The following is a 461,373-nucleotide window of genomic DNA, read 5'->3' as shown; positions in this document are numbered from 1 at the left end:
CCGCGTTTGACGCTGTGGCCGCTGAAGGTGGTAGTGCCGCTGTTGAGGAGCTGAGCGCTGTGGCAGATTCGGGCCGTTCGACGTTCGTCAGCCGTGAAGTAGCCAAGAGCGACCGTCCTGAACTGGCAGGTGCCGGTGTGGTCGTGTCCGGTGGCCGTGGTATGGGCAGCGCCGAAAACTTCAAATTGCTGGACGGTCTGGCTGACAAGTTGGGTGCTGCCCTGGGTGCCTCGCGCGCTGCAGTGGACGCCGGCTATGCACCGAACGACTGGCAGGTGGGGCAGACCGGTAAGATCGTCGCTCCTCAGTTGTACGTGGCTGTGGGTATCTCTGGTGCCATCCAGCACTTGGCTGGCATGAAGGACTCCAAGGTCATTGTGGCCATCAATAAAGATCCCGAAGCGCCTATTTTTGGCGTGGCTGACTACGGTTTGGTCGCGGACCTGTTTGAGGCTGTGCCTGAGTTAGAAAAAGCGCTCTAAGCGCCAAACGGCCTGCTGGATACTTTTCCAGCAGGCTTTTTTTCAGTGCGTATACCCCAGGGGCCTGGTTGTGGCTTCGGTCCTTTTTGTTTCTGTGTAGGAGTGTTCATGACGTATCGTGTACCCACCCAAGACATCCGCTTTGCACTTAAAGAGCTGGCTGATCTACCTGGTGTGCTGGAATTGCCTGGCTTTGAGGATTTCTCGGCCGAGTTGATCGATGCCATTATTGATGAGAACGCCCGCTTCGTTGAGCAGGAAGTCGCACCTTTGAACCGCGCCGGTGATCAGAATGGTGCCAAATGGAATGACGGTGTGGTCACCACCACACCCGGCTTTAAAAAAGCCTTTGAAGAATTTGCCAAAGCCGGCTGGCAAGGTTTGCAGCACGAAGCTGAACTGGGCGGCCAAGGTCTGCCCAAGCTGATCGGTGCCGTGGCGTGTGAAAACATCAATGCCGCCAACCTGGCTTTTTCCCTGTGTCCTTTGCTGACCGATGGCGTGATCGAAGCCGTGTCCATGGTGGGTTCAGACGAACAGAAAGAACGCTTCCTGCCGCCTTTGCTGGAAGGCCGCTGGACCGGCACCATGAACCTGACTGAGCCTCAGGCCGGTTCGGATCTGGCCCAGGTTGCCAGCCGCGCAGTTCCTCAAGATGACGGCAGCTATCGCATCAGCGGGCAAAAGATTTTCATCACTTACGGTGAGCACGATATGGCCGAGAACATCGTCCATCTGGTGCTGGCCCGCACGCCCGACGCACCTGCCGGCGTGAAAGGGATTTCGCTATTTATCGTGCCCAAGTTCATGGTGAACGACGATGGCTCTTTGGGCGCTCGTAACGACGTCTGGTGTGCATCGCTGGAGCACAAGCTAGGCATTCATGGCAGCCCAACCGCTGTACTGTTGTATGGCTCAGGCAAAGGCGATGTGGGCGAGGGCGCTGTCGGCTACCTGGTCGGCAAGGAAAACGAAGGCCTGAAGTACATGTTCATCATGATGAACGCGGCTCGTTACGCGGTGGGCGTGCAGGGTATCGCTGTGGCCGAACGTGCATTCCAGCAGGCCCTTGCATACGCCAACGATCGTGTGCAGGGTGCGCCTCTGACTGGCGGCAAGGCCGTGTCGATTGCCCATCACCCCGACGTACAGCGCATGCTGGTGCAAATGCGTGCCCTGACGGAAGGCTCCCGCGCGTTGGCTTACTTCGCCGCTGGTGTGAACGACAAGGCGCGTCACAGTGCAGATGAAAATGCCCGCAAGCGGTATCAGGCTCTGTACGAATTCCTGGTGCCTGTGGTCAAGGGTTTCAGCACTGAAATGTCTCTGGAAGTCACTTCCCTGGGTGTGCAGGTGCATGGCGGTATGGGCTTTATCGAAGAAACCGGTGCGGCCCAGCACTACCGCGATTCGCGCATTTTGCCTATTTATGAAGGCACCACTGCCATTCAGGCCAACGACTTTATCGGTCGCAAGGTGCTGCGTGATGCCGGCGCTGTGATCCAGGGCCTGGCTCCTGAGCTGGGCGCGACTGTTGCCAAGCTGCGTGAACGTGCGGCTCAAGGTGGTGAGCACAAAGCTGCACTGACCCTGATCGCTGATCGTTTGGAGGCAGGTGTCAAGAGTGTGGAACGTGCTGCCATGTTCACCTTGATGAACGCTCAGAAAGACCTGCCTGCCGTGTTCCTGGGCAGCGTACCTTTCCTGATGCTGTCCGGCTATGTGTTGACCGGCTGGCAGATGGCTCGTGCCGCCTTGGCAGCAGAAAAAGCACTGAGCGAAGGTGATCAGGATCCATTCCTGCGCCGCAAGCTGTCGACCAGCGTGTTCTTTGCCAGCCACTTGTTGCCACGTGCTAATGCTTTGGCTCAATCCGTGGCTGATGGTGCGGAGCTGATGCCTTACCTGACGACCGAACTGCTGTAAGTTGACCTGGCTCAAGCCATCAAGGCCCGTGCAGTTGTTTGGCTGCCGGGCCTTTTTTCGGTATATTGATATAGCTTTAAATTATTTGAAACGCGCTCTTTATACTGACAAAATCATCTGACTAGTCCTGATCATTTAAGTTGACGATCTCCTGATCGCGGCTGCATTTCAAAAAGAGGAACGCAATGGCTACACTTCGTCTGGGTGACCTGGCCCCTGATTTTGAACAAAAATCCTCCGCCGGCACCATCAAATTTCACGAGTTTCTGGGTAATAGCTGGGGCGTCTTGTTCTCCCACCCAGCCGACTTTACGCCTGTGTGCACCACCGAACTGGGTTATACCGCCAAGCTGGCGGACGAGTTCGCCAAGCGCGACGTAAAAGTAATTGCTGTTTCCGTTGATGATGTTGATTCCCACGGCAAGTGGATTGACGATATCAACGAAACTCAAAAAACCACCGTTAATTTCCCCATCCTGGCTGACGCGGATCGCAAGGTGTCGGATCTGTACGATATGATCCACCCCAATGCCAGCACCACCGTGACAGTGCGTTCGGTGTTTATCATCGACCCTGCCAAGAAAGTGCGTCTGATCATTACGTACCCTGCCAGCACGGGCCGCAACTTCAACGAAATTCTGCGCGTGATCGATTCCCTGCAACTGACCGACAGCCACAGCGTGGCTACGCCAGTGAACTGGGAAGACGGCGACGATGTGATTATCGTTCCTAGCCTGAAAGATCCTGAAGTTCTGAAGCAGAAGTTCCCTAAAGGCTACACCGAGATTCGTCCCTACCTGCGTGTGACGCCTCAGCCTAACAAGTAATTGCTACTTGGCCTTTAGGCTCAGACAGAAAGCCCTCCTGCTTATGGCACGAGGGCTTTTTTGTGGGCATCGTTACGGTATGGAACTACTGTGCAAAGCACTGGATGCAAGTGGCTTTTCAGTCGCGAAGACGGTTAGGGCTGGGATGGTACGCTTTATGGCCAATTGGCTGTAAGTGGTGTCAGGACTGGGTTTGCAGTGTGTCAGTGGGGCAAGCGCAACATCATGATAGGTACTGATTGCACTGGTTGCTGGTTTTAAGTACAGTACTGTATAAGAAAACAGTAAATGGAGTTAGCCATGTCTAGTCCAAGCCGTCATTACCGTCCGCAAGCCACTCCACGTTTCCGTGGCCCGGTTCGCTCTGCAGCTTCTTCCAGTCCATTTAACAAGCCCTTGTCTTTCAAAGCCAAGGTCATGGATGTGTGTTTGGTTGCTGTGTGGGGTGCCAGTATTCCTGGCTTGTTATGGTTGGGCAGCATGGGCGGGTTTTGAAGCCACGTCCTTGTGCTGCTCCAGAGGGGGCGATCAGGGCACCAGTTGTGTCCAGTCGTTTGACAGGAAGCGGTCGCGTGCCAGTTTTTCGGCCTGTTCCAATGTTGAAGTGGGTAGTGTGCCGGGTTTAAGAGCCGTCTTTTTGCGGAATATATCCAGCATGGCTTCTATAACCGCTTCACGGCTCATACCTGTTTGGCTGCGGATAGGGTCCACGCGTTTCTTGGCACTGGTGGTGCCTTTGTCTGAGAGCTTTTCTTTGCCGATGCGTAGAACTTCCAACATCTTGTCAGCATCAATGTCGTAGGCCATGGTGACATGATGCAAGACGGCATTGCCACGTCGTGCTTGTGCGGCACCCCCAATTTTTCCACCGGCGCTGGTAATGTCGTTCAGCGGTTGGTACCAGGCATCAATACCAATGTCGCGCAGGGCTTCAATGACCCATGAGTCCAGAAACTCGTAGGACTCCTGAAAGGTCATGCCGGCTACAAATTGTTTGGGCACGCTAAGCGAATAGGTAATGGTATTGCCAGGTTCGATAAACATGGCGCCACCGCCACTGATGCGACGCACCACACGAATACCGTGATGGGCGGCGGCCTCGGCTTCAATTTCATTTCGCAGGGACTGGAAACGTCCAATTACTACAGCAGCTTCCTGCCACTCCCAGATACGCAGGGTAGGGGCGCGGGTGCCTTCACTGACTTCCTGGGTAATAATTTCATCCAGCGCCATATGCAGGGCAGCGGGCTGCGGCTCCATATGGATCAGCTCCCAAGGCAACTCGTTCCAGCTCATCATGCCAAGGCCCTCCGCACGACCACGCCAATCGCCTGCGAGTCCAGGCCGAACATATCGATGTTGGTAGGTAGGGCGCGGCTAACGTGAGCCGCAATTTCTTCGGCGCTGCTATTGACGGACAAGCCCTGTAGGGCTTGATTGATCAGGCCCAGTGCTTCGGGAGGTTCCAGAAAGAAATCGCCGCTCAGTCGTGCTTGTTCGATCATATGGTCTTTGACATCCAGATCGATCACGACCAGCTTGCCGCCAGGAACTTTGTATTCAGCATGCATAGACTGTGTCCTTTAATAAGGTCGGCCCTTTTTGCCAAGGGAGAGGCGAAGCGAGTAAATCTGCGCTTTTACTGCGTTTAATACAGGGGCATGATGCCCAAAGTGTCGTATTTTAACGTAGTTAAACGCCTGGAAACGCAGCCGTAATCACTCAAAAGGCTTGGTGATTTAAGCCTTTTACTGATAGAATCATTGGCTAATCATTTTTTCATCCTCTGTCAGCGCGATTTTTATAATGTGTGCGGCTGATACGATGGTTTTGGAGTCAATCGTGGATTTGATCGCTATTCTTGAGCAAGAAGAAATCCAGCGCCTGACCGGTGGCAAGCTGCCTCCCGAGTTCGGTCCTGGTGACACTGTTGTTGTGAACGTAAACGTGGTTGAAGGTACACGCAAGCGCGTGCAGGCTTACGAAGGCGTGGTTATTGGCCGTCGCAACCGTGGTCTGAATTCTGCTTTCACCGTTCGCAAGATTTCTTCTGGCGAAGCCGTTGAGCGTACATTCCAACTGTATTCCCCGCAGATCGCCAGCATCGAAGTCAAGCGCCGTGGCGCTGTACGTCGTGCTAAACTGTACTATCTGCGCGAACGCTCGGGTAAAGCCGCTCGCATCAAAGAAAAACTCGTTCGTCGTTCGGGTAACTAATCCCCTAGCGAACAGCGATGCAAAGGCACCCAGGCGGGTGCCTTTGTCTTTATGTGGGATCACTACCCGTTCTTATGGATAAGCCTCGTATCAGGCCCGTTATCGTTCCTGGGTTCGACCCTCGCAGCCAGCCCCTGGTTGCATTAGACGCTTTGCCTGAATTGCCTGCTCAGGCCCAGCAACTGGATTTTCTGCGTAGTGCCTTTGCCCAGCCCATCCAGTGGCAGGTCGAGCCGTTGTTTCGCGGCTCCTTTTATCCAGAGTTTTTGCCCGGTTCCATGAATGTGCGCTCCGCCGTGTGTATTGGCGTGATGCAGCGCCCGGAGGGGCCCACCGTCATTTTTACACGTCGGGCCATGCATTTGCATAACCATGCTGGGCAGATCAGTTTTCCTGGTGGGCGTATCGAGGCGTCGGATCTGGGGCCCGTAGAAGCGGCCCTGCGTGAAACCCAGGAAGAGATCGGCATCGAGCCGCGCTTTGTGCGTTACCTGGGTCAGCATCCTATTTTTGTCACCAGTACCCAGTTTGCAATGCGCCCCATTATTGGCGAGTTGCAAGAGGGCTTTCAGGTCTTGCCCGATAGTTCCGAAGTGGCCGAGGTTTTTGAAGTGCCCTTGTCGGTCTTGTTAGACCCGCAGCGCCATCAGTTGCACCACGCGGATTTGCCGGATGGGGCGGGACGCTATTACTTTTCGATTCCTTGGGGCTCATATTTTATCTGGGGTGCCACAGCGGTCTTGATCCGCAATCTCTACCACCATTTGTCGGCTGCCTGGGTGCAGTTGTCCGCTGGCGGGGATACTCGGTCCAACGGCCTGTAATCAGGCCCGTCAAGCGGGCACTCTGGCAGCGGATCAGCGGATCCTGCCTTCAAAAAAAAGGGGCATTGTGTTTCGCCCCTCATTCCCTTAATAACGTGGCTTGTTTTCGTGCTCGGCCAGTAGTCGTTGGTATAGCGCGTGCCGCTCAGGGTGGATGCTGCCTGCTTCGATAGCGGCCAGTACGCCACAGCCCGGCTCATGCCTGTGGGTGCAGTTATAAAAGCGGCAGGACTCCACGGCTTTGCGAAAGTCGGGGAAACCGTGCGCAATATCTTCCTGTGTCATGTGCGACAGGCCAAAGGCCTGGAAACCGGGGCTGTCGATCAGGTCGCCGCTATTGGGCAGGTGATACAGGCGGGTACTGGTGGTGGTATGGCGGCCTGCGCCTAAAGCTTGCGAGTATTCCTGGGTCAGCGCGCCTGCTTCCGGGACCAGAGCATTGAGCAGGGTGGATTTGCCCATGCCGCTTTGTCCCAGCAGCAAGGTGCGTTTGTTCGCCAGCCAAGGGGCCAAGGCTGCGCGAGTCTGTTCCGGTTCCAGTGCGACCATTTCCAGAATAGGCACGCCCAAAGCGGCGATGGGGGCCAGCTTGGCGCGCGCACGTTCCAGGTGAGTGCTCAGATCAGCCTTGTTCAGAATAATCACCGGCTCAATATCTACACTCCAGGCCGCGACCAGGGCGCGCCCCAGCAAGTCTTCGGCATAAGCGGGTTCGGGCGCGACCACAATGAGAAGCTGATCGATATTGGCCGCAAACTGCTTGGTGCGGAAATCGTCAGAGCGATACAGCAGATTGCGTCGCTCCTGCACCGCTTCAATAGAGCCTTCTCCTTTGGCCTGCATCAGTACATTGACCTGATCGCCAACCGCAATTCCGGCTTTTTTTCCGCGTGGAAAGCACTTGATGGTTTCGCCATCAGGCAGCTCGACAAAGTAGTGGCGACCGTGGGCGGCAGTCACAAGACCGCTAATGTATTTGGATGTCATGCCAGGCTTTTCAGGTGTCGGATGCGATCAATCGCGTTGGGGTGGCTATCGTAAAAGGCAGAGTGCACAGGGTCGGGTGTCAGGGTTGCGGCATTGTCGTTATAGAGCTTGAGCAGGGCGCTGATCAAGTCTTGGGCCTGGCTGTGCTGGGCGGCAAAGCTGTCGGCCTGATACTCATCCCGGCGCGAGAGCAGGGCGCTCAAGGGGCCCATCCAGAAGGTGAAGGTGGGTACCACCATGAAGAACAGGATCAGAGCCAGGGCATCGTTGGGGCGGCCCAGTTGTGGAATGACGCCCAGCCCGGTATAAAAACCCACCTTGCCCCAGGCCCAGCCAGCCAGCAGGAAAAAGATCAGGGATGTGAGCACGCTGATCAGCAGGCGACGTTGTATATGGCGATGTTTGAAGTGACCCAGCTCATGCGCCAGCACGGCTTCCACTTCTTCGGGTTGCAGCTTGTTTAGCAAGGTATCAAAAAATACGATGCGCTTTTGGCGACCCAGGCCGGTGAAGTACGCATTGCCATGGGCGGAGCGGCGCGAGCCATCCATTACGTACAAGCCATTGGTCTGAAAGCCGCAACGCTGCGCCAGGGCATTGATGCGCTCACGCAGGCTGGTATCTTCCAGCGGTTTGAACGTATTGAAAATGGGGGCGATAACACGCGGGTACAGCCACAGCACTAGCAGGTTGAAAACCAGCCACAGTCCCCAGCCGTACCAGGGCCAGGATGGGCCAGCCCAATCCATCAGACTGAGCAGGGCGGCACACAAGGGGGTACCCAGAATCAGGATGATAAGCAGCGTTTTTGCGATATCGGCAAAGAACAGCGCGGGCTTCATGCGGTTAAAACCAAAGCGTGCTTCCAGTACAAATTTGCGATACCAGGCAAAAGGTAGGCCCACGACACCCATAATCGCTAATACCGCGCCAATCAGGGCGAGCTGACGCAGCAGCTCATGGCTGATCCAGTTGCCCAGCGTGACATCCAGCCATTGCAAGCCTCCCAGCAGCGTAAAGCCTAGCAGCACCAGGGCTTCGACCAGACGCTCGCTCAAGCCCAGTCGGGTGCGTGCGATGGTGTAGCGCGCTGCACGTTGATGGCTATGCAGGCCAATGCGTTCGGAAAACTCGGCAGGCACCTCGTTTTGATGACGATAAACGTGCCGGATCTGGCGCAGGCCTAGATAAAAGCGCAGCAAAACGTCTGCAAGCAGAAAGATAATGAACAACAAGGTCAGCATGTAGGTGGCTATATGTAAAATGGGCGTTTTGAGGAATGATTATATGGCGGTTCATACACAGCGTCTGGTCTGGCTCGATATGGAGATGACAGGACTGGATCCGGACAAAGAGCGCATCATTGAAGTTGCGGTCGTGGTAACAGAAGCAGACTTGACTCTGGTGGCCGAAGGCCCGGTTCTGGTGGTTCATCAAAGCAATGCATTGCTCGATGGCATGGACGCCTGGAACAAGGGTACGCATGGCCGCAGTGGCCTGATCGACAAGGTCAAAGCTTCTACCCTGACCGAGGCGCAGGCCGAGGACCAGTTGCTGGACTTCCTGAAAGAGCACGTACCGGCTGGCAAATCGCCTTTGTGCGGCAATACCATCAGTCAGGACCGCCGTTTCATGTACCGCTACATGCCCCGCCTGGAAGCCTTCTTTCACTACCGTAATCTGGATGTCAGTACGCTCAAAGAGCTGGCCTTGCGTTGGAAGCCTGAAGTGGTTAAAAGTTTCGTCAAGCAAAGCCGTCACGAGGCCTTGGCCGATATTTATGAGTCGATTGATGAATTGAAACACTACCGCGAGCACTTCATCCGTCTGTAAGCAGCAAGAACAGGCAAGGCCGATGTTGCGCGGGTCCGAGCCAGATAGGTAATCGGGCAGCCTGTTCTAGGTGGGGGCGCTTTGGCTGGATTAAAACCGAGGATAGCGATTTGTCGCTCCTCGGTTTTTTTACGTCTAAGTATTTACCCTTAAAGTATCTGTTCTGGGCTCATATGATACGGTTTTGCAATTGACATCACATTTTTCGTATTAAATAATGAAGTGTATATGGTTTGCGTCGAAACAAAATTTGTTTGGGCGCTTTCAGCACTCTTACCGGGGATGGTCATGTATGCACAACTTGTAGAGACAGGCGTCAAGCAGGTCCAGGATGTCGAGCAGATGTCCGACGAAGAACGTCGGTTCCAAGAGCGCATCGATGAGGGTGTCCGCATCGAAGCCAGGGACTGGATGCCCGAAGCCTATCGCAAAACCTTGGTGCGCCAGATCTCTCAGCACGCGCACTCCGAGGTCGTCGGGATGCTGCCTGAAGGCAACTGGATTACCCGCGCCCCTTCGCTCAAACGCAAAGCCATCTTGATGGCCAAGGTGCAGGATGAGGCCGGTCACGGTCTGTACCTGTACAGCGCTGCCGAAACACTGGGCGTAGGCCGTGACAAGCTGGTCGATGACTTGCTGTCGGGCAAAGCTAAGTATTCCAGCATTTTTAATTACCCCACACTGAACTGGGCCGATATCGGCATGATCGGCTGGCTGGTTGACGGCTCGGCCATCATTAACCAGATTCCGCTGTGCCGTTGCTCCTATGGTCCTTACGCCCGTGCCATGGTACGTGTGTGCAAGGAAGAATCCTTCCACCAGCGCCAGGGTTACGACTTGCTGCTCCAGATGTGCTTGCATGGCACGCCCGAGCAAAAGGCGATGGTTCAGGATTCCATCAACCGCTGGTGGTGGCCTGCCTTGATGATGTTCGGTCCTTCCGATGCGGACTCCACCAACAGCGCTCAGTCCATGCAGTGGAAAATCAAGCTGTTCTCCAACGACGAACTTCGTCAGAAGATGGTGGATCAGACCGTACCTCAGGCCGAGTACCTGGGCCTGACCATTCCCGACCCTGATCTGCGCTGGAACGAAGAGCGCGGTCACTACGACTTTGGCGAGATTGACTGGGAAGAATTCTGGGCAGTGATCAAGGGCAATGGTCCCTGTAATCGTGAGCGACTCCAAGCCCGAGTCCAGGCCCACGAAAATGGCGCCTGGTTCCGTGATGCACTGGATGCCCATGCCCAAAAGCAGGAAGGCGTCCGCAAGGTAGCCTGATCATCAAGGCTAAGAAGCCGGTACGGTTTCTGATTCGATCCGATTCGCAGCAGGCGCTTTGACAGCACTGCTGCACAGCAAGGAATTTTCAGTTATGAGCAAGAACGATTGGCCCCTGTGGGAAGTTTTCATTCGCAGCCAGCACGGCCTGGCCCACAAACATGTGGGCAGCCTGCACGCTCCGGACGCCGAAATGGCGATTAACAATGCCCGCGATGTGTACACCCGCCGTAATGAAGGCGTGAGCATCTGGGTCGTGCGTGCCGCCGATATCGCGGCCTCCAGCCCTGGCGACAAAGGCCCGCTGTTCGAGCCTTCCAACAGCAAGGTCTACCGCCACCCTACTTTTTTTCCAATGCCTGACGGCATCAATATGTAGGAACCGGCATGGATAAAGCCCTGTTTTCTTACGCCCTGCGCATGGGCGATTCCACCTTGGTGCTGGCACAGCGTCTGGGTGAGTGGACTGGCCACGGCCCGGCTCTGGAAGAAGAGTTGGCCTGTGCCAATACCGCACTGGACCTGTTGGGTCAGGCTCGCATGTGGCTGACTCTGGCTGGCGAAACCGAAGGCCAGGGCCGTGACGAAGATCGTCTGGCCTATCACCGTGATGTTCACGAGTACACCAACTACCTGCTGGTCGAGCGCGAGAATGGTCACTATGGCGACACGCTGGCACGTCAGTTTCTGTTTGATGCCTGGCATTGCTTCCTGCTGGAGGAGTTGATCGAATCCAGCGACGAGCAGATTCGTGAAATTGCCCAGAAGGCGCATAAGGAAGTGCTGTATCACCTGCGGCGCTCGACCGACCTGATTGTGCGCCTGGGCGATGGTACGCCAGAGAGCCACAAACGCATGCAGCAAGCCATTGATGATGCCTGGTTCTATCTGGGTGAGTTGTTTCTGGATGACGAGATCACCGAGGAACTGGCTCAGCGCCAAGCCGTGCCTTTGATGGCCAGTCTGTGGCAGCCTTGCCTGGAATACATCCAAAATGCGCTCGAGCGTGCCACCTTGCGTTGCCCGGCCGAGCAGGATGCTCAGCACAAGGCTTATCGCGGTGGTCCACAAGGCCGTCACACGGAAGCGTTAGGGTATCTGCTGGCGGAAATGCAGCATCTGCCACGTATGTACCCCGACGCCACTTGGTGATCGTCATGACACAGACCTGGAGCACCGAGCAGGTCATGCAAGTATTGGCCACGGTTCCAGATCCGGAGATCCCCGTGATCTCCTTGCTGGACCTGGGCATTGTGCGTGACGTGAATTGGGAGCAGGGCGTGTGTGTGGTCACCATCACACCGACTTACTCCGGTTGTCCGGCGATGTACGAGATGAGCCACTCGATTGAACAGGCTTTGCAACAGGCCGGTATCGAGCAGGTTCGGGTAGAGACCAAGTTGTCACCGGCCTGGACGACCGATTGGATGAGCGAGCAGGGCAAAGTGGCCTTGCGCGACTACGGTATCGCTCCTCCGGCCCAAAGTGCAGTTGATATTTCTGGTTTGCTGCGTCAGCCCGAGGCGCCCGTGGTGGCCTGTCCTCAATGCGGCTCCACGCATACACGGGTAATCAGCCAGTTTGGCTCTACACCCTGTAAGGCGCTGTATCGCTGCATCAGCTGCGGTGAACCATTCGATTACTTTAAGGCGCATTAGTCCTATGAGTCAGTTTTATTCCCTTCCTGTGGCCTCGGTCTCCCGCAGCACCCGCGATGCCGTGGTGGTGGCTTTTACCGTGCCCGACGATTTGCAGGATGTGTTTCAGTTCCGCCCCGGTCAGTACCTGACCTTGCGCACCCATCTGGACGGCCAGGAACTGCGCCGCTCCTATTCGATCTGTGCGGCACCGCACGACCGTTTGCTGCGCGTGGCGATCAAGCGTGTCAATGATGGGGCGTTCTCCACGTGGGCCAACAGCCATCTGGAAGCGGGTGCCACCCTGGAAGTCATGCCACCTGATGGCAACTTTACCGTGGACTTTGATCCCAGCCAGGCCCATCGTTACGCCGCCTTTGCGGTCGGTAGTGGTATTACCCCGATTCTGTCGCTGGTGAAAACCGCGCTGGATACCGAGCCAAAATCGACCTTCACGCTGTTTTTCGGTAATCGCGCTTCCTCGGCCATCATGTTCCGCGAAGAGATCGAGGACCTGAAAAACACCTATATGGAACGTTTCTCCATCGTGTATATCATGAGCCGGGAAACGCAGGATATTGACTTGTTCAACGGTCGTCTGGACGGCGAAAAAGTACGTCAGCTAATGCAGCAATGGTTCGATCCCGCCAGTGTGGATGTGGCCTTTGTCTGCGGTCCCCAGGACATGAGCGAGCAGGTGGTTGCCGCCTTGCAGGAAAATGGCCTGGAAAAATCCCAGATCAAGTTCGAGCTGTTCGGTGCCCCTAAAGGCCCGCGTGCCTTGCGTACGGGCGAGGAGTCGCGCAAGGCTCCGGGTAAGGAAGAGTGTGAACTGACCGTGATTCAGGATGGCATTACTCGCAACCTGACCATCAGCAAGAGCAACAGCAGTATTTTGGATGCGGCACTGGAGCAAGGGCTGGAGTTGCCTTATTCCTGTAAGGGTGGGGTTTGTTCTACCTGCCGTTGCAAAGTGGTAGAGGGCGAAGTGGACATGGACGCCAACTTTGCACTGGAAGATTACGAAGTAGCCCGCGGTTTCGTGCTCAGTTGTCAAAGCTTTCCGGTGACCGACCGGGTGGTCATTGACTTCGATCAGGAAACCTAAGACCGCAGCGAACAAGCGGTTTTCCAAGAATTTGGACGCCAGCTTCCCAGCTTGGCGTCCTACTAGTTTCAGGAGCACATTGTATGGCAGCAGATTTTTTCAAAACGCATCAGGCGACGCTGGATCACGCGTTGAGCAGCATTCTGGAGCGCAACTTCTGGAGCGCTTATCCTGAAAATCCCAGCCCGCGCGCCTACGGCGAAACTGCGGCTCAGGATGGTCAGGCTGCTTTTGAAGCCTACCGCGGCAAAGCTTTTCCTTTGACGCTGGAAGGCGCCCAAGGAGAAGTGGGCAATGAGCAATCGCCTTTTGGTTTTGATCTGGGCATTCGTTACCCCAAAGTTCCCGTGGATCAATTGTTGGCCCAGTCGCAACTGGCGCTGGACAGCTGGCGTGACGCTGGCCCGCAAGCCTGGGTTGGTATCTGCCTGGAAATTCTGCATCGCTTGAACCAGCGCAGCTTCGAGATTGCTCACGCTGTGCAGCACACCACGGGCCAGGGCTTCATGATGGCCTTCCAGGCCGGTGGCCCTCACGCTCAGGAGCGTGCGCTGGAAGCTGTGGCCTATGCCTGGCAGGAAATGTCCCGTATCCCTGGTCTGGTTGACTGGATCAAGCCCCAGGGCAAGCACGATCCCATCCAGATGAAGAAGCAGTTCAAGGTGGTGCCCCGTGGCGTAGGTCTGGTGATTGGTTGCTCCACCTTCCCGACCTGGAACGGTTATCCAGGCCTGTTTGCTTCCCTGGCTACCGGCAACACCGTGATTGTGAAGCCGCATCCTGGCGCAATCCTGCCTTTGGCCATTACCGTTGCCGTCGCCCGCGATGTGCTGGCCGAAGCCGGTTTCAATCCTAATGTGGTCTTGCTGGCCGCTCACGAGCCTCAAGAAGACACCGCCCAGCAACTGGCCATGAACAAGGCCGTCAAGCTGATCGACTTTACCGGCAGCAGCCAGAACGGTAACTGGCTGGAAGAAAATGCTCGCCACGCTTTGGTCTACACCGAAAAAGCCGGTGTGAACCAGGTCATTATTGATTCGGTTGATGATTTCAAGGCTGTTGCCCGCAATCTGGCTTTCTCCTTTGCGCTGTATTCCGGCCAGATGTGTACCGCTCCTCAAAACATCTATGTGCCTCGCGATGGTATCCGTACTGCCGATGGCGTGATGAGCTTTGATGAAGTCGCTCAAGGTTTGGCACAAGCCGTGCAAAAGCTGGTGTCCGATCCGGCCCGTGCCGTTGAAATTACCGGCGCCGTGCAAAACGAAGCCTGCGCACAGCGTATTGATCAGGCTCGCCAACTGGGCATGCCTATCCTGGCTGACAGCCAGACGCTGGAACACCCCGCATTTCCCGGTGCCCGCGTACGCACACCGCTGGTCTTGCAGGCCCGAGTGGACCAGCCCGAGATCCAGCAAGAGTGGTTTGGCCCCATCGTGTTTGTGGTGCAAACCGATTCGACCGAGCAAAGCATTGAAGTGGCCGGTCGCAACGTGATTGAGCACGGTGCTCTGACCTTGTCGGCTTACAGCACCGATGATGCGGTGACCGCCAAGATCCAGCGCATGGCCGAGCGTTCCGGCGTGTCTCTGTCCCTGAACCTGACCGGAGCTGTGTTCATCAACCAGACCGCCGCTTACAGCGACTTCCACGGCACGGGCGCCAACCCGGCCGCTAACGCATCCCTGTCGGATTCGGCCTATGTTGCTAATCGTTTCCGTGTCGTTCAGACTCGCTGGCATTTCTAAAGGAGGGTGGCCAGGTGACTGACCAAAGTATTCAATTTCAGCTGGAAAATGGCGTAGCACGCATTACCTTGAATCGTCCCGACAAGCTCAACAGCTTTACGGCCGATATGCACGGTGAGCTGGCTCAGGCCCTGGATAAAGTCGAACAGTGCACCGATTTGCGTGTACTGATTCTGACGGGTAATGGCCGTGGCTTTTGCGCGGGTCAGGATTTGTCCGAGCGTCAGATGAGCGCCGGTGATGCTCCCGTGGATTTGGGTGCCACCATTGAAAAATTCTATGCACCGCTGGTGCGTCGTCTGCGCGCGCTGGCGGCCCCTGTGGTGGTCGGCGTCAATGGTGTGGCAGCCGGTGCCGGAGCCAACCTGGCCTTGGCCGGTGACATCGTGATCGCCACCCGCTCGGCGAGCTTCATCCAGCCTTTCTGCCGTCTGGGCCTCTTGCCCGATACCGGCGGTACCTTCTTCTTGCCGCGTCTGGTGGGTACAGCGCGTGCCATGGGGCTGTCTTTGCTGGGCGATAAGCTCTCGGCCGAGCAGGCAGCTCAGTGGGGCCTGATCTGGGAATGTGTGGATGACGACGCGTTTCAGGCTCGCCTGAATGAGCTGGCAGCTCATTTTGCACAGGCGCCGACCAAAGGTCTGGCCTATGCCAAGAAAGCAATTTATGCCAGTGATGCCCATTCGCTTGATCAACAGCTGGATCTGGAGCGCGACTTGATGCGTGAACTGGGTGCATCCGAGGATTATCGCGAGGGTGTTAATGCATTCCTGGGCAAACGTGCCCCCCAATTCAAAGGAAAGTAATGCAAAGCAACGCACTTGCTGTTGAAGACCCACAAACGCTGGCCCAACAGGTCAGCGAGCATATGTATGGCAATGACCAGGCCTCTCAGGGCCTGGGCCTGAGCCTGGACAGCGTGGCACCGGGTGCAGCCAATATGAGCATGACGGTGCGCGCCGACATGCTCAACGGCCACAAGACCTGTCACGGTGGTTTCATCTTTGCCTTGGCTGACAGCACCTTTGCGTTTGCCTGCAATTCTCGCAATGCACCGACGGTTGCGTCCGGTTGCACTATCGATTACTTGGCACCTGCTTTTGAAGGGGATGTCCTGACAGCTCGCGCTGTCGAGGCGTCCCTGGCAGGCCGCACCGGTGTCTACGACATCGAGGTGGTCAACCAGAACGACAAGCGCATTGCCTTGTTCCGTGGGCGCTCGTACCGGCTAAATGGCACGGTATTGGGCGGGATTGAAAAAAATAATTTTTGACGATACATACCCTGTGGACCCCGGGGGGGTCGGTAGTACCACACCAGCGGCAGGGCAGGAGTACACCATGACAGCAATTAAAGAACAGGTTGGCCGCGATGCCATCGAGCATGCCAGTGTTGACGAAATCCGTAACGTGCAACTGGAACGTCTGAAATGGACGCTAAAGCATGCTTACGACAATGTGCCGCATTACCGGCAGAAATTTGATGAAGCGGGCGTACACCCCGACGATTTGAAGCAGTTGTCGGATATTTCCAAGTTCCCCTTCACGACCAAGCAAGATTTGCGTGACAACTACCCCTTCAAGATGTTTGCGGTTCCCCGTGAGCAGGTAGCACGTGTTCACGCTTCCAGCGGCACCACGGGCAAGCCTACCGTGGTTGGCTATACCGCGAAGGACATTTCCACCTGGGCAGACTTGTTTGCCCGTTCCATGTGGGCGGCCGGTGCCCGTCCCGGTGACATTGCTCACGTGGCTTACGGCTACGGCCTGTTCACCGGCGGTCTGGGTGCGCATTACGGTGCCGAGCGTCTGGGGTGTACCGTGGTCCCCATGTCCGGTGGCCAGACTGAAAAACAAGTTCAGCTGATTCAGGATTTCCGTCCCGACGTGATTCTTGTGACCCCCTCGTACTTCTGCAATATCGTCGAAGAGATTGAGCGTCAGGGTATGGACCCACGCGATACCTCCCTGCGTATCGGTATTTTTGGTGCCGAGCCCTGGACAGGCCAGATGCGCCTGGACATTGAGCAGCGTGCCGGTATTGATGCCGTGGACATCTACGGTCTGTCCGAAGTGATGGGCCCAGGCGTGGCCATGGAGTGTGTGGAAAGCAAGGACGGCCCAGTGGTGTGGGAAGACCATTTCTACCCGGAAATCATCAACCCTGAAACCGGCGAACCGGTGGCCGAGGGCGAAAGCGGTGAGTTGGTCTTTACCTCCTTGAGCAAGGAAGCCATGCCTGTCATTCGCTACCGCACTCGCGATTTGACACAGTTGTTGCCTCCTACTTCGCGTAGCATGCGCCGCATCGGCAAGATCACGGGCCGCAGCGACGATATGTTGATTGTGCGTGGCGTGAACCTGTTCCCGACCCAGGTCGAAGAACTGGTTCTGAAAATGCCTGAGCTGGCTGCCCAATATCAACTGGTTCTGAGCCGTAATGGCAATATGGACGAGCTGGAAATTCTGGTGGAAGTGCGTGCCGAGTTCAATCATTTGAATGAAGCCCAGCGCGAGCAACTGGCCCGTCGTTTGACTCACTCTATCAAGACCTTTATCGGTGTCAGCGCACGTATCCGGGTGCAGTCCTCCGGCATGGTCGAGCGTACCGTAACCGGTAAAGCCAAACGCGTGATCGACAAGCGCGCGTTCTGAACGTGCCTGGCCTGAAGTAAAAAAACGGCTCTGCCCAGGCAGGGCCGTTTTTGTATTCGGCGCTCTCACGGTATCATTGCAAGCTGGTAGGCGGCGCAGGCCGTTTTTGCGTTTTTTTTCCGATGACATCATGCCCCCAATACAGCCCGGTTTGATTGCCGGCATCGGCACCGACCTGATCCGTATTGACCGGATCGAGCGCGCCTTGGCTCGTCATGGTGATCGCTTTGTAAAGCGCATCCTGGGCGAGCAAGAGCGCGAAGTCTACGCCCGCCGTCAGGCACGTGATCCGGTGCGTGGCCTGCGCTATCTGGCCACCCGTTTCGCGGCCAAGGAAGCCTTTTCCAAGGCGGTGGGGCTGGGCATGCGCATGCCGATGGCCTGGTCGCGCATGCAAACCCTGAATGCACCCGGAGGCCGTCCTGCGGTGCACCTGTCCGCAGATCTGCGCCGCTGGTTTGATGCCCGGTTCGGGGCCGTCCATATTTCCCTGACGGATGAATCCGATATGGCCATGGCCTTTGTGGTGCTGGAAGCCAAAGCGCCGGAAGTATCCCCTTTACCCTTAGCTGAGTCTGACACTAAATGAGTTTTTCCTCGCAAGCAGTATTGCCTCCGGGCCCGGTCATGGTGGACGTACAAGACATGGTTCTGACGGATCAGGAGCGCGAGCGCCTGCGTCATCCATTGGTCGGCGGCGTGATCCTGTTCAGTCGCAACTTTGAAAGCCGTGCCCAACTGACCGCTCTGTGCCAGTCCATTCACGAAGTACGCAATGAGCCTTTGTTGATTGCCGTGGACCACGAAGGTGGCCGCGTCCAGCGTTTCCGCGAAGACGGTTTTACGACTTTGCCCGCCATGAGCCAGCTTGGTCAACTCTGGACGCGTGATGCCGTCAAGGCGGCTGCCGTCGCTGCCGACACAGGCTATGTGCTGGCTGCCGAGCTGCGCGCCTGCGGTGTGGACATGAGCTTTACACCCGTGCTGGATCTGGACTGGGGGGTTAGCAAAGTGATTGGTGACCGTTCTTTCCACCGCAGCCCGCGCGCCGTGTCCATGTTGGCTGCCGGCTTGATTCGTGGCCTGAACAAAGCGGGCATGGCCGCTTGTGGCAAACATTTTCCAGGGCATGGCGGGGTAGAGGCGGATTCGCATCACGAGATCCCCGTCGATGACCGTAGCCTGGAAGAAATTCTGGATGAGGATGCGGCCCCTTACGGTTGGCTGGGCACTTTGCAATTACCCTCGGTGATGCCCGCTCATGTGATTTACTCCAAGGTTGACCCACTGCCAGCCGGTTTTTCACCCTATTGGATTCAACGCGTGCTGCGCAAAGCCCTTGCTTATGATGGTGTGATTTTCTCTGACGACCTAACCATGGAAGGCGCCACTGTTGTGGGCGATATCCTGGCACGTGCTCAGGCCGCCTTGGGGGCCGGTTGCGACATGGTGCTTGTATGCAATCGTCCTGATCTGGCCGACGACTTGCTCTCGCGCCTGGACTTCACGATGTCCGAGGAATCGCAAAACCGCATTCGTCGTCTGATGCCCACCACGCCAGCCTTGGATTGGGACGCTTTGCAAGCGGATGAACACTATCAATATGCCCGCGGACTTCAATCTAAAATCCTATCTGTCTGATTTGCCGAATCTGCCGGGCGTGTACCGGCATATCGACGAACAGGGCGAGGTACTGTATGTGGGCAAGGCGCGTGATCTCAAGCGCCGTGTCAGCTCGTACTTCCAGAAAACGCTGAGCAGTCCCCGTATTGCCCATATGGTGGCGCGCGTCGCGCGCATCGAGGTCACCGTGACCCGCAGCGAGGCTGAAGCCTTGCTGCTGGAAAACAACCTTATCAAGCGTCTGCGGCCGCGCTACAACATTCTTTTCCGGGACGACAAGTCCTACCCCTACTTGATGATCAGCGCCCACCAGGCGCCGCGTATTGCTTATTACCGGGGCAGTACCAGCGGGAAGGGGCATTTCTTCGGCCCTTATCCCAACTCCTGGGCGGTGCGTGAAACCATTCAGATCCTGCAACGGGTATTTCGTTTGCGCACCTGTGAGGACAGCGTCTACGCCAACCGTAGTCGCCCCTGTTTGCTGCACCAGATCGGGCGCTGTTCGGCACCCTGTGTCAACCTGATCTCGCCCGAGCAGTATCAGCTTGATGTACAGCGCGCCATCAGTTTTCTGGATGGTAATACGGCGGAAATTCTGGGCGAGCTGCAAGAGCGCATGATGCAGGCCTCTGACGCCCTGGACTTTGAGCAGGCGGCGGCCCTGCGTGATCAGATGAAAGCCTTGTCGGCCGTGCTGCAGCAGCAAAGCATGGAGCAGGTGGGCAAGGAAGATGTGGACATTATTGTGGTGCTGAACGCCGGTGGTAAGTTCTGTGTGAACCTGGCCATGGTGCGTGGTGGCCGTCACCTGGGCGACCGCGCTTTCTTTCCCACACAAATCAACGATGACACTCCCAGTGATGTGCTGGCGGCATTTATCGCCCAGCACTATCTGGAGCGTCGCATGCCGCCGGTTCTGGTGTGCTCACACGCCTTACCCGATGCAGACCTGATGCCTTTGCTGGCCGAGCAGACGGGGGTGAAGGCGCGTGTCGTGGTGCGCCCCCAAGGTGTGCGCAAGATCTGGCTGGAGCAGGCTACCAAGAATGCTGGCCTGGCATTGGCCCGGGTCTTAAGTGAATCGACCGCCCGTGCCGATCGCACCCGGGCACTGGCCGAAGCCTTGCAACTGGATCTGGATGAGGCACAGCTCGATGCCTTGCACATCGAGTGCTTTGACATCAGTCACACAGCAGGGGAGGCCACACAGGCCTCGTGTGTGGTTTATAAACACCATGAAATGCAGAATTCGCTTTATCGCCGCTACAACATTGCAGGCATCACGCCCGGTGACGATTACGCGGCCATGCGCCAGGTGCTGAACCGACGGTTCTCGCGGGTTGCAGAGGGTTTGGCGCCCTTGCCCGACATTGTTTTGATTGATGGAGGCAAGGGTCAGATCGAGATCGCCCGTCAGGTTTTTGTGGAACTGGGCCTGGATATTCATGTTCTGGTCGGTGTTGCCAAGGGTGAAAAGCGTAAAGTAGGTCTGGAAACCCTGGTATTTGCCGATGATCGCCCGCCTGTGGCTTTGGGGGTGGAGTCTGCGGCACTGATGCTGGTTGCTCAGGTACGTGACGAAGCGCACCGTTTTGCCATTACGGGCATGCGCGCTCAACGTGCCAAAACGCGTAATGTGTCACGCCTGGAAGATATTGACGGGATTGGCGCCAAACGGCGTCAGCGTCTGTTAGCCCGCTTTGGTGGTTTTAGCGGGGTTGCCGATGCCAGTATTGATGAGCTCAGTGCGGTTGATGGAATATCCGTTGAACTGGCCGAACGCATTTATCATGCTTTACGATAGGCGAGAGCCTTTGTTTTAAATTAGGTTGGTATCCAAGCTATGCCTTTTAATCTGCCCATAGCCCTGACGTGGCTTCGCATCGTCCTGATTCCGCTGATCGTTGCCTTGTTTTATCTGCCAGCCAGTTGGCTGAGCATGGAGACACGCGATCTGTGGGCGGCCTCCGTATTTATCGTGGCCGCCGCGACGGATTGGTTTGATGGTTGGCTAGCTCGTCGCTGGAACCAGACCTCCTCGTTCGGGGCCTTCCTGGATCCGGTTGCGGACAAACTCATGGTCAGCGCCGCGTTATTGGTTTTGCTCGATCTTGGCCGTGTGGATGCGTTTATCGCCCTGATCATCATTGGGCGTGAAATTACCATTTCGGCACTGAGGGAATGGATGGCCAAGATTGGCGCCAGTGGTAGTGTGGCTGTTCATCGCTTGGGTAAATTCAAAACCGCCGCGCAAATGGTTGCCATCCCTTGTCTGCTGTACTGGTCGCCCGTCATGGGCTTGCCGACACGGATCATTGGGCAAGCCCTGATTATTGTTGCTGCGGTCCTGACGGTCTGGTCCATGTGCTATTACTTGCAGAAGGCCTGGCCGGAGATCAAGAAAAAGCAACGTTAAGACCAATGACTAATTCATCAACAAGAACGCTGGACGGGGCGGGGCCTGACGGTTCACAGGACTGGCAGGTGATCGGTGTTATCGGTATTGCGCACGCCAGTTCGCATTTTTTCCAACTGATTTTGCCTACGCTTTACATCGCTTTGGGGCAGGAGTTCGGGTACGACTTCCTGAAGCTGGGTGGGCTGGTCACCACCTTTTATCTGGTCTCCTGCTTTGGACAGGCCTCCTCGGGCTTTCTGGTTGATCGTATCGGCGCTTTGCCGGTTCTGAAAGTGGGCTTGTCCTGTTTTGTAGTCGCTGCTTTGCTGATTGGCATGGCCAATGGCTACGGCATGCTGCTGGCGGCTGCATTGATTGGTGGGGTAGGTAATGCGGTGTTTCATCCCGTGGACTACTCCATTCTTAACCATCGTGTCAGCTCGGCTCGTCTGGGGCACGCGTTTAGCGCCCATGGCTTGACAGGAAATCTGGGCTGGGCTTTGACGCCTGTCTTTATTACGACGCTGACCATTTATTTCAACTGGCGTGTTGCCGTATTGTCGGCGGCGGCCTTGATTGCGGCTGTGTTGGTGTTGGTACTGATAAACCGGGATGCCTTGGCGGGGCGTACAGCCTCGGGTGCGGCGCCGGCTCGTCCACAAAGCAAGGAATCGGTCTGGACGACACTGTCTACCTTGCTGTCGCGTCCCTCCTTATGGGGCGCCTTCCTTTTCTTTGCCTTTGCCACAGCGGCGATGGCGGTCGTGCAAAACTACACTATTCCCATGCTGCATAACACGTACGGCATTGATAAGGTGGTGGCAGGCACGGCCTTGTCCGGTTTTATGCTGGCCTCGGCGGCGGGCATGTTTGTCGGTGGCTTCATTGCTTCCACCACACCGCGCTCTGAAGTGATTGTGTTTGTGTCTCTATGCGTATCCGGGGCTTTGCTGTTGGTGCTGGGCGCAGGTTGGATCATGCCTTCCCTGGCCTTGTTCGTGGTGGGGGCGGCTGGTTTCTGCTCGGGCATCGCTTCACCATCGCGCGACATGCTGATACGTCGTGTCACCCCCAAAGGTTCTACTGGCGCTGTCTATGGCCTGGTGTACTCCGGCATGGACGTCGGTTCTTCTCTGGCGCCCGTGGGCTTTGGCTTGCTCTTGGATGTGGGTTTGACTCAGGCTCCCTGGTACGGTGCGGCCATCGGGTATTGGACGGCGGCTGGCTTGGCTGTGTATGTGGCCTCGACAGTAAGTCGCGCGACTAAATCCTGATGCACTTTGCAATGATGACCGTCTGATGCGGTCATAAAAGAAAGCCCCAAAAACTTGATCGGTTTTTGGGGCTTTTTCTTGCCTTGCTTGGCCTTGTCGTGTCTTAGTGTGGAGCTTGGCACTGTGAAACCAGAAAAGCACATTGGCCTTTCTGGTTTGAGTGCATCTTTATAGTGTGATCACTGGCGCGCCAGTCGTGGCTCTTGCACGCTATCCGCATGGCTGCTGCGCCAGGGGTTGATATCCAGGCCTCCGCGGCGGGTGTAACGGGCGTGCACCAGCAAACGCTCGGGCTGGCAGCTTTGCTGAATATCGCTGTACAGACGCTCCACGCAATGTTCATGGAACTCGGTGTGACGGCGCAGCGAAACGATATAGCGCAATAAGGAAGCAGGATCAATCTGCGGGCCGGTGTAACGCACTTGCACGCTGCCCCAGTCGGGCTGGCCGGTGACAGGGCAATTGGACTTGAGCAAATCAGAGACCAGAGACTCGGTCACGATGGGGGCGTCTGGTAGGCATTGAAGCAAGCCACTTTGTGGCGTGTAGTCCTGAATACTGATATCCAGCTCATCAATGCAGTGGCCTTCCAACTGGGCAATAGGCTGACCATTCAAGGCGCTGAGCGGAATCAGCGTCACGTTGACGGCGGCACCGGCAACCGCGCTTAAGTCTTGCTCCATACGCTGCACAAGACTGGCTATGTCTTCCACAACCTCATCATTAAACGAGTTCAGGTAAAGCTTGAACGACTTGGACTCGATGATGCGTGGGCTGTTCCAGGGAATGACAAACCGCGCCAGAGCGACGACGGGCTTGCCTTTTGGGTTGAGCCAGGAAATTTCGTAGCCATTCCAGATATCGGCACCATGCCATTGTTCCGGAACGCGTAGTGTCTGCCGGTTCAGGGAGCGCTCAATGCCAAACAGGACGCTGGGATCGTACCGTGTGGGATAAACCACATCGTGCCCAAGAGGCGAGTCTTTAAGTGGGGAGGTGTTGCTCATTGGCGGGTATTGCAGAAATAGATAAGGAAACCGGTGCAGCGAGCAGGCGCTCACCGGGCGGTATAAAGGCGATTATCCCACATTGTGAAATCCCTGTCTCAGTATGCAAAAAACGGCTGTCGCGCCGCACAGTTTTTCATTTCACAAACAGGTAAGTAGTTTCATATCTCGAAATTAATTATTTATCTATATGATTTAAAACAAAAAAATAATTACTCTTATATAAGATAGAAAACATGGTTGCGATGCAGCATTTGGGTAGACTGTAGTCATCTTGTTCACTGTTAAATCCATCTTAGGAGTCCATCATGAATGCTCGAGAAACTGAGATCCGCAACTTGCAAAAACGCTGGGCAGAAGATCCACGCTGGCAAGGTATTAAGCGTGGTTACACCGCTGAGGAAGTCATTCGTTTGCGTGGTTCTCTGGTCGAGGAGCACACTCTGGCTCGCCGTGGCGCAGAACGTCTGTGGCAGTCCATCAATCAGGAACCCTTTGTCAATGCGCTGGGCGCCCTGACGGGTAACCAGGCCATGCAACAGGTCAAGGCCGGTTTGAAAGCGATTTACTTGTCGGGCTGGCAAGTGGCTGGCGATGCCAACAGCGCCGGCGAAATGTACCCTGACCAATCGCTGTACCCCGTTAACTCGGTGCCCTCCGTGGTGCGCCGCATCAACAACTCGCTGGCCCGCTGTGATCAGATCCAGTGGATGGAAGGGGTGAACCCAGGCGATGAAGGCTACGTGGATTACTTTGCTCCTATCGTGGCTGATGCGGAAGCCGGTTTCGGTGGCGTGCTCAATGCATTTGAACTGATGAAAGCCATGATTGTGGCTGGCGCTGCTGGCGTTCACTTCGAGGACCAGTTGGCTTCGGCCAAGAAGTGTGGTCACTTGGGTGGCAAGGTGCTGGTGCCAACTCGTGAGGCCATCTCCAAGCTGGTGGCTGCTCGTCTGGCCGCTGACGTTCTGGACGTTCCCACGATTCTGGTTGCCCGTACCGATGCAGACGCAGCCGACCTGATCACCAGCGATGTGGACGAGTACGATCGCCCCTTCATTCTGGATGAGCGTACGGTTGAAGGTTTCTACCGCACCCGTGCTGGTCTGGACCAAGCCATTGCCCGTGGTCTGGCCTACGCTCCTTACGCCGACCTGGTCTGGTGCGAAACCTCCACGCCGGATCTGGAATACGCTCGCCGCTTTGCCGAAGCTATTCACCGTCAGTTCCCTGGCAAGCTGCTGTCCTACAACTGCTCGCCATCGTTCAACTGGAAGAAGAACCTGGATGACGCCACCATTGCCAAGTTCCAGCGCGAACTGGGTGCCATGGGCTACAAGTTCCAGTTCATCACTCTGGCTGGCTTCCACGCACTGAATTACGGCATGTTTGAACTGGCTCACGGCTACGCCCGCAACCAGATGAGCGCCTTCGTTCAATTGCAGGAAAAGGAGTTCGCCGCTGCACCGCTGGGCTTTACCGCTGTGAAACACCAGCGCGAAGTGGGTACAGGCTACTTTGACGCTGTCACTCAGACAGTTGAAGCCGGTAAGTCCTCGACGACCGCGCTGGCCGGCTCTACAGAAGCCGAGCAGTTCGCGCCCTCCGAGGCATAAGCAGGACAGGGAAGGGTAGATAGCCCCTTTTCTGGTTGCAGGCAGCCCACCGTACGCTCCAGTCGGTGGGCTGCTTTTTGTTTGGGTGCCACTTTTTTGCTTAAAAGCTACATATTTCAAATATCAAATTTGAAGGCTTGATATTTATTGGAAGGGGTTTTGAACAGACTTTGAAAGTATCGAAAAGGAAGCAGAAAACAGGCCTGAAAAGGCTTGCGACGTGGCTGGCAAAGCCTGCGTATTGTTAAATTCAGGATTCAAGCTTTCATGAATTGATTTGCATTCGCGCTGCAGCATCATTTCGTGATAAAAATCCTTGAAAATCAAGCCGTTTGCATAGAGAAAAGGCGTGCTAGACTTTGGCCGCGCAAGGCGTAATTAGCCAATGCAAAATCGTTGTTCCACCTTGCGCTTGGGAATAAAAAAAAGGCTGCTAATAAGCAGCCTTGAAAGCATTGAACAGTTAGCGCCGTGTTGGGGGGGGAACGGCCTGAACAAGATGCATATGGACAACGATATAGGATCCAAACAAAGTCGTATTGATTTAAATCAAGAATGAAGAAATATCAGTGGCTTATAGTCCTTTCATGCGCGCATATTCGATTTTTTCCCTCCCAAAGCCTCTCACTGATGAGCAACGGTCACGCCGGCGGCACACATTAGCCCGTTTGGGTCTGTCCTGGCTGGCCGCCATGCAGGTGATGATGTTTGCTTTTCCCGGCTATATGCGCTCCTTCAGCACTCGCGCTGAAGATATTGAATCTCTCTCGCAAGTCATTGTGCTCATGAACTGGGCCGGTCTGTGCTTGACCATGCCCGTTGTTCTGTACTGTGCCTGGCCCATCTTGAAGGGGGCTGTCAAAAGCTTGTCCGAAGGTCGCGTAGGCATGGATGTGCCCGTGGCCTTGGGTATTGTTGGCGCCTTCCTACCTAGCGTCTATAACACCTGGACGCAGCAGGGCGAGGTGTATTACGACTCGGTCACGATGTTCGTGGCCTTTTTGTTGACGGCCCGTTATCTGGAGCTGTGCGCGCGCCAGTCGGTGACGCAGTCCGCCTCCCATGACCTGATTGAACGCTTTCGTCAGTCCGTCACAGGCCATGCCAATACCTTGGCTTTCTGGTTTGTCAGTATCCAGTTGGTGTTGGCCGCCGCCTTTGGCTTGGTTTGGTACTGGATGGACCCCTCGCATGTCGTTCCGGTGGTGGTCGCCATGCTGGTCATGAGCTGTCCCTGTGCTATGTCTATGTCGGTTCCTTCAGCTGTTGCCTCGGCGCATGCTGGCTTGCTGGCTCGACCCGCCAAAAGCGAGTTTGAAGTTGTACAGCTGACCCAGCAAACGGGCCGCATCGCCCGTCAAAACCTGTACGGTTCCATAGTCTGGCATCTGCTGATGACACCCCTGGCCGCCTTGGGTATTGTGGCCCCTTGGCTGGCTGCCGTCACTATGCTGGTGTCCTCTTTGGCTGTTGCGGCCAACTCTTGGCGTATCTATCGCAGCCGCAGCCGCGAGGTACCGGCCCAGTGGACCGCTCCAGCAGCAAGGCAGGGCTGAGATGTTTGGCTCGTTGCTGGTCCTGATCCCCATCTCCATTTTTCTAGTCATTGTTATCGGCGTGTCTTTCTGGTGGGCAATTTTTGCCGGCCAGTTTGAGGATACGGGCAACGCAGCTGATTCCATCTTGCTGGACGACGACTCCACTGCGGGTCTGTCGGGCGCAGAGCGTCCACCTGATACCTGATTCTTACTGTTTTGTTTTTTTAGCCCTGCAAATGGTCGGCGACACACAGTCTGCAGGGCGGAAACACGCGTGAACGCGTGCTTTCCGATGTTTTTTGATAAGCATCAAGTAGCAGTTTATCGACTTGCGGGATGATGTAGCTTGTTGTCGCTTGTATTAACAATGTTTGTTTAGGGGAAGCAAATGGGCACTTCCGATGCAGTCGGAAATAACGCCGAAGTCTTCAATTACGGGATTGTGAGGCAGTTCACCATCATGACCGTATTTTGGGGCGTCATCGGCATGGCAATAGGCCTTTTTATTGCCTTGCAGTTGATTTGGCCAGAACTCAATTTCGACACACCGTGGCTTAGTTTTGGACGTTTACGTCCACTGCATACGAACGCTGTGATTTTTGCCTTTGGTGGAACTGGCTTGTTTGCCACTTCCTACTATGTGGTACAGCGTACCTGTCAGGCCCGTTTGTTCTGCGATAAGCTGGCTGCCTTTACCTTTTGGGGTTGGCAGGCCGTGCTGGTGGCAGCGGTCATTACCTTGCCTATGGGTTACACCAGCTCCAAAGAGTATGCTGAGCTGGAATGGCCCATCGACATCCTGATTACGCTGGTCTGGGTGGCCTACGCTATTGTGTTCTTTGGCACGATCGTCAAGCGCCGCGTGCGTCATATTTATGTGGCCAACTGGTTTTTTGGCTCTTACATTGTCACGATCGCTGTCCTGCATATTTTCAATAACCTGGAATTGCCTGTCAGCTTCATGAAGTCCTACTCGGCTTACGCCGGTGTGCAGGACGCCATGGTTCAGTGGTGGTATGGTCATAACGCCGTGGGCTTTTTCCTGACCACGTCTTTCCTGGGCATGATGTACTACTTCATCCCCAAACAGGCCAACCGTCCTATCTATTCCTACCGCTTGTCCATTGTCCACTTCTGGGCCCTGGGCTTTACATACATGTGGGCCGGTCCTCACCACCTGCTGTACACCTCCTTGCCAGACTGGACGCAATCGCTGGGCATGGCGTTTTCCTTGATTCTGCTGGCTCCTTCTTGGGGCGGTATGATCAACGGCATCATGACCTTGTCGGGTGCTTGGCATAAGCTGCGTACTGATGCGATTCTGAAGTTCATGGTTGTGGCCCTGTCCTTCTACGGCATGTCCACCTTTGAAGGTTCCATGATGGCTATCCGTACGGTCAACGCGCTGTCGCACTACACCGACTGGACAGTGGGCCACGTGCACTCTGGTGCGCTGGGCTGGGTTGCCATGATTACCTTCGGTTCCTTGTATTACCTGATCCCACGTTTGTACGGCCGCACGGAAATGGCTCGTCCTCGTCTGATCGACCTGCACTTCTGGCTGGCGACTCTGGGCGTCGTGCTGTATATCGCCGCGATGTGGATTGCCGGTGTCATGCAAGGCCTGATGTGGCGTGCTACCAGTGTGGATGGCACCTTGACGTACAGCTTTGTGGAAGTCGTGAAGGCGACTTATCCCTTCTACGCAATCCGTGCTTTGGGCGGCGCCTTCTTTGTGGCCGGTATCTTGCTCATGTCCTGGAACGTGTTCCTGACCATTCGTGCAGGTCAAAAAGATATCAACCCTGTTGTGCCTCTGAAAAACCCGGATGCCCGCGACCCAGCACTGGTGGGCCAAACCACCTTGCTGGCCTAAGGAGTAAATCATGGCTAATGACACTAATAAACGCTTTTCTCATGCCACGATCGAGAGAAATACCGGGCTGCTGATTATTCTGAGTATTTTGGTGATTTCCTTCGCGGGCCTGGTACAAATCGTTCCTTTGTTTTTTCAGCACTCGACCACACAGCCCACTGAAGGGGTCGAGCCTTACGAGCCCTTGCGCCTGATGGGGCGTGACATCTACATCCGCGAGGGTTGTGTAGGCTGTCACTCCCAGCAGATCCGTATGTTGCAGTCTGAAGTACAACGCTATGGTCCTTATTCGCTGGCTGGTGAGTCGGTGTACGACTACCCCTTCCTGTGGGGTTCCAAGCGTACCGGCCCGGATTTGGCTCGTGTGGGTCAGCGTTACAACGACGAGTGGCACCGCATTCACCTGCGCAATCCACGCAATGTAGTGAAAGAGTCCAATATGCCTGCCTACCCTTGGCTGCAGAAAAACTCGGTGGAAGGCGCAAATATCCAGGACCGTATGAATGTGCTGCGTAAGTTGGGTGTGCCTTACACACAGGAACAAATTGATGCCGCACCCGAACAATTGATAGGCAAGACCGAGGAAGACGCGGTCGTCGCTTATCTGCAGGGCTTGGGTGTGGCCAGTCGCGACGCAGCTGCCAAGGCTGTGGAGCAGGGGAGCTTCTAAATGGTAGCCATCATCAACGGTGTTATGACTGCTTTGGCGATGGCGACCTTCCTTGGCATTTGCTGGTGGGCGTTCTCTCGGGGACGCCGCCAGGCCAACGAAGAAGCAGCGCTTCTGCCTTTCGCCTTGCCCGACGAGGGAAGCAACGATAAAAACCCTGGGGGTTCCGAATGAGTGACTTTTTTAATAGTGGCTGGAGCCTTTGGATCTCCGGCATCGCCTTGCTTGGCATCATATTTTGTTTGTGGCTGCTCTTTACCCAGCGCGCATTTCTGGGCAAAACAGTGGACGTGGAAGATACTGGCCACGTCTGGGACGGTGACCTGACCGAACTGAATACACCTGTGCCTCGCTGGTGGACGGTGATGTACATCGGCCTGTGTGTGTTTGCATTGGGTTATCTGGTGCTGTATCCCGGTTTGGGTAGCTTCAAGGGGACTTTGGGCTTTACCGCTGGTCAGCAGGTCAAGCAGCAACAGGCCGAAATTAATGAGCGTCTGGAGCCTGTGTACGCTCGTTACCGCGAAATGCCCATTGAAGAGATTGCTCATGATCCGCAAGCGCGTGAAATTGGCCAGCGTTTGTTCCTGAACAATTGCGCCCAGTGTCACGGTTCGGATGCCCAAGGCTCCCCAAGCTTCCCTAACCTGGCCAACAAAGCCTGGTTGTGGGGTGGCGAGCCCGATGCGATTCTGTACACCATTACCGAAGGCCGTACCGGCATTATGCCGCCACAGTCCCAGTTCAGCCCGGCTGAAGCATCGGACGTCGCTCAGTATGTGCGTTCTTTGTCTGGTCTGGCGGCAGATCCTTTGCGTCTGGTTGCGGGCAAACGTGTGTACGACAGCGCATGTTTTGCCTGCCACGGCGCGGATGCCAAAGGTAATACGCTGATGGGAGCGCCTGACCTGACGGACGATTATTGGTTGTATGGCAGTTCCGAGGCCACTATCGTTCAGACGGTGCTGCAGGGCCGCACGAACCAGATGCCGGCACAAAAAGGAGCATTGACGCCAGAGCAGATCCGGTTGCTGGCGGGCTGGGTTTGGGGCTTGTCCAATCCCGCGCCGACCCAGGCTAACTAATGTCTTTTAAATTGATCTGACGTCTTCAGGACATGCAATGAGTAGTGATTCTTCCCAACCCAGCGCTGATAATGCGCAGGGAACTGTGCCCAAGTGGCAACCTCCACGTAACACCAAGGGAGCGGGTGGAACCTCTCCGCAAGTCGAGAAGGCGCTGGTCGATGTTCGTAGCAAAATCTATCCACGATCCGTCAAGGGCGTGTTCGCCCGTTGGCGGATCTGGATGGTGTATTTCACGCAGATCATTTTCTATGGTCTGCCCTGGTTGGAATGGCATGGCCGTCAGGCCGTGCTGTTTGACCTGCTGGAACGCAAGTTCTATATCTTTGGCATGATTTTGTGGCCCCAGGACGTTATTTACCTGACGGTGCTGCTTCTGATATCTGCTTTCTCTTTATTCCTTTTCACCGCTATGGCGGGCCGCTTGTTTTGTGGCTACGCCTGTCCGCAGACGGTCTACACAGAGATTTTCATGTGGGTCGAGCGCAAGGTGGAAGGGGATCGTCTGGCGCGTATCCGTCTGGATGAACAGGCCTGGAACGCTCGTAAATTACGGCTCAAAGCCACCAAACACTTTCTGTGGGTCGTGATTGCTTTGTGGACCGGCTTTACCTTTATTGGCTACTTCGCTCCTATCCGCGAACTGGGCGGCGAGCTGATCGCTCTGTCCCTGGGCCCTTGGCAGTGGTTTTGGCTCTTGTTCTACGCCTTTGCCACCTGGGGTAATGCCGGTTTCATGCGCGAGGCCGTCTGTAAGTACATGTGCCCCTACGCACGTTTCCAAAGTGCCATGGTGGACAGCGATACCTTTGTGGTGACCTACGACTTCGTGCGGGGTGAAACCCGTGGTGGCCGATCTCGCAAGATTGACCACAAAGAAGCCGGCATGGGCGACTGTGTGGACTGCAGCCTCTGCGTTCAGGTCTGTCCGACCGGTATCGATATTCGTGATGGCTTGCAGTACATGTGTATCGGCTGTGGTGCCTGTGTGGACGTCTGTGACCAGGTCATGGATAAGATGGGCTACGAAAAAGGCCTGATCCGCTACACCTCAGAGCGTGCCATCAAGGAACGCATGACGCAGTCTCAGGTGCGACGTCGCATGCTGCGACCGCGCGTGTTGTCTTACATCCTGATCCTGGCCGTCATTTGTGGTGCTTTCGTCTACACCTTGGCGACCCGTACGCCCATGCGCGTGGACGTGATTCGTGATCGTGGCGCGCTGGGGCGCGAAGTGCCCGGCGGCATGATTGAAAACGTGTTCCGTCTACAAGTGATCAATACCTCGGAAGAGGCTATGGAGCTGCAGTTGTCCGTCACAGGTCTGGAAGGCGCGCGCATTCATTTGACCGAGAACGGCCAGGATCACATTCATGTGGCGCCTGCAGGCAATAGACTGTTGCCGGTCGTGGTGCAAGTCCCAATTAGTAGTGCCAAGCCGGGCCTGTATGATATTTCTATTCAGGCGGTAGGCGAGCACGACGGGGGCCGCAAGACCTACGTGAACGAACGCAGTAGTTTTTACATTCCTCAGTAATTTTATAAAGAGCAAAACATGGACGAATCAAAGGACAGTGGACCCTGGTGGCGCGAGCCGTGGCCATGGTTGTTGATGGCAGGGCCAGCTCTGGCTATTGTGGGCTGCGTCATTACGATTGTCTTGGCCTTTCAGAATTTCAGTAATCAAGGGATTACGGACGGGGGGGTCAAGCAGGGTCTGGTTGTCAGCAAGGTAGAGCCTGCCCCTGAGCAGCGCTAAACGTAATCGATTCACCGTTACGCTAGGGTTGAGAGAAGTATGTTTCCGTTCAAGAAGGGGGTACGAATGACCATCCGATCGTTGATGTGGATACTGTGGCCTTCATTCCTGGTCGCCGGGGTGCTCAGTGCAATTGTGTTTGCTTTGGTAGACCCGTTGGACATCGTTGTGCTTGGACATATGCAAGTAGATCGACTGACCTTTTATACGGTGGCGTTTTTTCTGTTTTGGTTGGCCGTTGCAGTAGCGTGCGCGCTTAGCTTGTATATGTCGGCCGGTTCGCCAGCGGTATTGGCTGAACCGGCAGATAGTCTGGACTGATTCTGACAAGCACCAAACGATAAAAAAGCACATGCAAATTGCATGTGCTTTTTTTGTGTGGGCTTGGGTGCTGGGGAGCGGTATAGTGGGCTGTAAAGACGTTCAGCAGCCTGTTTGAGGCCTAGGCAGCAGCCATGAGGCTCAATCGCACTCCGTGCCTGCCAGAGAGCGCAGGGCGGCCAGATCCAGCAAGTGGACTTCGCGCTGAGAGATTTTCAGCAGACCTTCGCGTGCAAAGCGTGAGAACAGGCGGCTGACGGTTTCCAGCGTCAGGCCCAGGAAGTTGCCGATTTCTTCGCGGCTCATGCGCAGAATGAACTCGTAAGGGGAGTAGCCCAGCAGTGATAGACGCTGGGACAGGTTCAGCAAGAAGGCAGCCAGGCGCTGTTCGGAGCGCAGTCCAGCCAAGGTCATCATCAACTGATGGGCGCGGTTGATTTCCTTGCTCATCAGGCGACGGAACTGTTGTTGCAATATAGGCAACTGGGCCGACAGGCGGTCCAGATCATCAAGGCGAATCACACAGACTTCGCTGTCTTCCAAGGCGATGGCATGGGAAACATGCCGATTTTCAACCAGGCTGTCCATGCCCAGGATTTCTCCTGGTAATAAAAAACCCGTAATCTGAATGTGGCCAGTGGAATCTTCCAGCTGCATCTTGATCGAACCAGAGCGCAGACCATAGATTCCTTCGACTGAGTCGGCCAGTCGAAACAGCACGCCGCCCTTAGGGATGCGGATGCGCTCCTTGACTAATTCGTCCAACCGCTCCATTTCGTGCTTAGGCATCCCAAGAGGTAGACACACCTCATTGAGCATACAGCTGGAGCAGCGTATGGAGTCAGCGGTAACCGAGATACGTTTTTGCATAAGGAATAATGTCAGATGGCGAAACGCTAAATCTTTGAGTCAAATCAAGTGTAATTGTAGCTTTTTATTGGTTGGTATTCCCGCTAATCCTTAATATGTTTAGTTCTTAAGGCTCTTGTCACACGTGAAACGGCTGTCCATGCCGGGTACAGCGCGGTAATACTGCTCTTGGCATGCTGTTGTTTAAAAGCGATCTAAACACTTGAATACTTGGTTTTTGTCCTCATCTTCAATTCATCCTGTTATTTGTTGCGAAATCTGGGCAAGCAGTATTTAGTAACTGTTTGCTTTAGCTTCTCGCATATTTTCTCAAGTGAAAATTCTATGCGAATCGATAAATTGACAACGAAGTTTCAACAGGCTCTAGCCGATGCGCAGAGCCTGGCTGTTCGCGAAGACAATCCCTATTTGGAACCCGCCCACGTACTGGTCGCCTTGCTGGCTGATGCCGATTCAGGCACAGGCAGTTTGCTGGCTCGTGCGGGCGTTGCCATTCCCCGCCTGGAAAACGAGCTTAACCGCCTGATCTCCAATCTGCCCAAGGTGCAAGGGGCGGAAGGTCAGCAGCAGCTCAGTTCGGCCTTGCAAGCCGCTTTGGCTAAAACCGACAAGGAAGCCGCTCAACGCGGTGATACTTATATTGCCAGTGAATTGTTCTTGCTGGCCCTGGCCGATGATAAAGGCGAAACCGGTCGTGCTTTGCGCGATGCGGGTTTGCAGCGCCGTGCGCTGGAGGCGGCCATTGAAGCCGTACGCGGTGGTGCCAATGTGAGTGACGCTGAAGGTGACAGCAATCGTGAGGCCTTGGACAAATACACCACTGACTTGACCGAGCGTGCTCGTCTGGGCAAGTTGGACCCGGTTATTGGCCGTGATGACGAAATTCGCCGCACGATCCAGATTCTGCAGCGCCGTACCAAGAACAACCCTGTTCTCATTGGTGAACCTGGGGTGGGTAAGACCGCCATCGTGGAAGGTTTGGCGCAGCGTATCGTGAACAACGAAGTGCCTGAAACCCTGAAGGGCAAGCGCGTTCTGGTGTTGGACCTGGCTGCTTTGCTGGCCGGTGCCAAGTACCGTGGCGAATTTGAAGAGCGTCTGAAAGCTGTCTTGAAAGAGCTGTCCAAGGACGATGGCAAAACCATTGTCTTTATTGACGAGCTGCACACCATGGTGGGCGCCGGCAAGGCCGAAGGTGCGATGGATGCCGGCAACATGCTCAAACCGGCCTTGTCGCGCGGTGAACTGCATTGTATTGGTGCCACCACGCTGAACGAGTACCGCCAGTACATCGAGAAGGATGCCGCTTTGGAGCGTCGTTTCCAGAAGGTGCTGGTTAACGAGCCGGACATGGAGTCCACTATTGCGATCCTGCGTGGTTTGCAGGAGCGCTACGAGCTGCACCATGGTGTGGCGATTACCGACCCGGCCATTGTGGCTGCGGCCGAGCTGTCGCAGCGTTACATTACGGACCGCTTCCTGCCCGATAAGGCCATTGACCTGATCGATGAGGCCGCTGCCCGTATCCGTATGGAGATTGACTCCAAGCCCGAGGTCATGGATAAGCTGGATCGCCGCATCATTCAGTTGAAGATCGAGCGTGAAGCCGTCATCAAGGACACGGATGAAGCCTCTCAGCGTCGTTTGCAGGCCATCAATGACGAGATGGAAAAGCTGCAGCGCGAGTACAACGACTATGAAGAGATCTGGAAAGCCGAAAAAGCGGCGGTTCAGGGCTCGCAAGTTGTTAAAGAGGAAATCGAGAAAGTTCGTGCCGAAATGGCTGAGCTGCAACGCAAGGGCCAGTTCGATAAATTGGCTGAGCTGCAGTACGGCAAGCTGCCCGAGCTGGAAGAGCGCCTGAAAGCGGCCGAAGCCAATATGGACAAGGCCGATCAGGACAAACCTCGCTTGCTGCGCACGCAGGTCGGTGCCGAGGAAATCGCGGAAGTGGTCTCACGTGCAACCGGTATTCCTGTGTCCAAGATGATGCAGGGCGAGCGTGAAAAGCTCTTGCAAATGGAAGACTACCTGCACAAGCGTGTGGTCGGCCAAGGTGAAGCGGTACGTTTGGTGTCGGATGCTATCCGTCGCTCGCGTGCGGGTCTGTCTGACCCTTCCCGCCCGTATGGTTCCTTCTTGTTCCTGGGGCCAACCGGTGTGGGTAAGACCGAGCTGACCAAAGCATTGGCCAACTTCCTCTTTGACTCCGAGGATCACATGATTCGCATCGATATGAGCGAATTCATGGAGAAACACTCGGTGGCTCGTTTGATCGGGGCGCCTCCCGGCTACGTGGGCTATGAAGAGGGCGGTTACCTGACCGAGGCCGTGCGTCGCAAACCTTATTCGGTGATTTTGCTGGACGAGGTAGAGAAAGCACACCCCGACGTCTTTAACGTGCTCTTGCAGGTGCTGGACGATGGTCGTTTGACCGATGGCCAGGGCCGTACGGTGGACTTTCGCAACACGGTGATCATCATGACCTCCAACCTGGGTTCGCAGCATATCCAGCGTTTGTCGGGTGAGCCTTACGATGTGATCAAGGAAGTGGTGTGGGAAGAAGTGAAACAGCATTTCCGCCCCGAGTTCCTGAACCGTATCGACGAGGTGGTGGTGTTCCACAGTCTGGAAGCAGAACACATCGAGTCCATTGCTCGTATCCAGCTTGAACGTCTGGATCAGCGCCTGGCTCAGCGTGACATGCATCTGGAAGTGAGCGACGCTGCTTTGGCGCAGTTGGCCAAGGCCGGGTTCGATCCTGTGTTCGGTGCCCGTCCTTTGAAACGTGCTATTCAGCAGTATATTGAGAACCCGGTGGCACGCCTGATCCTGGAAGGCCGCTTTGGTCCTAAAGACGTGGTGCCTGTGGACTGGAAGGACGGCGAGTTTACGTTCACCCGCAGTATCCAGTAATCAGCAGGGCTTTGATGGCGACGGTGCTACCGGATTGCTTAATGCGTCACTCAAGTTGAGGTTTTAAAGTAGGCTGCCGTGTTGCACCTCGTCATCGACGTTGTAAAGAAAAACCGCCTTGGAAATCCAAGGCGGTTTTTTTGTGCTCATTGCTATTTGGAACACGTGACTTTGAGACTAGGCGATGGTGTTTTGGATTGAAGTGGTTTGATCGCTTGACCGTCAGCATCTAGATGAATGCTGATATTCCGTGTCGTAGGCGGAGGTTAATCGGCTAAGTGCCTATCGGCTGGCCTCTAAATCATTCCTGCCTAGGGTCTCAAGAGGAATGGGCCCCAGTGAGATGATCAATCCAGCCACCAGCCTATTCCCATTTTTAAGCGTTCTCTTGAACCGGAGCTGGAGGCGGTGTCAGGTCCAGTTCGTCCTTGCCGTAGAACTTCACACCGATCTCGACACGAGGGCGGCCTTGCGAGCGGCGGTGGCGGTTGGTGTCCCGCAGCGAGTACACGCAACCGCAGTACTCCTGCTGATAGAAGTTCTCGCGTTTGCTGATTTCCAGCATGCGTTGCGAGCCGCCCCCTTTGCGCCAGTTGTAGGTCCAGTACTTCATCTCCGGATAACGGGCTGCGGCGCGTTCGCCGCAGTCGTTGATCTGGTTCATGTCTTTCCAGCGCGAGATACCCAGCACGCTGGAGATGATGTCGTAGCCATTTTCATGGGCGTAGAGGGCCGTGCGCTCAAAGCGCATGTCAAAGCAGACCGTGCAGCGCTCGCCACGCTCGGGAGCGTGCTCCAGGCCGCGTACACGTTCAAACCAGTTATCTACGTCGTAGTCGGCGTCAATGAACTCGATGCCGTGCTGTTCGGCAAAACGGATGTTTTCCTGCTTGCGCAGTTCGTACTCGCGTACAGGATGGATATTGGGGTTGTAGAAAAAAACGGTGTATTCAATCCCCGAGGCGTGCAAGGCCTCCATCACCTCGCCCGAACAGGGGGCGCAGCAGGAGTGCAGCAGCAATTTCTCGCGCTTCTCCGGCATGGTTAAAACTGGACGATTGAGCTGAGTGGACATGAATCTGAATCCGAGTAAAAAGGCGTCCCGAGTCGGTCGCACAATAAATCAATGCGACTATTGTAGATTCTTGGCAAAGTTTAGTGAAATCAATCTGTTGCCTTAGTACCCCAGGACCTCGTCCCAAAGGCGTGTCACGGCCTGCCGTTCCTGGGTCAGCTCAGATTGCGGCACACGGGCTTTTTCTGCTCCTTCCAGACGCAAAGCGTGCTGACGGCGGCGCAGGGCGCGGTAGGCATCGGCCACTTCCTGAGCATGGTCGACCGCGATCAGGCCCGCCTGCGCGGCAATACCCAGCAAGGCGATATTGCCCAGGTTTTCCAGCAGTTTGGGATGCTCGCGGCTATGGCACAGCACCAGATACTGGGTGATGAACTCCACATCCACCATGCCGCCCCGGTCGTGCTTCAAGTCAAAAAGTTCGCTGCGGTTGGGGTGTCCGGCACTGATCTTGTCACGCATGTCCAGAATATCTGCACGTAATTTGCGTTGGTCCCGTTCCATCAATAAGATGGATCGGCGGATGTCATCGAAGCGGTTTTTGATCTGGGCATCCCCGGTCACGAAACGGGCACGGGTAATGGCTTGATGCTCCCAGGACCAGGCACTCCGCGTCTGATACTGCTCGAAGGCATCCACGCTGACAGCCAGCAAACCGGCATCGCCATCGGGGCGTAAACGCAGGTCAATATCGTAGAGACGTCCCGAGGAGGTCATGGCCGACAACCAACTGGTCATGCGGCGCGCCAGCTTGATGTAGCGCTCTACATTGTCTTGGCTGGGATCGTCGTACAGAAATACCAGATCCAGGTCGGACGCATAGCCAATTTCCTTGCCCCCCAGCTTGCCGTAGGCAATGACGGCAAAGTGCGGTGAGGAGTCGTGTTCTGGGCCCAGGCTGCGGGGGCGTGTCAGAGGCCAGGTGCGCTCCAGTGTCTCGGCCAGCATCATATCGGCCAGAGCCGAGAGTTGGTCGGCCAGAGCCTCGACGGTCAGTACACCTTCCAGGTCCTGGGCCAGCAATTGGAACGTGATCTGGTGCTGCCAGTCGCGCATCATGTTCATCTGCTGTTCGACATCGGCTTGGCCATCGGGCAAGCGGCAGGCATCAAGATCGCGGCGCATTTGCTCGGACAGGGCGGCAAAGTCCGGAATCTCCATCAGCGAATGCCATTCGATCAGGCTGTCCAGTAAGAGCGGGTATTGAGCCAGATACTGTGCGGCCCACGGACTGGCCGAGACAATTCGGGCAACGCGGGCTAGCGTATCTGGGTACTCGGCCAGCAAAGCCAGATACGCGCTACGCTGGGCGATCAGCTCGATCAGGTTGAACAGGCGGGTTGCGGTGACTTCCGGGTTCTCGGAGCGGCAGGCGTAGTCCTCGGCCAAGGGGATCAGGCGCTGTACGCGATCCAGGCTGGCATTGGGCAGGCTGCGCAGACGATGGCTATTTAGCAGAGCCTGACGCAATTGTTCGATGCGTTCCTGCAAAGCCTGATCGTGCTCTGCCTTGCTTTCTTCGGGGGCGGGTGCAGCCGCCGCAGGAGGTTCGGTACTGGCTTCTTCGCCCATGCCTGCCAGACGGAAGGCATTGCGGAAGGTGTGCGAGACAAATTTTCTGTGCTGTCCTAACTGTTCGTCGAAATCAGCCAGGCTCAGGCCCAAGGTGGCCGCCAGCTCGGTGCGTAGCTCCTCGTCCTGGGGCAGCAAATGGGTTTGTTCGTCCTCGCGATACTGCAGGCGGTGTTCGACACGTCGCAAGAAGGTATAAGCGGCCAGCAGCTTGTCGCAGACCTCCTGGTCCAGCAGACCGGCCGCACACTGACCTTGCAATGCTTTGTGCAGGCTGGGTGTTTGCAGGGAAGGCTGTCGTCCCCCGCGAATCAGCTGATTGAGCTGGACGACGAACTCAATTTCCCGGATCCCACCGTCTCCCAGCTTGATGTTGTGCCAGGTTTCCACGCCATTGCGGTTCAGGGCGCGGCGCGTCCAGTCCTGGCGAATGCGCTCGCGCAGGCCGCGCAAGGCAGACAGGGCATCAAAGTCAAAATATTTGCGGTACACAAAAGGGGTACGCAGTGCCTCGAAGTGATGCACATCACCGGCGCTGCGGCTGCCCTCAAAAGCCTGGGCCTTGATAGGGCGGGCCTTGATCCACGCATAGCGTTCCCATTCCCGGCCTTGGTTGACCAGATAGTTTTCCAGCGCCTGCATGCTCCAGGCCAGCGGCCCGGAATCCCCGTCCGGACGCAGGCGCAGGTCCGTGCGAAATACCTGCCCGAAGGCGTCGGTATCGGACAGCACGGGCATCATGCGCTGGGTTACTTTGCCGTAAAACTCGTGATAGCTCAGGGGGCGGCGGCCATCGGTCTCACCGTCCTCGTCATAGAGCATGATCAGATCAATGTCTGAGGAAACGTTTAATTCCCCTCCACCCAGCTTACCCATACCTAAAATAATCATCTCCTGGGGTAAGCCAGTTTCCGAGTTTTTAGGAATACCGTGTACTTCAGCCAGTTGTCGGGCGACGGTTTCATACGCTTGTGCCACGGCCAGATCAGCCAGGCTACTCATGGCCAGCATCACCTCTTCAAGAGGGGCCAGACCATTGATATCACGGATCATCAGTACCAGAAAGACCCGTTCACGCAGTTGGCGCAAGGCCTGACGCACTTGTGCCAAGCGATCATTATCGGGTTCGGGCAGTAAAGTCCTATACCATTGCGTAATCAGTGTGGCGGTGACAGGGTGCTGGGCTTGCTCTTGCAACCACGCCCCAAATTGTGGCTGAGCGTTTACTTTTCGACGCAAGGGGCCGGACCATTGCATCACGGGCTTCAATATAATGGACTGGCTCATACGATAAGAGGCTTTTCGGATAAGGGGGGACGACAAGTGAGATGACTTGTCTGACAAGGCCGGAAATGACCGTATCTAACTATACTCGGGAATTGATTGCATGGTAGTTCGAGGGCTTGTGCGACTGGCGCTAGTGCTCTATTTTGCGCTGATGCTAAGCCTTGTCGGGCTACGTTATCTGCTCGTGCCCCAACTGGATAATTTGCGCCCCTATCTGGTGGAGAAAATCAGTGAGCAAACCGGCCTGCAAGTTCAGATTCAAGAATTAAAAGGCGACTGGCAGGGCTGGAATCCCCATCTTTCTGTGACGAACCTGTCGCTGTCAGAGCCAGGGCAAGAGCCCATGTTGCAGTTGCCCAAGCTGCAAGCCGATATCAGCTGGAAGTCCTTGTTCAGCGGTTCGCTGCAATTGCGCCAGCTGGATGTACAAGGTTTGACGATCCCGGTGCGGCGCGATCCTGAGGGCCAGATTCTGGTGATGGGCCAGGTACTGGATCTCAACAATGACCGTGCCCCAGCAGAACCCGAAGTCTGGCAAGGGCCGGTTCGTTGGTTGCTGGAGCAGCGTGGCATTCATATTCAGGGTACGTCCTTGCAATGGCAGGATGATCTGCGTGGCGCGCCTGCCTTGACTCTGCCATCGATTGAATTGCAGATTGGCTACAGGCAGGGTTGGCACGAGGTCAATCTGGCTACGGCCTTGCCCGCCGATCTGGGCGAATCCCTGGCTTTGGCCTTGCGCGTGCAGGGCAAGCGTCGTCTGCCCGAAAACGTGGATGTGATGGACTTGCCCTGGGAGATGACGGCGCAGGCCAATGGGGTCGATACTCCCGCGCTGCGCCCTTGGCTGGACGTACCTGTGATTCTGGACAGAGGCTGGATCGATATGCGTGCCCAGGCCCGCCAGCCTCAAGCCGCCCAGGCCGTACAGATTCAACTGGCAGCCCGATTGCAGGATGTGGCCGTGCTGACGGATAGCGAAGATCGCCTGCAGTTGGAGCAAGCCCATCTGGAGCTCAATGGCAGTTTCCGTGATGTGCAGGCATTGGCCCAAGGTAAGCAAAGTGGCGACGTGCAGTGGACGCTGTCGATGAATGGCTTTGGTCTGCGCCTGCCCGATTTGTTTGCCCACTATTTGGCATTGGATCAGCTCAATGCCCAAGGCATGGTTCATCGCGATGAGCAGGCCAGACTGAGCCTTGGCAACATGAATCTGGCTCTGCGTAATCCTGATTTAGATGCGCAATTAACAGGTAGTTGGCGTGAGGATGCCAAGTTTGAGGCGGGTGTGGCTGACTGGCAGGGGCAATTCACGCACCTGAATCTGGCGGCTTTGGTGAATTACCTGCCTTTGACGGTCAACCCTTTGGCGCGTGAATGGATGCAGGCTGGACTGGTACAGGGGGCGGTACGAGACGGGACAATCCGCTTGCAAGGTGGCCTGGACACCTTCCCGTATGGCCTGAGCCCGGCGGATGGCAGCTTTGAAGTGGTCGGGATTTTGGGTGAAGGGATTGTGGATTATCAGCCTGCCCAGCCCCAACGTTTGGCCTGGCCACGTCTGGAAGGCATACAAGGCAGCATACGCATGCATAACGATAATCTGGATATTGTGGCTCAGCAGGCGCGCATGCCTATCGCCAAGCAGCCGGATATTGTGCTGCGCGATATTCAGACCCACATCACGTCCTTGGAGCAAAACAGCTTTCTGAAGCTGGAGGGCGTGTCTCAGGCTCCAGCGACCAGCTATCTGGCCCTGGTGCACCAGTCCCCCCTGAACGCCTTGCTGGATGGCTTGCTGGCCGACAGTCGCGTTAAAGGGGATTGGACTGTACCCATCAAATTGCAGGTTCCTTTGGATAATGCGGATGACACCCAGGTACAGGGGCAAATCCAGATGAACAATAGCGAGTTTCAGTACATGCCTGAAGCTCCGTCATTGACGGCGTTAAAGGGCGAGCTCGCCTTCAGTGAAAAGGGCGTCAGTGCCCAAACCTTGACGGGCAAGGTGCTGGGGGGCGACACCCAAATCAGTGGTGTGCTCGAGCCCGGCAAGCCCGGTTTGCGCATAAATGGTGTGATCACTGCGCAAGGTCTGGAGCAATACCTGGAATTGAAGGGCGTACAGCGTCTGCAAGGGCAGACTCCCTATCAGGTATTAATGAAGCTCGATGCCAAGGGTTCTTTTTCCTTTGGCGCGGAGTCCGATCTGACGGGGCTGGCGCTGAACTTGCCCGAGCCTTTCTACAAACCTGCCGAGCGTGCAGCCAAATTGAAGGCAGATTGGAGCAGCGACTCTGCCGCCAAGATGGACCGCTTGCAGATCAGCCTGCAAGACAGACAGACCTTTTTGTTGAACCTGTTGCATGCTCAAGGTTCCCGTCAAGGCAGCTATTTTCAAAGTGGCAGCATGGGAACGCCGGGGCTAGTGAGTTGGCCCAAACGTGGCCTGGAATTGCATAGCCGCTATGACCGTATGGATCTGGATGCCTGGGAGAGAGTCGTCGAGGAGTTCGGTCAAAATCTGGACGGCAGTCCTTTGATTCCGTCGGGCCGTCCCCTGTTGCCTTTGCTGGAACGGGTGCGCCTGAAAGCGGATCAGGCATTTTTTAGAGGGCAAGTGCTGGATCAGTTGGAGATGGAAAGCACGGAAGATGCCGCTGGCAGCTTGTTTCTGAGCCTGAAGGCCAAGCAAGCTGAAGGGCGTTTGCAGGCGCAGCATCAAGGCGGCCGCTATACCGGCATGTTCAACGCCAATTTTTCCCATTTGTACCTGAATGGTGGCAGGCCGGATTGGGCTTGGCCCGACGCCGACCTGCCCATGAGCGATGATCTGGTTTTGCCTGCGATCTCGTTCAAGGTGGATGATTTGCAGATACAGGGCGTGCGCTTTGGTGCTTTGGAAGCCAAAGGCAAGCCCGCAGGAAAGGGCCACAAATGGACCCTTGAAAACGTTTCCTTGAACGCGCAGGGCATGCAACTGCACGGTTACGGTTCTTTGGCATTGAGTGGGCCACAGCGAGGGCTGGAATTGCTTGCCAATAGCCAGGTAAGCAATTTGGGGCAGTTTGTGGATGTCAGCGGCTTGTTGACAGAGTCCATTAAAGATGGCGAGGGAACGGTGCAGGCCGCCTTGTTCTGGAGTAATTTCCCCTGGTCTTTTGATAAGCGCAACATTCGTGGCCAGTTCAATGTGGATCTACGTAAAGGACGCTTTATCAGCCTGAAATCACGCTCGGCAAAATTGCTGGAGTTGCTCAGCCTGCAGTCCATTTCACGCTTGAGCAGACTGGATATGGACTTGTTCGGCGCCGTGAAGCAAGGCTTTGCATTCGATAGCCTGACCGGGCGCATGAACCTGTCGCAGGGCAAGCTGGAGCTGGATAATTATCAGATCAAGGGCCCGGCGGGAGCGGTCAACCTGGAAGGCTGGATTGATATCAAGGATGAGACGTTGGATTTGATTGCGGTGGTCAATCCGAATCTGGATATGAGCGGCGCGGCGATTGCGGCCTATTTCACGGTTAACCCGATGGTAGGGGTAGGGGCTTTGTTGACGCAGTGGTTGATGCAGATCCCAATGAGCAGTCACCTGTCTGTCTCTTATGCAGTGACAGGCAAGATTGATGATCCGCAGCTCAAAGAGCTGGAGGTGCCGGCGGCCAGCACTGCGAAAAAAGAGAAGCAGCCGCGGATTGAGCCTTGAGACCAGGCGCTTTACCCAAAACGCTTTTGCGTAGGTCTTCGTCAGGGTAGCAGCAAGGTTTTTTCGTGATTTAACTCTTATACCAAGGATGGGCCGATGAGCGCACATAGACTGAAACGACTGGCAGCGACATTGGTTGTGGCGGGCCTGTCTTTCCATGCTGTTGGGGCGCAAACCCATCCGGTGGTTCGGGCCGTACAAGAGGTCGAACAGTCCTTGCAGGCCCGTGTTGGTCTGGCCGTACTGGACACGGCAGACGGGCAGTGGTGGCAATACCGTGCCGATGAGCGCTTTCCTATGGCCAGTACCAGCAAGGCCTTGATCTGTGCGGCTTTGTTGGCCCGAGGGCCAGGTGCGATGAAAACTGCCTGGCTGATCAAGGAGGAGGCCATTCAGTCTTACGCACCCACCACAAAGGAGCTGATCGGCCAGCAGGTATCAGCAGCTCAATTGTGTGCGATCACGATGCGCAACAGCGACAATAGTGCCGCTAATGGGGTTTTGGAGATTCTGGGCGGGCCTGAGGCTATCACGTCCTTTCTTCGTGGCGTGGGTGACACGGTGACGCGCCTGGATCGCAACGAGCCCAGCTTGAATGAAGCCACGCCCGGCGACCTGCGCGACACAACGACCCCGCAAGCCATGGTGCAAACTTTGCGGAATCTGGTTTTGGGCGACGCGCTTAAAGCCTCAGACCGTGATCGGCTGATTGACTGGTTGCGCCATAACGAAGTGGGCGGACCCTTGTTGCGAGCAGGCGTTCCTGAAAGCTGGACCGTAGCAGACCGAACCGGGGCAGCCGCTTACGGCACACGCGGTGTCGTGGCGGTGATGTGGCCCCCTGAGCGTGGGCCGCTGGTGGCGGCTGTCTACATCACGGAAACCAAGGCCTCGATGGAAGCGCGCAATGCGGCCATAGCCACGATTGGCAAGGCCATGGCAGCGGCGGTGGATCAAAAAGCTCGGTTTTGATTTTTTGTGGAGCGCTGACGAGCTTTTTTCAGGGAGCTTATCTGGCTGCCGTTATATGAATGTCGGATTCTGTGGACAAAAAAAACCGCCTTGTGGGCGGTTTTTTGACTACTGAGCAAGGCGCAAAACTTAATAAACACCTTGATGACGCATGGCATTGGCGACTTTGACAAAGCCGGCAATATTGGCGCCGTTAACGTAGTGGATGAAGTCGCTTTCTTGACCATAGTTCACACAATTTTCGTGGATGTCACGCATGATGGAGTGCAGCTTTGCGTCAACTTGTTCACGTGTCCAGTTCAAACGCTGGGCGTTTTGGCTCATTTCCAGACCAGAGACGGCGACACCACCAGCATTGCTGGCCTTACCTGGGGCATACAGAATCTTGGCGTGGATAAAGGCATCGACTGCGTCCAGCGTGCTGGGCATATTGGCACCTTCGGCGACGCAACGCACACCATTCTTGATCAGAATTTCGGCGTCTTTGCCATCGAGCTCGTTCTGGGTTGCGCAAGGCAGGGCGACATCGACGGGGATGTGCCAAGGACGTTTTCCGTGCTCGTACAGCAGGCGGTGTTGTTGGGCATAATCGACCAAGCTGCCGCGCTGTACATTTTTAATGTGCATCAGAGCCGCCAGTTTTTCACGCGTAAAGCCATCCATATCCACCACGCAACCTTGCGAGTCGGAAACGGTCACCACTTTGGCACCCAGGTCCAGGCATTTTTCAATGGCGTACTGAGCGACATTGCCCGAGCCAGAAACGGACACTGTCATGCCGTCTAAAGACAGCCCTTTACGTGCCAACATTTCCTGTACGAAATATACGGTGCCATAGCCCGTGGCCTCAGGACGAATCAAACTGCCGCCAAAGCACAAATCCTTGCCGGTAAAGACACTGGCCGCGCTGTTGGAGAGTTTTTTCATCATGCCGGCCATAAAGCCCACTTCACGCGCGCCTACGCCGATATCACCTGCAGGAACGTCGGTGTCTGGACCCAGATGACGGTAAAGCTCAACAATCAGGGCCTGGCAAAAGCGCATGACTTCGCCATCTGATTTGCCTTTGGGATCAAAATCCGCGCCGCCTTTGCCGCCGCCCATGGGCAGGGTGGTCAAGGCATTTTTGAAGGTCTGCTCAAAAGCCAGGAACTTCAGGATAGACAGATTGACCGAGGGGTGAAAGCGCATGCCGCCCTTGAAAGGACCAATGGCATTATTGTGCTGAATACGGAAACCGCGATTGACCTGAACCTGGCCACGATCATCTACCCAGGAAATACGAAACTGGATAACACGTTCGGGTTCAACCAGACGCTCGAGCAGACCGTGGTCGGCGTACTGGGGGTTTTTCTCGATGAAGGGCCACAAGCTGGTCATCACTTCCCGTACGGCCTGCATAAATTCAGGCTGACTTGGGTCGCGGGACTGCACTCTGGCTAGGAACTGTTCTAGAGAGATAGATTTCATTGCAAGCGAACTCTGTTTGCAATACTGAGATTTCGAGTAGAACTCAGCAGATTGAAAGAATGGATGCATGGGATTGCACCCGATCAATACGCCCATCGCAAGCAAGCCTCTCGTATAGAGAGGCTTGCGCAGGATGTTCGATTTACTTCTTCATCATGTCGAAGAATTCGGAGTTGGTCTTTGTTGCCCGGATTTTGTCCAGGATAAACTCCATGGCTTCAATTTCATCCATTCCGTGGATGAATTTGCGCAAAACCCAGACCTTTTGTAGAAGGTCGGGTTTGATCAGTAATTCTTCGCGACGTGTACCTGACTTGTTCAGGTTGATGGCAGGGTAAATGCGTTTTTCGGCCAGGCGGCGCTCCAGATGGATCTCGCAGTTGCCGGTACCTTTAAATTCTTCATAGATGACTTCGTCCATGCGGCTGCCGGTCTCGATCAGGGCAGTACCGATGATGGTCAAGGAGCCACCTTCTTCCAGATTACGGGCAGCACCAAAAAAGCGTTTGGGGCGCTGCAGGGCGTTGGCGTCTACACCACCGGTCAATACCTTGCCCGAAGCAGGGACCACGGTGTTGTAGGCGCGAGCCAGACGGGTAATGGAGTCCAGCAGGATCACCACGTCTTTTTTCAATTCAACCAGGCGTTTGGCCTTTTCGATCACCATTTCGGCCACTTGTACGTGACGCGTCGCGGGTTCATCAAAGGTGGAGGCCACCACTTCGCCGCGTACGGTACGCTGCATTTCGGTCACTTCCTCGGGGCGTTCGTCCACTAGCAGGACGATCATGACGGCCTCGGGGTAATTGGTCGTGATGGCGTGAGCCATGTGCTGCATCATCACGGTTTTACCGGATTTGGGGCTGGCTACGATCAGGGCGCGCTGGCCCTTGCCGATAGGCGAGAAGATATCCAGGATACGGCCTGTGATGTTCTCTTCGCTTTTGATGTCACGCTCCAGGCGCATGGGCTGATCAGGATGCAGCGGGGTCAAGTTCTCAAACATGATGCGATGTTTGATGGCCTCGGGTTGCATGCCGTTGACCTTGTCGACCTTGACCAGGGCAAAGTAGCGTTCACCGTCTTTAGGGGTGCGCACTTCGCCTTCAATGGAGTCGCCTGTGTGCAGATTGAAACGGCGTATCTGCGAGGGAGAGATATAAATATCGTCTGTGCTGGCCAGGTAGGAGGTTTCTGGCGAACGCAGGAAGCCAAAACCATCCGGCAGGACTTCAAGCACCCCGTCACCGAAAATCTGCTCGCCTTTTTTGGCGTGCTTTTTCATGATCGCGAACATCAGCTCTTGCTTGCGCAAGCGGTTCGCGTTGTCGATTTCCAAAGTGGCAGCCATTTCTAGCAGCTGCGAGACGTGCAGAGCTTTTAATTCGTTCAGGTGCATGAGTGTGGGGAAGGGCTTTCAGCAGCAGACCGCAGGCCAGCGATGGGCCTGCGTGCGGTTAATCAGAGATTACAGGGAGCTGTCGAGAAACGCGCTAAGTTGAGACTTGGAAAGTGCACCGACTTTAGTCTGGGCGACTTTACCGTCTTTAAACAGCATGAGCGTTGGAATACCGCGAACACCGAATTGAGCAGGAGTGTCGGGATTTTCATCGACATTGAGCTTAGCGATGATAACACGACCTTGATACAGTTCGGCCGCCTCATCAAGCAAAGGTGCAATCATTTTACAGGGGCCGCACCAGGCAGCCCAATAATCGACCAAAACAGGAAGGTCGGCTTTGAGGACGTCGCTCTCGAAGGAGGCGTCTGTAACGTGAATGATGGAGTCGCTCATGGCAAAATGCAAAAAAATAAAAGATAACGAAAAACTATACGTGTGGCGTGACCTGAGCACAATGTATTCTACGGCCAATTGCGACGGTCTTGTTGCCAATTTTTGACAGGATACCATTGCGTCTGGTTGATAATGTGCATTCACTGCGCAACGCGCGCCAATAAAGCGTTTCCCCACTGGCGCCTAACCACTCGTAAAATAGCGTTTTTCTGTACGATCTACCGGGAATCAAGTTGTCTACTACACGTTACGACGAATCTTCTATACGGGTGCTTAAAGGGCTGGAACCGGTCCGGCAGCGCCCGGCCATGTATACCCGCACGGATAATCCCCTGCATATTGTGCAGGAGGTCATCGATAACGCCGCCGACGAAGCCCTGGCTGGTTTTGCCCGCACCCTGACCGTTACCTTGCTGGAGGACGGCGGTATCCAGGTCGAGGATGATGGGCGCGGTATTCCCGTTGGCTTGCATCCTGAAGAGAATGCGCCCGTGGTTGAGCTGGTGTTCACTCGACTGCATGCCGGGGGCAAGTTCGACAAGCTCAATGGCGGAGCCTATGCCTTTTCCGGCGGTTTGCATGGGGTGGGTGTGTCGGTGACCAACGCCTTGTCGCGTCGCCTGGAAGTGCTGGTCTGGCGCGACGGGCAAGCCAATGAAATTGTGTTTGCCGACGGCGAGCTGGAGCAGCCCCTGACCCAGACGGGCACCGTGGGCAAGCGCAAGACCGGGACCCGTGTGCGGGTCTGGCCTGACCCCAAGTACTTTGACTCCGCCCAGATTCCCCTGGCTCAACTGACGCACATCCTGCATAGCAAAGCGGTCTTGCTGGAAGGGGTGACCGTGGAGCTGGTGCAGCAGAAAACCGGCCAGCGCCAGCAATGGTGCTATGAGGACGGTTTGCGCGGTTATTTGCAAGAAGAGATGGACGGCGTGGAGTTGTTGGTGCCTCTATTCGAGGGCCGCCAGTACGCCCCGAAAGATGACGATAATTTCTCCCCTGGTGAAGGGGCTCATTGGGTCGTGGCCTGGACCCTGGACTCTCAGATTGTGCGCGAGTCTTATGTCAATCTGATTCCGACCAGTGCCGGGGGGACGCACGAATCGGGCTTGCGTGATGGTCTGTATCAGGCCGTGCGCAGCTTTGCCGAGCTGCACAGTTTGATTCCCAAGGGCGTCAAGCTGCAGGCTGAGGACGTCTTTGCCCGTGCCAGTTTTGTGCTGTCGGCCAAAGTGCTGGATCCGCAATTCCAGGGGCAAATCAAGGAAAAACTCAATAGCCGCGATGCCGTGCGTCTGGTCAGTGGCTATGTACGCAACGCACTGGAACTGCATCTGCATGCGAATGTGGATCAGGGTCGAAAATTGGCTGAAGTGGCGGTGCGTCAGGCTCAGGCCCGTACCCGTTCGGCCCAGAAAGTGGAAAAACGTAAAAGCTCGGGGGTAGCCGTGTTGCCCGGCAAGCTCACGGACTGCGAATCGCACGATCTGGAGAGCTCCGAACTGTTTCTGGTCGAGGGCGACTCGGCCGGTGGCTCTGCAAAAATGGGCCGCGACAAGGAATTTCAGGCCATCTTGCCCCTGCGCGGCAAGGTGCTGAACGCCTGGGAAGTGGACCGGGATCGCCTGTTCGCCAACCAGGAAATTCATGATATTTCCGTAGCCATTGGCGTGGACCCGCATGATGCCCAGTCCGAGCCGGATTTGTCCGGTTTGCGCTATGGCCGCATTTGTATCCTGTCCGATGCGGACGTGGACGGCTCGCACATTCAGGTGCTCTTGCTGACTTTGTTTTTCCGCCATTTCCCCAAGCTGATCGAAGCCGGGCACGTGTATGTGGCGCGCCCACCCTTGTTCCGCGTCGATGTGCCTGCCGCTGGCAAACGCCCGGCTCGCAAGATCTATTGTCTGGATCAGGGCGAGCTGGATGCCACTTTGGAGAAGTTGCGCAATGAAGGCATACGCAACGAGTCCTGGAGCATCAGCCGTTTTAAAGGTTTGGGTGAAATGAGTGCGGAGCAGTTGTGGGATACCACCATGAATCCGGATACCCGTCGTTTATTGCCGGTGCATTGGGGCGAAGATGGCTTAAGCGGCACGCAGGCCATGTTCACCATGCTGATGGGCAAGGGCGAGGCCTCTGCCCGCCGTGCCTGGTTGGAAGAAAAAGGCAATTTGGCCGATCTGGACGTCTAAGCCCGATTTAAGAGTTATTTATGGACAGCAATCAATTGGATTTTGAGCCGGCGGGATCGGACGATAGCATCACGCTGGGGACTTACGCGGAACAGGCTTATCTGGATTACGCCGTCTCGGTCGTACGCGGACGGGCTTTGCCCGACCTGACCGATGGTCAGAAGCCGGTACAGCGCCGCATTCTGTATGCGATGGATGCCATGGGCCTGGGCCCAACGGCCAAGCCTGTGAAATCGGCGCGCGTGGTGGGGGATGTGCTGGGTAAATATCACCCCCACAGTGACCAGGCCGCCTATGACGCCATGGTGCGTATGGCGCAGGATTTTGTGCTGCGCTATCCGCTGGTGGACGGGCAGGGCAATTTTGGCTCGCGCGATGGCGACAATGCCGCCGCTATGCGTTATACGGAAGCGCGCCTGACTCCGTTCTCGCGTTTGCTGCTGGACGAGCTGGACGAAGGCACGGTGGACTTTATCCCCAACTACGATGGCAGCCAGAAAGAGCCGGTGACCTTGCCAGCCCGCTTGCCCATCATGTTGCTTAACGGTGCATCGGGGATTGCTGTCGGGATGGCCACCGAGATTCCGTCGCACAACCTGCGTGAGGTAGCCCAAGCCTGTGTCAGCCTGCTGCGCAACCCGAATTTAAGCGACCAGGACATCCACGAGATCATTCCTGGCCCGGATTTTGCAGGGGGTGGCCAGATCATTTCCGCTGCCGATGATATTGCGGCGGTGTACGCTCAGGGCCGGGGCTCCATCAAGGCACGTGCCCGTTGGGTATTTGAGGAAATGGCACGTGGTCAATGGCAATTGGTGGTCACTGAATTGCCGCCCGGCAGCTCCTCTCAGCAGATTCTGGAAGAGATTGAAGAACGCACCAATCCCAAGGTCAAGGCGGGCAAGAAATCCCTGAGCACTGAGCAACAGCAAACCAAAGCCTTGATGCTGAACATGCTCGACGCCGTGCGCGATGAGTCCGGCAAGCAGGCTGCGGTGCGATTGGTGTTTGAACCCAAATCCCGCGCCATTGATCGGGACGAGTTCGTGACCACCTTGCTGGCACAGACCAGCCTGGAGCGCAACGTCTCCATCAACCTGGTATGTATCGATACGGACGGTCGTCCTGGCCAGCGCTCCCTGCGTCAGGTCTTGCTGAGCTGGCTGGAATTTCGTCGTCACACGATGGAGCGTCGTACTCGTTACCGTCTGGACAAGGTCACCGATCGTATTCATGTGCTGCAAGGGCGCATGGTGGTGTACCTGAATGTGGACGAGGTCATTCAAACCATTCGTGAGTCCGACGAGCCGCGTGCTGCCTTGATGGAGCGCTTTGATTTAAGCGAGCGCCAGGCTGACGATATTCTGGAAATGCGCTTGCGTCAGTTGGCCCGTCTGGAAGGTTTCAAGATCGAGAAAGAGCTGAAAGAGCGCCTGGAGGAACAGGAGTCTTTGCAAAAGCTGTTGGACGATCCCAAGGCCTTGAAACGCTTGATGATTCGAGAAATCGAAGCAGACGTTAAAACCTATGGCGATGAGCGTCGCACCTTGATTGAAGCGGCCGAGCGTGCTGTGCTGGAAACCAAGGTGGTTGATGAGCCGGTCACCGTGATTGTGTCGCGCAAAGGCTGGCTGCGTTCGCGCCAGGGCCACGGTCATGACGCTTCACAGTTCAGTTTCAAGACCGGCGATGGCTTGCGCGATGCGCTGGAGTGCCGTAGTACCACAGACCTGGTCGCCATCGGCACCGATGGCCGGGTCTATACTGTTCCGGTCTCCAGCTTGCCTTCGGCGCGTGGAGACGGTCAGCCCATTACCTCCATGATTGAAGTCAGCCCCAGTGCGCCTATCGAGCACATCCTGGGCGCTCCTTTGGATCAGAACTATTTGCTGGCTGCCTGCGACGGCTACGGTTTTGTGGCCTCTCAAGGCGACATGAATACACGCCAGAAAGCGGGCAAGCAGTTTGTCACTATTGAGGACGGCAAAAAACTGCTCAAACCTTTGGCCTTGCGTCCGGATGACCAGTACGTAGGCCTGCTCAGCGAACAGGGGCGCTTCCTGGTGGTGGACATCAAGGAGCTGAAAGTGCTGGCCAAAGGGGGGCGTGGCACGGTACTGATCAAGCTCAATGATGGTGATACGCTCAGTCAATGGGTGGCCTTTGGGGAGGCGGGTCTGGCCGTTAGCGGGGTGAATCGCAAACGTCCGTCTACCATCGTGATGGATCTGGATATGCTGGCCAATTATCTGGGCAAGCGCGCAGGCAAGGGCAAGACCCTGTCGCTCAAATTGAACGACCCTGTGTTGCATCGACCTGAACAGGCCTGAATTTGTATAGCCGCCGGAGGCTGGCCCTCCGCCTGATAGATTTCTTTTTTGAGTGTTGGATATGAGTTTCAAAGTCACGGTTCAGCCCAGCGGGCACAGTTTTGACGTTCAGCCCGGACAGTCTGTGCTGGATGGCGCACTGAATGCAGGTATCGTCTTGCCCTATAGCTGCCGCAACGGCACCTGTTCGTCTTGCCGTGGCAAGGTCATTGAAGGTGAGTACGAGGCAGGCCGTGCGCCCGAGCAATTGTTGAGCGAAGAGGATCGCGCTGCAGGCTACACCCTGTTTTGTCAGGCCAAGCCCAGCAGCGACATGTTGATCGAGTCCCACGAAATTCGTATGGCGACCGATATCCAGATTCGCAAAATGCCCTCGCGCGTGGTGGGCCTGGAAAAAGTACGTGATGATGTGATGGTGGTGCGTCTGCAAATGCCGTCGTCCGAGCCATTTCGTTACTACCCGGGTCAGTATCTGGAGTTCATCCTGAAGGACGGCAGCCGTCGCAGCTACTCCATGGCCACACCGCCACGGGAAGACAATCAGGTGGAATTGCATATTCGTCACATGCCCGGCGGCGTGTTTACCGATCACGTGTTCGGTGCCGGTGCCACCGCCATGAAAGAGCGCGAAATTCTGCGTGTGGAAGCGCCTTTGGGTTCTTTCTTTCTGCGTGAAGACAGCGCGGCTCCTATGGTGTTCCTGGCCAGCGGTACGGGCTTTGCTCCGATCAAGGCCTTGATCGAACGCCTGATTCAAACCGGCAGCCAGCGCGAAGTGGCGCTGTACTGGGGCGGGCGTCGACCCAAGGATTTGTACCAGCGCGAACTGGCCGAGAAATGGGCCAGCGAATTGCCTAATTTGCGTTTCATTCCGGTGGTCTCCGACGCTCAGCCTGAAGATGGCTGGACAGGCCGCACCGGTTTTGTGCATCAAGCTGTGCTGGCTGATTTGCCGGACCTGTCAGCCTGGCAGGTATACGCCTGTGGCGCGCCGGGCATGGTTGAAGCGGCGCGCAAGGATTTTGTGGAGCAGGCCCAACTGAATCCGGACAATTATTTTGCAGATGCCTTTACGTCCCTGGCAGATGTAAAGTAAGCGTCTTGGTCAATAGCTCAACAAGCGGACAGTACACATGAAAGTAGCAGTTCTGGGCAGCGGCATTATTGGGGTATCAACTGCCTGGTGGCTTAGCCAGCAAGGTTGTGAGGTGGTGGTCGTGGAGCGGGGAACCGGCCCTGCGCAGGAAACCTCGCGTGCCAATGGCGGCCAGATTTCGGTGTCGTATGCCGAGCCCTGGGCCAACCCGAAAATGCCGTTCAAACTGCTGAAGTGGTTGTTGCAGGACGATGCTCCCTTGTTATTCCGTCCGCGTCTGGATCTGCGCCAGTGGCGCTGGTGCCTGTCGTTCTTGCGTGAATGCCTGCCTGGACGGGTTACGCCCAATGTGCGCGCCCTGGTGGCCATGGCGGAATACAGCCGCAGCACACTCAAGCAATTGCGTCCTAGCCTGGATTTTGATTACCGCCATCAGGAAAAAGGCATCATCACTTTTTACCGTGATGCTCAAAGCCTGGATGATTCTCAGCAGATGGCCGATATCATGCGCGATATGGGGGTGGATCGCCGCATCATGAGCGTGGACGAGCTGGTGCAGTTAGAGCCTGCTCTGGCGTCGGCCCGTGGCCAGATTGTGGGTGGCGACTATACCAAGGATGATGAATCCGGTGATGCCAACCAATTTACCTGCGGTTTGGCGGCCATGGCCAAGCGAGCCGGGGTGGAGTTTCGCTTTTCTACACAAATCACCCGTTTGCTGACGGCCAAGGGGCGTGTGGTAGGTGTTGAGGTCATTGGCCCGGACGGTACGTACGAGTCCATACAGGCAGACGCCTTTGTGGTGGCCATGGGTAGCTTCAGTCCCACCGTCTTGCAGCCGCTGGGGATTTCCTGCCCCGTTTACCCGGCTAAAGGCTATTCGGCTACTTTTCCGGTACTGGTTCCCGAGGGGGCGCCCACGGTCAGCCTGACCGATAAAGATCACAAACTTGTTTTTTCCCGCTTAGGCGATAGCCTGCGGGTCGCTGGAACTGCAGAATTGTCGGGCTATTCGCGCAATTTGAACCCCGCCCGCTGTCAGGCTTTGTTAACGCATGTAGCGGATCTGTTCCCAAGCGCATTGGATTTTGATAATGTTCATTTCTGGTCAGGACTGCGTCCTGCCACAGCATCAAATATCCCACTGATAGGCCGCTCTTCCATACCTAACCTGTACCTGAATACCGGGCATGGCACCCTGGGGTGGACGATGGGTGTAGGCTCTGGCCGAGCCCTGGCAGACCTGCTCATGGGACACAAACCCGAACCTGAATTTCCTTTTTTATCATGAAGGATGTATGAAAAATCTACGCGGATTACTGTTGAAACGGGGTGTTATGGCTTTGGCGATGGCAGCGGGTGGCTCAGCCGCTTTGCTGTTCGGGTCGACTGCCCTGGCAGCCGTTGATATTCAGGTCTGGACCGCTTTGAACTCGCACAATCAGGACGAGTTTGAACGCTTGGTTCGGGATTTCAATCGTAGCCAGAGCGATGTCAAGGTGTCGGTCAAGGCTCATGATACGGAAGCTTCTTTAGAACAGGTCTTGCAAGCGGGCAAGGATTTGCCCAATCTGGTGCAATTAGGCGAGATGTCCGGCCTGGACGAGGTCGCTGATCGCCCCTACATCATGCCTATGCACACCTTGCTGGCTCGGGAAAAAATGGATAATGTGTCCTGGTTCCTGGCCTCGAACTCCTTTGTGCGCAATGGCCGCGGTCAATTGCAAGGCTTCCCTTATATGGCCGAAATTCCGGTCATGTACTACAACCTGGACGCGTTTGATAAAGCCAAGATCGAGCCTGCGGTGCCCAGCCGTGTCTGGCTGGATTTGCAGGCCCAGCTCGTCGATCTGGCCAATAAAGGCTCGCGCCGTTGTCCCTTGACTTCGGATCAGTCTGTCTCCATCAACCTGGAGAACCTGGCAGCGGTGAATAACCAGATTTACGGTCTGGCACCGGGTCCCAAGGTGAAAGGCAAAGTGGGCTTTGACTTTGATGTGATGTACATCCGTCACCTGTCCATGATGATCAGTTGGGTGAAATCCGAGCTGATGGTCAAGCCCGGCACATTGCCAGAATCGCCCCAGCGCTTTGCCAAGGGCGAATGTGCCGTCATGTTCTCGAACTCCGGCCATATTGGTGAATACAGCGACACGCGTGGCTTGAAGTACGCAGTGACTGGTCTGCCTTACTATCCTGAAGTGACCCAAACTCCTGGTAAACCGTTTGTGACCGGATCGGCGCTGTGGGCGGTAAAAGGCCATAATGCCGAACAGAATCAGGCTTCGGCCCGTTTCATCAGCTGGTTGGCTCAGCCTGAGAACGCCGCACGTTGGTACCAGAAGACAGGTTTTTTACCGGTGAGCCGCGAAGCCTTTAATGCCACAGGCAACGACTACTACAAGGACAAGGGCGACTGGATGCACCTGGTGGGAGCCTACAGCAGCGGTACGTCGGGCACAGCCAAGGGCAATTTCCGTAACTACCGTCAGATTCGTGCCGTGTTCAATCAGAGCCTGGAAAGTGCGCTGGATGGGCAGCAACCTGCCATGACGGCATTGCGTACTGCCGCCACGCAAGCTAATCGTTTGGTGGCACAGAGAGGACGCTGATTTATCTGTGCGTACAAGCCGATCTAGCGGCTTGAGCAAGCATCCTTGAAGATAGACCCCATGCCCTTGACGGGACATGGGGTTTTTTCTTTGGGTGTTTGTAATGCGTTTTCTTGTCCGTTTCTGCATCGTGCTGATCTGTGCGCTTGGGCTGTCTGCCTGTCAGTCCAGTCAGGGGCCGGATGGTCTGTTGGCCGATCCGGGTGCGCGCGTCTTCAATTTTGATTGGCGCTTATCCGGCGACCCCAAAGTGGGGCCTATGCAGGTCTTTGATAACGGGACGCGCATTTGGCTGCATTTTGCACCAGATCAGATTTTGCCAGCGGTGTTTGGCCGCAGGGACGGCCAGGAAGTGCTGCTGTCGCTACGACCTTCGGGGCAGTTTCAGTTAGTCGATGGCTTGTGGGCGGAGCTGGTGTTTCGTGCAGGCAAGGCGCAGGCACAGGCCAGTCTGCGGCGCAAGAGTAGCCAGAGTGAAGGCTCTGCCTTGTCAGGGGCAGAGGAATCGGATGTTTCAGCCCGGCCTTTGCCTGTAGGAGATCCCTTGAAACCGAGCTCTGTGGGGGCGGTACAAGTGCTGGAGCTGGAACCAGAGCCCGCGCCCGCACAGTTGGTGCAACGGGTTGCCTTTCAAGCCAGCTCGGATACGTGGGCGGTCAATCTCCCGAACCCTGATTCCACTGTTTTTGAACTGCGTTTGAAAGATCGGACGCTAAGGCAGGCGCTAATGCGTTGGGCCAAACAAGCGAAATGGGTTTTTGCGCCGGAACATTGGACTTTGGAGGTGGATTTTCCTGTCAAGGCTGCCGCCAGCTTCAAGGGGAACTTTGAGTCTGCGGTGGTCCAATTGCTGACGGCGGCACAACTGAACGCCCATTCTTTGCAGGCCTGTTTTTATTCCAATCAGGTGCTGCGTGTTCTGGCCAGTCCGCAACCCTGCGACCCGAGTGTGCAGCAGCAGGAGCGGTCATGAGTCACCTCTTTTTGCTGCTTTTGGTTTTGTTGTCGGGCTGTGCTTTGCAAACAGCGGAGCATCACCTTGACCCGCCGTGGCTGGACGATGCTGTTTTTTTTGGCAAGTTAGACCTGCCTACAGATGCACCGGCCCAGTCTGTTGATAGACCTTGGCTGTTGGGCGCTGCTGTGCCCATCCAGCAAGCCGCTGACTCACCAGACCTGATGAGTTCCAGACAGACATTCAGCTTTTCCTTGGAAACGCCTTTACCCGGTCTGGATGAACTGGCGCGCCGCCTGTCTTTTTTGTCGGATCTGACGGTATCCATCAGCCCGGAGGCACGACTGCCTTTGGCGCTTTTCTTGCCGCGACTCAGTGTGGGGGATCAGTTGGACGTGCCGCCCCAATATGGCAGCCTGGTTTTTGAGCAATTACGCTTGCCGGAGTTGCTCAATCAAGTCAGCGCGGTATACAGCATTCGCTGGCGCTATCGGGCAGGGCGTATCGAGTTATATCGCACGGAAACGCGTCACTTTGCTTTACCGCCGATCAAAGCCGTGAATGCTGCTTATTTGGATAAACCTGCAGCTAATGCCTTCGAGTCCGCTGTGACGTCTGTGCAGACTGAAACGCCAAGTCTGGAAAACGCCGCCCATGTTTATCTGCAAGACACGGCACAAGCTTTTCTATCTCGCGCTGGAAGGGTCCAGGTGCTTGGGGTGCCGCCCCATGCTTTGTTGGTGACTGATACACCGGAACGCTTGGAGGCATTGGGTTCAGCGTTGAAGCACCAGCCTGAATTGTGGTACTTCGATAGTGCGCGAGCTAGCCGCTCTGTGGGTAGCGGCGGGAGAGAGAAATGAGTGCTTCTACAGCCAAGCGTGAGTATTGGTTTGGTTTGCAATGGGCACGTCACGGACAGGACGCGCGCTGGACTCACACTCGGAATTCGACACAATCGCATTGGGCTTGTTTCTTGGAAGGGCAGGCAGCAGGACAAGCAATAGGCTGGGTACAAAACCGGTGGCTCTATTCCAAACGGACACACTCGATATTGCGATTGGTTCAAGAGGGGCCAACACGGGTAAAACGCAGGCATATGCGGGCTTATTCGGCGGCTGCGTGTCTGGCTGTGCATCACCCTGATGAAGCGGTTTTTCTTTTATGGGCCGTGGCTCCCGGCCTGTTGTGGTTCCTGGCATTGGAGCAGGGTTTGGTTGTGGAAGGCAGCGATTGTGTGCTGACACAGGTCGGGCAGGTGCAGGCCTTGCGACAGGCAATGCAGGAACGCTATCCCGTCATACGTGAACTGCGGCAACCCGATGATGTATGGGTGTGCCTGGAGCAGGGTAGACGAGCGCAGGCTTGTATGCAGCGTCAAGGCGGCAGAGAGCTTTGGCGTCCCAGTAAGGTCCCTCTTCGCTTGCTTGTTGCGCCGTTGCTGGTGGTGCTGGCTCTGGCAGGCGTTTTTTCTGCCGACTCTCGTGGGGTGGGGGCTGAACGACAGCCTGCTGGCAAAGGGGTTCTTGAGCAGGGTAATACATTGCCGCTATCTAGCGCGCAGACTGTTCTGGATCTGATTGAGGAGCTGCCGGCACAAGGAGTGGGCTGGCGCTTGCAGGAGGTGGACTGCCGTCGTCGCGTGGCTTCTTGGGACTGTCATGCACGCTATGGGTTTGAAGATGTACAAAGCTTTAGTTTGGCCATGCAGCGTCAAACTCGCGCTCCGAACATGCTGGCGCTGACAGGGGCAGGGCAGGCTGAATTGCATGTGCAACGCACTTATCTGCCTAAGGAGCAACAGCGCCCATCGCCACAAGGTCAGCGAACGCTGCCTGTTGAGTCATCAGCCAACCTGATTGCCGAATTGAAGGCTTTGCAGCCCGCATTTATGCGTTTTTCGCTTGCCCGGGCACAGGCGCACCACCAATCTCAGTATTCAGGGCAAGTTCAAACCGGGAATCAGGCGGACACACAGCTGCAAGCAAAGGCTGGGGAGCAGACACAGGCTCTGATCCAAGCCAAGGAGTCTCGGCGCACCAGAGATCAATCAGAACCAGATGCCTGGCGTCGTACTTGGAGCAGTCAGTCTCCTTTGCGTTCAGCCTACCTGCTCGCCGCACACTTGCCTCAGTTGCAGTGGGACAGGTTGAGCTTGTCAGTGAGTCCGCAGTCTTATCCCTCGCTGCTGGGCAGCGTTTTTATCGTGGAGCTGGAAGGCTATGTTGATGAGTGGGCAGGTTCGGGCAAGGAGGAACGCGCGCAGGTATTTGAGCATTCTGTTTGGCGGAGCGCTGATACTTAGCTTGCCAGCTCAAGCGACTGAAGCCATGGTTTCGGTCGTGCGCGATATGTTGCTGCTGGAGGCCGAGCAGGCGCGACAGAACATGGTCTCATGTTCCAGGCCATTAGAGGGGCAGGAGGGGGCGGGTTTGGCTCAACCGGACGTGGACAAGAGCAGATCGAGCAAAGCTATTCCTGGATTAAAACTGAAAGCTGTCTATGGGCGGGATACGCGCTTGCTGGCTGAGGTGCAGCATGGGCAGCGCCTGCTCCTGTTTCAGCAAGGACAGTTATGGCCGATAGGGCGCGAGCGAGATAGGCAAATGCGCCTCTTGTCTTTAGATAGTCGCTGTATTGAGCTTGAAATAGGGCTGCCCCGGGAACATGCTGAAAGCCAAAGCCAAAGCCAAAGCCAAAGCCAAAGCCAAAGCCAAAGCCAAAGCCAAAGCCAAAGCCAAAGCCAAAGCCAAAGCCAAAGCCAAAGCCAAAGCCAAAGCCAAAGCCAAAGCCAAAGCCAAAGCCAAAGCCAAAGCCAAAGCCAAAGCCAAAGCCAAAGCCAAAGCCAAAGCCAAAGCCAAAGCCAAAGCCAAAGCCAAAGCCAAAGCCAAAGCCAAAGCCAAAGCCAAAGCCAAAGCCAAAGCCAAAGCCAAAGCCAAAGCCAAAGCCAAAGCCAAAGCCACAGTCGGGGACAGGCTCAGGCTTTGAATCTGTCAACCGCCTCGGATCAGGCTCAGCAGTCGCAGCCGGAAGTTCAATCCATAAAACTCTGTTTGCCTTCCTGAGGCCCGGGGGGATGCGTCTAGCCAAACTCGAGCTTTCAAAGTCACCATGATTCAGTTTTCCAGCCCGTATATCCTTGAGCCTGTATGTCATTGACTCCTCAAGGCCAGGAGCCCGTCAAGTCGCAGATCTGGCGCGTTTCCCCACAGTCCTTGAGAAAGAAAAAACCCCGACGTGATTTTCATCAGATCGGGGTTGAAAGAGACCACGGAGCTTGTCGCTCGGTCAGGCTTGAGCCTTGTTCTGCATTAGTCGCGGGTACCGCTCCAAGCGGCAATGGCAGCACGCTCTTCGTCGGTCATTTGCGTCATGTTGCCCAGGGGCATGTACTTGGAGTGCACCACGGTTTTCACCTGTTCGGCGTGCAGCACCGTGTTGTCGATGGTATCGAGCAACATGCCGGCAGGGGCAGCCGTAAAGCCGAAGTCGGCATTGGGTTTGGCCGCGTGGCACTGAACACATCGGGCATCCATGATTTCCTGGATGCGTGCAACGTTGACGGTTTCTGCGCCGTTAGCGGCTGCGGGAGCACTGGCAACGTCACCTTTCAGGCTGGCAGGTGCAGCCAGGTAGCCCACGATCAGCAGCAGCACAACACCGGCAGCCGGGTAGGCAGGCTTTTTGATGCCAGCGTGCATCAGCACGAAGTATTGACGGATCAGGGCGCCGGCAAAGATGAACAGCACCATGATGATCCACGCATTAGGGTTGTTATACGTGAACGAGTAGTGGTTGCTCAGCATCAGCAGCAGGACGGGCAGCGTGAAGTAGGTATTGTGTACCGAACGCTGTTTGCCGCGCTTGCCATCCAGAGGGTTGGGGGCTTCACCGGCTTTCAGTGCCTTGACCATGCGGCGTTGGCCGGGAATGATCCAGAAGAACACGTTGGCCGACATGCTGGTGGCCATGACAGCGCCAGTCAGCAAGAAAGCAGCACGACCCGAGAAGATGTGCGCGCTCAGGTAAGCCACGACCACCATCATGATGGCCACGGCCACGCTCAGCAGACCGTCGCGGTTCATGTTGGGGCTGATCAAGCGGCACAGGCCGTTATAGACCACCCAGCCCAGTACCAGGAAGGCAATAGCCATGACGTTGGCTTGGGTACCGGTCATTTGAGCCGCCCATTCCCAGGGGCTGTTGGGGTTGACCAGATAGAACTCGGGCTTGGTCAGGTAGAGCAGGGCGAACAGGAAGAAACCGGACAACCAGGTGGTGTAGGACTTCCAGAAAGACCAATGCAGGTCATCAGGCAGTTCGGCCGGGTTGGTCAGGTATTTCTGGTTGTGATAGAAGCCGCCGCCGTGGACAGCCCACATCTCGCCAAACACACCGCGTTTCTTGCTTTCTTCGCCTTTAGGCGGTTTCAGGCCGTTGTCCAGCATCACAAAGTAGATGGACTCGCCGATCCAGGCGACGGCCGCAATTACGTGCAACCAGCGCAGCAGCAGGTTGCCGTACTCAAGTAGGTAAGCGTACATAAAGATCTCGTATCAGAGTGGTTTCGTATAGAAGCGAAAAGTCGACTTGGATACGCGATCAGCTGCCGCGATAGGTGGACCAGGACCAGGGGGTCACGACCAGAGGTACGTGGTAATTGGCATTGGCATCAGCGATACCAAAGCGAATGCCGACCTGATTCACAAAGCGTGGCTCGGGCAGAGTCACACCGCTGGCGGCAAAGTAGTCACCTGCATGAAACACCAGTTCAAAAACGCCCGTGTGCATGGCCTCGCCTTGCAGCAGGGGCTCATCACAGCGACCGTCGCTATTGGTGTGAGTGGTTTTGATCAGAGTACGTTGATCGTTTTCGATGGAATAAAGATCGACGCGCACGCCGCTGGCTGGGCGTCCTTGAGTCGTGTCAAGGACATGGGTTGATAGCTTTCCCATAAATGTCTCCGGTTTATGGTGATCAAAAAAGGTCCAGCGAGCCCAGTTTTGAGAACCGGCCGGGGGCCAACGGTGCAAGGATCAGTGCGCTGGGTTGAGGCCCCGAAACTGTCGCTCTGTTTGAGGAATCAGATTGTCGACAATTTATGTTGACGATTTTGTCGGGGTACCGAATAATTGTCAATAGTCAATAACGAGAAATTCTATGCTTCAGATACGGCGGCAAGAGGGGATGAGCAGTGAATCCCAAGCGCCCAGCGCCTCCTCGCTGCTAGAGGGAGGCATGGCAGATAGCGAGGTCGGGCGTGTTTATAGCCAGATCTTCGATGCGGTCGTTGACCGCCGTCTTTTGCCTGGAACCAAACTGACGGAAGCCACGCTATGCACGATTTTCGAGTGTTCGCGGGCGACCGTTCGTGCGGCGCTGGCAGCCCTCGAACACGACAAGATTGTGGTTATCGAACCCAATCGGGGTGCTTTTATCTGGAAGCCGACGGCCAAACAGACACGGGATGTGTTTGAACTGCGACGAGACCTGGAAGCGCTGATTCTGAAAAAACTGATCAGCTACCCGGATCTGCCGGAGCGTTTGGCTGGCCTGTATGAAATGGTGGAACGTGAACAGCACGCTTTTGAAAATGGCGACCGCATCAGCTGGTTGCGCCTGTCCAATGCGTTTCATGTGATGCTGGCGCGCTGCGCTGGCAATGATGAACTGACCGAGTTGATGCACACCTTGTGCGCCCGCACCACGCTCATCATTGCGTATCACGATACACCGGGCGAACAGGCGTGTTCGTTTTACGAGCACAAAGAGATTTTGGACAAGCTTAGTCAGGGCGATGCCGAAGGCGCGCATCTGGCTATGCATCATCACTTAAGTGATTGTGAACATCGCATGAGCGAAGCGGGTGATGGCAATGCTGCCGATCCTTGGCTGGCCCTCAGCGTAAAACGCTAAACGGAGACGGTATGTCCTTGAGCAAGTACCCTCGTGACCTGGTCGGTTACGGTAAAAACGTGCCCCATGCACAATGGCCTGATCGGGCGCGCATTGCGGTGCAGTTTGTCTTGAACTATGAAGAAGGCGGCGAGAATTGCGTCCTGCACGGTGACCCGGGCTCTGAGCAGTTTTTGTCTGAAATTATTGGTGCAGCCGCTTACCCGGACCGTCACTTATCCATGGAGTCCATTTACGAATACGGCTCGCGTGCTGGTGTCTGGCGGATTCTGAACGAGTTTGAAAAGCGTGGCCTGCCCATGACCGTGTTTGGGGTGGGCATGGCGCTGGAGCGTCATCCCGAGCTGGCTCAGGAATTCGTGCGCCTGGGTCATGAGATCGCTTGCCATGGCTACCGCTGGATTCACTACCAGAACGTGTCCGAAGAAGTCGAGCGCGAGCATATGCGCCAGTGCGTGAAAGTGCTGACGGACTTGCTGGGCCACCATCCCGAAGGCTGGTACACCGGTCGCGATAGCCCAAATACATTGCGTCTGGTGGCTGAAGAGGGCCAGTTCCTGTATAGCTCCGACTACTACGGTGACGATTTGCCTTTCTGGGCCGAGGTTCAGCTCAGCGACAATACTGTCAAGCCTCAGTTGATCGTGCCTTACACCCTGGACAGCAATGATATGCGCTTTGCGGCTCCTCAGGGCTTTAACACTGGCGATCATTTCTTCTCCTACCTGAAAGACGCGTTTGATGTGCTTTACGAGGAAGGCGAAGAGGCTCCCAAGATGCTGTCCATCGGTTTGCATTGCCGTCTGATCGGCCGTCCTGGCCGTTTCCGCGCCTTGCAGCGTTTCCTGGATTACGTGCAATCGCATGAGCGTGTCTGGGTGTGCCGTCGTGTGGATATTGCTCGCCACTGGGCCGAGCATCATCCCTATCAGCCCAAGGCCTGATCGGGGCAGGGCCAGGGTTCATGCCTCCTGGCCCATCAAGACAACATCCTGAATCTGAGCAGGGTGCATTCACATTCCGACTCGCCAGGGTCGGAATTGTTGTTTCTGCCCGCTGAAAACAGTACTATCTGACGCTTACGCAGCCGCTCGTAAAGGGAGTGTGGCGTCCGGGCTTCTCACTGCTATGCCGGGGCGGCAGGTGTTGTGCCAGCGCAGCGCGCGCATGGGCTGCAAGGCTGATCGTCTTATAATAGGCAGTTAAATTTTCCATCGCGTTGCATGTAATGAAAACCTCAGAAATTCGTCAGAAGTTTCTTTCTTTTTTTGAATCCAAGGGACACCACATCGTTTCCTCGGCTTCCTTGGTTCCAGGGAATGACCCTACCTTGCTGTTCACGAATGCAGGGATGGTGCAGTTCAAAGACGTGTTCACGGGTAAAGAGACCCGCCCCTACAAGCGTGCGACCAGTTCTCAGCGCTGTGTTCGTGCCGGTGGTAAACACAATGACCTGGAAAACGTGGGCTACACCGCCCGCCACCACACCTTTTTTGAAATGCTGGGCAACTTCAGCTTTGGCGATTACTTCAAGCAAGACGCTATTCGCTATGCCTGGGAACTGCTGACGACGGTTTACCAACTGCCTGCAGAAAAACTCTGGGTCACCGTCTACCAGGAAGATGATGAGGCCTACGATATCTGGGCCTCGGAAATTGGTGTGCCCAAAGAGCGCATCATCCGCATCGGCGACAAGGGCGGCGTGCGTTACAACTCGGACAACTTCTGGCAGATGGCCGATACCGGCCCCTGTGGTCCTTGCTCGGAAATTTTTTACGACCACGGCGCCGATGTCTGGGGTGGTCCTCCCGGATCGCCTGAAGAGGACGGCGATCGTTACATTGAAGTATGGAACCTGGTGTTCATGCAGTTCGAGCGTTCCGCCGACGGCACCATGACACCGCTGCCCAAGCCTTGTGTGGACACCGGCATGGGCCTGGAGCGTATTTCGGCTGTGCTGCAGCACGTGCACTCCAACTACGAAATCGACCTGTTCCAATCCCTGATTCAGGCCGCCGCACGCGAAACCAAGACTAGCGACTTGAGCAATAACTCGCTCAAGGTAATTGCTGACCACATCCGTGCTTGTAGCTTCTTGATCATTGATGGGGTCATCCCCAGCAATGAAGGCCGTGGCTATGTGCTGCGCCGTATTATTCGCCGTGCCCTGCGTCACGGCCACAAGCTGGGTCAGAAGGGCTTGTTCTTTTACCGTTTGGTGCAGGACTTGGGCCAGACCATGGGCGAAGCCTACCCCGAGCTGATTAGCCAGCGCGAGCGTATCGAACAAGTGCTGCGCCAGGAAGAAGAGCGTTTCAGCGAAACGCTGGAAAACGGCATGCGTATTCTGGAAGGCGCTTTGGCCAACCTGCCAGAGAATGCCAAGCTGGACGGCCAGACGCTGTTCACCTTGTACGACACCTACGGTTTCCCTGTGGACCTGACCGCCGACATCTGCCGCGAGCGTGGCATCGAGGTCGATCTGGACGGTTTTGAAGTCGCCATGGAAAACCAGCGTCAGATGGCACGCGCTTCGGGCAAGTTCAAAACAGCCGAAGGCCTGAGCTACTCCGGCGTGCAAACCCGCTTTGATGGTTACACCACTCTGGAAGGTAGCGGCACGGTTACCGCCTTGTATGTGGACGGCACCTCTGTGCAGTCCGTGGCCCAGGGCCAGCAAGCGGTAGTGGTTCTGGATGCTACCCCTTTCTACGCAGAATCCGGTGGTCAGGTGGGTGATGCCGGTATCCTGAGCGATGCCAAGGGCTTGTCCTTCGAAGTGCAGGATACCCAAAAGATCTCCAATCAGGTTTTCGGACACCAGGGTGTGTTGAACGCTGGCACGCTGACTGTGGGCCAGACTGTTCAAGCCCAGGTGGACACCGAGCGTCGTGAGCGTGTGATCCGTAATCACTCGGCCACGCATTTGATGCACAAGGCCTTGCGTCAGGTGCTGGGTGGCCACGTTCAACAGCGCGGCTCCCTGGTGGACGCTGACAAGACCCGTTTTGACTTTGCTCACGATGCCGCCATGACGGCCGAGCAAATCGCTCAGGTCGAAGCCATTGTGAACGAGCAGGTTCTGGCTAACCAGGCCGTGCAAGCCCAGTTGATGTCCTTTGACGAGGCCGTCAGCGGCGGTGCCATGGCTTTGTTTGGCGAAAAGTACGGCGACGAAGTGCGCGTACTGGATATCGGCTTCTCGCGCGAGCTGTGCGGTGGCACGCACGTTCAGCGTACGGGCGATATCGGCTTGTTCAAGATTGTCTCGGAAGGTGGCGTAGCCGCTGGTGTGCGCCGTGTTGAGGCCATCACCGGCACCAACAGCCTGCACTGGGTGCAAGCCCAGGAACGTCTGCTGAACGATGCCTCTGCCAGCCTGCGTACCCAACCAGAAGGTTTGGTTGCCCGTATCAGTGCCTTGCAAGCTCAGATCAAGGATCTGGAGCGCGAGCGCGAACAAATGCAATCCAAGCTGGCGGCTTCGGCCGGCCAGGACTTGTTGGCCCAAGCCGTACCCTTGAATGACAGCAGTCGTCTGCTGGTGGCCACGCTGCAAGGCGTGGAAGCCAAAGCCCTGCGCGAAATGGCCGATCAGTTGAAGAACAAGCTGCAGTCTGCCGTGATTTTGCTGTCCATCGTGGCCGACGGCAAGGTCAGTCTGGTGGCGGGCGTGACACCTGACCTGACCGCCAAGGTCAAGGCCGGTGATCTGGTGGGTTTTGTGGCCTCGCAAATGGGCGGCAAGGGTGGTGGTCGTCCTGATATGGCCATGGGCGGCGGTACCGATGCCAGCGTCCTGCCTCAGGCCAATGCCTCGGTGCAGGCCTGGGTACAAAGCAAGTTAGGTGCGTAATGACGATGTTCGAGACCGGCGCTTTGCCCAATAGCGATCTGCAGGTGGATGCAAGCGGGCTGAAATGCCCCTTGCCTATCTTGCGTGCCAAGAAAGCCTTGGCGCAGTTGGAGTCTGGGCAAGTGTTGCAGGTCATTACAACCGATCAGCACGCTATTCAAGATTTTCAGGCTTTTTGTCGCCAAACTGGCAATGAACTGTTGGCTCAAGACCAGCAAGCTGAAAAAACTCTGCATTTTTTACGCCGTCGGTAAGCTGACGGCGGTAGAATACTGTTTTGTCTGTTGCGTATCTAGCACTGAATCTGCTATCTTAGCGTGTTACTTTTGGCATACGTGCCAGAATAGTGCTAGAATTTTTTGTTTACCTTACACAATAAAGGGATTATCAATGGTGGTAATTCGCTTGGCCCGTGGTGGCTCCAAAAAGCGTCCTTTTTACAACGTAGTAGCCGCCGAGGCGAGCCAACGCCGTGATGGTCGCTTCATCGAACGTCTGGGTTTTTACAACCCCGTTGCTGGCGAAGGTCATGAAAACCTGCGTCTGCAAATGGACCGCGTTAAGCACTTCACCGACAACGGTGCTCAGGTTTCGCCTGCTGTGGCTCGCCTGTTGAAAGAATACTCGGCTAAGGTTGCTTCGGCTGCCTAAGTTGATTCACCTGTTTTTTTAGTGGTGTTAGTGTGAAGCAACCAGCGATTCCTGCTGACCTTGTTGAGCTTGGACGCATTGTTTCCGCTTATGGCGTACGTGGTTGGGTCAAAATCCAGCCGCACTCCATGCAAACCAAAGCGCTGCTGAATGTAAAAACGTGGTGGTTAAAAACGCCCCGGCCTGAATCTCAGGCGGGCGTTTTTGCGTCTGCGTCACCCAGACAAGTACAAACCGCAAAGCAGCATGGGGCAACCATCGTGGCGCAGTTTGAAGGTCTGGATAATCGAGAGCTGGCTCAAGCTCTTAAGGGGCATACCGTTTGGGTATCCCGTGCCGCTTTTCCCAAAGCGGACGAAGACGAATTTTATTGGGTCGATCTGATCGGCTGCCGCTTTTTTGGCGAGCAGGACGGCCAAGCTGAAAGCTTAGGCGAAGTGGTAGAGGTGCTGGATAACGGCGCGCATTCCATTTTGGTCGTGCATCGTGGCTCCTGGGATGCCGAGGGTGTCTTTACACCTGAAAAGGACGAACAGGGTAGGCCGCAAGAAGAGCTGGTTCCCTTTGTGCAAGCCATTGTGCATACGGTGGATATGTCCGCCCGCGAGTTGCACAGCCACTGGGCGATCTGATCGTTTCAATCCTGTGCGCGTGTGGTGCTTTGGCTTGACTGGCCGGGTTTATAACGCGTATCTGCTTTTTCTCTTGCCGAGTCCTCATGCGATTTGATGCCCTGACCCTGTTCCCGGACATGTTTGATGTGGTCAGCCAGGCTGGTGTCACCGGCCGTGCGCACAAGCAGGGCATCTGGCAGATGCGGACCTGGAATCCGCGCGACTACACTACCGATGTGCACCGCACAGTGGATGACCGCCCTTACGGAGGTGGTCCTGGTATGGTCATGCTGGCTGATCCCTTGAACGACGCTTTGGATCAGGCTCTGGCTGACCGTGGCGATAAGCCGGAAGTGATTTTACTTAGCCCTACAGGGCGACGCTTTAATCAGGCTGTGGCTCAGGAGCTGGCTCAAGGCCCCGGCGCGGTTCTGGTTTGTGGTCGCTACGAAGGGATAGATCAACGCTTTATTGATGCACGCGTCACCCAGGAGCTTTCTTTGGGTGATTTTGTGCTGTCTGGCGGTGAAATCGCGTCGCTGGCGATTATCGACAGCGTGGTCCGCCTCTTGCCCGGCGTGTTGAATGATGCCGATTCGGCTCGTCAGGATTCTTTCCATGCCGACAATAGTGGCTTGTTGGACAGCCCTCATTACACGCGTCCCGAGGTTTATCGCGATCAGGCTGTGCCTGAGGTCTTGATGTCCGGTCATCATGGTCGCATCCAGGCATGGAGGCGTGAGCAGTCTTTGCGTTTGACCGCTTTGCGGCGCCCGGAGTTGATCGAACAGGCCCGTCAGCGTGGTGAGCTTAACAAGGCAGATGAGCGTTTCCTGGCCTCGCTGGATGACGGGGGAGTGTCATAAGCGGCTTGGGATGAGTGTGGCATTGGGCAAGTAATCTGATGGTGTGCTGCTTAGGGTGGCTCATGAGGGGGTTATGAGTAAAGTTGAGCAACAAAATCGCCAGTCCTGGAATGCGGCAACACTTGCCCATAATAGCCATAAAGGGGATCAGGCTCAGTTCTTTCGCCGTGGTGGTTCTACTTTGTTTCCAGAGGAGCTGGAGCTGCTAGGTGAACTCAAGGGGCGCTCACTGCTGCATTTGCAATGCAATTGCGGGCAGGATAGTTTGAGTTTGGCCACGCTTGGGGCACTAGTGACTGGGGTTGATATCGCCGATGAAGCGATTTCCTTTGCGACGGCTCTGTCTCGAGATACGGGTATTCCGGCTGCGTTTCATCGCGAAGACGTGGTGCAGTGGTTAAGGCAGGCTGCCAGTCAGGGGCTGCAATACGATATTGTATTCAGTAGCTATGGTGTCTTGTGTTGGTTGCCGGATTTAAGGGCGTGGGCGCAGGGCGTCGCTTCTGTTTTGAAGCCTGGAGGGCGTTTGGTGCTGGTGGAGTTCCACCCCTTTGCGCTTTGCTTTGATGAGCACTGGGCGCTGAAATACGATTACTTCAATACCCAGCCCATGGTGTTCCCGGAAGGGGTGGGTGATTACGTAGCGGAATCAGGCGAAGGGTTGCTGCTTTCAGGCAAAACTGAAGGTATGCAGGAGTTTGAGAACCCGCATCCCAGTGTGGAGTTTAGTTGGGGCTTGGCTAAACTGGTTGGTGTCTTGCTGGAGGCCGGTTTGCGTTTGCGAAAATTGGAAGAGTATCCGTATTCAAATGGCTGGAAGGGTTTTAAGCAGATGCATGAGGGTCCGGGGCGGCGAATGTATGCACCCGTAGGCCAGGCTGGCGTCCCTTTGATGTATGGTCTTGAGGCAAGTCGGGACTGAGCACGCCATTGTTGGGCACGGTTGTGCCATGATGCAGCCAATCTGGGCTATCTATCCTGCTTCGTCATAAAGCACCCCAAAGGTTGGATGGGCATCCAATCTTTGGGGTGTCGTTTATTGCAGCCAGTTTTTTGTGCTGGGAGGCCGTTAGTTCAGGCGAGTAAATTGCTGCTGGACTTTAGCCAGGGTTTCGCCAAACTGAATGACGCGCTGTCGTTCCTGTTCCACTACGGCTGCTGGGGCACGCTCCACAAAACTGGCGTTGCCCAGTTTGGCTTCGGCCTTGCTGATTTCGCCTTGCAGGCGTTCAATTTCCTTGGACAGGCGGATACGCTCCGCTTCCACGTCAATCTCTACGTGCAGCATCAGTTGCGTGGTGCCGATCACTTGTACCGGTGCGCCTGCATCGGTAGGCAGTTGATCGACAATTTCCACGCTTTCCAGCTTGCCCAGCGCAGCCAGATACGGGCTGTTGGCTTTTAGGGTTTCGGCATTGCCTTGGGCAATCAGCGGTACGCGCTGAGCGGGCGAAATGTTCATTTCGCCACGCAGGGCACGGATGGCGTCCACTTGGGCTTTCAGTTCGGCAACCTGGGCCACGGCCTGCTCATCAACCGCGGCGGGGTTGGCAATTGGGTAGGGCTGGACCGAAATGCTGGTGGTTTCGTCAGCGGCACGTTTACCAGCCACCACCGAGACCTTCTGCCACAGTTCTTCCGTGATGAAGGGGATGATAGGGTGCGCTACGCGCAGCACCACTTCCAGTACGCGGATCAGGGTGCGGCGGGTGCCCAGTTGCTGCTCGGGCGTGCCGTTCTGGATCTGAGTCTTGGCCAGCTCCAGGTACCAGTCGCAGTACTCGTCCCATACAAAGTGGTAGATGGCATTGGCGACGTTGTCGAAACGGTAGTCGGCAAAACCGCGCTCGGCGTCCTGTTCCAGGCCTTGCAACAGGCTGATGATCCAGCGATCAGCAAAGCTCAGTTCGGCGGGTGCGTCGGCGTGCAGCTCATGACCTTCGGTGTTCATCAACACAAAGCGGGTGGCATTCCACAGCTTGTTGCAGAAGTTGCGGTAGCCTTCGCAACGCTTCATGTCGAAGTTGATATTGCGGCCCAGAGTGGCGTAGGCGGCCATGGTAAAGCGCAGTGCGTCCGTGCCGAAGGCGGGGATGCCGTCGGGGTAGTCTTTCTTGGTGCGTTTGGTAATGCTTTGTGCCTGCTTGGGGTTCATCAGGCCAAACGTGCGTTTGTGGATCAGGCTTTCCAGATCGATGCCGTCGATCAAATCCACAGGGTCAATGGTATTGCCCTTGGATTTGCTCATCTTCTTGCCTTCCATATCGCACACCAGTCCGTGAACGTAGACGGTGTTGAATGGAACGCGGCCGGTCAGGTGCATGCTCATCATGACCATGCGGGCAACCCAGAAGAAAATAATGTCGAAACCAGTGACCAGCACGCTGGAGGGCAGGTAACGGGCCAGATCTGGAGTTTCTTCAGGCCAGCCCAGATCGGTAAAGGGCACCAGGGCGGAGGAGAACCAGGTATCCAGCACGTCTTCGTCGCGGCGCAGTGGGCCGGTCACGCCAGCGGCGCGGGCTTGTTCCAGAGCTTCTTCTTCGGAACGGGCGACAAACAGGCTACCGTCTTCGGCGTACCAGGCGGGAATTTGGTGACCCCACCACAACTGACGGGAAATGCACCAATCCTGAATATTGTTCAGCCACTGGTTGTAGGTGTTGGACCAGTTGTCGGGGTAGAAGCGCACACGGCCATCGGCCACCACATCCAGGGCAACCTGGGTGATGCTCTTGCCGGGGTGCAGTGAATCTTCCGGAGCGGGCTTGCTCATGGCTACAAACCACTGGTCAGTCAGCATGGGTTCAATGACTGTATTGGTGCGGTCGCCACGTGGCACCATCAGCTTGTGTGGCTTGACGGCCTGTAGCAGGCCCTGGGCTTCTAGGTCGGCCACGATTTGCTTGCGCGCGGCAAAGCGCTCCAGGCCTTGATAGGCTTCGGGAGCGGTGTCGGCAATGTGGGCATCCAGTGTCAGGATGCTGATCATTTCCAGGCCGTGGCGTTGGCCAACAGCATAGTCATTGAAGTCGTGAGCAGGGGTCACCTTCACGACACCGGTGCCGAAGGCTGGGTCTACATAATCGTCCGCAATGATCGGGATGGAGCGGCCGACCAGGGGCAGGGTAACGGTCTGGCCGATCAGGCCGATATAGCGCTCGTCTTCAGGGTGCACCATCAGGGCAACGTCGCCCAGCATGGTTTCCGGACGGGTGGTGGCCACCGTCAGGTGGGTCAGATCACCCTGGGGTGTAGTCAGCGGGTAGCGGATTTCCCACAGATGACCGTCTTCTTCCTCGCTGACCACTTCCAGGTCGGATACGGCGGTGCCCAGTACGGGGTCCCAGTTCACCAGGCGCTTGCCACGGTAAATCAGACCTTGTTCGTACAGGCGGACAAAGGTTTCCAGCACGCCACGTGACAGGTTGTCGTCCATGGTGAAGTATTCGCGGCTCCAGTCACAGGACGCGCCCAGGCGGCGAAACTGGCTGGTAATGGTGTTGCCGGATTTCTCTTTCCACTCCCAGACTTTTTCCAGGAATTTCTCGCGACCCAGGTCGTGGCGGCTGATGTTCTGGGCATCGAGCTGGCGCTCCACAATGATCTGGGTGGCAATCCCGGCGTGGTCGGTGCCAGGAATGTAGACCGTATCGTCGCCTTTCATGCGGTGGTAGCGCGTCAGGCCATCCATGATGGTCTGGTTAAAGGCGTGGCCCATGTGCAAAGTCCCGGTGACGTTCGGTGGTGGGGACTGAATGACAAAGGGTTCGGACTGATGATCACCCAAGGGCTGGACGTGCTGGCCTCCCTTGAAAAGGTCGGCTTGCTCCCAGCGCGCGTACCAGCGCGTTTCGATTTCCTGGGGTTCAAAGCTCTTGGATAATTGCTCGTCGGAGGTCGTTGCGGATGAGTTGGTCATGGTGATGCGGTCTGCCTGCCCCTTTTGGCACGTTCGGTGCCAGATAGGGCGGGACTAATCCTGGGTAAAAAACGAATGTAAGATGCACTATTTTAAGATGTGGCCGTGCGTCTTTGGCGTGGTAAAATGCCGGGTTGCCGTAAATCTGATGAAAGTGCTTGTTTTCATTAAAAAATTTAGCGCGAACCGTCGGATCTGCATTTTGCTTTACGCAGCAAAGACTACACTATATTGTTCTTATTTGGATTTTCACATGGCTATTGAACGCACTCTGTCCATTATCAAGCCCGACGCTGTTGCTAAAAACGTGATCGGTCAGATTATTTCCCGCTTTGAAGGCGCTGGCCTGAAAGTGATCGCTGGTCGCCTGGTTCACCTGTCCCGTGGCGAAGCCGAGCGCTTCTACGGCGTGCACGCCGAGCGTCCTTTCTTCAAGGATCTGGTCGACTTCATGGTTTCCGGTCCTGTATTCGTACAAGTTCTGGAAGGTGAAGGCGCCATTGCCAAGAACCGCGAATTGATGGGCGCTACCGACCCCAAGAAAGCTGACGCTGGCACCATCCGCGCTGACTTCGCTGAGAGCATCGACGCCAACGCTGTTCACGGTTCCGACGCTCCTGAAACTGCTGCTGTCGAAATCGCTTTCTTCTTCCCAGAGTGCAACGTTTACAGCCGTTAATTGGCTAAACCGCGCAGTACCGGCGGCACTCTGATCAAGACTTGCCCGGCCCACTGGAACTCTGGTGTGCCGGGTAAGTCCTACAAGAAGAGGCTTTTTTGCATTTCTGCAAAAAATGAGTCGCCAGACCGCGTGAAGGTATTATTTTTATGTCATCGCTCGAACCTACCAATATTCTGGGCCTGGGCCCGGAGCAACTTGTTGAACTGGTTGCCCAATGGGGCGGCAAGCCTTTCCGCGCGCGCCAATTGCAGCGCTGGATACACCAGCGTCAACAGGACGATTTTGGGCAGATGACAGATCTGGCGCGCGAGTTCCGCGAGCAGCTGAGCGCCAATTGCGTTGTCACCGCGCCCAGCATGTCGCACGAACACATTTCTACCGACGGCACTCGTAAATGGCTGTTTGATGTAGGCAGCAATAACGCCGTCGAAGCGGTTTTCATTCCCGAGGATGATCGGGGCACCCTGTGCATTTCCAGTCAGGCTGGTTGTACCGTGGCCTGTCCATTCTGTTCCACGGGTTACCAGGGTTTCAACCGCAACCTGACAAGCTCTGAAATCATTGGTCAGCTTTGGTTTGCCCGCCGTGCTTTGCTGGGTGCGCCTGAAACGGCCCGTATCGGGGAAGCTGAACAAACCAGTACGCGCGTCATCAGCAATGTGGTCATGATGGGCATGGGCGAGCCCTTGCTTAATTATGATCAGGTGCTCGGTGCCTTGCGCCTGATGCTGGACGATAATGCCTACGGTCTGTCGCGCCGTCGCGTGACGGTATCCACCTCCGGTGTGGTACCCATGATGGATCGTTTGGCCAAAGATTGCCCGGTGGCTCTGGCTGTGTCGCTGCATGCGCCCAATGATGCGTTGCGCGACCGTCTGGTGCCGCTGAACAAGAAGTATCCGCTGGCCGAGCTTCTGGATGCCTGTAATCGCTATCTGGAGCATGCCCCGCGTGACTTCATTACCTTTGAATACATCATGTTGGACGGCATCAACGATGCCGACCAACATGCGCAGGAATTGCTGGATATCGCGCGCATTGTGCGCTGCAAATTTAATCTGATCCCTTTTAATCCTTTTCCGCAGTCCGGTCTGAAGCGCTCCTCTGCCGCACGGGTCAAACAGTTTGCCCAAAGGCTGATGGATGGCGGAGTGGTCACTACCGTACGAAAGACGCGTGGCGACGATATTGCGGCTGCTTGCGGGCAGTTGGCGGGTGATATTCGTGATCGCACCCGTATCGAGCAGCGTTTGCCTGATCGGGCCGTCATTCAAATCAAACAGGAACGTGCATGAGCGAGACTCTGGATCCTACCAAGCAATCGGCGCCGGAAGCGGGCTCAGGTGTGGGTCCCACACTCCGTGAGTTGCGTCTGGCGCAATCGTGTACGCTGAACGAAGCCTCCACCCGCCTGAAGTTTTCGGTTCGGCAACTGGAGGCTCTGGAGGCTCAGGAGTGGAGTCAGTTGCCCGGGGGGCAGCCCTTGCGTGGCATGGTGCGCAATTATGCGCGCTTTCTCGAGACCGATGTCTCGGCAGTGCTGGTCATGCTGGAATCTCAGGTCAGTGATACTGCAGCCCCCAAGCCCGTACCGCGTGATCATTCCGGTTCGGGGCTGGCCAGTACGGATTTGGGCCTATATGCCGAATCACGCGGTGGTTCAGGCTGGATCTGGATTCTAATCATTATTGTTTTGTTGTTGGTAGCCGGTTTTTACGCCATTGATCGGGGCTGGGTTCCTGATCAATGGTTGGTGTTTGATTGGCTTAAGGATTTGAAGAAATGACGCAGGGTCCCGGAACTCCCTCTGCTTGCCAGCCCTTGCCGGTTGGTGCTCAACCCAAACGGGTGACGCGCACGGTGGATGTGCGCTGGGGCGATCATGTCGTGAAACTGGGGGGCTCGGCTCCTGTCGTGGTGCAGTCCATGACCAATACGGATACGGTCGATGCCATTGCAACGGCCATCCAGGTCAAGGAGTTGGCGCGTGCGGGTTCCGAGCTGGTGCGTATTACCGTCAATACCCCGGAAGCCGCGCGAGAAGTGCCGGCGATCCGTGAGCAATTGGACCGCATGGGTGTCAATGTTCCCTTGGTGGGGGACTTTCATTACAACGGGCACAAGCTGCTGGCCGACTTTCCGGAATGCGCACAAGCCTTGTCCAAGTACCGGATCAATCCGGGCAATATGGGCGGAGGCAAGCGTCGGGACGATAACTTTGCCAAGATGATTGAAATCGCCTGCCGTTACGACAAGGCCGTGCGTATCGGTGTGAACTGGGGCAGCCTGGATCACGAGCTGATGGCCCGCATGATGGACGAGAACAATCAACGCGCACACCCTTGGACGGCGCAAGCTGTCATGCGTGATGCCCTGGTGTTTTCGGCCATCAGCAATGCCCAGCGTGCCCAAGAGCTCGGTCTGGACGGCAAGCGTATCGTGCTGTCTTGCAAGGTCAGCCATGTGCAGGATTTGATTACGGTTTATCAGGATTTGTCCGCGCGTTGCGATTACGCCCTGCATCTGGGTTTGACCGAAGCGGGGATGGGCAGCAAGGGTATTGTGGCTTCCACCGCCGCCTTGTCCGTCTTGTTGCAGCAAGGCATTGGTGACACCATTCGTATTTCCCTGACGCCCGAACCCGGTGGCGATCGCGCCCGTGAAGTGGTGGTGGCTCAGGAAATTTTGCAGACCATGGGTTTGCGTGCCTTCACCCCTATGGTGGTGGCGTGTCCGGGTTGTGGTCGCACCAGCAGTACGGTGTTCCAGGAGCTGGCCAACGATATTCAAGGCTATTTGCGTGACCAGATGCCCGTCTGGAAAGATCTGTATCCCGGCGTGGAAACCATGAACGTCGCGGTGATGGGCTGTGTGGTCAATGGTCCAGGGGAAAGCCGCCACGCCGATATCGGCATCAGCTTGCCGGGAACCGGGGAAGTGCCCTCGGCACCCGTCTATGTGGATGGCGAGCGGGTGGTGACCCTGAAGGGTGATACTATCGCTCAAGAATTTCAGACCATTGTCCAGAATTACGTTGAGCGCCGTTATGGCAAGGCTCCAACGGTTTGATCAACACGCTTGTCAGTCTATGGCGAGCAAACCATTAGAATTATGACGCAGCAGTTTCAAAAGCTCCGCGCCCTGACGGGCATGAAAGACACCTTACCGGGTGAAAGCGCACAGTGGGAAGCCCTGGAGGCTCTGGTGCGGGACTGGTTGGCCAGCTATGGCTATCGCAATATGCGTACCCCCGTACTGGAACATACCCAGTTGTTTGCTCGTGGTATTGGCGAGGTCACCGACATTGTCGAGAAGGAAATGTATTCCTTTACCGACTCGCTCAACGGCGACAAGCTCACCATGCGTCCCGAATTTACGGCGGGCATGGTGCGCGCCACTATCGAACATAATCTCTTGTACGATCGCCCTCATCGTGTTTATGCAATGGGGCCGGTGTTCCGTCATGAGCGCCCGCAGCGTGGCCGCTACCGTCAGTTCCATCAGATCGACGTGGAGGCCTTGGGTCTGCCCGGGCCGGATGTGGATGCCGAGCTGATCGTTATGCTGGCCCGTTTGTGGAAGAAGCTGGGTTTGACGGACATTCGTCTGGAGCTGAACTCCCTGGGGCAGGCGCAAGAGCGTGCCGCCCACCGTGCGGCCTTGATCGAACACCTGGAAGCCCACAAGGATGTGCTGGACGAAGAGGCCCAGCGCCGCATGTATACCAATCCCTTGCGCGTGCTCGATACCAAAAATCCGGCCATGCAGGAAATGGCCAATGCAGCTCCACGCCTGTTCGACTTCCTGGGTGAAGAGTCCCGTGCGCATTTTCAGGGCGTGTGCGAGCGTCTGGATGATGCCGGTATTGCCTACACACTGAACCCGCGTCTGGTGCGTGGTCTGGACTACTACAACTTGACTGTGTTCGAGTGGGTAACGGATCGCCTGGGTGCACAAGGTACGGTGTGCGGTGGTGGCCGTTATGATGGCCTGATCGAATTGATGGGTGGCAAACCTTCGCCTGCCGTGGGTTTCGCCATTGGCATGGAGCGTTTGCTGGATCTGTGCTCGCAAGATGGCGAGCAGCCAGCCATTCCCGAATGTCAGGTTTATATGGTTCACCAAGGCGAGGCTGCCCAGCGCAAGGCCTCACTGTTGGCCGAGCAATTGCGTGATGCCGGTTTGCAGGTGATCGTCCATGCAGGCTCCAGTGGCTTCAAGTCCCAGTTCAAACGGGCTGATGCCAGTGGCGCGCAGGCCGCCGTTATTTTGGGTGACGATGAACTCCAAAAAGAACAGGCCAGTGTGAAATGGTTGCGTGCTGCGGATGGCGCCGAGCAGCAACAGTCTGTTGATTTTTCTGAACTCGCCAGTGTTTTGTCAGCAAGGATTTGAGCATGGCCTACGATCTTGAAGAACAGGAAAAACTAGATGCCATGCGAGCATGGTGGGACCGCTGGGGCACCTTGTGCATTGTGCTGGCGTTTGCCGCGTTGGCTGCGGTAGCGGGCTGGCGCGGTTGGCAGTGGTACCAGGGCCATCAGGCAGGTCAGGCCATGGGTTACTTTGAGGCGCTGGAAAGTGCTGCTGCCCAGACCGGCGAAGAGGCTGATGCCCGCGTGCTGGCTGCCAGTACGACCTTGCGTAACGATTTTCCCAAGTCTGGCTACACCTCTCGCGGTGTTCTGCTGGCTGCCCAGGCCTTGCAGCAACGCGGCAATCTGACGCCTGCTCGAGAGCAACTGGAGTGGATGGTCAAAACCAACCACGACCCCGCGCTGACCCCGCTGGCACGTCTGCGTCTGGCCGGTATCTTGCTGGAACAAAAGAATTATGACGAAGCGCTGGCTCAACTGGCAAATCCTCCTGCCAGCTTTGCCGGTCTGTTTGCGGATCGCAAAGGCGATATTCTGGCCGCTCAAGGACAGAACGATGCAGCGCGCGACGCCTGGAAACAGGCCGTGGAGTTGCTCAAGCAAGACCCTATTTCGCAGTTGGTCCAGATCAAACTTGATGCCCTGGCAGGAGCTTAACGCATGTCTCTTTCTACTATTCGCCCATCCTCATCCTCTGCCATGCGTGTCTTGCGTCTGAGTGCTCTGGCTTTGAGTCTGACCGCTTTGGCTGGTTGCTCCATGTTCTCCAGCAAGGACCCACGTTTCGAGCCCACTCCCTTGACGGAATACACTCCCGGTGTGGCCGCCAAAATTAGCTGGAGCACCTCTATTGGCAGCGGGGCAGATTCGGGCTTTGCACCGCAAGTGACTGGCTCTTCGGTCTACGCTGCATCGGTCTCGGGTCAGGTCAGCAAGGTGGATCTGGATACGGGTCGTGTGCAGTGGTCAACCAATGCCGGCAAGAAGTTGACGGCTGGTGCAGGTTCGGATGGCGTAGTGACGGCCGTGGCTTCAGTGGATGGCAACGTGATTGCGTTTGACGACTCGGGCAAGGAATTGTGGCGCAGCCGTAGCAGCAGTGCCGTGAATGTGCCTCCTGCCGTTGGTGCTGGTGTGGTTGTCGTGCGCACTAGCGACTACCGCCTGCAAGCCTTTGATGCCAGTACGGGTGATTTGCGTTGGAGCTTACAGCGTCCTGGTCCGGCCTTGTCCTTGAAAACCAGCATGCAGATGCGCATTATCGACGGTTTGTTGCTGGCAGGTATGCCCAATGGTCGCCTGATGGCGATTGACGCCGCTCAGGGAAATCTGGTGTGGGAAGGTAGTATCTCTGTTTCTCGCGGTGCAACCGACCTGGAGCGCATTAATGACGTTGTGGGTGCTCCCCAGGTCGTCGATCCTTTGTTGTGCGGCGCCACCTATCAGGGGCGCGTAGCCTGCTTTGACGTTTCCCAAGGTGGGCGCTTGGTGTGGGATAGGGAATTTTCGGCCGGTACCGGTATCGCAGCGGACAACCATATGTTGTATGCCGCCAATAGCCGCAGCCAGATTGAAGCGTTTGCCATGACTGACGGGCAAACGATCTGGACGCAGAATGCGTTGCGTAACCGTAGTCTGGCTCCTTTGGCCGTCATGCCCCAGGCGCTTGCCGCCGGTGACATGGAAGGCTATGTTCACTTTCTATCGCGACTGGACGGCACCTTGTTGGGCCGGGTCAGTGTCGGCGGTGGTGCCATTGTGTCGCCTTTGGTCGGAACCCCACGCGGGGTTCTGGTCCAGACCGGCAATGGTAATTTGGTCTTGGTTGGAATCAATTGAAAAGCGTTTCTTTTAAGCCCGTAGTGGCTTTGGTCGGTCGGGCCAACGTTGGCAAGTCCACTTTGTTCAACCGCTTGACGCGCTCGCGCGCGGCTCTGGTGGCGAACTTCCCGGGCCTGACCCGCGACCGTCATTACGGCGAAGGCCGGGTGGGTGAACGTCCCTATATTGTGGTCGATACGGGCGGTTTTGAACCTGTCGCTAAAACCGGCATGTTGCTGGAGATGGCTCGCCAGACTCAGCAAGCAATTGCCGAGGCCGATGTCGTTGTCTTTTTGGTCGATGCCCGTGAAGGTGTCAATGCCCTGGATCTGGAAATTGCGCAGTTGCTGCGCAAGCTGGGTCAAAAAGTGCTGTTGGCCGTGAATAAAGCCGAAGGCATGCGTTATGAGGCCGGTGGGGCAGAGTTTCACGAACTGGGTCTGGGCCAGCCTTACCTGATTTCCGCTTCGCACGGCGATGGCGTGGAAGAGCTGATCAATCTGGCTCTGGAGCAGGTGCCCAGCCCCGATTCTGATAGCGAGGGCCAGGACGATGAGGAGTTTCAGCATCGTATCAAGTTGGCGATTGTGGGCCGCCCCAATGTGGGCAAGTCCACCCTGATCAACACCTTGGTAGGTGAGGATCGCGTGATTGCATTCGACCAGCCTGGTACCACGCGTGATGCCATTGAAATCGAGTTCGAGCGCAACGGGGTGGAATACACCCTGATCGACACGGCCGGTTTGCGCAAACGCGGCAAGGTATTCGAGGCGGTGGAGAAATTCTCTGTTATCAAGACCTTGCAGGCGATTGAGGCATGTAATGTGGTCTTGCTGATGATTGATGCCCACACGGAAATTTCCGACCAGGACGCCAGCATTGCCGGCTTCGTGGTAGAGACCGGCCGTGCGCTGGTTGTCGGCATCAATAAGTGGGATGGGCTGGACGAGTACCAGCGCGAGTGGATCAAGCGTGAGTTCGATCGCAAACTGCGTTTTTTGAGCTTTGCCAAGATGCATACTTTGTCGGCTCTGAAAGGGCAGGGCATCAATCCCTTGCTCAAGTCGGTCAATGCCGCACACGCCGCCGCGTTCGCCAAGCTGTCGACTCCCAAACTTACGCGTGTCATGCAAGAAGCGGTGGAACAGCAACAGCCGCCACGCAAAGGTATTTTCCGTCCCAAGTTGCGGTATGCTCACCAAGGTGGCATGAACCCGCCGATTGTGGTGATTCACGGCAACGCCCTGGATGCCATTTCGGACAGTTATCGCCGTTATCTGGAGACGCGTTTTCGCGAGGCCTTCAAGTTGGAAGGCACGCCTTTGCGCATCGAGTTCAAATCATCTAAAAACCCTTATCTGAAGGACGCGTAATGAGCCGTTTGTGGAGTGATCATGTAGCAGGGCTTTCTCCCTATGTACCGGGTGAGCAGGTCAAGCTGGATAACCTCTTGAAGCTGAACACAAACGAGCATCCTTTCGGTCCGTCGCCTAAGGCATTGGAAGCGATCCGCCAGGCGGCGACCGACGATTTGCGTCTTTACCCCTCTTACAGCGCGCAGGAGCTGCGTGACGCCGTGGCGCACAACCATGGCGTCAAAGCCAATAATGTCTTTTTGGGCAATGGCTCGGACGAAGTGCTGGCCCATGTGTTCAGCGCCCTGTTCCTGCGTGGTGTGCGTCCGGTCCTGCTGCCCGATATCACGTACAGCTTCTACACCACTTACTGTTCGTACTTTGGTGTGCCCGCTGATATCGTGCCCCTGCGTGAGGACTTCACGCTGAACGTGCAGGACTATGTGCGCAAGCGCAGCCTGCCGCCCGCCGGCATTATCTTTGCCAACCCCAATGCACCTACCGGTATTCCGCTGTCTCTGGAAGATATCGAAACCATTCTGGCTGCCAACCCGGATACCACGGTTGTTGTGGATGAGGCTTACGTGGATTTCGGCGGTACCTCCTCGGTCAGCCTGCTGGAAAAGTATGACAATCTGGTTGTGATCCAGACTATGTCCAAGTCGCGTGCCTTGGCAGGCCTGCGTGTTGGTTATGCCCTGGCCAGTGCCGACATCATCCAGGCTCTGGAGCGGGTGAAAGACAGTTTCAACTCCTACCCTATGGACACGATTGCCCAGGTGGGCGCCGTGGCTTCCTTGAAGGATACGGAGTATTTTGACCGTCAATGCCAGGCGGTGATTGATGCTCGCGAACAGTTGCGTGCTGATCTGGAGCAGTTGGGTTTTGAGGTTTTACCCTCGAAAGCGAACTTTTTGTTGGCAACGCACCCTAAGCATTCGGCAGCGGGTATTCAGCAAGCCCTGCGCGAGCAGGGGATTTTGGTTCGTCACTTCCGTCAGCCACGTATTGAGCAATATTTACGTATTACGGTAGGATCGCCCGAGCAATGTGCCCGACTGTGTAACAGTTTGCGGCAGATTTTAGGGCAAGGCGCCTGATATACACTTATTAGATAAAAATCTCCAGTTTGGAACGTGCGAATTCAGGGAAAACCCGGTAAAGTAGTGGGATTCGCTTCCATTTCTGGAAAAACAACATAACCGGAGCCTCACCAATGAGCAATAAAGGGCAAATTCTACAAGACCCGTTTTTGAACGCGCTGCGCAAGGAGCATATCCCTGTGTCGATCTACCTGGTCAACGGCATCAAGCTGCAAGGTCAGATCGAGTCCTTCGATCAGTATGTCGTACTGCTGCGCAATACCGTCACTCAAATGGTGTATAAGCACGCGATCTCTACCGTCGTTCCTGCACGCCCTGTTACTTTGGCTGCGGATGAGCAGGCTGAATAAATCCTCACCCAGTTCTTTGTACTCTGAAAGACCCGTCTCGCGGAGCCCGCGGGCGGGTCTTTATTTCTGGAGCAAGCGTTGAAGGCACTGGTCATTAGTGTGGATATGGGCGAGCTGGACTATAAAGCTCATGCGGAAGAATTCGTCATGCTGGCCGAAGGTGCTGGCGCCCAGATTGTGGAACAGTTGGTCGTGCGTCGTTCCCGCCCAGATTCTGCTTACTACATTGGTACAGGCAAGCTGGAAGAGGCCGTCGCGCTGGCCAAGGCGACAGAGGCCGAAGTGGTGCTGTTTGACCATGCCTTGAGCCCGGCACAGCAGCGTAACCTGGAGCGTAAGCTGGAATTGCGCGTTGTCGACCGGGTTGCTCTGATTCTGGATATTTTTGCCCTGCGGGCGCAAAGCCATGAAGGTAAGTTGCAGGTCGAACTGGCGCAGTTGCAGCACCTGACTTCCCGATTGACCCGGATGTGGACTCACCTGGAACGCCAAAAGGGCGGGATCGGGATGCGTGGTCCAGGTGAATCACAGTTGGAAATGGACCGCCGCATGATTGGCGACAAAGTCCGTACCTTGCGAGAACGTCTGGCCAAGGTGCAGCGTCAACGCAGTACCCAGCGCCGTGCCCGCACTCGCAGCGGGACGTTGTCGGTGTCACTGGTGGGCTATACCAACACGGGTAAATCCACCTTGTTCAATGCCTTGACTCGGGCGGATGCCTACGCGGCCGACCAGTTATTTGCTACCTTGGACACCACGACGCGCCGTATCTGGATTGAAGGGGCTGGGCAGGTCGTGATTTCGGATACGGTGGGCTTCATTCGGGAATTGCCGCCGACCTTGATCGCGGCTTTCCGGGCCACTTTGGAAGAGACCGTCCATGCGGATTTATTGCTGCATGTGGTCGATGCCGCCAACCCTCAACGCGATGAGCAAATCGCTGAAGTTCATAAGGTTCTGGAGGACATCGGGGCCCATGAGATACCTCGTATTCTGGTCTACAACAAAATTGACCAGGCTGGCTATGAGCCACGGGTAGAGCGGGACGAACATGGTACTATTGCCCGAGTCTTTGTTAGCGCTTTAGAGCGCATCGGATTGGACGGGTTGCGTGCAGCAATCGTCGAATCAGGTCATTTCGCGGAAAACAATGCGTCTGAACAATAAAATATTCAATCTCAATGATCCCGGTTGGGGACGAGACAGTGGCAAAAACGGTTCCGAGCCACCTCGCCGCCCCGAGAAACAAGATGGCCCGCCTGACCTCGACGAGGTGTGGCGTGACTTCAATAGTCGCTTGGGATCTCTATTTGGCAAAAAGGGACGTCGTTCCCCTCCGGGTGGCATGCCTCCGGGGAGTGGTAATGGCCCCTCCATGCCTAAAGGCTCCCCCAAGCTGCTGATTATCGGCGGCGTGGTGGCGGTAGGTCTTTGGATGGCCAGTGGCTTTACCATCGTGCAAGAAGGTCAGGTTGCCGTGGTGACTCGTTTTGGCGAGTACACCAAAACCTTGAATCCCGGTCTGCAATGGCGCTGGCCTGCTCCGATCGAAGATTACCAAACTGTCAATATTTCCCAGTTGCGTACCTTCGAGGTGGGTTACCGAGGAAGTGCGCGCAACAAAGTCCTGCCTGAGTCCCTGATGCTGACGACCGACGAGAATATCGTTGATATGCAGTACGTGGTTCAGTACCGCCTGTTGCCTACCGGTGCACCGGACTATTTGTTCAACACCAATAATCCGGACGAATCGGTACGTCAGGCGGCAGAAACCGCCATGCGTGAAGTCGTGGGCAAACAGCCTATGGATACCGTTCTGTATTCCGGCCGTACGCAGATTGCGTCGGACGTGCAGCAACTGGCTCAGTCCATTCTGGACCGTTACCGTACCGGTATTCAGATCAGCACCGTGGCTATCCAGAACGTGCAGCCGCCCGAGCAGGTTCAAGCGGCCTTTGATGATGCCGTCAAGGCCGGTCAGGACCGCGAGCGTCAGATCAATGAGGGTCAGGCATACGCCAACAAGGTATTGCCCGAAGCTGCTGGTCAAGTGGCTCGCATGATGCAGGAGTCCGAGGGTTACAAGGCTCGTGTGATTGGTGATGCCAAGGGTGACACCGCACGTTTTGGCAGCGTTGAGGCCGAGTACGTGAAGGCTCCGGGTGTAACGCGGGATCGTCTGTACCTGTCCACGATTCAGGAAATCCTGGAAAGCACCAGCAAGGTACTGGTTGATACCCGTAGCGATAACAACATGCTCTATTTGCCTTTGGACAAGATCGTGCGTCAGGTAGGTAGCCGTACCGATATGGAGCCGTCAGCCCCGGTCGTTTCTGCGTCGGTTCAAGGGCAGGTAAGCCGTTCGCCCGCACCAGCTTCGGTACCCAAAGCGCCGGCACCTGCTAACTCAGCCGGCCTGGATACTTCGCTGGGTTCGCTGGTCAGCCCTTATTCCCCATACGCACGCTAGGAGAGCTTGATGCAACGTTTATTTCCTGCTCTGGTGGCCCTGGCGGTAATTGTCGGTCTGCTGCTGTCTTCCGTATTTATCGTGCGTGAGCGCGATGCGGCGCTGGTTTTTGCCCTGGGTGAAGTGCGCGATACCATTACAACGCCCGGTTTGCACTTCAAGTTGCCGCCGCCATTTGAAAACGTGGTGTTCCTTGACAAGCGTCTGCAGACAATTGAAACCAAGGACCCCGAGCGTATTCAGACCGCTGAAAAGAAGAACCTGTTGATCGACTCTTACGTCAAATGGCGTATTTCCGATCCACGCCTGTTTTACGTGACTTTTGGCGCAACGGATCGTGGTGCGGTCGAGCGTTTGCAGGCTCAGATTCGTGACGCTTTGAACGCTTCGGTGAACGTCCGTACCGTGAAAGAAGTGGTGTCTACCGAACGTGATGCCATTATGCGCGAGGTGCTGACTGCCGTTGAAGCTCGTGCTCGTCCTTTGGGTGTGGAAGTGGTTGATGTGCGTTTGCGCCGCATTGACTTCGCTCCCGAGATTTCGGAATCGGTGTACCGCCGTATGGAAGCCGAGCGTACACAAGAAGCAAACCGCTTGCGTGCAACCGGTGCCGCTGAAAGCGAGCGTATCCGTGCCGAAGCCGAACGTCAGCGTGAAGAGTTGCTGGCAGATGCCTACGCACAAGCTCAGGCCATTCGTGGTCAGGGTGATGGTGAAGCCGCTGCTATTTACTCCGATAGTTATGGCAAGAACCCCGAGTTCTACCGTTTCTACCGCAGCCTGGAAGCCTATCGTAGTGCTTTCAGCAAGCAGACCGATACGCTGGTCATCAGTCCTGACTCTGATTTCTTCAAGTATTGGGGCGAGCAAGGATCACCCGCAGCACCTGCGAACTGATCCCCGCTAGAGAACTTAGGGCCGTTGGGTGTTCCACCCGCGGCCCTGATCGTTTATACTAGCGTGTAAGTTACTAACACCACTTCGCATGCGACTTAGGCGGCTTACAAGCCCTAAGTCGCTTTTTGTTTGGCTGGAACTTTCGTTTATAAGTAGTCCGAGGCACGAGTATGTCCAATTGGTTGTTGCCAGAGAGCCTGGCTGATATCTTGCCTGCAGAGGCGCGTCGCATCGAAGAGCTGCGCCGCGATTTGCTAGACTTGTATCGTACTTACGGGTTCGAACTGGTCGCTCCGCCGCTGGTGGAGTATCTGGAATCCCTGCAGGCGGTTTCTGGCACAGATTTGAATCTGCGGACCAGCAAAGTCGTCGATCAAATCTCGGGTCGTACGATGGGCGTACGCGCCGACATGACCCCCCAGGTAGCTCGTATTGATGCTCACTTGCTTAACCGCGAAGGCGTGACTCGGCTTTGCTACTGTGGTTCGGTCTTGCATGCTCGTCCGGCTGGTTTGCTGTCGGACCGTGAGCTATTGCAGATCGGCGCGGAAATCTTCGGCCATGCCGGTATCGAATCCGATCTGGAAGTGGTGCAACTGGCGCTGGAAAGCGTGGGTCGGGCAGGGGTGCATCATCCTCGTCTGGACTTGAACTACCCCGATCTGGGGCGCTTCCTGATCGAGCGCGATCCTATTTTGAAAACCCGCGTGGCAGAAGTGTGTGAGCTTCTGAACGCCAAGGATGTGTCGGGCCTGCGCGCCCTGGGGCGTGAATCGGGCTGTTTGCCTGAAACCACCCGTTATCTGCTGGCTTTGACCTCGCTGTACGGCGATGGCAGCGTGTTGGAGCGTGCCCGCAGTGTTCTGCCGGACGAGCCCGAAGTGCGCGAAGCCCTGGGCAGCCTGCGCAGCTTTATTGATGCCTTGCCCGGCCACGAGATTACGGTGGACCTGGCCGATATCGGCAGCGGTTATGCCTACCATTCGGGCCTGATCTTTTCGGTTTATGCGGAAGGCTGGCACGATGCCCTGGTCAAGGGCGGACGTTTTGATGGCATTGGCCGCATGTATGGCCGTGCCCGTCCTGCAACCGGTTTCAGCCTGGATTTGCGCAAGCTCTCGGCTGGCCTGCCGCCGGCTCAGGCGGCCCGCGCTGTACGTGCCCCCTGGGGCAATGATGCGGCCCTGAGTGCAGCGGTCAAGCAGTTGCGTCAGAACGGTGAAATTGTGATTCAGATGCTGCCCGGTCAGGAGCTGAATCTGGATGAATTCGTGATCGACCGCGAGCTGGTCTTGTCGGACGGTCAGTGGCAAGTTAGGGCGCTGTAAACCAGACGGTTTATGGCGCTGGTGATTGTTATCGGTCCGGCACCGCGCCGGCCTCCTTTATTCTGATACTAGACATGAGCAAAAACCTTGTGGTGATTGGCACCCAGTGGGGTGACGAAGGCAAAGGCAAGATCGTCGACTGGCTGGCCGAGTCCGCGCATGGCGTGGTTCGTTTCCAGGGTGGGCATAACGCTGGCCATACATTGTGGATTAATGGCAAGAAGACAATTCTGCGCCTGATTCCTTCGGGCATCATGCACGAGCACGTCACTTGCTACATTGGCAATGGCGTGGTGCTCTCGCCCGAAGCCCTGCTGACCGAAATTGCCGAGTTGGAAGCGGCCGGTCTGGACGTGCGTTCGCGCCTGCAGATCTCGCCCGCCTGCCCACTGATTCTGCCCTACCACATCGCTGTGGACCAGGCTCGTGAAAAGCGTAAAGGCGACGGGAAGATTGGTACGACCGGCCGCGGTATCGGCCCAGCCTACGAAGACAAAGTGGCACGCCGTGCCCTGCGTGTTCAGGACTTGTACGACCCCGAAATCTTCGACGAGAAACTGTCGGAAGCGCTGGATTACCACAACTTCGTGTTGACCCAGTACCTGGGCGCCGAAGCGGTCTCCGCCGAGCAGGTTCGTGATCTGGCCATGAAGCACGCTGAACAGCTGGCTCCTATGGTGGCTGACGTGTCCAACAACCTGTACCAAGCCAAAAAAGCAGGGCAAAAGCTTCTGTTTGAAGGTGCTCAAGGTGCGCTGTTGGATATTGACCACGGTACCTACCCCTTCGTTACCAGCAGCAACTGTCTGTCCGGTGCGGCTTCTGCGGGTTCGGGTGTCGGTCCTCAGGAACTGAGCTACGTGCTGGGCATTGCCAAGTCCTACACGACACGTGTGGGTTCGGGTCCATTCCCAACCGAATTGCTGGATGACACCGGCATGCGTCTGGCTACCGTGGGCAAGGAATTTGGTTCCGTAACCGGCCGTCCCCGTCGTTGTGGCTGGTTTGATGCGGCTGCCATGAAGCGCTCGGTCATGATCAACGGTATTTCCGGACTGTGCATCACCAAGCTGGACGTGCTGGACGGCGTTGAGCAAATCAAGATTGGTGTGGGTTACCGCTACAAGGGCGAGTTCCTGGACGTTTTGCCTTACGGTGCACACGCGGTTGCTGAAGCCGAACCTGTTCTGGAAGAAATGCCCGGCTGGACCGAGTCCACAGTGGGCGTGACCGACTACGACAAGCTGCCTATCAACGCTCGTCGTTATCTGGAACGTATTGCTGAACTGTGCGATGTGCCTATCGACATGGTTTCCACAGGGCCAGATCGCAACGAAACTATTGTATTGCGCGATCCGTTTACCAAATAAGCGATTTATCGCGGTATAATGCCTTGCACCGTTGTACGGTGCGTACAGAGCGGCCTGAAGGGCCGCTTTGTCGTTCTGGACGCTGCGTTGGCCTACCAGACTCTTGTTTTGCAGGTACCAAAGCGCAGCTAGTGCATTTATATCTGGAATACATATGAGTCTGCCCCCAAATAGCGATACTGATGAATGGGTTTCCTGGGAACAATACAATCGCCTGATTGAGCAATTGGCCCTGAGCATTCACGAATCAGGCTGGAAATTCGACAAAATTGTTTGCCTGGCTCGAGGCGGCATGAGAGTGGGAGACGTTATTTCGCGCATCTATGATGTGCCCTTGGGTATTTTGGCCACCAGCAGTTATCGTGAGGCCGCCGGTACCGAACAGGGCGATCTGGATATTGCGCAATACATCACCATTACCCGTGGCACCTTGGATGGCAATGTGCTGCTGGTCGATGATATGGTCGATACCGGCAAGACTTTTATGCGTGTACGCGATCACTTGCGTGCACAGTTTCCTGCGATCACCGAGCTGAAAACCGCTGTTTTGTGGTGGAAAGGCCACGCACAAGTCGACCCAGACTACTACGTGTCCAAGTTGCCCACAAATCCCTGGATTCATCAGCCTTTTGAGGACTACGATAGCATTCGCCCTCATCAGCTGGACGCCTGGATCCGTAAGGGTACAGGTCAGGCTTGATCGTTGGTATTCAGATACTTGGTGGATAGCCTAATTGCGCCTTGCTTGGTGTATGCCTGCAATCGTGCTACCATGTTGGGCTATCTGTTACGCTAACTCTTTTTACAAAGGTCAGGGATTACATGTCCATTGTTCGCCTGAAAGAAAACGAACCTTTTGAAGTTGCTTTGCGCCGCTTCAAACGCACTATTGAAAAAACCGGTCTGTTGACCGAGCTGCGCTCGCGCGAATTCTACGAAAAGCCAACGGCTGAGCGCAAGCGTAAACACGCAGCCGCCGTGAAGCGCCACTACAAACGCATCCGCAGCCAGCAACTGCCCCCACGCTTGTATTGATCCCTGAATCTTTTGTTCAGGAACTGCTCGCCCGTGTCGATGTCGTAGATGTCGTCGGGCGATATGTGCAGTTGCGTAAAGGCGGGGCCAACTTGCTTGGCCTGTGCCCTTTTCACAACGAAAAATCCCCTTCATTTACAGTCAGTCCGACCAAGCAGTTTTACCATTGCTTCGGTTGCGGCGCTCACGGATCGGCTATCTCGTTCCTGATGGAACACACCGGGGCTTCATTCCCCGAGGCGGTACGCAGCTTGGCTGGGTCCGTCGGAATGACTGTGCCCGAAGCAGATCGCACCCCACGCCAACGTGCTGCCGATGCGCGTCGTAAAGACGAGCTATCGCGCCAGCATCATATTCTTGAGACGGCACAGGGGCATTACCTGCGTCAGCTAAAACAATCTCCCATTGCGATCGATTATTTAAAACGTCGTGGCCTGGATGGGGAGACGGCTGCCCGTTTCGGCCTAGGCTGGACAGGTACCGAGCGACGCGGGCTATCGGCTGTTTTTCCGCAATACGAAGACAAGCAACTGGTTGAGTCCGGCTTGGTGATCGAGTCCGAGGATGGTCGTCGCTACGATCGTTTTCGTTCGCGTGTCATGTTCCCGATCCGCAGTACCAAAGGCCATATCATTGGCTTTGGTGGCCGTCTGATCGAAAAAGGCGAACCCAAGTACCTGAACTCACCAGAAACGACGCTGTTTTCCAAAGGGCATGAGCTTTACGGCTTGTGGGAAGGGCGTCAGGGCATACGCCAAGAAGGCTTTGTCCTGATTGTTGAAGGTTATATGGACGTGGTGGCGCTGTCGCAACATGGCTTGCACAACGCTGTGGCGACATTGGGCACCGCGACCACCGAACACCACATCACCAAATTAATGCGCGCCAGCGACAGGCTGGTGTTCTGCTTTGATGGTGACAGGGCTGGGCGCAAAGCTGCCTGGCGTGCCTTGAATACCTGCTTACCCTTGGTTCGTGATGATGTCTCCATCCGCTTCATGTTTTTGGCGGATAACCACGACCCGGATTCGTTTGTTCGTGAGTACGGCGCGCAAGCGTTTCGCGAGCAAGCCCAGCAAGCAGCGGCGTTATCACGCTTTTTCCTGGATGAACTGGCTGCCCATCATCGTATGGACGAGGCAGAAGGTCGCGCGGCCTGTGTACACGAAGCGTTGCCTTTGTTGCTGGAGCTGGCCGACAGCACTTTGAAGGTGCAGATTCAACATGAATTTGCCCGCATGGTGCTGCTCACTCCGGAAGAGCTGGCGCAGCGTTTGAGTACGGTAGAGCCGTTGCGTCGAGCTGTTGTCGATACGCCACCGGCACAGGACGGCCTGGTCGCCAGGCCTGCTGTACCGATACAAGCTGCGCCCGCAACGGATGAGATGGCCCCGTTTGAGGACGGCTTTGATGGTTCCTTTGCCGACAGTTTGCCGATGGATGGTTGGCAAGATGAGCCCGATTGGCAGCCTCAGGAACAATACCAGGAGCGGCCGGTTTCAGGGCGAGGCAAGGGTGGCAAGAATAATCGCCAACGGCAAGAGCGTGCTGTCCTCGGTGGCAGCCGTACCGTGACCCCGATGGCCAAGCGATTGCTGCGCTTGCTTATTGGGCATCCCACTTTGGTGGGAGGACTAGGCGATCAACAGCTTGAAATTTTGGCACAAAGCCCCCACTTACGGTTGGTGCAAGAGCTGATCGCCTTAAGTAATATCAGTTCGGCGCGTCACGCCGGCGCGTTGCTGGAGGCCGTGGACCCCGAGTCTGACTTGGCCCCAGTGCTTGAGGCGCTGGCCACGGAGCTTTTGGGCGAGGAAGAATTGCCCGATCCCCAAGGCGAATGGCGTGATGCGCTGCATCGCATCGAACTGGATGCGATCAAGGCAGAGCAGTCGGCATTGATCACTACGGGCTTGAAAGAGCCCGAGCAGCGTCAGCGTTATCAAGAATTGACACGCCGTATTGCTTTGTTGAATGCTGCTTATACTCGGCAAGTGAAGTAAAATAATGGGTTATGTGTGGTGTTTGTGGCCGGCCAGGGGGTTAAAACTGGTACGCAAGCAAATGCGGCGGGTTAGCGGATTGTGAACCACCTTATGCCTTGAGCCCATGAGCCAGGGATTAAATGACTTAGGGTTCGCTCGCGCAACACGCCCAGGCGCAAGCCGGTTGTGAACACGCTCATCATCAGGCTCTTTTGCCTGTACGACTCGGTGGCTACACATTTAGTGCCACAGGGGTAAATGGCGTCTATGGAAGAAAATATGACTCAAACGACTGGTAAAACCTCGACGACGGTCTCTCGGTCTGCTAAGAAAACCTTGGCCGCGACAGCAAAATCAGGGGCATCAAGCTCGGTAGAGCTCGATGAGCTTCACGAAAGTGGAGAGCCAGGCGCAGCGCCTGCCAAAAAGGCAGCTAAAAAGGCGGCTGCTAAAAAAACGGTAGCTAAAAAAGCGGCTGCCAAGAAAACAGCGGCTAAAGCCGCTACCGGCGGTCGCCGTGGACGTCCTGCAAAAAATGCCAATAACGACGGTATCGATTTTGTCGATGACGACGAAATGGGCGAAGAAGAGGTCATTCCTGATCTCAAGCCGGTGGCCAAGCGTGGTGCCAAGCGCGCCAAAGCCGAAAAAGACGTTTTTGGGGTACGTGGCCAACTGAGCCCTGAAGAACAGGAAGCCCGTCGCAACCGCCTCAAAGCCCTGATCAAGCTGGGTAAGGATCGCGGTTACCTGACCTACAGTGAAATCAATGACCACCTGCCCGATGATCTGGTGGATGTCGAAGCCATTGATGGCATTATCGGCACCTTCAGTGACATGGGTATTTCGGTTTACGACCAGGCTCCCGACGCTGATACCTTGCTCATGAGCGATAACGCGCCCATGGCATCCAGCGACGACGATGTTGAGGACGAAGCTGAGGCTGCGTTGACCACGGTGGATTCCGACTTCGGTCGCACGACTGACCCTGTGCGTATGTACATGCGCGAAATGGGCTCGGTGGAACTGCTGACTCGCGAAGGTGAAATTGAAATCGCCAAGCGTATCGAAGATGGTCTGAAGCACATGGTGATGGCGATTGCCGCCTGCCCAACCACGGTTAACGAAATTCTGGCCTATGTTCAGCGTGTGCGTGAAGGCGTCATGCAGATCGACGAAGTGGTTGACGGCCTGGTGGACGATGATGGCGAGGAATACGCCGGTTCCGGCGTGAGCGCTGACGATGAGGACGAAGGTCCAGCCGGCGGCATGAGCAGCAAGCAGATTGAATACCTGCGCAACAAGTCGCTCAAGAAATTCGACATCATTGGCGAATGGTTTGACAAGATGCGCGTGTCTTTCGAGACCGATGGCTACAAGAGCCCCGGTTACGTGCAGGCACAGGAAACCATCCTGAACGAATTCATGGGCATTCGCTTTACCGCCAAGATGGTGGAAAAGCTGGCCGACACCATGCGTGAGCAGGTTGCAATTGTGCGTCAGCACGAACGCGAAATCCTGAACATCTGTGTGGATCGTGCTGATATGCCACGTGCGCATTTCATCAAGGCTTTCCCAGGCAACGAAACCAATCTGGATTGGGTGGTGCAAGAGGTTGCTGGCAACCACGCTTACAGCGCCATTCTGGAACGCCATATCCCTGCCATTCAGGAAGTTCAGCAAAAGCTGATCGACCTGCAAACCAGCGTTGTTCTGCCTTTGAAGGATCTCAAAGAAGTCAACAAACGCATGACCACCGGTGAAGCCAAGGCTCGTAAAGCCAAGCGCGAAATGACCGAGGCCAACTTGCGTCTGGTGATCTCGATTGCCAAGAAGTACACCAACCGTGGTTTGCAGTTCCTGGATCTGATTCAGGAAGGCAATATCGGTTTGATGAAGGCGGTGGACAAGTTTGAATACCGTCGTGGCTACAAATTCTCCACCTATGCAACGTGGTGGATTCGTCAGGCCATTACGCGTTCGATTGCTGACCAGGCCCGCACGATTCGTATTCCGGTTCACATGATCGAAACGATCAACAAGATGAATCGTATCAATCGTCAGATCTTGCAGGAAACCGGCGTTGAACCCGATCCCGCAACCCTGGCCCAGAAGATGGACATGCCCGAGGACAAGGTTCGCAAGATCCTGAAAATCGCTAAAGAGCCCATCTCCATGGAAACGCCTATCGGTGACGATGACGATTCCCACTTGGGCGATTTCATCGAGGACAACAACACTGTTTCGCCATCGGATTCGGCTTTGCACGGTTCCATGCGCGACGTGGTGAAAGATGTCCTGGATTCCCTGACGCCACGCGAAGCTAAAGTGCTGCGCATGCGTTTTGGTATCGAGATGAGCACCGACCAGACTCTGGAAGAGGTGGGCAAGCAGTTTGATGTCACGCGTGAGCGTATTCGTCAAATAGAGGCCAAGGCTTTGCGCAAGTTGCGTCATCCTAGCCGTGCTGATAAGTTGAAGAGCTTTCTGGAAAGCCAGTAAGTCTTTAGCTTGTTTGCTTAGGCAAAATAAAAAACCCGGCCTTTTCAGGCCGGGTTTTTTTTGTGCTCAGTGACCTGCCTTTTGAAATGTCTTTTCAAGGGTTGGGCCTTGCGCTCGATAAAAGCTTACTTGTTCTTTAGACTTGCCTGTCGCAATGAGTTTTATTGCTTTGGACGACGCTGTTAGCATAGATGACCTTGCTGTTTCAGAAGATCATGACGGATCCAGATCCAGCTTGAATACGCAGCCTGTGCCGTTCGGTCCACCTTGTACGCTCAAGCTCCAGCCTTGAGCCAGCGCCAGTTGGCGGGCCAGTGCCAGTCCGATGCCTCTGTGGCCCTTTGCACGCAGTCCTGTGGGCAGTTGCTTGCCTTGGCTGAAATGGCGCTCAAAAATCAGAATTTGATCTTGCTTGGCGATGCCGGGGCCGTCATCTTGCAAAGCCAGGACGGAGGGCGCAATCCAGCTCAGTTGTAGTTTGCAGGGTGCGGCATGGTCGATGGCGTTGCGCATCAGGATGCGCAGCAGCATGGACAGGGCATAGGGGTCCAGGGTGTAGAGCAAGGTGTCGGGCACCAAGTTGCTCCAGCGTACTTGGTGGCTATTCGCATCCAGCAGGGCGACGGCCTGCCAGGTTTGTTGAGCCAGTTCGTGAACGTCCACCTCGCGCACATGGCGCTCTGCGGTATAGGCCAGGCTTTCGGCGGCATCCAGACTGGCGGTGACCGCATCGGCTTGCGTCATCATGCGTTGTAGACGCTGTTGTTGTGGGCCTTCGGGCAGTTGCAGCAACAAAAGCTCGCAATCACTGCGTATGGCGGTGAGCCCTGTACGGAGTTCATGGCCCAGATTAGCGGCGAACTCGCGTTCATGAGTCAGCAGTTCTTCAACCTGCTCCTGCATGCGATTAAAGGCCCGGATCAGACGTCCAGCCTCATCGTCCTGGTGCTCGGGCAGGCCGGAGCGCCCAGGTGCCCAGTTTTCCAGGTGACGGGACAGGGTCAGCATGGGAGCCACGGCGTGGCGAGCGACCCGGCGTCCGAGCAAAAACACCAGCAAAATCGTGGCAGAACCGATCAGGAGCAGAATCAGACCAAACTCGCGCACCCGGTCTTCGTGAGGGGTGGCGCGATACACCAGATACAGTTGCCCTTGCTCTTTATCCTGGCGCAGTACGTGCCAGGTATCGCTGCCTATATGGAACTCGTAAATCCCCGGTCTGGGGACGCGGGCAAATTCAGGTAGGTTTTCCAGGGTTTGGCCTGGCAGGAACCAGTAGCTGTCCAGTTCTGCCCCCAAGGCTTCGCTACGGTTGTAGGCGCTATCGGGCAAGAGGCTAGGGTTGCGGGCGTAGGAGATCAGCATGGCATTGACCATCTCGTCTTCCATGCGTGCAAAGGCCACATAGGCCAGCCCACCCATGATGATGACCAACAAGGCGGCAATCAGGGTCAGGGCCCAGGACACGCGCTGGGTGAGGGTGCTCATGAAGCGGCTTCGGCGTGGCGCTTTGGCCATCTCTTAACTCTCCTGTTGCAAGCGCCAGCCCATACCAGGCAAGGTTTCGACGGTACCTGCACCTGCTTCGGAAAGAGCACGGCGCAAGAGATGGATTTGGCTGCGCAAGGCCTCGGGTGAAGGCGCACCCTGAGGCCACAGTGTTTTTTCCAGAGAGCGGCGAGTCAGAATGGCTTGCGGGTCGCGTAACAAGGCTTCCAGCAACTGGCGGGCTTTGAAGCTCAGGTGCAGCTCTTGTCCATCCACACTGACCAGCGCCGTATCCAGGTTGTATTCCAGACTGCCCCAATGTAGCGAACCGTGCTGTACTTGTGGTGGGCCACGACGCATCAGGGCGCGTAGCCGCGCCTCGACTTCGGCCAGAGCAAAGGGTTTGATCAGATAGTCGTCGGCTCCCAGGTCAAAGGCGGTGAGTTTGCTTTCGAGCTGGCTGCGAGCCGTCAGGACTAACGTGGGGATGGGCGTTTGTTTGGATTGGCGCAGGGCCTGGAGGACACCGAAGCCATCCAGACCGGGCAGGCCCAGATCCAGTACCAGCGCATCAAAATCCTGCTCTTGCAGCAGTGTCAGCGCACCATTGCCGTCGTAGGCGGCATCCACCACGAAGCCTTTCAGCTCCAGATAGGTATAAAGATTTTCGGCAATGGTGGTATCGTTTTCAACAATCAGGACACGCATGACAGCTTGTTCCACAGGGTTGGGACAGTTCTTGTTCAGCTTACTGCACTTGGGAGCGATCAGGGTAGACGCAGAAGTACGGGTACCCAGCCATTTATCTGCAAGCACTGAGCCAGGGCAAAGACGGGCCAGATCAGGAAGTAGGGCAAGGCGTCGCGCAGGGTACGGGCCAAACCTGTCAGGGACACACGCAGCTCATCTGGGCTGTTCCACAGGCTCAGGCGTGGGGCCAGACGAGGGACGCGCTGGCAGTAGTCCTGATAATCCTGGCCAAAAACCTTTTGCAGCAAAACCTGCTCTTCGTCGATCACATTATTGAAGACGGCGTAGACAAATAGTGCCAACACGGGACCAAGCAGCAGGCTGCCAGATAGTGCGCCCATGCCGGTGACAGCACAAAGTGAGAACAGATACAGCGGGTTGCGGCTGATGGAGTAGGGGCCTTGGCTGATCAGACTGGAGCCTTTGTGCCCACCCAGGTACAACATACACCAGCAACGGCCCAGGACGGCAATCAGCACCAGACCTAGACCGGCCATGCGGGTGAATTGAAAGACCAGCGAATCGCTGGCCCAGGTGGGGGCAAAGAAAGGCAGAATCACGACCATCAGGCCACCAAACACCCCCAAGGTTCGACGACGCTGTACCTGAATGCTGGCCAGATGTTCCCAGGCCTGTGCGACGGTGGCGCGCTTGCTATGGGAAGCAGACCAGCGTTTGGGGTTCACAATCAGCGGATAGAAGGCCAAGCTGCCTAACAACCAGACAATGGCCAGCGAGGCAAAGACCTGCGGCAGATCGAGACGTTCTTGGTCGGTTTCCAGCAAGCCCAGCAAGAACGCGCACAGCAGGCCTGCCAACAGGCCACCCCAGCGCAGGCGGGACTGGTTCAAGGCCCAGCCTGCAAAGTACAAATGCAGTAGACCGGCTCCCACCGCTACGACTGCCCCCACACCCAGCAAGGGTTTGATTTCGGGTATCGACAGGTACATGGACGGCAGTCCGTAGGAGGAGGCAGAGCGCTGCAACATCAGCATCAGCAAGGGAACGGCCAGGAACAGGGCGGTGCCGAGCAGCATGATGCGCTTGCCTGCCACGGCATCCTGTCCACGCAAACGCAACAGTTTCCAAGCGGCAAATGACAGTCCGGCGGCGGCAATCAGGCCGGTCAACAAGCCTTGCGCCTCTTTCATTTCATGGGCCATATGGCCGGGCTGATGGCTGATAGCCAGCAAGGGGTTAAGCGGTGACCAGTCCTGAGTCAGGCTGGCCAACCAGAGAAACAAGAAAGTGACCCCCAGAACCTGGGTTAACAGGTAGAACAAAGCGTTGCGCTGCACCTGAATAGATGTGCCGGACATAAAGAAATCTCGCCAAGAATTCGAGGGAACCGGAACTGGTTCTCTGCTGACGGGCTCAATGTATCGTTGGCAGCGTAAAATCCGCGTGAAATCGTAATGTGCTTTGGCGGGCCGATAAGGAAGAAAACTCGTTCCCGGCTTCAGTCATGGGGGGAGGATAGAAGCCGGGCATGCGTTTTTGGGTCTGCTTTAGTGATCGCGCTGATGCACACAGCGGCCTGCGCTGTAGCTGGCTTGAATGCAACGATCGTCACCCAGCAGGGCCAGTACGAACAGTTGCTCTTCCAGCGAGTTCAGCATGGTGCTGCGGCGCGCCATCAAGGGCGTTGCCTTGGGATCCATCACAATAAAATCGGCCTCGGCACCCGGAGCCAGCGTACCGATTTGGCCTTGCATGTCCAGCGCGTGGGCAGCGCCTTCGGTGGCCATATAGAACATGGATGCGGCGGTCAGGTGGTAATTGTTCAGACGGGCTACCTTGTGTGCTTCGTTCATGGTGCGCAGCATGGAGAAGGACGTACCGCCGCCCACGTCGGTGGCCAGGGTGTGCAGCACCTTGCTGTGGCGAATGGACTGGAAGTCGAACAGGCCGGAGGCCAGGAACAGATTGGACGTGGGGCAGTGGGCCGCGATACTGCCGGTATCGTGCATGCGGGCGCGGTCTTGCTCATCCAGCCAGATGCTGTGGCCGTAAATAGCACGGGGGCGCAGCAGGCCAAAGCTGTCATATACGTCCAGATAGCTGCGGTTCTTGGGGAACAGCTCGCTCACCCATTTGATTTCGTCCTTGTTTTCTGCCACGTGGGTTTGCAGAAAGACATCGGGATAGGCGCGGGCCAGTTCACCACAAGCGGCCAATTGTTCCGGGGTGGAGGTAGGGGCAAAACGGGGGGTCAATGCGTACAATTGGCGGCCCTTGCCGTGCCAGCGCTTGATCAGGTCTTCCGAGTCGCGTGCGCCCGACTCGGCGGTATCTTGCAGATAGTCCGGGCAGTTGCGGTCCATCATGACCTTGCCCGCAATCATGCGCAGATTGCGCTCGTGGCTTTCTTCAAAGAAGGCATCCACGGATTGACGGTGCACACTGCCGTAGACCAGAGCGGTGGTCGTGCCGTTGCGCAGCAATTCGTCCAGAAACACGCCAGCTACTTCGCGGGCATGGTCGCTATCGCCAAAACGGCCCTCAGTCGGGAAGGTATATGTTTCCAGCCAAGGCAGCAGGCCGCTGGCAGGGGAGGCAATAATGTCGGTTTGCGGGAAGTGCAGGTGGGTATCGATCATGCCCGGCATGATGATTTTCCCGCTCAGATCCACGGTTTTTGTACCGGCAGGCAGGCTGCGCGACAGTTCGGCCCAGTCGCCACAGGCCTGAATCTGGCCTTGCTCGTTGACCAGCAACAGACCATCACTGTGGTAGCGCACGGCTTCGGAAGGATCTTCCAGTGTGGCGGGGTCTGCAACAAAGTACAGCAGTTGGGCACGGTAGGCGCAGGCGGAGTGTAAAGAGGTAGTCATAGTGTCCTAGAAGTCGAGGTCGCATCAGCGACTGAGCTGGCCCATTTCATAGGCGTGGGCCAGCAATTCGGCGGCGACAGCCACGGCAATAATCGAAGGGGCCTTGCCCTTGATATCTGGCACGCCAATGGGGCAGATCAGTTCCTGAATACGGGATTCGGGCATACCGCGCTGTTGCAGGCGGCGCTCGAATTGACGGCGTTTGGTCATGGAACCGATCAGGCCCACATAGGCGGTATCGGGGCGGCGCAAGATCTTTTGGCACAGCGCCAAATCAAGGCCGTGATTATGCGTCATTACCAGAAAATAGCTATTGCTTGGTGCTTGTTCAATCAGGGCATCGGGGATGTCGGTAATTTCCAGGCTGACATTGCTGGGTACCTGGGCGGGAAATAGCTCGGGGCGCTCGTCAATCCATAGAACCTGGCATGGCAGGGTGCCCAGAATCTGCACCAAGGCCTCGCCCACGTGACCAGCCCCAAACAGCAGAATGGTCAGGGGTGGGGGCGGCAGGTCTTCCATCCAGACGCCTTGCGAGCCGTCGTAGTCCAGTCGGGACTCGTCCACAATCGAAGGGCTTTGAATATCAACCTGCTTGTTACCGTCCGAGAGCAATTGCGAACGGCGGCTGGTCGCCTGACCGGCCCGCACGGTGTTGTCCAGTTCTTCCAGCCAGCCCAAGTCTGACGCATCCAGAGTTTCGTACAGCAAAGTAACCACCCCGCCGCAACATTGGCCCAGACTGGGGCCTAGCGGCAGACGGCTCAGGCTCCAGTTGGGGCCGGAGGACTGGCTGAGCATGACGCGTGCCTGCTCCGCCGCCACCCATTCCAGGTGGCCGCCACCAATGGTCAGCCATTGCTCTGTTTGACTGAACAGCATGGCGGTGCCAGCGGTGCGCGGGGTGGAGCCTTTTGCCAAGGCCACCGAGCACAAAACCAGCCGCTCACCCGCTTTCAGGCGGGCGAGGGCAAGAGAGGGCCAGCTACTCATTTCGCTTGACGAATAGTCGCAACTGCTCGCATGACGGCTTCGGCAGTCGCGGGAGCGTTCAGCTCTGGCTCGATCTGGTAGTTTCCTACGCTGGCGACCGCATCGCGGATTGCGTTGAACACGCAAAAGGGCAGCAGCAAGGGCGGCTCGCCCACGGCTTTGGAGCGGTGAATCGAATCCATGGCGTTGTGGCCATCGAACAGATTGACGCGAAAGTCTATGGGGCAGTCGCTGATGGCCGGGATCTTGTAGGTTGACGGCGCATGCGTGGTGAGCTTGCCTTGGGCGTTCCATACTAGCTCTTCCGTCGTCAGCCAGCCCATGCCTTGAATAAAGGCGCCCTCAACCTGGCCAATATCCAGGGCCGGATTGATGGATTTGCCGACATCGTGCAGCACGTCGGCACGCAAAAGACGGGATTCTCCGGTCAGGGTGTCGATCAGAACTTCAGCGACGGCAGCACCATAGGAAAAATAGTAGAAGGGGTTACCCTTCATGACTTTAGAGTCCCAGTGCAGGCCAGGGGTGGCATAAAAACCATCGGACCATAGCTGGACACGGGCCTGATAGGCGTGCTCAACCAGTTGGAAGAAGGGCATGGTCTGGTCACCGATCTGGACCTGACCGCGCTCGAACTTCACGTTGGATTCTTCAACCGAGAACAGCTGGGCCGCCACTGTCGTCAGGCGCTGGCGAATCTGGTAGGCCGCATCCTGAGCGGCTTTACCGTTCAAGTCGGTCCCGGTAGAGGCGGCGGTGGCCGATGTATTGGCTACTTTGGTGGTATCGGTGGCCGTGACCCGGATATGCTCCAGATTCAGGCCCAGCTCATGGGCAACCACCTGGGCCACCTTGGTGTTCAGGCCCTGGCCCATTTCCGTGCCACCGTGGTTTACCAGGACGGTGCCGTCACGATAGACGTGAACCAGAGCACCGGCCTGGTTAAAGGCGGGCACGTTAAAGGAAATACCGAATTTCACCGGCGTCAGTGCCAGCCCCTTTTTCAGAACTGGGCTGCTGGCATTGAATTGACGAATGTGTTCACGGCGCTGCCGGTATTCACTGGTCTCTTCCAGCTCGGCCACCAGTTCGTGAATGATGTTATCGACCACGGTTTGATCGTACGGCGTCACATTGCGGTCTTCTTTTCCGTAGAAGTTAATGCGGCGCACATCCAGTGGATCTTTGCCCAGACGGCGGGCAATGGTGTCCAGTGCCACTTCCATCACCAAAGCCCCTTGCGGTCCACCAAAGCCTCGGAAGGCCGTGTTGGATTGGGTATTGGTGCGACCGCACAGCGCGCTCATGTCTACATCAGACAGGTAGTAGGCATTGTCAAAGTGACAGATGGCGCGGGTTGCCACCGGGCCGGACAAGTCGGCAGAAAAGCCCGAGTTGGCGGTCATGTCCAGACGGGCGCCCAGCAGGCGGCCTTCGTCGTCGTAGCCAATATCGTATTCGTAGTAGAAACCGTGACGCTTGCCGGTAATCATGAAGTCGTCGTCGCGATCCAGACGCAGCTTGATGGGGCGTTGTAACTTGACGGCGGCCATACTGGCCACGCAGGCGTACAGGGCCGATTGGGATTCCTTGCCGCCGAAACCGCCGCCCATGCGACGGCATTCCACGTGAACCTTGTGTGCGCCAACGCCCAGGCAGTGGGCAACCAACTGCTGCATTTCCGAAGGATGCTGCGTGGAGCACCAGATATGCACGGCGCCGTATTCCTTGGGCACAGCGTAGGAAATCTGACCTTCCAGATAAAACTGTTCCTGACCATTGCACTGGAATGTGCCTTGCAGACGGTGCGGTGCCGATTCCAGCGCTTTCTTGGCGTCGCCTTGTTTCAGGCTCATCAAGGGCAGAACACCGGCATTGGCCGCCTTGGCCTCTTGCGGAGTCAGGATGGCAGGCAACTCTTCATAGCTGATCTTGCCCAGACGCGCGGCACGGCGTGCCTGGTCGTGGGATTTGGCGATCACCGCAAAAATGGGCTGACCAAAGTAATGCACCACGCCATCGGCCAGAATCGGGTCGTCATGCAGAATCGGGCCACAATTATTCGCGGCGGGAATGTCCGCAACGGTTAGCACGGCAATGACGCCGGGTGCATGGCGCACGGCGTCCAGATCCACTTCCAGCAAACGGGCATGGGCTTTCTCCGACAGGCCCAGCGCAATGTGGGCTGTGCCCTGCAATTCGGGTAAATCGTCGGTATACGTGGCGGTGCCGCTCACGTGCAAGTCTGCCGATTCGTGCAAAAAGGACACGCCGACGCGTTGCGCCGTGGCGGTGTTCAGGTGGTCGATACTGTCAATTTTCATCACAAAGTCTCCAGGCTGGCTTGAGCTCGGTGAAAGACATTCAACTGGGCGGGACTCAAAGCGTGTTCAGGGTGGGTTTCCAGGAAGAAGCGGTACAGCAAATTGGCCGCACTTTGGTTGCGGTATTCACTGCTGGCACGCATGTCGCTCAGGGCCTGGTAGTCCTGCTGGAGTGCCTGCATGGCAGCCTGTACGTTTTCCTCGTTCCATTCCTGGCCTTGTAGCACCTGCTCGGCGTGGCTGGCACGTTTTGGAGTGGCGGCCATGCCACCAAAGGCGATGCGGGCCTGTTTGACGATTTTGCCATCCAGCTCCACCGCAAAGGCGGCGCACACGGCAGAAATGTCCTGGTCGAACCGCTTGGACAGCTTGTAGGTGCGAAATTGCCATTGGCCCTTGTGGCGTGGGACCAGCAGGCCTTGTACAAACTCGCCCGGTTCCATGGCGGTTTTCTGATAGGCCAGATACAGGTCTTCCAAAGGCATGACGCGCTCAAGCCCACCTTTGCGCAGCACGACACGAGTGCGCATGGCAATCAGGGCCGGCATGGAGTCACCAATAGGCGAACCGTTGGCCACGTTACCGCCCAAAGTACCGGCGTTGCGAATAGGGAAGGAGGCAAAACGCTGGCGCAGTTCCGTCAATTCGGGGTGGTCTTTGATCAGGGCATCAAAAGCGTCGTTCAGCAACACGCCTGCACCAATGTAAAGATCGTCCTCGGTGGTTTTCAGCTTGCGCAGTTCAACGACTTGGCCGATATAAATAAGATGCGGTAGATCGCGGAATTGCTTGGTCACCCACAGGCCTATATCGGTACTGCCAGCCAGAATGCGGGCTTGCGGATATTGCTCGCGCAATTGGGCCAACTGGTCCAGGGTGCGGGGGGCGTGGAAGGTCTGACCCTGATATTCATAGGCCAGCATGCCGTCCTGACGAATGGCACGCAGCTTGTCTTCAATGGATTGGCGATCCATGCTGACTGCCGGGTAGCTGTGCATGGCCTTGGCCGCATCAATAATGGGGCGGTAGCCGGTACAGCGGCACAGATTGCCCGAGAGCACATCGTCGATCTGTTCTCGGGAAACCGGGCCGTTTTCAGGTGAGTGCGTCATGTACAGACCCCACAGCGACATGATGAAGCCGGGCGTACAAAAGCCGCATTGGGCGCCGTGCCAGTCCACCATGGCTTGCTGTACAGGGTGCAAGGTGCCATCGTCCTGGCGTAGATCTTCAATGGTGTAGAGCACCTTGCCATCGAGCGTAGGCAGTAGCTGGATACAGGCATTGACGGCACGTAATTGCAGTTGATTGTTCTGGTCCAGTTCGCCAATCATGACCGTGCAGGCGCCGCAATCACCTTCGGCACAGCCTTCTTTGGTGCCGGTGCAGTGCAGATCCTCACGGATATACTGTAAAACGGTTCGCGTGGTCGGGGCTTGGGCCACTTCCTGTACTTCGCCGCGATAAATAAAACGAATTGGTCTTGTCTCCATGATCTCACTCGACTGGTTTTTTACGGATCGAAGATAGCATTTGCTTAGGACGCGAACATTTGCTTGGAATGATGTTCACTATATAGGCGTATGAGTGTCTACACGGATCAACGGCGCGGGCCAGCGCTTGTATTATTGAGACCATGCCAAAATTACGAGAACAACTAGATCTGCATTTGCTGCGGGTATTGCAGTCGCTGCTCAAAGAGCACAGCGTCTCGCGTACGGCTATCCGCTTGGGCATGTCCCAGCCAGCCGTCAGTAATGCCTTGCGGCGCTTGCGCGAAATCACGGGCGATCCGATTTTGTTGCGCGGTAAAAAGGGAATGGTGCCTACCGAGCGCGGTCCCTTTTTGCTGGCTCATGCTACGGAAGCCTTGCAAGCGATCGAGCGAATTTCTGCTAGCGCGGAACCCATGGATCCCAGTCAGTCTACTCGGGTTTTCAACCTGGGGGCACCGGACTATCTGGACGGTGCTTTTATCCCGGATATTGCGGAGCGGGTGCGTCGTCAGGCACCGCAGGCCCGCTTGGTGGTCCATACCATCAACCCGGATCTGGACTACGTGCAGGCCCTGGAGGAGGGCGAACTGGACGTGGTGATCGGCAACTGGCTGGAGCCTCCGGAAAAGCTGCATCTGGCGCGCCTGTTTGATGACGAGGTGGTCTGTATGCTGGGCCGTCATCATCCGCTGGCGCAGCGTGGCCTGTCCTTGCAGCATTATCTGGAAATGCCGCATCTGGCCCCTTCAGCTCATGTGACGGACAAGCGCGGCTTTATTGATGGCTGCTTGGCCGAGCAGGGCATCAGCCGTCATGTACAGATGGTAGTGCCGTATTTCGGTCTGGTGCCTGGCATTTTGAGCCGCACGGATATGGTATTTACCACTAACCGCCAGTTTGCCGAGTACTATGCCCGCATTCTGCCGATTACGGTTCTGCCTTGCCCGGTTCACTTTCCACTGATGCGTTTTTACCAGTTGTGGCATCCGCGCACGCATAATGCGGCAGAGCTGCTGTGGTTCAGGCGTTGCATTGCCCAGGCCGCCGGCAGGTTGGATGGATTATCAGAGGGAACTCCATGAGCTTGAGTATTGATTTGAACTGCGACATGGGCGAGAGCTTTGGCCCCTGGGTTATGGGCCATGATGAGCAGGTGATTCCGTGGGTGACGTCGGTCAATATCGCCTGCGGCTTTCATGCCGGCGATCCTGGCACGATGCGTCAGACGGTGGCCTTGGCGCTAAGCCATGGCGTGAAGCTGGGTGCCCACCCCGGTCTGCCAGATCTGGCAGGTTTTGGTCGGCGGGTAATGGCGGTTACCCCCGAGCAGGTCTATGACATGGTGGTGGTGCAGGTGGGGGCCTTGGCTGCCGTTGCCCGCACACAGGGTGCCGCCCTGCATCACGTCAAGGCGCATGGCGCGCTCTACAATATGGCCGCCCGCGATGCGGCATTGGCAAAAGCCATTGCCCAGGCGGTAGCCGATATTGATCGCAGCCTGATTCTGTATGCGCTGGCAGGCAGTGTGCAGGTGCAGGCCGGGCGTGATGCGGGCCTGACGGTGGCACAAGAGGTGTTTGCCGACCGCAGCTATCAGGACGATGGCAGTCTGACACCCCGTCAGCAAGCTGGCGCCATGATTACCGATGCCGAACAGTCCGTGCAGCAAGTCATGCAAATGATAGAGCAAGGCACCGTTACCAGCTTGTCAGGTAAAACGGTGCCTTTGTCGGCCGATACCCTGTGTCTGCATGGGGATCAGGCCGGTGCGGCCGAATTCGCGCAGCGTTTGCATCAGGCCTTCAAACAAAGTGGTGTGCGCGTTCAGGCTGTCTGATCAGGATTTGCGTTCAGGCAGCTTATGGCGCGCGGTATCGGTGCTGGCCAGTTCTTCCAACTCACCTTCACTGAGCGTTTTATACATTTCTATCGACGCCCCTTTCAGGCTGGATACGGGAGTCTCTCCTCGTTTGGCGGACAAAGCAGCGCCGGCGGCTTTTTGTTGAGCTTGAGATAAAGCGGGCATGAAGCACCTCCGTTAGAGAAAAGTGGTCACGCCTGTAGTGTGCCAAATGAACAGGACGGCCAAGCAAGCAAATGTGAAGCTTGTTTGCCGTCTTGAACAAAGATCGGGGAAATCGCCAGTTCAGGACACTTTTCGTTTCTGAATCAGATACATAGCCATACCAAAAACCAGGCCCCAGAAAGCGCTGCCGATATTGAGCAGGCTCATGCCCGAGGCGGTAGTCAAAAAGGTGACCAGCGCCGCGTCACGAGTATCCGGAGCCTCCAATGCCATGTGAATGCTGTTGCCTATCGTGCCCAGCAAGGCCAGACCCGCGATGGCGGCAATCAATTCTGTGGGGAAGGCTGCAAACAGGCTGACGACAGTGGCACCAAAAATACCGGCGGCAAAATAGAAAATACCGGCCCAGACACTGGCACGATAGCGCTGACGCGGGTCTGCATCCACTTCCGGCGTCATGCACAGGGCGGCGCTAATGGCGGCCAGATTGTAGGCATAGCCACCGAAGGGGCCAAAGATCAGGCCGACAATCCCGGTCCAACTGATGACGGTGGAGTTAGGGGCATCGTAATTATGGGCTTTCAACACGGCCACGCCTGGAATGTTCTGCGAGCTCATGGTCACGATGAAAAACGGAATGCCGACACCGATCAGGGCAGTCCAGGAAAACTCGGGCCAGACCAGTACCGGCGTTGCAGGCGTCCAGCTCAAAATATCCATTTTCAGCAAACCTTGCAGGGCGGCAATCGTGACACCGGCTACCAGTGCCAGAGGCACGGCATAGCGGGGCGACCACTGGCGCACCACCAGGAACACGATGAACATGCTCAGGCACAGCAACCACTGAGTCTGCATGGCACCAAACAGGTCCAGGCCAAAGCGCAGCAAGATGCCGCCTAGCATGGCGCCGGCAATACTGCGCGGCATGTACTGCATCAGCTTTTGAAAGCTGCCGCTAAGACCGCAAATTGTGGTCAGCAGAGACGAAAACAGGAAAATACCCACTGCCTGAGACATGGGCAGGCCAAGCAGGCCGGTGGCCAGCAGTGCGGCGCCGGGGGTGGACCAGGCGGTCAGAATCGGAATCTTGTAGCGTAGTGAAAGACCTGCCGACAGCAGGCCCAAACCAATACCCAAAGACCACATCCAGGAACCCAGCTCGGCAGTGCTGGCTCCGGCCGCCTGCGCTGCCTGAAAAACAATGGCAGCGGAGCTGGTATAGCCTACCAGCACGGCAATCAGCCCCGCCGACATATGAGAGATCTGAAACCAACTTAATAAGCGCTGCAGAGACCCGGGGCGGGACAGGTGTGTGGAGGACATGGATGCGTGTGGTGAGGGTCGTAGAGGCTCAAGAAGAATAGGTTTGGCTTATATAACGGCTGGGGGTTTCGCCCAAAATAGATTTGAAAACACTGATAAAGGCACTGATAGAGGTGTAACCCAATTCCCTGGCCGTGCTCTTTACGGACATTCCCGAACCCAGTTTTTGCAGGGCCAGCATAATCATGAATTGTTGACGCCAGCGCCCAAAGCTCATCCCTGTGTGTTTTAGCATATGTCGGGCCAGGGTGCGCTCACTCATGGCCAGCGCTTTGGCCCAGTCGGCCATCGTGGGACGTGCGTCAGGCTGTTGCTGCATATGCTGTGCAATCGTTTGCAAGACCTTGTCCTCGGGCACAGGCACATGCAATTGGCGGCTAGGCATCTGATTCAGGGTTTCCAAAAGGACCAAGGCCAGTCTGTGCGTTTGGCTACCCGGTTCGTAGTCAGCATTCAGATCGCTTAAATGAATAATCATTTCGCGCACCATGGGGCTCAAATCCAGGGTGCAGCAGTGATCCGGCAATTGATCCAGGCCGGGCTGTATGTACAGGAAATGAATCAGCGCCTGATCGTCGGCGCGGGCGCGATGACGAATCCCGACAGGTACCCAGACGGCACACAGCGGTGGCACCATCCAGTAGCCCTGGTCAGTTTGCAGAGTGACGGAGCCATATTGCGTCATGATCAACTGCCCATTGGGATGGGTGTGCAGTGGATTTTCGGTCGTACTGCCCATCTCCATTTTGATGCTGAAGACAGGTCCGCCCTGAGGATTGGTGCTAAAACTCATGGTTTGTCTGGTTTGAGGTATAAGTTGTCATAATATCCTGTTCGCGCCGAGTATGAAACAAGATAGACTAGGGTTTTCACCTACTAACTGCCTGTTATGTCCCTTGCTCGACCTTCCTGGCTCTCCCATCCCTTGCTGGTGCTGATCGGTGTTTTGCTGATCGCCGGCAGTCTGCGGGCTCCGATTACGGGGATAGCCCCCTTGCTGGAGCTGATCCAGGCCGACCTGTCCTTGTCCTCGACACAGGCTGGGTTGTTGACCGCCATGCCTTTGTTCATCTTTGCCGTGGTCTCATTGCTGGCTGCCTCCATCGCCCGTAAGGTGGGGCTGTCCCGTTCCCTGTTTATTGCTTCCGTGCTGATCGCCATTGGCGTGGTGGTACGCGTCCTGGGGGGCACGACGGAACTGTTCGCCGGTATCGGCTTGCTGGCCATCGGGATTGCACTGGGTAATGTGCTTTTGCCGTCCCTGGTCAAACGCCATTTCCCCCTGCGTATTGGCTTCATGACCTCTTTGTATGTGCTGTTTATGGGCCTGGTGGCGGCTTTCAACTCTGCGATGGCCGTGCCAATGGCAGAGTGGACAGGCCAAAGCTGGCGCTGGTCGTCCCTGATTGTGGTGGGTGTCATGGCACTGGCCAGTGTCGCGGTGTGGGCCACCCAACTGGGAGCGGATCGCCGTGCGGCTCAACGTGCACCAGCCGCGGCTGCCAGCAGCGTGTCAGTGTGGCGCTTGCCCCTGGCTTGGCACATCACCTTGTATATGGGTTTGAACTCGGTGGCTTACTACATGATTGCTAGCTGGTTGCCTGTGATGTTGGTCAATTATGGTTTTGAAGCGGATCATGCCGGCCAGATTCACGGTTTGATGCAGCTGGCGACGGCCATTCCCGCCTTGCTGCTCATGCCTGTGCTCAGTCGTTTGCATGATCAGCGTGCCGTTGCCTTGGCCGGCGCCTTGTTGCAGACCCTGACCTTTGTGGGTTTTTTGGTCTTGCCGTCCTGGTCTCTGCTGTGGGCGGTCCTGTTTGGCATCGGTAGCGGTAGCGTGTTCTTGATTGCCCTGGCCTTGATCGGCGTGCGGTCGACCTCCACTTCGCAGGCGGCGTCCCTGTCAGGAATGGCGCAATGCATGGGCTATTTGCTGGCTGCCTTTGGTCCGCCCGCCATGGGCGGCTTGCATGATCTGTTCGATAGCTGGGGCTGGGCTCTGGGCTTGTGTATTTTGGTCAGTTTCGCAATGAGCTATGCCGGTTGGCTGGCGGCCCGCCCTGCATTGACTGGTAAGGCTTGAGCCGAATTTGTAAGCCGTAAAGAGCTGGTTCGTCGAGAGAGGGTTGAAAAAAAGCCTGTGATTGCGAGATTCTTGCAATCACAGGCCTTTTTTTGGGGACGACTGGCGGATTGCTTGTTCTGCCACGGCTATTGGGAAGTAGCAAGTTTGCCTGTCTTGACGTTGTTGTAGCTATATAGCGACGCCCATTGCTTTGGGGGCAATTTCTGTCCTTATTCTTTGATGCGCAGTGAAAGGGTGTGCAGGCCCAAGCCGCCCAATGCCAGCAGGGCGCCGACCCAGGCGGTGGAGGTCCAGCCCCAACCAGCCGCAATCGTCAGGCCGCCTAACCAGGCTCCCAAGGCATTGGCCATATTGAAGGCGGAGTGATTCAAGGCAGCAGCCAGTGTTTGGGCATCTCCGGCCACGTCCATTAAACGAATTTGTAAGGCTGGACCCAAAGCCACCAAGGTGCCGATCAGCATGATATTCAAAGGGCCAAGAATAGGGTGGTGGGCCGTAATCATGAACAAGAGCAGCACACCGGTTGCCCAGATCAGCACCAGACGGATACTGCGATCCAGATAGCGGTCAGCATAGCGTGCGCCCAGCAGATTACCCAAGATCATACCGACCCCAAACAGAGCCAGTACAACGGGAATGGCGCTTGCTGACAGCCCGGCCAGCTCCATCAGCGTGGATTTCACATAGCTGAATACCGAGAACATGCCGCCAAAGCCAATTGCGCCTATACCTAGAGTCAACCAGACTTGCTTGCGTTTCAGGGCGCCTAGCTCGCGCAAGGGACTGGCCAAGGTATTGGGAGGGACAAAAGGCACAAACCGCAGCACCAGTGCCATGGTGATCAGGGCAATGATGCTGACAAAAGTAAAGGCCGCCTGCCAGCTCAGCCATTGGCCCAAAGCGGTCGCAATGGGTACACCTAATAAGGTGGCGACGGTCAATCCCAGCATGACATAGGCCACCGCCTGTGCGCGGCGATGGGGCGGCACCAAACGGGCGGCCACCAGAGCCGCAACACCAAAGTAAGTGCCATGTGGAAAGCCTGCCAAAAAGCGGGTGACTAACACGGTTTCATAGCTGGGGGCGATGACGGTCAGAAAATTGCCTATGGCGTAGGCGCCCATCAAGGCAATCAAGAGGCGTCGCCAAGGCCAGCGCGCCCCGAGCACAGCTAACACTGGCGCGCCGATAACCACGCCCAGCGCATAAGCGCTGATTAAATGGCCCGCAGTGGGAATATCGATACCGAGATCCTGGGCGACATCAGGCAGCAAACCCATGATGACAAATTCGCCCGTACCGATGGAAAAACCACCCACTGCCAAGGCCAGAATCGCCAGCAGAACCTGGCGTGGGGATAAAGAGTCGTGTGATGAAGACAAGATAAAAGCCTGAGAAACAAGAGGGGTGGCACGTCCACCCGTAAGAGGCCTTATTGTCACGCAGTCCTGGTGTCTGGCTCAAGATTTCTAGAGCTTGAATAAGGTTATGTAACTGCAGGGTATTGAAGTTCTTTTTAAATTTTTAGTTTTTATTACGTCCTAGCACAAATTAATTTAATGATCTACAGCGTTAGTCCGAAGCAACGTATAGAGATTTTTTTATATTTTTTATATAGAATCACGGTATTGGGTGTTTTGTATCCAATCATTTTCCTGTGGTAGCTTTCCCCTGATTTTGCAAGAAATCGGGGGTTTTTTTTGTTTTACTTATTTTGAGTTTCAATCATTGGTACATTGACGGTCTAATGTCGAAGCGGCATTCAGCCCTGGCTCAATGCCTTTTTTCAGGCGATTGGGTGGTGTTAGGAATTAAAGAGTGGGCCTGTGCATGTTTGCAGCAGGCCCATTTTTTTTAAGCTGATTTTCTCTTTCTTTGATTTATTGGCTTATCCAGGATAAGTTGATTTTTTGATTATGTCCGGTCATAAATTGTCAAGGTTAAGCGATCCCTTGAAGGGAGTAAAGCAGATAATTTCCAGACTGTATCAAGACTAACCCTAATTTCTGCCATTTTTGTCCGGCTTAATGAAAGAGTAATTTTGCCTGTTTGTATATCTTTTATGACATTGTAAATATGATTATTTTTTATATCTCATTATCATATATTTGATGGTTTTTAAGGATTTGCTTGGCAGGAAGTATTGTGTTCCGAGCTTCTTGCTTGAATCCAATTCAAGTTCATGAGGGAAGAATGCAAGTTGTGTAGATAAGCTCCCAAAGCGTAGCTTGCAGGTCGGCAAGCTATTGTATTGTTTGCTTGTTCAGTCGCTTAATTAAGCGGAAAGTCTTACTGGAATGTTCTTGAATTCGTCTAACTTGTTTAGTGTGGTTAAACGCATTTGGGGTATTGACGAAAATATGAGCTGTTTTTTAATTTCAATTCATGTCTTTTTTTTACATGCTGGGAAGGGAGCGATAGGCAAACATATCAGTGATACAGAAGGGCAAAGTGTTGTTTTACGTTTGATCACCAGGTGAACCCTTTGTATGCTCGGACTGCTGGCTGGCCAAGCCGGGGTGCTGCGTTAGAATCATTTAGGCAGCATACTCAAGGAGGTGGTCATGAAAGTTGCATTGGGCCAGATGGCCGTATCCAGAGATTCGCAGGAAAACCTGAGCGCATGCTTGGGGTTGATCGAACAGGCCTTACGGTCTGATGCGCAGTTATTGGTGTTGCCTGAGGGTGTGCTGGCCAGAAATGTGGCCGACCCCGAAGTGGTCCTGAAATCCGCGCAGACCCTGGACGGGGAATTTGTCAGCCGCCTGAGCGTTGCGACCCGCGATACCGATTTGACCGTGGTGTTTTGCATTCATACGCCGGCAGGGGAAGGTAAGGTCTGGAATACCTTGGTGGTGCTGCGTGATGGTCAGGTGCTGGCGCATTACAACAAGCTCCATTTGTATGATGCCTTTTCGGTGCAGGAGTCGCGCTATGTCCAGCCGGGCACTGAAATCCCTGCCTTGATTGATGTGGCCGGTTTCAAGGTCGGTTTGATGACTTGCTACGATCTGCGTTTTCCTGAACTGGCCAGACGCTTGTGCGTGGATGGGGCTCAAGTCTTGCTGGCGCCTTCGGCCTGGCTGAAAGGACCGTTGAAAGAGCACCATTGGCGTGTGCTGACGACGGCGCGTGCTTTGGAGAACACGGCCTATATGGTAGCCGTGGGGGAATGTGGCGAACGCAATATCGGCCAAAGTCTGGTGGTGGATCCTTTGGGCGTGATCGTGGCCCAGGCGGCAGAGGCACCGGCCCTGCTGTTGGTGGATCTGGATCGGGAGCGTCTGGCGTATGCTCGCCGGATTTTGCCCGTGCTGGAAAACCGTCGTTTTGCACCGCCCGAACTGGGTTGATTACACCCGCTTAGCCTGCTTTTCTGAAGGTCAGATTGACCCGGCCCGAGCCCCAGTGTGGATGGGCCGGGCCTTCCAGTCTGCGCACCCCATGGAAATTCAGTCTGGATGGCCCCCACCAGACCAGCACATCGCCATCGCGTAGACGCAGGGTACGCACCGGGTCGCTGCGTTTTGCGCCACCCCATAAAAACAAGGCTTCACGTCCCAGGGACACCGAGATAATCGGGTGCTGCAAGTCGCGCTCGTTTTTGTCCTGATGCAAGGACATATGCGCCTGCTCATCGTAGTAATTGATCAGGCAGGTATCGGCCTGAAAAGGGCCTTGGCCCGACTCCTGGGCAATGTGCGTTAGCAAATCCTTGAATACAGCAGGCATAGCTGGCCAGGCCAAACCTGTTTGCGGGTCTGTAGGACTGTAGCGGTAGCCGTGCTCGTCCGATGTCCAACCCAAAACGCCACAACTGCTTTGTGCAGCCGACATGCGATGTCCTGATGGAACCTGCATATGTCGCCAGGGGGCGCTGTGCAGCAGTTCTTGAATGGCCTGTGCCAAGGCGCAGGCGTAGGGCAAGGCCAAACCAGGCAGGGCTATCAGGCCGGTATCCAGAGTCAGCACATGGCCGGGAACGGGATCGAAGAGTGAGAGTGTGGACATGCGAGAGTGGGCGAACCAATCAGGGACCAGAGTATAGTAATCGGGATTGTATGTGTGTGACTTTCCAGTAGAGGTGTCTATGGTCGAGCTACTTATTCCACAACGTCAGCACAGCATTGGAGCATTTGAGGTGGGGCGCGTTTTGCCTTTTCGCCAACGGCGTATGGTGGGGCCTTTTATCTTCTTTGATCGCATGGGGCCGCAAGCGCTGAGGGCACCGGTAGGAACGGAAAACGATGTGCTGCCACATCCGCATATCGGCCTGTCTACCGTCACCTATTTGTTTGAAGGGGCCATGACGCATCGTGACAGTCTGGGCGTGGAACAGGACATTACGCCGGGCGCGCTGAATTGGATGAGCGCCGGTTCAGGTATTAGTCACTCCGAGCGTTTTGAACCCATGCGCACGCAAGGCGGCCGCATGGATGGGATCCAGGCTTGGGTGGCCTTGCCGGAACACAAAGAAGAACAGAACCCGGACTTTGTGCATTACGAAGCCGAGCAATTGCCCCTGATTCAGGACATAGGCCTGGAAGGCCGCCTGATTGCCGGTTCGGCGCTGGGTTTGTCTAGTCCTGTTAGTGTGGACTCGCCCCTGTTCTATATGGAGTTGCGCGTTCAAGGCGGTCAGTCCGTACCCTTGCCAACCGGCCATGAAGAGCGCGCAATTTATATCTGTGCGGGCGAGCTGGAAGTGGGGGGACAACGCTATCGAGCCGGTCAGATGCTGGTCTTTGCCAAAGGCGACAGCCCCCGTATCCTTGCTGAGCAAAACAGCCACTTGATGCTGCTGGGCGGTGAGCCTTTGGGGCCACGCCATATCTGGTGGAACTTCGTGTCCTCGAGCAAGGACCGTATCGAGCAAGCCAAGGACGATTGGCTCCATGGCCGAATCAAGCTGCCACCGTTGGATGATGAGCAGTTCATTCCTTTGCCGGCAGTGTAATGGTTATGTCTGCTGCGGGGCCCTCGGGGCGTGTATCTGAACCGTGACGTCATGGTCAATCGGGGTTTTGACCGAGCGGGCAATAAAACAGTATTCGCCCACGCGATCATGAAGCGATTTGGCCAAGGCAGCGTCACTGTCTGGTGTGATTGTGACACGTGGGCGCAAGGTAACACTCTCGAATTGACCGGCCCTGTTGGCCTGTTCGATCATGCTGCCAACAGGGCGGTCTTCATAGGCCGTGACCACAATGCCGGCTTCTGCCGCCAGTCCCAGATACCACAGCATATGGCACTGAGCGATCGATGCCAGGAAAAGCTGCTCGGGGTTCCAACGGTCCGGATCACCTCGAAAGGCGGGGTCTGAAGAGGCGGCAATAGTGTCAAGGCCGGCCGCGCTTAGCTCATGATTGCGTGAGTAGGAACGGAGTGTATGGGTGCCGTTTCCAGTGTTGCCGGTCCAGTTGATCAACAATTCATAGTGGTGCGTTTTCATGGCGGTGTTCTGGCAAGGTCGCAGGGAGCCAAAAGCGTAGCAGCGAAGGCGCCAAACCGTACACAAAAAAAAGCCCTGGAAAGAATCCAGGGCTTTGAAGGCTTGCTCATCAGGCTGGTGGATTTGCCTGTATCCGCTCTATGAGCAGACTGGTTTTTTGATTGATGGGCAAGCCTGGCAAACGGAATAGTACCGCTTGCGCAGAATGTTTAGGAGGCCAATTGTACGGATTGGCGCCAAGCGAAACAAAAAAGACCAGTTTGATAGCAGGGCTATTGCATATTGGCTTATAAGCATTGATTGGCGCTGCTTATCCATTAATCGCGAACAGGGATATTCAGGCCGCGTTGTACTGCCGGGCGGGCCTGGAATTGTTGCAGAACGCGAGCCACGTTCTTGAATTGCTCGTACTCCACCAGCTCGCCTGCGCCGTAAAAACCAATCAGGTTGGCAATCCAGGGGAACAGGGCAATATCGGCGATAGAGTAGTGGTTGCCCACCATCCAGTCCTTGCCGTCCAAGTGCTTGTCGATCACACCCAGCAGACGCTTGGATTCGTTGACATAGCGGTCGCGAGGGCGCTTGTCCTCAAAGTCCTTGCCGGCAAATTTGTGAAAGAAGCCTAGCTGACCAAACATGGGACCGACGCCCCCCATCTGGAACATCAGCCATTGCAGGGTTTCATAGCGCTGGGCTGGGTCAACCGACAGGAGCTGACCGGATTTTTCGGCCAGATAGATCAGGATGGCACCGGATTCGAACAGGGCCAGCGGCTTATTGCCGGGGCCATTGGGGTCCAGAATGGCCGGGATCTTGTTGTTGCTGCTGAGCGAAATAAACTCCGGGCTGAGCTGATCGTTGCGCTCAAAGCTGACCAGATGCGGCTCGTAAGGCAGGCCAATTTCTTCCAGCATGATGGAAACCTTGACGCCGTTGGGGGTGGGCAAGGAATACAGTTGCAGATGCTCGGGGTGCTGAGCGGGCCATTTGCGGGTGATGGGAAAGGCAGAGAGATCGATGGTCATGACGTCCTTCACAATGGGGCGTAGAGGAAGTGTTGATAGTAGCAAGCGGGCTGTCGATAGACTGCCGCAGCCTGCTTTTCAGTAAGGTATTAGTCTGCTTACCGGCCACGCGGGCGCAAGGGATCCAGCAGGGATTTCAGACCGTTATGATCCAGTTCGTGCATCAGGGCCAGTAGTTGACCCAGCCGCCCGGAAGGAAAGCCTTCGCGGGCAAACCAGTTCAGATAATGCCCCGGCAGGTCCGCCAGCAAGCGACCTTTGTATTTCCCATAAGGCATGGTGGTGTTCAACAGGGCAAGCAGGTCGTCGCTGGATTCAAGCATGGGTGGTTAACGCAGATGTTCGGCAAAGAAGGCTAGTGTACGTTCCTGAGCCAGTTTGTAGGACGCCTCGTGAAAGTCAGGGCGGTGGTCGCAGCCAAAACCATGACCGGCAGGCTCATACACGTAAATGGCCACCTCCTTCTGAGCGTCTTTGATCGTCTGAATGGCACTGGCGGGAATGGAGTGGTCCTGGGCACCAAAGTGCATTTGCACCGGAATCTTGGGCTGTTCCTGGGCGTTCTGGGCAATCTGCGAACCATACCAGCAACTGGCCGCTTTCAGACCCTGCACGCGGCAGGCGGCCAGCCAGCTCAAGGAGCCCCCCCAGCAATACCCCACAATGCCAATCTTGCGCGAACCCAAGGCGTCCACGCAGGCCTGGATATCCAGCAGGGTTTTATCCTGGGCAATGCCGTTGCGCAGGGCCAGACCGGCTTGCACGTCCTGGGCGGTGTAGCCCAGTTCTACATTCTTTTGCTGCCGATCAAACAGGGCGGGAGACAAGACCCGGTAGCCCTGCTCGGCAAAACGCTCGCAGGTGTTGCGTATGTGTTGATTCACACCAAAGATTTCCTGCAACACGATCAAGCCGCGTTCGGCCTTTTCGTCGCCTGCGGCATAGGCCTGGAAACGGTGCTGGTCTGCGCTGGTCAAGCTAAGCGTACTCATGGCGTGTCCTTTAGCTGTAAAACAATAATTCTCTTTTATAACAGTCGCCCATACTGGGAGGCCAGCCTCAGGACGTTTACAATCCACCCAGAACGGCGGGGGTGTCTAGCTCTCGCCCAAGCCCCTCCTACTTCAATGGAATAATGATGCGTGACGTGCTAATGGACAGTCTGTTCTGGACGATTGTGATGCCCTGGTTCTTGTTTTTAGGGCTATTTCTTGTTCCCAAGAAGCCTTCTTGGTTGCGAAACTACGCCTTTCCCGGCGTGTTTATTGCAATTGGTCTGGGCCTGGTGGCTGCCGTGGCAGTGGGTGTGGGGATGTTCAGTCTTGTGCTGGGCGTGATTGCCTTTGCGGTCTGTTACGAAAAGCCGAAAGCCAGCGCCTGAGTCAGGGATAAACCGTTTGAGAAAAACCATCGCGGCGTGCTGCCAGCGATGGTTTTTTTGTCGCCGTGCCGCCCCAAGGCTCGGCGCCTCCGGCGAAACCTCCCCCTCGGGGATGAGCCTGGACACACAGCAGTCCATTGCGGACTGCTGTGTGCCTAGCGAATTCGAGCGGCATACAAGCCGCGAGGTGGAGCGCAAGCCGTAGGCGCAGCGTGGGGGTTTTTTTTGTTTCACGATGACTCCAGTACCGCAATTCGCTGGACTGCGCCAAGGCTCGATACAGCAGGTTTATCAATTACTTAGGCGAGTTCAATATATACCGGTGCTTTCCGAAACTTGACCCGGCTTCCCTTCGCGTGGCTCCCATGCGGCTCTTGGAAACCGGGCTTTTCGAGGAGCCATCATGGCGAAGATCAAGCTCACCAAGTCCGCAGTTGATGCGGTACACCCCCAAGACAAGGCCATCGAACTGCGAGATACCGTGGTGCCCGGCTTCCTGTGCAAGATTACTCCGGCCGGTCGCAAGGTGTTCATGCTCCAGTACCGCACGAACGCGGGCGAGCGCCGCCCGCAAGGCACCGACCATGAAGGAGTTTTGCCACACCTTCATGGAGGACTACTCCAAACAGCGCAACAAGCCCAGCGCGCAGCGCGGCTATCAGGGCGTCATCGACCGTTGCATCATCCCGATCATGGGCCGGATGAAGGTGCAGGACGTGAAGCGCCCGGACGTGGCCGCGCTGATGAAGAAGCTGGCCTACAAACCGACGGAGGCGAACAAGAGCTTTGGCGTGCTGCGCAAGATGTTCAACCTAGCCGAAGTGTGGGGGCTGCGCCCTGACGGCACGACTCCGTACCGCCATGTTCCGATGTATCCACCTGGCAAGGAAACCCGGCTGATCGTGGACGATGGGCTGGTGCGGATCTTCCGCCAGTTAGAGACGCTGGAAGCCGAAGGACTGGAAAACTACGTCATCCCCCTGGCGATCCGTCTGCAATTCGAGTTCGCCGCCCGCCGCTTTGAAATCTGCCCGCTCGAATGGGCGTGGGTTGATCTGGAAAAGCGCCGAGTCGTCTGGCCCGGCAGCAAGACCGGGGGGATCTCCAAGCCCATGAGCGAGGAAGCCTATCGGCTGCTGTCCACAGCGCCGCGCCGGGAAGGTTGCCCCTATGTCCTGCCGTCGCCGAATCACCCGACCCGGCACATGACCCACGGCGAACACTGCGGCGGCTGGACGCGCGTACTCAAGGCCGCTGGTGTACCGCACGTCGGCACGCATGGCATCCGCCACCGTGCGACGACCGACATTGCCAACTCGGGCGTGCCGACCAAGGTGGGCATTAAGCTCACAGGTCACAAGACCGTGGCGGTGTTTATGCTCTATGTTCATACCGAGGACAAGCCGGTGCGCGATGCGGCCGAACTGGTGGCGAATCGGCGGCTGGTGATTACGGGGGCATCCCGTTCTATGGAGGTGACAGCATGACAAGGAAGACGCCCGTGGCGGCGCGGAAACCCGCTGCCTTACCGGCCGGCTATGCCGGCATCCACGGCGGCATCGTGGAACTGCTGGATGCGGCGCGCCAGGCAGCGGCGCGCAGTGTCAACGCGCTGATGACGGCCAGCTATTGGGAGATTGGCCGCAGGATTGTCGAAGCCGAGCAGAAAGGCAGACGGCGGGCTGGTTACGGCGAGCAGTTGATGGCACGGTTGTCCGCCGATCTTACGGCGCGCTTTGGGCGCGGGTTTAGCCCGGATAACCTGGAGAACATGCGGCGCTTCTTTGTCGCTTACCCTCTTGAGGCAATTTCCGAGACACTGTCTCGGAAATCTGGAGAAGGACTGCCCACCGACAATTCCGAGATGGTGTCTCGGAAATTCGACCTCTCCGAACTGGCCCAGGCCTTCACTCTGCCGTGGTCGGCCTATGTCCGGCTGCTTTCGGTCAAGGATGACCATGCCCGTCAGTTCTACGAGACAGAGGCGCTGCGCGGTGGCTGGAGCGTGCGCCAGCTTGATCGACAGATCGGCAGCCAGTTCTATGAACGCACCGCCTTGTCCAAGGACAAGGCGGCGATGCTGGTCAAGGGGGCAGTGGCCAAGCCCGAGGATGCCGTCACACCCAATGACGCCATCAAAGACCCGTATGTGCTGGAGTTCCTCGATCTCAAGGACGAGTATTCGGAATCCGACCTGGAGGCGGCCTTGATCCAGCGGCTGGAGGACTTCCTGCTGGAACTCGGGGAAGGCTTCACGTTCGTCGGGCGGCAACGACGGTTGCGCATCGACCAGACTTGGTATCGGGTCGATTTGCTGTTCTTCCATCGCAAGCTGCGCTGCCTGGTCATCATTGACTTGAAGCTGGGCAGCCTGACCCATGCCGATGTGGGACAGATGCATATGTACTGCAACTATGCCAAGGAGCATTGGGCCTACCCGGACGAGAATCCTCCCGTGGGCCTGATCCTCTGTGCCGACAAAGGCCATGCCCTAGCGCGGTATGCGCTGGATGGTCTGCCGACCAAGGTAATGGCGGCCAACTACCGGACGGTGTTGCCGGATGCCGAGCTGCTGCAAAAGGAACTGGAGAACACGCGGCGGCTGCTCGAAGCTCGCGGAATGCTGTCCCTCAAGGACGACAAACTATAGTTGTGCGTCCCGGCGTCCCGGCGTCCCGCCGTCGGGCTCGCGGGCTGAGCCCCGTCGAATCACAGTCATTCGGCGCTGATCCCTGACGCCTCCGGCCTGGACCGTTGATCCGGGCCTGCGCGTGCTGCGCACTTGCCAACGGCGGGCGTGTGGCTGAGTGGGATATAGGCGGTCTTGCTGTTCCCTTCACCGTATCACGGCGTTCTCGCCGTCAATGACTTCGCGTGCTCGCACGCTTGCGGCCTGTCGGCCGTCTTCGATCCCTGACTGCTTGCGCTGCGCCGTGCTGGCCACGGTTCCGGGCAATTCCGCCCGAGCAACCGGAGCACAATCATGTCGCAACTGTCCTTTTCCTCGTTCGATGACGCTTTGCTGGTGCGTGACGCCCAAGGGCGCCAAATGCCGGCCCGGCATCGGTGGATCAAATTCTTGAAGCAGCGCGCCAGGCCATCGAGCTGAAGATGCAACGTGGTGCTGAGTTCACTTTCCCGGCGCTGGTCAAGGAGTACCTGCGCAACAAACTGACAGGCTTCGAGCATGAAGTCTTTGCGGTACTGTTTCTGGATACGCGCCATCGGCTGATCGAGTACCGGGAGATGTTCCACGGCACCATTGACAGTGCATCGGTGTATCCGCGCGAAGTGGTCAAGGAAGCGCTGCGGATCAATGCGGCGGCGGTGATCTTCTCGCACAATCATCCGAGCGGGAATCCTGAGCCAAGCAGTGCCGACAAGGTGCTGACGCAGCGGCTGAAAGGGGCTCTGACGCTGGTGGAGGTTCGCACGCTGGATCATGTCATTGTGGCGGGAGCCAATACAGCGTCGTTTGCAGAGAGAGGGCTGATCTAGCATAGGGGCCTCGGCCCCTTTTGGCTTAAATCGCGGCAACACCGTTGCCCAAAATTCCGCACCGCCCGACTGTAAATGGCAATATTGCTTTGGGCCGAGAGACATAGTGCCCGGTACAAGAGTTTCCGCTGGGCATTAACATCCCCGCTGCTGCACTTACTGTCGGTAACGGATACGGTCTTCAATCTTCTTTATCGCGTCGAGTGCCTCACGACCTAGTCCTTCGTCGTCGCATAGACCACGCAAATTTTGAAGGTCGTCGGCGTCACCAAACTGCCCAATCACTTGAATGGAAAAGGAGGCGATGCGCGCCAGACTATCCATGAACCCATGCTCTTCGTACGTCTTCTGCAACTCGCGATTGCTTAGTGCATCGCGACAGACAACCAGAGCCGTATTCGGATAGCTCTTTGCAACGTGAGTTCTTGCTCCATCCGAAGACAACATGCGAGATGTAGAAGACCACAGTGCTCCGGCACTTGCCGAAGCGGAGTGAGCCAGTAACGTGGTTCTCGCACTGAGCGTCTGCAGCGAGGATTCGAGTTCGTAATCGCTCAGCCGGCAAGCCCAGTAAGCTAATTCCCCGCAGGCTCGCATAGTTTCATCGACATCGACAGGCGATGCCGGAGCTGTAGGAAGTGGAAGGCTCAAAATTCCCATCGCTTCGTGCGCTGCGAAAAATGCCTCGACCGCATCTTGTGGCATGACCGACCGTTTGGCTGGCAACCTAAGCCATGGCTCAATAGCCTCAGAAACTGCGGGATCCCCGAAGTCTGCGAGCTGACGAATCAGAATGCCGACAAACGAAACATACTCGGTGCTCGCCCCTTTGAGTGCCTTGAAGAGGAACTGCCGCTTCTGATCGCCAGCGAGATTGTGGACCTCCTCCCAATAGATGCTGTCATATGGGTGATCAAATTGTCGCGAAAAGATATTCCATGCTTCCGTGTCGGCCTGCGGGCTTGGCTCGGAGACCACTCTTTCGATCTCATTTAAGACCACCGTTCTATAGTTTTCTTCTTCGGCGTCTAGTCCACCCAAACCCTTCAGCGCATCGAGGATTATGGAGTTCATGAACACGCCGAGTTTGTCAATGGAGTCCTCAAGCGCCGCAATCATCTTTTCCTTGACGCCATCATCTACGTCTCTCAAATGGACACAAAAGTCCATCGTGGCTAGCTGAAGGTGGTAAGGCAAGCTCTTCAATCGCTCAAGAAGATTCAATACATATGGCGCTGCCCATGATGCTTGCTTCGTGAGCCTAGTGATTCCAAGAAGGACGTAGAACTCGCTATGCGTGGTTGCTTCATTCCATGCCCTTTTTAGGGCATCACCAAAATTACGTCCTGGACTGTGGCGAAAGCTAAGGCTGCCACTATGGATAAACGACACAAGCTGCGACAGTGCGATCTTGCGATTGAACACATAGGCTTGGCCAAATATTTCATGCCGAAATGGCACCTTTTTGGCCCTTGCCTCCCTATAGAGATCACGGCTGGCTCCAACAAGCCTCTCTTCCATAGCACGACACGCCGCCATTATTTTATCGAAGTGGACTCCCTGCATCAGAAGCCAGCCAATTGCAGGAAGAAAAGCTTCAAACGTCGAAAGGATTGGCCGACGTGCGCATGTCTCAATTGAACTGCTATGCCATCCCTCGCCATTCAGTAGGAAGTGCAGTTCAGAGAGCTCTGCGAGCAATTCCGCGAGCAGCACGTCAATCTTTGCGTTCACGAAACGTCTAGCCGCGTCTCCACACTCCCCTCTGACGCAAGCCTCCAGGATGCCCTGGTCAGTATTTTTGTCGAGAACATCCCTTAGCGTTGAGTCGTCCTCAATCGCCCCAATGATGAGAACCTTGGAGCCATGGAACCTTGGGGATTGCAGCACAGCTTGCACACGCTCCGAATCTTTGCGCGCGGCGCGAACCAAAAATTCCGCAATGAAGGCGGAGAAAAACATCTCGTGGGAGAAGCTGATTCTCTCGCCACGCTGAGACACGAGCTGCGACTCGAGGATCACGCGCCGCGTTGTGTCTGTCACTCCCGTTGCATCGCAAAACCTGTCGAATTCTCGTACCGAAAAACTGAATGCAGTTTGTGAGGTTAGTTCTTCAGCAAACCCGCACAGCGCGCGAGTTCCCGCCGCTGCGGAATTTCCGAGGCGCCTTCGGGCGACCGTATCGAATATAAGGAACTTACTTGCCCCGGCGGGCAGAGATGCGGCGGCCTGTCCAATAAGTTCTGCTTCTAGACCTGAGCGCGCTATTTCAAGGAGGGCTTGGCAGTTCGTAAAATTTTCATCTTCCGGGCTAAGTTTTGCGAGCCGTGACTTCAGCGCGGATTGTGGCGGACTGACGAGAATCTCCTCAATTGATAGAAGATCTTGTCTATCCAGGGCACCTTGTGAGGTTAGAACAATACCCGCTCCATAGCGCAAGGAGAATGCTTGTAGGGCTCGTGTCAAAACAGTGCGCAAAGGTTCCGGACACTCATTGTAGCCATCAAGAAACAGAACGAGCTGCCTTCCAAGGTGTCGGCCCGCACTTAGAAGATCGCGTGCGGAAGTGCCGAGTAGTCCAAGTTCAGCGTCAATGATCTTTTGTAGCTTGCCCTCAAAGTCTTTGCCTTGAATGTGGATCGGTAGCACTCCGGCATGTAGACATTCCGTGGCGATGCGTGCACTCAGCAAAGACTTCCCACAGCCTGACGGCCCTCGGATCAGGAGCGCGGATCGTGACAACAGCGCCTTCTCCAGAACCTCAGATGCCGAAATCAGTCTGTCGTCAAGGTTGTATTGATCGTTTTCAAGTCGCTTACCAGTTGGTCCGTGAAACTCCAAGAAGGAAGACTCATACCTCAATAGAGTTCGTTCTGATGTGAGTACAGCCTCATGAATTGCCGCATCTCGTCCTGATACACGCTCAAGGCCAAAATGAGCTGCTAAGGCTTCGCATTGCTTTTCACTCAGCAGAGCTCCAGACGTTTCGCTGAGCACCGCCTCGATCACATCCTGCCCACCAACGGATACCTTGAAATCACTTGGTGGCAATGAGGATCCGGAAGGAATTGATGGCGCAATGGCTAGCAAGGCGTTGGGATAACCAGAAATAGTGCCGAATAGCCCTGCCACTGCATCTCGCAAGATGTTTTTGGCGTCAAGGGCTTGAGTGTATCCGTTGCGTAGCTTTCGACTACCGTACGATCCGACCTGGGTCCAACTGCCGTTCACACCGCCCATAACGGGCTGTATGTATCCCTTAGCTTCAATGACAAGCGTAGTTGTGCCAGAGAAGACTACAATATCAACCTGACGCCCATTAACGTTGAAGTTTGCGAATATGTAGGCCCATTCGGTACCCTTTTCTAGAGCGTCGCAAACGGTAGCCAGAACCTCGCGATCCGAGGCGTGTTCGATGCGTTCTCCGATGAAGAGACGAATGTCGTCCCTATCATGCCGTGTTGCGCCCATTAGTTTGGATCATCCATGAGATTTCCGACTTCGTAGTCGATATTTGAGTATTCCGGCCAGTTGCTTTTGTCTGGGTCTTGTAAAGGGTGCCAAACAGTACACAACGAAGTTGGCTGAGTTGCGTCCGGCCTTGATTAGTCCTGTCGCGTGAAAAACGAGTCCATAGTCCGCGCTTAAGGCAGATCTTCCTAAGATGCTACAGTGGAGCGGAATACATCTGTGAAGTGCGATGGAAAATCACGTAGTATCACTTCGATGTCATTCGGATACTGCCTGATCAACTTGCGGGCACCATTTCTGGATCTAGCAGACTCCCAAATCATCCCCTCTGATAAGGCCTGTGCAATCACTCGTTCCGAAAATCCTGCCTCGTAATACGAGATGCTGTCTTGATCTGGAAGCCCGTACTTCAACCTCTTCTGTAGAAGGTTAAGGTGGCCCGTGAGCGACTTGCCTAACTCTTCCGTCGCCCGTGCAACGAACGACTCTTTGACCGACGCAAGCAGCAACGAAAATTCAAAACCAAAGGTCTGCTCACAAAGATCAACAACCAAATCCAAATCGAACGACTTTTTGTACTTTCCATATGGATATGATGCGTCTAGTACATTGAGTTCTTGCAGAAGAATTGCGAAAGATCGACCTGCCAGCCATCCGTCGGCCAACGTTTTGAGTGCGCCCTCAGGCACGGTATCAATCAGCCGTTTTTCAGAAGATAGTTGGGCCAAAAGGGGCCACAGCAGATCGAGTAAGTCATCGGCCGATTTCGATGCCCCAATCGCACTCTGGTTCTCAATCACCCACGCTTCAACTACCAGGGCCTGGTCGATTCCCAAGAGTGTGCGCCCGAAGCGATGCTGGTCTTCCGTATTGGGAACACGTACTTCGATGCGCCGTGCCACGGATTCAAATATCCCTGCCAATAGCGCCTGTTGTTCTTGGTCCGCAAGAGAAAACGCCAACGTTTCGCTTGCCAAATCCTTTGCGTTGGCAACGAAATTCTCGGTATCCACATCGCTGCGATAGGTCATCAAGAAACTCTCAATGGCCTCAACAATCTTCTTTTTGGCCCTGAGTTGCTCTCGCAATGACCCAACGGAAAACTTTTTGCTTTGAAGCTCGGTAGAGATGTTTCCGATCGCCTCATACAGCTCCTCCCAATTATCGACGATCATGGTCGCGAACTCGGCCGGACTCGGCTTGCCCAACGTTCGTGTTCCCGTCTCGTTTTTCATCGGATCGAAGAGCGAAAGTAGCGTGCTTCCAGTTGGTTCGGCGTTGTCGGGGTTGATCAGATTGACGGAGTTACTCCAGCGACGTGATTCGGTATCTCGCTCATCGTACAGGCGGTGGTCTGTGAAGATCACGGTGCCTTCACCATACATGCCCGCGCGTCCAGCGCGACCCATCAGGTTATGAAAATCTCGCGCCTTAATAAGCTCCCGGCCCTGCATGGTGCTCGTCACAAGGAGATATCGGATAGGGAGGTTGACGCCCTGCGCAAGGGTTGAAGTGCACACGATCAATCGAATGAGCCGCTGCCGCATCGCGTATTCGATTGCAACCCGAATCCCTTGCGGCGTATTTCCATGGTGGGCAAAGATTCCGAGGGCAGCGCCCTTCGTCAGGTAAGCGTCGGCACCAAAGTTCTTTGAGTAGAGGTTTACGAAGCGTCGAATTTCCTCAGGGTCGCTGTACGCTGATGGCGGCTCTAGTGAAATTCCGCGCCGGAACGTTTGTTCGACCGCGTCTCTCATGATTTTTGCTGCGGAGGCCTTTCGGCCCGCATAAATCGCGACACCTCCATTTTTCAGAAGGCGCAAGCCAAGGTACAACGCGATAGAGCCGCTTTCTTTTGTCGGGAAGTATCGGTCCGTCTTTTCTCTGGGTAGACGCGGCTGCTGCTCTGGAATGATGACGCGGGGAACGAAAAAATCCTGCTCGCTGTCGGACGCGACATTGAATTGAAGCTGGCCATCTCTGCCCTGAGGGAGGCTTGCAAACGCGATCAGTCGCCTGGCCTGTAAGGACTTGTCGGAAACCACCCTTGACTCATCCTTGAGGAGCCATGTGGCAACTGCCGCCGCGTTTTGGATGACCGCAGAGATCAGTACGCTCTGGGCTGAGTTGGACAACAGCCTTTTGATTGAGGTTAGTAATAGTTCGTAAGTTACGCCACGCGTGCCGGTGTCGAACTGGTGTCCCTCGTCATAGACCACGAGACCGGCTCTCTGAACGATGTCGGGTTCCTGCCGCAGGGTGTAGAGGAGCTTCTCCGGTGTCAGCACAACAACCTGGGGCGCCGACTCGATCGACACGTCGAAGATATCGAACTCGATGTCCGGTTGCAGCGCGTCGCTCAATTGGTTGACGTTGTATCCATCGTCCCTGAATGCTCTTTCAAGATCGCTGGCTATCTCTTGGCACAGAGCACGGAACGGTGCGATGACCAAGGCCAGTTTGGTCCTAGCAGACAAGAATGCCGAGCGAATGACAAGTTCGGTTGCCCTAGACTTCCCGGCGCTCGTAGGCATTTGAACGACACCCGATTGCCCCTTGTAGAGGCCAGCCTCACCTACCATTCGTTGGGATGGCCACATCTCTTTGATTGACGTGGGCCGAGATAGGTAGGGCTGCCAGCTATTTCCGCTCAGTTCACTGTATTGCGGTAGCAAGGTCCAAGCCGAGTTTGCGATGCGTGTCGCGCTTATCGCGCCGAGCAAGTCCGCCATCAGCAGTTCGTGGGCAGAAGCGCCGGCATAAGACCAACTGCGCAACTTCCTGATCGCTGCGGTAGCCCTGTCACCCCCGCCACCGGTCTTGAAGTGCTCGCCTAGCGCACCAAGAAGGTCTGTCGCATAGGATGAGTTAACAATGTTGCCTGTCTGGCCCCATGGTTTGTCCATAGCGGTCTTTGCAGCAAGAGCGAGCGGGTCGCCTTCAGGGGGCGCGAGCTGAGAGAGCTTGGATATCTGTACCGCAGCATTCCCTGGCACGTCACCGAGGTAGAAGCCTGCCGCGGCTAACAAGCACAGGTTGAAGGAGAGATCCTGGTTGAGCAGCGAGTCATCAAACGCTTGAAGAACCTGGGCCGAGAAGATGACCTCGTCGCGCGTCGTGTGCGCGTCGCCTTCCGCGCCAATAACCTTCGCTACGGTTTCAGACGCAAAGTCGCCCACGGTTCCGACGGCCATGGGAAACTGCATCTCCAGATCCAGCCCTTCAGGAAGCGCAATGTGATCGTCTTCCGGCACACCATACTCGTACATCTTGCCCTTCGAGAGCGTGATCGCTGCTGCGAAACGAGTGCGTCGTTCAGGCTTCATTGGCAGCTCTTTCATAGAGGGCATGAACAAACGTCATCAGCGTTGCGGAATGCACAACTATCACCATGAGGTTGTCCACGTTTTCATGTCCCGTACAGTCGGTCTTCGAGATCTGGTTAGAGTCGTAGACGCTGGAGCAAAAGACGGCCGCTGCTCCGGACATGCGGAGGTAGGGCACCTCAAGTCCATCTTGGAACCGCTCGACTCGGTCCGCGCCTTCATCATCTGCCCGCGCAATGAGGCGACGTTTCATCGCATTGAGCGACTCTGATATCCGATACACGTCTTTGGCTGAGTCGTTGACCGCATCTTGCAATCGTGCCTTTGCCTTTTTTCCGCTGAGCTGTGCTTTGGACTCGAAGGAAATCAGGGTGTCTTTCTTGGACGGCTTGGAAGGGCCAGCGCCGCCAAACTTGAACCCGAGCACATCGGTGCCCTTTGGCGACTCGTTTCGTACCAGCTTGTCATCGTAGCGAGTACGTGGTGTCCAAAAGCCCAGTTGACTTTCAAGAAGGTCAGCGATCAAGATTTCTGCGAAGTCTCCAGAGCGCGTAGCAGGTCCAAAGTCCTCTGACTTGTCCGGGAAAACCAAGTCCGTCAAATACTGCGCTCGTGATTTCTTGGTTCCTCTCCTCAGACGATCAATCTGAGCGTCGAGGCAATAGTGCTCACGAAAGTGCTTTGCCCATAGCGTAAGCGCTAGGTCGTCAGAGTGGTCGATGTTGAGCTCATACACAGCAATTGCAATGCCATCCGCTGTTTGGACTTTGGCTCGGGTTTTCTTCAGCCAGGCGGTATGTGTTGTGGTCTGTGTCATCCCTGTCCTTCTTTTCTGTCTCCGTCCGGCAAGCAGTTTAGGTCACAGTGCTATGGAGGGCATCATTGGCAAACTGTTGCTTCTGGCTGGAAACTTTCATTCACCGTCGTTTCCAGTGATTTCATCGAGTTCCTGTAGAACCTGCTCTAGAAGTCGGTTGATCTCGCCAGCCGTCTACCGGCTCGGCAGGCGTATCCAGCGTCAGCAGGTAGAAAGCCACATCCAGCCAGCGGCCAAATTTGAAGCCCACTTCCTTGAAGGTGCCGGCATGCGTAAAGCCCAGGCTTTGGTGCAGGTGGATACTGCCGGCATTACTGGCATCAATGCAACCGACCAGCGTATGGAGATTGGCCTGACGAGCACGACGTATCAACTCTTGCATCAGGATTTTGCCCAAACCTTTGCCACGGTGTTCCGGGTGCACATACACACTGTGCTCCATGGTGTATTTGTAGGCGGGAAAAGCGCGAAAGCTGCCCCAACTGGCAAAACCCATCAGTGTGCCGGTTTCATCGATCACTCCGACCACCGGAAAGTCATTGGCGCGTTTGGTGGCAAACCAGCTCACCATGGCCTCGGGTGGGCGCGGCACATAGTCGTAGAGTGCGGTGGAGTTCACGATGGCATCGTTCAGAATTGCCAAAATGGCGGTTGCATGCTGCGCTTCATTGCAGTCTATAAAGTGCAACCCGCTCTCACTGTCTTTCATTGATCCGTTCCTGTCATGGGGTAGGCCGGGATTTCATCGCCAATCGCGACGAGGTACTTGGCGGCATGGCTATGTGGATTGCTAAAGCTCATGAGCGCCCGCTCTGGCCTATTGTGTGGCGTATTTTATTCCACTCTATTGGGTTTCTCATGGGAAATTCCCAGTAAGAAAATGCATGGATTTGCCCTGTTTTGGGGGCTTGAATTCCGCCATCCAGGCACACGCTTTAGGAAAAGAAAAACGCGCAGCGTGGGCTGCGCGTTTTTTGGGCCAGTATACAGATCAGTTATCTCTGGCACTTGCCTTGCCGGAGCGGCAGGGCAGGGGTACTGATCAATCGTAGCGCGCCGCAATATTGCGTTCGCCAATGGCCAGGCCTGTAGTCATTCCCAAGCCGGTGTGCATGACCGTCACTTGCGTGCTGCCATCGGCTTGCAGAACCGAAAACGGTCCAGGGCCTTTGGCGCCATACACGCCTTGCCAGCGTTGCAAAACCTGTACCGGGCAACCCAGCACCGTTTCTGCCAGAGCCAGCAAGTACTGATCGGTGTCCTCCTGATTGAAGGGACTGGCTTGCAGACCGTAGTCGTGCGAGTCGCCAATGATCAGGTCACCTTCTGGTGTGGGGCTGATCAGCAGATGGATGCCTTGATCCAGCAAGACACCATGGCGTTGTTGTACTTGTTCACGCAGCGTGTCTGCCAGAGGCAGATCGCTGAAGGCACCGTAGTGCAGGCAGGACAAACCCGTCAGCAAAGGGCGGTCCAAAGCCCAGCCGGTATCTTGCGCGCGCACTTTGAGCATCTGCAAACGGGTGACCGAGGGTTTGACAGTGTCGAGCAGGTCGCGATGCAGGCTGCTGTAGTCGTGGCCGGGGCACACAAAAATGCTGTTGGCTGTGAAGTTGCCCGCGCTGCTGTGTACCTGGCCTTCTTGCGCATAATGCACATGCGCCTGGGTGTACACATCCACGCCCATGGCTTGCAAGCTGCTGGTGATGGCGGGCAGGGCGTCGCGCGAGTAGATCTGCAAATCATCAAAGCCTTGCAGCGCTCCGTGGTGATGCCCCAAACGGCCATCAAATAGGGAGGCCAGTTCTTTGCCGTTGAGCATTTTGCAGGCGACGTTTTCTTCTTGGGCACGGCCCTGGGCAAAATCCTCCAGCAGTTCCAGTTCCAGATGATTGCGTGCCAGCACCAGCGAGCCATTGCTGCGTACATGGAAACCGGCTTGCTCAGCCAGTTCCAACCACAGACCGCGGCTTTGGCGAGCCAGATCCATCATGATGCCTGGTGCCTGGCCAGTGACCAGAACCTGACCGAAATTACGTATGGTGGCGCCTTGGGCCTGGTGACTGCGCTCCAGCACAGCGACGCTCAGCTTGCGGCGGGCAGCCGCCCAGGCATGTGCCATGCCCAGGATGCCGCCCCCCACCACGATTACATCGTAGTGTTGTGTGTTCATTACTTCTTGGCTTCCGATTTACCGTCGTAACGTTTGGTCCACTCTTCGATGATGCGCTCGCGGTTCTCAGCGGCCCAGACGAAGTTGTTGTCGATCAGACGTTGGTTCAGGTCTGTAGGCAGATGTGGGTTAGCCGTGGCGATGGAAGGAATGGCCAGCACGGCAAAGTTGGTCTTGTACAAGTGGTTGGCTTCTTCACTGGCGGAGAAGTCAGCCAGTTTCTGTGCGGCTTCCAGGTTCTTGGTGCCTTTCATGATGGCAGCGGCTTCGATTTCCCAGCCCAGGCCCTCTTTGGGGAACACCAGTTCCAGGGGAGCGCCTTCTTCTTTCAGGCGAGCGCCACGGTAGTCAAAGGACACGCCAATCGTGTATTCACCAGCAGCGGCCATATTGCAAGGCTTGGAGCCGGAGTGGGTGTAGGCACCGATGTTCTTGTGCAGACCGTCCATGAAGGCCCAGCCCTTGTCTTCACCAAACAGTTGCAGCCAGGCGCTCACGTCCAGAAAGCCGGTACCCGAGGAGGCGGGGTTAGGCATAACAATCTTGCCGGCGTATTCGGGTTTGGTCAGATCTTCCCAGGAGGTGGGCATAGGGAGCTTGTTTTTTTCCAGCTCAATGGTGTTGACACACAGGGCAGCGGCAAAGCCGTCCATACCAACCCAGCTAGGCGGGTTGTTCTGGTCGCGCATTTTGGCGTCGATCTTGTCCAGGCCTTGGGGAGCGTAGGGTTGCAGCATGTCCTGGCTGGCCATCAAACCCAGTGAGGAGCCGGCCAGACCCCAGACGGCGTCAGCCTTTGGGTTGTTCTTTTCAGCCAGCAATTTGGCGGTAATGATGCCGGTGGAGTCGCGTACCCACTGGATCTTGATATCGGGATTTTTTTTCTCGAAAGCAGCCTGATAAGCCTTGAGCTGATCGGCTTCCAGCGCCGTGTAGACGGTCAGGGTTGTAGCGGCTTGAGCCAGGGAAGCGGCGCCCATCAAAGCGGCAGCCAAGGAGCTCAGAACAATGGTTTTCATGGAGAAGTGTCCTTGTGACAGCAAAAGGGGGGTGGGGGTTAGAGGGAGTCGGCAGGGCATTCGCCCTGGGCCATGCGCTCGGTGATTTGCTCAATCACGGCGGGTAGTTGGGCAACGGTATCAATCAGGTAGTGGGGCTGGGCATGGGCAAAGGTGGCCGCTGCGCGATCGCGCAGGGTTTGGCGGCTTTGCTCGTCCAGAGCCAGAAATTCCAGCTCGGTCAGGCCAGCGGCGTTGCCCGACAGCAGCAAGCCCACGGTCCACATGCCGGCATTGCGACCTTCTTCGATACCGACCGGGGTATCGTCAATCTTCACGCAGGCACCGACATTCGTGATCTCCAGGCGAATGACGTTTTCCAACGCCATGGCAGGCCAGGGACGCGCTTGGGGGACTTCGTCAAAAGCCACGTGGTAGTCCACCAGCACTTGCTGGCGGTGCGCGTGTTGCAGCAGGTTGTCCAGCACCAGGCGCGGATAGCCGGAGCAGGAACCAATTTTCAGCCCTTGGCGGCGTGCCCAGGACAGCGTTTCGCGCGCACCGGGAATGGCGGTGGAAAACTCGCCCACGCGCTCGTTTTGCATGGGCAAGAAGGTGTTGTAGATACGGTCCACATCACTGTCATCGGGCTCACGATTGTGCAGGGCCATGAACTGGGCATGCACCTCAGGCAGTGCCAGCATGGCTTTGATGTGGTCCCATTTACCGATGCCCATGGCGCTGCGGGCCTGGTCCAGGTTCAGGGTCAAGTCAAAGCATTTGAAGGCTTCCACCAGAATTTGGGTCGGGGCAAAGGAGCCAAAATCCACCAGCGTACCGGCCCAGTCAAAGATCAGGGCTTCAAGGCGCGGGGCCTGGGAGCGTGGCGTGGCTAATGGCGTATTCGCGCAAGTAGGGGATGGCATTGCGGTCCTATCGGGTTGGGGAAAGGGAAGAGGTGGAACGCCAGGCTTGGCTGCGGCGCAAGGCGGCACGGCTCAGAACATGAACCAGCAGACAGACAAAGCCGGAGCTGAGCATGATGACCGTACACATGGCGGCAGCCGGGCCAATAAAGCCGGCATCATCCATATTCATGACCGCGACCGAGGCCAGCACGGTTTGCGGGCTGTACAGAAAGACCACGGCAGACACGGTTGTCATGGCCGATACAAACAGGTAGCGCGAAACCGATAGCAGGGCGGGCAGGCACAGTGGCACGGTCACGCCCATCAAGGTGGAAAGGCGTGGCGCTTTCAGGGACGCAGCCGCCGCTTCCAGCTCGCCGGGAATGGCTTTCAGAGCAGTGACAAAGTTCAGGTGAGCACTGGTGTACAGGTGGATGACGGTACACAGCACCAGCAAGGTCATGGAGCCGTACAGTCCCGCCAGGGGGTTCTCGGGGTGATTGAAAAAGAAGATGTAGCCCAGGCCCAGCACCAGACCGGGAATGGCCATAGGGGCCAGTGCCAGCATGTGCAGCATGCCGTACAGTCCTTTTTCGGCCTTGCCTCGGGCTGGCAGTTTCTCCAGTACCCAGGCACCCAGAAAGATCAGGGCCGAGCCCAGAACGGCGGTAAACAAGGCCATGGTCAGACTGTTACGCCAGGCCAACCAGCCGCCACCGTCCATATTGTTGAAGTCGTAGGACTTCAGGGACAGGCTCAGGTTGTAAGGCCAGAACTTGATCAGCGAGGCCCAGACCGCCATGCCCACAATCGTCAGAATGGCCAGGGAAACCAGTATCAGGACAGCGGTGAAATAACGGTCGCGCTGACGGTGTGGCAGGGGCGAATAGGCGCTCAGCGATCCTTGAGCCTGGCCACGGGCACGAGCCCGCAGGTGGCGATCCAGAAAGAAAGTCAGCACAGCGGGAATCAGCAGCAGCACGCCAATGGCGGCGCCTTTGGAGAACTGCAACTGACCGACCACGGCTTTATAGGCTTCCATGGCCAGTACGTTGTAGGAGCCACCCACGACTTTAGGTACACCGAAGTCGGTGACGGTCAGCGTAAAGACCAGGCAAGCAGCAGAAAAGATGGCATAGCGGCTGGCGGGCAGTGTCACCGTCAAGAAACGGCGCCAGGAGTTCGCACCCATGGCGCGGGCGGCGTCATACAGGCGAGCGTCGGCCAGGGCCAGCCCCGTGCTCAGAATCATCAGAGCATGCGGGAAGGTGTAGAAGGCTTCACCCAGCACAATGCCCCAGAAACCATAAATTGTCTCGCCGCCCAACCAGTGGCGCAGCAAGCCCTGATTGCCGAACAAGTAAATCAACGATAAACCCGGCATCAAGGAGGGAGCCAGCAAGGGCAACAGGCCCAGGGCACGGAACATGCCTGCGCCCCGTATGCAACAGCGTTGCAGGGCAAAGGCAAAGGCGTAGGCGGCGGGGATGACAATAATCAGCGTGGTTACGCCGACCAGCACGCTGCGGCCCACCATGGACATAAAGCCGGGTGCGCTGATAATCGACCAGAACTGCCCCACGCCCACTAACTGCCCGTCACCGTCCTGGATGGCGCGCAGCAAGATAAACAGCATGGGCAAGGCCAGAAAGAGGATCAGCAGGGCAAACAGGGCAATCAATAAGATGCGTCGTACTGCCGAGCCTATCCAGGCCGGCAGCACGGGGCGAATCAAGGGGTGGTTCTTCACGCTGGTTTTAGCTATAGGCAGGCTATACAGGGTGGTGGATGTCAGGGGCGCAGTGCCAGGCTGTGGCATGGAATCAGTGGTGGGCATGCAGCGCCTCGCTGGGAAGCTGGATTCGGCAGCGACGCGCGGCCAAGGGATCAAGCAAGCGGTCGCCCTGCTCGGGGTTGACGATGGCCTGCACGGTCAGTCCATCCATACCTTCCGGGCGCAGCGTCAGCTTGTAGTGACGACCCAGAAAGATGCCATCCACAATGTCGGCTAAAAAGGTATTGGTGACAGGAGCGGGGCTGTTGTTGTCCAACACACGAATGTTCTCAGGACGAATGAAGAGGCGTCCGGCGCGGGTGGGGGCTTCCTGGCTCAAGTCCAGGCGGACACGCTCTACCAGTACTGAGCAATCGTGCAAGGGGGTAAAGGGCAGCCAGTTTGCATCACCGATAAAGCCGGCTACAAACGGATCCGCAGGAGCGCGGTACAAGGCCTGGGGGCGATCAAACTGCACCAGGCGGCCTTTGTCCATGACGGCGATACGGTCGGCCATGACCATGGCCTCTTCCTGATCATGCGTGACCATCAGGGTCGTAATGGACAGTTGTTTTTGCAGATCGCGCAGCTCGCTGCGCAGGCGTTCGCGCACCTGGGCATCCAGAGCCGACATGGGCTCATCGAGCAAGAGCAGCGAGGGCGAGGGAGCCAGTGCACGGGCCAGGGCCACGCGCTGTTGCTGGCCACCGGACAGTTGTGCCGGGTATTTGTTTTCCGATCCGGACAAACCTACCAGGTCCAGCATTTCAGACACGCGCTGACGTACTTGGGTAGCCAGGTTCTTGCGTGGAGACAGGCCGTAGGCAATGTTCTGGGCCACGGTCAGGTTGGGAAACAGGGCGTAGGACTGGAACAGAATGCCGTAGTCACGCTGTTGGGGCGGCAGGAGGGTAATGTCTCGGCCTGCCATCACGATGATGCCTTTATCGGCTTGTTGCAGCCCGGCAATGCAGCGCAGCAAAGTGGTTTTGCCACAGCCCGAGGGGCCCAGCAAACACACCAGTTCACCGGCTTGTATGTCCAGGCTGACCTGGTCTAATGCGGTAAAGGAGCCGAACTGCTTGTGCAGTCCTTGTATGGTTAAAAAAGCTGGCTTGGCGCTCATCCCGGGGTTCCGACTTGTCATGAATGTCATGAACGTCAGTATGGGAGGCGTATATGGCGGCCCTATGACAGTACAACTAATTTCTGTAATACGAGCATCGGATAATTTGGGCTTTCCCTCTTCCCAAGGAGAGCAGCAGCATGCTGGCTCTGGAACTCAAGTCCTTTCATGCCACGGCGCATTGTGGCTCTATTACCAAGGCGGCCCAACAATTGGGCATCAGCCAGCCTACTGTCACATCCCATCTGCGGCAGTTGGAAACCCGCTATGGGGTCGAGCTGTTTTACAGGCAGGGCAAGGGTGTGTACCTGAGTCAGCAAGGGGAACGTCTCTTGCCGCAGGTCGAGCAATTGATGCAGCAGGCCGCACAGATTGATTTCAGTTTGCGTGATCTGCGCGATCTTAAAAGCGGCATGCTGCGGGTAGGCGCGACTGGGCCGTATTACATCATGGCGGTATTACGGAATTTCCATCAGGCCTACCCCGGCGTGAAGATGCGTTTGAGCATTGATAACTCGCAACGGGTTCTGGGGGCCTTGCATGACTATCAGTTGGATGTGATCGCGTCGTCGGCACTGGTTGATGATTCGCGTCTGGTACGTCTGCTGCTGGCCTCGGATCCATTGGTGGCTGTGCTGCGGGTAGACCATCCTTTGGCAAATCGCCAACGTGTGCGCATTATGGATTTGTGCCGCTATCCCATTTTGATGCGTGAGCAAGGGTCCATGACGCGCGAGCTGTGCCATCAAGTGTTTCGTCAGGCCGGACAGGAACCAAGCCAGATTCTGGAAATCGGTAGTCGGGAGGCGATCGGGTGGGCGGTGGTGTGTGGCATGGGGGCCAGCTTGCTGCCTTTGCGCGAAGTGCCTGCGCATCCGGATATTATCAGCTTGCCACTAAGCGATGTGTCGGTTCATTTGAGCGAGTTCGTGTATTGCCTGAAAGAACGCGCGCAGGGCCATGCCATACGCGCGTTTCTGGAGCAGGTGCAGGCCGAGTTGCCTGTACCTGTATAGCGAGCAGGATCAAGCCAGTTCAGCCAGACCTTTCTCAAAAGCCTGACGGGCTTGTTGCACGGCGTCGCGCCGTTCCTGAACGGCTTTGCGCTGGCTGGCAATCTGGTCTTCCTGTTGGGCCAGTTGCTCGCTAAAACGCTGGCCCAAGGTGCTTTGAGCACTGACCGCAGCCAGGTTGGCGCGGATGCGCTCCTGTTCGGCCACGGTTTCGTTCAGGCGCTCGACGGCCCGGTTCTGCGCGTGTTGGGCCTGGCTCAGTTGACGACGCAGCTCGATCAGCTTGTCCATCTTGGCTTGTTGTGTGCTGTCCTGGCCGCTGCCACGCCATTGCAGCAGCATGTTCTCGTCAATCTCCTCCAGGCGCAATTCCATATGGTCTTGCAGGCTCAGTTGCGCGGTGACGGTAACGGTTTTGCCTTTGGCCACGTTTACCTTCAGGCGGTGTTCCTGTGCGGTATCACTGTCGTGAGCATCTGACTTGAAGGTCCAGCCGTCCTGACGGGGCAACTGGATCAGCACCGTGCGGTCCTCATCCGCGGGGGCCTTGATCTCGTAGCGAAAGTTCTGCACGCGTGTCCATTCCGAACGGGCTACGCCGTCGGTCACACGGGTTTTGCTCAGGCGGTACTCATCCGTCTGTTCTTCGCGGACCTGCACTTTGTTGTCCTGGGCAAAGTAGATCAGGCGCTGCTCGCCAGCAGGCAGACCGGCCAGTTCTGCATCACCGATATGACCATCCGCCTGGTTAAAGACCGTGATGATGCCGGGCGGCAGGCTGTTGGCCTGTTCATTATTGACCCAGATAGCGGCCGTAGGATGATCACCCGCCTGGCCGCTGCGGTACACCGACAGGGATTCGGCTTGCAAAGAGGTATCGATAAACGGCACTGAGACCGTCTGGCCGGTGGGCACGCTCAGCTTTTGCGGCAGGCTAAAGCGCACTTGAGTCTGGCCTTCCTGTGCCTGGGTGCTGGCACCCGCGCCGCCCGAAGCCCACTGTTTGGCCATGCTGCTATCGGCGGCGTAGGCCGCGCTTTCCATCATGATGGGAGCGGGAGCGGCTGGCGCCATGCGCGCACGCACGGCCTCGCTGGCTGCTTTGCGGGCGCGATTCGCGCTCAAGGTGGCCTGGGTGTCTGCTTGCGGCGCGATGGAGCTGCCTACCGCCACCGGCAGTTCAGGGCGCTCGTTCCAGTAACGCTCCAGCAGACGTTGGCGCAGCATCACAGGCGAACCGGAGCTGAGGGTGACTTTCACATCCTTCCAGTCCTCGCCGCTGGTGTTTTCGAAAATGGCCCAGGCCTGCAGACGGGCCTTGCCGTCCTGCATCATCAGGCGATAGGCGCTTTTCCAGACCGGTGCGGGAATCAGGTAAGACAGGCGCGCTGTTTGGGTATCGGTCTTGTTCAGGACCAGTTGAATATCACGCGATTGTTGATTGCTCTGGCCCGCCAACACGTCGGTGGCCTGCTGCAACTGCTGCTGCAAAGTCTTGTCCAGCACTTCCAGGCTGGTATCCGGGCCCAGCTCCAGAGTCTGGATCTGGCCTTGCTCTGTCAGTACGCTCAAGATGGCCTGGGCGGGACGCTCATTAGTGGCTGCCGTTGCTTGCACCCCCAAGATGGCACCACGTACCAGACGGCCTTGCGAACTGGCGCTGACTTGCTGGCCGCGCAGGGCCTGCGCCAGGGTAGCGGGCGAGCGCAGGTCTTTGGCCGAGAAGGGCAGGCTGTCGAAGCTTTCTTTCAGTGGGGCCAGACCCGACAAAGTCAGGGAGTCAATGCGGTTCTTGCCATCGACGGCCATGAGGGTTTTCAGAATGTCATCGACCTGAGTCAGCGGTACACGCAACTGGGCGGTGCCTGCGTCGGAAATGGGGACTTGTCGCTCGATCTCGGCCATACCAGCGCTGGATAAGGTAATGGACTCGATCTGCTGAGCCCAGGCGTTACTGGCTGCCGAGCCCATCCAGACCAGGAGCAGGGCGCCGGTCAAAGAGCGCAGGCGAGGCGTACGCGCAGCGTGGGGCACAAAGTGGTTCATAGCGCTTCCTTATTCATCCGTAAGCGAAACAAAGGTGTGAAGCGCATTATGCCTAGCCTTGTGGGGCTCTGTCTGTCATTCGGGTAACAAAAAAATGCCACCGTCCGGCTTTTTCCCCCCGGAGCAAAAAATGCTTACGTCATCAAAAGCACGCAAGGCTCTGCTAGGATTTGGGCTGCGCGGCCTGTGCCAGCGCGTGTTTATTCACCCAGTGAAGGATCATTATGATGTGGACGTCGTGGGGCAATGCCTGGGCGGGAATGGGGCTTGCTCTGGTCTTGGCAATCTGTTTCGTCTGGCCTGCCCGACGCTTGTCCTGGAGCCTGCCCATCGAGCTGGAGCCTGAACTGACTGGGCGTTCGCCGCGTACCCATCGCCAATGGGGGTGGGTATGCCAGAGTCTGGCCTTGGTCTTGATGCTATGGGCCGGTTGGCGCTGGCAACTGACGCCAGCGGCGGTGGCGGCTTGCGTGTTTATCGCCGGGACGGCCTTGTTGGCCTGGATTGACGCGGAAACCGGCTATCTGCCCGATCGCCTGACTTTACCCTTGCTGTGGCTGGGTTTGCTGGTCAACCTGGATCACACTTTTAGCAGCCTGCCCTTGGCAGTGATGGGGGCGGCGCTGGGTTACGGATTGCTGTGGCTGTTGAACCATGTGTTCTTGTTGCTGACCGGACGCGCGGGCATGGGGTATGGCGACTTCAAGTTACTGGCTGCCTTGGGGGCCTGGTTGGGAGCAACTGCGTTGCCGGGGGTGTTGTTATCGGCATCGATACTGGGCCTGTTGGCGGCTCTGGTCCTGCGCCTTGGTGGGCGTTTGCAAGCAGGGCAGGCGATTCACTTTGGCCCCTATCTGGTGTTGGGAGGCTGGGTCATGTTGTTTTCGTTGCCTCGCATTTTGTAAAGAAAAGCCTCATGATTTTTATAACTATAAAAAAATGACCGCCGGTTTTCCCTTTGTTGGATTCTATGTGTGTTGATGCGTGCTAATTCGTGACCTTTTTCGGGAGGGGGGATCGACGCGGGGTTTCGTGGATTTTTCTGTTTAAGGTGGCTGCAATAGGCTTGAGTGTGCCTATTGGGTTTAAATCGTTTTCCTCACCGGGCTGTCGTGGTAAAACGTCCGGGGCCAGTCGGGCAGGCGGGAGTTCCGCCCGGGCTGTATGGGTAAGTACAACGCGGTTCTATGGACATTGTCCCGCTGATAAAGCAGACGGGAACCTGAGGATGAAGGCATGATTATTGTTGTTGGCGCCGGTGTGGCGGGTTTAGCGGCGGCGCGTCGCCTGAGTATGCAAGGCCAGGAAGTGACGCTGGTGTCTCCTCAGGAGCCCCAGCCCTCGTTTGGCGAGACCTTGTCCGAACGCGGGGCTGTGGTCTTGACCAGTCTGGGCTGGGCAAGCTGCCTGGACGAGACGGTTGCCTTGCGCTCTCAAGGGCGTTTTTCAGTATGGGGTGGCGCAGGATTGCGTACCGTGCAGGATGAGGACGGGCAGGGCTATTTGCTGGATAAGGCCCGTCTGGAGCAGGTGCTGTTTGAGCGCGTGCAAAAAAAAATGAAGGTCAGTATTCGCCAGACTCGCGTCTTGAGTCTGGAGCATCAAGCGGAAGGAGTCATTGCCAGGCTGGCAGACGGTAGCAGCCTGGAGGCCAAGGCCTTGATCGATTGCACCGGCCGTGCGGCTGTGTCCGCCGGTGCGGCAGCCGAGCGCCATCGTCTGGACAGACTGGTCGCTGCCTGGCATGTCTTTGATTTGCCCGAAGGAGCCGAGCCATTAGCCGCTTCTCTGGTGGAGGCGGTAGAGCTGGGCTGGTGGTATTTGTCCCCCATGCCAGGTCATCGCTTGATGGTGGCCTTGTTCTCGGACTCGGATCTTTTGCCTGATGGCTTGAGCCGTGATGGTGCGGTATGGGCCGGTTTGCTGGGCTGTGCTGATGCGGCACGGGTGCGTATGGAAAGCCTGGGTCTGGATAGCAAGATGGCCGACTACACGCCTAAAGTCAGCGCCGCTGCCAGCTGCACAGTGTCTTACTTCGTGGAAGGTCGTATTTTGCGAGCAGGCGATGCAGGCGCGGCCATGGACCCCTTGGCCGCCAACGGTTTGGCAACGGCCTTGTGGAGCGGATCACAAGCGGCGCAAGCTGCTGTGGCCCTGACACAAGGCAATTCGGAACCGGCTCGAGCTTACGAGAAAGACTATCTGCTGGGCTTGGTGCGCCATTTGAATTCGCAGCACGCTTTGTATGGGATGGAGCAACGCTACGCGGCACAGCCTTTCTGGCAACGTCGTCATCGCCCATTGGAATGATGGTGAAGAGGGTGGGATAGCTGAATAACTTGCGATAACACCGCCAGAGTAAAAAAGCCGAAGCAACATGGGCACTGTTTCGGCTTTTTTGTGCTTGGTTATTCTTCAGTGCAGCTGGAGTTTGTTCTGGGCGCTTTGAGTTGCATCCTGAAAGAAGTTCTACTGGTCGGCGGTTGTAGTGCCAGCAGAGAGCTTGGGCGCATCGAGATGATCCCCGCAGAATTTGCATGGCAACTATTCTCGCCCTCAAACACGATTTTCAAACCTTTTGTGTGCTGAATGTACAAAACAAAAAGCCGACCATCTTGCGATGATCGGTTTTTTTTTGAGGAATTTGTGGTGCTCAGCAGAGGACTCGGTCACACAGGCGCGACCCCGGTCGGGCTTGCATGCCCGACCTTTCTCGTCCCCACGTCAGGTGCTCAAGCACCTGTCTTTCTGGGCTGGAATGAAAAAAGCCGACCATCTTGCGATGATCGGCTTTTCGGAATTTTGGTGCCCAGGAGAGGACTCGAACCTCCACACCCGAAGGCACATGGACCTGAACCATGCGCGTCTACCAATTCCGCCACCTGGGCTTTGATTAAGGCTGCTGCCCGTCTCAAGCATTAAATTATAGGATGAGATCCCAAAGTAAAGCAAGCGTTTTTCACTCGATAAATTCAATTTCAATTTTTAGTTGATTGGCATTCTCATTATCATTATAGTGTGTCATGTGATATAGCATAAGAGTATGGACATGAAATTCAATACAGTGGATGTCGAGCGCATGCTGCTGGATATGGGCCAGGGCCGAAAGTACTCCGCTCGGGCCATGCAGCTCATGCTGATGGTTCTGCTCAAAGAGGGCAGTACTCACGGTTATCAGTTGATTCGCCGCTTTGCGCAGCTTAGCCAGAACAGCTATGTGCCCAGCGCGGGCGCGGTGTATCCCGCCCTGGCGTATTGCGCCACGCAAGGCTGGGTGCTGATCGAAGAAGAAGGTCGTCGCAAGATGTACAGCCTGACCAAGGAAGGTCAAGCGTATTTGCAAGAGCAAAAGGAAAAGTGCGATTACCTGATGCAGTCCCTGACCTATCGCGGGCGCAAGCTGGTGTGGATACGGCAGATGCTGGCCGAACACAATAGCGACGAGGATTTGAAGGCCGCGCAGGAGCAAACGGGCTGGTTGCCGGAATTTGTCCAGGTACGCCACAGCCTGAAGCAGGCCATGTTTGAACAATCGACCGCCAGTCTGGCGCGACAGGCGGAGGTGGTGGCCATTCTGGAAAAAGCCATCGCCGAAATACGGAACTTGCCCAAGGAGTCTGAAAAATGCAGTCCGAACAATTAACGCAGAAAGTGGCTCATACTCTGAAGTTGCGTTTGCTGACCGTGAAAAAGCGGCGCGAATTGGGTCCTGATATGGTGCGCATCACCCTGGAAGGCTCGGATCTGGACGGTTTTTATACCCCCGGCTTTGATGATCACGTCAAGCTGATTTTCCCCGACCCGGCCACCAAAGAGTTGCGTCTGCCCCAAATGGGCGATCGTGGCATGGTCTTTGCTGCCGGACAGGAAAAGCCCCCCATCCGTGATTACACGCCTCGCCTGTTCCGTGAACAGGAACTTGAGATGGATATTGATTTTGTGGTCCATGGTGAAGGTCCTGCATGCCAATGGGCCATGCAAGCCAAAGAGGGTGACAAGCTGGGCGTGGCCGGTCCACGCGGCTCCTTTCTGGTCAGCAAGGATCTGGATTGGCAAATCCTGATTGGCGACGAAACCGCTGTGCCTGCCATGGCGCGACGAGTGAATGAACTACCGGCCAACGTGAAGGTGCAGGTTTACGTGCTGGCACGTAATCTGCTGACCGTGGGTGCGATGGAAGCGCCGGACCATGTCACGGTGAACTGGATTCCTTCGCTGGCCGGTCTGAATGGCATTTTGGATGCCCTGCGTGCTGCGCCCGAGCTGAGCGGCATCGGCCATGTATGGGTCGCCGCAGAATATGCCATCGCTCAAAGCCTGCGCGAATACTGGGTCCAAGAACGCGGTCTGGACAAAGGTGCGATTCGGGCCAGTAGCTACTGGCGTCAAGGTGACCAGGGCGAGGATGCCCCACGTCTGGACTAAGCGGCTTTTTGCTGAGGGTAGGGCTGGGCGCGCAAGCGTCCGCCTACGTTCAGGACGGGCTGTAAATCCGTATCCAGCACGGCATTGGGATGAGCCAGACGGTGCTCGTCAATCAAACGGGCAATGGCATCCATGTTCAGCAGCAAGGTGCTGTCGATATCATGCTGGAAGCGAGCCCAATAGCCACCGCGACAACTGGAACCCAGCCAGCGCGGCTCGTAATCCCCGACCGTATCAGCATGCAGTTCACATACCACGGCCAGCCGGGAACATCCGGGGCGCAGGACAATGCGGTAGCTGTGCTGCTCTAAAGTCAGGTGATAGTAAAACGGTGCAGACAACATGAAATACTCCTGTTTAGCTCTTGGAAGGCGCTTCCGGGTGAGCAAGTTGGATTAAAAGACCCTTTGCCCGGTAGGGGCCAAGCATAAAAAAACCCGCTGGCAGCGGGTTCTTGTCTTGATGATCCCATTGATTGCCAGATGGCCATATCTTGAATCCACCTTGTGCGGGTACACAGGTTGGCATGGGTTGCCCCAACTCTTGATATAGCAATAAGCATAAAAGCGATTCTTATGAAGTGCAAGGGCCGCGTTTATTTCCGTCGGATATGAAAAAATACAGAAATAGTTTGCATCATTTAAAAATCGTGCTATAGTTATCTTCTGTCTTGCAGGGGTTGGTTGAAAAACAAATTCCGCAGTCAGAGCCCAGGTGGCGGAATTGGTAGACGCGCATGGTTCAGGTCCATGTGCCTTCGGGTGTGGAGGTTCGAGTCCTCTCCTGGGCACCAAAATTCCTAAAAAGCCGATCATCGCAAGATGGTCGGCTTTTTTCATTCCAGCCCAGAAAGTCAGGTGCTTGAGCACCTGGGGTAGGGACGAGAAAGGTCGGGCATGCAAGCCCGACCGGGGTCGCGCCTGTGTGACCGAGTCCTCTCCTGGATATCACCAATTCCTCAAAAAAAGTCGATCATCACAAGATGGTCGGTTTTTTGTTGTGTGTGTTCAAAGTGATGATTGGCCTTTTCTATTGATTGCAGCCTGGGTCTGACTCGTCTTGTGCTCTTGGCTTTCTCGCAGCTCCATGACCCAGCAGTTGCATGAGCTCCTGCCTGTAGTAGGGCAAAACACCTGTATGTCCTTGAGTCACAACATTGGGGTGACTGTATTCTGCGTTTTTGCCCCGGTGATCGTCACGGGATTGCTCTCCTGGGCAAGTTCGCCTGTGGCGCCCAGCTATCCCCTGCTTATGGCGGCGTTACTCAGTATCGTGGCTTTGCTGTCAGTCAGCCGCAAGCTGGGCTTTTTTATCTATGGTGGCTCCTTGTCTCTTGCCGTATTTATAAGATGTATTTAATATATATCTTTATGGGCGGTGGCGATTTCATCAACTGCCTCACCTCATGTTAAAGGGATAGAAAATGCAAGTTGGAATGCTGAAACTGGCGGGTCTGCGACATCCTGAATGTGCCGATAAAGTAGCCATTGCCTTGGCGGCTATCGATGGCGTGCAAGCGGCAGATGCCTCATTCGAAAATGCAAAGGCATCGGTCCGTTTTGATGAAACCCAGGTCTCGCTGGAAGACCTCCATGCTGCCGTTGAGCAGGCAGGCTATCAAATCGCCAAACCTGTGCATGGTGAAGATGGTGCTTGTTGCGGTGGTTGTGGCGGTTAAACTTACTACATCCTGGAGCTGAAAACCGATTGTAGAAACACAGTCGGTTTTTTTATGGCTGTACGAAGCAGGGGCAGGCACGGGTGTGATGGGGTGGCGCCCTGAGGGTTTCAGCTTGGTCCCGCCAGTGCTTGTTTGCCTATGCATTCACAAGCTTGTAAAGAAAGCAGCTGATTATGTAGTGATGATTCTTTATGTGGAAATGGCTGTGTTCAAACAAGAAAGGAGTCGCATTGCTGCTCGTTTTCTGACGCAGTCAGGCTTTGTCGCACTGATGCTGAAGGATATTGAATTGGTGAAGCAGCAAACTACAAAAGGCCGATCATTGAGAAATGATCGGCCTTTCGGAATTTTGGTGCCCAGAAGAGGACTCGGTCACACAGGCGCGACCCCGGTCGGGCTTGCATGCCCGACCTTTCTCGTCCCCACGTCAGGTGCTCAAGCACCTGACTTTCTGGGCGGGAATGGAAAAAGCCGACCATCTTGCGATGATCGGCTTTTTAGGAATTTTGGTGCCCAGGAGAGGACTCGAACCTCCACACCCGAAGGCACATGGACCTGAACCATGCGCGTCTACCAATTCCGCCACCTGGGCATATCGTTGTATGCTTATGGTTGTGCCAAAAGCTTTTTAACGACTTCGCTGCGTGAGCAGCAAAGAAAAAAGATTATAGGCATACTTTATTAATAATGGAAGTGTCCTTTTGAATAAAAAACATCAAGACAGTACTGAGGACCGTATTCAATCAACGGGCCGTTATGAGTTGCCGCCTGACTTTGACCCGGATACCCCGACGCGGGAAGTGATCTTGGCGGGGCTGCGCGAGGATGCAGACGGCCTGACCATGCAGGCTCTGGCGAAAAAGCTGGGCCTGGGCAAAGAAATTACGGTGGGTTTTGAGCGGCGTGTACGCGCAATGGAGCGCGATGGGCAATTGCTTATTTCCCCCGAAGGCAAAATTCGCAAAAACAGCCAAACTGGCTTTATCGCAGGCAAAGTGTTGGGCCATCGCGACGGTTTTGGTTTCTTGCAGCGCGACGATGGGCAGCCTGATCTGTTTTTGTCGCCACGAGAGATGGCCAAAGTGTTGCACGGCGACCACGTTATGGTGCGTATCGTCGGTGAATACCGTGGCAAACCAGATGCCTCGATTGTCGAAGTTACTGCGCGTCATACCAGTAAGCTGGTGGGCCGATTCTTGCGCGAGCGTGGCACGTTTATCGTGGTGCCCGAAGATCAGCGTATCAAGCACGACATCCTGATCCCAAGTGGAGATCAGGGCGAGGCCGAGCCCGGCCAGGTCGTCACGGTAGAGATCACCCAGCAGCCCGAGCGCCATCGCCAGCCTTTGGGGCGTGTCATTGAAGTGCTGGGGGAAATTGATGATCCCGGCATGGAAATCGAAATAGCGGTGCGCAAGTTTGAAGTGCCGGTCGATTTCTCCGAGAAGGCTCTCAAGCAGGCAGCCCGTATTCCTGCCAAGGTAAAGCCATCGGAATACAAAGGTCGCGTTGATCTGCGCGATGTCCCTTTCATCACCATTGATGGTGAAGACGCACGGGACTTTGATGATGCGGTGTATTGCGAACGCGTTGATATTGGCACGGGCAAACGCTCGCGCTGGGCGTGGCGATTGCTGGTGGCGATTGCCGATGTCAGCCATTACGTACGCTCCGGCGATGCCTTGGATGAAGACGCTCTGGAGCGGGGTACCAGCGTGTATTTCCCGCGCCGTGTGATCCCCATGTTGCCAGAAAGCCTGTCCAACGGGATCTGTTCTCTGAACCCGTCGGTAGACCGTCTGGTCATGGTGTGCGATATGGTCGTCTTGGCTGATGGTCCCAAGTCCGGCACCGTATCGGCCTATCAGTTTTATGAAGCGGTCATTCACTCACATGCGCGCACCACGTATTCCGATATCTGGAGCGCCCTGCAGCAGCCTACAGGTCCGGCCGCCGCACAGATTCAGCATGTGCTCGAACCTGTGCAGAACCTGTACTCCTTGTACCGTTTGTTGGCCGAGCAGCGCACTGCACGAGGTGCCATTGATTTTGATACGGTTGAAACCAAAATCGTGTGTAACCCCTTGGGTCGCATCGAGCGTATTGAACCTCTGGTTCGTAACGATGCCCACAAGCTGATCGAAGAGTGCATGTTGGCAGCCAACACCTGCGCAGCCGATTTCATTGCTCGTAGCCGTCGCAATGGTTTGTACCGTGTGCATGAGGGCCCAACGCCACCCAAGCTGGAAGCCTTGCGCGAATATTTACGTAGCTTGGGTCTGACCCTGGAAGGGGGCGACGAACCGACTTCTGCCGATTACGCCAAAGTGGTGGCCGCCGCTCGTGGTCGTTCCGACTTCGCCATTATTCAGACCATGTGCTTGCGTTCCATGCAGCAGGCTATTTACAGCCCGGAGAAAACGGGTCACTTTGGTCTGGCTTATTCACAATACGCTCACTTCACTTCGCCCATTCGCCGTTACCCGGACTTGCTGGTGCACCGCGTCATCAAGGGTATTTTGAAAGGCCAGCGCTACATTCCGGCGATTGCCGAAGAACCGGGCGATGCCGCCTTGCCAGCCAGCAAGCGTGATTTTGCACGCTGGGAAAAACTGGGTGCCTTGTTGTCGGCGCGCGAACGTCGTGCTGATGAGGCCTCTAAAGATGTGGAAGCCTGGCTCAAGTGCTGGTTTGTCAAAGAGCACGTGGGCGAGGAATACTCCGGCAAGATCAGTGGCGTAACCAGCTTTGGTTTGTTTGTAACGTTGGATACCTTGTATGTGGAGGGCCTGGTTCACGTCTCGGAGCTGGGCGCAGATTACTTCCAGTACAACGAAACCTCGAACGAGTTACGTGGTGAGCGCACTGGTCTGCGTTATCGTCTGACCGATGCGGTACAAGTGCAGGTCGCCCGTGTTGATCTGGAGGCGCGTCGTATTGAGTTCCGTCTGGTTAAAGGCGTGGGCTACAAAGCGGTGAAGGCGGCGGCCGAAGGGTCTGATCCGTCCGAGCGGCCCATCAAGAAAGCGGCTTCAACCAAGCCGCTGGCCTTGAAGGGCACCACGGCCTCCCAGCGACGAGCTTCTCAAAAGCAGGCCGAGCGGGATGAAAAACGCAGTACAGAGAAGGCAGCCAAGTCCGCCAAATCCACGCGCAGCCCTAGAGGGCGACGCCGATAGGCGTACAATGCCAAGCCGGGCTTTTTGCCCGGCTTTCTTTATTTGCTCTTATTTCCCCCAAGGATTGTTATGCCTCAGCAGGTTTTGGCCGGTTTCCATGCCGTTATTGCCCGAGTTCGTTTCAGCGCCGCTTCGGTGCGCGAGGTCTATGTGGATCAGACCCGGCGCGACAAACGGATGCTGGCCTTTATCGAACAGGTAGAGCAGGCAGGCTTGAAAGTCATGGCCGTGCCGGTCGAGCGTCTGGATGGTCTGGCCAAAGGCACACGTCACCAGGGTGTGGTGGCATTGGCTCTGGAGCAAGAGCTGGCCGTTGATGTCAACGAATTGCTGGATGATCTGGAAGAGGCCGGTCAGGTTCCTTTTTTGCTGATTCTGGACGGGGTCACAGACCCTCATAACCTGGGTGCCTGCCTGCGTAGTGCCAACGCAGCCGGCGCGCATGCCGTGATTGCGCCTCGTGATCGTGCCGTGGGTCTGAACGCGACGGTCTCGCGCGTGGCTTGCGGTGCAGCCGAATCGACCCCTTACATTACGGTGACGAACTTGGCCCGTACCATGCGCATGCTGCGTGAGCGCGATGTCTGGCTAGTCGGTACCAGTGATCAAGCCACCCACACATTCCACCAGGTGGATGCCCGCCGCCCCATGGCCTGGGTGATGGGCGCCGAGGGCGAGGGCATGCGCCGTCTCACCCGTGAAACCTGCGACGAGCTGGTTTCCATTCCCATGATGGGTGCGGTAGAAAGCTTGAACGTCAGTGTCGCCAGTGCGGTTTGTCTGTACGAAACCTTGCGTCAACGTAGCCAGGCCTAATTTCTTTTAAGTCTTGTTACTTACTTAATTACTTATTTGTATAAAAAACGGCGGGCTTCATTCGCCGCTTCACCAGATAATAAGTAATTGGCCGTCAGCCGGGCAAAACCCAATCGGTGCTGACGGTGTGTACACGCATTATGGGCTTTGAAACGATCATGGAAGAAAACGGCTTTATTACCTCTACCTTGCACTCTGACCGTCGTTTGGGTACGCAGTATGGCGCTATTCATCAGCCATTGCACCCATCGACCGAGTTCGGTTTTCAGGATGCGCGTGAGCTGGCCGCAGTCTTTCAGGGCAAATCCGGCTTTACCTATTCTCGTCAGGGCACACCCACCACGGCGGCGTTGGAAGCCAAGATTACGCGTATGGAAAAAGGGGTGGGCAGCGTCAGCTTTGCAACCGGTATGGCCGCGTTGACCGCGACCCTGTTTACCTTGCTGCGCCAGGGGGATCACCTGATTGCCAGCAAATATCTGTTCGGTAACACCAACAGTCTGTTGGGCACCTTGCGCGACCTGGGTGTTCAAACCACGCTGGTAGACGCAACCGATGTGGCCCAGGTGCAAGCCGCGCGTCAGCCCAATACTCGCATGGTGTTTCTTGAAACCATTGCTAATCCGGGCACACAGGTGGCTGATTTGAAAGGGGTGGGGCAATGGTGTCAGGACGAGGGCTTGTTGTATGTGGTCGATGCCACTTTGTCCTCGCCTTACCTGTCGCCCGGCCGCGAGTTCAAAGCCTCTTTGGTGGTCAACTCGCTGTCCAAGCACATTGGTGGCCACGGTAATGCTCTGGGTGGCATGGTGACAGATACAGGTCTGTTTGACTGGACGACCTATCCTAATATTGCCCAGGTATACCGCAATGGCAATACGCAGAACTGGGGCCTGGTACAGATTCGTAAGAAGGGCTTGCGCGATATGGGCGGCACCTTGTCGTCCGATGTGGCCCACCGTTTGGCTGTAGGCTCGGAAACCTTGCCGTTGCGTATGGAGCGCATCTGTTCCAATGCGCTGGCTTTGGCGCGCCATTTGAAGGCTCACCCCAAGGTGAAGCACGTGCAGTATCCGGGTCTGGAGGATCACCCCCAACACGAGCGTACGGCTCAGTTGTTCGGCAATCGCTTCGGCGGCCTGATGAGTGTCGTGCTGGAAGAGGGCATCGAAATTTTCGACTTCCTGAATCGTCTGAAAGTCTTTGTTCTGGCTACGCACCTGGGTGACAACCGCAGTCTGGTGCTGCCCGTTGCCCATACCATCTACTACGAGATGGGGCCCGAGCAGCGTGCCCTGATGGGTATTTCCGACAATCAGTTGCGTATCTCTGTGGGTATCGAAGAGATCATTGATCTGACGTCCGACTTTGATCAGGCACTGGCCCAGTCTTAAGTTCTTTGCACAGCTAGCCATGGTTCAGCCTGGCTTGTATCAGGGCTAGATGCTGCATCGCTTGTTGTAACTCGCTGCACTCCAGATTCGCGTAGCCAAATAGCAGATGGCGTGGGTCGCTGCCGTCCGCTTCCTGGCTGGCGGCCTGTGCCAAAGGGTATAGGCGTATGCCATAGCGAAGCGCTGCCGCAGCAACGTGATGGGCATCCGGGCCTTGTGAAGGCAGTCGGAAAGCCAGATGCATGCCAGCATTGTGTCCGCTGACCACTCCGGTATTTCCCCATGCTTTTTTCAGTCCCTGCAGCAGGGTATTGCGTTGCTCCAGGTAACGGCGACGCAAATACTGCAGGTGCCGAGGATAGTCATACTCATCAAAAAAACGTGCCAGAATAGCTTGTGTTAACCAGGGCGATCCATTGTTGAGCAAGGCCTTGCGAGCAATAAAGTCCTGGCTCAAATGGGGTGGACAGACCATATAGCCCAAGCGCAAACCAGGCCCCAATGTTTTCGAGAACGAACCCAGGTAAATTACCTGTCCGGGGCTCATGGCCTTGAGCGGCGCAGGTAGGGCCGGGCCATAACAGAAGTCTCCGTCGTAGTCGTCCTCAATAATCAAAGCACCGCTGGAGCTGGCCCAAGCCAGCAGCTCCTGCCTGCGCGGCACTGTCAGCGTGTGCCCCAAGGGGTATTGATGGGAGGGCGTGACAAAGGCTAGTTGGACCGCCCTGTTGGGCAATTGATCGGTGCATAAGCCGTGTTGATCTACAGGCACGGGAATGCCCTGAGTACGATGGCGTGCCAGTAGATGCCTGAAGCCGTTATAGCCAGGCGATTCGTGCACCGCACAGCTGTTTTCGTCCAGAAAGTGGGCCGCAATCAGGCTCAAGGACTCCTGCGTCCCTGCCGTAATGAGGATGTGGTCCGGGTCAGCCAAAATGCCTTTGCTGGCGGCCAGATAATCTGCAATTTGCAGCCGCAAACCCCATAAACCTTCAGGCGGTGGATAGTCCGTCATACCAGTGCCTGCATAACGCAATAGTTGATTGGATAGATAAATGAACTGGCGCAGCGGAAAGGCATGAAGCGAGGGGCGCCCAATCTTGAAATCAAAACGAACCGGCACACTGGCGGCGGGCACATGAACACCGCTGGCCAGGGCCGTGCTGGTACGCAGGTTGCGTGAACAGTGGGCCGTCTCCATGACAAAATCCGGCACCAGTCGACTGCGCCCGTTGCGGGTGGGCGTGGCGACAAAAAAGCCCCGGCTGGGTTCGCTATGAATCAGGTTGGAGTCGATTAGCAAATCATAGGCACCCATGATCGTGTTTTTAGAAACCTGCAGCAAAGAAGCCATACGGTTGATTGAGGGCAGGCGATTGCCTTCCTGCAAACGTCCCGAATAGATCAGGGTTTCAATTTGACGTGCAATTTGTCGCTTATACGGTGGGCTATGGGTATGAGAGAGCGTAATCGGTAAAGAAAACATGGCGGGACTGGAAAAATAATCAAAACCATCAAGGGCGAGCCAAGCCGGGCCACTATAGGCAGCAGCCTCTAGTTTTAACTTGAGTTAGCTCAAAGTGACGATTCGTTCGTGATAAATTTATCCGACTTCTTGATCTGCCAACTGGCCTCTTGTCATGGATATTTTTATCTCAGTAAGAGTGTTTAATTTATTGTAATTACGATATAAAAAAACCATTCCCATTATGTAATCTGTATCCATACCTTCTCAGTAAAAAATAACAATCGTTATAGTTGTTATGGTCTTGCCCTTTAGCAAGGCAATTGTTGGAGGTAATGGAATGTATAGAAAAATGATGACCCTGGCCTTCCTGTCTACCAGCGTCAGTGCGGCTCTGGCGGCACCGACGCAAGAGCAAGTGCGGGTAGACAACTTGTTTCAGCAAAACTGTGCGGTGTGTCACGCAGCCGACCGGGGAGGGTATATTGCTCCGGGCTTGCACAGTGATCGCCTGGTTCAAAGCGAGATTGCCTTGCGCGGCACCATCATGACTGGAATCCCGGATACCTTGATGCCGCCTTTTGTCGGACGTTTACCCGACGAGGATATTCGTGCCCTGGCCAAGATGATCAAGAACGAGCCCGTGGTGGAACGCAGTTGGGACATGGATCAAATTCGTGCCAGCGTGAAAGTACTGGTGGACGAATCCACCTTGCCCAGCAAGCCCAATTACGAGATCGACTCCGTCTACGACTTGATGGTCATCATGGCCCGGGGACGCTACGGTCGGGGGGATGGTTCTAATCAGGCACGCGCCGTTTTCATCAATGGCAAGAACAATCAGAAGGTAGGAGAAATCGCCACGGTTGGTGCGCCACATATCATGGAGTTCAGTCCCAGCCATGAGCGTTGGGGTTACCTGAAAAGCGATGATGGTCACGTCTACAAAATTGACCTGTACACCTTGCAGATTGTGCGGCAGGCCAAAGTGGGCCTGACGGGGACCGGTATTGCATTGTCCAAAGATGGTAAGTGGTTGGCACTGAGTTCTTTTGTGCCCAATAGCATGGTCATCCTGAAAGCCGACACACTGGAGCCGGTGAAGTATCTTGCTCTGGAGGGCGAGGACCCGGATGGCAATTTCATCAAATCCGCCGGCGGTCCCATCATTGGCAGCCGCATCAATAACAAGTTTGCACTGACGCTGCGCCAAGCCGGGCAGATCTGGATTATTGATCCGGACAAGCCAGACATGCCGGTCACCAAACTGGCCAAGGTGGGCCGCATGTTGCATGACACTTTCCTGACGCCTGATGGTCGCTACTCCATGGTGGCTTCCTACGATGACAACAAATATGTGGCGATCGACTTGAAGGACGACAAGGTGGTGCGTGATATTCCAGCTGGCTGCCAACCGCATGCAGGCTCGGGGGCGGTTACCGAAGTGAATGGTCGCATGCTGGCTTTCGGTACCAATATGGGCAGCTGCAAGCTGGGTTCGGTTGTTACGGCCTGGGATACCAAGGACTTTTCCGTGGTGAAACAAATCCCGGTAGCCGGGGCCACCGAATCGCCTGCCGCACATCCCAATGCACCGTATGTGGCGGTGGACATTATTGACAAGGACAAGCGCGCTTCCTGGATTCAGTTAATCGACAAAAACACCTTGTCGGTGGCGAAAACCCTGGATGTGGGCGGCCATGCCTTCTTCCCTAACTACAACCGCACAGGAGATTACTTGTACGTCAGCTCGGGTTACTGGGGGGACCGTCTGAAAATCTACGACAGCCGTAGCCTGGAGCTGGTAGCCGAGCACAAGATGGAAAGCCCATCGGGTATTTTCTCTCGCGCTCGCACTCGCTGGCTCACCATCGGTCAGCCTGAAACCCAAAAATTCTAAGCAAAGGAATGTCATGAAACAGCTTTTTATGGGTGTGGCTCTGGTTGGTCTTTTAGGCTCAGGTGCAGCGTTGGCGGCGGATAAACCCGCCGGTTTACAAGGTTCGCATGGGCAGTCACAACTGTCGGCCCAGGCGTCATCCATGTTGCCTTTATGTGCCTCTTGTCATGGTCTGGAAGGTGTCAGTACGGAAGGCATGTACCCCAACTTGGCGGGGCAGAAGGTGGAGTATCTGGTCAAGCAGCTGCAGCAGTTCAAATCCCGAGAGCGTAACGATCCCATCATGAGCCCGATGGCTGAACCGCTCAGCCCGGAAATGGTGAATGAACTGGCTGCCTACTTTGCCAGCTTGAAGTAAGTGTGAACTGGGCGCCAGTTTTTACTGGCGCCTTAAGGATGTCCTGCAATGAATGTGTTTCCCTTGTTCTTCAATCTGACTGGCAAAGCCGTTGTTGTTGTAGGTGGCGGCTCGGTTGCCGAACGTAAAGTTCGGCTCTTGTTACGTGCAGGAGCGCGGGTGACGGTGGTTGCACCGGAACAGACTCCCTGGTTACGGGCCAGCGCGCAAGCAGGGGCGCTAAGCAGCTTGTTCACTGCTTTTGTCGCCGAGCATATTCGCGAGGCCTGGCTGGTTATCGCGGCCACCGGACGACGAGAAATAAATCGTATCGTGGCTCAGGCGGCCGATGCCTTGCATCTGCCCTGTAATGTGGTTGATGACGGGCAACTGTCCACCGTGCAGGTTCCTGCCATGATCGACCGTTCGCCTTTAATGATTGCGGTTTCCTCGGCAGGGTCTGCACCTGTGCTGGCGCGGCGGGTTCGGGAGTGGATAGAAAGCGAGTTGCCTGAATCCGTAGGGGACTTGGCCGGTCTGCTGGCTCGTCGTCGAGCTGATATCAAGCAAGCTTTTCCCGAGGTGCATACTCGCCGTCATTTTTTTGACTACGTGCTTGATGGCCATATTCCTGACCTCCTGGCACAAGGAAAGTCCACCGAAGCATTGGCAGCTTTTGATGACGCCTTGCAGAAGCAGACTCCCCAGCAGCATGTTCAGGTCACCATTTTGCCTATCGCGGATTTGGAGGCCGTGGACTTGTTGACGCTGCGCGCTCTGCGAAAATTGAATCAGGCGGACTGGGTCTTGTACCTGCCTCTGATCCTGCCCGCGATTCTGGAAAAAGCACGCCGTGATGCCCGTTTGATGGCCTTGGATCAGGCCGGTGTGGTCTTGCAAGATACCCTGTTGAATCAGGCGTTCTGGACACCGCTATGCCGTTCATGGGCGCCAGGAGAGCGCATCGTCATTGCCTGGAAGTCTTCGTGGGATGTGCAACCTTTGCTTGAGCTGTTAAAGCAGCAAGGCTTGAGCTGTGAACTGGCTTAGAAGTGTTGGAGTGATGAAGAGCTAGGTGGTGTGTGCTTGCTACGTTATATGGAGCTGCTTGAGTGAGGCAAGAATTCTTGCCTCACTTTTTTTGTCTCTTGTTTGTGCAGGCTTATGGGCCTGGAAATGATGAACTTTGCCAGCATCCACATCCACATCCGCTTCAGCACCAGCATTGGCATCTGCACCAGCACTGGCACCGGCAGCATCATCATCGGTGTTTGTATTTGTACCGGTACAGAGTATGCAGGAAATCCGGGGTTCGGGTCCGTCTCCGTCCAGACTTTTATCCGAACTTGGCTATGTCTGGAGACTGTATTCGCCTCTCAGTGCTGCTTTACTGTTCTGGACAGTTGCTTTGCATGGTTTCGTGGCCGGGCAGGGAAGGGGATTGGGGTACAGCGAAAAGGGCTTTGACTGGCTTCTTGATTGGGCAGGCTCAGGCAGTAATTTCCCGGTTATTGAGATAGCAACCCGGATCTTCTGCCCATACATTGCCCGTACTTTTCTCTGCCCTGGTGCGCGTATTACCATTGCAAATATCCAGGTAGGCGCATCCCGCACAGCGTCCCTGTACAGGCCTTGGCCGTTGGCGCAGTCCCGCTAACAAAGGATCTTGATTGTTGGACCAAATCTCTGAGAAAGGCTGTTTCAGCACATTGCCTAAGCTGTAGTGCCACCACATGGTGTCCGGGTGTACATTGCCACGGTTATCAATGTTCGCAATTCCTTGGCCGGAGGAGTTTCCACCCCATTGACGCAACATGGTCAGAATTTTTTTAGCCTGATCTGGGTAGTGGCGTCGTACCCAGTGCAGGAAGAAAACGCCATCGGCATCATTGTTCCCTGAGGTAAATTCCTTGGGTTTTCCGGCTTTCTGATACGTCATGCAGGTCGTGAAAAGTTGTTCCATGGCCCGCCGGGTGACGGCGTGATGGCTGGCCAAAGCGCGATTGCTAAGACCTCGGCCCGCGTAATTTAGATGAGAGAGATAAAAGCGGTCGATTCGCTCCTGGTCCATCACTGCCAGCAGGCCATTGAGGTCAGCCGCATTTTCCTGGGTCAGAGTAAAGCGCAGGCCCACTTTCAAGTGTTTTTCGCGACACAGCCGTAAACCATGCAAGGAAGCAGCGTAGGCTCCGTTTTCACCACGAATACGGTCATGCCTGGCCTGCAAACCATCCAGGGATATGCCGACATAGTCAAAGCCGCAGTCGGCAATCTGGTCGATATTCTGTTCAGTAATCAGGGTGCCGTTGGACGATAGCCCTACGTACATACCCAGTGTTTTTGCGCGTCGACCCAAGTCGTAAATGTCTCTGCGCAGCAAGGGTTCACCGCCGGACAGAATCAGGGCGCGCACACCGAACTGATGTAGATCGTCCATGACAGAGCAGGCCTGCTCGTAGCTCAGTTCGCCGGGAAAGTCCTTGTTGGTGGAGGCAGAGTAACAGTGGCTGCAATGGAGATTGCAACGACGTATCAGATTCCAGATCACTACAGGGGCTTTGCTGGCACGCGTGGCGGCAACAGGAGAGTGCAGGGCAGCGATAAAACGGGATATCCGGAACATGCTCAAGGCCTCCGCAGACGCAGGCCGGTCTTTTTAAGAATGGCCGTGGAAAACAAAATGTCGTGATCGTGCAAGACACCCGGAAAGTGCTGCGTGATGTGCATGCTGATGTTCTTTGCTTGGGCACGGACCGTGTCATGGTCCTTGCCATGCAGCATGGCAAACAGGTTGTATGGCCACGCAGGCAGACGACGCGGGCGACGATAACAATGGCTGACTCCAGCTTGTGAACCTAACCACGTACCCACGGTGTCCAGGCGCTCGTCTGCAATATTCCAGACGCACATGCCATTGGCTACATAGCCCAGGGCGTAGTGATTTGGGATGGCTGCAATCCGTCTTATCAAACCTTGGTCCAACATGGTTTGAAACTGCTTTATGACATAGGCTTCGGAGACGCCTAGCGCCTGCGCCAGCCTTAGGTAAGGCTGCGGCTCTATAGCCAGCCCCTGCTGCGAAGCATGTATCAGTGCGGTATAGGCAGGGTTCAAATGCTCCATGTCAAAGCTCCAGTTTCAGGCTAAGTGCGTATTCCTGTTCTTTTGGAAAAGCGAAGACAGGTAAGCCGGTTTCGGTTTCGATTGTGGTCAGGCAAGCCTCAAGGTCTTGTGCGCTTGCTGTGGCCAGTACAAACCACATATTTAAGGCGTGAGCGCGTCGGTAGTTGTGGGCGACTTCGGGATGGCGGTTCACGGTTTTGACAACGCTGTCCCACCGTTTTTCCGGTACAGACATGGCGACCAGACAGTAAGCGCCGCCTAAGGCTTCAATTTGGAAGAGGGGGCCAAAGCGGGTCAGGACTCCGGATTGACGCAGGTACTGGACACGCGCAATCAGGTCGGATTCGCTTAAAGAAAGATCAGGAGCCAGTCGTGCAAAGGGGCGGGAGCAGATGGGGAAACCCTCTTGCAAGCGATTGAGTATGTGGCGGTCGGTGTCGTCTAACTTGACCGGCGCATGCAGTGGCGTCGTGTGAGTGTCAGTCATGATAGGCCGGGCCAAGCAGGGCTCCGCGTTGTTTGAAACAGCGAGTGGAAAACAGCACGTCCTGTGGGAACTGTCCCAAGCCTAAACGGCTATTCAGTTCCGCATGGTGAGCCAGTACGTGCTGGCGATCTTTGCCGTGAATCATGCAAAACAGATTGTGATTCCAATGTGGCGGGTGGGGCTGTCGTTGGTAACAAAGCGTGATGCCGTTTTGCCTGGCCAGTTCCTCACCCAAGGCGTCGATACGATGGTTGTCTACCGTCCAGACACACATGGCATTGGCGCTATAGCCCAGCGTGCGATGGCGTAAAACCAGACCAAACCGTCTGAAAACACCTTGTTCCAGAAAGCTGCGCAGGTGTTGCAGAACTTGTTTCTCACTCATTTGGGCATGCTCTGCCCAAGGTTTGAAAGGTTCGGCTTGTATCTCCAAGCCTTGCAAGGAGCGCTCCAGGAGTTTGCGTTCGGCGCTGCCTAATGCAGGCAGACTATGGCTTGGTGCCAAGGGGCTGGCAATTTTGACATGAGTAGTCAGGCTAAACCCCAGGTCAATGTGATAGGCCCGGAGCATGGGCAAGGACAAGGGCAACAAACCGGTGTATTGGGCGATGTGGTCCAGGGTTGCCTGCCGTTCTTGCTCATTCGCACAGGTCAGCACAAACCATAGATTGACCGCGTGTTCGCGTGCGTAGTTGTGGTTCACAGCGGGCAGGGTGCTGATCCAGTTCGCAATCCTGTCCAGATCCTTGGCTGGGATAGGCATGCCCACCAAGGTGCTGCTCATGCAGGTGGGGTTCAGCACCGGCCCGATACGGCTGATGATGCCATCGCTGCGCCAGCCTTGGAGATAGTCCATTACGGCTTGCTCGCTTAGTCCCAATAGCAGCCCCAGCTTACGGAACGGACGGGACTCCAGGGGGAAGCCGTGTTGCCAGGCATTCAATAGTTGAAAGGCAGAAGGGGAAAGATCAGAAACCAATGCGACCACTCCGATGCGTAAAAAACACCCCGCTGGGTTGCTGAATCTCCAGGCTGTCCAATCGCTTGAAACTGCGGGTGTCGTATACGCTGACTCGATTATCGTCTCGTGCTGAAATCCAGACAGCCTCGCCGCGTGGGGTGAACTCCATGTGGAGAACCGCTTTGCCTGCGTCCAAGGTCCGAATCACTTCTAAAGTGGCAACATCAATGACCTGTACCTTGTCGTTGTCTGGGAATGCAAAGTTCACCCAGACTTGCCGGCCATCGGGCTGAGCCATGACGAAAACGGGTTGGCCCTGAACAGGGATGCGAGTTTTTTCTTGCCAATCCAAGGTGCTGGCCACTAGTACTTCATGGCGTCCAATGGCAGGCAAAAACAAGTCCTGACCCGCTTGGGACCAGCCACGCAGATGCGGCATCTTGTAGACGGGCAGGGCGGTTTCGCCTTTGCCATAGCCTGGCAAGATTTTTCGGACTCCATTTTCAGGCTGCCATAAATCCAGCATGGCCAAAGCGTCTTCGCCAAACAGGCCGGCAATGTAGTAGCGTCCGTCTGGGGTGACCATGGCATCGTAAGGTTGGCTGCCTGCCGCAAAACGCCGTGTTGTGGGGCGCAGCGGGTCGGATAAGTCGGTGAGCCAGATTTCACCGGCCTCGAACAAGGAATAGGCGAATTGCTGATTCGGTAGGTCAGCCAGTCCAACCACCTTGGCGCGTTTGTCGGGGGCGTAGTAGGACGGAACCTCACTGACCAATTCCAGGGTTTTTGCGTCAAAAACCTTGATGCCGCCCGGTTCGTAGTTCTGTACCACAATCAGCTTGCCGTCCTGGGAGATCGCCCCACCTATGGCATTGCCGGACTGAATAATGCGGCGGACTACAACTTGTTTGATCAGGTCCACTTTGCTCAGCCCGCCATCACGTCCGAATATATAGCCATACCGTCCGTCGCGCGAATAAGTGATATGAGCGTGGGAGAGGTCACCCAAGCCCTCAATACGCGCCAAGCGACTGCGGTGACTGGTCTCAACAAGGGCTACGCTGCCTGTGGCGCGCTCGACGATCAGCCCCAGGTCGTTAGTGCCGCGTAGTGAGTTGGCACAGCCGCTTAACACGACAAGCAGGCTAAGAGTCATGAGTGCTTTCATGGTGCTGTATCCGAGTTCTGGAGAAGGAAGTTCGCCAGCCATAAACTTTCCGCTGGCTGCAAAAAGCGGTTCCAGGCAGGCATGGCGGTGCCGGGGCGACCTTGCATGATGGTCAAGGCGATTTGTTCTGGGCTTTGGCCTTGCAAGGCATCTGCCGTCAAGGCTGGGCCTAGACCTCCTTTCAAGAACAAGCCATGACAGGAACCGCACTCTTGATGAAGTAGTGTTTGTAAAGAGAGGCGCTGCTCTGAAGTCAACGTGACGTCATTTGCAGTGGCTTGTTGAGGGTCAACAAGGATGAGCAATACAGGCAACCCAATCCGGGCCAGAGTCCGTCTGCCGCAGCGTTTTAAAGAGAAGTGCAAACCACTCACATCAGTGCCCAGGATGATTCGGGTGTGAGTGCGTCTTGCGTGTTTGATGTGGGCTGCGGGTAGTCCGGGTGTAGCTGTACAACTTGCCCAATGATCAGCAAGGCGGGAGGGCTAAATGTCTGTGCTAGCTGTGGAAGTGTCTGCAATGTACCCAAGCCCCATCGCTGGCTTTTAAGTGTGGCGTCCTGTGCCAGGGCGATGGGCGTATGTGGGCTGCGTCCATGTTGGATCAAGGCCTGGGCGATATGACGGCAATTGGCCATGGCCATGTAAAACACCAGCGTACAGGTGGGGTCGGATAGGGAGGCCCAGTTCAGTTCCAGGCCTTGGTTGTCCCGCAAATGTCCGGTGATAAAGCGCACACTGCTGGCCAGCCCGCGATGAGTCAAGGGAATGCCTAAAGAAGCCGCACAGCCCGTCGCGGCAGTAATTCCAGGCACAACCTCGGCCCGGACGCCGTGTTGTTGCAGATAAAGCTGCTCCTCGCCGCCGCGCCCAAAAATAAAGGGATCACCGCCTTTTAGGCGGATAACGCGCTGATGCGTTCTGCTCAGTGATAAGAGGATGTCGTTGATGTCGTCCTGCATGCTGGGTTTGCACGCGGCCACCTTGCCAACATCGTGCAGGGTGGCTTCAGGGTTGATGCAGCTCATGATGGCGCGGCTGACCAAGCGGTCATAGACCACAGCATCTGCATGTTGCAGCAGGTATAAAGCGCGTAGTGTGAGAAGTTCAGGGTCGCCAGGCCCCGCCCCAACCAAATAAACCTTGCCGTGCATCGTTGCGCTCCTTGACGGTAGCAAGTACCGAAATACAGTCAAACAATGCAGAAAATTGTAGGAGAGCAGACCGCTCTGATATGGGCACGGTTGGTGCTCAAGAGAAGGGTGCAGAGCCTTGCTCCTGTCACTCAGATAAGGTGTTATCTGTTGTTAAGTCCGGCTCTCGTAAGGGAAATTAGGCTGAGAGTGGTTTTTGCGGCTGCAGAGAGGGGCGCATAAGCGGTTGAAAAACATTCAAAATCACAGTATCAGTTGGCTAATTTTGAAGTTTTAAAAGTTCAAATAACATATTTGCGACGGCCTGTTAAGTTTCGCGGCACAAATTAGGGAAAGTCCTGCAACTTGTATCAACAGTGAGCAATGATGCGGGTTACAGAGGTTTTTTGCTTGACACGGGTATTAAACGAAGGCTTAATACGCGGTAGCCAACCGGGGTGCTTATGCGCCCGGTAGCAATGGCAGACGGCAGTGCTTAGCTGCCCTTTCGTTTGTCACTATTAAGTCTGACCGCCACACACTGGTTCCCGCTGGGGGCCCGTAAAATAATTTTCAGGGGTATTTTCTCAATGAATAAAACCGAGCTTATCGAATTCATTTCCACCAAAGCCGATCTGTCCAAAGCTGACGCTGGTCGTGCGCTGGATGCGTTTATCGATGCCGTGACCACCACGCTGAAAGAAAAAGATACGGTTACTCTGGTTGGTTTTGGCACCTTCGCTGTGTCGGAACGCGCTGCCCGTTCGGGTCGTAACCCACGTACCGGCGAAACCATCGAGATCGAAGGCGCAAACGTGCCTAAGTTCCGTCCCGGTAAGGCTCTGAAAGACGCCGTGAATTAATTTTTAAATTAATTGGCGCAAAAGACTTGCAAAAAAAAATCTTTGATCCTATAATTCTTTTTCTTCACAAGAAGAACGGCATCACAGAAATGGGTGCTTAGCTCAGCTGGTAGAGCGGCGCCCTTACAAGGCGTAGGTCGGGGGTTCGAACCCCTCAGCACCCACCATTTCTTTTGCTAGTCGAATCAAGCACTTAGGTAAAACTAAGTGCTTTTTTTGTGCCTGTTTAGCCCGCTTTTTGGATAGCCTCAACCAACTAGGATTGGCTTGCTACCCATTCAACTACGCCCTGCATTGAAGCCTGTTTAAGTTTAGATGGTGTGCTGGGAAAATGTAATGGCTTGTAAACAGATCCGCACAAACGGTACCTGGGAATACATATTCAAAAAAGCCGGGTTACTGGAAAAACCTGTCCATATGACCTTCGTCTCTGAGCAAGGGGGCGATGAGTATGCCCAGCGGTTTGATGTCCTTTACGGGATTGGGGCATCATTTCTTCAGCGCATCAGCCAGACGGCCGCATCCTGACGATTAGCGCTTTGGACAGAGAGTGCCAACCGGAAGCCCATCCATTCCCGAAGAATGTCGCAGCACAGCGCACGATTGTGCGCATGCATGAGGATTGGCCGTTGGCCAGGATTACTGTCGGCTGGGTAGATAATTGGATCATCAGAAATGAAAAGGGTGGGGCTGCTGCGCCAGCTACCATGAGTGCCTGCGTAGGGGCTCGTTGCACCGACTGGGGAGTGAGAAAAGGCTACGTCCAGTTTCCTGATCATTCACAGCGTCTCGTTACCGGATGGGTACGCACATCAAGTTGGATGCTGCGCTGTCGGGTGGCGGACGTGTTGATATGGGGCGGGACCGTAGGCTTGAGTGCGGTGAGTACGAAAGGAAACTGGCGATCATTCAAGAGGGCCGACTTCCGCGAACAAGGACTGATCTGCCGTATCCGCCAGCTTTGGAGTGCATTTTCATGCGACGGTGAAGTGGTTGGCATGCTAAATTACGCAACCCCCTCCAGTTGGCGGAGGCCCGCAATAAGTCAGGATGAAATGGCAAACGAATATAACTTAATGCTTGTGATCGGCGCTGGGCTCAGTCTTATAGCTGCCCTGCTGCATGTTGGGGTGATCATTGTTGGGCCTTCCTGGTATCAACTGTTTGGCGCAGGCGATCGCTTTGTGCGTGCGGCTCAGGCTGGCCGCTGGTTTCCTGCGGTGTTTACAGCAGGGATCGCCTTAGTGCTTGCGGTATGGGCGGCCTACGCGCTGTCCGCTGCTGGCGTGATCGAGCGCCTTCCCTTGGTGCGACCGGCTTTGATCGGCATTACCTCGATCTACTTGTTGCGCGGTTTGCTTGGGCCGTTGGCCCTGGCGGGTACCGGTCGAAGCCGCCGGTTTATCATGATCAGCTCAGCGATCTGTTTGGTTTATGGGCTGGTGCATCTTTTTGGGCTGGTGCAAGTATGGGGCTCTCTAGTCTAAATGGTTGTGTGCCGGGTTAAGCATCAGGCGGCTATTTAACCGACCCGCGACATCAAGCACGTAGACTCCGCCAGCTTAAACACTCTGGCACTCCACATCGACAAAAAAAATCCCGTCATTGATGGTGGGAGACATATTGTTGCGGCTATCAGTCAGTCCCCTGATGCGGTACGGGTTCACACTACCCACTTTTCACGCACCCACTGCTCAAGCACATTTACGTGTTGAATGAGTTGCACGGGGACGCCGGCTTCCCGGCCACGGCCCTTAGAGGTGGTGGGGGAAGGTATTCCGACCATAGGTATGCTGGGGGCGGTGCGCAACTGATTGCAGTTGTCAGCTCCCCAGATTCAGCGGCAAACCAGCCAGGGAAGGCGGCATTCAGTCGTTCGACACGCTCCTCACCAATGCGCTTTTGACCTGTCTTTCTTTCAGGGGAGAGCATGCGAGAGACGTAGCTGGGGCCAACGTCAATTCCTGCATTACCTGCGAGTAAGTGACCTATAGGTATTCAGATATGGGCACAGTGCTCTGGGATATCGACGTATAGCAGGGCGCAAAGTCATGAGGCCGAGCACCCTTCATATGCTTCGTTGATGGTTCGTGCAGGTGTGGCGTCGGTTTAATTTGTAACGGCGCTATCTATATCTGCAAATAGCGTCCATAGTGTGTCCAGGGACATTTTTCCCCTGATTAATTAGGACATACATTGAAAACAGAAATTGGTATCGTGAAGTGGTTCAATAACGAAAAAGGCTTCGGCTTTATCATGCCCGAAAGTGGCGGTAAAGACCTCTTCGCACACCACAGTGAAATTCAGGGTGCTGGGTTTAAATCTCTTGAAGAGAACCAACGAGTTTCTTTCGTTGCAGGCGTAGGCCAGAAAGGCCCTTGCGCTACCCAGATCCAGATCATTTGATCCTCTGCTTGCCTGATTAGGCAAGCGTTGCGTTGATCAATAAAGCCGGGCCCTTTGAAACATTGGGTTCGGCTTTTTCAATTCTACTTATCCGGTCCAAGGCAAGGTAGGGCCGAGATGATTTCGCAGTCTTGCCAAACTTGTCGCTGCTTTTTGCCTGCTCTTGAGCGCAGCGACTATTTCAGGTGACACTAGGCTGGTCGATATGCGCTCCTTGGGTCTTCATGAGCAAACTCCTCTCTTGTCTGTCTCCACTTGCCACTCTGATTCTGGCTTGGCTGGCCTTCATGTTTCTTCTGTTTTTCCCACCGCTGTGGATCCTGTGGCCGGTGTTGGTCGTGAGCCTGGGCTGGATCAATTACAGAGGAATTCGCTACGCGCTGGGTATGAATGACAAGTCCAAGCCGTGGCACCTTTGGTTCAATGTCGGCGAGTGTCTGTTGGCGGCGATTGTTCTAACTTTGCTGATCCGTGACCTTAGCGTTTCTGCCGCCTGATTTTTTCCTTGTCGTACAAGAAACGCGCTTATGTGTTCGGGCCCTTGGCTTGATCGCTGGTTGCCTTTAATCGCTCAACGTGAAATCGCCTCGCCGGTGCTGGAGACAGGCTGTGGTTTTGGTGACGACACGCTGACTTTGATCCGGGCAGGCGTGAAGGTGATGGCTTTTGATCTCTCGCCTGAGTGCGTGGCGATCGCGCAGCAGCGTGCGCCCGAGGCGCAGATTGAGTGCAGGGATAGGCGCGGCCCTTGGCCGGAAGCGGCGAATAATCTTGAGCTGGTTCTGGCCAGCCTGTCCTTGCACTACTTCCCATGGGATGAAACCCGGAACATTGTGCACAGAATATGGAGCAGTTTGTGGCCCGGTGCCTTGTTTCTATGTCGTCTGAACTCGATCGAAGATGTGAATTTTGGTGCCGGGCAGGGCGAGTTGATTGAAGCCAACTTCTAGCGCGACCAGGGCAATTGCAAGCGTTTCTTTGATCGGGCTAGCGTAGACCAGTCTTGATCCGGCAGCCGTTTCCGCCCCCTCCATCTCCCCGCTATATCTAACCAAAGAATCGGTATTTAGCCGGGTGTAACACCCTTGCTAGACTCGTTCTCATTGCTTGGAAATGGTTTCTAGGGGATGGGACATGAAGCGGATTCAACAGAAGTGGAAGGGCGTTCGGGCAGGGGCTTTGCTCGCTTTGGTGTTGGCGGCCGCAACGGCGGTCGCGGCCGAGGTCAGCATTCTGAATGTTTCGTACGACCCAACGCGTGAGCTGTACGCTGAATTCAACAAGGCATTCCAGGCACATTACAAAGAACAAACAGGTGACAGTGTGGTCATCCGTAGTTCCCACGGTGGCTCCAGCAAGCAAGCGCGTACCGTTATTGATGGTGTGCCCGCTGATGTGGTGACACTGGGTATTGCTTCCGATATCGATCAGATCGCCCAGTCCGGTTTACTGGACAAAGGCTGGCAAGCTCGCCTGCCGGACAACAGTACGCCTTACACCTCTACGATTGTTCTGCTGGTGCGCAAGGGCAATCCCAAAGGGATTCACGACTGGAACGATTTGATTCGTTCTGATGTGAAGGTCGTGACGCCTAATCCTAAAACCTCGGCAGGGGCGCGCTGGAATTATCTGGCCGCTTGGTTGTACGCCTTGAAGCAAGGTAATGGGGATGAAGCGCAGGCCCGAGATTTTGTGGCCAAACTGTATCGCAACGTCAGCGTGCTGGATTCCGGTGCGCGTGGATCGACCACAACTTTTGTGGAGCGGGGCATTGGCGATGTATTGATTGCCTGGGAAAACGAGGCTCTCTTGTCGGTGAAGGATCTGGGGCCTGATCGCTTCGATATTGTGGTGCCTTCCAGCAGCATTCTGGCCGAGCCGCCTGTGGCATTGCTTGACACTAATGTCGCCAAGCATGGCACAGAAAAAGTGGCCCAAGCCTATCTGGAATATCTGTATAGCCCGCAAGGGCAGGAAATCGCCGCACGTCATTTTTACCGTCCTCGCCTGGAGTCGGTGGCCGCTAAGTACCGCGATCAGTTTCCGGCGTTGAAGTTGTATAAGGTGGATGATGAGCTGGGTGGCTGGACACAGGTGCAAGCCAAGCACTTTGCGGATGGCGGCGTGTTCGACAGCATCTACTTGAGCAGATAACCCTACTATCACCGAGGACCGTCCGATGTTACAGGCTCGTCTGTGGGGATTTTTGCCCGCTGTGCGCAAGCAGCGGGCTTTACCAGGCTTTGGGCTGACGATGGGTTTATCCATCAGTTATTTAAGCCTGATTGTGCTGATTCCCTTGTCTGCTGTTGTGCTCAAGACCACCTCTATGGGCTGGTCGGCGTTTTGGGAAACCATTAGTGCCGCGCGTGTCTTGGCTTCTTTGAAATTGACCTTTGGCATGGCCGCGTTGGCGGCGTTGATCAATGGTGTGTTCGGCTTGGTTCTGGCTTGGGTTCTGGTGCGATACCGTTTTCCTGGACGCCGCATCGTGGATGCTTTGATTGATCTTCCCTTTGCCCTGCCCACGTCGGTAGCCGGTATTTCACTGGCCGCTATTTATGCGCCTACCGGCTGGATCGGTTCCTGGGCTGAACCTTATGTAGGGCAGATTGCGTTTACCCCTTGGGGGGTACTGATCGCCCTGGTGTTTATTGGCCTGCCTTTTGTTGTGCGTACCGTGCAGCCGGTTCTTGAAGAACTGGAGCAGGAACAGGAAGAGGTTAGTGCGTGTTTGGGGGCGGATCGCTTCCAGACGGTCACCAAGGTCATTTTGCCCGCCATTTTGCCTGCCTGCTTGACGGGCGTGGCCCTGGCTTTTGCTCGTGCGGTGGGTGAGTACGGTTCGGTGATTTTCATTGCTGGTAACGTCCCTATGGTCTCGGAAATTACGCCTTTGCTTATCGTGATCAAGCTGGAGCAGTTTGACTATGCGGGAGCTTCGGCCTTGGCTGTCCTGATGATGGTGTTGTCCTTCATCATTCTGTTGGCGATCAACCGTTTGCAGTGGTATTTGCAGTCGCGTCACTCAGGGCAGGCTAGTGCTAAAGCGGCAAAGGTAGCAGCGCCTTTATCTTTGGAGGGCGCACGATGAGCAGCCTGACAATAGACACCGCTGTGCAAGCGGTGCCGGTACAGACGGCACGTTTGCGGGCGGCGCAGGATGAAGGCCCGGCCGTCAAAGCCATACTGATTGGCATTGCCGTGCTGTTCTTTGTGCTGTTCTTGCTGCTGCCCTTGATCCTGGTGTTCATGACGGCCTTTAGCCGGGGCATCATGCCGTATCTGTCCGCCTTGAGCCAGAGCGATACCTGGCATGCGGCCAGCCTGACGGTTCTGGTTGCCGTGATTGCGGTGCCGTTGAATATTGCATTTGGCTTGGCGGCGTCTTGGGCCATTGCTCGTTTTGAGTTTCGTGGCAAAAGCCTGTTGACCACCTTGATCGACTTGCCATTTTCGGTATCGCCCGTGATTGCCGGTTTGATGTTCTTGCTGATTTTTGGTCGACAGGGCCCGTTTTGGGACTGGCTGGATGCCAACAACATTCGTATCGTCTTTGCTTTGCCCGGTTTGGTCCTGGCGACTTTGTTTGTCACTTTTCCCTTCGTGGCGCGCGAGTTGATTCCACTGATGCAAATGCAGGGCAGTGAGGAAGAACAGGCTGCGCGGGTGCTGGGGGCCAATGGCAGACAGATGTTCTGGCGGGTAACGCTGCCCAAGATCAAGTGGGGACTGCTGTATGGCGTGATTCTATGCAATGCCCGTGCCATGGGCGAATTTGGGGCGGTGTCGGTGCTGTCGGGCCATATACGGGGCCAGACCAACACGCTGCCTTTGCATGTAGAGATTGAGTACAACGACTATCACACGGTGGGCGCGTTTGCGGCGGCTTCGGTGTTGGCAGTCTTGGCTTTACTGACGTTGGCGCTTAAATTGTGGGCCGAGCGCAAAATGGTTCAAGACGGTCATCACGGATGATCGCATTCGGAGTTCATTATGAGTATCGAAGTTCGTCATCTATCTAAACAGTTTGGTGCGTTTACCGCACTGGGTGATGTGACATTGGATTTTCCAGCGGGCGAGCTGGTGGCCTTGCTGGGGCCTTCTGGCTGCGGCAAGACAACCTTGCTGCGTATCGTGGCTGGCCTGGAATATGCGGATGCGGGTCAGGTGCTGATCAACGGCAAGGATGTAGCCGCCGTGGGCACGCGTGATCGCCAGGTGGGTTTTGTGTTCCAGCACTATGCCTTGTTCCGTCATATGACGGTGTTTGAAAATGTTGCCTTCGGTCTGCGTATCAAACCGCGTAAGCAGCGTTTGCCCGAAGCCCAGATTCGTCAGCGTGTGCATGAACTATTGGAACTGGTGCAACTGGACTGGCTGGCCGATCGCTATCCAGCGGCCTTGTCAGGTGGCCAACGACAGCGTATTGCTCTGGCACGTGCCTTGGCCGTAGAGCCGGGTGTCTTGCTGCTGGACGAGCCCTTTGGTGCTTTGGATGCCAAGGTGCGCAAAGAGTTGCGCTCCTGGTTGCGTCGTCTGCATGATGATCTGCATATCAGCACCTTGTTTGTGACGCACGATCAGGAAGAGGCCATTGAAGTGGCGGACCGTATTGTGGTGCTGAACAAAGGTCGGGTTGAGCAGGAGGGTGCTCCGCAGGATGTCTACAATCATCCAGCCAGTCCCTTTGTGTATGAGTTTCTGGGGGCAGCGAATCGCTTGCCGGGTCAGTTCGAGCACGGACGTTTTGTCGCTGATCCTCAGTTGGGGCAATTCGAGTCCAATCAGGCTTTGAATGGTCAGGGTACAGGGCAGGGCGAGGCTGTCGGATATGTACGTCCGCACGATCTGGATTTGCAGCGTCAATTGGATGGTCAGGGTATCGTCGTAGCCGTGCAGCGCATTATTCCTCTGGGCGCGACGGTGCGGGTTGAGTTGGCCTTGAACGAGGGGGAGCGAGCCTGGGAAGCTGAGTTTGATCATCAGCGCTGGTCGCAGCTGGGCTTGCGACCTGGTGAACGGGCCTTGGCCTTGCCGCGCAAGTTCAGCGCTTTTCCTATCGAGCCTGAGGCTGAAGTGCGTTTGTCCTGATTTTTTGCAAATTATTCACAAACAGGCTGCCCTTAGGGCAGCCTGTCTGCGTTAGTATCTGGAAGGTTTTTGTGAGGCGGGTTGTCAGCAGAAAATATTATAGAGATTCAGTATTGAGAATCATTCCTGTTTCTGTTAAGATTCGATACTTCACTGGGCATCCTGTCCGGTCCCGTCATGGTCCATGCGGGTTGCAGAATGTGTAGAACGGATTATGACCGGAATTGCTTCTCAAAAGAATAATCGCTCGATGCTGGCCTTGAAGGCAACTGGCTTGGCATTAGCACTGGGATTGCACGTGGGTGTCGTGGCTACCATCTTGTGGACGGAAACCCCCAAGATTGTGGGCGAGCCCGCCCCGATGGATATTGTCGGTGTGACCCTGGTGGAAGTGTCGGAGTCCCCGGTTCAGCAAGAGCAGGTCAGCGCCCCCCCTGAGGAGGTGGTGGCTGAGCCTGAGCCTGAACCTGAACCCGAGGTGGAACCCGATCCCGAGCCTGAGCCCGAACCCGTTGTTGAGCCGGAGCCTGAGCCAGAGCCTATCGTGGAAAAACCACCCATTCCCGAGCCGCCCAAGCCCAAACCAAAACCCAAGCCGAAACCCAAGCCCAAGCCACAGCCCAAGCCTGAGGTCCCACCGGCAGAAACACCGCAGCCTGCTCAGCCAGCAGCGCCGGCCGCTCAAGCAGGCCCGGCAACGGACAACACCTCCCAAACCGCTGCCCGCTCTACCGATGGGGACCGACCCAAGCTGATCGGTCGTGTGGATTATTTGGGGCGCCGTCCTGTGCCTGTGTATCCAAGGGCGTCGGAACGCCGTCGTGAACAGGGCCGCGTGGTGGTTCGTGTAGTGATTTCAACCCAAGGAACCGTGCTGGAGGCCAAGGTGCAAAGCTCTTCAGGCTATGAGCGTCTGGATGAGTCAGCATTGAAGGCGGTACGCACAGCGCGTTTCAAACCGTATACGGAAAATGGTGTGGCCTATCGTGCCATGGCCGATATTCCTTTCGACTTTGTTTACTAGGATATATCAATGATGCAGGAACTATTTCAAAGCGTATGGGTAAGCCTGGCACAAGTTGCAGGGCCTGTTGCCGATCAGGCTGCCGCCAGTGTTGCTGCTGCTGAGGAAGCGACCGGGGTGCTGCACTTTATCCAGCAAAGTGATGTGGTTGGCAAGACCTTGTTCGTGATCTTGGCCTTGATGTCGGTTGCCAGTTGGTACCTGATCATCGTCAAGGGCGTACTGTCCTTCCGTCTGAAGCGTCGCTCGCAAGGTTTCATGCGCGAGTTCTGGTCCGCCAGCTCCCTGGAGCAGGTTGAAAACGAAATCGCCACTCACGGTGCCCGCGATCCGTTCAGCCATTTGGCCAGTCACGCCATCCACGCTCAAAAACATCATGTGAAATATGGCGCTATGCGTCTGGAAGAGAAGGGTTCTACCGATGCCTTTGTCTCGCGCATCATGCGTAAAGTCATGGACGAAGAAACCGCCAAATTGGAAAACGGCCTGACGCTGCTGGCTTCGGTCGGTTCCACCGCCCCGTTTGTGGGTTTGTTCGGTACGGTCTGGGGGGTGTACCACGCACTGATCAATATTGGTCTGTCCGATGGCGTGACCCTGAACAAGATTGCTGGTCCTGTGGGTGAAGCGCTGGTGATGACGGGTCTGGGTCTGGCCGTGGCGATTCCCGCCGTGTTGGCCTACAACGCCTTTGTGCGTACCAACCGCGTTTACTTGTCCCAACTGGACGCCTTTGCCCACGATTTGTTTACATTCCTGACCACAGGCCAACCCGTGCAGGACAACCAACCTGTTTTGCGCCGCGTCCCTAGCTCGGGTGGCGGTGCGACATCAAGCGCGGCAGCGGCTGCCAAGCGGGAGCACTAATCATGGCTTTTGGCAGCTTTGACAATCGCAATTCGGGCTCTGCGCTGTCCGAAATCAATATGGTGCCCCTGATTGACGTCATGCTGGTTCTGCTGGTGATTTTTCTGATCACCGCTCCGCTGCTGTCGCACTCGATCAAGATTCAGCTGCCCCAGGCCACATCCGAGCCGGTTCAGCAAGATCCCAAGACGATTGATCTGGCCATTGACGCTGAAGGGCAGATCTTCGTGAATGAGCAGCCTGTGGCGATGGAGGACTTGACTGCCACGCTGGCTCCCTACTCCAAGGATGAGCCTCAGCCTGAACTGCGTATCCGTGCTGATACCGATACGCGCTATGAAACACTGGCCCAGGTGATGAGCCGCTCCAAGGCGTCCGGTCTGACCCGTCTGGGTTTCATCACTCGTCCAGGCCCCACGACCAAGGCTGCTGGTCAAGACGGTCAAGCCAAGGATGGCGCCGCTACCCAGCAGGAAGCCGAGCCTGCGCCTGCTCCGTAATCCCGGGTTCTGGTTCGTGTTGTTTTTTCTGGCCCCTCGCTTTGCATCTGCAACGCGAGGGGCCAGTTTCGTAATAAAATCTCCCGAATGCGTGTACTAGTTATCGAAGACGACGCCATACTGGGCGCCGCACTGCAGGAATTTCTCAACGACCAGGGCTACGCTGTTGACTGGCTCCAGGAAGGCGAAAGTGCCTTGAAAGAGCTGACTGCCCAGGTCTATGACCTTCTGCTTCTGGACTTGAACTTGCCCGGTATCAGTGGCCTGGAGGTGCTGCGCCAATTGCGTCGGCAAGGCAATGCCATTCCCGTTCTGATTCTGACTGCGCGTGATGGCGTGGATGATCGCGTCGGTGGTCTGGACGCTGGTGCGGACGACTACCTGATCAAGCCCTTTGACCTGTCTGAGCTGGCCGCCCGAGTACGTGTGTTTGGCCGTCGGCGTAGTGGCCAGGTACAGCCTATTATCGATGTCGGTCCCTTGAGCTTTGATACCATTGGCCGCGAGTTGCGCTGTGCGGGTCAACGCGTCACTTTGTCGGTGCGGGAGTTGTCCGTACTGGAAATGTTGATGATGCGCGCGGGCCGTGTGGTCACCAAGCAGCAAATTATCAACTCACTGTCTGCCTGGGACGCCGATTTCAGCGACAATGCGGTCGAGGTCTACGTGTATCGCTTGCGCAAGCGCCTGGAGGGCACCGGGGCGGTTATACAGACTGTGCGCGGCTTTGGTTATTTGCTCGATGTGGAGAGCGTGGCCGGAGCATAACGGCAGCCCGTGCCTGCTGTCTGAAAATCTAGGTCAACCATGCCCGATCAGCATCTTTCTCCAGCGGTAAAAACCTCCTTGTTGCGAGGCTGGCTGGAGCGCTTTCTTGCCCCCGGTTCTTTGGCCCGTAAATTGATGGGCCGTCTGTTTCCCCCGATCTCCATTCTGGTGGTGCTCGACTTGAGTGTTACCTGGATACTGACGCGACGCATGAGCCTGGAAGATTGGCTGCTGCGCGATATTTTCTGGACCATGGCGCTTAGCCAAGTATTGCTGGTCAGTCTGATTGCCTGGGTGTTGTTGTCGGGGATTCGCTCGCAACTGGCTTCTATTGATGATTTATCACAACAGATCCGCAATCGGTCCGATGATGACTTCGAGCGCCTGGATGCCAGTGCTTTGCCCGCCGAAGTGGTGCCGTTGGTGGAGCACTTTAACGAGTTGCTGGAACGCCAGCGTGATACCCTGCAGGCGCAAAAACGCTTTATTGGTCATGCGGCGCATCAGTTGCGTACCCCTTTGACCGGTTTGCAGCTGGAGTCTGAGCTGATGCTGGCACGACCGTTGCCAGAGGACATTCGCCAACGAGCCGAGCGCATCAAAAGCGTGTCGGACCGCATGATTCGCCTAGGTCAGCAGTTGCTGGTGCTGGCGCGCACCGATGCAGATAGCAATATCAAGGACAGTTTTGTGCGTCTGGATTTGTGCGAATGGGTGCGTGAAGAAGGCGGTGACTGGTTCTTGCAGGCTCGCCAGCATGGTGTGGAAATCCATTTGCTGGCGCCTGAAAAGCCGGTCTGGATTGATGCTGCCCCCATATTATTGCGTGAGCTGTTGTCGAATTTGATGGATAACGCCTTGCGCTATGGGCTAGGTACAGACCGCATTGTTTTGCGGGTGGCCAGTAATCCGCCTTCTTTGTCGGTGGAGGATCACGGGCCGGGTATCGAGGCCAGCGAGCAGCAGCGCGTATTTGAGGCTTTTTACCGTTCCCCTGGCACGCAGGCGGGGGGCTCTGGTTTGGGCTTGGCTATTGTGCAGGAAATTGCCCGTGCACATGGCGCCTGGTGGAGCTTGATGAGTCGTCCTGATTTTCCGGGTACTCGCATCACCATTGTTTTTCCCGGTCCGCGTATTGGTGCGCGTCTGACCCGGCACGATACTTTGATTGGAAATTAAGCCTTGAACACAGCAACAGAAAACCCCAAGAAAGCGGCGCAAGCCGCCTTGTTAATGGGCGCGTTAGGCGTAGTGTATGGCGATATTGGAACCAGCCCGCTCTACACCATGAAAGTGGCCCTGAGTCCTTATGGACAGCCCGGCGCCGAACAGGTCTATGGAGTGTTGTCTTTGTTGTTCTGGCTGTTGACGGTGGTGGTCTCCATCAAGTACGTCACGGTAGTGTTGCGCCTGGATAATAAAGGGGAGGGCGGTACGCTGGCACTGATGGAGTTGGCTGCACGTGGCATTCAAGGGCCGCGTCGTCAGATCATTGTGGTGCTGGGGCTGATTGGCGCGGCTTTGTTTTACGGGGACAGTATTATTACGCCAGCCATTTCTGTGATGTCTGCGCTGGAGGGCATAGGTATGGTGTCCCATGTGCTGGATCCCTGGATAGTGCCTCTGGCGCTGGGGGTCTTGCTGGCCTTGTTCTTGATTCAGTCGCGCGGTACGGGAACCATGGGCAAGCTGTTCGGCCCCATTATGTTGACCTGGTTTCTGGTGTTGGGTGGGCTGGGGCTGTGGCGTGTTATTGAGCACCCGCAAGTGTTGCTGGCTTTGGATCCGCGTTGGGCCGTGGCCTTTGTTGCTGAGGCACCCTGGCAAACCTTTTTGCTGCTGGGGGCGCTGGTACTGGCCTTGACCGGTGCCGAGGCCTTGTATGCCGATATGGGACACTTTGGTCGTCCATTGATACGCAAAGCATGGTTCATGATCGTGATGCCTTGCCTGGTCCTGTGCTATTTCGGTCAAGGTGCTTTGCTGATTTCTGACCCGACGGCGATTCGTAATCCCTTCTTTTTTCTGGCTCCCAACTGGGCTTTGGTACCGATGGTCATGCTGGCCACGGTCGCAACGGTGATTGCGTCCCAATCCGTGATTTCCGGCGCGTTCTCTGTTACCCGTCAGGCAGTTCAGCTTGGATTCTGGCCACGCATGGTGATTCAACACACGTCGGCTAAAGAAGAGGGGCAGATTTATCTGCCGCGTGTGAACTTACTGCTGTGTGTGGCAGTGATGATTCTGGTTCTGAGCTTTGGCTCCTCGGATCGTCTGGCCCATGCGTACGGTTTTGCGGTAACAGGGACGATGTTGATGACCAGCTTGCTGGCCTTGCTTTTGCTGCCGCGCCGCGCCAGCGGAATCAAGCGTTGGGCCTGGTTGGGGTTGTTGGGTATTTTCCTGATTCTGGACGTGCTCCTGTTTTCGGCCAATGCGCTCAAGATTTTGGAGGGTGGCTGGCTACCCTTGTTAGTGGGCTCTGTGTTGTTGGGCCTGATGTTGACCTGGCGTCAGGGGCGGGCTGCTTTGCACGAGCGCCTGCTGGAAAACAAGCAGCCGCTGAAAGAATTTTTGCTGAGTCTGGAGGAGTACGCGCCTACCCGCGTACCGGGTACGGCCGTATTCATGAGTACGATTCCCGACTCTGTTCCTCCGGCGCTATTGCATAACCTGAAACACAATAAGGTTCTGCACGAGCAGGTCTTGTTCTTGACTGTGACGAGTGCCGGTGTCCCTTATGTTCCATTTGGAGAGCGTTATACCCTGCAACGTCTCAGTCGTGGCAGTTGGCAGGCGGTCGCTTCCTGGGGTTTCAAGCAGGAACCTAATGTGCCGCAATTACTGGAGCAGATCACCCTGGAGCACCCAGAGCTGAATCTGGAGCCGATGCAAACGTCCTATTTCCTGTCGCGCCAGACGGTGATGATTCAATCGCGTCAGCCTTGGTATTTGGGCTGGCGCCGGCGTTTGTTTGCATTCATGGCTCGCAATGCCAGCCGCAGTACCCGCTTTTTCAAGATTCCGCCTAATCGTGTGGTGGAGATGGGTATACAGGTGGAGTTGTAAATTGGAGATGGGCTAAAGAAACAGCCCGCAGAAATGAAGAATGGGCCTTGCAAGGCCCATTCTTTTTGTTTGACTACCTGCCAGGATAGCCGTGTGCATCGTGCACTTACGGGGCAGGCATCACCGTCGTGGTCTCGCGCAAAATACCGCCGCCTTCCACGCTACCGCGCACCGTTGTGTCCTGGCCGGTCATGGCTTTCAGGCAGTCTTGCTGGCGATCCGCAGGCAGACGATGGCAACGCGCCTGGCGATTGGCATCCATATTGTGGTCGCGTTTGCCCAGCTTGTGGTGACGCGCGGCTTGCAAAGCGGCACCAGCTTCGCGACGGCAAGTGGTGCGCTGCTCCCCGGTGAATTGTTCACAGCGTTGGATATCGCGTTGGTAGTCTTGGGACGGGGTTTGAGCCCAGGCAGCGGGTGAGAGCAAACCTAAGCTGAGCAAGCTTGCTTTCAGAATTCGGGATGGGCGTGTAAGTAGACTCATCGATCTCACTCCTTGACTTGCTAAGGGAATCACCGGCTTGGCGAGCGCTGTTACGAGCAGGTATGAGTAGCAGGCCGCAAAGCCCCAAAAACGACTGCGTATGGGGCAATTCCCGATACGCAGTAAACACTTACTAGTATAGGTGGAGCAGGTGCAAGTGAGGGTAATAAAACTTTTCTAAACCCCCATGGCTTGATTCAAGTCCTGTCGCTGCTTGGCGGTTCAGCCAATTCTTTCGGTAGAGGCGCTTTATGTGGCATGTCCAGGTAGCCCGGTTCATCCGGGCCATATTTGGCTAGACGCTGGCGATGCTCTCGCTTGATGGCGGCGCGCATCAAAAAAATGGCTGTCACCGGCGAGGTAATGATCAAGAGCACACTCAGGATGAGCGGGTGCAGGATAGGACGGCTCATCAAGTGGCTGGCGCTGATGGCTACGGCCAGCACCATAAAGAATGTACCTAATGTATTGCCCATAGTGGGGGCGTGGATGCGAGAGTAAAAATGCTTAAAACGCAGCAGGCCAGCTGACCCCACCAGAGCCACGATGCCGCTCAGTACTAGTAAAAGGGCGACCGGGACGGCCAGCCACCAGGGCAACAAAGGTGTAGTCATGGTTCGATTACCTCGGCGCGTAGCAGGAATTTCGCCATCGCTGCCGAACCTACAAAACCAAACAGGGCAATGAGCAAGGCGATATCAAAATACAGGGTGGAGTCAAAGCGGATGCCAAGGGCCAACAAGGCCAGCATGCCGTTGATGTACATGGTGTCCAGCGCCAGTACGCGGTCGGCGGCCGACGGACCCTTAAGTAGACGGATGACGGCGCAGCCCATGCCCAGGACAAAGCAGCCCAGGGCAAACTGACAGGCCCAGTAAACAATGTCTATCATTGGAAAATCTCCAGTAGCGGTTCTTGATAGCGCTTCTGAATAGTGTCTAACCAGACCTGCTCGTCTTGTAGATCCAGAATATGCAAGGTCAGGACGCGGGTTTCATAGTCAAAGCCGGACCAGACGGTACCTGGTGTATAGGTAATGATGCAGGCCAGCGCTGCCAGACCGTGCGGGTCGGTCATGCGCAGGGGAATGGCTAAAAAACCGGGTCGGGGCGCATCGCCGCCTTTCAACACCAGATGGCCCACGGCAATATTGGACAGTGCAATGTCCCACGTGACTTGGCAGATGAGTTTCAGGGCCAGAAAGGGATGACGGATACTGGCTTTAACTGGACGAAAGGGAATGGCAGCCAAACTCAGGGCGATGGCCAGGAACAGGCCCAGCACCACGTAACCGGCCGAGAGTGAGTCGTTCAGCAGCAGCCATAGACTCAGTAGCAGCAAAGGCAGGAAAAGATGTTTGGTATAGCGTCGCATTAGAATCCCTCCGCCTGGACAGAGCGCACGGGGTTTTGCCGCAAGACCGAGCCGATGTAAATACGGGGTTCATCCAGTTGTTGCGCCGTCTGTTCCAGGTAAGTCGTGATGGGGCCGGCATACCAACTCAAGATCGCGCAAGCCATAATAATGCTGGCGATGGGGGCGGCTTCGATCAGTTTCAGGCGGGGAATCGTCAAGGAGCTATTGCTCCAGAACAGACGAATTCCCACACGCACCATGGCGATCAAACCGGCCACACCCGAGATCAGCACAGCGGCTGTCAGAATCCAGGCGTTAAGCGGCTCTGGCGACTGACCCGAGGCTTTCAGGGCGGCCGTCAGCAAGGACAGCTTGGCCACAAAGCCCGATAGCGGCGGCAGGCCCACAATCAGCAAGGCGCAGGCAATAAAGGACATGCCCAGAAATACCATGACACCGGGGATGGCCACGCCGACCACATCATCGCTATGGTCTTCGGATTCCGGGTCGTCCAGATCAAAGACCTCCTGACTGACTGCCAACAGGTCGGCTCCAAAGGGCTTGGTGCGGCTGACCAGCTCCAGCAGCAGAAAAAACGCACCCAGAGCCAGTACGCTGCTCAGCATGTAATACAGGGCAGGGCCTGTCAGAATGACTCCTGGCATACCCAGGGCGGCCAGCAGGGTGCCTGAGGACACGATGATGCAATAACTGGCCAGCCGTTCGGGTTGTTGTGCGGCCATCACGCCGATAGCGCCAAAGGTGAGAGTGGCAATGCCCGCCGGGAACATCCAGGCCACGCCAAAGGCGGCCGGGGCTCCGGTGGGAAGTAGCAAGGAGCCGATGCGCAGCAGTGCGTAAATACCAACCTTGGTCATGATGGCGAACATGGCAGCGACTGGAGCGCTGGCATTGCCGTAGGCATTGGGTAGCCACAAGTTCAAAGGCCAGGCGGCGGCTTTGATCAGAAAGGCGATACCCAGGATGGCCAAGGCTGACTCGAACACCAGGCGGTCCGCGTCGGGCAGGGAGCCGGCACGCAGGGCTAAATCGGCCATGTTCAAGGTGCCAGTGACACCGTAAATCAGGGCGATGGCGATCAGCAGCAGAAAAGAGGAGATCAGGTTGACGGCGATGTAGTGCAGTCCGGCACTGACGCGGGCGGCGCCCGAACCGTGCAGCATCAGCCCATAGGATGCTGCCAGCAAAACCTCGAAAAATACAAATAGGTTGAACAGGTCACCCGTCAGGAAAGCGCCGTTCAGACCCATCAATAGCAACTGGAACAGGGAATGGAAATGTACCCCTACGCGGTCCCAACGGGCCAGTGAATAGAACCAGCAGCAAAAAGCGAGCACATTGGTCAGAACCAGCAAAAAGGCGGCCAAACGGTCCACGACCAGAACGATTCCGAAGGGGGCCGGCCAATCCCCCAGCAGGTACACTCCGACGGATTGTGGCCAGATCGGGGCCAGCGTGCCATCGGCCAGTAACAATAGATAAACGGCACAAAACAATTGGGCCAATAAGGAGCCAAAGGCGATCAGCAGCTTGTAGTGACGGCGCTTGTCGCGCAGCATCACCATCAGGGCCGCAGCCACCATAGGGATGGCGACCGGCAATACGGGCAAGTGTTGGTTGAGTAGACTCACAGATCGTCTTCCTCGCGGCCATCAACGTGGTCAGTGCCGCTCAGGCCGCGATTGGCCAGAATGACGACCAGAAACAGGGCGGTGGTGGCAAAGCCAATCACAATTGCGGTCAACACCAAAGCTTGGGGCAGGGGGTCCGCATAGTCCACCCCCTGTTTGCTGGCGTTGATAACGGGAGCGGCGCTGATTTTGAGCCTACCCATACTGAAGATGAACAGGTTCACGGCGTAGGACACTAAAGCCAGTCCCATGATGACCTGAAAAGTACGTGGGCGCAGCAGGAGCCAAACGCCTGAGCCGGCCAGTACACCAATCGCAATTGAAAGCACGATTTCCATTATTTGTTCTCCATCCCGGATGAAGCGTTCGAGGCGGATTGCAGCGACGGTAGTTTGCGATAAAAACGTAGGGACTGGTGAGCCAACGCGATCAAAATCAGGATGGTGGAGCCAATCACCAGCATGAACACGCCGATGTCAAAAATCAGTGCGCTGGAAGTATGCACATTGCCAACCAGGGGCAGGTGCAGATCCCAGCTTTGGGCCGATAGAAAGGGCTTGTTAAAGGCCCAGACCAGCATGGCGGCCACACCGGCGGTCAACAGACCCAAGCCAATCCAGGTTTGAGGTTGAATCAGTGGGCGGGATTCCATCCACACCACGCCGCTGACCATGTACTGCAAGATAATGCCGGTTGCCATGATCAGGCCTCCCACGAAACCACCACCAGGCAGGTTGTGCCCGCGCAGCAGGAAGTACAAGGCGATCAGCGTAGAGATAGGCAGTAGCAAGCGCAGCAAGACGGCAGGGATCTGCATGATGCCTTCGGGCAGGGCAGTCTTGGGGTCGGGCTCCACAAAGACAGCTTCGCGGCTGTCCTTGACGTTCTGGCGACGGGCCAGCGGCTGGGCAATGGCTTCAATGGGGGGGCGGAAACGACGCAGCAAGGCGAAGACCGTCAAGGCAACAATAGCCAGCACCACGATTTCACCAAAGGTATCAAAGCCACGGAAGTCGACCAGAATCACGTTCACTACGTTGGCCCCGCCGCCCAGAGGCAGCGCTTTCTCGACAAAGAAGGGGGAGATACCGCTGGGGTGAGGGCGCGTCATCATGGCGTAGGCCAGCACAGCAATACCGCAACCGGCCAGAATGGCAATGATCAAATCGCGGCTACGGCGTAGCAGGGCGCGAGCACTCTTGTCCTGATTGCCGGGTATATCACTGACCCGTTGTGGCAACCAGCGCAGGCCCAGCAAAATCAGCACCACGGTGACTACTTCTACGGCCAATTGAGTCAGTGCCAGGTCAGGGGCCGACAGCCAGGCAAAGGTCAGGCTGGTAACCAGACCGGCACCTCCGGATAGCAACAAGGAGGCCGGACGGTGGAATTTGGCTTGACGGGCAGCACCAATCGCGCAGGCAATTCCCACTGCCCACATCAGGACAAAGAAGGGGTCAATGGGTGTAGAAATGGTGGATTTGAACCAGTTTCCACGGGCCAGAGGCAGGGAGGCAACGCAGAGTGTTGCCACAATGATCAGCAGCATCTGACGTTGCAGGCGTGGCGAGTACAGTTTGCCTACCGCCCAGTTTGCGGCCACTTCCAGATATTCCATGGCCAGCTCAAAGAAGCGCCTGCCATCGGCACGGGTCAGCAAAGGCGTGCGGCCTTGGCGGTTTTTGTAGAAACGGTTGATGATCAGAACGAAGATCACGCCCATGCCGGTGGCAAGCAGGCTCATGATCAAGGGCAGGTTGAAACCATGCCAGACGGCCAGGTTGTATTGGGGCATTTCAGCGCCCAGAATGGCGTTGGCCGCAGTATGCAGGAAGGGGCCAAACGTCAGGCTAGGAATAATACCGACCAACAAACAGGTCAGCACCAAAATGGCACTGGGGATCAACATGCGGCGAGGCGGCTCATGCGGCTGTCGTGGCAAGTCGGTGGCGACAGGACCAAAGAAGACCTGGGCGATAAAGCGTAGGGAATAGGCCACGCTAAAGGCCCCGGCGATGACCGCCACAACGGGCAGAGCGTACTCCCAGATATTGCCGTTACCGGCCAGAATGGTCTCGGCAAAGAACATTTCTTTGGAGATAAAGCCGTTCAACAGGGGCACGCCGGCCATGGCGGCTGCCGCGACAGTTGCCAGAGTGGCTGTCAAGGGCATAGCGTGGCGCAGACCGGATAGCCGATTCAGGTTACGGGTTCCCGTTTCGTGGTCCACGATACCGGCTGCCATGAACAAGGAAGCCTTGAAGGTGGCATGGTTCATCATGTGAAACAGCGCCGCGACCAGAGCAAGCGGGCTGTTCAGCCCCAGCAGCAAGGTAATCAGACCCAGATGGCTAATGGTGGAGTAGGCCAGCACGCCTTTCATATCGCGCTGGAACATGGCTACGTAGGCTCCCAGTGTCAGAGAGCACAGACCGGCGCCACCAATAATGACAGCCCATTCTGTCGTGCCCGACAGTGCAGGCCACAGGCGTGCCAACAGGAATACGCCGGCCTTGACCATGGTGGCCGAGTGTAAATACGCCGACACGGGAGTGGGGGCGGCCATGGCATGGGGTAGCCAGATATGAAAGGGGAACTGGGCACTTTTAGTGAGCGCGCCCAAGGCAATCAGGATCAGCATCCCGGTATACCAAGGGTGGTTGCGAATCTGCTCGCCCGACTCCAATACCACGCTCAAGTCATAGCTGCCAGCGGCCTGGCCCAGCATGAGCACACCTGCCAGTAAACAGAACCCCCCGGTGCCGGTGATGATCAGCGACATACGCGCACCCCGGCGCGCATCCATGCGGTGATACCAGTAGGCGATCAGCATGAAGGAGGAGATGCTCGTCAGCTCCCAGAACACCACCAACTGGATCAGGTTGCCCGACAGCACCACGCCGAGCATCGAACCCATAAAGGCTTGTAGAAAGGAGAAGAAGCGTCGGACTGGATCTTGGGCTGACAGGTAATAATGCGCGTAAAGGGCAATCAAGGCCCCCATGGCAGTAATGATGACACTGAACAGCCAGGCATAGCCGTCCATGCGCAGCTTGAAGGTCAAGCCATGAGCGGGAATCCAGGAACGGGATGACTCCAACACCTCTCCGCGAGCAATGTCTGGATAGGCGTAGAGAGTCAGTAGGGTGCAGGTAATGGCAACAGCGCCTGCAAGAGATGCTTGGAGTTTGCGAGAGTTCGCGGGCATCAGGGAAGATAGCAAACTACCGATGAACGGCAGTGCTAGGATCACGAGCAAATACATCTGACTCCAACAGGCGGTGATTTAGGCGGCTAGCGCTTAATAATACGATATATGCGGCTAATTTCAGTCCAACTGCGAGAAAAAAAGCGTTTTTTTAGTTCTTGCGGGCTTGATGCAGGTCAAGCGCATACGTGAGGTTTTCTCTCACAATAAATGCTTGACTAGAAGAAACCGGTCTTTTTCAGGAGGCCCCTGTATGCCGCAAACTTTGGAAGCATCGGATACCAGTGCTCCGACCGCGCAAGATATTGAAATCTCAGAAGCCCTGATCCGGCGCTTTGATCGTTCTGGACCACGTTATACCTCCTATCCCACCGCAGACCGTTTTTTTCAGGACTTCCCCGCCCAGCCCTATATTCACGAGCTATCGCGACGGGCCTTGAGCAGCAGCAATCCCCCTTTGTCGGTGTACCTGCATATTCCGTTTTGCCAGTCGCTTTGCTACTTTTGTGCCTGCAATAAAATTATTACGCAGGACCGTAGCAAGAGCGAGCAGTACCTGGATTACCTGCTGCGCGAAATTGACATGGTTACCCAATACATGGATGCGGACAGGCGCACCGAACAATTGCATTTGGGCGGCGGCTCGCCCACGTTCCTGGATAACGAGCAACTGGCTCGTCTGATGGCCAAGCTTAACGAGCAGTTTGCGTTTACGGACGATGCGGAGTTGGGCATCGAAATCGACCCACGTACCTTGGCGCAAGGCACTCTCCAGAACCTGGCGGCTCTGGGCTTTAACCGTACCAGTTTTGGGGTGCAAGACTTTGACCCCAACGTGCAAAAGGCGATTAATCGTATTCAGCCCTTCGAGATGGTCAAACGCGCCATCGAAGAAAGCCGGGCGGCCGGTTTTCAATCCATCAATACGGATCTGATCTACGGTTTGCCTTTGCAGACTCTAGAAAGCTTTGCCATCACGATTGACTCGCTGGTGCAACTGCGTCCAGATCGCATCGCTCTTTATAACTACGCGCACTTGCCCACGCGCTTTAAGGCTCAGCGCTTGATTAACGAAGAAGAATTGCCTGACGCCGACCAGCGTCTGCAACTGTTCCTGATGTCTTCGCAGCGTCTGTTGGACGCCGGCTATGTTTACATTGGTCTGGATCACTTTGCCCTGCCTACCGATGAACTGAATCTGGCCCGTCTGGACGGGAGCTTGCACCGCAACTTTCAGGGTTACACCACCCGTGCCGCCTGTGATCTGGTCTCTTTCGGTGTGTCGTCTATCGGTCAAGTGGGGACTATGCATGTGCAAAATGCCCGCAGCCTGCGCAATTACTACGCCGATATAGATCAGGGGCGTCTACCGATCGAGCGCGGCATTGTGATGCAGCAAGACGATCGCCTACGGGCGGAAGTGATCATGCATTTGATGTGCAGCATGCCTGTGCCTATTGCGCGTCTGGAAGCGCGTTATGGTATTGATTTTGCTAGCTATTTTTCTTCTGAGCTGCAAGAGCTCCACAGCTATGCCCAAGCCGGCTTGCTGACGGTCGATTCCCAGTCTATCCAGGTGTTGCCCAAAGGTCGCCTGTTTGTGCGCGCCTACAGCATGGTGTTCGACAAGTATTTGAGCCAGGAAAGCGGTGCACGCTATTCCCGCCTGATTTAACACAGTGGCCGTCTTTGCAGACGGCCACGATTCTATTGCCCTGTTTCGGGTCCCGACGTGGCCGGCAGGTTCTTGCATCAACCTAAGGTATTAACATCGTGCTAAAGACGGATTTACGTCTCATGTCCCTGAAGGGAAAACTGCTTTTGCCTATTGTTCAAGGCGGCATGGGAGTCGGTATTTCGGCGTCCCGGCTGGCGGGTACAGTGGCCGCATTGGGAGGGCTGGGGACGATCTCCAGCGTGGATTTACGACGCCATCACGAAGATCTCATGGACAGCACCGGGGGAGGTGTCGAAAAAGGCGTAGTCGATGCGGCTAATTTGCAGGCGCTGGACCGTGAAATTCATCGGGCTCGAGAGCGATCAGGGGGAAAGGGCGGGATTGCAGTTAATATCATGAAGGCTGTTTCGCAGTATCCCGAATATGTGCGTCAGTCCTGCGAGAGCGGCGCAGACGCGGTGGTGGTAGGCGCTGGCCTGCCCCTGGATTTGCCTGAACTGGTTCAGGATCACCCCAAAGTTGCCCTGATTCCTATCTTGTCGGATGTACGTGGCGTCACCCTGCTGGTCAAGAAATGGCTGCGTCGCAAGCGTCTGCCGGACGCCGTCGTTCTGGAAAACCCCCGTTATGCCGCAGGTCACCTGGGCGCCGCCGACGATCAGTCCTTGAACAAACCTGAATATGCGTTCCAGCGTGTGCTGGAGGGTTGCCGAGCCTTGTTCCGCGAGCTGGGCCTGGAGGCCGAGCGTATTCCCTTGATCGCCGCAGGCGGGATTCACCGCCCTGAACAACTACGTCAATTAATGGATTGGGGTGCAGACGGTGTGCAAATGGGGACAGCGTTTGCGGTCACTGAAGAAGGTGATGCGCATGAGAACTTCAAGCGCGTTTTGTTGGATGCGGAGCCCAAGGACATCGTGACATTCATGAGTGTGGCCGGCTTGCCCGCTCGCGCTGTTCGTACGCCTTGGCTGGATGCCTATTTGCACAAAGAGCAAAAACTGCAATCGGTGGCGCGTGAGCGTGCTTGCACGGAAGGCTTTGATTGCCTGGCCCATTGTGGTTTGCGCGATGGTGTGCAGCGTCATGGTCAGTTTTGTATTGACCGTCAGCTAGCCTACGCCTTGAAAGGGGATGTGGAGCGTGGTCTGTTCTTTCGCAGTTCCGAAGCCCTGCCTTTTGGCAAGGCGATGAAGTCGGTGCGCGAGCTGATGGACTATATGTTGAATGGCCGTAGTAAAACGCCTGGGGTGGTTCCTGCTGGCTAAAATGAGCAGTATGACGAGGGGGCGGGTTAATGACCCGTCGCTTTGTCACACTTTGTCTGCTTGCTCACTGTGTCCAGCTTATCTGAGCTATTCAAAGAGCGATCTTGATAAGAGCTAAAGCATCGACAGGGTTTTAGTCCTTGATTTCACGTATCAGGCCTTGCTCACTGCCATCGATCGTATGTACCGCTTCATGTCGTTGCGTTTCCAACGCCAGGCGTCGCGCAATTTCATAGCATTCTTCAATATGCTGGTTGCCCACTTTACGCAGCACGACAAAGCTGATGGATGCCGAGATGGCACTACCAATCAAGGGGACATATTTGGCGCCGTATTTGCCGGCCAGTTTTTTGGCCCCCAGGCGCACCAGAATATTGATGACACGGTCCGTTGTCAGAACCCGTCCCACCATGCCCAGCCCCATGCTGGTTCCACCGACGACTACCAGTTTTTTAAGCTCCGGGCTTAGGGCGTCCACATCGTTGGCGGTCAGCCCAAAGCGGGCATTGATGATGGGAATGACCTTCATCAAAATAGCCACATCTGCGCCCACATCCACACCGGGGATGGGGACCACGGCAGCGGCCGCTGATAGCAGGGCGCGTCGACTGATTAATTGGCGACATTCTTCGCGGGTTTTATCCAGTTCCTGCAGTGTCATCGAGCTCATGTGTCTGTCCTGAAATCAAGGCGGAGGGATCTGTGCAAGCCTTAACACATATGGGGCGGGTAGGCCGGGTTTCCAGTAAGGGGTGGCGAAATTGTGCTTCTAATCGTAGTTGATATCGCCTGTTTTAGGAAAAAAGCGGGGTATTGGTCGCATATGAAATTTTTACTTTCAAATGCCATCAGAGTTTGCCTTAAGTGAGATTGCAGGCTTTTAAATCAGCGTGTCTTTTTTTGTTGCACTTGGTGGTGTTCTTTATGTCCTTTTGAGGTCTCTCATTCATGCTCAGAGGCGCTGATTTCCATTAAACTGGCGCCGAAAATAGCATATTCCATAGGGGAAGAACGATGCATCGCCAGTCTTTGCTGGGTTTGGTGTTCTTGCTGAGCGTCAGTAGCGCTCAAGCCATTACGATAAGCAGTTTTTCGCCTCAGGGGGCGACATCAGATTTACGGGACGTCAAAGTTACTTTTGCCAAACCCGCTGTCCATTTTGGGGATTCGCAATTACCTGCGCCCGTGCTGGTGCAGTGTGATGATCCCGCTGTGGTTGGCCAGGGCCGCTGGCTCGATTCCCGTCGTTGGATTTATGAGTTTGACGAGCGCCCAGGGCCAGGGTTGAGTTGTACGGCGGTCGTGTCCAAAAGCTTTCGCAGCATCAACAATGAAGCGATCAGCGGGCCGGCTCAGTATCGTTTTAATTCTGGCGGTGCCATTTTGGAAAGCAACCGCCCGTATTACAACATTATTGATGAGGACCAGGTTTTTCTATTCAGTTTCAATGCGCCTGTTAATACCGGCTCTTTAATCAAGAACGGCTATTGCCGGGTAGAGGGTATTGGCGAGCGCATTGGCCTGAAAGCGGTTGAAGGTGCCCAGCGAGATGCGATGGTGCGCTCTGAGTTCTATGTGGATGAGGTAGACGAGCGTTACCAAGCCGTGCAGTGTGCGCGGCCCTTGCCAGCCGATGCCACCGTGTCGGTGGTGCTGGAGCCGGGCATCATGACCCAGATCGAAAATCGCAAGGGTGTCCCTAATACGGATCGTTACACCTACGATTTCAATGTGCGTCCTGAATTTACGGCCTCGCTCTCTTGCATGCGAGAGCGCGCCGAAGCACCTTGCACGCCAGTTGGCAGCTTCGGTGTTCAGTTCTCCGCGCCCGTCGCGTACGAGTACTTGAGCCAGATCCGTTTGGAAGCGGGCCAACAAGTTTGGGAGCCTGTGTCTGATAGTGATGAGGCATGGCAGGATCGTGGCCCCAGCCAATACCTGCGTTTCCAGGGACCTTTCCCTGAAAACGCTAAGCTGACGGTCAAAATTCCGGACGGCCTGACTGACGACGCTGGCCGCAGTCTTAAGAACCCGCAGGTTCTGAGTAAGGGGATGAGCACCACAACGTATCCGCCGCTGGTGAAGTTTGCCGTGGAGCCTTTTGGGATTGTGGAGCGTTTCGGCCATGCCGATCGCGAGGGTTCGGATGATTCTGATCCCCCGGCCATTGGCTTGAGCCTGCGTAATGTCGAGCCGGATCTCACGACTGAGCAAATGCTGGTGTCGGCCGGTCAGGTGGGGGCCTTGGCCGTAAAGGATGATAGAGAGGTCCTGGCCTGGTATTCCCGTCTGCGTCAGCTGGATTATTCCTGGAGGGTCAGTGCGGAACGACTGCGTGACATGATGGGCGGCGATTTCCATATTACCGCTCCGATTGATCAGTACGGTCAACTGGACCTACGTGCTCAGCCTTTGCTGGTCGGCAAAGAGGTCAAGAAGCTGGACCTGCCTGGTATGGATCAAAAAGATGAACGTCCTTTTGAGCTAATTGGTGTGCCGCTCAAAGAGCCAGGTTTTCATGTGCTGGAAGTCGCTTCCCCACGTTTGGGCGCGTCTTTGCTGGAATCGGCAGGCACCATGTACGTGCGCAGCTCCGTGCTGGTGACTAATCTGGGTGTACACATCAAGAAAGGGGGGGACGACTTGCTGGTTTGGGTGACCACCTTGGATGATGCCAAGGTGGTGCCGGGCGCCAAGATCCGTGTCATGAACTGCCGTGGCGAGGAACTGGTGCAGGGCGAGACGGACAAAGACGGGATGTTCCACCATCCGCAGTCAGTGGACAGCGCCGACTACTGCCAGGAAACAGGGCTTTCCGGCTTGTTTGTGACAGCGCGCATCGACAAAAGCAACCCCATGGCACGCGGTAAAGCTGATTTCAGCTTCGCCTTGAGCGAGTGGAATTCGGGTATCGAGCCCTGGCGCTTTAATGTCCCCTACAACTGGGGCGGTCGCGACGACCCTGTGGCCCACACCGTCATGGATCGCAGCCTGTTTCGTGCTGGTGAAGTGGTGCACATGAAGCACTACGTGCGCGAACGCGTACGTGACGGTTTCAAGGCTCCCGATCGTTATCCCGAGGCGATGATTGTCGAGCACGATGGCAGCGGCAAGCGAATTGAGTTGCCTTTGAAGTGGCAAAAGACCGCCGCTGGCAGTGTATTTGCTTTGAATGACTGGAAGATCCCCAAGGATGCCGAGCTGGGTGTTTACCGTTTGCGTACCGAAGGTGAAAACCAGTACTTCAATTTTGGCGAGTTCCGCGTTGAACAGTTCAAGTTGCCTGTTTTGGGCGGCAGCATCAAGTTGGGTGATGGCCAGGATCGTCCTTATCTGGTTAGCCCCAAACAGATGCAGGCTGATTTGCAACTGCACTATCTGTCAGGTGGTCCTGCTGACTTCTTACCAGTGCAGTTGTCGGCGGTGGTTCGTACCCAGTCGCCTTCATTTAGCGCGTATGACGACTATAGCTTTGCTCCTCCCCAGACGGTTGAGCAATCTGACGCCTCGAACGCGCGCGTTTTTCTGAACAAGCAGCGCTTCCAGTTGGATGCTCAAGGAGGTTTGCGTGCCAAGCTGGATGATCTGCCTGTGGTGGATCGACCTTCCGAATTTCTGGTGGAAGCGACCTTTGCCGATCCTAACGGTGAAATTCAGACCCTGACCCAAACGGTGTCTGTATGGCCTGCCGATGTAGTGGCTGGTCTGCGTGCGGGTAGCTGGTTGGCCGCCGGTTCGTCCACCAAGCTCTCGGCCATTGCGGTGAGCCCGGACGGCAAGCCGCTGAAAAACGTGCCCGTGCGGATTGAAGCTGCCAATGTGCAGCGCTTCTCGATTCGTAAGCGCATGGTGGGTGGCTTCTATAGCTACGACAATCAGGAGCAGCGCGAAGACCTGGGCACGATCTGCGAGGGCCGCAGTGACGATCAAGGCCTGGTGCAGTGCGATGTCAAACTGGACAAGGGCGGTCAGGTCGAGCTGCGTGCGATTGCGCGTGATGGCGAAGGCCGTGAGTCGGTCTCCGCCAGCAGTGTTTGGGTCAGCGGTTCGGGCGATATGTGGTTTGGTGGTCAGAACGATGACCGTATCGACGTGATTCCTGCGAAAAAGACCTGGGCTCCTGGCGAGACAGCCGAGTTTCAGGTGCGCATGCCTTTTCGCGAAGCCACGGCCCTGGTGTCAGTGGAGCGTGAAGGAGTCTTGCAGGCTCAAGTGGTTCAGTTGGAGGGCGATAGCCCGAACGTCAGTGTAGAGATCAAGCCTGAGTGGGGGCCGAACGTCTATGTGTCTGTGCTGGTGCTGCGTGGCCGACTGCGTGAAGTGCCTTGGTACTCCTTCTTTAGCTGGGGCTGGAGTCAGCCTTTGAACTGGTACAAGGCCTACTCGGAAGGCGGTGGCGAATTTGTGGCCCCGACGACCACCGTGGACTTGTCCAAGCCCAGCTATCGTTTTGGTTTGGCCAGCATTGAAGTCAGCAGCCAGCAAGATGCGCTGGATGTGAAAGTGACGACAGACCGCAGCCAGTACGCCATTCGCGAACAGGCCAAAGTTGATATTCAGGTTCTGAAGTCCGATGGCACACCGGCAGCCGGTGCGTCTGTGGCCTTGGCCGCGGTGGATCAGGCCCTGCTGGAGCTGAGCCCGAACAATAGCTGGAACTTGCTTAACGCCATGCGCGCCTTGCGTGGCTACAACGTGCAGACCGCCACGGCGCAGTCTGAAATCGTGGGGCGTCGTCACTATGGTCGCAAGGCCGTAGCGGCCGGTGGTGGCGGTGGCAAAAGCCCCACTCGCGAGCTGCTGGATACCTTGCTGCTGTGGAACGGTAATGTGGAGCTGGACGCACAGGGTCGCGCAACGGTGACTGTCCCGCTGAAAGACTCCCTGACCCAGTACCGCATCGTGGCTGTGGCTGATCTGGCGGGTGATCGCTTTGGTAGCGGTTCGGCCCAGATCGTCACCACGCAAGACCTGCAAATCATTTCCGGTTTGCCTGCCATTGCCCGTGAAGGCGATGACTATCAGGCCCAGGTGACGCTGCGTAATAGCAGCCCACGTGCCATGACCGTGAAAGTGCAGGCGAAGTACCTTGGTAAAGGCTTGCCATCGGCAGAGTTGCCTGAGCAAACCGTTGAGCTGGCTTCCGGTTCGGCCAAAGTGCTTGTTTGGCCTATGTCGGTTCCACTGTCCAGTGGATCGGCCGATTCGCACCAAATGGAGTGGACGGTTGATGCACAGGAAGTTCAGCAGTCCGGTGTCACGGGCAAAGCAGCCAAAGACAGCCTGACGATTAAGCAGGAGGTCCTGACTGCCACCCCCATCACCGTTCAGCAGGGAACACTGGTTGCTGTGGGTATTGATGCCCCCCTGAACATGTCGGTGCAGGCACCGGCTGGTGCCTTGAAGAATGAGCAAGGGGTGGTTCAAGGAGGGCTGCAGATGCTGTTCCGCTCTTCTTTGGGCGGCGGTATGGAAGGGGTGCGTGCCTGGTTTGAACGCTATCCTTACAGTTGCTTTGAGCAGCAAGCCTCGCGCTTCATGGGCCTGCGTTCCGAACAGGCTTGGGCTGGTCTGATGCAGCGCATGCCTTCGTATATGGACCAGAATGGTTTGCTGCGTTACTTCCCAAGCAACTACGGTTGGGGCAGTCGTGTGCTGACCAGCTACATCCTGGATATCAGCTATATTGCTGAATCCATTGGCCTGAACTTCTCCATTCCGGATGGCTTGCGCAACGAGATGCTGCAGGGCCTGGAGAACGTGGTCAATGGTCGAATCCCGACTATGCAAACGGTGTCTCGTCAAGAGCGTGATATCGAGGTAATTCGTGCTGCGGCTGTGTTGGCCAAGTACGACCGCGCTCGCGTCAATATGCTGGATTCGGTGGAGCTGAACCTGCAAAGCTGGCCAACCGAAATTCTGCTGGCCTGGGTTGATCTGACTCAGCGTTTGCCAGGCATCAAAAAAGCCGAGCAGACGCGTAAAGAAGCCATGGGTCTGATTCAGGCACGCCTGATCAGTCGTGGTACCCGTCTGGTCTTTGGTGAGGATGCGCTTAACGGCAGCCCATGGGCCATGACCAGCCGTGTGACCAACCAGGTTCGCCTGATGTTGCTGGCCAATCAGATGCCGGACTGGACCGAGGATATGCCTCGCCTGGCCCAAGGTCTGTTGGCAGAACAGCAACGGGGTGCATGGCGCATGACCACTGAAAATCTTTTGGGTAGCTTGGCCATTGAGCAGTTCAGCCGTCATCATGAACAGCAACCTAGCGGCCAGTCCATGGTGATTCTGGGCTCGGAAACGGCCCAAGTGGTGGACTGGGACATGCTCAAGCCTGACGGCCAGGGTGTGCGTTCCGCCAAGATTGACGTGCCTTGGCGGGGTGATCAGGTCGATAACCTGAGTGTTGAGCAAATGGGCGAAGGCAAGGCCTGGATCGACGTCCGTTCCCTGGCGGCGGTGCCTGTGACCAAACCTATCTCTGCTGGCTTGAGCCTTGAGCGTCATATTGAGGCTGTGGAGCAGGCCAAGCCTGGCGTGTGGAGTCGTGGCGACATCATGCGCGTGAAGATCAAGGTCAAGGCCCAAGGTCAGGCAAGCTGGGTCGTTGTGTCTGATCCAGTCCCTGCCGGAGCCACGATCTTGGGCAGTGGCCTGGGTCGCGACTCTGCCATGGCAACAGCCGGTGAAGAACAATCCGGCCAGTGGCCCAGCTTCGTCGAGCGTCGCTTTGATGGTTACCGTGCTTACTACGAGCGCTTTGAAGAAGGCACGACCGAGGTCAGCTATACGGTGCGTTTGAACACTGTGGGCCAGTTTGTGTTGCCAGCCAGTCGTGCTGAGGCCCTGTACGAGCCTGATGTATTTGCCGTCTGGCCTAACGAGCAAGTTCTGGAAGTTGTGGATGCACCCGTCAAGTAAAGCAGGACTGCTGGTGCTGGGACTGGCCCTGTGGGCCAGTCCTGGGCAGGCTACCCCCAGCTACGAGGACGTTCGGCAAGCGTACCGCTCTTCCGATGTACAGGTTCTGGATCGCCAGGGCCAGCTTATCCAACGAGTCCGTCTGGACTTTCATCAACGACGCGGCGACTGGGTCGCGCTGGAGCAAATTTCTCCGGCTTTGCAAATGGCGGTCCTGATGTCTGAGGACCGCCGTTTTGAGTCTCATGGTGGGGTGGATTGGTTATCCGTCGGCTCTGCGGCCTGGGATGGTCTGTTTGCCGGGCGGAGTCGCGGTGCCTCGACCATTACCATGCAGCTAGCCGGTCTGATGGACCAGGATCTGCTTGGTGGTCGTGGTGGGCGCTCGGTCTGGCAAAAGCTGGATCAGGTGGTGGCGGCCCAATCGTTGGAAGATACCTGGAGCAAACCCGAAATTTTGGAAACCTATCTGAATCAGGTGGCTTTCCGGGGTGAGCTGATCGGGGTGGATGCGATGGCGCGCACCCTGTTTCAAAAGCAGGCCGCAGCATTGGACGCGCGTGAGTCGGCCATTGCCGCTGTGTTGTTGCGCGGCCCGAATGCCTCGGCCTTGACGGTTGAACGCCGGGCGTGTTTGACCTTGCAGGAAATGGGGCGCGCCGAGCAATGTCGAGCGTTGAGTAATCTGGTGCCGGTGGCTTTGCGCCGGGCCGGACAAGCCCCCTTGGGGCAGGCTCAACGGGCGCCGCATTTTGCCCGTTGGGTCTTGGATCAGAATCCGCAAATCAAAGCGGGTGATAGTGTCCACACAAGCTTGGACACGCGATTGCAAATGCAGGTGCAGGCCAGTATGCGGCGACACTTGCTCGATCTCAGTACCGCGCGTGTGCAGGATGCTGCCGTTGTGGTGCTGGACAATCACAGCGGGCAGGTTCTGGCCTACGTCGGTTCCAGTGGTGACCTGTCCGAGGCGGCCGAGGTGGATCATGCTCGCGCTTTGCGGCAGGCCGGCTCTACGCTCAAGCCTTTTCTGTATGAGATGGCGATTGAAAAGCGATTGTTGACCGCGGCGTCTTTGCTGGAGGATTCCCCGCTGAATTTGTCCACCGGTAATGGCCTGTATATCCCGCAAAACTATGACAAGCAGTTTGTGGGTTGGGTCAGTGCGCGTAATGCCCTGGCCTCTTCGTTGAATATCCCCGCTGTGCGGGTGTTGACCATGCTGGGGCCTGCCAATCTGGTGGATCGCTTGCGTGCGTTAGGCATGAATCTGCGCCAGGATGGCGATTTCTATGGGTATAGCTTGGCTTTGGGCAGTGCGGATGTCAGCTTGTTGGAGTTGACCAATGCCTACCGTGCTCTGGCCAATTTAGGCCAGACTCAAGCCGTGCAAACACGTATGGACCAGCAAAGCGCTGCCTTTCATCCTGTGATGGATGCAGGCGCTAGCTGGATTGTGGGCGACATATTGTCGGACCGTCAGGCGCGGGTGCTGACCTTTGGTTTGGACAGTGCCTTGAGTACACCGTTTTGGAGTGCGGTTAAAACCGGAACCAGTAAAGATATGCGTGATAACTGGGCCCTGGGGTGGACAGAGCACTTTACCGTCGGTGTTTGGGTGGGAAATAGTGCCGGTCAAAGTATGCAAGATGTATCAGGCGTTAGCGGTGCGGCACCGATCTGGCACGAGGTGATTTCGATCCTGCAGCAGCGTCGCCCCGGCCGCCAAACGGCTATGCCTGCTCAGGTGCAGAGGCGGCAGATTGAGTTTTTGCCTGCCATGGAACCTAGCCGTGAGGAATTTTTTGTCGAAGGCACGCAGACTGATCGCGTGGTGTTAAGTGATGTGGAACAGGCCTATGCTGGCCCGGCCCGTATTCGCGAGCCAGTCAATGGCACTATTTTCGCGCTGGATCCGGATATTCCACCACAAAACCAGCAACTGCGATTGCTGGCCCAAGGACAGATTACCGAGCCCTTGGTGTGGTGGGTGCAGGGAGTAGAAGCGGGGAAGGGGGCACAGTTGCGAATTCCGCTGGTGCCGGGAACGCTGCGAATTGAATTGAAAACGGAACACGGTCGCTTAATGGATGAAGTCAGCGTACAAATTAGAGGTGCACAAATGACAAGCTTTAACAAAGATTAACCGCTTGCACTTTTACATGGCTGATACACTGCTATCCTTATTGATTCTTCGTAAAGAGAGAGGGAAACTTCATTATGATGACTTTACGCGCGCTCGCTCGAATTTTGGCTCCTGTTGGCTTGGTCGCACTGGCCGCTTGTCAGACCGTTCAAGAAAAACCGAGCGATACCGCTGGTGCTTCCAGCACCGCAACGCAAACAACTCCCTCCACGCCAGCAACTGGCGCTCAGCAGCCTCAAGCACAGGCAGGTGCCCAGCAGCAAGCCGCACCGGTACAGATTTTCCTGGCTGACACGCAGGAGCAAGCGGGTTGGGCTCGCGTCGATGTCCAGCCCAATGGTGTTCTATTTGTGAATCCGCGTGCCGTGGTGGTACGTCAGGATCTGGTTGGCGTACAGGCCGGTACTAACGACAGCAAGGAAGGCTTGTTGGCGTTGGATTTAACGCCAGAGGCGGCTCAACGTTTGCTGCAAGTGACCACTCAGTTCCCCAAAAAGCGCTTGGCGTTGGTCGTGGGTGACACGATGTTGGCTGCTCCCGCTTACGGTTCGCCCGTTAAAGATGGCCGCCTGATTTTCATGGTGGGCACTGAAGCTAACGCCTTGGCTGCTGCGCGTGCCATTGCCGGTCAAGAAGCGACACAAACCAACGGCAAGAAGTAAGCCCTGCTTACGACTTTAACGCCACCCTGGTCTTGGGTTCATCCATGCCTGGCTTGTTGAAAAATGCGGTGGGTGTCCACACCCACCCCTCTTGTTAAAAACAGGAAAGTCGGTATGGTGACCCCGCCCAGCAGTTTTACTTTTTATATCCTTTCTTTTCGGGTTCTGATCAGCCTTCATGGGGCCGCGCTCTTATTCATCATGTTGATGGGCACTGGAGCGATCGGATCCGTTTTTGTCCCCGCTTTTTTACGTCTGCCCCTGTTCGTCTTTCTGATGGGGCTGGTCTCGGCGTTTCTGGCCTTGTGCTGGAGCCATTGGACCCTGGCGTGGCACAGCTCCAAAGCAGGGCGTCGCTGGGCCTGGATTCCCGGTTTCTGTTCGGCCTTCTTTCTGGCCTTGAGCCTGGCGCTTTTTGTAATCGGCGTCTGGGGCACCTTGGGCCTGGCTGATTTTGCCTACCAGCATAGCGAGTGGCTTACCTCCGGTCAGTAAGATTACAAGGGCCTCATGGCGCCCAATGATGATCAGGCCGCACCTTCTACCACGCCGTATCGGCAGCATCCCTAATTGTTGTCTTGCTTTGCTCCGTGCGCGTAGCGAGTAGCGGCTCTGAGCGGCTGCGTAGATTGTCGTTGTATTTTCTGCAGTGGGTTCAATTCTTTCTCGCTTTTTGATCAATTGCAGTCTTAAAATATACGCATTGCGTATGTTTTAGAAGCGAGAGCTGATATGGCCGTCTCCCAACAAGTTTTTTTGCGTGATGCAATGCGTCGCCTGAACCTGACTCGTGACGTTTTTGCGGCACGTATTGGGGTCAAGCGCCGTGCATTGGATACCTGGCTGCTGCCTGAAGGCTCTTTGGAGTCGCGGGCCATGCCTGAAGTGGTGCAGCGTTTTGTCACGGAAATCGTGGAAAACGAAGCATTGCTGAGCAAATATGCGCAAAGCGCACAGTCCGGTCCCTTGCGTGATCGCATTGCCACCGGCGGCAAACATCAGCTCTTGTCCGTAGATCAGTTCACCCGTGAAACCGTGGAAGAGCTGTGCAGCCTGGCCGACATCATGCAGCCTATCGCCCGCCGTCAAAAAGTATCGCGCGTGCTGGAAGGTGCTGTGCTGGGTAACCTGTTTTTTGAAGCCTCCACCCGTACTCGCGTCAGCTTCGGCTCGGCCTTTTGCCGCCTGGGTGGTTCGGTATGTGACACCACCGGCTTTACCTTTTCCTCCATGGCCAAAGGCGAGTCCATTTACGACACCAGCCGCGTCATGAGCGGCTATGTGGATGCCATGGTGATCCGTCACCCTGAGCAAGGCTCGGTCGCGGAATTTGCACGTGCCACCAATATTCCTGTGGTGAACGGTGGTGATGGTGCGGGCGAACACCCCAGCCAGGCCTTGCTGGATCTGTACACCATCAGCACGGAGTTTTCGCGTCTGGGCAAGTTGCTGGATGGCGCACATATCGCTCTGGTAGGGGATCTGAAATATGGCCGTACCGTGCACTCCCTGATCAAGCTGCTGGGCATGTACCGTGGCCTGAAATTCACCCTGATTTCCCCCCCCGGCCTGGAAATGCCTGAACACATTGTGGAGCAGGTTGCCAAGCAAGGTAAGCATGTCATTGAACAGACCAGTTCCTTGGAAAAAGGTCTGCCCGGCGTGGATGTGATTTACGCCACGCGAGTGCAAAAAGAGCGTTTTGAAGAAGGGCAGGATGGCAGCTTTACGGCTGACTTCCAGGTTAACAAAGCCATTATCGACCGCTGCTGCGGCCCTGATGTGATTGTGATGCACCCACTGCCACGCGATAGCCGCGAAGGTGCCCATGATCTAAGTGTGGACCTGAACCACGACCCGCGCCTGGCTATCTTCCGTCAGGCTGACAACGGTATTCCCGTACGTATGGCGATCTTTGCTGTGCTGCTGGGTGTGGAGACGCTGGTGCAGCATTCCATGCGTGATGTGACCTGGGACCCGCCATCGCACGTCGGTCCTGATGATGCGGTTTTCCATGGCATGTATTAAATTGGGCAGGTGCTAGCGCTAATCACGCGCCAGCATTAAAAAAACCGGGGCTCTGATTCAGAGCCCCGGTTTTTTGTCTTTTATCACAGCGCTTTTAAAATCGGCTGGGTTAGCAGATTGATAGCGGTGACATGCCACGCTGAATCGGCGCTTGCAGGCGAAAATTCAGCCCAGAAAATCCATGTTTATTTGGATGTAGGCATGGCAAATTCCGCACCCTTGGAGATGCTCTCAGGCCAGCGTTGCATGATGGATTTCTGGCGTGTGTAAAAGCGCACGCCTTCTTCACCGTAGGCGTGCATGTCGCCAAACAGGCTCTTTTTCCAGCCACCAAAACCGTGCCAGGCCATAGGGACAGGAATAGGGACGTTGATACCGACCATACCCACGTGGATGCGGCGGCCAAATTCACGGGCCACGTTCCCGTCACTGGTAAAGCAAGCGACACCGTTGCCGAACTGGTGCTTGTTGATCAGTTCAATGGCACTGGCTAGATCCGGTACACGTACGCAGCACAGAACAGGGCCAAAGATTTCATCCTGATAGACGCTCATGTCGGGGGTGACGTGATCGAACAGGGTACCGCCCATCCAGAAGCCGTCCTTGCAACCTTCACCGGCTTTGGCACCGTCAAAGTTACGACCGTCTACCAGCAGTTTGGCGCCTTCTTGTACACCTTTGTCGATGCAGCCACTGATGCGCTCGCGTGCTTGCGCAGTCACGATGGGGCCCATTTCGGCGGCGGCGTTGGTGCCGTTCAGAATCTTCAGGCTGCGAGTGCGTTCTTCCAGCGCTGGCAAGATGCGCTCGGCAGAGTCACCCACCAGCACGGCTACCGAGATGGCCATGCAACGCTCGCCTGCCGAACCGTAGGCGGCACCGATCAGGGCGTCCACGGTCAGGTCGATGTCGGCGTCAGGCATGACGACCAGGTGGTTCTTGGCGCCACCCAGTGCCTGGACGCGCTTGCCGCCAATGGCGCCCATTTCATAAATACGGTTGGCAATCGGGGTGGAGCCCACAAAGGATACGGCTTGCACGTCCTGATGATTGACCAAGGCCTCAACCGCGTCTTTATCGCCTTGCACCACGTTGAACACACCATCGGGCAGGCCAGCCTGCTTCAGCAGCTCGGCAATAAACAGGCTGGGGCTGGGGTCGATAGGGCTGGGTTTGAGCACAAAGGTGTTGCCCGCAGCAATCGCTACAGGGAACATCCACATGGGCACCATGACCGGAAAGTTGAAAGGGGTGATACCCGCGACCACCCCCAGGGGCTGGCGCATGGTCCAGTTGTCGATATTGGTGCTGACCTGTTCGGTGAAATCGCCTTTGAGCAGTTGAGGAATGCCGCAAGCAAACTCCACAATTTCAATGCCGCGAGTGACTTCGCCCATTGCATCGGACAGAACCTTGCCATGCTCGGCCGTAATCATGGCGGCCAGCTTTTCCTTGTTCTCGTTGAGCAAGGCCAAAAAATTGAACAGGACACGGGCGCGGCGAAGTGGTGGGGTGTCGGCCCAGGCGGGGAAAGCGGCCTGGGCACTGGCCACCGCAGCGTCAATATCTTGCTGGCTACCCAGTCTGACTTTGGCGCTAACCTGGCCGGTGGCCGGGTTGTATACCGGTTGAGTACGGGTACCGGCGCCAGCCTGCTGGCCACCTCCGATGTAGTGAGCAATTTCGGGGGTGTTTAACTCTGTCATGGTGATGCTCCTGCTGGGATGAATTAAAACAAGGGGCGGTAACCTGATTGGGCTGGGCTACCGCCAGCGTACCAGGTACCTAGTGAGACACAGCGGCAATACCAACTGCGGTTTCAGCGCGGACTTGCTGGGCGTCAAACCCATCACGGTCTTGGCTGGCGCGACGGCTGTTGTCCAGTTTTGATACAAAGTAGATCATGAAAAATGCCAAAGGCATGGAAATCAGGGTGGGGAAGTCATACGGGAATACTGCCTCGGAAAAGCCCAGAATGCGTACCCACACGGCTGGAGACAGAATCACCAGGCCCAGCGCCACGAGCAGGCCGCTCAAACCGCCATAGATAACGCCTCGGGTGGTGACACCGCGCCAGTACATGGACATCAGCAAGACCGGGAAGTTAGCCGAGGCGGCAATACTGAAGGCCAGGGCAACCAGGAAAGCCACGTTTTGGCCACGGAACAACAGGCCCAGAAAAATGGCGACGAACCCAATACCGATTGATGCCAGGCGGTTGACGCGCATGGCTTGCGATGGCGTGACGTCGTCACGGCGGATGACTTTGGCGTACAGATCGTGAGCGACCGCTGATGCTCCTGCCAAGGTCAGGCCACTGACCACGGCCAGAATCGTGGCAAAGGACACGGCGGCCAGCAAACCAAACAGCAGATTGCCGCCCAAGGCCGTTGCCAGGTGCATGATAGGCATGTTCGAGCCGCCCAACACCATGCCCCCAACCTTGCCATCCACATAGAACTCGGGGTGGTTGGGCAAGATGGCCATGGCAGCCAGACCCAGAAAGCAGATCACCACAAAGAACACGCCCATCAGCCCGGTTGCCACGAATACCGATTTACGGGCTGCGCGTGCATCAGGTACGGTGAAAAAACGCATCATGATGTGGGGCAGACCTGCAATGCCAAACACCAGGGAAACGGCCAGGGACAGACCCGAGAACGGATCGGCCATCAGCTTCCAGGGGCCCTTCATGGCTTGGCCTGCCTGATGATGATCGGCAGCAGCGCTGACCATGGCAGAAAAGTCAAAGTTGAAATACCACATGGCCAGGGCAGCCATCAAAAAGCCATTACCCATCATCAAAATCGCCTTGATGATCTGTACCCAGGTGGTTGCCACCATGCCGCCCACCACGACGTACACCATCATGAGCAAGCCCACGGCCACCACGGCATAGGTGTAGTCGATGCCAAACAGCAGTTGCACCAGTTGCCCTGCGCCGACCATTTGCACGATCAGGTAAAACAGCACCACCGTCAGCGAGCTGATCGCAGTAAAGATGCGCGTGCTGCGTTCATCCAGCCGGTATGAGACGATGTCGCTCAAGGTGTAGCGGCCCAGGTTGCGCAGGCGCTCGGCAATCAGAAACATGATGATCGGCCAGCCCATGAAGGCGCAAACCGCATACAGCAGCGAGTCAAAGCCGTTGGTAAAAGCCAGGGACGAAATGCCCAGCAAGGTTGCAGCGGACATGTAGTCGCCCACAATGGCCAGGCCATTTTGCGTGCCGGTAATGCCGCCTCCTGCCGTGTAAAAGTCCGAGCTGGAACGTGTGCGCGACGAGGCCCAGTAGGTAATGCCCAGGGTAACCAGGACAAAAGCCGCAAAGATCAGAATGGCTTGTGTATTCATGGGCGTACCTTTGCCAGTACTCGCTCGCACAGCGGGTCAAAGCGGGTGTTGGCGATATGGATATACACGCCGGTTAATAACCAGGACACAAAAATCAGTCCTATTCCGTACACCATGCCACTGTTGACAGCTCCTCCACTGCCCAGCTCATGGGTTAGAACGCCGGGCCAAAAAATGGCCGTTACGATGAGCAGGCCCGTCAGCCCCAGGCAGAGGCCGGCGCAGGCAAATGCCAGACGCCGCCGCTGCGACTTGAGTTGCTCATATTCCTGTAGTCCGGCTAGTTTCCGGCTTAACTCTTGATGCGACAGCATGGTTTTGTCTCCGTATTGTTGTGATTACTGCCCATGTTCGCCTGGCCGATGTTATTTGGTCGGCTTCACTTTATGAGCTTTCTTATTAACAAACTCCCCCAAGCGGTCCTGCACATCTCGCCCGGTTTGTACTACGGCCGCCATCAAGCCCTCGGCAAAGAGGCCATCGGTGGCAGACATATCGGCAATGCGGCTGATCGAGCTGACAATGGCGTAGTTCGACAAGATGGCATTGCCTGCAATGCGCTGGGCCAGTTCCAGGCTCAGCTCATAAGCAGTTTTAGGGTTGGCCTCGTTATTGCATACGTAATGCGCCAAGCCCAATCGTTCTCCCTCCACGGCATCAAGTACGCGGCCTGTCAGCATCAGTTCGATCATGCGGTTGGGCGAGATGATTTTGGCGGTACGCACGGTAGCGCCACCACCGGTAAAGATGCCGCGTGTGCCTTCAGGCAGGGCAAAAAAGGTGCTGCTGTCTGCGACACGAATGTGCGCCGCACTGGCCAGTTCCAGACCACCGCCCACGACGGCGCCCTGCAAGCAGGCGATGACGGGGATGCCACCATGTTCGATCTTGTCGAACGCACGGTGCCAGCTTTGGCAAACGCGCAGAAAATCCACCGCGCCGCGTTCTTTGTCGTGGTGTTCTTTCAGGTCCAGGCCCGCGCAGAAATGGTCGCCTTCTGCCTTCATCAGAATGACCCGGATGTGCTCGGGAATATTGGAGAAGTACGCATCAATTTCAGCAATGGCATCTTCATCCAGGGCGTTGCGCTTGTGCGCCTTGTTCAGCGTGACAATTCCGATGTTGTCCAACTCGGTGGTCAGCAGGAAAGGGGCGGCCATAAAAAACTCCTTGTGTTACGTAATCGCGAGGGCGGCAGTGCAAGTCAGCTGGGATTGGTTTGATCGGCCAGCATTTTTCGCAGCGCCATTTTTTGGATCTTGCCAGTTGCCGTCATGGGCATCTGGTCGATGAAAATTACTTTGTCGGGTACCGACCAGCGGGTGACACGATCCTGATAGCGTCGCAGCATCTGGGTCTCGTCCAGATCAGCCCCTTCGCGTGGCACCACGAACAGCACAGGGCGTTCCCCCCACTTGTCGTCCGCTTGGGCGATGCAGGCTGCCAGCTCGACCAAAGGTTCCTCCATGGCGATGTTCTCGATCTCGATCGAGGAAATCCATTCGCCACCGGACTTGATCACATCTTTACTGCGGTCGGTAATGTAGACGTAGCCATCGGCGTCGATGGCGCCTACGTCACCGGTGCGAAACCAGCCGTTTTCACTGGCCAGATCAGGTTTGCCGTAATAGCGGTCCATGATCCAGTTGCCCTGGATCAGCAGGTGGCCGCTGCTCTTGCCATCGCGTGGCAAGGTATTGCCTTGGTCGTCGACGGTTTTCAGGCGCACGCCGAACAGGGCTCGGCCTTGCGAGGCCAGCACGTGTTGTTTCTGCGCTTCGGGCAGATTGCTGTGCTTGGGGAGCAATTGGCATACCGTGCCCAGCGGCGAGGTTTCCGTCATCCCCCAGGCGTGGCGAACGGTAATGCCGTAGCTGGCCCAGGTGGCAATCATATTGGGGGGACAAGCCGAGCCGCCAATCAGAATGCGGCTCAAGGTGCTGAACGGTTTGTCAGTCGCTTTGGCGTAGTCCAGCACGGTTTTCCAGATGGTGGGTACACCCGCAGACAGAGTGACACCCGCCTGTTCACATAAGGAATAAATACGTTCGCCTTGCAGGTTCGCACCGGGAAGCACCAGCTTGGCGCCGGACAGCAAGCCTGAATACGGCAGGCCCCAGGCGTTGACATGAAACATGGGCACCAAAGGCATGATGGTATCGCTGCTGGCAATGCTCAGGGCATTGGGGTGGGATGAGGCGTAGGCATGCAAGAGCGTGGAGCGGTGGGTATACAGCACGCCTTTGGGCTCGCCCGTGGTCCCGGAGGTGTAGCACAGGCCGCTGGCTGTGTTCTCGTCAAACACGGGCCATGTAAAGCCGGTGGTGTCATTGCCCAGCCAGCTTTCGTATTCGTCAGCCAACGGGCCGTGGGCCTGGCTGCCCATGCGCACCCACTGCGTGACGGTGGGGCATTGGCCGCGCAGATAGTTGACCATTTCTTCGAAATGTTCGTCGTAGAACATCACCGTGTCTTGGGCATCATTGATGATGAAGGCAATTTGCTCGTACGTCAGACGGGGATTGACGGTGTGACAGATCAGACCGATGCCCGAGGTGGCGTAGTAAATTTCCAGGTGGCGGTAGGTATTCCATGCCAAAGTCGCCACGCGCTCGCCGGGCTGCAGACCTGCACGGTGCAGTCCCAGGGCTAGATCCTGAACTCGGTGGGCAAATTCAAGATAGCGGTAGCGATGTAGCTCGCCATTATCCAAAGCGGTAACAATTTCCTGCTCAGGGTTATTCTCTAGGGCGTGGGTGAGAATTGAACTGATGAGCAAGGGCATGTGCATCATATTTCCAGTGCCTAACATGGTGATGTCTCCTTGTATTATGTGTGTCAGCATAGGATGGTTTAGTGCCTTACCCAATAGCGAATACTGACGCCGAGTATGCAAAAAGTGACAATCTTAGAGGGGATGACAAAATGAATGGTGCACCCGGCGCGCTTCCCGTGCCTGTCGATGCCGCACGTACTGCCACGGTAGCGCTGGATCTGGTGCAAGACTGGTTTCACAGCCTGCGCACCAGTTATTCGGAAGAGGTTCTGGATCAGTGCTTGAAGCAGGCGGGCATTGTGAAGGGCTTTATTGATCGGCCCGGTGCCCGGCTGACGCGGGATCAGTTAGTGCGCTTGTATCAGGAAAGCGCCAAGAAAACAGGTGATGAAATGATGGGTTTTTGGACACGTCCGATTCGTTCAGGGGCCTTGAAGTACATTGTGCGCACCGTGCGAGATGCGCCTTCCATCAATGTGGCCTTGTATCGTTTTACCCAGTTTTGGAATCTGCTGCTGGACGATTTCAGCTTGAACCTGATCCGCACTGACAAGGAGTTAGGCATCGAATTGGTGCCGCGTTATTCCACGGCCGTTGTACATCGCTTCGGTCATGCGCTCATGTTGAAATTCACGCACGGCATTGTCTCCTGGCTGGTGGGACGTGAAGTGCCGGTGCAACAGGTTGCGTTTGCATTTGCTCGACCAGCCTTTGCGGCGGACTATTCTGTATTGTTTCCCGCTTCAGTCTGTTTTGATGTGCCCTGTTCGCATATTTTGTTTCAGGTGGAGTTGGGGCAGGTGCGCCCGCAACGAACGCAGGTCGAGGCACGGGCCTTTTTGGAACGCGCCCCGCGTGACTGGATTTTTACCTCCTATCGCGAACACGCCTTACGCCTGAAGGTACGGGAAATTCTGCATGCCGACTTGGGTCATACCCTAGAGGATGTGTCGGGAAAACTGCATATGTCCGCACGCACCTTGATCCGCAGGCTGCAAGAAGAAGGCCTGTCGTTTCAGGGGATCAAGGATGAATTGCGCCGAGACTTGGCAATTTTCAAATTGCTGCGCAAAGATATGTCGCTGGCTGAAATTGCTTATGCATTGAAGTTCAGTTCGCCAGCGACCTTTCACCGGGCCTTTCGCCATTGGACGGGAATGACGCCTGGTGTGTATCGCGCCGCCCAACAGGAACTGACCTGAAGGGCGGTTCAGCTAGGCTATGTGGACGGGCTTTACTTGCGTTCGCCGCCCAGCACTTCGACCAGATCGCTGATCATCTTGGCCAGCTCGGAGGTCATCAAGGTCATGTCGGCATCAAAAATTTCGTCATCGTTGACGGCCGTCACGTCTTGTTTTTCAGTCAGGATATCCAGCGGGGCCACGCGTTTGACGTCCAGCGCGTCGGTCAGCACAAAGCTGATGCGATCCGCCCAGGTCATGGCCAAACGGGTGCACTGCTTGCCAGCCTCCACGTGCTTGCGGACTTCGGCTATATCCGCGCTTTGCTTGACGTAGCGCACGGCAGCACCGCTGTCGCCAGTAGAGCGCAACTCGGTGTCCTGGTCCACGGTGAAGTTGGCCAGTTGCTCTTCATCCACCAGCCAGGAGGTCATGGCTGCAGCGGGCGATTGCTCGGTGTACAGGGGCTGCACGGGGAAGGGCTCTATGCTCTTGGCCAGCAGGCCCAGCACTTCGTCGCTCTTGGCGGTGGCAGCGGCATCGATAGCCAGCCAGTGGTTGCGGGTGTCGATCCACACACGGGTGTCGCGTGAGACGGCGAAGGCGCGAGGCATCAAGTCCACAATGACTTGTTCCTTGATTTCCTTCATTTGCTTTCGGCCGGGTTTGTAGCCTTGTTGCTCTTCGATATCACGAGCCTTTTCACGAGCGACTTGATTGATCACGGTGGTGGGCAGCAGCTTCTTTTCGGCACGCAAAGCGATCAGGTACTGGCCGTTGACTTCATGTACCAGGGCATTGTTCTCGCGGGGGCTGACCCAGCCCAGGCTCAACGGCTCCTGGCTGGAGCCAGGGGTGAAGCTGTGTTTGGACAGAGCTTCTTCCAGCTCTTGGGCGGAACATACCCAGTCGGGGGAGAGACGATAGATGCGTAGATTCTTAAACCACATGGATACGAAGATAATTAAACAGATAAAGGAAGCGGGCACCATGCCCGAGGCAATGTTCGATTGTACGCGCAGATCTTCTTGTGTCGCCCGGCCATTTACGGACCCTTGCATTTGCCTGAGAGGGGGCGCGCAATGGCAGGCGAAAAGCGTTCGGATGCAAGGCGTTGCTAACGATTGATGTCGTTGTGGCGGGTTTCCCGCACAAAGGGAGCGCCAATTGCAACGGTGACCAGACAGATCAAGATCGGATACCACAAACCATCATATATATTGCCGGTGACGGCAATGATGGCAAAGGACAGGGTGGGTAAAAATCCCCCGAACCAGCCGTTGCCGATGTGATAGGGCAGGCTCATGGACGTGTAGCGGATGCGAATCGGGAACATTTCCACCAGCATGGCCGCGATAGGGCCATAGACCGCCGTGACCAAACCCACCAGGTACGTCAGCAGGAGCACCAGCATGACTTTATTGGTCTGGGCCGGATCAGCACCGTTCGGGTAGCCATACTGGCGCATGGTCTGGGTCAGTTCATTTTTTAGTTCTTGCGAGTGGCGAGCAAAATCGGCTCGGCTCAGATCCCCGCCTTCAAAGCCGTCAATAACATGGTCGCCAATACGCACCTGGGCCACCTGGCCGGGTGAGCCTGTGACGTTGTTGTAGCTGACAGCGTGGCTGGCCATATAGGACTTCACGATATCGCAAGAGCTGGTGAAGGTATGGCTGCCCACCGGATTGAATTGGAAAGAACAACTGGCCGGGTCGGTGATGACAGTCACGGGGGCGTTGCGTTGCGCCTGGACCAAAGCGGGATTGGCAAAATAGGCCAGGCCCTGGAAGGCCGGGTAATAGGTCAGGGCAGCGAGCAAGCAGCCCGTCAGGATGATGGGTTTGCGCCCGATTTGATCTGAGAGCCAGCCAAAAAAGATAAACAGCGGAGTGGCCAGTAACAGAGAAATCACCATCAAGGTTTGCGCCAGGGTGGGGTGCAAACCCAGCATGTGGGTGATGAAAAACAAGGCGTAAAACTGCCCCGTGTACCACACCACGCCTTGGCCTGCGGTCAGCCCAAACAAGGCCAGCAAGGCAATACGCAGATTCGCCCAACGGCCAAAAGACTCGGTAATAGGCGAGGTCGAGAGCGTGCCTTCTTCCTTGATGTGCTGAAAGGCCGGGGACTCTTTTAGATTCATCCGTATCCACACGGAGATGGCCAGCAACAGAACGGAAATCAGAAATGGAATGCGCCAGCCCCACACGACAAAGGCGTCTTCGCCGACCAGGCTGCGTATGCCCATGATGACCAGCAGGGACAGCAGCAAACCGACTGACGCGGTGGTCTGAATCCAGCTAGTGTAAAAGCCGCGTCGGTGCTGGGGTGCGTATTCAGCCACATAGGTGGCGGCACCGCCATATTCGCCGCCCATGGCCAGTCCCTGCAACAGGCGCAGAACGATCAGCATGATGGGGGCGGCAATTCCGATGGCCTCATAGCTGGGCAGCACACCCACCAGAAAGGTGGACAGACCCATGAGCAAGATGGTGATCAGAAAGGTGTACTTACGGCCCACACGGTCGCCGATTCGACCAAAGAGCAGGGCGCCAAAAGGGCGCACTGCAAAACCGGCGGCAAAGGCCAGTAAGGCGAAGATGAAGCCGGCCGTCGGGTTCACGGCGGAAAAGAAGTGTTGCGCCAGAATGGCGGCCATGGAGCCGTAGAGGTAAAAGTCGTACCACTCGAACATGGTGCCCAGGGCGGAGGCAAAAATAACTTTGCGGCCTTGGCTATCCAGTTTGTTCTTGGTTTTCGGAAGGGCAGCACTGATGATTGTCTGGGGCATGGGTTCAGGCTCTCCAAGGCAAAGACAGTGGGAAACTGACTCGCAAGCGCAGGCCACTTTCCTGGCCCCCAGTCAGTGGCATAAAGTCGATAGAGGCGCCGTGAATCTCGGCGATTTCCCGCACAATGGCCAGCCCCAGACCACTACCGTCCGCCTGGTTGCCCATGATGCGATAAAAACGATCAAAAATCCGTGCTTGATGTTCAGTGGGAATGCCGGGTCCGTTGTCCTCAATTTCCAGCCACGCTTTGCCTGGGGCCTGGCCGGTACGCATGGTGACCCACCCGCCCTTCGGGGTGTAGATCAGGGCGTTGTCCAGCAGATTGTTGATCAGTTCATCGAGCAGGACCGGATCGGCTTGCAAAAGGATGGCTTTGGTATGGTTTTCCAGGCCCAGGTCCAGTCCAAGCTCTAGGGCATCGGGTACACGTTGGCCTACGTGCAATTCGGTTAGCGTATTCAGGTCCAGGGTTTGCTGGGTGGAGGCGTACAGGGTGTCGCTGCTCTCGGCGCGCGCCAAGGCCAGCATTTGGGTAACCAGACGCGTGGCGCGGTCGGTGCCGCGTACCAGTTGTTGCAGGCTGGCTTCGGTCTGCTTTGGGTCACGTTCGCGCAAGGCCAGTTCGGCCTGGGTGCGTATCCCGGCAAGCGGAGTTTTCAGTTGATGAGCAGCATTGGCGACAAACTGGCGTTGAGTTGCTGAAAACTGTGCTTGCTGGGCCAGTAGCCCATTCATGGCATCAATCAGTGGCACGATTTCGGCAGGCGCTTGTTCCTGATCCACGGGTGACAAATCGCCCGGCGCACGGGCGCGCAAGCGCGCTTGCAGCAGGTTCAGCGGCTCCAGGCCATGAGTGAGTCCCAGGCCCGCCAGCATGGCTGCCAGCGGCACCAGAATAAATTGCGGTGTCAGCATCCCGATCAGAATTTCTCTGTGTAGAACCGCTCTATGTTCATTGGTTTCGGCGGCAACCGCCAGAAAGGGCGTGTTGTTCTTGTCCTTGCCGCCCCAGACATAGGCCAGTCGCAGACTTTGATCGTTCAGAGTGACGTCTCGGTAGCGCAGCAAGTCGGTGTCGTAGCTCCAGCTATCGGGAACCGGCAAACTGGCATTCCCAGCGAGCGGCTGGCCATTGGCATCGCGGATTTGCCATAACGTGGGTGTCGGGCTTTCCTGCCGCAAAATCGTCTGCGCGCCATGTGACAAATGAATGGCTTGGCTCAGGTCCTGACGGCTGATTTCTACTCGCAGCAAGTCCAGGTGATCGCGCAAGGTGCGGTCATAGGGTGAGTTGGCAATGTGCTGGGCGATGAAATAAGTAATGACAATGCCCACTGTCCACAGCAAGAACAAAGGCCCGAAAATCCAGATCATGATCTTGTGGATGAGCGGGCGCGGAGCCACGCGCTTGTCTTTTGCGCGTGCGTCGGTATTTTTTGGGGGCGGGCTGGCGTGCTGCATGGACGATCCCTTAGGCTGGAGCGTCTTCTCGCAGTTTTTCTGGTTCCAGACAGTATCCCAAACCCCGCACAGTCAGGATGCGTACACCACTAGGCTCCAACTTTTTGCGCAGGCGGTGGATGTAGACCTCGATGGCATTCGGGGTGACTTCCTCGCCCCACTCGCAGAGCAGGTCCACAAACTGGTTCTTGCTGATCATGCGACCGCTGCGCGACAGGAAAATCTCCAGCAAACTGGTTTCGCGTGCCGACAGCTCCAAAGGCTGATTATCTATATAAGCCATGCGCCCTTTCAGATCGAAGCTCAGCCGCTTGTGATGCAGCAAAGCGCTGCTGGTGCCCGTGCTGCGACGCGTCAAGGCACGTACACGGGCTTCGAGCTCGGTCAGGGCAAAGGGTTTGGACATATAGTCGTCCGCGCCCAGGTCCAGGCCGCGTACGCGCTGTTCTACGGTGTCGCTGGCGGTCAGAATCAGAACGGGCAAGGTGTCCTGGCGCTGGCGGATTGACTGCAGCACCGACAGGCCGTTTTTTTTGGGCAGATCCAGATCCAGGATCAGAAGGTCGAAGCTTTGCAACTGCAAGGCGGAGTCTGCGCTATCGCCATCGTGCACGACATCGACCGCATAGCCTTCGTAGCGTAAGGAACGAGAAAGTCCATCCGCGAGAATACTGTCGTCTTCGGCTATGAGTATGCGCATGACCCTACACAAACAAATGATTGAATGGCTGTTCGGCATTGTTGCATAAGCTCGACAGGCCGGTCAGTAGGGGATAACGATGGCGCTTGGTGAATATATTTGAATATCTGTGTATATATACAGTATAATTTGATGCAATAATTAGGTTTGATTTTTAATTGCCGTGCCCGTCCGTTGGGGCGCCATTCCACAGTCAAGGATTTTTCATGGACGATAAAAACAGTAAAGCAGTGGCCTCGGAACGTTCCAAAGCGCTGGCCGCCGCTCTGTCGCAAATCGAAAAGCAGTTCGGCAAGGGCTCGATCATGCGTTATGGCGACGACAACGTCGAGCATGACATCCAGGTGGTCTCTACGGGTTCGCTGGGTCTGGACATTGCTTTGGGCGTCGGTGGCTTGCCACGCGGTCGAGTTATTGAGATTTACGGCCCGGAATCCTCGGGTAAAACCACGTTGACTCTGCAAGTCATTGCAGAAATGCAAAAACTTAAAGGCACGTGTGCCTTTATTGATGCCGAGCACGCGCTGGATGTGCAGTACGCGCAAAAGCTGGGCGTGAACCTGGGCGATCTGCTGATCTCTCAGCCCGATACCGGCGAACAGGCCCTGGAGATTACTGAAGCCCTGGTGCGTTCGGGTTCGGTTGACCTGATTGTTATTGACTCAGTGGCGGCCCTGACTCCCAAGGCTGAAATCGAAGGCGATATGGGCGATTCCCTGCCCGGTCTGCAAGCCCGCCTGATGAGCCAGGCCTTGCGTAAATTGACGGCAACCATCAAGCGCGCCAATTGTATGGTGATCTTCATTAACCAGATTCGTATGAAGATTGGTGTCATGTTCGGCAACCCTGAAACCACCACGGGTGGTAACGCACTGAAGTTTTATTCTTCCGTGCGTCTGGACATTCGCCGTATCGGTTCCATTAAACGTGGCGACGAAATGGTGGGTAACGAAACCCGAGTCAAAGTGGTCAAGAACAAAGTTGCACCGCCTTTCAAGCAAACCGAATTTGACATCATGTACGGCAGCGGTATTTCTCGTGAAGGCGAGATTATCGATCTGGGTGTGCAAACGGGCGTGGTCGATAAGGCGGGCGCTTGGTACAGCTACGACGGCAACCGGATTGGCCAAGGTAAGGACAATGTGCGTGAATTCCTGAAAGAGCGCCCCGAACTGGCCCGTGAAATCGAAAATAAAGTGCGTGAAAAATTAGGCGTTGTCTTGATGGGCGCCGCAACCAGCCGCCCAGTTACGGCCCCTGTGGTTGATCCGGCCCAGGGAGAAGTCTGATTTTCCCCCCAGAGTTCGATGATGAACCCTTTGAGACAGACCCGGAAGAAATCCGGGAACGTAAACAAGCTCAAAGGGAGCGCATTGCTGCGCTTTCTGCCCGACCCACACGGGCGGGCAGAAATGTAGAAAATCGTTCGGGTGATACTGCGCCGGCTACGGAAAATAAAGCCTCGTCCAAACGGCCGGGGCTGTCTCTTAAAGCCAGAGCCTTGAATTTTTTATCCCGACGCGAATACTCGCGCCTGGAATTGGGCCGCCGACTGGCCCCTCATGCAGAAAGTGCTGAAGAAGTGGAAGCCTTGCTCGACGCCTTGGTCGAGCAGAAATGGCTGTCCAACGAGCGCTTTGCGCATAGTGTCGTGAACCGCCGTGCCTCGCGTGTGGGCACCCGGGTCATTCTGCAAGAACTGCGCCAGCATGGCGTGGATGTAGAGCAGACCGAGATCATCAAAGAAGAATTGATGGCGACCGAGCTGGAACGGGCTAAGCAAGTGTGGGGCAAGAAATTCAGTGCGCCACCAGATGATCCTCGCAGTTACGCCAAACAATATCGCTTCATGGCCAGCCGCGGCTTCTCGGGTCGTATCTTGCAGCAAATATTGGGTGATTGGGAAGACGATCCGGCTTGAGTGCGCCCCTTCATCGGCAATGCTTTGCGGCACCTCTAGGCTGTATGCTGCGGCCATAAAAAACGTACGTGTGCTCAAGTGTGGAGTACGCCCGCTAATACGTCCCCTCTATCTATATAGCGGTTCAGGTGTTTTGCCATGCCACCGTTAAATAGTTCAAGGTTGCGCGGCCACAATGCCTTGTAGGCTTTTGAAGCAGGTCTCGCGTGCTTGCGCCAAAAAGGCCTGTACATAATCCGCCTGTAAGTCCTCGCCGCGCACTGCGGCGTAAAGCGTACGCCAGATACCGTGCTCGCCCAAACGGCAGGTACGAATCGAAGCCGGGTTCAGAAACTCCGTCAAAGCCCAGTTCGGCAAAGCCGTCACGCCGCGTTGGCTGGCGACCAGTTGCACGATCATGGGCGTCAGTTCGGCCTGTCGAACAGCGGCAGGCTCCACATCGGCTGGTGTCAGGAACTGCGTGAAAATATCCAGACGATTGCGTTCTACCGGGTAGGTAATCAGGACTTGATCCGTCAGTTGGAAAGGCTCTACATAGCGGTACTGTGACAAAGGATGTTGGTTGGATACGGCCAGCACCAATTCGTAGCGAAACAGGGGCTCGTAATGGACGGCCGGATTGTCTTGCGGGTCTGAGGTAATTACTGCATCTAGATCCCCCCGCATCAAGGCGGGCAAGGGCGCAAAAGAAAACGCCGCACTCAAGTCCAGCGTGACATCAGGCCATTGCTGCCTGAATGCGTCCAGCGCGGGCATCAACCATTGAAAGCAGGAATGGCAATCAATCGCCACATGCAGGCGCCCCGTACGTCCGGCGGCAAGCCGTTGCAGATCACGTTCGGTAGCACGTACACGCGGCAAGATGTCATCGGCCAGAACCAGGATGCGTAAGGCAGCCGTGGTCAGGCGGGCAGGGCGGGTACGCCGGTTCAGTAATTGCACTTGAAGTCGCACCTCCAGATCTCGCAGTTGGTGCGAGAGGGCGGACTGTGTGACATGTAGACGCTCGGCGGCTTCCTGCAAGCTGCCGCTGTCACGAATGGCGGTTAGGGTCTCGAGATGACGAATTTCAAGCATGTTGAGAGAAACTCATAATTAGCATGGTTTATTTGATTTTTTTTCAAGTAATTATACAGGCACAATAGTTTTCGAGCGCCTGATGCGGGCCGCTTATTTCTAATTTATGGGTTTACTATGACTGTTATTCATAATCTGGGTTTTCCCCGTATGGGGATACAACGCGAATTAAAGCGCGCTTTGGAAGCCTATTGGGCCAGCCAGGTAAGCCAGCAAGAGCTCTTGGATACAGGCAAGGCCTTGCGTGCTCGGCATTGGGATTTGCAAAGCAAGGCAGGCCTGGACACCGTGCCTGTGGGTGATTTTGCCTGGTATGACCAGATTTTGGAGTGGAGCACCTTGCTGGGAGCGGTTCCCGCCCGGTTCGGCCAGGCTGAAAATGCCCCCGTGTCTTTGGATACTTTGTTTCGCATGGCGCGTGGCCGTGCGCCCAGCGGTAGGGCTGTCGCCGCTTGTGAAATGACCAAATGGTTCAATACGAATTACCACTACATCGTCCCCGAGCTCGCACCAGGTCAAGGTTTTCGGATAGCCCGTGAGTTCTTGTTTGAGCAGATTGAGGAGGCCAAGGCTCTGGGGTACAAGGTCAAGCCCGTGATTCCGGGCCCCTTGACGTGGTTGTGGCTGGGTAAGGGAGATGCGTATGAGGGCTTGGCCGATGTGGGCAAGCTCGCTTTGCTGGATGCTTTGTTGCCCGTTTATGAACAAGTGCTGGCTCGTTTCAAAGCCCAGGGTGTGGAATGGGTACAGATTGATGAACCTGTTCTGGTTCTGGATTTGCCTCAAGAGTGGCAGGACGCCTTCCGTTGTGTCTATCAAAGCCTGAACCAATCCGGTTTGAAGCTGCTGCTGGCGACCTATTTTGATGATCTGCACGAAAATGTCACGGTCTTGAAAGACTTGCCCATTGCGGGCGTGCATGTGGACGCTGTGTGCGCACCGGCTGCTTTACAGGCGGTGCAAGCGGTATTGGGGCAAGACCAGGTGCTGTCTGCCGGCGTCATCTCGGGGCGCGATATTTGGCGTACTGATCTGGAAAAAACACTTCAAACTCTGGAACCCTTGAAAGCGGCCTTGGGTGAGCGACTGTGGATAGCACCCTCCTGCTCGCTTTTGCATGTGCCCGTGGACGTACAGAGTGAAACAGGCCTGGATGCTGAACTAAAGAGCTGGCTATCCTTTGCGGTGCAGAAACTTGATGAACTCAAGCTGTTGCAAGGGTTGCTGGATGGTACCTTGGATGAAGCGGGGCAGCAGGCGGTTCAAGCTCAACAAGCTGCTTTGAAAACGCGCCGTGAGTCCAAGCGTACGCACAATCCTGCGGTACAAGCCCAGATGGCCAAAATTAACCAGTTCAAGCGTCAACGAACTCCATTTGCTCAACGTATTGAAGCTCAGCGCAACAAGCTGAATTTGCCCGCCTATCCCACCACCACTATTGGTTCCTTCCCTCAGACCACTGAAATTCGTACGGCTCGACGCGATTGGCGTGGCGGTGCGCTCAGTGATGCGGCTTATGAAAAAGCCATGCAGGCTGAAATCGAGCAAGTCATCCGTTTTCAGGAACGCGTTGGGCTGGATGTTTTGGTGCATGGCGAGGCCGAGCGCAACGATATGGTGGAGTATTTTGGGGAGTTGTTGGGTGGTTTTGCTTTTACGCAAAATGGTTGGGTGCAAAGCTACGGTTCGCGTTGCGTCAAGCCGCCAATTATCTTTGGTGATGTGTTGCGGCTGGCACCGATGAGCGTGGCTTGGTCCTCTTATGCCCAGTCTTTGACCGAGCGTCCCGTCAAAGGCATGCTGACCGGCCCGGTGACGATGTTGCAGTGGTCCTTTGTTCGTGACGATCAGCCGCGCGCCGATACCTGCCGTCAATTGGCGTTAGCCCTGCGCGATGAGGTCTTGGATCTGGAGCAGGCGGGTATTCGCGTCATCCAGCTCGATGAGCCGGCCTTTCGTGAAGGTTTGCCGCTACGTCATGGGGATTGGCAGGCGTATCTGGACTGGGCAGTGGATTGCTTTCGCCTGTCCACCAGCGCCGTGTCCGACGAAACCCAGATCCATACCCATATGTGCTATTCGGAGTTCAACGACATTATGCCGTCCATTGCCGATATGGACGCAGATGTGATTACGATCGAAACCTCACGCTCCAACATGCTCTTGTTGGATGCCTTCGAGAGCTTTGAGTATCCCAACCACATCGGCCCGGGTGTTTACGACATTCACTCGCCTAATGTGCCTGACAAGGACTGGATGGTCCGATTGCTGGGGGAGGCCGCCAAGCGCCTGCCTGCCGACCGTTTGTGGGTGAATCCGGATTGCGGTTTGAAGACGCGGGGCTGGGCTGAAACGGCAGCTTCCTTGCAGGCCATGGTGGATGCGGCCAAAGCATTGCGGGCTGCTGCCTGATTTAGTGCAGGCATGAAATAAACCGCCTGAATGGAATGTCAGGCCAGCGCACGTCCCACCTTGTTGCCGGATTTTCCTAGCATGAAAAAGCGACCTCCCGCCGGATGGTCGTTTTTTTCATGCAAATTTGGTATACCGTAGTATCGATGCCGCGTAGACCCTGTGTTTGGCCCGCTTTGGATGTGCTTGCTGATTATGTAAGTGGCTGATACGGAACATACGAGGTGCGTTATACTTGATCGGTTTCAATCTTGCCGCCTCGTCCATATCAATGCCTTTGCCCCCGCCGTCCATTGCCCGTGAACCAATGCATACCCGTACCATCACGGTACAGTCGTTTGCACGGGAAGATGGCCTCTGGGATCTGGAGGCCTCGCTGCTGGATGTGAAGTCCTACGACTTTCCCATACGCAATGGCCAAACCCACAAGGCAGGCGATCCCGTGCATTTAATGCATCTGCGTATCACCATCGATAGCAGCTTCGAGATTGTGGATGCGGTGGCGGTCTACGATGCGGCCCCTTATCAGGACAACTGCTCGTCCATTTCGCACGCCTACCGGAAATTGGTAGGCCTGAATTTGCTCAAGCAGTTTCGTCAGGGTGTCAAAGAGCGCTTTGGGCGCTCGGCTGGCTGTACGCACATGAGCGAGTTGGCGCAGGTTTTGCCAACTACTGCGGTACAGACCATGGCCGGGCGACGTCGCAGCAGTGGAGAATCAGAAATCTATCGCACCGATAAGCAGCCTTTCCACCTGGATGGCTGTCATGCCTTGCGTTTGAGCGGTCCCGTGGTTGAGGAGTTTTATCCCATCTGGTATCGACCCAAAGTCACCGACGGGATGGACTAGTTTTTTGTTTTAGTCAGGTCTCGGGCTCTGGCCTGGAGTTCCTGCCTTCTTTTTTTATTGTGTTTTTAGACTGACAGGTATCACATGAAAATTCACGAATATCAGGGCAAAGCACTGCTTAAGCAGTTTGGCGTTGCCGTGCCACGCGGAATTCCTGCCTTCTCCGTCGATGAAGCGGTTGCAGCTGCGCAGGAGCTGGGTGGCTCTGTGTGGGTTGTCAAAGCCCAGATTCACGCCGGTGGCCGTGGCAAGGGCGGTGGCGTCAAGCTGGCTCGCTCGATTGACGAAGTGCGTCAACTGGCCTCGGAAATCCTGGGCATGCAGCTGATCACTCACCAAACTGGTCCTGAAGGCCAGAAAGTGGGTCGCCTGCTGATCGAGGAAGGCGCGGACATCAAGAAGGAATACTACGTCGGTATCGTTACCGACCGTGCTACCCAGCGCGTGGCCGTGATGGCTTCCAGCGAAGGCGGCATGGAAATTGAAGAAGTGGCCGAGCGTGACCCCGACGCCATTCTGAAAGAATTCGTGGACCCGGCTGTTGGCCTGACCGACGAGCAAGCCACCAAGCTGGCTCGCGGTATCGGCGTTCCTGATGCTTCCATCGAGAAAGCCGTTGCTGAATTCCAGAAGCTGTACAAGTGCTACACCGAAACCGACGCTGAACTGGCCGAGATCAACCCTCTGATCCTGACCGGCTCGGGCGACATCATCGCTTTGGACGCCAAGTTCAACTTTGATGGCAACGCCTTGTTCCGTCACCCCGATATCGTGGCTTTCCGTGACCTGGCTGAAGAAGATCCTGCTGAAGTTGAAGCCAGCAAATACGATCTGGCCTACATCCAGTTGGACGGCAATATCGGCTGCCTGGTGAACGGCGCTGGTCTGGCTATGGCAACCATGGACACCATCAAGCTGTTTGGCGGCGAGCCTGCCAACTTCCTGGACGTGGGCGGTGGCGCTACGGCCGAAAAAGTGACCGAAGCCTTCAAGATCATGTTGGCCAACAAGGGCGTCAAAGCCATTCTGGTTAACATTTTCGGCGGCATCATGCGCTGCGACGTGATCGCTGAAGGCGTGATCGCTGCGTGCAAGGCCGTCAACCTGAACGTGCCTCTGGTGGTACGCATGAAGGGTACCAACGAAGAGCTGGGCAAGAAAATGCTGGCCGATTCCGGTCTGCCCATCATCAGTGCTGACACCATGGCCGAAGCGGCGACTGCTGTTGTCGCTGCCGCCAAGTAAGAAAAGGTTGAGGATTAGCAAATGTCGATTCTGATCAATAAAGACACCAAAGTCATCACGCAAGGGATCACCGGCAAGACCGGCCAGTTCCACACCCGCATGTGCCGTGAATACGGTAACGGCATGGAAGCCTTTGTGGCTGGCGTGAACCCCAAGCGTGCTGGTGAGGATTTCGAAGGTGTACCTATCTACGCCTCCGTGTCCGACGCCAAGGCTGAAACTGGCGCGACCGTGTCGGTTATTTACGTTCCACCCGCAGGCGCTGCTGCTGCCATCTGGGAAGCTGTCGAAGCGGACCTGGACCTGGTTATCTGCATTACCGAAGGCATCCCTGTTCGCGACATGCTGGAAGTTCGCAACCGCATGCGCGCTGAAAACCGCAAAACCTTGCTGCTGGGCCCGAACTGCCCCGGTCTGATCACTCCTGACGAGCTGAAGATCGGTATCATGCCCGGCCACATTCACCGCAAGGGCCGCATCGGTGTGGTCAGCCGCTCCGGCACGCTGACATACGAAGCCGTTGCACAAGTAACCGAACTGGGCCTGGGTCAATCCTCGGCTGTGGGTATCGGTGGCGACCCAATCAACGGTCTGAAGCACATCGACGTACTGAAGATGTTCAACGACGATCCTGATACCGATGCCGTTATCATGATTGGCGAGATCGGCGGTCCAGACGAAGTCAACGCGGCTTTGTGGGCTAAAGACAATATGACCAAGCCCGTTGTTGGCTTCATCGCTGGTGTGACAGCGCCTCCCGGAAAACGTATGGGTCACGCTGGTGCCCTGATCTCCGGCGGTGCCGACACGGCCGATGCCAAGCTGGAAGTGATGGAAGCCTGCGGTATTCGTACCACTCGTAACCCATCCGAAATGGGTAAGCTGCTCAAGGCAGTGCTGTAAATAGTCGTACCAGGGCCCGCTTCGGCGGGCTCGTTGTCTGGCTGCTTTAGGCAGCCGGGCAAGATTGGCCAGCCGGTTTCGTCAAGAAAAACACCACAACCGGGCGCATTCCTTCCCGAATCTGGCCAGCCTGATCATGCTCAAACGAATTAAGTAAGAAAAAGCCCCCATCTTGCATAGGCTAGGATTAGCTTGCTGCGTTAAGGGGCGTTGTTGTCTTGGAACGGCCTGGCTACAAAAAAAGAAAAGTTGTCCAGCGTCTGGGAAGAGGGCTCACGTTTAGCGACACGGGAACGAAATGATTGAATTTCTCCAAACCCTGCATTGGGGTTCACTGTTTCAAATTGTACTGATTGATATTCTGCTCGGTGGTGACAATGCGGTTGTGATTGCGCTTGCCTGCCGCAACCTGCCTCAGCAGCAGCGCATGCAAGGCATTTTGTGGGGTACTGTAGGCGCGATTATTCTGCGTGTCATCCTGATCTTCTTTGCGCTGACCTTGCTGGACCTGCCCTTGTTGAAAGTGGTGGGCGGTCTTTTGCTCATGTGGATCGGCATCAAGCTGTTGATGCCCGACGATGATGCGCACGGCAATATCCAAGGGGGCGGCACGATCTGGGCCGCCGTTAAAACCATTATCATCGCCGACTTTGTGATGAGCCTGGATAACGTGATTGCCATTGCCGGTGCAGCGCAAAACGCGCATCTGGACCACCAGTTGGGCTATGTGATCTTTGGTTTATTGCTCAGTGTCCCCATTATTGTCTGGGGCAGCACTCTGGTCCTGAAATTGATCGACCGTTTCCCTATCGTGGTGACCCTGGGTGGCGCTTTGTTAGGCTGGATTGCAGGCGGCATGCTGGTCACAGACAAGATTGTGGAAAATCAATTTGGCGTGCAGCCCCAGCCTGTTAAACTCGGAGCCGAGATTGTTTGTGCCTTATTAGTGGTGGCGCTGGGCAAGTGGCTGGCGCACCGTAAAGGTTCTACCAAGGAAGCATAATTCTATGGCAATTTTTAAATCCTCTGACGCCAAAGGTCAGGAAAGCGGTCTGTCGCTGCTACAAGGCTTAGGTATCCTGGCCATTATCGGTATTGTTGCTGCCGCTATCGTGCGCTATTTCGCTGCGTGATTGTTGTGGCTTCTACTCCTCAGGAATTGGTGATTGCCACTCGTGCCAGTCAACTGGCCTTGTGGCAAGCCAAGCATGTACGCGACCGTTTGCAGCAGCTGTACCCGCAATGCAAGGTGTCCTTGCTCGAAATGACGACCCGTGGCGATCAGATTCTGGACCGTACGTTGTCCAAAGTGGGCGGCAAGGGATTGTTTGTCAAAGAGCTGGAAACCGCCTTGCTGGATGGCCGTGCCCATCTGGCGGTGCACTCTTTGAAAGATGTGCCAGTGGTATTGCCCGAGTCCTTTGATCTGCCCATCATCATGGAACGGGACGACCCACGCGATGCTTTTGTTTCCAATACTTATGCCAATCTTGCGGCTTTACCTGCTGGTGCCATCGTAGGGACTTCCAGCTTGCGCCGTGAGTCTCAGATTCGTGAACGCTACCCGCACCTGGACATCCGTCCGTTGCGTGGCAATGTCCAGACACGTTTGTCCAAGCTGGATCGTGGCGATTACGACGCCATCATTCTGGCTTCGGCTGGTTTGCGCCGTCTGGAGTTAGCCGAACGTATCCGCGATTACATTTCGATTGAAGACAGCTTGCCGGCGGCCGGACAGGGGGCTTTGGGCATCGAGATCCTGAAAACCCGTACCGATGTGGCCCACTGGCTGGCGCCTTTGGCTCATTCCACCAGCCATGTGTGTGCGCTGGCCGAACGGGCTGTATCGCGCGCCTTGGGCGGTTCCTGTCAGGTGCCTTTGGCCGCTTATGCCACGCTAGATGGTGACGAACTGAATCTAAGCGGCCTGGTGGCCGAGCCTGATGGTTCCACGGTTTACCGTGCCCAGATCAGTGGTGCAGCTAAAGATGCGGAAGAGCTGGGTCTGTCTCTGGCGGACGACCTGAAGCAGCAAGGTGCCCAAGCCATTCTGGATCGCTTGCTTACGGAACTACCCGTAGAAGGTGAGTAAAGCGGCATGAACCTGCCCTGTGTCTTGCTGACCCGCCCTGCGGGACGGAATGAAACCCTGTCGGCCGCCCTGGCTGTGCAGGGTTTTTCTTCCTTGGTCTTGCCTGCCTTGAGCCTGCAGGCTCAAAACCTGTCTGAGGAACAATGGCAAGACCCCAACGATTTTGATCTGGTGCTCTTTGTGAGCAGCAGTGCCGTTAATTTCTATTTTGCGGCCTTGCAGGCGCGTGGCCGGAGCTGGCCTAACAACGTATTGCTGGCCGCTGTTGGTTTGGCCACCGCCACCCGCCTACGCACCCAGCCGGGCGTGTGTTCAGAAGCTGTATTACATCCTGAAAGTGCTGACTCCTTGCAGGATTCAGAGGCCCTGTGGACGGTGCTGGAGCCTCGGCTCGCGCAACTTGAGCGGGTGCTGATTGTGCGTGGCCATAATGGCCGTGAGTGGTTGGGGCAACAACTGGAGAAACGCGGTATTCAGGTTCAGCGTCTGGCCATTTACCAGCGTAGTCCTGCTCAGTGGAGCGTGGAGCAGGGCCGTCAAATTCGTGCCAGTTTGCAGGCAGGCCGTCTGGCCGTGTTGCTTAGCAGCTCTCAAAGTGCCGATGCGGTATTTGCTAATGTCCAAAGCCTGGGTTTGATGGATGTTTGGGCGCGATGCGCCTATGTGGTCATTCATCCGCGTATTGAGGAACATTTACAGTCCTTATTGCGGCAGGCTGGAATCACAGCGCCACCAATGGTAAAAAGGTGTACGCCAGACGATGATGACATTGTCGCTGCCTTGATGGCGGTGCTCTCGCGCGATTAGCCTTACACGGATTACAATCTTGCCATGAACGATAAAACAGAGAACGCATCCGCAAGCGAACCGGAGACTCCGATTTCCAGCCCAGCCAGTACACCGGCTTCTCGTCCGTACTCCGATCCTAAAGAAAGCACCACCACGCCTGAACAGCGTAAAAGTGGTGCAGGTCCGGCTTATGCCTTGACGGCTGTTGTTGTGGTGCTGGCTGCTGCCGGTCTTTGGTACCAGAATTCATTGCTGGAAAAGCACAAGGCCGAGCTGCAGGCCCAACTGGCAACCAATATCAACACCACGGAGCAGGCGCGCCAAACCGCGCAGCAGGCGCTGGCATTGGCACAGCGTCAATCTGACAAGTTCGCCCAGTTGGAGAAATCCTTTAACGATTCCACCGAACAGTTTCATGATCTGAGTCAAGCCTTCCAGACCATGACAGACAGCGGCTCGGAATTGGTTCTGCTAAATGATATCGATCACTTGGCCACGATTGCGCAGCAACAACTGATGCTCGGTGGCAATGTAGCCAACGCCATCGTTTCTCTGGAAGCCGCCCAGGCGCAGTTGGCGCGTGCCAATCGTGTCGGTCTGGCCTCCTTGCAACAAACCCTGAATGGCGATCTGGAACGCCTTCGAGCGGCAGCCACAGTGGATGTGGCCTCTTTGTCCCGCCAACTGGACACCTTGTCGCGCTACGTATCGGAAGCTCCTTTGCTGGTGCCCGATGATGTTGCCGGCGGTGCGAACACCGAAGCCCTGGACTTGTCGTCCGAGGCGGTTGCGTCTGCCGAGTTGCCTGCGGATGCCCCTTGGTGGGAACGCAGCTGGAATACGGTGCAGCAGTGGGGAAGTAGTGCGTGGCGCTCTGTCAGCCACGATCTGGGGCAGTTTGTCTCCATTCGTCGTGTAGACGATGCCGCTGCTTTGTTGATGTCGCCCGATCAGGCCGCCCGTCTACGTGAAAATCTGCGTCTGCGCATTATGGCCGCACAGTTGGCCATGATGATGAACCAGTCTGCTGTCTGGCAGACCGAGCTCAATGCGGTGGCGACGGCCCTGGAAAAACGCTTTGATACCCAGTCGAATCAGGTTCAACAAGCCTTGCGCCTGACCCGTCAATTGCAAGACACTCGCATCGGTGCGCGTTTGCCTACCGTGAATAACACCTTGGCAGCCATTGAAAGCCTGCGTCAAGCCCAGGCTGGTCGTAGTCAGAACAACACCGACGACACCACGACGGAGCAGGGCGACACCGGCCCCGTCCCGTCCGACTCTCCTCAATCCACAGAACCAGCCAAGCAGGAGGAGCCTGCTGCTTCTGCTGCTGAGCAGGTTGAGTCTGGCGCTCCCGCTCAAGCCGAGACGGAACAGCCCGCGCAGGCGCAGGGGTAAGGTATGCGTACTTGGTTTTGGACTCTCATCTTATTTGTCGCCGCAGTTGCCTTGGCCTTGGTCTTGCGTGAACATGCTGGTAACGTCTACTTGGTGACACCGCATTATCTGGCGCGTGCGTCGCTGACCTACGTGGTTCTGTGTACGCTCGGTCTATTCATCGTCCTGTATGTGCTGTTGCGCCTGCTGGCGTGGTTCAGTGATGGCCCGGAGCGTTTTCGCCTGTGGCGCGGCCGCCGTGCTCAACGCCGCGATCAAACCTTGCTGGAAACCGGCTGGATCAGCATTCTCGAAGGCCGTTACGAACAGGCCGAGAAAGACATGATGAAGTTGATGAGCAAAACCCGCTCGCAGACCAGCAAAGTCGTGGCAGGTTTGGCAGCGGCACGTGCGGCACATTATCAAGGTCAGATTGCCCAACGTGATGAAGCTTTGGCGGCCGCTCGTGCCGCTGCGGGCGATGATGTGCGTTTGAAAGAAGCCAGTGCCGTCGCCTCGGCCGAGCTGTACCTGGATCAGAACCGTACAGAAGAAGCCATCGAGCTATTGCAGGGTTTGCAGGACGCCAGTTCGCGCCATCTGCATGCCACTCGCTTGCTATTGCGCGCCTATCGTCAACAAGGCAATGCCGAACGCGTGTATGAATTGACCCGTTTGCTGGTGCGTCGCAGTGGCATCGAGCGTCAAGAGGCGCTCAATTGCATTGAATTTGCTGCTGCCGCTCGTTTGCGCGCGGGCGGTGTTGAACAGTTCAAGGCCTTGTGGTCGGACCTGAAATCCGAAGAGAAAGTCTTGCCCGGCATAGCGTTGGAAGCCGCCCTGATTCAAGAGCGTGAAGGTAATTACGAAGAGGCCGGCCGTATTTTGGAACCGGCCATTGCGGCTAGTTTCGACAGCCGTCTTCTGGAAGCCTACGCCCAGTGCCCACCTGAATATGTGGGCCGTCGTTTGGCCAAGGCCGAAGAGTGGTTGCGTAGCCAGCCCAACAATCCGGTCTTGCTATCCACCTTGGGCCACCTTTGCCTGACCAGCCAGCTGTGGGGGCAGGGCGAGCACTACCTGTTGCGCAGCCTGAAAATCCAGGGTGATCTACGCAATCACGCCTTGCTGGGGAACTTGTACGACAGCTTGGGTCGCCACGATGAAGCCGTTTCTTACTGGCGCAAGGCGGCTTCCATGGCCGGTACTTTGCCGATTCTGGCGGTCAGCACGGCCTTGCCAGCGGCTGATACGCGTCATGACCCCAGTCATACTGATGCGGATAGTTTGCCATCGCAAAATGACGATGATCTGCCTCGTTACACCTATGCCGCCAGCGTCGTGGCCGAGGACCTGCCTGATCAAGGTCGTCCCTTGCCCGTCGTGGCCGAACCCGTGCCTCCTGCAGCTTCGCCTTCGCAAGATAGCGTGAGTTCCTCTTCGGATCTGGATGATTACTTTGATACGGCTCCCATTCCTGGGGTCGATCTCTCTCAAACTTCGGACCGTCCTCGACGCTCCAATGATTAATCTCTTTTATTTTTAAAGGTTTGCACGAATGAGCCTCGCCCAAGTACCTGCTGGCAAAAAACTGCCTGACGAGATCAACGTAGTCATCGAAATCCCCATGAACTCGGACCCCGTCAAATATGAAGTTGACGAGAACGGCGTGGTTTTTGTGGATCGCTTCATGCTGACCGCCATGCACTACCCTTGCAACTACGGCTACGTTCCGCAAACCATTTCGGACGATGGCGACCCGGTTGACGTGCTGGTGATCGCTCCTTTCCCCATCCAGATCGGTGCCGTGATCCCTTGCCGTCCTATTGGCGTGCTGCACATGGACGACGAGGCAGGTGGCGATGCCAAACTGCTGGCTGTGCCTACCGACAAGCTGTATCCCCTGTACCGCAACGTGAAATCGCCTGAAGACCTGCAGCCTGAAGAGCTGGAGCGCATCAAGCACTTTTTCGAGCACTACAAAGACATCGAAAAAGGCAAATGGGTCAAGGTCAAGGGCTGGGAAGGTATCGAAGCTGCCAAGAAAGAACTGGTAGACGGTGCCAAGCGTTTTGCTGACGGCCAGGCAAAATGAGCACGGTTATCCCCGCGCCGGCAATGGCGGCATTGAACGTACAGGGCAGTGAGCAGGTTTTTCCTGTGCGCCGCATTTATTGCGTCGGCCGCAATTACGTCGAGCACGCACAGGAAATGGGTTTTACCGGTCGAGAAGATCCTTTCTTCTTTTGCAAACCGGCGGACTCCATTTTGAATGTGCTGCCCGGCCAAGTCTGCGACATGCCGTACCCCTCTCGCACCCAGGATCTGCACCACGAGATCGAACTCGTCGTTGCCTTGTCCCAGGGCGGGCGTGATCTTACGGTCGAGCAGGCTGCTGAATGTGTGTGGGGATACGCGGTGGGTCTGGACATGACCCGCCGAGATTTGCAGACGCAAGCCAAAAAAGCCGGTCGTCCTTGGGAAGTGGGCAAAGCTTTTGACCATTCCGCACCGACCGGCCCTCTGGTGCCACGCAGCCGTATTGGTGAGCTATCCCAAGGTGCGATCACCCTGGACGTCAACGGCGAGCGTCGTCAGACCGGCGATTTGAACCAGCTGATTTGGAATGTGGCTGAGTCCATCGCTTATCTGTCGGGTCTGTTCGAGCTGGTCCCTGGTGACATTATCTTCACTGGAACCCCAGCCGGTGTCGGCTCGGTGGAACGAGGCGATGTGATGCACGGGGCGATCGACGGTCTGGGCAGCATAGACGTGCGTCTGGTCTGACCCAAGTCTGACTAGCTAGTCATAAACCCGTCTGGAGAGTCGTCTCCAGACGGGTTTTTTATTGGTGCTGCTTGTGTTGCTCATGAGGTAGGGCGGGGATGGTGCTACAGGCTGGATGGAGGCTGTTTCACTGTCTGCCTTGGCTGATCAAGGGATGCCAAGCTTAGTGTAGGGTTGGCTGCGCCATAAACTGTGCAATAGCAATGATGATGCTGATACTCCCCACGATATCCAGATTTTTGCTTGTTCAGATCAAACCATAATAACAATAATGAGAATCGTTGTTATTATTATGTCCGTCTTGTCTATTTACCCCATGCTGTTTTATGTCGCGTTTTTCGTCCTCACGTAAAACTTGGCTCGTGCATTACCACGAGCTGGTCAAGACGTGGACGCGGCGTTCATCAAACAGCGTTGACGGGGAAGATGTGGCCCACGATGCCATTGCCGGAATGCTGGAGCAAGATGCAGCCCGGATTAGTAATCCCAGGGCTTATTTGCACCGCAGTGCGGCCAATAGTCTGATACAGCGACAAAAGCGGGAGCAGCCCGCTTTAACGATTCCCTTGCAAGATCTGAGCGAACAGGATCACCCCGTGGTATCGGGCGCCGAGGAGGCGGCCTATTGCGGGCAGCTTTCGGAAGCCTTGTTAGCGGCCCTGGATGAATTGCCACCTGTCTGTCAGCAGGTGTTTTCCTGCCACAGGCTGGAAGGCTGGACTGTGCCCGAGATCGCCAGTCATTTAGGTTTGTCTGTTAGTTCGGTAGAAAAGTACCTGACCCGCAGCATGCGTCATTTGCAGCTTAAGTTGCAGCAGTTTTCCTCTTAATATAGCGATGCACGCCATGAGCACTATTCTGTCTTCACCCGCATTGCTACAGGAATTAACCGGCGAGCTATCGTAGCGACTATGAGCGTATCCCATTCACTTCCTATTCCTGATGATCCCCATGACGCCGCTGCGTTCTGGTTTGCGCGCGTGCGAGGTGGCTTGATGCAGGAGGGGGATCAGACGCTGCTTGAGCAATGGTTGGAACAGGCTCCGCGTCATGCGCAGGCCTATCAGGACATGGAAGCCATGTGGTCGATTGCGCAGGCAACACCGGATGCCGCTTTCAAGGCACGCTTGGCACAGAACACTCGCCCTCGGGCACCGCAATGGGGGCGCAGAGCGTTTATCGCAGGTTTGGGAAGTGCCTGTGCGGCGGCCGCGGGAGTCGCTGTTCTGGGGCCGCAGCGTTGGCTGGAAAGTGAGCAGTATGCCCAGCGTTATATCAGCCGCAAGGGTGAACGTCTTGAGCAGACCTTGCCGGATGGATCGCTGATCAGTCTGAATACTGACAGCGCGGTGCACGTTTCCTTCTATCAGTCCGAGCGCCGTGTCGTGCTGGAAAAAGGGGAGGCTTTCTTCCAGGTACGCTCCGAGGTCGCTCGGCCTTTTAATGTCGATGCGGGCCGGGCGGTGATACGGGTGACGGGCACTCGTTTTAACGTGCGACGAGACACGGACACGGTTGATGTGGCGGTTGAATCCGGTTCGGTGCGCGTACAGAGCGGACCCTGGTGGAACAGCGCCTATTACGACTTGGTGGGTCAGCAAGGACTGCGATTGGGAAGTGGCCGTTTTGCGACTGTGCAATCAAGAAATATCGAGCAGATGCTGGCTTGGCGGCAGGGGAAGGCGATTTTTGATGCCGAGCCACTGGAACATATCGTGGCTGAGCTCAATCGCTACAAGGAGCCAGGCATCGTGCTGCACAGCCCTTCATTGCGTGGGCTGCGAGTGACAGGTGTCTTCAATGTGAATGACCCCCAGGCTTTTCTGGAAGTCCTGCCCTCATTGGCACCCGTGGTGATTGTGCAAGGGCCGGATGGCCGATGGGGTATTGCGGCTCGTTAGACCTCATATTCTCTGAAAGATACAATTTCTTTCAATTTAAGAACGAGAATCGTTACGGGGTGTGCTCCTGATTGACTCTTATGAGGGAAGGGACAGTTTTGTGTCCCTGATTGCCTTTGGCCAAAGGGCTTGTCGCTTTGTGCGTCGCTTTCCTTATAACGAGTACTACGGTGTATCCACAGAACACAAATAAACGATGGCTTCTTTTTGCCTTGCGTCCGGTCCAGGGTGTCGGGCTCAGCGTATTGGCACTGGCCTTGTCGCTCAGCCCGCTGGAGCCAGTGATCGCGCAGGATGTGCCTGCCTTGTCTATTTCCATTCCTGCTCAGTCCCTGAATCAGGCTCTGCTTGAGTTGGGCCAGCAGGCAGATATTCAAATCTATTATTTGCCCGATACCGTCAGTGGCTTGCAGGCAGCGCCTGTTAGTGGGCGCATGACGCCGCAGCAAGCCATGCAAAGTTTGCTGAAGGGAACAGGAGTGCAGGCCAGTTGGAGGGGGAGAACAGTTTCCTTGACCCGTTCCAGTCGTGATGACACCACGCAATTGGCTCCGATCACGGTCACGGCCAATACGGGCCTGGCCACAGAAGGGAGTGGCTCCTATGTCGCGATGGGGCCGTCGACATCGGCCAGCGGACTGGAGCTCTCGCTGCGTGAAACACCGCAGTCGATGACCGTCATTACGCATCAAAAAATCGAGGACAAGAATTACCGTGCTCTGGATGAGTCCTTGCGTGATGCGCCGGGGATTGTGGCCGTGCAAGGCAATGGCGATTCGCGCTGGGAGTATCTGGCGCGTGGTCACAGCATTTCCAATATTCAGTACGACGGCATCACGACGTCCACTCAAAGCTATTCGCGCGATATTCTGGCCGATGATGATTTGGCCATGTATGACCGGGTGGAGATTGTGCGGGGGGCCACGGGCTTGCTGGAAGGGTCTGGCAACCCGTCGGCATCCGTGAATCTGATCCGCAAAAGACCGACTTCGACACCTCAGTATTCGGCCCGCGTGACGGCCTCATCATGGGAGAACGCGCGTGGCGTGGTGGATCTGTCCAATGCGCTCAATGAGTCCGGCACTGTGCGTGGCCGTGCGGTCATTGTGGCCGGAGGTGGCAAACTTTACCGGGACTACAACCGCCAGAAGGAACAACTGTTCTATGGCGTGGTGGACGTGGACCTTACGCCCGCCACCACCCTGAGCCTGGGTTTGTCACGGCAGCGGCAACATAACGACGGTTATAGCTGGGGAGGATTTCCGACCCGTGCAGATGGCTCGTTTTACGATTTGTCGCCTCATGATTTTCTGGGCAGCGACTGGGAGTATCTGGATCGCCGTCAGACAACGCTGTATGCAGACCTGGAGCATCGGTTTGACAACGGTTGGGTCATGAAAGCCCTGACTCGCGCGGCGTGGGCCGAGTCCGATTACGTTGCGAGCTACCCCTGGTATACCGGCGGCGCACTGCGCAAATTTACTCAAAGCGTGGATATGCGTGACAAGCATTACGCGTTCAACGTCAATGCAAATGGTCCCTTGACGCTGTTCGGGCGTGATCATGATTTTTCTATCGGGATCAATGCCAACAAGGAAAATGAGCGGGTGGATGGCAGTTCCGCCGCCAACATTCCGCTTGATCCGGAGAACTGGAGTCCCACCTCGCAGGCCAAGCCGACCTTTGGTCTGAATCCCTACTATGTAGATGAGAACAAGGAAGAACTGGGACTCTATGCCTCTGCACGCTTTGATATCGCGGACCCATTGAAACTCATACTGGGTGGTCGTGTGAGCTGGTTCAAGTCCAAGTCGCAATACTATAAAACGGACTATTCGGCGGATGCCGAGTTTGTGCCCTATGTCGGCCTGGTTTATGACTTGAATGACACCTATTCGGTCTATGCAAGCCACACCGGTATTTTCAAGCCGCAAAGTTATTACGACATTAATGGCTCCTTGCTGGACCCGGTCAAGGGGACGAATAATGAGCTGGGCCTGAAGGGCGAGTTTCTGGACAAGCGCCTGAATGCATCGATCGCGCTGTTTCAGCTGGAGCAATTGAATCTACCCACGCAGGTAGCCGGTGTGACCTACTGCAATCCCGCTGTGCTGTATTGCTATGAGGCGGCAGAGAAGGTGCGTACGCGTGGCGTGGAACTTGAGGTGGCCGGTGCCGTGACCGATCGCTGGAACGTCAGTGCAGGCTATACCTACGCACGCTCTGAATATGCTTCGGGAACCAGAAAGGGTGAGTTGTATAACGAACGAAGCAGTCCAGAAAATATGGTGAAAATTTTCAGTACATACCGACTGGGTGGCGCCTTGGATGGCCTGACCCTGGGTGGCGGCGTGCGCTGGCAAAGCAAGGTGTTCTACAAGGGGTCAAATTTCCGTATCGAGCAGCCTGGCTACGCCATTGTGGATCTCTTGGCCAGATACGACTTCAACCGCAATACATCCGTGCAGTTGAATATCGATAACCTGAGCAACAAGCAGTACTACTCAAAGATCGGCTCCAGCATTAGCACCGGCAATTACCTGGGCAAACCTCGCCAGGTCTTGCTGACGGTCAGTCATCGGTTCTGAGTTTGCATCTGTCATTTTTCCTGGCCGTTTCCGCCAGGGGTGTTTTCAAAAAGGTTTGTATGTCCAAGAAATTTACTTATTTAACGCGCAGCAAGCGTTCCGTTCTTGCAGCCGCGCTGCCCTTGTTTTTGCTGACTGGCGTGTCTCATGCGGCACCCACGCCAGTAGCGGCGACTGCTGCCGTATCTACTCCGGTGTCAGAGGCCGTCCTGCAACGGGAAGTTGCGCCGGGCATTTACGAGCTGGTGTACAGCCCGGCCTCCAAGGCCGTGTTTGTGGCAAGTACGGAGGAATTCACCAGCAAGGGAGGTGGCTCGATTTATCAGCTGGATCCAGTCAGCCTGGCCGTACAGAAAAAGATTGATCTGCCATTCAAGCCATTTGCTCTGACCTTGGATGCGCGTACCAACACGCTCTATGCCGGTCATACCCGGGATGGCGCTGTTTCAGCTGTTGATGCGTCAACGGGTACGCTCAAGGGAACCTTGCATCATGGCGTCAAAGATGCCAAGGGCGAGCCGGTGCATACACGCCAGATCGTGGTGGATGAAGCTGCTAATCAGGTCATCGTCAGTGGTGTGACAGATCTTGGTTTTATCTGGGTTATTGACGGCAAGACCTTCTCGACAAACCGTATTCTGCGCGACCTTGAAGCGCCCACGGCAGGTTTGACCCTGGATGCAGCGAACCATAAATTGCTGGCCAGTGGCACGGCTGCCTATGCAGTGTTCGACACGCAAAGTTGGGAACTGGTTGGTGAAAACCGCATCGCGGAGAAGCTGTCGCCTAGCGATATCAGGCGACGTTTTCTGGTCAATACGGCCTTGGATAGCAAGAGTGAACGCTTGTTTGCCAATCAACTGAATAATAGTGAAGGCACCTTGGTGTTTGACCTGAAAACGGGTGCCATTCTGCACAAAATCCCCACGGGATACATGCCGGTGGGGATACGCTATAACCCGATTCGCAATGAAGTGTATGTAGCCAGCCGAGGCAGTGGAACGCTGAGTGTCATCGACGCTAGCAGCTATGCCATCAAACAGACTATTACGCTGCCAGTGCATCCCAACACGATTTCTGTGACGCCTGACGGTCAGCAGCTTTATGTCAGTGTAAAGCGGCCATTTGCAAAAAAAGGGGAGCCGGAGCCCATTGACCAGGTGGCTCGTATTGACCTGCAAGCTTTGTGACGCTGACAGTGCCAAGTGTTATATGAAGTAGCCGCATAGACCGTAGCCGGACAAGCCCATCCGGCTCGGCTTTTGCGAATATTCTGGCTCGCTGACAAGGGGCAGACTGTGAACTGACTTTTGGGAGATTCCAATGAGACAGGTCATCAGGCGGCAGCGCGGCCAGGGTATGGTCGAGTATTTAATTATTGTGGCTTTGGTCGCTGTGGCGGCCATTGCGGTGTACCAGTCCTTTGGTCAGGTGATTCGCAACCAGACTGCGGCCATGGCCAAGGAATTGGCGGGCGAGGATGGCTCCGAGCAGACACAACAAGCGCAATCAGCCGCTTCTGCTGCGGCCGCTCAAGGCAGCGCCAAGAGCCTGAAATCTTTTACGGGCAATGCGCAATGAGGCAGCCCGACTATCCACAAGAGGGGGCGGCGCTGGCCTGGGGGCTGATCGCGCTGGCGCTCCTGTCTATCGCCTGGGGCGGCTACTTTCATGTGAACCAGATTGCCGAGCAGCAAGGGCGCTTGTCCTTGGTGCTGGATGCGGCGGCCTATGGTGCCGCCACCGAGCAGGCGCGTACCTTGAATCTGCTGTCTTATATCAACCGGGCGCAGTTGGGGCATCAACTGGCTTTGGGGCATTTATTGACCTTGGCAACGTGGGACAGGGCGGCGCAGACCCAGTCCGGGCAAGCGCGTCGGGCGAATCCACCTGCGCATTTAGTCGCCATGATGTTTGGCCCTGCTCATGGCCTGGCGTATACCCAGGCGCGTTCTGCCGGGGACAATCAGCAGGCCTTGGAACAGGCTTTTCAAGCCCATCAGCGTTTGATTCATCAAGTTCTGGCGCAGGCCCAACAGCAGTTGGTAGCGGGTTTGCCGCAGCGCCGACAGGCCATTATTCAGGCGACCTTGGATGGCAGCTTGCCAGACTGGCCCGCCCAAGCAATTCGCTGGCAGCTTGAGAAGGACGATTGGCCGCAGTTCCTGTCACCACAATCCGGGCAAACACAGTGGCAGCCGGGTTTGACGCATTTGGTGTCCTTGTATGGCTTTCTGGCCCCTCGGGATTACGAGGCTCGCTCTTATCCCGGTGTGGATCGGCGTTGTCCCTTGTGGCGGCATCGTTTGCGTCGCGCAGGTCGTACCGAATTTGATCGTTCGGGTCGCTGGCATTCCAACGATACGCAATCCATGCATATGGTGCGTTCCAACCGTTGGATAGGCTGTTACTTCCGGGAATATGCTATGGCGTGGGCCTTGCAAACACCTGCGCATGCGTCCGGGATTGATGCACCGGATGACTTTTCTGGGCAGAGCTTCTGGAAGTGGGCGCTGGAGCAGGGCAATGGCTCTTTGCTATCTGCTCAAGGCAATACGGTGGCGCAATCCTGGGCACGACGCGATGCCAGGCCCTGGAGTCAAAGGCCGTGGGTAGATGGGTACGCTTTGTCAGATTCAGAGCACAGCGCTGGCCCCGATCTGGTGCTGACCTTGCAGGCCCAAGGCCATTTGGGTCAGACCGTTCATACACGGGCGGCGGCTCAATCGTTTTTCTCCTGGCCACCGGATAGCGCAGATTCTGGGGTGAGCCCCAATCCCAGTCTGTTCCTGCCTTTCTGGCAGGCACGGTTGATGGATCCAGGGGGGCGCCAATCATGAGTAAGCGACAAAAAGGGATGGCGCTGATCGAGGCTTGTTTGCTGGGTGTGGTGTTGGGCTTGATGGTGATGGCGGGGCGTTGGCTGATGCAGCAGCAGTATCGCTTGCAGCAAATGCAGCACAGCACGCATTTGAGCCTGTTTATGCATGACGCTCATGGCAAGCCGGTTTCAGTTGGAAGCAGTCCTGCTCACGAGACGGCACCTGCCCGATTTTTGGCATCCCCGATAGCGACAGCCCAGTCCTTGCAATGGGAGCTTTTGAGTCTGCGTAGCGGATTTTGGACGGCACAGTCGCGCGTTTCCATTCCGTGGCCGCGCTGGCTGGAGGCGTTGAGGACCAAGACGCAATTGCAGCGCCAATCTCACTTGTGGGCGGCTGCGGGGCAGGCGGTCAGTACACAGCAGACTCGTCAGCGTTTGGAAAACAGTACGACTGCTTGGGGTGAGGCAGTGGGATCGAGCAGACCCGCTGCCAGAGAAACGATACGACATGCAGGGCCTATGGACGCGGCCTGGGGACGGGCGCAAGCTGATGTGGACTGGTTGAGTCGGTGGCAGGGCTACGTGCCAGATCATGGCCCCAAGGAGCAGCCATGAGACAACTGCTTGCCTTGCTCTTGCTGTTTTTGTTGATGTTCAGCCCTGTGCCGGCCAAAACGCAGGCTTTGACGGGGCCTATACAGGATCCCCGGATTCAGTGGAATCAAATGCAGGCGGCACAGACTGCTGTTGGGCCCGTGTATAGCTGGGGGCTGAAAACTAGCCTGGATGCGCAGACCTTGGCTTCTCATCTAGAGCCATTCTGTGGTGTGCATTACGGAGCAATCAGAACGGAGGGGCAATGGGTGTTCCTGCGTGCCAAACAGGGCAAGAACTGCGTTTTGTGGCTGGAGGATATACAAACCCCCGTCTTGTCGGGTTTGTTAAGTGTTTCTGAAAACGCTCAGGCGTTTGCCCCGCCACCTCTTTTGTCTGCAGCACCACCCATTGGCGGTGCTGTCTTGTGGCAGCACGAACAGCCAGGGCAAGTGCAAAGCTGGCTGCTGGTGGCCGAACCTGGATGGCAAGCCGACTTGCGTCGCAAAGATTGGGGAGCGCAGGCGGGTGAGCGTTACTGGCGCAAAGGTCCAGCCGAGCTGGATGTGATGGAACTGGAGCATGAGCAGCAAGATTACTTGCTCTTGATCTGCCGTGCCTGTGAAAAGGAGGTCTCATGATGCGAGCAAAGTTCTTGTGGCTATGTCGTCATCCCAGCGCAGGCTTTGGCCTCTTGGCCTTGTTGGCTGGTTTGATGGCAGCCGGGACCAGTAGTCGTTATCTGGACCGGCAGGAAAAAGCGTTGCAACAGGCGGCGCATCGTGTCCAGTTGGATCGGGTGGTGGCCGCGTCCAGCCTGGCGGCGGGGACCGTGCTGCAAGCGGAGCATCTGGCCGCCCGTGCCTTTCCTGCAGAACTGGTGCCTAGTGATAGTTGGGATGTGGCGCAGTTTGAGAATCTAGTAGGGCAAGTGCTGAGCCAGCCTTTGCGAGCAGGTGACTTGATCAGTAAGGCGCACGTGCAGGAAGTCAGTAGCCCGTTTTCACAGCAACTGTTATCTGGCAGGCGTGCATTGACTGTACCGGTGGATGCGATCAGTTCGGTGTCGGGTTTGATTCGACCGGGAGACTTGATTGATATCTATGTCAGCTTTGATGACAGGCAACGGCGGGTTACGGCGCCGTTGTTGCAGTCTGTTCTTGTTTTGGCAACAGGACAAAAGTCGGGTGAAGGTTCGGCCACGGCCCGATTGGATAAGGATGCCTACAACACCTTGACCTTGGATGTGGGTCCGGACGATGCCTTGAAGTTGCTGGCGGCCAGACAACATGGACGTATCAGTGCCTTGCTGCGCAATCCGGATGATCACACGCCCCATCAGGCTGCCGTGCGCGGTGAGCTGGCCGATATTTTGGGGCTGGGGCCGGGTGCAAGGCCCAAACAGCATGTACAGGTTTTGTACGGTAACAGACCGGCAGGGCAACTTGGACAGGCTGAGGTGGAGCGCCTGGGTTGGCTGGATATGCCGGACAGTTTTTCTGTGGGGCAGCACCATGAATAGAAATCGCTATTGGCCCAGGTGGGCAGTTGTGAGCTTGTTGTTCGGAGCCCTGTTTGGCGCAAGCTTGCAAAGTCAGGCTCAGGGCTTGGGGTTGCAAGTGGGTGAGTTGATGGTGCTGCCCGACACACAGGTTGAGCGGGTAGCGGTGGGGGACGGTGACATTGTTCACGCCGTCACTACAGAATCGGGCGAGCTTATTTTGTTTGCGCGCAAGACCGGGAGCACTGTGGTGCAAGTGTGGTCCCATTCCGGGCAAAGTCAGTCCTACCACGTTGAGGTGTCACCCGAAAACCAGAGACAAACCTTGGCGGAGCTACGAAGTTTGCTAGAACGCATTCCCGAGCTACGTGTCAGCGAATTGGGCGGAAAGCTGGTGCTGGAAGGAGAGGGCTTAAGCGATCAGGACAAGCAACGCATTCAGGCGTTAAGCCAGGAGCACCCTCAATTACTGGATTTTACGCAGCAGGACGGTTGGGAGCCAATGGTCTTGTTGGACGTTCAGGTGGTCGAGGTGCCGCGCAACAGCCTGCGGGAGCTGGGCGTGCGCTGGGATGGCAGCTCACAGGGTGGTTTGAGTATGGGAGGTGCCTGGGATGCGGCCACCCATCAGTTTCTGGATAGGCCGGGTGAAGCGGTCCTGCCTTTGGCATTCCCTGCCAAGCAGGGGGCGGCGTTCTTTGGCATTGGCGCCTTGATGTCTGCTCGCGTTCAAGCCATGGCGCAGGAAGGGCATGCGGTGGTTCTGGCGCAGCCGCAGCTTCTGGCGCGTAGTGGTTCGCAAGCCGAGTTTCTGGCTGGGGGCGAGCTGCCTTACACCACCACGGATGACAAGGGAAACAGCAAGACCAGCTTCAAGCCTTATGGTGTATCTCTGCGTATCGTGCCGAGGGTCGAGCGTGGTGGCTTGGTGCGCTCGCAGATTGAGGTCGAAGTCAGCTCTGTGGATGCCAGCTTGTCCCAACCTGCCGGGCCGTCGTTGAAAACCCGACGAGCTTCAACCGAGTTCAACGTGCGTTCCGGGCAGACCTTGGTGCTGGCAGGATTTATTTCACGTGAAGAGTCCCGGCATGTGGATCGCTTGCCGGGGCTGGCCAGTTTGCCAGTGCTGGGTGCCTTGTTTCGTTCCGAACGCTTTGCCCGGCAGGAGACGGAACTGGCGGTCTTTGTGACCCCGACATTGGTGGCGGCAGAACATCCGGATTTGTTGGCTCGGCAGGCGAATGCTGCCCAGTGGCTGGACCAGACTTTTCCTGACGCTCCACGCTTGAACACGCCTGTGCGCGTCACTTCAAAGGGGGCAGGACAAGGAGCCTGGTCGCAATGGGCAGAACCCGATAGTGAGGTGTTTCGTGTTGAACCTTGAGCTTGAGTCAGAGTTGGGGGCGACACGTCTTTGTGCGGTCAGTTTGCCGGCCTTGATAGGGCGTGACCCTGCCTGTGATGTTGTTCTGCCATCCTGGCGTATCGCACGGCAGCATGCCAGTTTGTTGCAGCGAGCAGGGGCAGTGTACATCCAGGATCATGGCTCTTTGACAGGGGTGCAGCTAAACGGCAAACGGGTTTATGACGACGGGCCCTTGCGCCTGGGCGATGTGCTGGTGTTGGGTGGGTTCAAGCTGCGGATTACGGGCTTTGGGCAGGAGGTTCCATCACGAAGTGATGTGGCTGTTTCGAGCTTGAAGAGTCCATTGGTAGCCCCGGAACAACCGTCTTTTGTATTGGAGGAGCCGCGACTGACCGCACAAGGCGAGCAAGGCTTTTTCACTTCCGGGCAAGCAGATCTCCCAGTATCCGACAGTGAGCTATTCAGGCAAGAGCAGCAACGCTTGCATCAAGCCTTGTTGAGTGCTTTGGAGCTGGAGCGTCGGGACTTGTCTCGCGTAAGCGACAAGCAGCTGGAGCAGGAAGCCTTTGATTGTCTAGGTCGCTTGATCCAGGCCCAATGTGCTGTCCCCAAGCATGAACAGGCCAGACTGCAGGCCAGTGTCTGCGCTGAGGCGGTGGGTTTGGGACCTTTGGAGGCCTTGCTGGCAGATACCTCGGTCTCGGAGATCATGGTCAACCATTACGACCGAGTTTTTGTCGAGCAGGCGGGGCGGCTCCAAGCCCATCCTCTGGTGTTCAGCAGTGAGTCGGCCTTGCGGGCGATTATTGACCGCATCCTGGCTCCCTTGGGTAGACGGCTGGATATCAGCTCGCCCGCAGTGGATGGACGATTGGCCGATGGCTCGCGTTTCCATGCGGTACTGTCGCCCATTGCGGTCAAGGGTACCTGCGTGACCATACGCAAATTTCCCAAACGACGCCTGGGGCTGGAGGATCTGTTGCAGACGGGTAGTTTGTCGCCGGAGATGGCCTATTTTCTGCAACAGGCGGTGCAGCGGCGCTGCAATATTCTGGTCTCAGGCGGAACGGGTACAGGTAAAACCACCTTGCTGAATGTGCTCAGCACCTGCATCGATTCGGGAGAGCGAATCGTGACCTTGGAAGATGCAGCCGAGTTGCAGTTACAGCACAGTAATTGGGTGGCTTTGGAGTCACGGCCTGCGAATGCAGAAGGTCAGGGGCAGGTAGATATACGGAGCCTGTTGCGACAAGCCTTACGCATGCGGCCAGACCGGATTGTGGTCGGAGAGTGTCGGGGGGCGGAGGCCTTTGATATGTTGTCCGCCATGAATACAGGCCACGAAGGATCGATGGGGACCTTGCATGCGAACACCCCACGTGATGCCTTGTCGCGCCTGGAGGGCATGGTCTTGATGGCGGGCCTGGATTTGCCTTTGCTGGTCGTGCGGGAGCATATCGCGCGGGCGCTGCACATTATTGTGCAACTGAGCCGTTTGCCCGATGGCAAGCGTTTAGTTCACGAGATTGTGGAAGTAACCGGTATAGAAGCGCAGCGTATTCAATTGCAGACTCTGTACAGTTACCGCCCGGAGTTTGGTTTTACGGCCAGCGGCTTGAGGTCTGAATATGTCTCCCCATCAGAGGGGCAAGCATGAAATTGCTCAGTATTTTGTTGATTGTCTTGGCTACCACCGCTTTGGCTTATGTGTTGCTGCGTTCAGGGCAGCGTCTCGCTAAGCGCTATAGACAGCAACTTCTTAAACAGTCCGAGCAGAGCTTGCAGTCGCATTTTGTGTTCGTACGCAGCCAGTATCTTGCTTTTGTGGCCTGGGCTGGTTTGCCTCTGATCTTTCTGGCCGCATGGTGGCTGATACCGTCGTTTTGGCTGGCAGCGTTGGTGACCTTGTTGGCTGCGGTAACGCCTTTAGGGGTTTTGCGCTGGATGGGACGGCGTCGCCTGGAGACGCTACGACGACAACTGCCGGACTTTGTGCTGTCTTTGGCCTTGAGTCTGCAAGCAGGCTTGGCTTTGCAAGCGGCCTTGCAGCAGTTGGCTCAATCTTTGCCTGCGCCCTTAGGGCAAGAGTTGCGTTTGCTCTTGCGTCAGCAGCGCCTGGGTGCGAGTGCCAAGGACTCGTATCAGGAGCTCGTGGAGCGAGTGCCGGTGTCAGAACTGGCCATGCTGGTCAGTGCCTTGCAGATGGGCCAGAGTACGGGGGCGGGGTTAGGGGAACGCTTGAAGATACTGGCGCAAACCATTCGGGCACGTTTGACTATCGAGGACAAGATTGTTGCCTTGACCGCTCAGGCCCGTTTGCAGGCGCGAATCATGTTCTGCTTGCCGGGTTTTGTGGCGGGAGCTTTATACCTTCTGGATGCCACAGCATTTGAGCAAGCCTGGTTCAACACATTGGGCGTTTGGGTGGCGGGAGCGCTCGTAGCCATGCTGCTGATGGGGTTGTGGTGGATGCAAGTGATTCTGCGAGGGGAGGGGTGAGTATGCTCGCAATGATCTGGATACTCTCTGCCCTGAGTGCGGCCTTGTTCCTGATCGCATTGTTGTGGGCGTGGCGCGGTCGTTATCTGCTTTTGCTGCAAGGTGGCAGCAGTTTGGGGCAGGCGGCTTGGCAGGCGTGGGAGGCACCGTTTTCCAGAGTTCTGAGTCTCTGCCTATCCCTGCCTTTTGTACATGAGTGGCCGGAGCGATTGTGGGGTTCGTATGCCCAGGAGGTACGGGGCTTTTTAAGCAAACGTGTGGCTTTGACTGGACTGCTCACAAGCCTTGTTAGTGCTTTCTTGTTGACTCAGGGGGCTTCATTGATGGAGCTTGCAGGGCTGACTGTGATTGGTTTTTTCCTGAGCGTATTACAAGCTATCTCACGGGGAAGAAAACTGCAGCGTCAGCATCATTCCCGTTGCCGCCGGGATTTGCCCTTCTTTCTGGATCTGCTGGTGCTGGCTGTCGAGTCTGGGCTGGGCTTGCAGCAGGCCTGGGCGCGTGCAACGCAGGCCCTACCGCAAGGCAGTTTGCTGATCAGTTTGAACAAGGTACAGGGCGAGGTTCGGGCAGGACGACGCTTGCCACAAGCGATGCGCAATGTCGCTTTGAGCTTCAGGCAGGCCGAGCTGGAGGAGTTGGCCTTGTCTTTGGAGCTGGCGCAGGACACGGGATTGTCCTTGGCCTTGTTGCTACGCTCTCAAGCAGAAAAGCTGCGTAGTCATTTGCACCTGGAAGCCGAGCAAAGAGCCCTCAAGCTGCCCGTTTATTTGCTGGCCCCTTTGGTGGTGTGTATTTTCCCCTGCACATTCTTGGTGATTGCGATGAGCCTGCTCGGCCCGTGGCTGGCAGGGGGAGGCTAGGGGATGTCCATATCAGTATTGATCAAACAGCCGCTGCAACAGACGCAGCGACGAGCCCTGTATTTATTAGATGCCAGTACGTTCTGGGCCCGTTGGCGCGGCTGGAAGGCACTGCCACAGCACAAGGGTTTCGCAACCGCCGTGTGGCTGCGGCCGTGCAGAGCGGTTCATTTATGGGGAATGCGCCAGGCTCTGGATATCTGCTTTCTGGATCAAAGTGATCAGCCTTTGAGGTTTTGTCCGGCAGTAGCGCCAGGAGCAGTACGGTGGCATAGAAAGGCCAGATCGGTCCTGGAAGCGCCGCTTGGTTATCTGTCCGGGCCGGAGCAGTTTGCGCCCTGGGCCGCCGCCCTGCAGAAAATACGTCAAACAGGGGGCGGGGTATGGTTGGACTGGGCTTAGCCTTGCTCAGTATCGCGCATCGGATCACCAAATACGCTGCGGTAAGCCGGGTAGAAGCTGGCGTACAGGATGGCGGCCATGGTCAGGTTGATAGGTGTCAGCACCATGGTGGCTGTGCCTGGGCTAAAACCGGCCCCCAGCAACAGCCCGCCCAGGGTTTGGATGGCGAAGAAGGCCGCCGCCCAGCACAGGCCGTACAGCAGGAAGGCGGCTTTGTTGCGCCAGCAAGCCACCATGGAAAAGAACAAGGCTTGCTTGACCGGGATGGCATGCCAGCCTACCAGAGCCGGAGCGTGCCAGAACAGGGCGGACAGGCCCAGGTACAGCACGAAGAACAAAATAATAGGCTTGCGAAAGGCCGCCATGACTTCCTGTGGAGTGGCATCGCTATTGTCCATCAATTGCGATAGCTCATTCACAAAGGGGAAGGTCGCCACAAAGCCCACGACCAGGCAGGCCAGCAGATAAATGAGGCCCAGCTTGATCAGGCGGTTGCGTACAGGAGCGGGTTTCAAGGGCTCGGTCCACATGCCTAGGCGGATGACCTCCCCCTGATGAATGCGGCGACAGGCATTCTGAATAATGAAGGTCATGGTCGGGACCAGCACGATCAGCACCATTTGGCCTACGATGGGAAAGATATTGCTTAGGTTGATCAGGATAGAGGTGATCAGGCTCCAGAAAAACAGAGCGGCTGGTTGCAGCTTGAACAAGCGCATTCCTTCCTGAATCCAGTACCACCCGTAAAGAAAGGGGAGCTTGGCTGCTTGCATATCAGTATCCGTATTTATCGAGGGAGCGCCGGTACAGCATGGTCGCGACGCTGACGCAACACACGCTCAAAGTGCCGTGGGTCGTGCGGCTTGAGGGTTTGAGCGGGGCGAGGTAGATAAAAGTCGTACAGGCGCGAGATCCAGAAGCGCAGCGCGGCAGCTTGAATCAATATCGGCCAGGCGATGTGCTCTGCTTCAGTAAAGGGGCGTACCTGGGCGTAGGACTCCAGCCAGGCCTGGGCTTTTTCCTGGTTCAAGGCACCGCTCAGACGGTCGATGCACCAGTCGTTAACAGCCACAGCCACGTCAAACAGCCAGGTGTCGCAACCGGCAAAGTAAAAGTCGATGATGCCGCCCATCTGGGGCGCGTCCGAGGTGCCGGCAAACAGCACGTTGTCGCGGAACAGGTCGCAGTGGGCCGGGCCTTGCGGCAAGGAGCGATAGGTATCGCTATCGGCAAAGTTGCTTTGTTCTTGTAGAACGGTCTGTATCAGTTCGGACTGGCTGGCATCCAGGAAGGGAAGGACTTGGGGTACGGTGCTTTTCCACCAGCTCAAGCCACGCAGATTGGGCTGTTCCAGGGGGAAGTCCTGAGCGGCCAAGTGGGCCTGGGCCTGGGTGCGGGCGATCTGCCGGCAATGTTCCACCGTAGGCTCGGGCTCGTAGCCGCCACGCAAGCGTGTCACAATCGAGCACGGTTTGCCGTGCATGACACAGATGCGTTTACCATCGCGGCGTGTCATCGGTTCTGGCACCGGAACGCCCTTGGCCGCCAGATGGTGCATCAGCTCGATGTAGAAAGGCAACTGTTCCAGCGTCAGGACTTCAAATAAAGTCAGAACGTACTCGCCCTGGGTCGTGCTCAGAAAGTAATTGGTGTTTTCAATGCCGGCGGTAATGCCTCGTAAGGACACAAACTCACCAAGTGTGTAGTGTTCCAGTAGTTCACGGGCATCAAGTTCGCTGACGGAAGTAAAAACAGCCATGCTTTCAGTAAGGGTCCGGTTGTTGGCGCACTATTAGGCGCGCGAGTAGGTCAAACGGCCGATTTTAGACTAGTGCGCCGGTTTTTTGGGGCCTTGCGACGATTTACCGCGCTTTATCTTCATCCTGTGGTCGGCTGAAACCATTAAAATGGGTGTTTTCCCTTTTTACCAAGCCTGCTATCAGGCTCTTTGCTCCCTGTTTATGACTAATTTTGTGATGCCGGACAGCCAGATGTGGCGTTTGAGTGTGGCGCCCATGATTGACGTGACTGACCGCCACAGCCGCTTTTTTCATCGACTGCTGGCGCCGCGCGCCTTGCTGTTTACGGAAATGATCACCACCGGCGCGTTGACGCACGGCGATCAGGCGCGCCATCTGGATTTTGATCAGGCCGAGCATCCGGTGGCCTTGCAACTGGGTGGCAGCGATCGGGACGCCTTGGTCACCAGTGCCCTGGCCGGTGAAAAGTGGGGCTATGACGAAATTAATCTGAACTGCGGCTGCCCCTCGGAGCGAGTACAAAAAGGCGCTTTTGGTGCCTGTTTGATGAACGAGCCGCAGTTGGTGGCTGACTGTGTGAAAGCCATGCAGGACGCGGTGTCTGTACCTGTTACCGTCAAGCACAGGCTGGGGCTGGATTACAACGAGTCCTATGATTTTGTGCGAGATTTTGTGGGGACGCTGTTCGAGGCCGGTTGTCGTGTCTTTACGGTGCATGCCCGCAATGCGGTTTTGAAAGGCTTGTCGCCCAAGGACAACCGGGAGATTCCACCTTTGCGTTATGACATGGCCATGCAACTGAAAAAGGACTTTTCTGATGCACGGTTCATCTTGAATGGCGGCATTCAGGAGCCTGATCAAGCGGTCGCGTTGGAAGAACAGTTCGATGGTGTGATGCTGGGCCGGGCCGCCTGGCATACGCCTGCGATATTAAGTGAGATTCATCGTCGCCTGTGGCCCGAGGATGTACTGCTGGATGAAGATTCGGTCGTCGAACAGATGATTGCGTATGCGCGGCATCATGTTCAGGCCGGTGTTCCGTTGCGCATTGTGATCAAGAGCATGCTGGGCTGGCCGCACGGCAAGAAGGGCGCACGCCAGTGGCGTCGTACCTTGTCGGATCACACCTGGCTGGCCAAAAACGACCCAGGCCTGCTTGCGCAGGCCTGGGAGCAATTGCAGCGCCGACAGTAAAGGCGGCTGGGCTCGGTGGATCAGGGCGCGCTGGCCTGCTCGGAATCGGTAGGCCAGTCGCGTATATAGGCTTTGAGCATATTGTTCTCGAACTGTTGGGCGTGAACAATGGCGCGCGCCATATCAAAGAAGGAAATAACCCCCATCAGCACCGGGCCATCCATTACGGGCATGTAGCGTGCATGATTGTTCAGCATCAGACGCTGCACTTCGTCGGCGCTGGTGTTGGGGGTCACACTGACGGGGGCGTCATCCATGATGCTGCGCACGGTAAACCCCTGGGCTTTATTACCCTGGGCGTGCCAGTGGCGAATGATCTCGCGAAAGGTCAACATACCCACCAACTGACCATGTTCCATGATCACCAGCGAACCAATATCCAGCTCGCTCATGCTCTGTACCGCTTTTTCGACGGTCATTTCGGGGGTGCCTGTATAAAGCGTGTCTCCCTTGACACGCAGGATTTCACTGACTTTTAGCATACTGGGTCTCCTGACCGGGATCGGCGTTTAGTATGGCTGGTTGTCCTGTCAGAATGCCTTGCGGCGACTCAAACAGTTCTTCCAGATTGGATAGTCGCTGATCGAAAAACTGAGAAAGATAATTGAATACATATTCTAGCGGACCCTCGTGAGTATGGGCGCGGTCCAGCAAAAATGCGTTGGTCAGTTGTTTCAGGCTGACTTGACGCAAATCACAACTGAGCACCCATTGCTCGTCACTGTCTTGCTGGGTGTCAGCAATCAGCCCCATGGATTTGAGCTTGCACAATATGACGTACAGCTCGTCCGGGTCGCGTTCCAGCTTGTGGCTGAGTTCACGTACGCTAAGCCCTTGCTGGTTCTGGCGGGTCAGCCACAACTGATAAAGCAGGTTGACGGCATCGGTAAAAGCGATGCCGGGCACATTGGTCTTGACCCAGTTACGTCCACGCCAATCGGGCAAAATTGCCACCATGGAAGCGCCTAGCAAGACGATCAGCCAGGAGATATAAATCCACAGCAGGAAGATCGGCAGGATGGCAAAGGCACCGTAAATAATCGTGTAGGTGGGAAAGCGAGTCAGGTAAAAGGCAAAGCCGGCTTTCATCAACTCCAGCAAGGCGGCGGTGACCACCCCGCCAATCAGGGCATCACGCCACCACACGCGGCGGTTGGGCACATACATGAACAGCGCCGTCAGACCCAGGGTCGTAAACAGGAAAGGCACATAGGCCAGGGCAAAGGAGACAATGCCAGACAGGTTGCCGATATAGCCCATGGACTCCCGCGCCAGAATGGTGGTGGCCCACAGGCTGGCACCGGTCAGAATCGGACCTAGCGAGATAATGGCCCAGTACACCAGCAGGCGCTGGCCCAGGGGGCGCTGCGTATGAACTTGGAAAATATTGTTGAAGGTCTCGTCAATGGTCATGATCAGCATGATGGACGTGACAATCAGGAACAAGCTACCCACTGCGGTCAGGCCGGAGGCTTTGGCAGCAAATTGGTTCAGATACAGCATGATGTTCTCTGATACCACCTCGGGCATCAGATTGCGGGTCAAGAACCCTTCCAGAGCACTTTCAAATTCCTGAAACAGGGGGAAAGCGGTGAACAGGGCCAGCACCACCGTCAACATGGGCACAATGGCCAAAATGGTGGTGTAGGTCAGGCTGGAGGCCACCTTCATCAGATCTTTTTCGGCCACCCGTTTGATGGCAAAGCGCGCCACACTTAAAAAATGGTGCTTGGCAGTGGGGGCGGGCGCGGGCTCCTGCCGCAAAGCAGGGTCGATGTTTTCTGGATTCAAGTCTGTTTGTTCAGCTTGCTCAGAGGACATAGGAAAGTTCTCGTCGTTTTTCATAGCGGTTTGATGCGGCGGACGCTGCTTTTCGACAGGGTTCAGGTGATAATAACAGCATGCATGAACCTTTAAACCCCATACTTCATCGAGTGGCGGCCCTGGCTTTGGTCGCCTTGATTGCTTTGTGCCTGGCCTGGGAGCTTCATTTTGCGCCCTTGAAACCCGGCGGCTCCTGGCTGGTGCTGAAAGTGATTCCTTTGGTGCTGCCGCTGCGCAGCGTGCTCAAGGGCAATTTGTATACCCTGCAATGGACGTCCATGATGATTCTGCTGTATTTCGCAGAAGGGGTCATGCGTGCCTGGTCTGACCCGGTGGCGGATGTGTTGCCCTGGGCGATGGCAGAAATTGTTTTATCGCTGATTTATTATTTCTGCGCCATTTTCTATCTTTGGCCAGCCAAGAAAGCGGCCAAGCAGCGTAGCAAGGCCAAAAAAGCCGAGGCTGCCAAAGCCGCCAAATCGGCCTAAGGGGGTCTGTATGTCCAGCTTGTTCGATGGCCTGGCCATCAGTCACCATTTTGCCGATCTGCCATCGGCTTTCCATACGGCGGTTCCGCCGCAACCCTTGGCCAATGCCCGCTTGCTGCATGTCAATAAAGAATTGGCGGCGCAACTGGGCCTGGATGTTTCCCGTTTGGGTGAGCAGGAGTTCCTGGATGTGGTCAGTGGCCAGGCTCCCTTGCCCGGTGGTCTGACGGTGTCGGCTGTATACAGTGGTCATCAGTTCGGTGTCTGGGCTGGGCAATTGGGCGATGGCCGCGCACATTTGCTGGGGCAAATCGACACGCCCACGGGCCCGCAGGAATTGCAGTTGAAGGGCGCCGGTAAAACCCCGTACTCCCGTATGGGCGATGGCCGTGCCGTGCTGCGTTCCAGTGTGCGCGAATATCTGGCCAGTGAAGCCATGGCTGGTTTGGGTATTGCCACCAGCCGGGCCTTGGCCCTGGTGACCTCGGATACGCCTGTGTACCGGGAGACCGTGGAAACGGGCGCGATTGTGACCCGTGTTGCCCCCAGCTTTGTACGGTTTGGCTCGTTCGAGCATTGGGCTAATGACGCCACGCGTGTGCGTGAGTTGCTGGATTACGTATTGCGAGAGTTTTATCCGGAACTGCTGCTCGAAGGCGATTCGGAGCAAGAGCGCGTCTGCCGTTTCTTGCAGGCAGTCACGCACCGCAGCGCCCAGATGGTGGCCGACTGGCAAACCGTCGGTTTTTGTCACGGCGTCATGAATACCGACAATATGTCCATTCTGGGCCTGACCATTGACTACGGCCCGTACGGATTCATGGATCAATTCCGCGTGAATCACGTCTGCAATCATAGCGACAACCAAGGCCGTTATGCCTGGAACGCGCAGCCTGCGGTTGTGCATTGGAACTTGTACCGCCTGGCCAGCGCCTTGATGGTGCTGGAGCCAGATGTTGAAACGGTCAAAGCGCATCTGCAAACCTTTGAAGCCAGTTTTCTGAATCGCTATCACGCCAACTTGCAGGCCAAGTTCGGCCTGCGTACCTGGCAGGCTGATGATGCCCAACTGGTCGATGATTGGTGGCGCTTACTGCATAACAGCGGGGCGGATTTCACCTTGTCCTTCCGTGCTCTGGCACAGGCCAGCAAGGCGCCCGAGGCTTTCCTGAGCCTGTTTGAAGGTTCTGAAGATCAGGCTCAGGCTTGGTGGCAAGCCTATAGCCAACGTCTGACACTGGACGGCTCTGACACGCCAGAGCAGCGCGAGGCTATGAATCGCGTCAATCCCTTGTATGTGCTGCGTAACCACTTGGCCGAGCAGGCCATTCAGGCCGCTGCCAAGGACGATGCCAGCGAAATCGATACCTTGCTGATGTTGCTGCGCGATCCCTACACCGAGCGGGCCGGCTTTGAGGCTTATGCCATGCCGCCACCTGAGGGCAGTGCGGAGCTGGCAGTCAGCTGCTCTTCCTAAAATAACCCGGTGCGATGCAGAACATGTCCGGATTCGGGAACAATGCCATAATCGTGCCTGTCTTTTATTTCCCCCCCTTTATTTGCGTTCACTCTCTCTATGTCCGGCAATACTCTAGGTAAAAGTTTCCGCGTCACGAATTACGGCGAATCTCATGGTCCAGCGATTGGCGCAGTGATTGATGGCTGCCCTCCGGGCCTGGAGCTGTCTGAACAGGATATTCAGTTTGAACTGGATCGCCGCCGTCCTGGCACCTCGCGCCACGTGACTCAGCGCCGCGAGCCTGATCAGGTGGAAATCCTGTCCGGCATTTACGAAGGCCGTACAACGGGCACGCCCATTAGCCTGCTGATTCGTAATTCCGATGCACGCAGTAAGGATTACGGCAATTTGCTGGACACCTTTCGCCCCGGACACGCCGATTACACCTACTGGAAGAAGTTCGAGAACCGTGACCCGCGCGGCGGTGGTCGTTCCTCGGCCCGTCTGACTGCACCTACCGTCGCAGCCGGTGCGATTGCCAAGAAATGGCTAGCCGAGCACGTTGGCGTAAAGATTCGCGGCTATATGAGCCAACTGGGTCCTATCGCGATTCCTTTTAAAAGCTGGGATGTGGTCGAGCAAAACCCTTTTTACGCGCCGGATCTGGACGTGGTGCCGCAGCTGGAAGCCTATATGGATGAGCTGCGCAAAGAAGGTGAATCCATTGGCGCCCGTATTGAAGTGGTGGCCGAAGGCGTACCTGCCGGTTGGGGCGAGCCTATTTACGACCGTCTGGATGCCGATATCGCCCACGCCATGATGGGGTTGAATGCCGTCAAAGGTGTGTCCATTGGCGCTGGCTTTGATTGCATCACGCAAAAAGGCTCGGAGCACGGTGACGCGCTGTATCCGGACGGTTTCAAGACCAATCAGGCCGGTGGTGTGCTGGGCGGTATTTCGTCCGGGCAAGCCGTGACGGTTTCCCTGGCGATCAAGCCGACCGCCAGCATTCGCACCCTGCGTCCTTCCGTGAACCGTGCGGGCGAAGCGGTCGAGGTGCAGACACTGGGTCGCCACGATCCTTGTGTGGGCATTCGTGCTACACCGATTGCCGAAGCCCTGTTGGCGATTGTGCTGATGGATCATTGCCTGCGTCATCGCTCGCAGTGCGGTGTCTGAGTCTGAGGGTTTGCGCAGGGGCCTAGCACTTCATCTTCTTGTCAGATTTGTTTTTTGGAGCTGAGCATGAAAGGTATGGCGACAGGAAAACGCTTTTTGGCAGCCGGTTTGATACTGGCCATGACGGGCTGCGCCTCGGTGCAGACCACGCAAAGCGGGGCGGTGGGGGTCGAGCGTAAACAGTTCATTTCCAATCTGGTGTCCGAAGCCGAGCTGAATCAGGTGGCCGCCCAGAATTATGCTCAGGTGCTGTCTCAGGCGCGGCAGAAAAAGGCGTTGGATACGAACGCGTCCCAGACTCGTCGGGTCAAAACCATTGCCCAACGTCTGATTGGCCAAGTCGGTGTTTTCCGGGCGGACGCCCGCTCCTGGAACTGGGAAGTTCACGTCATCAATGAGGACGAGGTTAATGCCTGGTGCATGCCGGGTGGCAAGATGGCGGTTTTCAGTGGTTTGATCAAACGGATTCAACCCACGGACGCGGAACTGGCAGCCGTCATTGGCCATGAAATGGCCCACGCCTTGCGCGAGCATTCGCGTGAGCAGGTTTCCCAGAAAATGGCGACCTCCTTTGGCTTGACTGTCCTGTCCGCCCTGACCGGCGTGCAAGCGGTGAATGATCTGGGAGGTACGCTTAGCGAAGTGATGTTTGAGTTGCCCAATAGCCGCACCCATGAGTCCGAAGCGGATTTGATTGGTGTTGAGCTGGCTGCGCGAGCAGGCTACGACCCGCGTGCGGCAGTGACTTTGTGGCAGAAAATGGGAGCTTTGGAGCAGGGTAGAAGTCAGCCGGAATTTTTGTCTACCCATCCGGCTTCTTCAACCCGGATTGCAGATTTACAGGCAATCTCGGAGCGGGTCATGCCTTTGTATCAGCAGGCGGCTAAGCCGTGAAAGGCTGATTTTTTGAAGTCGAATTTGAAATGAAGAATGCCCTTGATGAGGCTTTTTTGAGGATTGCCAAGCGTCGCTCTCATCATGGAGCGGGAACAGATGTCCCCTTATAGACTCCGGATAGATTTAAGCAGGCTTACTTTATTCCGTATCGATTATCTTGCAAAAATTGGGCTGACCTTAGGTTTTTGCAGTGCAGGCCTGCCCTTGGCCGACGGTCCTTGACACGTGCGCTCGCAGAAGCTGCCGCCGGCCTTGCGGACCCAGGGCTTACCGCTCGCAACGGTGCGGGACAGGGGCATTGTTTAATATAGGAAACCCTGGTTTTATCAACCAGTTGGCCTATTTACCTGATTGCTTCCCATCCTCAAAATGCACCCATGAGATCGCGCCATCGTACCTTTCTGTATGGTTTTTTGATCTGGCTCGGCCTGTCCTTGGCCGGTGCCACCGTGTTGACGCGCGCTGAACTGGCGCGGCAACAGGAGGCGTTCACGGTGCAAAGCAATATTGCCTACCGGCTGCTGGGTCAGCGTCTTGCCCAGCATGACGCCATTTTGCAGATGCTGGCTCTGTTGCAGCCGCCTGTGCAGCGCATTGAACGTCTGGGAGCGCTGGAAGCCATGTTTCCCCAGGTCATGGCGATCTATCGCGAAGAGAGCGATATCGCGTGGGCCAATCCTCAGTGGCAGCAGGCGCAGTTGCAGTCCTTGAAGACCGAGCGTGCCGTATTGACGGACGTGCGACTGGCACAGGGGCGGTATGTCCTGCTGGCGGCGGCGCACCCGGCCAGCTTTGCCGTGCTGCTGGACTTGAATGCCGCCATCGCCTGGGACGAATGGCCTTTCCGGCGTAATGGCAGCCCGGTGCGCGTGGTGCTGGAGTGGCAGGATCAACAATGGGTGATCAGTCCGGGGTTGGACCATGCCGGGCCTGTGGTGTTTCAGTCTGGCAAGACCTTGGCCTCCCCCAGCCAGCGTTTTCAATTGCACACGCGTCGCGTCGTGAGCTATGCCGACCTGCCTTGGGGGCAAGTGGCGCTGTTCGCGCTGGCCAGCGCCTTGCTGGTGGCGCTGATCATCTATGTGCGCAAGCAACGTGAGCAGACCTTGCGTGCGCAGGAGCTGCTGCGTATCGGGCAGGTGGGCCGCTTGAATTCGCTCGGCGAAATGGCTGCGGGTCTGGCGCATGAATTGAACCAGCCTTTGACCTCCGTATTGGCTAATACCCAAGCCAGTCTGCGCCTGCTGCAGGAAGACCCCCCCGACCTGGAGCCTGCGCGTGAGGCCATGGCACATTCGGTGGAGCAGATCAGGCGGGCGGCCAGCGTGCTGACGCGTCTGCGGCACAGCCTGCGTGAAAGCGGGCTGGCTGATCAGTGCTACCCGTTGTCCTTGACCCAGGTGCTGGAGGAGTCTGTGCACTTGCTGATGCCGGAGTTGGAACGGCATGGCATTACCCTGGAGAAACGTCTTCCTCCACATGATGTCGATGTGGTCGGCGAGCCCGTGGCGCTGGGACAGATAATTCATAATCTGCTCAATAATGCCGTATCCGCCTTGGGCGCCGCCCAGATCAGTCATCCGCGTATCTGGATCGAGGTGCTGCCGCGACAAGGGCGCGTGGTCTTGACCGTGCGTGACAACGGCCCGGGAATCGACCCGCAGCATCTGGATCGCGTGTTCGAGCCCTTCTTTACGACGCGCTCCGACGGCCTGGGCCTGGGCTTGAGCCTGAGTGAGTCCCTGGCTCAGGCCATGGGCGGTGGTTTGACAGCGTTCAACGATCCCATGGGAGGGGCCGTGTTTGCGCTGGAACTGCAACGAGTGGACGAAGAATCATCATGAACCCGACCGAAAATGGCCCCAGCTTATCGCCCTTGATCCATCTGTTGGACGATGACGCCGCCGTGCGTCAAAGTCTGGCCTTGCTGATCGGCACGGTAGGGCTGCGGGTGCAGACCTGGGCGGATCCGCAGCAGTTTCTGGAGTCTTTCGATCGGCAGTCTATCGGGGCCTTGATTCTTGATGTGCGCATGCCTGGCATTAGCGGACTGACCTTGCTCGATACTTTGGTCGAGCAAGGCGTGGACCAGCCCATCATTCTGTTGACCGGGCACGGCACGGTAGACATGTGCAGGCGCGCCTTCAAGGTGGGCGCCGTCGAGTTCCTGGAAAAACCGGTCAGTGACGATGTTCTGCTGGACGCGGTACAGCAAGCTGTGCGCCAGCACGTGCGCCGCCGTGAGCGCCTTGCGGCCGATCAATGGGCGCGTAAGCGCTACACCAGCTTGTCCGAACGCGAACGCGAGGTGCTGGCGTTGATTGTCGAGGGCCTGACCAATAAGGAGATAGGTCGGGCGCTGTCGCTGTCGCCCCGTACGGTTGAAACGCATCGCGCCAACCTGTTTGCCAAACTGCAGGTCGATAACCTGGCCCACCTGATTCGGTATTACGCCAGTTTGGTGAGTGCCTCTCCGTAAAACTACGTAGAGGCGAGGGTAAGCGTCCGAATAGTCCCGTGCGGGCGGCGCAAGTATAGTTTTTCCATGCCGACAATGTTGTCGGAACTGATAAATGGAGATTACTGCTATGTTGCGCTCTTCCCTTCTGATGGCTTTGTTGTTCGCCGCTGGTGCCGCCCAGGCCCAGGGTGTGCTGACCGAAAAAAACATCTCCCTGGATCTGGCTAATCGTCTGGCTGCCGAAACCGTCAAGCAATGTTCGGCCAAAGGCTACAACGTAGCGGCGGCTGTGGTTGACCGTGCCGGCGTGCTGCGTGCGTTCCAACGCGCTGATCAGGCCGGTTCGCATACGGTCAATGCCAGTATCGACAAGGCCTATACGTCCGCTTCGGCCCGTAGCTTGACCAGTGCCATGCTGGAGGGTTCGCAGAAAAATGCTGGCGCCGCCAATCTGGGTGATATCCAGGGTTTTTTGCTGCTGGGCGGCGGCGTGCCGGTCAAGGTCGGCAATGACACGATAGGCGCCATCGGCGTGGGCGGTGCGCCTGGCGGCCACCTGGACGAAGCGTGCGCTGTAGCGGCCCTGGAAACCCTGAAGGCCGATCTGAAGTAAACGCATTCCTGCAGACTGGGGAGCCGCCCCTGAATTGACCCCCGAAGCTTGGACATTACTCCAACTTTCGGGGGTTATGACATGGCGAAGTACGACGAGCGGTTCAAGTTCGATGTAGTGCAGCGATATTTATCGGGCACCGATGGACTGAAGCGGGTTGTGGCGTAGGTATCTTGCTTCTTGCCGTTGCAGAATCCTTCCTCGCGTTTACCTGCGCATGCTGATGGCCAGACGATTGAAGGCGCTCATCAAGGCAATCGCAAAAGTCAGGTCTGAGATCTCTGCCTCACTGAAATGGGCTTTTAATGGCTCGAAGTGCTCGTCCGCGGCATGGGTGTGGGCGATATCCACCACCGATTCCGTCCATTCCAGGGCCGCACGTTCGCGTTCGTTAAAGTGCGTGCTAACGCGCCAGCCTGCCAGGCTGTCTATCTTGGCATTGGCCACGCCCGAGCTGCGTAGGGATGAGGCGTGCATCTCCAGGCAGAAGGAGCAGCCATTGATTTGTGAAATTCGCAGGTTCACCAGCTCAATCAGCTCTTTACCTAGGCTGCTTTTGTCCAATGCCAGCTTTGTTTGCAGCAGACCTTGATAGGCTTTGGGAGACAGGGTGTCGTAGGGAAGGCGAAGTGTACTCATGGCGTATCCAATCGAAAGTAAGACAAGGGGGGAGCAAGCTACCGTTCTTTAGCGATGCTTGATTCTTCCGGTTTTTAGCAGCCTGTTTATTCCTCCAGGCCACGTGCTTTACTGACCGATTATGCATGAGTAATGCCCTAGTCATTGATGACTGGAAATCAGTAAAGACCAGTTGTGCCCCGGCGACCGGATGCCGGCCGTGCGCTGTCGCGCCAGTAGGGCCTTCGATCATGTTGAGATTGCTAGGCTTTTTCTTTATTTGGCTATCCTGGTAGTTCTAATACTAGGATAGTGAATGTCCTTGTCCCAGTTACTGCGCCTGTCATAATAAGAAAAAATTTATATGCAGCCTGCTCTGTGCGGGTTGTCGTCTTAACTGAATCGCGAGAGCGCAATGGCAAAAACTTTATACGATAAGTTGTTCGACGAACACGTCGTGCATCAGGACGCGGATGGCACCTGTTTGATCTACATTGATCGCCACTTGCTGCATGAAGTGACCAGCCCCCAAGCCTTTGAAGGTCTGACACTGGCTGGCCGCAAGCCGTGGCGCATCAGTGCCAACCTGGCTGTGGCGGACCACAACGTTCCCACCACTTCCCGCCAGAACGGCATTACAGATCCGATCTCGCGCCTGCAGGTTGATACCCTGGACGCCAACTGTGAAGAGTTCGGTATTACCGAGTTCCGCATGAACGACGTGCGTCAGGGCATTGTGCACATTGTTGGCCCCGAGCAGGGCGCCACCTTGCCCGGCATGACGGTGGTTTGTGGTGACTCCCACACCAGCACGCACGGAGCCGTGGGCGCTTTGGCTTTTGGTATCGGCACATCGGAAGTGGAGCACACGCTGGCCACCCAGACTCTGCTGATGAAGAAAAGCAAAAGTATGCTGATCCAGGTGGACGGCACGCTGCCTTTTGGCTGTACCGCTAAAGACCTGATCTTGTATGTGATCGGTCAGATCGGGACGGCCGGTGGTACAGGCTATGCCATTGAATTTGGCGGCTCGGCGATTCGTGCCTTGTCCATGGAAGGCCGCATGACGGTGTGCAATATGGCAATTGAAGCCGGGGCACGTTCGGGCATGGTGGCTGTGGACGAGCAAACCATTCAGTACCTGCGTGGCCGTCCTTACTCCCCCAAAGGCGTGTTGTGGGATCAAGCCGTGGCTTACTGGAACACCTTGCACTCTGACGAAGGTGCCGAGTTTGACCGCGTGATCCGTATCGACGCCAGCCAGATTACCCCTCAGCTGACCTGGGGCACCTCGCCAGAAATGGTGTTGCCTATCGACAGCCGCGTACCGGACCCAGACAAGGAAAAGGACGACGTTGCCCGCAACGGCATGGAACGCGCCCTGGAATACATGGGCCTGACGCCCAATATGCCTTTGACCGATATTCGCATTGATCGCGTATTCATTGGCTCCTGTACCAATGCCCGAATTGAAGACTTGCGTGCGGCCGCCAGCGTGGCCAAGGGGCGCAAAGTGGCTTCCAACGTTAAGCAAGCCATGATTGTTCCTGGCTCCGGTCTGGTGAAACGTCAGGCCGAGCAAGAAGGTCTGGACAAGATTTTCCTGAATGCCGGTTTTGAATGGCGTGAGCCCGGCTGCTCCATGTGTCTGGCCATGAACGCCGACCGTCTGGAACCTGGCGAGCGTTGCGCTTCGACCTCCAACCGTAACTTTGAAGGACGTCAGGGGCAGGGTGGTCGTACCCACCTGGTCAGCCCAGCCATGGCGGCTGCCGCCGCTATTGCTGGCCATTTTGTCGACGTGCGTTCGTTCAGCTGAGGAAATCCATACCATGCAAGCATTTACTACTCATGAAGGTCTGGTCGCTCCCTTGGATCGGGAGAATGTGGATACGGACTTGATCATCCCCAAGCAGTTCCTCAAATCCATCAAGCGCACCGGCTTTGGCCCCAACTTGTTTGACGAACTGCGCTATCTGGACCACGGTGAACCCGGCATGGATAATTCCCGCCGTCCGCTGAACCCGGATTTTGTGCTGAACCAGGACCGCTACCAGGGCGCTTCTGTGCTGTTGGCGCGTAAGAACTTTGGCTGTGGCTCCAGCCGCGAGCACGCACCCTGGGCGCTAATGCAATATGGTTTTCGCGCCATCATTGCGCCGTCTTTCGCCGATATTTTCTTTAACAACAGCTTCAAGAACGGCTTGCTGCCTATTGTCCTGAACGAGCTGGATATTGCCCGCCTGTTCGATGAAGTCAAAGCCTTCCCCGGTTACAAGCTGCGTATTGATCTGGCCGAGCAGCGCGTCATCACACCTGAAGGTCGGGAGTTGCCATTCACCATTGATGCCTCGCGCAAGCACAGCCTCTTGAATGGCCTGGATGAAATTGGTCTGACCTTGCAGAAAGCGGACATGATCCGTCAGTACGAGGCCGAGCGTCTGGCCCGCCACCCTTGGTTGGTCGGCCAACCTTGAACATGGGTGCCGGCCTTGTAGAAGCCTCGCTGTTGCGGCCTGCCTATGGCGGCCAAGATGCTTCGGTCGTCGGGCCGGCGCTCTTCACTCTTACTCTCTAATTTTTACGTCCTACTCATCATGACTCATAAAATCGCAGTATTGCCCGGTGACGGCATCGGTCCCGAGATTACCGAACAAGCTCAGCGCGTACTGGGCGCTCTGGGCATGGATCTGGAAATGACCGTGGCTCCGGTGGGCGGCGCCGCTTACGACCTGCACGGCCATCCTCTGCCACCTGAAACACTGAGCCTGGCCCAACGCTCCGACGCCGTGTTGTTCGGCGCCGTGGGTGATTGGAAATACGACTCTCTGGAGCGTCAGCTGCGTCCCGAGCAAGCTATTTTGGGCCTGCGTCGTGCCATGGGCCTGTTCGCCAATCTGCGTCCCGCCATTCTGTACCCGCAACTGGCTAACGCCTCCACCCTGAAACCAGAAGTCGTGTCCGGTCTGGATATCCTGATCGTGCGTGAACTGACGGGCGATATCTACTTCGGTCAGCCGCGCGGTGTGCGTACCGTGGAAGAGGGCAACTTTGCTGGCGAGCGTCAGGGTTTTGACACCATGCACTATGCCGAAAGCGAAGTGCGCCGTATTGCCCACGTGGGTTTCCAGGCCGCACAAAAACGTCAAAAGCGTTTGTGCAGCGTGGACAAGTCCAATGTGCTGGAAACATCCCAGTTCTGGCGCGACATCATGATTGATGTGGCCCGTGAGTATCCGGACGTGGAATTGAGCCACATGTACGTGGACAATGCCGCCATGCAATTGGTGCGCGCACCAAAAGAATTCGACGTGATTGTCACAGGCAACCTGTTTGGCGATATCCTATCGGATGAAGCGGCCATGTTGACAGGCTCCATCGGCATGTTGCCCTCGGCATCTCTGAACGCATCCCAGCAAGGTTTGTACGAACCTAGCCATGGCTCGGCACCCGATATCGCCGGTCAGGACAAAGCCAATCCTTTGGCCACCATTTTGTCCGCTGCCATGTTGCTGCGCTACTCGCTCAATGCAGAAGACCAGGCCAAACGTATCGAAGCAGCGGTTGCCAGCGTGCTCGAACAAGGTTTGCGTACCGGCGACATCTACGAAGACGGTTGTCAATTGCTGAGCACCAGTGCTATGGGGGATGCAGTGCTCAAGGCTTTGCGATAGTATCTTCTATCGTTTTATTTTTTTATATATCCAGGTGGTACTACTATGACTCAAGCGGTAGGTTTGGTCGGCTGGCGTGGGATGGTGGGCTCCGTGCTCATGCAGCGCATGCGCGACGAAGGCGATTTTTCCCTTTTTCAGCCGGTGTTTTTCTCGACTAGCAATGCTGGCGGCGCAGCTCCCTCGTGGGCTGACGGCGCTGGCCCTTTGCAGGACGCCCACGATATTGACGCTTTGAAAAAGCTGCCCATTATTGTGACTGCCCAGGGTGGAGATTACACAAGCCAGATCTACCCCAAGCTGCGTGCCGCTGGCTGGAATGGTTTGTGGATTGACGCGGCCAGCACGCTGCGTATGGATGAAAACTCCGTGATTGTGCTGGACCCGATCAATCGTCCTGTGATTGATGCGGCGCTGGCCAACGGTGGCAAGCAATTCATCGGCGGTAACTGTACGGTCAGCTGCATGCTGATGGGTCTGGGCGGTCTGTTTAACCAGAATCTGGTTGAGTGGATGACCAGCATGACGTATCAGGCGGCGTCGGGCGGTGGTGCACAGCACATGCGCGAACTGCTGACTCAGTTCGGTCTGATCAATCAGTCCGTCTCCAGCCTGCTGGACGATCCTGCATCGGCCATTCTGGATATCGACCGTGGTGTCTTGCAGACACAGCGCGATCCCAATCTGCCGCAGAAAAACTTCGGCGTTCCGCTGGGCGGCAGTCTGATCCCCTGGATCGACTCTGACCTGGGCAATGGCATGACGCGTGAAGAGTGGAAAGGCGGCGTGGAAACGAACAAGATCCTGGGCCGTGGTGCGCAGGACAAGCATATTCCTATCGACGGTCTGTGCGTGCGTATCGGTGCCATGCGTTGCCACAGCCAGGCTCTGACCATCAAGCTGACTCGTGATGTACCGCTGGACGAGATCACCGATATCCTGGCTGAAGGTTCCAAGTGGGCCAAAGTCATTCCTAACGAGCGTCAAGCCACGGTAGATTCGCTGACTCCGGTTGCCGTGACTGGCACGCTGGATATCCCTGTGGGGCGTCTGCGCAAGCTGAACATGGGTCCCGAGTACCTGAGCGCCTTCACGGTTGGCGACCAGTTGCTGTGGGGCGCAGCTGAACCGCTGCGCCGCATGTTGCGTATTGCTTTGGGCGAGCTCTAATCATGGTTGGCTGCCTTCATCCCGTACGTACGCTGGGTTCGGCCCTGCTAGTGGCCGGGATGCTGGCGGCCGCACCGGTTTGCGCTTTGGAGATTGGCCATAGTCGTTTGGTGTCAGCTCCCAATCAGGTTTTCAAGCTGGATGTGGGTATTCGACAGATCAGTCCGGAAGAAAGCCTGTCTCTGAAAGTGGCACCTGCTCCCTTGTCGGTCTGGCAGCAGGTTGGCTTGACCCCTCCGGTTGATCTGAATTCCCTGAAGACCGTGATCGAGCGTGACGAGCAAGGGCAAGTAAGACGCATTCGGCTCTCTTCCGAGCAGATGTTCTCCGGTTCTGTGGCCGATGTGCTCTTGCAGATTCAAAGTGATAGCGGACAGTTCCTGCATCAGGTCAGCGTGCTGGCCCCGGCTCCGGTGGCTGTCAAAGCGGTGACTCAAACACAGGCAGGCCATCAGGCGCCGGTGTCTGTGCAGGTTTCCGGTTCGACCACTCCATCCAATGTGAAGGCACAAAGCGCGGTACGCGTGAAATCCGGCGATACCTTGCATGCCTTGGCGCGTCGCCATGCCGTGGATGGTGTCAGTGCCTATCAGTGGATGATGGCGGTTCATAAGCAGAATCCGAATGCGTTCATCAAGCAGAATATGCACCGCCTAAAGGCGGGCCAAACCTTACAGATTCCCGATGTGGCGGCGATGTTGTCCATAGACGATGCCCAAGCTCGTCGCCTCTATGTCGATCAGGCCCAAGCGTTGCGCTCTGCGGCGCAGGAGGGGCAGGATCAGGCTGATGCCTCCCAGGGTGTGGTGCAAACGGGTTCAGGCGAGCCGGGAGCTCAGGCGCAAGGCCAGGATCGTTTGCTCTTGTCGGCAGGGACGCAAGCCCGTGACGCCAAGCAGCAATTGCAGCATCAACTGCGCGAGACGGGCGATCGTGTCTCGCAACTGGAAGAGAATGTCTCCACCCTGGGCCGTGCCTTGCAGTCTCAAGGCGAGGCCGCTAAAGATTTAATCCTGGATTCGGCGCAAGAGCTGGGTCTGGGGGATGCCGGTAGCGATGCTGCTACGGGCAACACGCATTCTGGCGCTTCGGGCGCCGCTTCTTCTGCCTCCGTGGCAGGAGCGATTTCCGCACCATCTGAGTCCGAGCAGGGCAAGATGGCCGGTGCAGTTAACAAGGCAAAAAAGACCGTGTCCTGGATTCAAGAACATATGTTGGCCGTGATGGCCGTAGTACTGGCGTTAATTGTGGTCCTGGTGACCTGGGTGTTGCGCCGTGCCAATACCGAAAATCGCCATGGCGATGACTCGCCCGCACCCGTTAGCGAAGCGATGGTTCGGGAAAAACTGGAAAAAATCAATCTGGACCTGGATCAGCCGCCTTCGGACGAGCCTCCCGTTCGTCAGTAAGGCAAACCCACCATGAGACGTATTGCATTGGGTGTCTGCTATGAAGGGACGCCCTGGCTGGGTTGGCAAAGTCAGGCCGGTGGCAACACCGTTCAAGATGTTCTGGAGCAGGCACTGCGCCGTTTTACGGCCCAGCCTGTCTCTACGATCTGCGCCGGTCGCACCGACACCGGCGTTCATGCCCTCAATCAAGTAGTTCATCTGGACACGGCTGCCGAGCGCAGCCTGGAGTCGTGGGTGCGTGGTTTGAACGCCTTGCTGCCGGACTCCGTTGCCGTGCAATGGGCGCGCGAAGTGCCGGATGATTTCCATGCACGCTTTTCCGCCCAAGGCCGCCATTACGTTTACCTGTTGCGTCAGCACCGGGTGCGTTCCCCTTTATTGCATGGTCGTGTTGCCTGGGTTTTTCGTCCTTTGGACCTGGCCCTGATGCAAGAGGCCGCCCGGCATCTGGTGGGCGAGCACGACTTCAGTGCATTTCGTTCCTCGCAATGTCAGGCGGCCAGCCCGGTGCGTACCATGTCGCACATTCATATCGAGCAGCAGGGCGATTTTTTCCTGTTCCGTTTCAGCGCCAATGCTTTTTTGCATCACATGATTCGCAACCTGATGGGTATGCTGATTTATATCGGCCAAGGCCGACAACCGCCAGATTGGGTTTTGCATTTATTGGCGCAGCGCGATCGCCGCTTATCGGCTCCGACGTTCGATGCCAGTGGTCTGTATCTGGCCGGGGTAGATTACCCCCGGCAGTTTGATATTCCTACCCGCAATCCCTACGATTTGCTCTATGAATTAAGTGGCTTGCGATTTGCTGAAACGGTCTCAGAAAAATCATGATTTAGCCCGTGTCTAAAGGGTTTATCCCCGGTATTCGAACCGGCTTCACATGCTTGAATCGTATAAAATGTGAAGCCATTTTGTTTCTTACATTCTTATCTGTATAAGGCCGACCACCTTCGAGCATGAGCCACAAGCGAATCCAGAAGGCGACCATATCCTGAGCAAGGCCATGAAATTTTTCTTACGATTGTCTAGTTTGATCGACCGTCTGAATACGGTCGTTGGTAAGTCCGTGACCTGGCTAACCCTGATCGTGGTGTTGGTCAGTGCTATTAACGCCATCGTTCGCAAGGTGTATGGCATCAGCTCCAATCAGTGGCTGGAATTGCAGTGGTATTTGTTCGGTGCCATTTTCTTGCTGGCGGCCGGTTATACCTTCTTTGTGAATGAACATGTACGGGTGGATGCGTTAGCGGAACGTTTTCCGCCGCGTGTTCAGGTCTGGATCGATATTATTGGCGTGATCTTTTTCCTTCTGCCCGCAACCTTGCTGATTTTTTGGCTCTCTATTCCGTTTTTTGAGCAGTCCTATGTGCTGAACGAGCAGTCCTCCAATACGGGTGGGCTGGTGCGTTGGCCTGTCAAGTTACTGATCCCCATTGGTTTTGCCTTATTGGCTTTGGCCGGTGTGTCCCACCTGATCAAATGCATAGGCTTTTTGCGCGGTGTCTGTCCCAACCCCTTATTAAGGAATGGTGGGCTGAGCGCAGAAGAAGAACTTGCCCAGGAAATTCGTCAGATTGCCCAGGCAAACGAAGCAACAACCTCTGTTTCTAAGGGCCAGTAACAATGGAATTTCTGGTTGATAATCTGGCTCCGATCATGTTCTTTAACCTGATCGTGTTTTTGCTATTGGGTTTTCCCGTTACCTTCACCTTGTCGGCAATCGGGATTTTATATGGTCTGGTCGCCATTGAACTGGACATGATGCAGCCGGCCTTATTCCAGGCCTTGCCTCAACGGGTATTTGGTATTGTCGAGAACGATACCTTGCTCGCGGTTCCCTTCTTTACCTTAATGGGGCTGATCTTAGAGCGCTCAGGGATGGCGGAGGATCTGCTCGATACCATTGGTCAGCTATTTGGTCCTTTGCGTGGTGGTCTGGCCATTGCCGTGGTGCTGGTCGGTGCCATGTTGGCTGCTACGACGGGTGTGGTGTCGGCCTCCGTGATCTCCATGGGCTTGATCTCTTTGCCCATCATGTTGCGCTATGGCTATGACCGCAAGTTAGCCACAGGGGTGATTGCAGCCTCGGGCACGCTGTCGCAAATCATCCCGCCTTCCATCGTACTGATTATTCTGGCTGACCAACTGGGGCGCTCCATCGGTGATATGTACCGAGGTGCCATGCTGCCCGGTCTGCTGTTGGTGGCGACCTATGTTCTGTACATTGTGGTGATGTCCTACATCAAGCCCAAGTCGGCTCCTGCCTTGCCGCCAGAGGCCCGTGTGTATGTGGAGCCTAATGGCAGCCGTGGTTTGACCTCGCTGATCGTCTTGAGCATTGTGGCATCGGCCGTGGCCTACTTTGGTTCGCAGCACTATTTTGCCACTCACCCCAATATCCCCATGGACGAGCACATCGTCGTGCTGATGCTGTTGTGGGGGGTAACGGCCTGGGTGATCGCGCTGATCAACAAGTTGCTCAAGCTGAACATGCTGTCCAAAATCGCCGAGCGCGTGATTTTCGTGATGGTGCCACCGCTGTTCCTGATCTTCCTGGTGTTGGGCACCATCTTTATTGGTGTGGCTACCCCCACCGAGGGCGGGGCGATGGGGGCGGTGGGGGCCATCATCATGGCCGTAACGCGTGGCCGCTTATCCTGGAAGCTGCTGCGTCAGGCCATGGAATCGACGACCCGCCTATCGTGCTTTGTGGTCTTCATTCTGGTGGGTTCGACCGTCTTTAGTCTGAGCTTTCGCGGCATCAATGGTGACCTGTGGGTCGAGCACCTCTTGATCGACATGCCCGGTGGGGAATGGGGTTTCCTGATCATTGTCAGTATTCTGACCTTCCTGCTGGCTTTCTTTCTCGACTTTTTCGAGCTGGCCTTTATTATTGTGCCGCTGCTCGGGCCAATTGCTGACAAGATGGGCATTGACCTGATCTGGTTCGGTGTTTTGTTGGCGGTCAATATGCAGACCTCCTTCATGCACCCGCCTTTTGGCTTCGCGTTGTTTTTCCTGCGCTCGGTGGCCCCCAAAGATGACTATACCGACAAGGTGACGGGCGAGCGTATCAAGCGTGTGTCGACGACTGATATTTATTGGGGCTCAGTGCCGTTTATTATCATTCAATTGTTGATGGTGGCTGCTGTTTTGACCTTCCCTGGCTTAGTCACACATTACAAGCACGGCGAAGTTTTGCTGGATGATTCACAAATTCAGTTCGGTACAGAATCGACCTATGGTTCTGACAGCTATGGATTTGGAATGGATGATGCCGCCAGCAGTTTCCAGTAAGGACGCGTTATGATTCACACGGGGGCATCTGGCCCCCGTTTTTTATTCGAGGATGTGCGATGTTCAGCCGTACCCGAGTCAAGATTTGTGGTTTTACCCGAGCGCAGGATATCGATGCTGCCGTGCAGTTGGGCGCAGATGCAGTGGGCTTTGTTTTCTACCCGAAAAGTGCTCGCATGTTAAGCACGGAGCACGCTGTCGCCTTGCGCGCCCGTGTGCCGGCGTTTGTGCAGGCAGTCAGCCTGTTCGTGAATGCCTCCGAGAACGTTGTGCGGGAAATTCTGGAACAGGTACAACCCGATTTGCTGCAATTTCACGGTGAAGAAAGCCCGCAAGAGTGCCGGCGCTACGCACATCCCTATATCAAGGCTTTTCGGGTGGGCGCGCCCGGTCTGGATACAGTGGACGGTTTGCTGGAACAGTGCCTGAATTATCGCGATGCACGCGCCTGGTTGATGGATGGTTATCACGATGCTTACGGTGGTACCGGCACGGCCTTTGATCCCGAACTGATTCAAGGTTTGCAAGCACGTCTGCAAGACCAGGATGGCCTGCCTCCCTTGGTTCTGGCCGGAGGGATGCGTATTGACAATGTGGCTGAGCGAGTGGCCTTGCACCGCCCGTATGCCATCGATGTCAGCAGTGGGGTAGAGTTGGAACCCGGTATCAAGTGCCACACGAAAATGGGTCAATTCATGCAGATCTTGGGCAAGGCCTCCTGACTCAGGGAATCTTTTAGCCGCGCCGCTGTCTGTCTTTATTGCCCCGACCCGCTTATGGCGGGTCTCTTTTTACTTGGTCTTGTCAGGATTGATGTTTATGCAAAGCATACAGCTCGGCCCCTTTACCTTTGCCACCTCTTTGTTTGCTTTTATGGTCGCGGCATTACTGGGGTTGTTTCTGGCCGCCTGGCTGGATAGACGCAGGCAGACCCGGGCCGAATCGGTCTTGTGGCGGGCGATTATTTTGGGCGTGCTGGTTGGACGTTTGGGCTTTCTGATTCAGCAGTGGGAGTTCTACCAAAGCGAGCCATTGCACTGGCTGGATCTGCGTGACGGTGGCCTGATGATCCCTGCCGCTGTGACGGCAGGCTGGTTTTATGTGCTGTGGCGTGTGCTGCGTGACAAGGCGATGCTGCCAGCCGTGTCCGGCGGCCTGGCCGTGGGTGTAGCCGCTTTTTCTTTGATCATGGTGGCAGTCGGCCGAGGCGGTGTAGAGCCGACCATGCCATTGCCCGAAATAGACCTGATCCCCATGCAGGCTGATTTCAGCGCGCCGCAGAGCCTGGATCAATATCAGGGGAAGGTGACGGTCGTCAATCTGTGGGCCAGTTGGTGTCCTCCTTGTCGTCGAGAAATGCCGGCTTTCAAGCAGGTGCAGTCCAGCCGCTCGGATGTCAATATTGTGTTTGCGAATCAGGGCGAGGAACTGGGTGAAATCCAGAAGTACCTGATGGACGAGAACCTGGAGCTGGGCAATATGTGGCGTGACCCACAAATGAAACTGGGCCAGGCCGTACGTAGCCGAGGCTTGCCAACCACCTTGTTCCTGGACGAGCAGGGCCGTTTGGTGGATGTGCGGGCGGGGGAGTTATCGGCAGCAACCTTGAACGACAAGATCAATAAGTTGAAGTGAGCAGTTTGGATGTAGCGTTGTTTGGCGCGTGTTGAGCAGGGCGTTGGAGCAGTAGCGTGCTTCAGCGCTCTTTTTGTTTGGATGGAAAATACAAGTTTATGGAGACGCTTGTTAGGAATGATTTACTTGTTAATTGTTTGCTAGTTTGGTTTTTAATTATTTTTATAAAATTATCTAACTTTTTTAATTAATCTATTAGTTAGGCGTAGTGCTGGATGTTGATTGTTTAATTCAATCGGTAAATAGTACCTCCTTAAGAATGTAAATTAGTATTTGCTGCTACTATGTGCCGAGGTTTCTCATCTGTTTATAAGGGTTTAGCCATGAATTTGACAGATAAAGGCACGAAAACCGCCAAACTCTCAGCACCCGATAGAATCATTTATGCAGACAGATATCTTATTCATGGTCCGGATGATATTACGGCATATATGAAAGGCGTTTGCTATGACGCAGCAGCGTATATGCGTTATTTGTATAACGCCAAAATTAGTTATGAACAATTAACGTCCATATCTGCTCAGAACTGGCTGCCTTTATTTAATTTTTCAAAAGGCAGGAAGTGGGATGGGCAAAGCTCTTTGCCCGGAGGCAAGGCTATTGGATTTTGTCGAGTCGCAGGCATGCAGTTCTTCCATGCCGCCATTGCGGTGGGTGGAACGGAGATCAGAGCGATTAATGGCGGTCTGCTGGGGGCAGGGTGGCTGCATCCTGTTGATTTGCGCAAGGTGCTGAATCAAAAGAATCCTGATGGCTCATTCAGGTACGATGGCACCACTATTTTTGTGTACATTTCGGATCTATAAATAAGCTCAAACCAGCCCTTGAAAAGGAGTTCGTAACTGCTTATCAAGCTGCCTTGATGAACTATTCAACGTACCGGTTGGGGTTTTGCTTCCAGCCAGTAAAATGGCCCGGTTTCCAAGAAACCAGGCCATTTTCATTTGTCCTTCCGATCAGGCACGTTGCAGTTGTGCTTTTTCATTTGGTGTTTCTGGACGCTGCGCATATTTATTCGCAATGAATGCACAAGCCATCAATTGAATCTGGTGGAAGATCATGATGGGCAGCAGAGCTGGGCCAATCGCAGCACCGGTAAACAGGACCTGGGCCATGGGCACGCCGGTTGCCAGACTTTTCTTGGAGCCACCGAAGACAATCGCAATTTCGTCTTCTTTATTAAAACCCAGTTTACGAGCCAGCCAAGTGGTCAGGAACAGGATGATGGCCAGCAAGACCAGGCAGACCACAGCCAGAATAGCCAGAGACTTGGGCGGTACGGTCTGCCACAGTCCACCAATGACCGAGGCGCTGAAAGCGGTGTAGACCACGAGCAAGATCGAGGATTGATCGACGCTGCGCAGCCATTTGCGGTTGCGATCCATCCATTTGCCAATCAGGGGGCGCATCAGGTGGCCGACGACAAAGGGCAACAACAACTGCAGGCTGATCTTTTTGATGGCATCCAGGGTCGAGGCGGCCGAGCCACCATCAGCATCCAGCAAAAGCTTGAGCAACACCGGCGTGAGCACAATACCGATCAGGCTGGAGGCTGATGCGCTACAAATGGCAGCAGGTACGTTGCCACGAGCAATGGAGGTAAAGGCAATGGCCGATTGCACGGTGCCAGGCAGGGCACACATGTACAGAATGCCCACAAACAAAGGCATGCCCAGCAATGGCAGCAAGATGGGCTTGGACAGCAGACCCAGCAGCGGAAATATGACAAACGTGCAGCCAAAGACCAGCAAGTGCAAACGCCAGTGGGTTGCTCCGGCAATGATGGCTTCGCGGGACAGTTTGGCGCCGTGCATGAAGAACAGTAGGGCAATGGCCAGACCAGTGATCACATCGAAGATCACCGCACCTTGGCCGTAGGCGGGAAAGAAACTTGCCAGTGCCACCACGCTGATCAGAATCAGGGTGAAGTTGTCAAAAAGCAGTCGTAGTTGAGAGAGCATGGATTTGTTAGAGGCTTGAAAGGCTTGTGTTATGAAAGGCCTCACTGTACCGTAGACTTTTTTGGGGGTTTATCGCTAAACGGATATGGATTATCGACAAACGGACATTCTGATGCCGGCGGAGCCAATTCCAGCGAGTTTGCAGCAGTTGCGCTACCTGCCCAGGCCTTTGTATGGCCAGGAGCGTACCTTGCCCAATCAAGCTATTGCTCGTCCTCATCGACATCCCTGGGTGCAGTTTTCCTATGCCCTGACTGGGGTGATCGAGGTGCGCACGGCCAGTGGTCGTTTCATGGCACCGCCTCAGCAGGCGGTATGGGTGCCTGCAGGCGTTGAGCATGGGGTGCGTAGCTCGCCCGATGCTCAGATTCGTAGTCTTTATATTGATGTCAGTGCCTTGCCTGAAGCACCAACGGCGTGTCGCGTGGTGATCGTAGACCGTTTGTTGCGCGAGCTGATTCGCGAGTTCAGCCTTTTGCCTGTGTTGTATGAGCGAGAGGGGGCACAGGGGCGCCTGGTGCAGGTCTTGCTGGATCGTTTGCTGGCTGCACCTGAAAGCGGCCTGATTCTGCCCTGGCCTTCGGACCCGCGCCTCTTGCAAGTGTGTGAGCAATTGCAGGCCCACCCATCGGGTGACTGGAGTTTGCAGGATCTGGCAGGGCAACAGGGTTTGTCCGAAAAAACCTTGAGCCGTTTGTTTCGCCAGCAAACGGGGTTGACGTTTCGGGTCTGGCGTCAGCGCTTGCGTGTCATGAGTGCCTTGCCTCTTTTGGAGCGACATGAAAGGGTGACCGATGTCGCCCTGGCATGCGGCTACGACAGCATGTCGGCCTTTGTAGCGGCTTTTCGGGATTTGATGGGTCAAACCCCTGGCGAATTTTTCCGTCGTCCACTGGGACCGCTGGACGAGTAAATCTGCACAAAACGGCACAGCAGACGACGGGCGTCAGGCGTGTCCTGAATGGGGTCTGCCAGGGTTTTCGGGTCTATGCCCTGGGCTCGCCAGGACTCAGCGTTTCGCAGCACGCAGTATCGCAGCAGGCCGGCAAAAAACTCAGGGTGAAATTGGATTGACCACTGCGCGGGGCCGTACCGCAGGATTTGATAGGGGTCGTGGGCGGAACTGCCCAGCACTTGCACATGGTCCGGCAAACTCAGCACACTTTGCTGGTGCGTGAGCAGGGCAGGGAACTGCATGGGTAGATGGGTCAGCAACTCATGCTCGTGCGCCTGCTCGGACAGGTGAATGGGTAGATAGCCCACCTCGGCCCCCAGAGGATGGTAATCCACACGTCCGCCCAAGGCGTGAGCCATTAATTGATGACCGTAGCAAATACCCAGCAAAGGCATGGGGGTCTGATAGCGCTCCCGAATCCAGGCGGCCAGATTTTCGCTCCAGTCCGGCTCGTCAGTGACCATGCTCCAGGAACCGCTGATCACGACAGGGTCCGGGCAGTCTGCTGCGGGCAGGGCCTTGTCCTGATGGACTCGCCAAGTGTGGACATTCACCTCCAGAGCTTGCAAGGCACGTTTGAACCAGGCGTTCTGATTCCCGAAACGTTGCTCCACATCCGGTGGAGGGGAGCCGGCTTGCAGAAAATGCACGTCTATCATGTCTGTCCCCGCAGCAGGCCCCAGGTGGCCATGCCCAGACCCAGCATCAGCAAGGAGCCGACGACATGGATGGCGATGCCGCCCAAGGCCCAGATATAACGCTGTTGCATCATCAGGGTCATGATTTCGGCAGAGAAGGTAGAGAAGGTCGTCAGGCCGCCCAGGAAACCTGTCATGATGAACATGCGCCAGCCTTCGTGGCCCAGCCCCAATCCGCTGAAATAGGCCATCGCAATGCCCATCAAATAGCTGCCAAGCAAGTTAGCCAGCAAAGTACCGGGGGGCAGCGTAGGGAACAGGACATTGAGACCTTGGCTCAGGAGCCACCGCAGCAGTGCGCCCAGTGCACCTCCGGCGGCAATATACAGCATGGCTACGGGCATGAAGCACCTTCGGGTAGGGGGCAAACTGTCAGCGAGCAGTCAGCCGGTCGCGATATATACCTTAGATAGCGTGTCATTATGCGCCTCTATAGCTGAAAAGGCGACCTTGCCCAAAGCGCTGTAGCCAGCTAATGTATGAGCGCAATTATCAGACGGACCGCCGTGGATTTCGGTTAGCCCGCCCTTTTTTTGGAGACTTTGTGGTGAGTATTTACGATCAGGATTTGCCCCAGACAGACGCCAATTATCGTGTTTTGTCGCCGCTGGATTTCATCGAGCGCAGTGCTTTTGTCTACCCTGACTACCCGGCTCTGGTTTACGGGCCCGCCCAAAACGGCATCAAGATGAACTGGTCGCAGCTTTATGCTCGCACCCGTCAGCTAGGTAGTGCCTTGTCCAAGGCAGGGATAGGCAAGGGCGACACCGTGGCCGTGATGTTGCCCAATACTCCGCCCATGGTTCAGGCTCACTTTGGCGTGCCGATGTGTGGCGCCGTGTTAAACACCTTGAATACCCGTCTGGATGCCAGCACCATCGCTTATATGCTTGATCACGGCGAAGCGCGTGCGGTTCTGGTGGATAGCGAATTTGCCGCCGTCATGAAAGAAGCCCTGAGCCTGCGCGAAAGCAAAGAGCCCATTCTGGTTATTGACGTCGTGGACACTTATTTTGACACTGGCGCAGAGCGCATCGGCTCGCAAACCTATGAAGAGTTTGTTGACGGAGGTGACCCGGATTACGAATGGCAATTGCCCGCCAACGAGTGGGATGCAATTGCCCTGAACTACACCAGCGGTACTACCGGCAAGCCCAAAGGCGTGGTCTATCACCACCGTGGCGCGTATCTGGGGGCCTTGTCCAACGTCTTGGAATGGGACATGCCCAAGCATGCGGTCTATCTGTGGACCCTGCCCATGTTCCATTGCAATGGTTGGACTTTCCCTTGGGTGATCGCGGCTCGTGCTGGCGTGAACGTCTGTTTGCGCAAGGTGGAAGCCCAGGCCATGGTGGACAATATGGTCGATTATGGCGTTACCCACTACTGTGGTGCGCCCATTGTGCATTCCTTGCTGGTCAACTCCGACGAAGCCTTGAAGTCCCGCCTGCCCAAGGGTGTGTCGGCCATGGTGGCAGGCGCTGCACCTCCAGCCACCATGATCGAAGGCATGGAGCGTATGGGTTTTGTACTGACCCACGTTTATGGCCTGACTGAAACCTATGGTCCAGCCTCGGTCTGTGCACAACATGCTCCCTGGAATGAACTGGGCATTCAGGAACGTGCGCAGCGCAATGCCCGCCAAGGCGTGCGCTATCACCTGCAAGGGGCAGTGCAGGTTCTGGATCCACAGACCATGCAGCCTGTACCTGCAGATGGTCAGACCATGGGCGAGATCATGTTCCGTGGCAACATCACCATGAAGGGCTACCTGAAAAATCCCGAAGCCACTCAGGAGTCCTTGGGAGCAGGCTGGTTTCATACTGGCGATCTGGCAGTGTGCGAACCCGACGGCTATGTGCGCATCAAGGATCGCAGCAAGGACATCATCATTTCCGGGGGCGAGAATATTTCCTCCATCGAGATTGAAGACGTCATGTATCGGCATCCGGCCGTGCAGGCGGCCGCTGTCGTCGCTCAGCCTGATGAACGGTGGGGCGAAGCGCCTCATGTCTACGTGGAACTGCGTCCCGGTGCGGAAGTCACCGTGGAAGAACTGCGCGCGCATTGCCGTCAGTACTTGGCTGGCTTTAAAATACCGCGACATTTCAGCTTTATAGAGTTGCCCAAAACGGCAACAGGTAAAATACAGAAATTCGCGCTGCGTCAGCAGGCCAAGCAAGCCGCTTCGGACTAAGACCAGCGTTTTCTAAAAAGCACACAGGTCGCTTTATGCGGCCTGTCTGCACTTAAGGAACAGGACGGTTAGGAATGCCATCTTTTGACGTTGTATCCGAGGTCAATACCCACGAATTGCGTAACGCAGTCGAACAAGCCAGCCGCGAGTTGGCTACCCGTTTTGACTTCAAAGGTACGGATGCCAAATTTGAACTTGAAGACGAGAACACCATTTTGCAGTCGGCTCCCAGCGTGTTTCAACTGGAGCAAATGATGCAGATTTTGCGTGGTCGTATTGCAGCCCGTGGTATTGATGTGCGTTGCCTGGATACGGAAAAAGTGCTGGAAAACGTGGCCGGTGCCCGTCAGAAAGTGAAAGTGCGCCAGGGGCTGGATCAGCCTACGTCCAAGAAGCTGATTGCCGCCATCAAGAACGCCAAGCTGAAAGTGGATACGCAGATTCAAGGTGAGAAACTGCGTGTGACTGGCAAAAAACGGGACGACTTGCAGGCTGCCATCGCGTTGCTTAAACAGACCGAGGTGGAATTGCCTTTGCAGTACGATAACTTCCGCGATTAACAAAGTGAAATGGCACGGTGGTGGTAGTGGGCCGCTGTGTAGTAGGTATGACTTTACAGATTGAATTAATGCGTTTGCATGATCTGGACCAGGTGCTGGAGGTTCAGGCTGATGTGTATGACGCGGATATTCTGGAAGACCGCAGCTTTTATCAGAACCGCCTGGAACTGGCGCCGGAGAGCTGCTGGGTGGCACGCGATGCCGACGATCAATTGCAAGGGTATCTGGTGTCCTATCCCTGGGCGGGGCTGTTGCCGCCGTCCCTGGGGGATGCCTTGAACAGCTTGCCTGCGCCTGCAGACCAATGGTTTATTCACGATTGCGCCGTGATGCGCCGAGCACAAGGCCGTGGTGTGGCGGGGGCCTTGTTGCAGGCCGGTCGTCGCTACGCCTGGCAGCGTGGTCTGCGTCGTTGCAGCCTCGTGTCTTTAGGACCGGCAGTAGGGTATTGGCAGCGTCTTGGCTATAAGCCCATTGAAGGTGTTCCTGCTCCCGTGCTGGAAGCAAAGTTGCGTCAGTATGGCGATCAGGCCAGTTTCATGGACTGTCTGATTGTCTAAAAAATGGCCGGAATATTCCGGCCATTTTTTATTTCAGGGCGCTGTGATAAGAGCGTGTGGTGTATTGATTCTGTTTAATGAGATTGCACGTTTTTTTTATCAGGACGGCAGCCAGAAAATGGGAAAATCCACGAATGATTGCCCCCCGATCACACAGAAAGATGTTTATAGCAATCTGCTGAGACTGCGTACTATCAAGCTGGCACCAATCAATATCAAGGTAGCAAAGGTGATGTGGCGTACTGCGTTCACGCTGATAGGGGGCGGAAAGCGTTGTGTGAGGAGGGTGACCAAGGCCACGCAAGGGACGGCTAATAAGGTGGTGGTCAGCGTAGCTTTCGGAAAGCCGATAGTAATGAACTCGTACAGACTGCGGGAAAAGGCAGTACATGCAAAAATCAGCAGCAGCATATTGCGAGTGACGGTCAAGCTGATGGGTTGCCTGTACAAGTGAAAAATAATCGGTGGCCCAGGAATACCAAATAAGCCCCCACATAGCCCAGAAATAAAGCCTACGGAGAAGAAAGATCGTAGGCGGGATATCTTTTTCTGTTGGCGGGGGCGTAAGGCAAAGGTGATGCCGCCATAGCTAATCACGCAGCCCAGCAAGAGCTCCAAAATACTGGTGGCCTGGGTATTTAGGAAATTTAATAGCACGACACCCAGTATGCTGGCGGGGATGACACCCAATAGGGTGGTATTTGCCAAACGCCAGTCTATATGGTGCAGGTGTCGAGGTAAGGCGACACCGCTATTGACCAAGCTTACCAGGCTGACTACTGAGGCAATAAATGGCATATCCGTCAGTCCTGCAGCACTGTTGATCCCTATAACAATCATCGCCAGACCAAAACCTGTGACGGTTTGAAAATAGGTGCCGATAGCAATAATGAGCAGTAAAAGCAGTGTGGAGGTCCAGCTCATGATGTGGACAGCGCTTGCAAACAGGTGATAGCGATGACAGCGTAAATATCGTCACTGCTGCAGCCTCGGGAAAGGTCGTTGGCAGGTTTTCGTAAACCTTGTAGCAGGGGGCCAATAGCGGTCAGTTGGCCCAGACGTTCAGCGGCCTTGTAGGCGATGTTGCCTGCCTCAAGGTTGGGGAAAATTAATACGTTCGCCAGTCCCTTCACATGTGAATCAGGTAGTTTGCGCGCCGCAATAGCAGGTACTAAAGCGGCATCCAACTGTATGTCTTCATCAATGGCTAAATCAGGGCAACGTTGCTTAACCAACTGTGCGGCCTTGATAACCTTATCGACGGCGGGGTGGTGCGCGCTTCCGGCAGTAGAGAAAGACAGCATGGCGACACGCGGTTCCGTCTGCAGCAAGGCTCGGGAAGACTGAGCAGCCGCTTGGGCAATACAAGCCAGTTGTTCGGCAGTAGGGTCAACCACTAAACCGCAGTCACTAAAAATCATTCCTCCTTGAAAGGGGTGGTGGGTTTGGCACATCAGCATCAAGAAAAAGCTGGACACGAGCTCTGTCCCAGGTGCTTTCCCGATTAACTGCAAGGCACAACGAACCACATCGGCAGTGCTATATACCGCCCCAGCAACAGACCCACCGGCAACACCGCTATGCACCAGCATGTTGGCAAAACATAAGGGGTCTTGTATTTGAGTCGCGGCATCTTCGGCGCTCATGCCTTTGGGAGCCCGCAGGGCTAACAACTGTGTCTCCAGGCAGGCGCGCAAGGTGGAGTCACGAGGATCTTCGATGCGCAGGCCCTTCAGTGAAATCGCATGTTGTTGAGCGCAAGTCTCAATAGCGACGCGAGACCCTACGACAATAATCTGGGCGACGCCGTCGGTTTGGGCGCGTTGCGCGGCGCTTAACACTCTAGGGTCATCGGCCTCGCACAATACGATGGTGGCAGGTTGACGACGTGCCGCCTCAATGATGTTGTCCAGTAAGCGCACTCTACACCTCTTCTTGATTATTGAGATTAATTGTTCTGTTTAATGAGATATATAGCAGATTTTTTGGGTTTGCAACAAGATTCAAGTATTTTTTGCTATACAATGGCCTGTAAAGAGTCTAAAAAATGAGTCCTGTATATGACTGAAAAACAAGCAAAAGTACGTGAGTCAAAAGTAAAGAACGCTGGCGATACACCCACTATGCGTTTGTTCAGCATCTTGGAACTCATTGCCAGTCAGGATCGTATGTTTGCTCTGCAGGATGTGGTCGATGCGATTGAGCTGCCCAAACCAACCGTGCATCGTATGTTGCAGCAACTGGAAGGGGCCGGTATGTTGGCCCGCGATACGGATGGCAGGCATTACTGTGTGGGCGGACGTTTACGTCGCCTGGCTGAAGATTTACTGCTCAACGACACGAAATACGGTGCCAGGCGGGCGGTGCTGCGCAATTTGGGTAACGAGCTAGGTGAAAGCTGTAACTTGACGGCACTGTCTGGTGGCGAGGTGCTCTATCTGGACAGGGTTGAAACCGAGGCGCCTTTGCGCTTTTATTTACGCCCCGGATCACGAGTGCCTATTCATTGCTCTGCCAGCGGTAAAGTGCTGTTGGCACAAATGAGTCCTGCACAACGTCGTCGTTTGTTGGCCGAGATTTCCTTGGAAAGCTATACCAAAAACACCATCACCACCTTGGATGAGCTGGAAAAAGAGTTGGCGCTGGTTAAGGAATGTGGCTATGCCTTCGACAACGAAGAGTTTTTGCCTGGTTTGTTTTGTGTGGCGGTATTGGTGCCTCGCGCTGATGGCGGGCGCTCCAATATGGCGGTTGCCATGCAAGCACCTGTGATGCGCATGACACCCGATAAGGCGCTGTTGTGTTTGCCCGCATTAAAACGGGCGGCTACCGCTTTGGCTAAGATTGAGACCCAGGGCCACAGCGAGTAGGGCGTAGGCTACGCACAAAGTCATCCAGAAAGTGGTTATCCAGGCCGTGCTCAAAATCTGCAATCAGCGTATTCGTATAGAGCCGACTTAGATCCAGACCTATGCCTATACCCCACACCTCTATGCCTTGTTGGCTTGCCTGTGCCAACACCTGTAGCAGGTGATTTTCCAAATAATGTTCGTGATTGCCGAGCTTGGTCGCACTGTCCATCGGACAGCCATCCGATAGCACATAGAGAATCCTGCGTTCGCTTTGTTGTGACAGCAATCGTCGGCATGCCCATTGCACGGCTTCGCCATCAATGCCTTCACGGTAATAGTCCAGTTTCATCAGTGCGGTGATGTCTCGGTTTGCTCGTTTCCAAGGTGTGTGTGCCGGCTTGAAAATACGATGGCTGACTTCATTTAATCGGCCCGGATTGGCAGGGCGTTGCCGTGCCATCCAGCGCTTAAACGGCTTGCCGCCATTCCATGCATGCGTCGAGAAACCCAGCACCTCTGTTTGGGCACCGGCTTGTTCCAAAGCGCGGCTAAGCATGTCCACCATTAGCGTTACCGTTTCGGCATGGTGTTTCATTGAACCTGAGCAATCTACCAGGAAGCTGATACTGCATGGTGTATGGGCGGCCAGCATCGCTTGTCTGAACAGACGACGCTCGTTGGGGTTGCTCACCAGTTGACTTAGCCGTGCACCATCAATGTACCCATCTTCTTGATCGTTCTCCCAGCGCGGGTTGCTATATACCGTCAAGGCACGCCGGAGGCGTTGTACCAGCAGGTTTAGGTGCACGTGCTGGTGGGCAATACGCTGATTAATCTGCTCCCTATAGGCGTTGAGCAACTCGGGACGTATGAGTTCGGCCAGCTGCTCTTCTTTGTCATATTGCTCGTCGTACACCTGATACTGTTCTTGCGTATGCTGAGACGGCGGCTCGGTATTGCTGATAGTGTGTGCAATTGACGCCACTCCGTCCCCATCAAAATCCAGCAGTAACGAAAAATCATCCCACTCGGGTTCATTTTCCGGATCGTTTGCACAGGCAGGCTGTGCTTGGCGCATCGCTTCCACTTCTTGCTGCACCAGTGCAGCTACCTGTAGTGCGTAGGTGGCGTATGTGGTCTGGTCATTACGGTGCTTGCGTAATTGATACAGCAACGGGCCCAGCTCCGGCGTTAAGCCAGCACGGGTGCTTTCAATGAAATCCTCGGTTTCTGCATAGACGGGCAGTGCATTCAAACGGCTCCAACACATCTGTGCCACGGTATAGAGCCAAATGCCTAACTCACTTTCCGTGTGGCGGGCGTGGTAGTAACCTGCCGACCAAAAATAGAAACGTTGCTGCAAATTATGGCGCATGCCGGGCATAGAGCTTGGGGCTAAAGATTCGGTGCGCAGCGCCTCCAGCCAATCAAAAATTAATCGGGATACGGCGGTCGAGGGCATCAGTTGCTGATGCAGGCTGCTGCGGGTATGCAGTAAACGCAAGGCGAGGCTATCGCTCACGCCCCGCATGCTTTGTAGGGTTTCTATTTTATGTAAATGCAGGTGAGGAGCCAAAGCGACCAAGGGACGATTGGCTTTGAAAAAAAGTTGCTGTCGTATGTGTACGTGTGCATCGTCGGCCAAGGTGCGTGTCACCATGGCGCTTAGTTCACGTATGCGGCGTTGCTCACGCAGATCAGGCTTGGCTGGGGTGCTCATGCGGTGTTCCTGGGTCAGGCGGTTGCGTCGCTGGGTACCAGCTCTTCGTTAAAGCAGCGTTGATACAGCTCCTTTACCAGGTTTTGTTCACTTTCATCGCATTTGTTGAAGAAAGAGACGACAAAAGCACGGCGCTTGTCGTGAAAGAGGGTGCAGTTCTCCGCCCAGGTAATTACGGTGCGCGGTGACATTAGCGTGGATAAATCGCCCACAGAGAATGCTTGTCGGGTCAGGTTGGCTAGCGCCACCATGGCTTGTATATCGTGCTTGCCCTGCTCGGTATTTTTACTGGGCACGCGTCCCAAAACAATGGCTTCTTCTTGGGCGGCAGGCAGATAATTCAGGGTGCTGACAATGTTCCAACGATCCAGTTGGGCATGGTTCAGGCTATGAGTACCTCTATATAAGCCAGTCTGATCGCCTAGGCCCAAGGTGTTGGTCGTGGCAAAAATACGGAAGTAGGGGTGAGGGTGCAAAACACGGTTTTGATCCAGCAGGGTAAAGCGGCCATCTTGTTCCAGTATCTGTTGAATCACGAACATTACATCGGGTCTGCCTGCATCGTACTCGTCCAGTATCAAGGCCATCGGGCGTTGCATTGCCCAAGGAATAACCCCCTCCTGAAAGCGTGTGACTTGCAGCCCGTCTTGAATGGTAATGGTGTCTTTACCTACTAAATCTAAGCGGCTGATATGACCGTCCAGGTTCACGCGTATACACGGCCAATTCAGTCTGGCGGCCACTTGTTCTATGTGTGTGGATTTCCCTGTGCCGTGTCTGCCTTGTATGAGGACGCGTCGGTTGTGAGCGAAGCCGGCAAGCAATGACAAGGTGACCTCAGGATCAAAACGGTACGCCTTATCAAGAGCAGGGACGTACTCTGAGCGTTCACTGAAAGCCGGTACATGCAATGCGCTTTTTATACCAAATTCCGTATTTACTGAAACGGTATGTTCGGGTATCTCTGTTTTTTGCGACATCTTTACTCCTTTAGCTCATACTTAGGGTTTCCATCTATTTATACACAATTTATGGTACTAAATATATCGAATATCGAGATTATTAGCTATTTTCTGATTGACAGCCTATTTTTTTCTCGATAAGGTGATCAAAAGATCTCGAATAATAAGATTTTTGATAGATATGGTGTGCCAGACACTGACTTTGTATATCAATGGAGACTAGGTGATGAGCCAGGTAGCAGATAACCGTAAACCGGTAAGCGGATTAACAAAAATGACCCCGTCAGAGGCGTTTGTAGAGACCATGGTGTCCTACGGCGTGAAGGATATGTTTGGGATTATGGGGTCCGCTTTTATGGACGCCATGGATATTTTTGCTCCAGCAGGGATCCGTTTGATTCCTGTTGTGCATGAGCAGGGGGCGGCGCACATGGCTGATGGTTATGCCCGCGTATCCGGTAAACATGGTGTGGTGATCGGCCAGAACGGCCCTGGCATTAGTAATTGCGTGACCGGCATTGCGGCCGCTTACTGGGCGCATAGCCCTGTGGTGATTGTGACGCCAGAAGCAGGTACCAATACGATGGGTCTGGGTGGCTTCCAGGAATGTAATCAGCTGCCTATGTTCCAGGAGTTCACCAAGTATCAAGGGCATGTCACCAATCCTGCTCGTATGGCCGAATACACAAGCTTGTGTTTCGAGCGTGCGATGACAGAAATGGGGCCAACTCAATTGAATATTCCACGTGACTACTTCTACGGCGAAGTGACATGTGAGATCCCTGCACCCCGCAAACTGGATCGTGGTCACGGCGGTGAGAAAGCACTGGAAGAGGCCCTGGAGTTGCTGTCCAAGGCTAAATTCCCAGTCATTATTTCTGGCGGCGGTGTGGTCATGAGCGATGCTGTCGAGGAATGCAAAGCCTTGGCCGAGCGCTTGGGAGCACCCGTTGTAAATAGCTATCAGCACAATGATTCGTTCCCTGCCAGCCATCCACTGTGGTGCGGTCCTTTGGGTTATCAAGGTTCGAAAGCAGGTATGAAGCTGATCTCGCAAGCTGATGTGGTGATTGCCCTGGGCACGCGATTGGGACCATTCGGCACCTTGCCTCAGTACGGCATTGATTACTGGCCCACAAACGCCAAGATCATCCAGATCGATGCCGACCACAAAATGCTGGGTTTGGTGAAAAAAATCTCCGTTGGTATTTGCGGTGATGCCAAGGCTGTAGCCAAAGAATTGCTGGCTCGTGTGAATGCACATGAGCTGGCAAGCGATGCAACGAAAGACGAACGTGCAGCGACCATTGCTGCAGAGAAAGCAACATGGGAAGCGGAGCTGGATTCGTGGACACATGAAACCGACCCATACAGCTTGGACATGATTGCTGAAAACGCCAAAGAGAAAACCTTTACTGGCGGAGAGTACCTGCACCCGCGTCAAGTATTGCGTGAGCTTGAAAAAGCCATGCCTGACGACGTGATGGTGTCTACCGATATTGGGAACATCAACTCTGTGGCTCATAGTTACCTGCGCTTTGAAAAACCACGCAGCTTTTTTGCACCGATGAGCTTTGGTAATTGTGGTTACGCTTTGCCAACCATTATTGGTGCCAAAACAGCTGCGCCCGAGCGTCCCGCCGTGTCGTATGCCGGTGATGGCGCATGGGGCATGAGCATGATGGAAATCATGACAGCAGTGCGTCATGAAATTCCAGTGACGGCGGTGGTTTTCCATAACCGACAGTGGGGTGCCGAGAAGAAGAACCAGGTGGAGTTCTACAACCGCCGCTTTGTCGCCGGTGAACTGGACAATGCCTCGTTTGCAGACATTGCCAAAGCCATGGGGGCGGAGGGTATAGTCGTGGACCGTTTGGAGGATGTGGGTCCTGCATTCAAACGCGCGATTGACATGCAGATGAAGGAGGGGAAAACCTGCGTGTTGGAAATCATGTGTACCCGGGAACTGGGCGATCCGTTCCGTCGTGATGCACTGAAGCGTCCTGTGCGTTTGCTGGAAAAATATAAAGACTACGTCTAATTTTTTCAGATTGAGTGGTGCCTGGAGGGGTTGCTTTGCCCCTCCTGTTGAGGTCAACAAAAGAACAGGCTGTTTTATGGAAGATGCACTCGTTATAGCAGGCCGCTCATACCAATCCAGACTGCTGGTAGGCACTGGCAAATACAAGGACTTTGTTGAAACCCGTGAAGCTGTTGAGCAGAGCGGGGCAGAGATTGTCACGGTTGCCATCCGCCGTACCAATATCGGTCAGGAGGCGGGTGAGCCCAGTTTGCTGGACTACGTTTCTCCGCAGGACTACACCTATTTACCTAACACGGCAGGTTGCTTCAGTGCCGACGATGCAGTACGCACACTGCGCCTGGCGCGTGAGCTGCTCGATGGCCACTCCTTGGCAAAACTGGAAATTTTTGGGAGTGAGAAAAACTTGTATCCCAATATGCCTGAAACCTTGAAGGCCGCGCAAACGCTGGTTAAAGACGGTTTTGATGTGATGGTGTATTGCTCTGACGACCCGATACAAGCTCGTATGCTGGAAGACATGGGGTGTGTAGCCATCATGCCACTGGCCTCCATTATCGGCTCGGGCATGGGTATCTTGAACCCATGGAATATACGTCTGATCCTGGACCAAATAAATGTACCTGTGCTGTTGGATGCCGGGGTGGGAACGGCTTCAGATGCCACCATCGCCATGGAACTGGGGTGTGATGCGGTGCTGATGAACTCTGCCATTTCCTACGCACAAGATCCCATTCGTATGGCACGAGCCATGCGCAGGGCCGTGCAGGCGGGACGCGATGCGTTTTTAGCCGGACGCATGCCCAAGAAACATTATCTGGCCGAAGCCTCATCGCCTACGACAGGGCTCATACATAGCAATGCACGGCCGGTAGTGCAATAACGACGATAACTGGAAGGAGCACAAGAAAATGAATCAAAAATTAGAACTATTGAAAGCGTACACCCAAGCTTGGAATGACCATGACCTTGACGCCATCATGAGCATGATGACCAACGATTGTGTGTTCTACGCGATCGCGGGTAATGAGGTTGTAGGCACGACTCATCAGGGCCATGAGAAAGTACGCGTGGCCTTTGAGTCTGCCTGGAAGAACTTCCCGGATGCTGCATGGTTAGATGGTGACTTCTACATGTTGGATGCTAACCATGCCGTGTCTACGTCTCGCTTTAAAGGCACAGACTTGAATGGCGGTAAACATGAAGCACTGATGGTGGATTTGTTCACTTTTGAGGGTGACAAAATTGCCATTAAAAATGCCTTCCGCAAGAATCGCCCCCCAGTGACCAGCGGGGAATAATATGCTCCAGGAAACGTCAAAACAGACTGCGGCTGAGACGTTAGGGCAAGCGACACCCGCTAGACGTGCTTATGACCCAGCTTATGATCCACTCGCGACACATAGCAACCCTGGAGAAGGTACGGAATATGCGCCTACGTATTGGATAGGCACGGCGGGAGAACCTCCCGAAGATGATGGCCCCATTACCCACGATATCGAAGTGGATGTGGCCATCATCGGTTCCGGTTTCACCGGTTTGACCACAGCCATTTTTCTGGCACAAGAACACGGCATCAAAGCAACAGTGCTGGAAGCTAACCGCAGCGCCTGGGGTTGCAGTACCCGTAACGGGGGGCAGGCGCAGTGTGCGTCAGGTCGCCTAAAACGTTCGCAATGGATTCAGCGTTGGGGGTTGGATACTGCTCTCAAAATGCACCGTGAGTGCGTAGAGGGCATGGAAAACTTTAAAGAGCTGATCAAAGACATAGACTGTGATCCGCAACCGGGTGGCCATTTGTATATTGCTCACCGCGAACGGCTCATGCCCGTACTGGAAAAAGAAGCGGCGCTGCTACGAGACACCTTTCAGTACGACGCCCGTATTCTTGGTGCAGATACGGTACGTAATGAGTGGGTGAATGACCGTGAGGCTCATGGGGCGATGCATGAGCCTGAAGGTATTGGGATACACGCTGGCAAATTGGCTTTTGGGTATTTAAAAAAGGCGCGTGCTTTGGGCGCTACCGTCCACCCCTCCAGCCCCGTGCAGAGTTGGAAAACGCGTAATGGCTACCACTACTTGCAAACACCGGGTGGTGTTGTGAAAGCCAAAGCCGTTGGCGTGGCTACCGGTGGCTATACCTCGAATGGTTTGCATGCAGAGCTCAAAAATCGCTTGTTGCCGATTTTGTCCAACTCTCTGGTGACCCGTCCCCTGACGCCCGCTGAGATTGAAGCCTGCCATTTCTATACGCATCAAGTACTGACTGATACCCGAGTGCTACGTAATTACTACCGCCTGCTGCCCGACAATCGTTTGCAGATAGGCAGCCGCAGTGCGATTACGGGTAAAGATGCCCCACAACGCAAGTACCAAGATCTGTTGGTAGGAGCAATGGAGCGCAAGTTTCCAGAGCTAAAAGGCATTGAAATTGCGTATTCCTGGTGGGGCTGGGTGGATGTCAGTCACGATATGATGCCGCGCATTGTACAGCCTGACCCACAACACACTATTTATTACGCGATGGGGTATGGCGGTAATGGCGTGATGTACTCATCCCAGGCAGGTCGACGCATGGCGCAATGGATTGCAGGTAAAGGCCAGGAGCTGGATCTGCCTATTTTCCAAGATAGATTGCCATTTCCGAATGTCAGGGAAATGGTGGAGTCAGAGTTTTTTGCTCCGTTCAGACGATTTGGCCAGCGTTTCTTGTATCGCTGGTATCACTTGAAAGATGAGGCGCTGTAAGGACTGAAATCCCCAGGCATTGGAAAAAGGAGTCTGGTGCCTGGTTTTGCTGTAGTGACACATACACCTCTGGAAAAAGAGGGAGGAGACTTGGATGACACTCAAAAAATGGCTCACAGGTTCTGTCTGGGTAGCAAGTTTGTTGTTGGCAACGACAGCAAGTGCTGCCACCTTCAAGGTGGCGATTGGTGATGCAGCAGGCGGAACTCAATATGAACTGGGCAAAGTATTTGCCGAGCAGTTAAAAGAAAAAAGTGGTGGTAGTGTGACCGCAGATTTGTTCCCAAACAGTCAGTTGGGCGATGAACAAGATACGATTAATGACGCCGCGATGGGCCTGCTGGATTTCTCGATTCTAGCGATCAACAACATCACTCCGTTCTCGCCCAGTGTGGCTGTGCTCACAATGCCTTACGTAATCCAAAGTCTGGAAGACGCAAGAACCTTGACGCAAGGTGATGTTGGCAAAGAACTTACCGAAAAGACGATTCGTGATGCGGGTGTGCGTATTGTCGGTTGGTCGTATTCCGGCTTTAGGGTTCTGACTAATTCCAAACGTCCTGTACGCAGCCTGGATGACCTGAAAGGCTTGATCATTCGTGTACCCAAAAATGAGCTGATGATCGCTTTCTATAATGCCTTGGGTGTAAATCCGACACCGATGGCGTGGAACGAAACCTTCACCGCATTGCAGCAAGGTGTGGTCGACGGTCAGGACAATCCTTACATCACTATTTCTGCCATGAAGTTTGATGAAGTGCAGAAGTACATTACTCCGATTCGTTACCTGTTCTCGTTAGAACCATTGGTAATGAGCGAGCAAGTATTCCAGGCGCAAACTCCTGAGGTCCAGGCGTGGATTCTGGAAGCAGGGCAAGCTGCTACTGAGTACAGCTACGAATATATCCAGGTCACGGAAGACAACATCAAGCAAGAGTTGCAAGCAGCGGGTATGGAAATCGTAGAGCTTGCCAACAACGAGCAGGACTGGATTGACGCAGCCACCACCAAAGTGTGGCCTGCATTTTACGACTCGATTGGCGGTAAAGAGCGCTTGGATGCTGTTTTGGCCACGCTGAATCGTTAAACCCTATTTCTCATCAAATCGTGAATTGCTGCAGATACCTGCCGTAGGCTGGTATCTGTCTTGATGCTGCCCGATATACGCCCCAGTCAGGTGAAAGCGGGATGTTGGAGACAGGTATGACGATCAAAAGAGTAGCGCTACACATAGTCGACCACATAGAAGAATACATTTGTGCTTTCTTGCTTGGCGCCTTTGTGCTTCTGTTATTTGTACAGATTATTTTGCGGCAGTTTTTTGCGTACAGTATTCCGTGGGGTGAAGAGGTGGCAACCTATATGTTTGTATGGTTTGCCTATCTAGGGGCTGTCGTAGCCGCCAAAATGTCAGCACACAATCGGGTGACGTTTCAGTTCAGGTTCTTTCCGCCCATTGTAAAGAAAGTGACAGAGTCTATTGCTGATTTGCTTTGGGTGGCCTTTAACTTGTATTTCACCTGGCTGAGTTACGAATTTGTGTTTAATCGCATGAATTTGTTTTGGAGGTCGCAGACAACTGGTATTCCCATGAAGTATTTCTTCATGGTGTTGCCAGTTGCCTTTTTACTGATGTCTCTACGTATTTTGTGGAATAACTATTTGATCTGGTTTAAGCATGTAGAGCTGGTAGACCCTGAAAGTCAAGAATTAGAAGCAATCAAGCGCCAGGGGGCTGAAGCCCGCGATAGCGTGGTGGAAGGAGCCTAATCCATGGAGCAGTCTATTGTCGGGTTATTGTTTGGTGGGTTTTTTGTATTGTTGCTGCTAGGCGCGCCTATTACGGTGTCGCTGGCCGGCGCCGCCATGTTTTCATTTTTGGCCCTTGGGAAAAACCCCATCTCTTTTGTTCAAATTGCCTTTACCTCAGTTGGAAGCTTTCCTTTGATGGCATTGCCTGCCTTTATTTTGGCAGGTGCGTTGATGGAAGCAGGCGGGATCTCGCGACGTTTAGTTGATATTGCAGAAACAATGGCGGGGCCAGTTACAGGTGGCTTGGGTATGGCAACCGTTCTTGCTTGCCTGTTCTTTGGAGCTATTTCGGGTTCTGGCCCTGCCACCACTGCGGCTGTCGGGATGTTGATGATTCCGGCAATGACGCAGCGTAACTACGACTTGAGCTATGCCTCAGCGTTAACGGCATCATCAGGCGGTTTGGGAATTATTATTCCACCCTCTATTCCTATGGTGATTTTTGGTATCTCGGCCTTGGGATTACGGCCACCCGCAGAAGCCATCGCTTTGCATGGTCAATTTTCTACGGTTTCCATTTCCAAATTATTTATTGCCGGCGTGGTTCCAGGGATAATCATGGCATCTAGCATACTTGTAATGAACTACGCCATTTCACGTAAGTCCGGATATAAAGGTATTGGTTCGGGGTGGTGTTTTTCGGATTTGAAAAAATCCGTGCGCCGTGGCATATGGTCTATTTTCGCGCCGGTCTTTATCTTGGGCGGAATTTATGCGGGCTTCTTTACCCCTACAGAATCAGCCGTCGTGGCTATTGTCTATACCTTGTTCGTAGGTGTTTGCATTCATCGGGAAATGAGCTGGATAAAATTATTCAATTCTTTGCGAACCACGACCTGGATTACGGGTCGCGTTTTGTTGATTTTATTTGCAGCAACCGTATTTGGCCGCTTGCTGGTCGAGCAGCGTATTCCTGCCTTGATTGCTGAGTCCTTGATCGGCTGGACAGACAATATGTATTTGATCTGGACCATCCTGATTGTCTTCTTGCTGTTCGTGGGCATGTTCATGGAAACACTGGCTGCCATCATGATTTTGGTGCCCGTGTTACTGCCTGTGACGTATATGTTGGGGGTAGACCCTACGCACGTTGGGATTGTGGTGATTTGTACCTTGTCTGTGGGTTTTATTACACCGCCATTAGGAGAAAACCTGTTTGTGGCATCGGGCATAGGGGGAGCGACCGTAGAACAAGTCGTAGTCAAAGCATTGCCATTTATTCTGGTGTTGGTAGTGGCTGTCTTTATCATCGCTTTCACCCCTGGTCTATCACTCTGGTTACCTGGATTAATGGGGTATTGAGATGAGTATTGTGCATAACTTTCTGGCTGCGGTAGTGGTCGGGGCGTCGCTAACGTGCGCGAGTGGCGTACAGGCTGGCGCGCCCGGTGTGGCGCAGGCAACAGGCTTGCTGCCTACCACGATTGGAGCGCAACAACAGCGCGCGCATCAATTATTGGACAAGGCGATAGCGCACATACGCCAGAACGGCCCCCAAGCGGTGAATGATTTCACACACGATCCGGCCTTTATTGACCGTGATTTATACGTATATAGCGTGAGTCTTGCGGGCCAGATGTTGTCTAGCGGTGGCTGGTCGGCGGGCTTGATAGGGCAGAACGTATTGAGTGAAACGGACGATGCCGGGCAGCCTTTTTTTAGCCAGATGTTAGTGTTGGCGAAACAAAACCAGTCCGGGAGTATTGAGTACTACTGGTTTAATCCTAATGAAGGCAAGCATGAAGTCAAAATTACGTATTTTGAGGTCGTGGATGGGATGGTGATTGCCGTCGGGTTTTTTCCTGGCTACCCAACCGAGGAACAGGCCAAGCAAATGCTGGAGCAGGCGATGAGCGAATACTTTGCTGATCCTGTAGCCGCGCTACGTAAATTCCGTAATAAACAGGGCGAGTTCAGGCGCCAGGATCAATATGTGTTTGTACTGGACAAAGCGCAGCGCAAGGTGGTGCTGAATCCTGTATTCGCGGAGAATAACGATGTCTCGGTGGATGATATTACCGATGTGCAAGGCCAGCATTTTCTACGGGAAATGTTGGAGCATGCCTCACCTAACACGATCCAATCTATTGATTACTGGTGGCTAAGCTCCGAAACACGCCAAGTGGAGCACAGACGGGCGTTTTATCAACAGATGGGGGAGATGGTGATCGCTGTGGGCACTACTGTGTTTCCTGAATCCCCCCCTTGATAAAAGACTTTGTTCCAACCTTGCCGGCCTTTTCAGGCCGGTTTTTTTATGTGTGATCGCGAGAGAGGTCAAGGCCGCAACCGGTATCCCGTCTTGAAAATCCAGGCAGCCACGCCCAGAAACACGCTTAAAAACAGCAGTGTCATCCCCAGGCTCAGCCACACATTCACATCGGCCAGATCAAAAAAGCTCCAGCGAAAGCCGCTGATCAGGTACAGCACTGGATTCAGCAAGGTCAGCTTTTGCCAGAATTCGGGCAGCATGTCGATAGAGTAGAAAGTGCCGCCCAGAAAGGTAAGGGGGGTCAGAATCAGCATGGGCACAAACTGTAGTTTTTCAAAATTGTCGGCCCAGATGCCAATAATGAAACCCAGCAGGCTGAAGGTCAGGGCGGTCAGTGCCAGAAAGCACAGCATCCAGACGGGGTGGGCAATCTCGTAAGGGACAAACAAGCGCGCCGTAATCAGGATGATGGCCGCCAGAAACAACGACTTGGTGGCTGCTGCACCGACAAAGGCCAGGGTCACTTCAAAGTGGGAAATGGGCGCTGACAGAATCTCGTAGATATTGCGGGTAAAGCGTGGAAAGTAAATCCCGAAGGCGGCGTTGGAGACGCTATGCGTCAGCACTGACAGCATGGTCAGCCCAGGCACAATAAATGCGCCGTAGGGCACACCGCCAATTTCATTGAAGCGATGGCCGATGGCAGCGCCGAACACCACAAAATACAAGGCGGTAGAAATCACGGGTGCCACAATGCTTTGCAGCAGTGTGCGACGGGTGCGCGACATTTCGTAGCGGTAAATAGCCAGAATGGCGTACCAATTCATGATTGTGCCCCTACAAACTCAACGTAAATATCTTCCAGACTGCGTTCACGGGTATGGATGTCGGTAATGTTCAGCCCTGCTTGGCCGATAGCCGCCAGCAAGCTGCTCAAATCGTGTTCCTGGTCGCGGTTGTTCAAGGGGTAGAGCAGACTCATGCCGTCCGCGGAGGTCTGTAGGCCCAGTGAACCCAACGAGGCGGGTAGGGCGCTGAGCGGCTCAGCCAAAGTCAAACTTAGGGTTTTGCCGCCCAGGCGGCGCATCAGATTATGTTTGGTCTCGACCAGTTGCAGTGAGCCTTTATTGATAAAGCCAATGCGGTCCGCCATTTCCTGGGCTTCTTCGATGTAGTGGGTGGTCAAAATAATGGTGACCCCTTGATCACGCAATCGCTTGACCAAGGCCCACATGCCTTGGCGCAAGGCCACGTCCACACCGGCGGTCGGTTCATCGAGAAACAGGATTTCAGGTTCGTGAGAAAGCGCTTTGGCAATCAGTACGCGGCGCTTCATGCCGCCCGAGAGCGTAATCAAGGGGCTGTCTTTTTTATCCCACAAGGACAAGTCTTTCAGAATCTGTTCAATCAGGGCCGGATTGGCGGCTTTGCCAAACAGGCCACGACTGAAACTGACGGTATTCCAGACGGTCTCGAAGGAGTCGGCGCTCAGCTCTTGTGGCACTAAGCCAATTTTCTGGCGGGCGCGCTTGTAGTCGGTGACATTGTCTGCCCCATCTACCAGGACGGTGCCGCTGCTGCGATTGACCAGCCCGCAGATAATGCTGATCAAGGTGGTTTTGCCTGCGCCGTTGGCACCGAGCAAGGCAAAGATTTCGCCTCGCCAGATATCCAGGTCTAAAGCGTGCAGGGCTTGATGCCCGTTTGCGTATTGTTTGCTCAGGCCTCGAACACGCAAAATAGCGTGAGAATCAGGAGTGTTCTGCATAGACAGTAAAATGACCCTTTTGCTGTGCCGACAGGGTTTGAATAACGCAATGGATGTGACAATGCCAACTAGCTTACCACCGCAAACAGACAGTGACGTTTTGAGTGATGCTCAGGCGATGGCTTTAGCCCTGGAACAGGCTCAACTGGCAGCCAGCATCGGCGAAGTGCCGGTCGGTGCCGTACTATTGGATGCGGATGGCAGGCTGTTGTCTGTGGGCTCCAATCGCACGGTTTGCGACCATGATCCCACTCAGCATGCCGAGATCGTGGCCCTGCGTGCCGCAACCCGTAAGGTCGGTAATTACCGCCTACCCGGAGCCAGTTTGTTTGTGACTCTGGAGCCTTGCATGATGTGTCTGGGAGCCTTGCTGCATGCGCGTCTGTCACGCGTGGTGTGGGCGGCAGCCGATCCGAAGACCGGGGTGTGTGGTAGCGTGGAGTCCTTGCACTTGCATCCCACTCTGAATCACCACACCCGTGTTTCGGGCGGTTTGATGTCCGAGGAGGCGGCCCAGGCCTTACGGGATTTTTTCCGCGAACGACGGGAACAAAAGAAGTTGCAAAAGCAGGCTCAAACAGTCCAATCGCCGCTGGATGGCACCCCGTAGTCTCGCTAAAATATCAGCACTTTATTATCAAGGTTCATCATGAGCAGCCCCGAGCACGACCACCATCACCATCACCACGAACATGGCCAATGCCATTGTGGGCAGCAGGACAGTTCGGGCATTTACCTGTTTTCGCCCTCTGGCCAGATCCTTGAACCCAAGCGTTTGGAGCTGGCAAGCCAGCGTCTGAATCAGTTGGGCTTTGCCGTGGACATAGACCCGGACGCTCTGGAAGTGCACGAACGCTTTGCCGGTACGGACGCCCAGCGCCTGGCCGCTGTGCAGCGGGCCTTGCAGCAGCCCCAGCCCATTGTGATGGCGACACGCGGCGGCTACGGTTTAAGCCGCATTCTGGGCCAGATCGACTGGCGCGCGGTGGCCGATAGCGGCAAGCGTTTTGTGGGCATGTCGGATTTCACGGCCTTCAATCTGGCCTTGCTGGCGCAAACAGGGGCCATCAGCTACACCGGCCCCACGGCGATTGCCGATTTCGGCGGCGATGAAACCGATGAGCTGACCACCGAGCTGTTTGGCGAGTTGATGCGTGGCGAGTTGGAGTTGTTCAGCTTTGAGTCCGAGGATTCGGATGCTGTCGATGGCCATGGCATTTTGTGGGGCGGCAATCTGGCCCTGGTCTGCTCTTTGCTGGGCACACCTTATTTTCCCAATATTGACGGCGGCATCTTGTTTCTGGAAGACGTGGGCGAAGCCCCGTATCGGGTCGAGCGCATGTTGACGCAACTTTGGCATGCTGGCGTTCTGAATCGCCAAATGGCGGTGGTGTTGGGCCGTTTCACGGCCTACAAAACGGGCGCTTCGGATAATGGTTTCGATATGGATTCGGTGGTGCGCTGGTTGCGTGAAACCGTCAAGGTTCCAGTCGTAACGGGCTTGCCGTATGGGCATGTGGAGGTCAAAGTCAGCCTGCCTGTTGGCAAGGAAGTGGGCCTGGCCACCGAGGATGGCATGGCTTATCTGGTCCTGGATGAGCACGAACACTAACGGATTTCGCGCCTGCTTGATACACTACTGGGTTGAACTCAACCTTTTTCAAAGTACGTTTACGTGATCTCCACCGCTAATTTAACGATCCAGTTTGGTGCCAAGCCTTTATTTGAAAACGTCAGTGTCAAACTGGGCGGAGGCAACCGCTATGGCCTGATTGGTGCCAACGGGTCGGGCAAGTCTACCTTCATGAAAATCATTGGCGGCGACCTGGAGCCAAGCGGGGGTAATGTATCGCTGGACCCGGGCGTGCGCCTGGGCAAGCTGCGTCAGGACCAGTTTGCTTACGAAGACAAACGTGTGCTGGATGTGGTGTTGATGGGCCACACCGAAATGTGGAGCACCATGCAAGAGCGTGATGCCATCTACGATAATCCAGAGGCCACGGAAGAAGACTACATGAAGGCCGCCGAGCTGGAGGCGCGTTTTGCCGAGTACGACGGCTACACCGCCGAGAGCCGTGCCGGTGAACTGCTGATGGGTCTGGAAATTCCGGTCGAACAGCACCAGTTGCCCATGAGCGAAATTGCTCCGGGCTGGAAGCTGCGTGTGCTGCTGGCACAGGCCCTGTTCTCCAATCCTGATGTCCTGCTGCTGGACGAGCCGACCAACAACCTGGATATCAATACCATTCGTTGGTTGGAAGATGTGCTCAACAGTTACCAGAGCACCATGATCATCATCAGTCACGATCGTCACTTCCTGAACCAGGTTTGCACCCACATGGCCGACCTGGACTACGGCGAACTGCGTGTCTACCCCGGCAATTACGACGATTACATGCTGGCTTCCGTGCAGTCGCGCGAACGCGTGTTGGCGGCCAACTCCAAGGCCAAAGAGCGCATTGGCGAGCTGCAGGACTTTGTGCGCCGTTTTGCCGCCAACAAGTCCAAGTCCCGTCAGGCGACGTCGCGTCTGAAGCAGATTGGTCGCTTGAAAGCAGACACTATCGAAGTCAAACCTTCTTCGCGTCAGAATCCGTTTATTCGCTTTGAACAGAAAAAAGTCCTGCATCGTCTGGCCGTCACCATCGAAGGGCTGAGCAAATCCTACGATCATCCCGTTATCAAGAACTTCTCGGCCATGATTGATGCGGGCGAGAAAATTGCGATTGTGGGGGCGAACGGTGTGGGTAAGACGACCTTGCTGCGTTTGCTGGCTGGTGATCTGGCTCCCGACAGCGGTTCGGTCGTCTGGTCCGAAAACGCCGATATCGGCTACATGGCTCAGGACGTATCGGACGAATTCGACACCGAAGACAATGTGTTTGACTGGATCAGCCAGTTCCGTCAGGCGGGCGACGACGATCAGTCTCTGCGTTCTGTGCTGGGTCGCATGCTGTTCTCGGCCGATGACATCATCAAGCCTGTAAAGGTGTTGTCCGGTGGCGAGAAAAACCGCATGACCTTCTCGCGTCTGATGCTGGGCCGGCATAACGTCATGTTGCTGGACGAGCCCACCAACCACCTGGACATGGAGTCGATCGAGTCCTTGCAGATGGCCCTGGAAAAGTTCGAAGGCACCCTGATTTTCGTGTCCCATGACCGTGAGTTCGTATCCGGTGTGGCAACCCGCATTATCGAAGTGATGCCTGAAGGCCGTCTGGTTGATTACCGTGGTGGCTACGAAGACTACCTGGCCAGCCGCGAACAGGACTGAGGCTAGCGGTGGCCGTCTTTACCCTGCGTGAGCCCACCAGCTTTGAGCAGGACATCAAAAAAAGCCGTTTTCTGGCACTGGCTGCACCAGTAGACAGTGCCAGCCAGGCCTTGGCCTTCTTCCAGGCCAAGGCTGTGCCCGATGCTACGCATAACTGCTGGGCTTACAAGATCGGGGCTGAATACCGCTTTAACGACGACGGCGAGCCTGGAGGTACGGCCGGGCGCCCCATTTTGCAAGCCATAGAAGGGCAAGATTGCGACCGTGTCGCGGTGCTGGTCATTCGCTGGTTTGGGGGCGTCAAGCTGGGAACGGGCGGCTTGGTGCGTGCCTACGGCGGCGTGGCCGCTCAATGTTTGCGTCTTGCTGACAAGCAGGAACTGATTCCCATGGCCGCCTTGCGCTGCCGCTGCTCCTTCGCCGACTTGGCTTTGATTCAATCCCGTTTCGATAGTTTTGGCGTTCAGGTTCAGGACGAGCAATTCGACGCTGAAGGCGTGCAGTGGGTATTGAATCTGCCAGTCGAGCATAAGACGGAGTTCCAGCAGTCCTTTATCAATATGACGCGTGGCCAGGGCGAATGTGAGCCCCTGGAGCAAACGTAGGCTATCCTCCGTTCAGCAAGCCGGGTCGCAATGAGCTTGTTCTTGCCATCTGTATTGATAGGGCCTTTTTGGACGAAAAGGTATCTTTTCCAGACGATTGTCCCTTCGCGCTGTCCGGGCCGTGGCCATACTAAACACTTCTGATTCCTTCTAAGTCTGCATCCAGCCTGCGGGTATGATCGGGTTTAGTCAGCATTGTGGGTATATGTCATGTCCTACGAGATCCATGCCAGCCAGTGGCTCAATACGAGCGCGCCATTAAGCCTGTCATCCTTGCGTGGCCGCGTTGTGGTGGTCACTGCCTTTCAGATGCTTTGTCCGGGCTGTGTCATCAACAGCCTGCCGCAAGCCAAGAAACTCGATACCCTGTTCTCGCGCGATGATTTGCGCATTATTGGCCTGCATAGCGTGTTCGAGCATCATGCGGTGATGGGCCCGGCAGCCTTGCAAGCCTTCGCCCATGAGTATCGCTTGAATTTTCCTATTGCCATTGATCAGCCCTCAGACAGCGGCCCCTTGCCGCGCACCATGAAGGAGTGGGGACTGGGCGGCACGCCATCCACCATTATTTTTGATCGTGATGGCAATCTGGCTTTGAAGGAATTGGGCCATCTGGATGATTTGCGTCTGGGTGCGTTTGTCGGGCAGTTGATTGCTCGTCGCCCGGCCCAAGAAAACAAGAAAGAGGGGATGATGGAAAAGGAAGGCTCGTCCTCTTGCGGGCCTACGTGTACCTATTAGGTGTTTTGCTGAAAAGGGTTTGTCATGAAGATTGCCGTGTTTGATACCTACGTCGTGCGTCCTGACGGGCGGCGTATGCACTTTGATATTTTGGTCAGCGATGAGGCCAAGGATATGGACAAGGTCCTGAGTTATGGTCGGCGTTATCTCGAGGCCAAAGGGGTGAGTGTGGAAAGCTTCACCTCGCGAGAGTGTCGTTTTTGCCATACGGAAATGGCTTCCGCGCCGGTCGAGAATGAAATCAAACGTAGCGGTTTTGCGATTCTTGAATTGGAAAACTGCGAATAATGCAGACTCAGGCATAAAAAAACGCCAGACAAGTTGTCTGGCGTTTTTTGTGGAACTGGGCCGATTAAGCCTGGTCAGGCTGCTGATTTTGCTGAGCAGCAATTTCAGCATGGACTTTTTCCATGTCCACAGCCTGGACTTGCTCGATCAGATCGTCCAGTTGGGCAGCGGATAGGGCACCGGCTTGCGAGAACAGCAGAACGCGTTCACGGAATACCATCAAGGTTGGAATGGAGCGGATACGCAGGCCAGCAGCCAGTTCTTGCTCTTCTTCGGTGTTGACCTTGGCAAAGGTCACGTCGGGGTGCTTGGCCGCTGCCGCGTCAAAGACGGGGGCGAATTGGCGGCATGGACCGCACCAGGGAGCCCAGAAGTCGATGATCAGGGGTTTGCCGTCTTCTACTGCTGCCTGGAATGTTTCTTCGTTCAGTTCGACGATGCTCATGGGGGAGCCTCCGCAATAAAAAAGCGGCTGATGGTGTTCAGCCGCTTCGTTAAACATGTGATCAGTGTACTCGTTTTCCAGACAGCCCTAAAGCGCCAAACGAGTTTAAAGCATGCTTTTTCATTCCGTAGCGATGGCGTATTTGATCACGAACAAGATGGCCACAATCAGCGTGGCCAGGTGAATACTGCGCCAGCGGCCGGTTGTCAGTTTCAGGATGACGTAGCTGATAAATCCAAAGGCCAGACCGTTGGCAATCGAGTAAGTGAAGGGCATGGAAAAGGCAGCCAGAGCAGCAGGGACAGCCTCGGTCATGTCCTCCCACTCCACTTCAGTAATTTCACGCATCATCAAGCACGCCACGTACAGCAAGGCGGGGGCGGTGGCGTAGTTGGGCACGGTAGCCGCCAGGGGCGAGAAGAACAGGGCCAGCAGAAACAGCACGCCGATAGTCAGGGCAGTCAGACCGGTACGGCCGCCGGCTTGCACGCCCGAGGCGCTTTCCACGTAGGCGGTGGTACTGCTGGTGCCTAACATCGAGCCGGCCACAATGGCGGTGCTGTCGGCTAAAAGGGCGCGACCCAAGCGATTGGGTTTGCCTTCCTCGATCAGACGGGCACGTTTGGCAACGCCGATCATGGTGCCAGTGGCGTCAAACACTTCAACCAGTACCAGAACCAGAATTACGTGGACAAAGCCGGTGTGCAGAGCACCCATGATGTCCAGTTGCATAAACGTGGGCATCAGAGAGGGCGGGGCGGAGACTACGCCACCGAACTCGCTATGACCGGTCAGCATAGATAAAACGGTCACGGCCAGAATGCCGATCAGAATTGCACCACGTATTTTCAGCGCATCCAGGGCGGCAATAATGAAGAAACCTAAAATGGCATACAGTGCGGCTGGTTGGGTCAGGTCACCCAATGTAATTTTGGTGTCGGGGTGAGCGACCACAATGCCCGAGTTCATCAAGGCAATCAGGCCCAGGAACATACCAATACCGGCGGCAATCGCGCTTTGCAAGGATTTGGGAATGCCCCGAATCAGCCAGGATCGGATGCCAGTCACCGTCAGGATCAGGAAGATTACGCCGGAAATAAAGACCGCGCCCAGTGCTTGTTGCCAGGTATAGCCCAGGGAGGCGACCACGGTGAAGGCAAAAAAAGCGTTCAGGCCCATACCCGGCGCCATGCCGATAGGCCAGTTGGCCACAAAGGCCATGATGAAGGTGCCCAAAGCGGCGGCCAAGCAGGTAGCGACAAAAATAGCGTTGCGATCCATGCCTGTGGAGGACAGGATGTCTGGATTCACAAAAATAATATAGGACATGGTCAGGAAGGTGGTAATACCTGCCAGGACCTCGGTACGAACGTTGGTGCCATGCTCAGAGAGTTTGAAGAGACGTTCAAACATGGGCAGCCTCCTTGTGATTATTAGGCGATCGGAGCTTGAGATTATCGATGCGGGATTTTAACCACGAGTGTGCCACGGCGTCGCCCCCCTTTGTCGCGATGTATCGGCACAACCCCGACACTATCCGCTGATTGTCTTGAGGGGATAAATTCCTATTTTCCCCAATACAGCAGGCTAAAATAAGCCCTATGAATATTCTTGGATTTGAAAGTTCCTGCGATGAAACCGGCGTGGCGCTGGTCAGCACGGAACAGGGCTTGTTGGCCCATGCCTTGCACAGCCAGATTGCCATGCACCGTGAATACGGTGGGGTGGTGCCTGAACTGGCCTCTCGCGATCATATCCGCCGTGTCCTGCCCTTGACACGTCAGGTGCTGGCTTCTTGCCATATGCAGCTCGATCAGGTCGATGCCATTGCCTATACCGCCGGTCCTGGCCTGGCCGGGGCCTTGCTGGTGGGAGCCAGCGTGGCGCAGTCGATTGCCTGGTCGCTGAAGAAACCGACCATTGCCATCCATCACCTGGAAGGCCATTTGCTCTCGCCTTTGTTGGCCGAGCCGCGTCCGGACTTTCCTTTTGTGGCTTTGCTGGTCTCGGGTGGTCATACCCAACTGATGCGCGTGGATGGCGTGGGTCAGTACGAATTGCTGGGTGAAACGCTGGACGATGCGGCGGGCGAAGCCTTTGATAAAAGCGCCAAGCTGATGGGCCTGGGCTATCCCGGCGGCCCGGCCCTGTCGCGTCTGGCTGAACAGGGAGACCCCAGCGTCTACGAGTTGCCGCGTCCCATGATGCATAGCAAGGATCTGGATTTCAGCTTTAGTGGTTTGAAAACTGCCGTGCTGACGCGCCTGCGCAAGCTGGAAGCGCAAGAGGGCGGGATGACTGAACAGCAACGCGCTGATCTGGCCGCCGCGACCGAGGCCGCGATTGTGGATGTGTTGGCCGCCAAGGCCGTCAAAGCCTTGAAGCAAACCGGCTTGAAACGTTTGGTGGTTGCCGGTGGTGTGGGTGCCAACCGCCACTTGCGGGCGTATCTACAAAAAGCCGTGGCGCGTTTGAAGGGCGAGGTGTTTTTTCCACCGCTGGAGTTCTGTACCGATAACGGTGCCATGATTGCTTTTGCGGCGGCCATGCGGGTCAAACACGGTTTGGCGACGTTAGATGATAGTCAGCATGGCTTTGCCATTCGGCCTCGCTGGGATCTGGCCTGTGTAAATCAGCCCGTCTCCCCGCCAGAGCGTTAGTATTTATTTTTTCTTGGAACCGATCTTGCTTTCTTTGCCTGTCAGCAGACGGCGAATGTTCTCTTGGTGACGCCACAGCAAGAAAGCACTGATCAGGACCAGGGCGGTGGCAATGGACGCATTCATGGGCCAGACCACCTTGGCACCGAGTAGGTAAAACAAGGGAGCGAACACGGCACTGATAATGGCGGCCAGTGAGGAGTAACGGCTGACATAGGCAATAATCAGCCAGGTGGCTGCGGTAGCCAGAGCCAGCCAGGGCAGCAGGGCCAGGATGACACCCAGCGCGGTTGCCACGCCTTTGCCGCCTTTGAAGCCCAGAAAGACCGGGTATAAGTGACCTAAAAAGGCAAAAAAGGCGCTGACGCCCAGTAACGTGGGTGCCCAGCCCCAGTTGCTGATGGCCTGTTGGGTCAGAAAGACAGCCAGCCAGCCTTTGAAGGCATCGCCCAACAAGGTCAGAATGGCTGCTTTTTTATTGCCGCTACGTAGTACATTAGTGGCTCCCGGATTTTTCGAACCAAAGGTGCGAGGGTCTTGCAAGCCCATGATCTTGCTGACGATTACGGCAAACGGCAAAGACCCCAGCAAGTAGGATAAAAGGGCGACAAGCGGTACAGCCACAGCAAAAGAAACGGCGTTCATGAGGATTGAGCTCCACAATTATTGTTGCGCGGATTCTACCGGCCTTGCAGCAAAATACCAAAGGCAGCGGGTACAATTTGCTGCCCCTGTTAGATTTTTAACGGAAAAGTAAGCATGCGTATTCTGGTCTCCAACGATGATGGCTATACAGCAGCCGGTATCGAGGCGTTGTATGAAGCTTTGCAAGGGCTGGGCGAGCTAACTGTCATTGCACCTGAGACCAATTGCAGTGGTGCCAGCAATTCCCTGACCTTGAATCGTCCCTTGTCGCTGCGCCAGGCCAGCAATGGTTTTTATTTTGTGAATGGTACACCGTCTGATTGTGTCCACGTGGCGCTGACCGGTTTGCTGGACTTCCGTCCCGATCTGATAGTGTCCGGTATCAATAATGGCGCCAATATGGGTGATGACACTTTGTATTCGGGCACGGTCGCTGCTGCGATGGAAGGCCATTTATTCGGCATTCCCGCGATTGCCTTTTCCCTGATCGAACGGGGCTGGAAAAACCTGGACAGCGCGGCGCGCGTGGCACGGGACTTGGTGCAGCGGTGTCAGAAGCAGCCACTGGCGGCCAATACCTTATTGAACGTGAACATTCCGTGCCTGCCGTATGAAGCCCTGACAGGTATGCAGGTGACGCGCTTGGGCAAGCGCCACCCCTCGGAGCCGGTGGTGAAAAGCCAGACTCCTTATGGCGAACCCGTCTACTGGATTGGTCGTGTAGGTGGCGTGTCCGATAGCGAGCAGGGAACGGATTTCGGAGCGATTGAAAGCGGTGCGGTGTCGATTACTCCCTTGCGGGCAGATCTGACGAATCACGATCAACTGGCTGGTTTGCGGGACTGGGTGCAATGACAAGCAAACCCGGCAAACGCTATCCCTTCGCGGATGGGACACGGAACCGGTTTGGCAAGTCCAGCCTGGGCAGTGGCTTGTCTGCCAGCAACAGCAATACGCGCATCGTGCAACGGGGTCAGTTACAACCGACACCGTCGGTCAATTTGTCACCGCAAGTGTCAACAAGTGTCAATCTGGGTTTGAACTCGGAACGCTCGCGTGGCATGATGATTGAGCGCTTACGCCGACAGGGAATTACCGATGAACGGGTGTTGGCCGCCATGCAGGTAGTGCCTCGCCATCAGTTTGTTGATCAAGGTTTGGCCAGTCGGGCCTATGAAGATGATGCCTTGCCCATTGGCTTTGCGCAGACCATCTCCCAGCCTTGGGTCGTGGCTCATATGATCAGTTTGGTGTGTGACCAGAAAATACCGAATAAAGTATTGGAAGTCGGCGCCGGGTGTGGTTATCAGGCCGCTGTTTTGGCACAATTGGTCAAAGAAGTGTACGCCGTGGAACGCATCAAAGGTTTGTGCGATATGGCCCGCGATCACATGCGTCAATTAGGTCTGTCGCAACGTGCTCGAATACTGTTTGGTGACGGAATGCAAGGTTATCCTGCGGCAGCCCCGTATGATGCTATTGTTGTGGCGGCAGCCGGTCCGGTCATTCCCAGAACCTTATTGGAACAATTAACATTGGGGGGGAGGCTGATCGCCCCTGAAGGTACGACACAACAGCGCCTGGTTTTGGTGGAACGCACCGGACAGGCTTCGTGGCGTCGTGAAGAACTTGATGCGGTTCGCTTCGTGCCGATGCGAGCCGGAACCCAGATTTAGTCAGATATTCTCAGGAGATTTTTATGCAGCATGCAGTCAGGTTACCGTTAACCGCTGCTTCCACCGGTACACAGTGGTTCTTGACGCCCCGTCAGTGCCTGGTGGCGGCTGTGGTCACCAGTACCCTGCTGGCTGGTTGTGCAAGCCGTAACGAGCGTGCCCCAGTCACCGACCTGAGTTCTTCTTCGGCGGCGGGCAGCGTCAGCAGTGCCACAGGTACCTATGTGGTACGTCCTGGCGATACGCTTTACAAAATCGCCCAGGCACACGGCATGGACGTGAACTCGCTGATCCAGTTGAACCAGATTACCGATCCTTCCATGCTGCGCGTGGGCCAAACCTTGCGTCTGGATGGCAATACCTCGATGGCGGCAGTCAACACTCGCCCAGCCGGTAGCGGTAGCACACAGACCTCGCCCGTCAGCCCGGCCACTCCGGTCAAGACTGAAACACCTGTGTCTGCGCCTCGCGCTAGCGACGCTGCCCTGATCGCCTGGGGTTGGCCTGCCAGTGGCAAGATCATCCAGGGCTTCAATGCCTCGACCAAGGGCATTGATATTGAAGGCAAGGTGGGTGATCCCGTGGTTGCCGCTGCGGATGGCAAGATCATGTATGCCGGTAATGGTGTACGTGGTTTAGGTTCGATGGTGTTGGTCGGTCATAGCAATGGTTTTATTACCGCTTATGCCCATAACAGTGTCTTGCACGTTAAAACGGGCCAGCAGGTGAAGAAGGGACAGCGTATTGCCGATCTGGGTCAATCTGACACCACCTCGCCACGGCTGCACTTCGAGATTCGTCGTTCCGGTACGCCGGTCAATCCGATCTCGTACCTGCCTACGCGATAAGCTCGGTATCTGGACTGACAAGAAAGCGGCTTTTGGCCGCTTTTTTTGTGTACTGTGTCTGGCGCCTGGGTGCTCTGAGGCTTTTAACGGAGATGGGCCCTGACGCTTGCCCGCGCTGTTTGCTGACCCTCCTGGGCATGGTGGGTTCACCCGCTGTGCTCAACCGCTCTTGCCGCATTCTGCTTGTTTTTACCCGCTGTGCGGAAGGCTCATTGTAAAATCAGCGATTCGCCATCATTTGCTGCAATGCAACTGCGCCATTTTGCTTGGCAGGACGCTTATTTAGGTTTTTATCGAATGTCTGACGTATTGTTAATTGAATCGCTGGATCTGGAAGGACGCGGCGTCGCCCATAAAGAGGGCAAAGTGGTGTTTGTGGAAGGTGCTTTGCCTGGCGAGGAAGTGCTGGCCGAGACGGTACGCTCCAAAGATTCATACGATAAAGCCCGTATGACGGCTTTGTTGAAAGCCTCGTCCCAGCGTGCCGAGCCTCCCTGTCCCAACTTTGGTGTCTGTGGTGGCTGTGCCATGCAGCACCTGGAGCCTTCGGCCCAGGTGGCGGTCAAACAGCGTGTGTTGGAAGACTCCCTGGGTCATATTGGCAAGGTCAAACCTGGCCGCGTCTTGGCGCCATTGCACGGTCCCTACTGGGGTTATCGTTATCGCGCCCGTTTCTCCATGCGCTATGTGCCTAAAAAAGGCGGAGTGCTGGTGGGTTTCCGTGAAAAGAATGGCCGCTACGTGGTGGACATGACGGAATGTCGTGTTTTACCTGCCAAGGTGTCCGCCTTGCTGGCGCCTTTGCGCACCTGTCTGGCAGGCCTGTCCCGACCGGATCGTTTGCCTCAGATCGAGCTGGCCATGGGCGACAAGATCACGACCTTGACCTTGCGTCATATGGAGCCATTGACGGGCGAAGATATTCAACGCCTGCAAGACTTCGGCCAGGAGCACGATATTAGCTGGTGGTTGCAGCCTAAAGGCCCTGAAACAGCGCACCCTTTGTTGCGTGAGGATGCGGACAAACTGGCGTACGCACTGCCTGAGTTTGATCTGCGCATGCCGTATCGCCCTACGGATTTTACGCAGGTGAACCACGACATTAACCGCAGCCTGATCTCGCGTGCCTTGACCTTGCTGGACGTCAAACCCGAGCACCGTGTGGCCGACTTGTTCTGTGGTCTGGGTAACTTCAGCCTGCCGTTGGCACGCCGCGCCGCCGAAGTGGTCGGGATTGAAGGCAGCAGCACCTTGACCGAACGTGCCGGTGAAGCGGCCTTGGCCCATGACCTGCAGGACAAGGCGAAATTTGCTACCCTGAACCTGTTTGAAGTGGACGTGCAATGGCTACGTGACCTGGGGCATTTCGACCGCATGTTGATCGACCCGCCGCGCGATGGTGCCTTCGCTGTGGCCACCGCTTTGGCACAGTTGGAAAAGCACGAACGCCCCGAGCGTCTGGTTTACGTTTCCTGTAGTCCAGGTACGTTGGCGCGCGATGCCGGTGTACTGGTGCATCAAGGTGGCTATACGCTGGAATCAGCCGGTGTGGTGAATATGTTTCCGCACACGGCGCACGTGGAATCGATTGCGGTTTTTACGCGTTAAGCATACCTAAGCGGGCTGGATATAAAACGCCCCAAAGGTTGGATGAGTGTCCAACTTTTGGGGTGCAGTTCAGTTTGCGGGGCGTTTTGTTTTTCCTGGGTGGCTTTGTCAGCTCGTTAGGTCAAGGTGCCGTTGTTTTCAATGCCGATTACTTCGGCGGCATGACGTGCTAAAGGCCGGTTGGAATGTTGGTAAGGACCTGTGCTTGGCTTAATCTGATGGCCTGAACCGGCTCATGCTGTTGCCAATGCGATCTGCTCTTTGCCGCGATGCTTTAGATCTAGGCAGACCAGTCTGTTTTGTCTGCTGGACTCCGTCTGTTTCTGGCTTCACTGTCCTTGGGTAGGCGTCGCCGCTTTACCGGCATGGGCAATCAAGCCATCGTGTATCAGCTCCATCATCATTTTGAACACGTGATCGGGCTGCAGGTTGACAAAACGCGGCAGAATCTGGCGCAGCATAGGCACATCCTCAGCAGGCCATTGCTCCAGTTCGTTCAGTTCTTCTTCTGTGACCGGGCGGATAAGTCCACCGAGTTCGCCCTGAATCAGTCCATATAAAGCGGCGTACCAGCCCACACAGGCGGCGGGGATTTCGGCATCGCTCAAACCTGCGTCGCGCAAGGCCCGGTACACCTGTTCAAGCACCCGATAGTCAGCCTTGCCGGTATTCAGAAATCGCTGCATCTGCCTGAACGTCTGCGGGTGGTTTAAGGCCAATTCGCGGTATTGTCGGGCTAGCTCATAGAGGCGTTCCGCCCACGCGAGCTCTGTATCCACAGCTTGAATGCGACTTGTCAAATAATCAGCCATCGCGCGCAGCAAACCTTCTTTGGACTTGAAGTGGTAGAGCACGGCCATTGGATCGCAGCCGACGCGCTCGCCCAGTTTGCGTAAAGAAAAGCCGCTGTCTCCGGCTTCTTCCATCAAGGTGACGGCAGCGATGGCCAGCTCGTCCTTATTCAATTTGCGGGTACGCGTGGAGGGTGCTTGTGCCAATAGAGTTCCTTTGTCGAAGCGGAGATAAAAAGGGTTGATTTGCCAAGTTTAACTCTACAGAGTAGAATAAATTAATTCTACAGCGTAGAAGAAGATCGTTCCATTCCGTTTTTGCAACGGGGTGTTGATAACGAGACAGAACGGAACGCCGCGTTGACGGGGCGTCACCGGAGCATTCCGCTCTGTGATCCAGGCGGCCAAAGGGCCGTAACAGACACAGGACATTTATGCTGATTTCTAAACCCACACTTTTAAACGATGTCTCTAGCGCAGAGAGCTTGCTGGTCAGTAATCCCCGATTGTGGAACTGGCGCAAAGATCATCTGAACGACGCCGTCGCGCCCGCGACGTATTACGAAGCATCGCTTGCCCCCTGGACCCGCTTTGATCCTCTGCAAGCCGACACGCAATGTGATGTGCTGGTGGTAGGCGGTGGCCTGTTAGGTGCCTCGACCGCCTTGCATTTGGCCCGCTCCGGCCTGGATGTGGTGCTGGTGGAAAAAGACAGTATTGGCTCTGCCGCCTCAGGTCGAAATGGTGGCCAGTTAACTCCCGGTTTGGCCCGTTGGGAAGCGGCAGATATGATTGCCCATCTGCCTTTGGATGAAGCCCGCCGCTTGTGGCGCTTTGCCTCGCATGAAGCGATGGATTTGCTCGATCAGATTGCTCAGGATTACGAACTGGATTTTGATCGTCGTCGTGGCCATTTGACGGCTGCGGTTCATGCAGGCCATATGGGCGCTCTGGTGGAGGGGGCGGATGCCCGCCGCTACCTGGGCGATACCAGTGTGGAGATTGTGGGTAGCTACGAACTGGAACAGGAAATCCGTTCACCGCTGTATCACGGTGCCGTGGTGGATACTCTGGGCGGACAACTGCATCCCTTGGCGCTGTTGCGGGGGCTGGTGTATGGCCTGGTTCAGCATGGTGGTCGGGTTTATGAAGGCAGTCCGGTCGAGGAGATCGAGCAGACAGAAAAGGGTGCCTTGGCGGTCACTGCCGGTGGCACGATTCTGGCGCGTCAGGCCTTGGTGCTGGCCGTCCATGACACGACCTCGCAGTTCTTGCCTACGCAGTCCAATACCACCGTCCCGTTCTATACCTACGTGGGCGTGACTGAACCCCTTGAGTGCCCGGTCAGCGAGCTGCTGCCAACGGACCGTGCGGTGTACGACACCCAATTCCAGATCGACTATTACCGTGCCGTGCGTCAAAACCGCTTGCTGTTTGGCGGGCAGGGTACGGGCACCAGTTGGTCCCCTGAACGTATCAATGATTATTTGCTGGATCGTATCCAAACGGTATTCCCACAGCTGGAGCAGGTGCAGCTGGAGTTTTCCTGGAGCGGGATCAGTGACTTCACCCTGAACGGGGCGACCGACTCGCGCAAAACCGAGGATGCGGTGCCCGTCTACATGGTGCATGGCTGGAGTGGCCACGGCGTGGCGCAAACCGTGCGTATTGGTAAAGCCATTAGTGACGACGTCATGGGTCGCAACGAGGACTTTGCCATGTTGACGGATATTACCCACCGCAGCATTCCGTTGGGCCATCAGTTATCGGGTCTGGCGATCCCTGTGGTCAAAGCCGCCATTGGCATGATGAGTGCGGTGAACCCCGGCCGCCTGGTGTCTTTCTAAGTACGTTTTCAAGTCCTTGTTTAGCGGCGCTGACTAGGGCAAGCCCTCACTTGTTTTCGATCCTGATTGCTTTACATTGTGATTTCCTATTTGTATTGGCTTCAATATTTTAGGTTCATAAGAATTATCAGTATCATAAAAATGAGGGACAGATATGCAGAAAGGGCTTGTTCGTACAGGGGTTGCGGCCGCTGGTTTGATTTTGGGTTTGGCGTGGGCACCGGCTCATGCGCAAGTGCAGTTGGTAGAGGTGATGCGCGACAGCTATGGTGTGCCGCATGTCTTTGCCGACAGCCACTATGGCTTGTATTACGGCTATGGTTATGCGGTCGCCCAAGACCGTCTGTTCCAGATGGACATGGCGCGTCGCTCCTTTGTAGGTACAACCGCTGCCGTCCTAGGCCCTGGCGAGCAGGATGTTTACGTCAAGTACGACATGCAGGTCAGGCAGAATTTCACACCCGCTTCCATACAGCGGCAAATCGCTGCCTTGTCCAAAGATGAGCGCGACATTTTCCGTGGCTATGCTGATGGCTATAACGCCTATCTGGAGCAGGTGCGACGACGTCCCGAGCTGCTGCCCAAAGAATATGTAGACTTTGATTTCCAGCCCGAGCCGCTGACGGATTTTGACGTGGTCATGATTTGGGTCGGGTCTATGGCTAATCGCTTCTCCGACACGAATCTGGAAGTGACGGCGCTGGCCATGCGTCAGTCTTTGGAAAAAGAGCACGGCCCGGAACGTGGCCGTGCTTTATTTGATGAGCTGCTGTGGATCAATGACACAACAGCTCCTACCACGGTTCCGGCTCCCGCTGCCGAGCACAAGCCACAGGCGCAAGCAGGGACGCGGAATCTGGCTCATGTTTCCTCGCAAGTGCTGGCTGCCGAGCTGGAACGTCAGGACAAGCACTGGGGTGGTCGTGGCCCGGACTTTGCGCCCAAGGCCAGCAATTTGTGGAGCACTCGCCCCGAGCGCGTTCAGGATGGGTCTACCGTGCTGATCAATGGCCCGCAGTTTGGCTGGTACAACCCGGCTTATACCTACGGCATCGGCTTGCACGGCGCGGGCTTTGATGTGGTGGGCAACACGCCTTTTGCTTATCCAATTGTTCTGTTTGGCACCAATAGCGAGATTGCCTGGGGGGCGACTGCCGGTCCTCAGGACGTGGTGGATATGTACCAGGAGAGGCTGAATCCGGCGCGTGCCGATCAGTACTGGTTCAACAATGCCTGGCGCACGATGGAGCAGCGCAAGGAGCGCATCCAGGTGCGTGGTCAGGCTGATCGTGAAATGACGATCTGGCGCACCGTACACGGCCCAGTGATGCAGTTTGATTACGATCAGGGCACGGCTTACAGCAAGAAACGCAGTTGGGATGGTTATGAGGTGCAGTCCTTGCTGGCCTGGTTGAACGTGGCCAAGGCCCGCAACTGGACGGAGTTTCTTGATCAAGCCAGTAAGATGGCGATTTCCATTAACTGGTACTACGCCGACAAGCACGGCAATATTGGCTATGTCTCGCCGGCCTTCCTGCCCCAGCGTCCTGCCGATCAGGACATCCGCGTGCCTGCTAAAGGGGACGGCAGCATGGAGTGGCTGGGCATCAAGAGTTTTGACGCGATTCCCAAAGCCTACAATCCACCCCAGGGCTATCTGGTCAACTGGAACAACAAACCTGCGCCGGACAAGACCAACACGGATACGTACTACTGGACTTACGGCGATCGCATGAACGAGCTGGTCAGCCAATATCAGCAGAAAGACGTATTCAGCGTGCAGGAGATCTGGACGTTCAACAAGAAGGCGTCCTATAGCGATGTGAACTGGCGCTACTTCCGTCCACATCTGGAAAAATTGGCGCAAAGTCTACCTGCCAATGATGGTAGTCAGGCGGCGTTGACGACCTTGTTGGCCTGGGATGGCATGGAACACGATCAAGCCGGGCAAAATACCGGACCGGCACGGGTGTTGTTCAAAACCTGGCTGGAAGAAATGTACAAGCAGGTTCTGATGCCGGTGGTGCCCGAGTCCCATCGCACCATGTACAGCCAGGCAGGTTTTGCCACACAGCAAGGTCCCAATCCTGGTTCCATCAACTTGAGCATGGGCACCAAGGTACTGTTGCGTGCCTTGGCCCTGGAAGCCAATCCTGATCCCAAGCGTGTGAATGTTTTTGGTGAGCGCTCGTCTCCAGAAATCATGCACACGGCTTTGCAAAATGCGCAGGCCCGCTTGAGCCAGGAGCAGGGCGCTCAGATGGAGCGCTGGACCATGCCGACCTCGGTGCACCGCTTCAGTGACAAGAATTTCACAGGCACCCCGCAGACAACGTTGGGCAATACCTTTGCCTTTACCGGCTATCAGAACCGTGGCACGGAAAACAACCGTGTGGTGTTTGATACCCAGGGCGTGGAGTTCTGCGATGCCATGCCACCCGGCCAAAGCGGTTTCACCGACCGTAATGGTGTGCGTAGCCCGCATTACGAGGATCAGTTGAAGTTGTACGAGAACTTCGAGTGCAAGACCATGGATGTGACGCATGCGGACATTCGTCGTAATGCGCAAAGCAGCACGATGCTGTTGATTCAGCCTCAGCCTTAACGTTGAGTGCGGCACCTGCACTTTGAGGCGGTGCCGCTTCTTCGATCCTTGCTGGAGGATTTGGCAGGCCAGGAGGTGTAGCTAGTAAAGGTAGCTTGCCAGTATCAGCAGCGAAGCTGAGTACGAAGTCTACGCTGCAAATCCGGGCAGGCAGGATTGGAAGTAAGTCGAAGCGGTATAAATATGTTGACTCAGGGTGATCTAACAGAAGCTGGCAGATCTATCGGGCAGAAAACGACCCTTTGAGGTCGTTCGTTACCACGAGTTGAGTGGCCTGAAAGCAGTTCTTCACCCTTGAAAACCGCTATGTCTGCTGGGAGTATCCGTTTTTTCGTGGGCGAGGCGGGTGAGTAATCTTTACCCTCTGGCCTGCGTAAACCGCTCTTCAAACAGGATGGCGAATTGATTCATCGCCGCTTTCCAATCAAAGGTAGCCCGCACCGATTTATTGAGTACATTGCGCAGCGCCAGCCACAGCAGCTTGATCGCGGCCTCATCAGTGGGGAAGTGCCCTCGGGTTTTGATGATTTTACGCAATTGCATGTTCAGGCTCTCGATGGCGTTCGTGGTGTAGATCACGCGTCGTATATCAGGCGCAAAGGCAAACAAGGGAACCACGTAGTCCCAGGCCCGCTGCCAAGCGGCCACAATCGTCGGGTATCTCTGGCCCCAGACGCTATTGGCAAAGTCTTGCAAGGCCTGGGCGGCCTGTTGTTCGTTGGCCGCCGCATAGATGGGGCGCAACGCCTGAGCGATCGGTTTACGGTCCTTCCAGCTCGCATAGTCCAGGCTTGTGCGGATCAGATGCACGATGCAGGTCTGAACGGTGGTCTTGGGAAAGACCGCTGCAATCGCCTCGGGCAGTCCTTTTAAGCCATCGACTACAGCGATCAGGATATCCTGGCACCCTCGGGTCTTGATCTCATTAAAGACCTTGAGCCAGAATTTGGCCCCTTCCGTTTGTTCGATCCACAGGCCCAGCACGTCGCGCTGGCCATCGGCCTGCACCCCTAGCGCCAAATACACCGCTTTATTACTGACAACGCCGTCACTGCGAATCTTGACACGCAGTGCATCAAAAAACACGACCGGGTACATGACCTCCAAAGGCCGATTCTGCCAACTGATCGCCTCAGCGATCACCTCATCGGTGACCGAGCTGATGAAGTCCGGCGAGACCTGCGTGCCGTAACTCTCGGCTAAAAAAGCCTGAATCTCGCGCACGCTCATGCCTCGGGCATATAACGCGATGATGCGTTCATCAAAGCCGGTAAAGCGGCGCTCATGCTTGGGGATCAGGACAGGCGCGAAACTGCCATCACGGTCTCTGGGCAACTCGACCCGTACCGAACCATGCTCGGTCAGGATCGTCTTGCCACTGACACCGTTGCGCTCGTTCGCCTGCTCGGCCGGCTTGTCCTGGCCGGGCGGGTAACCCAGGTGCAGGTTCATCTCCGCATTCATCGCTCGCTCAATGATCGCCTTGTTAAAGGCCAACATTAGGTCTTGGACTTGGCCAGGGCTCATTGGTCCCTTGACCAGTTCATCGAGCAACGCCGAGGGAAGCTCGGGCAAAGGGCCACGTGCGGCCGCTTGGGCGGCGATTGTGCGTCTCTTCTTCATGGGCATATCCATGCTGGTAACCTCGCATAATATGCCTCACCCACAAAATTACGGATAGGTTCCAGCGCCCCATCTATTAAGAAGCTTCACGAAGAAGCAAATAGCCTGCTCTCAACCACACCAACGTTCTCAAACACGCTAAAGCACCTAGAAGAAAATCCAGCTATTGAGCGATGGATTGAGGACGGCCTTGGGCTGCATGCTGAGCCAGGTACTTGCGAGTTCTGCGGTAACACAGTTACGCAGGATCGGCTCGATGCTTTTCGATCCCACTTCTCTAAAGATCTAGCTGAGCACAAGAACAAGGTGCAAGATCTTCAACGACGTGTTGAGGCTGCGGCAATCAATATTGAACTCCCCAAACCTGCTGAGCTGAATCCACAGTTCAAGGATGCCTATATCGAAGCCTGCAAACCGCTCGAAGAAAAGGTCAGGGCATTCAATTCAGCTCTGAGCACACTAGTCGAAGAGGTGAAAAGCAAGGTGGAGTTCCCAAGGAAATCTATTCAGCCTGCCCCGATCTCTGAGGATATTGAATCAGGCATCAGCAATACCCTCGCTGCTATCAATGTGGTGATCATGGCGAATAACGCTCTTGCTGCCAACTTTGTCCACGCTCGAAAGGATGCACTGAAGAAGGCGAAAAATCACTTTGTTCAAGAGGCGTCCGACAAACTGGAGGCAGAAGGCCGCGAAAGAAAAAAGAAGATCATCATAGCAAGAATGGACCGCCTTCAAACCTTCGTGCAAAGGCTTCAATCGGAGTCTGAGAAGCTGCAAGCAGAAATAAGCCATGCACAACGGGGCCGAGAGCAGATAAATGAACGGCTTGCTTCGATGCTTGGAAGTCAGGCCATTCAGATCGAGGTCACCAAAGATGCGAGTAACCAAGAGCGCTTCCAGCTTGTCAGAAAAAATGGAGGAGTCGCCAAGAATCTTAGTGATGGTGAGAGGACGGCCGTTGCCTTCTCTTATTTCCTAACCAAGCTCAAGGAGCTTAAGGAAGATGAGTTCAAAGAAACTATTGTTTACATTGACGACCCGATCTCAAGCCTCGATAGCAATCACATTTTTCAGGTGACCGCAGCCATAAACGATCTGTTCTTCACGAAGGTAAGGCAAACGAATGGAAGTGAGGCGTGGAAGACGGCGTGCAAGCAGCTCTTCATTTCTACTCACAATTTTGAGTTCTTCAATTTGATGCGAGAGCTAAAGCCAGATAGCAACAGCGAGGCCAGACTATACATCGTAAAACGCATCAGCGAGAACTTATCAGAGTTGCGAGACATGCCTGCATCTTTGGCACGCTATGGCTCAGAGTATCAATTCCTGTTCGATCAGATTTACAAGTTCCACACATCTGCCGACAAGATCGGACATGAGCATCTGCTTATTCTTCCGAATGCATTAAGGCGATTTGTTGAACTCTACACATTCGCACGAATCCCAAGTACGCAGAGAGAGACTGTAGATCAGCGAGCAGCTGAGCTATTCGGCAAAGAGCGGGCTAAATCCATTCTCAAGTTCTTGCACACGTTTAGCCATGGAAACACGATTGAGCGAATTGTGGGGAATAATGAATTAATTTTTCTTCTGGAGGAAACCGTCAAAGCAGTTTTTGAGGAAATCCAGCAGGAAGACAAACGACACTGGAACGCCCTAATTGCCTCAACGACGAACTAGCCGCCCATGCGGCAGGTGCTGATTCAGCATCTAATCTCGAGTCTGGTTCATCTGGTGAGCTGCAGCGTTCCTACCTAAAGCACACTTGAATTTTGAATCACTCCGAAGCGGCTGCTCCCGAAGGGCCATTCTTGGCCAAAAGCAGCAGTTCCAGTCCCAACCCTAACGCAACTGACAGAACACGTCAGATCAAATCTGAGTCAATGCCAAAAAAAAAGCCGCTCCTGTTTCAGGAGCGGCTTTTTCTACTTCCAGCCGAAGCTCTTATCAGCCTGGAATACGATCCAGAATACGCTGTGCCTCGATACGCACACGCTCGGGGGCGGTGCCGCCGATGTGTTTGCGCGAAGCAACCGAGCCTTCCAAGGTCAACACGCCAAAAATATCCGATTCAATACGGCTATCGAATTTCTGCAGTTGCTCCAGGTTCAGATCAGCCAGATCGCAACCCAGTTGCTCGCACTCGCGCACGGCCAAGGCCACAGTTTCGTGGGCATCACGGAAAGGCAGGCCTTTCTTGACCAGGTAATCAGCCAGATCAGTAGCGGTAGCAAAGCCTTGCAAGGCAGCAGCACGCATGGCTTCAGGCTTGACCTTGATGCCGGAGATCAGGTCGACAAAAATGGTCAGGGTGTCGCGAATGGTATCAGCCGAATCAAACAGACCTTCCTTGTCTTCCTGGTTGTCCTTGTTGTAGGCCAGGGGTTGGCCTTTCATCAAAGTCAGCAGGGCAATTAGGTGACCATTGACGCGACCGGTCTTGCCACGGGCTAGTTCGGGAACGTCGGGGTTTTTCTTTTGCGGCATGATGGAACTGCCGGTGCAAAAGCGGTCAGCCAGATCAATAAAGCCCACGCGGGGGCTCATCCACAGCACCAGCTCCTCGGAGAAGCGGGAGATGTGCGTCATGATCAGGGCGGCAGCGGCGCAGAATTCGATGGCGAAGTCGCGATCCGACACGGCATCCAGCGAGTTGCGGCACACATCGTCAAAGTTCAGCAGCTTGGCAACCATTTCGCGGTCGATGGGGTAGCTGGTACCGGCCAGAGCGGCAGCGCCCAAAGGCAGGCGGTTCACGCGTTTGCGGCAGTCTTGCAGACGCTCGGCGTCGCGCTGGAACATTTCAGCGTAAGCCAGCAAATGGTGGCCAAAAGTAACGGGCTGTGCCACTTGCAGGTGAGTAAAGCCAGGCAAAATAGTGTCTGCCTGAGCCAGCGCCAATTCAGCCAGCTTGCGCTGCATCTGGGCCAGCAGGTCCAGGGCAATGTCGATTTCATTGCGCAGCCACAGGCGGATATCGGTGGCGACCTGGTCATTGCGCGAACGGCCAGTGTGCAGGCGCTTGCCCGCATCGCCAATCAGCTCGACCAGACGTTTTTCAATGTTTAGGTGTACGTCTTCCAGGTCCAGCAACCACTGGAACTGGCCTTGGGCGATTTCGTCCAGAATCTGGCTCATGCCGCGCTCAATGTCGGCCTTGTCCTGCTCGGTGATCACACCGACGGCAGCCAGCATGCTGGCGTGGGCCAAGGAACCCTGAATATCAAAGCGGGCCATGCGCTTGTCAAAGTCCACCGACGCTGTGTAGCGTTTGACGAGGTCAGAGACGGGCTCGGAAAAACGAGCCGACCAGGCCATGGCCTTATTGGCGAACTGGTCTTGGGAAGAGGGGGGGGTGTTTGTTGACATAGAGGGTGATTATAGTGGATTGGACGGGCTGACGCAGGTCATCCAGTCCCGCAGAAAACAGACGCTGTGCAGTATATTAGATAGTTTTGAGACTCTAGGAAACCATGCAGGCCCTTTTTGGGGCTGGTGGGATAAGGAAGAATACATGGAGCAAGACAGTACCTTTGCCGATTTGTTGGGATGGCAATGGATCGAAGCGTATTTACCGCAGGATCGCTGGGTACAGATATTGGCCGGTTTGGCGATGCTGACTGTGCTGGTCTGGGTTGTCAGTTGGTTGACCAGTTCCGTTCTCTCGCGCCTGGTACGGCGTTTGCTGAAAGTGGCGGGCAAAGATGACTGGGCACGAGCCTTGGTGAAAAAACGCTTTGTGCGCAATGTGGGCTATGCCGTGCCTTTGTTGGTGGTCAGCTCAAATCTGACCCTGTTGCCCTTGGCCAAGACTTTGCTGGAGGTGGTCGAACGGGTGGCCTTACTGGGCTTTCTGGTCTTTCTCATCATGGCGATTGTCAGCCTCTTGGGAGCGTGGCAAGAGGTCTACGCCAACTCCAGCAAGGGGCGCACCAAGTCCATCAAGGGCTATGTGGAGGTGGCCAAGATAGCGGTGTGGGCGATTGGCATTATCGTCATGATCTCCATCATTCTGGATCAATCGCCTGTCTTGCTGCTCTCCGGTCTGGGCGCCTTGTCGGCCGTGCTGTTGCTGGTCTTTAAAGACACCTTGCTGTCGCTGGTGGCCAGCACGCAAATGAGCACCAATGACATGTTGCGCATCGGCGACTGGATCGAGATGAAGCAGGCCGGGGCAGACGGTTTTGTTATTGATATCGCTCTACATACGGTCAAAGTTCAGAACTGGGACAAGACCGTCACGACTATCCCCACCTACAAGCTGTTTTCCGAGAGCTATCGCAACTGGCGTCAGATGTTCGAGTCGGGGGGGCGACGCATCAAACGTACCTTGAGCATTGATGCTTCTAGCGTTCGTTTTCTGACTCCGGCCGAAGTTGATAGCTTGTCGCGTTTTGCGTTGCTGCGTGATTATTTGGCTGAGAAAAAAGAAGATTTGGAGCGCTCCAATCAGGAGCTGAGCCGTGCGGGTATGGATGCGGTCAACTATCGCCGTCTGACCAATCTGGGCACCTTCCGTGCCTATTGCACGGCCTATATCAAACGCCACGCTGAAATTCACCAGGACATGATCCAGATGGTGCGCATGATGGACCCTACGACAGAGGGTATCCCGATCGAGGTGTATTGCTTTACTAATAAAACCGCCTGGGTGGACTATGAGCGCATCCAGGGTGACATTTTTGACCATATTCTGGCGGTGCTGCCTGAGATTGGCTTGCGTCTGTTCCAGTCGCCCACCGGTCGGGATTTGAGCCTTGGCTTGAGTCTGGCAGCCGAAAGCCACCGCCCGTCTTTGTCGGGCAGTGCGAAAGATCCTCTTTAAATTTGACGTGCGAGTAACCATGAAACAAATTACGGCCATCATCAAACCCTTCAAGCTCGATGAAGTTCGCGAAGCCCTGGCAGAGCTGGACGTTAACGGCTTGACCGTAACTGAAGTGAAAGGCTTTGGTCGCCAAAAAGGTCATACCGAGCTCTATCGCGGTGCCGAGTATGTGGTGGATTTTCTGCCCAAGATCCGTGTGGACATCGTGGTGGCAGCCGATCGCTGTGATTCGATTATCGAAGCCATTATTAAAGCCGCCCACACTGGCAAGATCGGTGATGGCAAGATATTTGTGACACCGGTTGAGCAGGCTATCCGCATTCGAACCTCGGAGAGCGGTCGCGACGCACTGTAAGGTGGCCGCAACTTGGCTGGTGTGGGTAGTCGTTCTGGAAGGACAAGCTGATGCGATATGAAAAACTAGGTTCAGCACCGCGTGTTTCGTGTGTGGGCCAAGGCAGTTGGTATGTCGAGCAGGCCGATTGGTCGCAAAGCATGACGGCTTTTCAGGCCGGGCTGGACGCGGGCATGAACCATATCGACACCGCCGAGATGTATGGCGACGGGCAGGCAGAGACCTTGATCGGTCAGGCTCTGCAAGGTCGTCGTCACGAGGCTTTTCTGGTGTCCAAGGTCTTGCCCTTTAACGCCAGCCGTCAGGGCGTGATCCGTGCTTGCGAGGCCAGCCTGAAGCGTTTGGGTACGGACTATCTGGACCTGTATTTATTGCACTGGCCCGGCCAGGTTCCTTTGGAGGAAACCTGCGCGGCCTTTGACCGGCTCGTTCAGCAAGGCAAGATCAGGCAGTGGGGCGTCAGCAATTTTGACGTGCCAGATCTGGAAGAGCTGTATGACATCGTGGGGCCGGGCGAGATTGCTTGCAATCAGGTTCTGTATCACCTGAATGAGCGCGCCATTGAACACGCAGTCATGCCCTGGTGTCAGGAGCATAAGATCAGCGTGGTGGCGTACAGCCCCTTCGGTCACGACGATTTCCCGGAGCCGGATTCTGAAGGCGGGGCCTTGTTGGCCGAGATTGCCAGCCACTATCAGGCCACCGCGCGGCAAGTGGCTTTGGCCTTTTTGCTGCGTGACCCCAATGTGTTTGTGATTCCCAAGGCATCGCGCGCGGTTCATGCCCAGCAAAATGCAGCCGCTGCAGATTTGGTGTTGCAGCCCGAGCACATTCAAGCATTGGATGCTCAGTTTCCACGCGGCCCCAGGCCCGCTTATTTACCAATGATTTGAATGCAGGAAGCACGGCCCCCAAGCCTGGGATGACATCCAGGCTTGGGGGCCGTTTTTCATGAGTGGTCGCTTTGATTAAGTGGCGAAGTAGGGCTGACGCTTGTTCTTGACGTACAGCCAGGCCAGGGCCAGCATGACCACTGCCGAAATTGGCAGCGTCCAGGTATTGACGCCGTACCAGCCATAGACGGCCAGCACACGACCCGAGGTAAAGGAGGACAAGGCCACACAGGTAAAGATGATGAAGTCATTCAATGCCTGCACACGACCACGCTCTTCGGGACGGTAGCAGTCCACCACCATATTGGTGGCACCGATGAAACCAAAGTTCCAGCCCAGGCCCAGCAAAATCAGGCTGACCCAGAAGTGCGGCACCGTCATGCCCAGCAACGCCACAATGCTGGCCAGCCCCAACAAGAGCACGCCCGCAAAGGTGACGGGGATCTTGCCAAAGCGCTTGATCAGGTTGCCGGTAAAGAAGCTCGGGCCAAACATGGCCAGAATATGCCACTGAATGCCCAGGGTGGATTCTTTCAGGCTATGACCGTGCATGACCATGGCCAAGGGTGAGGCCGTCATCAGAAAATTCATTAGGACGTAGGAAGCGACCCCAGCGATGACCGCAATAATGAAGTAGCTGTTGGAGGCAATCACGCGCAAGGGGCGTCCGGTGTAGGGTATCTTCTCTTGCTGATTTCGTGTGCCTGGTGCCAAGCGTAGGCAAAAGGCAAAAGGCAAGACCAGAGCTGCCAAGGCCGCCTGCGCCAGGAAGGCGGCGGCAAAGGGGTGATCCGGCCAGATGTCCTGAGTATGGATAATCGTCTGGGTAGCGATAATTGCTCCCAACAGCCCTCCGGCCATAACCCAGGAAATGGCTTTGGGTCGGAACGTATCGCTGGCGTCATCCGCAGCGGCAAAGCGATAGCTTTGTACATAAGAGGCATACAGCCCGGCCAACAGGGTGCCCACACAGAACAGGACAAAGGACAGGCTGTAAATCCCGGCAGCAGCCAACAGGCCCGCTCCTATGCCCAGCAAGGCACCAATGATGTAGCCACCCTGGCGTCCTAAACGGCGCATCAGAAAAGCGGCAGGCAAAATGCCGATGGCCAACCCCAGGTTGAAAATACCCACCGGCAAGGTTGCCAGGTCCGGGCTGCTGGCCATTTTTTGCCCGACCAGACTGCTAAGCGCCACCACCAATGCCGGATTGGCCCCGCCAAGTGCTTGCATTCCAGAAAGAATAAAGGCGTTGCGACGGCTTGGATCGACTTGCGTGGACATGGCGGGTCTCGGTATATAACTTTGTTTTATTAGTTAATGCTGAATTTTAGCTAAGCCAGTGTAGCACCACGTGCCCAGAAGGCTGGCATAAAGGATTCGGCCACCAGGAGGGGTTGACCGTGCCGCCAGAAGACGGAGCAGCGAGACAGAATCTGCTGAGCCGGCGGAACTGGTTCGTCACTACTGGCAAGGGCGCGCTCAATTGTGCGGAAAACGCTCATGCCCCGATTCAATCGACAGCTTAAAAAAGCCGAGCGTTGTATCTGGGCATCGTTATAAAGCATGTCGGCCAGCGGTCGGCTGCGTAGCCGGCGCATACCCTGCCAGACGCTGTGCGAGGCGGGCAGGGGAGTGAAACTGCGGGCAATCACACAACGGATTCCGTCCACGGACATGGATACTTCTCGTATCCAGGCCAGCGTGCCCAGTGGCTTTTGAATCAAAGCGGCTTCTTGAGGACTCAAGCGGCACGTGTATTCGCTGACGACTTCCAGATGGACGTTGCCCAAGCGGCGTAAACCGGTGGTCAGTGCGCCGGGACGGTGTAGCCAGTACTTTTGGGCAGGGGTGGCAGAGGGATGAATTCGCTCGTGCCAGGGTTTTTTTATGCTGGAGGAAAATTTCATGTCCTGTATTATCGCCAAAGCCATAAAATAGTGCTCATGGAAAAAGAACGTATCTCAAAATTAATGGCCCAGCGCGGCATGTGTTCACGCCGTGAGGCGGATGCCTTCATCGAACGCGGCTGGGTTCGTGTGGACGGTCAAATCGTCTCTGAATTGGGGAGTAAAGCCTACCCCAATCAGAAAATCACACTGGAAAAACAGGCGCGTCAGCGCCAGACCCAACGTGCCACCATCCTGTTGCACAAACCCGTGGGCTATGTGTCGGGGCAAGCTGAAGCCGGTTATCGCAATGCGGTTTCCCTGATCGGTGCGGCCACGCAGTACAAGGGTGGCCGCGGTGGCCAACGCTTTGACCCAGCACATTTGCGCGGTCTGGCCCCGGCTGGTCGTCTGGATATTGACTCCACCGGCTTGCTGATCCTGACTCAGGATGGTCGTATTGCGCGGCAGATTATTGGCGAAGACTCGGTCATCGACAAGGAATATCTGGTGCGTGTGACCGGCAAGCTGAGCGAGCGCGGCCTGGAACTGCTGAACTTTGGTTTGAGCCTGGATGGCAAGCCTTTGCTGCCTGCCCAAGTGTCCTGGCAGAACGATGACCAGCTGCGTTTCATTTTGCGCGAAGGCAAGAAACGCCAGATTCGCCGCATGTGCGAGCTGGTCGGTCTGAAGGTTGTGGGTTTGAAGCGTGTGCGTATTGGCGAACTGGTACTGGGCGACCTGCCTATGGGCCAGTGGCGCTACATGAAAGAGTCCGAGCGCCTGGCCTAAAGGCAAAGGGGCGGCTTACAACCCCGAATGACGAAGTTGAAAGCTGGCCTTGTCATCCTGGGCCAGCGTTTTTGTTAACCACGGCATGCTTTGTTCCAGAGCCTTGAGCAGCGTCCAGGGAGGATTGCTGATGAACAGGCCGCTGCCATGCAAACCCAACCCATTTTTGGCCGGAGCACGAACAGACAGGCTGACATGCAGCCAGGGCGTATCCAGTTGCTCCAGCTTGCGTTGCAAGGCCTGCACTTCGGGCCGCTGCACAATGGGATACCACACGACAATACAGGCTTGAGCAAATCGCTTGAGGGCATTTTTGACGCTGTTCAAGACCTGTTGATAGTCGGATTTGGCCTCGTAAGAGGGGTCCATCACCACGATGGCGCGTCGCGATGGCGGCGGTAGCAGGCGCCCCAACTGTTCAAACCCATTGTCTGGATACAGACGTACTCGACGATTGCCTTGAGGGAACAATTGCGCCACGTTGTCGCTCAAGACTTCAAATTCGGACGGATGTAGCTCAAAGCCATGAAAGCTGTCTTGGGGGCGCAAGCGCTCCAGTGCCAACCAGGGGGAACCGGGGTAGTAGCGCGCGGTGCCGTCCGGGTTCAGGTCGGCAATGGCATCAATATAGTGTTCCACCAGCTCCGGGTAGTCGTCTTGCTGCAAGACCCGGTCCAGGCCGTCGTAGAACTCGCCCTTGGTTTGCGCCCAATCGTGTTCCAGATCATAGATACCGGCACCGCAGTGAGTATCGATGATGCTGAAAGCACTGTCTTTTTGAGCGTAGTAATTAAAGATATGCAGCAAGGTGGCGTGCTTGAGCACGTCCGCGTGATTGCCAGCATGAAAGGCGTGACGGTAACTGAACAAGAGAAATCCTGATGTTGCGGTTTAATTAAAGCGTATCGGGGCGAATGGTAGTGACTTTATCAGTGAAGATGCCATTGCATCCCCAATCCAGCAGTTCGCGTACCCGTTCAGCCTCGTTGACGGTCCATACGGCTACGGTATAGCCTTTTTGCCGAATCGCCTGAACCAAGGCCTGGCTGACAAAACGATCATTCAAATTCAGACCCATGCAGCCTAGGCGTTCCAGGCGTTCAGGCCAGTCTGCCGGAACGTCTTCTTCAATCAGCAGGGCGCGGGGCAGGGTGGGGGCGGCTTGCTGGGCCGCTTCCAAAGCCGCTTCGGAAAAAGAGGACAGCAAAGGCGGCAAGCTGGCCTGTGCCCACAGAGCCTGCGCAGCCAGGGCAACCCGTCGACCCGTTTCCGCCTCGTCCCCAGTGGTGGGCTTGATTTCGATATTGCTGTGCACCTGATTGGCTAGGGTAAAGGCGGCTATCGAACTTAATGTGGGTATGGGCTCTCCGGCGTAGGCCGAGGAATGCCAGGCCCCAAAGTCCAGGGCTGACAGTTCGGCCAGTGTCAGCCGGGAGGCAATACCCTGACCATTGGAGGTGCGGTCCAACTGGTCATCGTGCAGTAGTACGGGAACCGCATCGCGGCTCAGTTTGACGTCGTACTCCATCATGCGAAAACCATTCTGGGTACCGACCCGAATGGCAGCCAGGGTGTTTTCCGGGGCAATCTTGCCGGCGCCACGGTGGGCGATCAAAGCGGGGTAGGGCCAGTGATGGTTCAGTGAAGGCATGGCGGACTCGCAAGAGGCGTGATAAAAAGCCAATGTACTATTTTAACCGGGGCTGTACACTGTACGGTTTTCATATACGGTATATTTTCAGGCCGAGCCGGCTTGCCGGTCTGATGCGCCACCCGCAGCGCCCTGCTGCAAGCGAAAGTAGGTGATGATTAATGTTCGAGATTATCCGTAAGAACCAACGCGTCATGCAGCTGGTCCTGTTAGTGCTGATTTTGCCATCTTTTGTATTGATTGGTGTCAGCGGCTACTCCAGCTACGTTTCTGGCGATAGCGATATTGTCAAAGTTGGCGATAGCGCCATTACATCCCAGGAATTTGATCGTGCGCGCCGCATGCAGCTGGATGATATGCAGCGCAACAATCCTTCCGGTTTTGATCTGGCCCAGGCCGACAGCCTGGAGAGCCGTCGTGCATTGCTGGAGTCCTTGATTGATCAACGTGTACAAATCGAAGTGGCCACTGCTGATCGCTTTAACGTGTCCGACATTGCGTTGCGCGACTATATCGCTACCATGCCGGAGTTTCAGGAAAACGGCGTCTTTTCACCTGCCCTTTACAGCCAGGTTTTGGCCTCGGCCGGCATCGATACCCGTGATTTCGAGCAAAGTCAGCGTGGTCAGTTGGCCCTGCAACGTGTGCTTGGCCCGGTCGCTGCCAGCACTTCGATGCTGCCTAGCGTCATGAACAAACTGGAAATCGCCCTGACCGAAGAGCGCGGTGTGCGCACTCGCAGTTTCTTGACTCGTGATTTTGAACCCGAGGTGCAGATCAGCGATGCAGACCTGCAGGCTTGGTACGATGCCAACAAGCAATCGCTGGAATTGCCACAGCAAGTCAAGGTGGAATACCTGTTGCTGAATGAGGCCGCAGCCTTCAAGGATCTGCCTACGCCCACAGACGAACAGCTCAAGCAGTATTACGAGCAGAACAAGACACGTTATGTGCAGCCTGGCCGCGTAAATATCAGCCATATTTTGGTGAACGTACCGGCGGGCGCTTCCGACAGCGAACGCGAAGCGGCCCAGACCAAGGCTCGTGAGCTGGCTGAAAAAGCGCAAGCCAATAAAGACGATTTTGCCGATCTGGCGCGTGCCAATTCCCAAGATGAAGGTAGTGCCCGCGAAGGTGGCGAGCTAGGTTGGATTAGCAAAGGTTCCTGGCCCAGCGTGTTGGAAAATGCGGTATTTGCTCTGAAAAAGGGTGATGTGTCCGGCGTGATCGAAGGCCCCAACGGTTTCCATATTTTCAAAAGCAATGAGGTTCAGCCCGAGCAAGGCGAGTCTTTCGAGCAGGCCCGCAGCAAGGTTCAGGAAGAAGTGCGCAAGCAACTGGCCTCTGAGCGCTTTGCCGATATGGCCAGCAAGCTGACCAACCTGGTCTACGACAATGAGGACAGTCTGGAAGCGGCGGCCAATGCCTTGGGTTTGACTTTGAAGCAAGCTGAAGGTATCAGCCGTCAAGGTTTGATTCCTGCTTCGCAAGTAGAGGGTGATCTGGCTGCCGCCAATGGCCCCGATGCGGCCGTGCTGGATGATAGCCGTGTGCGTCAGGCGCTGTTCAATGCCGAGGCTTTGGCTTCGCGCAAGAATGCGGGCGTTGTCGAAGTGTCCCCTGACACCTTGATTGCCTTGCGGGTGATCGACGTAACCGACGCTCATGTGCCTGCGCTGGATAAAGTACGTACGATTGCTGAGGAAAACCTGCGCCGTGAAAAGGCGGCTGCCCTGGCGGTACAAGCGGGTGAAGACTACTTGAAACAGTTGCAAGCCGGTAGCGAACCAGAAAATTTCTCTGCCCAGTTTGCTGTGAGCCGTGCTGAATTCCCGGAAATGGATGAAGCCTTGCTGAACAAGGTTCTGGCCAATCCCGTGGACAAGTTGCCTGCGTATGTGGGTGATCGTCAGCCCCAGGGCTACACCGTCGTGCAGATTCTGAGTCACCAACCCGGCAAGGCGGGCAATCCCGGTCTGAACATGTTGACGGCACAGTTGACGCAAGCCATGGCTCGTACTGAGACCCAAGCTGTTTTGCAGGCGATGCGTGTACAAGAGAAGGTACAGATTCTGCCCGAAGCAGAAAAAGAGTTGACCTCCAGTGGTGAGGATGAATAAGGCGGCTTGAATCAGGGCCGGTAACCCTGGAGCTCTCAGGCTCCAGGGTGTTTTTCAAAGAGCATTCTGATGAATCACACTGATATTTCTCTGGTACGGCGGCGCCTTTTAGGCGCCGCAACTGTTTGGGGCCTGACCGCTCCGTGGCTGGCACAGGCCGCGCCTGGGCAGGGCACGTTCATCGAACGTACTCTGCATCGTCCTGTGCCGGGTGGGGTAGCCGTGCTGGACCTGGGATCAGGTGGCTCAGCCCCGGTGGCGCACTTTAATGGCAACCGTGTTCTAGTAATTCAGGATGCTGACCAGCGCTGGAAAGCGATTGTTGGGCTGGACCTGAAAACCCAAGCTGGCCAGCACAGCATCTCGGTGCAAGGGCAGTCGGGTGTGGCGTTCCAGGTGGGCAGCAAGCGGTATCGGGAGCAGCGCATTACCTTGAAAAACAAGTCTCATGTAAATCCGGACCCGCAGCAGCAGGCCCGTTTTGAGCGCGAGTATGAAGAGCAGATGCAGGCCTATGCCAGCTTTCGCAACGAAGGCCCCAGCAATGTGGTCTTTGAAAAGCCCGTTCCGGGTCGCCTGACCAGTCCGTTTGGTCTGCGCCGTTTCTTCAATGGCCAAGAGCGTAACCCACATTCGGGTCTGGACTTTGCCGCGCCTACCGGCACGGCAGTCAAAGTGCCTGCCGATGGGGTTGTCACCATCGTGGCGGACTACTTCTTTAACGGTAAAACCGTATTTGTGGATCACGGCCAGGGCCTGATCACCATGTTCTGTCACTTGTCGGCCTTTGATGTGCGTGTGGGCGATCGTGTCAGCAAGGGCGATGTCGTAGCGCGCTCCGGTGCGACGGGTCGTGCGACCGGCCCTCATTTGCACTGGAACGTCAGCCTGAATAACGCACGGGTGGACCCCGCTATCTTTATTGGTGCATTCCAGGCCTAGGCAGGGCCTGCAAGGTTTTTCATGATCATCGGTTCGGCATATCGACGGGGCTTGCGAGACAGCGCCTCTATCGCCTTGGGCTATGTCCCCGTAGCGATTTCCTTTGGGCTGACGGCGGTACATGCAGGCTTGTCACCCTGGCTGGCGGTTCTAGTGTCCCTGATTGTGTACGCCGGGGCCAGCCAGTTCATTTTGATCAGCCTGTTGGTCGCAGGGGCGGCCTATCCCAGTATTTTGGGTATTGTGCTGCTTATGAACCTGCGTCATGTGTTCTACGGTCCGACCTTAATGGGTTTTTTTGCCGGGCCCAGAACCGTGTCCAGCCTGTTCATGGCTCCAGGTTTGACTGACGAAGTCTTTGCCGCTTCTGCGGCCGGGGTGGCCCGCCAGCCGGCCCAAGAGCAAGAGTCCTGGTACTGTGGCTTGCAGTTAGGCTCTTACCTCTCCTGGGTCTTGGGCACCGCTTTGGGGGCATTCTTTGCCAGTGACCTGCTGGGCCAGTCTCCTGTGCTGGAGAAGACCTTGGGTTTTGTCTTGCCTGCCTTGTTCTTTGCTTTGCTACTGGAAATCCGCCGTTCCGCACCTTTGCCGGTGCTGGTGGCAGCCGCTGTCGGGGCAGTGCTGGCCATGGCTTTCTTGCCCTCGTATCTGGCCATTATTGTCGGTATGCTGGCCGGCGGCCTAATGGCCTTGCGCCGCGCTTAAGGAGTAGAGATGGATTGGAGTTTTCTGCTCATGATTGTGCTGGCGGGCGTAGGCACATTTTTGATTCGTTACCTGCCTTTGCGCCTGGGTGGACGCCAAAGCAAGGCGGACCCCAGTCGCGTTTCGATCTGGCCGCGCCTGTTTGGTGCTATCGGTCCGGCAGGTGTGGTGTCTTTGCTCGTCGTGTCCCTGATTTCCTTGCTGCGCCCCGAGCAGATGTCCCTGGACTTGCCGCCTTTGCTGGCAGGTCTGGCAGGGGTGCTGCTGGGCCGCCGCTGGCCGGGTGGTATCGCGGGATCAACACTGACCGGCGTGCTGGCCTACGGCCTGTGCGTGGCTTATGTGGGTGTGTAGATGATCTGGTCGAAGCTCTCTTGCTGATCGATCACGGCAATTTATGTTGGGTAGGCAAGAAGGGGGAGTCGCCTGTTTTTTATTGAGTGTCTGCTGTCAGGTCTCAGACCAAAAAAAACGCCTGCTAGTGAGCGGGCGTTTTTTGTACGGCTGAAAACTGGTTTGCAAGCGGGTTTAACCCTTCACACGCACAATTTTCTGAACTTGGGGTACATGGCGAATTGCCCGAATCACGCGGGCCAGATGGGTGCGGCTATCCACCTGAACGGTTAGGTGCAGTACGGAGGTTGCAGCCGATTCATCCGGCATGGATATATGCAGGATATTGGAGTCGGCATCGGTAATTTCAGCAGCCAGACGGCCCAGGACACCGCGCTCGTTGATCGCAGTTACATCCAGACGGGTAGAGAGGTGGCGGGCGGTATTGCTGTCCCACATCACCGGCACCCAACGCTCGGGTTCTTTGGCCTGGGCGCGTTGTGCCACGGCACATTCCGCCATGTGAACGACCAGACCGTGACCTAAGCGGATACCACCAATAATGGCGTCACCAGGTAGCGGGCCACAACACGGCGCCAACTGTACGGCCTGCCCCTCGTTACCGTGAATCAGAATCGGTGCCGAGGTGTTGGCACTGATTTCGTCAAATTCTGCGGCAGTGGTTTCCAGCAGGGGGTTTTCTGGGGCAAAACGGCGAGCCACAACGGCAGCCAAGCGTTTGCCCAAGCCAATATCAGCCAGAATTTCTTCGCGGGACGCTGCGCCTGAACCCTTGGCCAGCTTGTCCCAGTTTGGATCGTCGTCCGTAGCATGAGGCAGGCTTAGCTGGTCAAAGGCCTGATCGAGTAGGCGGCGACCAAAAGCTACGGATTCCTCGTATTTAACTGTACGCAGGTAGTGGCGAATTTCCGAACGGGCACGGCCGGAACGGACATAGTTCAGCCACTGCGCGCTTGGGCGGGCGGCGGGGGAAGTAATGATCTCCACCGAGTCACCGCTTTTCAGCTCGGTGCGCAGCGGGGCAAACTCGCCATTGATCTTGGAGGCAACAGCGTGATTGCCGATGTCGGTATGGATGCTGTAGGCAAAGTCCACTGGCGTAGCACCGCGTGGCAGGGAAATAATCTTGCCTTTGGGTGTATGGACGTAAACCGCATCGGGGAACAGGTCAACTTTGACGTGCTCCAGGAATTCTGTGGAGTCACCCGTCTGGCTTTGGATGTCCAGCAAGGATTGCAACCAGCGGTGTGTACGCTTTTGCAAATCGTTCAGCGTGACGTCTTCTTCTTTGTATAGCCAGTGAGAGGCCACGCCTTCTTCAGCCACGTGGTCCATTTCGCGGGTACGGAACTGGAACTCGACGGGGGTGCCGTAAGGGCCAATCAAGGTGGTGTGCAGGGATTGATAGCCATTCACTTTAGGGATGGCAATGTAGTCCTTGAACTTGCCCGGTACGGGGCGGTAGAGCTGATGCAGCGTACCCAGGGACAGATAGCACTCGGGCAAGGTATGAACAATGATGCGAAAGCCGTAAATATCCAGCACGTCCGAGAAGGATTTTTTCTGCTCGACCATCTTGCAGAAAATGCTGTAGAGCGACTTTTCACGACCGGATATCTCAGCATCAATGCCGGCTGCAGGCAGGGCAATCTTGACCGCTTCGGTGATTTTGCCCAGCACTTCACGGCGGTTGCCACGAGCGGCGAGCAGGGCCTTGTGCAGCACCTTGTAGCGATTGGGGTAGATGGCCTTGAAACAGCGGTCCTGAAGCTCGCGAAACAGGGCGTTCAGGCCCAGGCGATGCGCAATCGGAGCGTAGATATCCAGGGTTTCCTGGGCTACGCGGCGGCGTTTTTCAGGTTTGACGGCGTCCAGCGTGCGCATATTGTGCAAGCGGTCGGCCAGCTTGATCAGGATGACGCGCACATCACGCGACATGGCCAGCAGCATCTTGCGAAAGCTGTCGGCTTGTTGCTGCGTCTTGGTGGCAAACTCCAGGCGTTCCAGCTTGGATAAACCGTCCACAATCTCGGCTACATCAGTACCGAATTTTTCAGCCAGTTCCTGCTTGGTGACGTCCTGATCTTCGATCACGTCATGCAGCAGGGCCGACATCAAGGCGTCGGTATCCAGCTTCCAGCCTGCACAGATTTCTGTGACGGCAATGGGGTGCGAGATATAGGGTTCGCCACTGGCGCGAAATTGCCCCAGGTGGGCCTGATCGGAAAAGCGATACGCTTCCCGTACCCGTTCTACATCTTTCGGGTCCAGGTACTGCGAGATGATCTTGGTTAGCGGAGCCAGTGAGGCAATAGGCGGGTTGGCACTTTCCTGCGCGGATTGTGCCAGTGCCGGGGTGTTCTTTTCTTTAGGCTTGCGACGACCTAGCCGTGAACCCTTTTTAAGGACGGCCAACAGCCCAGACGATGCGCCCCGTAAACCTGAAAATGCCATACCGTGCTCCGCTTGTGCCTATCAGGTAGGAACTTTGCGCAGCATTTCCAGACCGGTCGCGCCGGAGGCGATTTCTCGCAAGGCGGTAACCGTAGGCTTGTTCTTGCTTTCCAGGCGTGGTTCGTGGCCTTGGGCCAGTTCGCGCGCACGGTAGGCGGCTGCCAAGGTGAGCTTAAAGCGATTGGGGACTTGCTCCAGGCAGTCCTCGATAGTGATGCGAGCCATAGTAGACCTGTTATCAAAAAGAAATAAGAAGGAGATCAGCCCTGATTCAGCAGGGCATCTGCGCCTAATTGTTGAAAGAGTTGGCGATGCCGTACTGACTGAGTGGCAGTGCGCAACCGACTGGCCTGCACAATACTCAATAGCTGCTGTAATGCCGTATCAAAATCCTCATTGATAATAGCATATTGACAGTCACGAACATGGGCGATTTCGTGCTCGGCAGCCTCGACGCGGCGGGCAATGATCTCTTCGCTGTCCTGTCCGCGTTTGCGCAAACGCGCCTCCAAGGTGGGCAAGGAGGGCGGCAAAATGAAAATGCCTACGGCTTCGGGGAAATGTTCGCGGGCCAGACGGGCGCCTTGCCAGTCGATTTCCAGCAGCACATCGCGGCCTGCATTCAGGGCTTTCTGAATGGGTTCGCGGGGTGTGCCGTAGTAGTTGTCATGCACCTTGGCCCATTCCAGCATGGCGTTGTCGGCACACATCTGCTCGAAGCGCGCCTTGTCCACAAAGAAGTAGTGTTCGCCGTCGGTCTCACCAGGGCGTGGTGCGCGGGTCGTGGCCGAGATGGACAGCATGATGTTGGAATCGTTGGCCAGCAGGGCGTTGACCAGACTGGATTTGCCCGCCCCGCTGGGGGCGACAACCATAAAAACAGTGCCAGGATAGCTCGTGGACATGGAGAGCAGACTCTAGAAGTAGATTTTTATAAAAGAATTAATTGCTGCTTAGGTCGGTTTGCCCAAACTCAGTCAGGACAGCCATCACACTGGCCTTGTCCGAGCACAAAAAGACGACCGTGTCGTTGGGGTTCATGGAAAACAAAACCTCTTGTACTTCCTGGGCGGCATCGTCGGCCTGGGCGATGGCCATGACGTGCACATCGCCACCTGCCTCGAATTGTTCGGGGGGGACGATATTGGCAACGGCGTCCAGGTCAGGCTCACTGATGGCCAGATACGCCCAGATCTTGTGCTCTTGCTCCAGGATGATCTCAAGCACGTAGCCCGAGTCAGTCTGCTCAATGATTTGGCTTTGTAGTTGCATAATTCAGTGGCTATGTCAGGTAAAGGACAGAGTAGCGGTAACAGGTGCATGATCCGAGGGCTGTTCATTGGCACGCGGTTCGCGGTCAATGTCGCAGGCTGAGCAACGGGTTTTCAAGGCATCGGACAACAAGGCATGGTCAATGCGTAAACCGGCGTCGCGGCGGAATGCAAAACGACGATAGTCCCACCAGGTAAACGGGCTGCCGCTCTGCTCAAACAGGCGATAGGCGTCATGCAAGCCCAGTGCCAGCAAGCGCTCGAAGGCGGCCCGCTCGGGCGGGGAGACCAGAACATCATCGGCCCACTTGGCAGGGTCGTGAACGTCCTGGTCAGCTGGGGCAATATTATAGTCGCCCAGGATGGCCAGACGGGGATACTGCTGCAATTCTTTTTCCAACCAGTCGTGCAGGGCGGCGAACCATTCCAGCTTGTAGCTGTACTTTTCGCTCTCGAGCGACTGCCCGTTGGGGCAGTAGGCACAAATCACGCGGACCGGGCCGTCAGGCGATGGGTAGGTGGCGGCCAGCAGACGTTGCTGCGGGTCTTCGTAATTGGGCAGATTGCGCTGCACATCCGTGCCCGGCTCGCGGGAAATCAGGGCGACGCCGTTATAGGTTTTTTGACCCGCCCAGTGAGCGTGATATCCCATTTCCTGAAAAGCCTCCAAAGGAAAACGCTCGTCGGGCAGTTTGAGCTCTTGCAGACAAAGCACGTCTACGGGGTTGGCGGCCAGCCAGTCCAGAACTTGAGGAAGACGGACGTTCAGGGAGTTCACGTTCCAGGTGGTGAGTTTCATGGTGTCAGACAATCTAAATAAAGCAGAGGAAGCCGCTGGAGCGGAGCTTTGTCGGTAGAGGTGGTGCAGAGGCGGCCATCAGCGTGTCGGAAACGGGCAAGAGGGCGTTTAGCGTGCGCGAATGCCGCCATCATATCAGCGCTAGCCAGGGACTGGTTTTAAAGCCAGCGAGGCGATGGGGATGAAATTGACCGCTCGACTTGATCTTTGTTCTAGGTCGTAGTGAAAAACAGACACTCTCGGACAAGAAATTTACCCTCAAACCGTCTGCATGTAACAGCTACAAAGTCAGGGTTCAAGACCTGAATGCCGTTGTGGGCAGATTGATGTTTTTAGGGCACTAAAAAGAGGGTTTTTTGCGTAGATCACGCGCCTGCTTGTGTTAAATTGCAGGCCAAGTTGGAACGGTGGGCCAAAAACGATGGAAGTGCTTGGCCGCAGCGCGTGATGCAAGGATTTGCCGTGCAGGAAAAGGGAATAAAAAAATCGCCGTAATGGCGACTTTTTCTGTGTGATCAAAACCGGAAAGAAGGCCAGTTTTGTCTGTCTTGAATGCAAGCAAGATGGAGGCGTGTGCTGGAATCGAACCAACCTGAACGGATTTGCAGTCCGTCACATAGCCAATCTGTCACCACGCCTTTTGTTTTGTCCTGGGACATGTAGAATTATGCCCAAGGACGTAGGGAAAAGCAAGTGTCAAATGACGGGACGTGAAAATCGGTACGATCTGCTGCACGAAAGCGACTGGCGTCCCTCCCTTTTTTTGCCGCCCCTGCGGCGCTCCCTTGTATTAAGGACATGGCATGCAATATCAATTCCCCATTGTGATTATCGATGAGGATTTTCGTTCTGAAAATGCGTCTGGTCTGAGCATTCGTGTATTAGCAGATGCGATCGAGGCTGAAGGTTTCGAGGTGTTGGGAACCACCAGTTATGGCGATTTGAGTCAATTTGCCCAGCAGCAAAGTCGTGCCAGCGCGTTTATTTTGTCCATCGATGATGAGGAGTTCACGCAAGATGGAGACAGCGCCCCGGCGCTGGTCAATTTGCGTGCCTTTATTCGGGCTGTGCGTCGTCGCAATACCGATGTGCCCATTTATGTCTATGGCGAGACCAAAACAGCTCGTCATATGCCAAACGATATCTTGCGCGAGCTGCAGGGCGTCATTCACATGTTCGAGGACACGCCCGAGTTTGTGGCGCGCCACATCGTGCGTGAAGCGCGCAGCTATGTGGAAGGCGTCAAGCCCCCGTTTCTGAAAGCCTTGCTCGACTACGCCGAAGATGGTTCCTATTCCTGGCACTGTCCCGGTCACTCCGGCGGTGTGGCCTTTCTGAAAAGCCCGGTCGGGCAGATTTTCCACCAGTTCTTTGGTGAGAACATGCTGCGTGCCGACGTGTGTAATGCCGTCGAAGAGCTGGGTCAATTGCTGGACCACAACGGGGCCATTGGTGCCAGTGAACGCAATGCCGCGCGTATTTTCAACGCGGATCACTGCTTTTTCGTCACCAATGGCACCAGCACCAGCAACAAGATTGTCTGGCATCACGCTGTGGCTCCCGGCGATGTGGTGGTCGTGGATCGCAATTGCCACAAATCCATCCTGCACAGCATCGTGATGACCGGTGCCATTCCCGTGTTCCTGCGTCCTACGCGCAACCACTTCGGGATTATTGGCCCGATTGCACGCAGTGAATTTGATATCGAGACCATTCGCGAGAAGATCCGCAAGCACCCCTTGCTCTCGCACCTGGATGCCGACACGGTTAAACCCCGCGTGTTGACGCTGACCCAGTCCACTTACGACGGCATTATTTACGACACTCAGGAGATCAAGAATGCCGTGGACGGTTACGTGGAAGTGCTGCACTTTGACGAGGCCTGGATTCCGCATGCGGCTTTCCATCCTTTCTACGGTCAGTTCCATGCCATGGGCAAGAACCGTCCGCGTCCACAAGAAACCATGGTGTTCTCCACCCAGTCCACCCACAAGCTGCTGGCCGGCTTGAGCCAAGCCAGCCATGTATTGGCACAGGACTCGGTAACCCGTAGTTTGGATCGCCATTTGTTTAATGAAGCCTATCTGATGCATACCAGCACCAGCCCGCAGTATGCGATTATTGCGTCCTGCGATGTGGCCGCTGCCATGATGGAGCCGCCCGGTGGACGTGTGCTGGTTGAAGAAAGCATTATTGAGGCGTTGGACTTTCGCCGCGCCATGCGCAAGGTCGAGTCGCAGTTTGATGAGGACGACTGGTGGTTCAAGGTATGGGGCCCGCCAACCCTGGCCGAGGACGGGGTGGGGCAGCCCGAAGACTGGATTATTACGGATGATGTTGAGCACAGTGAGTGGCACGGCTTTGGCCCGCTGGCTGATGGCTTCAATATGCTGGATCCGATCAAGGCGACGATTGTCACCCCCGGTCTGGATCTGACGGGCACGTTTGGTGAAACCGGTATTCCAGCCTCTATCGTGACCAAGTTCCTGGCGCAGCGTGGCGTGATCGTGGAGAAGATTGGCCTGTACAGCTTCTTTATCATGTTCACCATCGGCATTACCAAAGGCCGTTGGAATTCCCTGGTGACGGCCTTGCAGCAGTTCAAGGACGATTACGACCGTAACTTGCCTGTCTGGCGTGTTCTGCCTCAGTTCGCGCGTCAGTATCCTTGCTACGAAGAAATGGGCTTGCGCGATTTGTGTCAGCACGTGCACCAGTTGTACGCCAAGCACGACATTGCCCGTCTGATGACCGATATGTATCTGTCGGATGTGGTGCCTGTCATGCGTCCGGCTGATGCCTTTGCCTGCATTGCGCAGCGTCGTACTGAACGGGTCGAGATTGATCAGCTGGAAGGTCGCGTGACGACCAACCTGATCACTCCTTACCCGCCCGGTATTCCGCTCTTGATTCCGGGTGAAGCTTTCAACAAGACGATTGTGGATTTCCTGAAGTTCTCGCGTGAACTGCACCGCCAGTGTCCCGGCTTTGGTACGGATATCCACGGTTTTGTGGAAGAGGTCGATGCCTCGGGTCAGAAGCGTTACTACGTGGATTGCGTGGCGCAGTAAAACAGTTTTCTATCCAAGGCCGGGGCTGGGCATCGGTCTTTGGCTAGGGCTGTAAAGCAAGCGGGCCTGGTGATGGACCTTCAAGATTTTGGAAAACATCCAGATTTGAAGCGTCTTTGATCAGGCCCGGTTTTTATGGGCGGTTTGCCTGCGACCAATTCTTGTGACAGGTTCTTGTTGCAGCGTTTCGCTATAGACTCTGGGCCGTGCGCAAAGCACATTCCAGCAAACGCGAGGTCAGGATTTGTGGGTCGCGGTCTGCCCGCAAAATCGCGACAACCCGGCGGTGCAGGCTCGGTTGCTCGATTGGGTATTTGTGCAGATTGTGCTCGTGCAGCAGGCTGTCGGGAATGCGACTGGGCAAGATACAGTCTCCCAATCCTGAGGCGACCAGTCGTAACATGGCGTCGATGGTTTCGACTTCCGCCACAAATTCAGGGTGCAAGCCGCTGCTATGAATCATTCGGCGCAGGGCGTAGTGAGGCGGAAACCCGATCAGGCGCAAGGCCTGGTGGTTTAAGTCTGCATTTGGAAATGGCTCCTGTTTGGCGGAGATACGGCACATTTGGTCGTCAAATAAAGTGTGCGAGACCAAGCCTCCACAGTCCACTGCCGAGTCGTATACAAAACCGACATCGGCCTTGCCGTTTGCCACCAACGCCACCACTTCGGGCGAGCTGCGCCCCAATAAGGATAAATTCACGGCCGGGTGTGAGCTCATGAAAGCAGCTGCCACATCGGACATGAAGTAGTAGCTCAATGTGTGTACAGTGGCCAGCCTTACTGTGCCTGAATTGACGCCATGGTCTTGGCGCATTGCATGGATGGCGCCGTCAATACGACTGTAAGCGGGTTCAATGGCCTGGCGCAGTAGCTCGCCTGCGTCATTCAGGCTGACTCCGCGTCCGGTGCGGGTAAACAGGACCTGTCCCAGGCTTTGTTCCAATGTGTTTAATTGTTTGCTCAGGCTGGATTGGCTTTGTCCCAGATCATCAGCCGCTTTGCTGACCGAACCCAGTTGCGCGATGCGTAAAAAGCATCGCAAGGAACGATCCAGATTGTCGATGGAGCGGAAATCATGCATGCCATTGTCTCTTTATTGTTTTACTTAAATGCGCGAAAAGTGAGTTTTTACTGGGGGCCTTGGGTTGGGATGGGGAGTGGTGTTTGCAGACCAGTTATTTTGACTGGAATTGCCTATGAAAAAGCCCCGTTTTTAATTGCCTTTATTTTGTTCTAACATCGCCTAATTTGCATCCATAATGCACTCATATTATTAAAAAATTGATTTGTGGTCTAATCATTGATATAATAAAGAAATCGGGGCACTAAGGGCAGTGCCCCCTGGCGATATTGAGCAGGAGTTATTCGTGAGCAAATCGAAACCAGTACGTCGTAAACAGGCCTTTGAGGTTGAGCCCCTGAATTGGGTGGCTCCCAAGAAAGCAGTTGTAGAAACCGATCAGGAAGCCAAGGTGGACGCGTCCAGCGACCAGGCTCAGGACAACTAAGTTCTGACTGTAGGTGTAAAAAGCGCAAGCCATGGTGCTTGCGCTTTTTTTATGCCTGCCGGTTTGGCACTAAGACCAGCGGCGATGGGCCTGGGTAGGGGGCAGATGTCCTTGCTCCAGCAACTGTCGGCTGGCCTGTTCAAAGCAATTCCAGGTGGCCAAGGCCAGTTGTGAGCCGGTGCTGACACGGCGTACGCCAATGGCTGCCAAATCAGGCACGTTCAGCCCCGGATGAATCAGCAGCACATTCACGGGTGTCGGTGCCAGTGCCTGAACTACGTGGGCAATATCGTCCAGCTCGCGTAAACCGGGGGCGTAGACCACATCGGCACCGGCCTGGGCAAAGGCTTGCAGCCGGGCTATGGTTTGCTCCAGATCCAGCGCGCCAATCAGCATGCCTTCGCTGCGTCCCACTAGTAGAACGTCCTCAGCACTGCTGCAAATGGCTTGCTTGGCCGCCTGGATGCGGGCCACGGCCAGATCCAGTTCGTACAGCTCGTTGCCTTGGCGATCTTCGATGGACAAACCTGCAATGCCGGTATCAATGGCCAGACGGACGTTTTCTGCGACCTGTTTCGGCTCATCGGCAAAACCGTTTTCAAAGTCGGCATTGAGCGGCAGGTTTGTGCTGGCCGCCAGTTGCCGCAAATGTGCCAGCAGGGCATCGCGGCCCACTTCAAAATCTTCCAGGCCGTTTGACCAGGCAAAAGCGGCGCTGCTGCTGGCAATCGCCTGAGCACCCAAACGTTCCAAGCGTTTGGCTCCCCCTATGTCCCAAGGGTTGGGCAAAACCAGTAAGCCGCTTTTATGCAAGGCTCGAAAACGGCGGCGTTTGTCCTGTGTGCTGATTGTCATGCCGAACTCCTGAGAACAAAAAACGCAAACCGAAGTTTGCGTTTTAATGCCTGGCCACGTTCTATTTTTTCTTGGCTTTCTTGCGGATAACCAGGACGGGGATTTCCGAGTAGGTCAGGACATGCTGTGTTTCGCTGCCCAAGAGCAGACGCTTGTAGCCCTTGCGGCCATGCGAGGACATGACGATCAGGTCGGCTTTCTGTTTTTCAGCGGTAGAGATAATGGCATCGGCCACCAGTTCTGATTTCACCACCAGGCCTTTGACTGAAACGCCAATATCTTTCCCGGCTTGTTTGACGGCAGCCAATTCGGATTGCGCGTGCTCTACCCAGGAGGCTTCGATACGGCTATCCAGCTTCTGGTCAATAATGGGGCCGCCTTCCAGATAGCTTTGTCGATAGCGCGGAATGACGCGCAGAGCCAGCAATTTGGCGCCGCTGGTCTTGGCCAGATTCAGTGCATGGGTGACGGCGTGGGCGGACAGTTCTGAGCCGTCGGTACATACCAGGATACGCTCGTACATGAGGGGGAATCCTATAAAAAGGGTTATCAAGAACGTGTCTTGTGGGTAAGGTATCAAACCATACTGCGAATTACGGTCTTTGTGTCTGCTTTACGGTTTTCCATGGCAGCCGTGTATATTCGAGTGGACGTTTTGTCAGCTTGGCTTTTTTATGCTGGTTATCATATCCCAAAGGGATTGAGGGAGATTCATATGAAAGAAGTAGTGGTAGTCCAGGCATGCCGTACCGCGATTGGTGATTTTGGTGGTGGGTTAAAGAATGTGTCGCCAATCGAGATGGGAGCCACGGTGTTGCGCGCGGTACTGGACAGAAGTGGCGTATCAGCGGCAGACGTCCAGCATGTCGTGATGGGGCAGGTCATTCAGACCGAGCCGCGTGATATGTACTTGTCGCGTGTGGCCTCGGTGCAGGCTGGGGTGGGGCATGGAACACCGGCCATGAACGTTAACCGTTTATGCGGCTCGGGCCTGCAGGCTATTGTGTCGGCCGCGCAGGGCATTTTGCTCGGTGATGCCAAGGTGGCCTTGGCAGGTGGTGCAGAAAGCATGAGCCGTGCTCCTTATATGTCCAGCGCACATCGCTGGGGCGCTCGCATGGGCGACTCGGTCATGATGGACATGATGACCGGCGCGCTGACGGATCCCTTTGATCGCGTTCATATGGGTATTACGGCTGAAAACGTAGCTCGCCAATACGGCGTAACCCGTGCCGATCAGGACGAGCTGGCACTGGAATCGCACCAGCGTGCGCGTCGCGCAATCGAACAAGGCTACTTTAAAGAGCAGATCGTACCCATCATCCAGAAAAGCCGTAAGGGCGAGATCGTGTTTGATCAGGACGAACACGTACGCCTGGATGCCACGATGGAGAACTTTACCGGTTTGAAGCCCGTGTTCCTGCCCGACGGTGGCAGTGTGACGGCGGGCAATGCCTCCGGTCTGAATGACGGTGCGGCCGCTGTTTTGTTGATGTGTGCCGAAGAGGCGCGTCAACGTGGTCTGAAGCCATTGGCCAAACTCGTGTCTTGGGGCCATGCCGGTGTCGATCCCAGCATCATGGGCATTGGCCCTGTGCCCGCAACCCGTGTGGCGTTGGAACGTGCCGGTTTGAGCGTGTCGGACCTGGATGTGATCGAGTCCAACGAAGCTTTCGCCGCCCAGGCTTGCGCGGTGGTACGTGAGTTGGGCTTGGACCCGGCGCGCGTCAATCCCAATGGCAGTGGTATTAGCCTGGGCCACCCTATTGGGGCGACCGGCGCGGCCATTACCGTCAAGGCTTTGCATGAATTGCAGCGCGTTCAGGGTCGTTACGCGCTGGTCACCATGTGTATTGGGGGCGGCCAAGGCATTGCGGCAATTTTCGAACGCTCTTGAGCTTGTTGATTGTCCCTCTCTAAGCCTCGTTTAGAGAGCAAGAAAGCCGGAAGTGGTACTAAACCACTTGCCGGCTTTTTTTGCGGCACATAACAGTAAATCTTACAAAACGCCGACCTGATTATTTGTTTTGTAGTGGCCCCTAAGCATCCGGCCAATTGCATCGAATTGTTTTAAAAATTATACGTGGCTTGTGTGGCTGAACACGGAGCCACTTTTTTCTCTCGTCAGAATAAAAGGAGGTTCGTATGCAAGAAGTCGTCCTGGTTCAGGCGTGTCGAACCGCGTTTGGTAACTTTGGTGGTTCGTTACGGAGTGTGCCCCCCGTTGAGATGGGCGCTGCTGTTATGCAGGAAGTGTTGGGCAGAAGCGGCATATCTGCCTCGGAGGTGGAGCAGGTGGTGATGGGGCAGGTGGTGCTGACCGAGCCCCAGGATATCTATTTGGCTCGGGCGGCCTCCATGAGGGTGGGGGTCGCTCATGAGGCTGTTGCGATGAGCGTGAATCGTTTATGTGCATCAGGTTTGCAGGCCATTATTTCGGCAGCGCAAGCGATCGTATTGGGTGAGGCCCAGGTGGCTTTGGCTGGCGGTGTTGAAAGCACCAGTCGAATACCGTATATGGCGACCTCCCAGCGTTGGGGGAGCCGCATGGGTAATGTGGCCTTGGTGGATGTTTTGTCGGAAATTTTTATCAGCCCTTTGACTCGGGAGCATGTGGGGGTGACGGGGGAGAATGTCGCCAGAAAGTACGGTGTGTCTCGTTGTGAACAGGATCAGTTGGCCCTGGAGTCGCATCGTCGAGCGGCGCGTGCCATTGAAAGCGGATACTTTAAAGAGCAGATCGTTCCGATGGTGGCACACGAGGGGACCGTCTTCGAGCAAGATGAGCATGTCCGGCATGATGGGAGCCTGGAGCAGCTTGCCGCCTTGAAGCCTATTTTCCAGAGCGACGGGGGAACGGTGACGGCTGGCAACATTCTGGGTTTAGCGGACGCGGCGGCGGTGGTGCTGATGATGGAAGAGGGGCAGGCGTGTCGTCAAGGCTTGAAACCCATGGGCAAGCTGCGCTCATGGGCGCATGCGGGCGTGGATCCACAACTTGCGGGAATGGGGCCGGTGCCATCGACTCGCTTGGCGCTTAAGCGAGCGGGGCTGACAGTGGCCGATATTGATGTGATCGAGTCCAATGAGGCGTTTGCGGCACAGGTGTGCGCCGTTGCCAAAGAATTGGATTTTGATCCGGAACGTGTCAATCCGAATGGCGGCAGCATTAGTATGGGCCATCCTTTGGGGGCGACAGGGGCGGCACTCGTGGTCAAGGCTTTGCATGAGTTGCAGCGTATCCAGGGGCGGTATGCGCTGGTAACCATGTGTCATGGCGGCAGCGAAGGAGTGGCCCTAATTATCGAGCGCCAGTGAGCCGTTGCTCATCAAGTGATCGCTGTTATGATGGCGCCTTGCTAAAAAACGCCGGAAGGGGCGCAATGTCACCTTCCGGCGTTGTTTTCTCTGTCTGCAGGGTATGTCCAGGTTCAGATTGCTGAGGGAAAGTTGCTTCTGCCTGAACCGGGGTGTCTGACTGATTTGCAAGGAAGAGTTTCATGGCTGGTGAGCAGGGGGACGATAGTCCTACGTTGTCGGAAAGCGAGGGGATCCGTTATCTGCACTTTGGAACGGAATGGATTCAAGGTGCCATGCGCATTCGCAAGCCCGCTGAATTGGTCTTGGCCTATACACAACAAATGATGGCCTGGCTGTTGTTTACGCCAGACCCCAAGCCCGAACACAAGCTGGCCATTCTGGGCCTGGGGGCGGGATCCTTGTTGCGCTTCTGTCTGAAGCAGACCGACAGCCAGGTTCAGACGGTGGAATGGAACCCGTCTGTAATTGGGATGTGTCATGCCTTTTTCCGTTTGCCACGTAGCCCACGCTCCCTGATTGATCAGGCTGATGCCGGGGTCTGGGTGCAAGACAGCGATCAGCACGGCCAATATCGCGCCTTGATGGTGGATTTATACGACGCCCATGCCGAAGGCCCGGTGCGCGACAGTTTGGAGTTTTACCAGGATTGTCGTGCCATTCTGGATGACGAGGGCATTATGACCGTCAATCTTTTTGGTGCGCATCCCAGCTTCAAACACAATATTGACAATATTCGTGAAGCCTTCAATGGCAAAGTCTTATTGTTGCCCGAGATGGACGAGGGCAACCAAGTGGTTCTGGCCTTCAAGGGCAGCACACTGGAGATGACGGCCGGAGAGCTGCTCAATCGGGCCGAGCACGTGCAGGCCGATTATGGCTTGCCGGCCACGCGTTGGGCCAGGGAACTGTTGTCGTTTCGTCGACAGATGCTAGACCAGTAAAGTGTTGGGGCAGGGATTACCTCAAGGGGCAAAGTCCTGCTGTTCGCGTTAGACTTAACACCTAAAATTTTCGTTTTTGCATCTAAGGAGTAATTGGATGAAGCTGATCAGATCGGTGCATCAGGTGGCGGCCGCGTTGGCTTGTGTGGGATTGATGTCGGGCGCTGCAGTTCATGCGCAATCTGTATCGGTATCGTCGATTGTGGAACATCCGGCCTTGGACGCCATTAAGGATGGGGTACACAAAGCACTGACTGATGCCGGTTACAACGAAGCCTCGGGCTTCAAATGGCAGTTTCAGACCGCGCAGGGCAACCCTGCCATTGCTGCTCAAATTGCTCGCAAGTTCGTGGGCGACAAGGCTGACGTGATTGTGGCGATTTCCACGCCTTCGGCTCAGGCTGTCGTATCAGCAACCAAGACCATTCCTGTGGTGTACTCGGCGGTGACCGATCCCGTGGTGGCGCATCTGGTTCCCAGCATGGAGCCGTCCGGCACCAATGTGACGGGTGTGTCCGACGCTCTGGCATTGGAAGCCCAGGTGGATCTGATCAAGAAAATCGTTCCCGATGCCAAGCGTGTGGGTATGGTGTACAACCCCGGTGAAGCCAACTCGGCCGTGGTCGTCAAGGAAATGAAAGAGCTGTTGCCCAAGCATGGCATGACGCTGGTAGAAGCCACGGCTCCTCGTACCGTGGACGTGGGTGCGGCTGCCCGTAGTCTGGTGGGCAAGGTCGATGTGATCTACACCAATACTGATAACAACGTGGTGTCGGCATACGAATCCCTGGTCAAAGTCGGTAACGATGCCAAAGTACCCCTGATTGCCTCTGACACCGACAGTGTGGCCCGTGGCGCGATCGCGGCGTTGGGCGTGAACTACTACAACCTGGGCTTGCAAACCGGTCAACAAGTCATCCGTATTCTGAAGGGCGAAAAACCCGGCGATATGGCTTCCGAGACCAGCAGCAATCTGGAACTGTATGTCAATCCGGGCGCTGCCAAGCGCCAAGGCGTTTCGCTTAACGAGGACTTCGTGAAGTCCGCTACAAAAATCGTCGAATAAGCCTGAGCTGACTGCTTCTTGCAGGTGGGTTGCCACAAGCTGCCCGCCTGTTTCTTTTGTATCCTAGACGTCCAACAATATGTCTATTTATTCAATGTGGGGGGCCCTGGAGATTGGTCTGATTTTCGGACTGGTTGCTCTGGGTGTTCTGATTTCTTTTCGCATCTTGCGATTTCCTGACCTGACGGTCGATGGTAGTTTTCCTTTGGGTGGGGCGGTTGCCGCCATCCTGATCAGCCAGGGCAATGATCCTTTTCTGGCGACCGTGGTGGCAACGTTTGCCGGCGCCATTGCCGGAACCATTACCGGCTGGTTGAATGTCCGCCTGAAAATCATGGATCTGCTGGCCAGTATCCTGATGATGATCGCCTTGTATTCCATTAACTTGCGCATCATGGGTCGTCCCAATGTTCCTTTGATCATGGAACCGACGGTCTTTACGATCCTGCAGCCCGAAGCCATCGCTGACTATATTGCCCGTCCTTTGCTGCTGATTGGTTTGGTGATCATCGCCAAGCTGGCGCTGGACTGGTTCTTCGGTACACAAACGGGTCTGGCCATGCGTGCCACTGGTGCCAATGCCCGTATGGCTCGTGCGCAAGGCGTGGCAACCGGCAATATGCTTTTGCTGGGGATGGCGATTTCCAATGCGCTGGTCGCTTTGGCCGGTGCCTTGTTTGCTCAGTCGCAGGGTGGGGCGGATATTTCCATGGGTATTGGGACTATCGTGATTGGTCTGGCCGCCGTGATTGTGGGTGAAAGCATTTTGCCTGCTCGTAAACTGTTCTACGCCACCTTGGCCGTGGTGCTGGGCGCGATTCTGTACCGCTTCTTTATTGCTTTGGCCCTGAATGCCGATGTGATCGGCTTGAAAGCGCAGGACTTGAACCTGGTCACCGCCTTGTTGGTAACCGTGGCGCTGGTGATTCCATTGCTCAAGAAAAAGCGTGCTCGTAAACAGAAGGGGGCTCAGTAATGTTAGAAGCAAAAAACCTGTGCCTGACCTTTAACCCAGGCACGCCTATTGAAACCCGCGCCTTGCGCGGCTTGTCCCTGACCATTCCTGAAGGGCAGTTTGTGACCGTGATCGGCTCGAACGGCGCAGGCAAGTCTACTTTTCTGAATGCGATCTCGGGCGACCAGTCTGTCGATGATGGTCAAATCATGATCGACAACGTGGACGTGACTCGTCGCCCGGTCTGGGAACGTGCCAACTGGGTTGCCCGTGTGTTTCAGGATCCGATGGCTGGTACCTGTGAGGACCTGACCATTGAAGAAAATATGGCACTGGCGACGTGTCGTGGCAGTCGCCGCGGGTTGAGCCGTGCTGTGCGTCACTCCATGCGTGCTGAGTTTGCAGAGCGCCTGGAAACCTTGGGCCTGGGTCTGGAAAACCGTCTGACAGACCGTATCGGTTTGCTGTCTGGTGGTCAACGTCAGGCGGTCAGCTTGTTGATGGCCGCGTTGCGTCCTTCCAAGATATTGTTGCTGGATGAACATACTGCCGCCTTGGATCCACGTACAGCAGACTTCGTGTTGCAACTGACCAACCGTATTGTGCGCGAAGGTGGCCTGACCACCATGATGGTCACGCACAGTATGCGTCAGGCTCTGGATGTGGGCGACCGCACGGTGATGTTGCATCAAGGCAAGGTGGTGCTGGATGTTAGCGGTGAGCAGCGCCAAGGCCTGGATGTGCGTGATTTGCTGGAGATGTTTGAGAAGGTGCGGGGTGAAACACTAGCCGATGACAGTTTATTGCTAGGCTAGAAAGCACTATTCCGAATCTGGAAAACCGCGTCAACTCTAGGGGGTAAACGCGGTTTTTTTATATTAAAAAATCCCTAGGCATATGATAATACGTGTTCTTTTGGCGTAGGCGGACGACGGGGCAAGTGTAAGGGGGGAGCTGGCTAATCGTAGTCGCCAAACGATTGCAAGATCGGAATGCGTCTCATCGCAAATTTTCCTGTTTGATTTGGGCTTTTTCGACATATACTTGCTGCTTGTCCAAACCATACAATCCAGTCAGTTTAAGCGTTAAACTCCCATGCAACGCTTAGCTCAGGAGTTCTTCATGTCATTTCAAAGCTTGTTGGGTCGGCAGACTTTCCGTATTGCTGCCTTCTCTTCCTTGGTTCTTCTGGCCGCTTGCGGCAACAAAGAGCCTCAAGCTCCGGCCGGCGGGATGAAGGTCCCGGTCAGTGTGATTACCGTCCAACCGACCTCTACCGAGTTGTTCTCCGAGCTGCCTGGACGAGTCGAAGCCATCAAAGATGCACAAATCCGCGCCCGCGTGTCGGGAATCGTGGAAGAAATCAACTTTGAACAGGGCGCTGATGTCAAACAAGACCAGCTCTTGTTTACCATTGATCCTGCTCCTTACCGAGCTGTTCGCAATCAGGCCGCCGCCCAGTTGAAAAATGCGCAGGCGGAAGCGCAAAGTGCCAAGCAATTGGCCCAGCGCTATGAGCGTTTGATCAAGGAAAATGCGGTTTCGCGTCAGGATTACGATAATGCCAAGGCCCGTGCGATGCAGGCGGATGCGGCGATTGCTGCTGCGCAAGCCACGTTAGAGAGCGCCAATATTGATTTGGGCTACACCAAGATTGTGTCGCCGGTGTCAGGTCGTATTGGCAAATCCTTCGTAACCGAAGGTGCGCTGGTCTCGGCCGCCAACGCCACGCACATGGCAACCGTACAGCAACTGGATCGTGTCTATATTGATGTGACCCGTTCGACGGCAGAGCTGACTCAACTACGTCGCGCCATGGCCGATGGCACCTTGAAGTCAGCGGGTGAGGCCCAGGCCAAAGCCAAGGCTGTGCTGGAAGATGGCTCTTTGTACGATCAGGACGGTGTGCTGCTGTTTAGCGGTGTCAGCGTGGATCCTTCTACTTCGCAAGTGACCTTGCGTGCCGTGTTCCCGAACCCTGACGAGATCCTCTTGCCCGGTATGTACGTGCGCGTTCGTCTGGAACAAGGCGTGATTCCCGATGCCTTGTTGGTGCCCGCCCAGGCGGTTCAGTACACCTCGGATGGGGCCTCTAATATTTACGTAGTTCGTGAAGAGAAAGCCCAGTCCGTACCGGTTGTATTGGGACCTGAAAGCGATGGTCAGTATGTCGTGGAGAATGGCCTGCAAGCTGGAGACCAGATCATTGTCGAAGGCTTCCAGAAGATTCGTCCCGGTGCACCTGTCCAGACGATGCCTTGGAAGCAAGGCAACAAATCCGCCGCTGCACCTGCTCCTGATGCGGCCCCCGCACAGGAACCGGCCGCTGCGGCTGAGCCAAACGAAGCCAAGTCTAGCGAGTAAGCGACATGCCTCAGTTTTTTATTGAAAGGCCCATTTTTGCATGGGTCGTTGCCTTGGCGATCACGCTATTTGGCTTATTGGCTTTGCCCAATATGCCCGTAGCGCAGTATCCCGATGTGGCACCCCCTTCGGTCACCATCCGGGCGACCTACCCAGGTGCAACGGCGGAAGACGTTGCCAGCACGGTAGCCAGTGTGATCGAAGATCAACTGAACGGTGCCAAGGGGCTGCTGTACTACGAGTCCGTCAGTGATTCCTATGGTTCGACCGAAATCACCGCTACGTTCCGTCCTGGTACCAATCCTGACATGGCTCAGGTGGACGTCCAGAACCGGGTCAGCAACATTACCGCGTCCTTGCCGACAGCGGTGATGGAGCAGGGCCTGCACGTTGAGCAGTCCAGTACAGGCTTTCTGCAAGTGGTGACCTTGTCCTCCACGGATGGCAGCCTGGACCAGACGGCTCTGGCCGATTACATCGAACGTAATATTAAGAACACGATTTCCCGTGTCCCTGGTGTGGCTCGCTTCCAGTTGTTTGCGTCCGGTCGTGCCATGCGTGTGTGGCTGGATCCTGCCAAGCTGGTCGGTTACCAGATGAGCCCGGCAGACGTGACCAACGCCATTCGTCAGCAAAACATGCTGGTGTCTGCCGGTATTCTGGGTGGCCCACCGAATCAGGACAGTCAACGCGTGGCTGCGCCGATTACGGTTAACGGTCAGTTGGCAACCGTGGAAGAGTTTGAAAACATCATTCTGCGCTCGCAGGCCGATGGTTCGACCGTGCGTATCAAGGACGTGGCTCGAGTGGAAGTGGGGGCGGACAACTACCAGTTTGGTGCCCGTCTGAACAGCAAGCCGACAGCGGCCTTTGCAATCTCCTTATTGCCTGAAGCGAACGCGCTGGATACCGCGGCGGCGATTAAAGTCGAAATGGAGAAGTTGGCCGAGTTCTTCCCGGAAAACATTCGCTACGACATTCCTTACGACACCTCACCTTACGTGGACAAATCCATCACCCAGGTGGTTTACACCTTGCTGGAAGCCATGGTGCTGGTGTTCATCGTGATGTACGTGTTCCTGCAAAACGTGCGCTATACCCTGATCCCTGCACTGGTGGTGCCGGTGGCGATTCTCGGGGCCTTCGCGGTGATGCAGGTGCTGGGCATGTCCGTGAACGTGCTGACCATGTTCGCGATGGTGCTGGCCATTGGTATTTTGGTGGACGACGCGATCGTGGTGGTGGAGAACGTCGAACGTATCATGGTGGAAGACGGGCTCTCGCCTAAAGAGGCCACCAAGAAAGCCATGCCGCAAATTAGTGGCGCGATTGTGGGTATTACGCTGGTGCTGTCGGCCGTGTTCTTGCCGCTGGCATTCATGGCCGGTTCGGTGGGGGTGATTTACCGCCAGTTCTCGGTGGCCATGGCCGTGTCGATTGCCTTCTCGGGCTTTCTGGCACTGACCTTTACGCCTGCTCTGTGCGCGACCTTGTTGAAACCGATCCCCAAGGGGCATCACGAAACCAAGCGTGGCTTCTTTGGCTGGTTCAACCGTGTCTTTACGCGTACCACCAACGGCTACGAAAGCTTTATTGGCAAGACCCTGCGTCGTGGCGGTCGGATGATGTTCATCTATCTGATCATGGTGCTGGTGCTGGGCTTTTTGTACATGCGCATGCCAACCGCGTTCTTGCCCGAGGAAGATCAGGGTTACGTGATTGCCAATATCGAGCTGCCTGCCGGTTCGACTGCCAACCGTACGATTGAAACCATTACCAAGGTCGAGGATTACTTCAAAGAGCAGCCTCAGGTTGAAAACATCATCGCCGTTCAAGGTTTCAGCTTTAATGGTAGTGGTTTGAACTCGGCGATTGCCTTTGTGCCCTTGAAGGACTTCAACGAACGTAAAGGCGAGGAAAACTCGGCTCAAGCCATCTCCGGCAAAGCCATGGGGCAGTTGTTGTTCGGTTTGCCTGACTCCATGGTGATCGCGATTGTGCCACCCGCTATTTCTGCTCTGGGTAACTCCTCGGGTATCGATATGCGTCTGGAAGACCGTGGTGGCATGGGTCACGATGCCTTGATGGCTGCGGCCGATCAGTTGTTGGGTCTGGCCAAGCAAAGCCCTGTGTTTGATCCACAGAGCGTGCGTATCACAGGCTTGGGGCCTGGCAAGCAGATTCGTCTGGAAATTGACCGTGACAAGGCTGCTGCCTTGGGAGTGAACTTTAGCGAAGCGTCTGCCTTGATCAGTGGCGCTTTGGGTTCGTCCTTCGTGGGTAAATTTACCAACCAGGGCCGTGTGCAAAGTGTCTGGGTGCAAGCTGATGCGCCGTACCGCATGACCATTGAGGACGTGCTCAAGCTGAACGCTCGCAATAAGGAAGGCAAGATGGTTCCGCTGTCTGCCTTTGTGAACCAGACGACCGAACAAGGTCCGGTACAGATCGTGCGTTACAACAGCTACGAGTCTGTTCGTATCAGTGGCGGTCCCGCTCCAGGTTACACCTCGGGTGAAGCCATGATCGAGATGGAAAACCTGATGAAGCAATTGCCCAGCGGCTTTGGTGTGGACTGGACTGGCCTGTCCTACCAGGAGCGTCAGGCGGCGGGTCAGTCGGGTATCCTGATGGGCTTGGCTGTTTTGGTGGTGTTCATGCTGCTGGCTGCCTTGTATGAAAGCTGGGCGATCCCGCTGTCCGTGATGCTGGCCGTGCCACTGGGTATGCTCGGTTCGGTCTTGCTGGTGTCCGGTCTGGGGATGCCTAATGACGTGTACTTCCAGGTGGGTATCGTGACGGTGATCGGTCTGTCGGCCAAGAACGCAATTCTGATTGTGGAGTTTGCCAAGGATGCTTACGCCCGTGGCGCCACCTTGATCGATGCCACTTTGGAAGCCGCCCGTCTGCGTTTCCGTCCTATCTTGATGACCTCCTTCGCCTTTGTGCTGGGTGTGGTGCCTCTGGCTACCTCTACCGGTGCGGGTGCGGCCAGTCAGAACGCCGTGGGTCTGGGCGTGCTGGGCGGTATGTTGGCCGCTACGCCTTTGGCGGTCTTGATGGTGCCGACTTTCTTTGTCGTGATCCTCAAGCTCTTTAAAACCAAACCCCGTTTGTTTGGCGAAGCCGCCAAATTGCACGAGGAAGAACTGGCCAAGCAAGCTGCACAACCGGCCGGTTCGCAAGGAGGACAGCACTGATGTCTAGTATGTTTTTACGTAGTCCCTTGGTGCTGGCCGTGGCGTTTGCCTTGTCGGCTTGCTCCTTGGCACCGAAGTACGAGCGTCCTGATTCCCCTGTGCCTGCACAATTTCCTCTGGCCCAGCAGGGCCAGGCGGATGTGGCACAGGTCGCTGATCTGGGGTGGCGCGAATTCTTTACCGATGCGCGCCTGCATGCCCTGATCGAACAGGCCCTGGAAAACAACCGTGACTTGCGTATTGCCACCCAGCGTATTGAGGAAGCTCGTGCGCAGTATGGTGTGGCACGCAGTGATCAGTTGCCCAGCATTGGTGTACAGGCGGCCCAGCAGGCCACTCATACACCGGCTGAGTTGCGTCCTGCTGGCCCAAGCTCGGCGCCCGTGTCTCGTACGTATCAGGCCGGCGTCGGTATTACTGCTTTCGAGCTGGACTTCTTTGGCCGGGTGCGTGATTTGGCCCGTGCTGCTCGTGAACAGTACTTTGCCACCGAGCAGGCTCAGCGCACCGCCCATATTGCTTTGGTGGCGGGCACTGCTGAAGCCTACTTTAAGGTACGTGCAGCAGAAGAATTGCATGCTCTGATGAGCAACACCCTGCGTAGCCGTCAAGAGACATTGCGCCTGGTGCAATCCTCTTATGATGCCGGTACCGTGTCTGCGCTGGACCTGAATCAGGCCAAGGTGCAATACAACACCGTGCGTTCTGATATGCAGGCTGTTGAACGTGATCGCCAGCGGGCGCTCAATGCCTTGCAGGTCTTGTTAGGACGTGAAATTCCCCAGGATCTGCCTGCTGGCTTGCCGTTTACCCGTGCGCAGCTGATGCCTAGCTTGCCGGTGGGCCTGTCCGCAGAATTGCTGGAGCGTCGTCCCGACATTCTGGCCGCCGAGCACGTTTTACGTGGTTCCAACTACAGCATCGGTGCGGCACGCGCTGCTTTTTTCCCGCGTCTGAGCTTGACCGGCCTGTTGGGCTTCATGAGTCCCGAGCTGGGTGGCTTGTTCAGCTCGGGTAACCGTTACTGGCAGTTCCAGCCGCAAGTCACCATGCCGCTGTTGTCGGGCAGCACTTGGGCCAATCTGGATTTGGCCGAGGCTCGTCGTGATATTGCGATCAGCCAGTACGAAAAAACCATTCAGGTAGCTTTCCGTGAAGTGGCTGATGCTCTGGCGGGCGAAGCCACTTATGGTCAGCAGATCGATGCCTTGCAAGAGGTCGATCAGGCGGCCAGCGAAAGCTTGCGTTTGGCCAAGCTGCGTTACGAAGTGGGTATAGACAGCTTCCTGCAGGTACAAACGGCGGAAGTCAGCCTGTACGGTACGCGTCAGGCTTATATCCAAACTGGCTTGGCATCCTTGATGAACCGGGTCGAGTTGTACAAGGCCTTGGGGGGCGGCTGGACAGCCGAAACCATCCAGCCTGAAACAAAGACTCAGGCCGCTGGGACAGCACCGGAATAAACAGGCGATAATACGTCTAGTCATTCATCCCTGAAACTACGGAGGTCCTTGGGGAATGTTAGAACTGGGCGTCAATATCGATCATGTGGCGACGCTGCGCCAGCAGCGTCTGACCACATACCCTGATCCAATTCAGGCCGCTTTGCGAGCAGAGGAAGCCGGAGCGGACCTGATCACCTTACATCTACGTGAAGACCGGCGTCATATTCAGGATGCCGATGTCGAGGCGCTGCGCCCCGTACTGCGTACCCGGATGAATCTGGAATGCGCCATCACCACCGAAATGCTGGACATTGCTTGCCGTATCAAACCGGACGATGTCTGCCTGGTTCCCGAACACCGTGCCGAACTGACAACCGAAGGTGGTTTGGATGTGGTCGGTCATCTGGACCAGGTCAGGGCCGCGGTACAGCAATTGCAAGCTGCCGGTATTCGTGTTTCGCTGTTCATTGATGCCGACCCGGCGCAAATTCGCGCTGCCAGTGATGTCGGCGCTACCGTGATTGAACTGCACACTGGCGCTTATGCAGATGCTCAAACACCCGAACAGGCAGCCAGCGAACTGGAACGTATCCGTGCCGGTATTGCTCAAGGTGTGTCCCAAGGTCTGCGTGTGAACGCGGGTCACGGTCTGCATTACGGTAATGTACAAGCGATTGCCGCCTTGCCCGGACTGACGGAGCTCAATATTGGTCATGCCATTGTTGCCCAGGCTGTCTTTGACGGCTGGGAAAAAGCCGTGCGTGATATGAAGGCCCTGCTGGTGCAAGCGCTCGCCCCTGCTCAAGCCTGACTGAGCCCTGCCATCAGGGCAGGGCACGCTTAACTGATTCTGGAAGCACTATGAGTACTATTGATTCTTTATTGTCCCGTCGCTCCATCAAGCTGGTGCAAGGCCCCGGCCCGAACGAGCAAGAGCTGGACCTGATTTTGCGCGCTGCCATGGTCGCTCCTGACCATGGCCGTTTGCAGCCATGGCGCTTTTGCCTGATTCGCGGTGAAAACGTGCAGGCTTTGGGTGAGCTGGCTATTGCCGCCAACGAACGCGCCGGTAATCCCTTGACCGAACAGAAAGCCGCCAGCGTGCGCGCTTGGCTGGCCAAGGTGCCTATGCTGATCGCCGTGGCCAGCCACATTGATCACGGTGAAGAAAAAATCCCTGAACTGGAACGTGTATTGGCTACCGGTGCGGCTGTCAGTAATATGCTGCATGCTGCGCATCAATTGGGTTTTGGTGCTTTCTGGAGTACTGGTCTGGGCACTTACGGTGAAGAGGTCCCTGAAGCCTTGGGCTTTGATTCCCTGGATTACCAGTTCCTGGGCTTTGTGTCTGTAGGTACACCGATTCATAAACTAGGCCCTGCGCAGCGCCCTGAACCTCAACAGTTCCTGACTGAGTGGCAGCCCGCCTAAGTTTGAGTGCTAGCTTGCGCGAGTCAAGCTCGTGATCTTGATAATAAGGCCTGAGTTCGATGGTGAACTCAGGCCTTTTTGGTGTTCATCCTACTGTCAGGCACGGCTGATGTGATCGTGATGGGTCGTTAAGAGAGCGACCTCTAGGTTCTGTGTTTCACCCGTATCGTCATTTGTTGTGCCTAAATCGCTCAAGGCGTTGGGGTGGCTTAAAACTTGCCCCTATTGGCGTTACGGCGAGCGGGCTCATGTGAATCTACATTGGCCAAAGTGTCTGTATGACAGCATGCCCCCTCCAAGCCATCCAAAATCGGGCAATCTGGCTGGTGGTCGCCCTGGCATTGCTCAGCCAGCACACTCAGTTTGGCCGCCATGTCCAGCAGCAGAGCCGCGCGGCTTTCCAGATCCTTGATATGTGCCTGGGCCAGTTGCTTGACCTCGCTGCTGGGACGTTGCTGGTCGCGCCACAGGCTGGTCAACTGCTGAATGTCCGCCAGATTGAAGCCCAAATCCTTGGCACGAACAATAAAGTGCAAGGTATCCAGGTCTTGATCCTGGTAGACGCGGTAGCCATTGGGGGCACGGTCACTATGCAAGAGTCCCAGATCTTCATAGTGCCGAATCATCTTGGGTGTCAGGCCGGTTACGCGGGCTGCTTCACTAATCAGCATGGGCTTTCCTTGGGGCAGTGCAAGGGGACTGCGTTATGATTGAAAGAGTCAATTCTGCACATTGTAGAGTGGGCCGTCAGGTAGGTCATCAGGCCCCTGATTGCCTGAGTATGGACTCAAGGAGTGGTGATGAAAGAAATTCAGTGTGATGTTGCCGTCATTGGAGCAGGGACAGCAGGTATGACAGCGTATCGTACGGCCAAACGAGCCGGCAAACGAACGTTGATGATCGAATCAGGCCCTTATGGCACCATGTGCGCACGCGTTGGCTGCATGCCATCCAAGCTGCTGATTGCAGCGGCCGATGCCGCCCATCATGCCCGCCATACCGCTCCCTTTGGTGTTCACGTGGATGGCAATATCCGCATTGAAGGCAAAGAGGTTATGGACCGCGTGCGCCGCGAACGGGATCGCTTTGTGCAGTTTGTGGTGGACGATGTGGAAGGTTTTGATTCCCAGGACAAAGTGCGTGGCCATGCCCGCTTTGTGTCCGAGCATGTGCTGGAAGTGGACGACCATACCCGTATCACTGCAGGACACGTGATTATCGCTACGGGCTCCACGCCGGTGCGCCCCAAGGAGCTGGAGCCGCTGGGGGTTTTGTTAATCAGTAACGAAGAGGTTTTCGACTGGACGGATCTACCGGAAAGTGTGCTGGTCGTGGGCACCGGTGTCATTGGTCTGGAGCTAGGCCAGGCGCTGGCGCGCTTGGGCGTGAAGGTGTCCATCATCAACCGTAGCCAGAGTCTGGCCGGGCTTTCCGATCCCGAAGTGCGTGAAGCGGGAAGGGCAATCTTCAGTCAGGAACTGAACATTCGTGCCGACGTAGCTGTATTGGGTAGTGAAGTCGTCAATGGCAAGGCGCGCGTGCGCTTGCAGGTGAATGGCAAGGAGTTGGTCGAGGACTACGACTATGTACTGGGGGCGGCAGGCCGCAAACCTCAGTTGGATAATCTGGGGCTGGAAAATACGCCTGCGGAATGGGATAGCAAAGGGCGGGTGGTCTTTGACCTGGACAGCTTGCAATTGAAAGGCACCTCTATCTATCTGGCGGGCGATGTGAACCAGCGCGCACCTATCTTGCACGAGGCGGCAGATGATGGTCGTCTGGCCGCCTTGCAGGCCGCCAGCAATGGCCAGGACGAGCCTATGGCGCGTCGTGCCCGCATGGCGGTGGTGTTCAGTGATCCGCAGGTGGCCGTGGTTGGCACACCCTTTAAGTCGCTGCCAGAAGGTGCAGTGACGGGTAGTGTGAATTTTGGCAATCAGGGCCGTGCCCGCGTGATGTTGGTCAACCGTGGCTTGCTGCATGTGTATGCGGACAAGGAGGGCAAGTTCCTTGGGGCCGAGATGGTCGGGCCTCAAGCCGAACATATCGCTCATTTGCTGGCCTGGTCCTTGCAGATGGGGCTGACACTGGATCAGATGCTGGCGATGCCGTTCTATCATCCTGTATTGGAAGAGGGTCTGCGTACGGCCTTGCGTCAGGCCCAATCTGCCTTGCGAGGCAAATAAACCAGTCTGAACGGGGTTGATTTCGTTCTCGGGTTTTTGCCCCGGGAATCTTGATCCTGTATTTGAACTGCCCGCCAAAGCTTGGATGCTGATCCGACCTTGGGCGGGCAGTTTGATTTTCAGGGCATTTTTATTATTTAGCGGCGTTTTGCAGATGTTGCGCGGTGGTCGCCTCGGTTACCGGGTCATGTTCCAGTGCGCCTAGCAAGGAATGCAGCAGGCCGGGAAAGCGTGCCTCCAGATCGTCCTTACGTAGAGACAGCAGGTTTTCCCGTCCAGAGGGTCGTTGCCAGATCACGCCGCTATCGCGCAATACACGCCAGTGATGGGTCATGGTGGATTTGGTTTGGCCTTGCAGCAGCGAGCCACACGCGCGTTCGCCTTCCGAGGCCAAGGCGCGTACAACGGCCAGGCGCAAAGGATTGCCCAGGGCCGTGAGCACATTTTCCAAGCGAATCTGTGCGCGCTCGGGATGATTGGGAAGCATGTAAAGTCCTGTCTTGATTCGTCGCAGTGATTGTACCTGTGTCCACGTACCGTCTCCTGCCTATTAGTCGCCCTTGCTACTGCTTATGCTGTGATTTCTGAACGCTGCAGTAGCGAAAGCAGCGTTTTTATGGAGATGGATTCGGCAATTAATTGATTGCCATGATTATGAGGATGCAGGTGATCGCCCACATCCAGAGCCGCTCGCAGGCGTTGCGGGTCTTGCGGATCGCGTAGCAACGTGTCCAGATCGATAAGGGCATCAAATTCCTGGCTGCTACGCATCCAGGTATTCAGCGCTTGTCGGATGGCTTCTTTCTCTGGGGTGAAGAAGGCATCGAAGGGTGAGCCGCCAAAGGCTCCCTTGAAGGGCGTTAAGGTCAGTCCTACTAGTGGGATGTGCTTGGCATGGGCTTGAGCAATCAGGTCTTGATAGGCCGTAATCAGAACTGCTGCGCTAGGGGGGGCTGTGTCCGGTTCCAGCGGCGTGCCCGGCCAACCCAGATCGTTTAGGCCGACCTGGAGGATGCCCAGTCGGATGCCAGGGACGTTTAAGACATCACGTTCAAAACGGATCTTGGCGCTTATGCCTATGCCATTTTGTCGCAGCCGGGAGCCAGATTGCCCTGCATTGACGACTGCGACGCCATGCGGCACCAAGTGTTTTGCCAGATGATCTGTCCAGCGTTGATCACTATCGATGGATACGCCATTGCCATCAACCAAAGAGTCCCCAATGACGGCCACCACGCTGCGGTTTGTGCTGGTTTCGACCCAGGCGGCGCCGAGTACAGGCAGGGCGGTGATCTCGGTGCCTGTGCAAGAATCAACGTGCTCGACCAAGGTCTGGTTGCCGGGCAGGAGGGTGACAGTACGCCTCGTATCCCAATGAAAGCTGGACACGGGACAACGCTGGGGCAGATAGAAGCGTACAAATAGGCTGGCCAAATCGGGGATATCCAGCTCGAGCGGATCACTGAGCAACGTTTTACCCGCAGCAATAACGGCCTGTGGTTGAGCGGAAAACAGTAGTGTCTGGTGCTTCTGTGTGTTCGAGCCAAGTGCCACACTGACCGGGCCCAGAATCAGTGGCTGTGTGCCGTATTCGTTGGAAAAAAGCAGTCTTAAACGCTTCCCACCCAAGCTGACGCGCAACCTCAAGGCCACCGTTTGTTGGCCGCTTAGCGCTGCCATATTGTTTGGGAAAGGTAGTTCTTCGCCCCAGAGCGGTTGGGTGCTGGCGGTCCAGGTGGCAATCCAGTGGGATGACTTTGAGTGTTCTTGAGATAAGTGGTGCACAGAAAATTCCTTGTTAATAGTACGATTGTAGGCGTACTATTAGATGATTATCAACCACTGAAATAAACAGGAGCCCAACTGCCTTGTTGCGCAAGGTATAAGGACTTCAAGGGAATTATCATGGCCCGCCATACCCCCATTACTCGCTATCGGAACATCGGTATATCGGCACATATTGATGCCGGCAAGACCACGACAACCGAGCGCATTCTTTTCTACACCGGCGTCAGTCACAAGCTGGGGGAAGTGCATGACGGGGCGGCCACCATGGACTGGATGAGTCAGGAGCAGGAGCGTGGCATCACCATTACCTCGGCGGCCACGACCTGCTTTTGGCAAGGCATGGATGGCTCGCTGCCCGAGCACCGTATCAATATCATCGACACCCCCGGCCACGTGGATTTCACCATCGAGGTGGAACGTTCCATGCGCGTGCTGGACGGCGCGGTCATGGTGTATGACGCTGTCGGCGGGGTACAGCCGCAATCTGAAACGGTTTGGCGTCAGGCCAACAAGTACAAGGTTCCGCGCCTGGCTTTCGTCAACAAGATGGACCGTGTGGGGGCGGATTTCTTTCGCGTACGTCAGATGATGGTGGATCGACTCAAGGCCAATCCTGTGCCTGTGGTGATCCCTATGGGGGCTGAAGATGGCTTCAAAGGCGTGATCGACTTGCGCTTGATGAAAGCGATTGTGTGGGACGAGGCCTCTCAGGGCATGAAATTCAGTTTTGAGGACATCCCTGATGATCTGCAGGCCCCGGCCAAACAGTGGCGCGAGCGCATGCTGGAAGCGGCGGCAGAGGCCAATGAAGAGCTGATGAATCAGTACCTGGAAACGGGTGACTTAAGCGTGGCCCAGATTACGTTGGGCCTGCGCTTGCGCACCATTGCCGGAGAGATTCAGCCCATGCTGTGTGGTTCGGCCTTCAAGAACAAGGGGGTACAACGCATGCTGGATGCGGTGGTGGAGCTGCTGCCTTCCCCTGTGGATGTGCCCGCTGTGCAGGGTTTGGACGAGGCCGGTGAAATCGTCACTCGCCAATCTGACGACAATGAGAAGTTCTCAGCATTGGCATTCAAGCTGATGACGGACCCGTATGTCGGCCAGCTAACCTTTGTGCGAGTGTATTCCGGTGTGCTGGCCAAGGGGGATAGCGTCTATATTCCGGGCCGTGGCAAGAAAGAGCGTATTGGCCGGATTGTGCAGATGCATGCCAATGACAGACATGAGATCGATGAACTGCATGCGGGTGATATTGCCGCCTGTGTTGGCCTGAAAGAGGTCAGCACAGGGGAAACCTTGTGTGATCCTTTGGCCATCATCACGCTGGAGCGCATGGAGTTTCCCGAGCCGGTGATTCGTCAGGCCGTGGAGCCCAAGACCAAGTCCGATCAGGAAAAGATGGGGATTGCGCTCTCGCGTCTGGCTTCTGAAGATCCGTCCTTCCGTGTCAGCACGGACGAGGAATCGGGCCAGACGATTATTGGCGGTATGGGCGAGCTGCATCTGGAGATTATTGTGGATCGCATGAAGCGCGAGTTCGGTGTGGAAGCGAATGTGGGCAAACCGCAAGTGGCCTACCGCGAAACCATCAGCAAGACCGTGCGTGATGTCGAAGGCAAGTTTGTGCGTCAGTCCGGCGGTAAAGGACAGTACGGCCATGTGGTCTTCACCCTGGAGCCGCAAGAGGCGGGCAAGGGCTTTGAGTTCGTCGATGCCATCAAGGGCGGGGTGGTTCCGCGTGAGTACATTCCGGCAGTGGAAAAAGGTGTGCTGGAGGCCCTGAACAGTGGTGTGCTGGCGGGCTATCCCGTGGTGGATGTGAAAGTCACCTTGACCTTCGGTTCCTATCACGACGTGGACTCGTCCGAGCAAGCCTTCAAGATGGCGGCGATCTTCGGTTTTAAGGAAGCGGCCAAACAGGCTTCACCCGTGATCCTGGAGCCTATGATGGCGGTGGAAGTGGAAACGCCTGAAGACTATGCCGGCAATGTGATGGGTGATTTGTCCAGCCGTCGGGGCATGGTTCAGGGTATGGATGACATGGTGGGGGCGGGCAAGCTGATCAAGGCGGAAGTGCCTTTGTCCGAGATGTTTGGTTATGCCACCACGCTGCGTTCCATGTCCCAGGGCCGTGCAACGTACAGCATGGAGTTCAAACGCTACGCGGAAGTGCCCAGGTCCATGGTGCAGGATCTGGTGGCAGAACGTCAGAGCACACGACAGGGAGGCTGATGACAAAGGGGGCGGGTTTTCCTGTGTCTAACCAGGCACGGGAACCCCCGCCCCTGATGCTTTGCCTGTTGTTGTTGTTGTTGTTGTTGTTGTTGTTGTTGTTGTTGTTGTTGTTGTTGTTGTTGCTGCTGCTGGCCAGTCTGATGTGCGGTTTGATTCAGGGCCAAGCCTGCTTAGTTCAGCAGACTGCGTACCCCGTCCGCCAGAACCTGCACCGATTCGGTGTCGGGTGCCAGATACCGCGCCCTGCCTTGCTGATCGAAAATATACACACCACGGCTGTGCGAGACTTCGTAGTTCTCGGGCGCGTTGGGATCGGGTTTTTCAATCTGGAATGCGACCCGGTAACGACGGGCCAGATCGGCAATCTGCTTTTCAGAGCCTGTCAGCCCTGTCGTGTGCTTGCCGTCAAAGGCGGCTATATAACGGGCCAGGGAGTCGGGCGTATCGCGGTGGGGATCCACACTGACAAAGATGATGCGTACCTGTTCGGCATCGTTACCCAGTTCTTCCATGACCAGCCCAAGCTGGGCCAAGGTGGTGGGGCAGATATCCGGGCAACTGGCATAGCCAAAAAACATCATGACGACTTTATCTTTGAAGTCATCCTGGGTGAGTGTTTTGGAACCAGCGGCTTGCAGGGAAAAGCGCAGATCGGGCAGGAAGCCGCGTACGGGATGCAGATTGGCAGCGGCAGCGCTGCCTAGCAGGAACAGGCCCAGCGCCAGTGTCAGGCCAAACTGTTTAAACAAGACAAGAATGGGCCTTACTGGGCTGGGTGTCATGGACGTCCTCTGGGTTTAGGCTGGCTCTGGAGTGAGCCCGCTGTGACGGAGCAGGGCGGTAATCGAAGGGTCGCGGCCACGGAAAGCACGGAAGGAGTCGGCAGCGGGGCGTTCGCCCCCTACGGACAGAATCTCGCGCCAGAAGCGATGGCCCGTATTGCTGTCGAGGGTATCACGTGCTCCATCCGAGTGGGTATAGGCTTTTTCCTCAAAGGCCGAGTAGGCGTCGGCGGACAGGACTTCGGCCCATTTGTAGCTGTAGTAACCTGCGCCATAGCCACCCGCAAACAAGTGCGAGAACTGATGCGGGAAACGGTGCCACTCAGGCGGGAACAGCACGGCGACTTCCTGGCGAACCTGATCCAGAATTTCCATGACGGCATCAATGCTCAGGCCGCTGTCACGCGAGTGGATCAGCATGTCGAACAGGGAGAACTCCAGCTGACGCACCATTTGCATGCCGCTCTGGAAGTTGCGGGCCAGGTTCAGCTTGTTGTAGAGCGCACGGGGCAGGTGCTCGCCGGTTTCCACGTGGGCAGTCAGCATCTGCACGACGGGCCATTCCCAGCAGAAGTTTTCCATGAACTGCGAGGGCAGCTCGATGGCGTCCCATTCCACGGCGGAGAAGGCCGAGGCAGCCGGATCGTCTACCCGCGAGAGCAGCGTGTGTAGGGCGTGGCCGGATTCGTGGAACAGGGTGATCACATCATCATGCGTAAGTAGCGCAGGGCGGCCAGGCTGAGGTTCGGCAAAGTTGCACACCAGGTAGGCGATCGGCAGACACAGCGTTTCACCTAGACGGCGACGGCTGCGTTCGCTATCGACCCAGGCGCCGCCTTGTTTGCCTTGACGGGCGTGCAGGTCCATGTACAGATAACCCAGGACCTTGCCATCGGAGGCAATCACTTCAAAAGGACGTACGGCAGGGTGCCAGGCGGGGACGTCGGCGGCACGCAAGGTTACGTCAAATAAACGCTGGATGACTTTGAACAGGCCACTCAGAACGGCAGGTTCCGTGAAGTACTGTTTGACCTCGTCTTCCGAATAGGCGTAGCGCTGTTCGCGCAGGCGCTCGGCACTGAACGGTACATCCCAGGCTTGCAGGGTTTCCAGGCCCAGTTCTTGTTGGGCGAAGGCTTGCAGCTCGTCCAGATCCTGGCGGGCGTAGGGACGGGCTTTGGCGGCCAGATCACGCAAGAAGCTCATCACCTGTTCTGGGGTGTCAGCCATGCGGGTTTCCAGACGCATATGGGCGTAGCTGGCAAAACCCAGCAGGCTGGCTTCCTGGGCACGCAGGTCCAACAGCGTTTCAATGGCCTGGGAGTTATCAAATTGGGCATCGCCTTGTTCGGAGGCAATGGTGGTGTAGGCCCGGTACATCAGCTCACGCAAGGTCTGGTTGCGAGCGTATTGCATGACAGGCAGGTAGCAAGGCATTTTCAGCGTCAGACGCCAGCCTTGCTGATCGTTTTCTTGCGCAGCGCGTTGGGCAGCGGCCAGCACGTCGTCCGGGATGCCGTCCAGCTCGGCCTGGTCAGTGACCAGGTAATACCACTGATCAATGGCATCCAGTACATGCTCGGAGAACTGTTGCGAGGTTTGCGCCAGCTCTTCGGAAATGCGGGCGTAGTCTTCACGTGCCTGACCTTCCAGTTGCACACCGCTCAGGCGGAAATCGCGCAAGGCCAGGGTAATGATACGTTGGCGCTGGGGCGTCAGGGCGGCAAAGGCCGGGCTGTCAGCCAGAGCCTGGTAACGCAGGAACAAAGGACGGTTCAAGCCTACCCAGGTCGAGAACTCGCTCATGCGTGGCAGGCACTGGTTGTACACCGCACGCAGCTCGGGCGTATTGATGACCGAGTTCAGGTGACCGGCCACCGACCAGGCGCGATACAAGGTTTCGGTGGCGTCGGTGATGGGCTCGACGATATTGTCCCAACTGGGTTCACTATCGTCGTTGGAGACTGTGTCTATGGCTTGGCGGGCCAAGGCCAGCAGTTGGTCCACCGCCTGCTCGATGTGCTCGGGCTGGATGGCGGGATAGTCAATAAGACTGTCGATAGGAACCAGTAAGGGATTTGTCGTCATAAACCGTTGATTAATTTAAAGACTGATGTTGGCCGAGCGTTCGGCCGCTTCCAAGGTATTGACCAGCAGCATGGCAATGGTCATGGGACCCACGCCACCGGGTACGGGCGTAATGGCTGAGGCCACTTCGCTGGCGCTGGCAAAATCCACGTCACCACACAGTTTGCCATCGGCGCCACGATTGATACCGACGTCGATCACCACCGCACCGGGCTTGACCATATCGCCAGTAATGATGCCGGGGCGGCCTACGGCGGCAACCAGCACATCGGCACGGCGGGTCTGGGCGGCCAGGTCACGCGTTTTGGAATTACAGAGGGTGACGGTCGCGCCCGCAGCCAGCAAGAGCATGGCCATGGGTTTGCCCACAATATTGCTGGCGCCCACGACGACGGCCTCTGCTCCACGCAGCGCCACGTTTTCGGACTCCAGCATCTTCATGACGCCGTAGGGCGTGCAGGGGGCAAACAGGGGTTTGCCCGTCATGAGCATGCCGGCATTGCTGACGTGAAAACCATCCACGTCCTTGTGGGGCGCAATGGTTTCAATGACTTTGTGCTCGTCCAGATGGGCGGGCAGGGGCAGTTGAACCAGAATGCCGTGTACCGAGCTGTCCTGATTCAAACGAGTGATCAGGGCCAGCAGCTCGGCTTCGGTGGTGTTGGCCGGCAGGCGGATGATGTCGGATTTCAGGCCGGCGGCTTCACATGCCAGACCCTTGTTGCGTACATAGACTTGGGAGGCCGGATCTTCTCCGACCAGTACCACGGTCAAACCAGCTTGAATGCCGTGGGTTTGCTTCAGTTTGGCAACGCGTTCTGCAACGTCCGCCTTGATAGCGGTGGACAGCTTTTTTCCATCAATAATGCGAGCACTCATTTACGCATCCTCGGACTTGGTGAGGGCGATTTTCATGAGGTCGGCAACCGTAGTGACTTCCAGTTTTTCCATGATATTGGCGCGATGCGCTTCGACAGTTTTAATACTGATATTCAAGTCCCCGGCAATCTGCTTGTTCAGGCGGCCAGCAACAATGCGTTCCAACACTTGCTGCTCGCGCGCTGTCAGGCGGCCCAGGACTTCTTGTTGACTTTTCTGTGCCTGCGCTTGCGAGGCACGTGCGGTAGCTTGCTCGATCATGCGGCTGACAATCGTGCGCAGATCGGCTTCATTAAAGGGTTTTTCCAGAAAGTCGATCGCGCCTTTCTTCATGGTGCTCACGGCCATGGGCACGTCACCGTGGCCGGTAATGAACACAATCGGGATATTCGATTTACGAGTGATCAGGGCTTCCTGAAGCTCCAGGCCGCTCATGCCGGGCATGCGCACGTCCACAATCAGGACGGCGACCTGGGTAGGATCGTAGGCGCCCAGAAACTCTTCGCCCGATGCAAAGCAGCGGACCCGGTAGCCATTGGCTTCCAAGAGCCAGCGCAAGGAGTCCCGTACGGCTTCGTCGTCATCGACTACGTAAATGGTGCATGGCATTTGCGGGCTGGTCATTCGGGTATCTCCAGTTTGTTATCAAGGGTGTCCACTACATCAGGTGCCGCACAAGGTAGACTGAAACGGAAAATCGTTCCACCCTCTGGATTGCCGACTGCCCATAGGCGGCCGTGATGCGATTCAATAATTGTGCGACAGATGTTCAGGCCCATCCCAAGGCCTTCGGACTTGGTGCTGTAAAACGGTTCAAAGAGGCGCTCGGGGTCTTTCAAGCCATGACCGCGATCGATGACGGCCATCTCCAAAAGCGATTCCTGTTGGGTAATCACCAATTGAAGCACATGATGTTCACTGTGCTCCATGGCTTCGATCCCATTTTTGAGCAGATTCAATAATACCTGTTCTATGAGAATGGGGTCGGCAATGACGTCAGGGACGGGGTCCGGAATGCTCAGTTCAATCTCGATCTGGCGCTTGCGGGCGTCGATTTCGGCAAAGCCGACGGCATTTTCTACAATACGCATGACCTTGACGCGGACGCGGCGTGGCTCACTGCGCTTCACGAATTCACGAATGCGGCTGATGATCTTGCCCGCACGTTCGGCTTGCTGGGCAGCCTTCTCTAGTGCAGCCAGCAGGGTTTCAGGCTGGTAGCGGCCAGATTTCAACATGGCGACAGCGCCCATGCTGTAGTTATTGATGGCGGTCAGTGGCTGGTTCAGTTCGTGTGCCAGCGAGGAGGCCATCTCGCCCATCGTGGTCAGGCGGCTGGTCAACTGAACTTTTTCCTGCTGAATGCGTGAGGCTTCTTCGTGCTTGCGGCGATCAGTAATGTCACGCGCCACTTGCAGGCGTACCCGGCGGCCATCGGTCCAGGCCAGCATGCGGTGATGAACTTCAAACCAGCGGGCCGCCGATTCGGAGTAAATCTCAACGGTTTCATCGGTGAAGCGGCCCAGGCGGCCACCCAGCAATTCAGCGTGACCATTGGATTGGGCGCCGAAGAAGCGACGGTAGGTGCGGTTGGCAAACAGCAGCTCCAGACCGTCGGAGGTATCGGCCACCACGGAGATGGCATCATCCAGACCTTCCAGCACCGTCATGAAGCGCTCGTGCGCCGCAGTCAGGGCCTCGCGAATGCGCTTGGGCTCGGTGATGTCTGTCATGGAGGTCATCCAGCCAATCTGTTCTCCATTGGGAGCACGCAAGGGCGAAACATACATACGGGCCGTAAAGCGCGAACCATCACGGCGCTGAGCCTCCACTTCCAGACCGCTGCTGGGTGTTCGGCCCGACAGCAAAAGATCCAGGGTTTCCTGATGCTGTTGATGGCGGCCGGGTAACCAGTAAGGGAAGGGGGCGGTACGACCCACCAGATCGGCTTCGTTCCAGCCAATCATTCGGCAAAAAGCCGGGTTCACATAGGCAATGCGGCCTTGCATGTCAAACACGCGCATCCCCGTGGACATGGAGTTCTCCATGGCGCGTCGGAAACCGGTCTCGGCAGTCTGGGCGGCTTCGGCGTGGGTGCGAAAGCGGGTATAGCGCCACAGGGCCAGCAAGCTGACCACAATCACCAGAGACAGGGCCAGAATTACCATCATCAGGCGTTGCTGGCGCGTTTCCTGATCGATGGTCACAAACATGACGCTATCGTTTTGCAAACGCTGCAGCCACAGGAATACCCCCATGACACAGAGGTAGAGAAACAGCACGACAACCGGTGTCAGCCAATAGAATCCACGCCGATTCTGCTTAGCCTGATCATAAAAGGTTGAAGGGATCAGAGACTTTTTGGGATGAGTAGCCATAACAGCAAGAAAAGAAGTATGGCTGGATTGTAATGTAGGGCTATTTTTTTTAGTGATATTTCGTATTATGAAAACACATACCATAAAATGAAATTTTGCTTGAGCCTTTCTGTGTTCTTTCCTAGAATGGTTTGGTGCAGGCGTACCCCGCCTTGAACGCTCACAGTCCGCAATACCCGCTTCGGTCAGGATCGCTTTACTTCTTCTTAGAGGGGCGGCTCAGCGTCGAACAAGACCGGACTACTACCACATATATGGAGACACTATATGTCCTCAACCCAAGACAATAGTTCGGCTCAGGTCAGTCAAGACCAAGCCCTAGAAACAAAAGAGTGGCTTGACGCCCTGGAGGCGGTGGTGGACCGTGAAGGCCCGGCCCGTGCCCATGATCTGATCGAAAAGCTGATCGATCTGGCCCGTCGCTCCGGCGCTCACATTCCGTTCTCGCCCAACACGGTTTATGAGAACACGATCCCTCCCGGTCTGGAACCTGCCCACCCCGGCAATCTGGTGCTCGAAGAGCGTATCCGTTCCTACATTCGCTGGAACGCCATGGCCATGGTCGTGCGCGCTAACCGCGAAACTCCTCCCGATGGCGGTGGTTTGGGCGGACACATTGCCTCGTTTGCATCGCTGGCCACCATGATCGGCTGCGGTCAAAACCATTTCTGGCACGCTGAAACCGAAGATCGCGGCGGCGATATGGTGTTCTTTCAGGGCCACTCCTCACCCGGTATCTACGCCCGCGCCTTCATGGAAGGCCGCATCTCCGAAGAGCAGTTGAACAACTTCCGTCAGGAAGTCGATGGCAAAGGCTTGCCGTCCTACCCGCATCCCAAGTTGATGCCCGAATTCTGGCAGTTCCCCACCGTATCCATGGGCCTGGGTCCATTGATGGCGATCTACCAGGCCCGTTTCCTGAAGTACCTGCATGCCCGTGGCATTGCTGATACCAGCGGCCGTAAAGTCTGGGTGTTCCTGGGCGACGGCGAGATGGACGAACCCGAATCCCTGGGCGCCATTGGTCTGGCGGCACGTGAAAAGCTGGACAACCTGATTTTCATCGTGAACTGCAACCTGCAGCGTCTGGACGGCCCTGTACGTGGTAACGGCAAAATCATCCAGGAACTGGAAGGGACCTTCCGTGGTGCTGGCTGGAACGTGCTGAAACTGATCTGGGGCGGTTACTGGGATCCCTTGCTGGCCCGCGACAAGGAAGGCATCCTGCGCAAGGTCATGGAAGAAACCGTGGACGGCGAATATCAGGCCTACAAAGCCAATGATGGCGCCTACGTTCGCGAGCACTTCTTTGGCAAGCACCCCAAGCTGCTGGAAATGGTCAGCCGCATGAGCGACGAGGACATCTGGCGCCTGAACCGTGGCGGTCACGATCCTCACAAGGTGTACGCTGCATTTGATGCCGCCACCAAGCACGAAGGTCAGCCTACCGTTATTCTGGCCAAGACCATCAAGGGCTACGGCATGGGCCACGTGGGCCAAGCCAAGAACCCGTCGCACCAACAAAAGAGCCTGGATCTGGACGCCGTACGCGAATTCCGCGACCGTTTCAACATCCCGGTTCCTGATGACAAACTGGAAGAGCTGCCTTACTTCAAGCCAGCGGAAGACTCTCCAGAAATGCAGTACCTGCATGCCCGCCGTCAAGCCTTGGGTGGCTACCTGCCCAAGCGTCGCAACAAGGCGGACGAGCAGTTGACCGTGCCGACACTGGACGCGTTCAAGCCCATGCTGGAAGCCACTGCCGAGGGCCGTGAGATCTCCACGACGCAAGCGTTTGTCCGTTTCCTCAATACTTTGCTGCGCGACAAACAGGTGGGGCCTCGTGCTGTGCCTATCCTGGCGGACGAATCCCGTACCTTTGGTATGGAAGGTCTGTTCCGTCAGATCGGTATTTACGCGCCTGAAGGCCAGAAGTACACCCCGGTCGATAAAGATCAGGTCATGTACTACCGCGAAACGGCCAACGGTCAGTTGTTGCAGGAAGGGATTAACGAGCAGGGTGCATTTAGCTCCTGGATTGCGGCGGCCACGTCGTACTCCAACAACAACCGCATCATGATCCCGTTCTTCATCTATTACTCGATGTTCGGCTTCCAGCGCTTTGGCGATCTGGCCTGGGCAGCCGGTGATATGAAGGCACGTGGTTTCGTGCTGGGCGGCACCGCCGGTCGCACCACCCTGAACGGTGAAGGTCTGCAGCACGAAGATGGTCATAGCCATATTCAGTCCTCGCTGATTCCTAACTGCATATCCTATGACCCCACCTTCGCTCACGAAGTGGCTGTCATCATGCAGCATGGTTTGAAGCGCATGGTGCAGGACCAGGAAGATGTGTACTACTACATCACCTTGATGAACGAGAACTACGCTCAGCCTGGTTTGGTCGAAGGCGATGAAGACGGCATCCTGCGTGGCATGTACAAGTTCAAGTCGGTTGCCAAGGACAGCAAGCTGCGTGTTCAACTGATGGGTTCGGGTACGATTTTGCGCGAAGTGATCGCGGCACAAGATCTGCTGGAAAAAGACTGGGGCATTGGCTCCGATGTCTGGAGTGTCACCAGCTTTACTGAACTGCGTCGTGATGGTCTGGATTGCGAGCGTGCCGCTCTGTTGAATCCGGAAGGCAAGGATCTGCCTGTACCGTACGTGACGACCCAATTGCAAAACACCGACGGTCCTATCGTGGTCTCTACCGACTACATCAAGGCCTTTGGTGACCAGATTCGTCCGTTCGTGCCTAAGAACCGCACACTGAAAGTGCTGGGTACCGATGGCTTTGGTCGTTCCGACTACCGCTTCAAGCTGCGTGAGCATTTTGAGGTTGATCGTCACTTCGTGGTGTTGGCTGCTCTGCGCGCGCTGGCTGAGGAAGGCAAGATTCCGTTCAGCAAAGCGTCCGAGGCGATTGCCAAATACGGCATCAATCCTTCCAAGGCCAACCCGCAGCACGCATAAGGGACTGAATCATGAGCAATATCATTCAAGTCAAAATCCCGGATATCGGTGCTGACGACGCTGTCGAAGTGATCGAAATCCTGGTCAAGGAAGGCGAGACCATTGAGGTCGAGCAAAGCCTGATTACGGTGGAGTCCGACAAGGCCTCCATGGAAATCCCATCGTCTGACGCTGGCGTGGTCAAGTCCATCAAGGTCAAACTGGGTGACAAGGTCAAGGAAGGCAGCTTGGTTCTGGAACTGGAAGCCGCCGAAAGTGCGCAGGCAGCGCCTGCCGCTGAGCCTGCCAAGGCCGAGGCCACGCCTGCTTCCAAGGCTGAAGCGGCGCCCGCCGCCGCAACCGCTGCGGCGGGTGGTGAACAGCAAGTAACGGTTCAAGTACCTGATATCGGCGACGCCCGTGATGTGGACGTAATCGAAATCATGGTTCAAGTGGGTGACACTATCGAAGTGGACCAAAGCCTGATCACCGTGGAATCGGACAAGGCTTCCATGGAGGTGCCGTCCTCCCATGCTGGCGTGGTCACGGCCATCAAAGTGAAGCTGGGTGACAAGGTCAGCCAGGGTAGCGACATTCTGGAACTGACCGTGCAAGGTGCTGCCGCAGCACCGGCCAAGGCCGAAGCCGCTCCTGCTCCTAAAGCTGAATCCGCTCCTGCTCCTAAAGCTGAATCCGCTCCTGCCGCTGCTGCGCCTGCGGCCAGTTCCTCGGTCGTGGTCGGTGCCGGCGCACCGGCTCCAGAGCGTGTCTCGCCTACGGCTGCCTTTGCTCAAGCAGAAGGCTCATTACGTAATCTGCCCCACGCCTCACCGAGTGTGCGTAAATTTGCGCGTGAATTGGGTGTGGATCTGGCCAAGGTTCATGGCTCGGGCGATAAAGGTCGTATTACGGCTGACGACGTGCGTGGCTTTGTGAAGCAAGTCATGGCTGGCGGCGCTGCTCCGGTTATTGCAGCCGGTACGGCGGCTCAGGTCGGCGGTCTGGATGTGCTGGCCTGGCCCAAGGTCGATTTTGCCAAGTTTGGCCCAGTCGAAACGCAGGCTCTGTCGCGCATCAAGAAAATTTCGGGTGCCAACCTGCATCGCAACTGGGTCATGATTCCTCATGTCACCAATAACGAAGTGGCTGACATTACCTCTCTTGAAGCCCTTCGCAAAGAGCTGAACGAGGAATACAAGAAGTCCGGCGCTCGTGTCACCATGCTGGCTTTTGTCATCAAGGCTGCCGTGGCGGCCCTGAAGAAATTCCCCGAATTCAACGCTTCGCTGGATGGCGACAATCTGGTGCTCAAGCAGTACTACCACATCGGTTTTGCGGCGGATACGCCTAATGGTCTGGTTGTGCCGGTAATTCGTGATGCCGACAAGAAAGGCATTCTGGATATCGCTCGTGAAACGGGCGAACTGGCTGCTGCGGCCCGCGATGGCAAGTTGAGCGCAGCCCAGATGCAAGGCGGTTGCTTCACCATTTCCTCGCTGGGTGGTATTGGTGGTACGGATTTCACACCCATTATCAATGCGCCCGAAGTGGCCATTCTGGGGCTGTCACGTTCCTCCATGCAGCCCGTCTGGAATGGCAAGGAATTTGCGCCACGCCTGATGCTGCCGCTGTCCCTGTCTTACGACCACCGCGTTATCGATGGTGCCTCGGCTGCCCGTTTCAATGCCTTCCTGGCAACGATGCTGGCCGACTTCCGTCGTATTGCACTGTAAGGAGTTGTCATGAGTCTGATTGATCTGACGGTCCCGGATATCGGCGACTCCGGTGAAGTAGATGTCATCGAAGTGCTGGTGCAGGTCGGTGATACGGTCGAGCTCGAGCAAAGCCTGATCACCGTGGAGTCCGATAAGGCCTCGATGGAAATCCCTGCCGCTCAGGCGGGGGTGATCAAGGAATTGCTGGTCAAGGTGGGTGACAAAGTCTCCCAGGGTTCGGCCATTGCCAAGATCGAAGCAGCGGAAGGCCAGACGGCTCCCGCTGCGGCACCCGCCAAAGAAGAAGCGCCGCAGGCAACTGAGCCTGCCGCTGCTGCTCCGGCCTCGGCACCTGCTCCGCAGGCGGCCAGCCATCAGGGTGCTGCGGATGACTCCGTGGATGTGCTTGTTCTGGGCGCTGGCCCAGGCGGGTACAACGCGGCCTTCCGTGCGGCTGATCTGGGCCTGAAAGTGGCTCTGGTCGAGCGCTACAGCACTCTGGGTGGTGTGTGTCTGAACGTGGGTTGTATTCCTTCCAAGGCCTTGCTGCATACTGTGGCGGTCTACGAGGAGGCCAAGTCCCTGGCCACACACGGCATCAAGTTCGGCGAAGCGCAAATCGACATCGATGCGCTGCGCGACTACAAGAACAAGGTCATCGGCAAGCTGACCGGTGGTCTGGCCGGTATGGCCAAGGGCCGCAAGGTCCAGGTTGTGGTCGGTAACGGCCAGTTCCTGGACCCCAATCACATCGAAGTGACCGCCAACGACGGCACCAAGAAAGTGATCAAGTTCGGTTCGGCCATTATTGCTGCCGGTAGCCAGTCGGTAAAACTGCCATTCTTGCCTGACGATCCACGCGTGGTGGACTCCACTGGTGCGCTGGAACTGAAGTCTGTGCCCAAGCGCATGCTGATTGTAGGCGGTGGCATCATCGGTCTGGAAATGGGTACGGTGTACTCGGCTTTGGGCGCACGCCTGGACGTGGTGGAAATGCAAACCGGCCTGATGCCGGGTGCAGACCGCGACGTTGTCAAGGTGTGGGAGAAGATGAACAAGCATCGCTTTGACCACATGATGCTGGAAACCAGCACGGTGGCTGCCGAAGCCCGCGAAGACGGCATCTGGGTAACTTTCGAAGGCAAGAACGCTCCGGCCGAGCCACAGCGCTACGACCTGGTTCTGCAAGCCGTGGGCCGCTCGCCCAATGGTAAGAAGATCGGTGCCGAGAAAGCTGGTGTGCAGGTTACAGACCGTGGCTTCATCCCGGTTGACAAGCAACAGCGCACCAACGTGCCGCACATCTATGCGATTGGCGACATTGTGGGCCAGCCCATGCTGGCACATAAGGCCGAACACGAAGCCCACGTGGCTGCTGAAGTCATCGCCGGCGAAAAATCCTTCTTTGATGCTCGTGTGATTCCTTCGGTGGCCTACACCGATCCGGAAATCGCCTGGGTGGGTCTGACCGAAGATCAGGCCAAGAAAGACGGTATCAAGGTCGAGAAGGGCGTGTTCCCTTGGGCTGCATCCGGTCGCGCAATTGCGAACAACCGTGATGAAGGCTTTACCAAGGTTCTGTTCGATGCGGAAACCCACCGTATTGTGGGTGGCGGTATCGTCGGCACCAATGCGGGCGAGCTGATTGGCGAGCTGGTGCTGGCTATCGAAATGGGTGTGGACCCGGTCGATCTGGCCAAATCCATCCACCCGCACCCCACCTTGTGCGAGTCGGTCAGCAAGGCGGCTGCCGTTGCCGAAGGGACGTGCACGGACTTGCCGCCAGCCCGTCGCAAGTAATACCAGTATTGGCCTGATAGTTAAGGCGTATTGGATCACGGCAGGTGCTATCATCAGCGCCTGCCGTTTTTATTTTGTAATTGGTGTTGTCCATGACTCATCCTGTTCTGAAAGCCGACTCCTCGCTGAGTGACTGGCTGTCCTATTTGGAAACTTTGCATCCTTCGGCCATTGATCTGGGCCTGGGCCGGATTCGCGAGGTTGCCCAACGTCTGAACATCAAATTGGATTCCGTCGTTATCACGGTGGGCGGCACCAACGGCAAAGGCTCGACCTGCGCCATGCTGGAAGCGATTTTGCTGGCGGCGGCCTACAAGGTGGGTGTCTATGCCTCTCCGCATCTGGTGCGCTACAACGAGCGCATTCGTTTAAATGGCGAGATGGCCGAGGATGCCCAGATTACGGCGCAATTTGCCCGTATCAATGAAGCCCGGGGCGACCTGACACTGACTTACTTTGAATTCTCCACGCTGGCGGCCTTGTTGCTGTTCCAGGAGCAGCGCGTTGACGTCGCGGTGCTGGAAGTGGGTTTGGGTGGCCGACTGGATGCCGTCAATATCATTGATGCGGACTGTTCCATCATTACTAGCATTGATATTGATCATGCTGAATACCTGGGCAATACCCGAGAGCAGGTTGCTTGGGAAAAGGCTCATATTTTCCGTGCGGATCGTCCCGCCATTTGCGCCGATCCCGTGCCGCCACAGACCATGCTGGATTATGCCCAGGAGATTGGTGCCCAATTGTGGCTGTTTGGCAAAGATTTCAACTATTCTGGCGACCGTCAGCAATGGGCCTACGGTGGCCGCAATCAGCGCCGCGCTGCATTGGCTTACCCGGCCTTGCGTGGTGCAAACCAATTGCTTAATGCCTCTGCAGCATTGGCTGCGCTGGAATCCTTGCATCCCCGCTTGGCCGTGCCTGCGCAAGCGGTACGCGCCGGTTTGCTGCGTGCCCACATGCCTGGCCGTTTCCAGATTCAGCCTGGTCAGCCTTGCGTGATCTTTGACGTGGCGCATAATCCGCATGCGGCGGCGGCCTTGGCGCAGAATCTGGACAATATGCCGCCGTACCCCAAGACGATTGCGGTTGTGGGCATGTACAAGGACAAGGATGTGGATGGCGTGATTGCCCGCATGGCCACGCGTATCGATCATTGGATGTGCGCCAGTTTGGAAGGACCACGCAGCATGTCGGGCGAGGAATTGGCCAATCATGTGCACACCGTTCTGGCCAGTGGTCAGACGCCTGACGATGTTCTGGCCCCCGAGGCCGAATCCAGTTCACATCGCCCGGGCGTTCGACCTGTTGCACGGGCTTCGGTCAGTAAAGCGTCAGCAGTCGTATCCAGTTACAACAGTCCTCGGCTCGCTTACGAGGCGGCATTAAAAGAGGCCAGTGACAATGATAGAATTGTTGTGTTTGGCTCGTTTGCGGCAGTAGGGCCGATACTTGAAGCCGCAAACGACCGTTCATCTTCCTGAATATCGGTAAGACTGCTTATTTCATAGGTCTGGGGCTCATGGGTTTATTTTCACGTAACGATACTTCCTCATCGTCGGGTCGCCGCGCTAGTGCTTCTAGCGACTCACAATTATCGGAACTGCGTGGACGGGCTCGCCGCCGTCTGATCGGTGCGTTGGCTCTGGTTCTGGCCGTGGTTGTGCTGGTGCCTATGCTGACTGCCGACAAAACGCCACCCGAGCCCGAGCAATCTCTGGCCTTGGGCCCTATTGGTCAGACAACGGGGCAGGGCGCGGCGCAAACTCGCCCTGGCGAGTTAGTCGTGCAAGAGAACACCCCAACGCCTGTTATCGAGCAGCCCGACGAGCCACCGGTGACTGATCCCTCCACCAGCACAAATGGTGGTCTGGCTGTGGTCAATCCCGGCCTTGAAACGGATCCTGCTCATGTGACCACGCCAAGCACGCCGACAGCACCACCGCCGGTGACAACGCCTCCAGAGCAGCCCAAACCGGTCGAAAAGCCCAAACCTGTTGAAAAACCCAAGCCTGCTCCAGCGCCTGCCCAAAACGGTCGTACAGATGATGGCTCCTATGCGCTGGCCCTGCTCGAAGGCCGTGTACCCAACAAGCCTGCCCCTGCGGCTGCCACCAAACCCGCAGCGCAGCAAGGCAATTTCATTTTGCAGATTGTCGCCTATTCCAACCAGAACGATGCCCAGTCGCGTCGTGATCAGCTGGTATCGGCCGGTGTGACCAATGCCTATGTAGAAACGGCACAAAGCGGTGGCAAGCCAACCTATCGTTTGCGTGTGGGACCATTCCCCACCCGTGAAGCGGCTCAGGCAGCTCAGGCCCGCTTGCGCTCGCTCGGTTACGAGAACAGTTTTATCTCGGCTAAGTGAGCAGCTTCGACTATATCGTCCTTGGAATTGTGGGTGTATCAGGCCTGCTGGGCCTGATACGCGGATTGATCAAGGAAGTTCTTTCGCTCAGCGCCTATTTGCTGGCTTTCATGGCCGCAATCTGGTGGGGGCCACGCACATCAGGTTGGATACAAGTCTGGATAGAAAACGGCTTATTACGTACGGCTTTGGCCTACGGAGCCGTTTTTTTTATGGTCTTGTTGCTGGTGGGTTTGTTGAACATGCTGCTGGCCAGCCTGATAGAACAAACGGGTTTGACACCTGCCGATCATGGGCTGGGTGGCTTGTTTGGGCTGGCCCGTGGGGTATTGCTGGTGCTGATTCTGGTCATCCTGGCCGGACATACCGATTTACCGAAAGAGCCGTGGTGGGAGCAGGCCAAGTTGGCCGAGCCTGCGATCCGCGCGGTGCAATCGATTAAGGCCATGCTGCCGCCGTCTCTGGCAGAATGGCTGCCTTATTGAGAACACACTAACGGGAACCAATCATGTGTGGAGTTGTAGGGGTTGTTGCGCGCAGCCCTGTAAATCAGTTGATCTATGACAGTTTGCTCTTGCTGCAGCATCGCGGGCAGGATGCAGCGGGGCTGGCGACCTGGCACGACCAGTTCTTCAGCATGCACAAGGCATTTGGGCTGGTGCGGGACGTGTTTCGTACTCGTAACATGCGCTCTTTGCCAGGCAATAGCGGTATTGGCCACGTGCGTTATCCCACTGCAGGCTCTAGCCAGAGCGTGGAGGAGGCGCAGCCGTTTTACGTCAATGCCCCCTTTGGTCTGAGCTTTGTGCACAACGGTAATCTGACCAACTGGCGTGAACTGCGTGAAGAGCTGTTCACCATTGACCGTCGCCACATCAACACCAACTCGGACTCCGAGGTTCTGCTGAATGTGTACGCGCACGAACTGCAACGTGCTGCTACCGGTCCTGAGCTGTCTCAGGACGAGGTGTTTGACGCGGTGGCCGCCGTGCACCGTCGTGCTCGTGGCGCTTACGCTGTGGTTTCACAAATCGCGAACTTTGGTCTGGTTGCCTTTCGCGATCCGAACGGGATTCGTCCTTTGTGCCTGGGCCGCAACGTGACCCCCAAGGGCGAGGAGTGGATGGTTGCCTCCGAGTCCGTGGCCTTGACCGGTTGCGGCTTTGAGCTGGTTCGTGATGTGGAGCCCGGCGAGGCCATCATCATTGATCTGGATGGCAATCTCAGCAGCCGCCAGTGTGCCGAGAACCCGCGCCTGAATCCCTGTGTCTTTGAATACGTATACTTTGCCCGTCCCGATTCGACGGTCGATGGTGTGTCGGTGTACGACGCGCGTTTGTTGATGGGTGTGTACCTGGCCGAGAACGTTGCCAAGAATCTGCGTCTGGCTGATATTGATGTGGTGATGCCTATTCCTGACTCGGCCCGTCCATCGGCCATGCAGCTGGCGGCTCATCTGAATCTGAACTACCGCGAAGGTTTCATCAAGAACCGCTATGTAGGTCGCACCTTCATCATGCCCGGCCAGGAAGTGCGCAAGAAGTCTGTGCGTCAGAAACTGAGCGCCATTCCCATGGAGTTCCAGGGCAAGAACGTGCTGTTGGTGGATGACTCCATCGTGCGTGGCACAACCAGCCGCCAGATCGTGGACATGGCTCGTGCTGCCGGTGCGAACAAGGTGTTCTTTGCCTCGGCAGCGCCACCTGTGCGTTTTCCGAACGTATACGGCATTGATATGCCTACCGTGTCCGAGCTGATTGCCACGGGGCGTGATGTGGATCAGGTTGCCAAGGAAATCGGTGTGGATGGTCTGGTCTACCAGGATCTGCACGATCTGGAGCAATCCCTGCGCGATTTGAATCCACGTTTTGCCGGTTTTGAGTCCTCCTGCTTTAGTGGCGAGTACGTGACGGGTGATGTGGACGAGGCTTATCTGAATTTGCTGGCGGAAGGCCGCAAAAGCGGTCGTGAAGTGCCGGACGTGACGGATTGATCGCTTAACCGCTTAGTTGAATAGAAAATCTGCTTTTCTGAGCTACACCCCAAAGCTGGACGCCAGTCCAAGCTTTGGGGTGTTTTAATCGGAAGTTTCGTCGTAGCGTAAAGAGGATCGGTATGGCGGTGCCACAGAACAAGCAGGAATTGCTGGATGCGATTCGTACCACCTATCAGAAACTGATGGCCGACCTTGCCAGTGTGCCAGCGGAGCATGCCCGAGACGCGACGCTGCCGGGGCATAGACAAGGCACACAGATGAGTGTGTCCGATCTGGTGGCTTATTTGATCGGATGGAGTCTGTTGGTGCTGAAATGGTGTGATGGCAAATCAAAGGGACGACCGGTCGATTTCCCTGAAACCGGCTATACGTGGAGCGAGTTAGGCAGACTGGCGCAAAAATTTTATGCCGACTATGCAGGCGTGGCCTACGCTGACTTGCTGCGGCTATTTGCGGATGTACATGCTCGCATTGTCGCGCTCGTTGAGCAGGAAAACGATGCTTCGCTGTATGGCATGCCTTGGTATGAGAGGTACACCCAAGGCCGGATGATCCAGTTCAATACATCGTCACCCTATGCCAATGCACGGTTGCGGTTGCGCAAGTGGAAGAAAGCGAACGCCATCACCTGATAATTCGATGTTCTTGGCGTGCTGGCGCACGGTCTGGCCGGGCTGTCACGCCATGCCTGAAACATATGGCCGCCAATGCTAAGCACCACGACGCTTGAACAAGGTCAGCAGCAAGCCCAGGCCCAGAATGACAAACAGCGCCAGGCTCCAGTAGGCGTATTCGATTCCCAGCAGCGGTTGACGGGCGTCCATGCAGGAAGCATAGATGCCAAATAACCAGGGCAGGCCGCTTTCCAGGCCAGATTGGGTAATGAAGCGGTCAGCAAAGGTCTGGTCGCAGCTGAACAGGTGTTGCGCCACAGAGACCTGATACCAGGCAGCCACAATACCGCCTACTGCTGTGGCCAAACCCAGCAGGCTGGCTATGGTGGAGCTGCGTGGGTGACCAAGTTGCTGCAGCACACCTGCGATCAGGCTGAATACGCCCAGCACAATGAAAATCAGCCGTTGCAGCACGCACCAGGCGCAAGGCGGGATGCTGAATACGTGCTGAGAGAGCAGCGCAATGCCTACGCCTGAGAAGGCGAGCAGGGCGATCAGATAATAGGGTGCAGCGGATTGGCGGGAAGAGGCGGCCATGGTATCAAGAGGAACTTAAAGAATGAAAGGTAGAAGCTTCCTGTAGCAAACCCAGGAAAAGCTCGTGGAAACCTGCCCAGGTAATCTGCACGCCCAGGCACAAGAGAATAAAGGCGGACAGGCGCATCACGACAGCGGTGCCATTCTTGCCCAGTTTGTACAGAAATTGGGATGCAAAACGTAAGGCCAGAAACACAATAAAACTGGCCGCCGCAATAGCGGGCAGGGCGCCAGCCAGCTTGCTCATGGTGCCGGCGACCGAGTTGTCGTGCAAGGTCGCCCCTACCGTCAGCGCAGCAGACAAGGAGCCGGGGCCGCAGAGCATGGGGAAGGTCAAGGGGTAGAAGGCCTTGGAGCGAATTTGTTCCCAGGAATAGGACTCGGCCATGTTCTGGGCGTGTGCCGCATCAAAGTCCGAGGCGTTGATCAATCGCCAGGCGGTGCCAATCACCAGCAAGCCCCCGCCAATACGAATGATGGGTAGGGAGATGCCAAAGAAATTCAGCACAATATTGCCTGCCACCATAGCGATGGCCAGCATGATGAAAATGTTGATGGCAACTTTCTTGGCCAGTCGGGCGCGATCGGGCACGCTGGCCCCTTCGGTCAGGGTCAGAAAGATGGGGGCGGCCGCAGGCGGGTTCAGCATGGGCAAGAGTGTGGCCAATGCAAACAAGAAGCTGCGACTGACATCGGCAAAGACAGAGGAGATTTCCATTAAGACGCGGAGGTTTGTTGAGAGAGGGCCAAACGTACATCGCGCTCCAGGCGCAATTGATGACGGTTGTGTTCCAGTGCGGCGCCACTGAGGATGAAGACGTCTTCCACGCGGTCGCCCAGAGTCATGACTTTGGCCGAGCGCAGTCGTACGCCGTGGCGCTCGAATACTTGGGCGAGACTGTACAACAAACCGCGCCGGTCTGTAGCACTTAAGGTCAAAATCCAGTCTTGGCCTTGCTCATCCAGGCGCAGATCCACGGTGGGCTGAATGGGGAATACTCGAGCCCGGCGCGAACGTATGTCGCGATAGGGATCGTGAGCATGCTCGTTGGGGATCCAGTCCTGCTGTAGTGCCTGGCACAGCTCGGTTTCGATCAGCAAGGGATCACGCCGCAGGGCATGGTCGTAGGCGGGCAGCATCACGACAAAGCTGTCCAGTGCCCAGCCGTGGCGAGTCGTGTAGATGCGTGCGTCCTGAATGCTGACGGCCTGGCTGTCAAAGTAACGACAGATACGTAAAAACAGACGGCTGGCGTCTTTGGTGTAGACCAGTACCTGCAGCGCGTCGGTTTGTCCGGCGGGACGTATGCGCACAACAGGAGTCAGGCTGTGGGACTGGTGGTAGAGCTGGATCGTGTGCCAGGCGATTTCGCTGGCGTCATGACGCAGAAAATAAGGCTTGTCCAGCCACTGCCAAAAGTCTTCACGAGCATCGTCCAGCAGACCGGCCAGACGTATTTCACCGGCGGCGTCACGTTTGCGCTGATCCAGCACGGAGACACCGTCCTTGACGTCGCGCCCTAACGCGGCCAAGGTCAGGTTGTACAGATCCTCCAGTAGCTTGCCTTTCCAGGAGTTCCAGACGGTTGGGCTGGTGGCACGAATGTCGGCTACGGTGAGCAGGTACAGGGCGGTTAGCCGGCGTTCGGTGCCTACGGTTTGTAGGAACTGGAAAATCACATTCGGGTCGCTCAAATCGCGTTTTTGTGCGACCTGAGACATGCTCAGGTGTTCTCGGACCAGAAACACCACCAGTTCTGCATCTACGGGCATCAGGCCGTGATCCTGGCAAAAGGCCAATGCGTCCTGGGCACCCAATTCGGAGTGATTCCCACCGCGTCCTTTGGCAATGTCGTGAAAAAGGGCGGCAATATACAGCAGCCAGTGGCGATCAAAACCGCTCATTAGCTGATTGGCCATGGACAGCTCCTCGCTGTGCTCAGCCATGGTGAAGCGGCGTAGATTGCGTATGACTTTCAGCGTGTGCTCGTCCACGGTATAGGCATGGAACAGGTCGTGCTGCATCTGCCCGACCACGCGCCGGAAGACAGGTAGGTAGCGGGGCAGCAGGTTGAGCAAATTCATCAAGCGCAAAGTGTGCACAATGCCTTTGTTCTGTTGGAGAATTTCCAGAAACAGACGTCGATTTCGGGGCTCGGCCCGGAAGGTGGCATCGATCAGGCGGCGGGCGTGCCATAAGGCGCGCAGCGTATCGGCTTTCAGGCCGCGCAAACTAGCTTGTTGCTGCAAATGCAGCATGGCGACAAAGATCAGAGAGGGGTCTTGCTCGAAGCCATTGGCTTGACGCAATTCCAACTGTCCATGATGAATCTGGAAGTGTTCATCCAGGACAAGCGGTTCCTGATCGGTTTGTGGAAACAGGTGTTCCTCAATGCTGCGCATCAGGATCAGATTCAGCTGGCTGACAATCTTGGCGGCCCAGTAGTAACGCTGCATCAGCAGTTCGCTGGCACGTCGGGTGGCCGTGGGTTGGAAGCCGTAGATTTCCGCCAGACGTGGTTGCAGATCAAACAGCAGTCTGTCTTCGGCGCGGCCTGTCAGTAGATGAAGTTCAATGCGCAGGCGCTTGAAGGCTGCTTCGACCCGTTGCAGGGCATTGAGCTCGGATTCGGTCAGCAGCTCGGATTGCGCGACGTCCAGCCAAGTGCGCCCCAAACCGGCTGCCCTGGCCATCCAGAGCAGCACTTGCAAGTCACGCAAGGCGCCAGGCGACTCTTTGCAGTTGGGCTCTAGGGAGTAGGGCGTGTCTTGCAGATGGGCATGACGCTGCTGCTGCTCGGCCTGCTTGGCCAGAAAGAAGGCTTGCGGGTCCATCTGGCTTTGCAGTTGCTGTTGGGCATGGCGCAGCAATAACCTGGAGCCTGCCAACCAGCGGCTTTCCAGCAAGGCGGTTTCGGTAGTGATGTCCTGGCTGGCTTGTTCCAGGCATTGGGCGGGTGTGGCCACATTGTGGCTGGGGGCCAGGCCGATATCCCATAAGGCGGCGACCAATGCCTGGATGCGGTCAATGTCCTCTGCGTTTGGTTCACGCTGCAACAGAATCAGTAGATCCACATCCGAGTGCGGGTACAGTTCCCCGCGACCATACCCGCCCAAGGCCGCCAAGCTGGCTTGGCGGGGCAGGGGGTAACGGTCCAGGAGTTCGCGCAGGCCTTGGTCACAAATCTGGCACAGGCTTTTGAGCAGACGATCACAATGCAGGTCTTGCCTGAAGCGCTCGTAGACCTGGGCCCGGCGGCAAGCAATTCTGTCGCGAAGCTGGGCCAGGAAGGACATGGTTCAGGCCTTGTTGATGATGGCTGGAGGGGCAGGCATGCCGGGCGAGACAGTCAGTACTTCATAGCCGGTATCGGTCACCAGTATGGCGTGCTCCCATTGGGCTGACAGGCTGTGGTCGCGGGTGACGACGGTCCATTGATCTGCCAGGGTGCGCAGTTCGCGACGGCCCGCGTTGATCATGGGTTCAATGGTGAAGATCATGCCGGCTTCCAGTTTTACGCCTGTGCCGGGCTTGCCGTAGTGCAGCACTTGCGGGTCCTGATGGAATTTTTGGCCCACGCCATGTCCGCAATATTCACGTACCACGGAAAAGCCTTGTTTTTCAGCGTGTTGCTGAATAGCGTGGCCGATATCCCCCAGGGTTGCGCCCGGCTTGACCTGATCGATGCCCAACCACATGCATTCGTAAGTGGTTTCAGTCAGGCGACGGGCCAGGATGCTGGGTTCACCCACGTAGAACATGCGGCTGGTGTCACCAAACCAGCCATCTTGAATAATGGTGACGTCCATGTTCAGAATATCGCCGTTTTTCAACACTTTATCGCCAGGAATGCCGTGACAGATGACGTGGTTGACGGAGGTGCAGATAGAGCCCGGAAAGGGCGGGTAGCCAGGGGGCGCGTAACCCACGGTGGCTGATTTGACCCCTAGTTCATTGATGCGCTCCATGCACAGGCGGTCCAATTCGCCAGTCGTGACGCCTGCTTTGACAAAGGGGGTCAGGTAGTCAAGGATGGATGCCGCCGTCTGGCAAGCAGTGCGCATTTTTTCGAGATCAGTGGGGTCTGTGACGAGAATACTCATAGCAACTTGAACAGGTCTATTGAAAAATAGTAGAATTATAGGCTTTTGTGAATTTTGCAGTTACGCACAGTCCCGTTTGGGACGATCTGGCGGCTGTCCAAGCAAGGCGGTGTAAGGCAGCGCAAGACGCTGTTTACCGCATTAAATCTAGGTTTTCCTGGTTTGACCGGCTTTTCTCAGGCCTTCTGAATCTTCAGGGCGGATGAGTAAAGCAAGGGGTCAGGACAGTTTGCTCCAAGATTGAAAAAAACGCCTCAGGGCGCTGCGAGCCAGCAAAAACACGCAGAATTCACAACGAATACAGGGTCAGCACGATTACAAGCGTTGCAAAAGCAACATGGGCAGCAGCCCGGTTCTTGTTCAACAGATGCTGACCAGGCAATCCCCTAGGATACACCTGCAAGCGGTGCGCTGCATGCAGGCAGTAGCCAGAAAAGTTTCAGGCCCGGGTTTGACGGCAGATTTCTTGTCTGCTCAAAGGCGCGGGTCCGTTGCAGTGCAGGCGTACGCTCATGTCGGGCGACGTTTTTTATGTTGTATGTAGTAAATCGCGTGACTGTCCGTCTCGGGGTGTCTGGAATGCAGCACAGGCTGCGGCCCTTACCGGATACCGGGCAGTTACAAGACCAAACCCTTGGAGAACTTTATGTCTTTAATGCGTGAAATGCTGGAAGCTGGTGTGCACTTTGGCCACCAAACCCGTTACTGGAACCCCAAGATGGCTCCGTTCATCTTCGGCCAGCGTAACAACATCCACATCATCAACCTGGAAAAAACGGTTGTTCAGTACGAAGAAGCAACCAAATTCGTGCGTCAACTGGCTGCTCGTGGCGGCAACGTGCTGTTCGTCGGTACCAAGCGTGCTGCTCGCGAACTGGTGGCTGCTGAGGCCGAGCGTTGCGGTATGCCTTACGTTGACAGCCGCTGGCTGGGTGGCATGATGACCAACTTCAAAACGGTCAAGACTTCCATCAAGCGTCTGAAAGAAATGGAAGGTCAGATGGCTGAAGGCCGTCTGGAAACCATGAGCAAGAAAGAAGCCTTGATGTTCGAGCGCGAACTGGAAAAGCTGAACAAGGCCATCGGCGGTATCAAGGACATGAACAACCTGCCTGACGCCCTGTTCGTGATCGACGTCGGCTACCACAAGATTGCTGTGGCCGAAGCCCGCACGCTGGGTATCCCCGTTGTGGCCGTGGTTGATACCAACCACTCGCCAGAAGGTCTGGATTACGTGATTCCTGGTAACGATGACTCGGCCAAGGCTATCGCTCTGTACGCCCGTGGCATGGCTGACGCCGTGTTGGCTGGCCGCGAACAGAACCTGAACGGTCTGGTTGAAGAAATCGCCGCTGACGAAGAATTCGTCGAAGTTCAGGCTGACACCCAGGAGTAACAGGTTCACCGCTGTCTGCCAGACACCATCAGTTGTCATGGCAGACAGCTACAGTGACCTTTCGTATCGCCCCGGCTTGCCGGGGCACGTTCTACAGAATTGGAGAAAACCGTGGCTCAAATCACCGCATCGATGGTTAAAGAATTGCGCGAGAAAACCGACGCGCCCATGATGGAATGCAAAAAAGCACTGACCGAAGCCGACGGCGATATGGCACGTGCTGAAGAAATCTTGCGCGTGAAGCTGGGCAGCAAGGCTAGCAAAGCAGCTACCCGCGTTACCGCTGAAGGCCTGGTTTCTGTTTACATTGCTGACGATGCCAAGACCGGTTCCGTTGTTGAAGTCAACTGCGAAACCGACTTCGTTGCCAAGAACGATGACTTCATCGGCTTTATCAACGACGTCGCACAACTGGTTGCCAAGCACAACCCAGCAGATCTGGCCGCTTTGGCTGAACTGCCACTGGCCGACAGCAATGTCGAGACCGTGCGCGCTGCTCTGGTTGGCAAGATTGGTGAAAACATCTCGATCCGTCGCTTCCAGCGCTACGAAACAGCCGGCCAACTGGCCAGCTACGTTCACGGTGGCAAAATCGGCGTATTGGTTGATTTCGCCGGTGGCGACGAAGAAGTGGGCAAGGATCTGGCCATGCACATTGCTGCGACTCGTCCTAAAGCGATGGACGCTTCCGGTGTTGACGCTGCTGAAATCGAAGCCGAACGCTCCGTGGCGGCTCAGAAAGCGGCTGAATCGGGCAAGCCTGCTGACATCGTCACCAAAATGGTTGACGGCGCTGTTGCCAAGTTCCTGAAAGAAGTGACTCTGCTGAGCCAGCCTTTCGTCAAGAACGACAAGCAAAGCGTGCAGCAAATGCTGGACGAGAAAAAAGCATCGATCGCTGGCTTTACCCTGTACGTTGTGGGTGAAGGCATTGAAAAGCGTGTTGAGGATTTCGCCGCTGAGGTAGCTGCTGCTGCCGGCCAAGCCTAATCTAGCTGGTTTTTTCAGGGCAGGCACCGTAGTGGCGGTGCCTGCCCTGCTGCTTTACACTCTCTTCTGTCTTCGTCACTTGGAATCCCACCCATGACTACCCCTCTTTACAAACGTGTCCTGTTAAAGCTCTCCGGCGAAGCGCTGATGGGTGAGGACTCGTTCGGTATTAATCGCAGCACAATCATTCGCATGACGGAGGAGATCGCCCAGGTTGCCCAGTTGGGGGTGCAACTGGCTATCGTGATTGGCGGGGGAAATATCTTTCGCGGCATCGCTCCAGGTGCCCAGGGCATGGATCGTGCGACAGCCGATTACATGGGCATGATGGCCACCGTCATGAACGCGCTGGCCTTGCAAGATGCCTTGAAGCACCGTGGCCTGGATGCCCGTGTGCAATCTGCCCTGAATATTGAACAGGTTGTGGAGCCTTACATTCGTCCCAAGGCACTGCGTTACCTGGAAGAAAACAAAGTTGTTATTTTTGCAGCCGGTACGGGCAATCCGTTTTTTACCACCGATACGGCAGCGGCCTTGCGCGGCGCCGAAGTGGGGGCGGAAATCGTACTGAAAGCCACCAAGGTTGACGGCATCTACAGTGCCGATCCCAATAAGGATCCCGGTGCGACCCGTTATTCGCGCATCAGCTTTGACGAGGCCATTGTGCGTCGTCTGGAAGTGATGGACGCCACGGCCTTCGCCTTGTGTCGCGATCAGAAACTGCCGATTAAGGTGTTTTCGATCAACAAACCCGGTGCTTTGACGCGTGCGGTTTGTGGCGAGGACGAGGGCACCCTGGTTCACGTTTAAAGTTATAGGAATTTAGTCCATGAGTCTTTCCGAGATTAAAGCATCGACCGATAACCGTATGGGCAAGTCCCTGGAGTCTCTCAAGACGGGCCTGGCCAAGATTCGTACTGGCCGCGCTACGGCAGGCTTGCTGGATCATGTTCAGGTCGAATACTACGGTTCCATGGTGCCTGTCAGCCAAGTGGCTAACATCACGGTGGTTGACGCTCGCACCTTGAATGTGCAGGTATGGGAAAAGCATATGGCTGGCCCCATTGAAAAAGCCATTCGCGACAACGAGCTGGGCCTGAACCCCATCTCGATGGGCGAGAGCATTCGTGTGCCCATGCCCGCCTTGACCGAAGAGCGCCGTCGCGATCTGGCCAAAGTGGTGCGCGGTGAAGGTGAAGATGCCAAGGTTGCGATCCGCAACCTGCGTCGGGATGCCAATGACACGCTCAAAAAGCAAGTCAAGGACAAGGAGATTTCCGAGGACGACGAGCGTCGCGCCCAGGATGAAATCCAGAAGCTGACCGACAAGTATGTGGCTGAAGTCGACAAGCTGATCGCCCAAAAAGAAGCCGAGATCATGACGGTCTAACGGCTTTTGCACAGGTGGCTAGGTGATTTCTTTCAGTTCTACCCAAACTATTCCGGAACACGGTCAGGTTCCTGGCCACCTGGCAATTGTCATGGACGGCAATGGACGATGGGCGACCCGTCGTCTTTTGCCACGCACGGCAGGGCACTTGCGGGGTGTGCAGACCGTGCGGCGCATTGTCGAGGCTTGTGGTGAGCTCGGCGTGCGTTATTTGACCCTGTTTGCTTTTAGTTCCGAGAACTGGCGACGTCCTCCCGAGGAGGTCTCCCTGTTGATGGGGCTATTTGTCAAGATGCTGCAAAAAGAAGTGGCAACACTGAAAAAAAACGGCGTCCGACTTCATGTTATTGGCGAACTGTCCGCATTTAGCGATGAACTGCGTGGGCTGATTGCCGATGCAGAGGAAAAAACACGCGATAACGACACCTTGCATTTGACGATTGCCGCCAATTACGGCGGTCGTTGGGATATTTTGCAAGCGACCCAAAAGGCGCTGGCCGCTAATCCTGACTTGGTCGATCATCCTGAGCAGTTGGATGAGGCCATGTTCAGCCCCTATTTGGCGATGTCTTATGCCCCCGAGCCGGATTTGTTCATTCGCACGGGTGGAGAGCGTCGCATTTCCAATTTCTTGATCTGGCAGATGGCCTATACCGAGCTGTACTTTACAGACGTGTACTGGCCGGATTTTGACCGGGCGCAGCTGGAACAAGCCTTCGAGTGGTATCGTGGGCGCGAGCGGCGCTTTGGGCGCACCAGTGCCCAGGTGCAGGGTAGCCCCGCGCCTTGACGGAGCCTTATCTATGTTGAAACAACGAGTCATCACCGCCCTGATCTTGCTGGTGATTCTGGGCGCGGCCATGCTTGCCCCCGTGCGCTGGCCCTTGTTGGCCATCTTTGTGCTGATGAGTACGTTGGCGTGCTGGGAGTGGGAGCGTCTGAGTCTGTCTGAGGATCAGCAGCGTTGGGCATGGCCCTTGGCCTTGCTTAACGGTGCCTTGATGTTGTGGCTAAGCGTGTACTGGTATGACACAGGTCCACAAGAGCAGGCGGCTGATCTGGTGTACCGTGCCCTGGTGCCGTTAATGGCGGCATGGTGGATCGTTGGTGCGACAGGGCTGGTGTTGCAGGGTCAGGCCACACAACGAGCTCAAGGTGTTTTGCTCAGTGTGATGGGTGTGCTGGCTCCCTTGGTCGCGTGGGCCAGCCTGTCTCTTTTCTTGTACACGCAGGGCATTGTGTATGTGCTCTCCCTATTGGTTCTGATCTGGGCGGCGGATATTGCAGCCTACTTCGCGGGTCGTGCTTTTGGTAAGGCCAAACTGGCCCCGCGTGTCAGTCCCGGCAAGACCTGGGCTGGAGCGGTTGGCGGTATGGCCGCTGCGGCGGTATGGATGGTGATAAGCGCAAATTGGGCAGGCAGCTTTGGTGCCGACGTACAGCAACGTTGGGGGTGGGTTGCCACGGCTGTTTTGGGTATTGCCCTGGCGGCCTTGTCGATCGTAGGTGATTTGTTCGAGTCTTTGCTCAAGCGCCGTGCCGCTGTGAAAGATTCCAGTCAATTATTGCCCGGCCATGGTGGAGTCTACGACCGTATCGACGCCTTGCTGCCGGTTGCTCCCGTAGCCTTGCTGTTAAGTGGGGCGTGGCTCTTTTAGTCCTGCGTGGAACTAAGTGTTTGCGTCAAGGAAGAACTCATGAGTTTCCAGCATGTTTGTGTGTTAGGGGCCACTGGCTCTATTGGTATCAGCACACTGGATGTGATTGCTCGTCATCCGGAGCGGATGGCGGTTTATGCCGTGAGCGGCCACACTCGTATGGAGCTGCTGGCCCAGCAAGCTCGTGACAGTGCCGCCCGGGTTGTTCTGGTGCCTGATGAAGCCGCGCGTAGCCGCTTTCTGGCGGCGTGGCAGGGTGGTGTCTTGCCCGAGATCCGGGTAGGTGCCCAAGCTCTGGCCGATACGGCGGCAGACCCACAAGTAACGACGGTGATGGCCGCGATTATCGGGGCAGCAGGTCTGCCTTCGGCCCTGGCTGCGGCTCGTGCGGGCAAGCGGGTGTTGCTGGCCAATAAAGAAGCGCTGGTCGCTGCGGGCCGTATCTTCATGCAAGCCGTGCAAGAGGGCGGGGCGCAATTGATGCCTATCGACTCCGAACACAGCGCCATCTACCAATGTCTGGCCGGTGAGTTACCTGCGGAGCCCGGTCAGCCTGTGGCTGCTCTACGCCGTCTCTTGGTGACAGCTTCCGGTGGACCGTTTCGCTCGCGCAGCTTGGCCGAGCTGGATGAGGTGACCCCCGAGCAAGCCTGTGCGCATCCCAACTGGAGCATGGGCCGCAAAATTTCGGTGGATTCAGCCACTATGCTGAATAAAGGCCTGGAAGTTATTGAGGCGCATTGGTTGTTCTCGGTGCCCGTTGAGCAGATTGATGTGGTGGTGCATCCGCAAAGCGTGATTCACTCCATGGTTGAGTACATAGATGGCTCGGTGATGGCGCAATTGGGGCAGCCCGACATGCGCACGGCGATTGCCTACGGTCTGGGCTTTCCGGAACGCTTGTACAGCGGCGTAGGCTTGTTGGATCTGGCCACAATGGGTCGCCTGGACTTTGAACAGCCTGATTTTGTGCGTTTTCCCTGTCTGCGATTGGCCTATGATGCTTTGCGCAGCAGTCAGGCTGCCTGCGTGACTTTGAATGCCGCCAACGAAATTGCCGTAGACCGCTTCTTGGAAAGGCAGATTGGCTATACTCAGATTCCGGCGGTGATTGAGCATTGTCTGGATAGGCTCAATGGCCGTGCCAGCCAGGCCTTAGAGGCCCTGGAAGGGGTGTTGGAGCTGGATAGCGAGACCCGTTCGCTGGCGCTGGATTACTGCAGAGTCTCTGCGCGTATTTAACAGGAATTAACATGCTCTTCACGGTTCTGGCTTTCTTGGTAGCCTTGGGCGTGCTGGTGACTTTTCACGAGCTTGGCCACTACTGGGTGGCTCGTCGTTGCGGCGTGCGTGTAGAGCGTTTTTCTATCGGGTTTGGCAAGGTGCTGTACCGTCGTTTCGACAAGAACGGCACCGAATGGGCTGTCTCTGCTCTTCCTTTGGGCGGCTACGTCGCCATGCAAAATGATCCGCCTGCTCATGCAACGCAGGCACAGATCGACGAGTCCTTCAACCACAAGCCCCTGCGACAGCGTGCCGCGATTGTGCTGGCTGGTCCAATGGCCAACCTGATTCTGGCGGTGGTGATTTATGCCTTTGTAGGGTTGTTAGGAGCCCAGGAGCCCGTCGCGCAAATCGGTCCCGTCCCAGAAGGCACGCCAGCGGCTCAGGCCGGTTTCCAGGCTGGGGATCGTCTGGTCTCGGTGGATGGCAAACCTGTGGATTCCTGGTTGCAGGCGCGCTGGGCCTTTATGGATGCCTTGTCCTCGGGCGGCGAGCTCGAAGTGGGAGTCAAGGACCTGCTGGGACGAGAAGAAAATCGTTACCTGACATTACCGGCTGGCGAGATTTTGCCGGACGGGCAGGACCTGATGGCCAAGGCTGGGCTGATGTTACGCCCGGCACGATCAGTCGTTCAAGAAGTGTTTAAAGATACGGCAGCCGAACAAGCAGGTCTGAAAAAAGACGACCTTATTCTCCGGCTGGATGATTTGATCGAGCCTGGAATGACGGCGTTCGTTCAAAAGGTGCAACAATCTGCGGGTAAGACACTTGAGCTTGAGGTGCTGCGCGAGGGTGAAATTCAACGCCTGCTGCTTACTCCCCAGAGCGATGCCAAGGCACAAGGGCGTATTGGTGCCCAAGTGGCTATGGATATGCCCATGACCTTGGTGCGGTATGGGCCCATCGAGAGCGTGGAGCGCGGATTTACCCGTACCGGGCAGACTTTTTGGTTCTCTTTGAAGATGATCGGGCGCATGATTACGGGCGATGTCTCTGTACGTAATGTCAGCGGGCCGGTTACTATTGCGGATTATGCAGGTCAGACAGCGCGTATTGGCTTTATTGCCTACCTGAATTTCTTGGCCTTGATCAGTATTAGCATTGGTTTACTGAATTTATTGCCCGTACCTATGCTAGACGGTGGGCATCTACTGTACTATGCCATCGAAGCCGTGCGCGGCAAGCCCGCTTCGGAGCGTATGATGCTTGTCGGTCAACGGCTGGGTTTGGCCTTGTTGGCCGTGCTGATGAGTATTGCTTTTTTTAATGACATCACCCGTCTTTTCAGTTGAGAGCGGGTGGCATACAATTTCCAACCATTTGACCGACCAAGGATTGTCCAGGATGTCGTTTAGCCGGAAACCTACTTTTGCGTTGCGTGTTCTGCCCGTATTGGTGGCAAGTCTGCTTGCCCCCGCCCTGGCGAATGCATTTGCACCGTTTGTCGTGCGCGATATTCAAGTCAATGGCATCCAGCGGGTCGATCCCGGTGCCGTGTTCTCGTCTTTGCCTGTCAAGGTCGGTGAGTCCTTCTCGGAAGAGCAGGCGGCAGACGCGATTCAGCGCTTGTACGCCACCGGTTTTTTCAGTGACGTGCAAATTGACACCAGCACCAATGTGCTGATCGTTAACGTTAAGGAGCGTCCAACCATCGCCTCCGTGTCTTTTAATGGCATGCGCGAGTTCGACGCCAAGAATATTATCAACTCCCTGGCCCAGGTAGGCTTTGGAGAAGGCCGGGTTTTTGACCGTTCCATGTTGGAACGTGCTGAATTCGAGCTGAAACAACAGTACTTGTCCAAGGGCAAGTATGGTGTGGAAATCACGCCTATCATCACGCCTTTGCCACGTAACCGCGTCGGTGTCAGCTTTGACATCTTTGAGGGTGGCTTGGCCAAGATCAAGGAAATCCGCATCGTCGGTACGGAAGCCGTCTCGCAAGGTGACTTGCTCGATCAGATGGAGCTGACGACCTCGGGCATGATGACCTGGTACACCGGCACTGATAAATACTCCCGCGAAAAACTGGAAGGGGATATGGAGCGTATCCGCTCCTACTACCTGAATCGTGGTTTCCTGGAGTACTCGGCCGAAGCGCCTCAGGTATCGATTTCGCCCGATCGCAAAGACATTTACATTACCCTGACCATTCACGAGGGCCAGCCCTACACCTTGAGTAGCGTGAAATTGGCCGGTGATCTGCTGGGTCTGGAAGACAAGATCGAGCCGATGGTGCAGCAAAAAGAAGGCGAAGTGTTTTCCTCGGACAAGACCAGCGCTACCGTAAAATCGATCACCGAGTATCTGGGTGGCTTGGGTTATGCCTTTGCGAATGCCAACCCGAACCCGGTGCTGGATCGCGAAAATCACACGGCTGACTTGACCTTCTACGTCGATCCCGGTCGTCGCGTGTATGTGCGCCGTATTGAGGTGGGTGGAAACGTCCGTACCCGTGATGAAGTGGTGCGTCGTGAAATGCGTCAGCAGGAAGCGGCCTGGTATGACTCGGACGCCATCAAGTTCTCGCGTGACCGTATCGACCGTCTGGGCTACTTCAATGAAGTAGATGTGAATACCAAGCCTGTACCGGGTTCGCCTGACCAGGTCGACGTGAACGTGGACGTGAAAGAAAAGCCCACCGGCTTGGTTAACCTCGGTATTGGTTACGGTTCGACTGACAAGCTGATGCTGTCAGCCGGTATCAGTCAGGACAACATCTTCGGTAGTGGTAACAGCCTGTCCTTGCAGGTCAATACCAGTAAAGTGAACCGTGCGGCGGTGATCAGCCATACCAATCCTTTCTGGACAGGTGACGGCATCAGCAAGACCACCTCGATTTACTACCGTCGTACCACGCCTTACCAGTCCAATGATGGTTGGGGTGATTACCAGAACACCGCAATCGGTGCCGGTTTGAACTTCGGTGTGCCTATTTCCGAGTACGACCGTGTATTCATGGGCGTGAACTTCGAGCACAACAAGCTCTCGCGCCTGAGCCCGCAGTACACACCCCGTGCCTATCAGGATTACGTAAACGAGTACGGTGAAGGCACCAACACCTTTATTTTCAACCTGGGTTGGTCCAAAGATACTCGCGACAGCGCGATTGCTCCCAACAAGGGCAGCTTGACCAGTCTGTCGGCTGATATGGGTACGATGGATTTGCGCTATTACATGCTGCGTGCCAGCCATCAGCACTATATTCCTTTGGGGCGTGCTTACACGCTGGCTCTGAACGGGGCGATTGACTACGGTCGCAGCATCGGTGGCAAGAGTTTCCCGGTGATCAAGAACGTATACGCCGGTGGTATCGGGTCGGTACGTGGCTACGAAGGTGCATCCTTGGGCGGACGCGATATCTTGACGGGCGACTACCTGGGTGGTTCGCGTCGAATGATTGCCAACGCTCAACTGTATCTGCCATTCCCCGGTGCCTCACGTGACCGTACGTTGCGTTGGTTCGTCTTTGCCGATGCCGGTAAAGTTGACAACACCAGCGGTGGTTGCCCAATGGGTCGTCCTGACCGTTTGTCGGAGGATCCATGCGGTTGGAAGTACGCTGCAGGTCTGGGCTTGTCGTGGGAGTCCCCACTCGGTCCGTTGCAGTTGTCCTATGGTCGCGCCTTGCGCGCCAAGGAAGGCGACGATAAACAAGCCTTCCAGTTCCAGATTGGTACCGCTTTCTGATGTTCGTGTTTAGTGGCACAATTGCACTATTCTGCAGCCTAATTAGCAAGGTAGATTTTTCATGAAGTCAAACATCGCATTAAAACTTACAAACATCGCCCGCAGCTTGTCGCGTGGCAATAACGCGCTCGTTCTGGCTGCCGCGCTGGGTGTCGGCGCCATGACCGCTGCTCCTGTTGTTCAGGCCCAGACCAAAATTGGTTTTGTCAGCACAGAGCGCATTTTGCGTGATTCCAAGCCCGCCAAAGCGGCCCAAACCAAAATCGAAGCAGAATTCAAGCGTCGTGACGAAGAGCTGGAGCGCATGGCCAACAACCTGCGTTCGCAAGCTCAGAAGTTCGACAAGGATGCTCCTGTCTTGTCCGAGTCCGATCGTGTGAAGCGTCAGCGTCAACTGGCTGACCTGGATTCCGATTTGCAGCGCAAGCGCCGCGAATTCCAGGAAGACTTCAATCGTCGCCGCAACGAAGAGTTCTCGGCCATCGTTGAGCAGGCTGATGCCGCTATCAAGCGTATTGCTGACTCGCAAGGCTACGACCTGATCATTCAGGACGCGGTCACCGTTAGCCCACGTGTGGACATCACCGAGGAAGTTCTGAAAGCACTGGGCGGTTGATGCACTATGCCGGTATTGCTGAACGTTGATCAGGCTGTACAGCTGTCTGAACTCATAGACGCCATCAACAAGACCGGACTGGATTGCAAGCTGCCAGAAGGCATTAAAGAGCCTATGCCCCGGATTCGGGGCCTAGGCTCTTTACTTTCTGCGGGTCCGGAAGAAATCAGCTTTCTGTCCAATCCCAAGATGCAGGATCTGCTGGAGCAGACCCGTGCTGCGGTGGTGATTTTGACGCCACAGGTCTACGAGGATCTGGGCTTTACACCGTCCTTTATTCCGGTTTTGTGCTCAGAGCCTTATCTAATGTATGCGCTGCTGGCTCAGCGTTTTGATCAGGTGCGCATGGCGGATTTGCCCCAGGGCATCCATCCCAGTGCGGTGATTGACCCTAGTGCTCAATTGGGCGAGGGCGTGTCGGTCGGGCCCTTTTGCGTGGTGGAGGCCGGCGTCAAGATCGGACGTGGCACCCGTTTGGGTGCGCATTGCGTGATTGGCGCAGGCTCTACCTTGGGGCCAGACTGTTTACTGCATGCGCGTGTCACTCTTTACCACCAGGTGCATATTGGGGCTCGCGCCATTTTGCATTCGGGCGTAGTGCTGGGCGCGGACGGTTTTGGTTTTGCGCCGGATCCAGTGAAAGGCAAGGGTGCCTGGGCCAAGATTGCACAGATCGGCCACGTGCGTATTGGCGACGATGTTGAAATCGGCGCCAATACGACGGTGGACCGTGGTGCACTGGATGACACCGTGTTGGCCAACGGCGTCAAGCTGGACAACCAGATTATGATCGGGCACAACGTGCAGGTCGGCGAGCACACGGCCATGGCGGCGTGTGTGGGGGTGGCCGGCTCTACCCAGATTGGGGCGCGTTGTACGATCGCCGGGGCAGCGATGCTCTCGGGTCACCTGGTCTTGGGTGACGATGTACACGTCTCTGGCGGTACGGCTGTCACCTCCAATATCAGTCAGCCTGGACGTTATACCGGGGTTTATCCCTTTGCTGGGCATCAGGACTGGCAGAAAAACGCTGCCGTGCTGGGGCAATTGAGCGGTTTGCGCCGTCGCCTGCGCTCTTTGGAGCGTCAGCAGGCTGATGGGGCAAATGAATCATCTGAACATATCAATAAACAAAAATAAGCAGGACAGGACATGGAACTCGACATTCGACAAATTATGGATCGCCTCCCTCATCGTTACCCGATGCTGCTGGTTGATCGCGTCTTGGAACTGGTGCCCGGCAAGAGCATCGTCGCCATTAAAAACGTGTCGATGAATGAACCCTTTTTTACGGGTCACTTTCCGCACATGCCGGTTATGCCTGGGGTCTTGATCATTGAAGCCATGGCTCAGGCAGCGGCGCTGTTCTCTTTTACCGATCCTGAGGATCCGTACGCCAAAGTGGACAACAAGCTAGCCTATTACCTGGTTGGTGTGGATGGCGCGCGTTTTCGCAAACCCGTGATGCCAGGCGATCAGTTGCGTTTGGAAGTGACCGCGGATCGCATCAGCCGCGCCTTGTGCAAGTACACGGGCCGTGCCTTGGTTGATGGCCAAGTGGTTGCCGAAGCTAAAATTATGTGTGCGATCCGTCAATTGGAAGAATAGTTTATGCGTATTCATGAAACGGCCATCATCGAAGCGGGCGCTCAGCTTGCAGATGATGTCGAGGTCGGGCCTTACAGCATCATTGGGCCTAATGTCACGATAGGGGCGGGCACCAAAGTGGGCCCCCACTGCGTGATTGATGGCGTGACCACGATTGGTTGCAACAACCATTTCTACCGTTTCTGCTCCATTGGTGGCATGCCGCAGGACAAGAAGTACGCGGGTGAACCGACTCGTCTGGAAATCGGCGATGGCAATATGGTTCGTGAGTACGTCACCATCAATACCGGTACGGTGCAGGATGTCGGTGTGACCCGTGTCGGCAATGATAACTGGATCATGGCCTACACCCACATTGCACATGATTGCCAGATTGCCAATCACACGATTATCGCCAACAGCGTCCAACTGGGCGGCCACGTGCATATTGGCGACTGGGCCATTCTGGGCGGTTTGACGGCTGTGCATCAGTTCGGTCGTATCGGTGCACACAGCATGATTGGTGGTACCAGCTCGGTGCGTCAGGATATTCCTCCTTACGTGATTGGTGCAGGCGATCCTTTCCGTCCTGTCGGTGTGAATAGCGAAGGCCTGGGCCGTCGCAACTTCTCGGCTGAAGCGATTTCGGCGGTGAAGGAAAGCTACAAGCTGCTGTATCGTCGCAAGCTGACGGTGGAGCAGGCCGTGGAGCAGATGCAAGCCTTGCAGGAAACGCAGCCTGAGTGCCGTGCGGCCGTACAGGTCATGATCGACTTTCTGAATGACTCCAGCCGGGGTATTTGCAGACCATGAGCAGCGCCTCCAGCCCATTAGCGGCACGTTCAGACGGGTCGGGGCAAACAGGGGCCAAGCGGGATCTGTGTATAGGAATGGTAGCGGGCGAGCCGTCTGGCGATTTGCTGGCGGCCCGCATCATTCAAGGACTGCGCCAGGGCAATCCTGGCGTGCAGGTAGAAGGCATAGGCGGCCCCGAGATGGCCGCCCAGCAATTTCACCAATACTATCCCATGGACGCCTTGACGGTATTTGGTTACGTCGAGGCGCTCAAACGTATTCCGGGTCTGGTCTCCACGTATTTGGGCATGCGCAATCAGTGGTTGCGCCAGCGTCCGGATGTGTTTGTGGGTATTGACGCCCCGGACTTCAATTTGCGACTGGAGCATCGTTTGCGTCAGGCTGGCGTGCCGACGGTGCACTTTGTGGGGCCCTCGATCTGGGCCTGGCGCTACGAGCGCATCCACAAAATCCGCGAAGCGGTTTCCCATATGCTGGTACTGTTTCCTTTCGAGACCGAGATCTACGAAAAGGAAGGTATTCCGGTGACTTATGTGGGCCATCCCTTGGCGGCGAATATTCCCTTGCAGCCGGATAAGGCTGACGCTCGCTGTCGCCTGGGCTTGCCCGAGACAGGCCGTATTCTGGGCGTGCTGCCTGGCAGCCGCTCCTCCGAGGTCAAGATGCTGTCACCGCGCTTTTTGCAGGCCGTGCAGATCTTGCAGGACCAGGATCCGGATCTGACGATTCTGGTGCCTATGGTGAATCCCAAGCGTCGTCAGGAGTTTGAGGAAGCGCTGGCTCAGCATCCCATCCGCAATTTACACATTATTGATGCCAATACGGTCGGTATTCGTCAGCCTGATTCGGAAGGCGTGGTTCGCCCACCCGCCTGGACGGTGATGGAAGCCAGTGACGCTGTGCTGGTGGCCAGTGGTACTGCCAGCCTGGAAACTGCCTTGTACAAGCGGCCTATGGTTATTTCGTATGTGCTCAGCCCCATGATGGAGCGCATCATACGGTGGAAGTCCGGTCAGGACAGGCCTTATGTGCCCTGGGTGGGTTTGCCCAATGTGCTGGCTCGGGATTTTGTCGTACCCGAACTGCTACAAGAAGATGCCCAGCCAGCGAAACTGGCGCAAGCGTGCTGGAAAGCCTTGAGCGATCAGAGCTATGTGGCGCATATCGAGCAAGTCTTTACCGAGATGCATTTGACCTTGCGCAGGGACACGCCTGCTTTGGCGGCCGAGGTTATTTTGAATATGGCACGTGCATGAAGCAGCTGGATTTATTGGTCAGTGATGTCTCGGCAGGTTTGGTGGCGGGGCTGGATGAAGCGGGGCGTGGCCCATTGGCCGGTCCCGTCTTTGCCGCTGCTGTGATTCTGGACCCGAACAATCCCATTGAAGGCCTGAACGACTCCAAGAAGCTGACCGCCAAACGGCGTGAAGCCTTGGCCGTTCTGATCAAGGAAAGGGCTTTGGCCTGGGAAATTGCCAGTGCGACCGTCGCAGAAATTGATGACATCAATATCTTGCATGCGGCCATGTTGGCGATGCAGCGAGCCTGCAATGGCCTGAGTGTCAAACCTGAACAGGCCCTGGTGGATGGCAATCGCATTCCCACTGGCCTGTGTTGCCCGGCAGAAGCCATCATCAAAGGTGACGCCAGCCATGCTGCCATTGCGGCTGCATCAATTTTGGCGAAAACAGCGCGGGATGCGGTCTGTCTGGAATTGCACCGAGACTATCCCGAATACGGTTTTGACCAGCACAAAGGCTACGGGACGGCCTTTCATCTTGAGCGTTTGTCCCAGCACGGGCCTTGCCCCGAGCATCGTCGAAGTTTCGCGCCGGTACGCGCATCTCTAGTTAGGTAAGTTGAAGACAATGAGGCTGATTGAATCCAAAGATAATGCGCTGTTCAAACGAGTGCAGCGCCTGGCTCACGATAAACGCGAGCTGGACGGGGGCGATCAGTTGATTTGGTTGGAAGGCATTCATCTATGCCAGATGTGGCTGGAGCGCCGAGGCTTGCCGGAACTGGCGGTTTTCGAGATGGACCGCCACTCGGACGAGTTGCTCGAACTGGCGCGCTTCTTGCCAGGCCATAGCAGTGTGACCTTCAATGCAACCTTGATGAATGCCGTATCCCAAGTTGGTCAGGGGCAGGGCATAGGCTTTATTGTTCGCGTACCTCGAGGGCAGGTTTGGACGGCTCCCACAAAACGTGCCATCTTGCTGGATCAGGTTCAAGACCCGGGTAATGTGGGCACCGTCTTGCGAACGGCGGTGGCGGTGGGGTTGGAGGCCGTGTATCTGACGCCAGGCTGTGCCAGCGTCTGGTCTCAGAAAGTGCTGCGTAGTGCACAGGGCGCCCATTTCTCCATTCAAATCCATGAGCAGGTCGATGGTGTGGCTCTGCTTGAAAAAGCTGCCTTGCCGGTGCTGGTGACCTCCTTGGGGCCAGATGCCCAGGACCTGTATGAATCCAGCTTGCCCGACCAGGGAATTTGGGTTTTTGGCAATGAAGGGCAAGGTGTTAGCCCGGCCTTGCTGACCAAAGCGAATCAGTGTTTGTTCATCCCTCAGGCGCCCGGCGTGGAGTCCTTGAACGTGGCGATTGCCACCGCCCTTTGTCTGTACGAGCAGCGTCGTCAGCACAGCCGCTAGTCTTGGCGGCTTGATTGCACCGTACTGGGAAGAGTCAGCCGGTGTCAGTGACTTCTTTCTTGATGTCGCTCTTGTCTCCACTTTTAAAATCAAGTAAATCATCTAGTAAGGCGTCTGCTTATCGCTACGCGAGCATTGAGAGCATAGGGCATTGACGCTTGTCTGCTAGCGGCTCCCTGAGGGCCGCTTTGTCATCTTGTATCGCTCCATCGTTGTATCCGGCTGGATTCCTAATCTTTTTCAGATGAGGTCAACAATGAAACTTAGCGAATACGCGACCTATGATGCCTTGGCGTTGGCTGAGCTGGTTGCCAAGAAACACATCAGTGTTCAAGAATTAAGTCAGGTGGGCAAGAAAGCGGTTGATGCATTGAACAGCAAAATCAATGCGGTGGTAGAGAGCTGGGACGGGGAGATTGACCCCCATGCTGACCGGGACTCCGTACTTTACGGCGTCCCGTTTTTGATTAAAGATCTGGCCATCACCATGAAGGGCAAACGCTACGAGCTGGGTAGCAAGCTGGCGCAAGGCATGGTCATGGACGCGGACAGTACTTTGATGAGCCTCTACAAAGAGGCGGGACTGGTCACCCTAGGTCGAACCACGACCTCGGAATTTGCCATCAGTACAACGACGGAGGCGCGCTGCGTAGGCCCTACGCTGAACCCCTGGAACCCTGCCTTTAATGCCGGTGGCTCGACAGGAGGCTCGGCAGCCGCGGTCGCGGCAGGGATGGTGCCGGTGGCTCACGCAACTGATGGCGGTGGCTCTATTCGTGTCCCGGCGGCTGTGAACGGCTTGTTCGGCTTGAAGCCCACTCGGGGGCGGGTCTCCAGCGGCCCCCTGCAAGATGAGGTCTGGAGCGGTTTGCTGGCCCACCTGGGCGTCAGTCGTAGCGTGCGAGACAGCGCTGCTTTGCTGGATGCGATTAGCCGTCCCGGTATTGGTGAGCCGTATTACACGGCAGCACCCCCTCAGACCTTTCTATCGGCTGTGAAGAAAAATCCAGGCGCTTTGCGTATCGGGTTGATGATGGACCCGCCCAGCGGTGATAAAACCGAGTCTGTCATTGCCGGCAAGGCGATTGATATGGCCTCGGTGCTGGAGTCTCTGGGCCATCAGGTCGAACCCCTGGTATTTGATTCCGGCGTCAGTTGGGAGGCTTTTGTACACGCCAATGCCCAATTCTGGAATGTGAACACGGCGGCGTGGATAGACAGCATTGCCGCAGCGACCGGGCGGCCGGTGAATGAGGTGTATCTGGAACAGGCCACGTTGGCGGCCTATGCCTACGGCAAGAAGATTAGCGGAATTGATCTTTTGGGGGCGATCGCCGTGCGTAATACGGTCTCCCGGAATCTGGGCGCGTATTTCCAGAAATATGATGTCCTGATGACTCCCACCGTACCTGCGCTGCCCATGAGGGTGGGTGAGTACAACCAGATACAGGATCAGGTGGATGGCCTGGGCTGGATTGCCCACGTCTTTAAGCAAGCACCTTTTGCGGCTTTGGCCAATATCAGTGGCTCACCCTCCATGTCGGTGCCGGCCGGGCAGGATGTGGCGACTTCCTTACCCATAGGCATGATGTTTACGGCCGCTTATGGTCAGGAATGCCTCTTGTTTGGCTTGGCTGGCCAATTGGAGCAAGCCTTGCCCTGGAGTGATCAGCACCCGCAGGTTTGGGTGGGCAAGTTGGATTGAGTGCGGACAAAAGCAGCAGATCTGACACCGTAGCAGCGGCCAACAAAAAGGCCTGAGTTCGGTGTGATACCGAGATCAGGCCTTGATGTTGAGGCTGTCCGAATACTCCCGTAGGGGGTATCGCCCGGACTAGCTGTTCGATCCTTAGTAAGAGCGGCGGTCCAAACCGACATCATCCAGAATCTTGGTGGAGATTTCCTCGATGGATTTGGTGGTGGTGGACAGCCAAGGAATGCCTTCCATACGCATTAAACGTTCCGCCTCAGCCACTTCCATGCGGCACTGCTCGATGGTGGCGTATTTGCTTCCCGGACGGCGCTCATTACGCACTTCAGACAGACGGTCTGGATGAATGGACAGACCAAAAATCTTTTTCCGGTAGGGAGCCAGCGTGGCGGGCAGGGTGCCGCGCTGGAAATCTTCGGGAATGATGGGGTAGTTGGCGGCCTTGACGGCGTACTGCATCGCCAAGTACAAGCTGGTAGGCGTTTTTCCGCAGCGGGATACACCCACCAGAATCACGTCGGCTTGTTCCAGACCATTCACGTACTGACCATCGTCGTGCGCCAGACTGAAGTTGATGGCTTCAATGCGATTGTTGTAGCGCTTGGACATGCCACCGGAGTGCGAACGGCCTACGGAACGGCTGGACTTCACTCCTAGGGCGCGTTCAATGTGTCGTACAAAGGCACCAAACAGATCCAGGAAGGTGCAGTTGGCCGCGCCAATAATGTGCGCCATCTTGGGGTCAACCAAGGTGCTGAATACCAGCGGTTGCTGGCCTTGCTCTTGAGCGCATTGGTTGATGCGATCAGCGACAGCTTGGGCTTTCTCGATGGTATCGATGAAGGGGATACGGACGGCCTGAAATTCGAATTGAGCGAATTGCGACAGGACGGAGTTGCTGAAAGTTTCGGCGGTAATGCCCGTGCTGTCAGAAACGACAAAGACGGTACGCTCAATAGGAGAAGATGTCATGGAATAAGTCGTGCACAATGCTCGGGAAACGGTACAATTTGCAAGATTACCATTTACCGCTCGGATCGGGGTATGGAAAGGCAGGTTTGCTTAGGACAGATCACACAGACAGCGCTGTTGGGATCACTGCCTTAAGCAAACACGCTTTTTTTTCTATTCAAGGTGACTTATGTCTTACGTAATTAGTTTCGACAAGCTCCGCATGACGGACGTCGACACAGTGGGCGGTAAAAACGCGTCGCTGGGCGAAATGATCAGTCAACTGGCCGACGCTGGTGTGCGCGTGCCAGGTGGTTTTGCCACAACAGCCGAAGCATTCCGCGTTTTCCTGAAAAACAACGATCTGGACAAGCGCATTCAGCAGCGTCTGGACGCGCTGGACGCCGACGACGTTCGTGAACTGGCCGCTGCCGGTGCCGAAATTCGCCAGTGGATCATCGACACTCCATTCCCGGCCGAGTTTGAAAAAGCCGTACGTGACGCGTTTGCTGAACTGGATGCAGACGGCAAGGGTTCGTTTGCCGTGCGCTCTTCCGCCACCGCTGAAGACTTGCCTGACGCTTCCTTTGCTGGTCAGCAAGAAACCTACCTGAACGTGGTGGGCATCGACGAGGTGCTGAGCAAGATTCACCACGTGTTTGCCTCCCTGTACAACGACCGTGCTATTTCCTACCGCGTGCACAAGGGCTACGCCCACGCTGAAGTGGCGCTGTCCGCTGGTATTCAGCGCATGGTGCGCTCCGACAAGGGCAGCGCTGGTGTGATGTTCACCCTGGACACTGAATCGGGCTTTAAGGATGTGGTCTTTTTGACGTCCTCTTACGGCCTGGGCGAAACCGTGGTTCAAGGTTCGGTCAATCCGGACGAGTTCTACGTGTACAAGCCAACGCTGGCTTCCGGTCACTACCCCATCATCAGCCGCCGTATCGGCTCCAAGCTGATCAAGATGGAATTTGACGAAGGCCGTACGACTGATCACGCTGTGCGTACCGTAGACGTGCCGGTGTCCGAGCGCAACCGTTACTCCCTGAGCGACGAAGAAGTGATCGAACTGGCTCGTTACGCCACCATCATTGAAAAACACTACCAGCGTCCTATGGACATTGAGTGGGGTCGTGACGGTATCGACGGCAAGATCTACATTCTGCAAGCCCGCCCTGAGACAGTTAAGTCCCAGCAAGGCAGCAACGACGTGCAAGAGCGTTACCGCCTGAAAGCCACTGGCGAAGTGCTGGTTACCGGCCGCGCTATTGGTCAGAAGATCGGTTCGGGCAAAGTCCGTATCGTGGCAGACGCCTCCGAGATGGATCTGGTCAAACCCGGCGACGTGCTGGTCACCGATATGACGGACCCTAACTGGGAACCCATCATGAAGCTGGCTTCGGCTATCGTCACCAACCGTGGCGGTCGTACCTGCCACGCGGCGATTATTGCTCGCGAACTGGGCATCCCTGCCGTGGTCGGTTGCAACAACGCCACAGACGTGCTGAAAGAAGGTCAGGAAGTGACCGTTTCGTGTGCTGAAGGCGACGAAGGCCGGATTTACGACGGTCTGCTGGAAACCGAGATCGAAGAAGTCAGCTGGGGCCAAATGCCCGAGATCGGCCTGAAAGTCATGATGAACGTGGGTAACCCCCAACTGGCTTTCGACTTCTCGCAAATTCCTAACGATGGTGTGGGTCTGGCTCGTCTGGAATTCATCATCAACAACAACATTGCGATTCACCCCAAAGCCGTTCTGGACTACCCCAATGTGGATAGCGACCTGAAAAAGGCAGTGGAATCGGCGGCTCGTGGCTACGCCAGCCCACGTGCTTTCTTCGTGGAAAAACTGGCCGAAGGTATTGCGACTCTGGCCGCTTCCTTCTACCCCAAGCCCGTCATCGTGCGTCTGTCGGACTTCAAGTCCAACGAATACCGCAAGCTGGTGGGTGGTTCGCGCTACGAGCCCGAGGAAGAGAACCCCATGCTGGGCTTCCGTGGTGTGGCTCGCTACCTGTCCGAAGACTTCGCAGAATGTTTCAAGATGGAATGCGAAGCCCTGAAGAAAGTGCGTGACGAAATGGGTCTGACCAACGTCGAAATCATGGTGCCATTCGTGCGTACCCTGGGTCAGGCAGAACGTGTTGTGGACCTGTTGGCTTCCCACGGTCTGGCTCGTGGCGAAAACGGCCTGCGCTTGATCATGATGTGCGAAGTGCCTTCCAACGCCATTCTGGCCGAGCAGTTCCTGCAGTACTTTGACGGCTTCTCCATCGGTTCCAACGACATGACTCAGTTGACTCTGGGTCTGGATCGTGACTCCGGTATGGAGCTGCTGGCTGCCGACTTCGACGAGCGCGACGAGGCTGTGAAGTTCATGCTCAGTCGTGCCATCAAGGCATGCCTGGCACAAAACAAATACGTGGGTATTTGTGGCCAAGGCCCCAGCGACCACCCTGATCTGGCCAAGTGGCTGAGCGATGAAGGCATTATTTCGCTGTCGCTGAACCCGGATACGGTTGTGGATACCTGGCAACGTCTGGCCAAGGTCTAAGACGTAAGTTACTGCTAGCGAAATCTCTGGCAGTACGCGGGTCAAGTCAGGTAAGACCTAACACCCCGACATGGAGCTTCCATGTCGGGGTGTTGTCGTTTTGGGGACGTATCTTGTGCTTTTGTTCTTGCTATGGCTCTTGGCCGTGCTCATGCGATTTTGTTTTGCAGCGCTTGCTGCCTAGGTGAGTATATTGGCGCTTTGGCTAGCTGGAGTGCTTGTACAAGCTTGTATAGGTATTGCCAAGCGCTCGTGCCTATTGGTGTGCGGCTAAGGAGAGGGGCAGGCTGCAATTCTGATGAGCAGAACGGAACAGGGCAGGGCGCGGGTGAGAGGCCGTGATGGGGAATGGCCGTAACCGCCCTGGATCGGGCGGCATGGATTCGGAGTGTCTTGACGGGTTCGCTGCTAAGGGGAGAGGAACCGTGTATGGACAGAACAATCAGCGCTGCAGCTGATTGGCTGGTATTAGTTTGCTGCGTCGATTTGGTAAACGTGTAAGAACATATCCAGAATATGTTCCGTCTCAGTTTGAATGCGCTCTTCACTCCAGGGCTCCATCGCCCCCATGAGCAACAATACAATTTCGCCTTCGCTCAGGCAACGGAAGTGTTCCACCATTAATACCGGGTCCAGCCGGCGTAGCGTGCCACGCTCGATATGGTGAGCAAAGAAACACTGCACTCCGTCCCAGATCTGGTCGTCCAGCATCTCCATAAAGCGTTTGCCGATGTCGCTGTGTCCACCGACAGAGACCACGATACGCAAAAGCTGGGCGGTTTGCTTGGAGTACAGATTACGCAGCATGGGCAGCAGGAAACTCTGCAGTTCCTGGCGGATATCACCTTCGCAATCCAGCTTGGTCAGAACCTGTTCGGTAAATTCCTGGGCACCTGTCAGCAGGACAGCCAGCAAGAGGTCTTCTTTGGATGGGAAATAATTGTAGAGCGTGCCCTTGGAGCCGCCTGCCAATGCAGCGATTTGGGACATGGATGTGGCCTCAAAACCATTCTCGCGAAAAACCTCGGAAGCCACTTCCAGGATTTTGTCGCGGCGTTCGCGTCCCTTTCGAGTCGCGCGTTGGGATTTTCGGGGAACATCGTCATGCATAATGGCAGGCAAAAATTAAGTGAATAGGACAAAGCCAGCATCATACCGTATCAATGGCTGCTGTGCTGCTGCTCCATGTCGACCGTTAAGGGAAGGCAAGACCAAACCCCTTAATTTTACGACATGCACTGCTATTGGGCCTATTTGTTTGCCTCAGTCTTTGATCTAAGGCCTAGTAAAGCGCAAAAGTGCCACACATTCGGGTGATTGCACGTGTCAGTGCTTCTGGACGCGCCTGGCGGCGTCTACAGATCGCTATAGTCCTTATCTGTTTTGATTTAAAGTATAAGGCGGCGGTTCTGATACTCTCTTTGCTTAAGACAAGGCCCAAGGAGTTGTGGATGTCTACTACGCAGTCGTATCAAGTGGTGATTGTTGGGGGCGGGGCAGGAGGCCTGGAGCTGGCTGCCAAATTAGGGCGTCAGTTCGGGCGTCAGCATATCTTTTTGGTCGACAAAGACAGCGACCATATCTGGAAACCGTCATTGCATGAGGTGGCTGCCGGTACCCTGGATATTCACCGCGAGGGGCTGTCGTATTTCATGCTGGCGCGTGACTGCGGTTTTACCTTTATTCAAGGTGAAATGATCAGCATAGACCGCGAGCAACGCACGATCACGCTGGCTCCGGTCCTGGGACCCGACCATGAAGAAGTCTTCCCGGAGCGCAGCCTGTCCTACGGTACGCTGGTGATGGCCGTAGGCAGCAAATCCAATTTCTTCAATACGCCTGGCACCCATGAGCATGCGCTGGCCTTGGACTCGACTCATCAGGCCGAGCGTTTCCGTTTGAAGCTGCTCAATGAGCTGATCAGTGTGACCCGCCGCGCGCAGCGTGAACCGGGGGCGCCCCTGTACATCAATATTGTTGGGGGCGGGGCTACCGGGGTAGAACTGGCAGCCGAGTTGCTGGAAGCCCGTGCCGATTTAAGCATTTACAGCATTCCGGGCAGCAGCTCGGACCGCGAAGTGCGTATCACCTTGCTGGAAGGTGCCGATCGCATTCTGTCCGCCTTGCCGCCCAAACTATCGGCTACCGCGCAAAGCCTGCTGGAGCAGCGTGGTGTGGCGGTACGGACCTCGGTGCGAGTCAGCCGTTTGGCGGCTGATCACATTGAGGATGTGAACGGTGGTCAGTATCCCAACGATTTGTGCGTCTGGGCCGCAGGGATTGAAGCCCCTGCCTTTTTGGCTCAACTCGGTCTACCTGTTAACCGTATCAATCAACTGGTGCTGGACGCCTGTTTGTCTACGCCCGATCCGTATATTTGGGCGTTGGGCGATTGCGCGCAAGTGCCTTGGGACAAGGAAGGCCAGTTCTTGCCTGCTCGCGCACAGGTCGCACACCAGCAAGCCAGTTACTTGCGCAAGCGGTTGGCTGCTCGCATTCAAGGCAAGCCGGTCGATGAAGCTCCCTTTGTCTACAAGGACTACGGCTCACTGGTCTCGGTGGGCCATAGCCGTGGGGTAGGCAGCCTGATGGGGGTTCTGTCTGGCAAGAGCTGGTTTGTAGAGGGTTTGCTGGCTCGCATTATGTATATGAGCCTGCACTTGATGCACCACATGGCGATTTTGGGGGTTGCGCGAACGGCAACCTTGGCTTTGGGCCGTTTGCTCAGCAAACGGGCCGCCCCTCGTGTTAAATTACATTGAGACTTGGAACAAAACGGGCTTTTTAGCCCGTTTTTATTCATTCGTCTTACGGCGGGTGTCGTGTTTCATCAAGCGTTCTTGTTCGCGCTTCCAGTCTTTGTCGCGGGAAACATCACGTTTATCGTGCAGTTTTTTACCGCGTCCCAGGCCGAAGTCCAGCTTGATACGACCTTTCTTGTAGTGGAGGTTCAGGGGAACCAGGGCGTAGCCACGTTGCTCAACCTTGCCAATCAGCTTGCTGATTTCTTCGGCTTTGAGCAGTAGTTTACGTGTACGAGTAGCATCGGGCCGGATATGGGTGGACGCGGTCGGCAAGGCGCTGACGTGCATCCCGATAATAAACAGCTCGCCTTCGCGTACGATGACAAAGCTTTCTTTGAGCTGAACATGACCAGCTCGGATCGCCTTGACCTCCCAGCCCTCCAGGACCAGACCGGCCTCAAAGCGCTCTTCGATAAAATATTCGTGGGTAGCCTTGCGATTATCAACAATACTCATGAATTAATTGCCAACCATAGATTGTAAAATCAGAACATTCTATCTATTAACCAGACCTGATGCATACAGTAAAACGCTCCGTCCTCCTTCCTTATAGCTGCGAACAGATGTTTGATTTGGTTGCAGAGGTGGAAAAATACCCTGAATTCATGCCCTGGTGTGGTGGCGCGACCGTCAATCAGCGCGACGAAAAGGGGATGGAAGCCTCGGTGACCATCAGCATTGCGGGTATTCGTCAAACCTTCACCACACGCAACGAACACGATTATCCCAACCGTATTGTCTTGCGCCTGGTCAAAGGCCCGTTCTCGGCCTTGACGGGGGACTGGCAGTTTACTCCTTTGGGCGAAGACGGTTGCAAGATCGTGTTCACCATGGAGTATGAATTCTCCAGCCGCGCACTGGAAATGGTCGTGGGTCCCATCTTTAACCGCGTTGCCAACAGCTTTATCGACTCCTTTACGCGCCGCGCCCAAGAGGTTTACGGTGACTGAGTTATCCGTCAGCGTAATTGTGGCCACTCAGGCCCAGGTCTGGAAAGCCGCCCTGCATTTGCCTGCGGGCAGTTGTGTCCGTGATGCCCTGTTAACGGCAGGAATTGCCGAAGGGCTGCGTGAGTGCGGCCTGCCACCGCTGGATGATGAACAGGGCCTGGACGCACTGCACGTCGGTGTCTATGGCCAACGTTGCCAGTTGGATCAGCTCTTGCAGGATCAGGACCGGGTGGAGGTCTACCGTGAGCTGGTCTTTGACCCGATGGATTCCCGCCGTCGTCGCTACGCGCACAAGCTGGCGGCCCGCGCTGCCGCCAGACCCCGCCGCAAACCCGTCCGCGCCTAGTTCATTCCGGCCTGATCATCAGGCTGCTACTTTCAGCTAGACTGTCGCCTTCTGCCTGGCACTGCTCCCTATGAAAATGCTGATTGTCATCAGCACGACAACTAAAGGGGGCGGCTCGCATTATGGTGGGTAAAAATAAGGAGACAGACATGATACTGACAGACGATCAGAACGCTTTTGCGCAAGCGGCTCGCGAGTTTGCACAAGGGGAGCTGGCACCGCATGCGGCGCGTTGGGACGAGGAACAGATTTTCCCGATCGAGGCGTTCCGTAAAGCGGGTGAATTGGGTTTTTGCGGCTTGTACGCCCCGGAATCCATCGGTGGTCTGGGCTTGGGACGTCTGGAGTCCAGCCTGGTATTTGAGGAAATGGCTGCGGTTGACCCGTCGACCACCGCATTTCTGACCATCCACAATATGGTGACCTGGATGGTGGGCACCTGGGGTACGGAGGAGATCAAGTCTCAATGGGGGGAGTTGCTGAGTAGTGGCCAGAAATTGGGTTCGTATTGTCTGACTGAACCCGGTGCGGGGTCGGACGCCGCCTCCCTGCGTACCCGCGCCGAACGTGATGGTGACGATTATCTGATCAGTGGCAGCAAAGCCTTTATCTCCGGTGCTGGGGACACGGACCTGCTGGTGGTCATGGCTCGTACCGGCGGTGACGGCCCCAAGGGGATTTCCGCCTTTGCCGTACCTGCTGATGCCGCCGGTATTACCTACGGTCGTAAAGAATTGAAGATGGGCTGGAACAGCCAGTCCACACGGGGCATTACCTTTGAGCGTGTGCGTGTTCCTGCCTCGGCCATGCTGGGCCAGGAAGGCGAGGGCTTCAAGCTGGCCATGAAGGGCCTGGACGGTGGCCGTATCAATATCGCTTGTTGCTCGGTAGGAGCCGCCCAAGGCGCTTATGATGCCGCCCGCCAATACATGCAGGAGCGCCGCCAGTTCGGCAAGAGTCTGGATCAGTTCCAGGCCCTGCAATTCAAATTGTCCGATATCCTGACCAGTGTCGTGGCTGCTCGTCAAATGGTGCGTCTGGCCGCCTCGCACCTGGACGCCGGCAGCAGTCAGGCCAGCACGTACTGCGCCATGGCCAAACGCATGGCCACGGATCTGGGTTTTCAGGCCTGCGTGGATGCGCAACAGCTCTTTGGCGGTTATGGTTACTTGAAGGATTATCCTGTGGAGCGACTGGTGCGCGATACTCGGGTGCACCAGATTCTGGAAGGCACAAACGAGATCATGCGTGTCATCATCGCACGACAAATCATTGATCTTGGAGCTGATATTCGATGACGGATTCTGTTTTGTTTGATCGCCTGCCCGGCCAGAACGGAAAGGCGATTGGTGTTGCTACGCTGAACCGCCCGCAAGCCCTGAATGGACTTAATTTGGAGATGTGCCAACTGCTGTTCAAGCAGTTTCAGGAATGGGCGCAGGACTCCAGTATTGCCATGATCGTATTGCACGGTGCCGGAGAGAAGGCCCTGTGTGCTGGCGGCGACCTGCATTCGCTGTACGCCTCCATGCAAAAGAACCAGGGTGGCTCGGCCTGGAATAACGAGTACGCCCGCGAATTTTTTGATGTGGAATACCGCCTGGACTATCTGATTCATACCTTTCCCAAGCCGATTTTGTGCTGGGGTGACGGGATTGTGATGGGCGGGGGCGTGGGCCTGTTCAACGGCGCCAGCCATCGTGTGGTAACCGATACCACGCGTTTTGCCATGCCCGAGATCTCCATTGGCTTGTTTCCCGATGTGGGCGGCACCTGGATGCTGTCGCATCTGCCCGCCGGCATTGGCCATTTTCTGGCACTGAGTGGCGCACAAATCAACGCGTCGGACTGCTTGTTCCTGGGTCTGGCGGATGCCTACTTGCCACGGGTGCATTTCGACGCCTTGCTCCAGGCCCTGCAAGCCACAAACTGGTCTGATGACCGCGCTGTGTGTGACAGCAGCGTGCATCAGATCCTGCGTCGTTTGGCGGATGGCGCTCGCCCCGATAGCGGCCCGCTGGAGCAGAACTACGCCATGCTGCGTGATGTCTGCGCCAGCCGTGAATTTGAACGCATTACACAGGCTCTGCAGCAGTGGCAGGGCAGTGCCGACCCCTGGTTGTCCCGTGCCGCGCAAACCTTCGCCAAAGGTGCGCCTGGCTCGGCTCGTTTGTCCTTTGAGCTGCTGGAGAAGGTGCATCACCTGTCTTTGGCCGATGTTTTCCGTCTGGAATACATAGTGTCGCTGCAATGTGGCGTACAGGGCGACTTCCAGGAAGGCATACGGGCACTGCTGATTGATAAAGACAAACAGCCGCGCTGGAATCCTGCCTCGCTGGAACAGGCGGATGCACGCTGGGTGGAACGGTTTTTTGTTCCTGCCTGGCCGGCAGAAACGACTCATCCCTTGGCTGACCTGTAACCCAGGCAGACCGCTGCGGCGCCAGACGGCGCCGCTTTCATAATGACGAGGAGACAAAATGAGTAACACGATTGCATTTATCGGGCTGGGCCATATGGGTAAACCCATGGCGCTGAATCTGCTCAAAGCCGGTCATAGCCTGAAAGTCTTTGACTTGAATGCGCAAGCCATGCAGGAACTACAGGCAGCAGGGGCACAGGTGGGGGAATCGGCGGTGCAAATCGCCCAAGACGCGCAGATGGTCTTTACCATGCTGCCTGCTGGCCGCCATGTTCGTCAGGTTTACGAGGGCGAGAACGGCTTGCTGCAGACTGTGGCCCCCGGTACGGTGCTGGTCGATTGCAGCACCATTGATGCGCAAACCAGCCAGGATCTGGCGGCCAAAGCCAGCAAGCTGGGTCTGTTAATGCTGGATGCGCCGGTCTCTGGTGGGACCGGTGGTGCCATTGCTGGCACCTTGACCTTTATGGTCGGGGGCGAGGATCAGGCCCTGGAAAAGGCGCGCCCTTACTTGGATGCCATGGGCAAGAACATTTTCCACGCGGGTAAAGCCGGTGCGGGTCAGGTTGCCAAGATTTGCAACAATATGCTCTTGGGGATTTTGATGGCGGGTACTGCTGAAGCCTTGGCTTTGGGCGTTGCCCACGGTCTGGACCCTGCCGTGCTGTCGACCATCATGGCGCGCAGTTCCGGTCGAAACTGGGCAACCGAGCTGTACAACCCCTGGCCTGGGGTGATGCCGGATGTGCCGGCTTCGCGTGATTATCAGGGCGGTTTTGCGACGGGCCTGATGCTGAAAGACCTGGGTCTGGCAGCCGATGCGGCTGTCAGCCAGAACAGCGCGACGCCTTTGGGCGAACTGGCACGCAACCTGTTCGCCCTGCACGCCGCACAAGGTCAGAATGCAGGGCTGGATTTCTCCAGCATTCTTAATTTGTACCGTCAGAAGCACTAAGTTCTGGCAGTGCGTAGGGCAGGGGCTGCAGTTCCAGCGCCTGTCCTTGCTCCAGTTGAAACTGGCCTTGTTCCAGGTCCGCCAGTACCACTTCCATCAAGACATACAGACGTTGCTGCCCGTTATGCCAGGCGCGGTTGATAATGCGCGCGGCGGCCAGCGGTTCCGCATTCTGCGAGACCAGAAACACATCGGCAGCTTCCGGCGTCTGTGGTGCCGTGTCCAGAACGGCGGTACGTGCGGCCATCATGCGCCGTTTGATCGTGCCTCGATAGTGGCTGCGAGCCACGACTTCCTGGCCTGGATAACAGCCTTTCTTGAAGTTGATGCCATCGATCAGATCCAGGTTCAGGGTCTGGGGAATGAACAAATCCTGCGTGTCGGCGCTGATCCAGGGCAAGCCGGCCAAAATATCTGCCGTTTCCCAACGACCTTCAGAAGTCTGAGCGTTTGCGTCCTGCTGGGGAGAAATTCGCCAGTGACGATTCAAGCCGTCCAGATCGCCGGGGGCCTGAATCAGGGTGTCGCCACCTTCGCGCCGCACATTCCAGACGGCTTGGGCAGCGGACGAATCGGCCACACCGTAAACCTGTAACTCGGCCAGACTGATCGCGACTTTGCTGCGCAGCACGAACATGCGTAAGCGCTTGATCAGGGCTTCGCTAAGATCACGGCGGACCAGGGCAAAGACCGTTTCGTTCTGCTCGCGCCACAACACCATGGTGGCCAAGCTGCGACCTTTGGCGGTGCAATAGGCCGCGATGCAGGCACGGTCGGCAGCCAGGTGTTCCAAATCATTGCTGACTTGAGCATGGAGAAAAGACACGGCATCGGCTCCTTGGAACTGGAGGACGCACAAATCTGGCAGGGCGAAAGAGGAGGGAGCAGGCATTCCGGTCATGGCTGAGCGAAAAAATAAATTTAAACATCAATGATACCGTGTGCGAGGCTGGTTCTAGGGGCATACCCCCGCTGGGATCAGGGCATGGGCTGGGTGGAAGCAGAGGGCGGTGCTGACTGATCCCAGTTTCGGTGTTGGGCTGTGACACATATTCAGGAATACGCCGCCTTATTCTGTTTACAATAGCGCTCGCATGAAAAAAACTGTCAAGATCTTCTCTGCCCTGTTGGGCCTTTGGTTGGTAGTCGCCTGTGTGATAGCGGGGGGTGCCTGGTATTGGGCCAAGAAGCAGCCCGTGACGATGCGTGCCGAACGCATCGATTATGTGGTCCCTGCCGGTTCAGGTCCCCGTGCGATTGCGCGCAGTATGCAGCAGGCCGGGATCGATATTCAGGAAGATGCCTTTGTCTGGATGGCGCGTCTCTCTGGTCTGGATACCTCCTTGCAAGCGGGGGCTTATGAGGCGGTACGCGGGGATACACCGTGGGTGGTGATGGAGCGCATGTCCAGCGGCAATATGCTGCAGACCCGTTTGACCATTCCCGAGGGGTGGACCTATCAACGCATACGTGACACGCTGGCAAGCAACCCTCAGGTTCGACAGACCTTGAGCGAGGTGAGCGATGCCGATTTGTTGAAGCGCTTTGGTGTGGAGGCGTCTCATCCAGAAGGTTTGTTCTATCCCGATACCTATGTCTTTGTGCCCGGTACGGCGGATATTGACATTCTGCGTCGCGGCTTTCAAGCCCAGCAGGAACTGCTGGAGCAGCTATGGGCGGATCGGGATGCGGATTTGCCTTTGAAGACACCGTATGAAGCCTTGATCATGGCCTCTATCGTGGAACGTGAGACGGGCCACAGCCAGGACCGGGCACGCGTGGCTGGGGTATTCATGAATCGTTTGCGTGTCGGCATGCCTTTGCAGACAGACCCGACGGTTATTTACGGCATGGGTTCGGCTTATGAGGGCCGTATTCGCAAGCGTGATTTGACGACCGATACGCCCTGGAACACGTACACGCGCAATGGATTGCCACCCACGCCGATTGCCAGTCCCGGTAAGGCTTCCTTGATGGCGACCTTGCATCCCGAAAAACATAATTTCTATTATTTTGTATCGCGTGGGGATGGAACCAGCGAGTTCTCGGCCAATCTGGCTGCACATAATCGGGCCGTCGCCAAATATATTCTGAAGCGTTAAAACCAGATCAGGCCCCTCAGGGGCCTGAATGCTGCTGGTCCAATGCCTGGGGGCGCGTATCGGGCTTTGCTATTGTGGTGACCGTGAGTCAGCGCTCCAAACCGTGCCTTTGCGCGAACCCGGCCCACAAATCATGGACCTTGTTGGCGAGTTCTTCCAGGCCCGCATTATTTTGAATCAGATAGTCTTGGGGAGCGCGTTCTACGCCCCATTCAGACGAGTGCTGGCTGATCACCGGGTTGCCCGGGCGTTCGATATGCCAGATTTCCCCGCCATGTTCACGGATGAAATTGGCCTCGTTTTCGTAACGAATGTCTTTGATCAGCAGGCAACGGGCCTGACTCATATCAGGAAGCTGGTGGCTGGGCAGGAACAGGGGCAAGCTTTGGCGACGCTGCTCGTAATCCGGATAGGTGGCTAGAACCTGATTACGCAAGTGCTCGGCCGCCTGACGCGGGCTCAAACCCCAAAAGGCGTCAATGTGATCAGCACGCTTATCATCCAGGTGTTCGGGCGCCATGCCGTAAATCGCGGCCAAGGCCAGCGCCCAGACCGAGTAATCCTGAACGTCTCTGGCAAGGGGGGCGCCAGGGCCAAATTCCAGTACATGCTGGGCACGGCGCAGCCAGTGATCGGGGTCACGCTGGCGCATCCAGTCTGTCCCTAGTAGCTGAAAGCACTGTCTGGGGGAGCGTTGCCACAGGGCAATAGGCACTTCTTTCAGACTGTCGTCGGTCCAGGCCTGGGCTGGGCTTAGACCAAACAGCACTTCGCAGCCCATTTTTACGGGGTCGGCCAAGGCATAGGCAGCCAATAAAGGGTTGTGTGCCAGTAGCAGATTGGCGACGGTATCTTTGCCTGAGCGCGCTTTGGCGGCCAGCCCGATCAATAAGCTCACTTCATTATCCTTGGTAGTGGAGCAGGCATTTTACCGGTTCATATTACAATGTGTGCTGGGCTGTTCAAGCGGGGGCGATTGCCTTGCCCTTCCTGCGCGAATCAGGCCTTTTGTTGTGCAACCTTGAGGCAATACGGTGTCTGATAGTTTGACTTTTCTACCCTGGCAAATCGAGACTGCTCAAAGCTGGCTGGGTCATCAGGAGCGTTTTGCCCATGCCTGGCTGATCCACGGTCTGCCGGGCATCGGCAAGACGCAATTCGCTCGTGCAGCCGCGGCCAGTTTATTGTGCGACCAGCCTGTGCAGGGGCTGGCTTGTGGTCACTGTCAGGCCTGTCAGTGGGTGCGGGGGGGAAACCATCCCGATTTACGTTTACTGCGCCCGGATGCGCTTGCTTTGCAAGAGCAGGGGCCGGATACTCAGGACGGGGACTTGGCCAAAGAGTCGGCCGCTCGCAAAAATCCCTCTCGGGAAATCCGGGTGGAGCAATTGCGTCAGTTGCAACATTGGTTCAATACCGGCACCCATCGAGGGGGCTGGCGCGTGGCAGTGCTCTATCCGGCTCAAGCCCTGAATCTGGTGTCCGCCAATGCCTTGCTGAAGGTGCTGGAAGAGCCCGCAGATCGTACGGTCTTTCTGCTGGTTGCCGATGCACCAGACCGGCTGCTGCCCACACTGGTATCGCGTTGCCGCCGTTTGCCCTTGCCGGCACCCCATGCCCAGCAAGCGGTGCAATGGCTGGAGCAACAAGGCGTGGATCAAGCCTCGGATTGGTTGGCTGCCTGGGGAGGAGCACCGCTCAAAGCACTCAGTGCCAGTCAGGAGATGAATGCACCGTGTCCGGACTGGCTCAGCGCCTGGATGGATGGGGTGTTGAAAGCGGGTCGTGAGGCGGATTTGTCCTTGGCCGATACGCTGGAAAAACTGCCTGCCCAAGAGTGGATCGACCATTGGCAGCGCTTGTTTGTCGATATTGAACTGGGTAGTTTTGCTCAACCGGCGCGTTACTATCCTTCTTTGCAAAAACGCATTGATGCCTTGGCCGCCCAATCCAACACCACGGCGGTAACAGAAGCCCTGAAGTGGCTGGTCCAGCAAAAGGCGCTTGGCAATCATCCACTCAATGCTAAATTGTTTATTCATCATGTCCTGGACCGATTGCACCAGGCATGTCGTCGTGTTTAAAAAAGTACCGTCTAACCATGTTTGTTGATTCGCATTGCCATCTTAATTTCCCTGAACTTGCTGAAAATCTGGACGACATCCTGGACAGGATGCGCCAGAACCAGGTGGGCTGTGCGCTGGTGGTCAGCGTGGATATGGACGATTGGCCCGGTTTGATGGACCTGGTGCGTCCTCACGGCCATCTGTTTGCTTCGGTCGGAGTGCATCCGGATTACGAGAAAGTCACTGAGCCTACCGTCCAGGAGCTGATCCGGCATGCCCAAGATCCCAAGGTAGTGGCGATTGGCGAGACGGGTCTGGACTATTACCGCTTGCAGGAACCCTTGGATTGGCAACGTGAGCGTTTCCGCACCCATATCCGTGCCAGCCGCGAATCGGGGCTGCCCTTGATCATTCATACCCGTTCGGCCAGTGAAGACACCATTGCCATCATGCGCGAAGAGCAGGCGCAGATTGCCGGGGGCGTGATGCACTGTTTTACTGAGACCTGGGAAGTGGCACAAGCGGCTTTGGATTTGAATTTCTACATTTCTTTTTCCGGGATTGTGACCTTCAAGAACGCCACCCAACTGCAAGATGTGGCACAACGAGTGCCGCTGGATCGTTTGCTGATCGAAACGGACTCGCCGTTTCTGGCTCCTGTGCCATATCGAGGCAAAACGAACAATCCGTCCCTGGTCATTCATGTGGCCGAGAAGATCGCGGAGCTGCGCGGGATCTCGGTCAAGGAAGTGGAAGAGGCCAGCACGGAGAATTTCTTCAAATTATTCAGTAAGGTACAGCTTTAATTTAATCTTGTTTAGAGGTCTTTTTGAGGCCGTAGTCGTGGTTTAGCTCAAGGTTCACGGTCTTGCTGAGACATGCGTTGAAGTTAATCTGATGCTTTAGGATTGCTTTTTAATCTATTGATTTTAAATATAAAAATAGAAGTTTTCATAATTTTCTCCCCTTTTTTGGTTTGGCGGGAAATGGATATGAAATGATGTTTTTTATTGATAATCAATAGCTTAGATGTGTTTCTTAAACTGTTTTGTGGGCTCTTGAAGTCCCCCTGAGCATAAAAAAATGCGGCGTTAAGCAACCCCCCCTCTGTACTTTCATAAATTAATAAAGCACTTTATGAAAAGGATTTAATAAGATGATTTATAAAAGAAAAATACTCGATAAAACCATCCTTTCCATGGTGCTTCCTTTGGCCTTTCTGCTATCAGCCTCCGTGTCGGCGCAGGAGCCGGAGCTGGAAAGCCGAAACTGGTACTTGGCGCTGGAAAATGATCGCCCGAATATCATTGAGCAGGAGTTCATTAAGGGAGCGAATCCCAATGCGCTGGATGCTAAGGGTAATCCTTCTTTGATGCTGGCGATCCGCAACAAGTCCTGGAAAGTGGTGGACACTTTGCTGGCCAATCGTCAAACCAATGTGAACATCGAGAACGAGGCCCACGAAACCCCCATGATGTATCTGGCCCTGATGGGGGAAACCGCTCGTTTGCGTGATCTGCAGGCGCGGGGTGGGCAAGTGAATCGGGTGGGCTGGTCGCCTTTGCACTACGCCGCCTCTAAAGGGCATGAAGACACCGTGCGCTACCTGCTGTCTCAAAAAGCGATTGTGAACGCACCGGCGCCCGACGGAACCAGTCCTTTGATGATGGCGGCTTTGTCAGGCAAACGGGCGGTCGTCGATGTGCTCTTGGCAGCGGGTGCGGACCCGAGCATGCAAAATGCTCAAGGCTTGAGTCCGGCAGATTGGGCACGTTCGGCAAACCATGAGCAGTTGGCCAGCTATCTGGATCAGGCCGTTGCACGCAAAGCGGCTGCTGTACCGGCTGCAGCGGGGACGTATTCGAGTGGCGCGGTACAGACCTACGGCGTGCCTGAGCGGGTAGAGCAGCCTGATCTGAACCGGGTGCAAACCGTGACGGTAGAACCAGAACCCGCTCCTGCAGCGGATAGCTCAAGCTCCAAGCCCGCTTCGTCGGACAGTAGCAGTCGGTATTTTGACCTGGACCGTTTTGAAAAGCCGGTTCAGCCTTAAGCCAGGGACAGGATGGAAAAAGGAGCCTTCAAGGCTCCTTTTTTGTTGCAGCGATTCTGAGGGTGTGTAGTGATACGGGCTTCCTACGACATAACCCCACTTATCGGCTCAGGTTTTAGCGGCCCTATAGGCAAAGTCCTATAAGCTTTTTGAGCTGTTGCTGCTTAATTAGTTTTTTCTTTCTTGCGCCTTGGCCATCTGCGAAGCATGCACAAAGGTCTGGAAGCCCTGGAGGTAGCTGCTCAGCATTTTCTGGATAGTCTCATCTTGCAGCTTGCCTTCCGCATCAAAGGAGTTCTGCGCACGAGACACCAGTAAAGAGCTGCCGCTATACAGGGACACGCCCAGCATTTTCAGGGTAGGCAACCAGGCTGTCTGGGAAGAGATCGTGCCAAAGCCACCCATGGAGGCACCGATCAGTCCCGTAATGCGGCCCGAAAAAATAGTTTTCATATCCGTACGGGACAACCAGTCGATCCCGTTTTTGAACACACCGGGGACGCCGTTGTTGTATTCCGGGGTGACCAGCAGCAGGGCATCGGCGCTCAGGATCTTTTCCTTCAAGCTCAGCACGGCCTCTGGAATGCCGTCCTTGCTCTCGATATCACCGTCATACAAGGGAATACCGTGCAGGGTCGCCACATCGATGCTCATCCCTTGCGGGGCCAGGGCTTGAGCGGCATGTGCCAGGGCGGTGTTGAAGGAGCGTTGACGTAGACTGCCTGACAGGGCCAGAACGCGGCAAGGGCCTGACAGGTTCAGCACGCCAGTTGTTTGACGCAGGGCTTCGCTTAACTGGTCAATGATCTGGATCCATTCGGGAGAGTCCAGCAATCGTTTCTCCCGAATGAACTCGGCCTGAGACTTGTTCCAGAAGGGAGCGTCGGCCAGCAGGATGTCATTGGGCAAGGGGCGGTGTTTTTCCAGAAAACTGGCAATCGCCTCGGGAGTGTTGGGCAGACCCAGTTGAGCAAACAGGTCGTGAAAGCGGAACAAGTTATCAGACATGATGGTATGGGCGCTTGCAAGAGAGGAATGATCGGACGCTAAGAGCGGGGGGGCGACTGGGTATGACTAAAGACGCCGGGCCTGACATAGCATATGAGCACACTGTGTTTATGAACAGGCGGTCGGAAATGCGCTGCCTGTGTGCGTTATGTGACCCAAATGCTTAATTGGCCGGTAGGTAGGCCGGACGCAGGATGCCTCGCAGCTCCGAGTAAGGCAGCAGGAACTCGGGCTGACCGAAGGAGTAGGGAGCGATCTCGTAAGGGTTGTATTTCACCAGCAAGCCCTGATCGGTCAGTGCGATCGTTTGGGCAGGCTGGAAGGGCCACATTCTGTCCCAGCCAGCGCGGTCTTCACGTGCTTCGCTCAGGTTGGAAACCCAATTGTTGTGGGCTTGGCGAACCAGTTCCTGGAAGGGTTTGATCTTGCCGGGAGCAATAATGCGCTCCACCGGCAAAGCGACTTTCAGACGATTGTCCCAATTGATGAACTGGGTGGCGGTAATGCCGTGGGCGGCACCCGTCATATAAATACCCGAACTGAGCTCTATCACGGTGAGATCACGGTTGCGATAGCGGGTACGAGCGGATAAGTGCACTTCGTCACGATTATTGGCCGTCACCCAGTAGTAGTTCTCGAACTCCTTCAAGCCACGGTAACCGGGATGACGGTCTGTAATGACTGTCATGTTGGCCAGGCTTTCATCGACCAGCTTGGTCAGCTCGGAATTGCCGGGGAAAATCAGGGACTTGACTTTCAGACGTGGGCATTCACCCGTACAGCCTGGTTTGACATGTTTGTAATCCAGAGGCTGGGTAAAGACCCCGTCCTTTTCAGTCTGATCCTGGGTTTGTGTCGGAATCAGGGAGATGTTGCTGGGCGTGCTGGAACACGCAGACAGAGCCATGGCTGTCAGGCCAATAAGCAGCAGCTGAGAGGGGCGCTGTAAGGTCATGGAATCAGTCCTATCGGATAGTGTTGGAATCTTGGCCAAAGAGGATTTGGTGTGCCTTGGGGTCATGCGCAGGCGAACCGGGGTTGATCTGCTCAGTCAAGGCGTAGGCTCGGCGGGTCGCAGGGCGCTCGCCAATACGCTCAAACCACCGTTTCACATTTGGGAAGTCGTCCAGATTCTGGCTTTGGCGCTGGTGGGAGACAATCCAGGGATAACTGGCCATATCGGCAATGGAGTAGTCTCCGGCGATAAAGTCGCGCTGTGCCAGATGTTTGTTCAACACACCGTAGAGGCGGCCGGTCTCACGCACATAGCGGTCAATGGCGTACTCGATTTTGACAGGGGCATAAACATTGAAGTGGTGGTTTTGACCTGCCATGGGGCCCAGTCCCCCCATTTGCCAGTACAGCCATTGCAAGGTTTCGGTGCGGACTCGCAAGTCGGCAGACAGGAACTGGCCGGTTTTTTCTGCCAGGTATTGCAGAATGGCGCCGGACTCGAACAGGGCGATAGGCTCGCCGCCGTCTTGCGGGGCCTGGTCAACAATGGCGGGAATACGGTTATTGGGAGCGATACGCAGAAATTCGGGTTTGAATTGATCGCCCTGGCCAATATTGATGGGGTGGATGGTGTAAGGCAGACCGGACTCTTCCAGAAACAGGGTGACTTTATGTCCGTTGGGAGTAGTCCAGTAATACAGGTCGATCATGTGTTCTCCTGGCGAAATGCAGACGCTGGCCTGGCTGCGGCAAGCTACCCAGATGACGTATCCGGCGGCGCTGGGCTACTATTGTTCGCCTGAATACGGTTTATAGGAAGTCAAAGACTGTCATGAGCAAAATCTATCATAATCCGCGCTGCAGTACTTCGCGTAATGCCTTGGCCCTGATGCGTGAAAAAGGTCTGGAACCGGAGATTATCGAGTATCTGAAAACTCCTTTGACACGTAGCGAACTCAAGGCGCTGATTGCGGCTGCAGGCTTGACGGTGCGTGAGGCTATGCGTAGCAAAGAAGCCATTTACAGCGAGCTGAATCTGGGCAATCCTGATCTAAGCGATGAGGACTTGCTGGCAGCCATCGAAGCCAATCCTATCTTGTTGAACCGTCCTATCGTGGTCACAGCAAAAGGGACGCGTCTGGCGCGTCCCTTGGAAGTGGTGCAGGAAATTCTGTAATCAGATTTCCATGCCGATGGGCAAGTCTGGGTTAGGGGGCGATGGCTTCCAGTGCAATACGAATGGTGACCTCGTCGCCCACGTGGGGCACATTGGCCGGCATGCCAAAGTCGCTGCGCTTGACCGTGATCTTGCCGTCCGCGCCCAGAGCGGGCTTTTTCAACATCGGGTGTTGGGGCATCGTCAGGAAGGACTCAATGGTCATGGTTACGGGCTTGGTAACTCCCTTGATGGTCAGATCGCCTTGGGCAGATACGGGCTTGTCCCCATCAAACTGGATGTCCTTGGACACGAAGGTGGCCTCGGGGAACTGCGCGGTATCAAAGTAATCCTTGCCCTGGATGTGTTCGTCGAACAGGGGAAAACCAGTGCTGACCGAACGGGTGTCGACTTTCATGTTAATGCTACCGGTTTTGGCTTCCTGGTCCAGGGAGACGGTACCTTGTGACTTGTTAAATCGCTGACTTTGGGTGCTCAAGCCCAAATGCTTGTAACTGAAGTGGACGAAGGTGTGGCTGGGTTCAACCTGATAAGTGACCGGCGCGGCCTGAGCGGCAAAAGCCAACAGAAAACTGGCTGACAGGGCAATCACGGGCTTGATCATAAGGGGGCAATCCTTGTTATACGGGGAGGGGGTATTGATGCGTCTGCTTACTTCGCATCAATCTTGAAGTTGACGGTGATCTCGTTGGCCACGATGTCATAGCTGGACCAGGAACCCTCACCGATAGAAAAATCGCCACGCTTGATGTCAAAGGCGCCGCTGAAAGTGGCTTTGTCACCTTCGGGGGTCATGGTCGCCATCACGGTGATGGGCTGTTCACGGCCTTTGATTTGCAGGATGCCTTGCACTTCATAGTGCTGGGCGCTGACGGCGCGGAAACTTTTGGAGCTGAAAACGGCCTGGGGATGTGCATCAATATCGAACCAGCGCACGTCCTGTAATTCGTCATCGGCTTCTTCGGAGCCGGTGTCAACGCTATCCAGTGCGACTTTCAGTACGACCTTGGATTGATCCAGGGCGTCGGGGTTGAAATTCAGTTCGCCCTCAAATTGGCGGAACTGGCCGTCCAGCTTCACGCCCATTTGTGAATATTGAAAGCCGATCTCGCTATTTTGGGTGTCCAGGGTCTGGTAGGTCTTGGCGTTGGCCGATAAGCTGGCGCTCAGACCCAGGGAGCCGATCAGCAAAGGCACGAAGACAGATTTTTTCATGATTTGGCTTTACCTAAAGTAAAGGTGATGCGGCCTAGCAAGCCGTCACGGTCTATGAACTGATGCTTTAAAGCCGCCAGAATGTGCAGGCTGACCATGGCAATCAGGGCGTAATTCAAAAAGATGTGGACTTGGACCAGCAACTCGCCCAAAGGTTTATCTTTGGACACCAGATCGGGCAGGGGGATCACACCAAACCACACCGTCTGGAAACCTTTGGCCGAACTCATCAACCAGCCCGTCAGAGGAATGCCAATCATCAGCAGGTACAAAGCAGCATGACCACAGTGGGCCAGAGCCCGGCTGAAAGACGACATGCCAGCGGGCAGAGCAGGGGGGCGGTTCAGCAAACGCCAGAGCAAGCGCAGGATCACCAGCACTAGTAGGGAAATGCCCGCCCATTTGTGCCAGGAGTAGACTTGCAGTTTTAGAGGTGACAGGGGCAAGGTTTTCATGACGTAGCCCACAGTCACCAGTGCAGTCAAGGCCAGGGCCATCAACCAGTGTAAAGTACGTGCTACGAGGGTATAGCGCGGGGGGGCAACTGGAACGGGGGTAATGCTCATTGATAATGCCTTTCATTTACGAAGCCCAGAGACTTTACCCTGTTTGCCAGCAAGGTAAAAGGCCAGATTTTGCAACGCAGTCATGCAACATTGAGGGGTATTGATCTTGTGAGGCGGCTATCGGCGTATTTTCTTGTCAGCGTGTGACAAGGCTTTTAGGGTGGGGTGGGGGCGGGCTACACTCGTTCTTTGAGCACGCAAGCAAGGGAAGTGGTTATGTGGAAAACAGCGTTGGTCGTCGTGGTAGCCGGGTTGTTGGCAGGGTGCCAGGATTCGAAAAAGGCCAATGAGGAAAATTTCAGTACGGCGATCCAGAGTTATCTGGATACGCGAGACGGCTTGTGTGTTGGTGTCCCCGGACGTGTCTATCCCTATCAGGCCGAGCATGACTCCCCTTTGATCGTAGAAGATCGGGCTCGTCTGGCCGCGTTGGCCAAGGTGGGTTTGTTGCGTCAGGTTGGGAAAGAGGACGCACCGCGTTACGAGCTGGATGCCAATGCGGATACCTATTTGCGTCGCTCCAATGCTGAACAGTCCCAAGGCGAGCGTGACGCTTTTTGTACAGGCCGCCTGGTTTTGGACCGCATCAGTGATTTCACCGAGCCGGCCAGTGCAGGCGGGTTTACCGTCAGTCAGGTGAACTATGTGTATCACCTAGCTGACGCTGCGGGTTGGATTAAAGATAGTGCGGTTCTGGATACCTATGAGGATCTGCGTGCCTTGACGGCTCAGCAAGTACAAGGGAAGGCAAGAATGATCCTGACCAATAAGGGCTGGGTTCATCAGAATTTATATAGATAGTCCAGCCTAATAGTTTCACTTTGCATGATTGAACGGCTAGGGGCAAACGATCTGCGCGTGGCAATATGCCCCGATTCAATACCATCTGCCTTGTGATTGAGGCAGATGGCTTATCGGGCGTCAGGGCCGTTGTTGCGGCCAGCCGTGCTGCAAGAGATCAGTTGTCAGCAGGTAGGGGGGAGAGGTGGCTAATAGGTACCCAGCCCAGAGCGCCATCCTGGGGGCGCAGGCACCAGCACCAGCCATTCAGGATTTTTTCTCCTTGAACAAGGTCACCCTCATCCACATTCATTTCCAGCGCGCTGTAGTCTTGCCGTGCACGGCCTGCTCCAGCGTCGGCTAGGCGCTCAATAATTTGTTCAGGCACCCATCCCCCGGCGTGTTCATCGGTAGAGCAGTAAATCCAGTTATCCCAGTTTTCCGGGCCTTGATACCGTTCTCCGACCTTCAGAAAATCGCCCTGTTTCAGGACCAAGGGGTTCGGATATTCAGAGCGATGGGGGGTGGTGGCCAAGTATTGCATCGTGGCGTAGTTCGTAAAGTTTGTCAGGACCCTGTATTATGCTGTATATACGTACAGTTTTTTTGCTGCGCGTTCTACCGTTTCTCTTGTTTCGCTTTAGGGTTCTTGGACCTCTTGTCATTCCCTTGTCGCTGATAGACAATAAAATGCAATTAACGGAAATAACGAGTACCCGATGAAAAAACGGTCTACACGAGAAGAGGGGCAGATTGACCTGCCCATTTTGGGCTTGCAGGCCGCAGACATCTCGGCGGAAGCCTTGTTTGATACTTGGTTGCAACATCAACGCCCACCCATGGCGCCCAGTACCCAGCGGGTTTATCGCACCTTGTGGCGGCGCTTCTTGCATGCCTTGCAAGATCACAAAAAACAGTACACCCAGATCAAACCCGTGGATATCCGGGACTTTTTGAGCAATCTGGACGATGTGCGCCGACCACAACGCGAGCGCTATCAACAAGTCATCGCCCGCGCTTACGAAGAGCTCTGCCGCCAGGACGGCCGCTCGGAAAACCCAGCCCTAGCCCCTGCTATTAATGACCCCTTCAAGGAAAGCTGGCGCCAAGCTCCCGACAACCAGGCCACCCAATTTCTCTCTGTCGATCAATGCGTTGCCACCATCAAGGCCTTGCGTACCCGACTGCGAGTTTTGGAGTTGGCCAGCGATATGACCATCGCCGCCCGTTGGCGTGAATATCGGGATATGACGATTGTGGCCGTGATGCTGGGTACCGGCTTGCGCCCGGTCGAGTTAGGGCAGTTGCACCCTTGCGCGATAGGCGCTGTTCGACGCGCTGCAGAACCCGCAGAAACAAATGACGTTGATGACGAGCAAACTGCCCTTTGGCGGGCTGGCACTATCTTGCTCAAGCTTACAGGCGCGGCAAAGCGCGATGTGTTTGTGCCCGTCTGGTGCGAAGGCATTTTACGCAGTTGGTTAATCTTTAGCGCAGCCCAAGACGCTTCAGTCTGGACGAAAGACAGCCGTGTCTTTCCGGGCAGTCGCCAGATCAGTGTCGCTCGTCCTCAGGCACAGATGAATCCCGCGACGCTCGCCCGTATTGTCAGTAAATGGGGTATCAAGCAGATGGATCTGTTAATGACGCCACAACGGCTGCGCAATACCTTTGCCGCGGGTTTGATCGAACGCGGTTTCTCTCTCCCTGAAATCGAGCAAATCATGGGCTACGCCCTCGGTGCTGCCAGTGCCTGGCGTTTGCAAGCTTCCTGGTTGGCGTGGCTGGATGCGCAGAAGGTTCCTGACAATCCTGTCACGACAGAGAATATGCAGTCAGAATGAAGGGCTAGCTACAGATTAGGCAGCTCCAGCAGGCATAATTCCACGTCTGTTTTGTCTATTTTTTGATAAGGAGTGTGAGTTGACGTCTACACCTGTTTTTCGTCCTGCGGTAGAAGCAGATCTGGAAGCGATTGTGGCCATGTTGGCTGACGATATTCTGGGTCAACAGCGTGAAAATACCAGTCTGCCCCTGGCTCAATCCTATCTGGAGGCCTTTGCTGCGATAGAAGCGGATCCTAACCAGTATTTAGCCGTTGTAGAGCTCAATGGTGCTGTTGTGGGGACCCTGCAGATCACCTATATGCCTGGCCTGTCCCACCAAGGTGCCTGGCGCGGGGAAATCGAATCCGTCCGTATCGCCAGCTCGGCCCGTGGCTCGGGATTGGGGCGTTTGATGATTCAGTGGGCGGTCGAACAATGCCGTCAACGCCAATGTCGCATTGTTCAATTGACCTCGGATAGGGCACGAACCGACGCCCATCGGTTTTATGAGCAGTTAGGCTTTACGGCTAGCCATAAGGGTTTCAAGCTGACTTTGTAAGCTTATTTTTCTAAAAAACCTATGCGCGGTACGAACAATAACGATAAAAACCGCATAGGAAAGCGTCGTCTTGAACGACGAATTCATGAAGAGGTACTTATAAGAAGCACAAATAAGCGCAGAGTACGCTTGGCCCGAGCCCGGTTTTTCGCCTTATGATGCCTTGAAACGGTACGTTGGAGAGAGACAAATGGGCTTGGCATCAGATTATCCAGTCATAGTGGTTACCGGTGGGAGCCGTGGCATAGGTGCAGCGACCGCGCGCCTGGCCGCCGTGCAGGGCTATAACGTCATTCTTAGCTATGCTGAAAGCGAATCTGCTGCCTTGGCAGTGGTCGCTGAAATAGAGGCGGCAGGTCGCCACGCTTTTGCTGTCCAGGCGGATTGTGCAGATCCCAAGCAGATAACTGGGCTCTTTGAACAAGTTGACCAGAGATTTGGACGGATTGACGTGTTGGTGAATAACGCAGGTGTGCTGTTTCAGCAATCCCGTCTGGAGAATGTCGGGTTCGAGCGTATGCAACGCACTTTTGCCGTCAACACGCTTGGCCCCATGCTTTGTAGCCAACAGGCGGTTAAACGTATGGCTTATTGCCATGGTGGGCAGGGAGGCTCCATTGTTAATGTCTCGTCAATAGCGGCCAAGCTTGGCAGTCCGAATGAATATGTGGATTACGCTGCGTCAAAGGGAGCATTGGAGACTTTCACAACGGGCTTTGCTAAAGAGGTTGCCCGAGAAGGGATTCGTGTCAATTGCGTTCGGCCAGGACATATTTATACCGAGATGCACGCCAGCGGTGGTGAGCCGGACCGTGTGGATCGCTTAAAGGACAGCATTCCAATGGGACGAGGGGGACAAGCAGAAGAGGTGGCACGTGCAATTTTATGGCTGGCTAGCTCCGAGGCGTCCTTTGTCACGGGAGCATTTCTGGACACGACAGGCGGCAAGTAGCCCATAGGATCGGAGCCATGCACCTCAGCGGGAAATTGCGTGATGCTCACTGGCATGGGCAAGGTCATATCCGCTTTGACGTGATGTCTAGTCAACGGGGCTCCCTGTGCCACCTCCCAGCTCAATCCATTCAATAAGCGAGCCATGTTTTTTGGAGTATATGGATCGGCCATGATGAAGATGCGGCGGGCAGGAAAAACGGACATCGAATGATGGCAATGATTCTCAATACATTTCTGACCGAACTAATCCAAATTTATTATTAAAAATTGCATAGTTTGGTTTTTTGCCTTGAAGTGCGCGAGCGTGCTGCGCACCTGCTGCGGGAGCACGAGAATCGAGAGCGATCCAAAGCGATCCAAAGCGAACGAGACTCTGAGTCTGGGGAGCACTTTTTTCGTCTGGGCGGTGCCCGATCACCAACTGAAGTAATCCGGCAGTGTATTGATAGGCACCGAGACGCATAAGGAGTTGGGCCGCTGTGTCAGCGTTTGCAGATTGTTCCGTCCGGCTATCGCTGATCGCTTGACTTACACCGATGGACACAAGCTAGCGTTTATAGAGTGTTTATTCCGCCGTACTACATGCTAGATAAGTACCAAGAAGCCTTTAACGATCTTTAAACGTGTCATTTCTATACTTCGTGCATCAATAGTAGGTCGCCTTTTTTTGACAGGTGACTGGAGTCTGGGGGACACGGAGTAATGTTGGACAGCCAGCTAGGTGTACGAGCAATCAGCCAATCACAGCCTCATGGGCAGATGCCTCGTGATAGTGAGACATTTGCGTCGCTTCAGCTTGAAGTTGGCAAACGTGTGGACATGCATGCTGCCACACCCCTGGACTGGTCGCTGGTCGCCTCTCTGGCAACTCAGGTACTGGATAAAGAAGGCAAGGATCTGAGTGCCGGGGTGTGGTTGTGCGCAGCCTGGTTGCATGAGTACGGTACGCGTGGTCTGGCTGCTGGACTACAGGTGATACGCGATCTGCATACGGTGTATTGGGACGCCATGAGTCCGGCTGCAGCACGCATTCGTGGCCGGCGCAATCAAGTGCAATGGCTGCTGGACGAATGTGACGCGGTATTGTCCGAGCCCGATTGGGACGCAGAGGGACTGGATTCGCAGCAACGCGACGAGGTTCTTGCCCTGTGTGATGAGCTGGATGCGTTCTGGCAGGCTAAAGACGATGAACCGCCGGCGTGGTGGCGTTTAGGCAAGCGTCTGGGAGAGTTGTTGCCGACCGCCCAGAGCGAGGCACCTGTTACACAGACTTCGTCTGAAACGCGTGTTCCTGATTTCCCGCTTTCTGAACCGGCGCAGGACGAATCTGCGGTAGCGACCCAGACGGCCGCCCCGGTACTTGCAGCCAAAGAAGTCGCTCAGCCTGTGCGCTCTGAGGTGGGGTCTGACTCCGCGAGTGACAAGACCCTTGTCATCGCTGCTGCAACACTAAGCGACGTGGTCGCGGCCGAGCGCTATGTAGAGCAAAGCGTCGCGACGATCCAGGAGTCTTTGCTGACTCTGGACGATGCACTGTTGGCCACGGCCTGGCTGCTGCGCTTGAACCGACAAAGCGCCTGGCTGTTTCTGGATACCTTGCCGCATGCCCAGGAAGGGGTGACGCGCGTTGCTCCGCCGCCTGTCGCGGACTTGGCAGTGCTGGAGCGCCTGAGCGAAGCCCAGGACCCGGCGGCGATCTTGCGCTTTGCAGAGTCGCGCCTGGGACGCATGCGTTTCTGGCTGGATTTGAATCGCCTGTCCTATCAGGCGGCGCAGGCTTTGCCTCAGGGGCAGGCCGGTGCGCAAACGATTCTGATCGAAACGCAAGCGATCTTGCAGCGTTTGCCTGGGCTGGAGCGCTTGGCTTTTAGCGATGGGCGTCCCTTTGCCGATGAGCAGACGCGTGCCTGGCTGACCGCGTCCGGGACGCGGGTGACTGAGCCTACGCCTGCCGCTGGCCGTGCCGAACCGCCTAAAGAGACGGCGCTGGACGGTGAGGGATTGGATGTGTTTGGCCTGACCTCTCTGGTCATGGCGGCTGGAGCCGAGGCCGAAGCTGCGCGACGCTTGTTGGATGGAGCGTTGGCGCGGTTAAAGACGGGTGGCGAGCAACTGATGCGCGCCCGATGAAAGAACAGACCCCGATTTTCTAAACAGGAGAAACCGACATGGCTGCTGATGGTTCCGTCGCCCCCAAAGAGCGCGTCAATATTGTGTACAAACCCGCCACGGGTGATGCCCAGGAGCAGGTGGAGCTGCCGTTTCGCCAGTTAGTGCTGGGCGACTTTACCTTGCGCGAAGACAGTACGCCCCTGGATGCGCGTACGCCGGTCAGCGTGGACAAGGATACGTTCAACGACGTGCTCAAGGCCCAGAATCTGTCGCTGACCTTGCTGGTGCAGGACAAGCTCAATGAGCAGGCCGGTCCGGACGATCAACTGACTGTGGACCTGCGGTTTGAGTCCATGCGCGACTTTCAGCCCGACGCGCTGGTCGATCAGGTGCCCGAACTGCGCCAGTTGATTGCCTTGCGCGACGCACTCAAGGCATTGAAAGGGCCACTGGGCAATCTGCCTGATTTTCGCAAGCGTCTGCAGGGACTGGTACAGGACGAAGGCACGCGTCAGCGTCTGCTGGCTGAGTTGGGCGTACAGGACAAGCAAGGGGAATAAACATGACTGCAACCACACCGGAACAGCAGGCTCAGACTGCGCAAGGCGCCCAGGAAGGCGGCTCGCTGCTCGATGAGCTGATTGAATCGACTCGCCTGCGTCCTGATGATGAGGCCTACGCCATTACCCGTCAGGGGCTGGAAGCCTTTGTGGCCGAGCTGCTTGAGCCGGGTCGCCAAAGCGAGAAGATCAGCCAGGGCTTGATCGATGAGATGATCGCCAATCTGGATCGCAAACTGTGTCGTCAGGTAGACCAGATTTTGCACCATGTCGATTTCCAACGCTTGGAGTCGGCCTGGGCAGGGCTGAAATTCCTGGTCGATCGCACGGATTTTCGTGAGAACAACAAGCTGGCCATTCTGAATGTGTCCAAGCAGGCGCTGCTGGAAGACTTTGAGGATGCCACCGACATTACCCGCTCGGGCTTGTATACCGCTGTCTACACGGCGGAGTTTGGGCAGTTCGGTGGTCAGCCCTTTGGCTCCATCATCGGCAATTACGAGTTTGGTCCCGGCACCCAGGACATCAAGCTACTGCAGTCCTTGGCCAGTGTGTCGGCCATGGCGCACGCGCCGTTTATCGCCTCGGCAGGGCCGCAGTTTTTTGGCGTAGACAATTACTCGGCGCTGCCCAATCTGAAAGATCTGAGTGCAGTCTTTGAAGGCCCGCAATTTACCAAGTGGAATTCATTTCGCCAGTCCGATGACGCCCGCTTCGTGGGCCTGACCTTGCCGCATTTTCTGCTGCGCGTGCCTTATGGGGAGGACACGGTACCGGCCAAGACCTTCAATTACAACGAAGACGTGTCGGGTGGCAATCAGAACTTTCTGTGGGGTAATGCGGCCTTTGCGTTTGCAGACCGATTGGCCGACAGCTTTGCACGTTATCGCTGGTGCGCCAACATCATCGGGCCGCAAGGCGGCGGTGCGGTCGAGGACCTGCCTATTTACAACTACGAGGCCATGGGCGAGACCCAGACCAAGATCCCGACCGAAGTGCTGATCTCCGAACGACGCGAATTCGAGTTGGCCGAACAAGGCTTTATCGCCCTGACGATGCGCAAGAACACGGACAATGCAGCCTTCTTTTCGGCTAATTCCTCGCAAAAGCCCAAGTTCTTTGGCAACAACAAAGAAGGCAAGGTGGCCGAGACCAACTACAAGCTGGGCACGCAACTGCCTTACATCTATGTGGTGAGCCGTCTGGCGCACTACATCAAGGTGATCCAGCGCGAGAACATCGGCACCTGGAAAGAGCGCAATGACCTGGAAGCCGAATTGAACGAGTGGATTCGTCAGTACGTGGCCGATATGGATAACCCGAGCGCGGGTGTGCGCAGCCGTCGGCCTTTGCGACAGGCCGAGGTGACCGTTTCGGATGTGGAAGGCGATCCAGGCTGGTACCGCGTGGGCTTGAAAGTGCGTCCGCACTTCAAGTACATGGGCGCATCGTTCACCTTGTCGCTGGTGGGCAAGCTGGACAAAAACTGAGTTTGAGGGCGGGCGATCCTGTGTCAGCAGGATCGCCGCCTTGAGGCACCGGCGCGACGCCAGCCAGACGTCGTGGTGTACCCGGTATTGGCAACGACTGCTTAAGTCATCACACAGTCAGTTAACAACAGGAGTAATTTACCATGCCTATGCCATGCTATCTCACGCTTGAAGGCGAAACCCAGGGCAAGATCGAAGGGTCCTGCGAAGTTCAGGGTCACAGCGGCAAGATTCTGATCCAGGCCGTCGATCATCGCATTGAACTGCCCAAGAGCCCCCAGACGGGCCTGCCCTCGGGCAAGCGCCAGCACTTGGGTATTACCTTGACCAAGGAAATCGACAAGTCCTCGCCCAAGATCTTCCAGGCACAGTGCTCGGGCGAACAACTGAGCAAAGTCGAGCTGGAGTTTTACCGTATTAGCCCTAAGGGCACGGAAGAAAAGTACTACACGATTCGCCTGGAAAAGGCCGTCGTCACCAGCTCGCGCACTTGGGTTCCTAACTGCCTGGCTCCCGAGAACCGCCAGTTCGGCCACATGGAAGACATCGCCCTGACCTACGAAAAAATCGTCTGGACCTGGGAACCGGACGGTATCGAGGCCGAAGACTCCTGGCTCACACCAAAGTAATAGGGAAAAGGGATGCGCGAGTTGCGTCTGCTGGAGCGCATTGCTGCGCTGGAGACGGGGCAGATCCAGACCCAGGCCACGCGTGCCCAGGTGCTGGTGGTCTCGATACGCGAGCATCTGCAGCGCATCCTTAATACCCGGCGCGGCAGCGTGCCACTGGACCCGGAGTTCGGGGTGCCGGATTTCACCAATCTGGCTGGCTCCTTTAGCAGCGGGTCCACGCGCGAGATCATCGACAGCATTACCCGCATGATCGAACGCTACGAGCCGCGCCTGAAAGCGCCCAAAGTGCAGGTCAGCGAGCAGGGCAGTGAGGTGCTGTCCTTGAGCTTTTCGCTCGAAGGCCTGGTGCAGGTAGACGACCACGAGCTGCCGATACGGCTGGCTACGTCAATCTCCTCGTCTGGTCGGGTGTCTTTGCAAGCGCAATGACAGACGTGTTAGCTGTTGCGTGTGCTCCAGGGAAATGGGAATGTTGAATCGATACTACGAACAGGAACTGCATAATCTGCGTTCCTTGGCGGCCGAATTTGGGCGTCGCAATCCCGCTCTGGCTCCCTTGCTGGGCAGTGCGGCCGCGGTCGATGCGGATGTAGAGCGTCTGCTCGAAGGCGTGGCCTTCATGACGGGGCTTGTGCGCCAGCGTCTGGACGACGATTTTCCTGAGTTTGTGCAAAGTCTGGCGCAACTGATGTTTCCGCAGTTCCTGCGGCCGGTGCCCTGCATGACCATCATGCAGTACAGTCCGCGCAGCGTGACCGGTGAAACCTTGCAGGTGCCGGTCGGTACGACTTTTTCTTCTTCCGGCGAGCGCGGTGAGCGCGCGGTATTCAATGCGATTTATCCGGTCGCTGTTGAGCCTTTGCGGCTGGAACACGCCTATTGGGATGCAGGCCAGCGCGCCAGTCAGGTGCCGGCGCTGGTGCTGGAACTGGCTCTGACAGGCTTGGATGCCGCTCAATGGGAAGGGAACTCGTTACGGTTGTGGCTGGGCGGCAGCGAGACGGTGGCCAGCGGATTGTTCCGAATTCTTATGCGTGACACGCGCGCCATCTATGTCGGCTCGCCCCAAGGCAGCATGGTACGGCTGGAGCCGGCGTGTCTGCGTCCGTTTGGCTTTGACCCCGCCTATCCTTTATTACCCTGGCCGGCAGGTGCGCATCCGGCCTGGCGCATTTTGCATGAATATTTTGCCCTGCCCGAAAAGCTGCGCTTTCTGGAGCTAAAGGGACTGGAGCGCTGGCGTGCCCGTCAGGGGACGCGATTGGTGCTGCGTTTTGAATTTGACCGTCTGCCCGACTGGGCTCCTGAGGTCAGTGTGGACAATTTTGTCTTGCATGCGAGCCCGGCCGTCAACTTGTATCCCCTGGATGGCCAGCCCTTGTACGTGGATCACCGGCAGCCGGAATATCGTATTCGGCCAGTCACGGGGCGTCAGGGAGCTCAGATTTACAGTGTGGACCGGGTGGACCTGCGCAGTGCGGATGGGCTGGAACAAGGCTATCAGCCGGCCAGCGACTGTGTGCCGGGCGCCCAGTCCTATCACATTCGCGTACGTGCCTCAGCACTGGGATCGGGTTGTGAGCATTATTTAAGCTTGCCAGGCGCTGGGCTGGCGCAAGACGGTGAGCAGGTCCTGTCCTTGCGCCTGAGCTGTACCGACGGCAGCGGGCCGGATGATCTGCGCCTGGGCGAGATTTGCGAGGCGACCGACCGGTCGCCGGTGCGGGTGACTTTTTCTAACATTACCGGGGTCACCTCCTATCGCGAACCCTATCTGGCGCAGGATTTGCTCTGGCGCGTGCTCTCGCACATGCAGGCCAATCAGATGGCGCTGTCCAGCGCCGAGAGTCTGCGCAAATTGCTGTTGCTGTATCTGCCCGAGCAACGCGGGGAGTCCGGGCAGCGAGCCGCCGGATTGCGCCAGATCGAATCTATTCAGCAGGTGCAGGTGCAAAGCCAGCGGCGCATGGTGCGCGGCATGCCTGTCCAGGGCAGTACGGTTCGCATCGAGTGCGCAGGAGATCATTTCTCAGGTCCCGGCAGCCTGTATCTGTTCGGTTCTGTCTTGAACGAATTTTTGTCCGGCTGCGCGACGATGAATACCTTCATCGCCTTGACGTTGCATGACACGGTCCATGGGGAGACGCTGCAATGGCCAGCGCAGATCGGTCAGCAACGCCTGTTGTAGAGGCTGGGCTGCTGCAGGATTTGCAGACCCAGGCCCCTCAATACAGCTTCTTCCAGGCGGCGCGTTTGCTGCGCCAGCATCTGGGCGACGATGCGGCCTTGCGCGAGCGCCTGCGTATTCGGCCGGCACTGACATTGGCATTCCCCGAGTCGGATCTGGCCAAGGTCGAACGCGGTGTCGATGGACGTTTTCATATTGAGGCCAATTTCTTTGGTTTGTATGGGGTGACCTCGCCGCTGCCCACGTTCTATACCGAGGATCTGATTCAAGAAGCGATGCAGGGGTATTCGGCCCGCCGCGATTTTATCGACATTGTGCATGCGGCTCTGTACCCGCTGCTGTATCAGGCCTGGGAAAAGTATCGCATCTGGCTGGCTGTACATGAGCGTCGTGATGGCCAGCGCCTGCGCCAGCTATATGCCCTGGTAGGGCTGCGTGAGGCGCCTGAACGCCAGGATGATGCGCAGGCGCTGCTGCCTTTTGCCGGCAATCTGGGCATGAAGTCACGTTCCGCCTTGGGTTTGCAAAGCCTGTTGGCAGGTTTGTTGGGGGGCTTGCCGGTGCGGGTCCACCCCTGTGCACCGCGCTTTGTCCGCATTGCCCCGGTCTATCGCAGCCGCTTAGGCGGACAGGCCTGTAGTTTGGGTGAGGACAGTGTGCTGGGCGAACAGGTGCTCGATTGCGCCGGCAATGCCGATATCGAAATTGGCCCTTTGCAGGCCGAGTTGTTTCACGACTTATTGCCGGGTGCGCCCTTGTTTGATCGGGTCAGCCGCACCGTGGCCTGGTATTTACAGGCTCCGCTGCAGTGTGAGCTGCAGTTGTGGCTGGAGCCGCAGCAGCGCCAGGGGGCCTGTCTGGGCCGGGGTTGGCAGCGGCTGGGATGCAATACATGGCTGGGCCAAGGCCGTAGCCGCGTACTGGCCGAGCGGCCGGTGCGTTTCGGCTTGAATCTTTTTACTGCGGAGAACGATGATCATGATGCTCGTTGACTTAAAGCCTTTGTTTGCCAGGCTCAATCCCTTGTGCACAGCGGCCGTGGAGTCTGCCGCAGGCCTGACCCTGGCACGGGGGCATTATGAAATCAGCATTGAGCACCTGTTGCATCGCCTGCTGAGCGAGACGGGCAGCGATCTGGCTCACATTCTGGCCCAGAGCCAGATTGATAGCCTGCGACTGGCCGCCCAATTGGAGGATGCACTGGCACGCTTCAAAAGCGGCAATCCGGGGCGCCCGGTGTTCTCGCCCATGCTGACGGAGTGCTTGCAAGATAGCTGGCTGGTCGCCTCGGTCAATCTGGGGGCCCGCCATGTGCGTAGTGGTGCCGTGTTGCTGGCCTTGTTGATGCGGCTGGGTTATTACGCCGCAGGTACACCGTGGGGCGAGAGTTTGCGTGCCCTCTCCAGTGAGCAATTGCACAAGCAGTTTGCCGCCTGGACTGGGGCGTCGGCTGAGCAGGCTTACGAGCCGCTCGACGCGTCCAAGGGGGCACCGCCCACGGCGACCTCGGCCGCTGATAGCGCACTGGCGCGGTTTTGCGAAGATTACACCGCCAAGGCGGCGCGCGGTGAGATAGATCCGGTATTCGGGCGTGACGATGAGATCCGCCAGATGATCGACATTCTGGCGCGTCGTCGCAAGAACAACCCCATTTGCGTGGGTGAGCCCGGCGTGGGCAAGACAGCGGTGGTCGAGGGGCTGGCCTTGCGCATCGAGCAAGGCGATGTGCCGGAGTTTTTACGCGGTACCCGCTTGCTGGGCCTGGACCTGGGGCTGCTGGAGGCCGGGGCGAGCGTCAAGGGGGAGTTTGAGCAACGGCTACGTGGTGTGATTGATGCCATCAAGGCCTCACCGCAGCCCATTATCTTGTTTGTCGACGAGGCGCATATGCTGATTGGCGCCGGTGGCGCCAGCGGTGGCAGCGATGCCGCCAATCTGCTCAAACCGGCCTTGGCGCGTGGTGAGCTGCGCACCATTGCCGCGACCACCTGGGCCGAGTACAAGAAGTATTTCGAGCGCGATCCGGCCCTGACGCGACGGTTTCAATTGATTCGACTGGACGAGCCTGACAGTGCCACGGCGGTGCAGATACTGCGTGGGCTCAAGAGCCGCTACGAGGCGGTGCATGGTGTGAGCGTGCGCGACGATGCCTTGCAGGCTGCAGCCACCTTGTCGGAGCGCTACATCACGGGTCGACAGTTGCCGGACAAGGCTGTGGATTTATTGGATACGGCAGCAGCCCGCGTGCGTATCAGTCTAGGAGTCAAGCCTGCCGGGGTGGAGCGGATAGAACGTCGTCTGGCGGGTTTGGCCCGCGAGCGTGAGGCCCTGGAACGCGATCAGGCGCACGGTCATCGTATCGAGGCGGCGCGTCTTGAGCAGATCGATGCACACGTGCAGCAGGACCAACAGGATCTGGATGCGTTGGTCGAACGCTGGCAGGCCGAACGGGCAGCTGCCGAGCAGGTCCTGGATTTGCGGCAGCGTCTGGCCCGCTTGCAGGCAGACCCCGATAAGGCCGGACCTGAACACGGTGATGCGGCGGTGGAACCGGACTTGTCGCCCGAGGATTTGACCCAGGCGTTGAGCCAGGCGCGCGAGCAATTGTGCCGCCTGCAGGGCGATGCCCCTCTCTTGTTTACGGAGGTCGGGCCCGATACGGTCGCGCAGGTGGTCTCGGACTGGACCGGCGTGCCACTGGGCAAGATGCAGCGCGATGGGGCCAGTGCCGTGCTGGGACTGGCGGGGCAGTTGTGTCAGCGCATCCGGGGTCAGGATGAGGCCCTCGCGCAGATAGCCCAGGTGCTTAAGGCGGCGCAGTCCGGCTTGCGCGATCCGCGCCAGCCGCTGGGCGTGTTTCTGTTGGTCGGTCCTTCGGGGGTGGGCAAGACAGAAACAGCGCTGGCGGTGGCCGATGAGATGTTCGGCGGTGAGCAGGCGCTGACCACCATCAATATGAGCGAATTTCAGGAAAAACACACTGTCAGCCGGCTGGTCGGCTCACCTCCCGGCTACGTGGGCTATGGCGAAGGCGGCGTGCTGACCGAGGCTGTCAGAAAACGGCCCTACAGTGTGGTGCTGCTGGACGAGGTGGAAAAGGCTCATCTGGATGTGGTCAATCTGTTTTATCAGGTGTTTGACAAAGGCTCGCTGGCCGATGGCGAAGGTCGGCTGATCGACTTTTCCAATACGGTCATTTTCCTGACCAGCAATCTGGCCACCGACATCGTGACGGCCGCCCGGGTCGAGACCCCCCCGCCGCAGACTGATGAACTGGCCGAGCGTATCCGCCCGACACTGTCGCAGCATTTCAAGCCGGCTCTGCTGGCGCGCATGACGGTGGTGCCCTACGGCACGCTGTCGGATGAGGCTTTGGCGCAGATTGTGCAGATAAAACTGGCTCGCATCGTGCAGCGCTTGCAAGTTAGCAATGGGTTGAGTCTGGAATTTACCCCCGCGGTTGCTCAGGCCATTGCGGCGCGTTGTACCGAGGTAGACAGTGGCGCGCGCAATATCGACTTTATTTTGCGCAAGAGCCTGTTGCCGGCGCTGTCTGACCGGGTGTTGGCCTGGATGGCCGACGGTGATGGCTCGACCGCCTTGAGTGTAGATGTGGGCCCGCAGGCATCGCAGCCCTGGGTGATACGGATGGGGAGCTAAGGCATGCTCAATGACTACGATACCGAACAGGCCTTGGCCAGCTTCCGTTGTGGCCTGGCCGATCCTGACCTTTTTCTGGTGACGCGCTGGTCCGGCGAGGAGGCCGTGTCGCGGCCTTATCGTTTCGAGATCGAGCTGGCCTCCGCACGCGACGATATCGATCTGGAAGAACTGCTGGGAGCGCGTGCTACCTTGAGCGTGCTTGATGCGCAGGAGCGTTGGCTGCCCTGGCACGGCATTATTACCGAATTGCGGCAGACGCATCGTGATGATGGCTTTGCCCATTATCGAGCCGTGCTTGAGCCGCAAATGGCGCTGCTGCGCATGTTTCGCCTGTCGCGGGTCTATATGGAAGCCGATGCACAGGCAGGCGGTAAACCTGATCTGGGCACCATCATTCGCATGGTACTGGCGCAGTGCGGCCTGAGCCGGCAAGGCGAGCCAGCCCAGGATGCCGGCGCGCAGTATTGCCTGCGTTTGTCCTCCGACCTGTTGATGGCGACGCGCACTGCGTTTATTTGTCAGTTCGAGGAGAGCAGCCTGGACTTTCTCTCGCGGCGACTGGAGCACGAGGGCGTCTACTACTGGTTCGAACAGGGCGCAGACCATGAAATTCTGGTGTTTGGTCATGAGCGCACGGACCAGCCTCGGCAGGCTGTCCCCCTGTATTGGCGACCGGCCGGTGCCTTGAGCGGTGAACAGAATCGGATTGGGGTTTCGCGTTTCGATCATGCGCTGAGTGTGTCGCCGCGCTCGGTGGTGCTGCGGGATTTCTCGGTTAGCCAGCCTTCATTGAATCTGACCATGAAAGCGGCTATCGACCCGCAGGGGCAGCCGCCACAAGACAGGTTCGATGGCGTGGGAAGTGTGGAGATCTATGGGGCCCACTTCAGCAAGCAGGACGATGGCGAGCGCATGGCGAGCTTGCGTGCCGAAGAAATTGCCTGCCAGCGTAGTCGTTTTCAGGGTGTGGCTTTGGCGCCGGGAGTACGGGCCGGTTATCCCGTGCAGTTGCATGAGCATTTCCGCCACGATTTCAACCAGCGCTACTTTGTGATTGCGCTGCGCCACGAGGGGCGCCAGCCCTTGCCGCGCCAAAGTGGTGCGGCGGGGCATGAGCAGGTTTTTTATCAGGCTTCCTTGACGGTGCTGCCCGAGGTGCGTCAATTTCGCCCGGCGCGCGTCACTCCCAAGCCCCGTGTGGTTGGCTTCTTGAGCGCGATAGTCGTGGCCGAAGGCCAGGGCGAATATGCCCAGATCAACGAGCACGGTTGTTACCGCATACGCTTTTTGTTTGCCCCTGTCGATGCGAATCGCCCCGATGGTGGCAACTCCGCCTGGGTGCGCATGGCCACGCCGTATGCGGGCAGCCAGCATGGCATGAATTTTCCTTTGCTCAAGGGAACGGAGGTGCTGGTGTCGTTTCTGGGCGGCGACCCGGACCGGCCGGTGATTGTTTCGGCCATTCCAAACGAAGAAAATCCTAGCATTCGCAATCAGGATACGGCGACTCAGCCGGGCTTGCGCACGGCCGGTCAGAATGCTCTGGAGTTCGAGGACAGACTGGGCGCCCAGCATACGCGTTTGTCCTCGCCTACGCTGGGGAGCACTTTCCATCTGGGCGCGGACCCGGCCAGCCCCCATCGCTCGGGCGTGCGTCTGAGTACACAGGGGCATATGGGCCTGCTGGGACGCTCGTTCATTCAACAAGTGCCTGGTGTTTACCACCTGGAAGTGGGCAACAAGGGCAATGTTGATACCGATCCCGAACCGCGCGAACGCCTGAAGCAGGCACAGAATCAGGCCATGGCCGACTTTCTGGAAGAGGAGGCCAGCTTGCCGACGGCCACCGCGCCCGTGCAGATGAAAGCCCTGGAGGCCAAACGGGCGCTGTTGGCGCAGATGTTGGCCCAACTGCAAAAGAATGCGCAGGCCACGGCAGGCGGGCAGCCTGATCTGGATGGGGCCTTAAAGCAGTTGCAAGCCCTGCTGGCCAAACTAGATAGCGCTTTGGACAGGCTCGAGCAAGGCAAGTCCGTATCTGAGGAACCCAAAAAAGAAGGGGAGGCAGCGGGCGAGGATACCGGAGACAAGAAGGATACGACGGAGGCAAAGAAGGAAAAAACGTCCAGCGAAAAGTTCAAAGAACTGATGGATGAGATCAATCAATCGGCCAAGAAGGTCAAGGAAGGGACCGATGGCTGGGTTGATCTGTCCTACCTCAAGGCACCGGAAAAGGTGCTGGATATTTCGCTGCTGAATGTCAATCCCATCAAGATATCCACGTCGCTGGGCGCGGAAGTCAGTGCCTCAGCCTCGCTCAAAAGCAGCATTACCGTGGGCTATAGCGTGGGGATCAAGTATAGCGGCTCCAAGGAGCTGGATCTGCGCGACTACACCAAAGTCGAGTTGAGCGATCAGAGCCGCATTACCAAAGGCGATGAGAAGAAGATCATCCTGGGGGCCGAGAAACGGGTGGTGCGCAGTCAAAGCACCAAGGTGGTGGATATGGAGGGCACCTATGGCAAGCAGTCCATTACGGTGGCCAATGCCTACTCGCTGACCAGCCGCACAATCAAGTATGTCGTGGGAACCGGAGGAATCGATACGCTGGTCGCTGGCAATGCCACCGTAACTGGAGCGCCCACGTCTTTGCTGTCCTGGGAAGTCCTGATCTCCAAGATCAAGATCAGCAAGGCTCAGGTCGTGATTAAAGCGGGTAATGCCGGTGTGATTCTGGAATCCATGTCCATGACGGGGCAGCTCAAGGTGAAAGACACGGTGGTTTACATGAAGGCTCCCATGATTGATGTGGCCGGCCAGAACGTACGCATCAATGGCACGGCCTCGGTCAATATCAAGGCCAACGGCATTGTGAAGCTCAATTAGGAACATTGCCCCTATGGATATCGACAAACCCGATGATGTGCTGCTGATGCAGGCCTACCATGCCCAGGCAGGGCAAGCGCGCTGGGTGGTGACCTTGGGCTATGTCTGGCAAGCGGGCGGATGCCTGCCCGAAGCCCAGGCCTGGCCGTGGTTGCTGGCGCATTTTCCGGATGAGGCCTTTGATGCGGGTTTGAAAAAGACACGGGGCAGTTATGGCGTAGCGGGACAGGCCTGGGCGCCCCCTGGGCAGCACACGACGGCCATGGCGGTCCAGGTCCAATTGGGCCACTTGCAAAAAACCCTCCATGTGCATGGCACGCGTCGCTGGCAACACACGCTGGCAGGTTGGCGTGCCAGTGCTGCCGAGCCGTTTCAGTCGCTGCCCTTGACCTTGCGCCAGGCGTATGGTGGCGCAGGCTACAACGAAAACCCATACGGTTGCGGGTGGTTGAAAGACCCGGAGCAGGCGCAGGGTGTCTTGCTGCCTCATACCGAACATCCGGATACGCCGGTGCTTTCGCCGGCTGACCGATGGGGGCCGGCGATATTGACGCGTCTGCCCGCTGGCGCTGGCTCACGCATGCGTTGGGTGGGGACGGTGGATGAACGCTGGGAGAAAGAGCGCTTTCCCTGGCTGCCTGATGATACTGATCCGCGATTGTTCGATGCTTTTCCTCAGGATCAGGTACGGGATGGTTACTGGCAAGGCACGGAGTCCTGGCGTGTGCAGGGGATGCATCCGCAACGACCGGAAGTGTCGGGCCGCCTGCCAGGCCTGCGCCCCCGTTTGCTGCTGCGCAGAAAAGGGAGTGAACGGATTGAGGAGGCGGTCCTTGATCTGGATACGGTGTGGCTGTTTCCTCAAGATGAACGTGTCCTGATGCTGTATCGGGCCAGCATCCCGGTCCAGCGTGCCGATGCGGCCGATGTTGCCGCTGCGGCAGTCTTTACCGAGTACGCGCACGAGCCGGCTGGCAGCCTGCCTGATCTGCAGGCACGTTGGACAGCGCTGCATGCAGCCGCTGGTGCGCAGGGTATGGCGCACGAAACACCGCAGGACAAAGAGATGGAGCCGTTGAGCGACCTGCCGCAGATGGCCGACGCGTCGCAGGCGGACCCGCAGATCCTGGCCCAGTTGCAGGACAGCCTGGAGCAAGGTCGAGCGCAGGGCAATGCCTGGATTGCGGATATGGAAGAACGTCTGGCTCCGTATAGCCCGGTTTCCTTGCCGCGCATTGCGCCTTTGGCCGCTCTGGTTCTGAGCGAAAAGGCCGAGGATAGCGATCCGCTGCAAAGCATCGAACATGCCTTGCAACAGGGACAGGACCAGTTGCTGGCGCAGGTCAAGGACGTGGCCACGCGTCTGGAGCTGGATGAAAAGCCCTTGCTGGCGCTGGCGCAATTACCTCGCGCCCCCTCGACCTCCGGACCGGTGGACATGCTGGCCGAGATACAGGCTGCCAAGGCCGGTTGGGCCGATGTGCCGCCTTCCGCCTTTGATGCCTTGGAGGAGCAAGGGACCAGCCTGCACGCTGAGTTGGCCGAAATGGATCAGCGTCTGGACAGTCTGGCTGCCGAGCTGGCCGTGTTGCAGGCTGGGTTGGCTGCTCAAGGAGCACCGCAGCAGTTTATCGACACGCTGGAGCAATTTCATGCCCACCGACAGGCGGGCCATAGCCTGCGCGGGTGTCATCTGATGGGGCTGGATCTGCGGGGTGTGGAGCTCGACGGGGCCGATCTGAGCGGCGCCGTGTTGGAAGCATGCATTCTGGCGGGCAAAAGGATCGATGCATTGAATCTGACCGGTGCTCGTTTACAGAACTGTGATTTGCAGGGCGTTGTTCTGAGCGCGGCCCGACTGGCTGCTGGGCAATGGGAAAACTGTTCGCTGGAAGGTGGCGGCTTTGCCCAGGCACAGGCCGAGCGCCTGGGAATGACGAGTTGCCGTCTGGCAGGCAGTAATTGGCATGCCGCACAGTTGGATGGCGCTGATCTGTCGCAATGCACGCTGGATCGGGCGTGTTTCTCGCAAGCGGTATTACGGGGCGCCACTTTTTCCGGCGCGCAGGGCCACGATGTGGACTGGGTGGGCGCGCAGATGGCCGATGTGCGCTTGGACAGTGGCTGCATCTTGCGTGAGGCCGATATGCGGTCTGCCGATATGCGGGGGGCCAGTTTGCAGGACAGTGACTTGCGCGGCAGCCGCTTCGACCAGGCTGATCTGAGCGATGCTTTTTTACAGATCTGCGATTTACGCGCTGCGACGGGCTGGCAGGTGCAAGCTGCACGAAGCATTTTCAAAGAAGTGAATTGGACAGGAGCGCGCTGGCCCGGCGCCAATTTTCTGGATGCGGCGTTTGATTACGCCTTGATTGACCAAACCGATTGGCGTGGAGCCAATCTGTATGGAGCGCAACTGGGCAGTGCCACAGTGCGTAGCGTGGACTTGGAAGGGGCGCTGCTAGGCCATTTGCCTGACTGGGCCCGACACACACAAGGAGGTAAATCACGATGAGTTTGAGTGCAGAGCAGTTGCTGGCCCTGATCGAACAGGGCCCAATTCGAGATCTGGATTTGTCCGGCGGTCAATATAGTGGTTTGAAATTCGACGGTTTGCGGGCGGACGGATTGAACCTGCGCGGTGCCGATCTGAGCGCCTGTGATTTATCGGATGCGGTGCTGGTCGACTGCCAGTTCCAGGGGGCGCGCTTGAGCGGGGCCGCACTGAGCCGGGCGCACTTTGAGCGCTGCGATTTCAGCGGCGCGGATTTGAGCGCGGCCTCTTTGGACGATGGCTGGTGGCTGCAGTGCAATTTGAGCCAGGTGCAGGCTAGTCAGGCACTCATGCACGGCGTGACCTGGCAACACTGCGATCTGAGGGGCTTGCGCCTGCCCGAGCAAATCGGGCCGGCCTTATGGATGGATTGTGAGGCGGCTGGCTTGCAGGCGGTGGCCGCGCAGTGGTTTCAGGTTCAGGTGCGTCGCACCAGTCTGGCGCACGCGCATCTGGCACAAGGCCGTTTCGAACAATGTGCGTTTGAGCATTGTGATCTGGAGCGAGCCGACCTGTCGCAGATTGTGGCTCCGTTTCTGTCGCTGGCTTACAGCACGCTGGATGGAGCCTGCCTGGACGGGGCCCGTCTGGAGGGGGCCATATTCAATTATGCACGCTTGCCGCAGGCCAGTGCGCGCGGAGCTCATCTGGCACAGGCCAGACTGGGGCATACGCATGCGCAGGGGCTCTGCCTGTCGGGCGCCTGTCTGGAATATGCCGATGTGAGCTATGCGCGTTTGCAAGGGGCTGATCTGAGCAGCGCGCAGGCCAAAGGCATGCGCGTACACGGAGCCGATCTGCATCAGGTGTGCTGGGATGGCTGTGACAAGCAAGACCTGCAGGGTGACGATATCCCACGCCTGCAGGCCGAGCGCTGGTGTGCCGACGCGCGCTGGACTTTGTCGGCTCTATAAAAAGGAGATGCAGATGTCTTGTCTGAGTTCAAGTTCTGAGCAGCCGTCCATCGCGCAGGAGCCCTCGCAGATCGCTCAGTGGCAAACCGTGCCGGCCAAAGTCTATGTCCAGGCCGGCCAGCGCTGGGGCGTGCTTGGCACGATGGGCTGTTGCTTTGCGCCGCTGGCAGCCTCCTGCCTGTTGCAGCCACAAGTAGGCGATCTGGTCTTGCTGACGTTCGATGGGCGGCAGGCCTACATTCTGGCGGTGTTGGAGCGCTCCGGTCAGACGGCGCAGCTGCAGCTGCCCGCTGATACCGTGGTGCGCAGTGCTGGCAGCGTCCGTGTCCAGGCTGGTGGCGGTTTGCATTTGCAAGCGGCGCAGGCCGTAGTGCTGCAAGGGGCGGATGTGGCGCTACAGGCGGAACAGTATCTGTTACAGGCCCGGAACGTGCATCTGGCCGGACAGTCCCTGCACAGCTATTTTGCACAGCGGCAGGAGTATAGCGGCCAGCGTCAGCAGGTCGATGGCCAGAGCCAGCTACATGCTGGTCAGCGCGTTACGCGTGTGGCGGGACACGATGACTATGCGGCTGCCTCTCAGCGGCTGGTCATCGAGCGGGATTGGCGTGTGCGGGCCCGCAGCGCTGAGCTGCGTGGCGCCCAACGTGTGGTCGTGGACGGCCAGCAGGTGCATCTGGGCTAGGCCCGGTATTGCCAAGGAGATTTTTATTTATGTTCATGCTCAACAATGGCGGGGCGCAGGCCAATGCAATTCCCGATGTGTGCAAGGTGCCGACTCCGGCCGGTCCCGTGCCTACGCCTTTTCCCAATCTGGCGACGACGCAGATGGCCCAGCCCTCGGGCTTGGTGCGCAATGTGCTGGTGGTCAATATGCCGGCTTTGAATCAGGCCAGCAAAATCATGATGAGCAGCGGTGATGAGGTTGGCACCGTCGGCGGCGTAGCCAGCAATCGAATCAAAGGTGAAGTGCAGTTCATGAACGGCAGCATGACGGTGATGGTGGGTGGCAAACCGGCTGTGCGGATGGGCTGCATGACGGGCCACAACGGCATGCCGGTCAATTCGGTCGGGACGGTGATCAGCCCTAGTCAAAGTACGGTGATGGTGGGGAGCTGAGGATGAGGCACAGTCATAGTGTTCGTATGGGTCGCCGCGCCGCGCTGGTCTTGCTGGCCGCACTGGTGTTGACCGGCTGCGGCATGTTCAAGACCAAGTCCAAGGACGAGGCCTTGAAGGATCTGCAGTGGGAGTACGAGCGTGATGCGCTGGTGCTGGAGGTCAATGCCGACCCACAGTTGAACACCTGGGGAGGGCAGGCGCATACGGTGCTGATGGTGGTGGCGCAGATGGTCGAACCCTCAGTGTTTGAGCCGTATTCAAGCAGGCCCGATCAGCTCTCCAGTCTGTTGATGGCCGATAGCGCGCCGACGGGTTTGCTCAGTCTGGATCGTATTTTTATCGAGCCGGGCGTCAAGCGGCGCATCCGGCTGGCACGCATGGACAAGGCCCGTTACGTCGCCGTCGCGCTGGGCTATCAGCACCTGGACCCCGCCCGCAGCACCCGTCTTTATCAGTTTGGCGCCAAGCTTGACAGCCATGGCCTGATGTTCCGTGAGTACGAGGCCCGGCCCGAGCCGTTGCGCATTCGTCTGCGGCTGGGCCCGCAAGCCATCATCGAGAGTCAGACTGATACTGTCATTCCGCCCCCGGCCACCTTGCCGGCAGCGGGCCCCTGGCCCGTCGGTCACCAACACCCATAGAGATTTCATGAGCGTTCATCCTTTGCAACCGATCTTCTGGCACCAGGGTCTGTTTTTGCAGCCCCAGCATTTCCAGCATAACGACAATCTGTTCTACCAGCGTCTGGCTTTATTCATGGCCCAGACTCAGCCGTACCCATGGGGTGTGCTGCAACTGGAGTTGGACGAGGCGGCATTGCAGACGCTGGATTTCAGGGTGCTGGCCTTAACAGCGCGGCTGCGCGACGGCAGTTTCATTCAGTATCCCGGCAATGCCGTGATTGAGTCGCGCGGTTTTGAACTGGCGGATCTGGCCACTGGCCGTACGGTGTACCTTGGACTGCGGCGCATGATGCCTGGCCAGGCCAATGTGAGTGTGGTTGACGATCCGGGCCAGGCTCAGACGGTGAGCACGCGCATGGTGGCGGCTGCCGATCCGGTCACGGTGGCGGATGATTACGCGCAGGGCCCTGAGGGGCAACTGGACTTGATGAATTACGTCTTGCGCGTGTTCTGGGACGAGGAATTGCCTCAGCTGGGTCACTATGAACTGCTGGCTGTGGCGCGGCTGGAGCAGGACGGGGATCAGGCGCGCTTGCAGCGCCAGTACATCCCCCCCAGCCTGAATTTGTCGGCCAGTCCCTGGCTGATCGAGACGATACGACGCATCCGCGACGAGCTGACCGGACGCGCACGGCAGCTGGAAGTCTTTAAACCTGGCGGCTTGGGCAGGACGGAGGATCTGGACGGTAACCACCTGAGCTTGCTGGTGGCTTTGCAGGTGCTCAATCGTTATGGCCCCATGCTCAATCATGTGCTGGAGGCCCCGCAGACGCATCCCTGGCAGGTCTACGGCTTGTTGCGGCAGTTGGTCGGCGAGCTGTCCACGTTCTCGGAACGCTACGACATGATGGGCGAGACCCGGGACGGCAAGGTGCTGGCCCCGCCGTATCAGCACGAAGATCTGGCAGCGGGGTTTCACGCCATGAGCACCCTGATCAGCGCCTTGCTCAATGAAATTGTTGCGGCTCCTGAATTGCTGATCCGTTTGCAGCCTGTTGGCGCCAGCGCAGGCTTGTACGAGGCTGAGCTGCCGGACGCGTTTTTTGCCGCTCGGCAACGCTATCACCTGGTGGCCTATGCCGGAGTCGAGCAGCAAGAGCGTTTGCAATCGCTGGCGGGCGACTTCAAGCTGTGTGCTCCCGATCAGGTTGAATTGATGGTGACCCATTCGCTGGGAGGGGTCGAGCTGCTCAAACTGGCCGAACCGCCACGCGGCATTCCTCGTCGTCCGGGAGCCTTGTACTGCTACATCGATCCCATGTCGCCGGGCTGGGCGGCACTGGAGCAGACACGCGCAGTGTCCTTGGTTGCGCTGGGCGCGCCCGAGAACCTGCAGATTGAACTGATTGTCAGCAAATGGTGAGCGCGATGCCCGTGATACAGGACAGTAGCCTGGCTTCTTTCTTTTTGACGGTCATGCGTCAGGCGCGTACTCACTTTTCTCAGGAAGCCGATTCAGCCCAAAGCGGTGCGGCGTTGATCGAGGCGCTGGATCAGGCCTGCGCGCGCGCCCGTGAGCGCGGCTATGAACAGGCCGAGGTCGGCGCCGCCCTGTTTGCCATTGTGGCCTGGATTGACGAGGCGGCCATGACCAGTCCCTGGCCCGGAGCCGGACACTGGCGTTTGACGCCGTTGCAGCGTCATTACTTTGCCACCACGCGCGCTGGCAGCGAGTTTTATCAACGGCTGCAGGCTCTGCCCGAGAATGCCACGCAGGTGCGTGAGGTGTACGGCCTGGTGCTGGTTGCCGGATTCCAGGGTGAATATGCGGCGCGCGCGCCCGGTGAGTTTGAGTCCTGGCGAGTGCAGTTGCTCGAGCAGATACGTCATGAGCAGGGCATGCCGGGTTTTGCGGCGGGACAGGCGCTGTTTCCGCAGTCGGGTACCGGACAGGCCACGCCCCCGCGGCCAGCCGGGCGATTGACGGGGCGGCCCAGTGGATACACGGTGACGCTGCTGCTGGCACCCTTGCTGCTGGTGCTGGTGCTGTATCTGTATCTGGATCACTCACTGGCCAATCTGGCCAGCGCTTTGTTGATGGACCATTGATATGTTGAAACGAAGTTTGCGTGTGCTGGGCTTCTTGGCGCTGCTGCTCGTGCTAACGGGGCTGGCCTGGTTGTATGTGATGCACAAGGGCTGGCCGCTGTGGGCCTTGCCAACGCTGGTGCTGGTCGCACTATTGCTGATCTGGCTGGCCGCGGGGCTGCGTCGGCGCTGGCTGGCGTGGCGTTTGCGCCGGCGTCTGGCGCGCGACATGCCGCGTGTGGTGGGCAGCCAGCATGCCGCGTTTGACGCCCAATGGGGAGCCGGCTTGCAGGTGCTGCGTCAGGCACGACTGGGGGGACGGCGTTCATCGTTGTATGCCTTGCCCTGGATGCTGAGCCTGGATGTTGGACCTTGCCAGACTCAGGACGATTATGCCCGGCTCGCGGTGCAATCGCTGCCCGCAGCGGGGCCAGGCCTGGATCAGGGCGTGGGCTGGTTTTTCATGAAAGCCAGTGTCATGGTGTGGGCTGGGCCGGTGCTCGGCGCGGATGAGCACACGGCCCAAGAAGCGGCATGGTCGCGTCTGTTGCACCAACTGATGCGCACGCGCCGACGCGAGCCGCTTAACGGCTTGGTTTTCAATATCGACTTGTCCTGGCTATTGCAGGCCAATCAGGAACAGTTGCAGGCGGCGGGCAAGCAGATGCGGGCTCGCCATGATGCCTTGGCGCGTGTTTTTCAGGCGCGCATTCCTGTCTGGCTGATGTTGCAAGGGGGCGAGAAGGTTCCCGGTCTGTCTGCCTGGCTGCAGCAATTGCCGCCCGAGGTCTACGATCAGGCGCTGGGCTATATGGTGGGCGGACAAGGGGCCGAGCAGGGCTCGCTGCAGTTTCTGGCGCAGGCGTTCGAGTCCGTGGGGCGACGAATGGCGCAATTGCGGATTGTACTCGGTCAGCATGGAGTGCAGCCTGCGCCGGTGTTTGAATTGCCCGAACGTATCGCGGCACAACAAGCCATCCTGCAAGACTTGCTGGCCCCGGCTTTCGAGGCCACGCCGTATTCGGCCACCCCTTTATTGCGTGGCCTGTACTGGCAGGTGCGCACTCCGCATCAAACTCGTGAAGGCATTGCCTTTGCCCGCGACGTGCTCGATCGCATCCTGCCGTCTTGCCGGTATGGCTGGCAAGTCTTCGACCGCTGGTCGCCCTGGCGCCGTGTGTTGCGTCATTCTCTGGTTCTGGCCTGGCTGCTCTTGTGTGGTGCGCTGGCAGGCGGCTTGTTTTACTCCAGTGAACGTGCCCGCTCGAGTTTGCAAGCCTTTGCGGCCCAACCGTTGCAGCAGCTCGAAACACGCATGCAAAAGGGTGCGCTGGACGAAGATGTGCAGTCGCTCAATATCTGGCGCAGTGCCATTGGCAGGCTGGACAGCGCCAATCACGGCATCCAGGCCTGGTTGCCGTTTCAGGGCCATGTGCGCCAGGTACAGCAGTTTTACCAGCAACGTTTTGTGGATGCGTTCCGGCGCGAAATCCTGCAGGCGTTTCTGGACCCATTGATTGTGCAGGATCTGCCACGCGTCAGTCGTAGCGGCAGCGAGACAGAAGTGGCTGCCTGGAGTCAGTATTTGGTGCGTCGCATCAATCTGGTGGCCGGCCAGTTACGCGGCAGCCCGCTTGAAGGTCGGCCTTTGCCGGGCATGGAGCTGGCGACCTTGTATGGCGACTCGGCCTCCCGGCAAGTCGGTCTGCAGACGGGTGTGCTGCTTGGTCAACAATATGTGGATTATCTGCGCTGGTCCCCCGAGCGGGTTCAACTGCAAGGGGAGCTGGATGCGTTGCAGGCTGCGCTGCGCCAGTTGGGCTTGCGTGCTCGCTCGCCCTCCTGGTTGCTGGCCTGGGCGGATTTTCAAAACAGCATCCGCCCGATTACGCTGGCGGATTTCTGGAGTGTCCGGCCCGATGCTAGGGCGCCTGTGATCGCTGCCGGTTTGACGCAGACCGGTACGGCAGCGATCTCGGGTTTTGTCCAGGAGCTGGCCGAAGCCTCGGGTGAGCGCAGTTTCTGGATGGGGCAAAGTGATGTGCTGGAACAGGGTTTCCGGCAACTGTCCTACGACGCCTGGTATCGCTTCATTGTGCGCTTTAACGATGCCCGTTTTTATTTGCAGACCGAATCGGATTGGGATGGCGCCATCAGCAGTCTGTTTTCAGTGGCTGATCCCTATGCCCGTCTTTTTGAAGCGGTCGATGGGCTGTTTCAGCAGGTGCCTGCCGGAGAACGCCCGGCTTGGGTGGCTAGCATGCTGACGTTGCAGCAACTGCGTCTGGCCGCCCGTCAGGCCCCCGCCCAGGAGGGTCTGGCAGGCTGGCTGGATCAGGCTCAACGCGTCAATGCACTGGGGCATGTGGGGCTGCGCTCGGTGCAGCAGGGGGAGTCGTTGACACAAAGCGTGCAGGGCGTCAGCGCCAGTCTGGCGGGCATTGCGCCGTTGCGTGCCTATCAGACTCAACTTGCCGATGCGATCAAGCGCTTGTTGCAGGGGCCGGGCAGCGCGCAGGAACTGGCACGCCAGACCTGGGGGTTTGGACAGGACCCGCAAGTGCAAGAGTCGTTGCTGCACGATGCCCAACACAGTCTGGATGACTTGCGCACCCAGTTGCAGCGCGATACAGCCCGTGAGGATGCCGTGTGGACTCTGATGCGTGGTCCGCTGGCCTTGGTGCTGGATTACACCGCCCGGCGCACCGCCTGCGGTTTGCAGGATCAATGGGCCGCTTCGGTCTTGAGTGTGGTACAGGGTGTGCGCAGTCCCGTCCTGGCCTATGAACTGTTGTACGGTGATCGTGGCACCGTGCCTCAGTTCTTGCAGGGTGATTTGCGCTACTTTGTGAGCCGTGATGCGCAAAGTTACGGACCGCGCAGTGCGCTGGGGCAGAGCATGCCGCTTAGTGGGCAGTTCTATGCCTACGCGAACGCCGTTCAGGCGCGGCAGGTGGCGCATGCCGAAACGCGCCTGCACGATGAACAGGCGGCGCGTGTGCGCGGTAGCCAGATCGAAACCTTGCAGCAGGAGCTGGCTGAGCTGGATAAACAGGCCAAAGCGGTTCAGTCCTTGGCCGCGGCCGTTGTGATCGATGCCGAGCCGCCGCTGCTCAACACCGGGGCGCGTCAATTGCCTCAACGCACCCGCCTGAGTTTGCAATGTGCCAGCGGTGTGACGCGGCTGGATAACTTCAACTTCCCCTCCAGGGCTACCTTTGCATGGGCACAGGGGCAGTGTGGTGATGCAGTGCTGCAGATTCAGTTTCCAGGCTTTGTGCTGGAGCGGGTCTATCCGGGCGCAGAAGGCTTTATCGACTTTTTGCACGAGTTCAGCAGTGGTGAGCACCGTTTCCAGGCCAGCGACTTCCCGCAGCAAGAAGAGCGTCTGATCGATGCCGGCGTACAGTGGCTGGTCTTGAACTGGCGTTTGCAGGGGCAACGTAATCTGGTGGATAACGTGAACCAGTTGCATCGCATTCAGGCCCGACAGGCTCAGATCAACGAGCAATTGCTGACCCTGCGCGAGGCGCAGTCCGGCGTGAGCAGTCCGATGGCGCAACCGAGCTGGACGCAGGATCTGGTGCCCGAGCGCATTGTGACCCAGTGCTGGCGTTCGCCAGTAACGGTGTTTCAGGAGGAGGGACCATTGCCGCCCGATTCGGCCCCGACTGCACCGGCACCGCAAAAGCAGGCTGTTCAGCCCGCTTCAAAACGGGCCGCCAAACCTGCGCCCGAGCAAGTGGCGGCCTCATTAGCGACGCCGGCTCAGGAGCGGTCGCAGCAGGGCTGGCGTGTTCAGGTGGGGGTGTTTGCCGATCCCCGCGCTGCCGTGGAGCAATTGGATGCGCTGGGGATTGACGCCGTGCAGATTCCCTTGCCTCGTCCGGGACGCAAAGATCTGTACCGGGTGCAAAGCCCGGTTTATGACAGCCGCGAACAAGCCCGCATCGTGGCCGGGCAGATTGCCCAGGCCTTGCGGGTCAACCCGGAATTAGTGCCTGGCGATCGTTAAGCCAGTGCTGGTAGGCCAGCAGCCCATGCTGGTCCATGCTTTCCCGGGCCTGCTGCCAGTGTTGGCTGGCCAGGTCCGGGCATTGGCGCTGTAGCCAGATATCGCCGCGCAGACACTGTATTTCTGGAAGCATCAGCACGGAACCGTGTTGTTCGCTGATCTGTTCGGCTTCGGCCAATACGGCAAACGCGGCGTCGTCGCGCGCCAGGCTAAGCAGGGCGCGAGCCAGCATGCACAGTTGTCCTTCCACAGCAACAGGCATATCCATGCGTATACGTTCGATCGCGGCCTGCATGGGCTCAATCAGGTCCGCGTTGCGGGTCTGTAGCACAGCGGGTAGTAATTGATGCATCTGCGCCAGTGCAATCCAGACCGTATCGGGCTTGGCCGGTGACTGCGTTCCAGTCAATGCCAAACTCTCCTGAGCCATTTCCTGCAGATTTCCTGCCAGATAGTAAATACGCATCAGATGTAACCGGGAGGCAATGGCGCCCGCCAAAGGATGGTGGTGGTAGCTGGCCAGGGTGATGGCGTGGCGGGCATTTTGCAAACCAGTGGAAAAATGGCCTTGCAAGGCCTGACACAATCCCAGCGAGGTATAGGCCAGCGCCTGCGAGGGCTTCTGGGATGGCAGGGCCTGGGCATCCTGGGGTTCGGCCGACATGCCGATCAACGGCAGGGCCCGCACCAGCAACGCTTCTGCCTGTGCCGGATCGCCACGCCACAGGCGATGCTGGGCCAATGCGTACCAGGCCCAGCCTTGCCAGGCCTCGTTGAGTTGATCCTGGGACAGGCGCAGTACTTTTTCGGCAATCGGCAAGGAGGCGTCCAGTTGCCCCCGATTGTGGCGGGTCAACCATTCGCCCCATAGGCTGGCCAGCAAGGTCAGGGGCTGTTCGGGGTCCCGCAGCTCGTTGACCTGCTCGAAGGCTTCTACCGAACGGGGAGAGGCCGGGCCGGTGGCGGCGGTGCTCAAGGAGGCCTTGGTCAGGTGCAGTGCAAAACTGGTTTGTGAATGTACAGTGGGATCGGCGATAAAGCGCCGACTGCGTAGGGCCTGCGACAGGCAGCGCTCGGCTTCCTGTAACTGACCGTGTTCGAGTGCGTGCTCAATGGCGCGTTGCCACCACTGGACCGTGTCTTGGTAGCGAACCTGTCCCAGCAGGGTGGCAATAGCCGATGGCGCGTGATTATGCTCGACCATATGTTCGGCCAGCCGTCGTCCGAGCCGTTCGCGCTCGGGACGGATAATGAGGTGGCGCAGACAGTTGCCCAGTATATCGGGGCAGCGCCAGTGGGATTGCTTGGTGGGTATCAACCATTCATGCTGCTCCAGTATCTGTAAGGTGGCGCGGATGGTCGATTGGGGTTGCTCCAGCAAGCGGCTGGCGACGCACTCGTCAATATCGGGCAGCAGGGCAGCCAGGTAGGCCAGTTCGCGTTGTAGTGGGGTCAGGCGGCGCAAATGCGCGGCGCACTGATCTAGCAAGCGTGGCACCAGGGTCAGATCCTGACCGAGCTGATATAAGTGCAGCAGTTCGCGTGCCAGCATGGGGCTGCCTTCACTGCGCTCGATGACGTGCGTGCGAATGTCGCGGGGCAGCTTGATGGAGCGGCTGCGCTGACTGATCAGTTCATTCAAGTCCTGGTGAGCGAGTGCGCCAATACGCAAGGGCAGGACAGGCCAGGACTCAGGCAAGGTCTGGCGTGAGGTAGCCACAATGCGCAGCCGCTCCTCGCCTGCCAGCAGACGCTGCAACAATTGTAGGCTGGCGGCATCGCACCAATGCAGGTCCTCCCAGGTCAGCAACAAGGTCTGGTTCCGACAAAGTGCGTGCAGCAGGGCAAGCAAGGCGTGTTGTGTTTGTTCGCGCACCGCGCTCTGGCTAAGTGTTGACGGTTCAATCAGGGTCTGATGCAGAGTATCGGCCTGCGCAAGGCTCAGGTCGTACTGGGCCATTAATCGTTGATGTAGCTGCGCCTCCTGTTCGCTGCTACGGGTGTTGGGCGTATCCGGTGTGACATATCGCAGCTCTTTTTGCAGCCAGCGCAGTACCGGCGCGTAAGGGCTGCGTACGTCGTTTTCCTGGGTCTGCAGCGCCACGACGGCACCTTCCACATTGCGCACATAGTCCTGCAGCGAACGCAGTAGCTTGGTTTTGCCCATTCCTGTATCGCCATGCAGCAACAGCATGCGTGGCGCCGCGCTAAGACGACCGCTCCAATATTGAAGCAGAATGTCGAATTCGCGCAGCCGGCCGTGAATGCGGCCGGTATCGGTAGCGGTTTCGCTCAGACGTAGCTGGTATGAGGACGCTTCTTTGCCCGATGGCAAGGACTCCAGAGACCAGGACGACAGGCGTGCAGCCGCCTGACTGCTGAGCAAGACAGCACCGTTGTCCGCTTGCCAGGCCAGGGAAATGACTGATGGGCAGAGCAAATGGTGTGCATTGATGGGCGTGGTCGGATCAATGGGCAGTACATCGGCATGAACGGCCAGGCCGAGACTGACTTGGGCTGGCCGGTTGAGACCGGTTAGCGTGCGCGCCAGCGTCAAAGCAGGGGCCACAGGACGCTCATTGATGGCAGGGTAGCCGAAATGTGCCAGCAAGGTGGCGTTATGCTCCTGCTCTATCCAAGCCCCGTGTTCGCGAGCATGGCGCACCACACGCTCATGCGTTTCGCGCAGGAGAAAGGTCCTGGTTTCGTAATCTGTCTCCATGGGATCGTCGCTGCTGTCCGGGTTGGGGCGCCAGCCTATGGCAATGGCCACCGTGGCCATGGCCCGAAAGTGGTAGCCGTCGGGATCGGACGGTCCGTGTAAGGCGGGTGCCGCGTTTGCGCCGGTGCACAACAAGGCGCGCGTCTGTGCATCAGGTAGTACACCCAGACGCTGTTGCAGCACATCGCAGCATTGTTGATAGGCCAGCATGGCCGCGTCATGATCATTGTCCTGCACCAGAAGTCGGATTAGTAAGCGATGGCAGGATTCATCCTCGGGCCAAAGATTGACCCAGGTCTTGGCATAAGCCAAGGCTGCTTGCTGCTGTTCGCTGGCCATCAAGGCCTTGATCAGATGGTGTCGGCATTGCGCCAGCTCGATGTCTAGGCGTGCATTCCAGTTGTTGTGCCAGTTCATCAAACTGTCACTACTGGGCAGTTTAAGGCCGTCCAGGAAATGGCCTTGATACAAGCTTAGTTTGTTGCGCGCCTCGTCCAGCTCGGTCGCCGTGGAGCTGCCTATGTACAGAACGTCACTCCAGACCGTGTCGGACTCCAGTGTTAGGCTTGCCGTGGAGCTACGCAGCACCTTGGACAAGGGGGCCAATGCCTGACGTAACACATACAATGCATGGCGCACCCGGGCGCGCCCCTGCTCGGGGTCGCTCTCGGGCCAGAGCATATCGGCCAGCCTGACTCGTGCTATCGCCTGACCCTGCGCCAGCACCAGAAGAGCGAGCAGCAGTTTGACCTTGTCATAACTTAACAGGTGACTGCGGTCCTGCCCGTCGATCAACAAACGAAAGGTTCCTAAACAATAGAGTTCAATTCGGTTGGGACCCTGTCTCGAGATCCCCGTCTGCATTCCCATCTTGTTTTCCATCCCTGCCGACTGCACTCTGCGTTAGTAAATGTACGAGTGATGCAACAAAAGGCTTCATTCTGGTTTGCAGGCGTTTATTTTTGGTTTAACTGGGAAGGAAACCTGATCCCCAATACCGCTATGAGGAACCCATCAAGCTTGGCCGCGCGAACACAAGGCATGCCGCGGGCCGCGTCGGCTTGTAACAAAACTAATTAGGCCTCTGATTTATTACGCGGTTGTGGCAACACCCAGATCAAACGAGGCGTGCGCTAATTGGCTGTTATCGGATTTTCGAGGATTTCGGGGGCTCAACGCACGTCAAATCGTGCAGAAAACACGGCTATCGACGAGGAGGTCTGCGCTGCAGGATAGACCGGAGCAGGGCGGCGGTCCCGATAGAATGGCGTTGGTCCGGCAATGCCCAGACTCGTCAGCGATGTCGCGCACGCCTGGTCTTGCGCTTTACACACACGGTTCAGAGCCCAACATGTGGGTGGCCCTTGCCAGGTTGACACCACGTCCAGATTGTTTTTCTTAATTAGTGCCCAAGCTATCTTTTAAAAACGCATGTTGCTTAAGTGCGTCTATAAAATAAGCCTCAGCCACTGAGCACTTAGCCGGTCTCTAGCAGACAGGCCAAGTAATGCCGACTCTATAGGGCTTTTTCAGTGAGGAGATCCTGAGCGCAAGTCGAGTTCACAGAGGCAAAGACAAGTGGCCTGATTCCGACTGTATTGAGTGCCTTTTTGCTTGAAGATAAGCTGGTTGAACGTCCTGCGAGATTGCTGTGTGGGACAAATAAAGACCTCTTGTTTATTTCGCTAATAATTAACGCATAATGTATATTATGTAAAGTCACTAAATAGCAGTGCTTTGTATCTACCTCTAAAGAATCGCTACCACGCTCGTCCTGGCTACTGTTTTTCTGCAGATTATTTCCCCCCAAGGTAGTTAAGTCTCCCCTTGCATGGTTATAGTGACGAGCTATGTGAAACGGAGCGAAGCACGATGGGCCATGTACTACAGTTTGCCGAACGCGATCCCAGCTTGAGTGATGACGTAGCCAAGACGCAGATTGACGCGCTGCGCGAAGCGCTGCTGCTAAAGCAGTACGAGCGTCTGCAAAAAGCAGATCAAACCTTGCTGATCGTGGTAGCCGGGATGGATGGTGTGGGAAAAGGCTCTGCGATCAATACCTTGAACAGTTGGTTGGATCCTCGCTACGTACACACCTTGGCTTTTGGTGCGCTCAATGAAGAGGAAGCCATGCGGCCTTTAATGTGGCGTTATTGGAATCGGCTGCCGGTTCGTGGTCAGACGGGTTTGGTGTTTGGTTCCTGGTATGCCCCTTTGATGACAGAGCTGGGCCGCAAAAAACCGGACCCGACCAAGATCGCCCTATACACCCATTTGATCAATCGTTTTGAAGCGCAACTGGCCTATCAAGGCGTGCAGGTGTTGAAACTATGGTTCCACCTCTCCGCTCAAGCTCAGTTGACCCGCTGTACGACCTTGATGGCTGACCCAAATACGGCTTGGCGTGTTAGCAAGGCAGACTTGAAGGTTCACAAGAAATTCAAGCAATTGCGCAATGCGGCCACACAAACCATTAATCTGACCCACAGAAATTACGCTCCCTGGGTGGTGATCCCCAGCGCAGATCAGAACTTGCGTGATGTGTCCTTGGCAAAAGTCGTGTTGCAGGCTTTGGATAAACCCATTGTCCCGCGACAAGTTAAAGAGCCGTATGCGTTCCCGTTTCGTTTGAATGTGCCGACTGCCAGCTTGCAGTCCCCTCCTCCCGTGGAGCCTGTGTTGGATTACGATGCCGAGCTTTTGCATTGGCAAGGCCGTTTGTCCTGCGCGGTACGTAGCAAAGCCTTCCGCAAACATTCTTTGGTACTGGTCTTTGAGGGACGCGATGCGGCCGGTAAAGGCGGCACTATTCGCCGTTTGACTGAAGCCTTGGATGTGCGGATGTACGATATCTTCCCTATTTCCGCTCCTAACGCGGTGGAACGGGCACGTCCGTATCTATGGCGTTTCTGGCGCAAGTTGCCGCGTCTGGGAGAAATCTCCATTTTTGATCGCTCCTGGTATGGTCGTGTGCTGGTGGAACGAGTGGAGAAGCTGATCTCCCGCGCTGCCTGGCATCGTTCCTACGAGGAAATCAATGAGTTTGAGGCGCAATTGTTGGCCAACGGCACGGCGGTGATCAAGTTCTGGCTGGATATTGATAAGGATGAGCAGCTAAAGCGCTTCAAGGCCCGCGAGGAAACGCCCTTTAAGGCTTACAAGATTACGGAAGAGGATTGGCGTAATCGCGAGAAATGGACGGCGTATCAACGTGCGGCTCAGGAGATGTTTGCCCAGACTGATACTCACATGGCGCCTTGGCATATTGTGCCTAGCAAGGACAAAAAAGCGGCGCGTATTCAGGTGCTGCGTACCGTTGTGGAAACGCTGGAGTCTTTGGATGAGCACATGATCAGCCTCAATGAGCCGGCCTTGTCGGATCAAGTTAGTGAGCAAGTCTAAGGACGGCAGCCCGCTATTGATGTATTCGCTTGGCTATCTTGCCAAAATAACCAAACAAAAAACAAACAAAAAAGCACCTGCGGGTGCTTTTTATGTGCTGCAGGACTGATGCTGGCCCTATAAATCCTGTTTTGCAGCCAGGTTCAGGATCTTGTGCCAGCGTTTGGCCTCAGCAAAGTGGCTGGTTTGAATCTCCCAGCGTTGGGTGGGATTACGCAATATAAGTGTCAGCCCCCTGCCCTGTGGCTCTACTGCTTCAATATCCGCAAAAATAAAGGCACGTGCCCCCTGCCCGGTTTGAATCTGACCACGCTTTTGCAAGGCATCCAGGCGTATCGAGCCATCGGGTAAAGCCAGTTCTACAATGCGCTGGCCTTGTTGTTTTTTACCGTGGATGGCCAGATAACGGCGTCGCCATACCATAAAGGGAGCCACCAGAATGGCCGCCGCTATCAACAGGCTCAAGATAGCGGCGATGGCACCAGCACTGGCGCTGACCAGGTTAAAGAGCTGCATTCCACCATAGACCAGCGCCGCAATAATCCCTATGAACAGCAGGAAGATGATGATGGGCATGGTGGAAAACGCCTTGTTTTAGCGGGCTTGGACTTTGACGGTGGCAGCGGCTTGGCGAGCGTTGGCGCGGGCCGTTTCCAGGTCAGTGTCTGCTGCCAGGGCAACACCCATGCGGCGTTTTTCAAAGCTCTCGGGTTTGCCGAAAAGACGGATATCGGTTTGCGGGATGCGCAGGGCTTGGGCCACATTCAGGAAGTCTACGTCTTTCGCATCTACGCCACCGTAAATCACGGCGCTGGCGCCGGGCATGCGCAAGGCCGTATTGACTGGCAGGCCCAGAATCGCGCGTGCATGCAGCTCAAATTCGGACTGCCATTGAGTAGCCATGGTGACCATGCCCGTGTCGTGTGGGCGGGGGCTGACTTCGCTGAACCATACCTCATCGCCCTTCACAAACAGCTCTACGCCAAACAAGCCTTGGCCACCCAGGTTCTGGGTGACCGCCTGGGCGATATCGCGTGCGCCTTGCAGGGCTTTGGGGCTCATGGGCTGAGGCTGCCAGCTCTCTACGTAGTCGCCATCTACTTGCTTGTGGCCAATGGGGTCGCAGAACTGGGTTTCGATCTGGCCGTCTGCACCGACGGCACGGACGGTCAGCAAAGTGATTTCGTAGTCGAAATCAATAAAGCCTTCCACAATGACGCGGCATTGGCTAACGCGGCCGCCGGCCATGGCGTACTCCCAGGCTTTGGCGACGTCATCAGGCCCGCTGATCTTGCTTTGACCTTTGCCCGAGCTGCTCATCAAGGGTTTGACCACGCAGGGGTAGCCGATCTTATCGTCGATAGCGGCTTGCAGTTCTGCCAGCGATTCGCAAAATTGGTAGGGGCTGGTGGGAACGTCCAGTGTTTCAGCAGCCAGACGGCGAATGCCTTCGCGGTCCATGGTCAGGCGAGCGGCACGGGCGGTTGGTATGACGCGCACCTTGCCTTGGGCTTCCAGCTCTTCCAGCACGCCGGTAGCAATAGCTTCAATCTCGGGCACGACCAGGGTGGGCTTTTCTTGTTCGATCAGGGCGCGCAGTTGCTCGGCGTCGCTCATGGTAATGGTGCGCGAATGATGGGCCACTTGCTGGCCGGGTGCGTTCTCGTAGCGGTCTACCGCGATGGTTTCTACCCCCAAGCGTTGCAGCGCAATCAGCACTTCCTTGCCCAGCTCTCCCGAGCCCAAGAGCATGATTTTGTCCGACGACGACGATAAAGGGGTGCCCAACAGGCTCATGGCGCGTGCTCCGCTGAAAATGAGAAATTCAAAAGCGGTATTGTAATGCAGGCGACGCCGGGTTTTTTTCAAGCAGGACGGCTTTGTCCGCCCCGCTGGTACACAGCCTTGCGGAGCGGACGTTTTCAAAACTTCAACGTTAAGCCTTATTCCACCATTAGCTGCGCCATCATGCCCAGGTCCTCATGCTCCAGAATGTGGCAATGAAACATGCGCAGGCCTGGTAATTCCTGTCGGAATGCCAGTCGGACGGTCTCGTTGGGGCGCAGATTGACGGTATCTCGCCAGGCACGGAATGGCTCCGGGACGGACCTGTTGCCGGTTTGACGTGCCAGAACCTGAAACTGCGTTCCGTGCAGATGGAAAGGATGATCCATATGGGAGTCGTTGATGACATCCCAGTACTGCCACTGCCCTGTCGGGCAACGCAGGTCGATACGGTTCATGTCGTAGACCTGATTGTTGATGCGGAACATGGAGCGCATGGCTGCCATGCCGGGCATCATGGTTTCCTGGTCCATGCCCCCCATGCCCTGATGGTTCATTCCGGGCGAGGCCGCCATGCCAGAGCCGTGCCCGGATGGCATGTCGTGGCTCATGGGCATGACTTCGCTGAACACCACTTTTGCGGTACTGGCGGCAGCAGGAATCGCCGGAATTGTCCGTAGCTGCTCGGGCAGGTCGATTTCCTGATGGCGGATTGTCAGCCCTGCCAGCGTCAAGGTCTCGGGTTTTTCCTTGATCATCATTTTTTGCCTGTCGTAATACAGGGCTTGCAAGCTGCTTTCCAGGTTTTTTTCCGCTTGGATAAAGAACTCCACCCGTTCAGCCGGTGCCAGCAAAATAGACTCTGCGGCGGCCAAAGGCTGTTCCAGCAACCCACCATCTGTACCAACTTGAATCAGCTGGGCGCCGGGGATGTGCAGTCTTAAATAACGGGTGGAGCAGGAGTTCCAGACGCGAATACGTTCTGCTGTGCTGGTCTGGATGCGCGGCTGGCGTTGAGCATTCAACAGCACGAACTGCCCTTCCCTGCCATTCATCCAATCCGGGCCGGTGTTGGCCGGTATATGGCCATTGATGTCCAACCGCAAATCGCTGATCGCCCAATGTTGTTCCGCATAGTCCTTCAATGGGTCTTTGGAAGAGCGAACAATAATTGTCCCGCCCAGTCCATGCGCGACTTGCTCACCACTTTTTCCATGCGGATGCGGGTGATACCAGTAGGTGCCGGCGCAACCTTTGGGCAAAGTAAAGCGGTAGTAGCGGCTTTGTCCTGGTAAGACCGCGTCCTGTGGGTTCCCGTCCTGATCCGAGGGTACGGGCAAGCCGTGCCAGTGAATCGTAGTGGCTTGATCCAGCTGGTTTTCAAACTCGATTTCGACTTGATCGCCTTCGTACAGCTCGATGAGTGGGCCGGGAGCCTGGCCGTTGTATAGCCAAAGCTCGGTGGTTTTGCCATCGGCGAGCACACGTTGGTGGGCGGCCGCAGTAATTTTCGCCTGAAACAGCCCTTTTTTCTGACTACTGTTTTTCAGCACTGGTAGAGCTTGCAGTGCCTGACCTGCCGGCATCTTTTCGACCGGCATCAAGCCTTGCCGAGCCATCATGTCGTGACCGGGCATATCTGCGGGCATGGATCCGTGGTGCTCCATCATGCCCTGTGCCCAGCTTCGTATAGGCAGGCTGCTCAAGAGGCTGGCACCTAAGGTGAGTTTGAAAAAATCGCGTCGTTTCATGGGTTTATCCCTATTAATCATCAATATACATGCGCTGCCCACGCCTAGTGAGCACAGGCTTGTTAGGCTTGGGGCGGTAATTAGAACGAGATGATCAGGACGAGCGCGGAGGTGGCTGGGCGGGGCCAATGAACCGGGAGAGGTAGTCTTGGTGCAAAGGAACGGGAGGGAAAGCGGGCTGCAAGACAATCGCTTCAGGCGGTGGAATCAGTGTCGCAAGACACGCGCAGCAGCCACTTTTTTGCGGGGTGCTGCAATGGTTGGGAGCGCTATGGTGAGATTGCCCCGGCGAGGCGTGGTGCCCTTGAACGGTGCTGTGAGCCGCGTTCTGAGTCGTGGCGTGCGCGGCAAAGCTGGTACCCAGGCCGATGCTGGCAAACAAAACAATAAGGCTGACTACTAAAAGCCAGCCTATGGTTTTGCGAGATGAAATGGGTGCGCGCAGCATGGGTAAAAGCTTAGCACGAGGCTGCTATTGGTCGTTTGCGCTAAAACAGACCGTTACACGCAGTGGTCCATTCATGATGGCATTCGAAGCAGGAGGACGAAGGGCTTCAAAGCATGAGGAAGACGATGAACTGTCCTTGCCTTCGGTTCGGCTGCTCGTTCATTCAAGGCTGGGCTGGGCTTTGCCTGATTTTTGATTGAAATCCCGCTAAATCTGCCGACACCTTTTTCGGTGATTGAAAGCGCGCCAAGCCTATCCTAGTGCATGCTGGCATAGGCTGCTGAATGGGCTCTTCATTGTTCAGGATCGTTCTTGATCAAGCGCCGCTTTAAGCGTACGGGCCGCACTGGCTGGGCCTGAGCTTGCTCCAGTTGCTGGCTGAGCAGTTGGGCTTTCTTGCGTGCTTCTTCATTTTCTCGCTCCAGCAAGGCTGTACGTGTGCGCAGCATTTGTAGTTGTCCCTGCATCTCTTTGGCCAAGTTATGGCTGATATCCAGAGCTGCTTGCATGGCACGACACTCGCCCTGCTCTTGCCCCAGCTCCTGGCGCAGCTTCTGCATTTGATCCTGCTGCTGGTTCAGCTCTTGTTCGTGAGCCTGACGCTGGGTTTTGTTCGCGTGCTCGGCCTCTTCTATTTGTTGACGTAGTCGCGTTTGAATGGAGCGTTCCTTGTCGATTTCCAACAAGGCACGGCGCTCGTTGGCCTGGGCGCGCTCCTCGGTCAGCTCAATGGCTTTTTGCAGCCGCTCCAAATCCTGGGTGAACTGTTCGCTTTGGCGGCGCAGCTCTTGTTGAACCAACTGCTTTTCGGTTTCCAGCTCGTTTTGGCGTTGTTTGGCGTGCAGCAAGTCTTGTTTCAGAGCCGCTTGCTCCTGACCGGCTGTCTGTAGTGCTTCTTTCAAGCGTTCTATGTTGGCTTGAGCCGTTTTTAAGGCGCCCTGCTCTACTTCCAGTGCCTGTTGTGCTTCCTGGGTTAGGGCTTGAGCCTGTGCGACGCGTTCATCAGCCTGGGTTTGGTAATGCTGCATTTGCTGTTTCGAGTGCCCCATGGCTTCTTGCCAGATGCGGCCCAGCAGGTCTCCCGTCAGGCTTTGCAATTCTTCTGGCATATCAGCCATATCCAGCCGAACCCGGCTTTTGTCCCGCAAATCTTCCCAGAACGTCTGGAGAGCCTGGGCTGGAGCACTCATGCTGCCTTTACGCACCAATTGGTACAGCTTGTTGGCCGTAGGCGTGACGCCATAGCGAAAAAACAGGAGCGCAGCCACTTCTTTGTACAAAGTCTGCGTATGGCTGAAGCGATCGCGTAATTGGGCCACATCAGCCAAGATTTGGCCCTCATTGGGCTGGTTTTGCTCCATTTTTCCACCTTTGTTGATAATTTAATTAATAATACAACGTAATATATAAAATTATCAACAAATTGAATTCTATAATTTGACATTATCTCTATAATGTCAAATATATGGCCTTAAGAAGGCCGGATTGCACAGGGACGGGTTTGAAAACCCTTCTCTGCTCTCTTAACGCCTCTGTTTTTCTGCTTATCCATGGAAATAGTCAACACGTCGCCCTCAACAGAACTGGGATCGGACGATATTGCTCAATTACTGGCCCGTTTTGATGGGCGGCAAGGCGCAAACCGTTCTATCGGTGGGCGGGCGCAGATTGAGGCGCAAACAGATATAGAGGCGTTGCGAGCCTGGTTGGCGCGCTATATAGATAGCCCTCGCACCTATGCGAACTATCGCAAGGAGGCGGAGCGGCTTTTGTTGTGGGCCGTCTTGGAGCGTCGCAAGGATCTGTCCTCGCTTAGTCTGGAAGACATCCTGGCCTATCGTTTGTTTTTGGCAGACCCTCAACCAGCTCATCGTTGGGTGGTTCAAGGACGCGCCCGCCCCGCCCGTCACCATGCGGCGTGGCGGCCCTTTGCCGGGCCTTTGTCTGAAAGCAGCCGGAATCAGGCTGTACTGATCCTGAACTCTTTATTTAGCTGGCTGGTGCAGGCGGGGTATTTGGCGGGCAATCCTTTGGCCTTGTCGCATCAAGGTCGTCGACAAAAGAAAACCACTGCCTCCCAGCAGCGATATTTGAGCCGGCTGCAATGGCGTTGGGTGCAGGATTACATTCAGGCTTTGCCCGAAGATACGCAGAGCGAGTTGCGCTACAAGGCGCGTGTACGCTGGCTTTTCTCTATCCTTTATGGTGGTGCCTTGCGTATTTCCGAACTGGTTCAGGCACGTATGGCCGATGTTCAAGAACGTGCCGATGCGGGAGCGACAGCCCAGTGGTGGCTGCATATCCACGGCAAAGGCGATAAATGGCGTCGTGTGCCTTTGACGCAGGAGCTGTTTAGTGAGTTGATGCGCTATCGGCAAGCGCATGCTCTGCAGGGTGCCCCGCAGGCCTTGGAGCCCTATCCTTTATTAATGTCGGCTGGCGCCAGTGACAAACATCTGACGCGGGCCATGGCGCATGTACTGGTCAAACAGGTTTTTCAAGGCAGTGCTGACCGTTTGCGGAATTTGCATCCAGACCAGGAATCTCAGGCCCGCATTCTGGAGCAGGCTTCGGCACACTGGCTGCGCCATTCAGCAGGCTCTCATCTGGCTGATCAAGGCGTGGATTTACGCATCATCCGTGACACCCTGGGCCATGAGTCCATTGCCACGACCAATATCTATCTGCATACCGATGATGATCAACGTCACCGGGCGCTGGAGCAATCTCATAGTTTGGGTTGGAAATAAGGGCTTTCGCCTGAGCGGAGGCTGGAAAATCAGATGTTAAACGCCAGCAGCAATGCGGTAGGATACGTCTCCTGACGTGGCGGTGCGCCAGTTCCAAGGAGCACGTCCGACCCAAGCCCTGCTATAGATGATTGTTGGAGCACCTATCCCTTATGGACACGTTTAATGTCATGCGCACTTTCCGGCGCATTGTGGAGTTGGGCGGGTTGGCCAAGGCCGCCGAGGACTTGGGGATATCGGCAGCCGGCTTGAGCAAGCAATTGCGGAGCCTGGAGGCGCATCTGGACACGGTCTTGATCCAGCGCACCACACGCAGCATGAGTCTGACGGAAACCGGCCGCAGTTACTATGCCGAATGCTGTCGGTTACTGGATGAGCTGGACGCCTTGGAGCGCTCGGTCAAACAGCAATCTCAGCGCGTGGCGGGTACCTTGCGCGTCAATGCGCCCCTGTCCTTTGCGCTTAGTGTTCTGTCGCCCTTGATTACGGATTTTCTGCACAAGTATCCGGACCTGAAGCTGGAGCTGGTCATGGAAGACCGGATTGTGGACGCGGTTGCGCATGGTTTTGATGTGTCGGTGCGTTTGCGCACCAGCCTGGATGATTCCACCCTGATTGCCCGTCGTCTGGCCACCATCGAGCAAAAGCTTTGCGCGGCCCCCGCTTATCTGAAGCTCCATGGTCAACCCCAGACTCTGCAGGATTTACGTCATCACAAAATGATCAGCTACAGCCTGGCGCATACCCAAGGCATTGTTTTTGATAGTGATTTTGACAGTGCCCCTAACACGCCGGCTCCTGGCAGTACGGCCTTGCTGTTTTCAGGTGAGCATAGTCAGGTAAATAACAGCCTAATGCTGCGCGACTTTCTGATTGCAGGTTTGGGTATTGGTGCCCTGCCTTCCTTCCTGGCAGATCCGGCCATTGCCAGCGGGCAGTTGCAACGCGTTTTGCCCGAGTTCGTGAATGAGCCACGGCATATTTATGCCGTGTATCCGACCAACCGACACTTGCAACCCAAGGTCAAAGCCTTCGTGGATTATCTGGCCGCTCAACTGCCCGATGCCATGTCCAAAGCCCGGTAAACAGGCCTTTCTGAACCCGGAGTAAAAACTGTCTGCACCGCCACGTGCTTATTCTCCGCTCCGGGGAACGCTATTGTGATGTCCATCTTACAAGGACATCACAATGCACGATCAAACACACCCTGACACGACTCAGCCGCTGGTCTCCCCCTTAATTATTGATTTCTTCCATGATGCCGTCTGTGGATGGTGTTATGTCATGTCGCCACGTCTGCGGCAAGTGGCTGCTGACCTGGGCATCCAGGTCCGCCACCATACCTTTGTTCTGCAAGACAGTCGTGAGCAAATGCTGCGGGCCTTCGGCTCCATGGAGCGCGCCAAACGTGAAATCCTGGGGCATTGGGCCGCCTGCGCTCAACACGACGATACCCAGTCCATCAATATCGAGGGCATGCAGGCACAGAGCTTCGAGTATCCCCACGGTATGCCGTCCGCCTTGGCTTGTCAGGCGGCCTATCTGCTGGCTGGTGAGCAAGGTCATTGGGACTACTTTGATGCCGTGCAGCGCGCGCATCTGGTAGAGAGCCGCAATATCGGCGATATGGACACCCTGCTGGCGATTGCCGTGGCTCAAGGTTTTGGTGGTGAAGCCTTTTTGAGCGCCATGGATAGCGATATTGCTCATCAGCGGGTTCAAACCGATCGCACTCAAGCCGCCAGGATGGGTATCCAGTCCATCCCCACCGTCCTGGTGTCATCGCGCGAGACAGGCCAGGAGCTTGCTCGCTTGCAGACCCAGCCTGCCGACATGCTCAAAACCCGTTTGCTCGCCTTGCTGTAAACGCGGCCCTCCCCTCTTTCTTACTTACGTTCCCTCTAAGGACATCCCATGTCGATTCGTTTCTCTCACCGTCTTCTCGGTTTATTGTTGGTTGGCGCAAGCAGCATGAGCGTCTCCCTGGCCCATTCCCCCCACCAAGCGAGCAACACCCCGTCTCTTAGTGCTCAGGAAGTAGGCATCAGCCCGTGGGGACCGGATGATGAAATTGGCCGCCTGAATCTGATCACCCCTGCTTCCCGGGCGGCCATTTTGTCCCGCCTGGATGGCAGCAAAGTCTATGACTTGGCGACTGATTACTACCTGGGCATGCCTAGCTGGCAGGATGCGGGTGACCCGCACTATCAGTTCTGGATGACGCACACCCCTCGTGGGACTGAAGTGGATGACCCGATGGGTGTTGGCAAGGACATGAACGCGGTGCGTAGCTATACGGGCACGGCCTTTTCCATGTACAGCCATACGGGGACACATATCGATGCCCTGAATCATTTCGGAATTCATGGAAAGATCTGGAATGGCTTCAAGGCTGATGAGCATCTGGGTGACCGTGGCTGGAACCGCACGGGTATCGAAAAATTCCCGCCCTTGATTGCCCGTGGTGTCTTGATTGATGTGGCCGCCGCCAAAGGCGTAGACATGCTGCCTGACCAATACCGCATCACGCGTCAGGACTTGAAGGATGCCCTGGCCCGCCAAAAAACGGTGCTGAAAGAAGGTGATATTGTCCTGATCCGTACTGGGCGCATGAAGCTCTTTAACGACCCCCAAGCCTATATGAATGCGCCTCCCGGCATGGGGTTGGATGCCGCTCGCTATCTGGTGGAAGAAGGCGGCGCCATGATTGTGGGTGCAGACAACTTGAGCTTTGAGACCTTCCCTTCCGAAGTGCCCGACGACTACGTGCCTTTGCATACGTACCTGCTGGCACAGCAAGGTGTACCGATTATCGAGCTGATTGCGTTGGATGAGTTATCCAAGGACAAGGTCTATGAGTTCGCCTTTATCGGTGGCCCGCTCAAGATCCGTGGTGGTGACGCCGCTCCCTTGCGCCCTGTCGCCATTCCGATTCGCTAATCAAGGAGCCGTATCCAGAGGTACGAGCCGCCTGTTTGACGGGTTTGAATGCGCCGGGCGCCTGTTGAAGAGGCGTCCGGCTTTTCTTTATGGAGTGCGTAATGACTTACACCGTTTATCTGTCTGGCGAAATTCACACGGATTGGCGCGAGCAGATTGCCCAAGGCGCAAAGGCCGTTGGACTGGATATCACCTTTACCAGCCCGGTCACCGATCATGATGCCAGCGATGCCGCAGGCGATCACCTAGGGCCGGCCAGCGAAGGTTTTTGGCGTGATCACAAGTCTTCCAAAATCAATGCCATCCGTACCAGAACCCTGATTGAGCAGGCGGATCTGGTCGTGGTGCGTTTTGGGGACAAGTACAAGCAGTGGAATGCTGCTTTTGATGCTGGCTTCTGTGCCGCCTTGGGCAAACCCTATGTGACTTTGCATGCCGAGGACATCATCCACCCATTGAAAGAAGTGGATGCCAGTGCGCAGGCCTGGGCGACCACACCCGAGCAGATCGTCGAGATTTTGCGCTATACGCTGAAAGCCTGATTATCAGTACAGGTCGGAGCGTGAGTGTGGCGATATTGTTTTGCCCGATAAACATGCCGCCCATCCGTGGCGGCATGTTTCTGCTCTGAGAGAGAAGAGAGAAGAAAAAAACCCGTTGTTAAAACAACGGGTTTTAAAGACCTGCGGTACTACGTGTTTTGAGAAGATCTTAATCCAGCTTCACACGACGCAAACGCAAGGCATTGCTAACGACAAAGACGCTGGACAAGGCCATGGCGCCTGCGGCAAACATGGGCGAGAGCAAGGTGCCGTTAAAGGGATACAGCACACCGGCGGCAACGGGAATCAGCGCCACGTTGTAGGCAAAGGCCCAGAACAGGTTTTGACGGATATTGCGCATGGTGGCGTGGGACAAGGCAATCGCGGTGACTACGCCTTGCATGTCCCCCGACATCAAAACCACATCAGCCGCTTCAATGGCAATATCCGTGCCGGTGCCAATGGCAATCCCCACGTCGGCCACGGCCAGCGCGGGTGCGTCGTTAATCCCGTCACCGACATAGGCCAGATGTTGATGGGTTTCGCGCAAGGCCTGGACAGCCTGGACTTTGCCTTCAGGCATGACTTCAGCCACCACTTCATCAATATTCAAGCGGCGGGCAATGGCATGGGCCGTGTGGCGGTTATCCCCGGTAATCATGACTACTTTGATGCCACGGGCATGCAACTGCTCAATGGCGCGCGGGGTGGTTTCCTTGATCGGATCAGCCACAGCCAGCAAGGCAATAACCTGCTTGTTGCGAGCGGCATACATGGGCGTCTTGCCTTCCTGGGCCAGCGTCTGGGCTTGCTCCGTAAAGGCAGACAGGTCTGCACCTAATTGAGTCATCAAGCGGTCTGCACCGACATGCCATTGATCGGCTCCGATTTGAGCCGTGACGCCCAAGCCGGTCAGGGACTCGAATTGCTCGGCTTTGGGTAGCGTGACATGCTTGTCCTTGGCGGCGCTGACGATGGCTTGAGCAATCGGGTGTTCGGAGTAATTCTCCAAAGCGGCAATGGCAGCCAAAGTCTGATCCTGGTTTTCACCCGAGGCGCACACAAAATCGGTCAGCTCGGGCGCGCCTTTGGTCAAGGTGCCGGTTTTATCCACGGCCACGACTTTCACATCGCGCAGTGCTTGCAGAGAGTCCCCTTTACGAAATAGCACACCTGCCTGTGCAGCACGACCTGTTCCCACCATGATGGAGGTTGGTGTGGCCAGACCCATGGCGCAAGGGCACGCAATAATCAGCACGGCCACGGCATTGACCAGCGCAAAGCTCAGTGCGGGCGATGGGCCAAAAATCAGCCACACAATGGCGGTCAAGACGGCCAGTGTCATGACGGCAGGCACAAACCACAGCGTGATTTTGTCGACCACGGCCTGAATCGGCAGCTTGGAGCCTTGGGCCTGCTCAACCATAGAGACAATATTGGCCAGTACGGTGTCCTGCCCTACGGCGGTAGCTTCAAATTCCAGCGAACCTTTTTGGTTTACCGTACCACCGATGACCTTATCGCCCAGGGATTTGGAGACGGCAATCGATTCGCCCGTCACCATGGATTCGTCCACATAGCTTTGACCGGCCACCACATCACCGTCAACCGGAATACGCTCGCCGGGACGAACCAGGACGATATCGCCGGTATGCAGATCGGCTAAAGGCAGTTCGACTTCCTGTCCGTCACGACGTACACGGGCGGTAGGTGGTTGCAGGCTGAGCAAGCGCTGAATGGCTTCAGAAGTACGGCCTTTGGCGCGGGCCTCCATGACGCGCCCGAGCAAAATCAGGGCCACGATGACAGCGGCGGCTTCGAAGTAAACGTAAACGGATTCGGCAGGCAGCCACTGGGGAACAAAGGTTGCAACCAGCGAGAAGCTGTACGCTGCCAACGTCCCCACCGCCACCAGCGAGTTCATATCCGGGCCGCCACGCAGCAGAACAGGAATTCCTTTGGTATAGAACTCTCGCCCAGGAAATAGCAAGACCAGCGTGGTGAGAACAAACTGGATCAACCAACTATTTTGTGTGCCGATGGTGCTGGCCACCCAATGATGAAAGGCAGGCACCATATGGCCGCCCATTTCCAGAATGAAAACAGGTAAGGCCAGAACCAGAGCGAGCCAGAAACGCTTGCGCAGGGTTTCGTAGCTTTGCTCGGCTCGTTCGAACTGGTCGTTTGTGGCGGCGGCCTGAGCCAGGCTGGCGGGATAACCGGCTTTGCTTACGGCCTGAATCAGGTCGGCAGCTTTTACGCCTTGCACGACCTGGACGTGGGCTTTGGCGGTAGCCAGATTGACCGAGGCTTTTTGTACACCGGGCACTTTCAGCAGGGCTTTTTCCACCCGACCTACGCAAGAAGCGCAGGTCATGTCCTGGACATCCAAAACGATGTCTTGTTGGGAAACTTTGTAACCACCCTTTTCCACTGCCTGCATAATCGCTTGGATGGGGGCAGCCCCGTCGTAGTCCACGGTGGCTTTGTTGGTGGCCAGGTTGACCTGGGCCGATTGCACTCCTGGCACTTTGCCAATAATCTTTTCAACCCGACTCACGCAGGAGGCGCAAGTCATGCCTTCTACGTCTAAAGTCAGGCGTGAGCCCTTGTTTGAAGCGCTTGTTGTCATCGAAATCACCCTTCAATGAATCGTCAATGGAGCCACTTTAGGGCTTGACCCGATGGGAAGGTCAAGACGTGATAATAAAAGCCCCCACGCTGCGCCTTCGGCTTGCTGCCCCCCCGAGGGGGCGTTTTTAC

Annotated in this window: 404 protein-coding genes, 5 tRNA genes, 2 pseudogenes, 1 riboswitch and 1 other annotated feature (1 of these 413 only partly in view); of the genes and pseudogenes, 277 read left to right on the top strand and 134 right to left on the bottom strand. The window is 56.1% G+C overall.

Annotated features, from left to right (window positions below; genetic code table 11):
- From CA948_RS07170 to CA948_RS07155, 4 genes are all read left to right on the top strand, one after another.
- Window positions 1–482: the 3' portion of an electron transfer flavoprotein subunit alpha/FixB family protein gene (locus tag CA948_RS07170; RefSeq protein ID WP_086060209.1), read on the top strand. Its footprint begins 448 nt before the window's first position; the window shows 482 of its 930 coding nt (coding positions 449–930); its start codon lies beyond the left edge, outside the window; it ends in the stop codon at window positions 480–482.
- A 108-nt stretch (window positions 483–590) separates the two neighbouring features.
- Window positions 591–2,408: an acyl-CoA dehydrogenase gene (locus CA948_RS07165; RefSeq protein WP_094197113.1), complete on the top strand. Its 1,818-nt coding sequence runs from the start codon at window positions 591–593 to the stop codon at window positions 2,406–2,408.
- 185 nt (window positions 2,409–2,593) lie between these two features.
- Window positions 2,594–3,235, top strand: a complete 642-nt coding sequence (locus tag CA948_RS07160; RefSeq protein WP_094197112.1) for a peroxiredoxin — start codon at window positions 2,594–2,596, stop codon at window positions 3,233–3,235.
- Window positions 3,236–3,535: 300 nt separating this feature from the next.
- Window positions 3,536–3,730 carry a hypothetical protein gene (locus tag CA948_RS07155; protein ID WP_094197111.1) on the top strand — a complete coding sequence of 65 codons (195 nt, stop codon included), beginning with the start codon at window positions 3,536–3,538 and terminating at the stop codon, window positions 3,728–3,730.
- A 33-nt stretch (window positions 3,731–3,763) separates the two neighbouring features.
- On the opposite strand, the gene CA948_RS07150 is transcribed toward CA948_RS07155, so the two are convergent.
- Both CA948_RS07150 and CA948_RS17665 read right to left on the bottom strand, forming a co-directional pair.
- A complete protein-coding gene (locus tag CA948_RS07150) occupies window positions 3,764–4,534 on the bottom strand; it encodes a lipoate--protein ligase family protein (RefSeq protein WP_162496895.1) in 771 nt (256 codons plus the stop codon).
- Complete coding sequence (locus CA948_RS17665) at window positions 4,531–4,806, bottom strand: lipoate-protein ligase small subunit (RefSeq protein WP_162496894.1); 276 nt, start codon at window positions 4,804–4,806, stop codon at window positions 4,531–4,533. Before CA948_RS17665 ends, CA948_RS07150 begins: the two co-directional genes overlap by 4 nt.
- Before the next feature lie 271 nt (window positions 4,807–5,077).
- Here CA948_RS17665 and rplS point away from each other — a divergent pair, with 271 nt between their 5' ends.
- Complete coding sequence (gene rplS, locus CA948_RS07145) at window positions 5,078–5,452, top strand: 50S ribosomal protein L19 (protein ID WP_094197110.1); 375 nt, start codon at window positions 5,078–5,080, stop codon at window positions 5,450–5,452.
- A 152-nt stretch (window positions 5,453–5,604) separates the two neighbouring features.
- The gene (locus tag CA948_RS07140; protein ID WP_094198382.1) at window positions 5,605–6,276 is read left to right on the top strand and encodes an NUDIX hydrolase; all 672 of its coding nucleotides are present in this window, start codon (window positions 5,605–5,607) and stop codon (window positions 6,274–6,276) included.
- Between the two features lie 87 nt (window positions 6,277–6,363).
- Here CA948_RS07140 and rsgA read toward each other — a convergent pair whose 3' ends face one another.
- Window positions 6,364–7,263: a ribosome small subunit-dependent GTPase A gene (gene rsgA, locus CA948_RS07135; RefSeq protein ID WP_108727672.1), complete on the bottom strand. Its 900-nt coding sequence runs from the start codon at window positions 7,261–7,263 to the stop codon at window positions 6,364–6,366.
- Complete coding sequence (locus CA948_RS07130) at window positions 7,260–8,507, bottom strand: M48 family metallopeptidase (RefSeq protein ID WP_108727671.1); 1,248 nt, start codon at window positions 8,505–8,507, stop codon at window positions 7,260–7,262. The genes rsgA and CA948_RS07130 overlap by 4 nt, the downstream gene beginning before the upstream one ends.
- Window positions 8,508–8,550: 43 nt before the next feature.
- On the opposite strand from CA948_RS07130, the gene orn reads away from it, so the two are divergent.
- The 15 genes from orn to CA948_RS07055 all read left to right on the top strand — a co-directional run bounded on the left by orn (window position 8,551) and on the right by CA948_RS07055 (window position 22,819).
- On the top strand, window positions 8,551–9,096 hold the full coding sequence (orn, locus tag CA948_RS07125; protein ID WP_094197107.1) for an oligoribonuclease: 546 nt from the start codon (window positions 8,551–8,553) through the stop codon (window positions 9,094–9,096).
- 288 nt (window positions 9,097–9,384) lie between these two features.
- Window positions 9,385–10,377 (top strand): 1,2-phenylacetyl-CoA epoxidase subunit PaaA, encoded by a 993-nt coding sequence (paaA, locus tag CA948_RS07120; RefSeq protein ID WP_094197106.1) that lies wholly within the window; start codon window positions 9,385–9,387, stop codon window positions 10,375–10,377.
- Window positions 10,378–10,471: 94 nt separating this feature from the next.
- A complete protein-coding gene (gene paaB / locus CA948_RS07115; RefSeq protein WP_094197105.1) occupies window positions 10,472–10,756 on the top strand; it encodes a 1,2-phenylacetyl-CoA epoxidase subunit PaaB in 285 nt (94 codons plus the stop codon).
- Between the two features lie 8 nt (window positions 10,757–10,764).
- A complete protein-coding gene (paaC, locus tag CA948_RS07110) occupies window positions 10,765–11,529 on the top strand; it encodes a 1,2-phenylacetyl-CoA epoxidase subunit PaaC (RefSeq protein ID WP_108727670.1) in 765 nt (254 codons plus the stop codon).
- A 5-nt stretch (window positions 11,530–11,534) separates the two neighbouring features.
- Window positions 11,535–12,035 carry a 1,2-phenylacetyl-CoA epoxidase subunit PaaD gene (gene paaD / locus CA948_RS07105; protein ID WP_094198381.1) on the top strand — a complete coding sequence of 167 codons (501 nt, stop codon included), beginning with the start codon at window positions 11,535–11,537 and terminating at the stop codon, window positions 12,033–12,035.
- Window positions 12,036–12,039: 4 nt separating this feature from the next.
- Entirely contained in the window at window positions 12,040–13,122 is a 1,083-nt protein-coding gene (gene paaE, locus CA948_RS07100) for a 1,2-phenylacetyl-CoA epoxidase subunit PaaE (RefSeq protein WP_094197103.1), read from the top strand.
- An 83-nt stretch (window positions 13,123–13,205) separates the two neighbouring features.
- Window positions 13,206–14,870, top strand: coding sequence for a phenylacetic acid degradation protein PaaN (paaN, locus tag CA948_RS07095; protein WP_094197102.1), 1,665 nt, complete (start codon window positions 13,206–13,208; stop codon window positions 14,868–14,870).
- 14 nt (window positions 14,871–14,884) lie between these two features.
- Window positions 14,885–15,676: a 2-(1,2-epoxy-1,2-dihydrophenyl)acetyl-CoA isomerase PaaG gene (gene paaG, locus CA948_RS07090; protein ID WP_094197101.1), complete on the top strand. Its 792-nt coding sequence runs from the start codon at window positions 14,885–14,887 to the stop codon at window positions 15,674–15,676.
- Entirely contained in the window at window positions 15,676–16,143 is a 468-nt protein-coding gene (gene paaI / locus CA948_RS07085; protein ID WP_108727669.1) for a hydroxyphenylacetyl-CoA thioesterase PaaI, read from the top strand. Before paaG ends, paaI begins: the two co-directional genes overlap by 1 nt.
- 67 nt (window positions 16,144–16,210) lie before the next feature.
- Window positions 16,211–17,524, top strand: coding sequence for a phenylacetate--CoA ligase PaaK (gene paaK, locus CA948_RS07080; protein ID WP_042481657.1), 1,314 nt, complete (start codon window positions 16,211–16,213; stop codon window positions 17,522–17,524).
- 130 nt (window positions 17,525–17,654) lie between these two features.
- Entirely contained in the window at window positions 17,655–18,113 is a 459-nt protein-coding gene (gene acpS / locus CA948_RS07075) for a holo-ACP synthase (protein WP_094198380.1), read from the top strand.
- On the top strand, window positions 18,110–19,165 hold the full coding sequence (gene nagZ / locus CA948_RS07070; protein WP_108727668.1) for a beta-N-acetylhexosaminidase: 1,056 nt from the start codon (window positions 18,110–18,112) through the stop codon (window positions 19,163–19,165). Before acpS ends, nagZ begins: the two co-directional genes overlap by 4 nt.
- The gene (uvrC, locus tag CA948_RS07065; protein WP_108727667.1) at window positions 19,128–20,951 is read left to right on the top strand and encodes an excinuclease ABC subunit UvrC; all 1,824 of its coding nucleotides are present in this window, start codon (window positions 19,128–19,130) and stop codon (window positions 20,949–20,951) included. The genes nagZ and uvrC overlap by 38 nt, the downstream gene beginning before the upstream one ends.
- Window positions 20,952–20,990: 39 nt before the next feature.
- Window positions 20,991–21,563, top strand: a complete 573-nt coding sequence (gene pgsA, locus CA948_RS07060; protein WP_094197097.1) for a CDP-diacylglycerol--glycerol-3-phosphate 3-phosphatidyltransferase — start codon at window positions 20,991–20,993, stop codon at window positions 21,561–21,563.
- 5 nt (window positions 21,564–21,568) lie between these two features.
- Entirely contained in the window at window positions 21,569–22,819 is a 1,251-nt protein-coding gene (locus tag CA948_RS07055; RefSeq protein WP_162496893.1) for an MFS transporter, read from the top strand.
- A 179-nt stretch (window positions 22,820–22,998) separates the two neighbouring features.
- Here the strand turns inward: CA948_RS07055 and queF are convergent, their stop codons facing one another.
- The gene (queF, locus tag CA948_RS07050) at window positions 22,999–23,826 is read right to left on the bottom strand and encodes an NADPH-dependent 7-cyano-7-deazaguanine reductase QueF (protein ID WP_108727666.1); all 828 of its coding nucleotides are present in this window, start codon (window positions 23,824–23,826) and stop codon (window positions 22,999–23,001) included.
- A 308-nt stretch (window positions 23,827–24,134) separates the two neighbouring features.
- On the opposite strand from queF, the gene aceA reads away from it, so the two are divergent.
- From aceA to CA948_RS06995, 10 genes are all read left to right on the top strand, one after another.
- Entirely contained in the window at window positions 24,135–25,442 is a 1,308-nt protein-coding gene (gene aceA, locus CA948_RS07045; RefSeq protein ID WP_009455950.1) for an isocitrate lyase, read from the top strand.
- A gap of 587 nt (window positions 25,443–26,029) precedes the next feature.
- Window positions 26,030–26,998 (top strand): hypothetical protein, encoded by a 969-nt coding sequence (locus tag CA948_RS07035; RefSeq protein ID WP_162496892.1) that lies wholly within the window; start codon window positions 26,030–26,032, stop codon window positions 26,996–26,998.
- A 1-nt stretch (window position 26,999) separates the two neighbouring features.
- A complete protein-coding gene (ccoS, locus tag CA948_RS07030) occupies window positions 27,000–27,185 on the top strand; it encodes a cbb3-type cytochrome oxidase assembly protein CcoS (RefSeq protein ID WP_094197093.1) in 186 nt (61 codons plus the stop codon).
- 183 nt (window positions 27,186–27,368) lie between these two features.
- On the top strand, window positions 27,369–28,856 hold the full coding sequence (gene ccoN / locus CA948_RS07025; RefSeq protein ID WP_094197092.1) for a cytochrome-c oxidase, cbb3-type subunit I: 1,488 nt from the start codon (window positions 27,369–27,371) through the stop codon (window positions 28,854–28,856).
- A 10-nt stretch (window positions 28,857–28,866) separates the two neighbouring features.
- On the top strand, window positions 28,867–29,526 hold the full coding sequence (gene ccoO / locus CA948_RS07020) for a cytochrome-c oxidase, cbb3-type subunit II (protein WP_094197091.1): 660 nt from the start codon (window positions 28,867–28,869) through the stop codon (window positions 29,524–29,526).
- Window positions 29,527–29,700 carry a cbb3-type cytochrome oxidase subunit 3 gene (locus tag CA948_RS07015; protein WP_094197090.1) on the top strand — a complete coding sequence of 58 codons (174 nt, stop codon included), beginning with the start codon at window positions 29,527–29,529 and terminating at the stop codon, window positions 29,698–29,700.
- Window positions 29,697–30,611 (top strand): cytochrome-c oxidase, cbb3-type subunit III, encoded by a 915-nt coding sequence (ccoP, locus tag CA948_RS07010; RefSeq protein ID WP_094197089.1) that lies wholly within the window; start codon window positions 29,697–29,699, stop codon window positions 30,609–30,611. The genes CA948_RS07015 and ccoP overlap by 4 nt, the downstream gene beginning before the upstream one ends.
- A 37-nt stretch (window positions 30,612–30,648) precedes the next feature.
- Window positions 30,649–32,148 (top strand): cytochrome c oxidase accessory protein CcoG, encoded by a 1,500-nt coding sequence (ccoG, locus tag CA948_RS07005; protein WP_094197088.1) that lies wholly within the window; start codon window positions 30,649–30,651, stop codon window positions 32,146–32,148.
- Window positions 32,149–32,166: 18 nt separating this feature from the next.
- Window positions 32,167–32,370, top strand: coding sequence for a FixH family protein (locus CA948_RS07000; RefSeq protein ID WP_094197087.1), 204 nt, complete (start codon window positions 32,167–32,169; stop codon window positions 32,368–32,370).
- 66 nt (window positions 32,371–32,436) lie between these two features.
- Window positions 32,437–32,691, top strand: a complete 255-nt coding sequence (locus CA948_RS06995; RefSeq protein WP_094198378.1) for a hypothetical protein — start codon at window positions 32,437–32,439, stop codon at window positions 32,689–32,691.
- Window positions 32,692–32,832: 141 nt separating this feature from the next.
- Here the strand turns inward: CA948_RS06995 and CA948_RS06990 are convergent, their stop codons facing one another.
- Window positions 32,833–33,561: a helix-turn-helix domain-containing protein gene (locus CA948_RS06990; RefSeq protein ID WP_094197086.1), complete on the bottom strand. Its 729-nt coding sequence runs from the start codon at window positions 33,559–33,561 to the stop codon at window positions 32,833–32,835.
- A 324-nt stretch (window positions 33,562–33,885) separates the two neighbouring features.
- On the opposite strand from CA948_RS06990, the gene clpB reads away from it, so the two are divergent.
- Complete coding sequence (gene clpB / locus CA948_RS06985) at window positions 33,886–36,477, top strand: ATP-dependent chaperone ClpB (protein WP_094197085.1); 2,592 nt, start codon at window positions 33,886–33,888, stop codon at window positions 36,475–36,477.
- A gap of 376 nt (window positions 36,478–36,853) precedes the next feature.
- On the opposite strand, the gene CA948_RS06980 is transcribed toward clpB, so the two are convergent.
- Complete coding sequence (locus tag CA948_RS06980; protein ID WP_094197084.1) at window positions 36,854–37,552, bottom strand: epoxyqueuosine reductase QueH; 699 nt, start codon at window positions 37,550–37,552, stop codon at window positions 36,854–36,856.
- 102 nt (window positions 37,553–37,654) lie between these two features.
- Entirely contained in the window at window positions 37,655–40,411 is a 2,757-nt protein-coding gene (glnE, locus tag CA948_RS06975) for a bifunctional [glutamate--ammonia ligase]-adenylyl-L-tyrosine phosphorylase/[glutamate--ammonia-ligase] adenylyltransferase (RefSeq protein WP_108727665.1), read from the bottom strand.
- 118 nt (window positions 40,412–40,529) lie between these two features.
- Between glnE and CA948_RS06970 the strand changes: the two genes are divergently transcribed.
- Together CA948_RS06970 and bla are read left to right on the top strand one after the other, a co-directional pair.
- Window positions 40,530–44,117, top strand: coding sequence for a YhdP family protein (locus CA948_RS06970; RefSeq protein WP_238988662.1), 3,588 nt, complete (start codon window positions 40,530–40,532; stop codon window positions 44,115–44,117).
- 96 nt (window positions 44,118–44,213) lie between these two features.
- Window positions 44,214–45,089, top strand: coding sequence for a class A beta-lactamase (gene bla / locus CA948_RS06965; protein WP_108727663.1), 876 nt, complete (start codon window positions 44,214–44,216; stop codon window positions 45,087–45,089).
- 129 nt (window positions 45,090–45,218) lie between these two features.
- Here bla and gdhA read toward each other — a convergent pair whose 3' ends face one another.
- The 3 genes from gdhA to trxA (CA948_RS06950) form a co-directional block, all read right to left on the bottom strand.
- A complete protein-coding gene (gdhA, locus tag CA948_RS06960) occupies window positions 45,219–46,559 on the bottom strand; it encodes an NADP-specific glutamate dehydrogenase (RefSeq protein ID WP_094197080.1) in 1,341 nt (446 codons plus the stop codon).
- Window positions 46,560–46,701: 142 nt separating this feature from the next.
- The gene (rho, locus tag CA948_RS06955; protein WP_094197079.1) at window positions 46,702–47,958 is read right to left on the bottom strand and encodes a transcription termination factor Rho; all 1,257 of its coding nucleotides are present in this window, start codon (window positions 47,956–47,958) and stop codon (window positions 46,702–46,704) included.
- 69 nt (window positions 47,959–48,027) lie between these two features.
- Entirely contained in the window at window positions 48,028–48,354 is a 327-nt protein-coding gene (gene trxA / locus CA948_RS06950; protein WP_094197078.1) for a thioredoxin TrxA, read from the bottom strand.
- Window positions 48,355–48,587: 233 nt separating this feature from the next.
- On the opposite strand from trxA (CA948_RS06950), the gene CA948_RS06945 reads away from it, so the two are divergent.
- The 8 genes from CA948_RS06945 to CA948_RS06910 all read left to right on the top strand — a co-directional run bounded on the left by CA948_RS06945 (window position 48,588) and on the right by CA948_RS06910 (window position 59,847).
- Entirely contained in the window at window positions 48,588–50,549 is a 1,962-nt protein-coding gene (locus CA948_RS06945) for a DNA topoisomerase IV subunit B (protein WP_094197077.1), read from the top strand.
- Window positions 50,550–50,569: 20 nt separating this feature from the next.
- Window positions 50,570–52,879, top strand: coding sequence for a DNA topoisomerase IV subunit A (parC, locus tag CA948_RS06940; RefSeq protein ID WP_108727662.1), 2,310 nt, complete (start codon window positions 50,570–50,572; stop codon window positions 52,877–52,879).
- A 61-nt stretch (window positions 52,880–52,940) separates the two neighbouring features.
- Window positions 52,941–53,975 (top strand): CDP-6-deoxy-delta-3,4-glucoseen reductase, encoded by a 1,035-nt coding sequence (locus CA948_RS06935; RefSeq protein ID WP_094197075.1) that lies wholly within the window; start codon window positions 52,941–52,943, stop codon window positions 53,973–53,975.
- Window positions 53,976–54,012: 37 nt separating this feature from the next.
- A complete protein-coding gene (locus tag CA948_RS06930; protein ID WP_094197074.1) occupies window positions 54,013–55,266 on the top strand; it encodes a D-amino acid dehydrogenase in 1,254 nt (417 codons plus the stop codon).
- 7 nt (window positions 55,267–55,273) lie between these two features.
- On the top strand, window positions 55,274–56,587 hold the full coding sequence (locus tag CA948_RS06925) for an extracellular solute-binding protein (protein WP_094197073.1): 1,314 nt from the start codon (window positions 55,274–55,276) through the stop codon (window positions 56,585–56,587).
- Between the two features lie 103 nt (window positions 56,588–56,690).
- Complete coding sequence (locus CA948_RS06920; RefSeq protein WP_159063939.1) at window positions 56,691–57,560, top strand: TrbG/VirB9 family P-type conjugative transfer protein; 870 nt, start codon at window positions 56,691–56,693, stop codon at window positions 57,558–57,560.
- Window positions 57,557–58,405, top strand: coding sequence for a hypothetical protein (locus CA948_RS06915; protein WP_108727661.1), 849 nt, complete (start codon window positions 57,557–57,559; stop codon window positions 58,403–58,405). The genes CA948_RS06920 and CA948_RS06915 overlap by 4 nt, the downstream gene beginning before the upstream one ends.
- Window positions 58,402–59,847 carry a hypothetical protein gene (locus tag CA948_RS06910; protein WP_159086126.1) on the top strand — a complete coding sequence of 482 codons (1,446 nt, stop codon included), beginning with the start codon at window positions 58,402–58,404 and terminating at the stop codon, window positions 59,845–59,847. Before CA948_RS06915 ends, CA948_RS06910 begins: the two co-directional genes overlap by 4 nt.
- A 167-nt stretch (window positions 59,848–60,014) precedes the next feature.
- Here the strand turns inward: CA948_RS06910 and CA948_RS17685 are convergent, their stop codons facing one another.
- The 3 genes from CA948_RS17685 to uraH all read right to left on the bottom strand — a co-directional run bounded on the left by CA948_RS17685 (window position 60,015) and on the right by uraH (window position 62,498).
- Window positions 60,015–60,539 carry a hypothetical protein gene (locus CA948_RS17685; protein WP_203226759.1) on the bottom strand — a complete coding sequence of 175 codons (525 nt, stop codon included), beginning with the start codon at window positions 60,537–60,539 and terminating at the stop codon, window positions 60,015–60,017.
- 314 nt (window positions 60,540–60,853) lie between these two features.
- Window positions 60,854–62,086, bottom strand: a complete 1,233-nt coding sequence (locus CA948_RS06900; RefSeq protein ID WP_108727659.1) for a urate hydroxylase PuuD — start codon at window positions 62,084–62,086, stop codon at window positions 60,854–60,856.
- A 58-nt stretch (window positions 62,087–62,144) separates the two neighbouring features.
- A complete protein-coding gene (gene uraH, locus CA948_RS06895) occupies window positions 62,145–62,498 on the bottom strand; it encodes a hydroxyisourate hydrolase (protein WP_108727658.1) in 354 nt (117 codons plus the stop codon).
- 205 nt (window positions 62,499–62,703) lie between these two features.
- Between uraH and CA948_RS06890 the strand changes: the two genes are divergently transcribed.
- The 8 genes from CA948_RS06890 (at window position 62,704) to CA948_RS06855 (ending at window position 70,368) form a co-directional block, all read left to right on the top strand.
- Window positions 62,704–63,459 carry a GntR family transcriptional regulator gene (locus tag CA948_RS06890; protein ID WP_203226758.1) on the top strand — a complete coding sequence of 252 codons (756 nt, stop codon included), beginning with the start codon at window positions 62,704–62,706 and terminating at the stop codon, window positions 63,457–63,459.
- Between the two features lie 11 nt (window positions 63,460–63,470).
- Window positions 63,471–64,403 carry an allantoinase PuuE gene (gene puuE, locus CA948_RS06885; RefSeq protein WP_108727656.1) on the top strand — a complete coding sequence of 311 codons (933 nt, stop codon included), beginning with the start codon at window positions 63,471–63,473 and terminating at the stop codon, window positions 64,401–64,403.
- A 284-nt stretch (window positions 64,404–64,687) separates the two neighbouring features.
- Window positions 64,688–67,315 (top strand): alanine--tRNA ligase, encoded by a 2,628-nt coding sequence (gene alaS, locus CA948_RS06880; protein WP_108727655.1) that lies wholly within the window; start codon window positions 64,688–64,690, stop codon window positions 67,313–67,315.
- Complete coding sequence (locus CA948_RS06875; protein ID WP_108727654.1) at window positions 67,315–67,569, top strand: sulfurtransferase TusA family protein; 255 nt, start codon at window positions 67,315–67,317, stop codon at window positions 67,567–67,569. The genes alaS and CA948_RS06875 overlap by 1 nt, the downstream gene beginning before the upstream one ends.
- A 136-nt stretch (window positions 67,570–67,705) precedes the next feature.
- Window positions 67,706–67,966 (top strand): 30S ribosomal protein S16, encoded by a 261-nt coding sequence (gene rpsP, locus CA948_RS06870; RefSeq protein ID WP_009455906.1) that lies wholly within the window; start codon window positions 67,706–67,708, stop codon window positions 67,964–67,966.
- A 32-nt stretch (window positions 67,967–67,998) separates the two neighbouring features.
- Window positions 67,999–68,598 (top strand): ribosome maturation factor RimM, encoded by a 600-nt coding sequence (gene rimM / locus CA948_RS06865; RefSeq protein ID WP_094197064.1) that lies wholly within the window; start codon window positions 67,999–68,001, stop codon window positions 68,596–68,598.
- 86 nt (window positions 68,599–68,684) lie between these two features.
- Entirely contained in the window at window positions 68,685–69,446 is a 762-nt protein-coding gene (trmD, locus tag CA948_RS06860) for a tRNA (guanosine(37)-N1)-methyltransferase TrmD (RefSeq protein WP_108727653.1), read from the top strand.
- Between the two features lie 73 nt (window positions 69,447–69,519).
- Entirely contained in the window at window positions 69,520–70,368 is an 849-nt protein-coding gene (locus tag CA948_RS06855) for a class I SAM-dependent methyltransferase (protein WP_108727652.1), read from the top strand.
- A gap of 147 nt (window positions 70,369–70,515) precedes the next feature.
- On the opposite strand, the gene CA948_RS06850 is transcribed toward CA948_RS06855, so the two are convergent.
- Window positions 70,516–73,368, bottom strand: coding sequence for a valine--tRNA ligase (locus tag CA948_RS06850; RefSeq protein ID WP_108727651.1), 2,853 nt, complete (start codon window positions 73,366–73,368; stop codon window positions 70,516–70,518).
- 253 nt (window positions 73,369–73,621) lie between these two features.
- Here CA948_RS06850 and ndk point away from each other — a divergent pair, with 253 nt between their 5' ends.
- From ndk to rpoD, 19 genes are all read left to right on the top strand, one after another.
- Window positions 73,622–74,047 carry a nucleoside-diphosphate kinase gene (gene ndk / locus CA948_RS06845; RefSeq protein WP_009455885.1) on the top strand — a complete coding sequence of 142 codons (426 nt, stop codon included), beginning with the start codon at window positions 73,622–73,624 and terminating at the stop codon, window positions 74,045–74,047.
- A gap of 149 nt (window positions 74,048–74,196) precedes the next feature.
- A complete protein-coding gene (rlmN, locus tag CA948_RS06840; RefSeq protein WP_108727650.1) occupies window positions 74,197–75,345 on the top strand; it encodes a dual-specificity RNA methyltransferase RlmN in 1,149 nt (382 codons plus the stop codon).
- Window positions 75,342–75,836, top strand: coding sequence for a helix-turn-helix domain-containing protein (locus CA948_RS06835; protein WP_094197059.1), 495 nt, complete (start codon window positions 75,342–75,344; stop codon window positions 75,834–75,836). Before rlmN ends, CA948_RS06835 begins: the two co-directional genes overlap by 4 nt.
- Window positions 75,833–77,119, top strand: coding sequence for a flavodoxin-dependent (E)-4-hydroxy-3-methylbut-2-enyl-diphosphate synthase (gene ispG, locus CA948_RS06830; protein ID WP_108727649.1), 1,287 nt, complete (start codon window positions 75,833–75,835; stop codon window positions 77,117–77,119). Before CA948_RS06835 ends, ispG begins: the two co-directional genes overlap by 4 nt.
- A gap of 42 nt (window positions 77,120–77,161) precedes the next feature.
- Entirely contained in the window at window positions 77,162–78,445 is a 1,284-nt protein-coding gene (gene hisS / locus CA948_RS06825; protein ID WP_094197057.1) for a histidine--tRNA ligase, read from the top strand.
- Between the two features lie 2 nt (window positions 78,446–78,447).
- A complete protein-coding gene (locus CA948_RS06820; RefSeq protein ID WP_094197056.1) occupies window positions 78,448–79,083 on the top strand; it encodes a YfgM family protein in 636 nt (211 codons plus the stop codon).
- 3 nt (window positions 79,084–79,086) lie between these two features.
- Window positions 79,087–80,265, top strand: a complete 1,179-nt coding sequence (bamB, locus tag CA948_RS06815; protein ID WP_094197055.1) for an outer membrane protein assembly factor BamB — start codon at window positions 79,087–79,089, stop codon at window positions 80,263–80,265.
- The gene (gene der / locus CA948_RS06810) at window positions 80,262–81,620 is read left to right on the top strand and encodes a ribosome biogenesis GTPase Der (protein ID WP_108727648.1); all 1,359 of its coding nucleotides are present in this window, start codon (window positions 80,262–80,264) and stop codon (window positions 81,618–81,620) included. The genes bamB and der overlap by 4 nt, the downstream gene beginning before the upstream one ends.
- Window positions 81,620–82,702, top strand: coding sequence for a histidinol-phosphate transaminase (hisC, locus tag CA948_RS06805; RefSeq protein ID WP_108727647.1), 1,083 nt, complete (start codon window positions 81,620–81,622; stop codon window positions 82,700–82,702). The genes der and hisC overlap by 1 nt, the downstream gene beginning before the upstream one ends.
- 116 nt (window positions 82,703–82,818) lie before the next feature.
- Window positions 82,819–83,055: an RNA chaperone Hfq gene (hfq, locus tag CA948_RS06800; protein ID WP_003799329.1), complete on the top strand. Its 237-nt coding sequence runs from the start codon at window positions 82,819–82,821 to the stop codon at window positions 83,053–83,055.
- A gap of 78 nt (window positions 83,056–83,133) precedes the next feature.
- Window positions 83,134–84,222 (top strand): GTPase HflX, encoded by a 1,089-nt coding sequence (gene hflX / locus CA948_RS06795; RefSeq protein WP_094197052.1) that lies wholly within the window; start codon window positions 83,134–83,136, stop codon window positions 84,220–84,222.
- Window positions 84,206–85,525 carry an FtsH protease activity modulator HflK gene (hflK, locus tag CA948_RS06790; protein ID WP_094197051.1) on the top strand — a complete coding sequence of 440 codons (1,320 nt, stop codon included), beginning with the start codon at window positions 84,206–84,208 and terminating at the stop codon, window positions 85,523–85,525. The genes hflX and hflK overlap by 17 nt, the downstream gene beginning before the upstream one ends.
- Window positions 85,526–85,534: 9 nt before the next feature.
- Entirely contained in the window at window positions 85,535–86,422 is an 888-nt protein-coding gene (gene hflC / locus CA948_RS06785) for a protease modulator HflC (protein ID WP_094197050.1), read from the top strand.
- A 170-nt stretch (window positions 86,423–86,592) separates the two neighbouring features.
- The gene (locus tag CA948_RS06780) at window positions 86,593–87,750 is read left to right on the top strand and encodes an ATP phosphoribosyltransferase regulatory subunit (RefSeq protein WP_108727646.1); all 1,158 of its coding nucleotides are present in this window, start codon (window positions 86,593–86,595) and stop codon (window positions 87,748–87,750) included.
- Between the two features lie 74 nt (window positions 87,751–87,824).
- Window positions 87,825–89,120: an adenylosuccinate synthase gene (locus CA948_RS06775; RefSeq protein WP_009455867.1), complete on the top strand. Its 1,296-nt coding sequence runs from the start codon at window positions 87,825–87,827 to the stop codon at window positions 89,118–89,120.
- 154 nt (window positions 89,121–89,274) lie between these two features.
- Window positions 89,275–89,820, top strand: coding sequence for a phosphoribosyltransferase (locus tag CA948_RS06770; RefSeq protein ID WP_021446480.1), 546 nt, complete (start codon window positions 89,275–89,277; stop codon window positions 89,818–89,820).
- Window positions 89,821–89,942: 122 nt separating this feature from the next.
- On the top strand, window positions 89,943–90,155 hold the full coding sequence (gene rpsU, locus CA948_RS06765; protein WP_003799344.1) for a 30S ribosomal protein S21: 213 nt from the start codon (window positions 89,943–89,945) through the stop codon (window positions 90,153–90,155).
- Window positions 90,152–92,158, top strand: a complete 2,007-nt coding sequence (gene dnaG, locus CA948_RS06760; RefSeq protein ID WP_108727645.1) for a DNA primase — start codon at window positions 90,152–90,154, stop codon at window positions 92,156–92,158. The genes rpsU and dnaG overlap by 4 nt, the downstream gene beginning before the upstream one ends.
- Window positions 92,159–92,419: 261 nt before the next feature.
- The gene (gene rpoD / locus CA948_RS06755) at window positions 92,420–94,642 is read left to right on the top strand and encodes an RNA polymerase sigma factor RpoD (protein ID WP_094198377.1); all 2,223 of its coding nucleotides are present in this window, start codon (window positions 92,420–92,422) and stop codon (window positions 94,640–94,642) included.
- A gap of 213 nt (window positions 94,643–94,855) precedes the next feature.
- Here the strand turns inward: rpoD and CA948_RS06750 are convergent, their stop codons facing one another.
- The 7 genes from CA948_RS06750 to xdhA all read right to left on the bottom strand — a co-directional run bounded on the left by CA948_RS06750 (window position 94,856) and on the right by xdhA (window position 104,524).
- The gene (locus CA948_RS06750) at window positions 94,856–96,130 is read right to left on the bottom strand and encodes a sensor histidine kinase (RefSeq protein ID WP_159086125.1); all 1,275 of its coding nucleotides are present in this window, start codon (window positions 96,128–96,130) and stop codon (window positions 94,856–94,858) included.
- Window positions 96,131–96,163: 33 nt separating this feature from the next.
- A complete protein-coding gene (locus tag CA948_RS06745) occupies window positions 96,164–96,838 on the bottom strand; it encodes a response regulator transcription factor (RefSeq protein ID WP_108727643.1) in 675 nt (224 codons plus the stop codon).
- 59 nt (window positions 96,839–96,897) lie between these two features.
- Window positions 96,898–98,199, bottom strand: coding sequence for a methyltransferase family protein (locus CA948_RS06740; protein WP_230017845.1), 1,302 nt, complete (start codon window positions 98,197–98,199; stop codon window positions 96,898–96,900).
- A 189-nt stretch (window positions 98,200–98,388) separates the two neighbouring features.
- A complete protein-coding gene (gene guaD, locus CA948_RS06735; RefSeq protein WP_108727642.1) occupies window positions 98,389–99,714 on the bottom strand; it encodes a guanine deaminase in 1,326 nt (441 codons plus the stop codon).
- A 24-nt stretch (window positions 99,715–99,738) separates the two neighbouring features.
- On the bottom strand, window positions 99,739–100,707 hold the full coding sequence (xdhC, locus tag CA948_RS06730) for a xanthine dehydrogenase accessory protein XdhC (RefSeq protein WP_094197043.1): 969 nt from the start codon (window positions 100,705–100,707) through the stop codon (window positions 99,739–99,741).
- A complete protein-coding gene (gene xdhB, locus CA948_RS06725) occupies window positions 100,704–103,031 on the bottom strand; it encodes a xanthine dehydrogenase molybdopterin binding subunit (protein ID WP_108727641.1) in 2,328 nt (775 codons plus the stop codon). Before xdhB ends, xdhC begins: the two co-directional genes overlap by 4 nt.
- A complete protein-coding gene (gene xdhA, locus CA948_RS06720) occupies window positions 103,031–104,524 on the bottom strand; it encodes a xanthine dehydrogenase small subunit (protein WP_108727640.1) in 1,494 nt (497 codons plus the stop codon). The genes xdhB and xdhA overlap by 1 nt, the downstream gene beginning before the upstream one ends.
- Window positions 104,525–104,667: 143 nt before the next feature.
- Between xdhA and CA948_RS06715 the strand changes: the two genes are divergently transcribed.
- Together CA948_RS06715 and CA948_RS06710 are read left to right on the top strand one after the other, a co-directional pair.
- Window positions 104,668–105,609 carry a LysR family transcriptional regulator gene (locus CA948_RS06715; RefSeq protein WP_094197040.1) on the top strand — a complete coding sequence of 314 codons (942 nt, stop codon included), beginning with the start codon at window positions 104,668–104,670 and terminating at the stop codon, window positions 105,607–105,609.
- Window positions 105,606–106,364, top strand: coding sequence for a LamB/YcsF family protein (locus tag CA948_RS06710; RefSeq protein WP_108727639.1), 759 nt, complete (start codon window positions 105,606–105,608; stop codon window positions 106,362–106,364). Before CA948_RS06715 ends, CA948_RS06710 begins: the two co-directional genes overlap by 4 nt.
- Here CA948_RS06710 and CA948_RS06705 read toward each other — a convergent pair whose 3' ends face one another.
- The 3 genes from CA948_RS06705 to CA948_RS06695 form a co-directional block, all read right to left on the bottom strand.
- Window positions 106,365–106,553, bottom strand: coding sequence for a DUF3008 family protein (locus tag CA948_RS06705; RefSeq protein ID WP_094197038.1), 189 nt, complete (start codon window positions 106,551–106,553; stop codon window positions 106,365–106,367).
- 120 nt (window positions 106,554–106,673) lie between these two features.
- A complete protein-coding gene (locus CA948_RS06700; protein WP_094197037.1) occupies window positions 106,674–107,876 on the bottom strand; it encodes a benzoate/H(+) symporter BenE family transporter in 1,203 nt (400 codons plus the stop codon).
- A 28-nt stretch (window positions 107,877–107,904) separates the two neighbouring features.
- Window positions 107,905–108,669, bottom strand: coding sequence for an AraC family transcriptional regulator (locus tag CA948_RS06695; protein ID WP_094197036.1), 765 nt, complete (start codon window positions 108,667–108,669; stop codon window positions 107,905–107,907).
- 96 nt (window positions 108,670–108,765) lie between these two features.
- On the opposite strand from CA948_RS06695, the gene CA948_RS06690 reads away from it, so the two are divergent.
- The gene (locus CA948_RS06690) at window positions 108,766–109,962 is read left to right on the top strand and encodes an MFS transporter (RefSeq protein WP_094197035.1); all 1,197 of its coding nucleotides are present in this window, start codon (window positions 108,766–108,768) and stop codon (window positions 109,960–109,962) included.
- Window positions 109,963–110,174: 212 nt separating this feature from the next.
- On the opposite strand, the gene CA948_RS06685 is transcribed toward CA948_RS06690, so the two are convergent.
- Window positions 110,175–111,347 (bottom strand): MFS transporter, encoded by a 1,173-nt coding sequence (locus CA948_RS06685; protein WP_094197034.1) that lies wholly within the window; start codon window positions 111,345–111,347, stop codon window positions 110,175–110,177.
- A gap of 1,182 nt (window positions 111,348–112,529) precedes the next feature.
- Here CA948_RS06685 and CA948_RS06680 point away from each other — a divergent pair.
- Window positions 112,530–113,318 carry a deaminated glutathione amidase gene (locus CA948_RS06680; protein WP_108727638.1) on the top strand — a complete coding sequence of 263 codons (789 nt, stop codon included), beginning with the start codon at window positions 112,530–112,532 and terminating at the stop codon, window positions 113,316–113,318.
- 10 nt (window positions 113,319–113,328) lie between these two features.
- On the opposite strand, the gene CA948_RS06675 is transcribed toward CA948_RS06680, so the two are convergent.
- Window positions 113,329–113,976 (bottom strand): alpha-ketoglutarate-dependent dioxygenase AlkB, encoded by a 648-nt coding sequence (locus CA948_RS06675; protein WP_094197032.1) that lies wholly within the window; start codon window positions 113,974–113,976, stop codon window positions 113,329–113,331.
- A 79-nt stretch (window positions 113,977–114,055) separates the two neighbouring features.
- On the opposite strand from CA948_RS06675, the gene CA948_RS06670 reads away from it, so the two are divergent.
- The gene (locus CA948_RS06670) at window positions 114,056–114,922 is read left to right on the top strand and encodes a pirin family protein (RefSeq protein ID WP_108727637.1); all 867 of its coding nucleotides are present in this window, start codon (window positions 114,056–114,058) and stop codon (window positions 114,920–114,922) included.
- 3 nt (window positions 114,923–114,925) lie between these two features.
- Here CA948_RS06670 and CA948_RS06665 read toward each other — a convergent pair whose 3' ends face one another.
- The 4 genes from CA948_RS06665 to CA948_RS06650 form a co-directional block, all read right to left on the bottom strand.
- The gene (locus CA948_RS06665; protein WP_108727636.1) at window positions 114,926–115,417 is read right to left on the bottom strand and encodes an OsmC family protein; all 492 of its coding nucleotides are present in this window, start codon (window positions 115,415–115,417) and stop codon (window positions 114,926–114,928) included.
- A 317-nt stretch (window positions 115,418–115,734) separates the two neighbouring features.
- Entirely contained in the window at window positions 115,735–116,442 is a 708-nt protein-coding gene (locus CA948_RS06660) for a glutathione binding-like protein (RefSeq protein ID WP_094197029.1), read from the bottom strand.
- Between the two features lie 98 nt (window positions 116,443–116,540).
- Window positions 116,541–116,765: a DUF3820 family protein gene (locus CA948_RS06655; RefSeq protein WP_094197028.1), complete on the bottom strand. Its 225-nt coding sequence runs from the start codon at window positions 116,763–116,765 to the stop codon at window positions 116,541–116,543.
- Window positions 116,766–116,771: 6 nt separating this feature from the next.
- Window positions 116,772–117,434: a dienelactone hydrolase family protein gene (locus tag CA948_RS06650; RefSeq protein ID WP_108727635.1), complete on the bottom strand. Its 663-nt coding sequence runs from the start codon at window positions 117,432–117,434 to the stop codon at window positions 116,772–116,774.
- Window positions 117,435–117,580: 146 nt separating this feature from the next.
- Between CA948_RS06650 and CA948_RS06645 the strand changes: the two genes are divergently transcribed.
- The 3 genes and pseudogenes from CA948_RS06645 (at window position 117,581) to CA948_RS06635 (ending at window position 120,473) form a co-directional block, all read left to right on the top strand.
- Window positions 117,581–117,823: a hypothetical protein gene (locus CA948_RS06645; protein WP_230017856.1), complete on the top strand. Its 243-nt coding sequence runs from the start codon at window positions 117,581–117,583 to the stop codon at window positions 117,821–117,823.
- Window positions 117,824–118,226: 403 nt separating this feature from the next.
- Window positions 118,227–119,310 (top strand): annotated as a pseudogene (locus CA948_RS06640) (tyrosine-type recombinase/integrase).
- On the top strand, window positions 119,307–120,473 hold the full coding sequence (locus CA948_RS06635) for a PDDEXK nuclease domain-containing protein (RefSeq protein WP_108727634.1): 1,167 nt from the start codon (window positions 119,307–119,309) through the stop codon (window positions 120,471–120,473). The pseudogene CA948_RS06640 and the gene CA948_RS06635 overlap by 4 nt, the downstream one beginning before the upstream one ends.
- Before the next feature lie 186 nt (window positions 120,474–120,659).
- Here the strand turns inward: CA948_RS06635 and CA948_RS17600 are convergent, their stop codons facing one another.
- Window positions 120,660–120,815 (bottom strand): hypothetical protein, encoded by a 156-nt coding sequence (locus CA948_RS17600; RefSeq protein WP_159086124.1) that lies wholly within the window; start codon window positions 120,813–120,815, stop codon window positions 120,660–120,662.
- Between CA948_RS17600 and radC the strand changes: the two are divergent.
- Window positions 120,807–121,321 (top strand): annotated as a pseudogene (gene radC, locus CA948_RS06630) (RadC family protein). The gene CA948_RS17600 and the pseudogene radC overlap by 9 nt on opposite strands.
- 156 nt (window positions 121,322–121,477) lie before the next feature.
- Here the strand turns inward: radC and CA948_RS06625 are convergent.
- The 9 genes from CA948_RS06625 to CA948_RS06585 form a co-directional block, all read right to left on the bottom strand.
- The gene (locus tag CA948_RS06625; protein WP_108727633.1) at window positions 121,478–124,792 is read right to left on the bottom strand and encodes an NERD domain-containing protein; all 3,315 of its coding nucleotides are present in this window, start codon (window positions 124,790–124,792) and stop codon (window positions 121,478–121,480) included.
- 188 nt (window positions 124,793–124,980) lie between these two features.
- Window positions 124,981–128,118 carry a DEAD/DEAH box helicase gene (locus tag CA948_RS06620; protein WP_203226757.1) on the bottom strand — a complete coding sequence of 1,046 codons (3,138 nt, stop codon included), beginning with the start codon at window positions 128,116–128,118 and terminating at the stop codon, window positions 124,981–124,983.
- Entirely contained in the window at window positions 128,108–128,935 is an 828-nt protein-coding gene (locus CA948_RS06615) for a Hachiman antiphage defense system protein HamA (protein ID WP_108727632.1), read from the bottom strand. The genes CA948_RS06620 and CA948_RS06615 overlap by 11 nt, the downstream gene beginning before the upstream one ends.
- Window positions 128,936–129,056: 121 nt before the next feature.
- The gene (locus tag CA948_RS06610) at window positions 129,057–129,644 is read right to left on the bottom strand and encodes a GNAT family N-acetyltransferase (protein ID WP_108727631.1); all 588 of its coding nucleotides are present in this window, start codon (window positions 129,642–129,644) and stop codon (window positions 129,057–129,059) included.
- Window positions 129,645–129,977: 333 nt separating this feature from the next.
- Window positions 129,978–131,108 carry a TIGR03364 family FAD-dependent oxidoreductase gene (locus tag CA948_RS06605; protein ID WP_108727630.1) on the bottom strand — a complete coding sequence of 377 codons (1,131 nt, stop codon included), beginning with the start codon at window positions 131,106–131,108 and terminating at the stop codon, window positions 129,978–129,980.
- The gene (locus tag CA948_RS06600) at window positions 131,108–132,127 is read right to left on the bottom strand and encodes a putative 2-aminoethylphosphonate ABC transporter substrate-binding protein (protein ID WP_094197023.1); all 1,020 of its coding nucleotides are present in this window, start codon (window positions 132,125–132,127) and stop codon (window positions 131,108–131,110) included. The genes CA948_RS06605 and CA948_RS06600 overlap by 1 nt, the downstream gene beginning before the upstream one ends.
- A 38-nt stretch (window positions 132,128–132,165) precedes the next feature.
- Window positions 132,166–133,032 carry a phosphonoacetaldehyde hydrolase gene (phnX, locus tag CA948_RS06595; RefSeq protein WP_108727629.1) on the bottom strand — a complete coding sequence of 289 codons (867 nt, stop codon included), beginning with the start codon at window positions 133,030–133,032 and terminating at the stop codon, window positions 132,166–132,168.
- Window positions 133,033–133,039: 7 nt separating this feature from the next.
- Entirely contained in the window at window positions 133,040–134,746 is a 1,707-nt protein-coding gene (locus CA948_RS06590; protein WP_420866722.1) for a putative 2-aminoethylphosphonate ABC transporter permease subunit, read from the bottom strand.
- A 91-nt stretch (window positions 134,747–134,837) separates the two neighbouring features.
- Window positions 134,838–135,914, bottom strand: a complete 1,077-nt coding sequence (locus CA948_RS06585; protein ID WP_108727627.1) for a putative 2-aminoethylphosphonate ABC transporter ATP-binding protein — start codon at window positions 135,912–135,914, stop codon at window positions 134,838–134,840.
- Between the two features lie 140 nt (window positions 135,915–136,054).
- Here CA948_RS06585 and CA948_RS06580 point away from each other — a divergent pair, with 140 nt between their 5' ends.
- Window positions 136,055–136,930, top strand: coding sequence for a LysR substrate-binding domain-containing protein (locus tag CA948_RS06580; RefSeq protein WP_108727626.1), 876 nt, complete (start codon window positions 136,055–136,057; stop codon window positions 136,928–136,930).
- A gap of 9 nt (window positions 136,931–136,939) precedes the next feature.
- On the opposite strand, the gene CA948_RS06575 is transcribed toward CA948_RS06580, so the two are convergent.
- Complete coding sequence (locus CA948_RS06575; protein ID WP_108727625.1) at window positions 136,940–138,973, bottom strand: DUF4139 domain-containing protein; 2,034 nt, start codon at window positions 138,971–138,973, stop codon at window positions 136,940–136,942.
- Between the two features lie 224 nt (window positions 138,974–139,197).
- Between CA948_RS06575 and CA948_RS06570 the strand changes: the two genes are divergently transcribed.
- Window positions 139,198–139,878, top strand: coding sequence for a prepilin peptidase (locus tag CA948_RS06570; protein WP_406846403.1), 681 nt, complete (start codon window positions 139,198–139,200; stop codon window positions 139,876–139,878).
- Window positions 139,879–140,209: 331 nt separating this feature from the next.
- Complete coding sequence (locus CA948_RS06565; RefSeq protein WP_108727623.1) at window positions 140,210–141,283, top strand: NAD(P)/FAD-dependent oxidoreductase; 1,074 nt, start codon at window positions 140,210–140,212, stop codon at window positions 141,281–141,283.
- A 493-nt stretch (window positions 141,284–141,776) separates the two neighbouring features.
- Here CA948_RS06565 and CA948_RS06560 read toward each other — a convergent pair.
- Window positions 141,777–141,861 (bottom strand) — tRNA-Leu (locus CA948_RS06560).
- A gap of 161 nt (window positions 141,862–142,022) precedes the next feature.
- On the opposite strand from CA948_RS06560, the gene CA948_RS06555 reads away from it, so the two are divergent.
- A complete protein-coding gene (locus tag CA948_RS06555) occupies window positions 142,023–142,616 on the top strand; it encodes a PadR family transcriptional regulator (RefSeq protein ID WP_230017866.1) in 594 nt (197 codons plus the stop codon).
- A complete protein-coding gene (locus CA948_RS06550; RefSeq protein WP_108727622.1) occupies window positions 142,598–143,398 on the top strand; it encodes a siderophore-interacting protein in 801 nt (266 codons plus the stop codon). The genes CA948_RS06555 and CA948_RS06550 overlap by 19 nt, the downstream gene beginning before the upstream one ends.
- Here CA948_RS06550 and CA948_RS06545 read toward each other — a convergent pair.
- The gene (locus CA948_RS06545) at window positions 143,395–143,742 is read right to left on the bottom strand and encodes a hypothetical protein (RefSeq protein ID WP_230017869.1); all 348 of its coding nucleotides are present in this window, start codon (window positions 143,740–143,742) and stop codon (window positions 143,395–143,397) included. The genes CA948_RS06550 and CA948_RS06545 overlap by 4 nt on opposite strands.
- Window positions 143,743–143,859: 117 nt before the next feature.
- A riboswitch (SAM-I-IV-variant riboswitch) is annotated at window positions 143,860–143,953 on the bottom strand.
- Window positions 143,954–144,106: 153 nt separating this feature from the next.
- Between CA948_RS06545 and CA948_RS06540 the strand changes: the two genes are divergently transcribed.
- Together CA948_RS06540 and CA948_RS06535 are read left to right on the top strand one after the other, a co-directional pair.
- Window positions 144,107–144,191 (top strand) — tRNA-Leu (locus tag CA948_RS06540).
- A gap of 630 nt (window positions 144,192–144,821) precedes the next feature.
- Entirely contained in the window at window positions 144,822–145,076 is a 255-nt protein-coding gene (locus tag CA948_RS06535) for a heavy-metal-associated domain-containing protein (RefSeq protein ID WP_094197012.1), read from the top strand.
- 510 nt (window positions 145,077–145,586) lie between these two features.
- Here the strand turns inward: CA948_RS06535 and CA948_RS06530 are convergent.
- A tRNA-Leu gene (locus CA948_RS06530) sits at window positions 145,587–145,671 on the bottom strand.
- Window positions 145,672–145,780: 109 nt separating this feature from the next.
- Between CA948_RS06530 and rnr the strand changes: the two genes are divergently transcribed.
- From rnr to CA948_RS06515, 3 genes are all read left to right on the top strand, one after another.
- Entirely contained in the window at window positions 145,781–148,258 is a 2,478-nt protein-coding gene (rnr, locus tag CA948_RS06525; RefSeq protein ID WP_108727621.1) for a ribonuclease R, read from the top strand.
- Between the two features lie 69 nt (window positions 148,259–148,327).
- On the top strand, window positions 148,328–149,074 hold the full coding sequence (gene rlmB, locus CA948_RS06520; protein WP_063690574.1) for a 23S rRNA (guanosine(2251)-2'-O)-methyltransferase RlmB: 747 nt from the start codon (window positions 148,328–148,330) through the stop codon (window positions 149,072–149,074).
- A 158-nt stretch (window positions 149,075–149,232) separates the two neighbouring features.
- Window positions 149,233–150,468: a cystathionine gamma-synthase family protein gene (locus tag CA948_RS06515; protein WP_094197010.1), complete on the top strand. Its 1,236-nt coding sequence runs from the start codon at window positions 149,233–149,235 to the stop codon at window positions 150,466–150,468.
- Window positions 150,469–150,481: 13 nt separating this feature from the next.
- On the opposite strand, the gene pdxR is transcribed toward CA948_RS06515, so the two are convergent.
- On the bottom strand, window positions 150,482–151,954 hold the full coding sequence (gene pdxR, locus CA948_RS06510) for a MocR-like pyridoxine biosynthesis transcription factor PdxR (RefSeq protein WP_108727620.1): 1,473 nt from the start codon (window positions 151,952–151,954) through the stop codon (window positions 150,482–150,484).
- A gap of 331 nt (window positions 151,955–152,285) precedes the next feature.
- On the opposite strand from pdxR, the gene CA948_RS06505 reads away from it, so the two are divergent.
- From CA948_RS06505 to CA948_RS06495, 3 genes are read left to right on the top strand one after another with little or no spacing between them, the layout of a single operon-like run.
- Entirely contained in the window at window positions 152,286–153,833 is a 1,548-nt protein-coding gene (locus CA948_RS06505) for a nitrite reductase (RefSeq protein WP_094197008.1), read from the top strand.
- Between the two features lie 13 nt (window positions 153,834–153,846).
- On the top strand, window positions 153,847–154,191 hold the full coding sequence (locus CA948_RS06500) for a c-type cytochrome (protein ID WP_094197007.1): 345 nt from the start codon (window positions 153,847–153,849) through the stop codon (window positions 154,189–154,191).
- A gap of 48 nt (window positions 154,192–154,239) precedes the next feature.
- A complete protein-coding gene (locus tag CA948_RS06495) occupies window positions 154,240–155,220 on the top strand; it encodes a precorrin-2 dehydrogenase/sirohydrochlorin ferrochelatase family protein (RefSeq protein ID WP_094197006.1) in 981 nt (326 codons plus the stop codon).
- A gap of 439 nt (window positions 155,221–155,659) precedes the next feature.
- Here the strand turns inward: CA948_RS06495 and nirJ are convergent, their stop codons facing one another.
- From nirJ to cobA, 7 genes are all read right to left on the bottom strand, one after another.
- The gene (gene nirJ / locus CA948_RS06490; protein ID WP_108727619.1) at window positions 155,660–156,793 is read right to left on the bottom strand and encodes a heme d1 biosynthesis radical SAM protein NirJ; all 1,134 of its coding nucleotides are present in this window, start codon (window positions 156,791–156,793) and stop codon (window positions 155,660–155,662) included.
- A gap of 2 nt (window positions 156,794–156,795) precedes the next feature.
- Window positions 156,796–157,293 carry a siroheme decarboxylase subunit beta gene (ahbB, locus tag CA948_RS06485; protein WP_108727618.1) on the bottom strand — a complete coding sequence of 166 codons (498 nt, stop codon included), beginning with the start codon at window positions 157,291–157,293 and terminating at the stop codon, window positions 156,796–156,798.
- A gap of 1 nt (window position 157,294) precedes the next feature.
- On the bottom strand, window positions 157,295–157,780 hold the full coding sequence (locus tag CA948_RS06480; protein WP_108727617.1) for an Lrp/AsnC family transcriptional regulator: 486 nt from the start codon (window positions 157,778–157,780) through the stop codon (window positions 157,295–157,297).
- Window positions 157,773–158,768 carry a siroheme decarboxylase subunit beta gene (gene ahbB, locus CA948_RS06475; protein ID WP_238988661.1) on the bottom strand — a complete coding sequence of 332 codons (996 nt, stop codon included), beginning with the start codon at window positions 158,766–158,768 and terminating at the stop codon, window positions 157,773–157,775. The genes CA948_RS06480 and ahbB (CA948_RS06475) overlap by 8 nt, the downstream gene beginning before the upstream one ends.
- Window positions 158,749–159,909 carry a cytochrome D1 domain-containing protein gene (locus CA948_RS06470; protein ID WP_108727615.1) on the bottom strand — a complete coding sequence of 387 codons (1,161 nt, stop codon included), beginning with the start codon at window positions 159,907–159,909 and terminating at the stop codon, window positions 158,749–158,751. The genes ahbB (CA948_RS06475) and CA948_RS06470 overlap by 20 nt, the downstream gene beginning before the upstream one ends.
- Window positions 159,906–160,094, bottom strand: coding sequence for a c-type cytochrome (locus tag CA948_RS17930; protein ID WP_230017876.1), 189 nt, complete (start codon window positions 160,092–160,094; stop codon window positions 159,906–159,908). The genes CA948_RS06470 and CA948_RS17930 overlap by 4 nt, the downstream gene beginning before the upstream one ends.
- A gap of 185 nt (window positions 160,095–160,279) precedes the next feature.
- Window positions 160,280–161,062, bottom strand: a complete 783-nt coding sequence (gene cobA / locus CA948_RS06460; protein WP_108727613.1) for a uroporphyrinogen-III C-methyltransferase — start codon at window positions 161,060–161,062, stop codon at window positions 160,280–160,282.
- A 569-nt stretch (window positions 161,063–161,631) separates the two neighbouring features.
- Between cobA and CA948_RS06455 the strand changes: the two genes are divergently transcribed.
- From CA948_RS06455 to CA948_RS06375, 16 genes are all read left to right on the top strand, one after another.
- Window positions 161,632–161,904 (top strand): HU family DNA-binding protein, encoded by a 273-nt coding sequence (locus CA948_RS06455; RefSeq protein WP_003799450.1) that lies wholly within the window; start codon window positions 161,632–161,634, stop codon window positions 161,902–161,904.
- 91 nt (window positions 161,905–161,995) lie between these two features.
- Window positions 161,996–162,071 (top strand) — tRNA-Val (locus tag CA948_RS06450).
- A gap of 444 nt (window positions 162,072–162,515) precedes the next feature.
- On the top strand, window positions 162,516–163,391 hold the full coding sequence (locus tag CA948_RS17765; protein ID WP_238988660.1) for a hypothetical protein: 876 nt from the start codon (window positions 162,516–162,518) through the stop codon (window positions 163,389–163,391).
- A 709-nt stretch (window positions 163,392–164,100) separates the two neighbouring features.
- Window positions 164,101–164,310 (top strand): cold-shock protein, encoded by a 210-nt coding sequence (locus tag CA948_RS06435; protein ID WP_094196995.1) that lies wholly within the window; start codon window positions 164,101–164,103, stop codon window positions 164,308–164,310.
- Between the two features lie 224 nt (window positions 164,311–164,534).
- A complete protein-coding gene (locus CA948_RS06430; RefSeq protein ID WP_108727611.1) occupies window positions 164,535–164,807 on the top strand; it encodes a hypothetical protein in 273 nt (90 codons plus the stop codon).
- A gap of 30 nt (window positions 164,808–164,837) precedes the next feature.
- Window positions 164,838–165,260 carry a class I SAM-dependent methyltransferase gene (locus CA948_RS06425; protein ID WP_108727610.1) on the top strand — a complete coding sequence of 141 codons (423 nt, stop codon included), beginning with the start codon at window positions 164,838–164,840 and terminating at the stop codon, window positions 165,258–165,260.
- A gap of 184 nt (window positions 165,261–165,444) precedes the next feature.
- Complete coding sequence (locus CA948_RS06420) at window positions 165,445–166,464, top strand: sulfate ABC transporter substrate-binding protein (RefSeq protein WP_108727609.1); 1,020 nt, start codon at window positions 165,445–165,447, stop codon at window positions 166,462–166,464.
- 25 nt (window positions 166,465–166,489) lie between these two features.
- The gene (cysT, locus tag CA948_RS06415; protein ID WP_108727608.1) at window positions 166,490–167,404 is read left to right on the top strand and encodes a sulfate ABC transporter permease subunit CysT; all 915 of its coding nucleotides are present in this window, start codon (window positions 166,490–166,492) and stop codon (window positions 167,402–167,404) included.
- Window positions 167,401–168,288, top strand: a complete 888-nt coding sequence (gene cysW / locus CA948_RS06410) for a sulfate ABC transporter permease subunit CysW (protein ID WP_108727607.1) — start codon at window positions 167,401–167,403, stop codon at window positions 168,286–168,288. The genes cysT and cysW overlap by 4 nt, the downstream gene beginning before the upstream one ends.
- Window positions 168,289–168,306: 18 nt before the next feature.
- Entirely contained in the window at window positions 168,307–169,404 is a 1,098-nt protein-coding gene (locus CA948_RS06405) for a sulfate/molybdate ABC transporter ATP-binding protein (protein ID WP_108727606.1), read from the top strand.
- Between the two features lie 250 nt (window positions 169,405–169,654).
- The gene (locus tag CA948_RS06400) at window positions 169,655–170,428 is read left to right on the top strand and encodes an energy transducer TonB (RefSeq protein ID WP_108727605.1); all 774 of its coding nucleotides are present in this window, start codon (window positions 169,655–169,657) and stop codon (window positions 170,426–170,428) included.
- 9 nt (window positions 170,429–170,437) lie between these two features.
- Window positions 170,438–171,295, top strand: a complete 858-nt coding sequence (locus CA948_RS06395) for a MotA/TolQ/ExbB proton channel family protein (RefSeq protein ID WP_108727604.1) — start codon at window positions 170,438–170,440, stop codon at window positions 171,293–171,295.
- A 2-nt stretch (window positions 171,296–171,297) separates the two neighbouring features.
- Entirely contained in the window at window positions 171,298–171,795 is a 498-nt protein-coding gene (locus CA948_RS06390; protein WP_108727603.1) for an ExbD/TolR family protein, read from the top strand.
- Between the two features lie 87 nt (window positions 171,796–171,882).
- Window positions 171,883–172,563, top strand: a complete 681-nt coding sequence (locus tag CA948_RS06385; RefSeq protein WP_094196986.1) for a response regulator — start codon at window positions 171,883–171,885, stop codon at window positions 172,561–172,563.
- 39 nt (window positions 172,564–172,602) lie between these two features.
- Window positions 172,603–173,742, top strand: coding sequence for a sensor histidine kinase (locus CA948_RS06380; RefSeq protein ID WP_094196985.1), 1,140 nt, complete (start codon window positions 172,603–172,605; stop codon window positions 173,740–173,742).
- 54 nt (window positions 173,743–173,796) lie between these two features.
- Window positions 173,797–175,632, top strand: coding sequence for a potassium transporter Kup (locus CA948_RS06375; RefSeq protein ID WP_094198373.1), 1,836 nt, complete (start codon window positions 173,797–173,799; stop codon window positions 175,630–175,632).
- 106 nt (window positions 175,633–175,738) lie between these two features.
- Here the strand turns inward: CA948_RS06375 and CA948_RS06370 are convergent, their stop codons facing one another.
- The 7 genes from CA948_RS06370 to CA948_RS06340 form a co-directional block, all read right to left on the bottom strand.
- Complete coding sequence (locus CA948_RS06370) at window positions 175,739–176,116, bottom strand: hypothetical protein (RefSeq protein WP_108727602.1); 378 nt, start codon at window positions 176,114–176,116, stop codon at window positions 175,739–175,741.
- A gap of 197 nt (window positions 176,117–176,313) precedes the next feature.
- Window positions 176,314–176,730, bottom strand: coding sequence for a monovalent cation/H(+) antiporter subunit G (mnhG, locus tag CA948_RS06365; RefSeq protein ID WP_094196983.1), 417 nt, complete (start codon window positions 176,728–176,730; stop codon window positions 176,314–176,316).
- Entirely contained in the window at window positions 176,727–177,008 is a 282-nt protein-coding gene (locus CA948_RS06360; RefSeq protein WP_009461751.1) for a K+/H+ antiporter subunit F, read from the bottom strand. The genes mnhG and CA948_RS06360 overlap by 4 nt, the downstream gene beginning before the upstream one ends.
- The gene (locus tag CA948_RS06355) at window positions 177,005–177,490 is read right to left on the bottom strand and encodes a Na+/H+ antiporter subunit E (protein ID WP_094196982.1); all 486 of its coding nucleotides are present in this window, start codon (window positions 177,488–177,490) and stop codon (window positions 177,005–177,007) included. The genes CA948_RS06360 and CA948_RS06355 overlap by 4 nt, the downstream gene beginning before the upstream one ends.
- On the bottom strand, window positions 177,490–179,076 hold the full coding sequence (locus CA948_RS06350) for a monovalent cation/H+ antiporter subunit D (protein ID WP_230018783.1): 1,587 nt from the start codon (window positions 179,074–179,076) through the stop codon (window positions 177,490–177,492). The genes CA948_RS06355 and CA948_RS06350 overlap by 1 nt, the downstream gene beginning before the upstream one ends.
- Before the next feature lie 44 nt (window positions 179,077–179,120).
- Window positions 179,121–179,462 (bottom strand): Na+/H+ antiporter subunit C, encoded by a 342-nt coding sequence (locus CA948_RS06345; protein WP_094196980.1) that lies wholly within the window; start codon window positions 179,460–179,462, stop codon window positions 179,121–179,123.
- Window positions 179,462–182,389 carry a monovalent cation/H+ antiporter subunit A gene (locus tag CA948_RS06340; protein WP_108727601.1) on the bottom strand — a complete coding sequence of 976 codons (2,928 nt, stop codon included), beginning with the start codon at window positions 182,387–182,389 and terminating at the stop codon, window positions 179,462–179,464. The genes CA948_RS06345 and CA948_RS06340 overlap by 1 nt, the downstream gene beginning before the upstream one ends.
- Window positions 182,390–182,585: 196 nt before the next feature.
- Between CA948_RS06340 and hemN the strand changes: the two genes are divergently transcribed.
- The gene (hemN, locus tag CA948_RS06335; protein ID WP_108727600.1) at window positions 182,586–184,007 is read left to right on the top strand and encodes an oxygen-independent coproporphyrinogen III oxidase; all 1,422 of its coding nucleotides are present in this window, start codon (window positions 182,586–182,588) and stop codon (window positions 184,005–184,007) included.
- 122 nt (window positions 184,008–184,129) lie between these two features.
- Complete coding sequence (locus CA948_RS06330) at window positions 184,130–185,278, top strand: NAD(P)H-dependent flavin oxidoreductase (protein WP_094196977.1); 1,149 nt, start codon at window positions 184,130–184,132, stop codon at window positions 185,276–185,278.
- Window positions 185,279–185,411: 133 nt separating this feature from the next.
- On the opposite strand, the gene CA948_RS06325 is transcribed toward CA948_RS06330, so the two are convergent.
- Window positions 185,412–185,948 (bottom strand): hypothetical protein, encoded by a 537-nt coding sequence (locus tag CA948_RS06325; protein ID WP_094196976.1) that lies wholly within the window; start codon window positions 185,946–185,948, stop codon window positions 185,412–185,414.
- Between the two features lie 344 nt (window positions 185,949–186,292).
- Here CA948_RS06325 and CA948_RS06320 point away from each other — a divergent pair, with 344 nt between their 5' ends.
- The 5 genes from CA948_RS06320 to CA948_RS06300 all read left to right on the top strand — a co-directional run bounded on the left by CA948_RS06320 (window position 186,293) and on the right by CA948_RS06300 (window position 197,038).
- Entirely contained in the window at window positions 186,293–192,202 is a 5,910-nt protein-coding gene (locus CA948_RS06320) for an alpha-2-macroglobulin family protein (RefSeq protein ID WP_108727599.1), read from the top strand.
- Window positions 192,186–194,348 carry a penicillin-binding protein 1C gene (pbpC, locus tag CA948_RS06315; RefSeq protein WP_108727598.1) on the top strand — a complete coding sequence of 721 codons (2,163 nt, stop codon included), beginning with the start codon at window positions 192,186–192,188 and terminating at the stop codon, window positions 194,346–194,348. Before CA948_RS06320 ends, pbpC begins: the two co-directional genes overlap by 17 nt.
- Window positions 194,349–194,422: 74 nt before the next feature.
- A complete protein-coding gene (locus tag CA948_RS06310) occupies window positions 194,423–195,010 on the top strand; it encodes a hypothetical protein (protein ID WP_094196973.1) in 588 nt (195 codons plus the stop codon).
- Window positions 195,011–195,124: 114 nt separating this feature from the next.
- The gene (locus tag CA948_RS06305; RefSeq protein ID WP_094196972.1) at window positions 195,125–195,505 is read left to right on the top strand and encodes a hypothetical protein; all 381 of its coding nucleotides are present in this window, start codon (window positions 195,125–195,127) and stop codon (window positions 195,503–195,505) included.
- A 237-nt stretch (window positions 195,506–195,742) separates the two neighbouring features.
- On the top strand, window positions 195,743–197,038 hold the full coding sequence (locus CA948_RS06300) for an aspartate carbamoyltransferase (RefSeq protein ID WP_094196971.1): 1,296 nt from the start codon (window positions 195,743–195,745) through the stop codon (window positions 197,036–197,038).
- 185 nt (window positions 197,039–197,223) lie between these two features.
- Here CA948_RS06300 and CA948_RS06295 read toward each other — a convergent pair whose 3' ends face one another.
- The 5 genes from CA948_RS06295 to CA948_RS06275 form a co-directional block, all read right to left on the bottom strand.
- Window positions 197,224–198,744, bottom strand: a complete 1,521-nt coding sequence (locus tag CA948_RS06295; RefSeq protein WP_108727597.1) for a CoA-acylating methylmalonate-semialdehyde dehydrogenase — start codon at window positions 198,742–198,744, stop codon at window positions 197,224–197,226.
- Between the two features lie 79 nt (window positions 198,745–198,823).
- On the bottom strand, window positions 198,824–200,392 hold the full coding sequence (actP, locus tag CA948_RS06290; RefSeq protein WP_094196969.1) for a cation/acetate symporter ActP: 1,569 nt from the start codon (window positions 200,390–200,392) through the stop codon (window positions 198,824–198,826).
- Window positions 200,389–200,706 (bottom strand): DUF485 domain-containing protein, encoded by a 318-nt coding sequence (locus tag CA948_RS06285; protein ID WP_094196968.1) that lies wholly within the window; start codon window positions 200,704–200,706, stop codon window positions 200,389–200,391. Before CA948_RS06285 ends, actP begins: the two co-directional genes overlap by 4 nt.
- Before the next feature lie 51 nt (window positions 200,707–200,757).
- Window positions 200,758–201,552: a crotonase/enoyl-CoA hydratase family protein gene (locus CA948_RS06280; RefSeq protein ID WP_094196967.1), complete on the bottom strand. Its 795-nt coding sequence runs from the start codon at window positions 201,550–201,552 to the stop codon at window positions 200,758–200,760.
- Window positions 201,553–201,596: 44 nt separating this feature from the next.
- The gene (locus tag CA948_RS06275) at window positions 201,597–203,204 is read right to left on the bottom strand and encodes a long-chain-fatty-acid--CoA ligase (protein ID WP_108727596.1); all 1,608 of its coding nucleotides are present in this window, start codon (window positions 203,202–203,204) and stop codon (window positions 201,597–201,599) included.
- A gap of 113 nt (window positions 203,205–203,317) precedes the next feature.
- Here CA948_RS06275 and CA948_RS06270 point away from each other — a divergent pair, with 113 nt between their 5' ends.
- A complete protein-coding gene (locus CA948_RS06270; protein WP_199827824.1) occupies window positions 203,318–204,370 on the top strand; it encodes a helix-turn-helix domain-containing protein in 1,053 nt (350 codons plus the stop codon).
- Between the two features lie 32 nt (window positions 204,371–204,402).
- On the opposite strand, the gene CA948_RS06265 is transcribed toward CA948_RS06270, so the two are convergent.
- The 4 genes from CA948_RS06265 to CA948_RS06250 form a co-directional block, all read right to left on the bottom strand.
- Window positions 204,403–205,299 (bottom strand): recombination-associated protein RdgC, encoded by an 897-nt coding sequence (locus CA948_RS06265; RefSeq protein ID WP_108728719.1) that lies wholly within the window; start codon window positions 205,297–205,299, stop codon window positions 204,403–204,405.
- 167 nt (window positions 205,300–205,466) lie between these two features.
- Complete coding sequence (locus CA948_RS06260; protein WP_108727595.1) at window positions 205,467–207,140, bottom strand: MFS transporter; 1,674 nt, start codon at window positions 207,138–207,140, stop codon at window positions 205,467–205,469.
- 4 nt (window positions 207,141–207,144) lie between these two features.
- Complete coding sequence (locus CA948_RS06255) at window positions 207,145–208,602, bottom strand: sensor histidine kinase (RefSeq protein WP_230017898.1); 1,458 nt, start codon at window positions 208,600–208,602, stop codon at window positions 207,145–207,147.
- 10 nt (window positions 208,603–208,612) lie between these two features.
- Entirely contained in the window at window positions 208,613–209,302 is a 690-nt protein-coding gene (locus tag CA948_RS06250) for a response regulator transcription factor (RefSeq protein WP_094196964.1), read from the bottom strand.
- Between the two features lie 206 nt (window positions 209,303–209,508).
- On the opposite strand from CA948_RS06250, the gene recA reads away from it, so the two are divergent.
- Window positions 209,509–210,591 (top strand): recombinase RecA, encoded by a 1,083-nt coding sequence (gene recA / locus CA948_RS06245; protein ID WP_230017900.1) that lies wholly within the window; start codon window positions 209,509–209,511, stop codon window positions 210,589–210,591.
- A 212-nt stretch (window positions 210,592–210,803) separates the two neighbouring features.
- On the top strand, window positions 210,804–211,223 hold the full coding sequence (recX, locus tag CA948_RS06240) for a recombination regulator RecX (protein WP_063690512.1): 420 nt from the start codon (window positions 210,804–210,806) through the stop codon (window positions 211,221–211,223).
- Window positions 211,224–211,379: 156 nt separating this feature from the next.
- Here the strand turns inward: recX and CA948_RS06235 are convergent, their stop codons facing one another.
- Complete coding sequence (locus tag CA948_RS06235) at window positions 211,380–212,300, bottom strand: LysR family transcriptional regulator (RefSeq protein ID WP_108727594.1); 921 nt, start codon at window positions 212,298–212,300, stop codon at window positions 211,380–211,382.
- A gap of 117 nt (window positions 212,301–212,417) precedes the next feature.
- On the opposite strand from CA948_RS06235, the gene metE reads away from it, so the two are divergent.
- The 25 genes from metE (at window position 212,418) to CA948_RS06115 (ending at window position 238,894) form a co-directional block, all read left to right on the top strand.
- A complete protein-coding gene (gene metE, locus CA948_RS06230) occupies window positions 212,418–214,712 on the top strand; it encodes a 5-methyltetrahydropteroyltriglutamate--homocysteine S-methyltransferase (protein WP_108727593.1) in 2,295 nt (764 codons plus the stop codon).
- 271 nt (window positions 214,713–214,983) lie between these two features.
- Entirely contained in the window at window positions 214,984–215,562 is a 579-nt protein-coding gene (locus CA948_RS06225) for a DUF2889 domain-containing protein (RefSeq protein WP_230017903.1), read from the top strand.
- An 84-nt stretch (window positions 215,563–215,646) separates the two neighbouring features.
- Window positions 215,647–216,807: an ADP-forming succinate--CoA ligase subunit beta gene (gene sucC, locus CA948_RS06220; RefSeq protein WP_094196960.1), complete on the top strand. Its 1,161-nt coding sequence runs from the start codon at window positions 215,647–215,649 to the stop codon at window positions 216,805–216,807.
- A 21-nt stretch (window positions 216,808–216,828) separates the two neighbouring features.
- Window positions 216,829–217,710, top strand: a complete 882-nt coding sequence (sucD, locus tag CA948_RS06215) for a succinate--CoA ligase subunit alpha (RefSeq protein WP_094196959.1) — start codon at window positions 216,829–216,831, stop codon at window positions 217,708–217,710.
- 298 nt (window positions 217,711–218,008) lie between these two features.
- Window positions 218,009–218,713, top strand: a complete 705-nt coding sequence (locus CA948_RS06210) for a TerC family protein (protein ID WP_108727592.1) — start codon at window positions 218,009–218,011, stop codon at window positions 218,711–218,713.
- A gap of 4 nt (window positions 218,714–218,717) precedes the next feature.
- Entirely contained in the window at window positions 218,718–218,843 is a 126-nt protein-coding gene (locus tag CA948_RS17840; RefSeq protein WP_003799533.1) for a hypothetical protein, read from the top strand.
- On the top strand, window positions 218,840–219,802 hold the full coding sequence (gene hemC, locus CA948_RS06205) for a hydroxymethylbilane synthase (RefSeq protein WP_108727591.1): 963 nt from the start codon (window positions 218,840–218,842) through the stop codon (window positions 219,800–219,802). The genes CA948_RS17840 and hemC overlap by 4 nt, the downstream gene beginning before the upstream one ends.
- Window positions 219,803–219,808: 6 nt before the next feature.
- Window positions 219,809–220,609, top strand: coding sequence for a uroporphyrinogen-III synthase (locus tag CA948_RS06200; protein WP_094196956.1), 801 nt, complete (start codon window positions 219,809–219,811; stop codon window positions 220,607–220,609).
- Window positions 220,610–220,633: 24 nt separating this feature from the next.
- Window positions 220,634–221,992, top strand: a complete 1,359-nt coding sequence (locus CA948_RS06195) for a uroporphyrinogen-III C-methyltransferase (protein WP_108727590.1) — start codon at window positions 220,634–220,636, stop codon at window positions 221,990–221,992.
- Between the two features lie 3 nt (window positions 221,993–221,995).
- On the top strand, window positions 221,996–223,501 hold the full coding sequence (locus CA948_RS06190) for a heme biosynthesis HemY N-terminal domain-containing protein (protein WP_094196954.1): 1,506 nt from the start codon (window positions 221,996–221,998) through the stop codon (window positions 223,499–223,501).
- Between the two features lie 28 nt (window positions 223,502–223,529).
- Window positions 223,530–224,066, top strand: coding sequence for an inorganic diphosphatase (gene ppa / locus CA948_RS06185; protein WP_094196953.1), 537 nt, complete (start codon window positions 223,530–223,532; stop codon window positions 224,064–224,066).
- Window positions 224,063–224,758 carry a fumarylacetoacetate hydrolase family protein gene (locus CA948_RS06180; RefSeq protein WP_094196952.1) on the top strand — a complete coding sequence of 232 codons (696 nt, stop codon included), beginning with the start codon at window positions 224,063–224,065 and terminating at the stop codon, window positions 224,756–224,758. Before ppa ends, CA948_RS06180 begins: the two co-directional genes overlap by 4 nt.
- Before the next feature lie 326 nt (window positions 224,759–225,084).
- The gene (locus CA948_RS06175; protein WP_108727589.1) at window positions 225,085–225,588 is read left to right on the top strand and encodes a sigma-70 family RNA polymerase sigma factor; all 504 of its coding nucleotides are present in this window, start codon (window positions 225,085–225,087) and stop codon (window positions 225,586–225,588) included.
- Window positions 225,589–225,669: 81 nt separating this feature from the next.
- A complete protein-coding gene (locus tag CA948_RS06170) occupies window positions 225,670–226,659 on the top strand; it encodes a FecR family protein (protein WP_108727588.1) in 990 nt (329 codons plus the stop codon).
- 212 nt (window positions 226,660–226,871) lie between these two features.
- Window positions 226,872–229,247 carry a TonB-dependent siderophore receptor gene (locus CA948_RS06165; protein WP_108727587.1) on the top strand — a complete coding sequence of 792 codons (2,376 nt, stop codon included), beginning with the start codon at window positions 226,872–226,874 and terminating at the stop codon, window positions 229,245–229,247.
- Window positions 229,248–229,306: 59 nt separating this feature from the next.
- Window positions 229,307–230,437 (top strand): YncE family protein, encoded by a 1,131-nt coding sequence (locus tag CA948_RS06160; RefSeq protein ID WP_108727586.1) that lies wholly within the window; start codon window positions 229,307–229,309, stop codon window positions 230,435–230,437.
- A 133-nt stretch (window positions 230,438–230,570) separates the two neighbouring features.
- Window positions 230,571–230,828: a hypothetical protein gene (locus tag CA948_RS06155; protein WP_108727585.1), complete on the top strand. Its 258-nt coding sequence runs from the start codon at window positions 230,571–230,573 to the stop codon at window positions 230,826–230,828.
- Window positions 230,825–232,087, top strand: coding sequence for a hypothetical protein (locus CA948_RS06150; protein ID WP_094196948.1), 1,263 nt, complete (start codon window positions 230,825–230,827; stop codon window positions 232,085–232,087). Before CA948_RS06155 ends, CA948_RS06150 begins: the two co-directional genes overlap by 4 nt.
- Window positions 232,084–232,686: a pilus assembly protein TadE gene (locus CA948_RS06145; protein WP_108727584.1), complete on the top strand. Its 603-nt coding sequence runs from the start codon at window positions 232,084–232,086 to the stop codon at window positions 232,684–232,686. The genes CA948_RS06150 and CA948_RS06145 overlap by 4 nt, the downstream gene beginning before the upstream one ends.
- Complete coding sequence (locus CA948_RS06140; protein ID WP_108727583.1) at window positions 232,683–233,306, top strand: hypothetical protein; 624 nt, start codon at window positions 232,683–232,685, stop codon at window positions 233,304–233,306. Before CA948_RS06145 ends, CA948_RS06140 begins: the two co-directional genes overlap by 4 nt.
- Complete coding sequence (gene cpaB, locus CA948_RS06135; RefSeq protein ID WP_108727582.1) at window positions 233,303–234,187, top strand: Flp pilus assembly protein CpaB; 885 nt, start codon at window positions 233,303–233,305, stop codon at window positions 234,185–234,187. Before CA948_RS06140 ends, cpaB begins: the two co-directional genes overlap by 4 nt.
- Entirely contained in the window at window positions 234,180–235,550 is a 1,371-nt protein-coding gene (locus tag CA948_RS06130) for a type II and III secretion system protein family protein (protein ID WP_395029247.1), read from the top strand. Before cpaB ends, CA948_RS06130 begins: the two co-directional genes overlap by 8 nt.
- On the top strand, window positions 235,540–237,189 hold the full coding sequence (locus CA948_RS06125; protein ID WP_108728716.1) for a TadA family conjugal transfer-associated ATPase: 1,650 nt from the start codon (window positions 235,540–235,542) through the stop codon (window positions 237,187–237,189). The genes CA948_RS06130 and CA948_RS06125 overlap by 11 nt, the downstream gene beginning before the upstream one ends.
- Window positions 237,186–238,031, top strand: coding sequence for a type II secretion system F family protein (locus tag CA948_RS06120; protein WP_108727581.1), 846 nt, complete (start codon window positions 237,186–237,188; stop codon window positions 238,029–238,031). The genes CA948_RS06125 and CA948_RS06120 overlap by 4 nt, the downstream gene beginning before the upstream one ends.
- Before the next feature lie 2 nt (window positions 238,032–238,033).
- Window positions 238,034–238,894, top strand: coding sequence for a type II secretion system F family protein (locus CA948_RS06115; protein ID WP_230017925.1), 861 nt, complete (start codon window positions 238,034–238,036; stop codon window positions 238,892–238,894).
- 398 nt (window positions 238,895–239,292) lie between these two features.
- Here CA948_RS06115 and CA948_RS06105 read toward each other — a convergent pair whose 3' ends face one another.
- Together CA948_RS06105 and CA948_RS06100 are read right to left on the bottom strand one after the other, a co-directional pair.
- Window positions 239,293–240,015, bottom strand: coding sequence for a BPSS1780 family membrane protein (locus CA948_RS06105; protein WP_238988681.1), 723 nt, complete (start codon window positions 240,013–240,015; stop codon window positions 239,293–239,295).
- Window positions 240,016–240,083: 68 nt separating this feature from the next.
- Window positions 240,084–241,055: a homoserine kinase gene (locus CA948_RS06100; protein ID WP_108727579.1), complete on the bottom strand. Its 972-nt coding sequence runs from the start codon at window positions 241,053–241,055 to the stop codon at window positions 240,084–240,086.
- 202 nt (window positions 241,056–241,257) lie between these two features.
- Here CA948_RS06100 and dusA point away from each other — a divergent pair, with 202 nt between their 5' ends.
- Window positions 241,258–242,250: a tRNA dihydrouridine(20/20a) synthase DusA gene (gene dusA, locus CA948_RS06095; RefSeq protein WP_230017932.1), complete on the top strand. Its 993-nt coding sequence runs from the start codon at window positions 241,258–241,260 to the stop codon at window positions 242,248–242,250.
- Window positions 242,251–242,270: 20 nt separating this feature from the next.
- On the opposite strand, the gene CA948_RS06090 is transcribed toward dusA, so the two are convergent.
- Entirely contained in the window at window positions 242,271–242,732 is a 462-nt protein-coding gene (locus CA948_RS06090) for a CBS domain-containing protein (RefSeq protein WP_094196939.1), read from the bottom strand.
- Window positions 242,716–244,071, bottom strand: coding sequence for a YihY family inner membrane protein (locus CA948_RS06085; protein WP_230017934.1), 1,356 nt, complete (start codon window positions 244,069–244,071; stop codon window positions 242,716–242,718). The genes CA948_RS06090 and CA948_RS06085 overlap by 17 nt, the downstream gene beginning before the upstream one ends.
- An 80-nt stretch (window positions 244,072–244,151) precedes the next feature.
- Here CA948_RS06085 and CA948_RS06080 point away from each other — a divergent pair, with 80 nt between their 5' ends.
- From CA948_RS06080 to CA948_RS06050, 7 genes are all read left to right on the top strand, one after another.
- Complete coding sequence (locus CA948_RS06080) at window positions 244,152–244,562, top strand: DUF2069 domain-containing protein (RefSeq protein ID WP_108727578.1); 411 nt, start codon at window positions 244,152–244,154, stop codon at window positions 244,560–244,562.
- A 10-nt stretch (window positions 244,563–244,572) separates the two neighbouring features.
- The gene (locus CA948_RS06075) at window positions 244,573–246,039 is read left to right on the top strand and encodes a protein adenylyltransferase SelO (protein ID WP_108727577.1); all 1,467 of its coding nucleotides are present in this window, start codon (window positions 244,573–244,575) and stop codon (window positions 246,037–246,039) included.
- A gap of 99 nt (window positions 246,040–246,138) precedes the next feature.
- The gene (gene aroC, locus CA948_RS06070; RefSeq protein WP_094196935.1) at window positions 246,139–247,200 is read left to right on the top strand and encodes a chorismate synthase; all 1,062 of its coding nucleotides are present in this window, start codon (window positions 246,139–246,141) and stop codon (window positions 247,198–247,200) included.
- Window positions 247,201–247,266: 66 nt separating this feature from the next.
- The gene (locus CA948_RS06065; protein ID WP_094196934.1) at window positions 247,267–248,094 is read left to right on the top strand and encodes a M48 family metallopeptidase; all 828 of its coding nucleotides are present in this window, start codon (window positions 247,267–247,269) and stop codon (window positions 248,092–248,094) included.
- 380 nt (window positions 248,095–248,474) lie between these two features.
- Entirely contained in the window at window positions 248,475–249,941 is a 1,467-nt protein-coding gene (locus CA948_RS06060; RefSeq protein ID WP_108727576.1) for a sensor histidine kinase, read from the top strand.
- Window positions 249,938–250,576: a response regulator transcription factor gene (locus CA948_RS06055; RefSeq protein ID WP_108727575.1), complete on the top strand. Its 639-nt coding sequence runs from the start codon at window positions 249,938–249,940 to the stop codon at window positions 250,574–250,576. Before CA948_RS06060 ends, CA948_RS06055 begins: the two co-directional genes overlap by 4 nt.
- Before the next feature lie 94 nt (window positions 250,577–250,670).
- Complete coding sequence (locus tag CA948_RS06050; RefSeq protein ID WP_238988658.1) at window positions 250,671–251,171, top strand: GlcG/HbpS family heme-binding protein; 501 nt, start codon at window positions 250,671–250,673, stop codon at window positions 251,169–251,171.
- A gap of 207 nt (window positions 251,172–251,378) precedes the next feature.
- On the opposite strand, the gene CA948_RS06045 is transcribed toward CA948_RS06050, so the two are convergent.
- Window positions 251,379–251,810 (bottom strand): carboxymuconolactone decarboxylase family protein, encoded by a 432-nt coding sequence (locus CA948_RS06045; RefSeq protein WP_108727574.1) that lies wholly within the window; start codon window positions 251,808–251,810, stop codon window positions 251,379–251,381.
- Between the two features lie 394 nt (window positions 251,811–252,204).
- Between CA948_RS06045 and leuC the strand changes: the two genes are divergently transcribed.
- The 11 genes from leuC (at window position 252,205) to CA948_RS05990 (ending at window position 263,789) form a co-directional block, all read left to right on the top strand.
- On the top strand, window positions 252,205–253,608 hold the full coding sequence (gene leuC / locus CA948_RS06040; RefSeq protein ID WP_108727573.1) for a 3-isopropylmalate dehydratase large subunit: 1,404 nt from the start codon (window positions 252,205–252,207) through the stop codon (window positions 253,606–253,608).
- A gap of 13 nt (window positions 253,609–253,621) precedes the next feature.
- Complete coding sequence (gene leuD, locus CA948_RS06035) at window positions 253,622–254,266, top strand: 3-isopropylmalate dehydratase small subunit (RefSeq protein ID WP_009462149.1); 645 nt, start codon at window positions 253,622–253,624, stop codon at window positions 254,264–254,266.
- Between the two features lie 120 nt (window positions 254,267–254,386).
- The gene (gene leuB / locus CA948_RS06030) at window positions 254,387–255,463 is read left to right on the top strand and encodes a 3-isopropylmalate dehydrogenase (protein WP_108727572.1); all 1,077 of its coding nucleotides are present in this window, start codon (window positions 254,387–254,389) and stop codon (window positions 255,461–255,463) included.
- 45 nt (window positions 255,464–255,508) lie between these two features.
- On the top strand, window positions 255,509–256,633 hold the full coding sequence (gene asd, locus CA948_RS06025; RefSeq protein ID WP_094196927.1) for an aspartate-semialdehyde dehydrogenase: 1,125 nt from the start codon (window positions 255,509–255,511) through the stop codon (window positions 256,631–256,633).
- Window positions 256,634–256,635: 2 nt separating this feature from the next.
- Window positions 256,636–258,042 carry a type IV pilus assembly protein FimV gene (locus tag CA948_RS06020; protein ID WP_108727571.1) on the top strand — a complete coding sequence of 469 codons (1,407 nt, stop codon included), beginning with the start codon at window positions 256,636–256,638 and terminating at the stop codon, window positions 258,040–258,042.
- A 12-nt stretch (window positions 258,043–258,054) separates the two neighbouring features.
- Window positions 258,055–258,882, top strand: coding sequence for a tRNA pseudouridine(38-40) synthase TruA (gene truA, locus CA948_RS06015; protein WP_108727570.1), 828 nt, complete (start codon window positions 258,055–258,057; stop codon window positions 258,880–258,882).
- Between the two features lie 172 nt (window positions 258,883–259,054).
- Window positions 259,055–259,672, top strand: coding sequence for a TRAP transporter small permease subunit (locus tag CA948_RS06010; protein ID WP_094196924.1), 618 nt, complete (start codon window positions 259,055–259,057; stop codon window positions 259,670–259,672).
- Between the two features lie 2 nt (window positions 259,673–259,674).
- Entirely contained in the window at window positions 259,675–261,348 is a 1,674-nt protein-coding gene (locus CA948_RS06005; protein ID WP_094196923.1) for a TRAP transporter large permease, read from the top strand.
- A 59-nt stretch (window positions 261,349–261,407) separates the two neighbouring features.
- The gene (locus tag CA948_RS06000) at window positions 261,408–262,070 is read left to right on the top strand and encodes a phosphoribosylanthranilate isomerase (RefSeq protein ID WP_108727569.1); all 663 of its coding nucleotides are present in this window, start codon (window positions 261,408–261,410) and stop codon (window positions 262,068–262,070) included.
- Between the two features lie 97 nt (window positions 262,071–262,167).
- Entirely contained in the window at window positions 262,168–262,983 is an 816-nt protein-coding gene (locus CA948_RS05995; protein ID WP_094196921.1) for a TlpA disulfide reductase family protein, read from the top strand.
- A gap of 323 nt (window positions 262,984–263,306) precedes the next feature.
- Complete coding sequence (locus CA948_RS05990) at window positions 263,307–263,789, top strand: urea amidohydrolase (protein ID WP_199827822.1); 483 nt, start codon at window positions 263,307–263,309, stop codon at window positions 263,787–263,789.
- Between the two features lie 150 nt (window positions 263,790–263,939).
- Here the strand turns inward: CA948_RS05990 and CA948_RS05985 are convergent, their stop codons facing one another.
- Window positions 263,940–264,944 carry a bile acid:sodium symporter family protein gene (locus tag CA948_RS05985; RefSeq protein WP_094196920.1) on the bottom strand — a complete coding sequence of 335 codons (1,005 nt, stop codon included), beginning with the start codon at window positions 264,942–264,944 and terminating at the stop codon, window positions 263,940–263,942.
- 85 nt (window positions 264,945–265,029) lie between these two features.
- Between CA948_RS05985 and CA948_RS05980 the strand changes: the two genes are divergently transcribed.
- Complete coding sequence (locus CA948_RS05980) at window positions 265,030–265,857, top strand: AraC family transcriptional regulator (RefSeq protein ID WP_094196919.1); 828 nt, start codon at window positions 265,030–265,032, stop codon at window positions 265,855–265,857.
- On the opposite strand, the gene CA948_RS05975 is transcribed toward CA948_RS05980, so the two are convergent.
- Both CA948_RS05975 and crcB read right to left on the bottom strand, forming a co-directional pair.
- Window positions 265,806–266,558, bottom strand: a complete 753-nt coding sequence (locus tag CA948_RS05975; protein ID WP_108727568.1) for a glutamine amidotransferase — start codon at window positions 266,556–266,558, stop codon at window positions 265,806–265,808. The genes CA948_RS05980 and CA948_RS05975 overlap by 52 nt on opposite strands.
- A complete protein-coding gene (crcB, locus tag CA948_RS05970) occupies window positions 266,555–266,941 on the bottom strand; it encodes a fluoride efflux transporter CrcB (protein WP_108727567.1) in 387 nt (128 codons plus the stop codon). Before crcB ends, CA948_RS05975 begins: the two co-directional genes overlap by 4 nt.
- Before the next feature lie 200 nt (window positions 266,942–267,141).
- Between crcB and CA948_RS05965 the strand changes: the two genes are divergently transcribed.
- The 3 genes from CA948_RS05965 (at window position 267,142) to CA948_RS05955 (ending at window position 269,914) form a co-directional block, all read left to right on the top strand.
- Entirely contained in the window at window positions 267,142–268,794 is a 1,653-nt protein-coding gene (locus tag CA948_RS05965) for an acyl-CoA synthetase (RefSeq protein WP_094198364.1), read from the top strand.
- 74 nt (window positions 268,795–268,868) lie between these two features.
- The gene (locus tag CA948_RS05960; RefSeq protein ID WP_108727566.1) at window positions 268,869–269,354 is read left to right on the top strand and encodes a YajQ family cyclic di-GMP-binding protein; all 486 of its coding nucleotides are present in this window, start codon (window positions 268,869–268,871) and stop codon (window positions 269,352–269,354) included.
- A 47-nt stretch (window positions 269,355–269,401) separates the two neighbouring features.
- Complete coding sequence (locus CA948_RS05955; RefSeq protein WP_376913072.1) at window positions 269,402–269,914, top strand: GNAT family N-acetyltransferase; 513 nt, start codon at window positions 269,402–269,404, stop codon at window positions 269,912–269,914.
- Window positions 269,915–270,079: 165 nt separating this feature from the next.
- Here the strand turns inward: CA948_RS05955 and CA948_RS05950 are convergent, their stop codons facing one another.
- Both CA948_RS05950 and pta read right to left on the bottom strand, forming a co-directional pair.
- Entirely contained in the window at window positions 270,080–270,838 is a 759-nt protein-coding gene (locus CA948_RS05950) for a sulfite exporter TauE/SafE family protein (RefSeq protein WP_094196915.1), read from the bottom strand.
- Window positions 270,835–271,836, bottom strand: a complete 1,002-nt coding sequence (gene pta / locus CA948_RS05945) for a phosphate acetyltransferase (protein ID WP_108727565.1) — start codon at window positions 271,834–271,836, stop codon at window positions 270,835–270,837. Before pta ends, CA948_RS05950 begins: the two co-directional genes overlap by 4 nt.
- Window positions 271,837–271,974: 138 nt before the next feature.
- Here pta and CA948_RS05940 point away from each other — a divergent pair, with 138 nt between their 5' ends.
- Complete coding sequence (locus CA948_RS05940) at window positions 271,975–272,784, top strand: IclR family transcriptional regulator (protein ID WP_094196913.1); 810 nt, start codon at window positions 271,975–271,977, stop codon at window positions 272,782–272,784.
- Here the strand turns inward: CA948_RS05940 and CA948_RS05935 are convergent.
- Window positions 272,753–274,486 (bottom strand): cobaltochelatase CobT-related protein, encoded by a 1,734-nt coding sequence (locus CA948_RS05935; RefSeq protein ID WP_108727564.1) that lies wholly within the window; start codon window positions 274,484–274,486, stop codon window positions 272,753–272,755. The genes CA948_RS05940 and CA948_RS05935 overlap by 32 nt on opposite strands.
- 14 nt (window positions 274,487–274,500) lie before the next feature.
- Window positions 274,501–275,466 (bottom strand): AAA family ATPase, encoded by a 966-nt coding sequence (locus CA948_RS05930; RefSeq protein ID WP_094196911.1) that lies wholly within the window; start codon window positions 275,464–275,466, stop codon window positions 274,501–274,503.
- A gap of 208 nt (window positions 275,467–275,674) precedes the next feature.
- Between CA948_RS05930 and xsc the strand changes: the two genes are divergently transcribed.
- From xsc to CA948_RS05890, 8 genes are all read left to right on the top strand, one after another.
- Window positions 275,675–277,489, top strand: a complete 1,815-nt coding sequence (gene xsc / locus CA948_RS05925; RefSeq protein ID WP_108727563.1) for a sulfoacetaldehyde acetyltransferase — start codon at window positions 275,675–275,677, stop codon at window positions 277,487–277,489.
- A gap of 76 nt (window positions 277,490–277,565) precedes the next feature.
- On the top strand, window positions 277,566–278,372 hold the full coding sequence (locus CA948_RS05920; RefSeq protein WP_094196909.1) for a thiazole synthase: 807 nt from the start codon (window positions 277,566–277,568) through the stop codon (window positions 278,370–278,372).
- A gap of 28 nt (window positions 278,373–278,400) precedes the next feature.
- Entirely contained in the window at window positions 278,401–278,790 is a 390-nt protein-coding gene (locus CA948_RS05915; protein ID WP_108727562.1) for a nuclear transport factor 2 family protein, read from the top strand.
- A 1-nt stretch (window position 278,791) separates the two neighbouring features.
- On the top strand, window positions 278,792–280,240 hold the full coding sequence (locus CA948_RS05910) for an NAD(P)/FAD-dependent oxidoreductase (RefSeq protein WP_094196907.1): 1,449 nt from the start codon (window positions 278,792–278,794) through the stop codon (window positions 280,238–280,240).
- 94 nt (window positions 280,241–280,334) lie between these two features.
- Window positions 280,335–281,327 (top strand): TRAP transporter substrate-binding protein, encoded by a 993-nt coding sequence (locus CA948_RS05905; RefSeq protein ID WP_094196906.1) that lies wholly within the window; start codon window positions 280,335–280,337, stop codon window positions 281,325–281,327.
- A gap of 116 nt (window positions 281,328–281,443) precedes the next feature.
- Window positions 281,444–282,010: a TRAP transporter small permease gene (locus CA948_RS05900; protein ID WP_094196905.1), complete on the top strand. Its 567-nt coding sequence runs from the start codon at window positions 281,444–281,446 to the stop codon at window positions 282,008–282,010.
- 3 nt (window positions 282,011–282,013) lie between these two features.
- On the top strand, window positions 282,014–283,354 hold the full coding sequence (locus CA948_RS05895; protein WP_108727561.1) for a TRAP transporter large permease: 1,341 nt from the start codon (window positions 282,014–282,016) through the stop codon (window positions 283,352–283,354).
- Window position 283,355: 1 nt separating this feature from the next.
- Entirely contained in the window at window positions 283,356–284,261 is a 906-nt protein-coding gene (locus tag CA948_RS05890) for a cache domain-containing protein (RefSeq protein WP_108727560.1), read from the top strand.
- A gap of 68 nt (window positions 284,262–284,329) precedes the next feature.
- On the opposite strand, the gene CA948_RS05885 is transcribed toward CA948_RS05890, so the two are convergent.
- Entirely contained in the window at window positions 284,330–285,091 is a 762-nt protein-coding gene (locus tag CA948_RS05885; protein ID WP_094196902.1) for an ABC transporter permease, read from the bottom strand.
- Window positions 285,088–286,032 (bottom strand): ABC transporter ATP-binding protein, encoded by a 945-nt coding sequence (locus CA948_RS05880; RefSeq protein ID WP_094196901.1) that lies wholly within the window; start codon window positions 286,030–286,032, stop codon window positions 285,088–285,090. The genes CA948_RS05885 and CA948_RS05880 overlap by 4 nt, the downstream gene beginning before the upstream one ends.
- A 61-nt stretch (window positions 286,033–286,093) precedes the next feature.
- On the opposite strand from CA948_RS05880, the gene tadA reads away from it, so the two are divergent.
- The 6 genes from tadA to CA948_RS05850 all read left to right on the top strand — a co-directional run bounded on the left by tadA (window position 286,094) and on the right by CA948_RS05850 (window position 290,940).
- Window positions 286,094–286,642 (top strand): tRNA adenosine(34) deaminase TadA, encoded by a 549-nt coding sequence (tadA, locus tag CA948_RS05875; protein WP_166727010.1) that lies wholly within the window; start codon window positions 286,094–286,096, stop codon window positions 286,640–286,642.
- Between the two features lie 39 nt (window positions 286,643–286,681).
- Entirely contained in the window at window positions 286,682–287,644 is a 963-nt protein-coding gene (locus tag CA948_RS05870) for an LD-carboxypeptidase (RefSeq protein WP_094196900.1), read from the top strand.
- A gap of 63 nt (window positions 287,645–287,707) precedes the next feature.
- The gene (locus tag CA948_RS05865) at window positions 287,708–289,306 is read left to right on the top strand and encodes an ABC-F family ATPase (RefSeq protein WP_094196899.1); all 1,599 of its coding nucleotides are present in this window, start codon (window positions 287,708–287,710) and stop codon (window positions 289,304–289,306) included.
- Between the two features lie 8 nt (window positions 289,307–289,314).
- Window positions 289,315–289,911 (top strand): IMPACT family protein, encoded by a 597-nt coding sequence (locus tag CA948_RS05860; RefSeq protein WP_094196898.1) that lies wholly within the window; start codon window positions 289,315–289,317, stop codon window positions 289,909–289,911.
- Between the two features lie 210 nt (window positions 289,912–290,121).
- A complete protein-coding gene (locus CA948_RS05855; RefSeq protein WP_094196897.1) occupies window positions 290,122–290,652 on the top strand; it encodes a peroxiredoxin family protein in 531 nt (176 codons plus the stop codon).
- Window positions 290,653–290,676: 24 nt separating this feature from the next.
- The gene (locus tag CA948_RS05850; RefSeq protein ID WP_094196896.1) at window positions 290,677–290,940 is read left to right on the top strand and encodes a DUF2024 family protein; all 264 of its coding nucleotides are present in this window, start codon (window positions 290,677–290,679) and stop codon (window positions 290,938–290,940) included.
- 64 nt (window positions 290,941–291,004) lie between these two features.
- Here the strand turns inward: CA948_RS05850 and trxA (CA948_RS05845) are convergent, their stop codons facing one another.
- Both trxA (CA948_RS05845) and CA948_RS05840 read right to left on the bottom strand, forming a co-directional pair.
- Window positions 291,005–291,385, bottom strand: a complete 381-nt coding sequence (gene trxA / locus CA948_RS05845) for a thioredoxin (RefSeq protein ID WP_094196895.1) — start codon at window positions 291,383–291,385, stop codon at window positions 291,005–291,007.
- Between the two features lie 120 nt (window positions 291,386–291,505).
- On the bottom strand, window positions 291,506–292,798 hold the full coding sequence (locus CA948_RS05840) for an NCS2 family permease (protein ID WP_094196894.1): 1,293 nt from the start codon (window positions 292,796–292,798) through the stop codon (window positions 291,506–291,508).
- 188 nt (window positions 292,799–292,986) lie between these two features.
- Here CA948_RS05840 and tsaD point away from each other — a divergent pair, with 188 nt between their 5' ends.
- The gene (gene tsaD, locus CA948_RS05835; protein ID WP_094196893.1) at window positions 292,987–294,045 is read left to right on the top strand and encodes a tRNA (adenosine(37)-N6)-threonylcarbamoyltransferase complex transferase subunit TsaD; all 1,059 of its coding nucleotides are present in this window, start codon (window positions 292,987–292,989) and stop codon (window positions 294,043–294,045) included.
- Between the two features lie 3 nt (window positions 294,046–294,048).
- Here tsaD and plsY read toward each other — a convergent pair whose 3' ends face one another.
- Window positions 294,049–294,690, bottom strand: coding sequence for a glycerol-3-phosphate 1-O-acyltransferase PlsY (gene plsY, locus CA948_RS05830; protein ID WP_094196892.1), 642 nt, complete (start codon window positions 294,688–294,690; stop codon window positions 294,049–294,051).
- Between the two features lie 114 nt (window positions 294,691–294,804).
- Between plsY and surE the strand changes: the two genes are divergently transcribed.
- The 4 genes from surE (at window position 294,805) to rlmD (ending at window position 298,822) form a co-directional block, all read left to right on the top strand.
- Window positions 294,805–295,545, top strand: a complete 741-nt coding sequence (gene surE, locus CA948_RS05825) for a 5'/3'-nucleotidase SurE (protein ID WP_094196891.1) — start codon at window positions 294,805–294,807, stop codon at window positions 295,543–295,545.
- Entirely contained in the window at window positions 295,542–296,366 is an 825-nt protein-coding gene (locus CA948_RS05820; protein WP_094196890.1) for a protein-L-isoaspartate(D-aspartate) O-methyltransferase, read from the top strand. Before surE ends, CA948_RS05820 begins: the two co-directional genes overlap by 4 nt.
- Before the next feature lie 23 nt (window positions 296,367–296,389).
- Window positions 296,390–297,214, top strand: a complete 825-nt coding sequence (locus CA948_RS05815) for a peptidoglycan DD-metalloendopeptidase family protein (RefSeq protein WP_094196889.1) — start codon at window positions 296,390–296,392, stop codon at window positions 297,212–297,214.
- Between the two features lie 297 nt (window positions 297,215–297,511).
- Complete coding sequence (gene rlmD / locus CA948_RS05810) at window positions 297,512–298,822, top strand: 23S rRNA (uracil(1939)-C(5))-methyltransferase RlmD (RefSeq protein ID WP_238988657.1); 1,311 nt, start codon at window positions 297,512–297,514, stop codon at window positions 298,820–298,822.
- A 329-nt stretch (window positions 298,823–299,151) separates the two neighbouring features.
- Here rlmD and CA948_RS05805 read toward each other — a convergent pair whose 3' ends face one another.
- Window positions 299,152–299,820, bottom strand: a complete 669-nt coding sequence (locus CA948_RS05805; RefSeq protein WP_094196887.1) for a TetR/AcrR family transcriptional regulator — start codon at window positions 299,818–299,820, stop codon at window positions 299,152–299,154.
- 227 nt (window positions 299,821–300,047) lie between these two features.
- Between CA948_RS05805 and CA948_RS05800 the strand changes: the two genes are divergently transcribed.
- Both CA948_RS05800 and CA948_RS05795 read left to right on the top strand, forming a co-directional pair.
- Window positions 300,048–301,460, top strand: a complete 1,413-nt coding sequence (locus tag CA948_RS05800) for an NAD(P)/FAD-dependent oxidoreductase (RefSeq protein WP_234354309.1) — start codon at window positions 300,048–300,050, stop codon at window positions 301,458–301,460.
- 154 nt (window positions 301,461–301,614) lie between these two features.
- Window positions 301,615–304,065, top strand: coding sequence for a penicillin G acylase (locus CA948_RS05795; RefSeq protein WP_094196886.1), 2,451 nt, complete (start codon window positions 301,615–301,617; stop codon window positions 304,063–304,065).
- 357 nt (window positions 304,066–304,422) lie between these two features.
- On the opposite strand, the gene CA948_RS05790 is transcribed toward CA948_RS05795, so the two are convergent.
- The gene (locus CA948_RS05790; protein ID WP_108727558.1) at window positions 304,423–305,694 is read right to left on the bottom strand and encodes an IS256 family transposase; all 1,272 of its coding nucleotides are present in this window, start codon (window positions 305,692–305,694) and stop codon (window positions 304,423–304,425) included.
- Window positions 305,695–305,742: 48 nt separating this feature from the next.
- Between CA948_RS05790 and CA948_RS05785 the strand changes: the two genes are divergently transcribed.
- Complete coding sequence (locus CA948_RS05785) at window positions 305,743–307,371, top strand: AAA family ATPase (RefSeq protein WP_108727557.1); 1,629 nt, start codon at window positions 305,743–305,745, stop codon at window positions 307,369–307,371.
- Window positions 307,372–307,638: 267 nt separating this feature from the next.
- Here CA948_RS05785 and argH read toward each other — a convergent pair whose 3' ends face one another.
- Window positions 307,639–309,060 (bottom strand): argininosuccinate lyase, encoded by a 1,422-nt coding sequence (gene argH, locus CA948_RS05780; protein WP_094196884.1) that lies wholly within the window; start codon window positions 309,058–309,060, stop codon window positions 307,639–307,641.
- A 145-nt stretch (window positions 309,061–309,205) separates the two neighbouring features.
- Here argH and CA948_RS05775 point away from each other — a divergent pair, with 145 nt between their 5' ends.
- From CA948_RS05775 to CA948_RS05765, 3 genes are read left to right on the top strand one after another with little or no spacing between them, the layout of a single operon-like run.
- Window positions 309,206–310,516, top strand: a complete 1,311-nt coding sequence (locus tag CA948_RS05775; RefSeq protein WP_094196883.1) for a mechanosensitive ion channel family protein — start codon at window positions 309,206–309,208, stop codon at window positions 310,514–310,516.
- 19 nt (window positions 310,517–310,535) lie between these two features.
- Window positions 310,536–310,874 carry a P-II family nitrogen regulator gene (locus CA948_RS05770; RefSeq protein ID WP_094196882.1) on the top strand — a complete coding sequence of 113 codons (339 nt, stop codon included), beginning with the start codon at window positions 310,536–310,538 and terminating at the stop codon, window positions 310,872–310,874.
- A gap of 50 nt (window positions 310,875–310,924) precedes the next feature.
- Window positions 310,925–311,767 carry an aldo/keto reductase gene (locus tag CA948_RS05765; protein ID WP_094196881.1) on the top strand — a complete coding sequence of 281 codons (843 nt, stop codon included), beginning with the start codon at window positions 310,925–310,927 and terminating at the stop codon, window positions 311,765–311,767.
- Window positions 311,768–311,842: 75 nt separating this feature from the next.
- Here the strand turns inward: CA948_RS05765 and CA948_RS05760 are convergent, their stop codons facing one another.
- Both CA948_RS05760 and CA948_RS05755 read right to left on the bottom strand, forming a co-directional pair.
- On the bottom strand, window positions 311,843–313,051 hold the full coding sequence (locus tag CA948_RS05760) for an MFS transporter (RefSeq protein ID WP_094196880.1): 1,209 nt from the start codon (window positions 313,049–313,051) through the stop codon (window positions 311,843–311,845).
- 50 nt (window positions 313,052–313,101) lie between these two features.
- Window positions 313,102–313,677, bottom strand: coding sequence for a chorismate--pyruvate lyase family protein (locus CA948_RS05755; RefSeq protein WP_108727556.1), 576 nt, complete (start codon window positions 313,675–313,677; stop codon window positions 313,102–313,104).
- A 36-nt stretch (window positions 313,678–313,713) separates the two neighbouring features.
- On the opposite strand from CA948_RS05755, the gene CA948_RS05750 reads away from it, so the two are divergent.
- Window positions 313,714–314,448, top strand: a complete 735-nt coding sequence (locus tag CA948_RS05750; RefSeq protein WP_094196878.1) for a pseudouridine synthase — start codon at window positions 313,714–313,716, stop codon at window positions 314,446–314,448.
- 15 nt (window positions 314,449–314,463) lie between these two features.
- Here CA948_RS05750 and CA948_RS05745 read toward each other — a convergent pair whose 3' ends face one another.
- Both CA948_RS05745 and ugpQ read right to left on the bottom strand, forming a co-directional pair.
- The gene (locus CA948_RS05745; RefSeq protein ID WP_108727555.1) at window positions 314,464–315,318 is read right to left on the bottom strand and encodes a 23S rRNA (adenine(2030)-N(6))-methyltransferase RlmJ; all 855 of its coding nucleotides are present in this window, start codon (window positions 315,316–315,318) and stop codon (window positions 314,464–314,466) included.
- Window positions 315,319–315,343: 25 nt separating this feature from the next.
- Window positions 315,344–316,099 (bottom strand): glycerophosphodiester phosphodiesterase, encoded by a 756-nt coding sequence (gene ugpQ, locus CA948_RS05740; protein ID WP_199827820.1) that lies wholly within the window; start codon window positions 316,097–316,099, stop codon window positions 315,344–315,346.
- 161 nt (window positions 316,100–316,260) lie between these two features.
- On the opposite strand from ugpQ, the gene CA948_RS05735 reads away from it, so the two are divergent.
- From CA948_RS05735 to CA948_RS05720, 4 genes are all read left to right on the top strand, one after another.
- Complete coding sequence (locus tag CA948_RS05735; protein ID WP_108727554.1) at window positions 316,261–318,219, top strand: SurA N-terminal domain-containing protein; 1,959 nt, start codon at window positions 316,261–316,263, stop codon at window positions 318,217–318,219.
- Between the two features lie 69 nt (window positions 318,220–318,288).
- Window positions 318,289–319,161: a M23 family metallopeptidase gene (locus CA948_RS05730; protein WP_108727553.1), complete on the top strand. Its 873-nt coding sequence runs from the start codon at window positions 318,289–318,291 to the stop codon at window positions 319,159–319,161.
- A gap of 21 nt (window positions 319,162–319,182) precedes the next feature.
- Window positions 319,183–319,866: an AzlC family ABC transporter permease gene (locus CA948_RS05725; RefSeq protein WP_094196874.1), complete on the top strand. Its 684-nt coding sequence runs from the start codon at window positions 319,183–319,185 to the stop codon at window positions 319,864–319,866.
- 9 nt (window positions 319,867–319,875) lie between these two features.
- Window positions 319,876–320,220 (top strand): AzlD domain-containing protein, encoded by a 345-nt coding sequence (locus CA948_RS05720; RefSeq protein ID WP_108727552.1) that lies wholly within the window; start codon window positions 319,876–319,878, stop codon window positions 320,218–320,220.
- 174 nt (window positions 320,221–320,394) lie between these two features.
- Here CA948_RS05720 and CA948_RS05715 read toward each other — a convergent pair whose 3' ends face one another.
- The 6 genes from CA948_RS05715 to CA948_RS05690 form a co-directional block, all read right to left on the bottom strand.
- Entirely contained in the window at window positions 320,395–322,674 is a 2,280-nt protein-coding gene (locus CA948_RS05715; protein WP_094196872.1) for a RelA/SpoT family protein, read from the bottom strand.
- A 21-nt stretch (window positions 322,675–322,695) separates the two neighbouring features.
- Window positions 322,696–322,899 carry a DNA-directed RNA polymerase subunit omega gene (gene rpoZ, locus CA948_RS05710; RefSeq protein ID WP_003799665.1) on the bottom strand — a complete coding sequence of 68 codons (204 nt, stop codon included), beginning with the start codon at window positions 322,897–322,899 and terminating at the stop codon, window positions 322,696–322,698.
- Window positions 322,900–322,934: 35 nt separating this feature from the next.
- Window positions 322,935–323,579: a guanylate kinase gene (gmk, locus tag CA948_RS05705; protein WP_108727551.1), complete on the bottom strand. Its 645-nt coding sequence runs from the start codon at window positions 323,577–323,579 to the stop codon at window positions 322,935–322,937.
- A gap of 37 nt (window positions 323,580–323,616) precedes the next feature.
- On the bottom strand, window positions 323,617–323,946 hold the full coding sequence (locus CA948_RS05700) for a hypothetical protein (protein ID WP_094196870.1): 330 nt from the start codon (window positions 323,944–323,946) through the stop codon (window positions 323,617–323,619).
- Window positions 323,947–323,961: 15 nt separating this feature from the next.
- Window positions 323,962–324,744, bottom strand: a complete 783-nt coding sequence (gene xth, locus CA948_RS05695) for an exodeoxyribonuclease III (RefSeq protein ID WP_094196869.1) — start codon at window positions 324,742–324,744, stop codon at window positions 323,962–323,964.
- Window positions 324,745–325,308: 564 nt separating this feature from the next.
- Window positions 325,309–325,382 (bottom strand) — tRNA-Cys (locus CA948_RS05690).
- A 165-nt stretch (window positions 325,383–325,547) separates the two neighbouring features.
- Here CA948_RS05690 and CA948_RS05685 point away from each other — a divergent pair.
- Window positions 325,548–327,815: an arginine/lysine/ornithine decarboxylase gene (locus CA948_RS05685; protein WP_094196868.1), complete on the top strand. Its 2,268-nt coding sequence runs from the start codon at window positions 325,548–325,550 to the stop codon at window positions 327,813–327,815.
- A 190-nt stretch (window positions 327,816–328,005) separates the two neighbouring features.
- On the opposite strand, the gene CA948_RS05680 is transcribed toward CA948_RS05685, so the two are convergent.
- A complete protein-coding gene (locus tag CA948_RS05680) occupies window positions 328,006–328,899 on the bottom strand; it encodes a LysR family transcriptional regulator (protein ID WP_108727550.1) in 894 nt (297 codons plus the stop codon).
- Here CA948_RS05680 and CA948_RS17595 point away from each other — a divergent pair.
- Window positions 328,894–329,055 (top strand): hypothetical protein, encoded by a 162-nt coding sequence (locus CA948_RS17595; protein ID WP_159086123.1) that lies wholly within the window; start codon window positions 328,894–328,896, stop codon window positions 329,053–329,055. The two genes, CA948_RS05680 and CA948_RS17595, sit on opposite strands and share 6 nt — an antisense overlap.
- 130 nt (window positions 329,056–329,185) lie before the next feature.
- Window positions 329,186–329,326 (top strand): hypothetical protein, encoded by a 141-nt coding sequence (locus tag CA948_RS17590; RefSeq protein WP_159063934.1) that lies wholly within the window; start codon window positions 329,186–329,188, stop codon window positions 329,324–329,326.
- A 69-nt stretch (window positions 329,327–329,395) separates the two neighbouring features.
- Here the strand turns inward: CA948_RS17590 and CA948_RS05675 are convergent, their stop codons facing one another.
- Both CA948_RS05675 and CA948_RS05670 read right to left on the bottom strand, forming a co-directional pair.
- Window positions 329,396–330,181, bottom strand: coding sequence for an isocitrate lyase/PEP mutase family protein (locus tag CA948_RS05675; protein WP_108727549.1), 786 nt, complete (start codon window positions 330,179–330,181; stop codon window positions 329,396–329,398).
- 61 nt (window positions 330,182–330,242) lie between these two features.
- Window positions 330,243–330,704, bottom strand: coding sequence for a universal stress protein (locus CA948_RS05670; protein ID WP_009457090.1), 462 nt, complete (start codon window positions 330,702–330,704; stop codon window positions 330,243–330,245).
- A 192-nt stretch (window positions 330,705–330,896) separates the two neighbouring features.
- On the opposite strand from CA948_RS05670, the gene CA948_RS05665 reads away from it, so the two are divergent.
- The 11 genes from CA948_RS05665 (at window position 330,897) to CA948_RS05615 (ending at window position 344,904) form a co-directional block, all read left to right on the top strand.
- Window positions 330,897–332,078 carry an acetyl-CoA C-acyltransferase family protein gene (locus CA948_RS05665; protein ID WP_094196865.1) on the top strand — a complete coding sequence of 394 codons (1,182 nt, stop codon included), beginning with the start codon at window positions 330,897–330,899 and terminating at the stop codon, window positions 332,076–332,078.
- 248 nt (window positions 332,079–332,326) lie between these two features.
- Window positions 332,327–333,499 (top strand): beta-ketothiolase BktB, encoded by a 1,173-nt coding sequence (gene bktB, locus CA948_RS05660; protein ID WP_108727548.1) that lies wholly within the window; start codon window positions 332,327–332,329, stop codon window positions 333,497–333,499.
- 182 nt (window positions 333,500–333,681) lie between these two features.
- Complete coding sequence (locus CA948_RS05655; protein WP_094196863.1) at window positions 333,682–334,443, top strand: class I SAM-dependent methyltransferase; 762 nt, start codon at window positions 333,682–333,684, stop codon at window positions 334,441–334,443.
- Window positions 334,444–334,540: 97 nt separating this feature from the next.
- Complete coding sequence (locus CA948_RS05650; RefSeq protein ID WP_094196862.1) at window positions 334,541–335,509, top strand: ABC transporter substrate-binding protein; 969 nt, start codon at window positions 334,541–334,543, stop codon at window positions 335,507–335,509.
- Between the two features lie 79 nt (window positions 335,510–335,588).
- Window positions 335,589–336,485, top strand: a complete 897-nt coding sequence (locus CA948_RS05645; RefSeq protein ID WP_094196861.1) for an ABC transporter permease — start codon at window positions 335,589–335,591, stop codon at window positions 336,483–336,485.
- Entirely contained in the window at window positions 336,485–337,279 is a 795-nt protein-coding gene (locus CA948_RS05640; RefSeq protein ID WP_108727547.1) for an ABC transporter ATP-binding protein, read from the top strand. The genes CA948_RS05645 and CA948_RS05640 overlap by 1 nt, the downstream gene beginning before the upstream one ends.
- Window positions 337,280–337,586: 307 nt before the next feature.
- Window positions 337,587–338,828, top strand: coding sequence for an efflux RND transporter periplasmic adaptor subunit (locus tag CA948_RS05635; RefSeq protein ID WP_094196859.1), 1,242 nt, complete (start codon window positions 337,587–337,589; stop codon window positions 338,826–338,828).
- 5 nt (window positions 338,829–338,833) lie between these two features.
- Window positions 338,834–342,028 (top strand): efflux RND transporter permease subunit, encoded by a 3,195-nt coding sequence (locus CA948_RS05630; protein WP_108727546.1) that lies wholly within the window; start codon window positions 338,834–338,836, stop codon window positions 342,026–342,028.
- Window positions 342,028–343,491, top strand: coding sequence for an efflux transporter outer membrane subunit (locus tag CA948_RS05625; protein WP_108727545.1), 1,464 nt, complete (start codon window positions 342,028–342,030; stop codon window positions 343,489–343,491). Before CA948_RS05630 ends, CA948_RS05625 begins: the two co-directional genes overlap by 1 nt.
- Window positions 343,492–343,546: 55 nt before the next feature.
- Window positions 343,547–344,284 carry a pyridoxine 5'-phosphate synthase gene (gene pdxJ, locus CA948_RS05620; RefSeq protein ID WP_094196856.1) on the top strand — a complete coding sequence of 246 codons (738 nt, stop codon included), beginning with the start codon at window positions 343,547–343,549 and terminating at the stop codon, window positions 344,282–344,284.
- Between the two features lie 50 nt (window positions 344,285–344,334).
- Window positions 344,335–344,904, top strand: coding sequence for a nitroreductase family protein (locus tag CA948_RS05615; protein WP_108727544.1), 570 nt, complete (start codon window positions 344,335–344,337; stop codon window positions 344,902–344,904).
- A 209-nt stretch (window positions 344,905–345,113) separates the two neighbouring features.
- Here the strand turns inward: CA948_RS05615 and CA948_RS05610 are convergent, their stop codons facing one another.
- The gene (locus tag CA948_RS05610; RefSeq protein ID WP_238988656.1) at window positions 345,114–345,575 is read right to left on the bottom strand and encodes a MerR family transcriptional regulator; all 462 of its coding nucleotides are present in this window, start codon (window positions 345,573–345,575) and stop codon (window positions 345,114–345,116) included.
- Window positions 345,576–345,704: 129 nt separating this feature from the next.
- Here CA948_RS05610 and CA948_RS05605 point away from each other — a divergent pair, with 129 nt between their 5' ends.
- Entirely contained in the window at window positions 345,705–347,090 is a 1,386-nt protein-coding gene (locus CA948_RS05605; protein WP_108727543.1) for a dihydrolipoyl dehydrogenase, read from the top strand.
- 133 nt (window positions 347,091–347,223) lie between these two features.
- Here the strand turns inward: CA948_RS05605 and CA948_RS05600 are convergent, their stop codons facing one another.
- Both CA948_RS05600 and CA948_RS05595 read right to left on the bottom strand, forming a co-directional pair.
- Window positions 347,224–347,577 carry an ArsR/SmtB family transcription factor gene (locus tag CA948_RS05600; protein WP_094196841.1) on the bottom strand — a complete coding sequence of 118 codons (354 nt, stop codon included), beginning with the start codon at window positions 347,575–347,577 and terminating at the stop codon, window positions 347,224–347,226.
- Between the two features lie 83 nt (window positions 347,578–347,660).
- Window positions 347,661–348,875, bottom strand: coding sequence for an SGNH/GDSL hydrolase family protein (locus CA948_RS05595; RefSeq protein WP_094196840.1), 1,215 nt, complete (start codon window positions 348,873–348,875; stop codon window positions 347,661–347,663).
- 120 nt (window positions 348,876–348,995) lie between these two features.
- On the opposite strand from CA948_RS05595, the gene fusA reads away from it, so the two are divergent.
- Window positions 348,996–351,113, top strand: a complete 2,118-nt coding sequence (gene fusA / locus CA948_RS05590) for an elongation factor G (RefSeq protein WP_108727542.1) — start codon at window positions 348,996–348,998, stop codon at window positions 351,111–351,113.
- Between the two features lie 173 nt (window positions 351,114–351,286).
- Here fusA and CA948_RS05580 read toward each other — a convergent pair whose 3' ends face one another.
- The 5 genes from CA948_RS05580 to CA948_RS05560 are packed head-to-tail and all read right to left on the bottom strand — an operon-like array spanning window position 351,287 to window position 357,243.
- Window positions 351,287–351,898, bottom strand: coding sequence for an SCO family protein (locus CA948_RS05580; RefSeq protein ID WP_094196838.1), 612 nt, complete (start codon window positions 351,896–351,898; stop codon window positions 351,287–351,289).
- Window positions 351,899–351,913: 15 nt separating this feature from the next.
- Window positions 351,914–353,986 carry a M3 family metallopeptidase gene (locus tag CA948_RS05575; RefSeq protein WP_108727540.1) on the bottom strand — a complete coding sequence of 691 codons (2,073 nt, stop codon included), beginning with the start codon at window positions 353,984–353,986 and terminating at the stop codon, window positions 351,914–351,916.
- A 15-nt stretch (window positions 353,987–354,001) separates the two neighbouring features.
- Window positions 354,002–354,865: a bifunctional methylenetetrahydrofolate dehydrogenase/methenyltetrahydrofolate cyclohydrolase FolD gene (gene folD / locus CA948_RS05570; RefSeq protein WP_108727539.1), complete on the bottom strand. Its 864-nt coding sequence runs from the start codon at window positions 354,863–354,865 to the stop codon at window positions 354,002–354,004.
- The gene (locus tag CA948_RS05565; protein ID WP_094196835.1) at window positions 354,866–355,489 is read right to left on the bottom strand and encodes a response regulator transcription factor; all 624 of its coding nucleotides are present in this window, start codon (window positions 355,487–355,489) and stop codon (window positions 354,866–354,868) included. It abuts the gene before it with no gap.
- Window positions 355,486–357,243: a PAS domain-containing sensor histidine kinase gene (locus CA948_RS05560; RefSeq protein ID WP_094196834.1), complete on the bottom strand. Its 1,758-nt coding sequence runs from the start codon at window positions 357,241–357,243 to the stop codon at window positions 355,486–355,488. The genes CA948_RS05565 and CA948_RS05560 overlap by 4 nt, the downstream gene beginning before the upstream one ends.
- Before the next feature lie 267 nt (window positions 357,244–357,510).
- Between CA948_RS05560 and aceE the strand changes: the two genes are divergently transcribed.
- From aceE to CA948_RS05520, 8 genes are all read left to right on the top strand, one after another.
- Window positions 357,511–360,219 carry a pyruvate dehydrogenase (acetyl-transferring), homodimeric type gene (gene aceE / locus CA948_RS05555; protein ID WP_108727538.1) on the top strand — a complete coding sequence of 903 codons (2,709 nt, stop codon included), beginning with the start codon at window positions 357,511–357,513 and terminating at the stop codon, window positions 360,217–360,219.
- 11 nt (window positions 360,220–360,230) lie between these two features.
- A complete protein-coding gene (gene aceF / locus CA948_RS05550; RefSeq protein ID WP_108727537.1) occupies window positions 360,231–361,931 on the top strand; it encodes a dihydrolipoyllysine-residue acetyltransferase in 1,701 nt (566 codons plus the stop codon).
- Between the two features lie 9 nt (window positions 361,932–361,940).
- On the top strand, window positions 361,941–363,713 hold the full coding sequence (gene lpdA / locus CA948_RS05545) for a dihydrolipoyl dehydrogenase (RefSeq protein WP_108727536.1): 1,773 nt from the start codon (window positions 361,941–361,943) through the stop codon (window positions 363,711–363,713).
- Between the two features lie 92 nt (window positions 363,714–363,805).
- Complete coding sequence (gene folC, locus CA948_RS05540; protein WP_108727535.1) at window positions 363,806–365,197, top strand: bifunctional tetrahydrofolate synthase/dihydrofolate synthase; 1,392 nt, start codon at window positions 363,806–363,808, stop codon at window positions 365,195–365,197.
- A 38-nt stretch (window positions 365,198–365,235) separates the two neighbouring features.
- Window positions 365,236–366,081, top strand: coding sequence for an SPOR domain-containing protein (locus tag CA948_RS05535; RefSeq protein ID WP_094196829.1), 846 nt, complete (start codon window positions 365,236–365,238; stop codon window positions 366,079–366,081).
- On the top strand, window positions 366,078–366,566 hold the full coding sequence (locus CA948_RS05530; RefSeq protein WP_094196828.1) for a CvpA family protein: 489 nt from the start codon (window positions 366,078–366,080) through the stop codon (window positions 366,564–366,566). The genes CA948_RS05535 and CA948_RS05530 overlap by 4 nt, the downstream gene beginning before the upstream one ends.
- A gap of 23 nt (window positions 366,567–366,589) precedes the next feature.
- Complete coding sequence (gene purF, locus CA948_RS05525; protein ID WP_094196827.1) at window positions 366,590–368,074, top strand: amidophosphoribosyltransferase; 1,485 nt, start codon at window positions 366,590–366,592, stop codon at window positions 368,072–368,074.
- 122 nt (window positions 368,075–368,196) lie between these two features.
- A complete protein-coding gene (locus tag CA948_RS05520; RefSeq protein ID WP_108727534.1) occupies window positions 368,197–368,709 on the top strand; it encodes a ClbS/DfsB family four-helix bundle protein in 513 nt (170 codons plus the stop codon).
- A gap of 78 nt (window positions 368,710–368,787) precedes the next feature.
- Here CA948_RS05520 and CA948_RS05515 read toward each other — a convergent pair whose 3' ends face one another.
- Genes CA948_RS05515 through map form a run of 4 tightly spaced genes read right to left on the bottom strand, consistent with a single transcriptional unit; the run spans window position 368,788 to window position 373,392 of the window.
- Window positions 368,788–369,288 (bottom strand): disulfide bond formation protein B, encoded by a 501-nt coding sequence (locus CA948_RS05515; protein WP_094196825.1) that lies wholly within the window; start codon window positions 369,286–369,288, stop codon window positions 368,788–368,790.
- A 4-nt stretch (window positions 369,289–369,292) separates the two neighbouring features.
- Entirely contained in the window at window positions 369,293–370,006 is a 714-nt protein-coding gene (locus CA948_RS05510; RefSeq protein WP_094196824.1) for a MarC family protein, read from the bottom strand.
- Window positions 370,006–372,585, bottom strand: coding sequence for a [protein-PII] uridylyltransferase (locus CA948_RS05505; protein ID WP_108727533.1), 2,580 nt, complete (start codon window positions 372,583–372,585; stop codon window positions 370,006–370,008). The genes CA948_RS05510 and CA948_RS05505 overlap by 1 nt, the downstream gene beginning before the upstream one ends.
- Window positions 372,586–372,588: 3 nt before the next feature.
- Window positions 372,589–373,392 (bottom strand): type I methionyl aminopeptidase, encoded by an 804-nt coding sequence (map, locus tag CA948_RS05500; protein ID WP_094196822.1) that lies wholly within the window; start codon window positions 373,390–373,392, stop codon window positions 372,589–372,591.
- 646 nt (window positions 373,393–374,038) lie between these two features.
- Here map and rpsB point away from each other — a divergent pair.
- From rpsB to CA948_RS05415, 17 genes are all read left to right on the top strand, one after another.
- Window positions 374,039–374,788 (top strand): 30S ribosomal protein S2, encoded by a 750-nt coding sequence (gene rpsB, locus CA948_RS05495; protein WP_094196821.1) that lies wholly within the window; start codon window positions 374,039–374,041, stop codon window positions 374,786–374,788.
- Between the two features lie 111 nt (window positions 374,789–374,899).
- Window positions 374,900–375,778 carry a translation elongation factor Ts gene (tsf, locus tag CA948_RS05490; protein WP_108727532.1) on the top strand — a complete coding sequence of 293 codons (879 nt, stop codon included), beginning with the start codon at window positions 374,900–374,902 and terminating at the stop codon, window positions 375,776–375,778.
- A 93-nt stretch (window positions 375,779–375,871) separates the two neighbouring features.
- Window positions 375,872–376,588, top strand: coding sequence for a UMP kinase (gene pyrH, locus CA948_RS05485; RefSeq protein WP_094196819.1), 717 nt, complete (start codon window positions 375,872–375,874; stop codon window positions 376,586–376,588).
- Window positions 376,589–376,607: 19 nt separating this feature from the next.
- On the top strand, window positions 376,608–377,168 hold the full coding sequence (frr, locus tag CA948_RS05480; protein WP_094196818.1) for a ribosome recycling factor: 561 nt from the start codon (window positions 376,608–376,610) through the stop codon (window positions 377,166–377,168).
- A 25-nt stretch (window positions 377,169–377,193) separates the two neighbouring features.
- Window positions 377,194–377,958 carry a polyprenyl diphosphate synthase gene (gene uppS / locus CA948_RS05475; protein ID WP_108728713.1) on the top strand — a complete coding sequence of 255 codons (765 nt, stop codon included), beginning with the start codon at window positions 377,194–377,196 and terminating at the stop codon, window positions 377,956–377,958.
- Window positions 377,959–377,971: 13 nt separating this feature from the next.
- Window positions 377,972–378,826 carry a phosphatidate cytidylyltransferase gene (locus tag CA948_RS05470; RefSeq protein ID WP_108727531.1) on the top strand — a complete coding sequence of 285 codons (855 nt, stop codon included), beginning with the start codon at window positions 377,972–377,974 and terminating at the stop codon, window positions 378,824–378,826.
- A 39-nt stretch (window positions 378,827–378,865) separates the two neighbouring features.
- Window positions 378,866–380,068, top strand: a complete 1,203-nt coding sequence (locus tag CA948_RS05465) for a 1-deoxy-D-xylulose-5-phosphate reductoisomerase (RefSeq protein ID WP_094196816.1) — start codon at window positions 378,866–378,868, stop codon at window positions 380,066–380,068.
- A gap of 11 nt (window positions 380,069–380,079) precedes the next feature.
- Entirely contained in the window at window positions 380,080–381,402 is a 1,323-nt protein-coding gene (rseP, locus tag CA948_RS05460) for an RIP metalloprotease RseP (protein WP_108727530.1), read from the top strand.
- Window positions 381,403–381,454: 52 nt separating this feature from the next.
- On the top strand, window positions 381,455–383,797 hold the full coding sequence (bamA, locus tag CA948_RS05455) for an outer membrane protein assembly factor BamA (protein WP_108727529.1): 2,343 nt from the start codon (window positions 381,455–381,457) through the stop codon (window positions 383,795–383,797).
- Between the two features lie 61 nt (window positions 383,798–383,858).
- Window positions 383,859–384,413, top strand: coding sequence for an OmpH/Skp family outer membrane protein (locus CA948_RS05450; RefSeq protein WP_094196813.1), 555 nt, complete (start codon window positions 383,859–383,861; stop codon window positions 384,411–384,413).
- Window positions 384,414–384,419: 6 nt separating this feature from the next.
- The gene (gene lpxD / locus CA948_RS05445) at window positions 384,420–385,553 is read left to right on the top strand and encodes a UDP-3-O-(3-hydroxymyristoyl)glucosamine N-acyltransferase (RefSeq protein ID WP_108727528.1); all 1,134 of its coding nucleotides are present in this window, start codon (window positions 384,420–384,422) and stop codon (window positions 385,551–385,553) included.
- Window positions 385,554–385,565: 12 nt separating this feature from the next.
- Complete coding sequence (gene fabZ / locus CA948_RS05440; RefSeq protein ID WP_003799758.1) at window positions 385,566–386,021, top strand: 3-hydroxyacyl-ACP dehydratase FabZ; 456 nt, start codon at window positions 385,566–385,568, stop codon at window positions 386,019–386,021.
- Window positions 386,022–386,024: 3 nt separating this feature from the next.
- Window positions 386,025–386,813 carry an acyl-ACP--UDP-N-acetylglucosamine O-acyltransferase gene (gene lpxA / locus CA948_RS05435; RefSeq protein ID WP_094196811.1) on the top strand — a complete coding sequence of 263 codons (789 nt, stop codon included), beginning with the start codon at window positions 386,025–386,027 and terminating at the stop codon, window positions 386,811–386,813.
- Between the two features lie 77 nt (window positions 386,814–386,890).
- Entirely contained in the window at window positions 386,891–388,072 is a 1,182-nt protein-coding gene (lpxB, locus tag CA948_RS05430) for a lipid-A-disaccharide synthase (protein WP_238988679.1), read from the top strand.
- The gene (gene rnhB, locus CA948_RS05425; RefSeq protein ID WP_108727526.1) at window positions 388,069–388,674 is read left to right on the top strand and encodes a ribonuclease HII; all 606 of its coding nucleotides are present in this window, start codon (window positions 388,069–388,071) and stop codon (window positions 388,672–388,674) included. The genes lpxB and rnhB overlap by 4 nt, the downstream gene beginning before the upstream one ends.
- 10 nt (window positions 388,675–388,684) lie before the next feature.
- The gene (locus CA948_RS05420; RefSeq protein ID WP_094196808.1) at window positions 388,685–389,467 is read left to right on the top strand and encodes a TrmH family RNA methyltransferase; all 783 of its coding nucleotides are present in this window, start codon (window positions 388,685–388,687) and stop codon (window positions 389,465–389,467) included.
- A gap of 256 nt (window positions 389,468–389,723) precedes the next feature.
- Window positions 389,724–391,172 carry an amidase gene (locus CA948_RS05415; protein WP_203226755.1) on the top strand — a complete coding sequence of 483 codons (1,449 nt, stop codon included), beginning with the start codon at window positions 389,724–389,726 and terminating at the stop codon, window positions 391,170–391,172.
- Window positions 391,173–391,316: 144 nt separating this feature from the next.
- Here CA948_RS05415 and ppsR read toward each other — a convergent pair whose 3' ends face one another.
- Window positions 391,317–392,150, bottom strand: coding sequence for a posphoenolpyruvate synthetase regulatory kinase/phosphorylase PpsR (gene ppsR, locus CA948_RS05410; RefSeq protein ID WP_094196807.1), 834 nt, complete (start codon window positions 392,148–392,150; stop codon window positions 391,317–391,319).
- Between the two features lie 169 nt (window positions 392,151–392,319).
- On the opposite strand from ppsR, the gene ppsA reads away from it, so the two are divergent.
- Window positions 392,320–394,686 carry a phosphoenolpyruvate synthase gene (gene ppsA / locus CA948_RS05405; RefSeq protein WP_094196806.1) on the top strand — a complete coding sequence of 789 codons (2,367 nt, stop codon included), beginning with the start codon at window positions 392,320–392,322 and terminating at the stop codon, window positions 394,684–394,686.
- A gap of 468 nt (window positions 394,687–395,154) precedes the next feature.
- Here the strand turns inward: ppsA and CA948_RS05400 are convergent, their stop codons facing one another.
- Window positions 395,155–395,796, bottom strand: coding sequence for a TetR/AcrR family transcriptional regulator (locus CA948_RS05400; RefSeq protein ID WP_234354308.1), 642 nt, complete (start codon window positions 395,794–395,796; stop codon window positions 395,155–395,157).
- A gap of 341 nt (window positions 395,797–396,137) precedes the next feature.
- On the opposite strand from CA948_RS05400, the gene CA948_RS05395 reads away from it, so the two are divergent.
- Complete coding sequence (locus CA948_RS05395) at window positions 396,138–397,448, top strand: NAD(P)/FAD-dependent oxidoreductase (RefSeq protein ID WP_108727525.1); 1,311 nt, start codon at window positions 396,138–396,140, stop codon at window positions 397,446–397,448.
- A 33-nt stretch (window positions 397,449–397,481) separates the two neighbouring features.
- On the opposite strand, the gene smpB is transcribed toward CA948_RS05395, so the two are convergent.
- On the bottom strand, window positions 397,482–397,946 hold the full coding sequence (smpB, locus tag CA948_RS05390) for an SsrA-binding protein SmpB (protein ID WP_042480746.1): 465 nt from the start codon (window positions 397,944–397,946) through the stop codon (window positions 397,482–397,484).
- A 59-nt stretch (window positions 397,947–398,005) separates the two neighbouring features.
- Between smpB and CA948_RS05385 the strand changes: the two genes are divergently transcribed.
- The 5 genes from CA948_RS05385 (at window position 398,006) to mmsB (ending at window position 402,163) form a co-directional block, all read left to right on the top strand.
- Window positions 398,006–398,440 (top strand): type II toxin-antitoxin system RatA family toxin, encoded by a 435-nt coding sequence (locus tag CA948_RS05385; RefSeq protein ID WP_042480744.1) that lies wholly within the window; start codon window positions 398,006–398,008, stop codon window positions 398,438–398,440.
- Window positions 398,433–398,786 (top strand): RnfH family protein, encoded by a 354-nt coding sequence (locus CA948_RS05380; protein WP_108727524.1) that lies wholly within the window; start codon window positions 398,433–398,435, stop codon window positions 398,784–398,786. Before CA948_RS05385 ends, CA948_RS05380 begins: the two co-directional genes overlap by 8 nt.
- A 149-nt stretch (window positions 398,787–398,935) precedes the next feature.
- The gene (locus CA948_RS05375) at window positions 398,936–400,084 is read left to right on the top strand and encodes an acyl-CoA dehydrogenase family protein (protein ID WP_108727523.1); all 1,149 of its coding nucleotides are present in this window, start codon (window positions 398,936–398,938) and stop codon (window positions 400,082–400,084) included.
- Window positions 400,081–401,208, top strand: a complete 1,128-nt coding sequence (locus CA948_RS05370) for an enoyl-CoA hydratase/isomerase family protein (protein ID WP_108727522.1) — start codon at window positions 400,081–400,083, stop codon at window positions 401,206–401,208. The genes CA948_RS05375 and CA948_RS05370 overlap by 4 nt, the downstream gene beginning before the upstream one ends.
- A 58-nt stretch (window positions 401,209–401,266) precedes the next feature.
- A complete protein-coding gene (gene mmsB / locus CA948_RS05365; RefSeq protein ID WP_094196801.1) occupies window positions 401,267–402,163 on the top strand; it encodes a 3-hydroxyisobutyrate dehydrogenase in 897 nt (298 codons plus the stop codon).
- On the opposite strand, the gene ygfZ is transcribed toward mmsB, so the two are convergent.
- Window positions 402,138–402,989 (bottom strand): CAF17-like 4Fe-4S cluster assembly/insertion protein YgfZ, encoded by an 852-nt coding sequence (ygfZ, locus tag CA948_RS05360; protein WP_230018012.1) that lies wholly within the window; start codon window positions 402,987–402,989, stop codon window positions 402,138–402,140. The genes mmsB and ygfZ overlap by 26 nt on opposite strands.
- 268 nt (window positions 402,990–403,257) lie before the next feature.
- Here ygfZ and mltG point away from each other — a divergent pair, with 268 nt between their 5' ends.
- Window positions 403,258–404,265 carry an endolytic transglycosylase MltG gene (mltG, locus tag CA948_RS05355; RefSeq protein ID WP_094196799.1) on the top strand — a complete coding sequence of 336 codons (1,008 nt, stop codon included), beginning with the start codon at window positions 403,258–403,260 and terminating at the stop codon, window positions 404,263–404,265.
- Between the two features lie 88 nt (window positions 404,266–404,353).
- Here the strand turns inward: mltG and CA948_RS05350 are convergent, their stop codons facing one another.
- Window positions 404,354–405,163, bottom strand: a complete 810-nt coding sequence (locus CA948_RS05350) for a deoxynucleotide monophosphate kinase family protein (RefSeq protein ID WP_094196798.1) — start codon at window positions 405,161–405,163, stop codon at window positions 404,354–404,356.
- Window positions 405,164–405,299: 136 nt separating this feature from the next.
- Between CA948_RS05350 and holB the strand changes: the two genes are divergently transcribed.
- The 3 genes from holB (at window position 405,300) to CA948_RS05335 (ending at window position 408,384) form a co-directional block, all read left to right on the top strand.
- The gene (holB, locus tag CA948_RS05345; RefSeq protein ID WP_203226754.1) at window positions 405,300–406,349 is read left to right on the top strand and encodes a DNA polymerase III subunit delta'; all 1,050 of its coding nucleotides are present in this window, start codon (window positions 405,300–405,302) and stop codon (window positions 406,347–406,349) included.
- A 17-nt stretch (window positions 406,350–406,366) separates the two neighbouring features.
- Window positions 406,367–407,137: a TatD family hydrolase gene (locus tag CA948_RS05340; protein WP_108727520.1), complete on the top strand. Its 771-nt coding sequence runs from the start codon at window positions 406,367–406,369 to the stop codon at window positions 407,135–407,137.
- A gap of 350 nt (window positions 407,138–407,487) precedes the next feature.
- Entirely contained in the window at window positions 407,488–408,384 is an 897-nt protein-coding gene (locus CA948_RS05335; protein ID WP_108727519.1) for an ankyrin repeat domain-containing protein, read from the top strand.
- Window positions 408,385–408,552: 168 nt separating this feature from the next.
- On the opposite strand, the gene CA948_RS05330 is transcribed toward CA948_RS05335, so the two are convergent.
- The 3 genes from CA948_RS05330 to CA948_RS05320 form a co-directional block, all read right to left on the bottom strand.
- Window positions 408,553–409,392, bottom strand: a complete 840-nt coding sequence (locus tag CA948_RS05330) for a DUF2789 family protein (RefSeq protein WP_108727518.1) — start codon at window positions 409,390–409,392, stop codon at window positions 408,553–408,555.
- 163 nt (window positions 409,393–409,555) lie between these two features.
- A complete protein-coding gene (locus CA948_RS05325; protein WP_108727517.1) occupies window positions 409,556–410,347 on the bottom strand; it encodes an RsiV family protein in 792 nt (263 codons plus the stop codon).
- Window positions 410,348–410,357: 10 nt separating this feature from the next.
- Window positions 410,358–411,056 carry a glutathione S-transferase N-terminal domain-containing protein gene (locus CA948_RS05320; protein ID WP_108727516.1) on the bottom strand — a complete coding sequence of 233 codons (699 nt, stop codon included), beginning with the start codon at window positions 411,054–411,056 and terminating at the stop codon, window positions 410,358–410,360.
- Between the two features lie 122 nt (window positions 411,057–411,178).
- On the opposite strand from CA948_RS05320, the gene arsC reads away from it, so the two are divergent.
- Window positions 411,179–411,523, top strand: coding sequence for an arsenate reductase (glutaredoxin) (gene arsC / locus CA948_RS05315; RefSeq protein ID WP_094196792.1), 345 nt, complete (start codon window positions 411,179–411,181; stop codon window positions 411,521–411,523).
- Window positions 411,524–411,554: 31 nt separating this feature from the next.
- Here the strand turns inward: arsC and CA948_RS05310 are convergent, their stop codons facing one another.
- From CA948_RS05310 to CA948_RS05300, 3 genes are read right to left on the bottom strand one after another with little or no spacing between them, the layout of a single operon-like run.
- Window positions 411,555–412,127 (bottom strand): YceI family protein, encoded by a 573-nt coding sequence (locus tag CA948_RS05310; RefSeq protein ID WP_108727515.1) that lies wholly within the window; start codon window positions 412,125–412,127, stop codon window positions 411,555–411,557.
- Window positions 412,128–412,174: 47 nt separating this feature from the next.
- Window positions 412,175–412,738: a YceI family protein gene (locus CA948_RS05305; RefSeq protein ID WP_108727514.1), complete on the bottom strand. Its 564-nt coding sequence runs from the start codon at window positions 412,736–412,738 to the stop codon at window positions 412,175–412,177.
- The gene (locus CA948_RS05300; RefSeq protein WP_108727513.1) at window positions 412,735–413,304 is read right to left on the bottom strand and encodes a cytochrome b; all 570 of its coding nucleotides are present in this window, start codon (window positions 413,302–413,304) and stop codon (window positions 412,735–412,737) included. Before CA948_RS05300 ends, CA948_RS05305 begins: the two co-directional genes overlap by 4 nt.
- A 216-nt stretch (window positions 413,305–413,520) precedes the next feature.
- Here CA948_RS05300 and CA948_RS05295 point away from each other — a divergent pair, with 216 nt between their 5' ends.
- Window positions 413,521–414,105, top strand: coding sequence for a hypothetical protein (locus tag CA948_RS05295; protein ID WP_108727512.1), 585 nt, complete (start codon window positions 413,521–413,523; stop codon window positions 414,103–414,105).
- A gap of 157 nt (window positions 414,106–414,262) precedes the next feature.
- On the opposite strand, the gene CA948_RS05290 is transcribed toward CA948_RS05295, so the two are convergent.
- Window positions 414,263–414,628, bottom strand: coding sequence for an SH3 domain-containing protein (locus tag CA948_RS05290; protein ID WP_108727511.1), 366 nt, complete (start codon window positions 414,626–414,628; stop codon window positions 414,263–414,265).
- A 175-nt stretch (window positions 414,629–414,803) separates the two neighbouring features.
- On the opposite strand from CA948_RS05290, the gene CA948_RS05285 reads away from it, so the two are divergent.
- The 20 genes from CA948_RS05285 (at window position 414,804) to CA948_RS05190 (ending at window position 442,270) form a co-directional block, all read left to right on the top strand.
- The gene (locus tag CA948_RS05285) at window positions 414,804–415,928 is read left to right on the top strand and encodes a site-specific integrase (RefSeq protein ID WP_108727510.1); all 1,125 of its coding nucleotides are present in this window, start codon (window positions 414,804–414,806) and stop codon (window positions 415,926–415,928) included.
- A gap of 79 nt (window positions 415,929–416,007) precedes the next feature.
- Window positions 416,008–416,469, top strand: coding sequence for a GNAT family N-acetyltransferase (locus CA948_RS05280; protein WP_162496891.1), 462 nt, complete (start codon window positions 416,008–416,010; stop codon window positions 416,467–416,469).
- 190 nt (window positions 416,470–416,659) lie between these two features.
- Entirely contained in the window at window positions 416,660–417,421 is a 762-nt protein-coding gene (locus CA948_RS05275) for a glucose 1-dehydrogenase (protein ID WP_094196783.1), read from the top strand.
- Window positions 417,422–417,810: 389 nt separating this feature from the next.
- Window positions 417,811–417,927 (top strand) — a sequence feature (AL1L pseudoknot).
- A gap of 198 nt (window positions 417,928–418,125) precedes the next feature.
- Window positions 418,126–419,553, top strand: coding sequence for a TssA family type VI secretion system protein (locus CA948_RS05270; RefSeq protein WP_108727509.1), 1,428 nt, complete (start codon window positions 418,126–418,128; stop codon window positions 419,551–419,553).
- Window positions 419,554–419,591: 38 nt separating this feature from the next.
- On the top strand, window positions 419,592–420,095 hold the full coding sequence (gene tssB / locus CA948_RS05265; protein WP_003799817.1) for a type VI secretion system contractile sheath small subunit: 504 nt from the start codon (window positions 419,592–419,594) through the stop codon (window positions 420,093–420,095).
- A gap of 2 nt (window positions 420,096–420,097) precedes the next feature.
- The gene (gene tssC / locus CA948_RS05260) at window positions 420,098–421,585 is read left to right on the top strand and encodes a type VI secretion system contractile sheath large subunit (RefSeq protein ID WP_094196781.1); all 1,488 of its coding nucleotides are present in this window, start codon (window positions 420,098–420,100) and stop codon (window positions 421,583–421,585) included.
- A 143-nt stretch (window positions 421,586–421,728) separates the two neighbouring features.
- Window positions 421,729–422,214 (top strand): Hcp family type VI secretion system effector, encoded by a 486-nt coding sequence (locus tag CA948_RS05255; protein WP_003799821.1) that lies wholly within the window; start codon window positions 421,729–421,731, stop codon window positions 422,212–422,214.
- Between the two features lie 12 nt (window positions 422,215–422,226).
- Entirely contained in the window at window positions 422,227–422,646 is a 420-nt protein-coding gene (gene tssE, locus CA948_RS05250; RefSeq protein WP_003799822.1) for a type VI secretion system baseplate subunit TssE, read from the top strand.
- A gap of 40 nt (window positions 422,647–422,686) precedes the next feature.
- Entirely contained in the window at window positions 422,687–424,405 is a 1,719-nt protein-coding gene (gene tssF, locus CA948_RS05245; protein ID WP_094196780.1) for a type VI secretion system baseplate subunit TssF, read from the top strand.
- Window positions 424,369–425,397, top strand: a complete 1,029-nt coding sequence (gene tssG / locus CA948_RS05240) for a type VI secretion system baseplate subunit TssG (protein WP_094196779.1) — start codon at window positions 424,369–424,371, stop codon at window positions 425,395–425,397. Before tssF ends, tssG begins: the two co-directional genes overlap by 37 nt.
- On the top strand, window positions 425,384–428,065 hold the full coding sequence (gene tssH / locus CA948_RS05235) for a type VI secretion system ATPase TssH (protein WP_094198354.1): 2,682 nt from the start codon (window positions 425,384–425,386) through the stop codon (window positions 428,063–428,065). Before tssG ends, tssH begins: the two co-directional genes overlap by 14 nt.
- Window positions 428,066–428,068: 3 nt before the next feature.
- The gene (gene tssI, locus CA948_RS05230) at window positions 428,069–430,954 is read left to right on the top strand and encodes a type VI secretion system tip protein TssI/VgrG (RefSeq protein WP_059317612.1); all 2,886 of its coding nucleotides are present in this window, start codon (window positions 428,069–428,071) and stop codon (window positions 430,952–430,954) included.
- A 13-nt stretch (window positions 430,955–430,967) separates the two neighbouring features.
- A complete protein-coding gene (locus CA948_RS05225) occupies window positions 430,968–433,469 on the top strand; it encodes a DUF2169 family type VI secretion system accessory protein (protein ID WP_108727508.1) in 2,502 nt (833 codons plus the stop codon).
- Window positions 433,466–434,422 carry a pentapeptide repeat-containing protein gene (locus CA948_RS05220; RefSeq protein WP_094196776.1) on the top strand — a complete coding sequence of 319 codons (957 nt, stop codon included), beginning with the start codon at window positions 433,466–433,468 and terminating at the stop codon, window positions 434,420–434,422. The genes CA948_RS05225 and CA948_RS05220 overlap by 4 nt, the downstream gene beginning before the upstream one ends.
- A gap of 13 nt (window positions 434,423–434,435) precedes the next feature.
- Window positions 434,436–435,107: a DUF3540 domain-containing protein gene (locus tag CA948_RS05215; RefSeq protein WP_159063930.1), complete on the top strand. Its 672-nt coding sequence runs from the start codon at window positions 434,436–434,438 to the stop codon at window positions 435,105–435,107.
- A gap of 29 nt (window positions 435,108–435,136) precedes the next feature.
- A complete protein-coding gene (locus CA948_RS05210; RefSeq protein ID WP_094196774.1) occupies window positions 435,137–435,541 on the top strand; it encodes a DUF4150 domain-containing protein in 405 nt (134 codons plus the stop codon).
- Between the two features lie 2 nt (window positions 435,542–435,543).
- Window positions 435,544–436,185, top strand: a complete 642-nt coding sequence (gene tssJ / locus CA948_RS05205; protein ID WP_094196773.1) for a type VI secretion system lipoprotein TssJ — start codon at window positions 435,544–435,546, stop codon at window positions 436,183–436,185.
- A 7-nt stretch (window positions 436,186–436,192) separates the two neighbouring features.
- The gene (tssK, locus tag CA948_RS05200; protein ID WP_003799839.1) at window positions 436,193–437,590 is read left to right on the top strand and encodes a type VI secretion system baseplate subunit TssK; all 1,398 of its coding nucleotides are present in this window, start codon (window positions 436,193–436,195) and stop codon (window positions 437,588–437,590) included.
- 5 nt (window positions 437,591–437,595) lie between these two features.
- Window positions 437,596–438,276 carry a DotU family type IV/VI secretion system protein gene (locus CA948_RS05195; RefSeq protein WP_081050039.1) on the top strand — a complete coding sequence of 227 codons (681 nt, stop codon included), beginning with the start codon at window positions 437,596–437,598 and terminating at the stop codon, window positions 438,274–438,276.
- Window position 438,277: 1 nt separating this feature from the next.
- Window positions 438,278–442,270, top strand: a complete 3,993-nt coding sequence (locus CA948_RS05190; protein ID WP_094196772.1) for a type VI secretion protein IcmF/TssM N-terminal domain-containing protein — start codon at window positions 438,278–438,280, stop codon at window positions 442,268–442,270.
- Here the strand turns inward: CA948_RS05190 and CA948_RS05185 are convergent.
- Window positions 442,239–445,790, bottom strand: coding sequence for an ATP-binding protein (locus CA948_RS05185; RefSeq protein WP_159086122.1), 3,552 nt, complete (start codon window positions 445,788–445,790; stop codon window positions 442,239–442,241). The two genes, CA948_RS05190 and CA948_RS05185, sit on opposite strands and share 32 nt — an antisense overlap.
- A 1,074-nt stretch (window positions 445,791–446,864) precedes the next feature.
- Here CA948_RS05185 and pap point away from each other — a divergent pair.
- Entirely contained in the window at window positions 446,865–448,394 is a 1,530-nt protein-coding gene (gene pap, locus CA948_RS05180) for a polyphosphate:AMP phosphotransferase (RefSeq protein ID WP_094196717.1), read from the top strand.
- Window positions 448,395–448,511: 117 nt separating this feature from the next.
- Here the strand turns inward: pap and CA948_RS05175 are convergent, their stop codons facing one another.
- From CA948_RS05175 to CA948_RS05165, 3 genes are all read right to left on the bottom strand, one after another.
- Entirely contained in the window at window positions 448,512–448,970 is a 459-nt protein-coding gene (locus CA948_RS05175) for a hypothetical protein (protein WP_094196716.1), read from the bottom strand.
- 18 nt (window positions 448,971–448,988) lie between these two features.
- Complete coding sequence (gene purT / locus CA948_RS05170) at window positions 448,989–450,191, bottom strand: formate-dependent phosphoribosylglycinamide formyltransferase (RefSeq protein WP_108728710.1); 1,203 nt, start codon at window positions 450,189–450,191, stop codon at window positions 448,989–448,991.
- Between the two features lie 146 nt (window positions 450,192–450,337).
- Window positions 450,338–451,930 (bottom strand): multicopper oxidase family protein, encoded by a 1,593-nt coding sequence (locus CA948_RS05165; RefSeq protein WP_108727506.1) that lies wholly within the window; start codon window positions 451,928–451,930, stop codon window positions 450,338–450,340.
- A 271-nt stretch (window positions 451,931–452,201) separates the two neighbouring features.
- On the opposite strand from CA948_RS05165, the gene CA948_RS17835 reads away from it, so the two are divergent.
- Window positions 452,202–452,333 (top strand): hypothetical protein, encoded by a 132-nt coding sequence (locus tag CA948_RS17835; RefSeq protein WP_257790043.1) that lies wholly within the window; start codon window positions 452,202–452,204, stop codon window positions 452,331–452,333.
- Between the two features lie 338 nt (window positions 452,334–452,671).
- Here CA948_RS17835 and CA948_RS05160 read toward each other — a convergent pair whose 3' ends face one another.
- Window positions 452,672–453,739: a DNA-binding protein gene (locus CA948_RS05160; protein ID WP_108727505.1), complete on the bottom strand. Its 1,068-nt coding sequence runs from the start codon at window positions 453,737–453,739 to the stop codon at window positions 452,672–452,674.
- Window positions 453,740–453,928: 189 nt separating this feature from the next.
- On the opposite strand from CA948_RS05160, the gene CA948_RS05155 reads away from it, so the two are divergent.
- The 5 genes from CA948_RS05155 to CA948_RS05135 all read left to right on the top strand — a co-directional run bounded on the left by CA948_RS05155 (window position 453,929) and on the right by CA948_RS05135 (window position 458,610).
- A complete protein-coding gene (locus tag CA948_RS05155) occupies window positions 453,929–455,128 on the top strand; it encodes a tyrosine-type recombinase/integrase (RefSeq protein WP_108727504.1) in 1,200 nt (399 codons plus the stop codon).
- Window positions 455,129–455,280: 152 nt separating this feature from the next.
- Window positions 455,281–456,213, top strand: a complete 933-nt coding sequence (locus tag CA948_RS05150; RefSeq protein WP_108727503.1) for a LysR family transcriptional regulator — start codon at window positions 455,281–455,283, stop codon at window positions 456,211–456,213.
- A gap of 103 nt (window positions 456,214–456,316) precedes the next feature.
- The gene (locus tag CA948_RS05145) at window positions 456,317–456,994 is read left to right on the top strand and encodes a DsbA family oxidoreductase (RefSeq protein WP_108727502.1); all 678 of its coding nucleotides are present in this window, start codon (window positions 456,317–456,319) and stop codon (window positions 456,992–456,994) included.
- A gap of 105 nt (window positions 456,995–457,099) precedes the next feature.
- Window positions 457,100–458,068 carry a cyclase family protein gene (locus CA948_RS05140; RefSeq protein WP_420866720.1) on the top strand — a complete coding sequence of 323 codons (969 nt, stop codon included), beginning with the start codon at window positions 457,100–457,102 and terminating at the stop codon, window positions 458,066–458,068.
- Window positions 458,069–458,169: 101 nt separating this feature from the next.
- A complete protein-coding gene (locus CA948_RS05135) occupies window positions 458,170–458,610 on the top strand; it encodes a YtoQ family protein (protein ID WP_094196712.1) in 441 nt (146 codons plus the stop codon).
- A gap of 169 nt (window positions 458,611–458,779) precedes the next feature.
- Here the strand turns inward: CA948_RS05135 and CA948_RS05130 are convergent, their stop codons facing one another.
- Window positions 458,780–461,242 carry a heavy metal translocating P-type ATPase gene (locus CA948_RS05130; protein WP_108727500.1) on the bottom strand — a complete coding sequence of 821 codons (2,463 nt, stop codon included), beginning with the start codon at window positions 461,240–461,242 and terminating at the stop codon, window positions 458,780–458,782.
- Window positions 461,243–461,373 lie beyond the last annotated feature (131 nt).

Source organism: Alcaligenes aquatilis (assembly GCF_003076515.1).
Lineage (GTDB): Bacteria > Pseudomonadota > Gammaproteobacteria > Burkholderiales > Burkholderiaceae_B > Alcaligenes > Alcaligenes aquatilis.
Note: the sequence above shows the minus strand (reverse complement) of the source record. Positions and strands in the feature narration are given on the sequence as shown.

Bases quoted from the DNA above. Each gene is read 5' to 3' on its own strand.
- CA948_RS05715 (WP_094196872.1), bottom strand. From the start codon at position 322,674: ATGGCATTTTCAGGTTTACGGGGCGCATCGTCTGGGCTGTTGGCCGTC.
- CA948_RS05800 (WP_234354309.1), top strand. From the start codon at position 300,048: ATGCTGATTTCTAAACCCACACTTTTAAACGATGTCTCTAGCGCAGAG.
- crcB (WP_108727567.1), bottom strand. From the start codon at position 266,941: ATGCCCGTAGCCATGCTGTATATTGCCGCCGGAGGTGCACTGGGCGCA.
- CA948_RS06075 (WP_108727577.1), top strand. From the start codon at position 244,573: ATGTCCAGCTTGTTCGATGGCCTGGCCATCAGTCACCATTTTGCCGAT.
- rho (WP_094197079.1), bottom strand. From the start codon at position 47,958: ATGCACCTGAACGAATTAAAAGCTCTGCACGTCTCGCAGCTGCTAGAA.
- CA948_RS06270 (WP_199827824.1), top strand. From the start codon at position 203,318: ATGAATGGTGCACCCGGCGCGCTTCCCGTGCCTGTCGATGCCGCACGT.
- CA948_RS06910 (WP_159086126.1), top strand. From the start codon at position 58,402: ATGAGTGCTTCTACAGCCAAGCGTGAGTATTGGTTTGGTTTGCAATGG.
- CA948_RS05910 (WP_094196907.1), top strand. From the start codon at position 278,792: ATGCTCCAGGAAACGTCAAAACAGACTGCGGCTGAGACGTTAGGGCAA.
- CA948_RS05135 (WP_094196712.1), top strand. From the start codon at position 458,170: ATGACTTACACCGTTTATCTGTCTGGCGAAATTCACACGGATTGGCGC.
- CA948_RS06455 (WP_003799450.1), top strand. From the start codon at position 161,632: ATGAATAAAACCGAGCTTATCGAATTCATTTCCACCAAAGCCGATCTG.
- lpxD (WP_108727528.1), top strand. From the start codon at position 384,420: ATGCCGGTATTGCTGAACGTTGATCAGGCTGTACAGCTGTCTGAACTC.
- bamB (WP_094197055.1), top strand. From the start codon at position 79,087: ATGTCTCTTTCTACTATTCGCCCATCCTCATCCTCTGCCATGCGTGTC.
- CA948_RS06140 (WP_108727583.1), top strand. From the start codon at position 232,683: ATGAGACAACTGCTTGCCTTGCTCTTGCTGTTTTTGTTGATGTTCAGC.
- xth (WP_094196869.1), bottom strand. From the start codon at position 324,744: ATGAAACTCACCACCTGGAACGTGAACTCCCTGAACGTCCGTCTTCCT.
- cobA (WP_108727613.1), bottom strand. From the start codon at position 161,062: ATGCACGGCAAGGTTTATTTGGTTGGGGCGGGGCCTGGCGACCCTGAA.
- CA948_RS06780 (WP_108727646.1), top strand. From the start codon at position 86,593: ATGTCCAATTGGTTGTTGCCAGAGAGCCTGGCTGATATCTTGCCTGCA.
- CA948_RS06635 (WP_108727634.1), top strand. From the start codon at position 119,307: ATGACAAGGAAGACGCCCGTGGCGGCGCGGAAACCCGCTGCCTTACCG.
- CA948_RS05815 (WP_094196889.1), top strand. From the start codon at position 296,390: ATGCAGCATGCAGTCAGGTTACCGTTAACCGCTGCTTCCACCGGTACA.
- CA948_RS06835 (WP_094197059.1), top strand. From the start codon at position 75,342: ATGAGCGAGACTCTGGATCCTACCAAGCAATCGGCGCCGGAAGCGGGC.
- trmD (WP_108727653.1), top strand. From the start codon at position 68,685: ATGCGATTTGATGCCCTGACCCTGTTCCCGGACATGTTTGATGTGGTC.
- nagZ (WP_108727668.1), top strand. From the start codon at position 18,110: ATGAGTTTTTCCTCGCAAGCAGTATTGCCTCCGGGCCCGGTCATGGTG.
- CA948_RS05395 (WP_108727525.1), top strand. From the start codon at position 396,138: ATGTCTACTACGCAGTCGTATCAAGTGGTGATTGTTGGGGGCGGGGCA.
- CA948_RS17840 (WP_003799533.1), top strand. From the start codon at position 218,718: ATGGCAATTTTTAAATCCTCTGACGCCAAAGGTCAGGAAAGCGGTCTG.
- cpaB (WP_108727582.1), top strand. From the start codon at position 233,303: ATGATGCGAGCAAAGTTCTTGTGGCTATGTCGTCATCCCAGCGCAGGC.
- CA948_RS05980 (WP_094196919.1), top strand. From the start codon at position 265,030: ATGGATTATCGACAAACGGACATTCTGATGCCGGCGGAGCCAATTCCA.
- hfq (WP_003799329.1), top strand. From the start codon at position 82,819: ATGAGCAATAAAGGGCAAATTCTACAAGACCCGTTTTTGAACGCGCTG.
- tsaD (WP_094196893.1), top strand. From the start codon at position 292,987: ATGAATATTCTTGGATTTGAAAGTTCCTGCGATGAAACCGGCGTGGCG.
- map (WP_094196822.1), bottom strand. From the start codon at position 373,392: ATGAGTATTCTCGTCACAGACCCCACTGATCTCGAAAAAATGCGCACT.
- arsC (WP_094196792.1), top strand. From the start codon at position 411,179: ATGAGCAAAATCTATCATAATCCGCGCTGCAGTACTTCGCGTAATGCC.
- CA948_RS06150 (WP_094196948.1), top strand. From the start codon at position 230,825: ATGAGGCAGCCCGACTATCCACAAGAGGGGGCGGCGCTGGCCTGGGGG.
- CA948_RS05725 (WP_094196874.1), top strand. From the start codon at position 319,183: ATGATCATCGGTTCGGCATATCGACGGGGCTTGCGAGACAGCGCCTCT.
- CA948_RS05645 (WP_094196861.1), top strand. From the start codon at position 335,589: ATGTCTATTTATTCAATGTGGGGGGCCCTGGAGATTGGTCTGATTTTC.
- CA948_RS05330 (WP_108727518.1), bottom strand. From the start codon at position 409,392: ATGTCTGATAACTTGTTCCGCTTTCACGACCTGTTTGCTCAACTGGGT.
- CA948_RS06425 (WP_108727610.1), top strand. From the start codon at position 164,838: ATGTGTTCGGGCCCTTGGCTTGATCGCTGGTTGCCTTTAATCGCTCAA.
- CA948_RS06190 (WP_094196954.1), top strand. From the start codon at position 221,996: ATGCGTACTTGGTTTTGGACTCTCATCTTATTTGTCGCCGCAGTTGCC.
- CA948_RS06495 (WP_094197006.1), top strand. From the start codon at position 154,240: ATGAATGTGTTTCCCTTGTTCTTCAATCTGACTGGCAAAGCCGTTGTT.
- smpB (WP_042480746.1), bottom strand. From the start codon at position 397,946: ATGAGTATTGTTGATAATCGCAAGGCTACCCACGAATATTTTATCGAA.
- CA948_RS06250 (WP_094196964.1), bottom strand. From the start codon at position 209,302: ATGCGCATACTCATAGCCGAAGACGACAGTATTCTCGCGGATGGACTT.
- CA948_RS05915 (WP_108727562.1), top strand. From the start codon at position 278,401: ATGAATCAAAAATTAGAACTATTGAAAGCGTACACCCAAGCTTGGAAT.
- CA948_RS05140 (WP_420866720.1), top strand. From the start codon at position 457,100: ATGAGCGTCTCCCTGGCCCATTCCCCCCACCAAGCGAGCAACACCCCG.
- xsc (WP_108727563.1), top strand. From the start codon at position 275,675: ATGAGCCAGGTAGCAGATAACCGTAAACCGGTAAGCGGATTAACAAAA.
- CA948_RS06745 (WP_108727643.1), bottom strand. From the start codon at position 96,838: ATGCGTGTCCTGATTGTTGAAAACGATACCACCATTGCCGAAAATCTT.
- CA948_RS05175 (WP_094196716.1), bottom strand. From the start codon at position 448,970: ATGCCCATCATCATCTTCCTGCTGTTCATAGGGATTATTGCGGCGCTG.
- CA948_RS05415 (WP_203226755.1), top strand. From the start codon at position 389,724: ATGAAACTTAGCGAATACGCGACCTATGATGCCTTGGCGTTGGCTGAG.
- metE (WP_108727593.1), top strand. From the start codon at position 212,418: ATGACTGTTATTCATAATCTGGGTTTTCCCCGTATGGGGATACAACGC.
- tssF (WP_094196780.1), top strand. From the start codon at position 422,687: ATGTTGAATCGATACTACGAACAGGAACTGCATAATCTGCGTTCCTTG.
- rsgA (WP_108727672.1), bottom strand. From the start codon at position 7,263: ATGACATCCAAATACATTAGCGGTCTTGTGACTGCCGCCCACGGTCGC.
- CA948_RS05470 (WP_108727531.1), top strand. From the start codon at position 377,972: ATGTTGAAACAACGAGTCATCACCGCCCTGATCTTGCTGGTGATTCTG.
- CA948_RS05335 (WP_108727519.1), top strand. From the start codon at position 407,488: ATGATTTATAAAAGAAAAATACTCGATAAAACCATCCTTTCCATGGTG.
- CA948_RS05760 (WP_094196880.1), bottom strand. From the start codon at position 313,051: ATGTCCACGCAAGTCGATCCAAGCCGTCGCAACGCCTTTATTCTTTCT.
- paaB (WP_094197105.1), top strand. From the start codon at position 10,472: ATGAGCAAGAACGATTGGCCCCTGTGGGAAGTTTTCATTCGCAGCCAG.
- CA948_RS05820 (WP_094196890.1), top strand. From the start codon at position 295,542: ATGACAAGCAAACCCGGCAAACGCTATCCCTTCGCGGATGGGACACGG.
- CA948_RS05225 (WP_108727508.1), top strand. From the start codon at position 430,968: ATGGATATCGACAAACCCGATGATGTGCTGCTGATGCAGGCCTACCAT.
- CA948_RS05270 (WP_108727509.1), top strand. From the start codon at position 418,126: ATGTTGGACAGCCAGCTAGGTGTACGAGCAATCAGCCAATCACAGCCT.
- CA948_RS06115 (WP_230017925.1), top strand. From the start codon at position 238,034: ATGCTCGCAATGATCTGGATACTCTCTGCCCTGAGTGCGGCCTTGTTC.
- CA948_RS06660 (WP_094197029.1), bottom strand. From the start codon at position 116,442: ATGACCATCGATCTCTCTGCCTTTCCCATCACCCGCAAATGGCCCGCT.
- CA948_RS05160 (WP_108727505.1), bottom strand. From the start codon at position 453,739: ATGGAGCAAAACCAGCCCAATGAGGGCCAAATCTTGGCTGATGTGGCC.
- CA948_RS05465 (WP_094196816.1), top strand. From the start codon at position 378,866: ATGAGTTTCCAGCATGTTTGTGTGTTAGGGGCCACTGGCTCTATTGGT.
- CA948_RS05880 (WP_094196901.1), bottom strand. From the start codon at position 286,032: ATGCAGAACACTCCTGATTCTCACGCTATTTTGCGTGTTCGAGGCCTG.
- CA948_RS05905 (WP_094196906.1), top strand. From the start codon at position 280,335: ATGACACTCAAAAAATGGCTCACAGGTTCTGTCTGGGTAGCAAGTTTG.
- folD (WP_108727539.1), bottom strand. From the start codon at position 354,865: ATGAGTGCTCGCATTATTGATGGAAAAAAGCTGTCCACCGCTATCAAG.
- CA948_RS05565 (WP_094196835.1), bottom strand. From the start codon at position 355,489: ATGACCAGCCCGCAAATGCCATGCACCATTTACGTAGTCGATGACGAC.
- CA948_RS06375 (WP_094198373.1), top strand. From the start codon at position 173,797: ATGGGCGCGTTAGGCGTAGTGTATGGCGATATTGGAACCAGCCCGCTC.
- hflC (WP_094197050.1), top strand. From the start codon at position 85,535: ATGCAACGTTTATTTCCTGCTCTGGTGGCCCTGGCGGTAATTGTCGGT.
- CA948_RS06550 (WP_108727622.1), top strand. From the start codon at position 142,598: ATGCAGTCCGAACAATTAACGCAGAAAGTGGCTCATACTCTGAAGTTG.
- CA948_RS06020 (WP_108727571.1), top strand. From the start codon at position 256,636: ATGGTTGGCTGCCTTCATCCCGTACGTACGCTGGGTTCGGCCCTGCTA.
- CA948_RS05295 (WP_108727512.1), top strand. From the start codon at position 413,521: ATGTGGAAAACAGCGTTGGTCGTCGTGGTAGCCGGGTTGTTGGCAGGG.
- CA948_RS06170 (WP_108727588.1), top strand. From the start codon at position 225,670: ATGAGCGTATCCCATTCACTTCCTATTCCTGATGATCCCCATGACGCC.
- leuC (WP_108727573.1), top strand. From the start codon at position 252,205: ATGGCAAAAACTTTATACGATAAGTTGTTCGACGAACACGTCGTGCAT.
- ppsA (WP_094196806.1), top strand. From the start codon at position 392,320: ATGTCTTACGTAATTAGTTTCGACAAGCTCCGCATGACGGACGTCGAC.
- CA948_RS06585 (WP_108727627.1), bottom strand. From the start codon at position 135,914: ATGAGCGCCAAGCCAGCTTTTTTAACCATACAAGGACTGCACAAGCAG.
- rpsB (WP_094196821.1), top strand. From the start codon at position 374,039: ATGTCTTTAATGCGTGAAATGCTGGAAGCTGGTGTGCACTTTGGCCAC.
- CA948_RS06700 (WP_094197037.1), bottom strand. From the start codon at position 107,876: ATGTCCTCCACACACCTGTCCCGCCCCGGGTCTCTGCAGCGCTTATTA.
- pap (WP_094196717.1), top strand. From the start codon at position 446,865: ATGGGCCATGTACTACAGTTTGCCGAACGCGATCCCAGCTTGAGTGAT.
- ccoO (WP_094197091.1), top strand. From the start codon at position 28,867: ATGGCTAATGACACTAATAAACGCTTTTCTCATGCCACGATCGAGAGA.
- CA948_RS05215 (WP_159063930.1), top strand. From the start codon at position 434,436: ATGTCTTGTCTGAGTTCAAGTTCTGAGCAGCCGTCCATCGCGCAGGAG.
- CA948_RS06105 (WP_238988681.1), bottom strand. From the start codon at position 240,015: ATGCGCTTGTTCAAGCTGCAACCAGCCGCTCTGTTTTTCTGGAGCCTG.
- CA948_RS05145 (WP_108727502.1), top strand. From the start codon at position 456,317: ATGCACGATCAAACACACCCTGACACGACTCAGCCGCTGGTCTCCCCC.
- CA948_RS06855 (WP_108727652.1), top strand. From the start codon at position 69,520: ATGAGTAAAGTTGAGCAACAAAATCGCCAGTCCTGGAATGCGGCAACA.
- clpB (WP_094197085.1), top strand. From the start codon at position 33,886: ATGCGAATCGATAAATTGACAACGAAGTTTCAACAGGCTCTAGCCGAT.
- CA948_RS05450 (WP_094196813.1), top strand. From the start codon at position 383,859: ATGAAGTCAAACATCGCATTAAAACTTACAAACATCGCCCGCAGCTTG.
- CA948_RS06395 (WP_108727604.1), top strand. From the start codon at position 170,438: ATGATGCAGGAACTATTTCAAAGCGTATGGGTAAGCCTGGCACAAGTT.
- CA948_RS06145 (WP_108727584.1), top strand. From the start codon at position 232,084: ATGAGTAAGCGACAAAAAGGGATGGCGCTGATCGAGGCTTGTTTGCTG.
- xdhB (WP_108727641.1), bottom strand. From the start codon at position 103,031: ATGAAAATTGACAGTATCGACCACCTGAACACCGCCACGGCGCAACGC.
- CA948_RS06915 (WP_108727661.1), top strand. From the start codon at position 57,557: ATGAGTCACCTCTTTTTGCTGCTTTTGGTTTTGTTGTCGGGCTGTGCT.
- CA948_RS05930 (WP_094196911.1), bottom strand. From the start codon at position 275,466: ATGTCGCAAAAAACAGAGATACCCGAACATACCGTTTCAGTAAATACG.
- tssI (WP_059317612.1), top strand. From the start codon at position 428,069: ATGCTCAATGACTACGATACCGAACAGGCCTTGGCCAGCTTCCGTTGT.
- CA948_RS05985 (WP_094196920.1), bottom strand. From the start codon at position 264,944: ATGCTCTCTCAACTACGACTGCTTTTTGACAACTTCACCCTGATTCTG.
- CA948_RS06650 (WP_108727635.1), bottom strand. From the start codon at position 117,434: ATGAGTACGCTTAGCTTGACCAGCGCAGACCAGCACCGTTTCCAGGCC.
- CA948_RS06275 (WP_108727596.1), bottom strand. From the start codon at position 203,204: ATGTTAGGCACTGGAAATATGATGCACATGCCCTTGCTCATCAGTTCA.
- cysT (WP_108727608.1), top strand. From the start codon at position 166,490: ATGTTACAGGCTCGTCTGTGGGGATTTTTGCCCGCTGTGCGCAAGCAG.
- pgsA (WP_094197097.1), top strand. From the start codon at position 20,991: ATGCCTTTTAATCTGCCCATAGCCCTGACGTGGCTTCGCATCGTCCTG.
- CA948_RS06400 (WP_108727605.1), top strand. From the start codon at position 169,655: ATGCTGGCCTTGAAGGCAACTGGCTTGGCATTAGCACTGGGATTGCAC.
- CA948_RS06750 (WP_159086125.1), bottom strand. From the start codon at position 96,130: ATGAGCACCCTCACCCAGCGCGTGTCCTGGGCCCTGACCCTGATTGCC.
- CA948_RS05950 (WP_094196915.1), bottom strand. From the start codon at position 270,838: ATGAGCTGGACCTCCACACTGCTTTTACTGCTCATTATTGCTATCGGC.
- CA948_RS06820 (WP_094197056.1), top strand. From the start codon at position 78,448: ATGGCCTACGATCTTGAAGAACAGGAAAAACTAGATGCCATGCGAGCA.
- CA948_RS07150 (WP_162496895.1), bottom strand. From the start codon at position 4,534: ATGATGAGCTGGAACGAGTTGCCTTGGGAGCTGATCCATATGGAGCCG.
- CA948_RS06045 (WP_108727574.1), bottom strand. From the start codon at position 251,810: ATGAGTACACTTCGCCTTCCCTACGACACCCTGTCTCCCAAAGCCTAT.
- CA948_RS06850 (WP_108727651.1), bottom strand. From the start codon at position 73,368: ATGACCAACTCATCCGCAACGACCTCCGACGAGCAATTATCCAAGAGC.
- CA948_RS06930 (WP_094197074.1), top strand. From the start codon at position 54,013: ATGAAAGTAGCAGTTCTGGGCAGCGGCATTATTGGGGTATCAACTGCC.
- CA948_RS06710 (WP_108727639.1), top strand. From the start codon at position 105,606: ATGAGCTTGAGTATTGATTTGAACTGCGACATGGGCGAGAGCTTTGGC.
- CA948_RS05575 (WP_108727540.1), bottom strand. From the start codon at position 353,986: ATGACGACAAATCCCTTACTGGTTCCTATCGACAGTCTTATTGACTAT.
- CA948_RS06210 (WP_108727592.1), top strand. From the start codon at position 218,009: ATGATTGAATTTCTCCAAACCCTGCATTGGGGTTCACTGTTTCAAATT.
- CA948_RS05665 (WP_094196865.1), top strand. From the start codon at position 330,897: ATGAAAGAAGTAGTGGTAGTCCAGGCATGCCGTACCGCGATTGGTGAT.
- CA948_RS06235 (WP_108727594.1), bottom strand. From the start codon at position 212,300: ATGCTTGAAATTCGTCATCTCGAGACCCTAACCGCCATTCGTGACAGC.
- CA948_RS05560 (WP_094196834.1), bottom strand. From the start codon at position 357,243: ATGGCTACTCATCCCAAAAAGTCTCTGATCCCTTCAACCTTTTATGAT.
- CA948_RS06500 (WP_094197007.1), top strand. From the start codon at position 153,847: ATGAAACAGCTTTTTATGGGTGTGGCTCTGGTTGGTCTTTTAGGCTCA.
- CA948_RS05630 (WP_108727546.1), top strand. From the start codon at position 338,834: ATGCCTCAGTTTTTTATTGAAAGGCCCATTTTTGCATGGGTCGTTGCC.
- asd (WP_094196927.1), top strand. From the start codon at position 255,509: ATGACTCAAGCGGTAGGTTTGGTCGGCTGGCGTGGGATGGTGGGCTCC.
- CA948_RS06605 (WP_108727630.1), bottom strand. From the start codon at position 131,108: ATGAACACACAACACTACGATGTAATCGTGGTGGGGGGCGGCATCCTG.
- CA948_RS05840 (WP_094196894.1), bottom strand. From the start codon at position 292,798: ATGTTTGAACGTCTCTTCAAACTCTCTGAGCATGGCACCAACGTTCGT.
- CA948_RS06310 (WP_094196973.1), top strand. From the start codon at position 194,423: ATGATGACTTTACGCGCGCTCGCTCGAATTTTGGCTCCTGTTGGCTTG.
- CA948_RS06655 (WP_094197028.1), bottom strand. From the start codon at position 116,765: ATGCTTGAATCCAGCGACGACCTGCTTGCCCTGTTGAACACCACCATG.
- CA948_RS05900 (WP_094196905.1), top strand. From the start codon at position 281,444: ATGACGATCAAAAGAGTAGCGCTACACATAGTCGACCACATAGAAGAA.
- CA948_RS05420 (WP_094196808.1), top strand. From the start codon at position 388,685: ATGAGGCTGATTGAATCCAAAGATAATGCGCTGTTCAAACGAGTGCAG.
- hemN (WP_108727600.1), top strand. From the start codon at position 182,586: ATGCCGCAAACTTTGGAAGCATCGGATACCAGTGCTCCGACCGCGCAA.
- gmk (WP_108727551.1), bottom strand. From the start codon at position 323,579: ATGTCCACGAGCTATCCTGGCACTGTTTTTATGGTTGTCGCCCCCAGC.
- CA948_RS06580 (WP_108727626.1), top strand. From the start codon at position 136,055: ATGCTGGCTCTGGAACTCAAGTCCTTTCATGCCACGGCGCATTGTGGC.
- xdhA (WP_108727640.1), bottom strand. From the start codon at position 104,524: ATGGAGACAAGACCAATTCGTTTTATTTATCGCGGCGAAGTACAGGAA.
- folC (WP_108727535.1), top strand. From the start codon at position 363,806: ATGACTCATCCTGTTCTGAAAGCCGACTCCTCGCTGAGTGACTGGCTG.
- CA948_RS05130 (WP_108727500.1), bottom strand. From the start codon at position 461,242: ATGACAACAAGCGCTTCAAACAAGGGCTCACGCCTGACTTTAGACGTA.
- CA948_RS05290 (WP_108727511.1), bottom strand. From the start codon at position 414,628: ATGCAATACTTGGCCACCACCCCCCATCGCTCTGAATATCCGAACCCC.
- CA948_RS06695 (WP_094197036.1), bottom strand. From the start codon at position 108,669: ATGAGTTTTAGCACCAATCCTCAGGGCGGACCTGTCTTCAGCATCAAA.
- CA948_RS06775 (WP_009455867.1), top strand. From the start codon at position 87,825: ATGAGCAAAAACCTTGTGGTGATTGGCACCCAGTGGGGTGACGAAGGC.
- uraH (WP_108727658.1), bottom strand. From the start codon at position 62,498: ATGGGAAAGCTATCAACCCATGTCCTTGACACGACTCAAGGACGCCCA.
- ccoP (WP_094197089.1), top strand. From the start codon at position 29,697: ATGAGTGACTTTTTTAATAGTGGCTGGAGCCTTTGGATCTCCGGCATC.
- CA948_RS06225 (WP_230017903.1), top strand. From the start codon at position 214,984: ATGCCTTTGCCCCCGCCGTCCATTGCCCGTGAACCAATGCATACCCGT.
- CA948_RS05855 (WP_094196897.1), top strand. From the start codon at position 290,122: ATGTCCTACGAGATCCATGCCAGCCAGTGGCTCAATACGAGCGCGCCA.
- aceA (WP_009455950.1), top strand. From the start codon at position 24,135: ATGAATGCTCGAGAAACTGAGATCCGCAACTTGCAAAAACGCTGGGCA.
- CA948_RS07035 (WP_162496892.1), top strand. From the start codon at position 26,030: ATGCGCGCATATTCGATTTTTTCCCTCCCAAAGCCTCTCACTGATGAG.
- CA948_RS05995 (WP_094196921.1), top strand. From the start codon at position 262,168: ATGCAAAGCATACAGCTCGGCCCCTTTACCTTTGCCACCTCTTTGTTT.
- rlmD (WP_238988657.1), top strand. From the start codon at position 297,512: ATGTCTGACGTATTGTTAATTGAATCGCTGGATCTGGAAGGACGCGGC.
- CA948_RS05340 (WP_108727520.1), top strand. From the start codon at position 406,367: ATGTTTGTTGATTCGCATTGCCATCTTAATTTCCCTGAACTTGCTGAA.
- CA948_RS05670 (WP_009457090.1), bottom strand. From the start codon at position 330,704: ATGTACGAGCGTATCCTGGTATGTACCGACGGCTCAGAACTGTCCGCC.
- bamA (WP_108727529.1), top strand. From the start codon at position 381,455: ATGTCGTTTAGCCGGAAACCTACTTTTGCGTTGCGTGTTCTGCCCGTA.
- lpdA (WP_108727536.1), top strand. From the start codon at position 361,941: ATGAGTCTGATTGATCTGACGGTCCCGGATATCGGCGACTCCGGTGAA.
- CA948_RS06935 (WP_094197075.1), top strand. From the start codon at position 52,941: ATGAGTTTCAAAGTCACGGTTCAGCCCAGCGGGCACAGTTTTGACGTT.
- CA948_RS05385 (WP_042480744.1), top strand. From the start codon at position 398,006: ATGCATACAGTAAAACGCTCCGTCCTCCTTCCTTATAGCTGCGAACAG.
- CA948_RS05400 (WP_234354308.1), bottom strand. From the start codon at position 395,796: ATGCATGACGATGTTCCCCGAAAATCCCAACGCGCGACTCGAAAGGGA.
- plsY (WP_094196892.1), bottom strand. From the start codon at position 294,690: ATGAACGCCGTTTCTTTTGCTGTGGCTGTACCGCTTGTCGCCCTTTTA.
- CA948_RS17665 (WP_162496894.1), bottom strand. From the start codon at position 4,806: ATGCATGCTGAATACAAAGTTCCTGGCGGCAAGCTGGTCGTGATCGAT.
- CA948_RS06320 (WP_108727599.1), top strand. From the start codon at position 186,293: ATGCATCGCCAGTCTTTGCTGGGTTTGGTGTTCTTGCTGAGCGTCAGT.
- CA948_RS06535 (WP_094197012.1), top strand. From the start codon at position 144,822: ATGCAAGTTGGAATGCTGAAACTGGCGGGTCTGCGACATCCTGAATGT.
- argH (WP_094196884.1), bottom strand. From the start codon at position 309,060: ATGTCAACAAACACCCCCCCCTCTTCCCAAGACCAGTTCGCCAATAAG.
- CA948_RS17835 (WP_257790043.1), top strand. From the start codon at position 452,202: ATGGTGAGATTGCCCCGGCGAGGCGTGGTGCCCTTGAACGGTGCTGTG.
- CA948_RS05885 (WP_094196902.1), bottom strand. From the start codon at position 285,091: ATGAATTGGTACGCCATTCTGGCTATTTACCGCTACGAAATGTCGCGC.
- CA948_RS06515 (WP_094197010.1), top strand. From the start codon at position 149,233: ATGGAAGAAAACGGCTTTATTACCTCTACCTTGCACTCTGACCGTCGT.
- CA948_RS06370 (WP_108727602.1), bottom strand. From the start codon at position 176,116: ATGAGTCTACTTACACGCCCATCCCGAATTCTGAAAGCAAGCTTGCTC.
- CA948_RS05220 (WP_094196776.1), top strand. From the start codon at position 433,466: ATGAGTTTGAGTGCAGAGCAGTTGCTGGCCCTGATCGAACAGGGCCCA.
- CA948_RS05580 (WP_094196838.1), bottom strand. From the start codon at position 351,898: ATGACACCCAGCCCAGTAAGGCCCATTCTTGTCTTGTTTAAACAGTTT.
- CA948_RS06430 (WP_108727611.1), top strand. From the start codon at position 164,535: ATGAGCAAACTCCTCTCTTGTCTGTCTCCACTTGCCACTCTGATTCTG.
- CA948_RS05325 (WP_108727517.1), bottom strand. From the start codon at position 410,347: ATGACCTTACAGCGCCCCTCTCAGCTGCTGCTTATTGGCCTGACAGCC.
- CA948_RS06405 (WP_108727606.1), top strand. From the start codon at position 168,307: ATGAGTATCGAAGTTCGTCATCTATCTAAACAGTTTGGTGCGTTTACC.
- rlmB (WP_063690574.1), top strand. From the start codon at position 148,328: ATGCCTCAGCAGGTTTTGGCCGGTTTCCATGCCGTTATTGCCCGAGTT.
- cysW (WP_108727607.1), top strand. From the start codon at position 167,401: ATGAGCAGCCTGACAATAGACACCGCTGTGCAAGCGGTGCCGGTACAG.
- xdhC (WP_094197043.1), bottom strand. From the start codon at position 100,707: ATGAGTAGCTGGCCCTCTCTTGCCCTCGCCCGCCTGAAAGCGGGTGAG.
- uvrC (WP_108727667.1), top strand. From the start codon at position 19,128: ATGCCCGCGGACTTCAATCTAAAATCCTATCTGTCTGATTTGCCGAAT.
- purT (WP_108728710.1), bottom strand. From the start codon at position 450,191: ATGAGCCTGTTGGGCACCCCTTTATCGTCGTCGTCGGACAAAATCATG.
- CA948_RS06420 (WP_108727609.1), top strand. From the start codon at position 165,445: ATGAAGCGGATTCAACAGAAGTGGAAGGGCGTTCGGGCAGGGGCTTTG.
- tssG (WP_094196779.1), top strand. From the start codon at position 424,369: ATGGCCAGCGCAGATCGGTCAGCAACGCCTGTTGTAGAGGCTGGGCTG.
- CA948_RS06680 (WP_108727638.1), top strand. From the start codon at position 112,530: ATGAAAGTTGCATTGGGCCAGATGGCCGTATCCAGAGATTCGCAGGAA.
- aroC (WP_094196935.1), top strand. From the start codon at position 246,139: ATGTCCGGCAATACTCTAGGTAAAAGTTTCCGCGTCACGAATTACGGC.
- CA948_RS06615 (WP_108727632.1), bottom strand. From the start codon at position 128,935: ATGACACAGACCACAACACATACCGCCTGGCTGAAGAAAACCCGAGCC.
- CA948_RS05300 (WP_108727513.1), bottom strand. From the start codon at position 413,304: ATGAGCATTACCCCCGTTCCAGTTGCCCCCCCGCGCTATACCCTCGTA.
- CA948_RS06555 (WP_230017866.1), top strand. From the start codon at position 142,023: ATGAAATTCAATACAGTGGATGTCGAGCGCATGCTGCTGGATATGGGC.
- CA948_RS05150 (WP_108727503.1), top strand. From the start codon at position 455,281: ATGGACACGTTTAATGTCATGCGCACTTTCCGGCGCATTGTGGAGTTG.
- CA948_RS06255 (WP_230017898.1), bottom strand. From the start codon at position 208,602: ATGCAGCACGCCAGCCCGCCCCCAAAAAATACCGACGCACGCGCAAAA.
- CA948_RS05675 (WP_108727549.1), bottom strand. From the start codon at position 330,181: ATGACAATCAGCACACAGGACAAACGCCGCCGTTTTCGAGCCTTGCAT.
- CA948_RS05600 (WP_094196841.1), bottom strand. From the start codon at position 347,577: ATGCTTCCCAATCATCCCGAGCGCGCACAGATTCGCTTGGAAAATGTG.
- CA948_RS05940 (WP_094196913.1), top strand. From the start codon at position 271,975: ATGACTGAAAAACAAGCAAAAGTACGTGAGTCAAAAGTAAAGAACGCT.
- CA948_RS05990 (WP_199827822.1), top strand. From the start codon at position 263,307: ATGAATTTGACAGATAAAGGCACGAAAACCGCCAAACTCTCAGCACCC.
- acpS (WP_094198380.1), top strand. From the start codon at position 17,655: ATGCCCCCAATACAGCCCGGTTTGATTGCCGGCATCGGCACCGACCTG.
- surE (WP_094196891.1), top strand. From the start codon at position 294,805: ATGCGTATTCTGGTCTCCAACGATGATGGCTATACAGCAGCCGGTATC.
- CA948_RS06325 (WP_094196976.1), bottom strand. From the start codon at position 185,948: ATGAGCTCGATGACACTGCAGGAACTGGATAAAACCCGCGAAGAATGT.
- CA948_RS06925 (WP_094197073.1), top strand. From the start codon at position 55,274: ATGAAAAATCTACGCGGATTACTGTTGAAACGGGGTGTTATGGCTTTG.
- ugpQ (WP_199827820.1), bottom strand. From the start codon at position 316,099: ATGCCTTCACTGAACCATCACTGGCCCTACCCCGCTTTGATCGCCCAC.
- CA948_RS06080 (WP_108727578.1), top strand. From the start codon at position 244,152: ATGCATGAACCTTTAAACCCCATACTTCATCGAGTGGCGGCCCTGGCT.
- CA948_RS06670 (WP_108727637.1), top strand. From the start codon at position 114,056: ATGGTCGAGCTACTTATTCCACAACGTCAGCACAGCATTGGAGCATTT.
- recA (WP_230017900.1), top strand. From the start codon at position 209,509: ATGGACGATAAAAACAGTAAAGCAGTGGCCTCGGAACGTTCCAAAGCG.
- hisS (WP_094197057.1), top strand. From the start codon at position 77,162: ATGACGCAGCAGTTTCAAAAGCTCCGCGCCCTGACGGGCATGAAAGAC.
- ahbB (WP_108727618.1), bottom strand. From the start codon at position 157,293: ATGGAGCATTTGAACCCTGCCTATACCGCACTGATACATGCTTCGCAG.
- CA948_RS06890 (WP_203226758.1), top strand. From the start codon at position 62,704: ATGCTTCAGATACGGCGGCAAGAGGGGATGAGCAGTGAATCCCAAGCG.
- CA948_RS06200 (WP_094196956.1), top strand. From the start codon at position 219,809: ATGAACCTGCCCTGTGTCTTGCTGACCCGCCCTGCGGGACGGAATGAA.
- CA948_RS05700 (WP_094196870.1), bottom strand. From the start codon at position 323,946: ATGCAACTACAAAGCCAAATCATTGAGCAGACTGACTCGGGCTACGTG.
- CA948_RS05310 (WP_108727515.1), bottom strand. From the start codon at position 412,127: ATGATCAAGCCCGTGATTGCCCTGTCAGCCAGTTTTCTGTTGGCTTTT.
- CA948_RS06570 (WP_406846403.1), top strand. From the start codon at position 139,198: ATGATGTGGACGTCGTGGGGCAATGCCTGGGCGGGAATGGGGCTTGCT.
- CA948_RS05650 (WP_094196862.1), top strand. From the start codon at position 334,541: ATGAAGCTGATCAGATCGGTGCATCAGGTGGCGGCCGCGTTGGCTTGT.
- lpxB (WP_238988679.1), top strand. From the start codon at position 386,891: ATGGTAGCGGGCGAGCCGTCTGGCGATTTGCTGGCGGCCCGCATCATT.
- CA948_RS06285 (WP_094196968.1), bottom strand. From the start codon at position 200,706: ATGCTGTCGCATCAAGAGTTAAGCCGGAAACTAGCCGGACTACAGGAA.
- CA948_RS05935 (WP_108727564.1), bottom strand. From the start codon at position 274,486: ATGAGCACCCCAGCCAAGCCTGATCTGCGTGAGCAACGCCGCATACGT.
- bla (WP_108727663.1), top strand. From the start codon at position 44,214: ATGAGCGCACATAGACTGAAACGACTGGCAGCGACATTGGTTGTGGCG.
- actP (WP_094196969.1), bottom strand. From the start codon at position 200,392: ATGAATACACAAGCCATTCTGATCTTTGCGGCTTTTGTCCTGGTTACC.
- alaS (WP_108727655.1), top strand. From the start codon at position 64,688: ATGAAAACCTCAGAAATTCGTCAGAAGTTTCTTTCTTTTTTTGAATCC.
- CA948_RS05625 (WP_108727545.1), top strand. From the start codon at position 342,028: ATGTCTAGTATGTTTTTACGTAGTCCCTTGGTGCTGGCCGTGGCGTTT.
- CA948_RS05735 (WP_108727554.1), top strand. From the start codon at position 316,261: ATGTTCGAGATTATCCGTAAGAACCAACGCGTCATGCAGCTGGTCCTG.
- paaC (WP_108727670.1), top strand. From the start codon at position 10,765: ATGGATAAAGCCCTGTTTTCTTACGCCCTGCGCATGGGCGATTCCACC.
- CA948_RS05775 (WP_094196883.1), top strand. From the start codon at position 309,206: ATGGAGCAAGACAGTACCTTTGCCGATTTGTTGGGATGGCAATGGATC.
- trxA (WP_094197078.1), bottom strand. From the start codon at position 48,354: ATGAGCGACTCCATCATTCACGTTACAGACGCCTCCTTCGAGAGCGAC.
- CA948_RS06195 (WP_108727590.1), top strand. From the start codon at position 220,634: ATGAACGATAAAACAGAGAACGCATCCGCAAGCGAACCGGAGACTCCG.
- CA948_RS06900 (WP_108727659.1), bottom strand. From the start codon at position 62,086: ATGTACGCTTACCTACTTGAGTACGGCAACCTGCTGCTGCGCTGGTTG.
- rlmN (WP_108727650.1), top strand. From the start codon at position 74,197: ATGTCATCGCTCGAACCTACCAATATTCTGGGCCTGGGCCCGGAGCAA.
- CA948_RS05955 (WP_376913072.1), top strand. From the start codon at position 269,402: ATGACTTTACAGATTGAATTAATGCGTTTGCATGATCTGGACCAGGTG.
- CA948_RS06675 (WP_094197032.1), bottom strand. From the start codon at position 113,976: ATGTCCACACTCTCACTCTTCGATCCCGTTCCCGGCCATGTGCTGACT.
- CA948_RS06000 (WP_108727569.1), top strand. From the start codon at position 261,408: ATGTTCAGCCGTACCCGAGTCAAGATTTGTGGTTTTACCCGAGCGCAG.
- CA948_RS06330 (WP_094196977.1), top strand. From the start codon at position 184,130: ATGTCCCTGAAGGGAAAACTGCTTTTGCCTATTGTTCAAGGCGGCATG.
- CA948_RS06305 (WP_094196972.1), top strand. From the start codon at position 195,125: ATGGTGACCCCGCCCAGCAGTTTTACTTTTTATATCCTTTCTTTTCGG.
- CA948_RS05195 (WP_081050039.1), top strand. From the start codon at position 437,596: ATGCCCGTGATACAGGACAGTAGCCTGGCTTCTTTCTTTTTGACGGTC.
- mnhG (WP_094196983.1), bottom strand. From the start codon at position 176,730: ATGACTACACCTTTGTTGCCCTGGTGGCTGGCCGTCCCGGTCGCCCTT.
- CA948_RS17595 (WP_159086123.1), top strand. From the start codon at position 328,894: ATGCATGCCATTGTCTCTTTATTGTTTTACTTAAATGCGCGAAAAGTG.
- CA948_RS07165 (WP_094197113.1), top strand. From the start codon at position 591: ATGACGTATCGTGTACCCACCCAAGACATCCGCTTTGCACTTAAAGAG.
- CA948_RS06360 (WP_009461751.1), bottom strand. From the start codon at position 177,008: ATGATAGACATTGTTTACTGGGCCTGTCAGTTTGCCCTGGGCTGCTTT.
- CA948_RS06545 (WP_230017869.1), bottom strand. From the start codon at position 143,742: ATGTTGTCTGCACCGTTTTACTATCACCTGACTTTAGAGCAGCACAGC.
- CA948_RS05505 (WP_108727533.1), bottom strand. From the start codon at position 372,585: ATGTCCTTCCTGGCCCAGCTTCGCGACAGAATTGCTTGCCGCCGGGCC.
- parC (WP_108727662.1), top strand. From the start codon at position 50,570: ATGGACAGCAATCAATTGGATTTTGAGCCGGCGGGATCGGACGATAGC.
- CA948_RS07160 (WP_094197112.1), top strand. From the start codon at position 2,594: ATGGCTACACTTCGTCTGGGTGACCTGGCCCCTGATTTTGAACAAAAA.
- CA948_RS05535 (WP_094196829.1), top strand. From the start codon at position 365,236: ATGGGTTTATTTTCACGTAACGATACTTCCTCATCGTCGGGTCGCCGC.
- paaE (WP_094197103.1), top strand. From the start codon at position 12,040: ATGAGTCAGTTTTATTCCCTTCCTGTGGCCTCGGTCTCCCGCAGCACC.
- tssH (WP_094198354.1), top strand. From the start codon at position 425,384: ATGATGCTCGTTGACTTAAAGCCTTTGTTTGCCAGGCTCAATCCCTTG.
- CA948_RS06175 (WP_108727589.1), top strand. From the start codon at position 225,085: ATGTCGCGTTTTTCGTCCTCACGTAAAACTTGGCTCGTGCATTACCAC.
- truA (WP_108727570.1), top strand. From the start codon at position 258,055: ATGAGACGTATTGCATTGGGTGTCTGCTATGAAGGGACGCCCTGGCTG.
- CA948_RS06995 (WP_094198378.1), top strand. From the start codon at position 32,437: ATGACCATCCGATCGTTGATGTGGATACTGTGGCCTTCATTCCTGGTC.
- CA948_RS06010 (WP_094196924.1), top strand. From the start codon at position 259,055: ATGAAATTTTTCTTACGATTGTCTAGTTTGATCGACCGTCTGAATACG.
- CA948_RS07000 (WP_094197087.1), top strand. From the start codon at position 32,167: ATGGACGAATCAAAGGACAGTGGACCCTGGTGGCGCGAGCCGTGGCCA.
- CA948_RS06625 (WP_108727633.1), bottom strand. From the start codon at position 124,792: ATGGGCGCAACACGGCATGATAGGGACGACATTCGTCTCTTCATCGGA.
- CA948_RS05520 (WP_108727534.1), top strand. From the start codon at position 368,197: ATGGCGGTGCCACAGAACAAGCAGGAATTGCTGGATGCGATTCGTACC.
- CA948_RS05275 (WP_094196783.1), top strand. From the start codon at position 416,660: ATGGGCTTGGCATCAGATTATCCAGTCATAGTGGTTACCGGTGGGAGC.
- gdhA (WP_094197080.1), bottom strand. From the start codon at position 46,559: ATGAAATCTATCTCTCTAGAACAGTTCCTAGCCAGAGTGCAGTCCCGC.
- rpsP (WP_009455906.1), top strand. From the start codon at position 67,706: ATGGTGGTAATTCGCTTGGCCCGTGGTGGCTCCAAAAAGCGTCCTTTT.
- nirJ (WP_108727619.1), bottom strand. From the start codon at position 156,793: ATGTTCCGGATATCCCGTTTTATCGCTGCCCTGCACTCTCCTGTTGCC.
- CA948_RS05765 (WP_094196881.1), top strand. From the start codon at position 310,925: ATGCGATATGAAAAACTAGGTTCAGCACCGCGTGTTTCGTGTGTGGGC.
- CA948_RS05920 (WP_094196909.1), top strand. From the start codon at position 277,566: ATGGAAGATGCACTCGTTATAGCAGGCCGCTCATACCAATCCAGACTG.
- CA948_RS06085 (WP_230017934.1), bottom strand. From the start codon at position 244,071: ATGTCCTCTGAGCAAGCTGAACAAACAGACTTGAATCCAGAAAACATC.
- CA948_RS05285 (WP_108727510.1), top strand. From the start codon at position 414,804: ATGAAAAAACGGTCTACACGAGAAGAGGGGCAGATTGACCTGCCCATT.
- lpxA (WP_094196811.1), top strand. From the start codon at position 386,025: ATGCGTATTCATGAAACGGCCATCATCGAAGCGGGCGCTCAGCTTGCA.
- CA948_RS06990 (WP_094197086.1), bottom strand. From the start codon at position 33,561: ATGCAAAAACGTATCTCGGTTACCGCTGACTCCATACGCTGCTCCAGC.
- CA948_RS05165 (WP_108727506.1), bottom strand. From the start codon at position 451,930: ATGAAACGACGCGATTTTTTCAAACTCACCTTAGGTGCCAGCCTCTTG.
- pdxJ (WP_094196856.1), top strand. From the start codon at position 343,547: ATGTTAGAACTGGGCGTCAATATCGATCATGTGGCGACGCTGCGCCAG.
- CA948_RS05605 (WP_108727543.1), top strand. From the start codon at position 345,705: ATGAAAGAAATTCAGTGTGATGTTGCCGTCATTGGAGCAGGGACAGCA.
- tssJ (WP_094196773.1), top strand. From the start codon at position 435,544: ATGAGGCACAGTCATAGTGTTCGTATGGGTCGCCGCGCCGCGCTGGTC.
- CA948_RS06160 (WP_108727586.1), top strand. From the start codon at position 229,307: ATGTCCAAGAAATTTACTTATTTAACGCGCAGCAAGCGTTCCGTTCTT.
- dusA (WP_230017932.1), top strand. From the start codon at position 241,258: ATGACTAATTTTGTGATGCCGGACAGCCAGATGTGGCGTTTGAGTGTG.
- pyrH (WP_094196819.1), top strand. From the start codon at position 375,872: ATGACTACCCCTCTTTACAAACGTGTCCTGTTAAAGCTCTCCGGCGAA.
- paaA (WP_094197106.1), top strand. From the start codon at position 9,385: ATGTATGCACAACTTGTAGAGACAGGCGTCAAGCAGGTCCAGGATGTC.
- ccoN (WP_094197092.1), top strand. From the start codon at position 27,369: ATGGGCACTTCCGATGCAGTCGGAAATAACGCCGAAGTCTTCAATTAC.
- CA948_RS06920 (WP_159063939.1), top strand. From the start codon at position 56,691: ATGCGTTTTCTTGTCCGTTTCTGCATCGTGCTGATCTGTGCGCTTGGG.
- CA948_RS05655 (WP_094196863.1), top strand. From the start codon at position 333,682: ATGGCTGGTGAGCAGGGGGACGATAGTCCTACGTTGTCGGAAAGCGAG.
- paaK (WP_042481657.1), top strand. From the start codon at position 16,211: ATGACAGCAATTAAAGAACAGGTTGGCCGCGATGCCATCGAGCATGCC.
- CA948_RS05870 (WP_094196900.1), top strand. From the start codon at position 286,682: ATGAGCAGCCCCGAGCACGACCACCATCACCATCACCACGAACATGGC.
- CA948_RS05755 (WP_108727556.1), bottom strand. From the start codon at position 313,677: ATGAAATTTTCCTCCAGCATAAAAAAACCCTGGCACGAGCGAATTCAT.
- aceE (WP_108727538.1), top strand. From the start codon at position 357,511: ATGTCCTCAACCCAAGACAATAGTTCGGCTCAGGTCAGTCAAGACCAA.
- glnE (WP_108727665.1), bottom strand. From the start codon at position 40,411: ATGAGCCAGTCCATTATATTGAAGCCCGTGATGCAATGGTCCGGCCCC.
- CA948_RS05610 (WP_238988656.1), bottom strand. From the start codon at position 345,575: ATGCTGATTAGTGAAGCAGCCCGCGTAACCGGCCTGACACCCAAGATG.
- tssE (WP_003799822.1), top strand. From the start codon at position 422,227: ATGCGCGAGTTGCGTCTGCTGGAGCGCATTGCTGCGCTGGAGACGGGG.
- CA948_RS06575 (WP_108727625.1), bottom strand. From the start codon at position 138,973: ATGAACCACTTTGTGCCCCACGCTGCGCGTACGCCTCGCCTGCGCTCT.
- CA948_RS06295 (WP_108727597.1), bottom strand. From the start codon at position 198,744: ATGACAGAGTTAAACACCCCCGAAATTGCTCACTACATCGGAGGTGGC.
- CA948_RS07015 (WP_094197090.1), top strand. From the start codon at position 29,527: ATGGTAGCCATCATCAACGGTGTTATGACTGCTTTGGCGATGGCGACC.
- CA948_RS06690 (WP_094197035.1), top strand. From the start codon at position 108,766: ATGTCCCTTGCTCGACCTTCCTGGCTCTCCCATCCCTTGCTGGTGCTG.
- rseP (WP_108727530.1), top strand. From the start codon at position 380,080: ATGCTCTTCACGGTTCTGGCTTTCTTGGTAGCCTTGGGCGTGCTGGTG.
- CA948_RS05770 (WP_094196882.1), top strand. From the start codon at position 310,536: ATGAAACAAATTACGGCCATCATCAAACCCTTCAAGCTCGATGAAGTT.
- paaI (WP_108727669.1), top strand. From the start codon at position 15,676: ATGCAAAGCAACGCACTTGCTGTTGAAGACCCACAAACGCTGGCCCAA.
- fusA (WP_108727542.1), top strand. From the start codon at position 348,996: ATGGCCCGCCATACCCCCATTACTCGCTATCGGAACATCGGTATATCG.
- CA948_RS06620 (WP_203226757.1), bottom strand. From the start codon at position 128,118: ATGAAGCCTGAACGACGCACTCGTTTCGCAGCAGCGATCACGCTCTCG.
- CA948_RS06505 (WP_094197008.1), top strand. From the start codon at position 152,286: ATGATGACCCTGGCCTTCCTGTCTACCAGCGTCAGTGCGGCTCTGGCG.
- tssB (WP_003799817.1), top strand. From the start codon at position 419,592: ATGGCTGCTGATGGTTCCGTCGCCCCCAAAGAGCGCGTCAATATTGTG.
- hisC (WP_108727647.1), top strand. From the start codon at position 81,620: ATGAGCCGTTTGTGGAGTGATCATGTAGCAGGGCTTTCTCCCTATGTA.
- CA948_RS06875 (WP_108727654.1), top strand. From the start codon at position 67,315: ATGACGATGTTCGAGACCGGCGCTTTGCCCAATAGCGATCTGCAGGTG.
- tadA (WP_166727010.1), top strand. From the start codon at position 286,094: ATGCCAACTAGCTTACCACCGCAAACAGACAGTGACGTTTTGAGTGAT.
- CA948_RS06645 (WP_230017856.1), top strand. From the start codon at position 117,581: ATGCGTGACGTGCTAATGGACAGTCTGTTCTGGACGATTGTGATGCCC.
- CA948_RS06060 (WP_108727576.1), top strand. From the start codon at position 248,475: ATGAGATCGCGCCATCGTACCTTTCTGTATGGTTTTTTGATCTGGCTC.
- CA948_RS06340 (WP_108727601.1), bottom strand. From the start codon at position 182,389: ATGTATTTGCTCGTGATCCTAGCACTGCCGTTCATCGGTAGTTTGCTA.
- sucC (WP_094196960.1), top strand. From the start codon at position 215,647: ATGAAAATTCACGAATATCAGGGCAAAGCACTGCTTAAGCAGTTTGGC.
- leuB (WP_108727572.1), top strand. From the start codon at position 254,387: ATGACTCATAAAATCGCAGTATTGCCCGGTGACGGCATCGGTCCCGAG.
- CA948_RS05895 (WP_108727561.1), top strand. From the start codon at position 282,014: ATGGAGCAGTCTATTGTCGGGTTATTGTTTGGTGGGTTTTTTGTATTG.
- CA948_RS05305 (WP_108727514.1), bottom strand. From the start codon at position 412,738: ATGAAAAAATCTGTCTTCGTGCCTTTGCTGATCGGCTCCCTGGGTCTG.
- CA948_RS06180 (WP_094196952.1), top strand. From the start codon at position 224,063: ATGAGCACGGTTATCCCCGCGCCGGCAATGGCGGCATTGAACGTACAG.
- CA948_RS06390 (WP_108727603.1), top strand. From the start codon at position 171,298: ATGGCTTTTGGCAGCTTTGACAATCGCAATTCGGGCTCTGCGCTGTCC.
- tssK (WP_003799839.1), top strand. From the start codon at position 436,193: ATGAGCGTTCATCCTTTGCAACCGATCTTCTGGCACCAGGGTCTGTTT.
- CA948_RS06100 (WP_108727579.1), bottom strand. From the start codon at position 241,055: ATGGCTGTTTTTACTTCCGTCAGCGAACTTGATGCCCGTGAACTACTG.
- CA948_RS06345 (WP_094196980.1), bottom strand. From the start codon at position 179,462: ATGGAAATCGTGCTTTCAATTGCGATTGGTGTACTGGCCGGCTCAGGC.
- CA948_RS05510 (WP_094196824.1), bottom strand. From the start codon at position 370,006: ATGGAAATCTCCTCTGTCTTTGCCGATGTCAGTCGCAGCTTCTTGTTT.
- CA948_RS06385 (WP_094196986.1), top strand. From the start codon at position 171,883: ATGCGTGTACTAGTTATCGAAGACGACGCCATACTGGGCGCCGCACTG.
- CA948_RS06770 (WP_021446480.1), top strand. From the start codon at position 89,275: ATGAGTCTGCCCCCAAATAGCGATACTGATGAATGGGTTTCCTGGGAA.
- CA948_RS06980 (WP_094197084.1), bottom strand. From the start codon at position 37,552: ATGTCCACTCAGCTCAATCGTCCAGTTTTAACCATGCCGGAGAAGCGC.
- CA948_RS06715 (WP_094197040.1), top strand. From the start codon at position 104,668: ATGCCAAAATTACGAGAACAACTAGATCTGCATTTGCTGCGGGTATTG.
- CA948_RS05795 (WP_094196886.1), top strand. From the start codon at position 301,615: ATGCAGAAAGGGCTTGTTCGTACAGGGGTTGCGGCCGCTGGTTTGATT.
- paaN (WP_094197102.1), top strand. From the start codon at position 13,206: ATGGCAGCAGATTTTTTCAAAACGCATCAGGCGACGCTGGATCACGCG.
- CA948_RS05635 (WP_094196859.1), top strand. From the start codon at position 337,587: ATGTCATTTCAAAGCTTGTTGGGTCGGCAGACTTTCCGTATTGCTGCC.
- orn (WP_094197107.1), top strand. From the start codon at position 8,551: ATGGCGGTTCATACACAGCGTCTGGTCTGGCTCGATATGGAGATGACA.
- CA948_RS06120 (WP_108727581.1), top strand. From the start codon at position 237,186: ATGAAATTGCTCAGTATTTTGTTGATTGTCTTGGCTACCACCGCTTTG.
- CA948_RS05960 (WP_108727566.1), top strand. From the start codon at position 268,869: ATGCCATCTTTTGACGTTGTATCCGAGGTCAATACCCACGAATTGCGT.
- CA948_RS06470 (WP_108727615.1), bottom strand. From the start codon at position 159,909: ATGAAAGCACTCATGACTCTTAGCCTGCTTGTCGTGTTAAGCGGCTGT.
- CA948_RS06600 (WP_094197023.1), bottom strand. From the start codon at position 132,127: ATGAAAACCATTGTTCTGAGCTCCTTGGCTGCCGCTTTGATGGGCGCC.
- rpoD (WP_094198377.1), top strand. From the start codon at position 92,420: ATGACTCAAACGACTGGTAAAACCTCGACGACGGTCTCTCGGTCTGCT.
- ccoG (WP_094197088.1), top strand. From the start codon at position 30,649: ATGAGTAGTGATTCTTCCCAACCCAGCGCTGATAATGCGCAGGGAACT.
- guaD (WP_108727642.1), bottom strand. From the start codon at position 99,714: ATGACTACCTCTTTACACTCCGCCTGCGCCTACCGTGCCCAACTGCTG.
- CA948_RS05515 (WP_094196825.1), bottom strand. From the start codon at position 369,288: ATGGCCGCCTCTTCCCGCCAATCCGCTGCACCCTATTATCTGATCGCC.
- tssC (WP_094196781.1), top strand. From the start codon at position 420,098: ATGACTGCAACCACACCGGAACAGCAGGCTCAGACTGCGCAAGGCGCC.
- purF (WP_094196827.1), top strand. From the start codon at position 366,590: ATGTGTGGAGTTGTAGGGGTTGTTGCGCGCAGCCCTGTAAATCAGTTG.
- leuD (WP_009462149.1), top strand. From the start codon at position 253,622: ATGCAAGCATTTACTACTCATGAAGGTCTGGTCGCTCCCTTGGATCGG.
- CA948_RS05730 (WP_108727553.1), top strand. From the start codon at position 318,289: ATGAATCACACTGATATTTCTCTGGTACGGCGGCGCCTTTTAGGCGCC.
- bktB (WP_108727548.1), top strand. From the start codon at position 332,327: ATGCAAGAAGTCGTCCTGGTTCAGGCGTGTCGAACCGCGTTTGGTAAC.
- CA948_RS05370 (WP_108727522.1), top strand. From the start codon at position 400,081: ATGACGGATTCTGTTTTGTTTGATCGCCTGCCCGGCCAGAACGGAAAG.
- CA948_RS06155 (WP_108727585.1), top strand. From the start codon at position 230,571: ATGAGACAGGTCATCAGGCGGCAGCGCGGCCAGGGTATGGTCGAGTAT.
- CA948_RS05750 (WP_094196878.1), top strand. From the start codon at position 313,714: ATGGAAAAAGAACGTATCTCAAAATTAATGGCCCAGCGCGGCATGTGT.
- CA948_RS06130 (WP_395029247.1), top strand. From the start codon at position 234,180: ATGAATAGAAATCGCTATTGGCCCAGGTGGGCAGTTGTGAGCTTGTTG.
- CA948_RS05375 (WP_108727523.1), top strand. From the start codon at position 398,936: ATGATACTGACAGACGATCAGAACGCTTTTGCGCAAGCGGCTCGCGAG.
- rpoZ (WP_003799665.1), bottom strand. From the start codon at position 322,899: ATGGCTCGCATCACTATCGAGGACTGCCTGGAGCAAGTCCCCAATCGC.
- ppsR (WP_094196807.1), bottom strand. From the start codon at position 392,150: ATGACATCTTCTCCTATTGAGCGTACCGTCTTTGTCGTTTCTGACAGC.
- queF (WP_108727666.1), bottom strand. From the start codon at position 23,826: ATGAGCAACACCTCCCCACTTAAAGACTCGCCTCTTGGGCACGATGTG.
- trxA (WP_094196895.1), bottom strand. From the start codon at position 291,385: ATGAGCATCGTCGAACTGAACGAAGAAACATTCCAGGCAGCAGTAGAA.
- frr (WP_094196818.1), top strand. From the start codon at position 376,608: ATGAGTCTTTCCGAGATTAAAGCATCGACCGATAACCGTATGGGCAAG.
- fabZ (WP_003799758.1), top strand. From the start codon at position 385,566: ATGGAACTCGACATTCGACAAATTATGGATCGCCTCCCTCATCGTTAC.
- pbpC (WP_108727598.1), top strand. From the start codon at position 192,186: ATGCACCCGTCAAGTAAAGCAGGACTGCTGGTGCTGGGACTGGCCCTG.
- aceF (WP_108727537.1), top strand. From the start codon at position 360,231: ATGAGCAATATCATTCAAGTCAAAATCCCGGATATCGGTGCTGACGAC.
- CA948_RS05210 (WP_094196774.1), top strand. From the start codon at position 435,137: ATGTTCATGCTCAACAATGGCGGGGCGCAGGCCAATGCAATTCCCGAT.
- CA948_RS06380 (WP_094196985.1), top strand. From the start codon at position 172,603: ATGCCCGATCAGCATCTTTCTCCAGCGGTAAAAACCTCCTTGTTGCGA.
- CA948_RS06265 (WP_108728719.1), bottom strand. From the start codon at position 205,299: ATGTGGTTTAAGAATCTACGCATCTATCGTCTCTCCCCCGACTGGGTA.
- CA948_RS06055 (WP_108727575.1), top strand. From the start codon at position 249,938: ATGAACCCGACCGAAAATGGCCCCAGCTTATCGCCCTTGATCCATCTG.
- CA948_RS05615 (WP_108727544.1), top strand. From the start codon at position 344,335: ATGAGTACTATTGATTCTTTATTGTCCCGTCGCTCCATCAAGCTGGTG.
- CA948_RS06090 (WP_094196939.1), bottom strand. From the start codon at position 242,732: ATGCTAAAAGTCAGTGAAATCCTGCGTGTCAAGGGAGACACGCTTTAT.
- CA948_RS06280 (WP_094196967.1), bottom strand. From the start codon at position 201,552: ATGGCCGCCCCTTTCCTGCTGACCACCGAGTTGGACAACATCGGAATT.
- rpsU (WP_003799344.1), top strand. From the start codon at position 89,943: ATGTCCATTGTTCGCCTGAAAGAAAACGAACCTTTTGAAGTTGCTTTG.
- CA948_RS06705 (WP_094197038.1), bottom strand. From the start codon at position 106,553: ATGCCCGCTTTATCTCAAGCTCAACAAAAAGCCGCCGGCGCTGCTTTG.
- CA948_RS05975 (WP_108727568.1), bottom strand. From the start codon at position 266,558: ATGATAGACGTGCATTTTCTGCAAGCCGGCTCCCCTCCACCGGATGTG.
- rnhB (WP_108727526.1), top strand. From the start codon at position 388,069: ATGAAGCAGCTGGATTTATTGGTCAGTGATGTCTCGGCAGGTTTGGTG.
- CA948_RS06050 (WP_238988658.1), top strand. From the start codon at position 250,671: ATGGAGATTACTGCTATGTTGCGCTCTTCCCTTCTGATGGCTTTGTTG.
- paaD (WP_094198381.1), top strand. From the start codon at position 11,535: ATGACACAGACCTGGAGCACCGAGCAGGTCATGCAAGTATTGGCCACG.
- CA948_RS06610 (WP_108727631.1), bottom strand. From the start codon at position 129,644: ATGAAAGACAGTGAGAGCGGGTTGCACTTTATAGACTGCAATGAAGCG.
- CA948_RS07130 (WP_108727671.1), bottom strand. From the start codon at position 8,507: ATGCTGACCTTGTTGTTCATTATCTTTCTGCTTGCAGACGTTTTGCTG.
- CA948_RS06480 (WP_108727617.1), bottom strand. From the start codon at position 157,780: ATGACTGACACTCACACGACGCCACTGCATGCGCCGGTCAAGTTAGAC.
- ccoS (WP_094197093.1), top strand. From the start codon at position 27,000: ATGTTTGGCTCGTTGCTGGTCCTGATCCCCATCTCCATTTTTCTAGTC.
- CA948_RS17765 (WP_238988660.1), top strand. From the start codon at position 162,516: ATGCATGAGGATTGGCCGTTGGCCAGGATTACTGTCGGCTGGGTAGAT.
- CA948_RS05255 (WP_003799821.1), top strand. From the start codon at position 421,729: ATGCCTATGCCATGCTATCTCACGCTTGAAGGCGAAACCCAGGGCAAG.
- CA948_RS05790 (WP_108727558.1), bottom strand. From the start codon at position 305,694: ATGCCCATGAAGAAGAGACGCACAATCGCCGCCCAAGCGGCCGCACGT.
- CA948_RS06740 (WP_230017845.1), bottom strand. From the start codon at position 98,199: ATGTCCGGCACATCTATTCAGGTGCAGCGCAACGCTTTGTTCTACCTG.
- sucD (WP_094196959.1), top strand. From the start codon at position 216,829: ATGTCGATTCTGATCAATAAAGACACCAAAGTCATCACGCAAGGGATC.
- ppa (WP_094196953.1), top strand. From the start codon at position 223,530: ATGAGCCTCGCCCAAGTACCTGCTGGCAAAAAACTGCCTGACGAGATC.
- CA948_RS05680 (WP_108727550.1), bottom strand. From the start codon at position 328,899: ATGCATGATTTCCGCTCCATCGACAATCTGGATCGTTCCTTGCGATGC.
- CA948_RS06565 (WP_108727623.1), top strand. From the start codon at position 140,210: ATGATTATTGTTGTTGGCGCCGGTGTGGCGGGTTTAGCGGCGGCGCGT.
- CA948_RS06665 (WP_108727636.1), bottom strand. From the start codon at position 115,417: ATGAAAACGCACCACTATGAATTGTTGATCAACTGGACCGGCAACACT.
- CA948_RS06260 (WP_108727595.1), bottom strand. From the start codon at position 207,140: ATGCCCCAGACAATCATCAGTGCTGCCCTTCCGAAAACCAAGAACAAA.
- CA948_RS05720 (WP_108727552.1), top strand. From the start codon at position 319,876: ATGGATTGGAGTTTTCTGCTCATGATTGTGCTGGCGGGCGTAGGCACA.
- CA948_RS05155 (WP_108727504.1), top strand. From the start codon at position 453,929: ATGGAAATAGTCAACACGTCGCCCTCAACAGAACTGGGATCGGACGAT.
- CA948_RS05640 (WP_108727547.1), top strand. From the start codon at position 336,485: ATGTTAGAAGCAAAAAACCTGTGCCTGACCTTTAACCCAGGCACGCCT.
- CA948_RS06300 (WP_094196971.1), top strand. From the start codon at position 195,743: ATGGCCGTCTCCCAACAAGTTTTTTTGCGTGATGCAATGCGTCGCCTG.
- mltG (WP_094196799.1), top strand. From the start codon at position 403,258: ATGAAAAAAACTGTCAAGATCTTCTCTGCCCTGTTGGGCCTTTGGTTG.
- CA948_RS05190 (WP_094196772.1), top strand. From the start codon at position 438,278: ATGTTGAAACGAAGTTTGCGTGTGCTGGGCTTCTTGGCGCTGCTGCTC.
- CA948_RS05320 (WP_108727516.1), bottom strand. From the start codon at position 411,056: ATGATCGACCTGTATTACTGGACTACTCCCAACGGACATAAAGTCACC.
- CA948_RS06355 (WP_094196982.1), bottom strand. From the start codon at position 177,490: ATGCGACGCTATACCAAACATCTTTTCCTGCCTTTGCTGCTACTGAGT.
- CA948_RS05685 (WP_094196868.1), top strand. From the start codon at position 325,548: ATGCAATATCAATTCCCCATTGTGATTATCGATGAGGATTTTCGTTCT.
- CA948_RS05850 (WP_094196896.1), top strand. From the start codon at position 290,677: ATGAAGATTGCCGTGTTTGATACCTACGTCGTGCGTCCTGACGGGCGG.
- CA948_RS05890 (WP_108727560.1), top strand. From the start codon at position 283,356: ATGAGTATTGTGCATAACTTTCTGGCTGCGGTAGTGGTCGGGGCGTCG.
- pdxR (WP_108727620.1), bottom strand. From the start codon at position 151,954: ATGTTTTCTTTACCGATTACGCTCTCTCATACCCATAGCCCACCGTAT.
- ndk (WP_009455885.1), top strand. From the start codon at position 73,622: ATGGCTATTGAACGCACTCTGTCCATTATCAAGCCCGACGCTGTTGCT.
- hflK (WP_094197051.1), top strand. From the start codon at position 84,206: ATGCGTCTGAACAATAAAATATTCAATCTCAATGATCCCGGTTGGGGA.
- phnX (WP_108727629.1), bottom strand. From the start codon at position 133,032: ATGCCATCCCCTACTTGCGCGAATACGCCATTAGCCACGCCACGCTCC.
- CA948_RS06065 (WP_094196934.1), top strand. From the start codon at position 247,267: ATGAAAGGTATGGCGACAGGAAAACGCTTTTTGGCAGCCGGTTTGATA.
- ispG (WP_108727649.1), top strand. From the start codon at position 75,833: ATGACGCAGGGTCCCGGAACTCCCTCTGCTTGCCAGCCCTTGCCGGTT.
- CA948_RS06005 (WP_094196923.1), top strand. From the start codon at position 259,675: ATGGAATTTCTGGTTGATAATCTGGCTCCGATCATGTTCTTTAACCTG.
- puuE (WP_108727656.1), top strand. From the start codon at position 63,471: ATGTCCTTGAGCAAGTACCCTCGTGACCTGGTCGGTTACGGTAAAAAC.
- mmsB (WP_094196801.1), top strand. From the start codon at position 401,267: ATGAGTAACACGATTGCATTTATCGGGCTGGGCCATATGGGTAAACCC.
- CA948_RS07055 (WP_162496893.1), top strand. From the start codon at position 21,569: ATGACTAATTCATCAACAAGAACGCTGGACGGGGCGGGGCCTGACGGT.
- CA948_RS07155 (WP_094197111.1), top strand. From the start codon at position 3,536: ATGTCTAGTCCAAGCCGTCATTACCGTCCGCAAGCCACTCCACGTTTC.
- CA948_RS06350 (WP_230018783.1), bottom strand. From the start codon at position 179,076: ATGGTGGCTGCGGCCCTGATGGTGATGCTGCGCGACAAGCGCCGTCAC.